Genomic DNA, 461373 nt, shown 5'->3' on the forward strand with positions numbered 1-461373 from the left:
CTTTCAGCGTTTATCCCGGCCATACATAGCTACCCAGCGCTGCACCTGGCGGCACAACTGGTACACCAGCGGTATGTCCATTCCGGTCCTCTCGTACTAGGAACAGCTCCGCTCAAATTTCCTACGCCCGCGACGGATAGGGACCGAACTGTCTCACGACGTTCTGAACCCAGCTCGCGTACCGCTTTAATGGGCGAACAGCCCAACCCTTGGGACCAACTACAGCCCCAGGATGCGATGAGCCGACATCGAGGTGCCAAACCTCCCCGTCGATGTGGACTCTTGGGGGAGATAAGCCTGTTATCCCCAGGGTAGCTTTTATCCGTTGAGCGATGGCCCTTCCATACGGAACCACCGGATCACTAAGCCCGACTTTCGTCCCTGCTCGACTTGTTAGTCTCGCAGTCAAGCTCCCTTATGCCTTTACACGCTATGAATGATTTCCAACCATTCTGAGGGAACCTTTGGGCGCCTCCGTTACTCTTTAGGAGGCGACCGCCCCAGTCAAACTGCCCACCTGACACTGTCTCCCGCCACGCTAAGTGGCGCGGGTTAGAGTGGTCATACAGCAAGGGTAGTATCCCACCAATGCCTCCACCGAAACTAGCGTTCCGGCTTCAACGGCTCCTACCTATCCTGTACAAGCTGTACAAACACTCAATATCAAGCTACAGTAAAGCTCCATGGGGTCTTTCCGTCCTGTCGCGGGTAACCCGCATCTTCACGGGTAATATAATTTCACCGAGTCTCTCGTCGAGACAGTGCCCAGATCGTTACGCCTTTCGTGCGGGTCGGAACTTACCCGACAAGGAATTTCGCTACCTTAGGACCGTTATAGTTACGGCCGCCGTTTACTGGGGCTTCATTTCTGGGCTTCGCGCCGAAGCGCTAACTCATCCACTTAACCTTCCAGCACCGGGCAGGCGTCAGCCCCTATACGTCATCTTACGATTTAGCAGAGACCTGTGTTTTTGATAAACAGTCGCCTGGGCCTATTCACTGCGGCTGATCGTTAGATCAGCACCCCTTCTTCCGAAGTTACGGGGTTATTTTGCCGAGTTCCTTAACGAGAGTTCTCTCGCTCACCTGAGGATTCTCTCCTCGACTACCTGTGTCGGTTTGCGGTACGGGTAGTTTATTTCTCACTAGAAGCTTTTCTTGGCAGTGTGACATCAGGAACTTCGTTACTTAAATTTCACTCCCCATCACAACTTGTCCGTAAAAGTTCAAGCCTTTAACTCAAACTAAGACTTATTGCTTGGACGCACATTTCCAATCGTGCGTATTCCTTAGCCTCCTGCGTCCCTCCATCGTTCAAACAAAATAAACTAGTACAGGAATCTCAACCTGTTATCCATCGCTTACGCCTCGCGGCCTCAGCTTAGGTCCCGACTAACCCTGGGAGGACGAGCCTTCCCCAGGAAACCTTAGTCATTCGGTGGATCAGATTCTCACTGATCTTTCGCTACTCATACCGGCATTCTCACTTCTAAGCGCTCCAGTCGTCCTTACGATCGACCTTCAACGCCCTTAGAACGCTCTCCTACCACGATCACTAACGTGATCATCCACAGTTTCGGTATTATGTTTAGCCCCGGTACATTTTCGGCGCAGGGTCACTCGACTAGTGAGCTATTACGCACTCTTTAAATGGTGGCTGCTTCTGAGCCAACATCCTAGTTGTCTATGCAACCCCACATCCTTTTCCACTTAACATAAATTTAGGGACCTTAACTGGTGGTCTGGGCTGTTTCCCTTTCGACTACGGATCTTATCACTCATAGTCTGACTCCCGGATAGAACATCAATGGCATTCGGAGTTTATCTGAATTCAGTAACCCAAGACGGGCCCCTAGTCCAAACAGTGGCTCTACCTCCATGATGCTTAACTCCGAGGCTAGCCCTAAAGCTATTTCGGAGAGAACCAGCTATCTCCAAGTTCGTTTGGAATTTCACCGCTACCCACACCTCATCTCAGCATTTTTCAACATACACGAGTTCGGTCCTCCAGTGTGTTTTACCACACCTTCAACCTGGACATGGGTAGGTCACCTGGTTTCGGGTCTACGTCTACTTACTAAAGCGCCCGTTTCAGACTCGCTTTCGCTACGGCTCCAGTTTTTCACTTTAACCTCGCAAGCAAACGTAACTCGCCGGTTCATTCTACAAAAGGCACGCCATCATCCATTAACGGACTCTGACTACTTGTAGGCACACGGTTTCAGGAACTGTTTCACTCCCCTTCCGGGGTTCTTTTCACCTTTCCCTCACGGTACTGGTCCACTATCGGTCACTAGGTAGTATTTAGCCTTGGGAGATGGTCCTCCCAGATTCCGACGGAATTTCACGTGTTCCGCCGTACTCAGGATCCTGAACAGAGGGTTAGCAGTTTGATCTACGGGATTTTCACCCTCTTTGACGCAGCGTTCCAACTGCTTCGACTACCACTAACTTTGGTAACTCTAATGTTCAGTCCTACAACCCCACTGAGCAAGCTCAATGGTTTGGGCTGTTCCCCGTTCGCTCGCCGCTACTTAGGGAATCGATTTTTCTTTCTGTTCCTGCGGGTACTGAGATGTTTCAGTTCCCCACGTTTACCTCTAAGCTGCTATGTATTCACAACTTAGTAACCAGCGACTAAGCTGGCTGGGTTCCCCCATTCGGAAATCTCCGGATCAAAGCTTACGTACAGCTCCCCGAAGCATATCGGTGTTAGTACCGTCCTTCATCGGCTCCTAGTGCCAAGGCATCCACCGTGCGCCCTTGTTAACTTAACCTATTCAATATCTACGGTATTGTGGTTTTGAGTTTTAGCAATTAAAAAAACTTTCTTAAAAAACTCATTTAAAACGCAGTGTTCTCGGTTTTTAAACAAAGAAAATAGAATATCCAGTTTTCAAAGTACAAAGTTTTTGAGAGTAAACCTCTCAAAACTAAACAAAGTTTCAACAAATCGTGTAGGTTTCCGTAATATTTTCCTTAGAAAGGAGGTGATCCAGCCGCAGGTTCTCCTACGGCTACCTTGTTACGACTTCACCCCAATCATCTGTCCCACCTTAGACGGTTAGCTCCTCATAGAGGTTACCCCACCGGCTTCGGGTGTTACAAACTCTCATGGTGTGACGGGCGGTGTGTACAAGGCCCGGGAACGTATTCACCGCGGCGTGCTGATCCGCGATTACTAGCGATTCCGACTTCATGTAGGCGAGTTGCAGCCTACAATCCGAACTGAGATTGGCTTTAAGAGATTAGCTTACCCTCGCGGGTTCGCAACTCGTTGTACCAACCATTGTAGCACGTGTGTAGCCCAGGTCATAAGGGGCATGCTGATTTGACGTCATCCCCACCTTCCTCCGGTTTGTCACCGGCAGTCTCACTAGAGTGCCCAACTTAATGCTGGCAACTAGTCATAAGGGTTGCGCTCGTTGCGGGACTTAACCCAACATCTCACGACACGAGCTGACGACAACCATGCACCACCTGTCACTTTGTCCCCGAAGGGAAAGCTGTATCTCTACAGTGGTCAAAGGATGTCAAGACCTGGTAAGGTTCTTCGCGTAGCTTCGAATTAAACCACATGCTCCACCGCTTGTGCGGGCCCCCGTCAATTCCTTTGAGTTTCAACCTTGCGGTCGTACTCCCCAGGCGGAATGCTTAATGCGTTAGCTGCAGCACTGAAGGGCGGAAACCCTCCAACACTTAGCATTCATCGTTTACGGTATGGACTACCAGGGTATCTAATCCTGTTCGCTCCCCATACTTTCGAGCCTCAGCGTCAGTTACAGACCAGAGAGCCGCCTTCGCCACTGGTGTTCTTCCATATATCTACGCATTTCACCGCTACACATGGAGTTCCACTCTCCTCTTCTGCACTCAAGTTTCCCAGTTTCTAATGCACTTCTTCGGTTAAGCCGAAGGCTTTCACATCAGACTTAAAAAACCGCCTGCGCTCGCTTTACGCCCAATAAATCCGGACAACGCTTGCCACCTACGTATTACCGCGGCTGCTGGCACGTAGTTAGCCGTGGCTTTCTGGTTGGATACCGTCATAGGACTAACAGTTACTCTAGTCCCTGTTCTTCTCCAACAACAGAGTTTTACGATCCGAAAACCTTCTTCACTCACGCGGCGTTGCTCCATCAGACTTTCGTCCATTGTGGAAGATTCCCTACTGCTGCCTCCCGTAGGAGTTTGGGCCGTGTCTCAGTCCCAATGTGGCCGATTACCCTCTCAGGTCGGCTACGTATCATCGCCTTGGTAGGCCGTTATCCCACCAACTAGCTAATACGCCGCGGGTCCATCCAAAAGTGATAGCCGAAGCCATCTTTCATTAAGTGACCATGTGGTCACTTAAATTATGCGGTATTAGCATCTGTTTCCAAATGTTATCCCCCACTTTTGGGTAGGTTACCCACGTGTTACTCACCCGTCCGCCACTCACATCAATTAGCTTCCACTGCAAGCAGCTTCTGTTAATATCTGTGCGTTCGACTTGCATGTATTAGGCACGCCGCCAGCGTTCGTCCTGAGCCAGGATCAAACTCTCATATAAAATGAAAATTGATTGCTCAATTGATTTTGTTGCTAGCGAGTTATAATTCAAATTGAATTGACTTCGCAAATGTTTGCTTCTTCCAACCGGTCCGAAGAACGGTTAAAAAAAGACCCTACACATTTGATTTGTCGAAACTTTGTTCAGTTTTCAAAGGTCTACTTCGTTAAATTATTGTCAGCGACAACTCAATCAGTATAGCAGATTAAGCGGTTGCTTGTCAAGCAGTAATTTGAATTTTTATTCAATCAATATTCAAGTTTACTTAACGCGACAACTTTTATAGTTTAGCAAGAATCTAATTTGTTGTCAAGAACTTCTTTTAAAAGTTCAAAGCAACTTGCTCAGTCGTTTTGACAACAGGGATAACTATACCAAGTTTTTTAGTATTCGTCAACAATATTTATTTAAAAAAATAAGACTATTTCAAAGCACAAACAATTGTCTCTCAATATGCATAAAAGTTCGCTTTTTTAATATAAATTCGTTCTATTTGGTCCATTTTCCTCTATTAAGTTGCATTCGGCCACTGCTTAATTAATGGCAAAATAAAAAGAGGCTTGGAAGTGAACCCCCGGTATTAGACTAAAATCTAATATTGGGGGTTCACTTCCAAGCCTCTTACTGTTTCTGATCATAACTCTAGAACGTACGCCAAAAGTCTAAGTTCACGTGCCTCAATTCAGTAACTATAGTACGGTTATTGAATTAGCTATAGTTACGCAGTGAACTCAAAACCGACTTTTGTCTATAATTCATCATCCGTTAAAGTTTTTTCAGGTCGCATTGTCGGGAACAACAACACATCACGAATTGAATCAACATCGGTCAATAACATTACTAAGCGATCGATACCGATACCCAATCCACCAGTTGGCGGCATACCATACTCTAATGCCTCAACGTAATCTTCATCAATCCCATGTGCCTCATCATTACCTTCTTCGCGTTCCTTGGCCTGCGCCTCAAAGCGTTCACGTTGATCAATTGGATCATTTAATTCAGTAAAGGCATTCGCGTACTCACCACCATGAATAAATAATTCAAAACGACCAACAAAACGTGGATCTTTAGGATCCTTTTTAGCTAATGGTGAAATTTCAATTGGATGTCCATAAATGAACGTTGGTTGTGTCAGTGTTTCTTCAACAAAAGTTTCAAAGAAAGCATTGATAATATGCCCAACCGTCCACCACTCTTGATACTCCACGTGATGCTCATCAGCTAATTTTTGTGCATCCGCAACGCTCATCTTTGGCCAGAAATCAACACCAGTCTGTTCTTTAATGGCGTCAACCATGTGAATTCGTTTAAATGGTTTATCAAGATCAATTGATTGACCTTGATACGTTATTTGGCCAGAACCATTTACTTTTTGAGCAGCAAAACGGAAGATGCCTTCTGTTTCGTCCATCACATCAGTTAAGTCCCAGTAGGCTGCATATGTTTCTAACATCGTAAATTCAGGGTTATGTCTTGTATCAATTCCTTCATTCCGGAAAACACGTCCAATTTCGTAGACCCGCTCCATGCCACCAACAATTAGGCGCTTCAAATGAAGTTCCAACGCAATTCGCAAATAAAGATCAATGTTCAACGCATTATGGTGCGTCGTAAATGGTCGTGCCGAAGCGCCCCCTGCTTGCGTATGTAAAACAGGTGTTTCTACTTCAGTAAACTCATGTTGATCTAAGTATTCACGAACAGCACTAATAATGTGACTTCGTTTCATAAACCGATCAAAGCTCTCCCGGTTTGAAATCAGATCCAAATAACGCTGTCGGTACTTCTGCTCAACATTTTGGAGACCATGATACTTATCAGGTAGTGGCCGTAATGCCTTACTAAGAAAAGTAACGTGGTTAGCCCGAATGGTTAATTCACCAGTATCAGTTTTCATGATACTGCCAGTAATTCCCATGATGTCGCCAATGTCCGAGCGCTTAAAGATGTGGTAATTTTCTTCCCCAACTTCGTCTTTACGTACGTAAACTTGAATTCGTCCGTCACGATCAGCAAAATCGGCAAAACCAACTTTACCCTTACCACGTTTAGTCATCATTCGACCAGCAATTGTAACAATATGTTCTTCTTCTTCAAGTTGTTCTTTAGTTGTCTCACCGTATTTATCATGCAATCCTTGTGTCATTGCATCACGATCAAAACGGTGACCAAAAGGATCAATGCCCTCATCGCGCAGTTCCTGCATCTTCTGCCGGCGAACGCGTAATTGGTCATTCATCTCGTTTGGCTTTTGACCCTTATTTGCCAATTAAAATTCCTCCATTCAACATGCTTCACTACTTATCTTGCCAATTTAATCATGAAAAAGCAAGTGCAAACTCACGATTACACTTGCTTAGCCTTTAAATAAGCCGCTTTTTCAGCTTCGCGCTGTTCTGTCTTTTCAACGAAATCATCAAAAATAGTATCTACTTCTTGTTCCGTTTCGGCCTTATTAACGGCTACCTTAGTTTTAGCCGCACGGGAAATACCTTTTAGATAGTACGCGGAAGAAGTTCGAAATTCATGAACGCCAATCTTTTCACCTTTTAATTCAACTAACCGATCCAAATGGAGTTTGGCCGTTTGAATTTTTTCTCTTGGTGTGGGCTCAGGCAGTAAAACGCCATCACGTAAATATTCATTTGTCCGCTTAAGAATCCACGGATTGCCTAGAGCAGCACGACCAATCATCACTGCCGTCGCACCAACTTCATCAAGCATTCGCTTCGCATCTTCAGGCGTTCGAACGTCACCATTTCCCATAAATGGAATCGTCAGGTGATCCCGAACATCCTTTAGAATATTCCAATCAGCATGGCCGGTGTACATTTGTTTGCGGGTACGCCCGTGCATGGCCAGTGCTGCAGCACCAGCTTTTTGGGCGGCCACAGCATTTTCAACGGCAAAAATATGGTCTTCATCCCAGCCAGTTCGCATCTTAACCGTTACTGGTTTGCTAACAGCGGCCGTTACTGCGGCCACCATTTCGTATACTTTATTGGGATCCAGCAACCATTTGGCACCAGCATCAGTTTTAACAACCTTATTCACGGGACATCCCATATTAATATCAATAATATCGGCCGTAGTGTGCTGATCCACAAATTCTGCGGCCGCAACCAAGGTCTCCTTGGTCCCACCAAATATCTGAACACTAACTGGGTGCTCGTTGGGATCGACAAAAAGCATACTCATCGTTTTCGCATTATGGTGCATAATGCCACGGTCGCTGATCATTTCGCAGACAACTAGGCCGGCACCAAATTCACGACAAGTTAACCGAAAGGCAGCATTCGTTATGCCAGCCATTGGTGCCACAACAACTTGATTTGGAATCGTGACGTTACCAATTTTCCATTCCATAAATTTCCCACCTTATTTAAAACTACTCGAATTTAAAACTACTCGAATTTAAAACATCTTACGTATAATAGCACAAATGCTCATTTGACAAAAGAAGTCAGCTAAGAAGTGTCTAGACTAGCTAATTTAAGCCTAATTCTATTATCAAATATGGTCCAAAAATAACTTACGGCCGCATTAAAAGAACTTAACAACCGCAAATGAATTTAGATCTTTAATAAAAAGGGGCCGGACAAAAGTCCTAGCCTCTTATTGTTTTCGAAAATCACTCTAGAACGTGCGCCAAAAGTCTGGGTTTACGTGTCTTAATTCAATACCCCATAGTACGGTTATTGAATTGGTCTACCTTACGCAGTAAACCCAAAACCGACTTTTTGTCCCGCTCCCCTGCTTCAATCTCCTAGTTATTCTTCTTTACTTCAGCGGCCATTTTTAACGTTTTTAGTTCCGCAACTGAAAATTCATATTTATTACCGCAAAATTGGCAAACGGCCTCTGCACCACCATCTTCATCAATCATTGCTTGAATTTCTTCCGGATTCAAACTAGCAATCGATTTACCAAAACGTGCCTTTGAACAGTCACACTTATAGGCAACCGGCATTTTTTCAATGATTTTTAATTCGGCACCAAAAATATCGGTTAAAATTGCCGCTGGTGTTTTACCAGCACGCAACATATCCGAAACTAATGGTAACGCCTTTATTTTCTGTTCCAGCTCTTGTGCGGTTGCGTCGGTTGCACCAGGCATCATTTCAATCAAAAAGCCACCAGCAACATCAATCGAATTATCTGGCTTAACAAAAACCGAAACCCCGATTGATGAAGGAATTTGTTCAGAAGCGGCCATATAGTAGGTAAAGTCATCACCTAACTCCCCGGAAACAATCGGCGTTTGTCCGGTAAATGGTTTACCTAGGCCCATATCCTTAGTCACCGCAATCGTACCATTCTTGCCAACTGCACCGGCCACATCGATATGGTGCTTCTTATTCAATGGCAGGTGGACATGAGGATTTTGTGCGTAACCCTTGACCGTGCCGCTGGTGTTACCATCCGCAACAATTGCACCCACTGGGCCGTCACCCATTACCTTTACTGTCATTTTTTCTGATCCCTGCAGCCCGGCTGAGCTCATTAAAAGTGTTGCAATAAGCGTTCGCCCAAGTGCTGCCGAAGACGCACTCCAAGTACCATGCCGCCGCTGTGCCTCCGCGACTAGCTGACTGGCATCAACTGCGTAAGCACGAACCGTATCATTGTACGCTAGGCTCTTAATTAAATAATCCGCCATTCTTAATTCCTCCGTTTGCTTATTTCTATTTATCTTTGTCTTATAAAACTGCAACTCAGTAACATAAGAAAAGAGTGCGCCAAAAGACATTTTCCGCTAGAAAATCTAGCCTGAAAGTAAGTTGCCTTTTGTCCCACTCTTTATAAATCAGTTAATCATCTTGCTGATCATCTTTTGGTGCTTCACTAGTTGGCGCTGCATCGGCTGATTCGGGACCAGCTGACTCAGGTTTACTAGTATCATCGGAATTATCCGTTTGATCATTTTTCTTTTCCTCAGCTTGTTTTTCAGCATCTTGTCGTTCCAATTCTTTCTTGGATTCTTCAAAAGTTGCTGCCTTTTCACTAGGAAATTCGCTGGAGCCACCCATATTGGGCATAACACCATCTTTAAACAGGCTCATGATTTGCTTTTCATCAAGCGTTTCGTACTTGAGCAAACTTTCAGCAATTAACTTATGCTGCGCACGATGAGATTGAATAATGTCGTAAGCACGTTGATGTGCCTCGTTCATAATTCGCCGAACTTCATCATCAATGGCGGTTGCAGTTGCTTCAGAATATGGCCGTACACCAAATTCTTGTTGCTGCATTGCACGACCTTCGTACTGAATATTACCCAATTTCGAGCTCATCCCGTACTGCGTAACCATTGAACGAGCGAGAGACGTTGCCTGTTCAAAGTCATTAGAGGCGCCAGTTGATTGCGTACCAAAGATAATTTCTTCAGCTGCTCGACCACCAAGTAAACCGACAAGCTGCTCGTTCAATTCTTTCTTAGTCATCAAGAATTGATCTTCCCGTGGCAACATAATGGCATAACCACCTGCACGCCCACGAGGAACAATCGTAACTTTACGAACAGTTCGTGAATCACTGAGCACCATGCCAACAACTGTATGCCCTGCTTCATGGAAAGCAACCATGTTACGTTCTTTAGGACTAATAACACGATCACGCTTGGCTGGGCCAGCGATAACACGGTCTTCTGCTTCATCAACATCAGAAGCATCAATTTTTTGCTTACCACGACGTGCGGCAACTAAGGCAGCTTCATTAAGTACATTTTCTAGATCAGCACCCACGAAACCTGGTGTTTGCTGAGCAACTACCTTGAGATCAACATCGTCAGCAAACGGTTTGTTTTTAGCATGAACCTTTAAGATTGCCTCACGACCCTTAACGTCAGGACTACCAACTAAAATCTTCCGGTCAAAACGACCTGGACGAAGTAAGGCTGGATCCAAAACATCAGAACGGTTAGTTGCAGCAATTACAATGACACCTTCATTACCTGTAAAACCATCTAATTCAACCAATAACTGGTTCAATGTTTGTTCACGTTCATCGTGTCCGCCACCGACACCACTACCACGTTGGCGACCTACGGCATCAATTTCATCAATAAAGATGATTGCTGGTGCATTTTTCTTAGCCTGTTCAAATAAATCACGAACACGGCTAGCACCAACACCGACGAACATTTCAACGAAGTCAGAACCTGAAATTGAGAAGAATGGGACGCCAGCTTCACCGGCAACAGCTTTGGCAAGTAAAGTTTTACCAGTACCAGGCGGTCCCTCTAAAAGTACCCCCGCCGGAATTCGCGCCCCTAAGGAAACAAACTTCCGCGGATCTTTCAAGAATTCAACAACCTCAACCAATTCCTGCTTTTCTTCTTCCGCACCTGCGACGTCAGAAAAACGTACTTTGTTAGCTTTTTTATCAGCTGGTTTTACCTTGGACTTCCCAAAATTCATAACCCGATTGTTGCCACCGCCACCTTGGCCTGATTGGCTCATCATCATATAGAAGAAGAAGATGAACATCACAATTGGTAAGGCGTAAAGTAACATCTGAACCCAAAAGCCGCTGGATTCTTCCGCTTTAGTATTCATGGTGACATTGTTTTTAGAAGCAGCTTGCGTCATTTGCGATACTTGAGAATCACTGTCAAGCATTGTTGTTGTGAAACTCTTAACGCTGGAACTGGAACTAGGAACAAGGCCAAAACCACCGCCCGTCGACTTCGACTTTTGTGCTTTGCGGTATTCACCGGTAATCTTATAGACCCCGTTATTTGGCTGAACACTAAAGTTTTTAATCTTGTTATCTTTTAACTGAGTGACAAACGCACTAGATTGAATTTCCTTTGATTGCGTGTTGGACTGTCCATTCGTAAAGAAATAGATAACACCCATCAACGCGAGGAAGATAACAATGTAAAATAGACTGTTACGAAAAAGCCCATTTTTCTTATTATTCATATGTGACCTCCGTTCCCGTTTTCTTTTTATAGAAATGATAACTTGTCATATCATTTACTAATTGATAATAGCATAACTGACTTTCATTGACCATTATTTCGTCTGATAAACGGAAGATTTTAAAATGCCGATATACGGCAGGTTACGGTAGTGTTCGGCATAATCTAAGCCGTATCCAACTAAGAATGCATTGGGTACTTTAAAGCCAGAATAATCAACGTGCACTGGGACAACTCGTGTTTCTGGCTTATCCAATAACGTACAAATTTTAACTGACTTTGCTTTGCGATATTTAAACAGATCAGCAATGTAATTCAACGTTCGTCCGGTATCCACAATATCTTCAACAATTAAAACATCACGATTTTCAACACTTGTGTCTAAATCCTTAACGATTTTAACTTCGCCTGAAGAAACTGTTGCGCCACCATAACTTGAAACATCCATAAAATCAAGTTCAACGTGGGTATCAATTTGGCGAACTAGATCAGCCATGAACAAAATGGCCCCCTTTAAAACACAGACAACTAAGGGATTCTTACCGGCGTAATCAACCGTCAGTTGTGCGCCAAGGGATTTAGTGACTTCAGTAAGTGCTTTTTGATCGTATAACACCTGCTCAATATCTTGATGCATAAACGAACTCCTCTCAAACATTTCTCAATACAAGTCTGTAATGTATTTTATCAGTTTGTATTTGATTAAACAATTGTGCTTTTTTTAAATTTAATAACCATAACCCTTTATTTTGGGCCGTTGTAACTAACCAAAGTCGTTCCCGTTTTTCACTTGGAACTTTTTCATTAATCAATAGTCGTTTAACCGACTGGTGACCAGTTTTTATAGCTAATTGATCACCTGGTTGCCGGTGACGCACAATTAACGGTAGCTCTGTTGGTGCTAGGTAAACCGATAATACGTCATCGCCTGGCCTCAAAGTTGCTTGCTCCGTCACCAGCCCAATCTGCTGCTGATCAACTTGCTGCCACTGACCAACGTTCAATTGACACACCGCTGTTTCAGATACTTTTTTCATCTGCCTCGGCCTAAACGCAAATAAATCATAGCTTCTTTCAAACCGCCACAAATTAGCCAAATCAATCCGACTCTGGGGTTTAGTAACCGATAAAATTGCCCGCAATAATTGCTGTTTTTGGCTCTCTTTAACGGTGGTGCCTTGCTGGATCAAGCAGCGCTCAACAATTCGATCTAATAACAACACTTGCTGATCGGGTGAGAAAATTTTAAAGGCACTCACTTTACCCTGAAATCCCGCTACACTAAACTGGCCAATCTGTTGCAATTGTTCATCCGTAAATTGTTGGTTCACCCGAAGTAGTCGCTGCAGGCGCTCCGAAAACGCAACTGCATGTGCCAATACTTGCTGATTATCCTGCTTTAAAATGGGCACAACTTGATGCCGAATTTGATTGCGCATAAAGGTTAAATCATTATTGGTGACGTCATCAAAATACTTAATTTGTTGTTGATTCGCGTAGTCGCGTAACTCTTGCTTCGAGAAAATAAGTAACGGCCGCATTAGCCTTCCGCTGGCAAAAGTACGTTGGCTTCTAATACCGGTCATCGTTTGAATATCACCACCACGAACCAAGTTCATTAAAATTGTTTCCAATTCATCATCACCATGATGCGCCGTTAATAGGATTGAATAGTGATGTTGGCGCATTATATCCGCAAAAAAATGGTAGCGAAACTGCCTTGCCGCCTGTTCAACGCCCGTTAGTGGATGATCCAGCCAACGTGTTTTAAAAAGCGGTAATCGCTGCCTTTGACAGTAAGCAGTTAAAAATACTTCTTCTTGCTCACTTTGTTGCCGTAATTGATGATTAACGTGTACAACACCAATCTTTGGCCGCAAATTTAGCGGTAACCGTTGTAGCAGTGTTAATAGGACCATCGAATCTGCCCCAGTCGACACTGCCACTAAAACACGTTGACCTGCCGACCAAAAATGATTTGTTTGAACGTGCTGCCGAAAGCGTCTTTCCACGATCTACCTCCTACATTTATAAGAGTGTTGGAAAAAGCGGTTAGCTTCCGAGGATTAGCCTAGATTGACGAATTATCTGTGAAACAGATGATTTGGCGATCGTAACTAAGCACAGGAAGCTGCCTTTCCCAACACGTTTACCCCAAATTGGTCAGATAAACACGATTAAAAGTATTTTCCTAACATAATCCAGATCATTCTCTTAGTATAAAATTTACCACTTCAAAAACCGGACTTCTTCTAAAACTAAAATAGTGGATCAAAAATACTGGTCATTAGTATTAGTGATCTCATAATCACTAACCGAGCCCTAAGACTCGTTACCTAAGTACACAGGATTTCTTGATCCACTCATATTTTTAAAAATTAACTGCGCCGGCCACCACGGCCACCGCGTTTACCTTCAGTATTTCGTTTTAAGTCAGTTAAACGTGACTCACTGTCTTTAAGGAAGTTTGACAATAAATCATCAAAGTCTTCTTTCTTGTTTTCTTGGAAATGTTTTCGGCCACCGCCACCACTGTTACCGTGACTCTGAGAACGACCATTGGAACCTGAATGGTTCGAATTATGATGATTTTCATGATTATGCTCTGGGCGGTGTTCCGTCGCTGGCTTATCAACTGCATGTCGAATTGAAAGTCCGACCTTGCCATCATCACCAACCGACATAACTTTAACCGTTACTTCATCACCAACAGATAACACATCATGAATATCTTTGACATAACTATCAGAAATTTCACTGATATGAACTAACCCAGTTTTGTGGTCACCCAAATCAACAAAGGCCCCGAAATTCGTTATCCCAGAAACTTTACCAGAAACTTTAGCTCCGACTTCAATTGCCATAAAAAAGTTTTTCCTCCTTAGATCATGTAGCTATAAGTATAGCATAGGTCAGCAACAGTGCAAGCGTCAACCTCTTAACAAACTATTCTCCCGGGATCGTTGCCGCTTTATCAGTCGGTAAACTGTAAATTGTTTCGTTTCCTTTTGAATAATAGTATTTTTGGCGAATAACCTTCTGCAAATAGTCATTATTTTGCAGCTGTTTGACTTGTAACTTTAAATCTGCCTTATTCGTTTTAACTTGTTTTAACTTAACGGACTGCAGCGCGACTTGCTGATTAGTTTGCGCCAACGTTTGGTTGGAACGATAAATCTGAAAGCCACAAACTGCAAGAATAACAACGAGTAAGCCTAACAAAAGCGCGATCCGTCTTTTATGTACTTTTTTAACGTGTTCCAAGTACGCCGCCTTTTGATGTCTAGCACCAGCCAACTTTTGGTATGGATTAACATTATCTGCAATTGGTCGTCTAGATTGTAGCATACCCAGTCCTTCTTTCTAAAAAGTCATCGTTAAAACTTAAACCTGTTTTGTAACTAATTTTGCAAGGCCCTCCGTAAAACTAATACCAAATTTCAGCTTATCAATGCCTAAAATCCGAACACCTTTTTAGACATTTTCCAATAAAAAAACCCTAACAAAAGCGCGTAATTATACTGAAAGTATAACAAGCTTTGTTTGGGCTGTCCATGCATTATTCGATTTTAATAGATTTTTTCAAATGTTTCCGACACCGTCTCGTAAAGCTCCTCGGCTGCATCCTTTTTGGTTGTATCCAGCAATTGCTTTACTTTAACGGTCAACGTTTTATTTCCAAACTTAATGGTTAAAACATCCCCTACTAAAACATCAGTTGATGATTTAGCAACCTTATCGTTAACTTTAATTCGCCCTTGATCGGCGATATCCTTGGCTACCGTTCGTCGCTTAATAATTCGCGAAACTTTCAAAAATTTATCTAAGCGCATCATTTTTCCTCATTTCTTAATTTATTTCCGACTTAAAAATTTTAAATACCGTCTTCCTAATGGTAACGCAAGCCACTCACGAATACTAAATAAGTGACCAACAGTTGCTAACAAGACGAAAATAATACCGCCAATCAAAACGGCTAGCAGTGTTAGCAGGCCTGTCAGTAAGCGTCCGGCGGCCAATTCATTGATCAACCACCTTGTACTTGGCCCAATGAGCAACATCATCACAAAACAAATGACTACTAGTTTGAACATAAACTGCCGGGCAACTAAAGCGCGGCGCAATTGATCGTCCGATTGCCACCAAATTAAGCAAAATGTCACCACCAACGCCATAACTGTCACGGCACTGGCACCAGTAATCCCCCACCTAAAAGTGGCCCAGCGATTCAATAGCACCTTTACAATTATTCCCAGAAAAAGTGCAATTGTCGTCAGGTGGTACTGATTTTGACTCTGAAGAACACTATTATAGGTACTGATTAGGGCAACAAAAATAATGCTGAGTAGGTATAAGCCAATTGCAAGATCCCCCTGAGTACTCCCAAATAGCAGCCGGTTAATACCAGGAATAAGCGCAATTAGACCTGCCGTTGCCGCAACTGATAACGCAAAGCTCAAATGAATCATCGTGCTGGCCATTCGGTAAAAACTAGTTATTTGTCGTTGCTGCCGTGCCTTCGTTAAACTTGGTAACAACGTTGAAGAAAACGACGTGGCCACAACTAGACCAAGTTGAACTAATGGCTGCCCCCGATCATAAACACCCTTTAAACTTTTGGCCAGTCCTTGACTGACGCCACTAGCAACAAGCCCATTTTTAACGGTAAAGGAATCAACCAACTGTAACAAAATAATCATGGCCGAAAATAAACAGATCGAGCCACCTTCTAACAGAAAACGTTTCAGCAAATAACGGTAAGAAATAGTGGCATTGGCTCCAGTTAGTTTTGTTTGTTGCTGCCGAACAAAATAAACCAAAACGCCCGCTGCGGCTAAAGCACCAAAAAGTGCTCCGCTCATTGCCCAACTACCCATTTTATAAACCGACCAGCCTTGTTTAACGGCCAAATAAGCGGCAATCAGGATAACGCCAACACGCACAAGCTGTTCGGCAACTTGGGAAATAGCCGTTGGTACCATCTCAAATGTCCCCTGAAAATAGCCTCGGCTAACAGCCAAATAAGGCATGGCGAGAAACATAAACGAAACGGTTAAAATAAGTGGTTTTAATTGACCATCCCCCATTGCCAACGCAATTTTTCCGGCACCCAACTGTAACCCTAAGAAAATAACGGCGGACAATCCTGCTAAAAGCAGTCGACTCTGTTTTAATACTTGCCGCCTTGCCAGTGGTGTCTTTTGTTCCGCAACTAATTTTGAAATAAAGACTGGTAGCCCCGATAAGGCAAAGGTCATCCCAATACCATAAATCGGATAAATCTGTTGATAAACGTAAAAGCCAGTGTTACCTACCAAATTTTGGAAAGGAACCCGGTAAATTGCGCTTAAAATTTTAGCAATCAGCGAAGCCGCAGATAAGATTAATGCACCGCGCATAACGTGCTTCATTTGCTGATTTTTCATTCATTTTCAACCTTTGTTTCTTCTTGAGTGAAAACCGCCAGCCCCTCTAAAAATTGGTTTAACTCTTTCATCCAATCCTTTTGCTGCATTTTCGGCTGAATAATCAGCGTGGTTACTAGTTTACCATCCGTCATTTTAACCGTCGCCCGTAATTTGGTTGCTGCTAAGGCTTTGAAAACATCTTCTGGCTTAATCTTTTTGCTACCCTTTGGTGACAAAGTAACTTTAATTTGATCGTCAACTTGACGAACGCGTTCAACCAACGCACGATCAGCATTTAATTTCAGCGCACCCACGTTTAAAAGATTAGTGACCTCAATTGGGTAATCACCAAAACGGTCAATCAAATCAGATTCCAATTCTTGTAGATCATCCTGATTAGCCATTTCCCGAACACGCTTATAAATTTCTATCTTCTGGCGCTCGTCTTCAATGTAAGCACCTGGCAAATAGGCCTCAACCTTCAAGTCAATTTCAGAATCAGTCTTAACGACTTGCTTTTCACCACGTTTCTTAGCAACCGCCTCAGACAACATCTGTGAGTAAAGATCATAACCAACTGAATCGATGAACCCATGTTGCTGCTTGCCCAATAAATTACCGGCGCCGCGAATTGACAGATCACGCATGGCAATCTTAAACCCAGAACCAAGCTCGGTAAAATCTTTGATCGCAGCCAAGCGTTTTTCACTTAATTCGGTCAGTACTTTATCCTGTTTATACATAAAATAGGCATAACCAACCCGGCTACTTCGACCAACTCGACCACGCAGCTGATAAAGCTGTGCTAATCCCATGTGATCGGCATTTTCAACGAACAACGTGTTCACATTAGGCATATCAACCCCATTTTCAATGATGGTTGTGGTGACCAAAACATCATAGCCACCGTGAACAAATTCATACAACGTGTTTTCCAATTGGGTTTCCGTCATTTTGCCGTGGGCATAGGTAATGGTCGCATTAGGCACTAAGGCCTGAATATTCGCAACGGTTCGTTCAATATCCTCAACGCGATTGTGCAAGTAAAAGACTTGGCCGCCTCGATCAATCTCCCGTTGAATCCCCTCCCGGATTGCCCCAGCATTTTGTTCCATGACGTAAGTTTGGACCGGGTAGCGATTAGCCGGTGGTGTTTCAATGACCGACAGATCACGGACGCCTACCATTGACATGTTCAAGGTTCGCGGAATCGGAGTTGCCGTCATGGTCAATACATCAACGGAAGCACGCATTTCTTTTAAACGTTCCTTAGCCTTAACACCAAAACGCTGCTCCTCATCGACAATTAACAGGCCCAGGTCTTTGAATTCAACATCCTTCGATAAAATACGGTGGGTGCCGACAACAACGTCAGCCTGACCACTTTTAATATTCGCTAAAGTAGCGTTAATTTGTTTACGCGTTCGAAAACGCGACATCAATTCTACTTGAACTGGAAAATTGCTAAATCGTTCCAGCATCGTATTGTAGTGCTGCTGCGCCAAAATGGTTGTTGGTACCAGAAAAGCGGCCTGCTTACCATCTTGAATCGCCTTAAAAATAGTGCGAATTGCAACTTCAGTCTTACCAAAACCGACATCCCCAACCAACAAACGATCCATTGGTTTGGTTCGTTCCATATCGTGCTTAATTTCAGCGACACTTCGCAACTGATCATCCGTCTCAGTATAAGGAAAAGCATCTTCGAACTCTCTTTGGTAGGGATTGTCCCGTGAAAAGGCATACCCTTGTTCGGCCTCCCGTTTAGCGTAAAGTGCGATTAACTCATCGGCAATATCTTCAATTTTTTCTGAAACTCGCCGCTTAGTCTTAGCCCACTCGCCACCACCAAGTTTATTGATTCGTGGTGTTTTTCCTTCAGCGGAAACGTATTTTTGAATTAAATTCAGTTGTGTTACCGGAATGAAAATCTTCGCGTTGTCCTGGTACAGCACCGTAATGTAGTCTTGATGCGCCCCGTCAACTTCCAACGTTTGCATACCAACATACTTACCAATCCCGTGATTAACGTGAACAACGTAATCACCAGGATTTAGTTCGTTATAGCTCTTAATTCGCTCTGCGTTGGCCAACGTTTGGCGGCGAACACGCTTTTTGACGACCTGATTAAATAACTCCTTTTCCGTCACAATTGCTAGGTTAGCCTCTGCCAGTTCAAAACCATTTTGTAAGGTTGCGGCCACAATTTGGACAATACCGACTTCTAACTGATCAGGCTGGGCCAAAACTGCTTTAATTTTAAAATCGCGTAAAGTCTGACTCACCCGTTCCCGCCGTTCGTCATCACCGACCATGACAACAACCGTCCGTTTTTCAGTCTGCCACCGATCGACCTCTGCTTTGAATAAAGGCATTTGGCCAAAAAATTGCTGCATATTCCGATTTTGAACGTCAAAAATATGATCTAAGCGTAAATTGCCCATTCCTTTTTGAAATAATGAAAAATAAATGTGTGTGTGGTGACTTTTCCGCAACAAACTGGCCAACTCATTGCCAAACGTCTGCGTGTGTAAAACCCGGTGTTGGCTTAATTCTTCAGTGAACCACTGGGCAGTATCGGCCGCTAGGTTTTTCTCCGTTTCGGCCATTCGCGGATAATCATCTAAAATCAAGTAGCCCGCCGCAACCAAATAATCGGCTAGAGTTGTCTTCTGACCATAAATCAAATCGCGGTAACGGTTCAGATCTTCAGTCAGATCACCCTTTTCAAAGGCAGTCAAAACGGGCGCAAAGTTAGTCTCCAATTCTTGCTGCTCAGTACTATCCTTTATTGTTGCCAGCTCAGCTTGGTAGGCCTTCCTCAATTTTGGGGCAGCCTTTTTCAATAGCTCTGCTGGCGCAACAAAATCAGTTGCCGGTAAAATCGTAAATTGTTCGATGTTCTCCAAGCTGCGCTGCGTGCTGGCCTCAAAGTAACGCAATGAATCAACTTCAGTATCAAATAAATCAATTCGAACAGGATTTTCGGCGTTTAACGGATAAACATCAATAATATCACCACGCATGGCAAACTCGCCGGGCTTACCGACCAATTGTTCCCGAGTATAGCCAGTAGCAACAAGTTGCCCCCGCAATTTTTCTAAATCAATTTCGCCACCAACCTTAACTGGAATTGCACTCTGTTGCCAGATTGCAACAGGCGGTAAGTATTGCCGCATCCCAGAAAGGGAAGTTACCACAATTCCAGCTTCCCCCTGGGCTAAAAAGTTTAGTGCCTGAACACGTTCACTACGGTATTCTGGTGAACTCGTTGCAACTTGGGCGGCCATTACTTCATCAACTGGGAATAACTGAACGGATTCATCTGGTAATAGATTGGTTAAATCATCAACCAATTGACTGGCATTATAAGAACTATTTGTCACAACCAACAATGGCTGTTTTTTTGCCCGCACCAAACCAGCCAAGACCAGAGTTCTTGCGGAATCCTGTAGTCCGGTGACTAATTGCCGACTATCGGGCTTAATTTGGCCCAACCAATCACGAAAAGTTGGTGCTTGTAATAAAAGTTCCGTTAAATCCATAAACAGTAACTATCCTTTCCGGTTGTATTGATTCATGATTTGCATAAAATCTGGCTCAGCCGTCCAACTTTCGACTGCCGCACTCGCTTTTTCGATACTCTCATCAATTAATGGCCGAACATTCTTGGCAAAGGGTGTTAACACCCAATCCACAACTGTTCCCCGGCCTGGATGATCCGTTCCAATTCGAATTCGATTGAAATTGCTAGTCCTCAAATAGCTGATCATACTCTTAATCCCGTTATGACCACCAGCCGAACCATGTTGCCGTAACCGAATTTTTCCAGCCGGCAAATCCATATCATCATAAATAACCAATAGTTCGTCTAACTGCACTTGATAATAAGTCATTAGCGGCTTAACTGCCCGTCCCGAATCATTCATGTAAGTTTGGGGCTTGACCAAAAACACCTTTTCACCATTTAAAAAGAAAGTACCGTAATTGGCCTCAAATTCATTTTTATTTAAAGTGACGTCGTGTGCCTTAGCAATTGAATCAATTGTCATAAAGCCAACATTATGTTTTGTTCCTGCATACTTTTTGCCTGGATTTCCCAGACCAACGATCATTTTCATTAGTTCTACTCCTTTTTCAATCTTATAATTCCTATTTTGTGTTACCCACAAAAACTTATTGGCGCAAAACGTCCACTTGGTATTCGTCAAAAACCATGCCCTAAAAACACGGCCTTAATGACCTCGTTAGACACGAAAAAGGTACGTAAACCTAAAACGCACCACGTCATTTTTAACTTCAGTTATTTATCCCGGACTATTATAGCATAGTCCGTAAATTTTCCCCGCTAACAAAATTATTCCTTAATATTTTTTCAAAGACAAAGCGCTTACATTTGTGTTAATATAACTAATGTAATAAAAATTTTTCTGCATACGAAAGGATGATTTTATCGTGGCAACATTTAAACATCAAAAAGTTCTTCTTGTCGGTGACGGCGCTGTAGGTTCTAGTTATGCATTTGCTTTATTAACCCAAGGCATCGCACAAGAAGTTGCAATTGTTGATATTGCTAAGGAAAAGACCGAGGGAGATGCCGTTGACTTATCCCACGCATTACCTTGGAATTCACCTAAGAATATCTATTCAGGTAGCTACGCCGATGCGAAGGATGCTGATCTTGTTGTGATCACTGCTGGCGCACCACAAAAGCCTGGTGAAACTCGTTTAGATCTTGTCAGCAAGAACTTAAAGATTTTGAAGTCAATTGTTGATCCCGTTGTTGAATCTGGTTTTGACGGTATCTTCTTAGTTGCCGCTAACCCAGTTGATATTCTCACCTACGCTACTTGGAAGCTCTCTGGTTTCCCTAAGGAACGTGTTATTGGCTCCGGTACATCGTTAGACACTGCTCGTTTACGCGTGGCCGTCAGCGAATTGGTTGGCGTTGAGCCTCGCAGCGTCCATGGTTATATTATGGGTGAACATGGTGATTCTGAATTTGCCGTTTGGTCTCATTTAAGCTTTGGTGGCCTACAAATGCACGAATGGATGGAAAAGCATCCCGAAGTCACCCAAAAGAAATTAGACGAAATCTTCGTTAGTGTTCGCGATGCGGCCTACGATATTATCAACAAAAAAGGTGCAACTAACTACGGAATTGGTGCCGCTTTGGCTCGTATCACTAAGGCAATTTTTGATGATGAAAACACTATCTTACCGTTATCCGTTTACATGGACGGCGAATATGGCCTGCATGACCTTTACATTGGGACACCAGCCGTCATCAACCGGAATGGTTTACAACAAATCATCGAATTACCATTATCCGATCGTGAAGCAAGCGAAATGACTAAGTCAGGTGCAGCACTTAAAGAAATTGCTGACAAAGCCTTCAAAGAAAATGGCATTGAATCACGTCAATAATTAACTATTCAATCCGTAAGAAGCTTGGGCCTATACCTAAGCTTCTTTTTCTGGCCTACATTACTTCGGTCCACCTTCAAATAGTCGCCTAAACATCGAAAAAATGGTGCTTTTTTTCATTTTTAAAGTGATCGTTACTAAAAATTAAGGTCAACTGTCTTTTCTTTCCGGCCTTTTTTGGGTAGAATAGGGAAAGTTACTGGTCACTATCATAGGAGGGACGACCACATGAAAAATCGTAACCGCATTTTAGCGGTGAGCTTAGTTGTCGTTATTTTACTTGGCATTTATATTGTCAAAGGAATGCAGTACCGCAATACTTTTCTACCGCGAACTAGTGTCGCTGGCTTAAGTATTGGCGGTAAAACAACAACGCAGGCTAACACAGCACTTAAAGAACATTTTCATAATCAAAGTTTTACTTTTATGGATGGTACTAAAAAAGTTGGATCATTTAAAGGTAAGGACGCCGGGGTAACACCAAACTTCAAGGACAGCTTAACAACATTACAGGCTAGCCAAAATCCTTGGCTGTGGCCACTACACCTCCTCACTGGTGGTAACGTCAGTGCCGATCAAAGTCTGGATTTAAATAATCAGACTTTTAACCAATTTTTTAATACAACTAACGAACAGTTAAACAAAGGGCGTAAAGCGAGTCAAGATGCAACCGTTGCTAAACGCAGCAATGGCTTTGTTGTCACTAAGGCCGTTTATGGTAATCAATTAGATAGTGCCAAATTAAAGACGAGTATTAAAACTAGTTTGACTAGCGGTAATACAACGGTGCAACTTAAGAATGATTACAGCAAACCAACCGTTACTGGTTCGGCAACCCAATTAAAGACCGCAAAAGCCAAATTGGAAAAGATTCATGCCGAAAAGATTACTTACAAAATTAATGGTAAAACACTGCAAGTCCCAGCAGCAACGATCTACGATTGGGAAACCTATAACAACGGTAAAATTGCTGTAGATACCGCTAAAGTTAAACAATACGTGGTTGGGCTAAATAATCGCTACGCCACTTACAATAAATCAATCGAATTCAATAGTACCAAGCAAGGCAAGGTTAAAGTGCCTGCCGGTAACTATGGCTGGAGTATTAAGACCAGCAGTGAGTCTGCGGCCCTAGCTAGTGAAGTTTTGAAAGAAAAAGATTTCACCCGCGAACCCGTGACGGTTGGGATTGGTTACGGTAAGGATGGCATCGGTAATACTTACGTTGAGGTTGATAAATCTGCGCAACACATGTGGGTTTATAAAAACGGTAAATCGGTATTAGATACTGATGTCGTGACTGGTAAACCTGGCCAAGATACGCCATCTGGAGTTTACTTTGTTTGGAATAAGCAGCGTAATACTAAATTGACCGGTAAAAATGATAATGGCTCAGCTTACTCTTCAGCCGTTAGTTACTGGATGCCGGTTGACTATACCGGTGTCGGAATCCACGATGCCTCGTGGCAACCAACATTTGGTGGCGATTGGTACAAAACACACGGTTCCCATGGCTGCGTTAACACGCCGCCAACAACAATGGCAAAAGTTTACGCCGATGTTGCTTTAGATACACCAGTGATTATTTTCTAATAAAAATCACCTAAACCAGTCAATGAAGTTTCACAAAAAAATGGCAGTAATGACTATCAGATTCAATTAGTCTTTACTGCCACTTTTTATGGCCTAAAATCACGTTTTCCTTAAAATGGCGCCGTTCGACCACACTAATAATCGTTAATTCATTTTGCCAAGGCCCACTGCTAAACAAATAATTAATTTGGTTAAGACTTTCTTTCGTGAAAAATTTATGGCATTCACTAATAAACATCACTATACTCAATATAGAAAAAAGCTAAGGAGGAGTCGAAGCAATGCTTGTCTACTTGTACCGCAAAAATAAGTCTCCGGGTCAAATCAGTGCACATTTAAACGCCGCACAAAAAGATTTGAATTAACTCGGAGGATTATTTGATGAAAGATGATGGATTAGAATTAGCGGGTAACCGCAATTTTATTAAGTGGCCAGTTGTTGCCCTTATGGATTTCGTAACCGTTATCGGTTTCGACGATATTATTTATAATTTTCAAAATCAAGGTCTTGGTGTTGTTACATCATGGATCGTTATGCTATTTATTTACGTGCTTCCCTACTCACTAATGGTTGGTCACTTGGGCTCGGTCTTCAGTCAAGAAGGTGGCGGTTTAACTTCGTGGGTTCGGGGAACGAGCGGTGACAAAGTTGGTTACTTCGCTGCTTGGTTCTATTGGGTTGTTGGATTACCATACATTGTCGACGTCGCCAATTCCGTGGTTGTTGCCTTTGGTTGGCTAATCAGCGGTAACGGTAACCTTGAAGCGTACATGTCAAAAGCGATGTTTGGTATTTTAACCACTGCTATTTTTATCGGTTTTATTTTCTTTGAGCATTTATTCAAAAACAAATCGCTGGAAATTATGAGTGTCATCGGTGGTGGTGCAATGTTTCTGATGACGGTCCTATTTGTTGTTATGACCATCACTTCCTTAGTTAAGGGATTCCACATTGCAACCCAACCGTTCACGCTAAAGGCCTTCTTGCCTAAAATTGATGGCCATTTTCTGACGACGCTAGGTTTACTAATTTTTGCCATGAACGGTTCTGAGCTGGCCGCGCCTTACGTTACCGATATGAAAAATCCGCGCAAAGATTTCCCAAAGGCAATGATTATGATCGCAATCATGACCGCCTTTCTAACCGTTTTTGGTTCTTTTTCACTAGGTGTTTTCTTCAACGCGCACCACTTACCCAACGATCTCAAAATGAACGGTTCCTATTACGCCTTTCTTGCTCTAGGCCGCCAATTTGGCTGGGGTAAGATTTTGATGTATGTCTTTGCGGTTACGCAAGCAATCTATATGTGTGCCCAATTGGCGATCTTACTGGATGCTGGCACACGAGTCTTTCTTGGTGACATCAGCAAAAAATACATGCCTAAGCAATTATCTAAACTTAATGCGGACGGGCTTCCGATCAATGGTTACTGGATGACCACCGCAATTTGTGCCATTATTATGTTTCTTGGTGGCTTGCTCCCCCAAATCAACGATATTTTCAATTGGTTATTGAACCTTAACGGGATCGTTTCGCCCTTTGCAACTTGCTTCTTATTTTGGGCCTTTATGATGGTTCGCCGGCACAGCGATCGCTACCCAACGCCAGCCTATACTTACATTAAAAACGATCACCTTGCCTTTATCGTTGGTGCTTGGATGTTTTTCATCACTTTCTTTGCTGCCGTGGCCGCGTTTTTCCCGACGGATGCTAAACCAGGGACAGCACTCTACGCCGATACCTTAATTATGAATGTCTTAGTCACACTGGGCCTGTGTGCGATTGGTCTAGTTATGCCCATCATTGCTCGCCGGCAGCGCAATAATAATGGTGCCGCCTATACAATTGGTCAATGGCTCATTATTTCACTCATTATTATCATCGGTATCATACTTAGTTACACGATCTCACGGGTTACCGGTATTGCCCTATTACTCCGCCTACTCTACATTTTAATCGTTGATGCCCTATTAATTTCCTGCCTCACTTTTGTTGGCAGAAAAACTCGTGCCTAGTGCATCGTAGCACTCATATTTAAAACCATTAGTTAATTTTCAGAACGCCAAAACTTAACTGGAACAAGCCATAATAGATCAGATTCCATTCCGGTGCGCGAGGACGTAACGCGTGGCGGGTTGGCGAGCTAACTTTTACCAAATAAAGGCAAAGCGGGGGTAAAAGTTAGCTCGCCAAGCCCGCATGATTCTACTTCACAATAGTGGGTGAATTTCGAAACGAAAATCTTAGATATTGCGGACGATGACCATTCAACTAAGGCATAAAACACCAAGTTGAAACATGGCTCCAAATGGCCCAAATCGCCATTAAGAATCACCGACACAGCCGGTCCTCGCGCCCCAAAATGAAATCTGGCCGCAGTAGCACATTTAAAAATTATTTGTTTCTCTGGCAGTTATATCAACCCGTTATTGTGTTGCAAGTCAGTGAAAACTGCCCTTGTCAATGTTATGGCTAATTAAGACCACCGATAAGTTGCACAGCATTAAGGCTGTGGTTCCCACTCAATGGTACTAACTAAACAATTAAATTGGTCAATAATCATGGCTCAACCACTGCCAAGGTGAAATGGAGGCGCTGGCGTATCAGCTGTGTCGAAGGTACTTGATGACCGAATTGTGGTCATTTAGTACCTTGCGTGATTGACAAGATCCATTTTCTTTTCCGTTGGGGTTTAATCGGAAAGAAAATTAGCTTGTCAACGCGCCACGCGTTCCATACGCCAGCGCCGGAATGGAACCTAACTAAATCTGAGCAAGTGCAATTCAGTGGCCAAGCAGCATAAACATTATTTTTAATAGCAATATAATTCAATTTAAATATGAACGCTACACGGCATTAGATCGTGTTCGGAAAATACCTTTACCAGTATTTTCCTGATTAATTTGGCGCAACCGTATTTGAAAAAGAGGCCAGGATAAAAGTCCTGGTCTCTTTCTATTTCTAATCATCATTCTCATAAATTAAGCCTTAACTTGTAACGCAAGTAGCTGCTTGTCCAAACCAGCGCGGTCAACACCCGCTTGTAGGCTAACCGCGGCGGTATGTGCGCCTTCAACTAATGCGACATCATATAAATGAATTGGTTTGGCGCTAAAAGCACTGGCCAATTCTACATTACGTCGGGCGCTCCCAAAATCATAAAAGGCCAATAACTCCGTTGCTTCATTCGTGTTTACCGCTAATTGAACTTGACTCATGCTAGTCCCAATTTGACCCATGCTATTACCACCGGCAAACGTCACCGGCACATTTTTGGCAATATGCCGCAACAACCGCGCTAATCCCTCGGCCATCTCTGGTGTATGGGTGACAATAATAATCCCTAAACTCATTTTTCTTACCTCGTCTTCAAATTGACTTCAATAGTCTAAGTATTACTGAGTCACCCTAAAAATTCAACTATTTTTCCGATAAATCTGAAATTATGGTAAAACCGCTTTAGAAGTGATTCAAACTAATATTAGTCTATGCTACTTCAGATCTTTTTAGAATTAATTCAGTATGTGTTTAAAAAACGGCCTAACGGGAAAATATGATTAAAATAATTTTCAATCTTATTCGTGCTTAAAAATTGCTTTTACGGCCATTTTGATCTGACCACATTCCCACGGCCAGTTAGTAACCACGCCTAATTTAGGCTTGGCCAGTTAATTAAAATATGGTATGATTGTCTCATTAAATTTTAATTAAAGGGAGCTGGGGTTTTAAATGCAACAGAAGGAGAATGTTCAACTCAATCGTTCACTTGGCCTTTGGTCGGCACTAGCGCTTGTTATTGGGACAGTTATTGGTTCAGGTATCTTTTTTAAACAAGCGAGTGTTCTATCATTGGCCGGATCCACAACCACAGCACTCTGGGCCTGGTTTCTCGGTGGCGTCATTACGCTAACGGCTGGGCTAACGATTGCTGAAATTGGCGCCCAAATGCCACATACAGGTGGCCTATACGTTTACATGGAAAAAATGTACGGCAAATTATGGGGTTTTCTTTCTGGCTGGATGCAAATTATCGTTTATGGTCCAGCTATGATTGCCTCATTAGCTGCTTACCTAGCAATTTTATTGACTGATTTCTTCCACCTTAGCAGTAATTTACGCATTCCGTTGGCGTTGCTGGCAATCCTATTTATCGGCCTAATTAACTTTCTATCCAATCGTTTTGGAGCAACGATTCAGATCTTAACAACATTAGGTAAATTACTTCCAGTTGCTGCCATTATTATTTTTGGTCTTTTATTCGGTGATCATGCTGCACTTAATCAAACAGTCACAACGGCCAGCAGTAGTTCCAACGGTAGCTTTGGTGTTGCCATCTTAGCAACACTCTTTGCTTATGATGGGTGGATCTTAATTGCTAATATGGGTGGTGAAATTAAGAATCCGAAAAAAATGTTACCCCGGGCCATTTCTTTTGGAATCATCCTAGTCCTTGTCTGTTACATGTTAGTAACTCTGGGGGTTTTTCGGACAATGCCCGCGCAACGTATCGTCAACCTTGGTCAAAATGCAACGCCTGCCTTTGCAGTAACAGCGTTTGGTGATATTGGCGGTAAACTACTCAATATTGGGGTTATTATTTCAATCTTAGGTTGTATGAACGGAAAAGTCATGACCTTTCCACGGATTATGTACGCCATGGCAAAAAATCACGAAATTCCCTTTTCTAAAACCTTAAGCTACTTACACCCAAAGACCCGGGCACCATTATTTTCAACAACAGCAATTATGTTAATTGCCGGAATTATGGTTATCTTTTTCAACCCTGATCGGCTATCCGAAATTTGTATTTTTACCGTTTACGTCTTTTACGTAATGGCCTTCGTGGGTCTCTTTCTATTACGCCGACGTAACCCTAATCAAAAACGGGCATTTAACGTGCCACTTTATCCATTAACTCCTATCGTCGCCATTGCTGGTGTCCTATTTGTTATTATTAGTGAAATCCAATCGGATATTGTTGGTGTTGGCGTTTCGTTCATCTTCGTTGTCATTGGCATTCCGATCTATTACTACGAAAAGGCGCAAGAACGCAAAGAACTGAAAAAATAAACTAGAGCGTGTTTGAAAAAGCGACCAGATTCTGCTTCGCAATTAAGGATTATTAACATAGACCACTAATAATCCTGAGGCTCCATCCGTTATCCAATTCATTCAACTACTACTTCGCAATTACGGTTAGTTATTTGCAAAAATCGCAAATAACTTATGATGCTTCGAATGTTGTCTATTCTTGTGGCAAAAACATGGCATCCGCAGAAATCTGTTTTTCCAAACACGACCAAGTTCCAAAACACTCGTTAAATTTACCAGACAAACAATCTAAGATTAGTTCTGATGTTAATCGATGAAAATCGATTAATATCAGAACTTTTTTTGGTTACACTGAGAGTGAAGCTAAGGTCGAACATACTCCCTGGGACTTCGAGTCCGTAATTTAAAAAGACCTCCATCACTTTCAACGCACAAATATGATTTAAGCTTGAGGACCCTCGAGGCCGTGTTTAGGAAATGATATAACACGTTGAACGTGATAGAAATAGCTTCATCATTTTTGGAAGGAAGCGATATTTTGTCTGATGTTATCGCGTTGGATGTTTCAAAGAATCATAGCTACATTGTTTGGTATCAAGGCAGACGCTGTTTACGTGAATTCGATTGTTCACATAATCAAGTTGGCTTCCAACAGCTTAAAAAGGTTGCGGCTTCGGCTGATAATCCTGTGTTTTATTTTGAGGCCACTGGTGTTTATTCGCGGCCGGTGGCTCGTTTTTGCCAAGATAATCATTTCCCCTATGTTCAACTAAATCCACTAGAGGTCCACCTACGATCTGAAAATCTGCGCCGAGTTAAAACGGATCAACTAGACGCCCATAAAATTGCCCAGACAGTGATGGATAATAACTTTCGCCTGACTGGTACGTGGTCAAAAAACTATCGCCAATTACGCGAACTAGCGAGGTTTTATGGCCAAATTATTGCTGAAATTAAATTGAAACAGGTGAGACTTTATACAGCGTTGGATCAGACCTTTCCTGAGGAGGAACAGCTATTTAAAAACCGGGTTTCAAAGCTGGCCCTAAATGTTATTTCTTTGTTCCCGCACCCTGATTTTCTTCAAGGCCTATCGCAAACGCGTCTAAAGAATAAATTGATGGCCCAAACCGCTAAAAAATTATCGAAAACCAAAGGCTTGAAGTATGCCAAAAAATTACTTGAATTCGCTCAACATAGTTATCCAGCCACTGATGCAGATAGTATTCAAGTTCAAGAAGTTCAGTACTATTGTTGCCAACTAATTGATTTGACCAAGAAAAAAAATTTTTGATTACTCAGATGGAAGCCTTAGCACAACCAATTCCAGCCTACAAAATTTACATTTCAATGCCGGGAATTGGTCCGCTATCGGCAGCACAGCTACTCGGCGAGTTAGGTGATATTACTAGATTCGATAATGCTAATCAGCTGAACGCCTACATTGGTATTGATTTAAATCGTTATCAATCCGGACGATATCAGCGTCAAGATCACATTAATAAGCGTGGTAATCCTCACGGTAGAGCGTTGGTCTACCTGATTGTGCGTAATATGATTCGATTACAGGCGACAGCACCTAACCACATTGTCGATTACTACTACAAATTAAAAAAGCGACCCCTCCCGAAACGAGATAAGGTCGCAACTGTTGCCTGTATGAACAGGACATTAAAGTGTCTCTATGCCATGGTAATGGCGGACACTAAGTACGTCTATGCGTACACGGACTCGAAGTCCCAATAAAAATCCGGAGTTAAGTCACTCCATAACTGCATGATAGTTCATTCTTCAATATTTTTAAAGCATAATATTGAGGCTTATTTAGTCTATTCAAATTTTTACGTTGTTCGTTGATTCCTAACACGGTTAGAGTCAAACGACAATTCAAAATCAAAATCCTAGAATCTAGTGCTTGACTAAGCGTAGGAACACGGTTAGAGTCAAACGACAATTCAAAATCAAAATCCTAGAATCTAGTGCTTGACTAAGCGTAGGAATAGGGAGTGTGACAAAAGTCGGTTTTGGGTTTACTGCGTAACGTAAGCTAATCCAATAACCGTACTATGGTTATTGAATTAGCTGTAGTTAGGCACGTAAATTCAGGCTTTTGGCGCACGTTCTAGAGCAATGTTCGGAAACAGTAAGAGGCTAGGACTTTTTGTCCCAGCCTCAGACAAAAATAACGGTTAAGCCTAAATTGGCCTAACCGTTATTTATTTTCCTAAATTCAATTGCCACTTAAATCAAATCTAATTTAAGCACTCAATCGTTTCTCTAGTACCCGTGACAACAAGGACAACGCGTAACAAACGATAAAGTACAAAACAGCCAAAGCCAAGAACATCGGCAAGACATAATTAGAGTTTTGTCCGTAGATAATCTGGGCGTGGTACATCAACTCTGGTAACATAATGATCGTTGCCAGTGATGTATCCTTGATTAACGAAACAAACTGACTAACTAACGGTGGAATCATCTTTCTAATTGCTTGTGGTAAGATAATATGCCACATTGCTTGAACATAGGTCATTCCGTTACTCCGAGCGGCCTCCATCTGTCCTGCATCAACGGCAACAATCCCACTGCGGATGATCTCGGCGACCATTGCCGACTCAAACACCGTCATTGCTAAAATTGCAGCCGGAATAACTTCTGGCTTAAAGCCTAAATTTGGCAATCCAAAATAAGTGAAAAATAAGATCAATAGTAATGGCAAATTACGAATAATATCAATCACAAACCCAATAATTGCCGAGACGTATTTGATTTTAACATAGCGTAAAATACCAAGTAACCCGCCAATAATGAAACTAAAAATAATTGAAAGTACTGAAACTTCTACTGTGACCCAGAGTCCCTCAAGAAGGTAGCGGATATTGAGCCATGAATAAGCTTGGATAAAGTTATGCATTTACAATTCCTCCTTCAACTAGGCCAACCGTTTTTCAAGATAACGCATGAAGTAACTTAACGGTAAAGTCAAAATTAAGTACATTAAACCAACCGCCAAGTATGTGTCCGACGTATTAAACGTCGTTGCTGCCACAACATTGCCTTGGTACATCAAATCAAAACCAGCAACAAAGGCTAATACAGACGAATTCTTCACTAAATTAATGAACTGATTGCCCAGCGGTGGAATCGTGATCTTAATTGCCTGCGGAAAAATAATCTGAACCATTGCCTGAGTGTAAGTAAGACCAGTTGAACGGGCAGCTTCCATCTGTCCAGTATCAACGGCCTCAATTCCAGCCCGAACGGTTTCCGCAATAAATGCCGATGTGTAAATTGTTAAACCAATTGTACCGGCAGTAAATCCGTTTACTTTAGCAATAAACATGGGAATAACCACGTAAAAGAACATCGTAACAACCAACAATGGAATATTCCGAAAAACCTCAACGTAAACCCGGCCAATAAATTTAACCCATCGATGCGAACTGATTTCCATAAAGGCAAAGAGTGTCCCTAAAATCAAACTACCCACCAAAGCTAATAAACTTGAACCTAGGGTAGATAGTAAGCCTGACCATAATTCCGGCCAATAACGAACCAAAATATTAATCATACCTAATTACCCCCTTCTTCAAAGCCTTGGACATTGCCGAACCATTTATTAACAATCTTCTGGTATTCACCAGTCTTTTTCATCTGCTTAACCGCAGCATTAACTTTGCGTAAAAATGGTTTTTGACCCTTGTTAACGGCAATGCCGTATGGTTCCTTGGTAAAAGCACCACCAGCAACAACGTAATTAGGGTCTTCCACGGACATCCCGTAAAGAATCCCATTATCCGTTGTTAAGGCAACCCCTTGACCAGATTTCAACGCAGTAAAGGCCTGGGCGTAATCAGATAACTCCAAGATATTTGCTTTTGGTGCGTACTTTCTAACGTTTTGAACTGAATTTGAGCCTTGAACACCTAAAATTTGGGCGCCCTTATAGTTTAAATCACGGATGTTCTTAATTGAACTACCTTTTTTGACCAGAATGGCTTGGCCAGCGTGAAAATATGGTTCTGAGAAATCGACGACCTTTGCACGATCTGGCGTAATCGTCATTGTCGCGATCAAAGCATCGACATTCCCATTCTTTAATAACGGAATCCGGGTATTACTCGTTACCTGAACAAGCTTGGCCTTACCATCCTTACCCAGGATTTGTTTAGTAATCGCCCTGGCCATATCAATATCAAAACCTTGAACTTTACCATTTTTAATATTCATTAAACCAAATAAACGTGTATCTGCCTTAACGCCCCAAGTAATCGTTTTACTTTGACGATCATTTGTTAACACGTCTTGTTGCGACAAACTCTTTTTACCGCACCCACTTAAAATTAAAACCAAACTAAACAGGAAGGCAATCGGTAAAAGATAACGGACAAACTTTTTCATTGTCCCTCGCCTCCTTAGTGGTTAATAATCTTACTTAAGAACTGCCGTGCCCGTTCTTCTTTTGGATGAGCAAAGAAGGATTTAGTATCATCATCTTCCAAAACTTCACCATCAGCCATAAAGATCAGCCGGTTAGCAACTTCCTGCGCGAAGCCCATTTCGTGGGTAACGACAACCATGGTCATCCCTTCATGGGCAACCTTTTTCATAACATCCAGCACATCACCGATCATTTCTGGATCAAGCGCGGAAGTTGGTTCATCAAATAATAGTGCCTGTGGCTTCATTGCTAAACTACGCGCAATCGCAACTCGCTGCTCTTGCCCACCAGACAACATACTTGGTAATGACTCGGCCTTATCAGCCAGTCCAACCAAATCAAGCAGATCCATGGCCTCTTTTTTACTCTGCTCTTCATTTTCTTTTAAAACTAGCCGCGGTCCCAAAGTAACATTTTCTAGTACCGATTTATTAGCGTACAAATTAAAGTGCTGAAAAACCATTCCGACATCCCGCCGAATCTTGTTCATATTGGTCTTTTTATCTGCAATATCAAAATTATTAATCACTAATTTTCCTGAAGAAATTGTGTTTAATCCATTAATAGAGCGGAGCAACGTACTCTTGCCCGAACCTGATGGCCCGATAATCACGACAACCTCGCCTTTATCAATTGTAAGGTTGATGTTCTTTAAGGCGTGAAAATCGCCGAAGTACTTTTCAACGTTGTGAAATTCAATCATTGACATAAAAATTTCCCTCCAAACTAAACTCACCGAGCACGGCTAGGTAAAGTGTATTCTTCCGTCATTAGGGAGTGTTCAGCAAATACTCTCACTAGTATTTACCTCACTAGTTTAGCGTAACTGTGTTTGAAAAACAGATTCCTGCGGTGTCCGCGCCGAACTTAGTCGCGGACAGTTACGGACTTTATAGCTGTGATCCTTAAACTTTGCCACAAGAATGGCCATCGTTCGTAGCATCAAGATTATTAGCGTTTTAGGCCGCGACCCAGGTTTCGGTTTATCCTAGTCCGATCGCCAGCGGCAGCGAAGCCAGTAATAATCATCAATTACAGAGTAGAATCTGAACACTTTTCCAAACACTCCCTAGATTCTAAGAATCCTTTGAACCAGAAAGTGATCTCCTAGCAGTACTCAAATAACAAAGACCCAACCTTTTTAAATATAGTTAAAAGCCAAAGTTACATTTCAATTTTAATTTATTTTTAATCTCAGCGCAAATTAAATTGGCTTACTTTAGTGTAATAATTGTCATATTTGAGCAAAATGAGAAAAATCTTATTTTTCAAGAATTAAAGAAGCTGTGTTTTAGCATAATCAAGCGCTTAACTAATTGAATAGATATTTTTTATTAAAGTGCCACTAAACCAAATGGCCATTCATTTAACTCAGTGCTGGTTTTTTATTAAAATTAATAAAAGAAGGAGTGCACGAAAGTTGGTTTTGGGTTTAGTAGGCTAATCCAGACTTTTGGCCCACGTTCTAGAGTAATAAAAGAAATGGAAGTAGCTAGCTCTTTTGCCCTAGTCGCTTCCATTTCCTTTATTACTTAATATTACACGTATCCAATTTATATCTGGCATCTGGGTGCTCTTCCAAACACGCCCTATTCCACTGGATGTGTTGCCTGACCACCTTCGATAATCTTTTTGGCATCATCCAAACTAATATCGACCATATTTTGAACCGCAACGTTAGTGTAAAAACCAATATGGGGCGTTAAAATCACGTTAGGCATCTTCTGCAATTCAACAAATTGCTGATTTTTAATCGTTTTACCAGTTAAATCAAAGTTATTAAATTCTTGCTCACCTTCAATTGCGTCAATCGCAACCCCAGCCAACTGCTTTTCTTTTAAAGCCGTAACTAAGGCCTTTGTATCGATCACTGGCCCACGAGAAGCATTAATCAAAACAGCACTAGGCTTCATTAACTGAAATTCCGCCGTACTTAATAAGTGTGTTGAGCTAGGATTTAAATCTGGATGCAAATCAACGACATCGGCCTTTTTTAATAGTGTTTCCTTATCAACGTAGGTCAAAACATCCTTTAAATCATCATTTTCAACCAGATCATTTGCCAGCACTGTGGCTCCTAAGGCGTGGAACAGTCGGGCAGCAGTTCCACCAATTCGGCCAGCACCAATAATACCGATTGTTAACGTGTGGATTTCGTGGGCAATCAAACCGCCCCAACGGAAATCTTGGTGGGCGCCTCGAGCATCGAATAATTCTAGATTGCGAATTAAACGGAAAGTTTGGGCCAACGAATATTCAGCGACAGAACGTGGTGAGTAAGCAGGAACATTGGTCACGATTAAATCATTAGCCTTGGCGGCCGGTAAATCAACCACGTCGTAACCGGCACTACGTAAGCCAAGTTGTTTAATGCCGTATTCGTGTAACTTTTGGTAAACGACAGCACTGTCAATTGCCGCGTGCTGCACAATAACAACACCATCGTAGCCTTGCGCTAATCCAACTGTTTGACTGCTCATGTCTTCCTGGTTGGTGGCCACAGTGACTTGGTTGCGTTTGGCCCAAGCATTAATTGCGGGCATCTCATCATCACGAACGCTGTACATTAATATTTTCATTATTATCTTCTCCTAATTTACGATTTCTGGACCAAATAATTTTTTAAGCGTTTAACAGCTTCTTTAAGGTCAGTCAGACTAGCTGCATAGCTAATGCGAACGTAGCCTTCACCACCGCCACCGAAGCTAGCACCAGGAATCAAGGCCACCTTGGCCTCCTGGGCTAATTCATAACAGCATTTAAAGCTGTCCTGAGGCAAACTTGCCGGAATTTTAACAAATAGGTAAAAAGCCCCTTCTGGTTTAACGCACTCAAAGCCAATCGCCTGTAAGGCGGTGAATAAGTAATCGCGGCGTTTTTCATAAGCCTGTTTCATCTCTTGACCGTCATTTAAGCCGTTTTTAAAAGCCTCTAAGGCCGCATCTTGTGCAACCGTGGTCGCGCTAGTGATCGCAAATTGATGCACTTTGCCAATCTCCTGAGCAATAGCTGCTGGTGCCGCCAAGACACCTATCCGCCAGCCAGTCATCGCGTGGGATTTAGACACACCATTGAGTAAAATCGTTTGTTCCGGCAAAAGCTCAGCCATGGAAACGTGCGGCTCTCCATAAGTTAATTCACTGTAGATTTCATCACATAATACAAAAACATTGTATTGACGTAATACTTTGGCCAACGCCTCCAAGTCCTTGCGCCGATAAGTTACACCCGTTGGATTGGTTGGGTAATTTAGTACAAGCACCTTGGCCCGGGGATGATCTTTTAACGTTGTTGCCAATAGCTCTGGCGATAAAACAAAATGATTAGCCGACGTATCCATAAAGACTGGCACACCTTGGTTCACAGTTGTATCTGGTATGTAAAGTGGAAAAATTGGTGTTGGAATTAATACTTCGTCACCTTTTGAAACAATCGTTGTTAGCGCCGAAAAAATGGCCTCAGTGGTCCCCGCCGTCACCAAAATTTCGCTGGCCGGATCATAATGCACGTTGTACTTTGTTGCTAAGTAATTTGCCGTGGCCTGCCGAACCTCAATTTTCCCCGCTGAATTAGTGTAATGACTGTCATTTTGTTCAATAGCACTAACACCGGCGGCCTTAATGTGTTCTGGTGTTGTAAAGTCTGGTTCCCCCAACGTTAGTTTTAAAATTCCCGGGATCTTCGAAATATCTTGGTTGAATTTTAAAATTGAGGAGGGCTTAACCGCTGCCACCTCAGGCTTTAACAGTTTGACTAGTGCACTTAACTTATCTTCTTGCATCTCAATCATCCTTCCTGCTACCAAAATTTGTAATAAAAAAACCACAGCGACTAATTCCGCTGTGGTTGATAATTGGCTAATTCATTAAGGTAGCCCACACAGCGGAAATTAATTCTGCACTATGTGGTCAAAACACGTTAAAACACTTCTGGCCGCATAGTCTACGCGAAATACCAAAAGTAAAAGTAGTTATTTAATTGTACATTGATTAGCTGCATATTAAAAACTCCTTAAATTAACTATCTTGATTCTAACCTTACTATTAGATTACGTCAAGTTAAACTTAAAATCGGCATTAACGTTGATGCCGTGCCCGGCGACTAGGTGCCTGTGGCTCGCGACTAGTTGGTTGCGTAACCGTTTGTGTCTGAGTTTGTGCCTGGGTTAATCTGGTTGGTTTTTCTTGGGGTGCGTTCTTATCACGGTAGGCAACTTGAACCGCAACACTATAAGGATTATTCCCTGCCATTACCCCTGAACGACCGGCAACCTTATACGGACCGCCTGTCAAATAAGCATTGGCCAGCACAAGTTGGTACTGATTTTGCGCATCTTGCACTTGCATGAGACCAATTGAGCTAATTTCGCCAACATTAAGACTATCAATCGCATTTTTACCAGCATAAACGTAAAGGTGATCGCCTTCTTGGCGCATTTCGTAAAATGGTAATGGCGTTGCTTCACCAATTGCGTAAAATGGCTCAGGATTAGCATGGGCGTGGCGGTAAATTGCCTCATCCGAAAGTCCACCATAATTGAGACTAAGGTACCCACTAGCAACTAAGTTAGTGACCATTTCATTAATATTCTGTTGAGTTAATTCATCCACCGTCACTTTCGCCGGTAAGAGTTTATCCTGATTAAAAAGGCCTGCTGCTGGCATAACTCTTGTCCGACCAGCCGTCGCATTCGCTTTACCACTTCCAAGCATTGGATCGTCACTGGCTGAGGCTGCCTTACCACCTAACATTTTTTCAATTTTAGGTGAAATATCAAATTTCGCAGTTTTAGTTGTAAAGTAATAAATTACGTTTAAGGTTAAAAAATAGGCCAAAACAAAGAATAAGAGCATAAATAATAATCCCCGTCCCCAAACTTGCAGCCGTAAAAAATGGAAAGCCAAATAACCAATATAAATGTCACCTAAGATACCTAGAATGGTATAAACACGGTTTTTCAGCTTAACGTTCATATTAAAAAAGCCTAAATAGTGATTAAGCATATCTAAAAGACTAAGCACAAATAATTCCTCCTTTCCAGATTAATTCGCCGTTGTGGTTGTATCCTGCGTTGCTCCAGTGGTGCCTGTTCCGGTTTGGTTTTGGGAAGTTGAATTTTGTGTGTCTTGCCCACCTGTAGTTGTCGCCGAACTAGCCGTAGTTGGCGTACTAGAACTGCTGGCGGCCGTACTGCCCGTCGTCGCCTTATCGCTGGCTGAACTAGCATCGGTGGTTGCGGCCTCGCTAGTTTGATCAGTTGATGTTTGGTTGGCCTGATCACTACTTGTGCTTGGTGTCGAAGCTGTCACACTACTGCTACTCTCAGCCGGTTCGCTAGTAGATTCACTGGCCCTGCTGTCCCGTGAAGAAGACGCTTCTGAGTGACTACTTGATGACGTAGCGGCCGAGCTATCATTATTTGTTTTAGTTGTTGTCTGTTCCTGCTTGACTGGTGCAACTTTGTCAGCGACAACGTTAGTCGCTGCTAAACCAAGTACGATTGAAACAATCGCAAATGGCGTGATAAATGGCGGCGTTCGGTATGCCATTGTCAATTCCCCCTCATTTAATTTTATTAAACCATATAAATGCATAGAAAGCTTGACTAAAAGCTAAAGAATTCATTAAAGCATGTGTGGTTTGCTAGTAAACAAAAAAGAGGCCAGGCATAAAGTCTAACTTCTACGTTTCAACATAATTATTATACCGCAATTTAACAACGGCCTACTTTAACTTTTGCTTACAAGTGCCACATAATCCGTAAAGTTCAAAGTTATGGCTGTCAATTTCACAGTCAGGAATCTGTTCAGAAAAGAAATCCAACGGGCACATGGTAAGCTCGATTACCTTACCACAGTTTCGGCAAATAAAATGGTGGTGGTGTGGGTGCTCAAAATCACATTGGTATTTGACGGTTGCCTGTTCACCACGATTGCGTTGCTCCACAATTCCAATTTCGGCAAAAGCTTTAATATTTCGATAAATCGTATTATGACTCATACCTGGATATAAGGCGCGCATATGACCATCCACGGCCGTAACGTTAATGTAGCTGTGCTGAAACTGACTTAGATAAAGCAGCATATCCCGCCGTTGCTTAGTGACCTTATACCCATTTTGTTTCAATAAGGTTAATGCATTCCCTTTTACTTGCATAGGAAGCCCCTTTCACCATCTATTGTAAAACGTAATCATTATTGTTTAAAAATTATCTAACCAAGTTTAGCATAGTTGTTCCAATAAAAAAAGTTGCTTGATCAGACATCGCACCACGAATGCCAGTCTAAAACGGATCCATTAGGTTGTTACTCTTTTCACTTGCATAACATTAAAAAAAGTCCTATGCTAAATGTAAGCAATTTCTTAAAACAATTATAATTGATAAACAAAAAACTTGTTCTTCTAAAAAAATGGTTGTATGCTATTGTTATTACACATAAAAATCAGTTAAACATTGTACCTTAACTGATCAAGGAGGCTTTAAATATGAAATTTGGAAACTTTTCAAATAGCTGGTACCGCATTTCTTTGGATACCGAGCAGCAGATTTTCTACGCAACGAGTAAGCAACATCCTGAGCAAATTGCCAGTGGTATCACAATTGATGACGCAGTTCGTAAATTGACCGTTCAAACACAGCACATAGATTCCTTTAAGGGAAATAGTCAAGATCAAACTGCCTAAGGAAAGCTCAAGGGCTTTCTCTTTATACATAAATGCTTAAGTCGTGTTTGGAAAATATGTTCACTAGTATTTTCTAGACTAATTTAATGTAACCGTGTTTGAAAAGGTAGATTCTAAGGATTAGCCTAAACGCCTTTCCAAACACTCCCTAATCAGCTACTACCTCTTGCTTGATTTGCGTCATCAAGTGATCAGTCTGTTGCTTAGCTTGCTGCCAATCGTCGTTAATAATGACGTGAGCAGCTTTTTTTAATGCCGCCGGAATGATTAAATCCCGCTGATATTCTTGACTTGCCAACCGCTGGGCAATCATCTTAGTATTATCACCACGCTGGCTTAGGCGCTGAACAAGCACTTTCGGATCATCAACCATTAAATAAATTAAAACAACTCGCGTTCCAAGTGTTTTAACGTAAGTTGCTGCACCCTTAGTATCCAAAACAATACTTGCAAAATTATTTTTCTGCCAAGCCTTAGCCAACCCTTCATGCGATGAGCCATAGCTATAATCGGCGTACGTCACCCGTTCGATAAAGTGGTTCATTGCAAAAGTGGTTGGTGTTTCAAAATAATAATCAACGCCATTGGTTTCGGCGTGGCGTGGTGGACGCGTTGTGTGCGTTACTACCCGCGGAATATTGTAAGCTTGGCTCAAATAATGACTCACCGTAGTTTTACCACTCCCGGTCGCCCCAGTAATCACAAATAATCGTTGTCCCGTCATTTTCCGACTCCTTTAAATTAGCTAATAACCCTATCTTAACGGTAACGAAAAAAGAGTGCAATCAATTTTGCTGCAAGAATTTTTAAAAAGACGTTCGGCTTTTACGCTACAATTACGAAGTAGAACCTGAACGCTTTTGCAAACACTCTCTAATTGAATACAAAAAAGGGCCGCGCCAAAAATAAATCTTGGCACAGTCCTTTATAATTCTTATTTGAAATGCGGAACAAAGATTAGTTCATTCTACTTCCAGTAGCTCTAAATGCACCACGTAATAAATAATATAGTATTGGCACAATAATCGCCGTTGAAATAGAATTAATGATCGTTGCCGGTAAACTAAGAAAAGCTGAGACTACGGCAACTTTAAAAAGAGTTCCCGCCATTAAGGCTTCAACGATTGAAACCAAATAAGAAGTAAAAATCTTAGTGACACCTGCTACAATCCCAATTGTGACAATATGGCTGGTCCGATCATCAAATTTAAACAGCCGGTAAGTTGTGTGCACAACTAAAGCAATAACTAAAACTTCTAAAACGGTTAGCCACGAAGTCGCCGCGTAACCATTTAATAAATCAAAACCACCCAACCCAACTGCACCAGCAATTGCACCATTACGCGCGCCTAGAAATAAAATGGCAAGTACTGTCAGTGCATTTCCAAAATGAATAAATGGGCGGCCAACTAGTGCCGGAACCGGAATTCGTAAAACGGAAATTCCAATAAAGATGATTGCGGCAAATAGGCCAGTAAAAATAACTGCTCGTAATGAGTTTTTCTGTCGCATCTACTTACTCCTCTTGTCTTTTTTGCACGGTTTCAATTAATTCAGTAATCCCCGCCGCGTAGTTAACACCGTAGCGAACGTCACTTCCTGCTACTTGCGTTCGCTTAATTGCCTCTGTAACAAATTTTAGAGCAACTTCAGTGGCCGTTCGCAGTGCTAGACCGCGCAATACACCGCCAAATAATACACTAGCAAAAATATCACCGGTACCGAAATAATGACCCGTTAAACGCTTTTGCTGATAACTCCACGTTAATGAATCTTTCAATTCGGCGCCAATAATACCAATTGTACCATCAATCAACGGCACACCAGTAATAACAACTGCCGGAATACTGAAAACTTCAGTTAACTTCTGAGCTAGTGCCTTAGCTGTTGCAAGGGTACAAGGTACCGTACTCATATTTTCACCTAAAAGTAATTGTGCTTCGGTTAAATTGGGGGTTAATAAATCAGCTCGTTTGGCCAAATGGCGCATTTGTTCAACGTATTCTAGTGTAAAACCACTATAGAGTTGACCTTGATCAGCCATCACTGGATCAACTAAGACCTTGGCCTGTTCTGTTTTTAAATCAGTTAGGTGCCGCAAAATAACCCGTAATGGTTTGGCACCTAAATAGCCAAAGTAAAGCGCAGAAAATTTTAAGTCTAGACTTTGCCAGTGTTCGATGATTCGTGGCATTTCGGCCGCCAAATCAAGGTAACTTGGTGTTCCGAAGCCACCAGTATGCGTTGATAATAGCGCAGTTGGCAATAAACAGGGATTGAAATCAAGTGCGGCAAAAAGCGGTAATGATGCGCACAGCGAAACTTGACCGACACAAGAAAGATCTTCACTGATTAAAATCTTTTGCTGCTCAACCATTGATTAAACGATTCCTTGGGCCATCATTGCATCCGCAACTTTTAAGAACCCGGCAATGTTGGCGCCTGCAAGGTAATCACCTTCAACACCGTATTCTTTAGCAGCATCGGCAGATTCTTGATAAATATTCTGCATAATCTTCTGTAGGCGTTGGTCAACATCTTCAAACGTCCAAGAAAGACGGGCACTGTTTTGACTCATTTCAAGAGCTGAAACGGCAACACCACCAGCATTGGCAGCCTTAGCTGGGCCATAGAGCAAGTTAGCGTCCCGGAAAACTTTTACTGCTTCAGGAGTACTTGGCATATTTGCTCCAGCGGCCACTAATTGAGCACCATCTTTAACAACGAGCTTGGCTTGCTTGGCGTCAATTTCATTTTGCGTTGCACATGGTAAAGCAAGATCATAATCAACATCAAAGTCCCAAACTGAACCTTCATGGTAAGTCGCTGTCTTAACCCGATCAGCGTAGTCCTTAATTCGACCACGTTCAACTTCCTTAATTTGTTGAACAACTTTGTAATCAATTCCATTTTCATCGTAAACAAAACCATTAGAATCGGAAACGGTTAGGACAGTTGCGCCTAATTCGGCCGCCTTTTGAACCGCATAAATGGCGACGTTACCTGCACCCGAAACCTTGACTTTTTTATTATTCAAAGTTTGGCCATGATCTTTCAACATTGCGTCAACGTAGTATAATAAGCCAAAACCAGTTGCTTCAGTCCGTGCTAAACTACCACCATAACTGAGTCCCTTACCAGTTAAAATACCATTTTGTGAACCATTAAGACGTTTGTATTGGCCGTAAAGATAGCCAATTTCCCGGCCACCAACACCAATATCTCCAGCAGGAACATCTAAATCAGGACCAATGTGTTTTTGCAATTCAGTCATAAAGCTTTGCGTAAAGCGCATCACTTCACCGTCAGACTTACCCTTAGGATTAAAATCACTACCGCCTTTACCACCACCAATTGGTAGTCCAGTCAGGCTGTTTTTAAAGATTTGTTCAAAACCTAGAAATTTAATAATCGATAAATTGACAGTTGGATGGAAACGTAAACCGCCTTTATAAGGTCCAATCGCTGAATTAAATTGAACTCGGAAAGCCCGGTTAACTTGAACTTGGCCTTGATCGTCTACCCACGGTACCCGGAACTGGAAAGCCCGTTCCGGCTCCGTAAGTCGACCAAGTAGATTAGATTCCACGTATTCTGGGTGCTTTTCCAATACTGGTTTGATAGTTGTAAAGAAATTAGTCACAGCTTCAAGAAATTCTGGTTGGTTAGGGTCACGCTGTTCAATTAATTTTTGAACACTTTCTAGATATTCGCTTGCTTTAGACATAAACAAAAACCTCCTTAAGGTATTAAACAAAGTGTGATCAAGGTGGGTAAATCTTATTTCGTAATTACGGTTAGCCAGCAATTTTCCTAATGTTCAGGTAATCAAAGAGGTTGGGATAAAGGTCCTACCTAGTCACCTGCTATTTTCTGAACCTTATTCTAGGACGTGGGCCAAAAATCTGGGTTCACGTGCCTTTCAATAACCATAGTGCGGTTATTAGATTAGCTTACATTACGCAGTAAAACCAAAAACCGACTTTTGTCCCACTCCGAATCAATGCCGCTACACCATCCAACAAACTTGCTCATCTTTCGCACATTCACGACAATTCACTACTCTCTTAACCATCAATTAACTAGTGGTACGTGTTTGAAAAAGCAGATTCGGCAACAAAGCCCGTCATGGCCATCAACCACTACGAAGTAGAACTTGACCGCTTCTCCAAATAATCACTGATTATCTGATAGATAACATTATAGCACAATTAAAATACGGAAAGAATACTATGAGATAATATTTTTATAAAAAAAGAGTGCGATAAAAGGGTTCTACAATATCTGTTGTTGGTAATAGATTTTCATCTATTACTGATGACAGATTTTTTATTTATGGCTAGAATAAAAAAGCGGACATTTCCTGTCCGTTCATCCAAGTCAACCACCACGAAGATTTTTCAGAAAGAAGGAAATGCCCTATGTGTCATGATACTACAAAATTATTATTAGGAATAGCTGACGAGAACCTAAAAATTACTGACGGTGAAACTGGAGAAGACGGGGTTATTCGCTTAACTGGCCACTTGGATTACACGCCGAAGGCTTGTCCCAAGTGCGGGATTATCAATGATCAAAAGATTATTAACTACGGCTGGCGCAATACCACTATCAGATTCTCGAAGGTTCTGAGCAACACCGTCATCTTAGCCTTAAAGCGCCGCTATTTCCACTGTAAAGAATGTCACGGCAACTTTCTTGCACAAACATTGGCAGTTCCGAAACACTGTACAATTTCAAACACCAGCCGCAAAGAATGCCTAGAGAAGCTCGGTGAACCGGTCTCTTTGAAGCACATTGCCAATGAAGTATCGGCATCAGATTCATTTGTGGGCCGCCAGTTAATGCGCGCTGAACGAGACTTTCAAACCAATTGGCACTATTTACCAGAGATCATCTTAATGGATGAGGTGAAGAGTACCAAGAGCGCTACTGGTGCCATGAGCTTTGAGTTCATGAATGGCGAAACCCATGAATTAATCGACTTACTCCCTTATCGAACCATCAATAAACTAGAGAAGTATTTTTACCGCTTCGATCAAGCTGCCCGAGAAAACGTCAAAATTATTGTGACTGATATGAATTATACCTACCCCAAGCTTGTGCAGACCGTGTTCCCCAATGCCATGGTGGTCATGGACAAGTTTCATATTATCAACGCCCTAAATCGGGCGTTTAACAAAACCAGAATCAAGGTGATGAAGAAGTTTACCCCGTCTTCTCGCGAATTTCACGCCCTTAAGCGCTACTGGAAGCTGTTGTTAGTACCAACTGAACAGCTTAACTTTGAACAATTCAAAAAGTGGACTAATTTTCCTTACTGGATGGCTGCCACCGATGTTGTCCATCAGCTGTTATCGTTGGATTCAGAACTAGAACAAACTTATCAAGTCTTAAACAGCGTCCGGTCAGCTGTCCAACATCAAGATTGGCATAACTACAATGCGGCATTTTGGAATAACAAAACGTATTCTGAAGAAATGAAGAACACGATTAAAACACTTGAAAGCCATCATGATGAGATTCGTAACACCTTTACCACACACTATTCAAATGGTCCTTTGGAAGGTTCTAATAATAAAATCAAGGCGATCAAACGAGCCAGTTTTGGCTATCGCAGCTTCTGGAGGTTTAGAACTCGAGTACTATACGTTTTCAAAATCAAAACAAAAAGAGCCCTAATCACGAAGTGATTAGAACTCGAAATATGGATTCACCAACAACAGTTGACGAAGAGCCGATAAAAGCTAACATGCTTTTATCACACTCTCATTTTAAAAATTAATCAGCGTCAACGTCATTTGGAAATTGAGCAACGGATGCTTGACCATTTAATTCTTCTTCAATGCGTAATAATTCGTTGTACTTAGCAATACGTTCTGAACGAGCCATTGCGCCGGCCTTTAATTGACCACCAGATACGGCAACGGCAAAGTCAGCAACAAATGGATCTTCAGTTTCGCCTGAACGATGTGAGATCATTGTTGTGTAGCCATTCTTCTTAGCTAAGCGAATTGCTTCAATCGTTTCTGAAACTGAACCAATTTGGTTTAATTTGATTAAGATTGAGTTAGCAACGCCGGCCTTGATACCCTTACGGAAAATTGAAGGGTTTGTAACGAAGATATCGTCACCAACCAATTGTACTTGGTCGCCAAAGTCTTTTGTGAACTTAGCAAAGTTTTCCCAATCGTCTTCTGAGAATGGGTCTTCCATTGAGATGATTGCTGGGAATTTCTTCTTCAAATCTTTATAGTAGTTAGCCATTTCGTCAGCGTTAAAGCTGTGGCCTTCGAAGTTATACTTCTTAGCATCTTTATCATAAAATTCTGATGAAGCAGCATCTAAAGCAATACCGATATCAATGCCTGGTTTGTAACCAGCTTGTTCGATAGCCTTATAAAGCATTTCAACAGCTTCAGTTGTTGACTTCATGTCAGGAGCAAAGCCACCTTCGTCGCCAAGGCCTGTTTGGAAACCAGCATCTTCCAAAACTTTTTTCAAAGTATGGTAAGTGTTAGCAATCTTTTCAAGACCATCACGGAAGCTTGTCTTCTTAAGAGGTGTAATCATGAATTCTTGGAAATCAATACCATTGTCAGCATGAGCACCACCGTTGATAACGTTATGGAACGTTTGTGGTAATTCAATGTTAACTCCGCCTAAATAACGGTATAATGGTGTGCCTAATGCATTAGCAGCAGCACGTGCAGTTGCCATTGATACGCCTAAAATAGCGTTGGCACCTAAACGAGCTTTGTTTGGTGTGCCATCAAGGTCGATCATAATTTGATCAATTTCAGCTTGGTTAAAAGGTGAAACGCCCTTCAAAGCATCGTTGATTTCTGTGTTAACGTTGTTGACTGCTTTGCTAACACCCTTACCTTCAACACGATTGCCACCGTCACGTAATTCAGTTGCTTCAAGTTCACCTGTTGAGGCACCTGATGGAACTGATGCGCGACCTAATGTACCATCTGTTAAGATAACGTCAGCTTCGACAGTTGGGTTACCACGAGAATCGAAAACTTCGCGAGCTTTGACACTTTCAATTACTGCTGATTTAGCCATAAAATTGTTTCCTCCTTAAAAGAACGTTGCGTATGTAAGTAACGTCAAAAGCAGACGTTGCCCCACCACATAATTTCACTTAATATGTTAGCACCTTATTTTTTGATTGACAACTTTGGAAAGCGCTTTTTTAAAAATAACTTTAAAAAGCGCTTCCTAACCCCTAGTTAAGTAGGTTTGTTAAATCGGTAAAAAAGGCCGGATACGAAACATTAATCGCCTCAGCAGCATTTAAGGTCAAATGGCCTTGACTGATTAAAGCGGCGACGGCCAACATCAAACCGATGCGGTGGTCACCATGACTATCAAGTTGATCACTGGTAACAGCCTTCAAAGGTGTTGGCCCTGTAATCACCATCCCATCAGGTTGTTCTTCAATCTGGGCACCTAGCTTGCGGAGCTCAGCTGTCACAGTGGCAATCCGATCAGTTTCCTTAACCCGCAGTTCTGCGGCATCTTTAATGACGGTCGTTCCTTGGGCCTGGGTTGCCGCCAGTGCGATTAACGGAATCTCATCAATAACATTGGGAATTTCTGTGCCGCCCACTTCAGTTGCCTTAAGTGAGCTAGTGGACACAATTAAATCACCGCTAACCTCGAAGTCAGAATCAATATTTTCGACGCGAATATCAGCACCCATGCGGCTAAGAACGTCCAAAAATCCTGTTCGTGTTCCGTTTAAACCAACTTGTTTTAGACGTATTTCACTGTTAGAAACTAATATTGCCGCCAAAATAAAGAAAGCGGCCGACGACATATCACCGGGAACACGAAAGGATTGCGCTTTTAGCTGCGGTTGCGGTGGCACCGTTAGGGTTAGCCCCGTAATATCTACCTGCCCGCCAAATTTGCGCAGCATTCTTTCCGTATGATCCCGGGTCTGCGCCAGCTCAGTTAAATGGGATGGTTCATCAGCCTGCATGGCCGCAAACATTAAAGCGCTTTTTACCTGGGCACTGGCCACCGGGATCGTTTCGTCCAGAGCAGTCAACTTGTGATTACTTCGAATCGTTAATGGTAAATAATTTTCGTCTGTTGCTGTAATTGTCGCACCCATTTTTTGTAAGGGCGCAATCACCCGCTGCATTGGTCGCTTGCTTAAAGAAGCATCGCCACTAAACGTTATTGGAAATGGCTGTTTACTTAACAATCCCATTAAGAGACGCGTGGACGTTCCTGAGTTTCCCAGATCAATTGCCTGTTTGGCCGGTGTAAAGCCATTGAAACCGACACCTTCAATCGTTACTGAATCAGTGGTGCGTTGAATTTTAACGCCAAGTGCTTGTAAGGCACTAATTGTGTGTAAACAGTCGTCGGAAAAAAGAAAATGACTAATTTTGCTGGTTCCTTGAGCGATCGCACCAAACATAACACTGCGGTGGGAAATACTTTTGTCACCGGGAATCATTAATTCACCCTGTAAATGCGTGGCAGCCGTTACTAATTCTTTTTGCATATTTTTACTCCTCGTCTAGTACTGCGCTAGTTCGTCATGGTAAGCCTTAACCTGCGTTTGCAAACGAGGTAAGGCGTCGGCGTCAAACTTCGCCAAAACGGCCTGCGCTAGCGTAATCGCCACCATTGCCTCGGCTACAACTGCAGCGGCAGGTACCGCCGTCGTATCCGAACGCTCCACGTTAGCAACGTATGCCTCTTTAGTGTGAATATCGACACTACGCAGTGGTTTATATAACGTTGGAATTGGCTTCATAACCCCTTTAATGACTAGCGGCATTCCGTTAGTCATCCCACCTTCAAAACCGCCGAGATGATCACTGCCGCGGTAGAAGCCTTTAGTTTCGCTATAAAAGATTTCATCCATATCCTGACTACCAGGATGATCCGCCAAACTAAAGCCATCCCCAAACTCAACCCCTTTAAAAGCATTGATACTAATAATTGCCTGGGCCAATTTAGCGTCAAGTTTCGTATCGGCACTGACATAGCTACCGAGACCAACCGGCAAACCAGTGGCAAGCACTTCAACAACACCGCCTAATGTATCACCAGCCTTTTTTGTTTGATCAATTAGGCTGTGCATTTCAGCGGCTGCGGCTGCGTCATAAGTACGGACATCGCTGGCATTGGTCACCGCCGCTAGTGCTTTCAAATTACTAATTTTTGGTAATTTAGTTAAATCGGCTTTCACCGTTCCTAATTGCTGAACAAAACCTAATACCTCGACACCAATCGCTTGAAGTAATTGTTTGCAGAGACTACCAACTGCAACCCGCATCGTTGTTTCCCGTGCACTGGAGCGTTCCAAAACATTTCGCAAGTCCGCGTGTTGATATTTTTCGCCACCGACCAAATCAGCGTGCCCCGGCCGCGGCTTGGTTACTTGCCGAACTGAGTTGGCCGCCGTGGCTTCGGCCGTGGGACTCATAATCTCATCCCAATGAGCATAGTCGCGGTTAGTCACCTGAAGTGTAATTGGTGAACCCAAGGTTTTTTGATGACGAATGCCAGATGTGATCTGAACCTGATCAGACTCAATCTTCATTCGATTTCCACGGCCGTAACCTTGCTGCCGTCGTTTTAAATCAGCATTAATTTGTTCCACCGAAACCATTAGGCCGGCGGGAATTCCTTCAATAATTGCCGTTAGTTGTGGACCGTGTGATTCACCTGCTGTTGTGTAGCGCATTTTATTGCCACCTTTCTCATCTTAAACTCATTTTTATTGCTATTAGCTTAGCATAAGTCAACGACCTTGTGGAAATTAATTAGCGAATGGTCAAAAAGGATGAACGCTGTTTTCTTTCGAATTGAAGTACTAAGCCACAAATTCAATACTGGCCATTTAACTAGATCGTGTTTGGAAAATACCTTTATTAGTATTTTCCTAACTATTTTGGTGTAACCGTGTTTGACTACTTGATTAAGGCGCGGCCAAGTTATTTACTTGCCGGTCAACAAAATTTCCAGTAAAAATATATCAGGCCCCAAAATTAAGTAACCGATTTCTTTACTAATTTATTAGTCTTTATTCATAATTTCTTCACAACTTATCTCTATCATTAATAGTGTTGAAAGATTTGGTTGACTGACGTCTTAAAACTAGTTGCCCCGCGCCTTTTTAGTGCTTGAAGGCTCTGAAAAGTATAAAAATTAGTTTACGTCCTTAAAGGAGCACCAGAATATAAATTATTGTAGATAGAAATGGCATCAGGATAAAAATCCTGATGCCATTTTATATACTCGGTTTTACGGGGAGATTTAACAGATAAAGTGCCTGCTTATAATTTGGTGTAAACGTGGTCCAAGAAGCAGATCTCTGCGGTTGCCATGTTTCAACTTGGCGGTTTTTGCCGTAGTTGAATGGACAACGGATGAAGCATCAGGATTATTAGCGTGTTTTTGCTAATAATCTTCAATTGCGGAATAGTAGCTGCAGAAGTCGCTTTAGCTGTTTCACAGCAAAAGTGTCTTCTTAGGCTGCGACTCGGACTTCGGTTTATCCTAGTCCGATCGACATCGTTAGTAATCCTCAAAATCTAGGCACTTCTTACCTGCAGCAAACGTGGCCCAAGAAGCAGATTTCTGCGGTTAGCTACAGAAGTCGCTTTAGCTGTTTCACAGCAAAAGTGACTTCTTAGGCTAATCCTCAAAATCTAAACGCTTCTTGGGCCACTCTCTCTTTTTTAATGTTCAATCACTTTTGGTTCTGTCTTTATTTGTTCATCGCGTGCGCGTTTTAATTCATCGTAGTAACCCGCGTAGGTTGCGTTTTTATATGGATTCAACCAAAGGAAACCAAGACCAAAGGTGATCACCGATAAAATGTCCCAACCTAAAAAGCTTAGTTGCAGCACAAAATAATCAATTTTGTGACCATACATCAACGCCCGACTCTCAGTAATACTACCTAAGAAACTAACTGGTGCGTCGCCCGATACATCTCGTCGGTCTTTATAGACAAAATAACTTTGCTTATACGCATAGGATTTAACAATTCCAGGAATAATAAATAGGAGTGACCATAACCAAACGTAAATCATTTGGATAAAGAACAAACCAATTGTCCCCCAAAAATAGGGTTGTGAGAAAACTTGGAAGGCATCCCGCAATGGATGAACTTCATAATCACGATTACGCACCCAATCTAAGAAGGTATACTGAATTCCGACTAAGAAAACCGTTGAAACAATACTACCAATCATATTACCACCGTTATTGCCACCATTAGTGGAATAGTCAGCCGCATGACTAATTGATTCTTTAACATCATTGAAGTTAAAGCCCATCCAGCCCAACGCTACAATAAATGCAGCGATGAGTACTAATTGAATAATCGTTGGAATTAGATTCAACAAAATACCATTAAGCCAATTACCGCGCAATAAATCCTTGGACTGTTCCTTTAACTCACGTCTTGTTTTCACGCTATTTACCTCGTTTCTAAGATCAAATCAATTCTAAACTTTGTACCCCAACTCATGATAATCAATTATAACTGTTTTAAGTGGGTAAAGGCAAAAAAGCTGCCAAACATCGCCTAATTAATAAAACATTATTATCCGTAAAATTAAAGTCAACTGAGTGTTTTAATTTTCTTTTCATAAACTAGTGGCTATGCTAAGATTATAGACATTAAGCCTTAATTTATTCGGTTGTTTGGTGAAGGAGTGAAGTTTTATGTCAGTTTGGGAAAAAATGTTAAAAAAACAGAGTCTCGATAAGTATTTGGCTAAAGATAAACAGTTTGTTAAATCAATGAATGCTTTCGATCTGATGTCCTTGGGTATTGGGGCGGTTATCGGTACTGGTATTTTTATCTTGCCAGGAACCGTTGCCGCGTTGAAGGCCGGCCCGGCCATCGTATTGTCATTTGTCGTCGCCGCCATTGTTTGTTCAATTGCTGCTATGTGTTACGCTGAATTTTCCTCGGCCATGCCCATTGCCGGTTCAGCCTATTCTTACGGGAACGTTGTTTTTGGGGAATTTACTGGTTGGGTTTTAGGCTGGGCGCTCATCCTTGAGTATATGTTGGCAGTGGCCGCTGTGTCCACTGGATTTTCGGCCTACCTTTCCTCGTTTTTACAGGGCTTTGGCCTAGAAATTCCTAAAATATTTAGTGGCCCCTTTGATCCGGCCCACGGAACTTACCTTAACCTTTTTGCTGTTTTAATCGTTTGGCTAATCACTTGGATGCTTAGTCACGGGATGAAGGAATCTGTTCGGATCAATAACGTAATGGTCATCGTCAAAATAACGATCATTGTCATCTTCTTACTTGTCGGCGCCTTCTACGTTAAACCGGCTAATTGGCACCCCTTCTTACCGTTTGGAGTTAAGGGCATTTTTAAAGGTGCTTCAACCGTCTTTTTTGCCTATTTAGGCTTTGATGCCGTTTCGTCTTCTGCAGCCGAGGTCAAAAATCCCCAGCGCAATATGCCGATCGGTATCATTGGAACACTAATTGTAGCGACAATCTTATACATTTTGGTTTCCGCCGTTTTAACTGGTATGGTGTCTTATAAAGACTTAAACGTTGCTAACCCAGTGACTTACGCCCTGCAAAAAGTTGGGCAAAATTGGGTTGCCGGTATCATTTCAATCGGTGCCCTGGCCGGTATGTTTACCATGATGATCACTATGATTTACAGCAGTTCACGCTTGGTGTACTCAATTGGCCGTGATGGTTTACTGCCAAAGTTTTTAGGCCAACTACAAAGTAAAACGCATTTACCTCAGCACAGTTTAATTCTGGTGACGATCATTATTTCTATCTTAGGTGGCCTAATTCCACTAGACGAATTAACCAACTTAGTTAACATTGGTACTTTGATCGCCTTTACCTTCATTTCCATTGGCATTATTCCGTTACGCCGCCATAAGGAAATCAAAAACACTGGCTTTAAAGTTCCTTTGTCACCCGTTCTACCAATTATTTCCGCAATTTTTTGTATTGGTTTAATGGCCATCTTACCCGCGGAAACCTGGATTGCTTCGTTGATTTGGTTTGCCATTGGACTACTCATTTACTTCACTTACGGCATTCACCACGAAAATATTTCTTAATCTAAAAAGGCGGTTAGGAGTGTTTGAAAAGGCGGTTAGATTCTACTTCGCAATTGAGGATTATTAGCCAGAATCGCTAATAATCTTGATGCTACGAACGATGGCCATTCTTGTGGCAAAGTACATGCCGCAAGAAACATGGCTCTGAGGATTACTAACGTTGTCGATCGGACTAGGATAAACCAAAGTCCGAGTCGCAGCCTAAACAGCCGAATTACCTTTGAAAAAGGTGATTTGGCTGTTGTAGCTAACCGCAGGAATCTGCTTTTTCAAACACGTTTACATTAAATTAGTCCGAAAAATACTAGTGAGAGCATTTTCCAAACGTGAACTAGATTCTGAAGACAGTGTTTTAGTTTGGCGATTTTTGTCCCATTTAAAGTTCTCCAGACTATAACAAAGCATCCCTAAATCACCGAATTATTTAGGCTCTCTGTCAAATCCTGTTGATAGCCAATTTTACAGTGTTAGAAGTTAGGCAACTTCTAATGCTGTTTTTTTATTTGGTTTGGTGCGCATTTGTTGTAGTTTGATCCGTGAAACTAAATGGTGATAGTTGCGAAAACCAAAGGCCGTTCGCTGGATCTGTTTGATCATGCGATTGATGCCTTCAATGGGACCGTTCGAATACTTTGATTCACTGGCATTGAGGATGATCTCTAGGTTTTTCTTGAAAGTGATTAGTGTGGCCTTCATTTTGGGACTGAGTTGCTCATTGTGATATAAATAGATCACGAGCCCATCTTTATCGTAATTTTTTAGACAAGTCATGATGCCTTGCATGATGGTGTAGGTGTTCGCTAACGTTTCATCAAGCTCAAGACCCAACTGAACGCGTTCTTGCTGGGTTACTTGTTGGCGCAGATGGCGATCATAAAATAATTGTTTAACCTCCAGGTCATCACAATGTTTTAAGTACAGTTTCCAAGCGAATTTTAGGATCCGATATTCTTTGGTCCGTTTAGAATATTGTTTCATAAGCTGCACGCGACTTTGGTTGAACGCTCTGGTCATCATGGCGATAATGTGAAACCGATCGACGATGATCTTAGCGTTGGGGAATACGACTTTAACAATGTCTTGGTAGTAACTATTAAGGTCTAAAGTCACGGTTTTAACGCGCTGACGCACGCTGAGCGGAAACTGCTTAAAGTAAGCTATAATGTTTTGTTTCAACCGATCCGGCAGGATCTGTTGAATTTCATGATCACCAGCACCGTTAATACAAATAAAGTGCAGGACACCGCCAACACCACGTACTTCATCCATCGCTAAATGTTCTGGCAGATAGTTGTAATTCCGGCGAAAGAGATCATCATATTTATCTAGGTAGCGACAAACAGTACTGGGTGAGACATTATTGTCACAAGCAATACTCTTTTGGGTCCGATCATCTTGTAAATGCATAAAGATCTTTTGGCGAGTTGCCCGGGAGATATTGCAATATTTATCAACTAGCTCGGTCGTTGCCATCACACTAGTCCCACAGTTTTTACAAAGCAGGCGCTCTTTATGCAGTTCTAGGTACACCGGCTCACTGGCGTTGGCGGCTAGGTAGGTCACCCGGGAAAGGTAGTGACCATTATGATTGAACTGATCAAAGCCACACTGGGGGCAACGTTCAAGGCCGGTCTTGACAGTTGCGCGATAGACTTTAATTCGTCTGTTTTGTTTGTATTCGTAACCATAATCGAAAAAAATGACATTTGGGTCTTTAATACTGAGCGCAAATTTTATATGATTGTCTATAGGGTTCACGGTTTTCTCATATCCTTTCAAATGATACTTGTGGTGGGTAGATTTTTGGATGAGAGCTGTGAGCTCTTTTTCTGCACAAAAATCCTGTTAATAGTTTACCATTTGTAAACTATCAACAGGAAAAAGTATAGAGCCATTATTTATGAAAGCGACTGTTTAGTGCTCGAATTAACTACAGAAGCTCAATTTTCAAACACGTTACCAAAAAATAAGGTTGCTGGCAAAATTAATTCTGCCAGCAACCCTATTTTTTACTCTAAATTAGCGAACTACTTCACGCGTGCCAAGAAATAACGTTTCTTACCCCGGCGAACAATCACAAAGCGGCCATCAAAGGCAGCCGCAGGATCAACAGTGAATTCCAGATCCCGAATTCGGTCACCATTAATTGTAATGGCGCCATTAGTGACGTCCTCACGAGCCTGACGCTTAGATTTTTCAATCTCGGTATCAACCAAAAACTGAACAACATTATTAGGTTCTGTTGAAACCGTCATTGATGGCACATCCGCGAAACCTTGCTCGATTTCCGCCGCAGTTAATTCTTTTAAATCCCCCGAGAAAAGCGCTGCGGAAATATGCTCGGCCTGCTTAACAGCAGCCTCACTATGCACAAATTTGGTAACTTCTTGGGCTAAACGACGTTGGGCTTCTCGTTTTTCTGGCTGTGTTTTAACCTTATCGGCCAAGGCAGCAATTTCTTCTTGCGACAAGAAAGTAAAGTATTTCAAATATTTAATAACATCACGATCATCTTGGTTTAACCAGAATTGATAAAATTCGTAAGGTGACGTCTTTTCCGGATCAAGCCAAACTGCCCCACCAGCGGTCTTCCCAAATTTAGTCCCATCGGCCTTTAACATCAGTGGAATTGTCAACGCGAAGGCCTTTGCGTCAGCACCTTCTTGCTTATGAATTAAATCAATTCCGGCCGTAATGTTTCCCCACTGATCGGCGCCACCAATTTGTAGTTGAACGTCTTCATGGCGGTATAAGTGTAAGAAATCAATTGATTGCAGAATCTGATAAGTAAATTCAGTAAACGAAATACCAACTTCCAAACGACTGGCCACAACCTCCTTATTCAACATCGTATTTACGTTAAATAATTTACCGTAATCCCGCAAAAAATCTAACAAAGAAAGTTTGGATAACCAATCGTAGTTATTAACAATCCGAAAATTATCCGTGCCAAATAATTTTTCCATTTGTGCGGATAAATGATCCTGATTGTGTTGAACTTGGGTCATCGTTTGCAAAACCCGCTCCGAATTTTTACCGGATGGATCGCCAATTGCGCCGGTGCCCCCACCAATAACAATCACTGGATGGTGGCCAGCTAGTTGAAATCGTTTCAACATCATGAACGGAATCAAGTGTCCAATATGTAAGCTATCGCCGGTTGGATCAACGCCACAGTATAAACCAATCTGTTTTTCACTCGTTAATTCGCGCAACCCAGCTTCATCCGTCGTTTGGTTAACGGCGCCCCGCCATTTAAGTTCATCAATAATATTCTCCGTCATTTTATAACCTCCGTTAATACTGTTTAAAATTATCATAACTAACAAAAAAAGTCCCCAACCAAGTCAAAAACTTGATCAGGGACGAAAATTTTTCCGCGTTACCACCCAAAGTTATAGCTGCTGCTATCACTCGCCTCATTTTTATCGAAATGACCCGTGACATCCGCGTAAAAAGTGTAATTCGCGTTGTAACATCGGTTAGTTTTCAGCCACCACTAACTTTCTGAACGATTGGTCACGCCACTACTGTACTTTTTGTGTCCGTTATGAAATTAAGTTTACTATAACTTACACCGTGGTGCCTGTCAAGCCGGCGCTCAGAACGCATTAATCAATTAGTCAGTCCTTTTTAATGGCCATAATCAATATTGACGTAATCGGTTTAGGTACGCTAATAGGCCCTCTTTTTTAGATTCACTACTTCAAGTAGAATTTCAAATTAGGCTGCTTGTTAAGCTGAATCGCCGCTTTAATCCAGAGGAAGCCTAGACTATCTAGAAGTGGACTATCTTGCAACGATAGTGCCTGGGGCGCAAAGCCCATTTGCTTAGCCAAATCCGTTACTTGTTTCACTGCAGCCTGATCGTCGCCAGCAAAGAATTGAACGCTGCCCTCTGGCTTAATCATGTTGGCAGAGCCTGTTTGGTTGAAGCCCTTAACAACTGCCGTATCCGGTAAAGTTTCTTGAAGTAACTGGGTTTGTGACTTGCCAGCGAAAGTTTTAGGACCAGAAAAGTCACTGGTAATGGCGTTAGTCACGTCTACCAAAATCTTACCCTTCAAATCGGCCTTTAACTGCTTGGCCAAATCAAGCACTGTCTGACCAGGAACCGCTAAGATTAGTAAATCAGCAGCCTTAGCCACATCGGCATTGGTTTGGTAATCGGCTGTTGCCTTTCTTGAACCAAGCAATGGTGTATAGCCATTCGTCGTTAAATTCTCTTTTAAAGCCGTGCCAACTTGGCCACTAGCTCCTAAAATTCCAATTTTCATAATCGGCCTCCTTAAAAACTTTTAAATCAACTTCATTTTACTACAAACTAATTTTACTAGTACCGATTTTTACTTACTCGTTTTTCAATTAATTCTATCTAGATGCAGATTTTAAAGAAACTAATTCTTATCAGGTCGACGTTTATACCAACCTAAGCCGATTGCAATAAGCACAAGGCCGCCGCCTACCCAAATTAGATAATTTTCTTGTTGTGATTGCGTTCGCGGCAGACTTTCGACTGCTAGGTTTCTTATTTCAGAACGATTTGGTTTACTGACCAAATGGGGTCTCTTCGTCTCCAGCGACTGGGAGGCCAACTCAACTTGACCAGAATTACCGTTGCCATCTGTTTTCTTTGCCCCAAACACAGGTGATTGCAGCGTCATCCCTACGCCGGCCACCATTAAGCAGTTAAGTATTAAATACAACCACTTTTTATTGTGGACACTCATTATTAGCCCCCTCACTAGGACACCTAACCTTATTTACAACCGTTATTAGGCAAAATTGTAATTAAAGAATGCAGAATTTTACTTACAATTTTAAACTAACTTTTCCCCAATTAACGTTAGACCCATTTCACAAGTTTGTGCTAAAACATGCTTTGCTTCGCCTTTAAAATAGTACTTCTTTGCCATTTGTAAATTGGGACCAACCAGACCAATGCAAACAGTTCCCGCCGGCTCACCAGCGAGCGCTTCCGGACCAGCGGCGCCCGTAAAAGAAATCGCGTAGTCCGTCGCCGCCAGATCTTGGGCCTTAATTGCCATTTGTTGCGCAACCTTATTACTGACAACACCATACTGCCGAATCAGTTTTGGCGCCACGCCCAGCAATTGCGTTTTTGATTCGCTTGAATAAGTGATAAAGCCCCCCGGATAAACGTCACTAGCCGCCTCAGTTGCCGCCAATTGGGTTTGAAATTGACCACCAGTCAAACTTTCAGCTGCAGTTAAGGTTAATCCTCGTTCTGCTAAAAGTTGTGTTAATTCAGAAAATTCCATTTATACACCTCATTTTCAAAAGAACGTTCAAAAAAAGAACAACTATTGCCACGTGTATTTTTTCCCACAAATTATCAATTACGTTTTTTATGCAAACCTACTTTTTTTCAGCATAGCAAATAACACTGGCCAACAAAATGAATAAACATACTAAAGTATATAAATTGCTTTCACCAACGTAGCTATATTAAAGTGACAGTATGATTAATTGTTGGGTAATGTAACTTGGCCTTAATTCCAGAAATATGATTCTGCTTAGGCGGTGGAAAATATTTTTAAGAGTATCTCTCTAGCCGATTTAGTGGAAATGTGTTTGAAAATTACCTTTGTGAGTATTTTCTGACTAATTTGGTGTAAATCATTGCCCGGTCAACCTTTAAAGCAATGAAATATCCATTTTCTAAAAATAAAATTTTACCGTGACAGCAAACAGACCCTCAACCCAAGGAGGTACAAAAATGACAAAATTTGATGAAGAAAAGCACCTAGAAGAACACTTTGAAACCGAAACAAATCGTAGTGGCGCCCACGACAGCAATATGAGCTATGATGAGCAAAACGAAAATCCAATGGAAAAACCCGAAGTCACACCAGAACAAGTTCCTGACGCCACCGAAACGATGAATTTCAATAAAACGGACCCACATAATAATGAGGCCGCGGATCAACGCCGGCAAAACGACACCAGTGTTTACTTGGCGGATAAACAACCCAAGGATGAGGATAAGTAACCAACAATTGCGAAGGAAGTGATTAGCGTTGAATCAAAAAGCACCGGAAATTGTGACTGAATTGCGGCAAAATATTGTGCGCATGCCAGAGATCATTCACCAAGCCAGCGGTATTATTATTTTGGGTAAACGAATTCGTTCGATCATTTTCTCTACTGATATGGCAATTATTAAAAATACCAACGCCGACGCTGTCATTGCCGTTTATCCATTCACACCCCACCCAGCGATCATGCAAGGGATCAGCATGGTGGCGGACATCCCCGTTTTTGCCGGAGTTGGTGGTGGCCTAACTCACGGTCAACGTTCGGTAAACATTAGCCTGTTTGCCGAAAGCCTTGGTAGTCTCGGCGTGGTCATCAACGCACCGACACCGATTGAAACAATTAAAGCGGTCAATCAAGTCGTTGACATCCCACTTATTTTAACGGTGGTTACGGATCGAACCGATTTAAAACCGCGCTTGGCGGCGGGCGTTGATATTGTTAATATTTCTGGCGGTAAAAATACGGTCAGCATTGTGCGGCAAGTTCGGCAAAAATACCCTGAATTACCGATTATCGCCACTGGTGGTAAATCTGATGAAACCATTGAGGCAGTCATTGCCGCAGGGGCCAACGCCGTCACTTACACGCCACCAAGTAATGGTGAACTTTTCAGTAAAAAAATGGCTCTTTATCGGAAACAAGAAATCGAAAGAACCAAAAATAATACTTAGCCGATAAAGTTAAGCGCGTATTCCTGACGCACTAGCAATTAAAATAAAGGAACCCCTGTAATTGGTAAGCAAATTCACCAATTACAGGGGTTCCTTTATTTAACTAATGTACTATAGCCGTATTTGAAAAACTGTACCATTCGCTGCACCAACGAGTCGGAAAATTTAACCGTTTCAAATTCTGTTGATTACAGTTTGGTCTACTTAGTAGTGAATAAGTTCAAGTAGCAGTCGCTACATTTCAGCGGCTGGCCAACAATTAATGCACCACAATCAAATTACTTCAATTTCAAAATTCGTTCCAGCATTGCCGTACCTGCCGTCAAATCCTCATGCCGAAAATGATTGGCCCGAATTCGTTTCGGATCACCACCGTGGTAATATTCGTACATGAGTTGTCGTTGACCAAAGGCAGCACTACTAACATCAAAAGCCAAATTTAACAATTTAGCCCGATCTTCGGCACCAATTTTTTCTGACGTGTAGGCCTGCCGTAAAATAGTGGCGTTATTACCGCTGAATTCCCTAAAATCAGGAACAGCCACCATTGAGCCGGCTGCCAAATGTTGAATAACCTGCAAGGCCTTTTCGTACATTTTTGGTAAACTGTCCCGAACTGCGGTTAGGGCTTGTTCACTAGGGGCAAAGATTCCCTGTTCGTCTAATTGACCATTCAATTCCGAATTAACGATAGTCCCCTTGATCAACTCAAGATTCGAGGTTAATTCACCTAATTGTTCGGCGACCCCTAAATAGTCGGCCAACCCTAAAGCCTTGGCCACCCGGATTGCCAGGCTAGTCACAAACTCTAACTTGGTAACACCGCGAACCTCATCTTGGTGCGCAGTGTGGATGAACATCCCCGATTCAACGAAGAAACGGTTAGACATAGCATAATCGTTGTAAACAAAAACGTCCGTCCACGGAATAAAAGCGTGCTCGAATAAGATGTAAGCGTCAATTTCGTCAAAGGCGTTACTCAAGGGATAATCATTTTCACTATAGCCAGGGTGATTAAGCGGCTTACGGCAAACGATCTTGGCGCCGGATAAATTAAGCGGCGCAGCAAAAGCAAGACCATAGCTAGTATCACCGGCGTCCAACAATAATTCTGGTGGATTGAAGACTAATAATTCGTCCGCAATGGGCGCTAAAGTATTCACCATTTTAGCCCCAGAAACATAGATTCCCTTTTCGTCATGATCAACTGTGTGAACACCTGCATAACCCTTTGGAATCGCATTTAGCGCCTTGCTGCGATCAAGCTGTGGATTTTGCAAGGCATGGGAAACAAAGATATCTCCCTTTTTAACTCGCTCGGCGTAATGTTTAGCGTTTGCCGCAAAATCAGTATATTTATTTTTACCAAGAAAACCAGCTTTCGCGCTTAAAACAGCTAACCCACTAGCAATAAAGTCAGGTGTCCGCCCTAACATGCCATATGAGGCCTGAGCAATCTCCGTGTAAACTGCTCGCTTCTTCTGCAAATCAGTCACACTACGCGGTGTCATAAAGGCAGTCGCAAAAGTTTGGCCGTCCTCTTGGTAAGTATGTAATTTTGGATTAGTGCGCTGTAAATCATAATAAGTATTAACAACAGCCAGTGTTTTCTGAAAAATTGGCACCTCGGCCACGTTAACTAATGCACCATCAAAGTAGACGGCCCGCCCATCATTTAGATCTGTAATCGAACTCACATTAAAAATCTCCCAACATTTTTATTTACCCTGTAACGCAAAAATTGATTAGATTAGAACGTGTTCTGACAAACGAAACAACTTCAATCCCAATTAACAACCAAATTTTTCGTTACACCTCACAAAACCAATAATACACGACAAAATGAGACTGGCACAAAAAGATTAATTTTGTACCAGTCTCATTTTTAGAAATATTATCCTTACAAGATGCTCTGTAACTCAGAACAAGCCCTTATTTCAAAGCCTTTTGCCAGTCACCAATCATCTTATCAAACGTAAATTCACTGGCCTTCTTCAAGGCAGCCTTACTCTTTTGCGACCAATCTTTCTCGTCGGTTAAAAGCTTAACAACTCGGTCAGCCATAGCCTGAATTCCCTTATCAGGAACAACATAGCCGTTAACGCCATCTTGAACCAATACTTTGGTGCCGTACTTAATATTGTAAGTTACGACTGGAACACCGTAACTCATTGCTTCAACTAAGTTCATCCCAAAGCTTTCCACGTTTGAAGTTTGTAAAATTACGTCGGCGTCACGATAAACAGTCGCTAAATCTTTTTGACTGCGATAATCACCAAAGACAACGTTATCTTTCAAACCTAACTGATCAACTCGTTTATCCAATTCTTCACGGGCCTGTTTAGTTGGTGCATAACCGTGAAGCTCAAGAACGGCGTTAGGAACCTGCTTAACCACATTGCTCATCACAACTAAAGCATGATCAGGCCGCTTATCAGCGCCTAGCCGGCCCACAAAAATGATCTTTGGCCGGTCACCCTTCTTGTGCCGGTGGGTTCCGCTGATTGCAGTATCAGGTGCTACACGAACATTGGCCATTGGGAAGTGCAGCCGAATATCATCCCGCTGTTCCTCAGTAGCAACTAACACACCAGTGAAATCGGCTGGACGTTGTTCAAGCAGTGTCTTGTAGACTTCAAGAACTTGACCGTTTACTGGTGACTTCGCATTATTGGTGTGGACGCCATGAAGGTAACCCCATTTTGCCTTGACATTTTGAATATCTGCAACAACGTTATCTAGCGTGTGGCGATCAGAAATAACGATAGCATCCTTGTCCTTCTTGAAAAGTTCATCCAAGAAAAATTTAAATAGCTCATTTTCGGAGTTAAACCGATAATCATGCCCCTCGTAATTGATTAATTTTCGCATCGAAGGCGCAACACGTTTCCCAATTCGCATCCATGTCTCTTCAATCACTGGTTCACCAGCAAAATTATAATAGGTGCGTGAAGCAACTGTGCCATCCGGATGGAAATAATCACAAGAAGACTTAAAACCACGCCAGTCCCAATTTTCACGAGCAACGATATTACCACGAATATCACGACTTTCGACGCTCATCGTTAAACCAACGGTTCCCGGTAAAACATTTAGCCGGCCAACTGGACGACCTGCATGTTTTATGATGGAATAGTTTGGATTAATCGATTCAACCTGGTATTCATCAAGTGGTACTTCATCCATCAAACGAATATTCTGTTTACGGCGCTTAACATTCAAGGTTCCCTGAAAATAATCATACATATTAAGCGAGAAACGGTGTTCAAGGCCTTCAGTTTCTAAATCACGATACAAAAAACGATTATAATTACGTGAAACATAATATGCTGATTTGCCTTGGTCGTTGAACATTCTGGTTCTCCGTGCCTGCGAATGTTCAGTCCCTGAATTTAACCCAAAAACATTTTCACTAATAAAATAGTACATTTTCTCTTCCCCCTTAAGCCTGATAATTCATGGCAGCAATTTTGGTTGGCCATACTTTATCAGCGTCAGACATCAGTGCTTCCCAACCTTGCCAAACATTTTCTTCGGAATACCTTTCGGCAGAGTTATAAGCTTCTGTACTGTATTTCTGTGTCAGCTGTGGGTCTTTCAAAATTTTAATTGTCGCATTGGCAAAAGCCTCAACGTCGCCATAAGGTACAATTGTTCCGTTGACACCATCTTCAACAATTTCATTAGGACCATAGTTAACATCATAGGTGACTGATACCAAGCCATGAGCCGTTGCTTCCATAATACCTAAGTTAAAGCCTTCCATATCAGAAGTTAAGCCATAAAGCATCGCCTGATTTTCAACTTCATCGATCTTGTTCGTGTACCCTTTTAGATGAATAACATCACCAAGATCATTGTCAACAATAACCTTCTGAACTTTACGTCTAGCTTCATAGTTATTCGTTGAATCAGCGTAACCATATAGATCCAGTGTTACTTCAGGAACTTGCTTATGAACAAGTGCTATTGCCTCGGCCAACTGATCCAGTTGTTTTTCAGGTGCAATTCGAGCAAAAACAACCATTTTCCCGAAGATTCGCTCCTTCATCGGAATACGTTTGGTCTTTAATAACTTGTCTGACACAACACCAACTGGAATTGTAAAGAGCTTAGCAGTTGGATGATAGCGCATTTCCACATCATGGTTTTGCTTATGCGTTGAGGCAGCAATGGCATCATAACCATCAAGCGCATTTAACGTAAATTCATAATTATTATTAACAATTTCAGCCATTGGATCTTGGGCACTCGCGTGGGCATTATGCAGATAATTGACTGAATAAGCCGCCCGCTTCAAGTGTAAAATTCCCCAGTCAGCAACATGGCCCCGATCAATCACATAAATATTCGGGTGTTTCTTAGACCAAAACTCATCATTTAGATCATCAAGAAAACGAACCGTTAACTCTTCAATCGTATCAAACATGTATATTTTACCGTTGGTTCGATCAGTTAATCGCCAACCAGTGGTTTGTAATTTGCCATCATTACCTGGCTTATAAAATTTTTCTACAGCAGGTAGGCCATCAGTATTTAACCAAACCTCAGTATCAACTTTATTATCTGGCGAATACCACTGTGATAACGTCCGAAAACCACGAGTATCATAATTATCCACCCGATGTGGACTTTTTAATCATGTTAATTAAAAAATTACTTGACCAAGGACTTAAAAAGGTTGGTCTCTATACTGGTTATTTTGATATTAATATCTCCGGTGAAATTGATGAATTAGCTAAGCAAAACAATCTTGATCGCAAAAGAATTGAGATTATCAACCCACTTTATCACGTTCAGCATACAGGCCAATCAACCAGTCAGCCTGTAACTTTACCTGAAGAAAATATTAAATCAAGCCATTGGAATAAAGACCGCACACTCCAAACACTTACTCTGGGCAATGATGCTTCAAAATTACAAGTTCGTTATACTAAGGGTGCCAAGCAACGAATTGTCGATATTAGTTACTTTACTGGTGATTCAATTACTAAGCACAGCTTTTATAATGAAATGGGTATTCTTGCCGCCAATGCCTTTTACACAAAAGATGGAATAATTGAACGGGAAGAATATTACCGACAAAATGGTCTAACAACCCTTGTTGTTAATTATGAAACGGGTAAACAAACCCGGTTAGAAGTGTTTGATGGCTCAGGCATTTTAGTCAATACTTTTGACTCACCGCTTGAACTTAGCAGCTGGTGGTTGAAGTATAACTTTGCAACGGCTAATCTGCTTGTCATCGGTATTGAATCGCAGGATATGCTTAAACTTATCAAAGAAAGCCATATTAACATGATTCCGTTCATTTCCGCCGATGCAATTGCGGCTGATGATTTTGAAGAAAAGTTAGCCTTATTACCAGGACGTCGTTTTATTGTTGATGATTTCCATACCGGTGCTACTTTAGTCAAACGAATTCATTCTGATTTCAGCATGATGACTATTGATGAGGCAAACTTACCAATCCAAATTGCCGTCCCAAATATGTAATAACTTGATATCAAAAAAGGTGCCAATAACGTTAGCAAAAACTAACATTATTGGCACCTTTTTTAGCATTAATTTATTCAAAAACCAGGAATACTTTCTTACTTTACCACCTATACGCATGGCGAAGCGTCTAACAGTAATTACTAACGCCTTATGGTAATTGTATAGATTGCTTAAGAGGTTGCTGCTAATGGTACAAATAATATGGTTAAAACGAGGCTAAGACAAAAATTCTGGATTCACGTGCCTATCCAAAACCGACCTTTGTCCCACTCCTCACTAACTAAACGCTTAACGACCTAATCATTCCTTCACTTCACTAGATCTTTTCCAACCTAATTGTTCATTAACGCTTTAGAATGCGCCAAATATTCACTAAAATCGGAAATATCATAGTTTTCAAATTCAGTACCAGGCTTATGTAATACCTGTAATTGTTGCTGCATAATACCTTGAGTTGAATCCCATAGATCAGAATTTTCCTTTAACATCAATTGTTGCTCTCGATTCAACGCCGCGGCATCATAACCAGGGTTTTTCTTTTTCCAGTAAAATAATGTCGAAACTGAATTACCAAAATCAAACGCCAGCTTTTGGGGTGCCTTTTCTCTAATTTTACGCAAATAATATTTATTCATTTTGGCCCATTGATCTAACTGAATATTAAATTTTAAGGCCGGATCTCTAACCGTTGATTTAGGATTGTACAACCAACTGTAGACAAATGAATTAAGCCAAACAACATCACTAGATAATTCAATTGCCATTGAACAGAAGTAAACATCTTCAAATATTCGCACATCATCCAGCCAGTGTAACCCCATCCGTTTAACATAATCACGATTAAACCACTTGGCATAGGCCGCACTCCAAATGGGCTCATTATGCAAGTAAAAATAACTACCATCAGCATTTCTACCCTGTTCAATGTACTTAGCCACCACTACTTCGTGATCACCTTTACTGACCGCATTAAAGAACTCTAGTAAGGCGCCATCATAATAGAACTCATCATCGGCGTCAACAAACATATAGTAACGGCCCTTAGCCAGTTGCATCCCACGTTGTCTTGCAACACCAGCACCCCCACTATTCGTAAAGTACTTATACCGAATAGTTAGGTTATTAAATAGGTTGAAATCTGCTGGATTAGTGAGCCTCTTACCACCATCGCCCACTAATATGATCTCAACTTCATTGAAATCAATCCCAATTTGCGAATTAATTGATGACAGTGCAATACTGAGTTGACACTCATCTTCATTATGAAAGGGAATAATAATCGACACAGTTGGTTCAGTATTCTTCTTCGTCTTCATTATTATTTCACCTCCTGTTTAGAGAATTGATCACCTAAAGCATATTGTTCTGTTTGAAATAAGAATTTCAGTGCATCATCATTACTTAAATCGTCATAGATCGTTCCTTTTTGATTATAGTTAATAATCGTCTGCATAATCTTCGCACGCGCTGGTAGCCAATATGAACTGAATTCACGTAATAAATGAACATGTTCTTCCGCAAATTTTCCGATATCTGCCGGCGTAAATCGCTTTTGCCGGTAAAATATATCGGCAACGTAGGCAACAAATAGGTCCGCCACCCGTTCTGGTTTATATTTTTGCACTTCTTCGAGAAAATAGCGGCGTCCTTTACTCCAAGTATGCAGCTGATCATCAAAGGAAACGCCTAATTTACCAGTACTTCGGCCAGTTGATTTACTGTTATACAACCAGCTGTAACCAATACTGTCTATTCGCTTAGTATTCGCCGAAAATTCGGTGGCCAAACCAACAAAATAAGTGTCCTCAAACACTCTTAAATCATCCGCCCAATGAATGTGATACTGCTTAATGAGATCGCGGTTAAACCATTTAGAGAAAATGGAGTAATTTTCAGTATTCTCATGAAAAACATAGAAAAAATCACCAGTTTTAATATCCCTGGCCTGCTCCACGTACTTGCCAGCAATTAAATCATAGTTGCCCTTATTGGCAACATTAAAGAAATCTAACAACGCCTCATCAATATGAAATTGATCGTCCGCATCCATAAACATAAAGTAATGACCACTTGCGCGATCCATGCCCTTTTGCCGAGCAGGTCCTGGACCATGGCCCGCACTTAAACGAATGTAAATAATATCTAAATTTTTGAGTAACTTAAACGTGTCTACACCATCTGGAAGTTCAGGCCCACCATCATTGACCAAGACAACCTCGACCTTCTCAAAATCAATGCCAATTTGATTATTTATTGATGCTAAGACATTAAAAACCGTGTAGGTTGGTTCACTATGAAATGGAATAATAATAGAAACTGTTTTTTTCATTACAATTCAAACCTTCTTTATTTAGAGTCTCATCATATTCTTAATATTTTTTCATTTATACTGGTTAATTATTAATAATTAACCCTCACGAAAATAATTCCAAAAAAATATAGAAACCCTTTTAATTAGTAACTGAAACTTGAAAGTATGAAGACAGACTGATCCCTTGGTATCACAGGGCATATTTTAATTAATTTAACCATTTAGCTTGCTGTTAACAGCGAAACTAACCGTTTCGGCAAAAATGTGAAGAACTGATTCATCATCTGAATAATTTGGGCTCTTCTTGCATAAACTTCATGATTAATAATCGTTTTTAACGAATTTAGAAGCCATACCAGTGCTTGAGACAACTCAATATCTGGCATGGCTTCGTTCATTATAAAGAATAAATCCCCAATGGTGCGATCATCCTGATTTTGCCGTTCCTGCCAAGCTAATAGGTCATAAGTCATCATGACAATTGCTAAATGGCCACAAAGCCCGTCATAATTTTGAACTTGTGATTTGTCGAGCCGCAAGTATTGCTTGGCAACTTTAAAGTAATTCTCAATTTGCCATCTTCGGGCGTATAGTTGAATGATCTCTTGTGGCTGAAGGCCTAACTGAGTCGTTGCCAGTACTAGGTAGTCATCTTGACGGGCCCGATTAGCCACAAATACCAAGCGAAGCTTGAATTTTTGGTTCCCGACGTGCGCTTCGACAAAGCAGCTGTATTGATAAGCTTGCTTGGGTTGATATTTTGAGGCCTGCAGTCGCTTGTATAATGCTTTAACTGAATATTGCCGTCCGCGATATTGATAGTAAATTTTGCTGGACCGTTTAAGCATGCCCACGCCGTTTAATCCCAACTTGGTTAATTCATAGAACATTTTTGGTGAGCTATACCAGCTATCAAATAACACATAGTCAGCTAGAACGCCATTTGCGAGGGCTTGCTTGACAAGTTGCAATGAAACGAGTTTCATTTTTTGCTGTGCTTGGCGACGTCTCCGGCCAGCAATTGTTCGTTGATCGGTTGTTTTAGCTGATTTTCCAAGGACGTTTTGTGGCTTCTTGGAAGACATTAATGCAAAGTTGATCGGTAAGAATGTATTGGCGTCACTCCAACCCAAAGTTAAAGCCCGGTATCCCTTAATATATAACTGTTTGTCATGGTCAAAGACTCGCGCTAGTAATTCGGTTTGGGTGGCGTACTCACGGGAAAAGAGTGTATCGTCAATGATCAATGCTAACCGCCGCCGGCGGTCAATAAACGGTCGTAAATGCTTGATTAAATGACTCCCAACTTGACAAATCAAGCGTTGCCAATTGATCCGGCCATCGTTCAAATTATTTCTGACGGTGCGACTGGTAAAGTTAGGTGTTTCATGGGCTCGATAAAGCGAGCGTCCCAGGAACTTTGTCGTGAGCAGCCATTCAATGACCTTCATCAAGCTGATTTCTGAATTCCGGCGATAATTCACCAACTTGGTGAGTTTAGATAGACCAATGAGGGAAGTAAATTGATGAACAATATTGTGAAGCTCGTTTTCTGTATTTTTTTGTCTTATAATATTCATGACGTAAGTCTCCTTTGTATCTTGGTTTTGGTCGACTAAAGTATACAACGCAGGAGAGCTTGCGTTTATTTTTTTGCCAAAAAAGCCAATAACCACACGCCTTTGGCGTGATTATTAGCTTTCAAGTTTCAGTTAGTAATATTTATTGGATGTTTTATCACTTGTTGATCTAGCACGTGAATGAAGTTTTTTTATCGGTATAAAAGATATATTATTTTTAAATTTCATTACTATTACTACCTAATTATAACATTCATAATTTAGCAAAAAAAGGGTGCCTCCCACTTAGGAGACACCCTTTTTCTATTAATCAAGTTTACGATTAATAGCATTCAATTCTTAAACTCTAATCCTCACGACGACGGCGTTTCATTCCTGCGCCAGCCAAACCAGCAAGACCAAGAACAATTGTTCCAGCCATTGCTAAGGCAGCGTCAGAACTTTCACCAGTTTGTGGTAATTTAGAACTCGAGTTACCACTCAATGATGTTGGTAATGTCGTAGATGAAGCATTAGTTGTTGAAGTTGGTACAACACTGGCTGTAGTACCAGTTGTGCTTGTAGTTCCATTAGAACCAGCGGCAGTTGTTGAACCATTTGATCCATTACCTGTTGATCCGTTAGAACCATTGGCGTTTGAACCATTTGATCCATTACCTGTTGATCCGTTAGAGCCATTGGTATTTGAACCATTTGATCCATTACCTGTTGATCCGTTAGAACCATTGGTATTTGAACCATTTGATCCATTACCTGTAGTTCCATTAGAACCATTGGTGTTTGAACCATTTGATCCATTACCTGTAGTTCCATTAGAACCGGCAGCACTTGAACCATTTGATCCATTACCTGTTGATCCGTTAGAACCGGCAGCATTTGAACCATTTGATCCATTAGAACCTGCAGCATTGGAGTTGTTCTTGGCAGCTTCAGAAGCAGCTGCGGAATCAGCTACTGCTTGAGCAGATTGTGCAACACTAGCAGCTGAACTTGCAACAGCGGCATCACTTGCAAGACTTGTGTTACCGGCAGCGGCAGCACTTGATGCAACGGTTGCAGCAGCACTAGCATCAGCTGCGGCGGATTGAGCAACATTATTTGCTGAATTTGCCGTTAATGCAGCTGACTGGATAGTGGCATCGTCTGGGTAGGTAGCAGCTTGACTAGAAGCATCACTAGCTGCGGAACTTGAAACTGAAGCTGAACTTGCTGCTTCACTAGCATATGAGCCAGCGGCAGTCTGAGCAGCGTCATCTTTAGCAGCTGCAGAACTTGCAACGGCCTCAGCTGAGTTGGCTACGGAAGCGGCCGAACTAGCAGTTGATGCGTCACTTGCAGCAGTTGAAGCGGCTGAGCTTGCTACGGTTTCAGCTGAACTTGCAACTGAAGCTTCGCTTGCGGCAGCACTTGTATTACCTTTGGCAGCATCACTGTTGGCAGCACTTGCGGCTGAGCTGGCTACTGAAGCTGCAGAACTTGCTGTTGAAGCAGCACTTGAAGCATCACTGGCAGCACTTGAAGTTACACCTGATGCTGAATTAGCTGTTGAAGCAGCTGAACTTACAACTGGATCAGTAGAATGATCACTTGCTAAGCTACTAGCAGTTGATGCAGCAGAAGAAGCTTCACTAGCAGAATTACCTGCGTTCGATGCAGAGCTTGATGCATTAGATGCATCTTTGCCAGCACTTGTTGCAGAGCTGTTAGCATTGCTAGCTGATGAGCTTGCAGCACTTGATGGGTTATTCTGTGCGTCACTTGCAGCTGTCGATGTTGCTACTGAAGCAGCTGAGCTGGCCGTGGAAGCGGCTGAGCTGGCTGTCGAAGCATCACTTGCGGCTGTTGAAGCGGCTGAGCTTGCTACAGTTTCAGCTGAACTTGCAACTGAAGCTTCGCTTGCGGCAGCACTTGAATTACCGGCTGCGGCGTCGCTGTTTGCTGCACTTGCTGCTGAACTAGCAACTGAAGAAGCTGAACTTGCTGTCGAGGCAGCACTTGAAGCATCACTGGCAGCACTTGAAGCTACACTAGATGCTGAACTTGCTGTCGAAGCAGCTGAACTTACTGCTGAGTTGTTTGGATCAGTGTTTGCTGCACTTGAAGCCTCACTAGCTGATGAGCTAGCTTCGCTTGCAGAATTACCTGCATCAGATGCGGAGCTTGATGCATTAGATGCATCTTTACCTGCACTTGTTGCAGAACTATTAGCATTGCTAGCTGATGAGTTTGCAGCGCTTGATGGGTTATTTTGTGCATCACTTGCAGCGGTTGATGTTGCGACCGAAGCAGCTGAGCTGGCTACTGAAGCGGCTGAGCTGGCTGTCGAAGCATCACTTGAAGCTGTTGATGCTGCAGAACTGGCCGTAGAAGCGGCTGAGCTGGCCGTCGAAGCATCACTGGCAGCAGCACTTGAATCACCCTTGGCAGCGTCACTGCTAGCAGCACTTGCGGCTGAGCTGGCTGTTGAAGCAGCTGAGCTGGCTGTTGAGGCAGCACTTGAAGCATCACTGGCAGCACTTGAGGCTACACTAGATGCTGAACTTGCTGTTGAAGCAGCTGAACTGACTGCTGAATTATTTGGATCAGTGTTTGCGGCACTTGAAGCTTCACTAGCAGATGAGCTAGCTTCACTTGCTGAATTGCCTGCATCAGATGCGGAGCTTGATGCATTTGATGCATCTTTACCTGCACTTGTTGCAGAGCTACTTGCAGCACTTGATGGGTTGTTCTGTGCATCACTAGCAGCGGTTGATGTTGCAACTGAAGCAGCCGAACTGGCCGTAGAAGCGGCTGAGCTGGCTGTTGAAGCATCACTTGAAGCTGTTGATGCTGCAGAGCTGGCCGTTGAAGCAGCTGAGCTGGCTGTCGAAGCTTCACTTGAGGCAGCACTTGAATCACCCTTAGCAGCGTCACTGCTAGCAGCACTTGCGGCTGAGCTGGCTGTTGAGGCAGCTGAACTGACTGCTGAATTATTTGGATCAGTGTTTGCAGCACTTGAAGCTTCACTAGCGGATGAGCTAGCTTCGCTGGCCGATGAACTTGCCTCTGATGCTGAACTTGATGCATTTGATGCATCGCTTCCAGCACTATTAGCTGAGCTCGATGCCTGTGAAGCACTTGAACTTGCAGCACTTGATGGATTATTCTGCGCGTCACTAGTTGCAGTTGATGTTGCGACTGAAGCAGCTGAGCTGGCAACACTAGCAGCTGAGCTGGCTGTCGAAGCATCACTTGCGGCTGTTGAAGCATCAGAACTTGCAACTGATTCAGCTGAGCTGGCAACACTAGCAGCGCTTGATGCAGCACTTGAATTACCAGTTGCAGCGGCACTTGAGGCTTCGCTAGCGGCAGAACTTGCAACACTAGCAGCGCTTGAGGCGTCACTGGCAGCACTCGATGCATCACTGGCAGCACTTGAGGCTACACTAGATGCTGAGCTGGCTGTCGAAGCAGCTGAACTGACTGCTGAGTTATTTGGATCAGTGTTTGCTGCACTTGAAGCCTCACTAGCTGATGAGCTAGCTTTGCTGGCTGATGAGCTTGCTTCTGATGCTGAACTTGATGCATTTGAAGCATCGCTTCCAGCACTATTAGCAGAGCTTGATGCTTGCGAAGCACTTGAACTTGCAGCACTTGATGGATTATTAGCAGCATCACTATTAGCTGTTGAAGCAGCTGTATTAGCGGCTGAGCTGGCGACACTAGCAGCACTTGAGGCTGTGGAAGCATCACTGGCAGCCGTTGAAGCAGCTGAGCTGGCAATGTTTTCAGCCGAACTTGCAACTGAAGCATCACTGGCGGCAGCACTTGAATTACCGGCTGCAGCATCACTGTTAGCAGCACTGGCTGCTGAGCTAGCAACTGAAGCAGCTGAACTTGCTGTTGTAGCAGCACTTGAAGCATCATTGGCAGCACTTGAAGCTACGCTTGATGCTGAACTTGCTGTTGAGGCAGCTGAACTGACTGCTGAGTTATTTGGATCAGCGTTTGCTGCACTTGAAGCAACATTAGCCGATGAACTAGCTTCGCTAGCAGATTTACCTGCATCAGATGCAGAGCTTGATGCATTAGATGCATCTTTACCTGCGTCCGTTGCATAACTACCAGCTTCACTAGCTGATGAACTTGCAGCACTTGATGAATTATTCTGTGCATCACTAGTTGCAGTTGATGTTGCTACTGAAGCAGCTGAGCTGGCAACACTAGCAGCGCTAGATGCAGCACTTGAATTACCAGTTGCAGCGGCACTTGAGGCTTCGCTAGCGGCAGAACTTGCTACACTAGCAGCGCTTGAGGCGTCACTGGCAGCACTTGAAGCATCACTGGCAGCACTTGAAGCTACACTTGATGCTGAACTTGCTGTAGAAGCAGCTGAACTGACTGCTGAATTATTTGGATCAGTGTTTGCAGCACTTGAAGCTTCACTAGCTGATGAGCTAGCTTTGCTGGCTGATGAGCTTGCTTCTGAGGCTGAACTTGATGCATTTGAAGCATCGCTTCCAGCACTATTAGCAGAGCTTGATGCTTGCGAAGCACTTGAACTTGCAGCACTTGATGGATTATTAGCAGCATCACTATTAGCTGTTGAAGCAGCTGTATTAGCAGCTGAGCTGGCGACACTAGCAGCACTTGAGGCTGTGGAAGCATCACTGGCAGCCGTTGAAGCAGCGGAGCTGGCAATGTTTTCAGCTGAACTTGCAACTGAAGCATCACTGGCGGCAGCACTTGAATTACCGGCTGCAGCATCACTGTTAGCAGCACTGGCTGCTGAGCTAGCAACTGAAGCAGCTGAACTTGCTGTTGTAGCAGCACTTGAAGCATCACTGGCAGCACTTGAAGCTACGCTTGATGCTGAACTTGCTGTTGAGGCAGCTGAACTGACTGCTGAGTTATTTGGATCAGCGTTTGCTGCACTTGAAGCAACATTAGCCGATGAACTAGCTTCGCTAGCAGATTTACCTGCGTCAGATGCAGAGCTTGATGCGTTAGAAGCATCTTTACCTGCGTCCGTTGCATAACTACCTGCTTCGCTAGCTGATGAACTTGCAGCACTTGATTCACCGCTAGTTGGTGTACTTGTACCACTTGTTGGTGTTGAAGTACCGCTAGTTGGAGTGCTTGTACCACTTGTTGGTGTCGAAGTACCGCTAGTTGGTGTACTTGTGCCACTTGTTGGTGTTGAAGTACCGCTAGTTGGTGTACTTGTGCCACTTGTTGGTGTTGAAGTACCGCTAGTTGGAGTGCTTGTGCCACTTGTTGGTGTTGAAGTACCGCTAGTTGGAGTGCTTGTACCACTTGTTGGTGTCGAAGTACCGCTAGTTGGTGTACTTGTGCCACTTGTTGGTGTTGAAGTACCGCTAGTTGGAGTGCTTGTACCACTTGTTGGTGTCGAAGTACCGCTAGTTGGTGTACTTGTGCCACTTGTTGGTGTTGAAGTACCGCTAGTTGGAGTGCTTGTACCACTTGTTGGTGTCGAAGTACCGCTAGTTGGAGTGCTTGTACCACTTGTTGGTGTCGAAGTACCGCTAGTTGGTGTACTTGTGCCACTTGTTGGTGTTGAAGTACCGCTAGTTGGTGTACTTGTGCCACTTGTTGGTGTTGAAGTACCGCTAGTTGGAGTGCTTGTGCCACTTGTTGGTGTTGAAGTACCGCTAGTTGGAGTGCTTGTGCCACTTGTTGGTGTTGAAGTACCGCTAGTTGGTGTACTTGTGCCACTTGTTGGTGTCGAAGTACCGCTAGTTGGAGTGCTTGTACCACTTGTTGGTGTCGAAGTACCGCTAGTTGGTGTACTTGTGCCACTTGTTGGTGTCGAAGTACCGCTAGTTGGTGTACTTGTGCCACTTGTTGGTGTCGAAGTACCAGTAGCCGTATAAGTTACATCAACATTTTTGGCAGTTGGTGCAGCGGCTCCTGCACTTAAGTCGAAGGTTGCCGTAACTGGATCTGCAGTATAACCATCAACTGCTGGTGAATTAACTGAAATTGTATATCCAGTATCAGTAGCAGTTACTGTAGTTCCTTCAGTTAGATCAGGTGCCTCAGGACTCCAAAGTGTATCACCGGCGCCATTAGTACTTTGATCCCAAGTTACTGTAATAGTATCAGTAGCTGGTGTACTATCGCCAGCACCAGAATAAGTTACTGTATATTTAACATCTTGTGCCGTATTTTCAGCAGTAAAGTTAGCAGTAGCTTCGGTACTAAGTAACGTGTTACCTGCCTCATCAACAATTGATGATTGTGCAGCTACAGTGTCACCTACATTAGCATCGGTTGGTGCAAAATGAACTGTGTAACTGCCATCTTCTCCGGCAGTTGCCGTTTGGTTAACACGAGTGTTAGTTTCACGAACTGTAACTTCAGCATTTGGTGTGGCTGTACCAACAACATCAAAACCATCAGTTTCGTTACCAACAGCTGAGTTAATAGCAATTTCTGGTGTTTCAGTCGATGTATTAGTGTTACCACTATCACCTGGTGTGTTATCAGTTGGTGTTGCGCTAGCATAAGTATCAGCATAAGTGGACATCGTTGAATAACTGTTATCTTGGAAGCCAGTATCTAAATACCAACCATTGTTATCATTGTAAAGAGTAACACCATTACCATAGATAAATGTTCCTGCTTTAACAGAAATCTTAGTTGGCTTTCCATCATAACTTTCATCACTAGGATTATTCACTGTAAGTGAACTACCAACTTTTAACTCAGTTAACTTACCTGTCTGAGCATCATACATGTAAGCCTTTTGGTTACCGTTCTTCTTATCAACGTACGCCTGATATACAGCTTCGTATTCAGCATTATATGCGTTGGTAATCAACTTGTTAGTATTGGTAACATCAGTTCCAGCAGTTACATCACCACTAGAAAGTTGATATGCAGAAGCATTTGGATCAGAAGCAGTCCCAGCTTCAGCGTCTGCGGCAGCGGCTGAATCAGCCCCAGAACGCAAATCACCATTCTTTGAAAAGGCTTGGTACGTGAGTGTGTAAACACCATCATGGCCTAATTGCGTACTTGTAAAGCCTGCGTCACCGACTTTGTAATCCTTCTCAAAAGAAAGTCCGTTAGAACTCTTGGTTGCAACGTCAGAAGCATAAGACGCTTCAGTCCCGCCTAAATAATCTTGTAAGAAGTCGTTTTCACCGTTCATAGCAGCAACATACATTGCTTTTTCAACGACGTTACGAAGCCCAACATAGATTGAATCAACAGGACTTGATTGTAATTCTTTGTAGTACTGGATTTGATAACCGTTTAATAGTCCAAATTGGTTAGCCAATGATTTAATTGTGCTTGTTAATGGGCTAAGAATACTGTTAATTGCTGAGCCAACAAGCGGAATGCTGCTAACGTCAATCCCCATGGCCTTAGTAATAGTACCAACTGGGTCTGTGACTAAAGCATTAATTTCACCAAAAAGACCAGAAGCCTTACTTAAAATACCTAAGTTATAGTTGTTACCATCGCCACCGGCCATTGAAGTGATAACACTCCAGAAGCTTGAGTTACCTTGGGAGAAGAATTGGCTATCAATATCGCTTTGACCACCAAGTGAAGCCTTGTTAGTTAAAACATACTTTTCAAGGTAAGACTGAATATTTGGCTGGAATAATGGAATGTAAACGTCCCAAGTATCATTCAATTTTTCAACAGAATGGTTAAGTGCCGTCTTCATTGAAGTTCCGGTACTTAATTCTGGAAGTGCAGCAATTTGTGCCTCGGCTGTCTTTACGGCTGTGAGGTACATTGTATTCCAAGCAGTCGTTTGGTTGTTATCCATCCGATTATACAAAATAGTAGTTGCTTGAATTCCGGCACCAGTATTTGAGTTATAACCAAAATCATTGGCATAATCATTCAAACTAGCAAGCATATTTTGTGATAACGCTTTGTAATAAGTATCCCATGCACTTGCCCACTGTTTAACTACGTATTGGTAGCCTTGAGCCTGTGCCGTACCATCACCGTACGTTTCACCATTAATTGCATAATCACTGAATGAATTGTCACCATTGTTGGCAGCTGAATATGCTTTACCTAAATCATACATATCAGCATACCCAGTCATATTCTTATACTGGGTAGTATCAGCAAGGCTGGAAAGTACTGACGAAATGTCAGTACCAGTACCAGTACCAATACCTAAATCAGAAAGAATATCACCAATAACAGGAATATTGCCTAAAATATTGTTAAGTAACTGACTTGAACTAACACCAGGAATTAAGTTGGCAATTCCACCAACAACACCACCAATTTGTCCAGCTAAGCCACCGATAAACGAAATGAAGTTATCAGAACTTGATAAAGCTGCGATAACGGCATTACCTTTATCACTACCGATATCATCAAGTGCGGCATTATAACCAGTCTGCCAGTCAGCGGCCTGTGTATTAGGGTCAATCGTCGTCAAATTAGGAACCGTTGGAATTGTTGCTGTATTTGAAGTAGTAGTTGCTGCACTGCTGGCAGAACTACTTGCGGCAGCCGTTGCAGCTGCTGCCCGAATTTCTGTAGCAACACTAGTAACTGCATAATTAGCAGCAGCACTAGATAAAGCAGCAGTTAATTCAGCACTGGTTGGATCAACCAACGTAGTCATTTCTGCTTCACTTGCTACGTTTGCTCCAGCAGCACTTAAATCAGAAACGGCAGCTGAAGAAGTTACACCTGCTTCATCAGAGGCAACAGTATCAGTATCAGCACTTGCTGAAGTTTCAGAAGTGGCAACATCGTTATTAACGACGGCGTCATCTCCTGTTTCTACAGTAGTATCTGCTAATGAAAGTGCTGGATCGGCAGTTGAGCTAGTTGCAGTTGAAGTTTCAACTGAAGCTGCGCTACTAACTGTTGCAGTAACACCATCACTCGTTGCAGCTGAACTGACAGCTGCGGTTGATGATGCAGCATCGCTTGTTGCGGCAGCTGAACTGACAGCCGCGGTCGATGTTGCAGCATCACTTGTTGCAGCAGCTGAACTGACAGCCGTTGTCGATGTTGCGGCATCACTTGTTGCAGCAGCTTAACTGACAGCTGTTGTCGATGTTGCAGCATCACTTGTTGCAGCAGCTGAACTAACAGCCGTTGTCGATGTTGCAGCATCACTTGTTGCAGCAGCTGAACTGACGGCTGTTGTCGATGTTGCGGCATCACTTGTTGCGGCAGCCGAACTGACAGCTGTTGTCGATGTTGTTGCATCACTTGTTGTTGCAGCTGAGCTTACGGCTGCAGTAGATGATGCAGCACTAACTGGCGAAGCAACTGCGGACGAAACTGATAATTTATTATCACTTGAACTTGAAGCACTTGGATCTGACGTTAAGGCTGCATGTGTTGTTGTATCAGCATGTGCAGCACCGCCAACTACAAAACCTCCTGTTAAAGTAAGTGTACTCATCATTGCGTACAACCATACTTTACCGGACTTATACATCTTGTAGTGTTCAGACACTGTCTTTAAATAGCGTTGTGGATTATTTTTACCCAATTTGCTACGTCTCCTTCCAAATCACCTAACAAGTAAAACTACTTTACTTGTAAAAAAACATTTCGAACATCACACTCGGCGCCTTGTATTCCTCCCGTGAAACTCTCAATGACTACCTTTTCCCCCAAAAAGGTATTGTTAGCTATTAAGAAATAGCTAACAGCGTCATTGTGAAATACAAAACGATCAATCAATTAATATTTCCTAAGTGTTAACACTTCCCCTAAAAATGTATTGTGCTGTAGCAATTACTACAATTAACAACTTTTTGCCATTTTTAACAATCACACCAACGGTTTTTGACCCTAGGCGTGATCCCCAAAAAAGCAATTAGCCTAGAAATTTTCAAAAACCAAGTTTAAGTCATTAATATATAAATTTTAATTATTTATTAACAATTAAGCTTAGTTGATATACTTTGTTTTAACATAAATTCAGTAAAGCGGCAACGTGTCCCACTTTTCAAAAAAATCTCAAGCATTATTCTCATTATCGATTTTAAAAATCCATAAGCCTTAAGACCGCTGTTAAATCAAGGTTTGAAAAGCCCACTTTTCTTATCTATTATATATTAATGATAGTTCAATAATTTTTAAATTTACATGTAGTCAGTTTTCATAAATATAATTACTCAAATTGACTACAAAAAATGGCAACTATTTTTGTAATTTTAGAAATAAAAAAATTTGGTCAGAAGTGAAACGACTAAAATGTCCGTCTCACTCTGACCAAATTTTTCACATACTTATTACTTCAAAAAATACCTTATTTTAAATTTTGGGTGCTCTAAAATACAACCAATTTAAAACGATTACGTAAACCTGAGGGCGTTTGGAAAATGCCCTTATTAGTATTCACCAAGCTAAGCTAATGAAAACGTGTTTGAAAAAGCAGCTTCCTGCGGTTGCCATGTTTCAACTTGGCGTTTTTCGCCATAGTTGAATGGACAACGTATGCAGCATCAAGATTATTAACGTTTTTGGTTGCGATTCGGATTTTGGTTTATCCTAGTCCAATCGCCAGCGTCAGTAATCTTCAGAATCTAAGCACTTTTTCAAACACTCTAGTAATTTACTCTAAAAGTCTTTTGGCAATAAATATTTCGCATCCGTTTCAGGATCCTGTGAAGTTAAAATCTTGGGACCGTCCTTTGTGATTACCAGCGTGTGCTCATACTGACAGCTTAATGAACCGTCCACTGTTGTCACGGTCCAACCATCTGGTGCAGAACTGTCACAGTGCCAATCACCAACGTTGACCATTGGTTCAATCGTAATGGTCATGCCTTCGCGCAAACGTAACCCTTTGCCGGCAGTACCGTAGCCTGGTACCATCGGATCTTCGTGCATAGTTGGTTGAATACCGTGGCCAACGTATTCACGAACATCGCCGTAACCATTCTCATCTTCAACGTAGGTCTGAATGGCGTGGCCAATATCACCCACTCGATTGCCAATCACGGCCTGATCAATGCCTAAATAGAGACCCTTCTTCGTTACCGCCATCAACTTCTTAACTTCATCACTGACATCGCCAACAGCGTAGGCCCAGCAGGAATCAGACATATAGCCATCGACGGAAACAACGGTATCGACTTTCACTAGGTCGCCGTTTTTTAACAAAACATCCTTCCGGGGGAACCCGTGACAGATTTCGTTATTGATACTGACACAAGTGGCATATTTATAGCCTTCAAACCCTTTTTCATCAGGCTTAGCATTATTTTCTGCAAAATAACGAACGGCAAATTTTTCAATATCCCAGCTGGAAATCCCAGGCTTGATAATTTTCCGTAATCCAAGGTGCATCCCAGCTAAAACGGCACCAGACTTCTGCATACCGCGAATTTCACGATCTGATTTGAGCGTAATCATTGACATTAATACGAACCTCCTGAGTTCTCTAATCTTTATTTCCTAAAACTTGCGGGATTCCTACCCTTATAAACTCAAAGATATTTCCTGCTTTTTTCATGACATTTCTATTATATACTTTATGCGCATTTACGAAAGTTACTAAACTCGAGAGTGTTTGAAAAAGCGGTTAGATTATGGAGTATAGCCTAGCTAGGCGAAAAGAGACGCGCAGCGGATCGTTCGACTGGCGTAGCTATACGCAATAATCTGCTTTTTCAAACACGTTTACACCAGAGTGTTTGAAAAAGCGTTCAGATTCTGAGGATTAGCCTAAGTAGGCGCTTTGGCCGTGAAGCGGCCGAAGTGACTGCTGTAGCTACTATTCCGCAATTGAGGATTATTACTAGCTTCGCTGACAATGTCGATCGGACTAGGGTGAACCAAAGTCCGAATCGCAGCCAAATGCGCTAATAATCTTGATGCTCCATACGTTGTCCATTCAACTACGGCAAAAACCGCCAAGTTGAAACATGGCAACCGCAGGAATCTGCTTTTTCAAACACGTTTACACCAGAGTGCCTGAAAAAGCGCTCAGGTTCTGAGGATTAGCCTAGATTGATGAATTATCTGTGCAACAGATGATTCGGCGATCGTAGCTAGCCGCAGGAATCTGCTTTTTCAAACACGTTTACGTCTAATTTAATCAAGGCACCCCCTAAATTAAAACTAACCTTAAATCACTACACAACGTTAATTCTAATAGCGTCTCTCTAAACAAATTTAAAAAAATACGAAAAAGCATTACAATTGAGTAAAGATTGTCGTTCGATTACTAATTTTAATCTCAATACTTGATTATTTCTAAAAAATAAACGATTAAATATCTGCTTCAGCAAGGAGAGTTAGCCTATGTGGAAAAAAAGTAAACGTAAAAATGAAATTGTCTACGTGGAAAAGAAACCAGTTTATAAACAACGCTGGTTTTGGATTCTCATTGTCATTGTAATACTTTTAGTTGCTGGCGATATCAATAATTTCATTTCTAAAAACAACTCAACTTCTACTGATAGAACCGCAGCAGCCAGCAGTGCCCCAACGCCTAAAAAGAATACCCACGCAAAAGTGAACTTGGTCAATGATATTACCGCGAATAGCTACAATAACATTAAAGTTGGTAATTTAACCAAAAGTGGTGGTGATGGGACAACTTACATCAGCCTGGTTCAAAAGTTTGGCAAACCAAGTACAACCAGTGACGCCGCCAGCAATAACATCGCCACCAAAGTAAAAACCTGGTCCAATATCAGCGGCAGTGGTCCTGATGCCAAAATGACCGTTTCTTTTGTGCATAATCATGCTGTTGATAAGAATCTAACCGGTATTCAGGTCACGCGAGAAAATAACATTTCTTTGGACCAATTTAATAGCGTCCAAAACGGCCAAAGCTACCAGCAAGTTACGAAAGAGCTTGGTAAACCAAATGCTGTGCGCGTTACTTCAAACAACGGGAAAAAGACAACTGTTACGGAATATTTGACTGGCGTTGCCGGCAAACAAGGCGCCAATATTATTATTATTTACGATAATGCTAAGGTTACCGGCAAAACCCAAAATAATATGAAATAGTGTTGTCAGCCCGGGGCGTACACTAATTAGCATCTTCGCTTACTTTACTTCGATTTTCCTGATACAGGTAACGGACATAGCAAGCTAGGACGTACCCCACAATGAGGATTGCAACAATTGATTCTACAATTGTCAGCAAATTCAGTGATACTATTTGGTAACCTATTTTAATGAAAAGATCACGAACGGCAGTGATGGCAATCGCTGTAATGACCAGTGGAAAGGTAAACGCCGCGTAACTTGGTGAGAATTTAGTTTGCAACAAGCGCGGCAAACATGCTAACACTAAGAAATACATTAACTGTGAAAGAACCAGTAGGCCTAGCAATGGCCAAAAACTTTGGTACGTAAAACCTTTCATGTAGCCTGCCAAACAAAGTGATCCTGGGGCCGCAATGACTGCGACTAATGGTATAGTCCGCTGGGACATTTTTTGAATTTTGAATACCCGGCGCAACACAATTGGTAACAGGATTAGGTAAAAGACAACGGCCAGCCATAATACGACATGGCCTAAGGTTGGGTTAAAATCTGCGGAAGTCATTGGGATGACCCCCATCCCAACGTAGACGATAAACCAACTAGGGTAAACTTGCGCAAGGGTGACTTTTTTGCGCAGCACAAAGTAATACGTAAAATAAAGCATCAGCCCAAATTGGATGATCACGCCTAAATACCAAACACTGCTAGCTAAGTGCTTAAAGCCCGTTAGATACGTGGCCAGCACCATGATAGCCATTGAAAAGTTAGGCGCCACCGAGGCAATAATTGGATCTTTCAGCGCCTGAACACTGTCTTTGAAATCAAAGATTAATTTTAAGATGACAAACAAGAGCCCAACTGCGGCGCCAAGTCCCAGTACATTAGCGAGGACTGTTAGTTGATAATCCTTTGCTAAGTTGCCTAAGGAAGCAATGGCCAAAAAAAGGCCGCAGATGGGAATGGGAATTGATTTAAGAAAAATACGCATTAGTTCGTTGCTCCTTTATAAAGGCTTAGAATTAGGGAATGTTTAGAAAAGCGGTTAGATTCTGAGGATTAGCCTAAGTAGTCACTTTTGCCGTGAAACGGCCGAAGTGATTACTGTAGCTAACCGCAGGAATCTGCTTTTCTAAACACGAACTAGTTTAGTCGTTTTGATCGTGCTTTGGAAGCCTATTTTCGTTATAGGAAGTGTTTCAAAAAGCGTTCAAATTCTGAGAACAGGTCTAACCACTCTCTGGTCAGCAAATTCAAGCCATAACTATTTTAATCACCGCTAAAATATTGACTAAAATTCGACAATAGGCCAGTTACCCTGCCGCAGAAAAAGAAGCAGCAAAAACTATCGTCATAGTTTTTGCTGCTTCTCTTTTATTGCTTGCTAAAAAACCTTTTACCATTAGCTAATCAAAAATAACAATTAATTTTTCATTCGATTAATCTTTATCTTCGTGGCGACGTTTCTTTCCAGCACCTGCTAGGCCAGCAAGTCCAAGCAGGAACGTTCCAATCATAGCCAAGTAACCATTAGCGCTTTCACCTGTTTGGGGTAATTTGTGCTTATCTGTCGTTGCCGACTTCTTCAAGCTGGTTGCGTCTCCGGCCAGCCCAACAACTGGTTTTGCCGTTGACTTAAACGCTGTTTGTACAGTGGTTGCCTGTTCATTGGATTGTTGTCCTTCACCAGGCGTAGTTGTCGTGCTCTTACCTTTATTAGCGTAAGCGTATGTGAGTGAACCGTCCGAATGAACCTTTTCGGTAAATGGACCATCACCGTTGCCTGAATCATGTGTCATGGAAACAACGCCATTTGGTTTGTCATTCGTAACCGTTGTTTTACCAATCGTCGCCGTCTCGCCGGGATGCAATGTGATTGCCGGTAGTGAGTCTTTGCCATTTGGCGTTTCAACAATCGTTTCATCACCAGTATCAACATCGACATGAACGTGCGTATTATCGCCGTCTGGCCAGGTCTTATTAATATCAGTAACTTCACCATCTGGATTCTTCGTTACGGTAGTTGTGCCGCCATCTGGATCCTTAGTAGTGGATAACGTCCCGTTGAAAGTGTAACTAACTGTTTGGTTAAGATGCTGGTCGTTTCCAGAGCGAATTGCGTCAATCTCAGCACTTGCTAATGTGACCGTGGCAACATTGGCCTGACTTGAAATGTAATTTTCAAGTTTTGGACTAGCAACACTAACCAGATTGTTTGTTCCATCGATTACCCAATCAGTAAAGCCAAGTAATTCGCCAGTCTTACTATCAACAATTGCACTTCGTTTGTAGTTTGTCGTCTGCATAACTGTCTGCGGAGTGGCTGGTACGTTAGGATTTTTACTTGCGTTGATCTTGTAAGTAATTGTCCGACTAACTGTCTGATTCAAATCAGCGGCAGTGATTTCTGGCATCTTAGGCCCGTCAGGATTACTTGGATCAACTGGTTGTGTTGGATCAGTTGGGTCAGTTACCTCGATACTATCGTCATTTGTGTAGGTCACTGTTACATTGTCTGCATTAGCCTTGAAGTTTGTGACTTCATCATTAGTTAACGTAACGGCTGGGGCACTCTTGTCGGCAGTATAGCCAAGCACTTTTGGACTAGTAACGGCTGTAAAACCATCATTTGTGTTGTTTCCATCGTTACTTGTTGCTACGGTCCAGTCACTATAACCAAATAGTTCACCGGTCTTACCATCAACAATTGCTGTCCGGGTGTAACTTGCAGTTTGCGTAACCGTCTTTGGTGTCGCATCGCCGGCACCTTGATAAGTGATTGTCCGACTGACTGTCTTATTCAAATCACTTTCACTGACACCTGCTGGATATTTTGGTCCATCAGGATTATTTGGATCAATTGGATCAGTTGGGTCTTTGGGATCAGTTGGTTTAACAATAACGCCACCATCACTGGTGTAAGTCACCGTAATATCTGCTGAAGCGGCCTTGAAGCCTGTAATATCGGCATCGGTTAATTCAGTCGCACCGACCGTTTTATCTGCCATGTAGCCTGATACAGTCGGATTTTTAACGGCAGTAAAACCGTCATTAGTATCGTCTTGATCACTATTAGCAGTTAGTTTCCAGTCGCTGTAGCCTAGTAGTTCACCAGTCTTGGCATCAACAATTGCTGTTCGGGTATACTTACCAGTTTGGCTAACTGTCTTTGGCGTTGTTACTGCTGGTAAAGCCGGATCAGTGATGACCTTATAGGTAATGGTTCGACTGACTGTCTTGTTCAAATCATTTTCGTCCACACCTGCTGGGTACTTTGGCCCCTCAGGATCAGTTGGATCAATTGGATCGGTTGGGTCTTTGGGATCAGTTGGCTCAACCGTGACGCCACCATTACTGGTGTAATTAACCGTGATATCTTTTGACGTAGCCTTGAAATCAGTGATATCGGCATCGGCCAAGTCAACCGCAGCAACCGTCTTATCAGCCGTATAACCTGGTACTGCCGGGTTCTTAACTGCGATCAAACCATCATTGGTATCGTCTTTATCATTGTTAGTCGTTAATTTCCAATCGCTGTAACCTAATAACTCACCTGTTTTACCATCAACAATTGCCGTTCGTGTATATTTACCAGTTTGGGTAACTGTCTTTGGTGTTGTTACAGCGGGTAAGGCCGGATCAGTAGCAACCTTGTACGTAATCGTCCGACTAACCGTCTTGTTTAGATCACTTTCATCCACACCTGCTGGGTATTTTGGCCCTTCAGGATCAGTTGGATCAATTGGATCGGTTGGGTTCTTTGGATCAGTTAGTTCAACAGTCGTTCCGCCGTTACTGTTGTAATTAATGGTGAGGTCAGCTGAGCCGTCCTTAAAGTTAGTAATTGTATCACCGGCCAATTTGGCATCAGCAACTGTCTTATCAGCCGTATAACCTGGTACGGCTGGGTTCTTAATGGCGATCAAGCCATCATTAGTATCGTCTTTATCGTTGTTAGTCGTTAATTTCCAGTCGCTGTAACCTAATAACTCGCCAGTCTTAGTGTCAACAATTGCCGTCCGGGTGTACTTACCAGTTTGCGTAACTACTTTCGGCGTTGTTACTGCTGGTAAAGCCGGATCAGTGGCAACTTTATAAGTGATGGTGCGACTGACTGTTTTGTTCAAATCATTTTCGTCTACACCTGCCGGGTACTTTGGCCCTTCAGGATCAGTTGGATCAACTGGATCGGTTGGGTCTTTGGGATCTGTTGGTTCAACAGTTGTCCCACCATCACTAGTGTAAGTTACTTTAAGATTAGCAGAATCGATCTTAAAGCCATCTACTTCGTCATTATCTAATTTGACTGCGGCGGCATTTTGATCGGCTGTATAACCTGGCACGTGCGGGCTAACAACGGCAGTAAAACCATCATTGGCATCGTTCTTATCGCTATTAGCACTTAATGTCCAGTCACCGTAACCTAATAATTCACCAGTCTTCGCATCAACAATTGCCGTCCGGGTATACTTGCCGGTTTGGGTAACTGTTTTCGGTGTTGTTACTACTGGCAAGGCTGGATCAGTGACTACGTTGTAGGTAATTGTCCGACTGACCGTCTTGTTTAGATCACTTTCGGCCACACCTGCTGGGTATTTTGGCCCCTCAGGATCAGTTGGATCGACTGGATCGGTTGGGTCTTTGGGATCAGTTGGTTCAACTGTAACACCGCCATTACTGGTGTAAGTGACCGTAATATCTTTGGCGGCAGCCTTGAAATCAGTGATATCAGCATCAGCCAAGTCAACCGCAGCAACCGTTTTATCTGCCGTATAACCTGGTACGGCTGGATTGGTAATGGCAAGCAGGCCATCATTGGTCTTATCATCATCGCTATTAACGGTTAAGACCCACTTAGTATAGCCAAGTAATTCACCAGTCTTAGCGTCAACAATTGCCGTCCGCGTATACTTACCAGTTTGGGTAACCGTCTTTGGTGTTGTTACTGCTGGCAAAGCCGGATCAGTAACCACTTTGTAGGTAATCGTTCGACTAACTGTCTTGTTCAAATCACTTTCAGCCACCCCTGCTGGGTACTTTGGTCCCTCAGGGTCAGTTGGATCGACTGGATCAGTTGGATCTTTGGGATCGGTTGGTTCAACAACGACACCACCATCACTGGTGTAATTAACCGTGACATTAGCTGAATCAACTTTAAAGTCGTCTACTTCGTTATTACCTAAGGTTACTGCTGCTGCATCTTTGTCGGCTGTGTAGCCTGGTACCGCTGGGCTCTTAACGGTCGTAAAGCCGTCGTTAGTATTATCCTTATCGCTATTGGCGCTTAACGTCCAATCACCATAGCCTAATAACTCACCCGTTTTACTATCAACGATTGCCGTTCGGGTATACTTACCGGTTTGGGTAACCGTCTTTGGCGTTGTTACTGCTGGCAAGGCAGGATCAGTGACTACGTTGTAGGTAATTGTCCGACTGACTGTCTTGTTTAGATCATTTTCGTCCACACCGGCTGGGTACTTTGGCCCTTCAGGATCAGTGGGATCGACGGGATCAGTTGGGTTTTTAGGATCAGTTGGTTCAACGGTTGTTCCACTATTGCTAGTGTAGGTAACTTTGATATTAGCCGAATCGGCCTTGAAACCATCTACTTCATCATTGCCTAATTTAACCGCCGCAGCATTTTTATCGGCCGTGTAACCTGGTACGTGCGGACTAACAACGGCAGTGAAACCATCATTGGTCTCATCTTGGTCGCTATTGGCGCTTAACGTCCAGTCGCCATAACCTAATAGTTCACCCGTTTTACTATCAACGATTGCTGTTCGGGTATACTTACCAGTTTGGGTAACTGTCTTTGGTGTTGTTACTGTTGGCAAAGCAGGATCAGTGACTACGTTGTAGGTAATTGTCCGGCTGACCGTCTTATTCAGATCATTTTCGGCCACACCTGCTGGGTATTTTGGTCCTTCAGGATCAGTAGGATCGACTGGATCGGTTGGGTCTTTGGGATCGGTTGGTTCAACAGTCGTTCCACCATTACTGGTGTAAGTAACTTTAACATTAGCGGAATCTGCCTTGAAACCATCTACTTCGTCATTGCCTAATTCAACTGCGGTAGCATTTTGATCAGCTGTGTAACCTGGTACGTGCGGGCTAACAACGGCAGTAAAACCGTCATTGGTCTCATCTTGATCACTATTAGCACTTAATGTCCAGTCACCATAGCCTAATAACTCGCCAGTCTTCGCATCAACAATTGCCGTTCGGGTGTACTTACCAGTTTGGGTAACCGTTTTTGGTGTTGTTACTGCTGGTAAGGTTGGATCAGTGACCACGTTGTAGGTAACCGTCCGACTAACTGTCTTGTTCAGATCATTTTCGGCCACACCTGTTGGGTACTTTGGTCCTTCAGGGTCGGTTGGATCGACGGGGTCCGTTGGGTCTTTAGGATCGGTTGGTTCAACCGTAATTCCGCCATTAGTGGTGTAAGTAACTTTGATATTAGCCGTATCAGCCGCAAAGCCGTCTACTTCATCATTGTCCAATTCAACTGTGGCAGCATTTTTATCAGCCGTGTAACCTAGTACGTGTGGGCTGGTAACGGCAGTGAAACCATCATTAGTTTTATCTTGATCACTATTAGCACTTAACGTCCAGTCACCATAACCTAATAACTCACCCGTTTTACTATCAACGATTGCCGTTCGTGTATATTTACCAGTTTGGGTAACCGTCTTTGGTGTTGTTACATCGGGTAGGGTTGGATCTTTAACCACGTTATACGTGATCGTCCGACTAACCGTCTTGTTCAGATCACTTTCGTCCACCCCTGTTGGGTACTTTGGCCCCTCCGGATCAGTTGGATCAATTGGATCGGTTGGGTCTTTGGGATCAGTTGGTTCAACGGTTGTTCCACCATTGCTGGTGTAAGTGACTTTGATATTAGCTGTATCAGCCTTAAAACCATCTACTTCGTCATTGCCTAATTTGACTGCTGCAGCGTCTTGATCGGCCGTATAGCCTAGTACGTGGGGGCTGGTAACAGCAGTAAAGCCATCATTCGTCTCATCAGCGTCAGCGTTAGCGCTCAATGTCCAGTCACCATAACGTAAGAATTCGCCAGTTTTGGCGTCTACGATTGCTGTTCGCGTATAAGCGCCAGTTTGAGTAACCGTTTTTGGTGTTGTTACTTTTGGTAAAGTTGGATCAGTGACCACGTTATACGTGATCGTCCGACTAACCGTCTTGTTTAGATCACTTTCATCCACACCGGCTGGGTACTTTGGCCCCTCCGGATCAGTTGGATCAATTGGATCGGTTGGGTCCTTAGGATCTGTCGGGTCAACCGTAACCGTTTCATCCTCCGTGTAATTAACTGTAATGGTTGTATTTTCCGGTGTTTCACCTTTAGCCAATATAACTGCAGCAGGATTAACCGTTGCAACGGTTGCTTGATCAGGTGTGTAGCCCAAAACTTTAGGACTAGTAATGGCGCCATAATTACCTTGTGGTGTCCATGATACTTCACCAGTTGTTTCGTTGGTAACTAGTTTATATTCAACCGTTTGCGCTTTATCAGGAGGAGTAGCGTCACCAGCACCTGTGTAATGAATCGTTTGGGTTACTTTGACGGTCTCTTTATTTTGAACGATACTATCCGCACTTAATTCAACGGTTCGGACAACATTAAAAATTTCTTCAGTTTCTTTACCCAAATACTCGTTATCATCGTCCCCGCCCGATGGATTATTATCTGCCGGAACAGTTGAACGCTCATTACCAAAGGAAGCACCAGTAATATCCGGATTAGCTTCGGCCGTGGCCTTGTCATTAATCGTGGTTCCGGTAACTGCTCCGTGGTAACCTGGTTTAGCGGTCGTTGGCGTGTATGCAGTAAAGACGGTTGCATCATCGGCTGAAGTCCCACTTGCGTCCGTGGTCCAATTAGTATAAACCACATTACCGTCATCATCCAAGTGTGCCGTTCGGTAAATATTCACCGTTGGTTGGGTTTCGTCGGCTGGCACTTTACCAGTGACGCCTTCACCATTAACATAAGTGATTTTTTCGTTGGCAGTCCCCTGGAGGTAAGTTACCCCAGTACCGGTAACATCGCCGGGATTATCTGGCGTATAAATGATCGCAGTAACGTGAATTGCAATATCATCAGTAGCATCATCGGTGAGATTAATAGTGACAGTTTGTCCATCGGTATAGTTAGGATCATCAATTTTAAAACCTTCAGGTGCCGTCACAACGTATGTTTTAGCATCGCCTACAACACCTAGTATTGGTTGAACATCATTAACTACCTTACCAGTAGCGTTGTTAACGTAGCTGACGTTGGCCGTGGCCGTATCATTGGCCGCTAAATAATTGAACATATTGTCGTAATCGACAACATCCAGCGTGTATGATGAATACTGGTTTGCTCGCGCATCGGCTTGACTATCATTATAGTCAGTCGTTTGCCCAATATTAGGTGTGTACCAGTTCTTCGTATCATTCATTGAAACCGGACTTGTCCACATAAAGGTACCGTCATTAGCAGCCGTTTGAACCCATTTAGAGGAGTATGAGCCATCCGGGTACTGGGTATAGACGATTTCATAACTCTTTTTAGTGTTGGGATCATTTGTGTAATCCGCAATTGCTTTAAGAACTGCTTGATATTCAGCATCGTAAACTGATTTAATCAGGCTATTAGTGTCAGTCAAACTACCAGAATAGTCGGCGTACTCATTACCGTTCTTATCAATGATAACGGCAGCGTTACCCGTATTGGCCTTGGTCAGTAAATAAGCGCTGGCGTCTTCTGCCTGCCCATTAATGGCCGCATCAAATGCCGCCTTCTTAATCGATTCAGTACTATTGTTTAAATACTGCTGCGTTGTTTGGTAGAAACCATCGTGTGATAATTTGGTTGTATCTTCTTTTTTAGCATCATTATCAAACGAGAGCTTACCACTGGTTGTTGTTTTATCTGATGTTGCAAGAGCTGAACCTGTTCCAGTAATATCACCTTGACCCAAAAGATCATAGAGGTAGTCATTTTCGCCATCAATCGAGGCAATATAGTCGGCTCTTTCAATGACACTGCGGATTGCGGTGTAAATATTAGTGACGTACTGGGAGAAAATTTCTTGAGGGAATTTGATATCCCCAATGGCACCATAGAGACCACCATTTGGTCCGTATTTAAAACCATTCATAATCGTATAAGTGATATCAGCAAAGGTAGTCCCATCATTCAAGAATTGCACATCAAAATCATTTTGGCCGCCTAATGAAACTGGATTACCCATGATCGCTTTTTCCAAATAAGATTAGATCATGGGTTGGAATAACGGAATATAAGCATTCCAAACGTGAACCACATCGTTTAATGACTGTTGAATCGCAGCCCGTGGATCATTACGGGTGTCACCATTATCAGCAACATAATTTGGTGAAGTTGGGTCATTGACAGTTACCATCGCATCAGTGGCCGCTTGTTGATACATAGCGTAGACAGCCTTATTCGCCTTATCAAACGCATCGTTTTTAGTTCCATAGACATCTAAAGGCATATTGGAACCTGATTTGGCATCGCTATCATAAGCAATTGAATTTGCGTAAGTATTAGCGTCCTTTTTCAAGTTTGTCGCTAAAGCAGTATAAAATGCATCAGTAGCTTTCGCCCATTGCTTAATAAACGTTTGATAACCGGCTTGATAGTTTAGATCGCCACCGTTAGTTTTAGTATTCTTACTCCCAGAATCGATCCACCAAGCACTAGGGTTAGTGATATCAATGCCGTAAGGAGTATCCGTTGCAGCATAGTCAGAGATATTGACGTTATCTACATGTTGATGAAAGACATTAGTTGCACCTGCATCGCTTGGCACTTCGTAATGAATATCCTTGTCGGTATCAACACCATTAGCAATCCGACCGGCTTCATAGACTTTACCTAACCCATAAAGTTGGCTGTATAGTGTATAGCTAACGGCAACTTGGCCAATTAGGTTGGCAACATTTCCAATAGACGCTACCCCTTTATTGTTCTGTAAATCCCAGCCGGCTTGCATATAACCATCTTTGTACATTTGGCTGTCAGGATCTGCCACTGCAGCAGCGGCAACTGCAGTAACGGTTACTGGTTGATTAGTTTTCTCATTTATAGCTTTAGCGCTGGCCTTGGCCGCATCGATTTCTTTACTAGTTGGATTCACTAAATTAGTTGCTGTAGAACTTGTCCCAGCTGAGCTAGCAACCGTTGCAGCAGTAGCGGCCGAACTTACGGCCGTTGAATTATTGGTCGCCGGATTGGCAGTAACGGCCGCTACTGAACTTGGGGCCACAGAACTGACTGGTGCAGTACTGCTAGCTGCACTAGAACTCGCGGGTGTCATACTTGTGGCCGCGGAACTCACTGCAGTCTTAATTGCGTTGGTACTTGCTGGTGCAACACTGGCAGCGGTAGCACTTTGGGCAGTTGCTTCAGCAGCACGAGAATCTTTAGCAGCCACACTAGTTGCTGCAGAACTTGCTACTGGTTTGCTTTCGGTGACCGAGCTTGAATTGGCAACCACTTCGGAAGTTGCACCGCTAGTAGCGGCCACTGAATTAGAAATCGCACCACTACTAGTTGCGGTCACATTAGTGGTTGCAGCAGTAACTTCGGCGGCCTTAGCATCAGTTGTTTGAGCAACTGCCCCAATTCCTAATGAAAGCATAGCTAAACTGGCAAAAACCCAATGTTTGCCGGCCTTGTACATTTTATAGTGTTCATCGACTTTATTTGCGCGTCCAAATCTATTATTTTTACCCATAGACCCTAACTCCTCCTTATAAAAACGTAAAACAAGTAATGTTACTTCCCCATTTTTCAGCAATTCAACAAATTTGGTTTTGCTGAAGAAACCGCTTCCTCCTATAAATTAAGTCTATAAGGTAAAGAATTTATACTCAACGTCTCTTCAGACCAAAATGTTTGCCCGAAAGGGAAAGTTAAAAAACATTAAACTATTATATTTTTATTGGAGAGATTAATTTAAGCTTTATTTTTATGGATAATCAATGTATACAATTATTATTCTTTATAATTGGAAATTTAAAACCAGAAAAATAAAAAAGCTGTGGCAAATTTTACTTTTACCACAACTTCTGTCGATGACTCAATTTTTTATTCACATTCAAAAACTACGCTAGCTAAATACGTTAGAGTCTAATTAGTTCAAGTTGCATTGCCTTTGCAACAGCTCCCGCCCGACTAGTTACTCCCAATTTATTATAAATATTGGTTAAATAGCCCTTAATCGTTCTTTCGCTAAAATGAAGTTCTTGCGCAATCTCAAAATTATGTTCACCTTTAGCAACTTTTGTAAGAATATCTAAATCTTCATTAGATAATGAATACCCCAAGCTTCGTGAATCAACCGCATTTCTTAATAAGTCTGGTGATACAATTAGTTTACCATTCATCGTATCCTGAATCGTTTGAAAAATTGTCTGCGACGAGGCGTATTTCAGTAAAAAGCTATCAGCTTTCAGGGCCATCGCTTCATTAAATACCTTAACGTCATCATAAGTCGTCAGAATGCAAACCTTTATTTTTGGAAACTGTCGCTTAACGCGCTCAAGTGTTGAAATACCATCTAGTACCGGCATCCTAACATCTAATAGCATAATATCAACTGCAACTGTGTTCAATTTTTGCAATGCAAGTTGGCCGTTTTCCGCTTCAGCAACAATTTTGAACTTTGAGTTACCAGCAAATACTGCCTTTAATCCTTCTCTAAAAACTGGATGATTGTCAACGATCATTATTCTTATCATATTGGTCTCCTCCAAGTGGAATATCAATTACGATAGTGGTTCCCTCGCCCTTAACCGATTTAATCGCAAACTGTCCTTTTATCGCTCTGACCCGTTCAGCTATATTTTCCAAGCCAAAGTTCAGATCACTTTTGGTGACGTTCTTTACATCAAAGCCGTTTCCAAAATCAATTATCTTCAACCGATAATTTTCTTTGCCGCGCTCCCCAAAAACGACGGCATTATTCACACCGGCGTGTTTGGCCACATTAATTAAACATTCATGAATAACCATCTCAAGCTGCGAAAATACATCCCGAGAAAATTCTGGTTCATCCTTAATTGTACTTTTGACATCTAATTGGTAATTTTTCTTAAAAGAATTACTTAAAATATTAATTCTGGTTTTCAAACTTAACTCTTGATTAACCCTCAAGTCCTTAACAATTGCACGTGAGTCAACAACCATTTTACGTGAGCGCGCAATAACGTGTTCAATCTCCGCCAAACTTTTTTCACACGCCTCACCGTTTCGCATTGCGTTAGCAGTGGCCTCTAAAGTCAATAAATTCCCGATGATTTGTTGAATGATTGAATCATGAAAATCACGGGCAATTCGATCTCGTTCGACCTCAACCGTTGTTTGTTCAACTTGATCGTAAACATTTTCTAATTGTTCAAACAATTGCCGGCTTTTTTTCAGTTCAATGAATTGTTTCGTGAACACACTTTGGGTATACAGCGCCGCAAAAATGAGAAACGCTGTCACTTCCAATAAAAGAACTGTGTGCCCAAAACTTGCCATTCTAAGAATATTGTGGAGATACATGGCAGCAAAAATAATGATGACTAACGCCAACGCAATTCTTTGCTCTTTTCCCACTTGAAAATTCCAAATTTCTAGTAAAATAACCGGTGCCATCCCTAGTAAAATGGGCATACAATCCCCAATAAGAAAGTAGGAACCAATCGTCACAATCAATTGTGTAAAAATAACAAGTTCAATTCTAAGTTTGGTTAAATAAGAAAGTAACGCAATTTGAATCAACATACTCACAAAGAATAATCCTAAATAAAACCAGTTACTTATCTTACCTGGAGATAAAACGCCTTCAATTGTTACTGAAATAATGTAAATAACAACAACATAAAGAATGGCTGTCCCCTTAGTTTTGTTGAACATTTCAATCTTTGTCTTTTTTAGTTCAAATTCTTTCATATTTTGACCACCTAATTAACCATTATTCAGATACTCCTTATTGTTATTATACAATAGTATTTAAGTAGACCGTGTTAACCACAAAAATAATTAGGCCGTAATCCCACCAAAAAAGAAGTGTCCCAAAAGTCGGTTTTGGGTTCACTGCGTAACGTAAGCTAATCCAATAACCGTACTATAGTTGTTGGATTAGCTTTAGTTAGGCACATGAACTCAGACTTTTGACGCACATTCTAGCGTAATATTCGGAAACAATAAAAGGCCAGGGCAAAAGCCCCAGCCTCTTTTATATTTTTCTTTGCAGTCTAAAAGATTTAACACCAACAATAAATAAGGTTGCCATCTATTCATAAGTTCGATTTATTTTATGATTATTCGGGTACAAGGAGAAGCGTTCCGAACGATAAGTGTAGCCCTTAGTGCCCAGATTGTTTAATTGAACGTTAAAGACCTGCTGATTGGTCTTTTTATTGACCTCAATAATGTCACTTCGGTCACCACCATTAAGAAAGCCAAAGCAGAGCAGCCGATTGGTGGCACTTAGATAACGGTCGGAACCAATAATTTGACTGAAATTTTGTTTGCCTAATGACTTGCCGTACGACCAGGTCTGCCGAATTGTCTTTGTCTTCTCGTTAATGGCGTATTGCACGCCTTCAGAATACTTTTCACTCGTTTTCTTCGGTCCGTTGGTAATCGCAATATTATTGTTAAAAATAATCAGATCTTTCAACTGTTGGTTATTTTGGTCGGGTAACAGGATAGCCGCGTGCTGCCCGCCAGGATAGGTAATCTTTCCTTTTACCGTTAACACTTTGTTACGGTAACTTACTGGCCAACTGGACTTTTTCTTACCGGAAAACAGCCACTTGATCCGATTAGTCTTATAGTTCATTTTCAGCACTAAATCCTGGTGGCGACTAGAAATTACTAGGCTATTATCCGATTTATCGTAGTACAGCGAGTTCATGTGCAGCCAATCAACTTTACCATTGTTTCGTTTTTCTGAAGTAAACTTGCGCCACATTTTGGCGGGTAAAATCTTCTTCATGTCAATCACTTTCGTAATTTTACCCGTCTTATGCGATACCTGAACGATGGTGTCTTCGATGTATTTGCTACCGCCGTCAGAAACCGTCATTAACAAGTCACGATTCGGCAGTTCAATCGCATCATGGTGAACCACGGTGACATCATCATCCAGATTTTCACTATTAGAGCTCTTGGCCTCACTGGAAAAATGATATTCCTTATAAACGCGCCCAATAAAGTCTGTCTCCAGCATTTCATTGTAAACTTTGGCCGAATTATTCTTCTTAGCGAGGTACATTAGATGCCCGTTTTGTAGCTCCTTGAAAACATGCTGCGAATAGTTTGTCGAATACCAACGAATGTTACCATCAGCATCGATTCCAAATGGTTGTTTAGTTGTCCGAACGATGAAGGTTAATTTATCTTGGCCGATGACCATCTTCTGTTTATTCGCCGTTTTAACGTTAATTTTGATCGCCGCTAAGGCCGCCGGTAATTTGGCTGTTTTAAGCCGCAATGTTTTGTGGGTTATTTGACCGTTTTTCTGTTTAAGCGTTACTACGACGGTATTATTGTAATCAGCGTACAAACCCAGAATCGATAATTGATGCTTGTGTTGGTAACCTGAATAAGTTGTTTTAATCGATGTCTTTGCCGATTTGCCAACGACGCGCAAGCTTACCTGACTAGCAGTCTTGGTCTGAAACTCAACCAAAGCAGTTAGTGGTGACGTCTGATAAGGATTTATCTTAACATACATGTTATTTTCGGTGTAGTTACCAGAATTTAATTTTTGTTGGTATTTCTTAGTTGCCTGGGCCTGCCTTTTTTGACGGGTTGTGATCAGACTACTATTTAAATTAGCACTGATCTTTTTTGCCGAAATAGTACCTGCATAACGTTGCTGGTGCCAGCTAATCCCCAATATCACTAAAACAACCACTAAAATAAGCGCGCTTATAAAACCAACCCGATGTCGTTTCACTATCTCCAAACCTCCACAAACTATTTTTCAAACATAAAAACTACCGTTGCAATTAATTTTAAACTAGTTTTAGTGTTAATGAGTGAAATCTTTTCTTTTTTTCGCAAATTCGCTCAGCAAAAATTGCACTGGCCTGATGGCGATCAAATAAAGCAGATTAAAATTAACTACGCTTTTCTACCTAGCCCCACTTTTGACTGGATTCGGTATAATTTGGATAATGCTGCACCTGCCGAAAACCAGTTGTTTCCGCGACAACGTACAGCGGTCGCTTTCGTGAAGAGACAAAGATCCGGTAAAGGTACGTGCTCACCAGGCCGATACTTAACAAAATTAGGCTAGTTGTTAAAAGTAGCGTGGCCAACAATAAATCACTTTCACCAGCAGTGCCGCTAACAACAATGTGAATAAAAGCCACAACACTCAGTAAAAATAAACCAGCACCGGCCCAAACGGAAAATTGTAGCGGCAGCCCCGAAAAGGACGTTAATCCGTCAATCGCCAAACCAAACATCTTATTCAAAGGATATTTCGATTGACCTGCAATTCGTTCATGCCGTTCGTAAGTGACCGCTGTTTGCTTGAAACCAACCCAGGAAACTAGACCACGAACAAAGGGTCCCGGCTCATCCAATTTGGCTAAAACTGTTACCACTCGTCGATCCATTAGGCGAAAATCGCCAGTATCAAGGGGAATGTCAAGCGGTGTCGCCCGTTTTAACACCCGGTAAAAAAGTTTGGCCGTCAATTTTTTAAACCAAGTCTCACCATCGCGGCCGAGACGCTGCCCGTAAACAACTTGATTACCGGCGCGCCAACATTTAATCATCGCTGGAATCACTTCCGGTGGATCCTGAAGATCGGCGTCCATCACCACAACGGCATCCCCAGTAGCATAGCGAATGCCCGCCGTAATCGCTAATTGATGGCCAAAATTTCGCGAAAATTGAACTAAACGAATCGCATCATCATTCAGGCGCGCCTGCTTAATCAACTGTGCACTGGCATCAACTGAGCCATCATCCACGAAAATCATTTCGTAAGCTTCATCCTGATTAGAAATAAATTGCTCCAGTGCCGCAATGGTTGCCAGAATACCGGCTTCTTCATTATAGACTGGCAAAACAATGGAAATTTTTGGTGTTTGGGTTCCAATCATGCTACTTCCTCCTTAACAATAAGGTCTATTTTACGTCGAAAACGTAAAATCTCATTTGCGGCGGATATCCATTCTCCTAGTGCTAACTGCATACACTCGAAACATGGCCCTCCTTAATAATAAGGTCTATTTTACGTCGAAAACGTAAAATCTCATCTGCGGCGGATATCCATTCTCCTAGTGCTCACTACGCACACTCGAAACATGGCCCTCCTTAATAATAAGGTCTATTTTACGTCGAAAACGTAAAATCTCATCTGCGGCGGATATCCATTCTCCTAGTGCTCACTACGCACACTCGAAACATGGCCCTCCTTAATAATAAGGTCTATTTTACGTCGAAAACGTAAAATCTCATTTGCGGCGGATATCCATTCTCCTAGTGCTAACTGCGCACACTCGAAACATGGCCCTCCTTAATAATAAGGTCTATTTTACGTGAAACTTACCGTAGAATTTTAATATCATTTGAAACACACTCTAGTAAATATCACTTAAATCGTACAAAGTTCCTGATTCTTGACCACCAGGTTGCATTGCCTGTGACTTAGTTCCGCCGCTTGGCATTTTGCCTGCCTTAGTAGTTAGATTAGCAGAGCTACTACCATTACTAGTTTGCGCTCCTTGTGGCCCAGCAACATTGGCACCGCCAGAACCTGTTGGCTTACTAGTTGGCTTGGCCCCCGTAGGTTGACCCTGCATTGACTTGGTGTTTGTTGGCCCTTTTTCAACATTGTTCACTTCGGTAGTTCGTTGACTAGTGTTAGTTGTGCCACCATATTTGCTAGTAGCCACTTTCTTAGCGTGCTTTTTAATCCAGTTAACAATGGCCGTGTTGCCGCTCTTACCAGATGAATAGTAATACTTAAGTTGACCCGTTTTAACTAATTTTTTAAATTGTTTTAGCGTGATAGCGGGATCAGTGCCATTAAAACCGCCCATCGCCATAACGGCCTTGCCAGTTTTAATAATGTACGGCGCCGCAGTTCCAGAATCACTAGTGGCAAAGAGGTACTTCGCCTGACCTTGGTTTTTCTCCAGATAGGCTAACAACTTTTTATTAACCGTACCGGAACCGACACCAGCATTAGCCTGTTGGCCACTGCTTAATAGATCAGGACCAGCCGTCGGAATGCCCGCCGATTCAGCCGCAATCGTTGGCGTTAAGGACCACCAAGTTGGTGCCAGCATGATCGTACAAAGGGCCAGAATAAATGCTGGCCTAGCTAACCCACGACTATGACTAATGATAATAATGATACTAAAAACGGCTAAAGCGATAATTAACCAACTTAGCCAAAGGTAATAATCGGCCACGTACCACGCCTGCAAAAGAGCAGTAACGGCAATGGCAACGGGCAATAACGCAGTTCGCCACAGTCGTTTTTCTTGTTTGGCATCCGCCCACAAAGTTGTGAGACCAATCCCGGCCAAAGCCGCAATCGGTGGCGCCAACATAATCATGTAATACGGATGGAAGAAACTGGCAACCGAGAAGAAACCAAAAACTGGCACTAGCCAACCTAACCAGAGAACCAGTTCCTTTTGCGCTTGACTTAATTGGTACCAACGGCGCTTAGGATCAACAAAATAGCTAAAACTGCTGATGACACCAATTAAGGCAAGTGGTAATAACCAACTAACTTGTCGACCTAACGATTTTTGGAAAACTCGAGTAATCCCTGCTGTGCCAATATCAAAGGCACCACCACCTGCACCGGCTGTGCCACCACCTTGGCCAGTTTTACCACCGGTGACGTTCCCAGCAGCACTTGGTCCGCCAGTCGTACCACTTTGCTGACCACTAGGTACTTTAGGCTTAGCGCCAGTTGGTGTCGTTTGTGTTTTACTACCAGTTGTTACTTTCACTTCTTTAATCGCTTTTTTGGGTGCGTTTGTTTTTTCTTTACTGCCGCTCATTCCAGGAAAAGTACCGCCAGTGCCGGTTGTTTGACCTAATAAACGTTGACTACCATTGTAGCCAAAGGCCAGTTCAAGGACCGAATTGTGTTCTGAACCACCTTCATAAGGTCGATTCTGGGCCGAAGTCAAATCAACTGATAACGGCCAGGCCAATGTAAAAATGGCCAGAACAACAGTCGCAACCGATAAATCAAGAATTTTTTTGGGCCATTTAATTTTGGCCGCCAGCCAATAAAAGACGTACATTGCTGGCAGCACCATGAAGGCTTGCAGCATTTTTACGTTAAAGGCGACCCCGATTAGGGCAAAACTGACAAACAGCCAGCGTTTTTTCCCCGTCTTAGTTGCTTTAACTAAAAAACTAAACGCCAATAACAGGAAAAAGACTAAGGTTGCATCCATGTTATTCGTTCGTGAATCGGCCACCACAATCGGTGTCAACGTCATGATAAGCGCGGTGAAGCGGCCTGCAATTCGACCAAATGTTGGTGTCACCAGCCGATAAAGCAGATAAACCGAACCAACGCCGAACAAAACGGACGGCAATACAACACTCCAGCCATGAACACCAAAAATCTTTGCGCTAATCGCCATAAACCATAATGCAACTGGTGGCTTATCAACAGTGATGTACCCCGCCGGATCAAAACTGGCGTACCAAAAATTTTTCCAACTCTGCGTCATACTCGTAATCGCAGCCGTGTAGAAATCATTGGCCGAGCCAGCTTTCCAAATCTGCCAACCATATAAAAATAGCGCAACTAATAAAATTAAAATTAGAAAAGGATCAAATTTTTTACTAAAGAATCTTTTCTTCTGTTTAGTTTGCATCAGTTAACCACCTACTCCAGTCACTTAATTTAAATTGAGCTTGCTTTAGCGGCCGTATATAGCGGTCGATCATTACCAATCGTTTGATAAGTGCCACCTCCAATATGAATACAGGGTCTAGGTGCTGCCCCAAAAATATTTTTGATTTAGGTTTTCCTAACCAATTTAGCGAGTGTTTGGAAAATACTTTTATTAGTATTTTCCTGACTAATTTGGTGTAAACGTATTTTAAACACTCTTTTAGCTTAGTGGATCAACCATAAATGAAGCTTAAAACTGAGAAGGGTTTGACTAATCACTGATTGGCACGTATTTTAAATAGTAATTGACGGCCCATGTTTTTAGACCTATTTGGTGTATCTATTACGCAATCTGGACCGTGTCTGAAAAAGCAAATTTCTGCTTTTTCAAACACTTCCTAGGCCAATCTAACTAACTTTATTTAAATTAATTTAAAGAGGTGCTAGCTTATTGCAAGCAAATATTTTAATTGTTGAAGATGATACGATCCTAGCAAACGATATTGCCGAAATGATCACACCTTTCGCGAGTTCAACTATTGCCCATGATGGTGAAAATGGCGAATTATTGGGAAAAAACGGTATCTTTGATCTGGCCATTCTCGACTTGATGTTGCCCCAAGAAAATGGCTACGACGTCTTAGGCCATTGGCGAACGGAGCAACACTTGGAATTGCCCATCCTTATTTTGACCGCCAAGGATACACTAACTGATAAGCTACGCGGCTTTAATCTTGGTGCAGATGATTACCTGACAAAGCCCTTTCACCGGGAGGAGTTAATTGCCCGGATCAAGGCACTGCTCAAACGCAGTGGTCTGCTCAGCGATGAAACGTTACTTCAGGTGGCCGACTTTACCATTGACCTTAACCGCCGCACCGTAACCTATAAAAAGCAATCCTTGCAGTTGAATGGTAAAGAATTTGATTTATTGGTGTATTTTGCGCAAAATCCTAACGTTATTATTACAAAGGAACGTATTTTTGATCGTCTTTGGGGATTTGAGTCGGAAACGGCCCTAACTGTTGTCGAAGTTTACATTAGTAATTTACGAAAAAAATTAAAAACTGTCACCGCCGATCAATCAATCAAAACACTACGAAACGTCGGTTATCTATTTGAGGTGAACAAATGAAACAATTAAAAAATTCATTTCAAAAACGCCAGCAGCTAAAGCTATTTGGTACCTTTTTAATTAGTTTTATCCTCCTTTTTTTAGTTTTAGGTGCAATTGTTGGCTTTCTTTTTCAACACTCGATCTACCAAAACGTTAACCAATCACTGCAAATTCAAAAGGAGCAAATTTTAGGTGAAGGGACGCCTAACCGCCATCCGCTTAAACCGCAGCAACGCCAAAAGAACGGCCACCAGCGGCCACCGATTTCCGGTGCGCCCTTTCAAACAAATATTATCGTTTTTAACGCGGCCGGTAAGGTACTCAACCGTGATGTTCTAGGGGCCCGTAACTACCAGCTTTTTAATCAGGTTAAGCTAAACAAGAATCAGCTCAACCAAGTCACTAATTTGGATTTCAACACCAATCAACGAACTGCCAGTCAATTTCGCACGTTACTTCTTAAGGTCAGTGGGAAAAGTAGCCAGCGTGAGTACGCCGGGCACTACGTTTTAATTCTTATCAATACTGACGCAGAGGCCCTAGCAATTCACAGTATTTTTCGATCATTATTCATCACAATGATTATCTTCACGCTACTGGCAACTTTGCTGGCGTTTTGGCTTTCCCGAATTGGTATGCGGCCAATCATCACGGCCTGGCATAAACAACAAGAATTTAGCGCCAACGCGGCCCACGAATTACGCACACCTTTGGCAATTATTCAAAATCAATTAGAATATCTGCTTACAAAACCCCACCAACCAATTCTTGCTGAGGCCGAAAAAATCACCATTTCTTTGAATGAAACTAGCCGAATGAAGGCCCTCACTGAGCAATTACTAACGTTGGCCCGCTCAGACGCGGATGTGCTCCAGCTTAAGCCCAGTCAAGTTGGTTTAAAGACATTGAGTGAACAAGTCACAACGCCCTACTTGGAAATTGCTGCTAGCCAGCACAAAAGTTTGCGTTTAGAAACTCAGGCAACTGCTTTAATTACGGTAGATCCTGATTTAATCAAACAGTTAATTATTATTTTGTTGGATAACGCCGTGAAGTACACGCCGGCTGGTGGCACCATCATCTTCACAACACTAGTTAGCAATGACCATTGGGGAATCAAGGTCAGTGATACTGGCTGTGGCATTCCAGACGGCAGCAAGAAACAAATTTTTGATCGCTTTTACCGTGTCGATTCTGCTCGCAAAAAAGAACAAACGGGTTACGGTCTTGGCCTATCAATCGCCAACTGGATCACCACGCAACACCACGGCAAGATCAATGTGGTAGATAATCATCCCCAAGGTAGTATTTTTAGGCTAACTTTCCCGCGCCGTGTTCACTATCGTTAAGGATTTCCGGCACGTTTTTTCTGAAGCTATTCAAAAATAAAACTAGCGACTACAACAAAAATAAATTTTGTCATAGTCGCTAGTTTTTTATAGAAAAATTTAGTTGGCTGTGTAGCGTTGCAGTCCTTCATAAACCAACTGAGCAACGTGTTGTTGATAGGCCGCCGAACTAATATATTGATAATCCGTGTAATCATTGATGTAGCCCATTTCCAATAAAACGGCCGGCATTTGGCTATCACGAATGACCTGAAAATTACCGTATGCCGTTCCACGATTGGTCAAACCAAGGCCACCAAGTGACTTCGATAACGCTTTGGCAAATGGCTTACTGGCCGCGTGGTAGTAATAGGCCGTGAACCCTGATGCAGTGTTTGCTACCGGGGTTGAATCAAAATGGAAGCTAATGAATAGACTTGCGCCCCGTTTATTGGCCAAAGCTGGTCGACTTGCTAGGGCAACAGTTTGATCGCTATCCCGGGTTAAAATCACCCGAGCGTAGGACGATTTCAATTGTTGTTTCAACGCCAACGCCATTTTTAAAGTGTACCTTTTTTCTTCAGTGTCATTGGTTGCTAGTGCCCCCGAGTCGCTGCCACCGTGTCCAGGGTCAATCACAATTGTTTGTTCGGCCAGCCGATTAGTCGCCGTAGTAGCATTGTAATCACTGTGAATTAGCCACGTCGGTAACCAGCCCGTTCGCCCGTGATAGCGCACCTTATCCCAACCATTTTTCTGCTGTAAATAAGTTACCGTCTTGTTCTTGGTAACCGTCACTACTGCCTTACTAGAATTTGGTGCTTGCCGCATAACTAAGGCCGGAGCAGTTACGGTGATTTTTTGCCGGTGCACAAAATGATCAATGCCTAACCAAATTAGGCCGCAGACCGCCAGCAGAATTAGCAGTCGCAGTAGCTGTAAAATATTAAAATGCTTTTTTTGTCGTTGAGCTCGTCGCAAAAATTGTCACCTTCCGTAATTGACTTAAAGCAGATTAAAGGCGTTAGGTTTCTCATTGATCGCACCCAATATTAGCCGGACTCAATTTGTAATTTAGTCATATTAGCTAATTTAGAATTCACTAGATCATTTTAATTGACCTACCTAAAACTAACCTTAAAATAACCCAAATAAATTGGGTTGACTCTACTGATTATCGATAATATAGTTTGACTAGTCACTACTTTGTTCAACTTTTAAGGAAGTCTTACGTTTGAAGCAAAATCAACCTTTAAAACTTAATTCACAAATTTCACAGCGTAAGCCGGAAAATGTCGTCCACCTTAATAATCGCTGTCCTTTTTGTGACACCAATAGCTTAACTAATATTTTGGCCAGTGACAATGACCTTATTTGGTTAGAAAATAAATATCGCACATTAGAGAATACTTGGCAAACGGTCATCATTGAATCAGGTAATCACTTCGGCGATATTTCCAATTATTCCCAGGCACACAACCATAAATTATTTGCCTTTATCCTTGCGTGTTGGCAAAAGGCGGAGCAAAATGAAAAATTTAAAAGTATTTTACTCTTTAAGAATCACGGTCCGCTATCTGGTGGTAGTCTAAGCCACCCTCATTTACAATTAGTTGGTCTTGAGCAACAAGATGGCTATTCCGAGATTAATTCAACCAATTTTCAGGGCACGATCATCGCCAAGAATCAATTTATTGAACTCAACATTTCCGCCCAACCAATTATGGGTTCCACTGAATTTAATTTGATCATTAACGCTACTTCGGCTCTCGATTGGCTGGCGGATTACACGCAAGTCATCACCCGCTACATCATCACCACTTATTTTCAAGGTAAATATGATAGTTACAACCTCTTCTTTTACCACCGTGCCCATCAAATTATCTGTAAGGTGGTCCCCCGTTTCATTGTTACGCCCTACTTTGCTGGCTACAAGATTGCGCAGGTGGATGATGAACACCGAAGTGATGAAATTAAGCTTGCGGTACAGGAACTGTTACGGCAACGGGGATTGCTTTGAAATTAAAAAAAGGATGGGAATGGGCCAAAGGAAGGCTACTGGATTAGCTGTAGGCAAGCATGTGAACCCAGACCTTCGGCTCACGTTCTTAGACTAATGCACAGAAATAGTAGGCAACTAGGACCTTTGTCTGAGCCTCGTTCCTAAAACTAAAAATCTCAAATCACAATTTATATAGATCTAGACCTGCAGACATCAAATAAAAGTCACTCAATACTGTCCCGTGCTTTCTCAAAATTATTTAATGAACTGAACTCATAATAAAACCCACTAAATTGAAAATCTCAATTTAGTGGGTTTTATTATGTTATTTTTTTAAAAAAGTTTTATTTTGTAGCCTGCCTTGCGAGAATATCATCAGTGATGTCCTGCAGCGTAATTTCATTCATCCGTTGAAAGGCAGATTCCTCGATATCCGCGTAGTACATATTTAGCGTGTCCTGAATATTCCCGCCAACAATACACTGTGGGTTAGTCTTGGGATCGATGTGTAACAGATCATGATCCATATTGATTGCCTGGTAGACGCTCAAAATAGAAATCTTGTTTGGCATGACATTAAGTGTCGTGGTGGCACTCCCCGGTTGGGTATTAATTAATCCCGCTTTCCTTAAATCTGACATTAAGTTACGGACAACACTAGCATTGGCTTCAATACTTGCGGCAATCGCTTTACTTGAAAGATCGCCATCCTTATAAATAATGAGATAAGCCAGAATATGAATTGCATCACTCAACTTGTGCGAGTACTTCATTAAATTACACCTAATTTCGACTAAGAATTTCGTTGATTGCCTTTGGTAAAGCAGTCAAATCATGCCCAAGAACAGTTTCTAAATCAGTTGAATCCTCACTCAATGAGCCATCATTAATTGGTTCCTGAAAGGAGGTGAAAAGGGCCGCGGTATTCTGATCCAAACCTGCTGCCACTAAGCCGGCCTGATATTCCGTTGCAGACACTTGCTTAACCGTAAAATCATTACCAGTGGCCTGTTTTAGGCCGTCCCCTAAGTCTGCGTAAGAACGTGCTGGACCAGCAAGTTCATAAATCTTCTTGGGATTGCTTAATGTTAACACTTTGACGGCCGCTTCCGCAAATTCACGTTCCAGTGCCCAGCCAGTCTTACCAGCCGCCCAGTATGAAGCTGGTTGATTGGCAGCACCATTCTGTAAGAAACCGACTTCGTTTTCTAGATACCAGTTATTCCGCAAAAATGAATGAGCGACACCAGTATCTTCAATTGCGCTCTCGGTAATTTTATGGTCATCGGCCAAAGCACTAGTCGAATTTTGCGCATTAGGAAAACTTGTGTAGGCAACAAATTTAACTTGAGCAGCTGCTAATGCCTTAACCACATTTTTGTGTTGATCAGCCCGCGTAACGGCGCCACCTGGTTGTGACGAAATAAAGAGAAGGCGATCCACACCCTGCAGCGCAGTTTCCATTGAAGCCTCATCATTATAGTCACCTTGCCGAATTTCAACACCTTGTGGTAGTAATTCTTTGGCCTTAGCAACATTCCGGGCAATTGCGATAACCTCACTATTATCAGTAAGTTTTAAAAGTTCCTTAACAGCGATCTGACCAAAGTTACCAGTTGTAGCAGTAATAGCATATTTCATAAATATAAACACTCCTTAGAATTTGATTGTTGTTTTATTATCAACATGTTCATAATAGCACGTGTTGTTTTAAAGTCAACAGGAATAACCAAATTTTTTTATTTAATAAATCCACCGATTAAATCTTGGATAACTAAATCTTCCCGATAATTGCTATTTTTATACCGAGAATGGGACAAGTTGAAAGGCCGCCTTGTCCTCACAACTACAATTTTTCATTAACTGCCACATTCGACAGGCCAAACGACCACCCCTTTCAGGACAAAAGAAAGAAACCGCGTTCCCTTAACCCAAGTTTGGACTAAGGGACGCAGCCTTTACACTTGTGTTACTACCCTCAATTGTACATCTTGCCAGTACACCATCTTTGATTGAATCCCCGGCAAAGTAACGCTTGCCAACGGATAATCAGCGCTAACCCATTATCAGCTTGGAGTTCATCTTCACAATTAGCTCTACTGAACTTTTCACCAATTCCGCTCGCTCTAAAAATAGATTTAATTGTTACTCTTCTCGTCATTACATAATTTTTTAATTATATTCTAATTTATGTTCCTCAATATGCATCAACCTCTAATTTAGGTCAAGGACTTTTTAAATATCTTTTTGAACGTTATTTCTCCAAAATTTATTTCATAATAAGCAAAATTTTATATACTGTAACTGCTTGACTTACAGTTTAAAAGAGCTACAATAAGTTTGTCAAATAAATCACATGGAGGAATTCAAATGGCAAAGAACTTTGATTTTTTGATGCCAAGCGTTAACTTTTTTGGCCCTGGTGTTATCGAAAAAATTGGTGATCGTGTTAACGCGCTTAACATGAAAAAGCCTTTAATTATAACGGATAAGTTTCTAGAGCACGCTGAAAATGGGCCAGTTGTTCAGACCCTTGATTCATTAAATAAGGCCAACGTAAACTACACTATTTATGATGGTGTTGAACCTAATCCAAAGATTCACAATATTAAGGCCGCTAAGAAACTATTTCAAGAAAATGATTGCGATAGTATCATTACAATTGGTGGTGGCTCGGCCCACGATACCGGCAAAGGTGCTGGTATCATTCTGACGAACGGTGATGACATTACTAAGTTAGCTGGTATTGAAACGTTGAAGAACGCTCTACCGCCATTGATCGCAGTAAATACAACTGCCGGTACTGGTTCCGAATTGACCCGCCACTGTGTTATCACTAATCAAGAAACACATTTGAAATTTGTCATCGTTTCGTGGCGTAATGTTCCGTTGGTTTCGTTTAATGATCCAATGCTTCAATTGAATGTGCCGGCCTCATTGACTGCCGCAACTGGAATGGATGCTTTTGTCCAGGCTATTGAACCGTTCGTTTCAACCAACCACAATGCAATTACTGATGGTTTGTGCCTACAAGCTATTAAATTAATTGAGGGCAGTTTACGTGAAGCTGTCGCAAATGGGCATAACGTCAAGGCACGAACTGACATGGTACAGGCAGAAATGTTGGCTGGTATGGCCTTCAATAACGCTGACCTTGGTTACGTACACGCAATGGCACATCAATTAGGCGGCCAATATGACGCGCCCCACGGTGTCTGCTGTGCACTACTTCTCCCAACTGTTGAAAAATACAATATTGTTGCTTGTCCAGAACGCTTTGCCGAATTAGCCAAAGCAATGGGAGAAAATACAACTGGCCTTTCAACTCGCGACGCGGCCGAGCTTTCCATCAAGGCTATGCGGCAAATGTCTCAGGATGTCGGTATTCCAAGCAGCATCAAGGCCATTGGTGCTAAGCCAGCGGACTTCGAACTTATGGCGACGAATGCCCTGAAAGATGGCAATGCCTTTTCAAATCCACGCAAAGGCACCAAAGACGATATCGTTAAATTATTCCAAGAAGCCTACAATCAAAAGTAAGCTCAATGTTAATGACCAAATAAAGCGTAGTTATGGCAAGAGTGAAATCTGGCATAACTACGCTTTATTTTTTAAGTAGCTCAGAATAACTGCGCCTAAATTTCAAACAAGCAGTTGACCTTTGATCACCGTTCCATTAGAATGATTAAAAAATAATGAGAGATGATTAGATGTCAGTTGAAAGTGTTCGCAGATACCTTAACCAGTTTGGGGCCAGCAATCGAATCATTGAATTACAGGAATCTAGTGCAACCGTGGCACTGGCCGCTCACGCCTTACATACTCAGCCAGAACGAATTGCTAAATCTTTAACTTTTTTAGTTTCGAAACGGCCAATTCTCATTGTACTGGCTGGTGACGCCCGGATTGCCAACCCAAAATTTAAGCGTCAATTTCAGGTTAAGGCCCACATGTTACCGCGAGATCAAGTAGAAGGCCTAATTGGTCAACCAGTTGGCGGCGTTTGTCCTTTTGCCCTCAAGGCGGGCGTGGCCGTTTACCTTGATCAATCATTACGCCAATTCACCAGTGTCTTTCCGGCGGCCGGGAGTCCAAATAGTGCCATTGAAGTAACCCTGCCTGAATTAGAACAATATTCCCACGCACTTGGCTGGGTAGATATCGCCAAAGAACCAGCAGCGTAACGCACTCCAAGAAAAAAGGCATCGGCTAAAAATTAAATTTCACCTTACGCCTGAACCCAATCACTAAATTAATTTCAATAAATCACTAGGTTGTTTTAGCTGGTATTCCGCCGCTTTTAAACGTTCTGGTTGCGTGGCTCCCCACAGTGCCGCGCCACTTTTAGCCTTTGCGGCCTGAGCAGCCTGAACATCGAATTCACTATCACCAATATAAATAGTTTCCGCGGGTTTGGCAGCAATCTTTGTCATCCCTTTTTCAATTGGATCAGGATATGGTTTATGGCGGGTGGTTTCCTCACAGGTTACGGCCGCATCAAAATACTTTAAAATTGCAAACTTGCCACCTAAATGACTGCTTAATTCTTCTTTAGATTTTGAAGTTGCAATCACTAATTTAATTCCAGGCGTTGCCGCCAATTTGGCCAAAACTTGCTCTATTTCTGGATATAATTTGATTTTGGCAGTATTTTGGGCAGATAATTTTGCCCACTGATCGTAAATCGGTTGCCGATCCTGCTCGCTAACGCCAATTAACGGCAAGGCCTCCCAACCGTTCATTCCAAAATAATCAGTCAGCCCCGCATAGTCGCGCTGGTAACCATAATCCGCCAGCGTTGCCCTTAAGGCTGGAATATACATATCAATGGTATCAATCAAAGTCCCATCTACGTCAAAAATAAAATTTTTCATTAACTTACTCCATTCCATCTTGGTTTGTACTATCAGCATAGCATAACCAGCTGACGGAATGGAATCGTTTTCTAGGGTACATTTAAATTTTTGAACAACCTAAGTTAATTTCGTTACCGAATACTTATAAAATGGCCTCAAACCACAATCTTGCTTAGGTCATATTTGAAAAATACTTTTATTAGTGTTTGCCTGACCAAACACACCCGCTATAATTTCGAAATTAATTTAATTGCTTCCTGAAGTGCGGCATCGTTTTTGTCGTCGATTTTTTCGGTTAAATTCTCCGTGACTACTAAATTCATGATTCGTTTCACGCTTGATTCTACGGCCGCTAACTGCGTCATAATATCACCACAATCACGCTGCTGTTCAACCATTTTTTGAATACCTCTTAATTGTCCTTCTGCTCGCTTAAGTCGATTAAGAATTTTCGGATCACTCATTTTTTGCTTTCCTCCTATAGTTTCAGTATTTCAACTTAAGAAACTTTTTTAATGGTTCTTAACTAATTCAGCCACCTGTTGTCGTAAATAATCAATTAATTTATTCGCGTTTTCGCGAAAATTTGCTTCAAAAGTATCGCTGGGTGTTTTAATAATGCCGATAACTTCATCAGCCGATAAAATAACAATTTCATAATTAGCCACTTGCCATTTTGCCGTCCAATACGGTCCCTCTAGCGCCTCATCTAAATGGAATTGGCTAATTGCTAGAATACTGTCTTGAATAACTGAGCTTTCACTTTTAGATTCACCTGCGCCTTGGTACCACTGCAATTTCTCCGCAACCTCGGCCATGTTCATGGGAATAAGATCATACATTTTGCCACCTCCATTGTTAATCGACCGCATACAGCCAAAAAGCCTGATTATTTACTTTGATAATCAGGCCTTTAATCAACATAACATATTTATTTAGGGAGTGTTTAAAAAAGCATTCAGGTTCTACTGCGCAATTACGAATTATTATTAGCTTCCCTGCCGCTGTCGCTTGGCCTAAGATAGCTTTAGAAAGATTCCTGCATCCAACAGATCTTGAACAAACTGTGGCGCGGTCTCCGTCCGATTCCAATCACGCTGTAATTCACAGGCCAATTGGGCATTACTAGTTGGCTGGGCGCCAGCACTTTCAATTCGGCGTAACGCCGCCTCATGGGCAACAAGTGACGTTCCACCAATTGAATCAACCACTGGGAAAACAGCGTAACCTTCTCGTAGGGCATCTAACGTTGGAAAAGTGAGGCAGGCCTCCGTCCAAAGTGCCGCAATAATTAATTTTTTTCGGCCAGTTGCTTTAACCGCAGCGTTGAACTCTTGATCCTCCCACGCATTAATTGTCGTCCGATCATAGGACTTTACACCAGGTAATAGTTCTTTAATCCGGGGAATTGTCTCCTTATTCCGCCCCGTTTGCACGTTGACCGTCGATAAAATAACGGGAATTTTATACGTTTGAATAATTTTTACGGTACTAATAATATTTTCAATTAATTGCGCACGTTGCATCGAGTTGATTGAATTAATTTGCGTTGGTTGATAATCAATTAATAAAAAGGCGGCATTTTCTGGCGTCAATAATTCATCTGCTAATGGATCCCTTCTCTGTTCACTAGTCATGATTGATAACTCCTTTTTAAATTAACTTAACCTTGCAGTTGCTTAATTTGTTCCAACTTACCCAACAACTCATCCTTCGCCTGACGATAAGCGGATAACTGTCCAGCATATTTCTCGTTAAACGCCGCGGGACCATTGGCCGCAAATTCATAATCAAATTTATAAACTTGGTCGTAGGCCGCCGTAAAGGCCACCAATAACGGGTGCTGATCACCAGCAAGCTGCAACGCCATTTGAATTACCCGAAAGTCAGTGTAAGCAAGCTCAAATTGAACCGCAAATGCCCGGATAAATGGGTGTTGTGCTTCAATGTGGGCGTAGTGATGTTCTACTGTCCAACTTAGCCGATTAATTGAATCAATTACATCTAACATGGTAGGCCCCCTTTAAAGTGTTTGAAAAAACGCGTGGATTCTACTCCGCAATTGCGAATTATTACTAGCTTCGCTGACGATGTCGATCGGACTAAGATGGCCCGAAGTCCGAATCGCAGCCTAACTCCTAATAATCCGGATACTTCTGCAACTGCTACTCCCGCAACTCTAGCGTATCAGTTTTTAGCAGCCTAAGAAATCGGTTTCATTATACGACAACCAACTAGCTTTAGAATAGTATTTTGCCTCGGTATTTTTAATTTAAAATAGCCTTGATTAATCACCAAACGGGTAATTAATCAAGGCTATTATTCTGTGTTTATTCAGCGTGACCCAGCGTTTCTAAATAATTCGCAAATGATTCTTGTTCATTAATTGAGCCAGCTAATTTATGTTCATACCAATTAACTTTATCATCGAGAATTTGTAAGTTGTGCTGGATTTCAGCGTAACGCTTTAAAAAACGCTGCTGAACGTTTTGAAGTAATTCTAAGCGCTGTGGAATCGTCTGATCACCGGCTTTACGCCAAGCAACGTACTGTTTTAGTTCGCCAATTGTCATCCCGGTGCCTAACAGATGGCGCAAAAATTTGATCCAACTTAAATCCAATTTCGTATAGTAACGTAACCCGTTAGTAGTTCGCTGCGGCTGAATGAGTCCTTCTTTTTCATAAAAGCGCAAAGTTGGACTGGAAAGCCCACTCAATTGCGCAAAGTCCCCAATTCGGTAGTGCTGCTCTTGCGTTGCTGAATTATCCGCCATTGAACTTACCTCCTAGCAAAATTGTCCGACCGACTTAAAGTTACTTTAAGTATAACATGACGTGTAAAATAGAAATTGACGCTTGTCCGGCCAACGTTTTAATCAGTCCAAATTTCTTTCGCACGGTTAAACGCTGACCAAGCTTTTGGCCAACCGGCATAAAAGGCCAAGTGCGTAATTTCAGCAACAATTTCTTCTTTAGTAATGCCATTTTTCTTACCAATTCGTAAATGGGCCTCTAGTTGCTCAGTGGCACCGGCCGAAATAAGGCTGGCAATGGTAATCATTGAGCGATCGTGAAGCGATAAGGCATCTTCTTTACTCCAAACTTCGCCAAATAAAACATCGTCATTTAAAGCGGCAAATTGTGGCGCAAATTCACCTAAATTATCGCGTCCTGCTGTTTGTTTTTCTGCCATTATTTTTCAACCTCCAATTGATTATATTCTGCATCAGAAACTGGTTCCAACCACTCTGGCGTTCCAGCCGTAATCGCAATGTGCTCAAACCAGCTATCTTTCGTTGCACCGTGCCAATGTTTAACCCCATCATGAGTAACGACAACGTCACCAGGAACCAAGTGCCGTGCTGGCTTACCAGCCTCTTGATACCAGCCTTCGCCACCAGTGACTAACAAGAGTTGGAAACCATCGTGATGAATATGCCAATTATTGCGGCACCCAGGTTCAAAAGTAACGTTGCCAACATTGACGTTAACTACTGGATCATTAACTAGACCTTGCAAATAGCTTTGGCCAATAAAATATTTTTGGAAGGCCTCATTTTTAGCACCGACCGGGAAAATTACACCATTTTTAACTGCTTCATTTTTTGTCATAACTAAACTCCTTTTAGCTTATCTTAACTATACATATGTTTAAACAGCCAGAATGCAAACACCGTTTTAACACTCTACGCCTGTTTCGTTGGGTAAATTGTAAATTCGTTTACATTAACTTCTTCTGGTTGATCAATTGCAAAGTTAACCACCCGGGCAATCGCAATCGGATCAATCCCAACTGCCTTATAAAATTGATCCATGTCCTTCTTGGCAGTTTTATCAGTAATGGTACGCAATAATTCCGTGTTAATCGCGGCCGGATAAAGACTTACCGTTCGAATATTGGTTCCTTCACTAGCACTTTCAGTTCGAATTACTTCCATTAGATTACGAACGGCAAACTTAGTTGCGCCATAAACGCCGGCGCCAGGAAAACTTTTTATCCCGGCAACTGAAGATGTCGTGATAATTTGCCCCGATTTTTGTTTCGTAAAATCTGGCATAACGGCCGCAACTCCGTTTAAAACACCCTTTAAATTAATATCAATCATGTCGTTCCATTCTTTGGTATGCAGCGCACTAATGGGCGAAGTCGGCATGATACCAGCGTTATTGAAAATAACATCAATGCCTCCAAATTCAGTTTTGGCCAAATCAACTAAGGCCTGAACTTGTTCTGGTTTAGTTACGTCGGTCACACTGTAAGTTGCTTGACCGCCAGCTTCCTGAATGGTTTTAACAATCTCCTGCAGCCGATTTTCCCGCCGTGCTCCCAGCACGACCCTGGCACCATTTTGCGCCAATAATTTTGCGGTAGCTTCACCAATCCCTGAGGAGGCCCCGGTGATCACAACTACCTTATTTTTAACTGTCATTTCAGCACTTTACAGCTTTTTAAAAAAATTTGGATATAAAAAGGCACGAATGCCTATTCTTTGCTAAAATGAGTTCGACAAAAAACCATTTAGAAAGAAGGATTCGTGTTGAACTCATTTTATCAAAAATCATCACTTTTAACCACCCTCCACGCCTATTTTTTTGATTTAAAAGCGGCTGGCTTGTCTAAGCCAATGGGCCTTAACTATTTTTGGTTGTGTCTAGCGTTGTTAGTGATCGGTGACCGCCACTCGATCCGCCACTTATTTGAACAATTTCTGGGCCGGGTGACGAAGCATTCTTTGAACACGTTTTATCGGGCTTTGGCAGTGATCGGTGACCACTTGCCACAGTTAGAAGTGCGCAACTTGACGTATTTACTGACCTTGATTCCCACTACTTGTCAGGACTTGCCCTTATTATTGGTTCTGGATGACACGGTCCAACCCAAGTTCGGCCACAAATTTACCGGCGTCAAATATCTATTCGATCACGCCGCACATACGGGTAAGCGGCTCGTCAATGCCCATGATTTCGTTACTTTAGGTCTGATGATCCCAACACAGCGGGACCAAGATGACCAGCCAGTTTATACGTTCTTGCCGTTAGCCACGCACCTTTATCAGGCGGAACAGGCGACCAAATACCAGCAAGCGGCGCAAATGATCAAGACGACTTTGAAATCGATCGCCAGCGACCAACAAGTGTTCCTACTGTGTGACAGTTGGTATCCCAAAGCTGAGATCAACCAACTGGTCATGACGCAACCTAATCTAGCTATGATCGCCAATGTGCGTAAAGATACCGCCATGTTTGGCTTACCCAAACGCACCGGTAAGCGCGGCCGGCCGCGGAAATATGGTGACCAGATCCATTTGGGAAATATTGCATTAAATCTTTGTTCGGCCGGAGATCAGATCGGTATAGTGCGGTGTCTGACACGCTTGATGCCCCAGCCAGTTTACATGATCCGCGTACAACGCAAGACGACTTGTCGTCTGTTCATGGCGACGAGCGCGCCCGAAGAATTAGCGGCGATCACAACCGAAACCCTAGCCGTTGATCCGACCCAGCTCACCTATCGGACGCCGGAGACCAGCGCCCCTGCGCCAGCGCTACGAGCGTTGGCCTACTATCAAAAACGTTGGGCGATCGAGACCTATTTTTATGAAATGAAAACATTCTGGCACTTCGGTGATTACGCCGTGCGTTCAGTAGGCAAGATCGAAGCCGATCATCATTTATTGAATACGGCGTACACCTTGATGATCGTTTTACCATTGACCCAGCCTAGACTAGCTTTTTTGGCAACCAAAAGTTTGCGCGAACGCAAACTCTGGTTAAGTCGGCAAATTCAAGCGGCGCTGTTTTTGGCTAGTTTAGCGCGGCAAGTGCAAAGGCGGTTAAAAACAACACCGGCCAAAGTGGTGATTCAGTGGTTGGCTTCTTGTTGGTCGGGGGTCAGTGAAAAGCTGTAAAGTGCTGCTGTCATTTAAAAAACTCCTTTATTTGTTTTTTATAATCTTTTTTGATTCAAACCGTAATTTATCTCAGTTTGCCCAACAACATTAGCGTGGCCTGTAGTATCTGGCCGTTATTAGTGTAAATTATTTTTAAAATCCACTTCCAATTAACTTCATTCAACCATTTTGAATGAAAACTTTAATCATTTGTTTCACTTAAAATATGATTGCCACGCTGCACTAGTACATTGGTCGATCGCCATCGGTTCCTGGTTGATCAATACCTAAACTACTATAACTATGTTTTTCTGGTTGCTTCACAATTCTAACAATTAGGTCAGCGATACTCTTTCGCGAAATAATCGTTCCTTTAAATGGTGTGCCTTTTTCGGTTAATTCATAATTAATCACATCATCATTGGACATGTAAGCCGCCCGAATTAAGGTGTAGTTCAGGGAGGATTGCTCGATGATTGCGGCGGCACGACGGGTATCATCCATTATCGGCGCGCCAATTGACTCCTCAACCCAGCGGCCAAATTCGCCGGGGACTTCATGGTACAAGCCTAAACCAGTCACGTAAATTAAGCGTTTAACACCAGTTTGGGTCATCGCCGTCACAATACTTTTTGCCATTGGTTCAAACTGACCACCTAAATTGGCGTAAACAATATCTTGGTTGGCCATTGCCTGTGTTAATTTTGCAGTATCGTTAACGTCACCCTCAATTAACGTTTCTCGTTTTGAATCAAACTCCTGCATACGTTTGGCGTTACGTAAATAAAGCGTTAATTGCGCGTCGGTTTCTGCCAATAGCCGCTGCCGAACCAACCGCGCAATCTGCCCGTGGGCGCCTAAAATTAAAATCTTCTGCATTACCTGACTTCCTTTCCTCAATAACTTTCATAAAGTAACTTACACCTTAAAGTGCACTTTAAGTCAACAATAAAATTAAATTAATTTTATTGATTGGTCATTCGTTTCAAAATCAACTGTGCCGATGATCGCTACCTTGATCAGTACAAACTTGTTTTTTATGTACGTTTGTCACCTCAAATAAGAGCCACGGACAATCGTAATGTCCTGCGGAACAAACTCAATTACGATTCACGGCCAAAAGAAATAGTGCTGGTTTAGTTTAATCCACTAATTGTGCTTAATCGTAGCCGCCTGCGATTGACTGTTAGGCATTCCGCGTTAAGGTCGCCATTGCTGCTAGGTATGACTTAGTGCAACGTCACTAGTTTAGTAAGCACATTTTGCCGCAGCATTGTATTTGGATTTAACCCTAATTCACCATTCGGTACCGCGCAGCCTAATCGCGCGTAGTAATCACGCCAAAATGGTAAAATGGCCTGCCGTTCCTGATCCATAAAATTCATTGGTTCTAACTTAAAAAGCTGCTGCCCTTTAAAAGCATAGTAAATAAAATCAGCACAATAATAACCGTCTGCAGTTGGTACATAGCTCGCGTTATAAGGTTGGTTCAGCAGCTTTTTGGCCTGTTTAATAACTAAATTTTGATCAACCGGCTGTTTAGCACGATACAAATCAATTTTGGCGTAGTGCCGTTTTTGAAACTCCGCGTAGATTTCACGAATGCTGCCGGTTGTTGGCAAAGTATGGAGCACAAAAATTTCATTAGCGGCAGTCACTTCAACTAAGGCCACGTGGTCATACGCTGAACTGTCGGCGTTATCCCTAGTACTGTCAACAATTGCCGTAGAAAATTTGTCCGGCCGACTTTGAATCAATAGAAGATCAGCACTTTTTAACATATCTGCCACTTCACTTTCAAATTTTTAATTATTTAATCCTAGTGCATCGTAGCGATCCTCTTTAAAACTACTAGCTAGTTTTAAGAACGCAAAAACTTAACTGGAACAAGAAAAAACAGATTAGATTCCATTCCGGGGCGCGAGGGCGGAACGCGTGCGACTTAGGCTTGCCGGACCTCTGCTTAGTCCAATCGACAACGGGAAACAAGTCCTGTTTAGCAAATATGTTCTAGTAATTAATATTTGCTAAAATTAGTTGTTAAGAACGAGCGACAGTGGCGGATTGACGAGCTAACTTTTACCAGATAAAGGCAAAGAAATACGCCGTTACTACCACCATCATTTAACTTAATTATCAACTACAATAATATGTTAATAAGATAACGAACTAAAACTTGATTTTGTCAAGTTATAATTCGAATAAATTAGTAAAAACAGTTCAAATATTGTGCTATAATCTATTTATTCCTTAAATAACGAACTTTGGAGGTAACAATGGATAACCACAACGCTAATTTGGATCAACCTGAGCTTTCGGTTCCAAAAACGATTTTATTAGGCTTACAACATTTACTTGCCATGTACGCAGGCGACATTCTAATTCCGTTGTTAGTTGGCGCGGCATTGCACTTTTCACCGGCGCAAATGACCTACCTTGTTTCAACCGACATCTTCATGTGTGGCGTTGCGACACTACTTCAAATTAGGCGGACACCCTGGACGGGGATTGCGCTACCAGTAGTTCTCGGTTCTGCCGTCGAGTACCTGACGCCAATGATCAACGTTGGTAATCACCTCGGCTGGGCCTATATGTACGGTGGTATCATTTCGGCCGGTATTTTTATCTTTCTGATTAGTGGTTTGTTTGCCAACTTACGGCGCTTTTTTCCACCAGTCGTTACTGGCTCCTTAATCACTCTGATTGGCTTCACTTTAATTCCCGTTGCCTTTCAAAATTTAGGCGGCGGCGATTCAACCGCCAAAAATTTTGGTGCACCAATTAACTTGATTCTTGGCTTTACAACAGCACTTATTACTATTCTTATCAATATTTATGGCCGTGGTTTCTTGAAACGAGTTTCCGTCCTCGTTGGGATCGTGGCGGGCACTCTGTTAGCAATGTTGGCCGGCCAACTTAATTTTGCAACCGTTGGCCAGGCTCATTGGGTTCAAATACCGCACTTATTCTACTTTGCAGCACCTAAGTTTGAGTGGTCTTCAATTTTAACCATGCTCCTGGCCGCAGTTGCCTGTATGATTGAATCCACCGGCGTTTATTTCGCCTTGGCTGATATCACTAAACGTGAGTTAACTAAAGACGATCTGAAACGTGGTTACCGTTCCGAAGGGATTGCCGCTATTTTAGGCGGATTATTCAATACCTTTCCTTACTCAACTTTCTCACAGAACGTTGGGATCGTTCAACTATCCGGCATTAAAAAATTACGTCCAATTTACTATTCGGCTGTCATGTTGCTCATCATTGGCCTCATCCCTAAATTTGGAGCGATTGCAACTTTGATTCCAACCTCAGTTTTAGGTGGCTCGATGTTAGTCATGTTCGGCATGGTTGGCTCCGAAGGCATTAAAATGTTGGCAAAGGTTCCGATGACAACGGATAATTTACTGATCATGGCAATCTCAATTGGCCTAGGCCTAGGTGTTACCACCCAGCCTGCTTTATTCCAACACTTACCAGAAACTATCCAAACAATTTTAAGCAACGGTATGGTCGTTGGGAGTACTGCGGCTTTAGTCCTAAATATTTTACTTAACCACGGTAAAAATGACGAACCACAGCACGACTAATTCAAAATTAACTTAATGAAAAAACGTGTTTGCTAAGACAAGCGAAAGTTGCCTTAGCAAACACGTTTTTAATTTGTCAAAAATAATTCATTTTCCCCTGACCCTAGCGACCTTCTCGTAATTTAAACTTTCGGTACTAAAAACCGGTATAACTTTAGCGCCTGCTCTTTGGGTAATTTTTCCGGAGCCTGACTGATTTGAAAAGCGAACTTGAGAATGGCCGCGCCTAGATAATCAGCAATAAAATTACGGTTAACCTCATCAAAATCGCGTAAGATCAAAATCCGAATAATTGCACCGGACACAATTTTCTGACCACTTTTTTCAGTCCCACTCCACTGCATTAACTGCAACAAATCTAAATTAGCGTAAATCGTGTCCACAACAACGCCACTACCACTGTCATAATTCAATACTTGCAGCCCATCAATCTTCTTTTCAAATTGCGTAATCATGATTAACAATTGAATGGCGATAATATCTTGAATATTCTGGTGGTGCCGGTAAAAAGTGGCCCGGGAAACCTTGGCCGTTTGACACAATTGTTTAACCTGAATTTTTTTAAAAGCAATACCTTCAACGTAGTAATTTTTTAAGGCTTGATAGAGTTTAATCTGCGTATTATTAGCCCGCCGATCGATTTTAGGTTGTTCAACTAAATAATTTTTGGCCATGTTTTAGTATGAGACTTTATGTGCTATCTGTCTCACATTTTCCTTTCACTTTATTTTAGGACTTACTATAATGGGGCCATAACCTAGAACCTTTGAAAAAGCGTTCAGGTTAAGGCTATTTTTCCTGCATTTTTTGTCTAAGCCTGTTTTTTAAACACTCTCTATCTTACTAGGTGCTTCAATAAAATGCTAACCAAGCGTTTTAATTTGAAAGGAGCTTCACTAATGAAAATTATTACAGTTGAAGAACACTTTGAATCAGAATTAATTACCCAAAAAATCAATCAAGTGACCGGTAAAGGCGCACTACCGCCACTTTCATCAGGGATGCTGGAGTACATGAAGACCTCTTTGCCAACAGCGGAGATGATGCAGAGCATTACCGGAACCCGGTTAGATTTCATGGATCAAAACGGAATTGCCATGCAGGTTCTTTCTTACGGCAATTCTTCTCCTCAAAATTTGGCCCCAGAAATTGCAATTGACCTCTGTAAAGAAGCCAATGATAAATTGGCCAAAGAAATTCAAAAACAACCTGATCGTTTTGCGGCGTTTGCTGTTCTGCCAGTTGGTGATCCAACTGCCGCCGCCCAGGAATTAAAACGCGCTGTTGAACAACTGAATTTTAAAGGTGCCTTATTAAAGGGCAATTACCAAGGTCAGTTTTTTGACGATCCATTTTTCTTTCCAATTTTCAAAATGGCTAGTGATCTAGATGTCCCAATTTACATGCACCCTTCTTTTATCCCTAGCGAAATCAACGATCACTATTTTAAGAGTCCTAACTGGTCCGATACAGTCAACGGTATCCTTTCGTCCGCCGGCTATGGTTGGCACATGGACGTTGGGATTCAAGTCATTCGGATGATTGTTTCTGGTATTTTTGATAAACTACCAAACTTAAAACTAATTTCTGGTCACTGGGGTGAAATGGTACCGATGTTCCTGGAACGGCTAGATGACGAACTCGATGATTATTCTGGTTTAAAGGAATCATTTTCAACTTACTACCGCAACAACGTTTACCTAACCCCCAGTGGGATGTTGTTTGAACCACAATTAAAATTCATTTTAGATGAAATGGGTCCTGAGCATTTACTCTATTCAATTGATTATCCCTACAAACATCCCGCCAACAGTCAAACCTTCTTGACTGAAGGCAACTTACCTGCACAAACTAAGGAATTAATTGCTCACGGTAACGCCGAACGACTTTTGCATCTGTAAGCCTTGTTGGTGTAAAAATAGGCTATAAAATATCAAAACAATAAGCGGCCAGGAAAAAATCCTGGCCGCTTATTGTTTTCGAACGTTACTCTAGAGAGGCTGGAACAAACGTCCTAGCCTTTTATTTTTTCCGAACGCCACTCTAGAACGTGCACCAAAAATCTGAATTTACGTGCCTAACTACAGCTATTGCCGAATAAAAACAACCGCCATCGCTGATTTTTTGGCCGCTTTATAGCGGTAGTTTAGACGCTTTAACAAGTACTCTTTCTCCCAAGTAACCGAAAAGTGACTCATCAGCCAAAAATTAAATAGTTGAATCAAATTAGCTGAACCCCGAAAACCAATTTCAACCCAGGCGTCATCAGTAACCACATTGCCAACTTGGTTGAGGTACCCTCGCGAAACAGCAAGTGTTGCTCGTTTTTCTTTCAAAGCCGTTTTTAAGGTAGCATTATCAGCAATCAGCATATTTATTTCCCCCTTGGATTATTTAACTTACTCCTTAACTATTAACAATTTAGAAAGTGTTTGAAAAACTACATTTTTAAATACGTTGACATCAACTTAATCAAAGAAAGGCCAACAACAGGCTTTCCAAACACTCCTGCGGCCCTCAACTTATTTTTTCAGTAAAAGCCCAATCAATGTTGGCAATAAGTAGATAATAAATAAGATTCCAGAATACCAACGGGCCAATTTGACCTGTTTAACTAAATAACTAAAGAAATTGTAAATCAAATAAGCGAGTACGGCCGAACCGACAACGGCCAGCAAAAAGTTAGTCATTTGGTTAGGCTCCCCACCAATAATAACCATCAGTAATAGACTCAATAAACTACTAACAACGGTACTAATGCAGGTTGCTAAGTAAAGACTACGTTTCACCAACGTTTTGTCCGCTGCATCCTGATTTAGAATACTGCGCAAAATAAGGTAAATAAAATAATTAACGTAAACACCAATAAAAAGGCCTGTGGCGACTCCGATAAAGGCCCCACCGAAACTAATCCAGTGAACCAGCATCGGTGTTCCAGCTGCCGCCAACGCCTTTGGTGGGTAAATAAAGGCGGTGAAAACTGCCGCAACGCTAGCTGCAATAAAATACAGAACTACCCACATTCGCGTATCCCACGCACTAACAGATTTAACCCATTTTTTCATAATTAACTCCTCCAAATTAACGAATAATTTCAATCAAATCCTTGCGTGCAGCTGCGTTAGCCGGCATCACGCCAAAGATCAACCCAACTGCCGTTGAAACGCCAAAGGCTAACGCAAAGGCGCCAAAACTAAAACTAGCCTGAAACGGCATCATTGGCAGTGCACTGATCGCTACCGCCAATAAAACCCCTAGGCCATAGCCAATCAGTCCGCCAAAAATAGTTAACGTGGCGCTTTCTAGTAAAAATTGCAAACGAATATCGTGCTGCCGTGCGCCCATTGCCCGACGGATACCAATCTCTGTCGTTCGTTCGGCCACCGAAATATACATCATATTCATGACGCCAATTCCGGCAATAAAAAGTGAAATTCCCGCAACGGCCGTGATAAAGTAAGTAATTACACTTAGAATTTTACCAAAAGTGTCTGCTTCCGCCGCCGGATCGGCGCTTTGATATTCCCCTTGATTACGCATACTCCCCTGGGCCTTCAAAACGTTAATTACGCGGCGGTTAACCGTACTCGCCTTGGCGCCTTTGCGTAGAGATAGAACTAATAAATCGCCACTTGCGGTATTCTGGGTAAATTTTTGGTGAACTTTTTTCGGAATCGTAATGTTGGCCGGCATCGTTCCATTTACGGCATCGGAAAAATTAACGCTGCTGGAAACGGCCGAGCGGACACCTACAATTTCGTACAATTGATTATCTATTGGAACACCATGATGCAAGGCATTAGCGGCCCCGCCGTAAAGACTTTTGGCCAGACTAGCATCAATCACCGCCACTTGATTACCAATCGCGTTATCAGTTGCCGTTAGCCGTCGTCCAGCGATCACCGAACTACTGGCGTGACTGGTATAGTGAACGAGGACATTTTTACTTTTGGTTTTGACGGGCAAAGCAATTTGATTATAATCTGAGTCTTCACTAGTTTGCCGAACCTTAGCGATGCCAGCAACTTGCCGGACCAACATCAGATCACGGTCGTTATAAGAATCGGCACTACTATTAGCAGTTTCGTTAGGTGAATACACAATCTGCGTTTCCACCTTTCCCGCCTTATTATTGGTAATACTCTTAGTAACCCAGTTGGAAAAGCCATCACCAATGGCCAAAATTGTAACAACTGAGGCAATCCCAATAATAATTCCCAACATTGTCAAAATACTGCGGCGCTTATTTTTTAAAATCGAACGCAGTGCCGTTGACCAGATTTCAGAGAAGCGCACGGTGTTTCACCTCCTCATCAGCGATGATCGCACCGTCCAAAAGCTTAATTAAACGCTCACCATACTGGGATACCTGTGGATCGTGGGTGACTAATACAATCGTGGTCTGTTCAGTCCGATTAAGTTCCTTAAAAATCTGCATGATTTCGCTAGACGTTTTAGAATCCAGCGCGCCAGTTGGCTCATCGGCAATAATAAACTTTGGCCGGTGAACCAGCGCTCGGGCAATCGCCACCCGCTGCTGTTGACCACCCGAAAGCTCATTAGGAATTTTTTGACTACTGTTAGGTAATCCAACTCGTTCCAAGGCCTGTTCAACAATCGGCTTGGCCTTTTTCTTCGTCATTCCACCGTAAAGTAATGGTAATTCAACGTTTTCTAAAATAGTGTTGTTGCCAATCAACTTGAAATTTTGAAAAACAAAACCAACACTTTGATTCCGAATGTGTGCTAATGCACTGTCGCTAGCAGTTTGGTAGGATTGGCCATTAAACTTGTAACTTCCTAGATAACTCCGATCAATAAAACCAATAAGGTTAATCAACGAAGTTTTACCGGCGCCTGATGGTCCCATAATCGTTAGAAACTCACCAGCCGCAATCTTTAAATTAATGTCTTGTAGCACTTGAAATTTATTTTCACCATTCTGGTAATATTTATTGACGGCGGTAAGCTCAATCAGCATGGGTGGCCACCTCTTGTCCCGATTTGAGTTGGTGCTTGCTGGCGTTAGCGATTAAAACTGCTTTTGGTGCGACGCCAGACATTAATTGCCAGTAACCTGCTACCTTTTTCACAGTCACCTCTGTTTTGTAAACCTTATGTTTGCGCACAACGTAGACATAGTGCCGGCCAGCCTTCGTTACTAAACTAGTTGCCGGTAAATGAATCGTAGTTTGTGGCACCCGAATCTGAACGTTAAAGCCATTCGTGAGTTGCTTGGCCATTTTAACCTTAAATTGATAGGTTGCCGCTTCATTTTCGGCTGCTTGACCACTACTGGTGGCCGTCTGATTAGCCGCAGATTGTGGTGTCTGGTCAATGGTAACAATATTACCGCTCAAACGCTGATTGCTGCTGACTGGCAACACAGTCACCCGCATGCGCGGCCGTAATTTGGCGTAATCATATTCAGTGACTTGACCATCAATAATTTGGCCATCACTGATAATTTGCATGCTAGGTGTGCCTGTCTTATCAGTTGCACTATCATCCAGAACCACGGTTCCCGCGATTTTGGCAGTCACAACTGGATCGACTTTACCCTGCAAATTGGCCAGACTCGTATTAGTTTGTCGCAATGCTAGTTGATCACTGGCCAATTGGTTTTTAGCCTGCTGAACACTGTCTGCCGCAACTCCTTGATCAGTTTCGTCGTCAGTCGAACCCACATCAACAGTTGTAGTCGGCTGCTTTTGGAGCGCCGTAACAGCCTGATTATCATTCTGAATTGCTAACGCCGTTTTCTCCTTTGTTTGTTCGGCATCATCGATTTGACTTTGAACTTGATCATCATGGAACGTCATTAAGACGCTGCCTGGATCAACGTGTTCACCATTTTTGACGTTCACCTGCGTTAAAGTTCCCGTACTACTAACTCCAGGTTGAACGTCAACGGTGTTTTTGGCCGCAACCTTCCCTTTTAACAATAAAGCACTGTCCACCTTAACTGTGTAAGTTTGGTACACTTTCTTGGCACTTTGGCGTTGGTGGTGTGCGCGAGCAATCCCAATACCGCCGATCACCACCACTAGCCCAATAACAATGGCGCCTACAACCCAACGTCTTTTCACAAAATTTTTCATTAAATAACCTCCACTTCAGATTATCGCAAATCATTTGTAAAATTGATAGTAAGATAAGAAATACATTGGTTGACCATTAAAATTGGATTGCAGTTTAGGTCAGTAACTAAAAATATGTGACTTATTTAATTAATCCGGCATTATTAACTCGCTATTGAACACAATCACCGCAGTAAGATAATTATTTACACAAAAAAACAGAATTCCCTTAGAAATAGGAATTCTGTTTTTACAATTCTCAATTACGCCGTAGAATCTAATCACTTTTTTAAATAAAAGTTAAAATCTCCATCAAAATTGGTACCACAATCACGAATAAAACGGTACTTGTCGTCACAACATTCGTGGCGTACTCAACATCACCGTGGGACTGGCCAACTAAGATTGGTAAAACGGCCAGGCCTGGTGTTGCTGATTGAATAATCAACGTATTTTGTTCCAGGTTGGGAATATTCGTGCCGCCGTGTTTAAAGATCAGCATAATGCCGATCATAATTGCCGGAGCAACAATGAAGCGACCCACTAACGCCCAAATCGTATCACGGTCAAAATGAATTGATTTCAACCCGGCGTCCGCCAAGACAATCCCAATGTAGATCAAAGACATTGGCGTCACGATGCCACCAACCATGGATAACGTGTTGCTGGCAAACGTTGGTAATGGTAGTCCTAACAATAACCAAATTAAGGCAACGATAAAACCAATCAGTGGTGCTGGTAACAATTTTTTCCAATTAAAGGCTTGTTTCTCAGCTTTATCACGGGTTGGATCATCATTGGAAATGAAGAAAACACCCACTGCCCAGGTCGAGATTGTGTTCATCACGTAGTAAATCAGAAAATACGAGATACTAACTTGGCCAAACAATGCCAGGTTCAATGGCAAGCCAATGAAAATCGTATTGGCGTTGACGAACATATTAATAAACGTCCCCCGCCGACCCTTGCGCACGTGTAAAACCTTGGTTAATAACCAGGCAATAATGTAGCCCGACACAAAACTAATTAAAACGTAAACCAACCCACCTGACAGACTGGCCAGCTTGCTACGCGTCAAATTATTTAATACTGAAACAAAAATTGAAGCCGGTAAAGCAACATTCATAATTAAGAATGAAATGCTCCCCTTAAAATGGTCATCAAATTTTTTGGTTCGCCGCAGATAATACCCTAATGCAATGACCAAAATAATTTCCCCAACGCTACTTAGCGAGGTTAAAAATGCAGTCACAAGTTTGTGCCCCTTTCTCTTTTCAAACGGTGTGTTCTAAAGGTGCTGAATTTCCACAATGACGAGCTGGCTCGCAGATCGAAACAGTTTTAGTGAAAGAAGCCATCCTTCAGAACACTGTCATACCGTTAATTTAATGCCGTATATTTTGGTTCCCATTTTTCAGCTAAAACAGCCTGACGGACATTTTCGATCTTCTCTTTAGTAATACCTTGATCAACCGCACTTTGCGCCACAGCCTCAGCAACAGTTTGTGAAAATTGGTTTAACTTCGTGACTGGTGGCAGGACGGCTGCACCAGGTTGTTCTGGATCAACGATACCGCCTAAAGAGTGGGCCGCGGCCGAAATCATTTGATCGTTTAACACCTTCGCGTGGGCCGCCAATGTGCCTAAGCCGAGACCAGGATAAACTAACGCATTGTTGGCCTGCCCAATGGCGTAGGTTACACCTTGATAATCAACTGGTGCCGCCGGAATGCCAGTAGCAACCAACGCTTTCCCGTCCGTCCAGTTGATCAAATCCGCCGCTTTGGCCTCGGCCAATTTAGTTGGATTAGATAGTGGGAAAATAATTGGCCGTGGCGTATGAGCAGCCATTTCCTTAATGATTGCCTCAGTAAAGGTCCCTGGTTGCGTTGAAGTCCCAACTAAAATTGTTGGGTGAACTGCTTTAACAACAGCCTCTAAAGTTGTTAACTGTTCAGAATGTGCAAACTCCGCCTTTGAACGAGCAAATGGCTTTTGTTCCGGCGTTAATGTTGGATCATCAGCAAAAAGTAGTCCCTGTTTATCAACTAAATAAAAATGTTTCCGGGCCGCTTCTTCACTTAGACCTTGCTGAACGAATTCTTCAAAAATGCGTTGCGTGATCCCTGCACCAGCAGTTCCCGCGCCAAAACTGACGTAAATTTGCTCTGTCATTTTTTGTTTAGAAATATTTAAGGCACCTAATAAGCCAGCCAGTACAATGATTCCAGTTCCTTGAATGTCATCATTAAAAGTTGTCATCTGATTTTTATACTTATTCAAGATTTTGGCGGCATTAATCCGACCAAAATCCTCAAAATGAAGGTAAAGATCAGGGAAAAGTTCAGTCACCGTTTGTACAAATTGATCAACAAATTGGTCGTAACGCGCGCCACGAATTCGTGCGTGGTGATTTCCTAAATATTGCGGATCATCCAGTAACTGCTGGCGATTTGTTCCGGTATCAAGAACCACTGGCATAACTTCACTTGGATCAATTCCCGCCGCAGCCGTGTAAACCATCAATTTACCCACGGCAATATCAACCCCTTGTGTCCCCCAATCACCAATGCCAAGAATTCCTTCAGCATCAGTCACAACAACTAAACGAATGTGGCGGCCACCAGCAGCATTCTTCAAAGTTGTTGCCATACTGGCTGGATCGTCAATCGATAAAAAGGCAGCGTTTTGGGGATCAACGAATAACTCACTGTAATGTTCAATTGTGTCGGCGATTGTCGGATCGTAAACAACTGGCATAAATTCCGCAACGTGTTGGGAAAATAATTTATAGAAAAGAACGCGGTTTTCGTTAAAAATACTCATTAAGAAAAGTCGTTTCTCTAGTGCCGATGGTTTGGCCTGGTACTGCGCATAGGTCTGGGCCACTTGCTGGTCCAACGTTTGAACTGTTGGTGGCAATAAACCAATAAGCCCAAGTTGCTGCCGCTCCTCGCTAGTAAAAGCCGTTCCCTTATTTAAAAAAGGATCATTTAAAATCTGCTGTGCTGCTAATTTCATATTGAAACTTCCTTTCAATTTTAATTTTGCTATTTCATACTTCAAAAGATCGACTAGCTTAAAAATTGATTATCTTTTCAAGCACATTTATCTTGATCAAATTTAACTGACATCAGTAGTTTAACGCCCAGCAAAAAAGATAGTCAACTGGCCTAGCTGTGATAAACTATATTAATATGAGAGGAAGAGATCTATGAATACGCGGGATTTAGAATACTTTGCAGCGTTGGCCCAACAGCGCAATTTCACCCTAGTAGCCAAAAAATTTCAGGTCACGCAACCGACAATTACACTGGCCATTAAGCGTCTAGAAAATCAGACCAATCAACAGCTAGTCATTCGTGATCAGTCCCACCATTCAATTGCGCTAACTGCGGCGGGACACATTTTTGCGAACCACATTGCCGTTATTTTGAATGAACTAGCGCAAACTAAACAAGATCTGGCCGCGATCCAGCCAACTAAGATTCGCTTTGGTTTGCCACCCATTATTGGCATTAACTATTTCCCCCAATTTACACCGGCTTTGGCCGCCGCCAACTTACTGACGAGCATCACCACAACGGAAGGTGGCTCGGCAGATTTACTGGAAAAATTAAAGCGTGGCGACATCGATATTGCCCTACTTGGAAGCATCGATCCCATCGATCACCCGGGAATCACCGCCAAACTATTGGCCCGCCAACCTTTTGAAATTATTGCTCCGGGTAATTCTCATTGGGCCGCGCAAACGCCAATTTACTTTAAAGATGTTGCCCGGGAACCTTTTATTATGTTGGCCTCCGGTTTCGTGCACCCGCAAGCCTTCGCCCGTCTCGCAGAGGCCAGCCAAACGAGCCCAGAGATTGTCTACCACACCGGCGACATCAATTTAATCAAGAATATGGTTCAACAAGGTGTCGGCCTAGGCTTTTTGGCACAAACAGCAATGCATAAAAATGATAATTTGCTGGCTATTACTTTGGCTGATGCCGATCAACCCCACTTTAATATTTACGTTGCCTACCGCGCCAACCAAGTATTGACGCCGGAAAAACAGCGTGTTATTGAAATTCTGAGTGGTCAAAGGACCAATTAACGGTGAATAGACCGCAAAAATCTCCCGGCGCCCTATTTAATTTTGGTGCGTGCTTTAAATTACCTAAGTGCAAGGTTCAGCGAAAAGTGCCTATTCGTATAGATTGAAGTACAAATTCAAGTGTTTATTCAGAAATTTACTAGAACTCAAAAAAGGTACTGTCATCTTCAACCCATTTGGGTCAGCTGGCAGTACTTTTTTAAGTTATTTCATAAACCACTTCAACATTATTAATTAGCCAAGTTCACGCTAATCCACAAATTTAAAATTAAAAACACCCAATTTTTTAATACTTTCAAACATTGACTTGGGTAAACTCATTGAATCATTTGTTTTTAGCGATAAAGTCAATGGTAGCCGTTCTTGGTTGAACAAATCGGGGTTAGTAACCAAGACTTGGCCCACCGCCACCAAATCCAGCCCACTATCTAGTCCCGCCGTCATTTTTGCAAATGAATTAAATGATCCAGCCGCAATCAACGGTACCCGGCGACCAATTAATTTTGCAATCCGTTGAATAAACGGTTCGGAATTAGCACTATGATGCTCGTGAGCAGTCAATGCATCTCCAAGTGAAAGATGGACATAACTAATTTGTTTGGTAATTAATTGTTCAATCAACGCCTCTGTATCACTTAACCGTAAACCATTAGCTTCCCGCTCTTCTAACGTAACGCGATAGCCGATGATAAATGCGTGCTTCGCATATTTCGCCGCAACTTTTTTAACCTCATCAACCACGGCCATTGCAAACCGTAATCGATTTTTTAAATTACCACCCCAGGCGTCAGTCCGTCGATTATAATGTGGTGATAAAAAATTTTGAATTAAAAAACCGTGGGCACCGTGAATTTCTACACCATCGAACCCGGCCTGAATTGCTCGCTTGGTTGCTGCCCCAAAGGCTTGAATAACCTGTAGGATTTCTGTTTCTGTAAGTGAACGCGGTGTTTGCCCTGGTGCAAAAGGTGTTTCTGGTGCTGGAACTGAGCTAGAACTAACTACATCGCGCTTGGTCATCAATTCTGGTAAAGCCTTATCACCAGCGTGGTTTATTTGTAGAATAGCTCGCGCACCACCAGCCTTAATCGCCGTTGCCAACTTAGCCAAGCCAGGTATAAAACGATCGGCGTACACACCCAACTCATTAGTGAAACCAACACCATTTTCTTGGACGTGACTAGAACCCGTAATCACCATGCCCACACTTTTAGCACGTGCACGATAATAATTAACCTCTGCATCAGAAACAGTTTGATCGGCATTGCTCGACCAAGTTGTCATTGGTGACATCACAATATGATTTTGAAGAAGTACCTTATTATTTAAAGTGAATTCTTGCTGTAATTTTGTTTTATTTTCCATTTCTATGCCTGCTTTCTTGTCTTCAACATTGAAAAGAATAAACCTTCAAGTCGACTGGAAGGCAAGTGTTTTGTTCTAATTTTTAAAAATACGTTCCATTTGTTTGGCGTGTTGTTCGTAGGTTGCAATTTTAGTATCAAGAAAAGCATGCGTCTGCTGCAGTGTTTGCATTTTCTGCTCCAATACATGCTGTTGCGCAATTAAAATCTGTTTGCGCTGCGTTTCCGTTTGTTCACCTTGTTGTGCCAAAGCCGCGTACTCTTTTAAGACGTCAATTGAGATGCCAGTTTCGCGCATACATTTAGCAAAATTGACCCATTCCAAATCAATCGCATCATAATCCCGATAACCACTAGCATTACGATTAACCGGTGGAATTAGGCCGACTTCTTCATAATAGCGCAAGGTTGTAGCCGAAAGCGCAAATTTCTCACTGACTGTTTTGATGTTCAAAATTATTCCCCCCAGATTATTTACAGTAATAAAAAGATCGATCAGAGCTGGCCAGATCATCGAATAATTCTCCCAGCACCTTATTTAGGAAGCATCCCTTTAGCCGCCCGGCCTGATACCAAAGGCAGTACAATATACGGTGGCATGACTATCATTAGCAGCATTAAACTAGCTCCCCAAAAACCCGTGGCAACCGAAAATTTAACGGCTAACAACCATAAACTCCAACCTAAGGTAAATAATAGCAGTGTCGTACTAAAAATAATGGCCAATTGACGACTTATTTTCAGGCCTCGTAATTGTGGTAAAAACAGCAAATAGGCAATACTTTGGAGCAATAGATTAAACAGTCCATTGATTAACGGCCACAATATTTGCAGCGAATGGCCAGCACCATTAAAAGTGAGGTAGATGATAAGCTCTCCGGCAATTAGCAAAAGAAAGGGTAAGCCACAATTAATTCCGATTAGGTAGCGTTTAACTGCTTTAGGGTTGCGTTTAACCTGCTTAACTGGGCGGTTGCCAAAAAAATTATTAACTTTCTTCAAAAAAGATTTGTCCGGATGATCAGCCTTGTCTACCGTACTATCTAGGGCTACCGTTGCCCGTAAATTAGGCCGCCAATCATGGCCCAAATAAATGGCGTCAACCAACGTCAATATGCCCGAACTCGCAACACCAATCCAGCGCAAGGCCTGATTCACTACGGCCTTGCCCACACCACCTTCATCGGTATAAGTATACGGCAGGTTATACTGCAAAATTGCGATACCGTGCAATACATTGACTATAAGCAATAATATGACTATCCACTTACGGTATTTAATGGCCGTAAAAGGTAACGCAACCTGAAAAAAGGGGATACCAAAGGGAATTAAATAAAGCCCCACGGTTAAAATGGCAAACCAAAAATAGCTGCCATTCATTAGGTAAAAGTCCGCCGTTTCACGTACCATCAGAAAAGTTAGCCCGAATAAAACTACGGCAGTCGTTAATTTTTTCAGCATTGGTATCCGTCCCTTCCGCAATTAGGCTGGAGAGTGTTTGAAAAAGCGTTTAGATTTTACTCCGCAATTGTGGGTTAACTACAACAGGAAGTTCCAACCCCATTTACACCAAATTCGTGTGCAAAACTATTTACCAAACCTTTGCTAAACGCGCCGTTTATTTCTAAACAGGCGTTGCAGCATTGTCGTTGCCACACCTTTTCTTTTAGCACCATCAGCGTCAAAATTATGTAGTACGTAATTGATGTGTTTACCCGTTTTGAAGTACAATATGACAGCGTTAGGTGCCTGCCGAACAGTCCAGTAAAAAGGCTTTGCGTGGCGCTGCAATAAAACGGCCACAAAAACGAATTCATCCGTAAAATTAGTCTGAATAAATTCTTTAATTGCCGCGACGTCGTAACCTGTTGCTTTATAGTCGCCAAAATTATCCTTAATCCGCCGTTGCGTAATTTTCTGCCACTGCTGTTGTTGTTCTTTTGGCAATGTCTCTAGCACTCGCTCAAACGAGTGGCCGAGATTTGTTTGCCGAATAATGACCGCATTTTCGGCATTAATCGAATAGGCAACTCCAATTTGCAGTGTGGCCGGAACATCCTGAAATTTGGCCAATAAACGACGGCGGAAAAGTGCCTGCCGCAAACTAAGTCCAATTTTTACAACTAGCGCAGCCGCCCAAATAAATGGGATTGGCTTAACCACAAACATGGTTGCGATGAAGTAGAGTACCTTAAAATAGTCCGTAAGACCACCAGAACCACCGCCGAAAAGTAAGCCTTCAAATAACATAATTGCCACCCAGGCCAATACTCCCAGCCACACAACCACCGTCACGAGATCGCCCACAATGGTTTCCGTATCTAGTGCGTACTTTAACACGTGGCGCTTTGGTAGAACTGCTGTCAGTTCAGTCCGTAAAGTCGGCCAATCCGTTGAAAACTCATTTTCTTTCAGCATCTTCCCCAATTCCCTTCTTACTTTATGTAAACTATATAACTTCAATGGCGAATTAGATCGTATTTGGTAATTACTTTTACTCGTTTTTCTAACCGATTTGGCCTAAACGTGCCTGAAAAAGACGTAGGCACCTAAACACTTTTTCAAACACTCACTAATTCTTCACCCGAACAAATTATTGTAACGGAACACCGCAGGAACAAAAATACCCTTTTTGCGTGATTTTCACGGCGGCCATAGCTGTTTTAAGCTTATAAGGGACGAGTAACGTCAATTCACCGTAAAGTACAGAACTCCCTAGTAACACTAATATTAATACTAAAAGGCTCACTAAATAAGTTTTACCCCGCCGTCCTTTAGGTATTCGGAGCAAACGACTAGTGAATAACGGCAGCATTAGCAAAACAAATAGCGTCCCAATCACAAAAATAAAGTCCAAGTTGGGCCCAACTAACGGTAAGATAGTTCCAAATTCCAGCAAACGAACCCCACCAGAACCATTAGTATACGGTGTAACTTGAACTGTGGTCGCCTTACGCTGGTAAACATTGGCGGCCACTTTTCTGACAACTTCTTGGGTCAAGCCATTTTTATTTTTAAACTGAATGGTTAATAAAGCAGTGGTATCCGGGCGACTAGCCGAACGACCATAAACAACCTGCCGCCGCTGAACAATCTTGGCCGGCACACTTAACCCACTATTTGCTTGCTGCGCATCGTAAATAATTGGTTGCAGATAATTTAGATAGCCAAAAAAGCCTAAAGCACCAACTAGGCCAATAAATAGGCCATTTCGAAGCTGAGCCAACCGATTCCGGTAAACTTGTCTTTGCTCAGTGCTGGACGCCTTTTTTATTCGGCGGTGGTAAAAAATCCGACTTAGCGTTCCAAAGGCCAAAAATAAGCTCACGGCAAAGATAACGAGCCAAACCGGGTCAAACCGTTGACTTTTCAAAACTAACTGCCCATCGTCCGCGCGCTGATAGACAGGCTTAGTCACACCAGTTGCTGAGGACTGAATTTGGCGGTAAGTTTTTTTATCCACCAAAACTGGTCGGTGATCTGGAAGGTAACCCTGGTACGCCGTCACTCGGCCAACGTAATTTTGTGAAACCCGCACTGTTTGAATCGTTTGCGCACCAAGTGATCTAAGTGGCGCTGTCAGTAACGTAATGCTAGAAAATAAACCGACGACTGCACAAATCGCCCAAATAGTGTACCGTGACTGCGCTGAATACATAAAAAAACCCACTATTCATTTTAAATTTATAATAGATTAAGATTAGCATAATAAGTCCTGTAAAAACATGTCAATATAGCAGTAAAAAAGCCCTTCCAAATGGAATTATTTTTAGCAGAAGTGGGACAAAAATCGGTTTTGGATTCACTGCGTAACGTAAGCAAACCTAGATTTTTGGCGCACTCCCAGCTCACGCTTAAATAAAAACTTAGTCACAAAAAAAGAGGCTGGGACAAAAAGCCCTAACCTCTTACTGTTTCCGAACATTATTCTAGAACGTGCGCCAAAAGTCTGGATTTACGTGCCTAACTACAGCTAATCCAATAACCATAGTACGGTTATTGGATTAGCTTACGTTACGCAGTAAACCCAAAACCGACTTTTGTCACACTCCCTTGTCTATTTGCTGTTCTCAATTTAAATTAGCGGATTGTGAATAATCACTTACGCCATTTTTCGTTTACCTATTTACCTGAACGCTTCAGATAAGCGCCGCCCTTTTGCGTATTAATATCAAGGGTTTCACCTACCTGAATGAAAGCTGGTACGTTGACAACTAGGCCCGTTTCCATTGTTGCAGGTTTGCCGGAACCAGTTGCTGTGGCGCCCTTAATGGAAGGCTGCGTTTCCGCAACTTTTAATTGAACAGTGGTTGGCAACGTAACCCCAATAACTTCTTTTTCGTAGAAATCAATTTTAACTTGCATTCCTTCAAGTAAAAATTTCATTTCTGCCGAAATACTTTCAGTTGGAATTTCGTATTGTTCGTAAGTTTCAAGATCCATGAATACCGCAGAATCATCCTGTAGATAGAGATACTGAGCATCTTTGGTTTCCAAAACGGCTTGCTCAACTTTTTCTTCTGGACGCATCGTTGTTTGAACGGTTGAACCAGAACGAATATCGTATAACCGCATCTGCATCACCGTATTCCCTTTACCAGGCTTATGATGATTACTTTCTAGTACTTTAATTAACTTGCCATCTTTTTCAAAAGTCATACCAGCTCTAAGGCTAATTGCTTCAATCATGACGTTATCTCCTTTATTATGGAATTTTCGGATATACCGCACCAAAAATTCCGCATCGATTAAATTATTGGGTAGTCCGCATCCAATCAAAACGCTCATCTTCAAGCGAACGCTCCCCGATAATGCCTGTTTTGACCACACTTCATTGCTGCCTAATTCCCTTTTCCTAGTTTACCACGTTAAGTACCGATTAAAAAATCTAAATTTCAACGTTCGGGTATGGGCCAATCAATAAATAATTATTAATCCGTTTATTTTGCTTCTAACGTAGATCATGGTTGGAAAAATCTAACTGTCTTTTAAGATGCTTTCCAGTAACGCATGAATTAGGTCCGTTGGCACTGGTTGCGAAAAGGTAATATTAATTCGTTTTTGCCCAGTTGTGTAACCAGCCTGCTCAACCTTTTGCCGAATAGTCTCTGGCAGGTCATCTGAACTTGTAAAACTAACGTGGGCCTTGTAAGCGGCAAAACTAACCCGTTTTTTTCCAAGTAAGTAAAAAGGCTGGCCCCAACTAATTTTTTCTTCGGCGGCAGGTAAACCAGTCTTTACAATAGTCCGCAGTTGGTTCAATAGTGGTTGCGCCTGTGGTACTGCCTTATTAATATAATCGGCAACATCCGCTACTTCTGGTTTTTTTGGCACATTATCGTCTCCTCGTATTATTAAAAATGTATTCAAGTATTGACCAGCTTCGCTGTTTGGATGCTGTGTGATATTCTCTAATTGTTCATTGGATTCGGATCCAACTGGTATAGGCTTTCGCCTCCTGTAGTTTATCTACATTTTAAGAATGCCGCCCAGATGAATTGTTTAAGTTCAAACCACAAGCTGTAGTGTTAGCTGATGATTTTGATAGCTCGCGTTCTATCAAGCAGCTAGTCATTGGATGACTTGTCTACTCATAAATTGCGAGGATGTTCTGAAGATTCATAATTAGGGAGTATCACACAGCACCCAAGCCTATCCAAAATAAGAACGGAAAGGAGGTCTGAATCAATGAACTTGAATGTTGGTATTGATGTTTCAAAATTGAAGCTTGATTATTGTGGAATGGATTCAAATAAGCAAGTGTGTTTCCAAGGTGAAGTAACAAACACCCCGAAGGGGGCCGGTCATATTCGTGATGAGATTTTAAAGCGGTCTCAGCAAGCTGACCAAATTATTATCGGCATGGAAGCAACCTCAGTTTATAATTTCCACCCAACCTTGTTCTTTGAACAAGATGATCGCCTTAATCAGTTAAACGTGACTGTGGTCACCTTGAATCCTAAAGTGACGCACCGTTACAGTAAGTTATTTGATGATGATAAGACCGATACCGTTGATGCCTTTCACATTGCCGATTTCTTACGGATCGGCCGGTATCAAGTTCCGGTTACCCGCGATGAAAAGCACATCGCTTTACAACGCTTGACCCGGGAACGATACCACTTAGTCCATCAGATCAATGATTGTAAAAATCACTTTTTAAATAACCTGTACTACAAGGTGAACACCATCGATACGGTCTTGCCTACCTCAGTCTTTGGGTCAACCATGCTTAGCATTCTGAGTGATGAGAAGTATTCCCTAGATGACCTGGTTCAGATACCCTTGTCAGCCTTAACTGATGAGCTAAATCATTTATCTCATGGCCGGTTTGGCGATGCCAAAAGTGTTGCCAAAGCACTGAAGAAAGCCATTAGAAGTTCTTATCGGCTTAGCAAGACGGTTGCCGATTCCGTTGATCAAGTATTGGCCATGTACGCTAATCAGTTGCGGATGCTTAATCAACAGCTAAAGCTGTTAAATAAAAGCATTTCTGATCTGTGCTCGGTCATTTCAGGTGCAGACTCACTCCAAAGTATTCCGGGAATTGGACCAGTGTATGCGGCCGGATTACTGGCTGAAATCGGCCAAATTGACCGTTTCCCCAATGATGCTAGTCTCGCCGGCTACGCTGGCTTATCATGGCAACGCAGTCAATCAGGAAATCATGAGCGACAATTAACGCCGCGAACCAAAAGTGGTAACCAATACCTACGTTATTACTTAGTTGAAGCTGCCAACTCAGTAAGGCGCTATGATCCCACTTATGCCAGGTACTACCAGAAGAAGTTCCGGGAGGTACCAAAGTATCAACATCGTCGAGCTTGTGTGTTGACCGCTAGGAAGCTGGTTCGGTTAATTATTAATCTACTAACTGAACATAAACTGTACACGCCTCCTAAATTGGTCTAGCGCGACGAACATCGCTAACATTGCAAGTTTCTAACCAGTGAATTTTTGTACTTCACTGGGCTGGGGGAAGTATACTCTCCTCACAATTAGAACTATCAATATTTTACGTATCACCTACTTGACTTCTGACCACAAGTCTTAAATCATATTATATTCCGTTTTAAAATGGTCACGGATCAACCCTTATACTAGTATTTCACCACTAGAAATTTACTGCCAGGGGTGGTGGCTCTTCGTCAACTGTTGTTGGTGAATCCATATTTCGAGTTCTAATCACTTCGTGATTAGGGCTCTTTTTGTTTTGATTTTGAAAACGTATAGTACTCGAGTTCTAAACCTCCAGAAGCTGCGATAGCCAAAACTGGCTCGTTTGATCGCCTTGATTTTATTATTAGAACCTTCCAAAGGACCATTTGAATAGTGTGTGGTAAAGGTGTTACGAATCTCATCATGATGGCTTTCAAGTGTTTTAATCGTGTTCTTCATTTCTTCAGAATACGTTTTGTTATTCCAAAATGCCGCATTGTAGTTATGCCAATCTTGATGTTGGACAGCTGACCGGACGCTGTTTAAGACTTGATAAGTTTGTTCTAGTTCTGAATCCAACGATAACAGCTGATGGACAACATCGGTGGCAGCCATCCAGTAAGGAAAATTAGTCCACTTTTTGAATTGTTCAAAGTTAAGCTGTTCAGTTGGTACTAACAACAGCTTCCAGTAGCGCTTAAGGGCGTGAAATTCGCGAGAAGACGGGGTAAACTTCTTCATCACCTTGATTCTGGTTTTGTTAAACGCCCGATTTAGGGCGTTGATAATATGAAACTTGTCCATGACCACCATGGCATTGGGGAACACGGTCTGCACAAGCTTGGGGTAGGTATAATTCATATCAGTCACAATAATTTTGACGTTTTCTCGGGCAGCTTGATCGAAGCGGTAAAAATACTTCTCTAGTTTATTGATGGTTCGATAAGGGAGTAAGTCGATTAATTCATGGGTTTCGCCATTCATGAACTCAAAGCTCATGGCACCAGTAGCGCTCTTGGTACTCTTCACCTCATCCATTAAGATGATCTCTGGTAAATAGTGCCAATTGGTTTGAAAGTCTCGTTCAGCGCGCATTAACTGGCGGCCCACAAATGAATCTGATGCCGATACTTCATTGGCAATGTGCTTCAAAGAGACCGGTTCACCGAGCTTCTCTAGGCATTCTTTGCGGCTGGTGTTTGAAATTGTACAGTGTTTCGGAACTGCCAATGTTTGTGCAAGAAAGTTGCCGTGACATTCTTTACAGTGGAAATAGCGGCGCTTTAAGGCTAAGATGACGGTGTTGCTCAGAACCTTCGAGAATCTGATAGTGGTATTGCGCCAGCCGTAGTTAATAATCTTTTGATCATTGATAATCCCGCACTTGGGACAAGCCTTCGGCGTGTAATCCAAGTGGCCAGTTAAGCGAATAACCCCGTCTTCTCCAGTTTCACCGTCAGTAATTTTTAGGTTCTCGTCAGCTATTCCTAATAATAATTTTGTAGTATCATGACACATAGGGCATTTCCTTCTTTCTGAAAAATCTTCGTGGTGGTTGACTTGGATGAACGGACAGGAAATGTCCGCTTTTTTATTCTAGCCATAAATAAAAAATCTGTCATCAGTAATAGATGAAAATCTATTACCAACAACAGATATTGTAGAACCAAGATTCTCACTGGACCGCCTTTTGATATAATGGAAAATAAAAAAGGCATCGGTCACACCCGATACCCACAGAAACAATCATGGTAGCGATGCCTTTGGGAACTAAGTTATTTGATCAAGTTGGCGCAGTTTCGGTTACTTTGATTGGACTCTTAGTCATGGCAGCTAGTTTACTACTCTTGTCGTTTATCACCACCACAACGCCTAAAGCTGTTATCATTACTTTCCTAGTGATCAACGGTGTTGGTTTTGGGTTCTCTTCGGTTTCGTTAGTGGTCTTGGTTAAGCATTTGCCCAAAAATAAAAGTGGGATTGTTTCAGGAATTGTTAATGCAGCGCGTCAAATTGGCACCTGTTTAGGAATTGCAATTCTAGTAATGGTCTTTGATAATAATGTCAATACAGCTAAGCAGCATATGCATCAAGATACCATTCAAATTGTTGATCGACAGCAATTATCACCTAAAGTAAAGAAAGTGGCTCATCAACAATTGAACAGCCTATTTTCCACTACTGGATCAGCCAAATTAACAACTAAAAACAAACAGACGAACCTAAGACGTGCCCTTAAACAAGCGGCCAAATCTCAAGTTGATTTACCATAGCCCCAAAAGGGAACCGATCTTCACCAGGTCTACCAAGCCCAGAAGAAGTTAGCACTAGCTACTGACAACTTAAAAGCGGGTAACCAGCAACTAGCACTTACCTTAACCAAGTTAGAAAATCAAAATACCGCTATATCTAAACTGTCAGTAGCTTCTCAAAAAATTAATTTGGGTAATCAGAAAATAAGCCAGGGTCAGAAAAAATTGTTAGTAGGTCTCAAACAATTGGCACAAAAAGAAGCTTTAACGACAGCTTTGAGAAAAATTAAGCATACTAAGAATCGACAGATCAGCCAGGCCTTCAGTCATACCTACTTAGTAGGAGCGGTGATTGTTTTGATTCTGTCACCAAGTGCTTTGTTGACAGATCGTAAGCCATTAAAAAGTTGAACTGGGAGCTAGCCATTAACTTTAATACGGATTACTAGCTAAATCTAAAAGGGGCCTCGTATTCGAAGCCCCTTTTGGTATGGTGTAAACAGTTTTAAAATATATTGTTTTTAACTAATTTAAATCGTCGCTGTTGCGTGCGTTTACTAATCCCCGTCTTTCGTTCAATCATTTTATAGGTCATGCCTTGTTTTCGTAACTCGTAGGCAAATCTGATTTGTTCCTCAGAATACGTTTTCGGTCGCCCTTCCCGAAACAACGGATCATGTTGCTTGGCATACACTTTACCTTCTTGTGTGCGCGTGACAATCATATCGCGTTCAAACTGCGCAAAGGCGCTAAATATTGTAAAGACTAGTTGTCCAGTCGGCGTATTGTCAATTAAGCCCATATTCAAAATGTTAACTTTGACATTTTCTTTAAACAACTCTTGGATAATGGCTAAGGCCTCGCGTGTGTTCCGCGCAAACCGATCCAACTTAGTGACAATCAAAGTATCGCCTGTTTTTAGAACGCGCAACAGTTTTTGAAACTCCGGTCGTTCGGTAGTTGTGCCGGTAAACTTTTCTTGAAAGATTTTTTCTGCTCCTGCCAATTTTAGTAACTCAATTTGATTTGCTAATTTTTGATCAGTGGTACTGACCCGCGCATAGCCATATTTCATCTTTTTATCTCCTTGCTTATGTCATTAAGTAATGACACGGTTCTAACCCTTTAATTATACAGTATCAAAAAAGAGGCCACAACTGTTCAAATTAACCACGTACGTCCCTTTATCAGTTGGAACACCATCAGCATCTACCGCGCCAGTGTAAGCACTTGTCGTCCCATCAGCGTTCTTAACCACGAAACTGAAGTCCTTATTGGTTAAATCAGCTGGTATTTTGACATCTGTGCCGCCCTTAACGGTAAAGCTTGGCGTTGCATCGCCGTACGTGATACCTTGATTATTGGTTGATACTTCTGTTGCTGTATCACCTGGTGTCGTTGCTGCTGGGGTAATTGTGAAGCGACCGGCTACCGGAATAATCGCGTAATTGGCGTTGTCACCAACCGTTACGGTTTCAAAGTAACTACCAACGTTTTCGCCAGCTTCACGGCCAACTCCGTAATCCAAACCAGTATCGGTCCCAACTAATTGACTCTTATCGTAATCGGCTGTTAACGTTGAATCCTTGGTGCCGTAAACTTTATTCTGGCTATCAGCCGTCACTTTAATTTGTTTTTGCGCAACTGTGATTGTGCCATCAGTAAATGAATCAATGGTGTAATTCGGATTAACGCCCGCAAGTTTGTCAATTCCACTCTGATTCAATTTAACTGCGTAAGTGCCAGCAGCTAAATATTTACCATCATTAGTGTATTTTGGATTGATAATATCGAAATCTGCGTTCGTTAAACCAGCACCAGTTGTCGTGAGATCCTTACCAACCGTCAAACTAAAGGCTGGTGTTGTATCACCATAGGTGATCTTTTCGCTATTCGTTGTTACAGAGGCATCTTCATTACCCGTCGTTGACGCTGGGGTAATTGTGAAGCGACCGGCTACCGGAATAATCGCGTAATTGGCGTTGTCACCAACCGTTACGGTTTCAAAGTAACTACCAACGTTTTCGCCAGCTTCACGGCCAACTGCGTAGTGTAATTGATCGTTGCTACCAACCAATTGGCTATGATCATAGTTGGAAGTTAGCGTTGGATCTTTAGTGCCATAAACCTTGGTATCATTACTGGCCGTGACCGTAATCTGTTTCGGTCTAACCACTAATGTACCCGTAACATCTGTAAAGGTGAAGTCTGGATTTGCAGTTCGTAACGCTTCAAGACCAGCAGCATTAAGTTGAACGTCATAACTACCTGCGTTCAGATACGATTTGCCGTCGTCACCAGTCGTGTATGTTCCGTTAAGGACATCAACATCGTCCGCAGTTAACGTCACTGTCTTCAAGCCGTCAGTCGTGTCAACATCAAGTTGATACGTTGGTGTGTCGCCAAAGGTGCTTTCAGCATCTTTAATGCTAACTTTGCTGTAAGTAACGGTTTCAGCATTGCTAGCCGTTTGCGTTGCATCGCTAGTAACGGTAATCGTTTTGCTACTTTGCTTATAAGCGTAGCCAGCCTGATCATTTCGTGTAATCACGACAACATCATCCGCCGCAAGATCTGGTAAAGCATCGCCGTAAGTGCCGGTTAGCTTTTCACCGCCGTTAACGGTATACGTAAACGTATTGTTGGTGGCAGTGTTGCCTTTTGCAGAAACAACTACTTGGGTAACAATGAAATACGGATTAAACGTTGTTGAACCACCTAAACTGGCGGTAGCGGTATTATCATCGGATACTTTCAAGTAACTAGGGCCAAGCTCATCAGTTGTCATAACCCCAGAACTGTTGCCTAGCGGAAGATAGCTAACACTACCATCTGCGGCGATAACTTTAATCATTGAATCGACTGGTGGCGTAACGGATCCCTTTGGCGCAACGTAAGTGATCTTATCAGTTGCAGGATCATAACTAACTGTGCCGGGACCAATATCCGTGTAACTGCCATCAGCATTAGCAACATAGTAATCCGTGTTTAAAGTGTAAGCCTGCATTGTATAGTAAATTGTGATGATCGGAACACCATCACTAGCCGCGAATGTGCCTGACAATGTTGGCAACTTAGCGCTGTCCAAAGTAAACAGGGTAATGTGATTGATCACATCCGTGCTGAGATCACCGGAAGCAGTCATCCCAGCTACAAAATCAAGATCAATGTTAGTTGCAGGATCAGCAATCGTATACGTGCCATCCGTAACCCCATTAAGCGTTCCCGTTCCAATAACCATTCCAGTATTGGTTTCAACAAAGTTAACACTTATTTGTTGTTGATTAGCAGTATAAGCAACGTTAGCCGTATTGGCCGCTTCGTCAGTTCCAACTGTAATGGCAGTCGTATCCGCTGTAGCAGTGTAGCCGGCCTGGTCATCAGGTGTAATCGTAACGGTATCGCCAAAATGAATGCCAGTTAACGCGGTGCCGTAAGTTCCTGAAAGTTTATCCGCACCACCATTGATGGTGTATGTGAAATTAGTATCCGCCTTATTGCCGGTTGCCTTAACCAAAACTGGTTCTTCATTGGCCGTGTAAATAACTGTCAAATCAGCAACCGTTGGAACTGCATTCAAGCTTGTACTTGGTACACCGTCAACAATCGACAGTGGTAAATAGGCCGTTCCATCGGCGTTAGTGCTAAGCGCCTTTCCGTTAATTGTGGCTGTGTAGCCCGCAATCATTGGAACTTCTGTCACTGTAGCGTTCCGTAAAGTGTAGAGCACATCACCAGTATCTGGATTGGAAGTAATTTGATACGTCAACGTCCGTTGAGCAGGACTGCTAGGCGTTTGGTCACCGGCACCCTGATATTTAATTCCTTGAGTAATCGATTCATACCCGGTACCAACGGTCAAGTTAGCTGTTGTCACAGTAATGCTATAGTTTCGGTTAACACTGTCTGTAGGATCATACGTTGCTGTGACCGTCTTTGAACCAGGATAAGTTAAGCCCGTACTCAGATCGTAATGAAGTGTCTCCCCATCAACGACACCATCAAATGACACCGTTGGATTATGCACTTGGCCATCATAGGCAAATTTGCCACCAGTTACAGTAATTGTGGCTGGTGCCTGACTAATCTTGTAATCGGCCGTATCGGTGGTAATATCACCTAAATCGAAGTTGGCGAAGGCTTTCTGAATAGCTGCAACCCCAGCTTCGGTTAACTGAATCTGATAAGCGCCAGCATCAACTAAATTATCCGCGACAGGTTGCTTGACAGTCGTGTAGTCATCGGCAGTCAATGTAATGTCCGCCGGAGCTGTTATTTTACCGTCTTTGATACCAGTAATACTAACCGTTGGTGCAGCAATCGCCGTGCCGTCATAAGTCTTGCCCGTGGCGTTAATTTGAATCGCTGCTGTGGCTGGCGCAATTGTGTACGTGCCAGCTGGAGCAGTGGCTAAATTCGATAAGTCATAATTGCCATTAACGGTCTGCATTTTAGAAATTCCTGCGGGGCTCAGGGTAATTGCATAGGTCCCAACACCAGTTAAATCTTTGGAACCAGTAATTGGTGTATAAACAAAATCAGTACTCGTTATGTCAGTCGACCAATTAAGCACCGTTTCCACACCATTAACGGTGATATAAACGTGCGAATACGCAGTAATTGGGTCGCCATCGTAAGTTTTATTGCCATCTTCAATTCTAATGGCGCTGGAGTTAACTACTGCTTGCGTGATCGTTAATTTGGCAGTATTCACCGAAATATCATAATTACGGTTAACTGAGCCATCAACATCGTAGGTCGCCGTAACGTCTTCCTCACCAACATCCGTTAAACCAGTTGTTAAATCATAACTCAGCCCTTCATCACCAACTAATTTTGAAACGGTTGCTGTTGGCAAATGTAACTGACCATCATAAATAAAACTACCACCAGTAACAGTAATCGTTGCGGGAGCCTTTGCGATCGTGTAAGTAGCTGTCAATTTGCTTAAATCATTCAGCGTGTAATTACTATTAGCCGCCGTGATTTTGTCAATCCCAGTTTTTGTGAGGGTAACTGTATACTCGCCCGCACCCTTGAAGTCACTGGTACCACTAATTGAAGTTGTCGTGTAATCGGCCGTAGTTAACGTCACTGCAACCGGTGTATTAATCGTTGGAACAGCAGCAATCGTGCCATCATAAGTTTTACCAGCATTAGTCAGGCTGACCGTCTTTGCAGCAGGATTAATGGTATAAGTTCCCGTTAAATCCGCCAGGCCAGTAAACGCCATATTTGGATTATCATTCTCAATCTTAGTAATGCCGGCCGTAGTCAATTTAATCGTGTAAGTCCCCGCGTTGGTTAAGGCAGTATCTGTTCCAGTAATTGTATAGTCACCAGTAGTAAGTGTCACTTGCGTTGGTGTCAGCGAAGTTGTGGTGCCAGCGTTAACTGCTACTGAAACAGTTGGAACGTCACTAATTGCCTGACCGTCATAAGTTTTATTGCCCGGATTAATGGTCACCGTCCCGGTAGCCTGTTGAATCGTCAGTGTACCAGCACTTTGTGTGATTGTATAATTTGGATTGGCATTCGTCAGCGCAGCCAAAGCAGCCGCGGTTAAATTAATCTTATAAGTCCCCGCGGCAGCCGTTGTTGGGTCGATTGTATTACCGGACGCATCCAAAGTCACTATTGCTTAACGTTCCCGTTGTTGGCATTACTGCACCAGTGACGACCGTCTTCAAGCCATCATTGCGCTTAATGCTTGCGGTATAGCTGGGCACAGTTCCATTAACAGTCATTGATTGGTTTGCCGAGCTAACGGTTGCTGGCGCCGCACTAATAGTGAATTCATTTGTATTCAAACCACTATAATTGTAGTTAGCGTCTGTAATCGTACTCGTAATAGGATAATTACCAATGTCTTCACCACTTGCACGTGTGGCCGTGAAGCCAAGATCAGCCAGGGTATCACCAGTTGCTAAAGGCGTTGCGTTTGCATTGAACTCAAGGGTAGGATCTTTGGTCCCATACACTTTCTTTACTGTAGCAACAGTTGCAGTAAGGAGTAATGGCTTCTTTGTAATCTTGTAGTCACCATTAGTTGTCGTAAACGTGTAATTGCCCGCTGTCGTTAAAGCAGCTAATTTAGCTTGACCTTGCGCACTTAACTGAATTGTATAATCTCCAGCATTACGCGTGGCTGTTGTCGTTGCACCATTTTGAGCGTACTCAAAGTCACCCGCCACCCAATCAATTGTTGGCAGTGTTGTTCCTTTATCCGCTCGACTCAATGTAACAGTTGGCGTGTAGCTGATATTGGTACCATCATAAATTTTTGAACTAGTAGAAATGCCAACATCAACTGCCGCAGCGGTAATCGCCACCGATCCAGTTGCATCAGTATTCGTCAATGTATAATTCTTAACAGCAGTTTGAACGGCAGTTAAACCAGCGGCAGTTAAACTATAATTATAAGTACCAACGTTCGCACCATCCGTACTAAACGTAACATCGTCACTAGTCAGCGCAACTTTAACAGTTGAACCACCGTTATCACCGTCACCAGCCTTAACTGCGACCGTAGCAAATAAACCAGTCTCATCACTTGCTTTGGTCGTGCCATCGTAAGCGAAACTTGGTGTGCTTAATGTTGCCGTTGCGTTGGCTGCCGTAATTGTATACGTGCCTAGATACACGGGCGTAATTGCAAAATTTTTGGCAGCTGCCAACTTGGCTAAACCTGCATCACTAAAATTAATTGTGTAGGTCCCAACATTTGTAGGATTAGCAACCGTTGTCCCATTCAATGAGTATGTGAAATCAGCGGCCGTCCAGGCGGGTATCTGATCAAGTGTATTGGTACCTTCATTAGGCGCTAATGTGCCGTTGTCAGTTCGTGCAAAAGCGACACTTGGTACGTAGTCAGAAACAGCCGTGCCATCATAAACTTTTGTCGCTGTATCATCTGACGTAATGGTTGCAGTGACTGGTGCGGCAGTGATCCTGTAATCACCTGAGTTAACACTCAAAAAATTATACTGTGGGTTCGCCGCCTTAAGATTTGCCAGATCTTTATTGTCAATAATAATAGCATCAGGGTAATTCCCAGCATCAGCCGATTCATAATAAATAGTCCTGTTTGTCACGCCAGAAGCATCTATATTGCTGTCCAATGCATTACCCTTTGAATCGGTGAGAACAAACGTTAAATTTTTATAATCATTCTGTTCACTAGTAGCACCACTATCTGTGCCATCAAGCCCGTCATAAACTCTGGTTCCGGAAACCTTTGCCGTCACATTAGTTTTGTAGGTCAGCGTAATCGAAGTGATCGGAGTCCCATCGGCAGTCGTTGCGATGACATTACCATCTGCATCAAGGGTAAACGAAACTGCTGCTGCAGAAGCATTAACTGCATCCGTAGCGCCTAATGTGTAGCCGTCAATAGCTACAGCAGTGGATGCATTCGTCGTTAAATTATCCACGTCACCATAATTGCCGGTGAACGTGGTGGTACCGGTTTTAATTGTATTGCCAAAATAATCGACGTAATTAACTGTGATTGTCTGTGTTTTTTTAGCGTAAGTTACCGCTAGGCCGTTCACTGTATTATCAGTTCCGATCGTTAAACTAGCCGCACTCACTGAATTGGTGTATCCAGCCAAAGTAATTGGTGCAACCACAATAACATCACCATAGTGAACATTAAGTGCTGAACCGTAAGTGCCAGTTTGGCTTGCTCCACCATTAACGGTGTAATTAAACGTAGTCATATCAGATGTAGCACCAGTCACGCTCACTGTTGCTGTCTGTGCATTAGCTACATAGGTCACGACATCATTTTCATCGTCATAGCCAGATGCCGCCGCAGAAATTGTAGTTTGCGCAACCGCTGCGGCACCATTGATGCTAACCCATGAGGTGTAGCCAGGTATCTGCGTTACGGGAACCGCTGCATATTCATGGACAGATGGATTCGTTGTACCAGCAACAGCCGATTGAATTGCCTGTGGAATAGCGGTAGCACCAGTCGGAACCGTATAACTAACTGTTTGTTTGGCCGCCGTATAAGTAACGGTAATTTCATTTAATTGCGTATTAGTTGTATTAGCAACAGTTATAGGATCAGTGGCCGTACTAAAGGTATACCCGTCGACTTTCTTAGCCTGGTAGGTACCGGAAGTGTCTGTATTATTGGCCGTATCAGTATTAGCACCAGCTCCAAGAGTCGACCCAACGTTAACGGTAATTATGTCATCCTTTGCAATTGAATTTCCATTCTGGTCAACGTAATGAACCGTAACTGGCTCCGTAACCCGCGTACCTGCAAATGATTCAATTGTGGCCGTAATTGTTGCGGTCTTTCCACCGCTAGCACCAAACGCAGCAATTGAACTAGCCTTACTGAGAACTATATTAGACGTAGTGAGTGTTAGTAGCTGCTTAGTTCTGGCGGCATCCGAATACGTTGTATAAAGAAATGTCCCTTTCTCATAGCCTGTTGCAACACCAGTTTGATCAGTACTCGGCGCCCAAATTATAGTGTAATACTCGCCAGCTTTAATGGCGGCCGTCTGACCACTTCCGTCAGTTCCTGATTGACTGGCAGGTTGAACCATCGCCCCATTGGCATCCGTCTGCCGTACCGTTAAAGCATTCCATGGCGTATCACCTTTACTCGGTGTATTGCTGAAATCGCGGCCAATAAAAGTCGTGTTTGCAAGGCCTTCGATCCCAACGTCGGCCTGCCCTTTCGCATAAGTTGACGAGCTATCTAAAGTTCCAGTCGTATCATTAATCCCAGCATTTTGTGGATCAACTGGCTGAAGGATAATCCCTTCACCACCACCGGCATCAGTTGCTGTACTAGTAAAACTGCCTTTAATTGTGAATCCTGAAGTCGTATCAATTTGGTTATTGAAAACGTATGTGCCATTTTGACCAGCACCATTTATCAGCGTTACACTACCGTCCGCATTTACAGTATTAGTATTAGGAACAGTAGAAAAACTATCCTTCACTTTATCTGGAGTATCGATAGTACTTGTAGCCGCGTCAGAACCAGCTGGATTTTGTCCATTTAAGCTCCCAGTATTCGGTACATCAGGCGCAGTTGTTGCATCCGCCGCCGTCACCGCTACCGGCGTACTCAAATTAGCGGCCGCAACGATTCGTTGTGCCGCACTAGTGTCCGCGCCAACGGGCAAATTAAATTGGGTAGCACCATTTACCGAAGTTGTCACAGTTGTGCCCTTTGGTAATTGTGTTAAAACGGTTGCGCTGGTTTGCGTGGTTGCTGCGCTACTAGCCGTGGCCACAGAGTCCCCATTGGTGGCAGACTGCGAGCTCAAACTTGAAGTAGCTGCTTTTGACGCTACAGAATTACTAGCGGAACTAGTTGCTGCAGATGTGGCGCTTACTGTATTAGCTGAACTTACAGTATTGTCCGTTGTCACAGCTGAGCTTGCACTGCTGCTTACTGCTGTATTAGCGCTGCTAGCCGCTGCAGTACTTGTTGCCGCTGCCGAACTGTTAGCGGTGCTGGTTGCTGTTGCACTGCTGGCTACTTTAGTGCTGGCGCTACTATTAGCCGCTGAACTTGTTGCAGTGGCTGTACTAGCAGGTGTTGCGCTGCTGGCCGTAGTGCTGGCACTGCTAGTCGTTGTCGTGCTGCTGGCAGCCGATGTTGCAGTTGTCGCCGCACTAGAAGTAGTTTTAGTTGCTGCAGTACTGGTCTTTAATGCGACCGACTGCGCCGTTAATTCACTAGCCGTAGAAGTTGCGGTTTCCGTAGCTTCATCAGCCGAATCTGTGCTGGCCGTAGTTGCGGCCTTAACGTTACCCGTACCAAATAACAGCACCGAACCAAACGTTGCAATCGAAATCCCAGCAAACAACCAATTCTTGCCTGCCTTATACATCTTATAATGTTGTTTAATGTCTCGTTGTGCATTTAATAGTTCTTTTTGTTTACTCAATTATATTTCACCCCACATAAACTAGACCCGTGTTATTAAGTAACAACCCCGTTCTAATTAGTAATAAATCAACTTACATCTGAGAATTAGGTAGATTAATTCCAAAATAATCAATTTACCTAGATACCTTCCATTGTACGCAATTAATTCAAGAATCGCCAACCGCTTTTCAACGTAATTCTTTGTCATTTTTGACTTCTACCATTGTTTCCGGATAACGGTTCTTTTTTTGCCAAATTTTATCCAGTAATTTATAAATGACTGCCTAACTGTTTGTCGCCACGCTCAGAACTACGCTGCGTGACATTTAGGTGCTAAAAATTTGCCCAAAAGTGCGGCACAAAGCCACTTTGTGCCGCAAACGTTAGAAATTTTTTCCAAAGTACCGAATACCTTGACCAAATGGCCTAACTGTAATTTAAGTGAGCCGAACAATTAGCAAAACAGCTAACTGTGGACTATCATCCTCATTACTCATATTTGATTATCAAATTCTTTCCCTGTGACCAATTCTTGTTGTTGATTAGCGCTATGTCCATTCATTAATCACGTTGCCAACCCAATATTAATTGATAACTAGCAAAAATCGGTCAGCTTATGGCCACCGTCGGCAACATAAGTTTAAATAACTCACTATTTTTTAAAATTCATTTTAATCCGGCAAATCCATTTTCAGATAACTGGACCATAAACTTAGCTATTTGGGCACTGCTCAAAGCGTTTGGCCGTTATATTCTAAATAGAAAGGATTTGCCTTTGAATCTATTTGGATTAAAATTTGCTAAAAATAAATTTTCCAAAGTAGTTACTCCCGGATTGGTATTGCCGCTAATGGGTCTATTTTCATAAGAATATGCCAATTCAATCAGTTTTTAACTAATTAGTCAAACCATTCTACTCATTATTTGTAAAGTTTTATTTCAAATCCTAGTTTGCTTATTTTTTCATTAAAAAGTTAAACTTAGTAGCATTAAACTAACTATTCCCCAAAAAATTCCGCCTAATTTTTCAACAGTATTCTCGTTTCACATTAAACAATTAAGAATACACGCCTCCACTCAATATCATTCTGATAATGACCAACTTGACCGCCCACACCTTAGATCACAGGATGGGCGCTTACACGGTCATCCTAGCACAGCCCGACCCTTAATAACATTAGTTAGCTCGGGCATTGCGGATATATTTAGTTCACGCAGAAATTCTGCGGCCGCTTGCTCACTTGTTGGTTTGGATTAACCTAGTCAAAAAACACGTATTTCACCATTAAAAGTTGCCAGTTAGCGCTTTAATCACTTAAGTAAACAATCAAAATCATGCCACCTTCAATAAGTCAGCTAAACTTAATTAAATTCTGAAACTTGAAAGCTAATAATCACGCCAAAGGCGTGTGGTTATTGGCTTTTTTGGCAAAAAAATAAACGCAAGCTCTCCTGCGTTGTATACTTTAGTCGACCAAAACCAAGATACAAAGGAGACTTACGTCATGAATATTATAAGACAAAAAAATACAGAAAACGAGCTTCACAATATTGTTCATCAATTTACTTCCCTCATTGGTCTATCTAAACTCACCAAGTTGGTGAATTATCGCCGGCATTCAGAAATCAGCTTGATGAAGGTCATTGAATGGCTGCTCACGACAAAGTTCCTGGGACGCTCGCTTTATCGAGCCCATGAAACACCTAACTTTACCAGTCGCACCGTCAGAAATAATTTGAACGATGGCCGGATCAATTGGCAACGCTTGATTTGTCAAGTTGGGAGTCATTTAATCAAGCATTTACGACCGTTTATTGACCGCCGGCGGCGGTTAGCATTGATCATTGACGATACACTCTTTTCCCGTGAGTACGCCACCCAAACCGAATTACTAGCGCGAGTCTTTGACCATGACAAACAGTTATATATTAAGGGATACCGGGCTTTAACTTTGGGTTGGAGTGACGCCAATACATTCTTACCGATCAACTTTGCATTAATGTCTTCCAAGAAGCCACAAAACGTCCTTGGAAAATCAGCTAAAACAACCGATCAACGAACAATTGCTGGCCGGAGACGTCGCCAAGCACAGCAAAAAATGAACCTCGTTTCATTGCAACTTGTCAAGCAAGCCCTCGCAAATGGCGTTCTAGCTGACTATGTGTTATTTGATAGCTGGTATAGCTCACCAAAAATGTTCTATGAATTAACCAAGTTGGGATTAAACGGCGTGGGCATGCTTAAACGGTCCAGCAAAATTTACTATCAATATCGCGGACGGCAATATTCAGTTAAAGCATTATACAAGCGACTGCAGGCCTCAAAATATCAACCCAAGCAAGCTTATCAATACAGCTGCTTTGTCGAAGCGCACGTCGGGAACCAAAAATTCAAGCTTCGCTTGGTATTTGTGGCTAATCGGGCCCGTCAAGATGACTACCTAGTACTGGCAACGACTCAGTTAGGCCTTCAGCCACAAGAGATCATTCAACTATACGCCCGAAGATGGCAAATTGAGAATTACTTTAAAGTTGCCAAGCAATACTTGCGGCTCGACAAATCACAAGTTCAAAATTATGACGGGCTTTGTGGCCATTTAGCAATTGTCATGATGACTTATGACCTATTAGCTTGGCAGGAACGGCAAAATCAGGATGATCGCACCATTGGGGATTTATTCTTTATAATGAACGAAGCCATGCCAGATATTGAGTTGTCTCAAGCACTGGTATGGCTTCTAAATTCGTTAAAAACGATTATTAATCATGAAGTTTATGCAAGAAGAGCCCAAATTATTCAGATGATGAATCAGTTCTTCACATTTTTGCCGAAACGGTTAGTTTCGCTGTTAACAGCAAGCTAAATGGTTAAATTAATTAAAATATGCCCTGTGATACCAAGGGATCAGTCTGTCTTCATACTTTCAAGTTTCAGTTAAATTTTTAATTTTAAAATTTAACGGATCAAAAAAGGCAAGCTAGCTTAAAAAAAAGCAAAGACTTGTCTTTAAAAATAAAATTTTATCATTCATTTGAGAACATTTTAAAACTAATTTCTGTAAATATTCAACGATAAAATTGACGTAATTAGTTAACTGACCATTTATTAGCTCACTGAAACGCCACCATCGACGTTGAGCACCTGCCCGGTGATGAATTGATTCTGCATTAGGTACAAGTAGGCGGAGGCCACTTCGGCAATTGTCGCTACTCGCTTTAAAGGTGTTGCCGCCGCGGCCTGTTGCGTTTGTTTTGCCAGTGCTTCTGGTGTCAGTCCCCGCCATAATCCAGTTGGCGTCCAGGTTGGCGCCACGGCGTTAACGCGAATGTTCGGCGCCAACTCTACTGCCAGGCCCGCAACCAAGGTGTTAATCGCCTGATTGCCGATAATCGCCCCTGAAGCGGTCGCCGGGTGCCCGCCAGTCCCAGAAGTTAGCGTAATCGACCCGTTGGCCTTAATGGTTGGTTGGGCGAGCTTAATGAGCTGTAAATTAGTGAAAAATTTGGCCTCGATGGTTTGACGAACCTGATCAACTGAATTAGCCATAAAACCACCGGCCATTGCCCCACCTAACGTGGAAACCAAATGATCATAAGCCTTAAAATTAGCGAAAAAATGAGTTAGCGCTTGTTTGTCAGTTGCGTCAACAACACTTCCCGTTAATTTTGCTGCTGAAAAATCCTTTAACATTGCCTGCAATCGGGCCTGATTTTGGCCAAGTACGTGAACCGTTGCACCCTGAGCCAATGCCTGTTTGGCAACCTCACGGCCAAAACCAGAAGTCCCACCAACCACTAAAATTGTTTGTTTAGTCAAATCCATTCTAATTCGCCTTCCTTATCGTTTTAACTACTTTTGATCATTTTCTGCCGTTTTAAGTGTTTTTTCCATGATAAAGTCCGTCTGTTGGTCCGTTCCTAGCCAAAAAGTGTGCCGGCTCGTGTGAACAAAACCTAACTTTGTGTAAAATTGCTGGGCAATTAAGTTGTGTTCCCAAACGCCCAACCAAATTTTGCTTTTACCCAACTGTTCCGCCACTTCGCAGGCCTGCTGAATAAAACGACTACCCAGGCCGTGGCGTTTAAAGGCCGGGCGCACGTATATTCGCTCAACCTCTAACGTTGTTGCGCCCATATTTTCAGTCTGTGCGCCGCCCTGATTTACTTTCAGGTAACCCGCCAACTGGTGATCAACGTAGGCAAAATAGAATTGCGCTAACGGGGTTGCCAATTCGCGTTTTAATTTCGGCAAATTATACGCGCTGGCTAAATAAGTGGCCAGGTTCTCCGGTGTGTTTTGGGCCTTATAAGTATCCGTGAAGGTTTCTTGACTGAGCTGTTGTAAGGTTTCAATATCAGTCAAATTAATTTTTCTAAGTTTAACTTCTGCCATATCGCTACTCCTCAATTTTAAAAATGGTGAAAGGACGTCTTATACTAAATTTACACGTTACACAAAATGTCTCTAAGTTGTACGTTAAAATTTCATTTGCTAGTGTTGGCCGATCAATTTAGCTTAAACGTGTTTGAAAAACCGCCTTTTTAAACACGTTCATCAAATAAAATACTACTACTATTTCGCCAACATCCCAACGAAATTAGTAGTAGTACGATCACTTATATTTTATTGTCTGAAAATACGTGCCGTAACTATTTTTCAGTACCTTTTAGTAAAACTAATCTTGCCTGGATCTAAAGCCAGCTTCAGCTTTCAAACACGCCTACTCTTTATAAATCTGTTTCAGGCCATTCAAATCGCCCTGGGACAAGGTTGTCACGCCCTGATCCATTGGGTACATCACCGAAGTTTTATCGGTACTATGGGCCAAACCTAGCGCGTGGCCTAACTCATGCAGCGCCACCGCCAACGAGATTGAGGTGGTGTAATTAATATTCAGACTAGCCTGGGCGTGATTGGCGGTGTAAGCACCGTAGCCAACCCGCTGAATAATGCCCGGACCGCCGACGCCTAACTCAATGGTGCCCTGTTCAGCGGCGGACATCACCTTTTTGTAAGTCCCGAAAGCAATTTGATTCTGGCTTTGACTACCCGCTCCGGCAACTAAATTCACCAGTTTCGTTTGATTATAGATAGTCACCGCCTGTTCAAATACCCGCTTCACCGACTGAGGCGTATTCGCGTTAAAATGGTAATAGTACGTGGTGGCCAAAGTTTTCCCCTGAACATTTTCTTCCATCGGTGTGGCCGCCGTACTCTGCGAACTGGCGCTCTGGGAAGTGCCGCTTTGTGCACTACTACTTTGCGCACCACTGCTACTGCTGCTGCTGCTATTAGCAGACGGCTGCTGTTCAACCTCAACCTGCGGCGTGGTTAACGCATCCAGCTTAGGCACAATTCGCTGGCGAACGACCGAAACGACCGTGGTTGGTATATTTTGAAAATCAGTTTTTATGATAAATAGGCCCGCGGTAATCAAAATGACACCGAAAAGCCATCCCTTATGTCTCACATTTTACCTCCTAACTAGAGTGTTTGAAAAAGCGTTCAGGTTCTGAGGATTAGCCTAGATTGACGAATTATCTGTGAAACAGATGATTTGGCGATCGTAGCTAACCGCAGGAACCTGCTTTTTCAAACACGTTTAATTTGAGAGTGCTTGAAAAAGCGTCCAGGTTCTGAGGATTACTGACGATGTCGATCGGACTAAGATGAACCAAAGTCCGAATCGCAGCCTAAAGTGCTAATAGTCTTGATGCTTCAAACTTTTCCATTCAACTATGGCAAAAGCCAAGGAACACAGTTACAAAGTCCGTAACTGCTTGTCGCGGTCACCGCCGAAAGCCGCTTTTTCAAGCACGTTTACACTATAACGCCGTCCAATTCAACCGGCTACTATTTACATCAGAATTTAACCAATTTTTAGCAATCCGGCCACTTGCAAGTTAGCGAATTTTTACCCAAAAATGGTGTTAGACTTAAACCAACAATCATTCTCATTCGGAAATGGAGATCAAAATGGACTTTTTAAAAAAAATGAAATCAGACCAACCCTACGTGGCTCGCTACGCTGATTTACCAGGAGATATTCAAGACAAGGCCAAGCACCTTTGCTGGGGCTATAGTCAGACTGATCCAGTGGCCAAAGTCGAACGGTACGCTATTTTAAGGACGCTGCTGGGAACAGTTGATGAGACCGTCTTTATTGGTACTAATTTTAGCTGCGATTACGGCTTTAACATTCATTTTAACGGCTTTTCCTTCATTAACAATAATTGTACAATTTTGGATTCGTCACCGGTCAACATTGGCGCCAACGTCTTCCTTGCTCCTGGCGTTTGTTTGACTTGCACCGGCCACGCCCTCATTGCCGAACAACGGCGCAACGGCATCATAACCAGCGCACCGATTACGCTTGCAGCGGACGTTTGGCTGGGCGCAAATGTCGTTGTCCGTGGCGGCGTCACCATCGGCCAAGGCAGCATTATTGGCGCTGGCAGCATCGTCACCCACGACATTCCCGCCGGCGTAGTCGCAGTGGGCAATCCCTGCAAAGTGCTCCGCAAAGTAACCGAGGCGGATCGGTTGGCGCTTTAGATTGGCGTTGATCAGTTTCGCCGCTTCTGCTAAGAAGATTCGTAAAGTCCTTAGAATATTCGGTGGTTTTGAAAAATAGTAAAAAATAACGCCGCTTAGAATCAGGGATAATCAATTTCCCGATCTTAAGCAGCGTTATTTTTTAAGCAATTTAAAATTTCTAAATTAAAACAATTACTCAAAGTAGATACTAGTCTTTCAACCAAACACGACCACAGCTAATCCAACAACCATAGTCCGGTTATTGGATTAGCTTATGTTACGCAGTGAACCCAAAACCGACTTTTGTCCCACTTCACTAGCTACTCCAGCACCTGCTGCGTCCGGTAAGCATAGTGTTTATACAGGCCGGCGTAACGATTGTGGTAATCCTTTTTCCACGGCTTATCGCGCCCACAAAAATGGAGGATAACGGTGTTTTTAATCACCCAATCCAGATCCCACTGCCCATTGCTTAATGCATAGTATAGCGGACTGTGGCGGGCGTCAAAATTATAGCGTTCATCCGGAATCTTTTTAATTTGGTGACCGTACAACCCATTTAAGACATCCTGGTCAGGCAAAAGGAGCGCCATTTTATTTTGCTCAATGTAATCAACAATATCGGCCGTTTTTACCTGTGCGCGAATGAGTTGCAAATTAAGCAGCATAATCCCCGAATTATAGTAACTTTCCGCCTCATAATTGCCCAAACGGATTTTATTTAGTGGCTCGGTAACGTTGTTGGTGAGCGCCGAATGACTGGCCGCCGCGTATAAGTGCTTTCCTAAATCTAACTGGTATAGGGCCGCCAAATCATTAATCACCAAGATGTCCACGTCCAAATAAAGAATCCGCGTCAAATCATCGGGTAGGTAACGTTGCGCCAATAGCCGGTAGTAAATAATCTCCGGATAACGATTAGTCACCGGCACATCCTCTAAGAAGGCCTTGCCCAAAACAATCGGGTGGTAGTTTATGCCTAATTTCGCACAAAAAGCCGTTATCTTGGCCGTTTTCTTCAATTTATCCTTTTGCATCACATAAACGTCAAACTGTTGCTTCGGTGTATTAACGTGAATGGAATAAAGCGTCGTCAGTAATTGATCGACCACCTGATTATCAATGGCAAACAGCAAATTCATAACCGCAACCTCCCTGTCTTTGCCTATAGTATAACCTGAATGTCGGCTGACGGAAATGAACAACTGCAATAGATTTAGTAATCGTAATCCAAAAACTTAGGCAATCATTGCTGCTATTCAACTTTCCGTCAAAAAAATAGCAATCCCCGAAAGGATTACTATTTTGTACTATCTATTTACGGCATGATAACTAATTATTGTGTTTTTATTGCAAAACTGGTTTAGGGTACACTTTGAAATTAGTTTAATGCTTACTTTTTCTGACTAATCCCGTGGAAATGTGTTTGAAAAATACTTTTCACTAGTCTCTCTGGCTAGTTTTGTGTAAACGTGGTTGAAAAAGCAGGTTCCTGCGGTTAGCTACGATCGCCAAATCATCTGTTTCACAGATAATTCGTCAATCTAGGCTAATCCTCAGAACCTGGACGCTTTTTCAAACACTCTCCAAATTTACGCCAGTGCCCGTGGTGGATCTAATTGTGGCCCATCACCGCGGCGTGCGAGGATCCAGTCATCGTAGTTCCACATTTCCGACTTCTGCCGGGCAGCGTCGTAATCCCAGTAGCTATCACGTTCGAATTCCAGAACTTCATTATTGGCGCCAAGGCCAACCCAACAGTAGTTGCCCTCACTTTGCAGATCAGCGTACTTCGCCCAAATTATTGGTACGGTAATCGTTTTGCCTGCTGCGTTGACGTAAGATCGTTCTTGCCGCGACGTTTCCATACGTTCAAGGCGTTCACGGTATTTTGGATCGACTTCTTGCCAAACACGTTCAGCCTTGGCCCAGGCCTCTTTTTCGCTAGGCAATTTGCCAGTACCAGGATGAATCAAAGCGTTATAAGTCAACACGTAACCATCGTCGCGGCACAACACCACGACTCTTTCACGTTCAAGTGCCTCTTCTTTCAAATCAGCCGGCTGATAACGGCGTAAATGAATCTTTTCGCCATCGCGGGTAACTATTCGGTCATAAACAAGTTGGTAATCATCCGGAATGGGTAACTCCGAATAAGTACGACCACTAATTTCAAGTGCTGTCATTTGTATGTCCTCCAGTCTTTCTTGCGTCATGTAATTTAGTTTGTGTTTGAAAAATACTGTTATTAGTATTTACCTGACTAATTAAAATTCTGTTTAGCCTCTGGAGTTGGCATTTCAAAATGCTCTTCGACGGTAATTATTTTTCTCATCAAATCAGCCTCCAACTATTTTCTAACGCTTATTATTCGTTTAACCAATCATCAACCTGAGTCATGAATTTGGTAACCGATTCTGGCTGATCCAGGCCAGGTAGATCATCGCTGGCCTTAACACCAAGATCCTTCAAAACAATCGCCAAGTTCTTATAGCTATCACGGGCGCCTGGTACTGGCTTAACATTTTCAGGCGTCACGGGTAACAAAGTATCCCGTTCATAAACTGGCGTCATAGTATAAATCTTCCACTCGCCGGCAACTTTCTTCAATGAATAAACTAACCGAACGTAGATCAGATTATCCATCGTCTTGCCTTGAACAGGCGTCCGGCCAGTCATCGTCGTCACAATCACGGCCATGGCCTTGTCACCATGCAGCCAAACCAACGTTTCGTGAAGCTTGTGGGCCGGTAAAGAATCAGTTTGTGCATCTGGTGAAGGCTTGGATGCTTTCAAAAAGCCTTTAATATCACCCTTGTACCAAGAAATTTCAATCGTTGCGTCATCGGTATAGCACGTCGCCATACCATCCCACAGCCCATAGTCCCGGGCGTAACGCTCGTACTGAACCAGTTCAGTAATTTGTTGCTTAGCAAGCATTTCTTCAATGTTTTTAGTCGTTGGTCGTTGATTTTCAAATGTCATTTTTAAGTCTTCTTTTTTTATTTAGAGTGTCTAAAAAGGCGGTTAGATTCTGAGCATTAGCCTAAATTGACGACTAATTCATGAAATGAATTAGTTGGCGATTGTAGCTAAGCGCAGGAATCTGCCTTTTTAGACACGTTTACACAAATTTAGTAGAATCTAACCGCCTTTTGAGGCACTCTTACTCAGCCCGTAACGCGATTGCCGCATCCTTCTTCGCGGCCATTCGTGCAGGGATGTGGCCACCTAACATCGTCAATACGGTGGAGATGATCACCAATACGATTGCCTGCGTTGGATTCAGCACCGCAACGCCTGACAAGCCAGTCACGTTGGCCAAAATAGCGTTGATTGGGAAAGTTAATAACCAGGCAACAAATATCCCAAAGACCCCTGCGCCAAAGCCCAGAATAAACGTCTCAGCGTCAAAGACACGGGTAATATCTTTCTTCCGGGCACCTAAGGCCTTCAACACGCCAATTTCCTTGGTCCGTTCCAGAACACTGGTGTAAGTAATAATCGCAATCATAATCATTGAAGTCACAAGTGAAATTCCCGCAAACGCGATTAAGACATAGGTAATGGCGTCCATGATACCGCCAGTCATCGTTGAAATCGTACTAGCCAGATCAGTGTAAACAACTTTATTGGCCGTACTCTTGCCCTTGTTGTATTTATCTAAATAGTTCAAGACTTTATCTTTTTGCTTGAATTTAGTTGGGTAAATTTGAATATTAGTGGGTTCGGAGGTGCCACCCAGTGTTGCCAACGTGCTTTCGCGAGTGGCCTTGTCCATGCTTTGCCCGGTCACAACACTATTATTGCTACTCTTTTGGGCGGCAACAATGGCCGAGTTCTTGTTGGCGTCAAGCACCTTTTTAGTTAAATTAGCACTATAAGCAACCCCACTGGCGAGAATGCCGTCTGAATCACTTGATTTCACCCGAATGATTCCCTTAACCGTCAACGTTTGGGTTGCGGCCTTGGTTGCCATCGTCGAATAATCAGTTTCTGGTATAAAATTGCCCGTTGGTAATTTGGTGTAGTAATCATCATTTCCGACCAGCTTAACCGTCGTGCCAACTAAATCTTTATAATTATATTTCTGGCCCTCTTTAACGTTAAAACCAAGGTTCTTCAAGGCATTAATGTTTAACGAATTATCTTTATTGAGGACCAACACGACATCCGTTGCTTTAGTCGGGTAACTACCGGCAACAACTTTATAGTAAGTTTTCAAGAACGACTGCTTGCCGTTTCGATCAACGGGATAAACACTACCGTTAATTCCACTGCCACTACTGCTCATCATGGCACTAGCACCTGAAGCGGCCTTATCTGGATCAGTATTCGAGAAAGTCACCGATTTATATTTTCCGTCAACCTGCCGAATTAAATTCATGCCGGTACCATAACTAATCGCAATATTTTTGGCATCCTTCTTAGGCATCTTGTTCAGGTAATCAAGGTACTGACTCGTAATTTTATTGGTGTGCTGGGCTTTGTCCTGATCGCTCTTTTCAGCCGTAATTGTATTGCCCTTAGCCGTCTTAGTTTTAGTGCTACTATTTGAAGCCATCGCACTAGGATCCGTACTAACTTGTGAAATTGTAACCGGCATTGTCGATAGCGCGTCACTTTGCGTTTGATCAACTTGCTTTTGGAAGCCATTTGATAGTGCCAGGACAACCGCAATCCCGATAATCCCAATACTTGACGCAAAAACCGTCAGGAAAGTTCGCCCTTTCTTAGTTCGGATATTAGTATAGGAAAGTTTCATGGCCGTCCAGTAACTCATTTTGGTGTTGTTTAACGAAAAATCATCCTGGGCCGCTTCACCTTCAAATGCATTAGAATCATCCTGAATTTGGCCATCCGCAAAATTAATAATTCGATCAGCGTACTGATGCGCCAAATCCGGGTTATGCGTGACCATAATCACTAGCCGGTCCTTACTCAAATCACGAATGAGCTGCATAATTTCTTCGCTTGTTTCCGAATCTAGAGCCCCAGTTGGTTCATCGGCCAGCAGTATTTCGGGATTGTTCGCAATCGCCCGCGCAATCGCCACCCGCTGCATTTGACCACCAGAAAGCTGGTTAGGTTGCTTATGAATCTGATCCTTTAAACCAACGCGAACCAAGGCTTCGGTTGCCATCTGCCATTTTTTTGCGGCCGGCACCCCACTTAAGGTCATCCCCATTTCAACATTTTCCATAATTGAAAGGTGTGAAATCAGGTTATAAGATTGGAAAATAAAACCTACAGAATTATTTCGGTAAGCGTCCCAATCAGAATCCTTAAAATTTTTAGTTGATTTTCCCTTTATTAACAGATCGCCAGAGTCATATCGATCAAGGCCACCGATAATATTCAACATGGTCGTTTTCCCCGACCCACTCGGCCCTAGAATTGCGACAAATTCTTGCTGCCGAAACTGAACTGAAACATCATTCTGCGCTTTCGTGACGGTATCCCCAACATGATAAACTTTGTTGATATGGCTTAGTTTTAACACTGACGTGTCCTCCTCAGTTCTTAATGTCTATTTTGCGTAACCGCAAAATCCTATTTTCGGATGATATCCATTCTCCTAACGCGAACTCCGCGTACTCGAAACATGGCCCTCCTCAGTTCTTAATGTCTATTTTACGTAACCGCAAAATCCTATTTTCGGATGATGTCCATTCTCCTAACGCGAACTCCGCGTCCTGGAAACCTGCTCCTCCTCAGTTCTTAATGTCTATTTTAGACGGTGCATAAAATCTTATTTACTGGAACTGAAATATTTATCATTTGACAAGTATTAACTATAATGACATAATTCATAATTGTCAACTATTACAAATGATTAAATTTAAATTGAGCCTTGGGAGGTTACCATGGAAAAAAATTCCAATAACAGCGAATTGTTTGGGCAGTTATTTATGACTCTCACACAGGCAATTACAAAAAGTCATTCCCTAGAAGAATTCGGACTAACTCGCTTACAAGCAATCACATTGCGAAATGTTTATAAACGCCCTGGCACCACCATGACGGAGCTGGCAAAAACCATTGGCATCACACGTCCTCAATTGACGCGAATTATTGGCACCTTAGAAGAACGCGGCCTGCTTCAACGCCAACATAATGAAGAAAATCGTCGTGTTGTCAATGTTTATCGAACCGAAAAGGGAAAGGCTGTTGTAAAAGAACACATGCAACTCATCCAGGGGCGAATCCAAGAACGGATCAATACCTTAAGTTCTAGCGATCGCAAAGACTTAAGTGTTCATTTACAGGAAACAATTCGCTTAATGGCAAAAGCCAAAATTCTTGAATTGGATTCGATCGATAACTAAGTCGTGTTTGGAAAATACCTTTACTAGCCATTTACCTGACCAATTTAGTGTAAACGTACTTAAATAAGCATTCCTGGGCTGTTAGTTAAATTCTAACAACTCAAGAATGCTTATTTTTTGTCCATCTAAACCTTACCGTGGACTAATTCCCAGCGAAATTCTGCCAAAGCGACTAATCCGATTCATTTTCCAGGTTGGCGCCCAAACGATTTCAACTTCGACGTCCTTAATTTCTTCAATTTCAACCAACGCCGCCTTAATTTCATTTGGAACGGAATCAATGCAGCCACAGCCCATTTCGGTAAAAGTGAGCACAACTCTACTGCTACCAGCATCGTCCAATTCAATTTCATAAATCAGGCCTAAATTATAAATATCTAAACCAATTTCCGGATCATATATATTTTGAAGTTTCGCGATTATTTGGTCACTAATCGTTGCCGCCCGCTCATTTATTTTAATATCATCACGCATCTTATCGAATCCTTTCCGTACTGCAAATATGTTGTATGTGTATTTTCACATTAAAAACTCATTTTTTCAAGAACCTTTTCTAATTTTGCCTTATCTTTTACTAAAATAATTCAAAATTAAATTCCTTTTAGGCTTTGATTCTGCCAAAAATCAAGACAGAAAAAGGCTGGGACAAAAAAGTCCTGGCCTCTTGTTGTTTCCGAGCACTACTCAGAAAAAATGTATCCCTATCGTTCGTCCTTTTTCCAAAAATCAGTAATCGCACCTTTAGAAGAACTAGAAACCAGATGTGCGTATTTGCCCAAGACACCGCGTGTATACAGTGGTGGAATCGTTGTGGCAGCCTTGCGTTTGGCCAATTCGGCCTCGGAAACGGACATCGTGATTTCTTTGGTATCTTGATCAATAATCACTTCATCGCCAGTATGCAAATAGGCAATGGGTCCGCCATCTTGGGCTTCAGGAGCAATGTGGCCAACGACAAAGCCGTGTGTTCCGCCAGAATAGCGACCGTCCGTTAATAAGGCCACTGATTCGCCTTGACCTTTACCAACTAGCATGCCGGACAGGGAAAGCATTTCTGGCATGCCGGGTCCACCTTTTGGTCCAACGTAACGAACAACCACAACATCGCCATTAACGACTTTATCCGCCAAAACAGCTTCAATTGCGTCTTCTTCGTTATCAAAAACCTTAGCTGGGCCAACGTGCCGCCGAGCTTTAACACCAGCAACTTTTGCTACAGCGCCTTCTGGGGCCAAATTACCGTATAAAATCATTAATGGACCGTCCTTACGTTTGGGATGTTCCAGCGGCATGATGACTTTTTGCCCAGGCGTCAAATCAGGCGCTGTTGCAAGGTTTTCGGCTACCGTTTTCCCAGTGACGGTCAAGCAATCACCATGTAAATAACCATTTTGGTACAAATATTTCATAACGGCCTCAACACCGCCAGCTTCATATAAGTCCTGGAAAACATACTGACCACTTGGCTTCAGATCCGCAATGTGCGGTACTTTTGCTTGGAATTTATTGAAATCATCGATAGTTAGATCAACATTAGCAGCGTGGGCGATTGCCAATAAATGGAGCACTGAATTAGTTGAGCCACCTAGTGCCATAACCACAGTCAAGGCGTTTTCAAAGGCCTTACGGGTCATAATATCTTTCGGGTAGATCCCCTTTTCAAGTAAGTTCATTACTGCTTTACCGGCTTCTTCGACGTCACGCTTCTTAACGTCAAACACTGCTGGATGTGACGCCGATCCCGGCAAACTCATGCCCATGGCTTCAATTGCCGAAGCCATTGTATTTGCCGTATACATGCCACCGCAGCCACCAGGTCCTGGACAGGCGTTGCATTCAATTGCGCGCACTTCGTCGGCACTGATATCTTTGTGATTCCACTGCCCAACTGCCTCAAATACCGAAACTAAATCAATATCTTTCCCGTTAAGTTTGCCTGGTGAAATTGTTCCGCCATAGACAAAAATGGCCGGAATCTCAGTATTAGCGATCGCAATCATACTTCCGGGCATATTTTTATCACAACCACCAATAGCCACAAAAGCGTCACAATTATGACCACTCATGGCCGTTTCAATCGAATCGGCGATGACGTCCCGGGAAGGTAGCGAAAAGCGCATGCCTGGTGTCCCCATTGAAATACCATCAGAAACGGTGATTGTGCCAAATTGGACGGGCCAGCCACCTGCAGCCGTGACGCCTTTTTTCGCTAGTTTACCTAATTCTTCCAAGTGTAAATTACAAGGCGTATTTTCCGCCCAAGCACTAATTACACCGATAAGTGGTTTCTTAAAATCCTCATCCTTCATGCCAGTTGCCCGCATGAGTGATCGATTAGGTGCCCTAACCATTCCGTCGTAAACGTGACTTCTGATTCTAAGATCTTTCTGAGTCTGACCATCTGCCATATTGAAAAGCTCCTTTCAAAGCTGTATTTACATAAGTGTGTTTAAACAGGTCCTCATTTCCTACTTCGTAACCGAAAGTTACTGGCAAATGCTGCAGCCAAAATGAATTGGAGTTCAATTGGCAACGAAAAGTAGCTCTACTCAAGGAAAACATTAAATAAATGATGCTCATTCAAGTATTTCCTATAAGGCTGAGCGCCAGTTCCTCTTCAAACATGTTTACGCCAAATCAATAAAAAAGTACTAAGCAAATTAGTTGGAATTCCACCTTAGTTTGGAAAATATCTTTACTAGTACTTACCTGACTAATTTAGTGGAAACGTGTTTGAAAAAGCAGATTCCTGCAGTGACCAAGATGGGCCTACTCGCGAGCAGTTACGGACTGTATAACTGTGCTTCTGGGCGATTTTCGTCGTGCTAGTTCTTGCGGCACGAACTTTGCCACAAGAATGGACAACGTTTGAAGCATCAAGATTATTAGCGCACTTAGCCGCGATTCGGACTTCGGGTTATCTTAGTCCGATCGACAACGTCAGCGAGGCCAGTAATAGTCCTCAATTACGAAGTAGAATCTAATCGCCTTTCCAAACATTACCTAACTTTAGTAAATATTTTACATCTTTTCTAATGATATTCCAATTAATAATTAATAAATAAGGGAATTCACTTATTATAAATTAACAATCAGCTCTAATTAAAGTATATTTGCAGACAAAAAAATAGGCTTCAAGTCTCCTCAGTCTTGAAACCTACATAACAGTGGAAAGCGCCTGACCTAATTGATCTTGGTCATATAGAACTTTTTGAATATCAAAACACCTTCATATTAAATTTTACGCATTTGGTACGCTTAATACTTTTAGCCACTGCCAGATGATCTCACTCATCAAGCTACTATAATTCGTGGCCCATATGCTTGTTGTTTCAGCATGCACCAGCAACGCTAGGAACTTAGATGCTATGCTACGGAACGTGGACTTCGCAAAAATTCACTTCTTGTTCATTCAACATTTCGTAACCTAAAACTTGTTAAAAGAACTAGGCCTGTTGTACAGCCTTTCTGTTTCCACCGACCACTATCGCTTGTCTTAGTGGTCTACCGAAGACTTCGTCCGTTTAACGTTTGTAACCTAAAACTTGTTAAAAGAACTAGGCCTGTTGTACAGCCTTTTGTTTCCACCGACCACTATCGCTTGTCTTAGTGGTCTACCGAAGACTTCGTCCATTTAACGTTTGTAACCTAAAACTTGTTAAAAGAACTAGGCTTGTCGTGCTGCCCTTTTGTTTCCACCGACCACTATCGCTTGTCTTAGCGGTCTACCGAAGACTTTCGTTCATTTAACGTTTTGTAACGTGAAACTTATTAAAAGAATCAGGCTTGTCATACAGCCCTTTTGTTTCCACCGACCGCCATTTCACATCTTGGTGGTCTGCCGAAGACTGAGGAGGCTTATCTTGCTGATCAGGTCTTATCTCTTCCACACCCATAATATAGCATCGCTCACAAATGAATGCAAGCGATAACACACTTATTTTTAAACTTTTTTTGAAATACTGTCTCAGGCCCTTTGCATTAGTGTTAAAGCGCTTTAAAAAAGCAGAACTAATAGCCATTATTTTACGCAAAGCTTATCCTTGGTCACCCTGATAATATTTTAGTAGAATTTGGTCTGTTCAGGAACAAAAAGCAATTATGCCGACGCCGATTGCTTACTCGTTCTTCACCAATTCACAATAATTTCCTTAGCATTGGCAACCAAAGTTGTGCTGGCGTCTGCCTTATCTCGATATAGACCGAGGTCAGTGAATTCAATGAACCCAAAAATTAAACTCATTAAAATCTGAACATGCTGTTGAACCTTGTTTGCATCCTCATTGCCATTGTTTCGCCGTACGATTGTTGTTGGAATATCACGCAATGCCATTAATTTGGACAATATTTCGTCCTGTTTATTAATTTTTCCAATCAATGACAACATACTATTAAAGGCATGATTGTCCTGGGAAAAATCGAACGCCGCTTTAACAAAGGCCAGAATCGCCTCTTGCCCGCTCAGTCCAATAACAGCGTTTTGAACAAAGGCAATCAACTGATCCAAAAAGATCAGCACCACCTTAATTTGAAGTTCTTCGATGTTGGCCACATACCGATATAGTGTTTGTGGTTGGACGTTTAATTCACGAGCCAGCCCACGATACGACAGAGCATTGAAATCGCCTGCTTGAGCAATTTCCAGTGCCTTATTAATCACAATTTCTGTTGATAATTTAGCTTTTCGCGCCATTTTATATTTCCCCAATCTTTTCTGTTGACAAATTCACATCGTGAGCTTATTGTACACAGTATGAATTAATTAAAGCAACCCATTTTTGAAAGAAGGTTATCATATGTATCGTAAAATTGATTTTCATGCTCATTATCTTTCACCAGGATTCAAGAAATTTCTCAAAAAATATTTCGATGATTACGGCGATGGTGTTAAAACCCCTGCATATACAATTGATACCACTTTAGAAACAATGGACAAAAATAACGTTGCCTATTCGATCATCTCGCTATCTTCACCACACGTTTCAAACACAAACGACGCTGGTTTAACGAGTGAATTGGCAACTGAGGCCAATGATTATGGCGCTGAGCAGCGCAAGGCCTACCCGGATAAAATTGGTTTTGCTGCCACCTTGCCTTTACCATACGTTGCTGAAAGTATTGCCGAAATCGACCGGGCACGTTCCAATCATGCCACTGCCTTCACATTACCAACAAATGCCAACGGAACATACTTAGGTGATCCTGGCCTAGATCCAATTATGGCGAAATTAAACGAACGTAAAACAATCGTCATGTTACATCCAAATGAACCTAAACCAATTGCTAAAGACGTTAATCGTGAAATTCCAACACCAATTATGGAATTTTTCTTTGATACAACACGAGCAGTGACCAATATGGTCTTACACAGCGTCTTTACTCGTTATCCTAACATTAAGTTTATTATCCCACACGCTGGCGCATTACTGCCGGTTATCTCCGACCGAATCGCCTTGGCCCAAAAACTCAATCCAGCGCTAACCGATGATCAAGTGAATATGGCCGAGGTCATGGCAACACAATATTTTGATGTCGCTGGCCGTGTTTTACCGCATCAATTACCCGTGTTGCAGCAGGTAACGGACCCAACGCATATTTTATACGCAACCGATTCGCCTTACACACCTGCTCCACAGGTTGTGCAATTAACAAAAGAATTGGAAACCAGTGGACTGTTGTCCGAAGCAACTAAGAAAATGATTTTTTATAGTAACGGTAAACAATTATTAGATGAAGTTAAATAACAATCCATAAACGCAAAATTTACTTCATTAAAAACGAAAAGGAGTTTTTTAACATGAGCGAATTAACCTTAGATGGCGCCACATTACATTACGAAACTGTTGGTGCGGGACCAGTCTTGATCTTTGTTCCTGGTGCAAATGGTACAGGTGATATTTTCCGCCAGGCCGCCGAAAACCTCAAGGATGATTACAAAGTGGTCATGTATGATCGCCGCAACTTTGGTAAAAGTAAATTAACGAAACCACTTCCCGATGGTATTGAACAACCCCACGATAGCTACCGAATTAAAACCGACGCTAGCGACTTGGCCGCTTTGGCAAAAGAAGTCAGCAATGAGCCTGTCTCAATTTTAGGCAGTAGTTCTGGTTCAATCGTTGTGATGGAAACCTTACAGGATTATCCGGAAATCTTTAAGCGGGCCTTAATTCACGAATCACCAATCAACGTCTTTTTACCAGATTCTGAACAACAGCAGGCCAATAACCAAACTGTTGTTGACATCGCCCAAAAAGATGGCATGATGGCAGCAATGAAGGCCTTCGGCAAATTTATGCGAATTGGCGCAGTTGATGCGCAAATGATGTCAAAACCTGCGACAAACGTTTCGGATATTAAAGACGCCGCAAAGACAGCAACGGATGCAAAAACACGTAGCCAGGCCTTTTGGTTCGAAAACGAAATTCGCCAGTACACAAGTCGACAAATTGATTTTTCCGTCCTCGAACAGCACCGCGATAAGCTTGTTTTATTAGTTGGAACTGGTTCAACCGGCTCCTTCCCGGCAGAAGTCACAACCGATATTTCCAGCAAACTAAACGTCCCAATTACCGCCGTTCCTGCTGGCCACTTAGGTTACGCCCAAGAACCAGAAGGATTTGCAAAAGTGTTGAAAAAGGTTTTAGCATAGAGTGTTAAAAAAGGCGCCCAGATTATGGAATATAGCCTAGCTGGGCGAAAAGATCTGCGAAGCGGATCGTTCGACTAGCGTAGCTATATGTAATAATCTGCCTTTTTTAACACGTTTCAGAAGAGAGTGTTTGAAAAAGCGGTTAGATTATGGAGTATAGCCTAGCTAGGCGAAAAGAGACGCGAAGCGGATCGTTCGACTAGCGTAGCTATACGCAATAATCCGCCTTTTTTAACACGTTTCAGAAGAGAGTGTTTGAAAAAGCGCCCAGATTATGGAGTATAGCCTAGCTAGGCGAAAAGAATCGCGCAGCGGATCGTTCGACTAGCGTAGCTATACGCAATAATCTGCTTTTTCAAACACGTCCCGGCCAGAATACTGACCCAATTAACGTTGAATCACAGCCCAAACTGATCCACCAAATTATTTTAATAACTATTTCCAATAAATTTAACGTAAAAAGGGCCTCCTAAATTAGATGAAAATCTAATTTAGGAGGCCCTTTTTGTGTCTAAATTTGCCTTTATTTCTACAGCAAACGTTACCGCTACATCCATAAGTCAATTTAGTGCATTTGTTTACCTTTTCGGCGATAATGCGAATAAATAGTTCAATCCAAGGTGGTGGCAAAAATGCAACCTGATCAGGAGGCACGCTTAAATGACGTTTATAATTTAATTCTCAATAAGGGAACCCGTGACTGGGAACGGCAACAATTGCTTATCCTCAAAACTGCCGTGGAAACTGGTAACAATTTTAAAACCGAACTGGCCAGACTTGAGGCCAATTTACGACCGTTAGCAGTGCGGGATAATTTAACCCCAGACATGACTGATTTTTACCGTAAAATTACTGGCAATGCGGAAAATGCAACTGCCTTTGATTATAGCCGCCATTACGCCGCTGATGGGCCAAATCAGGAACGTGCAATTTTTGCCGGCGGCTGTTTTTGGTGCATGGTTGAACCGTTTGAAACACGACCTGGGATTATTGCCGTGACTTCGGGTTATACTGGTGGCGACACGGAAAACCCAACTTACGATCAGGTGATTGGCCAATACACGAACCACGTAGAGGCCGTGGAAATTATTTTTGATACCAAAATTATAAAATACGCCGATTTAGTAACACTTTTTTGGCAAATCATCGATCCCACTGATGATCAGGGTCAAATGAATGACCGCGGCAATGAATATCGGCCAGTCATTTTTGTTCGTAACGCCCAGCAACGTAAAATCGCAACAGCTTCCAAACAACAACTAGTAGCGTCCGGCAAATATAAACGGCCAATCGTCACGGCAATCGAACCAGCAACAAAATTTTGGCCGGCAGAAAATTTTCACCAAGAATTCTATAAAAAAAACCGCCAACGTTATCGCCGCACTGAAATCACGCGCAAACAATTCTTGGCGGTTCAACATTTACAAAATAAGCTCCGCATTGGCCTAAAAAATTTAAAAAAGAAGCATTAAACTTCCACTAAATAAGCGGCTGGGACAAAAAGTCCTGGCCGCTTATTGTTTCCGAACATTACTCTAGAACGTGCGCCAAAAATCTGGATCAGCTTACGTTACGCAGTGAACCCCAAACCGACTTTTGGCCCACTCCCGTAAATTATTGTTTGACCAGATCAAGTATTCTCAATTCAATCTGATCTCTAACCTGCCTAAACACCGTCAAAATCTCGGCCGCTGTTCCCTGGGCCAAGGCAGGATCTTTTAACGGCCAATGCTGCTTAGCAACCGTAGCTGATGTCACTGGGCATCTATCCCGGGCGTCACCACAAAGCGTCACAACTAAATCACTGCTGTTTAGATAATCAACATCAATTACCTTGGATTTATTTTTTCCAATATCAATGCCCTTTTCGGCCATCACTCTCACAGCATTTGGGTTTAGGCCGTGGGCTTCAATTCCCGCGCTGGCCACCCGCCACTGATCACCAAGTAATTTTTTCGCAAAGCCCTCGGCCATCTGGCTACGACAAGAATTACCAGTACACAAGAAATAGATCTGTTTCATGAGTAAATTCCTCCAAAATTAGTGAAATCTAAAGTATTTGTAAAAGTGCTTAAATTCTATGCTGTAATTAGGGCTCATTCCTAACTTCCCAACTAGTGGGCCCAGCAACAGTATTTTTTTCAACCACGTTTACGCCAAGTTGGCCGAAAAAGGATTAATAAAAGTGGCCACTAAAAGCTTCTTAGCTCATTGGCAAATCAAGGCTTAAATAATCCGAAAATTCTTCAATCGATGGATACTGCCCACTTTTAATCATAGTACCGTCTAAAAGTGTCACCGGCAAAACTGCCACACCATGGTCCTGAATCATTTGCGTTACTAATTTGCTAGTTACGAAGGCCTCCGGATCTTGGGCCAAATTATGTCTGTAAATTTTTGCTTTACCGTGTGCATTCACTTGGCGCTCAATCAGCGTTGTTCGGATGAGTTCTTTTCGGGTGCTTGGACTAGAAACACCAGTAGAACAGCACATTGCCTCTTCGTAAATATCGATTTTTTTCATTTTAAAGTTTCCTTCATTTTCACAATAACGAGTTTATTAACCAAAAATAGTCAACGATAGGTACAGCCCAACTAAGGTAATAAATAGGACTGGTATCGTAATTGTGATTCCAATTTTAAAATAAGTTCCCCAAGCAATTTTGGCGTTTTTCTGGGCCAAAACGTGCAGCCAGACTAGAGTTGCCAATGAACCAATTGGCGTAATTTTAGGACCAAGATCGGAGCCAATAATATTGGCGTACACCAAGGTTTGCTTTAGTAGGCCTGAAACATGAGCACCTTTAATTGATAGTGCGTTAATCATAACTGTCGGCATGTTATTCATCATTGAGGACAAGAATGCAGCGAGGTAGCCCATCCCAAGCGTGGTTCCAAAACGCCCAGTGGACGCAATCTGATTAATTAATTTGGCCAATAGTGAAGTTAAACCAACGTTTTGCAAACCATAAACCACAATGTACATGCCAATCGAGAAGAATACGATATTCCAAGGCGCACCTTTAATGACGGCCTTTGCGTTAACCGCCGGACTTTGACGTGCCACAACCAAAAAGATCACGGCAATGGTTAAAGCAATGAATGACACCGGAATATTGAGAAAACTGCTACTAAAGTAGCCAATCAAAAGTGCTCCTAGAACAAACCAGGAAAAAATAAATAAGCGATGGTCTTTGATGGCCGATTTTGGTTCGGCTATTTGCGTCACGTCGTACTGTTTTGGTAGCGATTTTCTAAAGTAAAAGTATAAAATACAGATACTAGCAACCAATGAGAATAAATCTGGTAGCCACATTCGCAGTGCATACTCAGAAAAAGTAATTCCAAAGAAATCCGCTGATACAATGTTTACTAGGTTGCTGACAACTAAAGGTAACGATGTCGCATCGGCAATAAAGCCACCAGCAATAATAAATGGAAAGACACGTTTTTTATCAAAATGCAGCGCGCGCACCATTGCCAGTACAATTGGCGTTAAGATCAGCGCCGCACCATCATTCGCAAATAATGCCGCGACAATTGCGCCTAACACAATGATCAAGACAAACATTCTGATCCCATTGCCCTTAGCCAAACGTGCCATGTGCAGTGCGGCCCACTCAAAAAAGCCAATTTCGTCTAAGATTAATGAAATCAAAATAATGGCGACAAACGATAGCGTGGCGTTCCAAACAATTCCGGTAACCGTTCCAACATCCTTGAAGGTTACAACTCGAAAAAGTAACGCTAGAACTGCACCTCCGATGGCTGTCCACCCAATCGATAACCCTCGTGGCTGCCAAATGACAAATAATAACGTAATTAAAAATATAAAAACTGCAAAAAAGGTACTCATACTTCCTCCAAACCCCCAAAATCAGGACAAAAAGCGCCCTGATCATCTGATATATCAATCTTTATCTACTGACCAAAATGATTTAACTAAGTCGTGTTCGAAAAATACCTTTACGCGTATTTACCTAACTAATTTAGTGTAACCATGCTTGTCAACGCGCCACTGTCGCTCATTCTTAACAACTAATGTTAGCAAGTATTAATTACTAAAACATATTTGCTAAACAGGACTTGTTTCCGGTTATCGATTGGACTAAGCCGATGCCCCGCAAGTCCAAGTCCCACGCGTTCCATCCGCCAGTGCCAGATTGAAACCTAACTAAATCTGTTCACGTGTAGTTCCGTGGCCAAGCAGCGTAGGCGTTATTTTTATGGCGCTATAATTCAATTTAAATACGAGCGCTACACGCCACTAAACTTTCAATAATGTCTCTTCAAAATCAGCCCGCCATTGTTCCACGGCAAAATGATCATTGGATATTTCCTTAACTTTTTTTATCCACGCTACTTCATTTTGCGCCCGCGCTTGTAGAAATAGATTTGTCGTTTTGGTTGCCAGCATACTCTGATTGACTACCCACCAAGTATGGGCCATGTGCGTGCGATTAAGATCATCATTCAAACGCATGGATTCATAAACTGGCGTCGTTTCCGGTAAAGTTACCATCACAATTTCAGTTTGCGTCGGATCTTGCAGCCGAGGTAATAAATCAACAATGGCTTGCGGCACATCGCTTGCAGTCCGTTCAACCTCTTTGGCGTAGCTCTGAGTTGAGTCTAATAACAACAAGGTATGGCCAGTTGGTGCTGTATCAATAACCACCACATCACTATCATCCTGCGCAACAATATTAGCAAACGCGCGGAATACCGCGATTTCTTGCGTGCATGGTGAGCGTAGATCCTCAGCAACGTAATCCACATCATCAGATTTCATTGTTGCTCGCGCCTTGGCCAAAACCTCATCCTGATAGTCTTTCAGAACCTTTTTTTCATCAATATGACTAATTGTAATTGCCGGATCAGCGGTTTTGAAAAAATCTAAGTGGTCAGCTGGATCAGTTGTTGCCAGATGAACCGTCTTATGCTGCGCAACTAATTTTTTGGTGATCTCCACTGCAACAGTTGTTTTACCAACACCACCTTTGCCCATGGTAAAAATAATCTTCTTGTCCGTTTTAATGAGGTCGGCGACAATCGTATCAAGCTGTGGGTACTGAACGTCAGTTGCTACCACGGCCTTTACTTCAGGTTGTTTTAGCTTAAGCAACAACCGAATTTTAGCCAAACCAGTTATATTGTAAGCGCGTAATGGTACTTCATACGCTGTATACTGTGCCAACGTTGCAGGCATGTTAGCCAAATCAGCCTGTTGTTGCGCAAAAATAGCGCGGGAGGCAGCATCGTTATGCGTCAAAAGTGTGCCGTTAACAATAATTTGCTGGTTTTTAATTCCCATAGCGGCTAATTCATTTGAGGCCCGCGTAGCCTCTAAAAAGGATGCTCGTTGTGGCCGCGTTACTAACATTAAAGTGGTTAAATCAGGATTATTTAACGTTGCAACGGCCTTAGCATAAGTAGCCTTCTTTTCATTCATCCCCGCCAATTGACCCAAACAGTTTGCGCCACGGTCATTTTCGTCGAGATAATTATTCCAGGCCGACGGTAATTGCAACATTCTCAAAGCGTGGCCAGTTGGTGCTGTGTCAAAGATAATATAGTCAAACCGCTGATCAATTTGGGGATCGGTCAAGAAAGTTGCAAATTCATTGAATGAAGCAATCTCAACCGTACACGATCCAGATAGTTGTTCTTCCATGTTTGTGATGGCAGCCTCTGGTAAAATGCCACGATAAGGGCCAATGACACTTTCACGATATTCACCCGCCGCCACGACAGGATCAAAGTTAGCAACGTACAACCCCGGCACATCCGCAATTGCCTTAGGTTTATTGGTTAACTCAGTTTCAAAGACATCCTGTAAATTGCTGGCCGGATCCGTTGATACTAGCATCACTTGCTTTCCGTCATCGGCCAATTGAACCGCCGTTGCGCTGGCGGTAGTCGTCTTACCCACACCACCCTTACCCGTAAAAAATAAGTAATGGGTTAAATTCGCATTTTCTGGAATGTATATTTTCATTTTTTCTCCTTTTATAAGCACCTGTGGCCAAATTATACAAACATGATCTGGTCATTATTTCGTCAAAGCCGGTAAAAATTAAACGCTGGTCCACCCATTTAAGATAGACATATTTAAATGTATCTATCTATTAGTCAAAAATTTTTTATCATTCAATAAACTAAAATGAGCCTACCAAACGATAAAATATAATTTAACAACAACCACTGTCACCACAACAGCCGCCATCTTGACTGGCCGGCACAAAAACTAGACCCGTATAAGTTGAAAGCTCAGCCAGCGTTGGGTAGGCACCAGTTTTAACGATCGTGCCGTCGACGACCGTTATCGGTAAGACCGAATCCGTATCATCTTTGATTGCAGCCAAAATTTCTGGCCGCTGACTGAATACCTTTGGATCATTACTCAGATTATACCGGTCAGCTGCAACGTTAGGAACATCCTTTAGAGCCGCAAACGCAGAAGTAATCATTAATAGATCCTGATTAACTGCCGGCCCACAAACCCCAGTAGAACAGCACATAGCAGGTTCAAATAATTCAATTTTTTTCATTAGTTACCCTTTTCCTTTCTGAATCAGCGCCAGTACATTTTTCTTCATCACAAACACAATGTTCACTGGTATTTAAAAGTACGTCGGTATTTTGTTTAAACGTTTCAATAAATTGTGGTCGCAGTGTGTAATGCTGCCACTTACCCTCCTTGCGCGCACTAACAATCCCGGCATTCTGCAATACCTTCATGTGGTGCGAAAGTGTTGGCTGTGAAAAATCAAAGTGCTCCAAAATATCACAAGCACAGAGTGAACCACAAGAAAGTAAATCAATAATCTTTAGCCGCTTAGGATCAGCCATGGCTTTAAGCGTTTGAACATAATTTTGATAGTCCATTGGGGGCCTCCTTGTTTTCATATACATAGACGTCTATGTATTAAAGATAGACAAGTGTCTATCTATTGTCAACCTTAATTTTAATAAGCAAGGCAAAAAGGCGGTTAATTAAACTAGTTCATATTAGCAATTATTATTATCCGTGTCTTACTAATCAATTTAGCCTAAAGGTGATTGACCACGTGATACATGCCTTTTCATTAAAATATTACCTATAGAAATATGAAAAGTGGCAGAATTTCAATAAAAAAATAATCAGATAATAAAAGCGTGTAGCAAAAGTCAATTTTGTGTTTATTGTGTATCGTAGGCTAATTCAATAACCGCACTATTGCTATTGAAAGGTACGTGAACTCAGACCTTTGCTGCCCATTTTAAAAAAATGCTCGGAAATAGGAAGGGGCTGGGACAAAAGTCCTAGCCCTTTCTTGTTTCCGAACATTGCTCTAGAACGTGCGCCAAAAGTCTGGGTTCACATGTCTAACTACAGCCGATCCAATAACCATAGTACGGTTATTGGATCGGCTTACGTTACGCAGTGAACCCAAAACCGACTTTTGTCCCACTCCCTTCCGATGATTAGTCAAGTTAATTAGCAGCCTTAATTCCATAATTTACACAGCAACGGACACTAAATTAAATTGAAAACTAACAATTTAAAGTTGAAAACTCAAGCATTATTTCGAAAATTCACCAAACACTAATTTATCTGTTTACGAGGTAAGGCAAAGGTTAACAAAAATCCAAGCACTGCTAACCCCACTGTTAAGGCAAAACCATAGTGAGTTCCATTTGTCACATTTATTGAACCATGTACGCTGCTTTTAGCCTCACCTAGGCCCAATAAACTTGTGGCTAAAGCAGTCGCAATTGCGCCAAAGATTTGCTGCAGCGTGTTCATAATACTGCTACCATCGGCCGACATTTGTTGTGGTAACGAATTTAAACCAAATGTCTGTGCTGGTGAGAGTGCTAATGGTATGCCAATCATTAAAATAACGTGGGCGCTAACAACGTAAAGGTAGCTTGAATCGGCCCGACTAAAGAACAACATTAAGGCACCAATAACTGTGATTAGAAATCCCACCATAGCTGGCCGCCGAACACCATAGCCATCATATAAACGGCCGGCAATTGTTGAAACAACGGCGTTCATCAGACCACCAGGTAACATTAAAATTCCGGTTAGTGCAACCGGCACTAGCAACCCTTTTTGCCAATAAATCGGTAGTAAGTACATTGAGGACATAATGATCATAAAGTCAATCATTACCAATATGGTCCCCAACGAAAACTCGACATGTGCAAAGGCGCGGACGTTTAGAATTGGTTCTGGCAATTTCAACTGCCGCCGAACAAAGCTAAATAGCGCAAGAAGACCAACTACCAGACTCCCTAAAACTAAGGCCGAGGTCCAGCCTTTATCACTGGCCAAGCTTATTCCTAAAACAACGCCACCAAAGCCTAGTGTCGATAAAATAATTGACAGAACGTCAACGTGGGGCCGCGTGATTGGTACCACATCTTTCATGAATATAATCGTAATAATTAACGCGATCACCAATAATGGAATCATTGCCCAGAAAATATATTGCCATGATAACGCACCTAGTATCAGGCCAGCAACAGTTGGTCCAATTGCTGGAGCAAACATAATCGTTAACCCAATTAGACCCATCGCCGCACCACGTTTTTCCATTGGGTAAATGGTTAAAGCGACTAAAAAGATCAAAGGTAACAAAATTCCGGTGCCAATTCCCTGAATTAATCGACCAATCAATAAGAACGTAAAATTTGGTGATAACGCGGCAACTAACGCCCCAACAATAAAATCGCATAAGGCAAAGATCAATAATTGTCGTGTGGTGAACCACCGTGAAAGCAAACCTGAAAGTGGCAGTACAATACCAACCATTAGTAAATAGCCAATGACCAACCACTGAATGGTTCCGGCTGATACCCCTAATTTAGTTGTTAATGGCGCTAAAGCAATATTTAAGGCTGTTTCGCTAAACATGCCAATAAAACCACCGATGAGTAGCCCAGCCATGATTGTTAAACGTTTCGTTTCTGTGAGACTTTTCATGTTTAAAAATTCCTCTCTGCTATGAAGTTATGCCTCAAACCACGTCTGGTTTCTAAACACAAGGTATAACTTTAGCAGATAAAAAATCTTTTCGTAAGTAAGAAATTTCTCATTTTCAGAAAATAATTATATTTTAACGCGATTTTTACAGTCGTTGTGTGACCGATTAATGGGTACAAAAAGGCCGGCCGACCTTAATAGCCAGCTAGCCTTGGCAACACATACTACTCTTAAGCCGAAAATACACTCGAAAATCAACTTAATCGTCTTTTTGATTTAAACAAAGTACGGACCAATTATGCTTAATTTTTACTCCTTTAAGTGCCTAGCAAAGGTTCGAATGTTCCGCTCAACAAACTCATCCTGGGGCACATCCATCCCGGAATTATCGTAAGCATATTTAAAAACCGCGTTACCAAAATTGATCATAATGTAATTAGTGGTCTCAACCTCAATGTCAGTATCTTCACTGATCTCACCTTTAGCGATCATTTGGGTAAATAAACTCATCAAAATCCGCTTAAACTCATTAGGCAAACGCCGAATCACGGCGGCAATTTCTGGATACTGCCGTGCATCCCGTAGCCCCAATAAAAGCACACCCTTGTGGCCGGCAATAAAGTCGGCGTACAGTTTGGCACCATGAACCAAATCATATTCGATATTGCCCTTTAAAACGAAGCTCGCACTCACAGTATTAATATCATCTGAATAATCATCAATCAAACGTAATAGTAAAGTTCGCTTATTTTTAAAATGCCGAAAGAACGTGCTTTCATTAATACCAGCAGTGGCCGCAATTTTCTTCGTCGTGGTGTCCCTGAAATCATTTTCGATTAATAATTCAGAAAATGCCGTTAAAATCTTTGCCTCGGTTTTATCAGTCTTTGCCATATTCAACGATTCCTTTCACCTAGAAGTGCCGCAAAAAAGCTTAGATTCTACTCCGCAATTGTTGATTATTACTAACTTTGCTGCCGATTTCAATCGGCCTACAAGCCTGAGTCACAGCGAAAAGTGCTAATAAGCTTGCTGCTACGAACACTACCAGTTCAACTAAGGTAAAATTGGTCAAGTTGAAACATGGCAAGCACAGGAAACTGCCTTTTCAAACACGACTACGGCTAAGAAGGCTGGGACAAAAAGTCCTAGCCTCTTACTGTTTCCGAACATTGCTCTAGAACGTATGCCAAAAGTCTGGATTTACGTGCCTAACTACAGCTAATCCAATAACCATAGTACGGTTATTGGATTAGCTTACGTTACGCAGTAAACCCAAAACCGACTTTTGTCCCACTCCGAACTTTTCCAACACTTTCTAGCTCAATGACTCTAATTGTAACATTGGTTGCTTTTTGCGGAAAGTTACGATGATAAGATTAACTACAATGAGGCCAACAATCAGTAAACCTAATTGAAGCAACAACGAAGTTGAACTTGGGCCACCATACATGGTGTTAAAATCTGACATTACGCCATAGTAAATTGGTGAAACATAGTGCGCAACAGTGAAGAAACCATTCAACGATGCTACTGGAAGCGTTCCTGCACCAGCGACTACTTGAATCATCGTCAAAAAAATATTTAGTGTCGTTGCCACTTGTCCTAATATTAAAACCAAAACGGCGTTCAAATTATAGGCGGCAAAAAGCATCAAACTATGATTTATCCATAAACCGACAAACTTAGAACCAGCCAATCCCATTGACCAAACAATTGATGCGGAAACAATACTTGTACTAACAATTGCCAGAATTGCCATCGTTACTTCTAACAAACCAAAAGATTGGAAACGACCAAATTGTTTAGCAAATTTTACGTACGTTCCATAAAGTACCAAAACACCAATTAATGATCCAAGATAAATGGCCAGATTAGCGATAAACGGTGCCATTGAATTGTTCATGCCGCTTTTTACTTTATTTACCCGGTGAATTTTCGTTTTAACTGAATTGGAGACTGGTTTGTAGGTCTGCGCAACTTTTTGTTTAATTGCAGATTCCTGCGTGTTAGCTGTACTTTGAATTTTTTGCGTACCTGCTTGTGTCTTTTGTTGCAACTGCGCCGATAAAGCTGGTTGGCTAGCTGCTGGTGCGGCCGCAATCGTTTGTTTACCCGCTGCGACTTCTTTTTCTAAGGCACTCTTTTGTGTTGCTACGGATTTTTGCAAAATACCAAGTTGACTTTCGGTCAACATTGTTTGGCCTTTTTGAACAATCACTTGTTGATTCACATTTGCACCAATCGTCTTGGCAATGGTTCGCATACTAGAAACCACGGACGTTTGCATTGACTCATTGATATAAAAATTAAGTGCAGTTGACTTATTCTGCTTAATATTGGCTTGAAAATTATCAGGAATTGCAACAATAAAGTTTGTTTTGCGATCGTTCAAATCTTTCTTTGCCTGACTCAAGTTTTCGGTTGTTTTAACATGATCAAACGGAAGGGCAGATTTAAGCTGACCTTGTAATTTTTGACTAGCTTTATCTTGATTAACCACCGTAACTGATAACTGATCCAGGTTTGTCGGCATGGCGTGATAACCGGAATAGTAAATCATAAAAACAAAAACACCAAATAAAATAGCTACGATTAACGACAAAATTGGTCCCCGACTAAATAAAAACTTTTTTAACTTCATGTTATTACCTCCAAATTTCTATATCGAAGGATATCCTACTACTTTTCTAAAATGCATGCAAGTACTTGCTTTTAGATAACCATCACAACAAACTAAAAATAGGCAACCCCCTGTTGGGAGATTACCTATTAGTTCATCGTGAACCTTATTTAAATTTAAAATCAATTCTTATAGTCACTTAATTGTTGGTAAATATGCTGCATCTTACCCTCAATACCCGCCAACTCATCGGCGTAACTATGTAACTTAGCGCCGTATTTTTCAACAAGTGCCGAATCAATGTCGGTTTTATAGCGTAATTTATGTTCCAGACTGGCCCACATATCCATGCCAACTGTCCGAATTTGGATTTCGACATTGACTGATTTGCTACCCGTTGATTGAAAAACCGGCACAGAAACAATAATATGCAAACTACGATAGCCACTTGGCTTGGGATTCTTAATGTAATCCTTGCAACGAACCAAAGTCACATCAGACTGGCTTAACAATATCTTCTCAATCAAATAGACATCATCAATATAGTTAGTGACCACCCGAATACCCGCAACGTCAAAAATATGTTTTTGGATATTTTCCACTGATAAATCGTACCCTTTTTTAATCAGTTTATTTAATAAACTTTGAACATCCTTCATGCGCTCTTCCATGTGGTGAATTGGATTATGATCGTAATTCACTTGAAACTCCGAATCAAGGTTTTCGAGTTTGGTTCCAAATTCATTTGCCCCGGCCTGATAAAGTTGATAAAGCTGCGAAAGATTTTGTAGTTTCTTTATATTCGCAGATCCAAATGGTTTACCTGCCAACTCTCTTTCTAAATCCGAACTAATTTGTTTAATATTCATAAGATTTTGTCGTTCAAGAATCATAAAATAATGCCTCCACCACTTATTATAATCTTATCCCGGTTATTTTTACTTAGAATAACACAGAATAGGCGTTTCTAGATATTGGTTTAAGCAAAATTTAGCTAACTTTGTAGATAATTGGCCAAATTATTTTCTCTGTCCTAGGCCCTGTTTTGCCAATTTTGTCCCTGACTGATTTGATCTAAATGTAGTCATCCGCCTTTTTAAGCGCATTTAGACCAATCTTATTGCGAACTTAGCAAGAATAAATTTAAAAATATTCTTTGGTTGACTTTTGAAATAGATGATGTATTATTTCAGGTAATCTATAGATAAATAATATCCAAAGATAAAAAGGAGATCTTAAAAATGTCTACTAAACAAACAATTGTTGACCAAAAGGTAGCAGAGTTAGCACAGCTGACACCACAGTTAAGCCGTGCGATGGCAAATACTGGTAAAGAACTAAATAGTAACGCCATTATTGGCGATCGTAACTGGGCCTTAAACACCCTAGCAATTTTAATCGGGATGGGTGATATGAACGATCAGCTACAGGTGTACGTCAAGGCGGCCACCGATGCTGGAGCGACTGATAACGAAATTCAAGATGTTTTAAATTTGGCTAGTATTTACGCTGGTAATCCCCGTGCAGTCAATGCTGCCCGCTCAATTGCCCCTTATTTAAAGCGTGAAAGTGACCGTTTACGGCCTAACGTTACCGAAGAACTGATCAACGTTGGCGATCACGAAACAATGGTTTGGGATAACCACGCTGCGGGCTTTCCAATTGTCCTAATTCATTGTTTGGCCTTAGATCACCGAACATGGCGGGATGTTTATCCCGAAGTTGCCAAAACAGGTGCCCGGGTCATTGCCTATGATATCCGTGGCCATGGTTGGGCACGCAACGCCCCAGTAACGAAGGATTTAGATCAGTTGGCCGATGACCTTCACCACTTATTAGTTAAATTAGACATTAAACAGGCGGATATTTATGGTGCCTCTTATGGTGGTGCCATTGCTGAATCCTTCGCCATTGATTATCCAGCAGACACTCGTTCTCTAGCCCTGATTGCAACTGGACTAAAAGGATTTCCAGTTTTAGCCCAGCGAGCAGATGCCGCTGAAAAAGACGGCATGGAAGCCCAAGTGGCTGAATCATTAATTCGCTGGTTTACTCCTGAAACAATCGCTCGGAATCCTTGGGAAGTTCGTTATTCCCGTGAATGTGTCCGCCACATTAGCGTGACCAATTGGGCGGCGGCCTGGCGCGCTATGGCAGTAGGTGATGCCACTGCAGCTGCACGGACAGTTAAAGTCCCCGTTTTGGCTTTAGGTGGCAAACAGGATGCCTCCGCCGTTCCACCAATCATGAAACAAATGGCGGCCGCTTACCCTAATTCAAAATTAGTCACCCTTGATCCAGGCACGCATATGATGCCAATGGAGCAACCACAGGCCGTCGCAGAACAACTAATCAAATTCTATCAAGCGGTCAATCAAAATAATTTTCGAAAGGATTGATGTCACTTGGCAAGAAAAAAACACTTCGTAATAACTTACACACACGACGATATGGTTGGCTGGACCAAATATTTAGTACCCCATATTAGCTATTTAAAACGCCAAATTAAACACGGCAACTTGATTGTATCAGGCCCTAGTGAAGGCGAGCATAAACGCCAAGCAGTTCTGATTTTTGCCGTTAAAAATCGGCAGGAACTAACAAAAATCATTCAGCTTGATCCCTACTACCAACATGATTTAATTACAACAATGACCGTAACACCATGGAAACCGCAGTTTGGTGATTTAGGCTAGAGCGTGTTTGAAAAAGCGGTTAGATTCTATTCCGCAACTAAAGATTATTACTGGCCCACTGACGATGTCGATGGACTAGCCGCTAATAATTTTGATGCACCATATTGTGGCAAAGGCTAATAAAAGGCTGGGACTCTTTGTCCCAGCCTTTTATTGTTTCCGAACATTACTCTAGAACGTGCACCAAAAGTCTGGGTTTACGTGTCTAATGGCAATGTTTGAAAAAGCGCCAAGTTGAAACATAGCAAGCACAGGAAGCTGCTTTTTCAAACACGACTACAGCTAATTCAACCTAATAAGGTAGGTCGGCTAATCGTCCGCCGTAATCTGGCGCCAATCAACGTAAGCCGCAGTCTCATCGCTCAACAGATCAGCAATACTCACGCGTGCTAACGTATTCTTATAGTCATCTTCAGCCTTTTGAAACTGTTGACTAACTTGATCAAATTTTTCATTGAATGCTTCACCATCCAAACGCAATACATGATCGCGAAGATTATTCCATGACGCAAAGGAACCCTCACCTTCAACAGCCTGAAAAATATCCAGCAGTGTTATCTTGGTTGTTGAACGCGCCAAAGTAAGCCCGCCAGTTTTACTAGCCTCGGTAGTTACAATACCAGCCACGGCCAGTTGGTGCGTAATTTTATGAAGGTAGGAATCAGAAACTTGTAGAATCTGACTGAGTAATTTACTTTTTAAAGGTTGCTGATCCTTTTGCCGCGCCAAAATAACCACAACGTAAATTGCTTGTTCCACACCAATTTTAAATTTCATGAAGGCCACCCTTTCCCTACTTAGAACTAAGCTTGCCTTAATTATAGCGAAGTTAACTGCATAAAGGCAAAATCACCTGAAAAGATGCGAGTTAAAGATTGTTTTAAATGCATGATTTCGATAATATTTGTCTAATAGAGGCTAAGCTATTTGCACTATTCACTTAGCGTATGTGATGTATACGTATTATGCTATGACCATCAATTAAATAATCCATAGCCCAATGGTTAGAAATCAATCATAAACGACGGCAATAAATGAGGTTTATTAAACGCCAGGAATCTGTCTTTTCAAGCACATTTACACTAAATTGGACGGGTAAATACGAGTAAAGGTATTTTCCAAATACTCCCAAGGTAGAAAATAATTGCTTTTTTACTAAAAGTATAATATCCTTATTTCATCTACTTACAAAAAGTAAGCGAATGAATGGAGGCAGATAGCCATGGTAGACGTAAATAAATTAGAATTCGGTATCGAAACTTTTGGTGACATTGTTGCTAATGAGGATGGTAGCTTAAAATCAGCGGCAGAATCAATTCGGCAAATTATTCATGAAGGTGAAATTGCGGATCGGCACGGAATTAGTGTCATCGGCGTCGGTGAACACCACCGCCCGGACTACAGTGTATCTAGTCCGGAAACCGTTCTGGCAGCCATTGCAGCCGTAACTAAGAATATCAAATTGGCCACGGCCGTAACTGTTTTAAGCTCCGACGACCCTGTTCGCGTTTATGAACGTTTTGCAACGCTTGATGGCTTGTCCAACGGCCGCGCGCAGGTCATGCTCGGTCGGGGATCGTTCACCGAATCATTTCCGCTTTTTGGTTATGACTTAACTGACTATGATGATCTGTTCAACGAAAAATTAGAATTATACGATCAATTACGCAAAGAAAAGCCCGTTACTTGGTCGGGTAAATTCCGTCCTGCTCTGAAAAATCAGGAAGTTTATCCCAAAACTGAACACGGCGAATTAGAAACTTATATCGGTATTGGTGGCTCACCGGAATCAATTGTCCGCGCGGCCCGTTTCGGTTATAAAGTTATCATTGCTATTATCGGTGGCCAGGCCGATCGGTTTAAACCTTACATTGATTTATACCACGAAGCAGCTAAAAAGCTCAATATGCCTGAATACCCCGTTGCCGTTCACTCCCACGGCTTTATCGCCGACGATGGGGATGAGGCCGTCGAAGTTGCTTTCAAGAACATCAAAGCTAATTTTGATCGGATTGGCTTAACTCGTGGCTGGGCCCCAATGAGCCGCGAACAATTTGATAATGAAACCAAAGTTGGTTCATTTTACGTTGGCGATCCGGAAACTGTTGCCCAACGAATTGCGCGAACCATTGATTTGCTTGATCTTGGTCGCTTTGATCTCGTTTACGGCGCTGGCAACCAAACCGTGGCGCAACGGGAAAGAATGATTGAACTCTTTGCTACCAAAGTCATCCCCCGCGTTAAAGAAATCCTGAAGGAAAAGGAGGCGGCAAAATAATGACAATTAAACGCGTAGGCATTCTAGGTGCTGGTAAAGTTGGAATTGTTCTGGCCGGTCTGGCTTTAAAGGCCGGCTATGAAGTTCGAATTTCCGGTTCCGGCTCCGTTGAAAAAATTGATCTGATCATCAAGACACTTGTTCCTGGTGCCATTGCTTCAGAAAATAACGACGTCGTTGCTAACAGCGACATTATTATTTTGGCCATTCCACTGAGTCGCTATAAAAAGATTAATCCTGCTCTCCTTAAAGGTAAACTGGTCATCGACGCGACAAATTATTGGTGGGAAACAGACGGTATTCGTGAAGAGGTTTTGGAACCTAATTCTACTTCAAGTGAACAAGTGCAGGCCTACTTTAAGGACAGCACACTTGTGAAAACCTTCAACCACATGGGCTACCATAATTTACAGGAAGATGCCCGAATTAAAGGTAACCCCAAGCGCAAGGCCTTATTTGTTACTGGCGACGATCGTGCTGCCGTTGACGAAGTGGCTCATTTTGTTGACACGATGGGCTTCGACCAAGTTGTGCACTATGATATCAAGGATGGCATTATGACCGAACCGGGCAGTCCCTTATTCGGGGCCAGCTTAAGCTATAAGGATCTGAAAGATGTGCTTGACCATTTTGATCAAACTGAGTTCGGTAAAAAAGTTATGGCATCAAAATTGAACCGCTAATCATCAGAAACATCTCTTGAATTAAAAAGATAAATAAATAAGGCTGATCCTAAAGAATTTCCACTTTAGGGCCAGCCTTATTTATTTTTTAACCCGATTTTAAATAATTTCAAAAACAAACTAAGCTATTTAGGATTAATGCTACAGAATGCCAATTAACCTAGAATATGTTTGAAGATTGTTTTACTAACCAATAAGTAACCGATCCAGCATCAGTTAGTTAACTACCCTTCGTCCTCATCCGTCACCAATTGCGTCAAACTAATCTTGAAAGTGTTGATTGCAAAACTTTCTTGGGTTAGTAGTTGCAGCCGTCTAAACAGCATAACAATCCAAGTAAATGCCAGAATGAAGGCACTGATTTCAAACACGGTCAATGACAGGTAGCCTACCACTTGAAAAGCAATGGCCATAACGATCAACGCCGCCGCAATGCCATACGAGATTGACAAAAATTCTCTGGTCACTTGCGGCAGTAACCAACGAATCCCGATAATTAAAATAATGATCAAATAAACTAAGTAGGTGGCAACTCGGTCATGGAGGATATGAAGGTTGCTATTATTTGGAAAAAGCCCCACAGCACCTAAATCAATTGCCAACAACATCAACAAAATGCGCAGCGTCAGTAAGCGCCAATTGTTAGGGTATAACTCGTGTAATGAAACAAATAGATAATCAATTAACGCGATGAGAATAAACGCAGCAATAATCAAGGTGAAGTTAAATTGCCAACTCGAAGTTGCCGAATTGGTGCCTAAAAAGCTCAAATTATACTGCCACCAATGACGTTGGCCATTCGCAGCCATAGCAATCACAACTCCAGAAACGATAACCATCGCGAACAATGTGATCAGGCGGACAGAATCAAATGAGCGTGCTACTAGCAACATACAGCAATTACTAATAAAATTGAATAATAAAAAAATAATTGTGGCGGTCCAACAATCCAGACTTGCACCGGTAAAAAGTGACCCCAATAGCCAAAAGACCCCCGTCAGCACCAGTAATAAAATAACCGCAAAAGAAATTATTATCGTTGGAAAATTACGCCAATATAACTTGCTGGCCGCTGTATTTTCGATTCGTCGTTGTTTAATAAACGTCACACCAAAAACTAAAGAGCCAGTCAGCACCCCCATTACGATCACAAAAGAGGCAATCGAATAACTACCCGTCAATTTGACTTCATTTATGCCGTTTATTAGCCAATAGATCAACAAACCAATACTGCTTAATAAGGTCACAATCGCCGAGCCTAAATACTGCCGCCAATCTGATTTGGCGGTTGTTTTCGTCAGTATTAACCGATTGTCCTGAATCGTCATCGTCAATTCGTGTTCAGTATTCAAATCCAAACGGCTAACAATATCATCTGGCACCCGAATAAAGTACCCCTTTTCCTTCACCATACCCAACTCCATATTAAAATTTTTAAATTCTGAACTCTAATCTGCTATCTAAAAAACAGGCATTCCCACAAAAGGAGAATGCCTGTTACCATGCAATTACTAGTTTAATTTCTTCTTACTAACAACGTTTAACTTAGCGTCCAAGTCATAAACAACTGGTTCGCCAGTAGCCATTTCAACGTCCATGATGTCAGCATCAGAGATGTTTTCAATGTACTTAGTCAAGGCGCGTAATGAGTTACCATGTGCGGCGATGATGACGTTTTTGCCGTCTAATAATTTAGGCGCAATTTCGTCTTCCCAGAATGGGATAACACGTTCCAAAGTAACCTTCAAGTTTTCGCCACCAGGAATAGCACGCGGGTCTAAGTCAGCATAACGACGATCTTGTGCTGCAGAGCCTTCGTCACTAGCATCCAATAATGGCGGTAAAGTATCGTACGAACGACGCCAGATGTGGACTTGTTCGTCACCGTATTTTTCAGCAGTTTCTTTTTTGTTTAAGCCTTGTAAAGCACCGTAATGACGTTCATTTAAGCGCCATGTCTTCATTTCTGGGATCCATAATTGGCCAGCGCCTTCTAATGCGTAATGTAAAGTCTTGATGGCACGCGTTAATACTGACGTGTAAGCCTGATCAAATTCGATGCCTTCTTTTTTCAATAAAGCACCGGCGTTTTGTGCTTGGCGTACGCCTTCTTCACTTAGATCAACATCGACCCAACCAGTAAATTGGTTAGATAAATTCCATTCACTTTGACCGTGACGGATAAAGACTAATTTTGCCATTTATTAATAACCTCACTTTTATTTATTATTCTAGTTTATTGTACACTTTCACGAAAAAAAAGCATAGCCTTTAGCCACTTTTTCCGCTATATTTCAGAAAACAATTTTGTATTCTGAAACCAAATCATCTAAAATAAGGACATTCAAACTAACGCTAGGATTCACTCATTTTGCGGCAGAGCTCAGTTTAAAAGTATTCTATTTGCGACTTATTAATGATGGACTAATGCCTCAAAAATAAGTATTGATAAAAACGCCAAAAAATAAATAACGACCACGACAAGGTTTATTTTTGACGTGATCGTAATTTAATTCGTTATCATTAGGAGGAAATAATTTTGCGCAGAGTTGTTTTTGGTATTTGGTTTCTCAGCATGTTTTACTTTATAATTTACGCTTTTATGCCTGGCTACAAGGCGCTGGTCAATCAAAGTGGTGTCCTATCAATTTTGCATGCGATCATGGGAATTATTTTGATGGGTGGACTCTTTATTTACGTTGTTACTGGGCTTCACCACTTCTTTACGCGTTAATCAATACTGGTGTGATCTGCTTGTAATTTGGTCAGACCGGCAACAATATTAGCCACTGCCTTATGAACTAACTTAGGGTTAGTTGCTAAATTTAGCCGGACAAAGCCTTCATCTCGTTTGCCAAACCACTGGCCATAATCGACGGCCAAATGGCAATCTTCTTGAATGAACTCCTTGGTTAATCCAGCAGGAACAACCTGGCGCAAATCAAGCCACGTGAGGTAAGTCCCTTCTAGATCAGCGATTTTAATCCCCGGTACCTTGGTCGTTAGTTCACGCCGCAGATACGTATAATTATCCCGGACAATCTGCAGAATCTGATCTAACCATTTATCGCCGTAAGTATAGGCTGCTTCAGCGGCAACTTGGCCCAACACGCTAATCTCCGTTTCGTTAAAACGTGTCTTGCCAGCATCGTAACGTTGGCGAATTTTAGGATTAGGAATGATGACGTGGGAATTCAACAAACAGGCAACGTTGAAAGTCTTCGATGGCGCCGTGACGACGATTAAATTATTCTGAAAGGCACCTTTGGCAACGGACAAAGCAGAAACAAACTTTTTTGTGCCAACTTCAATGTCCTGGTGAATTTCATCAGAAACAACAAGAACGTTATGTCGTTTGCAAATTTCCAAAATCTGCTGTAATTCATCCGCGCTCCAAATTCGGCCAACCGGGTTGTGTGGTGAACACTGAATGAATAATTTGACGTTTTCGGTCACAATTTTACGTTCAACGTCAGCAAAATCGATTTCGTAATGGCCATCTTGATTAACTAACTCTGAAGTAACTAACTTGCGGTGATTGTCCAAAACGGCATTATGGAATGGGTAATAAACCGGCGTTAAAATGAGAACGGCGTCATCTGGCTGAGTGAAGGTATTGACAATACCATACAAGGAATTGACGACGCCATTATCAAAACGTAGCCAGTCCTTCTGCAAATCAATATTGTGGCGCCGTTTTTGCCAGGAAAAATAAGCATCATAGTATGAATCAGGTGTAAATGAATAACCATAAACGCCGTGAGCAACTCGTTTCGTAAGCGCCGCTGTCACCTGTTCAGGAACTTTGAACTCCATGTCAGCTACCCACATTGCAAGCAAATCAGGATCACCGTAGCGCTCATTTAGAGCATCCCACTTCAATGAATTTGTTCCACTACGATCAACTGCATACTTTTTTATAAATGCTTCTGTATCTGCCATTTATCTCATTTCCTTTCAATTTTCAAACCACTAAAAAAGCTTTCATCCTGATCAATTATGATCTTCAGGACGAAAGCTTTTTGATTTCGTGGTACCACCTAAATTTGCTCTAACTTCACAGTTACAGCCTTGCGGACATGGGGTTGATTGAAAAAGTGCTTAGGCCTTTCAATCACTCCCATGCCCAGCACAATATCGTGTGCAACCCGGTTATTCAGCCTTGCAACCAAGTAACAACTCAGAGCTCATCTTCGTAACGAAGCACCACTTTTTCACATTACCAAAAGTTTTCTGTCTGGTTAATCGTTACTACTCTTCTCTTCAGCGTCTCTCATCTGTTTTTAATTTAAGATCACTATACGGCGAAATCAAATTAATGTCAAACGTGTTTCCCCTTTTCAGGTGGATTCTCTTCCGCAATTGTTTGCGTATTTTCACTAATTGATTTCACACCTAAAATATCAAGTAAGAACGTAAAAATCGGAATGCCAACAATCAGGCCCCACGTTCCAAATACCCATTCGCCAATCATTAGGACAACAAACGTATAAAATACGGGTAATTTGGTCCGACTCGACATAAATTGCGGATTTAAGACGTACGTTTCTAACATGTGCACGACAAGGATCATGATTAAAATGTAGGCAACGTCGCGGATGCCCCCAACTGAATAACCAATGAGCGATAGCGGAACACACGAGATAATGACGCCGGCAACTGGCACCATGCTCAGCAAGAAGACCATGATTGCTAAACTTGGTAACTGCGGCATTTTCATTATCGCCAAAATAATTGTGGTAATGATCGTATTAATGAGGGCAATAAAGACTTGCGCCTCAATGACAACACCAAATGTATTCACAAATTTCTTAGCAAAAAAGAAAATATCATTAAAGAACCAGGCGTAATGGCTCTTTAAAAACAACCGGGAAAAACTATACATTCGATCACGATCAACGGTAAAGAAGAAACTCAAAACTAACGATAACAGGAAGGTTGCGCCCATCGAACCAACACTCGTTATATAACTTAGGGCAACGGTCACGCCACCTTTAAATTGGTTAACAAGATCTGAACGTTTGATGTAAGTATTTACCCAACGCAAAACCTGATTAGTATCGTGATCTGGATTCTGATAAAATTTATAAACCGAATTGACCATCTTAATTGTTTGATTCGCAATCACCGGTAAATAATTGGTGACCGCCAAGTACAGCAAGTAAATGACCAGTAAATAAATGACCACCACAATGACGGCCGAGGGCACCTTAACAAACCGCCGCACAAATTTAACCAGTTGCAAAACGAGAAACGTAAAAATAAAGGTTAACAGGATGACACTGAGCATCCCCCGCGCCAAGTACAACACAAAAATGATTAGTGCCAATACCGTTACCCGCCGCAATTCGGTATTTTTGAGAAATCTATTCCAAACAGACAAACAACCACATCCATTCTCTTTTATTCCATTACAGTAATCATTGTACCAACTTAATTAAGAAAATACGGCGAAACCAGAGAAATGTAAGAAATTTTTCTCAATTAGCCGTGACAGCAAAATTATTAGTGCTTTATACGGCGACTTGGATCGCAATCTCGCCTACCAATAACAAGCCGCAATTGTAGCGTAGTACTTGAACGCTATTTGTAGACGCTCAACAGCTCAATCAGTGTCGCCGCTAATAATTGTTACTATGCGTAAAATTCAAATGCTTTTGAGACCCACTCTAATTCATGTTAGAATAAGCGTAGAAAATTTTCAGAAAACAAAAGGAGCCTATCATATCATGGCAAAATTATCCGCTGCAACACTGTTTGACCCAAACGCCGTTTTTATTTCCCAGCAAACCAGTCAACAGGCTGTTTTTCAAGAAGTATCCCAAAAATTAGCCACTTTAGGCTACGTAAAACCAGGCTTTCTGGCTAATATTACTGAACGTGAGCAGAAAGCCCCAACTGGCGTTGACCCATCCGTTATCGTTCAAGACTACCCGGCAATTGCAATTCCCCACACTAAACATGGTGAATTTGTTACTACCGAAAAGATTGTGCCCGTGAAGTTAACGACACCAATTGCCTTTGGAAATATGACAAACGCAAAGGCGGCGCTTCCCGTTTCGTTTCTTTTCATTATTTTAAACGATGATCATGAAGGCCAGGCCAATCTTCTGGCCGATTTGATGAACTTCTTCACTTCATTGGATCGGCAAAATTTGTTGTCATTCTTTAAGAGTGATGATCCAAAAACAATTTACGACTTCTTAATTAAAAATTTCAAAGTAACGATTGCTCACGACTAAGGAGTGTTCGAAATGGCGCCTAGAGAGTATCTGGAAAAGCGCTTAGATTCTGACATTACCCTACTAGCGACGCTGATCGAATTACCGGTTAAATTTTTTAGACACCCCTTGCCTTTTTGTAGGTTATTTTAACGGTTCGCGCTAAAATAAAATTAACTTAATTTAAGAGGTGGGTCCAATGACCAAAATAAAAGTTATCGTCACTGGCCACGGCCACTATGCTAGCGGTATGCGCGACGCAATTGAAATGATTGTTGGAAATCCGCGCCACATGACTTTCATAGATTTTAGTTCTGATGATTCAGAGGATGATTTGCGTGAACGTTTTATCCAGGAAGTTAACACTGCTGGCGGTAAAGACATAGTGTTCTTAACTGATTTACTCGGTGGCACGCCATTTTCCGTTGCCGCAGTGCTAACTCAAACTAACAGTCACATCAGCATTGTCGCTGGCGGCAATCTGGCCTCATTATTAGAAACTTTATTTAAGGATTATCCCTCTGGTCGCGCCTACGCTGAAGATATTGTTCACATCACGAAAAACGCGGCCTCGGTTTTACCACAATAAAATGCTTAAAGAATTATGCCAGGAGTGGGCCGAAAGTCGCCTTTGGATTCACTGCGTAACGTAAGCTAATCCAGACTTTTAGCGCACGTTCTAGAGTAATGTTCAGAAAAAAACGAGGCTAGGACTTTTGTCCTAGCCTCATTGCATTTATTCTTTAGACTATTTTTTAATTATTTATTATTCCGCAACTACTTGGTGAATTAATTTAGTATCTTTACGCATTTCACCAAGCTCAATGGCGCCACGAACTTCTTCTTGGGCAGCAACTGAATCAGCATCACTACTGTAAACTGTTGCCAACACTTCGCCGGCCTCTACGGAGTCACCAATCTTTTTCCGTAAAACAATTCCGGCTGCTAAATCTAATTTTTGCTCCGCATTCTTCCGCCCAGCATTTAAGGTTTGAATAGCGTGCCCCATTTGATCAACATCAATGGTACTTACGTAACCTGAGCTGCTGGCCCGAACGTCATTTGTGTAAGCAGACGCAGTCAATTTTTCTGGATGATCGATAACGTCTGGATCGCCACCCTGACTAACGATTAAATCACGGAACTTAGCAAGAGCTTTCCCAGTTGCCAAGTTACCAATTAAAGCAGCCCGCGTATCTTCGGCGTTGGCCCCGTAACCACCAAGCTGTGCCATGTGCGTTCCTAATTCCAGAACTAATTTACGTAAATCAGTTGGCCCACCATTTTTTAACGTCGCAATAGCTTCCACAACTTCTACGCCGTTACCAATAGCGTGGCCCAAGGGTTGACTCATATCGGAAACAACGGCCAGTGTTCGCCTACCAACCTCATTACCGACGTTAACCATAAGGTGCGCTAATTGTTCAGCCTGCTCCTCATTCAACAGATCATGCCCGCTACCAGTTTTAATATCTAAAATAACGGCATCTGCACCGGTTGCGATATTCTGACTTAGCGTTGAACAGGCTACCAAGGACGGAATTGCCATCGTATCAGTTTCGTGCCGCAACCGCCGTAACTTCTGTTCGGCCGGTGCCAACTCATCGACTGGGGCAGCGATTGCCAGACCAATCTCCTTGACGGCCTGGACAAATTCATCCGGCGTTAAATTAACCCGAAAACCAGGAATTGATTCTAATTTGTCTAACGTACCGCCTGAATGATTAAACGAGCGCTGACTTAATTTAGCGACGGGAATGCCTAAACTAGCAACTAAGGGCAACAGAACCAAGGATGTTTTGTCCCCTAATCCCCCAGTAGCGTGTTTGTCCACTTTAATCCCCTGAATAGCAGATAAATCATAGACGCCGCCGGAATACGCTAATCCCATTGTAAAGTCTGTTAACTCAGTTAAATCAGTACTATCCTTGAAAGCTAATGTCTCAAGAAAAGCACCCATTTGGGCATCAGTCACACTAGCATCGCCGAGCCCCTTGATTAAAAAGGAGATCTCATCTGCCGAAAGCGGTTCTCCGTGTCGTTTTTTAGCAATTAATTCTGTCATTTGCATTACGAAATACCTCCAGATTAGGTCCATAAACAAAAAGCCGTTACTTATTAAAAAGCATACGGCTTTAACGGGACGCTTGTCAAATAAAGCTAGCGTGGTAAGTAGAACGGGCAATGGTATCGGAGTGGGACAAAAGTCGGTTTTGAGTTTACTGCGTAACGTAGGCTAATTCAATAACCGCTCTATGATTATTGAATTAGCTGTAGTTAGGCATGTGAACCCAGACTTTTGGCGCACGTTCTAGAGTAATGCTCGGAAATAACTAGGGGTTAGGATCTTTGACCCAACCTCAATGGTATTCCCAAGTTTAGATCGTGTTTGGAAAATACCTTATTAGTGTTTACCTGACCAATTTAGTGTAAACGTGTTGGGAAAAGCAGCTTCCTGCGGTGACCGAGACGAACTTAGTCGAGGAAATACAGTTATGGACTTTATAACTGTGTTCCTTGTTTTTGCCACAAGAATAGACAACATTCGTAGCATCATGAGTTATTTGCGCTTTTTGCAAATAACTAACCGTAATTGCGAAGTAGTAGTTGAATGGACAACGGATGAAGCATCAAAATTATTAGCGTTTTGGGCTAATAATCCTCAATTGCGGAATAGTAGCTACAACAGCCAAATCACCTTTTTCAAAGGTGATTCGTCTGTTTAGGCTGCGACTCGGACTTCGGTTTATCCTAGATCGACATCGTTAGTAATCCTTAATCTAAGTCATGCTTGGAAAGTGCTTTTACTTTTCTTTGCCTGACTAATCTATGGAAACGTGTTTGGAAAAGCAGATTCCTGCGGTTAGCTACAACAGCCAAATCACCTTTTTCAAAGGTGATTCGTCTGTTTAGGCTAATCCTCAGAATCTAATCGCTTTTCCAAACACTCTGTTATTTCTTACCGCGACCATAGCGGAAATACAGCCAGGGACCAATTGGTTGAATTAAAGTCACTGGCAACCAAACAAATTTATTACCGCGCTTAAAACTTGAACGATGTAAAATACTGCGAATGGCCAGACCTTGCACAATAAGCTCCGCAATGGCCACCGGCACCAAAATTTGGCGGCGCCGCAATTTGCGGTAGCGTTGTTGTAATTTTTGATCTTTAGCTTTTACCTTCGTATCAGTCATCATGATCCCCACTTTCCAGTTTCATTATGGTTTGGCAATTGTTGGTTGTTGACTATTCTGTGTGGCCGTTCGTTTCTGACTGCTAATCGACGCATTATTTGAAGAACGTATGCCTCTGGCCGTGGAGCGGACAGTTGTGTAGTAAGTTTGATTAATCGATTTTTTAGCAAGTAATTTTCGAATAGCCGCATTCGAACCAACAAAATTACCGTTATCACTTAATGAACGTGCCTGTGCCAATTCATGCTGATAATTCTTTTGTTGCTTGATAACCGTTGGTAACTTAGCTCGCAGTGTCTTTGCTTGCTTAACTAACGTTGAATTGCCATGTTCAGTTGCTGCCACTTGTTGTAATTTTTCTTTAGCAGCGGACTTTTTGGCCTGCTGAACGTCCGTATCGGCGGTGCGCATTAACTTAACCTGTTTTAATGAAGTTTGTGCCGTCTGATCCGATTTTTTAGCAGTTAACGCCTTATTATATTGTGCTTGTGCCGTTGAATAGTTTCCTTTATCAACCGCCGATTTTGCTTGTGTCATTGCATCTTGGTAATCACTATTCGCTTGGCTACTACAACTTGCTAGTAATAAGCCGCTACCTAAAATCAATAACACGGAGACCAATTTTTTCACGGGAAAACACCCTCTCAAACCCGTTAATTAATTTGATTACAATAATTTTTTAACCAGTTACACTAAAAAGCCATGTGCTTCTTGAATACTTTCTCGTCAAAGTATACCATGTTTACGGTTACTTTTCCTGCACTAGTATATTTTAGAATTAAAAACACTTCATTAACTGCTTACACTTACTACTTTTCAGAAAGTGGCGTATACTGTCTTTTATACTTACATTGCGAGAGGAAGGATTTTGGCACATGCTTGAAAAGACTTTTTATAAAACACTCTTCAGTCACTCATTTAATATTCCAGTTAAAGTAAATTATTGGGACGGCAAGAGTGTTGTTTACGGTGAAGGCGAGCCAGAAGTCACCATCACATTTCACGAAGTAATTCCAATGAAAGAGATTCTAAACAATGCTTCATTGGCACTTGGCGAAGGTTACATGGACGGTAAGATTGAAATTGATGGTGGACCTTACAGTATTCAAAAACTATTAACGGCGGCATACGAGAGCGCTGGCAGCTTTATGCGTAATTCAAAATACATTCGTTTCCTACCTAAACAGTCCCACACTGAAAAACACAGTAAAGAGGACGTTCAAAGTCATTATGACGTTGGGAATGACTTTTACCAGTTATGGTTAGACTCAACAATGACTTATTCGTGTGCTTACTTCCAATCACCAAAGGATACGTTGGAGCAGGCTCAAATGAATAAGGTTCGCCATATTCTAAATAAGCTGGATCCACAATCTGGACGAACCTTGCTTGATATTGGCTGTGGTTGGGGAACCTTGATGCTAACAGCTGCAAAAGAATATGGTCTCCACGTTACTGGGATTACTTTGAGCCAAGAACAATACAATTACGTTCAACAACAAATTAACGATCAAGGACTACAGGATGTCGCCGATATTCAGCTGACCGACTACCGCGAATTAAAACACGAACCATTTGATTACGTTACTTCAGTTGGTATGTTTGAACACGTTGGCAAAGAAAATCTTGAATTATACTTCAAGACGGTTAGCAAATACATGAAGGACGATGGCGTGGCTTTGATTCACGGCATTACGCGGCAACAAGGTGGCGCAACCAATGCTTGGTTAACTAAGTACATTTTCCCAGGTGGTTATGTCCCTGGTTTAACTGAAAATATGCAGCACATTATCGACGCTAAGTTACAAATTGATGACGTTGAGCCTTTACGACGTCACTACCAGCACACGCTTGAAATTTGGGATAAGAATTTTAATGACCATTTGGATGAAGTTACCAAGCTTGAAGGTGAACGGTTTACTCGCATGTGGGACCTCTACTTACAGGCCGCCGCTGCTTCATTTGAGTCTGGCAACATTGACGTTATTCAATTCTTAATCTCTAAGGGTGCCTCCGGTAAATTTATGCCAATGACCCGCGATTACATTTACGCTAAAGAATTGGCTAAAGAGTCTGCAACTAACGATTAATTACTTTAAGGGAGTGGGACAAAAGTCCTTTTTGGATTTACTGCGTAACGTAGGCTAATCGAATAACCATAGTACGGTTATTTGATTAGCCGTAGTTAGGCACGTGAACCCAGACTTTTGGCGCACGTTCTAGGGTAATGTTCAGAAACAATGAGAGGCCAGGACTTTTGTCCCAGCTTCTTTTTGTTTGCATTAAAATATCATCATATTTTAATTTTCTCATTTTTAATCTAAAATAGCTATTGACATCCATCAAAATCAGCCTTATAGTAACACCATATTAGAAATAGATGAGATATAAATAGACATTGATGAGGAAAAGTAATTGATTGTCGTTGAGTCAGCGAGTTTCGTTAGGTGCAAGGAAACATCACGACAATTTTTGAAAATCACCTTGGAGTTATGACGCGAAGCTTAAAGTAACCGTCATTGGTAGCAACCATTATTTTGCTAGCGTATCGAATAATTCTGATTATTATTCCGTACGTGATGAGTTATGTTATGTGAGTAACATAAAAATTTGGGTGGTAACGCGATTAATCGTCCCGTAAAGTAGATTTTCTACTTTGCGGGATTTTTTTATTGAAATGCACTATACGTATACTTAATATTACCCGCTTTTAAACACACTCACTTTATTGTTGAACAGTCTCACCTATTTCTAAAAACTATTTGAGGAGCTGATTTTTATGTCAGAAAAGAATGTACTTGCTACAAAGAACGCCACTGAAGAAGAAGTTGCTAATGATCTGTACCAAGCCTTGGTGACCAAACGGCCATTAACTGCAACTGACTACGAGGAAAAAGTTGCTAATTTTGATACTGCCTATCGTGTTCAACGTGCTTTTACCGAACTTAAAAATGAAGCTGTTGGCGGCTATAAAGTCAGCCTAACCTCCGAAGAAACCCAAAAAATGTTTGACTCTGATTCACCATTTTATGGCGCTGAAACAACCAGTGCCTGGCTCAAAAATTACGCGACAGTTAAACTCAGTGATTTAATGGATCCCCTACTTGAAGTTGAAATGGTCTTCACCGCAAAAGAAGCACTTTTAGCAACGGATTCATTGGCCGAACTGCTCAGCAAAGTTGAGGTCTCGGCCGGCGTTGAGCTGCCTGACTCACGGTTCAAAGATTGGTTCCCTAGCCTTTCGAAATACTTAGTTGTTGCCGATGGTGCCGTTGGTGGCCGGGTAGTTTACACAAAACCAACGACTGCCAAGGTTGCCGTTAACGACTTGGCCGGTGTTGATTGCACCTTATCCCTTGACGGAAAACAACTCGGCACTGGTAAATCCTCTGAGGTTCTCGGAAATCCGCTCAACTCATTACAATGGCTAGTTAAAAAATTAGCCGAACAAGGTGTTGACTACCCTAAAGGTACTAAAGTTTCCAGTGGCACTTTCCTTCTCCCACCACATTTACAAACGGGCCATTACGTTGCACACTTCAGCAAATATTTTGAAGATGTTGAATTAGACGTTAAATAATTAGAGCGTGTTTGAAAAAAGAGACAAAATAAGCTCCAAGCCTTCAGAAAAATAGCTGAAGGGCTTGAAGCTTATTTATTCGGTTAATTTATTTTGCCTGTCGTTCTTGCCGTAATTTTAGAGCCAACTCCAGTGTCCGATCCGCAATTGTCGACTGAGAGTCAACAACTGGGTAATTATGATCCGGCGCCTTTTCTTCGGCCAATGATAACTCAGTGCAACCTAAAATAATGGCGTCAACCTTCATATCCTGAACCATATCAGCCAAAATTGTGTGGTAAAGTGTGGCGTCAACGTGGCCTTGTTCCTCTTTAATGGAGGTATAAATCAAGTCGTTGATTTTCTGCTGAATTGCAGGTGTTGGATCAACTTCCGTGTAGCCAGCCTTTTTAATTATTGGTTGGTAAACGCCACTCGCGACAGTTCCTTGAGTCGCCGCCAAACCAATTCGTTTGGCCGTCGGAAATTTATGCTTGATTTCCTTAACCGTTTCTTCAGGCATATTTAAAAATGGCACGTCACTAGCTGCATTTAGCTCATCGTAAAAATAGTGGGCCGTATTACAGACCATTACCATGAAATCAGGCTTTAATGAATTTTGTTGTTCCACATCTTCTAGTAAAGTCGGCAAAAAATTCGTTTTGCTATGATCTAATAGATAAGTTGTCCGGTCCGGTACAGTCGCGTGATTGACCAAAATATAGTTTAAATAATCTTGATCATTTTTGGCCGGCGTTCGTTGATTTAAAATTCGAATAAAACTATCCGTCGCCATTGTGCCCATTCCACCTAAAATCGAGAAAAATTGTTGCATCCTACCAACCTCCTAAAAATGCGAGCATAAGGTTAAAACGATGAACTACATGCGAATACTTATAAAAGCGTTCCAGTCACGAGCGTTGTTCACTAAATGAAATTAAGCACGGAAAGATACTTTTTCAAGCACCTCTAACCCAAATTGGTTAGAAAAATACTACCATAACCAATTTTCAAAGTCAGCCTATTCCTTATTTTCCTTGAAGTATTGGGCAAAACGTCCATTGTACAAATAGAAAGAATAACGCTGCAAAATATACCGCTTTAAGTTGCGGTCACCCTTGTAAAAAACAGTTGTGCCGTAACGTTTGGCCGCTAATAATTTTAGGGCTCGCTGCTTATCGGCATTGTCCCGTGCGTATTTTTTGAAAACTTTAGCGGGAACACCTAGCCACAACATTTGTTTAGACTCATCTTTGTTACCATAGACAGTTGGTTTATCTTTCATTTCACCTGTGACGTAATCTTCAACTGGCATTTGTGCCAAATTATACCCATTTAAAGTAACAAAGAAGCTGCTACGACCTTGGCGCAAATTAATTTCAAATAATTTAAAGCTCTTATCCCGGGAATCATACTTCATATCGAAGTTGCAATAACCGGTAAAGTTGATTGCCTCCAAAAACTTCTGAATCGTATCGTACAGTGCTTGATTATATTCAGGTAAAATTGCGACGTAGTTACCAATATCAGCTGGCGTTGGATCCTCCAATAATGGATGTCCCAAACACATTAACTTCACGTGGTGATACTGATCAACATAGCAGTTTAACGTGCGCATGTTGGAATCATCACCAGGAATAAAATCTTGTAAGATAACGTCGGAAGTATAGCCGTTATCGTAGATTTTGCTGACAATATCGTCAAATTCTGCCCGAGTTTTAATTCGAAACGCCTTTTTACGTCCTTCAAAATGAATGTCTAACCATTCAACAGCATTTGAGGGTTTCAACGCAACTGGAAATTGATATGGAACATCAATTTTTGCAACGCCAGCCTTATAGTCATCCCACGTAATAATTTGGGTTAACGGATGGGGTAAATCATACTGATCAGCCATTTCGTAAAAGGCTTCTTTACTGATTAATTTCTCGACAAGATCATAATCAACGTAAGGAACAACAAACGTTTTTTGTAGAAACTCTTTATGCTTAGAAACAAGTTCAACGTAGCCATCACCACAAGCAATTAAAATCACTTTTTTATGAACATTTTGATAACGCTTGGCGATCTTCTCCATGCTGGCAATAAAACCAGGATCCTCATTAAATCCCGGGAAGGTTTCGACGTCAACTACTTTACTGTATTTAGTTGGAGCAAATTGGACACTGGCAAAGGCCTGCACTTTTTTACCGTAGCGCTCATAAAAAGCCCGTGCCATTCCATAAACATTAATATCGCTCCCTAAAAGTACTGGGATAAAATCAGTTTCACTTTCCATCATTAATCTTTTAATCCTCTCACAATTTCTTTAGCAACGACCATGTCAGTTGGGTAAGGCGTATCGACACCACGAACCTTTTGGTAGGCGTCGTCACCCTTTCCGGCGAGCACGACAATATCATTTTCCGTACTCAATTCAATGGCCTTGCGGATAGCCTTGGGCCGATCTATTTCAATTGTAACGTTGACTTTCTTATGGTCAATGTTTTCATCAATTTGTTTAGCAATTTTTAAAGGATCTTCAAAACTAGGATCATCTGTTGTTAAGAAAGCGACATCTGCGTACTCACTCAGAACCTTAGCAAAGCCTGCCCGGCGGGAAACTCCCTTATTTCCTGGACTACCAACGACAACAATCACTTTATCCGTCTTTTGCTGACTTTCTAGAAAACTTAGTAATGCTTTCATACTGGCATAATTATGCGCATAATCCGCGTAGATGGTGCCATGATGTTCCGTTTGCAATGATTCCATTCGTCCTGGAACGTGGACAGTTCTTAATCCTTGCGCGATTTCTGCTTGACTTGCCCCCGCTAAACTAGCGGTGACCGCAGCGGCTACGGCGTTACTTTCATTAAAGTTACCAGGCAAATTTAATTCGTAAGTTGCGCCATTACCGATCTTCTTAGCCTTAGGCGTTACCGGATAAAATTCAAACTGACTTTCAATTAAATCGGCCTCATCACTTTTGAATCGGTAATCAACCGGTGGAACTGCCATTTTAGGCTGAAAATCTTGATGGGCAAATAAATAAATATCTTCTGGCTGGCTAGTTGTTTTGGCGGCCTGATAAACATCCAATAAGTGGTCCGTTTCAGCATTAATGACGCAGATTTTCGAATTAACTAACAACTGTAACTTGCAGTGTAAATAATCCGCGAAGTTAGGGTGCTCCGTCGGTCCAATATGATCTGGTGTAATATTCAAAAAAACACCAACGTCAAAATGAAGTCCGTAAACACGTTCTTTTTTGTAAGCCTGGGAAGAAACTTCCATCACCAAGTGCGTCATCCCTGAATCCACCGCCTCGCGCATGTCGTGAAAAAGATCCAGTGATTCTGGCGTCGTTAAATTAGATTTAAATTCCTGCTCTGGTTTAGGCCCAATAATTCGATCAATCGTTGAAAATAAGGCTGTTTTATCCGATGTTGTTTCCTTTAAAATATTACGGGTGAAATAGCTCGACGTTGTCTTACCCTTAGTCCCAGTATAGGCAATGATGAAGAGTTGATTTTGCGGAAAGTCATAAAACGCCGCACTAATTAACGCCATTGCCTTTTGAATATTAGTGACAATAATCGCAACTAGACCCACGCCCTCTTCTAGTTCGGCCTCGGCCATATAAGCCGTTGCACCATTTTTCTTTGCCGTTGATAAATAATCTGGTTTAAAAGCGCCCTTACAAAAGAAGAGTGAGGCCTCCGTCACCTTACGTGAATCGTAAGCAATCCCCTTAAAAATGACGTTTGGTGCATCAGTGACCTTTTTTAATAGTTGATGTTCATTTAGTAATTCAATAACTTCATTTAGTTGCAACTGCATGATGATCCTCCTTCAGATGCCCAATTAAAACCTGTTTGAAAAAGTAGCATCGGCATTCAAAAATTACGTAAAACCGTTTTTAATACGTGATTTATTATAGCATAAAAGCCCCGTTTAAATGAGATTCTCACTTTTGTTTCCGAAAAAAAAGAACGGTGTTGAAAGTGCCCAGTTATGAGCAAATCTCCACCACCGTACTTGTTCATCATCTAAATTTAAACGCTAATCGGTAAGTAGCTATTCAGCCACTAGGAAAAATAATTTCCGTCACGCTATCGCTTAAAATATGTTTTGGAAGAACCGACTAACTTGTTGGCCAAACGTTGCCTTAGCTACAGAGGTTTGTGTCACTAAGGTCACTTTTGGTACTGAATAGCCCGGAAGATAATTGTTGGACTGAACCGTGGCCGTTCCTACTTTTTGCTGTGCCTTAACGGGTACTGTTAGTTGTTTCTTTGCGGCCGCCTTCGTTAACTGATAACTAAGTTTTATTTGATTACTAGTTGCAGCAGTTGGCGCCCAAAAAGTCAGTGCCTGCTTAGTGCCAATTTTAACCGCTGTATTCTTCCCATTCGGTACCGCCAAGGTTTTAAGCTGGTTCACCTGTGCCCCTTTAGGTAACCAAGTCTGTTTAGTCTGCGTATTGAAAACCTCGTGCATTAATTTTGCCGTTTCGGTAAACCGAGCATTTTTATCCTTTTCGGCCTGATTAGCGTGCATTACCACGGTAATAATTCGATTGCCGTTTTTGCTAACGGTACCAGCAAAGCATTCACCGGCCAAATCCGTTGTGCCTGTCTTCAAGCCATCCACCGGTAAATCACTGACCGCGGCCGATTCACCAGGTAACATTGCGTTCCAGGTTTTCATAGTCGTTGTCGTTCCTGATTTTACCTGAAATGGCAGTGAGCGCTGTTTAGTTGTTTCCAGAACTTCTGGGTAGTCGGCCATTAAATGCTGGGCAACAATAGCAACATCTGCCGCCGACATTTCATTTTCAGCCGTACTAGCCGAATTAGGGTAGCGATCATCACCTAAGTAACTATTATTTAGACCGCTAGTATTTACGATCTTGGCATCTTCAATCCCCCAACGCTTAAGTAAAGTACGCATTTGATTAACTGCACCTGTCTGTGACCCTGCTACCGCATTGCCCAACAGAACTGCTGCCGAATTGGCCGACGCAACTAGGGCTGCCTGGTATAAAGAACCAACCGTGTAGTGACCATTTTCTTCCAGTGGCACATTGGTTAGATCCTTATCTTGGGTTAGACGGTAGGCCAATTGATCCACTGGTACTTCAGTATTCCAAGTTAATTTGCCCTCTTTAATGGCCTGCAAAGTTAGGTAGATAAGAACCATCTTTGTCATTGAACCAATTGGCAAAACTTGTTTAGCGTTTTGCTGGTATAAAATTTGCCCACTACTAGCGTCAACTGCAATCCCAGCCTTGGCATCTAACAGTTGCCCCTGAGTTGCCGCTGCACTTGGTTGACTGACCGTAGCTACCCCTAACAAACTTAAAGTTAGAATAACAATTATTCGGCTAACAATTTTTTTCACTATCCTACTCCCTTTTCCACTAGTTCTGGTATTGCTTCGGTATTTCTAATTTAACCCCGTGCTTAACGGGTAAGTACATGACAAAACTAGTTAAATGCCTGTCCGAAGTTGCGTAGATATAGCCACCATGTAAACTAACAATACTCTGAGCAATGGCCAAGCCTAGACCAGTACCTCCAGTTTCTTTAGAGCGTGATTCTTCCACCCGGTAGAAGCGATCAAATAACTGACTCAACGCTTCTTTAGGAATCGGTGAGCCATCATTTGACACTTTAATCATAACCTGAGTACCTTCTTGTTTAGCTTCCAAAAAAATATGTTTGGCATCTTTACCGTACTTTAATGCATTGCTGATCAGATTATTGAACACCCGGCTTAATTTTTCTGGATCAGCGTCCATCATTAATGGATCTGGTCGATACTTCACGTTGATTAATAATTGCTTTTTTTCGGCCTCTAGCTCGAAACTGGCGGCCAATTGCTCTAACATCTGGCCCATATCAATTTGACTAATGGTAACTGGTGTCGAAGTTTGCCGAACCTTAGTGTATTCAAACAAATCCTCAACTAATACTTGCATCTGTTTGGCCTTTCCAAAAGCTATGTGGGTATATTTCAGAATTTGAGCCTCATTTTGATACTGGTGATCCTCAATCAGACCCAAATATCCAATTATAGACGTTAGCGGCGTTCGAATATCGTGGCTAACGTTGGTGATTAGCTCATCCTTTGAGTCCTCAATTCGCCGCTCATCATCCATTGCCTTAACCGTCGAGTCAACCAACGCGTTAATACTTAAAATAACGCGCTGCAAATCACCGCGCAACGTAAACGGAATTCTATGCTCAAAATGTCCGTCCGCAATATGGTGTAATTCACTAATAACGTGACTAAGTTGCATCTGATGGTAGCGCCGAATTAAACGCCAATAAACAACCAAGGCATCAAAAACTAGCATAAAAATCGTAAAAATATTTTGCCAGCTCATTAAGTGGAAATTATTGGGCCCAATTGAAACGGCGTTCTTGATTTGAAAAATACCATCGTTCAACGCTCGATTAGTGTGAATAGCCTGATTAGCCAGAACGATTACGGACAAATTCAATAATAGTAATAAAATAACGGTTGTAACGCCCTCTATGAATAGCGCGCTTTTTTCTCGTCCGGTTAATTTCACAGTTTACCGGTGACCTCCTTAATGTGCTTCAACTTTATAGCCCACGCCCCAAACAGTTTGAATGACCTTCTCGCCATCCGTTGCTTCCTCAATTTTATCGCGTAAATGACTGACGTGAACCATCACCGTTTTGGCCGAAACAATACTTTCTTGTTGCCAAACACGTTCAAAAATTTCATCCGCTGAAAAAACTCGGTTGGGGTGACCGGCCAATAAGTATAAAATGCCAAATTCTAGTGCCGTTAATTGAATTTGCTTTCCAGAAATCGTTTTTACTTCATGGGAATCTTTTTTAATCTCTAAAGGTCCAACTTCAAGTACATCGGGTGTATCATCGGTTACTTGTTGTTGACTGCGGCGTAACAAGGATTTAACCCGCGCCATGACCTCTAGTGGATTGAAGGGCTTAGAAACGTAGTCATCAGCCCCACTAATTAGGCCCTGAATTTTATCCATATCAGTTGTCTTGGCCGATAACATAAGGATCGGAATCTGTGAATCTTTTCGGACTTCACGGACAACTTCCATTCCATCCATATTTGGCATCATGATATCTAAAATCATCAAAGCAACGTCTGGATTAGTGGCCAGTTTTGTTAAAGCCTCCTTACCATCGTAAGCCTTAAGTGCCTCATAACCTTCATTTTTAATGTAAATACTTAATAATTCAACGATATCCTTATCGTCATCAACAACTAAAATTTTCATAGATAATTCCTCCTTGTTTCACATCAGCTAATTTTTAAACACGTTTAAGTAAATTTTATTGCGGCCGAGCACAGAATACTCTTAAAAAATTTCTTAGTCTGCTCATTAAAATTCCTTATGAACCAGCTTGCCATGATCGCAACTGGTAGTATCGGCAACTTCAAACCATTGCCTTTATTTATGTGGATCATCCCATAACGGCCACCAAGCAAGCTTGAACCGTTACTAGTCTTCAACGAACATACCACACTTTAGTAATTCTAACAAAGAAAGCTTGAGAAATAATTAAGAGTGGCAACTTTACGCCGGAAGTACAAAAAAAGAAGCCCAGAAAAGTCTGAGCTTCCTATAATTTCCGATCATTTTTCTAGAACGTGCGCCAAAAGTCTGGGTTCACGTGCCTAACGGGAGTGTTTGGAAAAGTGCCCAGTTTCCTGTGCTTAGTTACGCAGTAAACCCAAAACCGACTTTTGTCCCACCTCAAATTTCTAATTATTTAGCCGCCAATTTACCTTGGTATGATTTTGCAATTGCGCTAATCAAATCAGCATCCTTCAAACCAGTTACTTCTTTAATAACGCTGGTTAGATCTTCGTCCTTCAACATTTGTTGTAACTTAACTGATTCATCATCTTTAGGTTCATCGTAAGTAAAGATCATGCCAACAGTATCCAACAAGGTGCTGTAATCTAATCCCTTGGCCTTCAATTCACGCATTGGTCGTACAAAGCGTTCGTCGTAGCCTAACTTACGGATTGGTGTTCGTGCAACCCGTGAGATATCGTCAGAGATATATGGGTTTTGGAAACGACTAGCAACTTTATCTTGATATTCTTTTAATTCGGCAACCGTAAAGTCAAATTCATGGCTCAACAAATCACGAGTTTCGCTCAAAGCACCCTGCAATTGTTTCCAAATTTCAGGATCTTTAATGGCGTCACCAATTGTTGTATAACCTTTATATTTACCAGTATAAGCAACAGTAGCGTGGCCTGTATTAACTGAGAATAACTTCCGTTCGATGTATGGTTCCAAATCGGGAACGTAAACAACGGTATCAAGCTTCAATTCAGGATTCTTCATCTGGGATTCATCAACGACCCATTCCTTGAATGGTTCAACGGAAACGGCCAAAGGATCTTCATGATGTTGAATCGGTACAATCCGGTCAACGGCAGCGTTTGGAAAACCAACGTAGGCATCGGCGTACTTTTGTTCGTCGGCATTTAAATGCTTATAAACTTCAGTCTTTAAGAACTGACTGCCACCAATCATATTTTCACAGGCAATTGCATCTAACTTAGTTTCAGATTTTGCAGCTAAACGTGCCTTAATCCCATCAGCAATCAATGGTGCAATAAATGGTAAAATCTTAGGCCCAATGGCAGTTGTCACTAAATCAGTTTTTTCAATTGCTGCGACAACAGCCTCAGGATGATCCTTGTTATTTAAACCATCAACGTTTGCAACGTGAATCTTTTTATGGCCTTCAGCGGCTAATTCAATATCGTATTCGTGCCGTGCGTTTAAGGCATCAATGATGGTGCTGTTAACGTCAACGAAATCAATACTAAAACCATTTGCTGCTAAAGTTTCACCAATAAAGCCACGACCAATATTTCCTGCTCCAAAATGTACTGCTTGCACGTTACTCAACCTCTTTCAATAAATTGATAATTTCATCTGGTGACTGCGCGTCAGCCAACTTTTCGACATTATTAATGTCGCTACAGAAAAGTGCGATTTGCGATAATAACTGTAGGTGTTCACCATTTAAGCCTGCAATACCAAAGACTACGGTCACGAGTTTTTCATCTGCGGGATCATCCGCAAAATCAACACCCCAAGGCAATTGAACAATCGAAATACCTGTCTTTTTAATATACTGCTTACCGTCACCAGTGCCGTGAGGAATTGCGATAAAGTTACCCATATAAACGGAAACATCGCGGTTCCGCGCCAGCATTGAATCAACATAAGGTGCCTCAACGTAGCCGTGATCAACTAATAAGCCACCAGCCATTTTAATGGCATCCTCTTTGGTTTTAACTTCTTGGTTCAGCAAGATCATATCTTTATCAAGTGCGTCCATATTTCTCACCCTTTCTCTTTTACACTCGTCACTCTGGCGTTGCCGCGTCATTAATCACTTTAATTTCGTCTAAGAATAGACTACTGATTAGTTGATAAACGATTGACTGCGTCCCAGTTTTATAAATTTCTAAATTTAAATCACTTTCAATGATAGAACCACTAATCTTTCCCATCAAGCTATTTTCAGCAAAATTCATATTTGCTGGTCCTAGCATTAGTAAAACACGCGTTAATGCAATCGGTTTATTATCCATACCTTCAACGTCTAGCGCATCACTCAAATCATAAATTGAAAAGAATGGTTTTTTGATTGTACTATCGGTAGTGTGAATTAAAGCCATTGCCGTCCCCGGAATACCAACTGGTGCCTTACGCATTCGCTTAATTAATAGCTCGGCGACCCGGTGCGGATCACTCAACATGAGTCCATCCAAACTGGTCGTAATTTGCGTTAAGGTTGCTAGCAAGTCTTGATTGGCATTATTAATTTTTTGAACAGTGACGCGTTCTAAAATATCATTAGCAGTTCGCATTGCTTGGTAAACCTCTTTAAAATCCTGAGTTTTTTTAGCTAGTACCTTTGAATCAGTTGTGACCTGCTTTTTGGCCACCGTTTTCGGCGTACCATATTGGGTTACAATATCATCCTTAATTTCCTTGATTTCACTTTGAAGTAGCAACGGACTAATCATCTTATACTTCATTGGAAATCCTGGTAAGAAAATAGTGGATAAAACTAAATCATACTGACTCAAATCCAAATTATTCAATTCTGAAACTCGGGAAACTTTGAAATGTTTAATTTCTGGTACATTTTTACGTAATCGTGTTTCCAAAATCTTGGCCGTTCCGATACCGTTGGCACAAAGAACCAATGCAGATACTTCAGCCTTTTTAACTCGTTTTTCGTAAGAAGAAGCGAAGTGAATCACAATGTAGGCAATTTCGCTATCAACAAAATGTGTTTCCGGAAAAACCTTAACTAAAGCTGCACTAACATCCTTGTATAAATTAGAATACTCGGTCTTAATTTTTGTCAAAACCGGATTGTTAAGCTCTGGTATCTGAGAATGCGAGCGTTTCAAGGCGGCCGACAAATGTGCCATTAAGTCCTTAAATAGCGTATCGTCTTGTCGAAAATCCCAAGCAAAGCGTGTCGTTACATCAGCAATTAGTTCTCGGACTTGATACGATAAAGCCAAATCGTAATTTTCCAACATAATATTCTTCGGAATCGCAAAGCTCATTCCCTGAATCTGTAATGCTAAGAATTCAAGCTCCAGCATATTAACGTGATCCCGAATGGATTCCGGAAACTGATTAAACAGGTTAATGGCCAAATGTTGGTCCTTAAATAACTCATTTTTATCAACGTGCTTTAACTCATCTAACGTTTGTTCTTCGGCAATTCGCATTGCCGAAACCGTCAAAACAATGGTTAACTGTTGCAGCTGGCTATCAGAGAGATACTGAAAATCGGATTTCTGGTACTTCGTAATTGCCTGAAAACTAATGGCTAACAGCTCAGAATCTAACAATTTAATGAAGTACATTGAACTGTATTCATTTTTTTGAGTAGCTCGATTATTTTTTTCCAAATACTCAAAGAATTCATATTCGTTAATTTCACTGTTGAGCACGCCACTTAAAACACGCCGACGATTACTCTCTTTTCCAGTAACTTGAATTCCTTGCGCCTTTTTGCGAACAATCTGTAATCGATAATCCGTAAAAATTGGTTCGATTGTCGTTAAATCTTGGGCAATGGTGGCGGAACTAACACCAAAATCATCCGCAAAAGTTTTCATTTTTACGATATCATTTGTCAGTAACAACCGACAAGTGATCGCGCTTTGCCGCCGGCGAACATCGAAATAACCAATGTTATCTTCAGTTGAAAGTTGCTGGCGCAGCTGCGTCATTGCGGCCGGTTCCCCCACCATTTGATAATAATTTTGTTTCTTAACTAATTGAATCTGTAAATGAGCAAGTGTTGTCTCAAGACTGGAAAGCTCTCGGTAAACAGTTCGCTTGCTAACGTGAAGTCGTTTCATCAAATCTTCACGGGTCATTCCTTGTGCGTTCCGTAATAGTAATAAAATTATCTCTGCTTCTCGATTGGAAAAGTACATCAAACCAACCTCTTTAATGTGAATAAAGTCGAGGCAAGGCGTTTGCGTAGCTTAATGCTACATACGGCAAAAGGCAAATTCTCCCCTAAAGAGAAAATTGGCCGCCTTTTGTGTCGTTTTTATTCACGATCTTATTTAAGTTCAGAGATAATTTTATCATACTCTGCAGGATCTAACAGATTACTCATTACGATAACTTGTAAATCAGCAAATTGCGATTTAATTCGTTTAGCAGTTTCACGACTAGCAAGAACCAACACTTCTGGCTTATCTTCCAAATCGTTAACAGCAACATTGCGTGCAGTTATTTTCTTATCGTTTTTCTTTAAAGCAGTCTTAAAGGTTGAAAGGGCCATTGTTGCCGAACCAACATTCTGGTCGTGATGAACGAAATCAACTTCAGTAACTTTGCTAAAATCAACTTTATAAGCCGAAGCGTCAGTTTCCTTAGTAGTAGAATCTTGCGCTGCATTTTCCGTTGAAGTCTCGTCATCTGCTGTAACTTCTTTGGTCTTCAAGCCGGCGACAATTTCATCGTACTTAGGACTATTCAAGAAGTTTTCAACTGATACGTGGACCGCATCTGGCGTCTTCTTCAAAGCTCGATCAGCTAATTCTTCTTGTGTAACAACTAATAAACCAGATTCATCCTTCAAATTACTAATGGCCGTGTTGGTTACAGAAAGATCCAAACCAGCTTTCTTAACCTTATCACGTAAGATTGAGGCACCCATTGCGGATGAACCCATCCCAGCATCACAAGCAAAAATAATCTTACTTACAGTACCACCAGATAAGATAGCTTTAGCGTCTTTGCCATTGCTAGCTTGAGGCTTGGTGTTACCTTTCATAGCATCTACTTGTGCTTGACCAGCTTCTAAAGCAGCATCCGGATTGGTCTTATCCCGGCGCAAGATAACCATTGAAATTAAGAAGGAAACAATCGTTGCTGCAGCAACACCGGTTAAGACAGCAACAAAGTTTCCAATACCTTTAGGTGTCATTAAGAGAATCGAAATAATTGAACCAGGTGATGGTGATGCTTTCAAGCCAGCACCTAACATACTAAAGGTAAACGTCCCAGTTACACCACCAGCGATAACAGATAAGAATAATGCTGGTTTCATTAAAATGTAAGGGAAGTAAATTTCATGAATCCCACCAAAGAATTGGATAATGATGGCACTTGGTGCAGATGCTTTAGCAGTCCCTTTACCAAAAATAGAAAAGGCAAGTAAAACACCAAGACCTGGACCTGGATCAGGTTCAAGCAAGAATAGAATTGACTTTCCTGCTTTAGCCGCTTGCTGAATACCAAGTGGTGTCAAAATCCCCTGATTAATAGCGTTGTTTAAGAACAAAACCTTCGCTGGTTCAATGAAGATATTTGCCAACGGAATTAAATGAATCGAAATGATGTAGTCAACACCAGTTGCTAACCAGCCACTTGCTGTTGTTACAACTGGGCCAATGGCATAACAGCCAATAATAGCTAAAAGCATTCCAATAATACCAGATGAAAAGTTGTTAACTAACATTTCAAAGCCTTGACGAATGTGAGGCTGAACTCGATCGTCCCACTTCTTAATACACCAGCCGCCAAGTGGTCCCATTAACATAGCACCAATAAACATTGGAATGTTGGCACCAACAATAACACCCATTGTTGCAATTGCACCAACAACCCCGCCACGATGACCTGCTATTGATGAGCCACCAGTAAACGCAATTAATAATGGTAGTAAATAAGTCACCATTGGTGTAATCAATTTGGCAAGATGTGCGTTTGGCAACCAACCAGTTGCCATAAATAATGCTGTAATTAAGCCCCAAGCGATAAAGGCGCCGATATTTGGCATAACCATGTTAGACAAGGCACTACCTAAACGCTGGACTTTCGTTTTAAGTGACGATTTTTTCTTCGTCGATGTTGCTGTATTTTCCATAACTTAAAACGCTCCTTTCCTTCTACTTTACGAAATTCATTGTAGCCGCTTCCTGAAATCGCTTCAACACGAACTTTGGCACACTTGATCGTGCCATCTTCTACTTTAACTAAAAAGTGGCACAAAAACAGACTAGATTCCGCTCTGCAATAACATCAGTTTTGGCGCACTTCAAAAATAACAACATAATCACGAAACAGCATAAAGAATCGTGTTTTAACGCCCTAATTAAATATAATTAGCAGTATAAATTCCACCGTTAATCGAATTACTTCTATATGAGAGCATGATTGTTGTTAAATAAAAAATCCAAAAAATGAGTGTAATGCTTGACTATTTTTCAAAACGATTTATAATTGGACTATACCAATAAAGGTACGAAAACTTATGAAGAGGGGTTCTAAATAATGAACGTTATCGTTGTTAAGAATGATGTTGAAGGCGGCAAAAAAGCAGCTGATATGATCCGCGAAGGTGTTAAAAATGGTGCAAAAGTATTAGGTCTTGCTACTGGTAGCACTCCTGTTGAAATGTACAAGAACTTAATTGCAAGCGATGTAGATTTCACTAAGATGACTTCCGTTAACTTGGATGAATACGTTGGTTTGGCACCAGATAATGATCAAAGCTACCATTATTTCATGCAAGACAACTTGTTCAACAAGAAGCCATTCGCTAAAAGCTACGTACCAAACGGTTTAGCTGAAGATTCTGATGCCGAAGCCGCTCGTTACAACAAAGTTATTGCTGATAACCCAATTGATATCCAAGTATTAGGTCTTGGCCGTAACGGTCATATTGGTTTTAACGAACCAGGCTCCCCCGTTGATGCTCAAACACGTAAAGTTGCTTTAACAGAATCAACAATCGAAGCTAACTCACGTAACTTTGAACATGAAGAAGACGTTCCTAAATACGCTTATTCAATGGGTATTGGTTCAATCATGAAATCTCAGAACATCATTTTGATGGCTTGGGGTGCTGAAAAAGCTGATGCTGTTAAGGGTATGATCGAAGGCCCTGTAACACCAGATCTTCCAGCAAGCATTTTACAAAAGAAAGATAACGTTACAGTTATCATCGACGAAGCAGCTGCTTCAAAATTAAGCAATAAATAATTTTAAAGACTAAAAAAGGACCAACGACGGCGGAAATTCCGTTTGTCGTTGGTCCTTTTTTATATATTAGGGAAATGGGACAAAAGTCGGTTTTGAGTTTACTGCGTAATATAAGTTAATTCAATAACCATAGTGCAGTTGCTGATTAGCTGTAGTCGTATTTGAAAAAGCAGCTTTCTGCGATTCGGACTTTGATTCATCTTAGTCCGATCGACATCGTCAGTAATCCTCGGAATCTGAACGCTTTTTAAACGCTCTCTAATTTGAAGCCGCCATCTTATGTTCAGCCAAAGCCAACAATCGTGAAATACTGAAAGTTAAAACAAAGTAAATCAATGAAGCAACAATTAATGGTGAAAACGGCTTAAAGCTTGCACCTTGAACGACACCCGTTTCAAACATCAATTCACCTACCCCGATCACTGAAACAACCGATGAATCCTTTAAGACAGTAATAAATTCATTTCCTAGGGCCGGTAAAATATTTTTGATTGCTTGCGGTAACACAACATAACGCATACTAGCGGTCTGCGTCAATCCTAGTGAGCGCGCCGCCTCAAGCTGCCCTACTTTAACCGAATTAATCCCTGAGCGAATAATTTCCGCAACGTAAGCACCAGAGTTAAGCGATACGGCAATCATACTTGAAATTAAGGCTGATAGCCCAAGACCCAACATTTGTGCGCCAAAGAAAACAATGAAAACCTGAATCAGCAGTGGTGTCCCCCGAATAAATTCGATGTAAATAACAGCAATGGCCTTTAATAACCAATTCTTCGATCGTTTCATAAAGGCAAGCATTGTTCCTAAAATAACCCCAAAGAACACACCAACAATGGCCAACTCAACGGTATAAAGTGTTCCTTTAAGGAAGTAACTACCATATTGTTGGAAGAAACTACTTTTTTTGAACATTAAAGCATTGGCGTCCTTTTTATACTTGGTCATTAACCCTTTTTGATTGATCGTCGTAATACTTTTATTTACTTGCTTTGTTAAGGCCGGCGCATCTTTGGGCATTGCAACGGCCGTTGGTTTTGTAGAATTAGCAAAACTAGTCTTAGTTATCGCAAAGTCCTTATTCTGCTGGACGTAAGCATCAGCAACTGGCTTTTCTAAAACAATTGCTTTAATTTTATTGTTTTGTAAATTAAGTACTAAATCCGTTGTTTTTTGTAGTGACATCACCTTGGCACCAAACAACTCATTGTGCGCCAATGTTTCCTGAGTCGTTTGTTTTTGAGCACCGACTGCGACGCCTTCATAATCCGCTGAAGTTTTAAATTTAGCGGCGTCCTCTTTTTTAGCAATTACAACTTGCTTAACGTGTAAGTATGGTTTAGAAAAAGTAACCTGTTTGGCCCGCTCTGGCGTTTCCGACATACCCGAAATAATCATGTCGACTTTTCCGGTTTTAAGGGCGCCTAATAAGGCATCAAAACCCATTTCGTTAATTTTTAATTTAACACCCATATCTTTCGCAATTCTACGGGCAATCGACACATCAAAACCAACGATTTTATCTTGGCCATTAATTGTTTGGTGAAATTCGTAAGGTGGGTAATCGGCGGATAATCCAACCGTCATGTAGCCCTGTTTTTTAATTTTTTTCAAATACTTATCTGATTGCGTTGTTGTCTGCTCGGCGGCTAAACTTGGTGTGCTCGCCAGTACGGTTGGAACAAGTAATCCTAATAGTAAACTCATTAAAAGTAGTAATTTCTGAACCTTGTTTTTCATACTGGAGTCTCCTTTTTTAATCCGTTTTTAATTATTGAATTTATTATACGTTAAAAATAATTTTTATGCAAATATTATTCAATTATTAACTTACTTTAGGCCAAAAAAATAAGCGCTGCGGGGTTACCCAACAACGTTTATTTTCCTTCTATTTAATTTTTACGTTTTTTGAAACCAAACATTAACAAACCACTTAATTCCAATAAAAGTACACCTAACGCACTACTACTTTGTGCTTGTGTCTCGCCAGTTTGTGGTAATTTAGTCATTTTATTTTTTTCAACAACTGGTACAGCCTTTGTCGTTGTGGCAGCCTGTTTTACTTTTTTGTTAGTAAAGCCTGTTACTAGTTGCTTAGTTTTAACTAATTTTGTACTTGTTTTCCCAGTGACGGGTATTTTCTTGGTGCTTATCTTTGAAGCAACTACTTTTTTAGTAGCCTTAGTAGTCGGCTGGGATTGTGTTGGTACTGTCGGCTGGACAGCCGTTACTCGCTGATAAACATAGGTCACCGTTTGTGGTGTTGTTGTTAATGTCCCAGTTGCGGCTGCGCTACCGGCGGCTAAACGCTCGTACGTATAACCTGCAATTGTTCCCGGACTTGTGGTATAACCCTTACCAACAAAGGCCCCATCTGGATAAACTGTGCTGCCAGTTCCAAGACTGTTTCCTTGTTCATCTTCATACTGCACGGTCACAGTTGCCGCCTTAACTGGATTTTGCTGGTAGACATAAGTCACTGTTTGTGGTGTTGTTGTTAATGTCCCAGTTGCGGCTGCGCTACCGGTAGCCAAACGATCATACGTATAACCTGTGATCGTCTTCGAGTCCGTGGTATAACCCTTACCAACAAAGGCTCCATCCGGATAACTTGCGCTGCCAGTCCCGAGACTATTACCTTGTTCATCTTCATACTGAACGGTCACTGTCGCCGCCTTAACTGGATTTTGCTGGTAGACATAGGTCACCGTTTGTGGTGTTGTTGTTAATTTGCCACTAGCTGCAGCACTACCATTACCCAAACGCTCGTACGTATAGCCTGAAATCGTTCCCGGACTCGTGGTATAACCCTTACCAACAAAGGCTCCATCCGGATAACTTGCGCTGCCAGTTCCAAGACTGTTACCTTGTTCGTCTTCATACTGAACAGTTACTGCCGCACCATTTTGTTGGTAAACATAAATCACTGTTTGCGGCGTCGTTGTTAATGTCCCAGTTGCGGCTGCGCTATCGGTAGCCAAACGCTCGTACGTATAACCTGAAATCGTTCCCGGACTTGTGGTATAGCTCTTCCCAATAAAGGCCCCATCTGGATAAACTACACTACCAGTTCCAAGACTGTTACCTTGTTCGTCTTCATACTGAACAGTCACGGTTGCCGCCTTAATTGGATTCTGTTGATAAACATAGGTCACTGTTTGCGGCGTCGTTGTTAATGTCCCAGTTACAGCTGCGCTACCGGTAGCCAAACGCTCGTACGTATAACCTGAAATTGTTCCCGGACTCGTGGTATAACCCATACCAACAAAGGCCCCATCCGGATAAGCTGCGCTGCCAGTTCCAAGACTGTTTCCTTGTTCATCTTCATACTGAACGGTCACGGTCGCCGCCTTAACTGGATTTTGCTGGTAGACATAGGTCACCGTTTGTGGTGTTGTTGTTAATTTGCCACTAGCTGCAGCACTACCATTACCCAAACGCTCGTACGTATAGCCTGAAACCGTTCCCGGACTCGTAGTATAACCCTTACCAACAAAGGCCCCATCCGGATAAGCTGCGCTGCCAGTTCCAAGACTGTTTCCTTGTTCATCTTCATACTGAACAGTCACGGTTGCCGCCTTAACTGGATTTTGCTGGTAAACATACGTCACCGTTTGTGGTGTTGTTGTTAATGTCCCAGTTGCGGCTGCACTACCGGTAGCCAAACGATCATACGTATAACCTGAAACCGTTCCCGGACTTGTGGTATAGCTCTTCCCAACAAAGGTCCCATCTGGATAAGCCGCGCTGCCAGTCCCAAGACTGTTACCTTGTTCGTCTTCATACTGAACAGTTACCGCCGCACCATTTTGTTGGTAGACATAGGTCACTGTTTGCGGCGTTGTCGTTAATGTCCCTGTTGCCGCGGCACTACCATTGGCCAAACGCTCGTACGTATAACCTGCAATCGTTCCCGGACTCGTGGTATAATCCTTACCAACAAAGGCCCCATCCGGATAACTTGCGCTGCCAGTCCCGAGACTATTACCTTGTTCGTCTTCATACTGAACAGTTACTGCCGCACCATTTTGTTGGTAAACATAAATCACTGTTTGCGGCGTTGTCGTTAATGTCCCTGTTGCCGCGGCACTACCATTGGCCAAACGCTCATACGTATAACCTGCAATGGTTCCCGGACTCGTGGTATAACCCTTACCAACAAAGGCCCCATCCGGATAACTTGCGCTGCCAGTTCCAAGACTATTACCCGCTTCATCTTCATACTGAACGTTAGCAACAGCCTTTACGGTAACAGTAACAGTCTGATCGGTTTCATTACCGTCCTTATCCGTTACCGCGTAAGTAACATTATATGAGCCTGACTGTTTTGTATCAAAGCCACCATCATCTTTGACAACGATATTACTTGTAATATCGCCATCTTCAATATCGTTAGCGGTTGCCGTATTTTTTAGGTTGTAATCAACACCATAATCAACAACTTGGTTGCTAACTTCAAGTGAAGGATAGAAACCATTTGTCCCCACCTTAGCAAAAGCCGAATTTAAATTAACCACATAATGAGAGGGTTCACTCGCACCTGGTTTTGTATAATCAATTGAAAAACCATTCAAATATTGAGCATTAGGGTCAGCACCCTTAACTCATAAGTAATCAAATAAATGGCATCTGCAGTTGTATTACCTAAATTAATTTGAAAATTATGATCACCATACGTAATTTCATTGGCAAACTGATCCGTTACGTCAACACCCAAATGCACAATTCTAATTGAATCAGGAATTAGTGTCTGATTTGTATCATAGGTAAAGCCTAATGTTACATCACTATATGGTCCTAATTTCATACTTTGATTGTATGCATTTTGAAAATCCATTTCTCCTGAACTGAGCTTAAATAAACCATATTTGGTACCATCTTGTGTTGCTGTACCCACAAAGTTAGTAACGTTTGTCCCCGTATAGCTGGCAGTATTTTGCCAATATGGCGAAATGAGTGAACTATCAGAATTATCGGTATTACCTGTAACTGTGATTATTGGATTGGCTACTGGAACAGCAATAATTGTCCCATTAGTATTTAAAATATTGGCCAAAATCGGTGCACCTTGCGTTACAGAGGTCGAATTATTAACGGCAAAAACTGGAATCTTAATTGTAACCTCCCCAAGCGTAGAGATTGTTTTAAGAAATTTAAATTTAATTTGATTATTTGCCGCATCAACCGTCATTGCTAAATAATCGGGTAAATTCAACTCACTCGACTGTAAACTAGCATAACTCAACACTGATGAATCAACCGTTAAATCCAATTCAGTGCCCACCGGAATAGTATTTGTACTGGGATTATTAATTGCAACACTTAAAGTAACGTTTTCATAAGGTGAAACATCTCCAGTTGCATTTGTATCAATTGTGACATTGTCGGCCTGAAGTCCTTCTGTTACTGCCAGCTCACTCAATTGGGATTCATTAGTAGCGGCCGTTCGTTCTGGGCTAACAATTTTAGCCTGTCGACCTGCATATTTCGCAGTGTCCATTGATTTTCCCGCACTTTGGATCTTCCCGCCTACAGATGCCACGTCTGAAGTGGCCATTGATTCTTGAGTTTGTGTCTTTCCAGACGAACTTTGATCTGTGCTCGCTGCTGAAGTATTGGCCCCAGAACTTGCTGCCGGAGCCGCACTCGTAGCCTTTGAATTTATTTGCGCATCAGCCACTGAACCAGTCGTTGCAGAATCAACTTGCGCGTCCGCAGACGAGCTGTGACTGGCACTTACTGCTGATGAATTTGAGTTTGCTACAGAGCTTGCGGCTGGGGCCTCGCTTGAACTTTTTGAACCAATTTGTGAATTAGCAGTGCTTTGCTTAGGAGCCGCTGAATTGGCCTGTGTGCTCGCGGACGAACCTTGGTCAGAGCTCATCGCTGAGGTATTGGCCACAGAACTTGCCGCCGGTGTTGCCGATTCAGCGGTAACCGCGCTATTAACTAAAGTGACCACTTGTCCTTGATTTGAGTTTGTTGGCGCAGTTGTCACTTGATCTGATTTGTTTACATTATTAGACTCATTGTTCACAGCTGCATGAACATTTCCTTGATTTAAAAATCCACCACCAAAAAAAGCAATATTTAGTAAACCAGCAAATAACCATCGTTTACCAGATTTATACATTTTATAATGTAGTTTAGTTTGTGTTTCAAACGCCCGTAATTTATTTTCTTTAACATTACGCACAATAAATCATCCCTTAACCTAACCCTTAAAGAGCTAAATGAAGGTAGTATGAAATCATGGACACGATTTAGTATAATTCCATAATAGGAAGGATTGTGTTTTTATGACCAAGAAAAAGTACTCAGTAGATTTTAGAAAAATGATTGTCAAGCTGTACCAGGATGGCGCCCCGGTAGCTGATCTTACAGACGAATATGGTGTATCAAATGTAACTATTTACAAATGGATTAATCTATATAAAGAAGACAAAGGAAGTGGAATTTCCAAATCAGATGTTTTAGCGTTGCAAAAACGTTTGAAACAGCTAGAAAGTGAGAATGACATCTTAAAAAAAGCCTTAACCATATTCGCCAAAAAGTAAACCCAGATGACTGGCAGACAGCCGTTGATATTAATTTGAAGCACCATAGTATCAAAGAAACCTGTAAAGTACTCTCAGTTCCACGCTCAACTTACTATGAACATCAGCAGAATCATGTATCGCCACAAGCCAAGCGTCGTAAGACACTTAGCCAGTCGATTAAACGCATTTACTTTAATTCTAGACGTATCTACGGGGCACCTAAAATTCTAAAAGCGTTACAAAAAGAAGGTAAGACTGCCAGTATTAAGCTAGTTCAACGATTAATGCGCCAAATGGGGTTAAAATCAATCACGCGCAAGAAGTGGCATTATCAACAAACTAATGATATTGATGCGACTGATTATTCAAATATACTCGCGCAAGATTTTCGTACAACCAGTCCAAATCAAAAGTGGTGTGCAGACATAACTTATATTCACACCAAAGCCAATGGCTGGTGTTATTTATCAAGCATTCAGGATTTATATTCACGTAAAATCATTGCCCATAAAATCAGCCGTCATATGACTGCTGATCTTGTGATCAGCACTTTTCAACAAGCCTTTGAAACTAGAAAGACGACTAATAACTTAATTGTGCATACCGATCTGGGTAGCCAGTACCGCAGTGCTGGCTTTGAACAGATCTTAGCGCAACACCATATTCGCCATTCTTATAGCAAGCGTGGCTGTCCCTATGACAATTCATGTTTGGAATCATTTCACGCCAGTTTGAAAAAAGAAGAGGTTTACCAACACCATTATCAGGATTTTGAAGAAGCAAATGCTGCAATATTCAGCTACATTGAGAGCTTTTATAACAGTGCTCGAATTCACAGTAGCATTGATTATTTAACTCCAAATGAAAAGGAAAAATTAGTCGCTTAAATTATACATAAAATGTGTCCAGATTCTTGACCTAAATCCAAAAATTGTGATACCAACAAGTATATGGTACTACTTTATTAAGACCGTTCGAAACATAAATAGGCAATATTTTCACCCAAATTCAAATTAAATTCTTATGTAATTTGATAAGAGTAATTAGATAAATTATTCCAACCTTCATTTTATGTACCCCTTACCAAAATTTATGAACCTCTAATCAAATAACTCGTTTACGAATAGATAATGCCTTAAATCATTTACTATTTTCCAAAACAAAAAGCCCGCAAGACATTTAGCTTGAAGGCTTCTTGATTTGGAAAGTGATTCAGCTACCGATCACTACGCAATTCATGTCGGTGCCGTGGATGTAAATAAAGACCAAATTTATTCATTACTACTAAAATCAAGGTTGCCATCACTAAACCAGTTAATACCAACATAATCGATGAATTGGTTGTTAGAACTGTGTATAAACAACCTAAAATAATGATAACTTGCAAGATCGTTGTTAGCCACAATATACGCGGCGACCTGGGCCGGTCAGATTTCATCCTTCATCATTCCTTCTTTACACATTTTATACTTGTATTGTAGCATGTTTCGGTCAACTTGCTACTATTTAACTACCCTTTTTGAACAACAATTGCAGTTTCGGCGGGTAACTTATCTTCCAAAAATTGGTTTAAGTCAGTCATGTTTTGCTGAAAATCTAAGGCAATCACACGTTCCTTATCCGTTTGAAAAATAGCCTGAATTCCCTGTTTAGTTGCACGCAAAGTAACTTTTTTAATGTGTGCGTAAGCCGTGTAACTAAAGAGAACACTATCAGTTAAGATTCCTGTTTGCGTCAAACCTGCACGTAGAAAGGCCCCCGCAACACAAGCAACCGCTAGAATTAAATTAATTATTTTCCCACCAATTGTTACTTTTTCCAAGGTCTCAATTAAAAAAACAACTGCCAAGGCACCAAATAAAATTGTGTACATCCAACTCATTAATGCATGATATTCTAACTGTTTTTGAATACCATATAAATAAACTAATAGGGCAATCGCCGCTATTAAAAGTACTCCCATCAACCACAACATTAGGCAGATCTCCTTTTGTCCAATATTTCTTGCTTAATTATACAAAGAAAAAGTGGGATATTTGGAAATCTCATTAAACTGTTGTAAAACGGTAACATTACCGTAATATATAGGCTAAATTCTGTTATTATTGTAAAATTTTTTAAAAGTAAGGCGCTTATCTAAATCAACCTCCCTTAAATAGGCCATTTTTGATTTAAAATTAAGATAATCTTGGCATGTTTTAAGTGAATAAAAAATCATGAAATCAAATAATTCATCATTTTTATTTCTCAGATCCAGTCCTACTCTTTATAAAACGCCGATAGATTAGCTTTACGGATCACTTAATTCTCGTTATACTAAAAATGGTTTATGTGATTTATTACGATGTGGTGTGCAATATTTTTATAAACGGAGGTGATGGCATGTTAAACCGGCAAACTTACCTAGTGTCAAATCAAAAAGTACTTGATAAAATTCTACAGGAATTTACTGCAGCGACTGATTTGCCTACAATACTTGTTGATACACAGGGTAACGCACTTACTTCTAGTCATGGCTTCACTCCTTTTTGCCAACTTATGCGGCAAAATGAGGCAACTCAAAAGCTTTGCCAAAATTGCGACGTTGCAGGCGGTCACCTTGCCTTGAATAATAAGCGAGCAACACCCTATCTTTGTCACGCCGGCCTAGTGGATTTTTCCTACCCCATCAAGCTTGATGACCAAGTCATTGCTTACATTATTTGCGGACAGGCCAAGGTTAAAGATGGTGCCGAACTCCAACCGATCACGGAACAAAAAAATACTTTATCTACGAATGCTGCTTTAAAGTCAGCCTACACAGCCCTTCCATTCGTAAACTTAGATAAAGTTAAGGCAGCGGCAAAATTACTTCAGATGATTATCAATAATTACCTAACTGATATTGTCGATCAAACTTTAACTGTTGGCCCTTTTAGTTCAGTACCAAAATCAGTGCAACAAGGAGTCGCATCAGCAAACGACGAGGTTTGGGCAACCAATAATCAGGCCGCGCAGACCGCAAACATTGATTTTAAGATTCAACCTGCTGCGGCACAAACGGTAATTGATCATCCCCAAAAAGCCGAAATCAAAAAGGCCATTGTTTACATTAACAGCCATTTAAATGAAACCATTACACTCAATGCCGTTGCTAAGCACGTCTTTTTATCTAGCTATTATTTAAGTAAGTTATTTAAAAAAGAAATGAATATTAATTTTGTAGACTACGTTAACCGGAAGAAAATTGATCGTGCCATAATTTTACTTCAGGACGCGACGTGGTCAATTGATAGTATTGCCCATAATTTAGGCTTTTCACAAACTAGTTATTTCAGTAAAACTTTTAAAAAAACAACGGAATTATCCCCCAGCCAATATCGGAAGCAAATTCAAAAAAATAACGAGTAATGATAGTTGTTTGCGCTGGGACAAAAGTCCTAGCCTCTTATTGTTTGTTTCCGATCATTATTCTAACGTGCGCACGACCGACGTTTGTCCCACTTCCGGCCATTTTCTTAAAATTTCAAAAAATACAAAAACAGTGGCAGGTCAAGTATATTATGGCCTGCCACTGCTTTCTTCTAGCGCTATAGTAGAACTTAATCAATTTTCATTAGAGCAACTATTCCAACAATTTATTAATCTCCGCCCTAACATCAACGTCGGTCTCATTAAGCAGACGTTCCTTAAAAAAGCGGTGTAATTCGTCATTTAGACCACGGCTTAACTGCCCCACTGCCCAGACCGCAGTTAAACGAATTACTGGTCGCGGGTCTTCTTCAATCAACTGTAATAATAATGGCAGTGCACTACGATCCTTCATGTTGGCTAAAGCAATAATTGCGTTGCGTTGAAGCGGCTTCTTCCCCCGCCACGAGCCGGCTAAACGGCCAAATTGTTCTTTGAATTCACGGTTGCTTATCGTTAACATTGGTTGCAGAATTGGTGTTACTTCATCTACTCGTGGCTCCATTTCTTCGTGTAAATGAAAATCCTTTCCCCTATTAAATGGGCAAACTAACTGGCAAATGTCACAACCATAAATAACACTGCGTATTTCGGAACGGAATTCCTCTGGCATGACACCTTTCGTCTGCGTTTGGTAAGAAAGACACCGTTGAGCATTTAACCGTCCATCCCCCATCAAGGCCTGTGGTGGACAATAATCAACGCAGCGTGTGCAAGTTCCACACTGATTTTCTACTGGTGTATCTGGTTCAAAGGGAATATTAGTTATAATTTCACCTAAATAGACAAAAGACCCAAACTTTTCCGTTATTAGAAGTCCGTTGCGGCCAATAAATCCTAGACCAGCACGCTGGGCCACTGCAACATCACTTAGTTCGCCAGTATCCACCATCGGTTTGAAAGTGAAATTTTCTTCTGGAACGGTAGCATTAATAAAATCCACCAATTTTGTCATGCGGTCTCGTAAAACGAAATGGTAGTCTTCCCCCCAGGATGCTCGGGCAAAACTACCCCGCCGTTTGGTTCGATCACGCGGGGCCTTTTCTTGCATCCGACTTGGATAGGCCAATGCGATTGCGATAATTGATTTAGGCTGATCAAATATTTTCTCCGGATACAAGCGCTCTGCCATGACTTGGTGCTCAAAACCACTTGTATGCCCAGCAGCCTTTTGGGCCAAGAGACTTTCCTTCATCTCTGCAAACGGCGCTGCATCCGTGAAACCAATTTGATCAATTCCAATTTCATCACTTGCGGCAATAATTTTACGTTTTAGATCATTATACAGGGTAGGCACCTCCCTTTTTATGCCTGTTATTTTTAGACTGTATTTTTAAATTAGTCTCCTAAATTACGTTTAATTCTGGATGCTAAGGCCGCTTTATTGAGGTGAGGCTGGAGCAAAAGTCCTAGCCGCTTACTATTTCCGCGCATTACTCTAGAACATGCACCAAAAGTCGGGGTTCACGTGCCTAACGGAAGTGCGATTAGATTAGCTTACGTCACACAGTAAACTCAAAAACTGACTTTTCACCTCTTGTTTAGCCCTACAATTATTGTCCTATTGCTTATAAATTGCTTTTGTAAATCGTACTTGTTATGCTGAGTTTACACACATCAGGAAGGGAGCCACGATAATGTCACAACAAACTGACTTACAAAAGCATCTCCAGACCATTCAAAATAACGAATTTGATCCGAAAAGTATTCAGCACAACACTTTCCGTTCCTGCATTCACCGTAGTGCTCAAAACCTTGGCTTCGTAAAGGACAACCAATTAACTAAACGCGGACACGAGCATTTAAAAATTAAACTAACTTAACTTCAGCACACAACCATAAGGGTTCAGGACAAAAGCACACTTTTGTCTTGAACCTATTTTGTTGTCTTTGCTATGCTAACGGTATTTGCCAAAGCATTTTAGCATAAGTTTGACCAAAATGTCGTAATCGATCTTGATACGTCATTTCCTTCGGGTAAGGAGCCGGACTTAGCGTATGCTTAATACCATATTTATTAGCATAAAAACTCGCCTTCCGATTATGCCAAGGTACGGTCACGATCAGACAACGTTGCAGTTGAAACTGGCGCAATAATTTCAACGAAAAAGAAAAATTCTCAGCAGTGTTGCTGGCTTGCCGCTCGCGAATAATTGCTGCTTGCGGTATACCACGTGCGATCAATCCCTGAGCCATGACGTCGGCCTCAACGAATTGATTGTGGATTGCCCCACCAGACACCAAGACGTATGAAGCAAGCCCCTGACGGTACAGCTGGACTGCCTGATCTAAAACAACCCGTAAAGTTGGTGTTTCCCTCCCGTGAGCAGTAGCCGGATGACCTGGAATCAGAATAACATCACTACGCTGGTGCCGATTTTTTCGTGCTTTAGGGTAAGCAAACACTGGTATGCTGGTAACAATTAAAATACCTGCCAAAAAACTACCCCAAAAAGTTTTTCTCCTCATCATCAGGTCACCCCTTCACTAAATTTTACCTTGTTTAATTAAGGTTCGTAGTACTTGCACCATATGGTCACTTTTTATACCAGTAAATTGGGTCACTGGTATTGGAAACGCCAGAATTTTGGTCAATGTTGCTCGATCTAATTCAGAAGCGGTTCGGCCGGCCAATTCCGGATCATCAATGCCAGTTAAGCGGATGCCGTGTAGAAAAAATTGAACCAACGCCTGAAAATAACGGTCATCTACCACTTCTTCACCACTTTGTTTTGTGTCGGCACGTTTCAATAAATAGATTGGCACAACGTTTTCGTTATGGTAAAAATCAGTAATAATTTGTGAATATTCCGCCGCTGATGAATTTGTATCAAGTTGAGCGTACTCCCCTGCTCGTAATTGTTGGACGGCGTTATTTACGATTAGAACACGTTGAAATCGTTGTACTGTTTCTTCGTCATTTTCCAATATAATCACTACCTTTTGAGTTAATCATAACATGCTAGTCATTAAATTTTTGTCACTATTTCAAGACCATCCCCAGAGATGTTATACTAGAAGAAACATTAGAATGAATTGGGGTAAGAAGAATATGCGGAAATCATTAACATTACTGACAGCCGTTCTAAGTATGGGATTACTTTTAGGTGGTTGTGGCAAACAAAGTCAAAAAAACCAGACAAAGGCCGAGTCAACAAGCCTTGCGTCCAAGCAGCATTTATCTAATTTTCAGCTCCAGCAAAAATACGTTGCCCTGACTGATGCGGCTATGAAACCAGTTAATTTGATTAACCAACAAACTGATAGTTCTAACCAAAAATTATCTGCTAGTTTGACATCAACTAAGCAAAAAGTACAAAAGATCCAAAAAGAACTTCGTGCCAATCAAAATAACCCTAAACTGACAAAAAGCTTGCAGCACTATGCCAAAACAATTTTGACGCTTGTCAGTTCCGTTGGCTCAAGTAATAATAATAGTTACTCAACTAGCTTCACAAAGCTTAACACCGAGGCTCATGATATCGCTAAAACTGATTTTAATAACGAAATTCCTGATTCTTTACAAAATTCTTTAAACTATCAGGCCGAAAATAATACCTATGCCTCGGGCAATATTATTAATACTAAGGGTTTCCGAATTACCTTTACTAAAATTCAAATTGTCTCTGACGATAGTAATGGTAAGGTTGTCCTCTTCAACTACACTTACCATAACAAACATAAAACGGCTACTACACCACAAACTGATCTAAACAAATATGGTGTTTTTCAGCAAAATGGTGTTGACTTAAGCACTGGCACACCGGCTAGTTCGTATATTTCAAGTAACTCAAATTATAGCACTGCGGCACAACAAGCCACGACAGCAGTTGAGCCCGGAAAAACGGTAACGGCTGTTGCTAGTATCGAGCTAAAAGACGATAAGGCAGCGGTTAATTATGAAGGAAATAATCCTAGCACTCATAAATCAATTGGTACAATAACCATCAAATTACAGTAAACAGAAAAAAAGGGATGGGGTAAAAATAAATTTTACCCCATCCCTTTTTGCTGTTTTAAACAGCTTTTAATGAATAAAATTCCAACCACTAACCTTTTAAAAGCTAATTAACTGCCACAAGCTTGCCAACCGCCAATAAATAAAGGTACTTAGCAGTTACTGGACGCTTCAAAATTTGACCAAGTGCCGCAGCATAAAGGTTTAATTGCCCCGAATATCGTTGCTTAATTGCTTGAATTCCGGCATCTGGTTTGTTTTTAGCAACCCGATCGGTTTTGTAATCAAACAAAATTACTTGGTCAGAAAGGACTAGATAACCATCCATAATCCCATGAATTAATACCGGAGCATCATTTTGCTGGTTAAAGTCCGTAAATAATTGTTTGGCCGGTAATAACATGGAAAACGGTGCTTCACGCGTCACTTGATCAGGGTTCGCCAATAGTAATTTTCCTAACGAACTAGCAAAAAAATTAATTAAATTGGAAACATTAACCTTTTTTGCCACGGCATCCGTCAAGATACCCGCTTCGACTAAACGCGTCAACGTTTCTCCAATTATTTCATCCGTGGGTGGTACGTGTAAATCTAGTTCTTGTAACACTAAATGAGTTGCACTCCCAATTTCTGCTGGCGTTGGTGCCGTAACTGTCTGCATAAATTTGGGCACCATAAAATCATGATTAACGAAACGATGCTGTCCTTTTGGCGCACCATTCAGTTGCAAAGGATTCATTTCACTATTATCGGGGTCATCAAATAACCGCTTCACTTCGGATACCGATTGATAGGCCGTTGTTTGGGTGGCCGTTACATCGGGATAGTTTAGATTTAGAACTTGCTCAATCTGGGCCTGCCGCTCAACGGAACCTTCTGGCTGTGTTGTTTTTGCCGTTGTTTCATCTAACCAAGTCGTCGCCGCTTCAGTCGTTGCCTGTAGCGGATCAGTTGGCAACACTTGCTGCTTATTGGCAAAAGTTATTTTGAACTCCGTTTTATCAAGTGCCAGGCCGGAAAAATCACTATTCTGTGTTAACAATTCCTGATCAAATTGCGGGTGCCGGATTAAGCACATCCCAATCCAATCCATAAAATTAGTCACGTTACTTCTAGTGGTTTCATTCAAAACTAGATGTTCACTTTGTAGCGCTGCCTGCCATTTTTTTACAGCCGTCTTTTGATCGGGGTAAGAGCCTACAATATAGAGTTGCTGCTCAGCACGTGTTAAAGCAACGTATAATAGCCGCATTTCCTCGGCCGCCTGTCGTTTTTTAACCTGTGCCTTGATAACTACTTGTTGCGGAGTTGGAATTTTAATTCGCTGCTCAGGCTCCAAATAGGTAATCCCAATCCCCGCACGATCATCTAGTATATAGTCCTGCCTTAAACTAGTCTGATTAAATTCATGGTTGGCATCCATCAAGAAAACAACGGGAAATTCAAGCCCTTTACTACCATGAATTGTCATTACAGACACAGCGTTCTCCGTTGTTTGGGTTGGTGCCTCAGCCAGATCCTTATTCTTTTCCTGCATCTTTTCGATAAAACGTACAAACTGAAAAAGGCCTTTAAAGCTGCTTGCTTCATAAGCGTGCGCCCGTTCATAAAGAGCGTGAAGATTGGCCTGCCGCTGAGCTCCTGCAGGCATGCCACCAACGTAATCAAGAAACCCAGTTTCTTGATAAATAGTCCAAATCAACGTCACTAATTGATTTTGGCGCGCTAAAGTTCTAAATTCATCAAGCTGGCCTAAAAAACGATCAATTTTCTGGGCCAATTTTTGTTGAAACTCATTACCAGTAGTAAAATTCTGGTGAAATCTAACCACTGCCGCATAATAATCACCTGTTCGCTTAGTTATCCGTAAGAAGGCCAATTCGTTTTCATCCAAGCCAACAATTGGCGAACGTAATACACTTACCAGCGGAATATCCTGATACGGATTATCAATCACACTTAGTAAAGCCATCATAATCTGAATTTCAGTCGTTTGAAAATAATTCTGTGCATCATTAACAACAACTGGAATTCCCAGTTGTTTGAATAATTCGGTAATAACAAGGTTATTTTTGCGCGTCGGTGTTAGTAACACAATATCCTGATACTTTAAATCACGTTGTTTACCTGGATGAAGATGACGATCATATATTTGGCTATGATCAGCAATTAGTTTTTTAATCCGCTGACCAGCCATCATAATCTGCCCTTGTGCTTTATCATCGATTGAAAAACTTTCATCCACTGGCTCGGCAGTTTCTTCTTGAGTCTCTTGAGTCTTTGCTTCGTAAATCATAACCTCGGCGTGGGGTTCCATTGGTGGGTACTTTGCGCTGGCAACTAATTTGGCACTGTCATCGTAAGCCATTTCTCCAACCTGTTCATCCATTAGTTGACTAAAAAGTAGGTTAATAAAATTGGTCACATTAGTCACTGAGCGGAAATTATCGGCCAAAATAATGCGTTCACCCACCGCCGAATCGGTAAATTCCTTATATTTGGCCAAAAATAAGCCTGGATCGGCCAAGCGAAAAGCATAAATAGATTGCTTAACATCGCCCACCATAAATAAATTTCCTGGGTTATTTTTCGCAACTGTCGTCAGAATAGTTTCCTGAAGTCGATTAATATCCTGATACTCATCAACCAATACTTCACTAAATTTCTGCTGTAATGTTTGGCGTGTTTGTTGACCACTTTCGGAATCAGCAGTAAGAATCTGTAACGTAAGGTGTTCTAAGTCGCTAAAATCCAAAACGTGGCGTCGCCGTTTTTCCTTAGTAAAGGCGTCACTAAATTGACGAACGACAGCAACTAAGCTTTGAATTAACTTGGCCGCGGCCTGCATAACACTCAAAGCCTGTTGTTCATCAAGGGCAAAATAATCCACCGCTAACTGACTAATTTGTTTTTTTACTTGCTTTCGGTACTCTAATATTTGCTCTTTTGTTGCTTTAGCCTCATCGGACAACTTACGCAGCCCTGGCGCCCGCTCAAATTTAAAGTTGGCTAGATTTTGCCGAATTGTGTTCCAATTATCTGCTTCTAATGTCGTTTGTAGTTGTTGAATTTTTTCACCATCACTAGCCAAAACTGGGGAAAATTTTTCCAACTCATCCACCGCTAATTGTCGCGCACTGGCTAAATCATTTTGGGCCTGAGTTAATTGTGCTTCTAATAATGGGCGTAACTGCTTTTGAAAGAACTCACTTGCCGTTAAGCTTGAACCAGATACTTGGTAAGACGTCACTAACTGAGTTAACCAGGCAACTGGATCGGGATTGGCGTTAGCAAAATCAAACAGCCTGAACACTAAATCATTTAGACCATCGTCGTTGCGATCATTAGAAAAATTTTGAACTAACATCGTAAAATCATTGGCCCCATCACCATAAAGCTTTTCCCGTAATTCATCCCAAACTTCTTCGCGTAGCAGTAAATTCTCTGTATCATCGGTTAATAAACGAAATTCAGGATCTAAGTCGATAACGTAATAATAGCGCTGAATCAATTGTAAACAAAAGGCGTGTAACGTACTAATATTAGCTACTGATAATAGCGTTAATTGATGCCGTAACTCCTGTTGCTGTTTTCCTGGTGTGGCTGCCTGAATGGCCTGCTCAAGCGCAGTCTGAATTCGCTGGCGCATCTCAGTAGCAGCAGCGTCAGTAAACGTCACAACTAATAGCTCATCAATACTCGTACCGTGTAATATTTTTTGAATGACTCGCTCAACTAAAACAGTTGTCTTACCTGAGCCAGCCGAGGCCGACACCAAAATATTAGTTCCTTGCGCCACAACTGCTCTTTGCTGGCTTGCCGTAAAAGTTGCTTTTGCCATTTTAGTCTTCCTTCCTCTGCCGTTTTTCAGCCGCCAACATAGCCACAACATCCTCTGGCTGGAGTGTATTTAATTGGTGATAATTATTTTCCGGTAGCATAGCGTCAAATTGGAAAATTGACTTATACGGTGAGTACTGTAAGGCAGTATGATTATCTGGCCACTTAACCGGATTTAATTTTAAATCCCCATTAAAAATACCCTGTGCCGCCTGTCTAATTAACGTCTCGTTATGCTGAAGTAGCAACTCTAACTCACTTTCAGTAACCAGATTACTTTGGTGAGGACTGTAGCCGCCACTTGCCTTTTTATAAAGCGGGTAAACCTGTGAGTAGCCACTCTTTTTATCAGCTAAATCTTGATCCAAATTATCAAGTAACGTTAAATCATTTAATAAAATCCCATCATATTTATTGGTTGCTAGTAATGCATCATCAAACCCTTTGCTAAGTACATCCTTTAGCTTTAACTTAGGATTCTGTAAATGCATGTATAGTGCCCCAGCCAGCTTTACCGCGTTACCATCGGCCAATTGACCCACATTCTTTTTCATTGCGTCTAAATAGGTTAACATCTGCAAGGCCAGTCCATAGTAAGCATCGCTGAAACTAAATTTGTGCTCACTAGATTTATAGTCCACAATTCCTAAATAACGTTCTTGGCCAACAACCAATTGATCAATGCGATCAATCTTCCCTCGAACGTGAACCGCACGTCCCTGTGGCAGATTAAAGTCTAATGATTTCAGCCCTTCTTTACTACCGACATGGCCAAATAAAACTTCCGTTCGTAGTGGCGCCATCCGTGATTTTTGGCCCTGATGTTGCAGCGCATGACTCATTTGTTTAACCGTTCCAGCCAGTTGCCGAGCAATATAGGCCATCCGGTTAGAACTATTTAAAATCTGAAATTGAGGCAACTCGCGCATTTCGTTTAAAATATGATCTACTAAGTGATCGATTTCCGTTAGTTTTAATTCGGCGATCGTTCGCCCATCGGCCTGTACTTGACGTAATAAATGATCCAACGCCATATGGTAAAATTCTCCCGTACTAGCCGGTGACAGTTCGAAAACATCACGCTCACGTAATTTTAAACCGTACTTTAGAAAATAAGCGTATTCATTTTGATAAAATTCCTCGAGCTTTGAAATGGATGTATTAATCGATTTACCATACAAACTGGTAACAATGTCAGGCTTTAATTGCACTGGAATATTCCGATAATTCAAACTGGCCATTAACTTTGCCGTTAGCTGTTGATAATTAGGATCTTGACGTAATCGGCGGTAAACGTAAAGCCAAGCCACTGGCAGCTCTTTCTTCTGCGCAATTGCATCTCGACTGATTTGAATTAAATTAGTCAAAGCACTTCGCTTCGAGCCTACATACGTTGCAATTTTATTTGCCGTCAACTGCGGGCGCGTCGGGCAATACTGCCAAGTTAAATGAAAATAGCGCCGAATTCGTTCAACGTATGGCGACGGCTGTAATGAAGCACCATCATCCGCCGTCATAGGGTAAGTAAAAATAAGCCGCTCTTTCCCGCTCAAAAACGCTAAATAATTAAGGTACGGTTCAAAGGCCATCTGGGCCAACGCGCCATCTGGTAAATAATGTTCCGCCGGTAGTGTCGCGGTTAGCTTTTCTTGATCACTGTCTGAAAGCAATTGGTTTTCACCTATTCGGTCAGGCATGACCAAATTAGTGGCGCCAATCATAAAAATTACTTTACGCTCATCAGTTTGAACAATCCCCGTTTCCGAAACTAGCACCTGATCCAAAGTTGATGGAATTTGTGAATAACTGGCGCCCTGAAATCCAGCCTGAAAGAGCGCCAAAAAATTGGCACTATCAAAATCACTATCGCCTAAAATTGTGACGTATTCATCCAGCATACTGCAGAAAGTTTGCCAAGTTTGTTCTGGTTGTGCTGCGGCCGTTAAATCACCACGTTCAACCGCCTGATCACGCCAATTTAATAGTTGATCAGGTACGCCCCATTTGACTAAAAATTGATAAATTGCCACAACGGCCTGGCTCCCAGTTTTAACCTGATCTAACTTTTTAAAAAGCGGTGGTAAACTTTGCTTAATAAAATTCCGAATAATGTTAACTTGCTTAGTTATCACTTGATCACGGTCCGAGACGGTTCCAAAATCTTGCTCATCAAAGCGGTAGTACTGCCAGTCGTCTTTACGTAACCATTGTTTTCCGGTAAAGCCAAACTTCAACACCATATTTTCGGTTAAATCAACGGCCTGCCGAAAATCTTCGAGTGCCATTGTTTTACCCTGAACCTTAGGTAAAAAAAGCTCTGTTTTTAATAAACGCATCATATCCTGATAACGATAAAAATGATCTTTAACTGCAAACAGCGCATTAATTAATTCAACTAAAGGATGATCAACCATGCTGTGTTGTAAATCATCAAAGTAAGGAATTTGCTGCTTTTGAAAAATTGGTGCCAAAATTGTTTCGTAAGCATCTAAATGCCGTGTTAACACCAAAAAATCCCGGTAGTGGTAACCCTCTAGCGCAACCATTTGCCGAATTTTAGTCGCAACACGCATAACTTCTGCATACCGAGTGTCAGTACACATTAATTGGAGCGTGGTCGCTTGCGTTAGGGTTTCACTTTGAATATTCCCGCCGTTGGTTGACTGAATCCAATAATTTTCTAATTGTTGTAAGCCCGCACTCACCCGCGGCTGTTGAGCCCGCAAATCCGTCGCAATTGGAATATGAAAACGGCGTGCAGTTTGATAGAGTTGGTGGTAAACCTTACCTGATTGAAAAAAGAGATTTTCTAAAGTGGGCAATTCATTAGTATAGGCTTGATCAAGGGTTAAACTAACCGTTACTTTAGCCGCGTGTGTCAACAAGGTTGTTAGTAAACGATATTCTTGAGCCGATAATTGTGCAAAGCCTTCAATGTAAAAATAACTGTGACTTAAATCTTCCTGGGCCAAATAGTCACTTAAAGCGTTGAGTAAATCTGTATTTGCAACGTACCGGCCAGCCATCGCTGCATCAAACGCCTGATAGATTACCGCTAAATCGGCCACTTTAGCCGCAATATCTGCCTTAGGATCTAATTTTTCGCCGATTGCTTGTAGATCTTCGCTAGTAACACAGCCAGTTTTTAAGTTCATTAACTGATCAACCAATTGGGCAATGAAACCTGGCTGCGTTAACTCGCCCCGAAAAATTGTTAGTTCGGCCGCATGCTGCGTAACAGTTTGATACATCAGCATATTCAATCCAGCCTTATCTAACCTTGGCAATTGATAATAAGGTGTGTTCTTCATGAAATACCAAGCCAACCGTGAAAACGAAAAGACCTTTACGTTTTGTTCAGCGTAAACCATTGAAGTCTTAGCTTGCCGCTGCTGTAACGCATTTAAAATGGCAACTTCTGAACTAAACTTGATGTGGTTAGGAATCAAATAAAAAAAATGGCCCTCTGGATCAGCATCTAACTGCCGACCCAACTGTGCTAACATCACTCTTCGGTGGTCTTGGCTGGCCTTTCCAATTACAAACTGTAAGCTCATCGTCAACTTCCTTTCATAAAGTGTTTGAAAAAGCGCCCGGGTTCTACGCCACAAATACAATTACAGGACCCACAATTATGCTTTCCAAGCTAATTTGTCTAAGCGCGCCAGTCATTGCAAAAATTAGCCAAACAAAATATGGCGGGTACAGTAATCTACTTTTTCACACACGTTTAAATCGGTTTGGAAAATACGATTAAACTACCTTCCTGCTTACTTTAATTTTACCATAAAACTTAGTATAATCCTCGTTTGCTTTGAACGTATGTTTGCTTTTGATTTTTAAAATAATGGTAGTAAATTTGCAAGCGTAACGCAAATTTACTACCACTATTTTTAAAGATAACTCATTCATTTAATTAAACTACACAAACAAATCTCCAGAATATTACCTTGCACTATAAATTATCGCCTGGCTCAAAAGTAATCGGTGATAAGTTTAACGATTGCTTGACTAATGAGTCCATTAATAATTTAGTGTTTTTAGTAATTTTAGCTGCCGCTAACTCATTTTGTTGCGTTAAATAATCGGTTAATTTGGCCCCACTTAGCTCAGCTGCCTGTTGGTCAGTTAACTCAACGGCATTCCGTACTTGCGCTTGGCAAGCATCGCGATACTCATTAATTTGCTCAACAAAATCATGATAGTGAGGTTCAACTAGGACGCCCAATGACTTATAAAGCCAGTAAGCATTGTCTAAATCAACCGCTTTAGTCGTATTGCGATAATTTTCTGGCGTATCATTAATGTTAGTGAAGAACGGCACGTACGGGCTGTATGCAAAAAAGCCCATCGCTATCCACTGAATACCGGCGTACTCCGGCGCCACATGGTTACGAATCTGTAAAATATGTGACACTTGATTACGATCTAACGCAATTGAACGGAAAGTTGTTTTCTGTTCTTTTGTTCCTTTTCCAAAAGGATCATACGGTGTTTCTTGATAATGCGAACTCAAAAAGTACTGTAAATCCTCCACTGCTAATTTACGGTCAGCGTGTTGGATAAACGGAATTTCTTGACTCGTTGGCTCTTGTTCAACACTCGGTGTAAATAAGCGCTGACCATACCAAGCTCGAGGCGTATTATAATGGGCATCACTTTCAGTGTGTGTTCCAAAAATTTGCCGATAATTAAAGTGCCCTGGATGAGCATTTAAATGATGATCGGCAACAAATTTAGCCAAATCAGTTGACCACATAAACTGTTCTGGTTGGTCAAAATCAATTTCCTGAATATTAATCTGATTAGGGGCAATGGCGTAAGCGTCATCAGGAATTCGTTGGGCAATCCAATGGTGCCCACCTGCTGTTTCCATGTACCAAACCTCATCATGATCAGAAAAAGCAATTCCGTTACTTTCACCTGTTCCGTATTTTTCAATTAAATCGCCTAATCGTTGAACACCAGCGCGGGCCGAGTCAATGTATGGTAAAACAAGCGTCGTCATTGCCTCTTCATTAAGCCCATTCAGAACCAGTGGATCAAAACCTAATACCCGGGGGTTTGTAAAAGTTGTCTCCGTTGCGGACATAGCAACGTTCTTTTCGTTAATCCCGGCTTCTTCATAAAAGCCATCGTTGGGCCGATAATTAGGCTCTGCTGTGTAACGGTAAGCGTGCGCCGGTAACGGCACAACCATCCCAGTTTCTGGAGAAGTAAACACTTCACCCTTTGAAGCTCTTGCGGCATGTACAACGAATTTTTTTGGATTGATTGGTCCGTATCCATCCTCGTTTCTGGCAATCATAGTTGAACCATCGAGACTTGCCTTTTTTCCGACCAAAATGGCAGTACACGATGAGTGTTTAGTTGACATTTTGCCACTCCCTTTCATACTTTAAGTTTAGTCGTTTGCCAAAAACAACGCAATAGTGGTGGGAGCGTTTAGATTTTGAACATTAGTCCAAAGCACGTTCAGAAATACTTCTTTTAACCTACTAAAAAAGCACAGTTACTTCTACCTAATCGTGGCGTAACTGCACCCAATAAATTTATTATTTTTATGATGCCACTAACGACGTTCTTACCCGACCTATCATTCCGGTAAAATCAGGGTGCTTTTGCACAAAAACAGCCAGATTTCGTTCAGGCAAATCCGTTAGCGGAATAGTCTTGTATAGCGTTGGATCAATTGTCGCGTAGGCTAACACTTTTTGATTGTTCGTCAAAACAACCTGAATGGCCGCGGCCAAACTAACCGCCCGCACCAAATAAACTTCCCCCACACGGACCGTCAAACGGTAAATTGGTACACCAACGTTTTGTTGTTGCCGCGGTCGGCGACTACGCCTAATTGAGCCGATTTTTTCAGAATTTTTTAATTCTTGAGCCAAATCCGTCGTAATTTCATGAACCACTTTTATTTCATGACAAATTGCACAATTGGCCGGCCGGCTTCCTGCTTCGTGGTCAGCAACATGTTGTGTATAAAGGTCCGCTAAATAAATCAACATTTTTCGTTGTTTTTCCTTCAACAATTGTCGTTCTGTTTCCAACAATATCACCTACAATCAAAAGAAAAATTATATTTATTACATTTATATTACAATAGTATTACGACAAAGTCAAAAAATAGCAGGCTAAACCCAGAATTAAACCCGGTTTAACTTGCTATTTATGAAAAATGATTATTTAAATTAAAAAAGTAACTGGGCAGCTACTTTGCCACAAGAACGGCCATCGTACACAAAATTAAGAAACTGGGACAAAAATTCTAGCCTCTTATTGTTTCCAAACACTCCCTAGTTTATAAAACATGGACACCAAATGATGGCATAAAGTAATTTGAAATTGTCTCGATTTCAACGCTTTGTCCTGGTTGTGGTGCAGCAACATATTGATTATTTCCAATATAAATGCCTACATGGTAGGTTGCACCAACGCCACCCCAAAATACAAGGTCACCAGGTTGCATTTGATTAAGCGCAACTTGCTGGCCGGCGCTTTCCTGAGAAACCGTGTAATGATTCAGTTGAACCCCAGCCTGACTATAGGCGTAGGCAGTTAACCCTGAGCAATCTAGTCCCTGACCGGGTGTTACACCGCCCCAGACATAAGGAACACCAATCTGTGACTTAGCAGCAGCCACCACTTTTTGGGCCGCAGTTGTTGTTTGTTCAGTTGTCGTCGTTGTTTGCTTTTGATTAGTCGTTGTTGCTGCAGTTGGTTGTGCCGCTGTCTGCGCTGTCGTTACAGTAGTCTGATCATCAGTTGCCTTTAAGTACTTCGCCGGTACCCATTGATCGTTACCGATGTTATACCATTTTTCACCTAAGGCCTGTTTTGTGCCTTCAATATTAACGGATTGTCCTTCAACTAAATAGCGTAAGGGCCGTGGTGCATTTGAGTTGTTATCCCAAACAGTCGTCGCACCACCATGATATGTAACGGTCCCCTTGGTTGCAGCATCAGCACTTGTTGTCTGGATGCTCAATAACGTTACACCGGCAATTCCAACCACACCAGCCGTTATAACCTTCGTTAAATTCTTTTTTGCTGTCATAATATGTACCCCTCACTAAGAATGAACTTTCTAACTCCAACCACCACTATAACTGACCGAAATTACAGGCCTATGACTTGCATATGACAGCCCCATTACAAATGAAAAATATTAGACAAATATTTTTATTAATAGCGTTGTTAATAAGAATGGCTCTAGCAGTTTACTATGGCCAGCACTTTTCTAACATCATTACTTAACTTTGCGAATAACAATTTGAATCCAAGCGAAGGTCTGGCTTTTAGGCGCAACTTCTTGTATTATTAACATATTAGAAACAAAACCTAATTGAACAATAAAGGTGGCGATGAAATGCTGAGAAAAACTAAAAACTTTTTAAAGGCAAATGGCTTTCATTACAAAAAAAATTATGTATCGCCATTGATCGCACCTGAGAATTATTACGTCCTACGTTTCGGCAGAAATCATCTAAATAACCGTTATGTTGTTCAGTATAGTTACACTTGGACTGGACGAATGAAAATTAGTTCGATCAATTTGCGTTTACATGGTCAAAAACGACCACGAATTTTTAAAAATGAAACACAGCTACTTGCTTATTTACGTAAACACCTTAAATTATCTTAATTTTGGTGCTAAAAAATGTGGAGTACGAAACTTTCGGATAGCTATGAAAGTTTTCGTACTCCACATTTTATTTTGTTATTGATTAAAGCATATCCCAAATCAAAGCAACATCTGGCGAAACTGTATTTGCTGGTGCAACATCAAATCCCACTGCTTTACCAGTATCTAGCGAACCGCCAGCAACAGCCAATTGTTTCTTGTTTGAGAAGTCTTTAGTAACGGCGTCAGTTGCTGCGTCCAACGAATCAAATTGTGCATGATAAGTAGCACGCAAACCACCATTGAAATAAAAACTAACTTTATAATATCTGTTCATGACTTATCTTCCTCCATAACGGGCATTTCTTTATAGCATACACTACTAGATAATCTCCGCCAATCATTAAATGAAGCGCGTAACATCAGAGCGTGGTCTAAAAAACATTCAGATTCTACTTTGTAAATTCTAAGAGCAACCCTGCAAACTATTCTTTAAGAATTTGAAATCCGGCAAAAAAGTAACTCGTAGGCTTAGTTAAACTACGTATGATTGACGTTAGTGGGCCACCGTTCATGTTTATTCAGGTTGTAAAGCCAATCATCCTGACCATTATAAAATGACGCTATGCCTAAAAAAGCACACAAAATGGCAAACCAACTGCGAACATCTACAATTGGCATTAACGTAGGTAAAAGCCAGCCAATACCTAAAGCAACAATTAAGTTGAGTAGCCCGTTTATCCAACCACCAACACCAACAAAATCAAGTAAGAGCCCGTGACGCGATAACGTTTGATCGTTATTTTGCCGAGCAACAAGCCCAGCCGGCCACTGCCAGGCCAAGTTTATAACAAGTGCACCAAGCACAAAAACTATTGGCAGCCACCAAACCGTTGTATCTACGGACCAAAAATTATGGCGGTTGCCTAAGCGAATCGACTTGGATAACATAACAACCCAAAAGAAATCAAAAAAGATAATTGGTAAACAATAAATAAAACTAAACACAACCAATCGATTAAATTTGTTGCGTTGCTTAACCTCTACCACATTATGATCTTGTAGCATAACGTGCTTGCTTCGTTCTTTCACGCTCAATTTCATGTTGTTCATGGTAGATGGCCAATTTAAAGACGCCATGAATGGTTAGTGCGAGCGGTATTACGTGGATTAATGCCATTGGAATTAACAATTGTGGCTTTGTGACCAACGGTTTTAACCCTCTGGCCATATCAGCATGTTTGGAATGAAACTGTTTGTGTTTTAACATAAAATTTACCTCCTAAGAGCTTTAATGTTAATTTTGCGCAAGCGCTAAAATACTTATTCACGGAGGATGTCCATTCTCCTAACACGTACTTCGCATCCTGGAAACATGGCCCTCCTAAGAGCTTTAATGTTTATTTTTGCGCAAGCGCTAAAATTAATATCTACTTAGAACAGTGATTAATGGATCAATTTTAGTTTAACACGTTCATAGACAAACAGTCGTATAAAACGTTGCTACAAATTAGGATCCATTTTAAAAACAAGCCTAGATAATTCAGCGCCTTGCGTTGTTAAATCGGCCAATAACTTTTTAGTGGCCTGATTATAATGGGCAGCAATTTCATGATTTTGTTGGGTTAAATAAACCGTCAATTCATCACCGGCTAAATTTTCTGCCTTCGCATCAACACTTGCTATTTTTGTACGAGCCCATTGTGATAACTCTTTTTGATAGTCTAGATCGGCCTGAATAAATTCGGCATAATGCGATTCAACGATCATTGCCAATGCCTCATACAGCCAATAAGCGCTGTCCAGTGACATCTCCTGGGGCAGCTTACGGTAAGATTCATCCGTGTCAGTTGCGTTGCTAAAAAAAGGAACGTGCGGACAGAAACTAGGAACGCCAAACCCAAGCCATTGCACACCGGCCGCCCCATTTTTACTGTTGTCACGCATCTGCAAGATATGAGAATTAGCAGTTCGCGATAATGAAATTGCCCGGTAAGTTTTTTTATCATGTTCACTACCATGACCTAGCGGATCGTATTTGGTTTCATTGTAATGTGATTTCAGAATATACTGAACATCTTCCACCGTAATCTTTCGGTTTGCTCGCCGAATAAATGGTAGATTGGGTGATTCTGGTTCTTGCTCAATTTCGGGATTCAAATAGCGCTGCGCAAACCAAACTCGTGGTGTGTTGTAGTGATGATCCTTTTCCGCATCCGTACCAAAAATATGTCGGAAATTCCACTGATCAGTATCTGGATTCAGTTGATTTTGCTCAACAAATTGTTGAATTCCATCAGCCCACATATAATTATTTGAATCAGAAAAATCAATCGCTTCAATCGCAATTTGATTTGCCGCCACAGCGTAACAATCATCAGGAATTCGAACAGCAACCCACTGATGACCGGTAACAATTTCCATATACCAAACCTCATCACTATCACTGAATTGCACACCGTTACCCTCTGCTGAACCGTATTTTTTTACTAACTCGCCTAGATAGCGAACACCCGCACGAGCCGAATCAATAAACGGTAGGACCAACGTTGTCATTGAGTCTTCGGCCAAACCATTTTCCACAAACGGATCATACGCTAAAACGCGCTCGTTTGCATAAACACTTTCCGTTGCACTTTCACCAACGTTTTTTTCGTTAAATCCATCTTCTTCGTTTGGCCCATCACTTTGATCGCCATTCGGTGTCGAAGTATAACGATAACCACGCTCAGGTAGCGGCACTGTTAAACCATTATAGGGTGAAGTGTAAATTTCCTGACGACCAGAAACAGCTGGCTGAACCAAAAATTTTTTTGGGTGAATCGCGATTAAACGATCCTCGTTACGCGAAATATAGGTTGCGCCATCAAGTGACGCCTTTTTGCCCACCATTATTGAGGTGCAGGCGGAAAGCTCAATTCTATCTGTCATCATTCAATCTCCTGTCACTATATTTTATTTACCACTCTAATTATGCGATATTTTTCGGATAAAAAGAGTAGCATTTACAGCGATAAGCCTTTGACTCCAAAAAGAGCCACACTCCATCACTGCGCAAATTTATTTCTAAGTAAACCCGATTGGCCTGCCATTAACAAATCTGAAGAACAGCATAGTGCGCTTAACTTACAAAAAAGTAGTTTTTGCGAAACGTATTAGTTTGTGTCTGAATGCTTTTTCAAACACGCTCTAGTTTAAGTCAATTAAAATCTTTTTTGCTTTCGGCTGAACATCTACGTTTTCAACAAAGCGACTTAACTCGGCGTGTAAACTTGCCATGCTTGGATTTTTTAAATGATAAGTTGTTTTCATTTTTTGAATAATGTCAGCGTTAAAATTATTATTTGTATCTAATTGATCAACAGCCGCATAGTGGCGGTTAACGTAGGCCGCAAAAAATTCAATCAAGCCATCTGGTGCTTCATCAAAATTGGAATCACCTGTCATCTGAATTTTAAACTCATTTGTTAACGGCTTACCATCAGCAGTTAACGTTTTTAATAATTGAAATAAAGTCAGCATTTTATTATCCCCTTAATTAAATAATGAATCTTCTTTCATTGTAGACCTTTTTACTGTTTATAAGTATTGAAAGCTTACAAAACGAATCACTAAAAAAAGAGGATAAAAAAAGGATCAGTAACGGGTACCAAAGATTAATCATTCAATCTTTGAAACCCACCTACTGACCCATTTTTTTGTTCCAATTTTGTTGAGCCTGGCCATAGAGGTGCTGTAATTGTAATTCATCTCCGGCCAACGAATAGCCTATAATCTGATCCATTTCTTGATCACTAAATAATTGAAAAGGTAACCTGAGTTGCTTTCGTAATTGACTAAAATTGGCCAAAATATCCGGTAACGTCAAATTAAACTCTGTCATTAATTGTTTTAAAACAACAACATAATAATCCTCAATTTTATAATAGGTTAGTCGATAATCTAAAACATCATGCTGCCGTAACAACTGTTCCAAGTTGAAATTTGGCTGTGCCATCGACAAACCTGCCAATTCAATGGCAATACTTTGCAGCAGGCCACTGAGTGCACTTCCGTAACGCCGCCACTCATAATTATTTTGAAAGGTTAAGTGAGCAACTAAATAACGGCGACTCCAATAACCAGTATCCACCGCTTGTTCATCGGCCGCCACCAGCAACTGCATAATCGTTTCTCTCTCAGATAGGCCTGAATGTGGTAACTTTATTAGCCCAGCCTGCTTATAATCAATAATCCCTGGTGCGTAATGATTATGAATAATTCGTAAATAACTGTTCTGCCTTAATATTTGCGCACCAAGCTCAGTCACCTGATAAAATTGTAATGAAAAAGTTTGGCCAATTAGCCTAGGTTCACACTGTTGATTAATTCGCCTGACCAAATCCGCCTTGCGACCACTAATTTTTAACCCTTCAAAACGCAAAAATGTTTTTAACTGTGCAACTGTATAGTGTGGCAAAACAATCAGTGGATCCTTTGTTATAGTTAGATAGCCTTGTGTCACCAAATCCGTTAAGTAGGTCTTTGGATCTACACGATAATGTAGCCACCAAAACGGCTGATTAAGCTGATAATGACTGTTTTGATTATTTGCTAAACTCAAGGCTAGTATCTCCATTTTTGTTAACATCACAGTTCCCTTCTTTAACTGTTTCTAAACTACTCAGTGATAACCTAACTGTCAACTAAATAAAATAGAAGTCTGCTAAAAATTTTCAGAGATACAAATAGTAAGCGGCCAGGACTTTTATCCTGACCGCTCACTATTTTCGACCATTACTCTAGAACGTGCGCCAAAACCGAATTTTGTCCCACTCCCATCCAATTTTATAATAATTCACTTTTTAGTTAGTAATCGAAACCAAACGTGCTTGACGTTCTCGGGCCAGCCGCGCAGCAGTCTTTTCCTCTACCCGCAAGGATAATGCCGAGAAAATTACCATTGGTGCCGTTAAAAATGCTTCTAGGCCAAAAACCATAAAGGCCAAACCTTTAATCGATAAGTGTTGTTGGTCTAAAGCAACAATTTGCTCTTTTAAAGTTGACCAAAAGCTCTTCGTCTGCTGAGCTATATTACTAGGACGTCCAACGTTCCCAACATTGCCGGTTTGACCAACACGCCCAGTATTTCCAGAGTTTCCACTATTGCCATCGGATGGCTCGCTAAGTTCAATCATTGAATTAGCCGGTACTGCCGTGTTCGGACAAAAAGTATCAATTGCAACAAATTGAAACGCCAAAAATAGCAAGTAAATAAAAACCAAATTATGCCTAACATTCATCAGCCTAACCCCACATTTTCTCTTTAATTCAATACTACAAATAAAGCGCATACATTAATGTACAAAAAAATAACCGCCTATTCGTGCTTTCAAAGAATATCCTAGCAAATAATTATGATAGAATGATTAAAAAATGATAAGAGCCGGTTCATTAAAGACTCTAGTCATCCATAAACAACTAAATTTTGCTTTTTTATTTAGTTGTGCTAAACTAATTTTATGCGATGAGTCGAGTAAACCAAACATTAGATAGTGATGTCTAGTGTTCCGCACAAGCGGCAGTCCGAGGGGACGATAACTACTTGTAGTTATTAGTGGTCATTCGATACAGGCCACCTCTTTTCGTTATAACGAGCAGCGACTTTTTGATTGTGGAGTCAATAAGTCATACAACTGTAGAGGCTTGGTCTGTGTTAAGCGGTCACTATGTGATCGCTTTTTTATTTTGCTGAATATTTTAAAGTTGGCGTGTATTAAAAAATGTATTCTTGAAGCAACTCCCCCCGGTATTAGATTTTAGTCCAATACGGGGGTTCACTTCATGGCCACACTTTTTTTCATTTAAACGTTATATTTTTATAAATAACTAAAACGGCTAACGACAAATAACTTAATCTCTGGTACACTCGATGCTAGTTAATTAATAATATTACGAAAGTCCGAACTGGAGGGATCGCTTTTATGAGCGCTTTGATTGATTTTGTTTTACACATTGACAGCCACCTGATTACAATCGTTAACACATTTGGCAATTCTAGTTATTTTATTCTTTTTGCCATTATTTTTGTTGAAACTGGCGTTGTCATTCTTCCCTTCCTCCCTGGTGATTCACTGCTATTTGCCGCGGCCGCCCTTGCCGCCAACCCCATTTATCATTTAAATATCTGGGTATTTATCTTGCTATTTCTCATTGCCTGTATGGCAGGTGATTCTTCAAATTACTGGATTGGCCATAATGCAGAGCGACTCCTTTCTCGTTACAAGTGGTTCCGCCGTTTTATTAATGAGGACAGTCTAGCTAAGGGCCAAGAATTTTTTGAAAAGCACGGGGCCGTTTCAATTATCTTGGCTCGTTTTATGCCCATCATTCGGACCTTTGTTCCGTTTGTTGCTGCTGGTGCGGGCTTCCCTTACCGTAAATTTATTCGTTATAATTGGATTGCATGCATTGCCTGGGTTGCACTTTGTACCGGCGCCGGCTACTTCTTTGGTAACATTCCAGTTGTCAAAGAACACTTCTCGGCCGTTATTATTGGCATCATTGTGGTTTCCTTAATTCCAGCAGTTGTTGGCTTCATTAAGGGTAAAACATCTCCGAAAGAAAAAATTGATTAAAAATAATATACTTGGCGTTAAAAAAGTTTAATTAATACTAACTAAATTGAAAACTTGGATTAGTTTTACCTTCTAAAGGAACGATTTCATCTTGTTAATATCAGGATGAAATCGTTCCTTTATTTTACCTTATAATGGGTCAATTCATGATCTGCGCAAATAACATCAAATTTATTGATAAAGTGATATGGTTAAAAATTTATGAGTGTTTAAATAATTATGTGTAAATGATTTATTGAGAATTGAAAAAGGGAAGCCTCTCCCTTATGATAGTTAGCGTCTAAACAAACATCACAGGAGGCTTCCCCATGAATCAGTTTACCAAAGAAATCGTCACAGCACTAGCACAGCATCAGGATCTAGCTATTATTTTTAAAGACCAACTAGAAACGGCCGTTAATGAGCTATTACAAAATGAACTTTCTGCATTCTTGGGTTATGAGCCCTATGACAGGAATGGCTTCAATTCAGGAAATTCTCGTAATGGACACTACATGAGAACCTTTAATACAAAATATGGCGAATTGAAGCTTACGATTCCCCGTGATCGGAACGGAGAATTCGTTAACCACACATTACCAGCCTATCAACGCCGAACAGATCAGTTAGAACAAACCGTCATTCAGCTTTATCAAAAGGGAATTACCACTCATGAGATCGCAGATCTGATGGAAAAGATGTATGGTTCCTATTACACGCCACAGACAGTTTCCAATCTAACTAAGGTAGTTAATGAACAAGTTGAAGCTTTCAAGAATCGAACGTTATCAGAAAGGTACGCCGTCGTTTATTTAGATGCCACTTATCTTCCCTTACGACGTGACACAGTTGCCAAAGAAGCAGTTCATATTGCGATTGGCATTCAACCTAATGGTCATAAGGAAGTGCTATCTTACAAGATAGCTCCTACAGAATCTAGTTCTGTGTGGTCTGAAGTACTAGCTGATTTGAAGCATCGTGGCGTGCAACAAACCTTACTTTTTGTGGCTGATGGATTGGTTGGCCTAGAAACTGCCGTTGGCAAATATTATCCGGACGCCGTTATTCAACAATGCCTAGTTCATGTAAGCCGTAATATTTCACATCATATCCGGGTTCATGACCGTCAAGCTGTGTTAAATGATTTTAAGTTAATTCATCAAGCAACCAATAAACGAATGGCTGAGCACAGCTTAGCCAACTTTGTTAATCATTGGCGCAAAAGATATCCCAAAGTTACACAAGAATTATTAAAAAACCAGAAATTACTGGTATGTTTTAATTTTCCACCGGCTATCCGTTCTAGTATTTATAGTACCAATCTTATCGAATCATTTAACAAAAAATTTAAGCGGCAAACAAAGAAACGTGAACAATTTCCCAATGAAGAATCTTTGGAAAGAACCTTAATGACCGTAATTCTTGATTACAATGACAAATTTGGTCGACGGACACATAAGGGGTTCAACCTAGTTCAAGACACTTTAGAATCAATGTTTTAGTTCAAAGGTGAGAGGCTTTTTCATTTACACATAAAATTTGACACTCTCAAATTTATCTCACATCTTTGCAATAGATATAAAGAATTCCCCTATAGTTGACAAACTCACATTATTTCATTTGTCAACTATAGGGGAATTATATCAGCCACAGATATAACCTAATCTCTAATTATTTACAATCTAAGCAGTTAAAACAATTCTCCTAATAATTTGGCACCTGTAGTTGCGGCCGATTTTGCTGTTGATCAGCCTTGGGTATATTTTCCCGTAACAGATATTGGCCCATTACATTAACAATTTGTTTATTTTCTGGCAAGTCAGAATGATTAGTATTCGCACCCGTCACGATAATTTCGGTATAATTTGCTACTTGATTTTGAAAAATATACTTGCCACTATCAACACTTATTAAGGGAACAATTCCATCTCCTTTATAATTTTCAGTTCCTGCAATTGAATAGACTCTCATTTTTTTTGACAGTCTATTCCTATGTGCAATCAAGTCTTTCAACATTGGCGTTTTTTTGGACGTCTTTTTTTCTAAATTAAATGGTGTTGCAATTGTCATTAATCGATCAATTTTATTATTTTTCGGTAAATATTTTTCCAAAAAGAACGTCAAAACTAATCCACCATTGGAGTGCCCCATTCCAGAAAAATGATTAAAATGATACATCCTGGCTAATTTTTGGTAAGCAATGCTAAACCACTTGGCCTGTCGTTTGATATTAGCATAGCCATCGTGATTATCCTGAAAGCCTACCACAATAAATGGCCGTTTATCTCTAGGCTTTAAATGACCGCTGAATTTTAATTGACCATTAGTTTGTACGGTAACCTTTAAAAGACTGCGTTTTAAGCTACGTTTATTTAACAATATTACAAGAGAATCAAATCGATTTTGATTTGCTGAACTCCCTGGCACTAGGAAAATGGGATCCATCGGTGATTGAAAATGAGTTTGCTGTAAATCAATTGATTTCTTCTGCCATTGATATCCTGATACGCCAATAATCATTGTAAATAATACAAGCAATAATCCGTACCAAAAATTTTTTTCTTTCATACTCAATCGCCAACTTTACTAGTTAGGTTATATTTATCATTTAGCCTCACAAAAGGTAAATAAATACCCGTTGCAATGCCCAAATTGAGTATTCCAACCAATAATGCTACCCAATTACCGCCAGTTGCTAAAAATCCCTTCAAGAATCCAGGTGTTGTCAGTGGGACTGGATAAACAGCTGCTGGCATCAAATGTAGGCTAAAAAATAGCCAAGCAACTAGACACGCTACGATTGGTGTAATGACCAACGGAATTACTAGTAACGGATTAAATAAAACCGGCATACCAATCAATAAGGGTGAATTCAAATTAAAGAAAGTGGGTAAGAAGCTTACTTTAGCCATGTACTGTAAGCGGTGATTATGCGATCACAATAATAGCGCAATTAACAAGGCCAACATCATTCCGCCGCCACCGACAAAAGCATAAGTGTCGTATATGGCATGTAAATTAACTGGATACGGAATATTTTCTAAATGATGGTGCTGCAATGCATAATTCAAATTTTGTACCGAGAATATTGCATCATTGTGTCCATCAGCCAAATTGAGCGGCCCGGAAATCCCAATAATCATTAATAAATTACTAATTAAAACAATAACTAGTAACAGAAAAATATTTGTACCCCAATTGGCAGTTAACTGTGTAAATATCGTACTTGGCATTTCCGTAAAACCGTTGGCTACATTTGCATAAAATACCGCTGCTATGCTGGCAACAATTAACGTAAAAACAAGTATTGCTAACAGTTGATGCCTAACAAAGCGTCCTAACAACCAACTCACAAAAAGACCGATTATAATTGCTTCAAAGATACCGTGAAGTGTTACACCACTATAATTTAACGTTAAATTCAACGTACCATGCTTAGTTTCACCCGTGAATAGCGATTGATTATTGCACACCCATAAAAATGTCCCACTGATCATTCCGGCTAACCATTCATTTTGATGTTTTAATTTGGCGGCATTAGCGGCCACTAAAAAGGCAATCCAAATCACTACCAAATTATTAATTAAAATATCCAAGCTAGAAAAGAAATTACTAAATGAAACATAATTTGGCAACCACCTACTAACATGATAAAGCTGATTAAAAAAGCCGTTTGGAATAAAAATTGTTTTGTCAACTAAAGCAATGAATGTCCCTAATGTAACAACTGGAAAGGCGGTCATTAATGACCTTATAGTTACTTGGTACAATCTACGTTTACTAAGATTATTGCTAAAATTAACCAAATTATTTTCTAATTTCTGTTTAAAATATACCAAATTAACCTCCTGAAATAAATTTCAAACCTGTTTTTCAACTGTATTTGAAAAGAAATCAGACTCCTTGTATTTAGCCATAAAACGCGTATTAATTAACAATTGATCAAAGCTTTTTGCTAAACTTCTTACCTTAAACAGTGGTTCTTGATAATTACTTAGTAAGATAATTGCATTTTTTCCATTTGGACTAATGTGAATTGAAGATTCAAAACCATATCCGGCACCGTTAGTTAATTTGACGCGCCCTTGTGTATAAAAACCCGCCTCATATTTAGTATTTGATCCGCCTTGGTAGAGCTGATGTAAAGATTGTGCCGAAACTATTTTTCCTGCCAAAATTGCACTTTCAACACGATAAAGATCACCAACACTCATATAAACCTGACCAGTCCCCAGTTCATCATGTTCTAGGGCCGCATCATTACCACTAGGCTTAGTATAAATTAACACTTCCGGAATATCGTTTTTTCCATAATAACCACTTGCTAATGAAATACAATTTGGTAAATCATAGGCAAACGCCGTATGTTTCAAGCGTAATTTTTTAATGATCTGTCCATAAAATAGTTGTTGGTAACTTTGGTGTGTAATCTTTTCTAAAATACCAGATAGAAAATTAAAATTAACCGCCTGGTAATCCCATCTGCCATTCATCTCATTGTGATAGCGCACTCGCGAAATATCACTCTGAATAATCTCTGAATCAGATTTAACAGCATTCGGTCCAACAGAACCTTGCATAGACAGTCCAGAAGTCATATTTAACATCTGACGAATTGTAATATTTCGACTACCAGGAATACCTGGATAAAACATACTTAATCGATCTGATAATGTTAGCCTATGTTTCTCCACTTGCTGCATTATCAGAACAGCAGTAATAGATTTTTGGATAGAATCAATTTCGTACATGGTGTTTTTATAATTTTTAATGCCATTCTTAGCGTCAGAATAACCGGAGTAATAACTGGCTACTTTTTTCCCATTCTTATACATTTCGGCAGAACCAATATAATTTTCGTGGGTTAATGTTTGCACTAATTTATTCTGAGCCTTTGAATCAACTTCACTACTGACCAAACCTACTTTTCTTGCCTTCACATTTTGCCAATGCGCATTAACAGTACCCCTAAATAAAAGTGTGCCAATCAAAACAGCCACGACAGTGAAGAATATTTTGGCTAGCCGAGATCGATTTAACAAGGCCAACAGCCCCTTTTATTCATTTTTTACAGTATTTTGCCAGTTTTTAGAAAAAAATCTATTTTGAATTATATAATTCGGCTGTGGTTGTTTATTCGTCAAAAATGGATTAACTGTTTGATCAACCTTTAACCAACCACGCCAGCCTAAGTGAATTGTGTCTTCCATAAAGTACTTTTCGTTACCATAATCAGATAGGTCCAACACGTTATTAAATCCTTGTTGCCTTAATTGATATTCGATTTTCTGATCTGTTTGCCGAATCATAGGTATAGATAAACCAGTGTAATCAGCCCAACGAGCATTGATAGGCGGAATAATGAATTGTACGTTAACGTGCCATTTAGCAAACTGATTTAGCACAAGTTCAAAATCGCTATATTCTGGTGACCGACGATAATCCAACTTAGTTTGCGAATCTTTTAGGTCTTTGATTCGATTACCACTCAATCGTGTTTTATAAAATGTATTTTTAATGCCTAGTTTGTTGTTGGTTGTTTCACGACGTCCAACTTTTACCGCTAAATGATTTAGTTTGCTAATCGAATAATGTGCGGGCAAACTTTTTTCACCTTTTTGAACCTTAGCTAAATTATTATTCAATTGGAAACGCGAAAATAAAGAATCTTCATTTAATAAAATTGTCTCTTTAAATTTTAAAAACATTTTTTGAAATTCAGAAACAGGTTTGCCATGTTCAACATTTTCAAGTGCCGCCTCACCAATTTCGCTAGAACGACCTGATGGCATTTCAAGTAATCGTTTGGCCGCATATCGATCAGCAGTATCATTTTTAGCATTGATAATCCAATCAATTGTTTGCAATGGTGAATAGTAAAAACCAAAAGCATCGGGACGCTGCCCTTCCTTTGTAAACCACTGTGGTGAAATAATAAAAATTACTTTTTTACCTTTTAATTGCGTTCCTAAATTTTGCATTGTAAAATAATGCGTTAATGATTGCGATCCAGCGTTACCTAACAAAAACGGTCGATAAGAACGATGGTATTTTGCGGCCAATACTGATGGATGAAATTCGTCTAGCCTAGACAACTCTGAGGAACCAAAAAAGGGAACGTAACCATTTTCTAACGCCTGCTGTTTAATTTTGCGTCCCCGAAAAACTTTCGGAGATAATGAAACTGCCGCCTTTTTTTCTGTCTGTGAATTAAAATGTCCAAATCCAATTGGTAAAGATAATAGTAGAATCAGTAACCCAGCGGCAATTATCACAGGCCCAAATATCAACCATAATTTACCTTTTGTCTTCATTTCATTGATTCCACCTTCGCAATGATTTTATTAGGTGTATCCCACTCACTGCGATCAAATTCAGATACCGGTACATCAATGCCAAACCTTTCTTGTAATTCTAATAATAGTTCTACTGTTGCCATAGAATCGATCATTCCTGAATCAAATAAATTTTCGTCTAAATTACCGCTAACATCTGATCCTGTTAAATCTTTTAAAATATCTACTACTGTTTGTTTTGTATCCATATTAATTACCCCTTATTTTATAGAATTTAGCGTGCTGAAAACCAAAGTGTATTTAAAAAACCGGAAAAAATTAAAAAGCTAAAACAAACAACGTTAAACGTTATAAAAATTGCAATTCCCTCTGTTAATCGATTATGTGGTAACTGCCGGTGCTTCTTCTTAAATCCTAACCAATAATCATTAATAATGATGGCCCCAGCGTGAAAGAGTCCATAAACGATATAATACCAAGTCACGCCGTGCCAGAAGCCCATAATCAAGAAATTGGCTAAATAGGCTACTTGTGGAATTCGCTTACGATTTTTAATCAAACGATGTTTCATAATAAAAAATGTCAAACGCATGAAAATAAAATCACGGAACCAAAAGGACAAAGTCATGTGCCAACGATTCCAAAAATCTTTAATATTATGTGCTTTAAATGGTTGATTAAAATTCATTGGTGTCTCAATTCCCATTAAATAGCTCGCAGCAACTGCGAATAGACTGTAACCAGCAAAATCAAAAAATAGATACATGCTGTAAGTGTACATATAACCAACTAGTGCTAGAGAAATCCCAGTGTGAAAAAACGCTTCTCGATGCATAATTGCAATATGTGCAATCTTAGGAAGCATCATTGTCCCAAATAAGTAACTCAATATAAATTTATATAGAAAACCTAAGAAAATATAGTGAACTGCTTTGTCCAACATTTGGAGGTAATGTTTACGATCTGGTATCTGTATATAATCATGCTGGAAACGCCGATACCGATCGATTGGCCCAGAGGAGATAGTTGGAAAAAATAGTAAAAATCGCGCAAACATAATTGGATCAAACTTTTTAATCGTTCCGTCCCGCATTTCCATAACCATCTGCACTGATTTAAACGTCAAATAGCTAATCCCTAAAAAGCCAATTAAAGACTGGCGACCCACCTGAATTGCTGGTGTGATTTTAACAATTACAAGAGGAATAATACTTAGTATCACTGTGCAAACAAATACCCACGTTTGATTGGCACGTCTTTTATACACAGCATAACCGCCAACAACTATAAACTGATAAACAATATATCCGATTAGCGCCAATCCCTGTTGCCACTTTGAACCACCAAAAATTAGAAGTAAGAAAATCGCGGAAATGATTGTTTGGTAAACAACGAATCGCTTACCAAAATATAAACCAATCATTAGTGGTAATAATCCCACTAATAAATAAACAAAATACATCGGATTGCCATACGGTTGTAAATTAATCATTTGAGTTAGCCTCTTTAATCATGGCCTTGATATCGACTTTACCATTGATCGTTAATGGCAAAGAGGAACGGTACTCAAATCGCTGTGGAATCATGTACGCCATCATTTCTTGCCGCAGTTGCTGTTTTAAGGCCTTTGTCACTTCAAATGCAGGTCTGCTAGTATTATTTTGTAAAACGACATAGGCGTTCAGCGCCGTAACTTTATGCTGTCGATTATATTTAGGCACTGCCACTGCTGATTTTATCAATTCTTGTTGATTTAAATAATGATTAACTTCCTCTAGCTCAATTCGATAACCGTTTAATTTAATTTGAAAGTCGATTCTGCCTTTGTAAAATACTAAACCAGTTGCGTCAACCGTTCCCAAATCACCAGTATGATAGAATTGTTGACTTTCCCCCAAAAAGACTTGTTTAGTTTTTTGAGGAGAATTCAGATAACCTTTTGAAACACTTGGACCACTAATAATAATCTCACCAGCCTGATTTTGCGCATTCAGGTTATCAAGTTTGATAGTAGTATCTTGTTTGGCATATCCAATTGGCAACCGTTGGTATTTATCAAGTATTGCATTAGTAATTTCAATTGCAGTGACGGCAACGGTTGTCTCCGTCGGCCCGTAAGTGTTAAAAATTAGAGCATCTGGAAAGCGCTGCTTTAACCTAACTGCAGTTTGATGGGTTAATTCTTCACCACAAAATAGAAAATGAGATAATTCGGGGTATTTACTTTGTTTGAAACTTGGTTCGAGCAAACAAATATCAATTAACGATGGTGTAGACACCCAGACATTTAATGCAAGCTTAGGCAACGTCTCGAATAACGATTTAAAGTTGTCAGTTACCTCCTTGGGTAGTACCTGCAACGTTCCCCCCATGACCAACGTGGGATACAAATCCATCACTGATAGATCAAATGAATATGGTGCTTGAGATAAGATCACTGGCCTTTCAGGAACATTAAAATCACTGACTAACCAATTAACAAAACTCAATAAATTCCGATGGCTAATTTGAACACCTTTTGGTTTACCTGTGGTTCCAGAAGTGAAAATAATATAGAAATTTTCATTATTTTTTACTGAATGGGTCAACGGATACTGGTTAGATTGTCGGAAAATCGCTTCTAACTTTGCTATCTCAATCGTCTTAACTGCCTGCAATTTCACCGGCAAGGGTTGGATAGCGATCACTAACTCTGGTTGGGCAATATTCTGAATCATTGTAAGCCGATCCTTAGGTGAATGTTGATCAACTGGAATATAGGCATGCCCGGATTTGACACACCCTAAAAATGCCACAATCATTGAAAATGTTTGATCACCATAAACCATAATTGGTGATCCACTGGTCAAATTCAACCCATCAATATAACCAGCCAATGCATCCGAATAGTTTTTTAGTTCACGATAAGTATTAGTTTTGCCTAAATAATCATATGCAATTGCGGTTGGCGTTTTTTGAGCAATCTCATCAATTGCCTTAATAATATCCATTGTCATAGCTCTCTCATCTCCCAAAAAACATGTTATTTAAAATTCATTGTAGATAAACTTGCTATTGTTAATACCGCTATAACCATATAAATAAACTAAAACTAACAATATCAAAAAATAAAAAATGGTTTGTAAAATAAATTTAACCCACGGCTTAGTCACTATTATTTTCAAACGTGCCATTTAAACTTCATCCCTTTTTATCTTTAAAATACGCGTGGTGCTAGTTTGTAATAATACAAAAAAATTAACAAAAAAGTCCAACACAGTTAGACTCATAAGTGACTAAACTTAAAAGGAGTCCTAACGATGTTGAATCATCCTAAGTTTAAACAAATTCGTCACGAATTACAAGGTAACTATCATTATTTTTATCAGCTGTGCCAGTCGCTTTACCAGCGCTATTGCCCACATTGTGTGACGCAACGGCGTAATGTGGCGCACGTTAAAATCGATGACTGTCGATTGTTGGCGCTACTGTGTTTACAAACAACGCTTGGTATCCAATCACAACGCCGTTTTTGGCGCTTGATGACCGCCTTTATGCCGCAAAAAATCACCATTAGTCGGTCACGGTTCAACCGTCGCGCACTACAATTATTACCCGTGGTCAATGCGATCCGTACTGGTTTGACGCGTGAAGCAGCCCAACCTGGACAGATCGCAATCATTGATAGTTTGCCGAATCCATTGTGTGAACCAGTACGTAAATTTAGAGCACGTATTTTTGCTGGGCAAGCTAATATTGGCTACAATGCCACTAAGCAAATGTCGTTCTATGGGTTTAAAACCCACATGCTAGTAACCACTGATGGCTACATTCTGAATTATGTGGTGACTGCCGCTTCGGTCCATGATACAAAAGTTGCCGTTAGCTTGATTGATGATTGTCCTTGTCCAATTGTTTTGGCCGATGTCGGTTATGTAGCCAAGCGACTTGGCGCTGAATTTAAGCAATTAGGCTACACGTTATGGACACCATACCGTTCGAATATGAAGGGGGCCAAGGAACATAATAAGCGCGCGCTCAAGGCGTTACGTCGCACAATTGAATCGCGTTTTTCTACCTTAGTTAGTGATTTTGGAATTGAAACTAACTTAACGCGGAGTGCCTTTGGCTTTCAACTAAAAATTGAACTGGCAATTTTAGTCTATAATTTAGGATTTTTTAATTTTGTGACGAACTAGCACCACGCGTCTTTAAAATATTAACCTTTAAATCAAATTGCCTTACCAATAAAAATAGCCCTTCAAGTATTAATTACAATTCTTATTGTAATCAGTACGCGAAAGGCTTCTACTCATAATTTCTGAACAAATTCTTAAGGATTCTCAGAATTAGCTCTTGTTCTTTTTTAAAGTTACAACAAAACAACTGCCATGGGGTACATTGTCTTGTACTTTAATCTCGCCATGGTTCAGCTCAACCAACTGTGCCGTGATTGCTAACCCAAGTCCTGAACCATTAATTTTTTGAGAACGAGATTGATCTGCACGATAAAAGCGATCAAAAATGTGCCACTTATCTTGACCCTTGATTCCAGCTCCTTCATCATTAACTTTAACTTGAATATCATTAAATCGATCGGTTACTTCAATACTAATGGTCGACTTAGCAGGTGAATATTTATGCGCATTATCTAATAATGCAGTTATAATCTGCTCGACACTATCCTGATTAGCATAAACAATAATATTATTCGTGTCCTTCAAAATCAAATGCTGCGTAATTTGTTGCCGATAATTCTTGCAAATCTTGCTCAATAAACTGCTTAAATTGAAATGTTTCAATTCCAATTTAGCATGATCCATTCGCGATAATTGTAATAGATTTTCAATCAATCGCTGCATTCGCAAGGATTCTGAATCAATATAGGCCAGTGATGTAGGTACTATATCAGGATGCTTTTCGCCATGTCGGTGAATCAAACTAATATGTCCCCGAATCCCCGCCAATGGTGTTCTTAATTCATGTGAGGCATCTGAAACAAATTGATGTTCATGTAGCACCTGTTTATTAAGTGTCCCCAGCAATCGATTAAATTCAATACTTAAATCATGTACCTCTTGCGGATTATCAAAAATTGGTAGCGATTCATGGTAGGTAATGTTTTCAGTGTTATTAATTTTGTGAGTTGCTGTCGTCAAATCTACTAATGGCTTATTAAGTCGCTGTGCCAATCTAGAGATGAACCATAATCCGATTAAAAAGCTAAACGCTACTATCAAACTAATTGTTTCTAAGATTTCTTCAAAAAGATGAACAACATTATTTAAGCTTAACCAAATTTCATATTTAATTTTTGGTTGTTCGTTAGTATTGTGACCACTACGATCATAATCAACTGTGTGATAATAAACGCCTTGTTCAGATCGATATTGAATATTTTTTAACAGTGGCCATGAATGAAATTTTTCGTTTAAGAATGCTTTAGTGTGAGGTGAGTAAAACTCTTTTTGCGCTTGATTAGGAATATTTACTTTCACTTTTACAAAAGTATTACTCGTATCAAGTGTGCTCTCGCTTCTCCAGAGAATCCAATCTGGTTTATTATCAACGAGTGACCGTTTTAAAACTATCATCAAAGACTCGGCATCTTTACGTTTATTACTGACTAATCGATAACCAACGATGGTAATAATTGAGCTGCTCATTAATAATGTAATTAGAATTAAAATAATGGCATATGATTTAGTAATCTGTGCCGCATTTGTATTACTATTTTTCTTTTTTTTCATTAACATTATCGTCTCTCAGTGTATAACCTACCCCACGAACAGTATGAATTAACGGCTTATTTTCAAAGTCAATTTTATTTCGTAAATAACGAATATAGACATCAACGATATTTAACTGCCCTTGAAAATCTACCCCCCACACTAGATTCAAGAGCTCATCACGAGTCAAAGTTTCTTCCTTATGCTTAATCAAACTTAATAATAAATCATATTCTCGTTGGGTCAATTGAATTACTTTACCAGCTCGACGAACCTGACGAGATTTTGTATCAAGCAATAAATCGGCTATTTTATAACTTGTTTGGGATGCGTTATTTTGTTTTTTATCTCGCCTTAAGGCCACTCGTATACGTGCTAATAGTTCCTCAATTTCAAATGGTTTTGTAATATAATCATCCGCACCATTGTCTAGTCCAGCTACTTTATCTCCAACATAATCACGTGCCGTCATCATAATTATTGGCACATCATCGTGCCTTCGAATTCGTCGCATTACTTCTAATCCATCTAACTTTGGCAACATCCAGTCCAATAAAATTAAATTGATTTGCCTGGATTTACTCGTGTAATCGGTCAAGGCCTCTTTACCATCTCTGGCAACAATTACAGCATAATCCTCAAATTTCAACTCCGTCTGCAAAAAAGAAATTAGACTTTCCTCATCTTCAACTAATAAAATTGTTCTTCTCATTTTAGACTTCTCCTCAATCCAACTCATTTCATCAAATTACACATACTTTGCAATTACACTCACCTAGGACTATAAAGTGAAACAGTAAAAAAAGTCAATGCTCCTTTGAGAAACATTACTGCGACATAAACGATTCGGCTAAAAAGTCTTAAAAATTACTTCTACTAATATTTTCTGACGAATAAACAAGCTCTAATCTAAATATTTAACGCCAAAAATGGCAACTCCTAGCAAAATAAAATTTTACTGCAGTCGCCATTTTTATCTGTTATTAAATTTTATTTATAGTCGTCACTCGCCAAGTAAATAGAGTTGCTAACTTGCCATCACAGCCTTCGTTGGTTCAAGGTCCAGCTGCATATGGTAATATTTATGATCGCCAATTAACTTTGTCCCCACAGTTTCGTAATCAAAGCGCTGGTACAATTTTTTCGCACTAGGATTAGCAAAATCAACATTCAAACCAATTGTTGTCATGTCGTCACGTTGAACGTAATTCGGCAATGCCTTTAGAAGCTTACCACCAATACCGTGCCCCTGATAATTTGGATCCACAGCAATCGAATCCAAGTACCATTCATCCGTAAAAATTTCTGACTCAAGCTCTAAAGGCTCAACAGCAAAAGCAGCGTTTTTAGCGGATAGGCGCGTCATAACAGCATCAACAGCGTCCTCATTTTCATCAGGATAACCAAATGCTACCCCAACAATTCGGTGATTAATTTCGGCCACCACGGTCGTTGCCTTACCAGACAGATAAGCATCCGTTTGGTAAGCGGCCCTGATGACCTTCAGCAGGTCACCGTCAGGAACGTCTTCGAGCTCTTCCAACTGCATTTCGTCATAAATAAGATTGATAAGTGGGGCGATCTGGCCCGCGTCATCTTTCTGTGCTTCTCTAATTATCAAAAAATTCCCTCCGTATCATACCTCGGCATCCACAAACACATTTAATGATTGGATTAAATGCAGTTTACTGTTCATGACCTATCGTATGTAATTATTAGTATAGCTAAGGAAGAAATTCATGTCAAAAAGATAGCCTTGATTAAAGCGCTTTCTTGAAAACTAATTATTTAACTTAGGGCGCTTTTCAAAACACTCTCGCTCTAATTGCTGCAGGTGGGGTAATAAAACGGCTTGTGGTTGATAGCCCGTGACCCGCTGGTAAGGCCTTCCCTGCCAAAAAATCATTAACGTTGGTAGGCCCTGAACGCCGCACGCCTTGGTACTTTGTGGATTCTGATCCACATTTAAGCGAACTACCTTTAATGCGGAAATATTTTGCTCGCAAGCTAGTAGAATTGGGGTCATCTTCTGACATGGCGCACACCATGCCGCCCAAAAATCCACCAAAATAAAACCGGCCGCCGTCGCCGTGACAAAGCTTTTATCAGTAATATTCTTGGCCATTTTTCAGTATCACTTTCTATAAATGGTTGTAAACTGGTTGACTTAAGAAACTAGTATCATTCCACCGAATTTTTTTGTATTGCCGACCGTCACTAGTCGTCAAAACACTGATACTGGTGTTATCAATGTAGCCATCCGCCAATAATTGATCGTAGGGCACCCCTAATAGACTGCGCATTAAGATTGTCAACATCGTTCCGTGCCCAACAAAAAGAAGTGTTTGATCATTATCGGCTGAGACAACTTGCTGCATAAAGCCGACACCACGCTGAACAACTGTTTGAAAAGGCTCGCCATTAAAACTAGCTGGGTTAAAAGCACTTGGCGCGTGAACAAAATTATAATATTGGGGGTGATCAGTGTAATCTTTAATTCGATGACCTTCCCAATCACCTAAGCTCATTTCACGCAGTGGCTCGGCCAATCGAATTGGTTGTGGCGTTTCCAGTTGAGCATTATTCTGCTGTAACACTACTTCGGCGGTTGCAACCGCACGCATTTGTGGACTAGCATAAATACGATCAAATAAAATGTTTTGTAAGGACTCGCCTGCTTCCTTGGCACCACGAATTCCAATTGGCATTAAGGGTGTATCAACTAAGGCACCATTTACACGGCCTTGAGCATTCATTTGAGTAACACCGTGGCGAATAAAATAACAAGTCGTCATGTCACTATCTCCATTTCTTTTACTATCTTTGCCTATCATAGTAATTTATCGGCAAAGATGCAAAACAAAATTTAGGCCTAATGTTCCGAAATTATTTTTTTAAGTACTTCTGTGACTAAATTAGATCATGTTTGAAAAAATGTCACTTTAATTAACGACATTTTTTGTAGTATTCGTCAATCAGCTTTAAAAGATTACATTAAGAAAGGTTTCTAATTGACGTTAAACCGGTATAATGATTTTATAGAGTTAGGTCGTATAACTTAGTCACTTTTTAATTGAGTGTTTAAATAATTATGTGTAAATGATTTATTGAGAATTGAAAAAGGGAAGCCTCTCCCTTATGATAGTTAGCGTCTAAACAAACATCACAGGAGGCTTCCCCATGAATCAGTTTACCAAAGAAATCGTCACAGCACTAGCACAGCATCAGGATCTAGCTATTATTTTTAAAGACCAACTAGAAACGGCCGTTAATGAGCTATTACAAAATGAACTTTCTGCATTCTTGGGTTATGAGCCCTATGACAGGAATGGCTTCAATTCAGGAAATTCTCGTAATGGACACTACATGAGAACCTTTAATACAAAATATGGCGAATTGAAGCTTACGATTCCCCGTGATCGGAACGGAGAATTCGTTAACCACACATTACCAGCCTATCAACGCCGAACAGATCAGTTAGAACAAACCGTCATTCAGCTTTATCAAAAGGGAATTACCACTCATGAGATCGCAGATCTGATGGAAAAGATGTATGGTTCCTATTACACGCCACAGACAGTTTCCAATCTAACTAAGGTAGTTAATGAACAAGTTGAAGCTTTCAAGAATCGAACGTTATCAGAAAGGTACGCCGTCGTTTATTTAGATGCCACTTATCTTCCCTTACGACGTGACACAGTTGCCAAAGAAGCAGTTCATATTGCGATTGGCATTCAACCTAATGGTCATAAGGAAGTGCTATCTTACAAGATAGCTCCTACAGAATCTAGTTCTGTGTGGTCTGAAGTACTAGCTGATTTGAAGCATCGTGGCGTGCAACAAACCTTACTTTTTGTGGCTGATGGATTGGTTGGCCTAGAAACTGCCGTTGGCAAATATTATCCGGACGCCGTTATTCAACAATGCCTAGTTCATGTAAGCCGTAATATTTCACATCATATCCGGGTTCATGACCGTCAAGCTGTGTTAAATGATTTTAAGTTAATTCATCAAGCAACCAATAAACGAATGGCTGAGCACAGCTTAGCCAACTTTGTTAATCATTGGCGCAAAAGATATCCCAAAGTTACACAAGAATTATTAAAAAACCAGAAATTACTGGTATGTTTTAATTTTCCACCGGCTATCCGTTCTAGTATTTATAGTACCAATCTTATCGAATCATTTAACAAAAAATTTAAGCGGCAAACAAAGAAACGTGAACAATTTCCCAATGAAGAATCTTTGGAAAGAACCTTAATGACCGTAATTCTTGATTACAATGACAAATTTGGTCGACGGACACATAAGGGGTTCAACCTAGTTCAAGACACTTTAGAATCAATGTTTTAGTTCAAAGGTGAGAGGCTTTTTCATTTACACATAAAATTTGACACTCTCTTTTAATTTTTGCTGCTCCGCAATATAACATTTACAACTAACTTTATTCTTCAGTATTTAAAATGATAAATAACAAACTAGGAAGTGCTCCCCAGGCCGTACTAAAAATTACTTTTGTTAGTTTTTCTACCCATTTTGGCCTAAACGTATTTGAAAGAGCTGCTTCCTGTGCATTTCCAAACACTCCCTAGCTTTAACCTATTTACAAGGAGGACAAACATGACTTTTTTTTGGCTATTTTTTGATGTTTTAATCTTAATCAGTATTGCCGTCTCAGTTTACTGGCAATCACAGATTACCATCCGTGCTAAATATAATTTCAGCTCACTGATTTACGGTATGATTTTTGGTGTTCTATTAATGATGTATCCATCACCAGGTTTAATCTGGTTAGTTTTAGTTGCCGGTTTTATTCTGATGAATATTATTTCTGGTGTTGGCGGTCTGACTACAAACCGGATTATCGGTAATGGCTTCTTTTACCCAACGATCGTCCGCTTCAGTGATCTTGCCACCATCACATTAACCAATCAACCAATGCCTGGTCAACGCCATTTAGTTATTGCCATTTTTACCCTAAAACGTGGTCGTAACGTTCGCTTAAATTTTGGTCAATCAACGGAAGTTTTAATTGATGCACTACGTCCAAATTTACCAACGGAAGTTTCATTAGTTGTTCGTTAAAATTAAATTATCTACACTAAAAAAGAAGACTGGACCAAAATCAAATTTTGGCCCAGCCTTCTTTTTTATTTCCGAACATTACGCTAGAACATGTGCCAAAAGTCCGAGTTCACACGACTACAGCCAATCCAATAATCATAATACGGTTATTAGATTAGCCTACGTTACGCAGTAAGCCCAAAACCGACTTTTATCCCACTCCCAGCTTTCTTTTATTTAGAGTGTATCTTGAAACATCAAGTTGACTTGCTTAGTGCTCGGCTTAGTGTCCACTTCAACCACGATTCGTTTTAAATCTTTTTGAAAACTTTCGTTGGTAATTGAAGCACCTGTTTCGGCACGAATATCAGCAATTTCCATTTTATTCAATTCAAAATTTTGGGTAACGTAACGTGTCGTATAAAAATAATTATCGTAAATCTGCGCAAGAACTGTTAAAGGAATGTGCAGTGCCGCCTTGCGATCAGCTACTAGTTCGTAATCCGTCCGCATGACTGGCTGGCCCTCAATTAAAGCCGTTTGAAAAAATTCAGAAAGTTTCATTAAATAACCTCTTTAAAATTTTATTGAGCGGCTGGCCTAAACCACAGGTTGGGTCGCTCCATAAGCCATCATACCATACTACTTTGCCGCAGCAATTGCTTGAGCTAAATCATCAATCAAATCGGCCGTTCCTTCAATACCAACGGATAATCGCAACAAATTAGGCGTAATTCCTAGAGCTTGACGCCGTTTCTCCGTCATATCAGCGTGTGTTTGAACTGCAGGTACAGTTAGTAAGCTTTCCACGCCACCTAGACTTTCAGCAAACGAAACGACCTCTAAATGTTGTAAGAATTGATCAACACTATAATTTTCATTTAAGTAAAAACTAATCATTCCACCATGTCCGGGGTAAAGAACCTTGTCAATTGCGTTATTTTTCTTTAATATTTGGACAATTGCTTGGGCGTTTTCTTCTTGTTTCGCCAAACGTAGGGGTAACGTTTTCAAACTACGAATTAAGAGCCAACAGTCAAAAGGATCGAGATTGGCACCAGTCGTTATAAAGTTAAACCGTAATTTATCAGCAATCTCGTTGTTGCGCGTCATGACAGCTCCGGCCAACAAATCGTTATGCCCGCCAAGGTATTTCGTTGCGCTATGTAAGACGACATCGGCCCCTTCATTTAGTGGCTGCTGCAACAATGGGGTGTAAAACGTGTTATCAACAATTACTTGCACTGAGCCTTGGGCGTGAGCGAGCTGGGCGGTCTTTTCAATACTAATAATCTTCATCGTTGGATTCGATGGCGTCTCAATCCAAACTGCCTTTGTGGTCGGCTGTAATAAGTCTTGTAGCTTATCAAAATCTTGTCCATCCCATAAATCAAATTGAATGCCATAATTCTTCGTTAACAGATCAAAAAAGCGAAAAGATCCACCGTAAAGATCATCGGACGTAATAATTCGGTCACCCGTTTTAAATTGTGATAACACTAATTGAATTGCCGCCATCCCTGAAGTTAGGGCAAACGCATCAGTGGCATCTTCCAATTTAGCTAATGTTTGTTCCAAAACATCCCGCGTTGGTGTCGTTACGCGGGAATAGTCGTAACCCGTTGATTGCCCTAGGCCAGCGTGACGAAACGCCGTTGATAGATACAGTGGTGTTGAGACAACTCCTGTTTTTACATCATCCGTTCGATTGCCTGCCTGTGCTAAAATTGTTTCAATTGATCGTTTATTACTTTCTTTTGCCATCTTTTTTCGCTCCTTTAAAATAAAAAAAGCCCCTCAGCAAATTAATGCCAAAGGGCGCAACTGCGCGGTACCACCTTTATTTTAGAAAGTTATCTTTCTCTTCGGATCTAACAATCCTTAACCTGATAACGGCGGTTACCGCAACTACTTAACTTTCTGTAATTGGTTTCTCCAAGACCATTTTTCGGCCGCCGCCTACCCACTTCCAGCAACGTGGACTCTCTAGCTCATAAGGCAACCGTACTTATCTCTTCAGCAAAACTTCCTAGCGTTCTGTTTGGAAAATACTTTTAATAGTGTTTATCTAATTAATTTAGTGTAAACATGTTTGAAAAAACAGCTTCCTGTGCTTTTTCAAACACTCTCTAGCGTTATTATAGGACTGTTAAAATGAAAAGTAAATGAGACAGATTAAATTAATTTCATTTAAGAAAGGAACATATTAAATGCCTCAATTTAAAATTGGTTATTTGCTTACAGATTCAGTTACTCATTATCAGGAACAAATCACTTACGAAATTAATAACGATGGTTTAAATATTTTTCTGGCTTTAAATCAACCCACATTAAGTGAACGTACCGCCGTCCACACTGGCAAAATCAACTATACTGTCACGAAGTCTGATAACATTATCCTTAATCTACTACAATTTACACCGCTCAATTGGATGTTGGCTCCCTATAATCGCTTTTTAGAAACCAATTTTGATGTCAAAAAGTTTACTACCGAGGCTAATCATAACCAATTAAACGCTGATTTTATCTTTGTTGATGGAAGTACTGGTATTCTACTTGATTACAAAGTCCTCCAACTGGCACCTGCCTACTGGCAACGTTTGAGCCGCCTCATCGGCCAACAACAATTAATGCAACCAGAAACTTACAATCAGCGACTGGAGCAATTGCTCAAAAAACAACGGCCCAAGGACTGGCTAAATGGTTTACCGATCTATACTTTAGATCAATTATAAATCCAACTTTGGACTGAGCATATTTGCTGCGCAGGCTGCTAAAATATGGTATAAATTTTAAAACGGAGTGTGCTAAAAGTCGGTTTTGGGTTTACTGCGTAACGTAGGCTAATCCTCAGAGCCATGTTTCTTGCGGCACGAACTTTGCCACAAGAATGGCCATCGTTCGTAGCATCAAGATTATTAGCGGTCTAGGCTAATAATCCCCAATTGTGAAGTAGAATCTAATCGCTTTTTCAAACACTTCCGTTAGGCATGCGAACCCCGACTTTTAGCCCACGTTCTAGAGCAATATTCGCAAAAAAATAAGAAGCTAGGACTTTTGTCCCGGCCGCTACTTTCATTGGATGGGGGAAAGCCTATGAGTACAGCGACGTCACGCCGTTTAATTAATTTGATTTCACTTGCCGGTCTTGGAATTTCCATTTGGTTTACAATTTATTGTTTTCAATTAGGCGTTTTCAAGAATACTTCTGCCTTACAGGGCCTAGTTGAACAAGCTAAGTTTTTTGGTCCACTGCTTTTTATTGTTCTCCAAATTGTCCAAGTTGTGATTCCTATCATTCCAGGTGGAATCAGTTTGGCGGCTGGTGTCCTGATCTTTGGGCCAGTTGAAGGATTTGTCTACAACTACATTGGCATTGTTCTCGGTTCAATCATTGCCTTTCTTTTAGGACGTCGTTTTGGCAAACCACTTGTCCATCATTTAATCAGCGATAAAATTTACAACAAATATATTGGTTGGCTTGATAATCAAAATCGCTTTACTAAGCTATTCGCCATTGCCATTTTCTTACCAGTGGCACCAGATGACGTTTTGTGTTTACTAGCCGGCCTGACAAAAATGTCACTTAAAACCTTTAGCTTAATTATTATCTTAGGTAAACCGGCCACCATTCTTGCCTATAGCTACGTGTTAGTTTACGGTGGTACCTTATTGAGCCACTTTATTTAGAACTAGTATTTTTCATACACGTTTACACTAACTTAGTCAGGTAAATACTTTCTATTCAATCTAATCCAAATAAAAAAGATAATTGTTTAAACCCTTCAAAATGGGCTTGAGCAATTACCTTTTTTAGGTTACGCTATTCAGCACTTAAAACTGGTAGGGCTGCTTTCATTTCCTGAGCGTACTTTTTTAAGGCTGGTGCCGCGTTAGTGCCATTTTGGGCCACAAGTTTTACGATCGCGCTGCCAACAATCACGCCGTCAGCAATTGCCCCAAGCTCACTTGCTTGTTCTGGCGTATGAACACCAAAACCAATTGCAGTTGGCGTGTCAGTATATTGCCGAATTTGTTGAATCAGTTGATGTAAATCCGTTTTGATTGTATTTCGCGTACCGGTAACGCCCATTGATGAAACGACGTAAATAAAACCGGTAGCGTGCTTCACAATTTTCTCAATTCGATGGCCTGAAGTTGGTGTTACTAGCGGAATTAAGTCAACAGCATACTTGGCCGCAATTGGCGCTAGATCACCCTTTTCTTCGTACGGCATATCGGGAATGATTAAACCAGACACCCCTAATTTTTGACAGCGAGCGCAAAATTTATCATAGCCGTATTTAAAGACAATATTTAAGTACGTTAAAAAGACTAACGGCACAGTCGTTTCCTTGCGAATTGCCGCAACAATTTCAAAAATCTTATCCGGGGTTACGCCGACTTTAAAAGCACGTAAATCAGCCTCTTGGATAACCGGGCCATCTGCTACTGGATCAGAAAAAGGAATACCTAATTCAACTAAATCGGCACCGCCCTCTGCTAAAGCAACCACATTTTTCACCGTGCTGTCTGCGTCTGGATCATCGGCAACAACAAAACCGATAAACGCTTTTTTATTTTGAAAAACTTTCGCTAGTTCACTCATTAATATCAACTCCCCGATATTTTGCGATTGAGGCAACATCTTTGTCCCCGCGTCCAGATAAAGTGCAAATGATTACTTGGTCCTTACGCATTTTTGGTGCCATCTTTTCAACGTATGCAACTGCATGGGAACTTTCAATTGCCGCAATGATTCCTTCCGTTTTAGCAATGTATTCGAACGCATCAACGGCCTCATCATCAGTAATACCGACGTACTGGGCCCGACCACTTGCATTTAAAGCAGCATGTTCTGGTCCAACACCTGGATAATCAAGCCCAGCAGAAATGGAATAGACTTTATCAATTTGGCCAAACTTATCTTGTAGGAATACAGATTTCATACCGTGAAAAATACCTGTGGAACCTCTCTCTAGCGTTGCTGCCGTTTGATCGGTATCAACACCACGGCCGGCTGCTTCACAACCAATGAGCTGCACGCTAGGATCGTTAATAAATTCCGCGAAGCTCCCAATGGCGTTACTACCGCCGCCAACACAAGCAACAATCGCATCTGGCAGCTTACCGGTTTCCTTTAAAATTTGTGCTCGTGCCTCACGACTGATAACACTTTGAAAATCACGGACCATCTCGGGAAACGGATGGGGTCCAACAGCCGAGCCAATGACGTAAAAAGTATCATCTACCCGACTAGCCCATTCCTGCATCGCCGCGTTAATTGCGTCCTTTAAGACCATTGAACCGCTCGTCACCGAATGAACTTTAGCACCTAATAACTCCATTCGGTAAACGTTTAATTTTTGCCTGTCAGTATCCATTTTACCCATGTAAATTTCACAGGACATACCGAACAAGGCTGCAATTGTGGCCGTAGCAACACCGTGTTGACCGGCGCCCGTTTCAGCGATTAAACGTGTTTTTCCCAAACGCTTAGCCAACAATGCTTGACCGATAACATTATTGATTTTATGAGCCCCAGTGTGATTTAAATCCTCACGCTTAAAGTAGATTTGCGCACCCCCTAAATCATCACTCATTCGCTTTGCGTGGTACAACAGTGATGGTCGATTGGCGTAGTTATTTAGTAGGTCGGTTAACTCTTTTTGAAATTTAGGGTCATTTTTTGCTTCATTATAGGTTGTCTCAATTCGTTCTAATTCAGTCATTAGCGTTTCTGGAATATATTGACCACCATAAATGCCGTAACGTCCTTTTTTTTGTTTTTCAATCATTTTTTCGTTCCCCTTTATTAATGGTTTCCGTGGACTAATTGAACCATTTGCTGCATTTTAACCGGATCTTTAACGTTTGCTGTTTCAATCCCGCTAGAGACATCAATCACAGCTGGCGCAACTGTCGTGATTGCTTGTTTCACATTGGCCAGTGTAATGCCGCCAGCTAAAAAGATTGGTTGCTTAACGTTTGCCGGTATTTTCTGCCAGGCAAACGTTTTGCCAGCACCTTTACCACCATCAAACATTACAGCATCGGCCCTAGTTGATTGATAGGTTTGTTGTTGTAGATTAACAACCTGAATCACCTTTGCGCCAGCTTGCTGCAAAGTTTGAACGGTCGTCTCATCTTCTTGCCCGTGCAATTGGATAATTGTAATTGCTCCACTTTGGTAGGCCGCCAACATAGTTGCAATTGGCGCGTTAACAAACACCCCAACACTTTTAATCTGTGCCGCTAATTGTTGCCGGAACTTCAGCGCAGTCGCTAAATTAATTTGCCGGTGACTTTTAGCAAAGACGAACCCGGCATAATCTGGTTGGACCGCGTTTGCCGCACTAATATCCTGCGGTCGAAATAATCCACATAACTTAACCTTGGTCATGCCAGCACCTGGCCTTTTAATTGGGCCAACATTTGTACCTTATTCGTTGCCCGCATCATGGTCTCACCAATTAAAACGCCGTTAATACCGTCTTGGCGCAGGCGGTCAACATCGGCGGCAGTCTTAACGCCGCTTTCCGAAATAAAGGCAATTTGACTTGGCACTAAACGCCGTAAACGTAAACTCGTTTGTAAATCTACCGTAAAGTCCTTTAAATTACGATTATTTACGCCGATGATCCGTGCACCGGCTGTTAGGGCTTGTTGTACTTCTTGTTCATCATGAGCCTCAACAATCGCTGAAAGCCCTAAACTCGTTGCCAATTCTAAATAGTTTTTTAACTGCTCTGGGCTTAAAATCGCACAAATCAACAAGATGACTTGAGCACCATTAGCCTTTGCTTGATAGATCATGTAAGAATCAATCGTAAAATCTTTGCGCAAAACTGGCACTGGCACCTGAGCGGCAACTTCCTTTAAATACTTCAACTGACCTTTAAAATAAGTGGGCTCAGTTAAAACTGAAATTGCTTCAACTCCGGCGGCTACATAGTCTTGAGCAATTTGCAGATAAGGAAAATCGGCAGCAATTTCGCCCTTTGAAGGGGAAGCCTTTTTGATTTCGCAAATAAAATGTAAACCAGGTTGGTGCAACATTTTCTCAAAAGGGAAGTTAGTTGTTTTAGGTATTTTTGCAACCTGTTGTTGTAATTTCGCCAATGGTAAATGTTGTTTATCCCTTGTAACTCGCACCTTAGTGACTTTAACTAAATCATCTAAAATCATGCGGCCACCGCTTCCTGGCTAAGTTGAATAAAGGCAGCAAGTTTAGCTGCAGCCTTACCGGAATCAATGGTTTTGGCCGCTAAATCAATGGCCTGTTGAAGCGTTAACTCAGGATGCGCAATGTGCAATGCACAGCCAGCGTTCATTAAAACAACATCCCGTTGTGGTCCTTTTTTACCGGCTAAAATATCCCGCGTGATTTGGGCATTATCGGCTGGCGTACCCCCAACTAAATCGGCCGGTTGACAACGTTTCAAACCAAATTGTTCAGGAGTAATAGCGTAAGAACTAAATTCTCCTTGTTGCAATTCACAAACCTGTGTTGGCCCAGTTAACGAAACCTCATCCAATCCATCGGCACCGTGAACAACCATTGCGTTCTTAACCCCAAGCTGTTGTAATACGTGAGCCATTGGTTCTAAGAGTGATTGATCATAAACACCTAAAAGCTGCATTGTTGCCCCTGCTGGATTTGCTAGCGGCCCAAGGATGTTGAATAAAGTATGAATGCCCAAACTCTTACGTACTGGTGCAACGTATTTCATCGCCTGATGATATTCCTGAGCAAACAAGAAACAAATTCCAATTTTGTGTAAAATGGCTTCACTCGCTTCTGGGGTAACGTCGATTTTAACACCCAGTGCTTCTAGGACATCAGCGGCACCGCTACGACTTGAAGCTGCCCGGTTACCGTGTTTAGCAACCGGAGTTCCAGCGGCCGCAATCACTAAGGCAGAAGTTGTTGAAATATTGAAAGAATTAGAATGATCACCGCCAGTTCCGACAATTTCTAAAACAGGTTCCTGAGCATCAAATTGCAACGCATGGGCACGCATTGCACTGGCTGAACCAGCAATCTCCGCGATCGTTTCGTGTTTCATTGCCAAGGCCGTTAGAAGACTGGCAATCTGGCTATCCACCGCTTTACCACTCATAATTTCATCAATCACTTGTTCTGCCTGTTCAAAAGTCAAATCCTGTTGGTCAGTTACTGTTTTAATCGCTTCTTTAATCATACTAATTCCTCCAATTTTGTTTTACATTATCATGTCTGTCTATTAGTCGATTCAATGATGCGTTGCCACCGTTTTCCGGGTAATTGTTGCATGGTTTTCACTCCTTAGTTAGATAGTGTTTGAAAAGGCGGTTAGATTACGGAGAATAGCCTAGTTTGCCGAATTATTCGCAAAGCGGATGATTTGGTGAACGTCGCTATTCGGAGTAATCTGCCTTTTCAAACACGTTTACGCCGAGTCTCTTGAAAAAATCATTAAAAACACCGCTAAAAAAATCCGCCCATAACAATTTCTTGTTAAGGACGGATTTTTCCGCGGTGCCACCTTAATTCAGTCACGAAATTAGTCTATTCCAAAAAAAGATAAACTAACTAATCTCGTCACTACGCTTAGCAAGGGACAAACATCCCTCCGGCAACTGACGCGTGCCTGACGTCAAACTGTAATAAGAGTGAGAAAAAAGACGGTTAGCTTCTGAGGATTAGCATAATAAGGCGGCTTGGTCATGCAATGACCGAGACGACTTATGTAGCTAACCGCAGGAAGCTGTCTTTTTTCTCACGTTTCCATTCCGGTGAAACTGCTTCTACCTAGATTGTGGAAACGTGGCCCAAAAGACAGATTACTCCGAATAGCGACGTTCACCAAATCATCCGCTTCGCGAATAATTCAGCAAACAAGGCTATTCTCCGTAATCTAACCGTCTTTTGGTCCACTCTTTTCGAGTTTGCCCTCGGTGGTCCATTTAATTGTCTGCGTTCGACTGCCATTCTCAGCACCGGCAACTCTCTTTACGTGCACAACAATCTTGATCTCCACCTCATCGGTTTTTGAACGATATTTGATTGACACTAACATTAAAACTAACTGTGTAATTTGTCAATATATTTTTAAAAACTAATTTAATATTAATCTTTCAACTTTCACAAACAGCCAAAAAGTTTCTCACAATTTGGCGACCCACCGTTTCATCAGTCATGATTGATTCGGGATGGAACTGAACACCATAAACTTGGTGTTCTTCATCGGCTAAGGCCATAATCTCACCCTTGGCCGTTTTTGCCGTAATCTGTAAGTTAGTTGGAAAATTTGCCTGCGCCGCAATTAACGAATGATAGCGCGCAGCCTGAAATTTAGTAGGACAAGCATTAAACAACGTACTTGCTTGTTGTACCATAATTTCTGATGGCTTACCGTGCATCAATTGTGCCGCGGCGACGACCTGCCCACCATACGCGACACAAATGGCTTGGTGTCCGAGGCAAACACCAAATAATGGTATTTTACCAGCAAACTTTTCAACAACTGCCAAGGTCACTCCAGCATCCTCTGGTCGGCCAGGCCCTGGAGAAAGAATAATACCGCTTGGGTTCAGGTCCGCAATCTGTGTTGTCGTCAGTTGATCATTTTTTACCACACGAACTTCTTCTTGGGTCATTTGACCAACAAGTTGGTACAAATTATAAGTAAAACTATCGTAATTATCAATTATTAACAGCATAGTGCACCTCCTGTTTTGCGACTTGTTGCAAAGCCGTCACAACTGACCGTGCCTTATTGTTAAATTCTTGATATTCGTATTTGGCAATGCTGTCCGCCACAATACCAGCACCGGAATGGACCACTAGATTAGTTCCTTTTCGATAAGCCAAACGAATGCCAATACATAAGTCCAAGTCACCATCAAAATCCAAATAACCAAGACAACCACCGTACAAGCCACGCTTATTTTGTTCCAGTTCATTGATCAACTGCATGGCACGAACTTTAGGCGCTCCGGATAAGGTCCCTGCTGGCATCAAGGCATCGAGAATATCAATGCTAGATTGATCTGATCTGACCTCGCTTTCAATTGTTGAACCAAGGTGCATCACTTGGCTAAACCGTAATAATTGGCGACAGCTAGTAACCTTAACACTACCAAAACGACTAACCCGGCCTAAATCGTTTCGGCCTAAATCGATTAACATATTGTGCTCAGATAATTCCTTTTCACTATGTTGCAGCTCTGCAGCCAGGCGTCGATCTTCGGCCTCCGTTTTACCGCGACGTCGAGTGCCAGCCAACGGATAGGTCACTAATTGTGTTCCCTGTCGACTAATTAAAGTTTCTGGTGAGGCCCCTAATGCTTCAAAATCACCATCCTGAAAATAGAATTGATACGGCGATGGGCTTTGGTGAAATAAGGTTGGTGCTGCGGCAAATAAACTACCGGCCATATCCGCGTGCTGTGGATTAGATAGAATTAACTGAAAAATATCTCCCGCGACAATATGTTGTTTGGTTTGTTCAACTAAATTCGTAAAGGTTGGCAAATTAAACTGCAGTTGTAAGGCTGATTTTAGTTGTAAAGTTACCGGGACAAAACTCTGTTGTAATTGTAGAATAGTTCGTTTTAATTTACCAAGTTGCACCTGTACCTGTTCAAATCGATTATTTAATTCATTTGTTGGTACAATCTGGCTTAACGTCACAATTTTAGTCCGTTGATTATAAGCAATAACTTGATCGGCCAATAACAGATCAACATCATCCAATTGATAAGGATCACTGACACTGGACGATAACGTTGGGTTAGCGTACTGACCATAATCGTAGGCGTAACCTACCAGTCCCCCTTGAAAAGGTGGTGAATCTGGTAATTTAGGCGTTCTAAACCTGTTCAATAATTCTTCTAGGTAAGGTTTAATTGCTGTCTTTTTAGTTGTTGTCTTTCCATTTTTGATTACCGTTAATTGCCCGTTGCGGTAATGGATTTTCATTTTAGGTTGATAGCCAATAAAGGTATAACCATCTAACTTCGGCTTTGGTGCACCCGTTAGTAAATAACTAGTATGTCCCTGTTGGCGCAAGTGGCTGACCAAATTAAGTGGGTTAAACTGCAATACTTTAAACTGCATCGTTACTGGAACTGCTGGATAATCAGCATAAATTGCTAAATCTTCTTTTTTCATTTTTAATCGCCTCACAATTGATTTTTCTAAGTTGCCATCAATTGTAAACGCCATCGTTTTCCAGGTAATTGCTGCATAGTTTTCACTCCTTAGTTAGATAGTGTTTGAAAAGGCGGTTAGATTCTGAGGATTACTAACGATGTCGATCGGACTAAGGTGAACCGAAGTCCGAATCGCAGCCTAAACAGACGAATTACCTTTGAAAAAGGTGATTTGGCTGTTGTAGCTAACCGCAGGAATCTGCCTTTTCAAACACGTTTACGTCGAATCTCTTAAAAAAATCATTAAACTAGTTTCAAACTAATGATTCATTAAAAAAACACCGCGAAAAAAATCCGCCCATAACAATCTCTTGTTAAGGACGGATTTTTCCGCGGTGCCACCTTAATTCAGTCACGAAATTAGTCTATTCCAAAAAAAGATAAACTAACTAATCTCGTCACTACGCTTAGCAAGGGACAAACATCCCTCCGGCAACTGACGCGTGCCTGACGTCAAACTGTAATAAGAGTGAGAAAAAAGCTGCTCAACTTCTTCTAGGCTAGCTGGAAGAAGTTAGCTTTTTTCTCACGTTTCCATTCCGGTGAAACTGCCTCTACCTGGATTATGGAAACGTGGCCCAAAAGACAGATTACTCCGAATAGCGACGTTCACCAAATCATCCGCTTCGCGAATAATTCGGCAAACTAGGCTATTCTCCGTAATCTAACCGTCTTTTGGTCCACTCTTTTCGAGTTTGCCCTCGGTGGTCCATTTAATTGTCTGCGTTCGACTGCCATTCTCAGCACCGGCAACTCTCTTTACGTGCACAACAATCTTGATCTCCACCTCATCGGTTTTTGATGCTATTTATTGTTTCAAAGCATAGAAGACTACTAACTCTTTGTCAACTATTTTTTATAAAACAAATTCAGCATTTATTATTGGTATATACCCCATTATCAAGACCAACAGCCGTTGAGTGGATATCATCGTATAATTGGTATCCTAAAAAGAAAGCGCTATAATGGCCTTATAAATATGAATTTAAAAATTTAAGGAGTTTTCACTTTATGAATGAAACTGATCTTGCTTTACTAAAAGCTAAGTACCCAACTAAGACTGCACTTGCCACCGAGCTCATTAACCTCGAGGCAATTTTGAATTTACCAAAAAGTACTGAGGCCTTTATAAGTGATATCCACGGTGAATACGATGCATTTCAACACGTTTTACGCAGTGGCTCTGGTAACGTCAAACAAAAAGTTGCGGCCCTTTTTGCTGGAAAAATGACAAAAAATAAAATTAGCAACTTTTCATTTTTGATCTATTACCCGAAAGAACGGTTAACGGCCATTAAAAAGCGCTACGCTAGTAACGAAGAGCTTTGCCAGTGGTACCTAGACACCTTTACACGTCTAATCTCATTACTCCACTTTGTCTCAACAAAGTACACCCGCTCTAAAGTTCGAAAGGCATTAAAACCAGAGTTTGTTTACATCACTGAGGAGCTACTCTACGCCGATTTAGATAGCGTTGATAAATTACAGTACTATAGCAAAATCACCGAAAATATCATTACTTTAGGTCAGGCCGACGCCTTTATTATCGCAACTTGCCATAGCATTCAACAATTGGTCGTTGATCATTTACACATTGTTGGTGACATTTATGATCGTGGGCCTTACCCGGACAAGATCATGGAACGACTAATGCAGCATCATTCCTTAGATATTCAGTGGGGTAATCATGATATTCTTTGGCTGGGTGCCGTCTCTGGCTCGCAGCTTTGTTTAGCAAATTTACTGCGAATCTGTGCACGTTACAATAATTTAAGTATTATCGAGGACGCTTACGGCATCAATTTACGCCACTTAGCGTTGTTTGCCGAAAAACATTACCAAGATAATCCAGCATTTCAACCAAAGCTAATGCACAATGAGCGCCCATTATCGGCCGCCGAAAAATTGCAGATAACACAAATTCACCAAGCAATTGCCGTAATTCAATTTAAGCTAGAAGGCCCGGCCATTGCCCGGCGACCTGAATTCAACATGGCCCACCGCGCGATGTTAGATAAAATCGACTACGCCAAGCAAACAATTGAGCTAAAAGGCAAAACTTACCAGTTAGAGAATACCTGTTTTCAAACCATTGATCCTAAAGCACCCTATCAATTAACCCCAGAAGAACAAGATTTAATTGATCAGCTTACAACTGCGTTCATGCAGTCCGATAAATTACGCCGGCACATGGCATTCTTGGTAAAAAAAGGTAGTATGTACCTCACTTACAACGATAATTTGATTTTTCACGGCTGTATTCCCGTGGACGATAAAGGCAAGTTTCAAACTTTCCGCCTAAACGGAAAAGATTACGCAGGTCCAGAACTACTAACCGTTTTCGAAAAAAATTTGCGCGAAAGCTTTGCGTACCCACATACGACAAACGACCAGGCAACTGATCTCCTTTGGTATTTATGGACTGGACCTTTATCACCACTATTTGGCAAACATGACATGACCACGTTTGAGCGCTATTTTATTGCGGACAAAGAAACGCACTTTGAAGCGCCGAACGCTTACTATCGATTACGCCACGAAACTTGGTTTGTGGACCAACTATTAGAAGCCTTTGGACTTGATCCAAACACTGGCCACATTATTAACGGTCACACACCTGTCAAAAAGGGCCAGAGTCCAATTATGGCGGATCGAAAAATGCTAGTTATTGATGGTGGCTTTTCTAAGCCTTACCACAAAACAACCGGCATTGGTGGCTACACACTGCTATATAATTCTTACGGAATGCAATTGGTGACCCACCAGCCATTCACTTCACGAGCAGATGCAATTGCAAATCTAACCGATATTATTTCCACTAAACGAGTTGTAGATCAAGTCAGTCACCGTAAAATGGTGGCCCAAACCGATATTGGAAAAAAGCTCATTAAACAAGTTCGCCTGTTAAAGGAACTAATGCTCACAAAATAAGAATTAATTATTATTTTGTTTATTCTGTTTATCTATTGGAACTTATGGTATTCTTTCTAGGTGTCTTCGTTAATTGTTTACACAATTACTATAAGATAAACTAAAAATAAATGAACATGTTTCCAACAACAGGAGGTCTAGTTTTGGACTATGAACAATTAATGCTGACAAAGACTGATTATTCATTCTATCAGTTTTATGAATTATTAGATAAAATTCGGCCGGCAGTCTATACCGTCAATGAATTGGCGGAACGTACCGAGATGTCTTATCAGAAGACTTATAACATGGTGCAAGACATCAATCAGCAAGTACAAGCCTATTTGCCAGAACAAAAATCATTTTTGACTGAACATGGTGGCGTGGATACACGCAAACTATTTGTATCATTAGATCGTTACCGTTTTGAAATTATTCAGGCTAACCTACCATTCAAATTGCTTTGGTACATGCTGACCACGGAGAACCCCACCATTGAAATCTTTTGTAAGGACAATGATGTTAGTAAATCGACTGTTTTTCGTAAACTTAAGTTATTCAATGATTTTCTAAAACGTTTTAAACTACACATGCGCTATAAAAATTTAGCAATTGTCGGTGACGAACGCTATACTCGGTTGGTGCTTTATCAAGTTATGCGTATTACTGCACGGGAACAGTCCATTAACATTTTTCCACCAGAGCTGCGCGAAGAAGTTCAACAAGTCCACAACCTTATCTTTCAAAATATTGATGTGTTTGAAGAATTACATGACACTGAGGATATTGACTTTGTTGTTGCAATCTTTTTACTTCGTGAGCACCACGGCTTTTACGTTAATAATGATTCTCGCTACCAAGCACTAACGGCCGAAAATCCTAATTATAATATCGATGTCTTGGCTCCAATGCTAGATGTTCCCGAAAATCGACTGGCTGGTGAACTTAATTTTGCTTTCTTCTTACTGAATTATCCGCCAATTTTCCGTGATGCTAACAGCAACTTTTTGCAACGAACTTTGAGATTTTATTCACGTACAGAAAACATTATTTGGTCACTAGTTACCGACTGCCTTAAAGTGATACAACATAATGATTTTAACGACGAAGTTGACTTAACTCAAGATCGACTCCTTCTAGGTAATTTATTAAATACAACTTTAGGTTCATACATTTTACGGGGACCTTTTCCTGCATTTACTTATGTGCCAATTAATGATTCAGTTCTTCGTTTCGGAAAAAACAAATTGTACCTAGATATTGATTATTATTTTAATCATCTACCGCAGAATTTTCGCGCATTTTCTTCCGTTAAGGATCAATTAATTAACGCTTTCTATCAATTCATCATGCGTAATTATGTTAGTTACGATAAGAATTACCAGCTGAAAATTGGCCTTTACATGGAAGAAAGTAATCTGACGTACCAGGACTATCGCGACCTGTTAAACGGTATTCCTTACTTTAAAGTAGCACCTTACTTCACAAAATTCGCCGAACAATATGATGTGGTTGTAACAACTTCTGCATCACTTTATCGAAAACACGCCCAGCGCGGTAACTACTTCTTCTTTGATGTTGAAACTAGCGATATTTTAGGCGGTTTGTACCAGCAATTGCAGACCTACTACGCTAAGCACATCTTAGGCGGACATTTAAAGAACAGCACCTCAGCTAGTAAAACAAAACCCGCTGGCCAAGATGATACTTCTTCGGAAAATTAGAAATCACTTTTGAAGAACTAGATTTCTGCATTTTACCAAACTTTTTATAATAATAATTGACTTCACACGACAATCTAAAAAGTGACCCAGGAAGCGTAAGAATTAGACAACTAATTTCTACGCTTCCTGGGTCATTTCTTTTGCAAGTTACTTAACTTTTTTAATGTTTTTCGGTAAAATGAAGACTACTCAGGAGGCATTCAAATGACAGCCAAACTTATTGCATTAGACCTTGACGGCACAACGCTTAATAATAACGGACAGCTTAGCCAAAAAACAACCCGGATACTTAAGGCAGCTAGTCATGCCGGTCATAAAGTTGTGATTACAACTGGCCGCCCGGACAATATCAGCGAAAACTTTTACGATGAACTCGACCTGACAACCCCGATGATTAATTTTAACGGTGGTTTAATCCACATTCCTCATCACCACTGGGCCGCAGAGTACCAAGCAACTTTGCAAACCAAACTAGTACTCGCTTTACTAGAGCTCAAGAAACGCTTTGCCTTAAAGGCCATTGTAGCTGAGGGAAAGCAGTTTATTCTAACTGATCGACCTTTTCAGGACATTCCGTTTATGCCAAATATGCTACACCCAAAAGTACTGCTCAATTCGGCGAGTTTAAAGCAAGAGCCAATTTCAGTCACTCTTTTTACTAATGCACTAACCTTCCCCGCACTTCAGCAAACAATCCAATCAGAGTTTCCAATGGTTGTTGCGCAAACTTGGGGTGCCTGGAACGGTGATAATGCGGCCTTAGAAATCGTAAAAAAGGCTACTCGCAAGTCTACTGGTATTCATTACTTACTTAATCATTTCAATATGACGGCCAACAACGTCATTGCGTTTGGTGATGATTTTAATGATCAAGATATGCTAGAATCTGCCGGCTGGGGTGTCGCTATGGCTAACGCTCAACCAGCGGTGAAGGCCGCCGCCAATACTGTGATTGCGGAAACAAATGACGAAGACGGCGTTGCTAACTACTTACGAAATTATCTAGCCCTATAAACTAAATAATATAATCACGAATAAACTGTTGATCGGCTTGAAAGCGTTCGGCTACTGGCGTTAGCGGCCAGGCAACTTCATTACAGAAAATCAATTGTTCGTCCTTGAAACGCCATAAACTCAAGACATCAATTTGATCTTCTTGCGTTAATTTAGTTGTTATTTTTACAATGTAATGAACAGTGACCGCCTGCTCGTCTTCGGCAAAAATACAATCATGGACAACAAGTTCGTTAATCGTTGCCTTAGGTGCGGCGGCCAAATGGTGTAGTCGTTCTAAATAACGGGTGTAGTTAATATTCTGCCCGTTTAAAACGACAATCAGTTCGTTGCTAAGATATTGTTCCACTTGTTCTAATTGTTGTTTTTGAATAACCTGTTGCAGTAAATTTAGAACTTGTTGTTTCGCTATTTCAGGAGTCACGCCTATCATTTCCTTTTAATTTTAATCCGCTAGATTTAAAATGAAGCTAATAACCCACCGGGAGCTAATTATGAAATCTTTTCAAGCATTTTCAACTTTGAACCTACCCAATTATCAATTACGCTTTTTGAACACCGTGGCCGCTAAGGACATCTTTTCATTGCGCCATGATTCAAGCGTTGCTGCGGCTTCTGGCCGTAACACCGATCAAACTCTTGAGCAAACAATGGTTTATATTTATAAAATGATGACTGGCGTTAGTCGCCAGGACTTTTTAATGTGGGGAATTATGACTAAGGAAACAAACGAATTTGTAGGTTTAGTGCAGCTTTGGAATTTTAATACTAAACAAAACTCAGTTGAAATTGGCTACGAAATTCTTCCTAGCTGGCAGCGGCACGGTATCATGACTGAAATCTTAACCGAATTGATTCACTTTAGCTTCAACGAGCTTAATTTGAAGCAGCTAAAGGCCGTAACTGCAGCCACCAATCAACCCTCCCGTAAACTTTTAGAAAAAGTCGGTCTTAAGCAGGATCCCTCTTTCCACGAAAACACGTATAGTTTAGAAAAACAAAAAATTGAACTAGTTCAATACCTTGCTAACAAACAATAAAGATTAAAAACAGCCGTGTATTGGATTTTGTGCCCACACAAAATAGACATTAGAGCACTTAGGAGGTGCCATGTTTCGAGTTCGCGTACTTCGCGTTAGGAGAATGGACATCCGCCGTGTATAAGATTTTGTGCCCGCACAAAATGGACATTAGAGCACTTAGGAGGTGCCATGCTTCGAGTTCGCGTACTTCGCGTTAGGAGAATGGACATCCGCCGTGTATTGGATTTTGTGCCTGCACAAAATAGACATTAGAGTACTTAGGAGGTGCCATGCTTCGAGTTCGCGTACTTCGCGTTAGGAGAATGGACATCCGCCGTGTATAAGATTTTGTGCTCGCACAAAATAGACATTAGAGCACTTAGGAGGTGCCATGTTTCGAGTTCGCGTACTTCGCGTTAGGAGAATGGACATCCGCCGTGTATTGGATTTTGTGCTCGCACAAAATGGACATTAGAGCACTTAGGAGGTAGTCTAGCATGACCAAGTTATTAGAACGCCTTTTGTTAGGCTTAAAACAAACCGGTCAAAAATTAAATCAAGCCCAAGGAAAACAAACTGCTGCTTTTAGTGCAGCAATCTTCCACGGTAAAAAATTTAATTACGTTTCCTCGCTTGAATTGGCAGCCTTACTGGTTACTGATCACAATACTATTACGCACGCGCTACACCAAATAAGCCCTAACCTGGATATGCCGCTAAGATCAACGGCTAACGGTCTTGATGTGCAGCTATTTGATTAGAGTTGCTTTAAGTACCACGTATCACAAGCTGTATGCTCAGTTCCAGCCAGTGGTTTAGCTAACCTTTTAAAATCATAGCGGGGGTAGATTTGATTGGCAACCTTAAGCTTGGCGAAGGTTTCTAAGTAAACTTGTTGGTAGTGCTGCGCCGCAAAATCCAGCGCTTTTTTTATTAGCTGATTTGAATAGCCTTTACCTCGGGATGCCTTCTGAATATAGAGCTTTTGTAACTCACAGGTACCAAAAGTATGTGCATAGGGTCCAATACCCACGCCACCAACAACTTGTTGATCTTCTTCAAGTACCCAATAAAAGCCATACTCTAAATTTGCGTAGTATTCGGCCAAAACTGTTAATTGCGGATCAAAGTAGGCAGTTCCCGGCAAATTTAATTGATATTCTGCTAAGCAATCCTGAACAAGCTTCTTAACTGCTAGATCATCCTTTGGTTCAATTGGTCGTATTTGCATAGGCATTACCTGCTAACTTTAATTTTAATTTAGTTTTCATACTAGCAAATTTTATGTTGCGACGCAATTCCTAATTATTAAAAAATAGAGCTCGAGGCTGCTACTTTTTTACACCAAATAATTTTAATGGTGAAAAAGGGGTACGGCTTCAGGCTCTATTTTATTTTTAATAATATTTCAATTACGTTATGAGTTTCCATTTTGTTTAGGGACAACTTTTTTAATCAACATTATCTAGAAAAACGTGATAACTTTTTTCGATTTGAAATTCTTTTTCACCGGCTGTTTTAGGTACAAACTGCAGTTTAATATCTGCCATTGCCATGTCAGCATCAGGATCGATTTGATACACACAATTAACCTTGGTCAAATCCGTTTGTGTGGCCAATTCATCCCGCATGATCTGGTAATCTAAGGAAATCAAATCAAGTGTTTGCGTGTAATCTTCTGGGTAAGGCACTAATACCATTGTATCCTTAAGGAAAAAAACATTCCCCTGTTTTAATCGCTTAAAAAAATGTTTGTTTGGCACCGTTAACTGCATCGTTCTCACTCCCTGACTATTCCGTTTATTATTGACATATCATCATACCATATAGTTCGTACTGAAGGAAGAAGTTAACGATTGGATCACCTAGATTTAATCTAACCGCTTTTTCAAGCACTCCCCCAGATTTGATTTGTGCTAAGATGAACTCGTGTTCAAAACTGCCTTAAATCAGCTTATAATTAACTTAATGGCTGCTAAAATATGTGGCCAAAAAATTCTTTGAACACTTTTTAAGTCTACTTCATTTAAGTTAATTATTAGTGAAAAGGAGCAACTACTATGGCAAAAGTAACTTCCATCCCAAAACAAATCGAAGTCTCCGGTGCCCACGTCAATAACCTTAAAAATCTTTCGGTTTCAATTCCACTCAATCAATTCGTTGCAATCAGTGGTCTATCTGGATCTGGAAAATCCTCTTTAGCAATGGGCGTTCTTTACGCTGAGGGTGCCCGGCGATACTTAGATTCGCTTTCAACCTATACACGCCGCCGAATCAGCCAAGTTGGCAAGGCAGATGTTGATTCCGTCCGCCATCTTCCAGCGGCCCTGGCTCTACGCCAGCGGCCAAATGTTCCTAATTTACGAAGCACCGTTGGAACAATGACCGAGAGTTTCAATATTTTACGGCTATTATTTTCTCGCCTTGGTTCACACGTTTCACCAAATGGTCAACGCGTCAAACCTAGCCTACGAGTTGCGGAGGGTTTGACTCTAAAAGCAGGTGATGGAACAACCTTCCAGCCACCTGGTGCCGAAAGCTTCGCGTTTAATTCAACCGGTGCCTGCCCGACTTGCCACGGTACTGGCCAAATTCGTCAGATCATTGCGGCACGACTCATTCCTGATGACCGGCTAACAATTCGCCAAGGTGCTATCGCCTCTTGGAAATTGCCCGGGCGTAACTTTATGCAGTTTGTTGTGCAAACAATCGGTGTTAACATCGACACCCCTTTTCGTGATCTAAGTAAAAAAGATCAGGCAATTGTTTTGTACGGCGAAAAGAAAAAGTACGCTATTAACATTCCAACTTCAACTGGCAAAATCTTTCACATGGATAATGCTCAATTTGAAAATGCGTTTGCTGCGGTAGAAGATAGCCTGGCCACTACGCATAACGAACGCGCTATCCAGCGACTCAACCGTTTTTATGATTTCACTACCTGCCCAACTTGTCACGGCAATCGATTTAACCCAAAGCTTTTACAAAGTCAGTTGGCTGGAAAAAATATTGCAGAAGTGTGTGCAATCGAAATTAAAGATTTACCGGCGTTTGCGGCAACGATCGTTCCCCAATTGCCAGCTAATATGGCCAAGATTGGTACTAACTTGGTTGGTGAGTTTAAAACTAGTCTCGCACCATTACTTGATCTTGGACTAGATTATTTAACTTTAGGTCGTCCGGGCATGACCCTATCTACTGGTGAATTACAGCGAATTCAGCTTAGTCGCACCCTGCGTTCAGAAACAACTGGTGTGCTTTACGTACTGGATGAACCTTCAATTGGACTACATCCCGCCAACGTTACTGGTCTGGTCAAAATTCTTCGTCAATTAGTCGCACAGGGCAATTCGCTAATTGCCGTTGACCACAACACTGGCCTAATTGGCGCCGCTGATCAAATTATTGAGATTGGTCCCGGTGCCGGTAAAAAAGGAGGAACGATTCTTGATCAAGGAAGTGTCGCCGAAATTAAGAAAAATCCCCATTCATTGATTGGTCCCTTTTTAACCGGCAAAACACCCTTAATTACGCGCAAACAAGTCCCTAAGGAACACATATTTGATCAAGGAACGATCAAACTACACGTTAAACGGCGCTTCAATTTGAATAACGTCACCGCTAGCTTTCCAGTTGGACAGTTGACCGCCGTTAGTGGCTTTTCTGGCGCTGGTAAAACCACGCTTATTTTGGACAGCCTACTACCGGCAATTCAGGCCCAGGCACAAGAGCAGCCACTACCACAACACGTTGACCAGTTGGAAAGTGGTGGTATCAAACGTGCAGTGATGATTGATTCAACACCTGTGGGTAAAAACGTCCGCTCAACTGTCGCTACCTATTCTGGTGTTTTTGATAAAATTCGCCAGGCCTTTGCGGCAACTACAACGGCTAAACAACAACATTTTGGTGCGGCCCATTTTTCTTACAATACCTTAACTGGCGCTTGCCCCACCTGTCATGGTACTGGCCAAATTTCGCTGGATGTTCAGTACTTGCCGGATATCGTGGAAACCTGCCCAACTTGTAAGGGAAGCCGCTATAATCCAGAAACTTTAACGGTAAAATGGCACGACATGACTATCGCGGACGTTTTAACATTATCCGTTGATGAAGCCATCCCTAAATTAAAAACTTTGACCAGCGTTGTTAGTCGCCTAAAATCCTTACAGGACATGGGCCTGGGCTATCTAAAATTAGGTGAGGCTACCCCAACCTTATCTGGTGGTGAGGCGCAACGGCTTAAGTTAGTCAGTTCAATGGGCCAGAAACAAATGGGAACCCTTTTTGTTTTTGATGAACCTTCTGTCGGTCTACATCCGTTAGACATTCGTACCTTAATTCACGTTTTTGATCAATTATTAGCCACCGGCGCAACGATCATAACCATTGAGCATGACTTGGACATCATCGCCAACGCGGATTACGTTGTTGATGTCGGCCCTCGTGGCGGTACTGCCGGCGGTAAAATTGTGGCAACTGGTACACCACGTGAGGTGGCCAACCAAAAAAATAGTATTACGGGGCAATACTTGGCCAAACACCTTAAACAATTTGGGGTTGACTAGGGAAGGTTTGAAAAATCGCTTTATTTAGTACTTTCCTGATTAATTTAGTGCAAACGTGTTTGGAAAAAGCAGATTACTGCAATTACCTTATTTCAACTTGGCGGTTTTTGCCTTGCTAGTTCTTGCGGTGAACGAGGCGAACTTAGTCGCGAGCAGTTATGGACTTTATAACTGTGTTCCTTGGTTTCACCACAAGAATAGACAACATCGAAGTATCATAAGTTATTTGCAAAATAGTAGTTAAAATAGCCGAATTACCTTTTTCAAGGGTAATTCGGCTATTTGGGCTGCGATTCGGACTTTGGGTTATCTTAGTCCGATCGACATTCGTCAGCGAAGCCAGTAATAATCCTCAATTGCGAAGTAGAATCTAACCGCTTTTTCAAACACTCTCTTTTTTAGTATCATAAATCACTCTAATTCTATAACGCCGCTATTGCGATCATTAGCGGCAGTGAGACGATTGAAAATAAAGTTGATAAACTCATCAGTTTAACCGCAAAGGCCGGGTCACCGTCGTTTAATAGGGTAAATAAAACAACAATCCCTGCTACTGGGCAAGCTGCCATCGTCGCGGTTGCCAGTAACGCAGTCCCGTGCAAACCAATGACGGCCAGTATTAGTAACGTTAAAAACGGCATAACAATATTTCGCAGTAAAATTCCCGGCCAAATTAAGTGATCGCTAAATAATTCCCGCCATTTAATGCTGGCAATACTATTTCCAATTACCATCATTGAAAGTGGTGTATTGATCCCACTAATATAATTGACCCCTGATTGTAAAATTGTCGGCAGTTTAAACGACGCCAAAAAAACAATCAGTCCAATAACAATGGCAATAATATTGGGATTAGTCAACACACTACGCACCATGTAACGGCGGCTGGATTGATTTTTCTCTGATTTAAATAAATTAATGCCATGGGTCCAATTAAATAAATTAAATACCGCTAAATAAGGTACCGAGTAAAAAACGCCCGCTGAACCAAATAACGCATTAGTTAGCGGTATTCCCATAAAACCAGCATTTGAATAAACTGTTCCGAATTGAAGCGCCGTTCGTTGTTCAGTATTTTTAACACGGTGAAAAGCCAGTCGACCTACAATAATTGCAACAAGATAAGACAACACAGTTCCAACAAAGGCCAAGCTCAATTGGGTTAGCTGATGCACGGAAAAGGGTTGCTCGAACGCTTTAATAATTAAACACGGCGAAACAATGTACAGCAAGATGGCCGTTAAGTCTTTGGAAGTTTGTTCATGGATAAAGCCCACTCGGTTAGCTAAAAAACCAACTGCCATTAATAAAAACATTAAGCTAACCTGATTTAACGATGTTACGAATCCCATTTACTCACCCAATCTTTTTTCTACTATAATTTACTTTATCCTTAAAAAATGATCGCCACTATTTTTGAGATTGTTCTAATTTAACGGTGAATTCTGTTTCAAAAATCAGCATTTAACAACCTTAGCCTAAATATAGCCCAGTACTTGATACTCAAGTGAACATCGGTGTCATAAATTTTGCGTAGGGACTTTGTTTAGGAAAGATCTCAGCAATACTGTTGTAGCCAGTAATTAATAACTGAAGTGTTTTCTGGCCAATCCAATCTGGTGGTAATAAACTCTGCGGTAGAATTGGATCGAGTAAAAACATCGTATTGATATGATTACCAATGTCCAAATATAAATTTAATAGAGCCTGATCATCCCCACTGGCCACAACTTGTGAGGTGGGAGCCATTTTTTCCTTAATCCAAGCATATTCAGTTTGATAAGTTTGGGTCAAAGTTTTTAAATGCCACATTTGAAAGGCCTCTTGCCGCGTTAGGCGCGTTTTAAAAAAGGTTCCTTTCACAACCTTTACGTCACTAGTGACACCAATTTCCTGTGCCAATGCCAAAACATCATTCCCGTAATGCCAAGGTGACACGTAAACCGAGGATTGATATGGTGCAAAACCATACTCCTGTAAGGCCGTTTTAAAGGCCGCTTTTGCCTTACGCTTTTCTTCCGGAATTCGAATGAAAACAAACGTCCAATTCCCATCAAAGGCCATTTGATAATTATTGTATTTTAAATTAATGTCGGATAATCTTTTTTTCCCTTCGGCCGTTAGCGCATAAAGCCCCCGGCGGCGGGAAATAATTCGGCCCTGGTTCTTTAACTTGGATAACGTGTTGCGAACGGTCATCTCCGTATAATTACGCTTAGTGTAAATTGCGACCAAAGTTTTGGCGTGCACTTCCTCACCAACGTCGATTAAATGTAAAATTTGTTTTTCAACTGATTGCATCCATTGTTCCTTTCTAAATCAATTGAAAGAGTGTTTAAAGAATGATTAGCTTGTTCTCGCCTGTTCAAAAATAGGATTAAAAATAATTTTCGGGCAACCAACGAGCGATTCGTAGCCAAATCATCCTTTTTATGTCGCTCTTTTCATTGACAAGTTTTCATTTTTAAATATAATAGTAATTATACTGTTTCGACAAAATATAATTATATTTAGGGTTGTTAGTAACTTACAAAGTATCGTGTGGGTCAGTTAGCTTTCTAACGACTCTTAGAAAGCATTAATAAAAGATTGGCGTTACATCTTATGTTAGTTATTATAAAGGGCTACTTTTAATTTGAAAACACTTTTTAATTATTGGCAGCTACTTAATCGTGAGGGAGACGATTGTTTCACATGAAAAAAACATATATTTACGTCTTAATTTCAACTTTCTTATTCAGCTCAATGGAAATTTCACTTAAATTAGCTGGCAGTGCCTTCAATGGTATCCAGCTTAACTTCTTACGTTTCTTAGTCGGTGGTTTATTCTTACTACCGTTTGCGGTAAGGGCCTTGCGTAAGCAGAAACACCGATTAGACTTTAAAGACTTAGGTATCTTTTTACTAACTGGTTTAGTTGGCATCGTGATTAGCATGACCTTCTACCAAATTGCTGTCGAGGTCGATCAAGCTTCAACCGTAGCCGTTTTATTCAGCTGTAACCCAATATTTGCACTAATCTTCTCTTACTTAATTTTACGAGAAAAGCTCAGCCGAACAAATTTAATTGCCGTCATTATTTCCCTAATTGGGTTGCTAATCATTGTTAATCCAACCCACCTCACTAATCCAGTTGGGTTAACTCTGGCGATTACTTCCGCCGTTACTTTTGGCCTTTACTCAATTGTTTCACGCTGGGGTTCTATGCGTGGACACTTTAATGGACTTACAATGACCAGCCTTTCTTTCTTGGCCGGCGCACTGGAACTAGGGATTTTAATGGGTCTATCACACGTTTCAGCAATCGCTAATCGATTAAATAGCGTTAATGGGCTTAAATCATTTGCAAACATACCGTTCGTTCAAGGAATTGCACCAAATAATTTATTATTACTGGCCTACATATGTATCGGGGTTACTGCTGGCGGCTTTGGTTTTTACTTTCTTGCAATGGAAACTTCAGACGTTTCAACTGCTTCCCTTGTGTTCTTCATTAAACCGGCGCTGGCACCAATCATGGCTATGATTGTTTTGCACGAACGTATTGTGCTGCCAACCATCATCGGAATCGTTGTCATTGTACTCGGTTCAATCGTTATGTTCTTAGGTAATCGTTACGCTGACCAAGTTAACTCAATGCAGTATCAGGGTATTTTTGCTAAACTATTACGCAAACCTGGTAGCCCAAATGAGTTACAACAAAAGATTAGTGCCGATCGCCAAAAGCTCCGTGACGATGCTAAGCTTACCAAGGAAAAATTAGTAAACAAGTCATCAAATGAAAATTTATCCTAGAGTTGCATTAAAAAACAGGTATGAAGTGATTGTTTGTAAACAAATCACTTCATACCTGTTTTTATTGCCTTATTCTTCAACTTTTTTTCGTTTAACAACAATTTTATCCTTTTTATTTTTAATCTTAACTCGCTGCCCCGGATGCATTTTCAAAATGCCACGTAACGCTACGGGAATGACAATTCGTCCCTTTGCATCTACAATCACTTGGTATTCTTTCATGTTTAATCGCCCCCTTTAATCCTAATAAGATTTAATTTAAGCTTACCAAGATGTGGGAGCCAAAACACGAAATATGCTTTATTTAATTGTCTAGTTAAGTTTTAGCTAATAGGAACTGCTATTCTAGGACCTACTTGACATTTAAAAAGAAACGGGGTAAAGTGTTTTTAAGTTAAAGATAGATGAGATTATTATTAAAACACCGTGATGGGGAGAGTAGCAACTACTTATTTTTCAAGCGAGCTTCGATTAGTGCAAGGAAGTAAAAGTAGGTAATTGTGAAAGTAGCCTCGGAGTGGCGGATGCGACGTTTATGAAGTGTCCGTTGGGAGCGCCCATTATTGCGCCAACGTCTTGAAAAAGTATTTTAATGCTTTCTCAGCACGGGGTAAGGCTATTACTGCGAAGTAATAGTAAATTTAAGGTGGTAACACGCAATTCAGCGTCCTTTAAAAGCATTTGCTTTTAAAGGACGCTTTTTTTATTTGGTCAACCACTAATAATCGCATTCAGGTTTGTATTTCGTAATTATATTTGTACCTGCGGCCAAAACATAGGAGGTTTTCGTTTATGGAATTAGAACAAAAAGAACGTCGCTTAACTTGGAAAAACTATTTAATGATTGGTTCAATGCTATTTGGAATGTTTTTTGGTGCCGGTAATTTAATTTTTCCACTGCACCTTGGTCAACTCGCTGGAAATCATTGGGGGTTGGCAACGATCGGTTTTCTATTGTCCGGTACCCTGCTGCCACTACTTTCAATTATCGCTATTAGTATCACACGTAGTGAAGGTATCTACGATGTTGCTCGCCCGATCGGCAAACACTACGCGCTCATTTTTTTGATCCTTGTTCACGCAACTTTGGGCCCGTTATTTGCCACTCCCAGAACGGCCACTGTTCCTTTTGAATTAGGAATTGCCCCACATATCCCGGCAGACCAAACTAGCCTTTACCTGGCCATTTATTCAGCAATTTTCTTTCTGATCACCTATCGTTTATCCAGCCGCCAATCACGTATTATTGATGTAATCGGTCGCTTACTAAACCCACTATTCTTAGTTTTATTGGCAATCATTTTTTTGTTCGCGTTTTTAAGTCCAATGGGACAAGCCAGTCACGCCACCGCAACTACTGCCTACACACATGGTGCACTCACTAATGGCTTTCTTCAGGGCTACAACACGATGGATGCTTTGGCCGGCCTAGCTTTTGGTGTTACCGTTGTTACTTCAATTAAACTATTAGGAACGCATAAACCAAAGAACATTGCCTTGGCCACCGCTAAATCAGGTGCGCTCAGCATGGGAATTGAAGCCTTGATTTATCTCGCGTTAATCCTAATTGGCGCTACCAGTCTAAATCAATTTAAACTATCAGCAAACGGTGGTATTGTCTTTGCCCAAATTGCTAATCACTATATGGGCGCCGTTGGTGACGCTATTTTGGCCACGTTAGCAACGGTAACTTGTATAACCACAGCAATGGGCCTGGTCACCGCCTTTGCCCAAGATTTTCACAAACATTTTCCTAAAATTAGTTACCTAGCCTTTTTACGTTTCACTTGTGGTATTTCCTTTTTGATCGCAAATATTGGCCTAACTCAGATTATTGCTTGGTCAACACCAGTTTTAATGTTCCTTTATCCCTTAGCAATTACGCTTATTATTTTGGCCATCCTATCACCACTATTTAAGCAAAGCAGCTTTGTCTACCGCGTGACCACAATTTTCACCTTAATTCCGGCAATTTTTGACATGATTCACGCTTTACCACCATTATTGGCCCAAACGGCCTTCGCTCGTAGCATGACAGCCTTCGCCACACATTATCTGCCTTTATTCAAATTAGGTTTTGATTGGATTCCTTTCGCCGCCGTTGGTTTCTTAATCGGTATTGGCGGTTATACATTACGAAATATTAGCCTAAACTGGCACCTGAACCGGCAAAATCTAACTGATGAAAATGATACTGACCATTAAAAAGTATTTAGATTCCAGCGTTTGTGTGCAGGTTAAAGGCCTTTTTATAGAGTGGTCCGCCTGCAAGCCCCTATAAAAATAATTTTGAAACAAAGATTACTTGACCCACTTTAATTTAACTCATGCTATACTAAAATCAATATTGATAAGGAAAGCAGGTCCATAAGTTGAAATTACATGTCGGCTCAGAGCCTTGGCAGCGTGCCGCCGCACTATATGTCAGAATGCAGGTCTTCGTTCAAGAACGTCACATTGCCCTAATTGATGAATTCGATCAACACGACACGTCAAAAACATCCTACGCCGTTATTTACGCGGACAATGAGCAGCCAGTGGCCACTGGACGACTACAATTCATTGATGCCGCAACTATCCAACCTGGTCGAATTGCAACGCTTAGCGAGTACCGGGGACAAGGTTTAGGTGCGCAGGTTATTAATGCTTTAGAAGAAGTAGGTCAACACCAAGGCTATCAAAAATCGGTTCTACAATATCTGTTGTTGGTAATAGATTTTCATCTATTACTGATGACAGATTTTTTATTTATGGCTAGAATAAAAAAGCGGACATTTCCTGTCCGTTCATCCAAGTCAACCACCACGAAGATTTTTCAGAAAGAAGGAAATGCCCTATGTGTCATGATACTACAAAATTATTATTAGGAATAGCTGACGAGAACCTAAAAATTACTGACGGTGAAACTGGAGAAGACGGGGTTATTCGCTTAACTGGCCACTTGGATTACACGCCGAAGGCTTGTCCCAAGTGCGGGATTATCAATGATCAAAAGATTATTAACTACGGCTGGCGCAATACCACTATCAGATTCTCGAAGGTTCTGAGCAACACCGTCATCTTAGCCTTAAAGCGCCGCTATTTCCACTGTAAAGAATGTCACGGCAACTTTCTTGCACAAACATTGGCAGTTCCGAAACACTGTACAATTTCAAACACCAGCCGCAAAGAATGCCTAGAGAAGCTCGGTGAACCGGTCTCTTTGAAGCACATTGCCAATGAAGTATCGGCATCAGATTCATTTGTGGGCCGCCAGTTAATGCGCGCTGAACGAGACTTTCAAACCAATTGGCACTATTTACCAGAGATCATCTTAATGGATGAGGTGAAGAGTACCAAGAGCGCTACTGGTGCCATGAGCTTTGAGTTCATGAATGGCGAAACCCATGAATTAATCGACTTACTCCCTTATCGAACCATCAATAAACTAGAGAAGTATTTTTACCGCTTCGATCAAGCTGCCCGAGAAAACGTCAAAATTATTGTGACTGATATGAATTATACCTACCCCAAGCTTGTGCAGACCGTGTTCCCCAATGCCATGGTGGTCATGGACAAGTTTCATATTATCAACGCCCTAAATCGGGCGTTTAACAAAACCAGAATCAAGGTGATGAAGAAGTTTACCCCGTCTTCTCGCGAATTTCACGCCCTTAAGCGCTACTGGAAGCTGTTGTTAGTACCAACTGAACAGCTTAACTTTGAACAATTCAAAAAGTGGACTAATTTTCCTTACTGGATGGCTGCCACCGATGTTGTCCATCAGCTGTTATCGTTGGATTCAGAACTAGAACAAACTTATCAAGTCTTAAACAGCGTCCGGTCAGCTGTCCAACATCAAGATTGGCATAACTACAATGCGGCATTTTGGAATAACAAAACGTATTCTGAAGAAATGAAGAACACGATTAAAACACTTGAAAGCCATCATGATGAGATTCGTAACACCTTTACCACACACTATTCAAATGGTCCTTTGGAAGGTTCTAATAATAAAATCAAGGCGATCAAACGAGCCAGTTTTGGCTATCGCAGCTTCTGGAGGTTTAGAACTCGAGTACTATACGTTTTCAAAATCAAAACAAAAAGAGCCCTAATCACGAAGTGATTAGAACTCGAAATATGGATTCACCAACAACAGTTGACGAAGAGCCAAAAATCTCTAATTCATAGTGAAAGAACAGCGCAAGGCTTCTACGAACAACTTGGCTACCAACCTGTCTCTGGTACTTTTATTGAAGATGGTATCCCTTGTGTTTTAGTTAGTAAAATATTGTTCACAAAAAAATAAACGGTAACCAACTACTAATTTTTTCGAAATAAGTAGCTAGTTACCGTTTTTATTCAATTAAAAAAACACGAAACCAGAAAACTGATTTCGTGTCATACGTTAATATCAACCAATTAGTCATAAAAATTAACTAATATCTAGATTTATGTCAGTCGGTTAAAATTCACGCTTGCGTTTGAGACCAACTAAGCCGAATAATGCACCCATTGCGCTTAAGAAACCTAAAGCAGCAAGGTTATCATTTGCTTCGCCAGTTTGTGGTAATGCAGCAGCGGTAACGCCATTTTTAGCAGCCTGATATTGTTTACGAGTTGTTGTAGCTGGAGTAGCAGCCGTTAAGCTTGTTGTAACAGGAGCAGAAGCGTTCTTCTTGGCAGCAACAGTTACTGCAGCTGCACCGTTATTAGCAACTGTTGTAGTGGTATTACCTGCAACTTCTGTACCTTTAGCAGCCGTAGTAGTTGCGGCGCCCTTATCAGCGTCAGTACCTGTTGTAGTGGTTGTAGTGCCACCCTTATCGCCATCAGTGTCTGTGGTAGTTGTACCACCTTTATCGCCATCGGTAGTGGTACCACCCTTGTCAGCATCTTCTGCAGCTTTGGCAGTAGCCAATTCAGTCTTAGCCGTTGCTAAAGCAGAGTTAGCTGCATCTAATTTAGCCTGAGCATCTGTTACAGCTTGTTTAGCAGTTGTTACTGCAGTAGCATCTGTATCAGCAGCAGCCTGTGCATCGCCGTATGTCTTCAATGCCTGATTATATGAATCTAAAGCAGCCTTAGCGCTTGTCTTAGCCGTTGTGACAGCAGTTGTAGCAGTAGTAACTGCCTTCATATCATTGTTGACAACAGCCAAGTTACTGGTTTCAGCACCAACAGCAGTTCCAACAGCAGCAATAGCCTTATTCAAGTTATCCTTTGAATTAGCTACTTCTGTCTTAGCAGCTTCATAATTATCAATTGCAGCTTTAGCATTTGCTTGTAAAGTAGTAAATGCAGCTTTGTCTTGACCTAATGCCTTAATAGCATTGTTGTAAGCAGCTAAATAAGAATCAGCATTTTCTTTGGCTAAGTTATACTTAGTTTGAGCCGTCTTAAGGGCATTATTAGCAGCTGTAACAGCCTTAGCAGCCGTACCAGTTACTGCAGATTGAGCATCATACTGCTGAGTAGCCAATTTTTGTGCAGCATTAGCCTTCGTTAATTTTGTGCAGCATTAGCCTTCGTTAATGCATCAGCAGCAGCAGCTTGTGCAGCCTGTGCAGCATCACGAATTGCAGCATCCGTTTTACCATTTTGCATTGCAGTAGCTAACTGGCTTTCAAGATCGTGGTAATTAGGATTGTTGGCTGGGTCAGCTTCTGCTGCGGCCATTGCCTGTTGAAGGTTATTTACTACCGCTAAGTCTTTAGCAACAGCGCTACTCTTTTGTGTTAAGTCAGCTTGTGCTGAATCTGCAGCTGATTGAGCTTTATCAACATTAGTATTAGCTTGTTGTAAATTGGCGTAAACACCTGCTAAAGCAGTAGAAGCGTCCTTTTGAGCAGCAGTGGCTTGGTCAGCTGCCTTTTGAGCATCACCGACAGCAGTTTGAGCCTTGTTTGTAACGGTGTTAGCAGCTTCAAAGTCACTATTAGCCTTGGTTGCGGCAGCCTGATCGTCTGAAACGTTTTTCTGGATCTGTGCAGTCTTATCAGTATAGCTTTGACTTGGTTGGTTAACGCCATCTTTTTGAGTATAATATTGTTGTAAACCAGTCGTTGCATCGCTAAGACCATCACTTGCAGTAGCAAAACGTTGTTGCGCATTAGATTGTTCATTTTGCTTGTTAAGCGTGTTCTGATGTAAGGCACCTTGTGCATTTTCAGCAGTATTGAGTTGACCTTGTGCGTTATCTTGTGCCTTTTGTGCATCAACAACTTTTGAAGTCTGTTGTGAGGCAGCAGCGTTAGCAGCGTCTACACTATCCTTAGCATCTGAAGCAACCTTCGCTGAATCAACAGCAGCTGAAGATGCAGCCGAAACATTAGTTGTTGCGTTCGACACGTTTTGTGTTGCAGCAGCCTGATCACCAGTAGCCTGATCTACTTTATCCTGCGCTTGTTCTGTTGTTGGTGCAGTCGTTTGTGCGTCTGTCTTTTGTGAAGCGGCATCTGCATCTGGTGTTGTAGCAGCATGAACTGCTTGTGTATTAGCGACAGCAGTTCCACCTAAAGCTAATGTACCAGCAAATGTAGCAGCAGTAACAAGTTTAGCAACTTGTTTGTTCTTTCTAACCATAAAAATCTCCTCCTAAAAAATAATTAAGCTATAATAATGACAATAATTTGAGCCACATTAGACAAAATCTATATCATAATAACTCAAACTACCCCTATTGAAACTATACGATATCTATCTAAAAAAATCAATATTATGTTCACAAAGTCTTCACAACTTTAATAAATTTCGTCAAATTTACCGTCGCTATGGACTTCATAGTCATGAATTTGTTGTAACTGGCCCGTATTATTTTGAAAACCACCAACTTCGTACACTAGACTTTCAGTATCATCACGCTTTTTTCCTAAGAATTGATACTGATCTACATTTGTTTGTGTCTGCGTTCGCTCGTAATAGTGTTGCACAATGTACACTGCCCTTTTACCAGTCAGTGTACTTTTTTTCACTTTTTTCTTATGCGATGTTGTTACTTGATGTCGCTTCGGTTTTACCACTTTATTCGAATGTTGTTTCGCCGCTGAAGTTGTTTGGGTTGACTGCGCCGCATAAGAAAAATGATCATAACCAATTACACCCACCAATATAACCACTAACCCAATCAGAACACGTCTGGCTATTTTGATAGTTCTAATTAACCCATAATAACCCGTTCGGCCATTCCGCAGCCGAGCATAATGCACATATGTAAAATAAAAAATGATAATTGTTAGCACGATTAAACCGCCAACTAAAATCTCCCCCCAAAGCATCCTAACACCTCCTCGTATTACAATTCACAAATTATTATACCAGTAAATGATCTATCGTATCGTTCATAACGCACTTTAATCATTTTCCTAATTATTGATACCTAAAAAAGTTTTGTAAAAGATCATTTGTTAGCTCACATTAATGCCAAATTCATAGAGACACCTATGCTTGTCGTAATTTACGCAATAATAATTTGGCCGTCCGCAAATCAAATTTTTTTGTTTGCAATAATTTGGCCGTTAACCATTGAACCTCATTGGTTGTTGCACCGGCAGAAATTGCTAGGCTTTTTGCTTGAAGCGCCATATGTCCCTTTTGAATTCCTGTCGTTACCAGGGCCTTTAAGGCGGCCAGGTTTTGTGCCAACCCGATAGCGGCAACGACACGCATTAAATCTTCCGCGCTATTGATTCCCGCCAGTTTTTGGTTAGCCTGAACAATGGGTAGGGTTTTTGTGGCCCCACCGACAAAACCTAGTGGTAATGGTAACGTCAACGCACCAACTAATTTATCTTCGTGGACATGCCACTGGCTTAGCCCCCGGTATTGGCCGTCCCGTGCAGCGTAGGCCTGAGCACCACTTTCAATTGCCCGAAAATCATTGCCACTCGCAATCACGGCAGCGTCAATGCCATTCATAATTCCTTTATTGTGGGTTGCTGCCCGGTAAGGATCTAATTGCGCTACTTGACTGGCCGCACAGATTTTTGCGGCCACCTGATTGCCGGCTAAACGCTGAATTTCAAAAACCGACACGGGAATGACACAACTTGCCGTCACCAAACTTTCAGTTGCGTAATTAGAGAGAATACTCATTAAACAGTTATCCTGGCGCGTAGTGGTCAGCTCACTAGCAACTGCTTCCAACATTGTATTTAACATGTTGGCTCCCATTGCCTGTTTGACGTCGACAATTAAATCAACTGACAAGAAGGCGCTGCCTAAAATACGCACACGTAAATCTTTTGCACCACCACCGCGTTTAACAATCGACGGGTGAGCAGCATTGGCTACCTCCAGCAAGTGTGTTTTATCCATTAACAAATTTTGTTTAGTCCGTTCTGGCTGGGCAACGTTTTCTAAAATAATTTGTCCAATCATTTGGCGGTTTTGAATTTTAGTTTGAAAGCCGGTACCTTGAGCCGCCATTTTGGCACCGTTACTTGCCGCTGCAATCACGGAAGGTTCTTCTGTCACCATTGGAACATCATGCATTTCGCCATCAACTAAAACCTGCCGCGCCACTCCCTCTGGCAATGGAAAAAGTGTCAATTGATTTTCCACCAATTGATTCGCTCGCTCTTGCGTTAATCCCTGATCATTTAAAAAATATTGATAGGCACTATTATCTAAGTGCCCTTCTTGACGTAAGGTTGTTAACCGTTGCAAACGTGATTGTTGATAAAATTTCACGACTTTGGCCTCCACTAATTTTTGTTTTCTTCCATTGTAACAAATAAATTTTGCAGCCAGTCTGATAAGTTTCTTAAAAACTGGTCAAGTGAGTTAAAAAAAATGACCAACTGTTATATACTAGGACTTGGCTAACTAAGAGTAAGTTATTCAATTAATATAAAGGAGTGTTTAGTTTGAAAAAGATTTGGAAACTAGCGCAAGTCGCCCTAGTTGGTTTATTAGTTGCTGTGGGTGTTTCTTACGCGACCACCCCAACCCAAGCTGCCAGTTTAAGCAATGCCGCCAAGAAGGAACTGAACCAAAAGGGAACTTTAAAGATTGGCCTAGAAGGTACCTTTCAGCCATACAGTTACAGCGATAAAGGTAAATTGACTGGTTACGAAGTTGAGCTTGGCCGTGACCTTGCGAAACAAATGGGTTTAAAACCAGTTTTCGTCCAAACACAATTTGATTCACTAATTGCCGGCCTAAATGGTAGCAAGTACGATATTATTTTAAATAATATGGCGAAGAACCCGACACGGACCGCCAAGTATAACTTTACTTCACCTTACATTTACGGCAAATCAGAAATTGCCGTTAAAAAGAGTAATAAGAGTATCAAGAAAGCTAAGGACATTAAGGGTAAAAAGATGGCCCAGACGGCTTCAAGCAACAATGCTACTGATGCCCAACGTTTAGGCGCAACCATCGTCTCTAGTAGTGGCTTTGAACAATCAATTGAGCTTGTTGAACAAGGTCGTGCTGATGGGACAATTAACTCTGTTGACGCCTTTGGTGCTTATTTAAAACAAAAACCAAAAGCTAACATCAAATTAATCAAAGCCGATTCATCCATCAAAACACAACAAATTGGTGGTATGTTAAATAAGAAGGATAAAAATTTAACGAAGGCCACTAACAAGGCTTTAAAGACACTTCGTAAAAATGGCACTTTAAAGAAACTCTCTGTTAAGTATTTTGGACAGGACGTTACCAAAAAATAAGTTGCAATAACGATTATTTGAAATTATTGGTTTAACGTCAATCTATTTGTGGGAGTGGGACAAAAGTCGTTTTTGGGTTTACTGCGTAACGTAGGCTAATCGAATAACCGTACTATGGTTATTTGATTAGCCGTAGTTAGGCACGTGAACCCAGACTTTTGGCGCACGTTCTAGGGTAACGTTCAGAAACAATGAGAGGCTAGGGACTTTTGTCCCAGCCTCTTTTAATATTTAGATTGCTGTGCTACAAATAAATATCAAAAAACTTAGGAGAAAAGACATCTTTTGCGCTTGCACAAAATAGACATTAGAGCACTTAGGAGGCTTTACATATTGACTAGTCAGACTTGGCATTTAATTTTAACATCACTGCCACCAATCATTAAGGCCAGCGTCACCTATACGATTCCATTGACCTTAATTTCATTTACCTTAGGATTATTGCTAGCATTACTGACGGCAATGGTTCGTTTATCACCAATGCGTGGCCCTTTTCAAATTGTTCGTGGCCTCTTTTGGGTTTACGTCTGGATATTCCGGAGTACCCCATTACTAGTGCAACTATTTATTGTTTTCTTTGGTTTACCTAATATTGGGGTACAATTCAGTCCTTGGATTGCGGCCATTATTACTTTCACCTTAAACGTTGGTGCTTACAGTTCGGAAACTATCCGTGCAGCAATTTTATCAATTCCCAACGGTCAGTGGGAAGCCGCCTACACGCTTGGAATGACCAGACCGCAAGTTCTCTTTCGAATTGTTTTACCACAAGCGGCACGTGTTTCACTACCCCCGCTATCTAATTCGTTCATTGGCCTAGTTAAGGACACTTCACTGGCTTCTAGTATCACAATCGTTGAAATGTTCATGGTTGGTCAACAAATTGCCGCCAAAACCTACGAACCGCTATTGCTTTATTCGCTGGTTGCGTTTGTTTACCTAATTATTTGTACTGTATTAACTATTTTACAGAGCTATTTAGAAAAATGGACCTCGCGTTACATCCAGACTGGTAACAACTAAAGTGAATTTAAAAAACTTAGGAGGTTAAGCATGCTACAACTCGCGCACATTAATAAAATCTACGGAAAACGCAAAGCTTTAAACGATATCAATATTCAGTTTCCCGACCACGAAACAACTGTTATTGTTGGGCCATCTGGATCTGGTAAATCAACCCTCTTACGTTCACTTAATTTATTAGAACGTCCAGAAAGTGGGCTTTATAGTTTTGATCAACAAACAATTGATTTTAGTCAACCAATAGCCGAAAAAGAAGTTCTTCAACTACGACGAAAAACAGGAATGGTGTTTCAAAGCTTCAATCTTTTTCCGCACCTTACTGTCTTAAAAAACGTGACCGAAGCACCGATTCACGTTTTGCATCAGGATAAGGCTACCGCCGAAAAAACTGCGCGCCAACTTTTACAGCAAGTTGGCCTAGATCAAAAGGCCAATCAATACCCAATGGAACTTTCCGGTGGTCAGCAGCAGCGTGTTGCAATTGCTAGAGCCTTGGCCATGCAGCCTGAATATATGTTTTTTGATGAACCAACCTCTGCGCTTGATCCAGAATTAGAAGCAGAAGTTTTACGCGTATTATTAAACCTCGCCAAACAGCATAACTCCATGATTGTTGTAACGCATAATATGGAATTTGCTAAAGGTGTTGCTGACCAAATTGTCTTTTTAGAAGAGGGCCAGATCCTGTTTTGCGGTTCACCACAAGAGTTCTTCTCGGAACCAACTCAGCGAATCCACGATTTCTTGTCAGCAATGAGTTTTACTTCTTAAAGAGTTGGAAAATTGTGACAATTCCTTCTAAACAAAACAAATAGCATTAGTTGTCTATCATCACTTCAAAAAGTGATTGAATAACACAACTAATGCTATTTTTAATCTAGAGAGTGTTTGAAAAGGCGGTTAGATTATGGAGTATAGCCTACTACTCCGCGATGGAAGAGGAATATTAGCAAAGAACGCTAATATTCTTTGATGCTACGGACGTTGACCATTCTTGTGGCGAAAACCGGCTCTTCGTCAACTGTTGTTGGTGAATCCATATTTCGAGTTCTAATCACTTCGTGATTAGGGCTCTTTTTGTTTTGATTTTGAAAACGTATAGTACTCGAGTTCTAAACCTCCAGAAGCTGCGATAGCCAAAACTGGCTCGTTTGATCGCCTTGATTTTATTATTAGAACCTTCCAAAGGACCATTTGAATAGTGTGTGGTAAAGGTGTTACGAATCTCATCATGATGGCTTTCAAGTGTTTTAATCGTGTTCTTCATTTCTTCAGAATACGTTTTGTTATTCCAAAATGCCGCATTGTAGTTATGCCAATCTTGATGTTGGACAGCTGACCGGACGCTGTTTAAGACTTGATAAGTTTGTTCTAGTTCTGAATCCAACGATAACAGCTGATGGACAACATCGGTGGCAGCCATCCAGTAAGGAAAATTAGTCCACTTTTTGAATTGTTCAAAGTTAAGCTGTTCAGTTGGTACTAACAACAGCTTCCAGTAGCGCTTAAGGGCGTGAAATTCGCGAGAAGACGGGGTAAACTTCTTCATCACCTTGATTCTGGTTTTGTTAAACGCCCGATTTAGGGCGTTGATAATATGAAACTTGTCCATGACCACCATGGCATTGGGGAACACGGTCTGCACAAGCTTGGGGTAGGTATAATTCATATCAGTCACAATAATTTTGACGTTTTCTCGGGCAGCTTGATCGAAGCGGTAAAAATACTTCTCTAGTTTATTGATGGTTCGATAAGGGAGTAAGTCGATTAATTCATGGGTTTCGCCATTCATGAACTCAAAGCTCATGGCACCAGTAGCGCTCTTGGTACTCTTCACCTCATCCATTAAGATGATCTCTGGTAAATAGTGCCAATTGGTTTGAAAGTCTCGTTCAGCGCGCATTAACTGGCGGCCCACAAATGAATCTGATGCCGATACTTCATTGGCAATGTGCTTCAAAGAGACCGGTTCACCGAGCTTCTCTAGGCATTCTTTGCGGCTGGTGTTTGAAATTGTACAGTGTTTCGGAACTGCCAATGTTTGTGCAAGAAAGTTGCCGTGACATTCTTTACAGTGGAAATAGCGGCGCTTTAAGGCTAAGATGACGGTGTTGCTCAGAACCTTCGAGAATCTGATAGTGGTATTGCGCCAGCCGTAGTTAATAATCTTTTGATCATTGATAATCCCGCACTTGGGACAAGCCTTCGGCGTGTAATCCAAGTGGCCAGTTAAGCGAATAACCCCGTCTTCTCCAGTTTCACCGTCAGTAATTTTTAGGTTCTCGTCAGCTATTCCTAATAATAATTTTGTAGTATCATGACACATAGGGCATTTCCTTCTTTCTGAAAAATCTTCGTGGTGGTTGACTTGGATGAACGGACAGGAAATGTCCGCTTTTTTATTCTAGCCATAAATAAAAAATCTGTCATCAGTAATAGATGAAAATCTATTACCAACAACAGATATTGTAGAACCCGAAAACCTTGCCGCAAGAAACATGGCAGCCGGGCGAAAAGAGACGCGCAGCGGATCGTTCGACCGGCGTAGCTATACGCAATAATCTGCTTTTTCGGACACGTTTCCACTAGAGTGTTTGAAAAGGCGTCCAGGTTCTGAGGATTAGCCTAGATTGACGAATTATCTGTGAAACAGATGATTTGGCGATCGTAGCTAACCGCAAGAACCTGCCTTTCCAAACACGTTTCCACTAAATTTGCCATAGAAACACTAGTAAAAGCAGTTTCCAAACATGTCCTAAGCCCTTTATTACGAACGTTGACCAATTTTCCCTTCTTCTTGTAATTGAGCCACGTGCTCTAGTAAAATTCCTTCCCGCACACCGTTCTGCGAGAAAACAACTCGATCAGAATCCAAGAACCGGAGAATCGTTACAATCGGTGTCATCCCACCAGCAATAATGTCCGCTCGTTCCTTCGTTAGGCCGGGAATTTTCTTTCGGCCAGCCAAATCTTTACTGATCACTTCTGCATAAACCTGATTAACGGAGGCCACACTCATCCGAAAACCATGAATGTTTTCAAAATGGCGGAAATCACTTTCCTTGCGTTTAATCTTGGCCAAAGTTCGGTTACTGCCACCTAAGGCAACAATCGGTAAGTTCTGGCCCTTGCGCAACCACCAAACATCGTTAAAAAGTTGGTTAACAAAGGTTGTTTCCCAGAATAAATCTTCGGCCTTAATTTTATCAGTTCCGTTTTTAAAGAAACGCTCGGTCAAATTAACTGCACCAACAGGTAAACTAATTAGATTGGTCGCTTTACCATTTTGCACTAAAATTAATTCGCAACTACCGCCGCCGGTATCCATAATAACGCAATTACTAACGGGTAAAGTGTTGATTACGCCGACAAAATCATAGTGTGCTTCTAAAGTACCTGGAATAACCTCAAGTTGTAAACCAGCGACTTCATCAGCGACCTGCTTTAAAAACTTCTTTTGGTTTTTCGCCATTCGCGTGGCAGCAGTCGCAATTGCCCGGACCTTTAAATTGGGTAATTTACTGTATTCATCACGAAACTTTTTTAACGCGGTAATTGTTCGTTCAATCGCAGGCTGTTGTAAATTTTGATCCGCACCCATATCTTCGGATAGCCGTACCATTTCTTTTAACTGCTTGATAACTTTATAAGTACCATCGTCTTCAATCTCACTAATCGTTAAGCGGGCAGAATTAGAGCCGAGGTCGATTACTGCAAAATTCTCCACTAGTTATCTCCTCCATCATCCTGATTTTTTTGCACTGGTACAAAATGATCAATCGGCTGCGGAACAACTTTTGGTGTCTGACTTTTACGCTCCGCCGCAGCAACTAAATAGTCCTGGACGTTCAGCGGTGTCAGGCCGCGCCGATCAACTTTTTGATAACTTCCATCAGCCTGTAAAACACGTGTCTTAATATTGTCATCCCACATCAAATTATAAATGCGCCACAATTCCGCCTTAACTTTAGGATCAAGAATTGGAAATAGCAACTCCACACGGCGGGAAATATTTCGATTCATTAAGTCGGCACTGGATAAATAAAGCTTTTCTTCGCCACCCGCATAAAAATAGTAAATACGGCTATGCTCTAAGAAACGACCAACGATTGAGTGAATCGTCACATTTTCACTAACCCCTGGTATACCAACCTTCAGACAACAAATACCACGCACAATAATATCCACCTTAACGCCGGCAGCCGCCGCCTCGTAAATTTTCTCAATCATTTGTTTATCGGATAGCGAGTTCATTTTCATCCGAATAATGGCCTTTTTGCCAGCCTTGGCATTTTTGATTTCATCGTCAAAGCGATCGTTCAAAAACGGCCGAAGCGTAATTGGTGCAATATTTAGTTCCTCAAAGTGGTCTGGTTCCGAAAAACCGGAAAGCATATTGAAAATATTTGACGCATCGACGCCCATTTTAGGATCTGCCGTAAACAGGCCCATATCCGTATAGCCCTTAGCCGTAACGTCATTATAATTACCGGTAGCCATGTGCATATAACGCTTAATACCATCATTTTCTCGCCGCACAACTAACAACAATTTACAGTGTGTTTTCAATCCAACTAGCCCGTAAATAACATGGCAGCCTTTTCGTTCTAACTCATGGGCCCAGTGAACATTGTTTTCCTCATCAAAGCGGGCTTTAAGTTCCACCAATACAGTTACTTGTTTACCATTCTGCGCCGCCTCACCAAGATAACGAATAATCGGTGATTTACTAGAAACCCGGTAGAGGGTCATCTTAATTGCCAGTGTATCCGGATCAATGGAAGCCTGCTTAACCATTTGTACCACTGGTTCAAAACTATCGTAAGGATGGTGCAGGAAAATATCCTGTTGGCGAATTGCCGCAAAGATATCCTTTGTCCGCAAAATTGGTTGTGTATACGGTTTAAATGGTGGAAACAGTAAGTCATCGTGATCTTTAACTTGTTTAACTAGTTTACTTAAAAAGTTTAAGTCAATCGGCCCCTTGATTGCGTAAACCTCTTCTTCATGAACTGCCAAGGCCTTGATTAAACGTTTACGTAAATTCTTACTCATTGTTGCCTCAATCTCTAAACGCATGACACTAGTATGATCGCGCATTGCCAGTTGATGGACAATTTCCTTCATTAAATCAGAGGCATCCTCTTCGGCCACATCAAAATCCATATCCCGAATAACGCGAAATGCCTTGATCTCCTTAACTTTAAAACCAGTGAATAATTCACTAATAAAAGGCTTCATTAGTTCTTCGAGCAACATAAATTGGTTATCACCAGGCAGAGCAACCACTCGCGGAAACACATCCGGTACCTGTACCATCGCAAAACGGCGTTCCTTTTTTTCCTCAGTCTCATCTTTTTCGCTCTTAACCAAGCGCAAGGCCAAATTCAACGTATTATTACCAATAAATGGAAATGGCCGGGAAGTATCCACTGCCATTGGCGTTAAAACAGGGTATAGAATTTGATGGAAATACTGACTAACAAAGGAGAGTTGCTTCTTTGACAACTCATCTTGGTGTAAAAGGCGAATATCCGTTTTTTCCAATTGCGGTACTAGTGAACGCGCCAACGTCGAATATTGTTTATCAACCAATTGATGAATCTTTTTACTCAACGCGGCTAATTGCTGCGTAGGTGTCATCCCTGCGGCATCAGGCTCACTATAATTGACAACCTGCATCTTACGCAACGACGCAATTCGGACCATAAAGAACTCATCCAGATTACTTTGGGTGATGCCCAAAAAGCGAACACGTTCCAATAAAGGGTTCGTTTTATCCCGCGCCTCTTCTAGAACCAGATCATCAAAATCAACCCAGCTTAGTTCACGATTAACAAAATATTCCGGTTTATTGTAATTCATGCTATAACGTCCCCTTTCGCTTCAAGATCGGTTGCAGGCCGAAGACTTCCCGGAAGAAAGTCCCTTTTTGACTAAAGGTCCATTTTTCTAGTTCAATATCATCGTTAGCAGTGGCGGTCACGGTGAAAGTCTGTTTGCGAATACTAACACTAATTTTAGAAATTTTGGCGCGGTGACTATCATCTAGTGCATCGGCTAAACGTAAAATGGCCGCTAACTTGGCAATCGTTAACCGCGCTTCCAAAGGTAGTCTGCTTAAATGACTTAATCCGGCCGATGGCGCCCGGGAACTGTGGTAACGCGCAATCGCCGCCACGGCAAATTGCTCCGTTAAATCAAGCCCTAACACCTCACTAGCACGAATAATGTATTCAGAGTGAAAAGCGTGTTGGTTTGCATCCAAGTAAAGCCCAGTATCTTGCAGAATGGCCGCTAGTTGCAATAACAATCGTTCCCGTGGACCCAGGCCGTGAATTTTACGTAACCGATCAAACAACTGTACAGCAAAGGTTAAAACCTTTTTCTGATGGGCTTGGTCAACCTGATAACGCTTAGCCAAATTTTTAGCAGCACTAATCATTGTTTCGTTAAAATCCCAGTTTAATTTTAATTGACCAGTTTCAGCAGCATGGTGTACAACAAAACCATCTAACAATTTAATATTGGACACCCAGACCGTCTCGATTTGCATCGTATCAAACAATTCATTTAACAATAGAAAAGTTGGTGCCACCTCATTAACTTCCATCTCCGGTAGCTGCTCTTGATCTTCTAATTCTTGATCCGATAAGGTCATGACCTGGTCAAAGCGCTGATTAAAATCGGCGTGAGACAAAGCCAAAGCACGCTTATTCTCTGGAATTAAGTTTTCCAATAAAGTTAACTTTGAACCCATCAAAATTACCTGTTTAAACTGTTTCTCCGGTAATAAGCGCCAAACATCCAACAATTTAGAATGTAAATAATCAGCCAGGACATCTTCGTAAGTGTCCACTTGATGCTCAAGCTGGGCCATCTTCTGGGCAACTTGCATTGGTCCCAACTGTAGCTCACGGGTTAAGGTCAGTTCCCCTGCTTGAAATACCATTAACGTTATTGAACTGGCACCAATTTGGATCAGGACAGTTCCTTCATCAATTAATTCACGAAAATTTGGTAAATAGGCCGCGGCAGCTTGGTAGCGAAACATTAATTCTTCACTAACTGTCATAAAATGAACCGTTAAACCTGTTTTGGTGTATATTTGATCGCGCACGTAACTAATATTCTCGGCATCAGTGATCGTATGGCTGGCCACAACCCGCTCGTCAGTGACACCATCATCTGTCATCAACTGTTGAAAACCGCGCAAAGCGGACACCGCCTCATCAACAACATCATAGTCAATGCCGCCTTCAGTAAACAGTCGGTCACCTAGAGCTACTGGTGCGCTCACACGCTCAACTGTTTCTAAATTTCGAAGGTTCACAATTGTTAAATCAATACTTTGTGCACTCATCACGATTGCCCCAAATAATTTTGCCTTTGCCATACTGATCCCCTCAATCCTTCATCTGATTCCACACGCAGGTGGCAATTATCTTCTACCTTTAGATTAACTGATTTTGCCAAAAAAACAATTCTTTACAAATCTAAACTGTAGATTTTTAGATAAAAAACCACCTTTGGCCTGACAATGATTTTGTCAGGCCAAAGGTAGCTTTATTTTATTAAAACATCTCACAAAGTTGTTCACTGAAAACTGACTTTCGTTATTAACTGAGCCGGTGCCAAAGTATCGTAGGCGCAAATTGATTTTAAATTTTGCTTTTTTCATATCCAATCGACTTCACTAGCATTGCCAGTAAGTTCAGGATAAGGGCTACTTTTCCAAACACTTCCTAGTGCATCTTAGCGACCATGTTTAAAACTATTAGCTTGTTTTCAGAACGCCAAAGCCTACCTGGAATAAGACAGAATGGATTAGATTCCATTCCGGTGCGCGAGGACGGAACGCGTGGCGGTTTGGCGAGCTAACTTTTACCAGATAAAGGCAAAGCGGAGGTAAAAGTGGATCTCGCCAAGCCCGCATGATTCTACTTCACAATAGTGGATGATTTTCGGAACGAAAATCTTAGATGTTACGGACGATGACCATTCAACTAAGGGCATAAAGCGCCAAGTTGAAACATGGCTCTAAATGGCCCAAACCGCCTTAATAATCATCGACACAGCTGGTTCTCGCGCCCCGAAATGAAATCTGGCCGCAGTGGAACATTCAAGCGTTATTTGTGTCTATAGCAGCTACTGTCAACTAGTTATTGTGTTACAAGTTAGGTAAAAACTGTCTTTGTCAGTGTTGATAGCTAATTAGGATCACCGATAAATTGCGCAATATTAAAGCTGTGGTTCCTAAATTGTATTAACTAAACGAATAATCAAAGCTCAATCACTGTCAAGGTGGAATGGAGGCGCTGGCGTATCAGTCGTGTCGAAGGTACTTGATGACCGAATTATGGTCATTTAGTACCTTGCGTGATTGACAAGATCCATTTTCTTTTCCGAATGGGTTTAATCGGAAAGAAAATTAGCTTGTCAACGCGCCACGCGTTCCATACGCCAGCGCCGGAATGAAACCTAACTAAATCTGCCCACGTGTAATTCAGTGGCAAGCGACATAAGTACTACTTTTTAATAGCGATATAATTCAATTTAAATATGAACGCTACACGCACTAGTTGCTTTGTAGTTGTTCACTAACCTGTTGATAAACTTGCTGACAACGTAAGCTTAGCCCGGTAACTAGTTTGTCGGCCCGTTGATTCATTTCTTTTGCCTGGTCACGGTTCTTCATCAATCTAGTATTTACGTAAACATTTAAAACGGAACCTTCTAGGGCCCCACGGCAAGTCGCTGCTGCCACACCAACATCACTTTGCATTAAGCGACTACCTTGAATTAATAGTTGTTCTAGCACCGGCACAACGTCGTTCAACAACCTTAGAACTGTGAATGGTACCTCCGTGGCCTTCACTAGGGCCACCTCGAGTATTTCATCGCGATGGCTTGCTGTTTTTGGAATTCCGTATGCTTTAGCCAGTGGTTCAAAACCAACTGCGTCTGCTGAAATCTGTGCCAATAGTTCACCGCTTAATTGTTGCATTGTGGTGATAATTTGTTGTAAATCGGTTGTATAAGCCGCGTACTTCTTTTTTCCAAGGGTCAAACTGGCCGTCATACTGGCCAAAGCGGCGGCCATCGCACCAGTTAATGCACTAACCCCGCCGCCACCAGGAGTTGGCGCGTCAGAGGCCAACTCCTGAATGAAAGTTTTAATTTCCACACTAATTCCTCATCTCTTAGCTAAGACTTTGCCAAACACTGTCTAATCAAAGTAGTTAATTCCGATTGCCGCACGCACTTCTTTTAAGGTTTGATTAGCAACCAGATTGGCCTTTTCGCTACCTTGACGGAGAATTTCGTAAACCCCAGCCGGATCTTCAGCGTACGCTTCCCGGCGTTTGCGAATTGGTTCTAAAACAGCCTGTAACACGTCATTTAAGTAGCGTTTGATTTTAACGTCACCTAGGCCCCCTGCCTGGTATTGTTCTTTCAATTCGGCTACTTTCTTTTGATCGGGGTCGAAAACATCAAGGTAAGTAAAGACAATGTTACCTTCAATTTTGCCAGGATCTTCAATGTGAATATGATTAGGATCAGTGTACATTGACATGACCTTTTTCTGAATTTCATCAGGTGAATCGGCCAAATAAATGGCGTTGCCTAGTGACTTACTCATCTTGGCGTTACCGTCCATCCCTGGCAAACGTCCTTCCCCTTTTGGTGGAAAAACACCTTCTGGTTCAACGAGAACGTCTTTTTTATAAATACTATTAAAACTACGTACAATTTCACGCGTTTGTTCTAACATTGGTTCTTGATCGTCACCGACAGGAACAGTATCTGCCTTAAACGCAGTGATATCGGCGGCCTGACTAACTGGGTAAATTAAAAATCCAGCCGGAATACTTTGATTAAAGTTTTTCTGTTGAATTTCCGCTTTAACGGTTGGATTACGGTTCAATCGTGAAACGCTGACTAAATTTAAATAGTGCATGGTAAGTTCATTTAACGCCGGAATTTGTGATTGGACTAAGATTGTTGATTTTTCAGGATCAATGCCAACGGCTAAATAGTCTAGCGCAACTTGTAATAGACTACGGCGAATCTTTTCCGGATCCCGTGCGTTATCGGTTAATGCCTGCATATCCGCAATCATAATGTAAGGATCGTAATTGCCAGAATTTTGCATCGCAACCCGCGTTTGTAAAGAACCAATGTAGTGGCCAATATGTAGCTTACCAGTTGGGCGATCACCAGTTAAAATTACTTTTTTTGTCATGTTAAAACCTTCCCTTTTATTCTAATTTTATAAGTAACATCAGTCAGTGAATCTACTTCAAAAAACAACGTTAACTTTTCAGCTTAAATCCAGCCCACAATTCTCAAAAAAATAGCGTCCCATCAGCATTTCTGCTCATAGGACGCTTGTTAACAATCGTGGTACCACCTAAATTGTGCTGGCTTTTATCCAGCACCACTCACGTTTAAGGCACGGCTACCCGCCACGCTACTTTTAATTCACGCAGCGACTCAAAGGGCCATTCACCACTAATTCTTGATCACTTTTCACCAACCAGTGATTCGCTATAGCCAAATTAACGGGTACTTATCCTTCTCATTGCATTGTTTTAATCTTACCGTTTAGCCCGCTAAATGTCAAAATGCTAACGTGAAAAAGTGTTTAACCGCAGATGATTAGCCTAAAAAACTAATGCACTTTTTTCATGCTCTAATAAAAATAATTCAAATCACTAGCTGGAGTTGGGTAAGAATAAATGGATTTAGCAACTGTGTCGGCGGATACTTTTTGATTGATCAACAGTGTAAAGTAGTTAATCAGTTCATCGGCCAAACTATTCAAACATGTTGCACCAACCAATAAACCAGTCTTTTTATCAGTCACAATTTTCACTACGGCCACTGGTTCATTAAGTCGTCGGTACGTGAGCCAGTTAGTCGTGTCAATTGTTTTTATAGCGTAATGCTCGGAATCAGCTTGGGCCTTGGCCGTTGTAACGCCAACTTGTGCTAGTTTAGGGCTAGAATAAACCGTTGTTGGAATGGCTGGGTAATCAATTGAGGCTTGCGTTTTACCTGTTAAATAATCAACTAAGTAACTGCCTTCAAACGATGCAACTGGCGTCTCTTTTGGTTCTTGCCGCGCAATAATATCACCAGCAACAAAAACTCTTGGGTTAGTCGTCTGCAAGTGATCATCACACTGAATGCCGCCATGAGCAACTTCGATACCTGCGGCTGCCAAATCTAATGCCTCAACATTCGGTACACGGCCAGTTGTCGCAAAGACAGCGTTGGTTACTAAACGAAAATCAGGTGCATTTAAGATCAGCTGATCACCGGCAGTTTCAATTGCTTGTAAGGAAACGTTAAAGTGAAACTGCACACCCTTAGCCTGTAATTGTTCAACTAACTGATCAACTAATTCATGATCATACGCCTTCAACGGTCGATCGTTATGTTGAATAACGTGTGTCTCGGCACCGGCAGCGTTGGCCATTGCTGCAAATTCAAAGGCTTCGTAGCCACCACCCACAAAGGTAACAACCCGGGGCATTTCTGGCAAGGCCATAAAATCAGTACTGTCCTGAAAGTGTTCTTTACCTGAAATATTTGGAATCGCTGGCCGCGCTCCAGTTGCAATAATGTAATGCTCGGCTTGATAAGTTGTTCCAGCAACTTCAATCGTTTGTTCATCAATAAATTTGGCCGCACCAGTCAAAGTTGTAATTCCACTGGAAGCTAGGCCCTTTTCGCTACTTGTTGATACTGGATCAGTGAAGGTTTTCTTGAAAGCCATCAACTTGGACCAATCAATCTTGGCAGGCTGGGTTAAAACACCAACCTTCTGCAAATTACGAACTTGATCCTGAGCCTCAACTGCTGCCAATAAAACCTTTTTGGGATCACAGCCGCGATTCGGACATGTACCGCCCCATAAATCCGCTTCAACAACAGCAACCTTTCGTTTTGCGGCTGCTAAGGGGTACGCCATCGCTAACCCCGCTGGCCCAGCACCAATAATAATTTCGTCAAATTTTTCCATCACTAACATCCTTTCACTTAGCAACTATTCTTCAGGAACGCAACAATGTTCTGCGCAGTTAAGGTACCAATTGCACGATTGTTCTGGGTAATCGAAATTGCCTTTTCGCGACTTAATTGATCCATAACTGCTGTTAATGGTGTTGCTTGATCAAACGTGGCCAACTGCTCACTCGCACTTGATTTTTGGTAGAAGCCAAGCTTGACTAATTCAGTTAGCGGCGTTTCAAACAAATTAAGTTCGGTATTACTATGCGCAAAGAACTCCTTAACAAATTCATTTGCCGGATTCTGCGCAATTTTGGCCGGTGTGTCTACTTGTAAGATCTCACCCTTACTCATCACCGCAATTCGATCGCCTAATTTCAGAGCCTCATTCATATCATGCGTGACAAAAACGACAGTATCGTGTAAGCGCTGGTGTAACATCAAAACCAAATCTTGTAGCTGATTACGAGAAATTGGATCCAAGGCCGAAAATGGTTCATCCATCAAAACAACGGGCGGTTCGGATGCAATCGCTCGACAAATACCAATTCGCTGTTGCTCTCCACCAGAGAGTTCGCTGGGCATCCGACTACGATAGGTTTCAGGATCAAGCCCAACCTCGGTCAACAAGCGATCAACCGTTGCCGCTACCTTCTGTTTGTTCCAACCCTTCATTTCAGGAATTAGGCCAATATTTTGGGCAACGGTCATCGTCGGAAACAGCGCAATTTGCTGAAGTACATAGCCCATATTCCAACGAAGATCCTGTAAATCAAAATCTTTTACCTTCTTGCTTTCAATTAGGATATCCCCGTCATCTTGCTCTTCTAGTCGATTAATCATTTTCAAGGTGGTTGTTTTCCCACTACCTGAAGTCCCAACTAAAACAAAGAATTCACCTTGCTTAATTTGTAAGTTCAAATCATTAATAACTGTTTTGCCGTCAAATTTTTTTTGGATGTGTTGTAAACTAATCATTGGTTGTCCCGATTTCGCCGTCAACGCCATTTTACTTAGCCTCCTTCCACAGATGTTGCGCTTTAAGGTATGTCTTCGCAACTTTGGCTGGTGATTCTTTCTTGACGTTAACTTCGTAATTCATCTCACTCATTTGCTTTTCAGTGATTCGACCAGCCAGCTGATTAAGACTAGCTTTTATTCGTGGATATTTATCCGCTACTTTCTTATTAATTAATGGCGCCCCTTGATACACGGGGAATAAATGCTTGTTATCCTTCAACGTCACTAAGTTATACTGTCGCAATTCACTATCAGTCGAATAACCATCAACTAAGTTAACGTCCTGGTTATTAATTGCTGAATAACGCAGCTTAGGCTCCATCGACTTCACCTTAACGTTCAGCCCATAAGTCTTTTGTAGACCACGATAGCCATCATTACGATCAATAAACTCCAGATCAAAACCGGCCGTTACGCTAGATTGAATCTTAGTTAAGTCCGTAATTGTCTTTAAATCGTTTTTTTGCGCAAACTGTTTCTTAACCGCCAAGGTATAAGTATTGTTGTAAGCCATTGGTTTGAGGTAAGTCAGATCATCTTGCTGCTTCAACAATTTCTTAGCTAACTGATAAGTTTGCTGCGGCGTTCGTTTTTGACCAACTTGGGCCTTCGGAACTTTTACCAAACTCTCCAAAACAGTCCCGGAAAATTCCGGGTAAATATCCACATCTTCATTTTTCAAAGCGCTGAATAAAAAGCTTGTTTTACCAAAATTCGGTTTTAAAGCTACCTTAACTCGCGGTTCATTTTGTTCAATCAAATCTTTGTACATATTAATCAAAACATCCGGTTCAGAACCAAGTTTACCCGCAATAACAATTGTATCTTTTGGGGCGTTAACTTTATGATAGACACCATAGCCGGCAAAACCAACTAATAAGATGATAAATCCAATTAGAAGCTGCCGCGGCTTTGCACGCTGACTTAATCGAATTAGCGTACTAAAAATAATTGCCAATAGGGCCGAGCTGATAGCACCAAGCAAAATTAATGAGACATTGTTACGGTCAATCCCTAGTAAAATAAAGCTACCCAAACCCCCGGCACCGATCAAGGCAGCCAACGTGGCCGTCCCAATAATCAGTACTAAGGCCGTTCGCACCCCGGAAATAATGACTGGCATTGCAATTGGCAATTCAACCTTGAACAACTTGCGCATTCGGCTCATCCCGAATGCATCGGCGGCCTCCTCCAGTGAGGGATCAATCTCACTAATTCCGATATATGTATTCTGAAAAATTGGCAGCAGCGCATAAACAACTAACGCAATGATTGCTGGCGTTGTGCCAATCCCGACTAACGGGATCAGGAGACCTAATAAGGCCAGCGAAGGAATTGTCTGTAAGACACTGGTCACCTGAAGTAAAACTTCGGCCAAGCGCTTATATTTAACAACCCAAATGGCTAATGGAATTGCGATGAACATCGCAATTAGAAGTGAAACGAGTGAAATCGTGATGTGTTGACCTAAGGCCTGATACAGGTCGCCACGCCGTTCCATGAATGTATTAATCAGTGCTTGCAAATTAACTAACCTACTTTTTTATTATTTTTAATTAACGTTTAAAGTTTACCACGTCTGCTTAAAAAAGCCCCCACAATTGCACGTCTATTTTATTAGCTGTTTTTGTAACTAATTACTAGACGAAAGGATAAAAAAGACCTAGAATGACTTAAGCAAATTTCTAACGATTGGAGGCTTTTTACTTGGATACTAAAACCAAAACAGCAGAGCAAGCACGGGTTAGTCACGTGATCCAACAGATCAAGCAGCGTTTATTAAGCCAGCAAGAACTACTCGACAAAGCACATCGTGAAACAACCTTGATCGAGCAAAACTACGGCGACAACACGCGGGTTAATATTGCTGAAGCCGATGACCGAATCGAAACAAATGCCGCCGTTCAACAACAAAAGCAATTAGTTGCCCGTACGGTCGAAAATGAATCAATCGTAAAAAGTCAGATGGGTCAACTAAAAGATCTTCAACAGTCCCCCTATTTTGGGCGGATTGACATTGAAGAAGATCGCGAAAAAGAAACTCTCTATATTGGAACGGCTTCATTTATTGATGAACAACAAAACTTTCTTGTTTATGACTGGCGAGCACCAATCTCGGGTATTTATTACAATGGTACCTTGGGTTCCGTCAGCTACGAAACACCCATGGGCGATGCCAAAGCTGAACTCCTTAAAAAACGCCAATTTTTAATCAAAGACGGAAAGATCGAGACAATCTTTGATACAAATGAAACCGTCGGCGATAGTATGTTGCAGCATGTTTTAGGTGAAGATAATGATGAATATATGCGTAATATTGTTGCCACAATCCAACAAGAGCAAAATGATATTATTCGCGACACTAAACACGATATTCTAATCGTTCAAGGTGTTGCTGGTTCCGGAAAAACATCCGCAATCTTGCAACGAATCGCCTTTTTACTCTACCATAGCCGTGAATCTTTAAACTCTGATCAAATGATCCTTTTTTCACCTAATCGTCTATTCAGCCACTATATTTCTGATGTATTACCCAGTTTGGGTGAAAAAAATATGCGCCAAGTTACCTTGGCAGAATTTTTTAGCGCCCGTTTTTCTGGACTTCACGTACAATCATTGTTTGAACGTTTTGAGCAGGATCAGCGTAGTTTACCAAAGATGGCCAGTGAAATTCGGCGCTACAAAGATAGTGCGGCCTACATGACCCAAATTAAACACTATTTAAAAGAAACTCAGCCAGAACAGCTAGCGTTTAATCCGATTTATTTTGAAGGCCGACCTTTTTTTACAAAAACTGAAATTGAACAAATTTATGAAAACTTGCCCCAACGAATGCTCGCCGCCGATAAATTCTTGACCACAAAAAATACACTTATCAAGCGACTTAAAAAACGGATTAAAGAAGAGGCAAGAGCGGACTGGGTTTTAGAAGAAGTGGACGTTTTAAGTGATGAACAGTACCACGACATAACGGCCGATCACCATTTTAAACCAGGTGAAGATGAGGCCCAGTTCATTGCTGAGGCCTTGGTTAAAAAACGTCTGGCCATCGTTTATAATGCTATTTACAATGATTACTTCATTGATCTTTACGAACAATACGCGGACTTCATGCAAAGTAGTAGGCCCAAATCCGTAACCCCTACCGCCTGGAAAGCGATGATTGCGGCCTATCAGGACCAGTTAGAACGCCATGACTTACGCCTGGAAGATGCGGCACCTTTACTTTATTTACGCGATCGCCTAACCGGCAGTGGTCAAAATCACGCTATCCAATACCTTTTCATTGATGAAATGCAGGATTACAGTATCGCACAACTAATTTACATTAAGCATGCCTTCCCGCGGTGTAAACTAACGCTCTTAGGTGATCGGGCACAGGATCTTTTCGCGACACATTATCAAACTAATGATTTCGCTATTGAATTAAGTCACGTTTTTAAAACAAAGAGTATTAACTTAATCACTTTAAATAAAAGTTACCGCTCAACTTACCCAATTACTACTTTTGCGACGGCACTATTACCTAATAGTAAGGATATCCAGGCCTTCACTCGCGCGGGCAATAAACCAGAATTGATCCTAGCCGCTGATCAAAATGAGGGACGCAGTACACTAACTCAACAAACGAGAGTCGCCTATTGACGCAACACGACACAGTTGCTATTTTAACCAAAGACCTACCAACTAGTGAACGACTTTACGCTCGTTTAAAAGTGGATACCCCAACAACTTTAATTACAGACGCTGATCGTGCGTTACCTAAGGGAATTTTGATTCTTCCTATTTATTTAGCTAAGGGCCTAGAGTTTGATGCCGTCATTGCGTACGATGTTTCCGCGCCAACTTTTAAAACTGAAATTGACCGCGATATTCTCTACACAATCTGTTCCCGGGCAATGCACGAACTCGTTTTGATTGCCATTAAAGAAGCGAGCCCCTTAATTAAACAATTAGATGCTAAATTATTTACTAGTCACGGATTTGATCAATTGGAAAAATCACCGAAGGCTTGACCTTAAATTACGGCTACGCTATACTATTTAAGTATTAAAATAGTTTTGCAGCTTTAGCTCAGCCGGTAGAGCGCATCCATGGTAAGGATGAGGTCGTCAGTTCAAATCTGACAAGCTGCTCTAATAAAAGTGAGATCGTTTTTTATCTCACGTTAGTAGCGCTGCTATCTTGAATCAAAAAAGCCCACAACGTTGGTAGTTGTGGGCTTTTTCCTTGCAAATGAGTGGTGATAAAGAACAGGAAATCTTTGGCAGCTTTATCTACTAAGAAGTGTTTAGAAATCACTTTTATTAGCATTTTCTGACTAATTTAGCGTAAATGTACTTGCAAAGACTCCAGTAAAAGTGTTTTTTAAACGTACTTTAAATTAGCTAAAAAGTATTTGGTAGCACAGTAATGGTCAGGGGGAAATTGTATGAAAAGAGGTCGCCACAGTCGGCGCATAAGACACCGTAAAATAGGCAGGACGAAAATCATTGTTCTAATCGTCGCAGCAATCATCCTTATCTTTGGCGCTGCACTCGTATATGCTTGGCAACGCTCCACTATTCAAAATGAACCAGCGCAGTCGGTTAGTCAGTCCACACCAAAGATGACCAAAACTAAAAAGCACCACAGCCGCAAAAAGAAAACAAAGAAAGCAAAAAAAACTTCTTCGCAAACAGCGACCACGGATACTTCTGAAACCACTGCTACTTCTGCTTCCACTACTTATTATAGTAATAGTGAACCGGATAATAATGTTGCTAGCACCACTGTAAATAATACAAGTGAGCCCACTGATAACACGACTACTAGCCACGAAACACCGCAGGCTAGTACAAGTACACCACAACATGATCAAAATAATAATAGTCGTTCAATAACCAGTTCTAACCATTCAACAACGAATGCGTCACAACAAAACAATGTACCTGCTTCTAGTGCCACCAAAAGTAGCGAACCAGAATCAACTAATAGTAATGCTATGCAAGAACAAGGTTCTTCCAGTGTTACTAGTAACTCAAGTTCCACAACTGAATCCGTTAGTAGCAGCCGAAATATGAATAATTAATTAAACAGTACACAAAATACTTAGCGTAAAGATGGGAAACATTAACAATTGAAAGTTAATGTTCATAATCTGATCTGACCAAAAGACAAGCTTCTTTCTTTTAGTCAGATCAGATTATGAAATCTCTAAACTAGGTATTTTTTGTTTTTTATAAGTGTAGCCATAAATAATGTTATTACGCGCATTGACTGAAAGCCAACAAATCTAAGTCGCGAATTTGTATGTTTAACCACGATCAGCAACCAACCCCGCCGAACAACCTATTCAATAACTGGGTCAAACACGGCCTGGGCGCCTTTTAGGTACTCCCTAATCTACTAACTAACGCCCCCATTAATCAAAGAAGACCGAAATTGGAATATGTAGCGCGTCATGTAAAATCCGAATTTCACTACGCGTAAAATCGGTCTTATTATTAATTTTATTTGAAGTAGCAACATATGATTTCCCGATTATTTTTGCGACCTGTCGCTGAGTAATTGCGTACTCCCGCAAATAACCTGCCAGTTTATTTCGCTTTTCAGCTGACATCATGCCCAACTCCCCCTTTATCTACCCAGTCCCACTTATAGGACAATATAAGTTTAACTCACTAATAGAATGACTTACAATACTTTATTAATAAATGAGCAAATTTAATTCATTAAAGAAAAGTTTATAAAATATTCAAAAAAGTAATTAAAGTAATCTTTAATAAGTTATAATAAAGTTATATATTACAGGAGGTTAAATTTATTGGATGAGTTACGTAAAATTTTACGGACGGAACGTTTAAACCATAATTTATCTTTTCGTAGTTTCGCCGAAGAATTAAATGCTAAATATAAGTTAGAAGTTTCCAAATCAGCTCTTTCTACGTATGAAAAAGGCCAAACAAGGCTTAAAATTGAAATTTTATTTGCACTAATCGACTACTTTGACCTAAACGAAAGTTACATTAAACACTTAATTCTGAAAAGCATAAAAAAATAATTTCTAAAAATAAAGCGGCCGCAACAAAACATGGTTCTACAATATCTGTTGTTGGTAATAGATTTTCATCTATTACTGATGACAGATTTTTTATTTATGGCTAGAATAAAAAAGCGGACATTTCCTGTCCGTTCATCCAAGTCAACCACCACGAAGATTTTTCAGAAAGAAGGAAATGCCCTATGTGTCATGATACTACAAAATTATTATTAGGAATAGCTGACGAGAACCTAAAAATTACTGACGGTGAAACTGGAGAAGACGGGGTTATTCGCTTAACTGGCCACTTGGATTACACGCCGAAGGCTTGTCCCAAGTGCGGGATTATCAATGATCAAAAGATTATTAACTACGGCTGGCGCAATACCACTATCAGATTCTCGAAGGTTCTGAGCAACACCGTCATCTTAGCCTTAAAGCGCCGCTATTTCCACTGTAAAGAATGTCACGGCAACTTTCTTGCACAAACATTGGCAGTTCCGAAACACTGTACAATTTCAAACACCAGCCGCAAAGAATGCCTAGAGAAGCTCGGTGAACCGGTCTCTTTGAAGCACATTGCCAATGAAGTATCGGCATCAGATTCATTTGTGGGCCGCCAGTTAATGCGCGCTGAACGAGACTTTCAAACCAATTGGCACTATTTACCAGAGATCATCTTAATGGATGAGGTGAAGAGTACCAAGAGCGCTACTGGTGCCATGAGCTTTGAGTTCATGAATGGCGAAACCCATGAATTAATCGACTTACTCCCTTATCGAACCATCAATAAACTAGAGAAGTATTTTTACCGCTTCGATCAAGCTGCCCGAGAAAACGTCAAAATTATTGTGACTGATATGAATTATACCTACCCCAAGCTTGTGCAGACCGTGTTCCCCAATGCCATGGTGGTCATGGACAAGTTTCATATTATCAACGCCCTAAATCGGGCGTTTAACAAAACCAGAATCAAGGTGATGAAGAAGTTTACCCCGTCTTCTCGCGAATTTCACGCCCTTAAGCGCTACTGGAAGCTGTTGTTAGTACCAACTGAACAGCTTAACTTTGAACAATTCAAAAAGTGGACTAATTTTCCTTACTGGATGGCTGCCACCGATGTTGTCCATCAGCTGTTATCGTTGGATTCAGAACTAGAACAAACTTATCAAGTCTTAAACAGCGTCCGGTCAGCTGTCCAACATCAAGATTGGCATAACTACAATGCGGCATTTTGGAATAACAAAACGTATTCTGAAGAAATGAAGAACACGATTAAAACACTTGAAAGCCATCATGATGAGATTCGTAACACCTTTACCACACACTATTCAAATGGTCCTTTGGAAGGTTCTAATAATAAAATCAAGGCGATCAAACGAGCCAGTTTTGGCTATCGCAGCTTCTGGAGGTTTAGAACTCGAGTACTATACGTTTTCAAAATCAAAACAAAAAGAGCCCTAATCACGAAGTGATTAGAACTCGAAATATGGATTCACCAACAACAGTTGACGAAGAGCCCAAAACATTTAGTTTTGTTGCGGCCGCTTTTCTGTAGGTCTTTTTAGGGGTAGTCCTACAGAGTCATTATTATTGCCAATAAAAATCTTTTAGGAGGAGACTTTTACTAACAAGACCATTATACACAATTTTTCAGAAATGTATATATTAGATTAAATAGTTAAATTTTATTTTAACTATTTAATTGGCGATTATGATTAATTCACTTAACGCATACATCTTTTAAACGCCAATAATTCATTGAGATATCAATTCAAGATTTGGACTTACTTACTGAAGGTAGTATGAAATCATGGACACGATTTAGTATAATTCCATAATAGGAAGGATTGTGTTTTTATGACCAAGAAAAAGTACTCAGTAGATTTTAGAAAAATGATTGTCAAGCTGTACCAGGATGGCGCCCCGGTAGCTGATCTTACAGACGAATATGGTGTATCAAATGTAACTATTTACAAATGGATTAATCTATATAAAGAAGACAAAGGAAGTGGAATTTCCAAATCAGATGTTTTAGCGTTGCAAAAACGTTTGAAACAGCTAGAAAGTGAGAATGACATCTTAAAAAAAGCCTTAACCATATTCGCCAAAAAGTAAACCCAGATGACTGGCAGACAGCCGTTGATATTAATTTGAAGCACCATAGTATCAAAGAAACCTGTAAAGTACTCTCAGTTCCACGCTCAACTTACTATGAACATCAGCAGAATCATGTATCGCCACAAGCCAAGCGTCGTAAGACACTTAGCCAGTCGATTAAACGCATTTACTTTAATTCTAGACGTATCTACGGGGCACCTAAAATTCTAAAAGCGTTACAAAAAGAAGGTAAGACTGCCAGTATTAAGCTAGTTCAACGATTAATGCGCCAAATGGGGTTAAATCAATCACGCGCAAGAAGTGGCATTATCAACAAACTAATGATATTGATGCGACTGATTATTCAAATATACTCGCGCAAGATTTTCGTACAACCAGTCCAAATCAAAAGTGGTGTGCAGACATAACTTATATTCACACCAAAGCCAATGGCTGGTGTTATTTATCAAGCATTCAGGATTTATATTCACGTAAAATCATTGCCCATAAAATCAGCCGTCATATGACTGCTGATCTTGTGATCAGCACTTTTCAACAAGCCTTTGAAACTAGAAAGACGACTAATAACTTAATTGTGCATACCGATCTGGGTAGCCAGTACCGCAGTGCTGGCTTTGAACAGATCTTAGCGCAACACCATATTCGCCATTCTTATAGCAAGCGTGGCTGTCCCTATGACAATTCATGTTTGGAATCATTTCACGCCAGTTTGAAAAAAGAAGAGGTTTACCAACACCATTATCAGGATTTTGAAGAAGCAAATGCTGCAATATTCAGCTACATTGAGAGCTTTTATAACAGTGCTCGAATTCACAGTAGCATTGATTATTTAACTCCAAATGAAAAGGAAAAATTAGTCGCTTAAATTATACATAAAATGTGTCCAGATTCTTGACCTAAATCCATACAGACCTCTAAAACAAGAAAGTATAAACCTAAACCCGTACTTGTTTAACCAAAGCATTGGTGTTAAATTTGAGTTGATGTCGTAGCGCTTGCAAAAGTGTACTCTATATCCGATACCCTAATGCCAAATCATTTTGTTACATAATTTTTATGTAATTAGTCATTATTGTTGGTGTGTATTGTGATACGGCAACAATAATTAAACAAGGGAGCCAGAATTATGGGACAATCAACTAGACAGGTACATTTAATGGGCACAATAATCACCTTACAAATCGAAGCAAAATCACCGGAGCCAATTCTGGATGAATTAGTTAATCGCTTAAAGATTTATGATCATCGCTTTAGTGCCAACGATCCCAGTTCGGAATTGATGGCGATTACTAAGCAGGCGGGGATCGAACCGGTAGTAGTTAACCCGGAGCTATATAAACTAATCGAATTTGGACTACATTATAGTCTTGTCCCCCAAAGTCGGCTAAATATTGCGATTGGCCCTTTGGTACAAACCTGGCGGATTGGTTTCACAGACGCCAAGTTACCAACTCCTGAAGAAATAGTTACTGCGTTAAACAAAACAAATCCATTAGATATTGTACTTGATGGTATCGCCCACTCGGTTTTTTTGAAAAAACCAGGAATGGCGATTGACTTAGGTTCACTGGCAAAGGGCTATATTGCTGACATGTTAGTCGCCTACTTAAAGCAAATTGACGTAACTTCAGCAATGATCAACCTAGGTGGTAATGTTTTAACTATGGGTCCGATGCCGACACACGCCGACCATTTTTGGCGAATCGGCATCCAGGATCCGGCTAAATCCAGAGGCCATTACAAGAAAGTTCTACAGATTCGGGATCAATCTGTGGTTACCTCTGGAATTTACGAGCGGCAGTTGGTCGTCAATGGTAAAAAATATCACCATATTTTAGATGCCCGAACTGGCTACCCTGTTGTCACTGACCTAGCCAGTTTAACGATTATTGCTGATAAATCACTAGATTGTGAGCTATGGACGACGCGCTTATTTGGTCAGCCCTCAGAAATTAGTATTGCAACCATCAATCAAACACCTAATATTGAAGGCATCGTTATCGATCAGGCCGGTAAAGTGTTTATTTCAGCAGGGCTTGAATAAAGGTTAGCTAACATATAATTTTTTTATTTTTCAATCGATATCGTTTGAACATAAGATTAAATTTCTACGTTCAAAATAAAAAGGGCCGTTATTTCAATAAATTCGGACGGTAAATTAACTTCTATCTTCACTAAATATCTCTTAACTAGATTTTATTGTCTCAAAATCTAGTTAAGGGATATTTTTGATTGAACAAAAACATTAGTTTGTTACTGCAAGAATTGTTAGAAAAACGAAGTGGGATAAAAGTCGGTTTTGGCGCATGTTCTAGAGTAACGTTCGGAAATAATAAATGGTAGGACTTTTTGTCCCGGCCGCTAGTATCAGATCACAAAAAGCGCCACAATTACTAGACTCGTTTGTCTAATAATTGTGGCGCACTTAAAACCAATAAAGTTACACTTTAATCACCATATCAAGAAGGTTTATTCGCAATTTCTATATCTAATCGCGCTCTCTCTTCTTGAAACCGAATAGAGAACCGCCTAATAATAATGCACCTAACATGGCTAAAATACCTGCTTGTTGCGTGTCATTACCAGTTTGTGGCAATGCAGTAGCCTTGGCCTGTGATAAGTTGGCATTTCCTTTATAAGAGTTAGTGTTTTTCAGTTGAACTGCCCCAACAGTTGCTTTATCGGCAGCATCCAATGCTGTATTAAACACTTTAGCAGTAGCCGCTTTTTTACTTTGCGCCTTTTGTTTGGTTACTGCTGCCTGCGCAGCGTTGTTTGCATTAGTTGCATCCGCTAATTTAGCCTGAGCATCAGCCAAAACTTGAATAGCAGTGGCTAAGGCCTTTTGAGTTGTAGTAACTCCGGCATTGGCCTCGGCTAAATCAGTTTGCGCTTGTAGCAATGCCTTATTTGCCGCCGCCAAATTTTCATCTGCGTTTGTCAACGCGTTTAGCTTAGTAGTGTCAGATGCCAATGTAGCCTTAGCTTCGGCCAAGACATTCTTTGCTGTAGTCAAGGCTGTGTTTGCACTATCTAAGGCAGCTTGTTTAGTAGCCAAAGTTGTTTGGGCCTTAGTCAATACTGCATTTGCAGCATCCAAGGCCGTTTGTGCCTTAGCAACGGCAGCAGGTAGATCGGCCAAATCAGCTTGATAAGTTTGTAAAGCAGCCTGATCAGTAGCCAATGTAGCCTTGGCAGCCGTTTGTGCATCTTCAGCAGCCGTTAAAACTGCTTGTTTTGCGTTTTCATCAGCCGTGGCAGCAGTTAAGGCAGTCTGAGCGGTAGCCAATGTAGCACTCGTTTTATCCGCAGTGGCCTTTTTAGCCGTAGCAACAGCCTGTGCGGCAGATAAGTTAACCTTTGCAGTAGCTAATACTTTCTGTGCGGCAGGTAATGCGGCAGGATCATTTTGTTGCGTTTCTAAATTAGTCAACGTTGCTTGATCAGTAGCTAATTGGTTCTTAGCGTCCGTCTGAACATTTTCAGCAGCAGTCAATACCGCTTGTTTTGCGTCTTCATCAGCCTGAGCCGTAGTTAATTTATTTTGCGCAGCAGTCAAGGCAGTCTTGGCCTGATCAGAAGCAGCTTGTTTTTCACTTGCTGCTGCTTGGGTTGTTGTCAAAACATTGTTAGCGTCAACCAATGCCGCTTGGGCCGCCTTTAATTGATCGGCCTGAGCAGCTTGTTGCGTCTGTAAGGCGGTCAGACTATCAGTATCCGCGGCCAGCTTATCCTTAGCGTCCGTTTGCGTAGCCTCGGCAGCAGTTAAGACTGTTTGCTTAGCATTTTCAGCGGCCGTGGCAGTATCTAAAGCGGCCTGGGCCTTAGTGATAGCAGCGGCATTATTTTCTTTTGTTGCTGCATCCAAGTCAGCCTGGGCGGCAGTGGTAACCTTCTCGGCGTCCTGCTTATCCGCCAAAGCCGCTTGTGTGGCGCTACTAGCGGCATCAACGGCAGCCTGATCATCCGTAATTTGTGCCTTAGTGGCATCGATAGTTGATTGAATTTTGGTTAAACTATCAACGGCCTGTTGCTTAGTTGCGGCGTCTGTCTTTGCTGCAGTAACGGCAGCGTTAGCAGTAGTTGCTGCACTCTGCGCGTTATTATAGGTATCCGTGGCGGTCTTGACGGCATCTTGTGCAGCCGTAGTTGCCTTTTCAGTCACTTGCTTATCTGCTAATGCAGCCTGAGTTGCACTACTAGCAGCATCGACAGCATCTTTATCGTCAGTAATTTTTGCAGTGATTTTATCAATACTTGATTGAATTGCTGCCGGCTCTAAAGCATCAGCGGTCGTTTGTGCCGCGTCAACAGTTGCCTGAGTAGCACTAACTTTAGCATTAGCATCTGTCAAATCACTTTGTGCTACATTATTAGCCTTTGTTGCAGTATCAACGTTGTTCTGAGCAGCAGTAGTTGCCGCTTCGGTCTGTTGTTTATCTGCTAGTGCAGCCTGGGTTGCACTACTGGCAGCATCGACAGCACCTTGATCATCAGTAATTTTTGCCTGTGTATCGGTAATTTTTGCCTGTAGTTTAGCCTGAGTTAAATCAGCAAGTGCCTGCTGATCAGTGTTAACATCAGCTTTTGCAGTATCAACATTTTTTTGTGCCGTTGTTGCAGCGGTATTAGCCGCATCAGCAGCCGTTTGGGTTGTATTAACGTTTGTTTGAGCATCATTTACTGCGGTTTGATCGTTTTCAACTTTGGCTTTTGCTGCACTGATTGCATCATCAGTGGCAGCAGCCTTATTAGCTACGGCCGCAGTATCAGCCTTACTAGCGTCACTAACAGACTGTTCTGCATTAGTTTGAGTTGTTTGCGCAGTATTGGCAGCAGTTTGTGCTGCAGAAACATTGGCCTGAGCGTCCGTAACTGTTGCCTTTGCGTTGGCCTTAGTAGCAGCGGCACTGGTGGCAGTTGTTTGTGTCTTAACAGTAGTTGCCGCTGTACTAGTGGCGGCAGAGCTTGCCGTACTCTTAGTATTACTTACCGTTGAAGCTGCATTACTCGTAGCAGCCGTTCCGGTCGTTGTCGTTGCGGCCTTATCGTCCGTTGTTGGCGTTTTGTCAGTGCTTGTTGTTGTCTGCGTATTTTCTTCGTTACCTACAGAAGCCGAACTTGCAGCATCAACATTTTGCGTATTGATGGCCAAAAAACCTCCGGCCGCCGCAATAGTTCCTGCCGCTAAGATGGTTCTATGTAATTTAGTTTTTGTTGACATAAATATTCCTCCATATCTATTTTCCCAATTTTCTGTAAACAAAACTTGAAGCTTACTGGTAGCCATCTTAACAACAGTCGCTATAATCCATTGTGATAAAAATAACTATATTACTAAATAACAAAGTAATTCTATCATTAAACCGTTTACATTTAAATAGTTATTTGAATTTTTTGTGAATTTTTTTTGAATTAAATCTATTTGGCCTAAATTAAGTCAGTCGTATTAGGGATTGGATCAATTTTATTTTCACTCTTTTAATTGTCTTAATTTTGTTAATCATTTGTTCATCACTATGCATGAAATGAAATACTTAAAAAATAATCTAAAATATTTCTCCATTTTTTTTCATCAGCAAGACGCGTTTAATTCCACTTTAACTGATATTAATTGAGTATTTATAATGCTTTAAATGTACTTACGGACTGACATTATTTTACAGTACTCTTTGTGGGACTGTGTTTTAATTAAAAAGTGAATCAAAAAAAGGAACTGACATATTTGTCAGTTCCTTTTTAACTAGTTGCATGGCAACGTCCTACCCTCGCAGGGGGTGCTCCCCCAACTACTCTCGGCGCTAAGAAGCTTAACTTCTGTGTTCGACATGGGAACAGGTGTATCCTTCCTGCCATTGTCACCACACCACTATCTGAGAACTTTGTGCTCTCAAAACTGGACCTTCTATTTTCTTTGACCTTTGAACACTACGCGGAAACATTGTTTCCGACTTGGTTAAGTCCTCGACCGATTAGTATTGGTCCGCTCCATGCCTCACGGCACTTCCACTTCCAACCTATCTACCTGATCATCTCTCAGGGGTCTTACTTCCATAAAGGAATGGGAAATCTAATCTTGCGGGGGGCTTCACACTTAGATGCTTTCAGCGTTTATCCCGGCCATACATAGCTACCCAGCGCTGCACCTGGCGGCACAACTGGTACACCAGCGGTATGTCCATTCCGGTCCTCTCGTACTAGGAACAGCTCCGCTCAAATTTCCTACGCCCGCGACGGATAGGGACCGAACTGTCTCACGACGTTCTGAACCCAGCTCGCGTACCGCTTTAATGGGCGAACAGCCCAACCCTTGGGACCAACTACAGCCCCAGGATGCGATGAGCCGACATCGAGGTGCCAAACCTCCCCGTCGATGTGGACTCTTGGGGGAGATAAGCCTGTTATCCCCAGGGTAGCTTTTATCCGTTGAGCGATGGCCCTTCCATACGGAACCACCGGATCACTAAGCCCGACTTTCGTCCCTGCTCGACTTGTTAGTCTCGCAGTCAAGCTCCCTTATGCCTTTACACGCTATGAATGATTTCCAACCATTCTGAGGGAACCTTTGGGCGCCTCCGTTACTCTTTAGGAGGCGACCGCCCCAGTCAAACTGCCCACCTGACACTGTCTCCCGCCACGCTAAGTGGCGCGGGTTAGAGTGGTCATACAGCAAGGGTAGTATCCCACCAATGCCTCCACCGAAACTAGCGTTCCGGCTTCAACGGCTCCTACCTATCCTGTACAAGCTGTACAAACACTCAATATCAAGCTACAGTAAAGCTCCATGGGGTCTTTCCGTCCTGTCGCGGGTAACCCGCATCTTCACGGGTAATATAATTTCACCGAGTCTCTCGTCGAGACAGTGCCCAGATCGTTACGCCTTTCGTGCGGGTCGGAACTTACCCGACAAGGAATTTCGCTACCTTAGGACCGTTATAGTTACGGCCGCCGTTTACTGGGGCTTCATTTCTGGGCTTCGCGCCGAAGCGCTAACTCATCCACTTAACCTTCCAGCACCGGGCAGGCGTCAGCCCCTATACGTCATCTTACGATTTAGCAGAGACCTGTGTTTTTGATAAACAGTCGCCTGGGCCTATTCACTGCGGCTGATCGTTAGATCAGCACCCCTTCTTCCGAAGTTACGGGGTTATTTTGCCGAGTTCCTTAACGAGAGTTCTCTCGCTCACCTGAGGATTCTCTCCTCGACTACCTGTGTCGGTTTGCGGTACGGGTAGTTTATTTCTCACTAGAAGCTTTTCTTGGCAGTGTGACATCAGGAACTTCGTTACTTAAATTTCACTCCCCATCACAACTTGTCCGTAAAAGTTCAAGCCTTTAACTCAAACTAAGACTTATTGCTTGGACGCACATTTCCAATCGTGCGTATTCCTTAGCCTCCTGCGTCCCTCCATCGTTCAAACAAAATAAACTAGTACAGGAATCTCAACCTGTTATCCATCGCTTACGCCTCGCGGCCTCAGCTTAGGTCCCGACTAACCCTGGGAGGACGAGCCTTCCCCAGGAAACCTTAGTCATTCGGTGGATCAGATTCTCACTGATCTTTCGCTACTCATACCGGCATTCTCACTTCTAAGCGCTCCAGTCGTCCTTACGATCGACCTTCAACGCCCTTAGAACGCTCTCCTACCACGATCACTAACGTGATCATCCACAGTTTCGGTATTATGTTTAGCCCCGGTACATTTTCGGCGCAGGGTCACTCGACTAGTGAGCTATTACGCACTCTTTAAATGGTGGCTGCTTCTGAGCCAACATCCTAGTTGTCTATGCAACCCCACATCCTTTTCCACTTAACATAAATTTAGGGACCTTAACTGGTGGTCTGGGCTGTTTCCCTTTCGACTACGGATCTTATCACTCATAGTCTGACTCCCGGATAGAACATCAATGGCATTCGGAGTTTATCTGAATTCAGTAACCCAAGACGGGCCCCTAGTCCAAACAGTGGCTCTACCTCCATGATGCTTAACTCCGAGGCTAGCCCTAAAGCTATTTCGGAGAGAACCAGCTATCTCCAAGTTCGTTTGGAATTTCACCGCTACCCACACCTCATCTCAGCATTTTTCAACATACACGAGTTCGGTCCTCCAGTGTGTTTTACCACACCTTCAACCTGGACATGGGTAGGTCACCTGGTTTCGGGTCTACGTCTACTTACTAAAGCGCCCGTTTCAGACTCGCTTTCGCTACGGCTCCAGTTTTTCACTTTAACCTCGCAAGCAAACGTAACTCGCCGGTTCATTCTACAAAAGGCACGCCATCATCCATTAACGGACTCTGACTACTTGTAGGCACACGGTTTCAGGAACTGTTTCACTCCCCTTCCGGGGTTCTTTTCACCTTTCCCTCACGGTACTGGTCCACTATCGGTCACTAGGTAGTATTTAGCCTTGGGAGATGGTCCTCCCAGATTCCGACGGAATTTCACGTGTTCCGCCGTACTCAGGATCCTGAACAGAGGGTTAGCAGTTTGATCTACGGGATTTTCACCCTCTTTGACGCAGCGTTCCAACTGCTTCGACTACCACTAACTTTGGTAACTCTAATGTTCAGTCCTACAACCCCACTGAGCAAGCTCAATGGTTTGGGCTGTTCCCCGTTCGCTCGCCGCTACTTAGGGAATCGATTTTTCTTTCTGTTCCTGCGGGTACTGAGATGTTTCAGTTCCCCACGTTTACCTCTAAGCTGCTATGTATTCACAACTTAGTAACCAGCGACTAAGCTGGCTGGGTTCCCCCATTCGGAAATCTCCGGATCAAAGCTTACGTACAGCTCCCCGAAGCATATCGGTGTTAGTACCGTCCTTCATCGGCTCCTAGTGCCAAGGCATCCACCGTGCGCCCTTGTTAACTTAACCTATTCAATATCTACGGTATTGTGGTTTTGAGTTTTAGCGATTAAAAAAACTTTCTTAAAAAACTCATTTAAAACGCAGTGTTCTCGGTTTTTAAACAAAGAAAATAGAATATCCAGTTTTCAAAGTACAAAGTTTTTGAGAGTAAACCTCTCAAAACTAAACAAAGTTTCAACAAATCGTGTAGGTTTCCGTAATATTTTCCTTAGAAAGGAGGTGATCCAGCCGCAGGTTCTCCTACGGCTACCTTGTTACGACTTCACCCCAATCATCTGTCCCACCTTAGACGGTTAGCCCCTCATAGAGGTTACCCCACCGGCTTCGGGTGTTACAAACTCTCATGGTGTGACGGGCGGTGTGTACAAGGCCCGGGAACGTATTCACCGCGGCGTGCTGATCCGCGATTACTAGCGATTCCGACTTCATGTAGGCGAGTTGCAGCCTACAATCCGAACTGAGATTGGCTTTAAGAGATTAGCTTACCCTCGCGGGTTCGCAACTCGTTGTACCAACCATTGTAGCACGTGTGTAGCCCAGGTCATAAGGGGCATGCTGATTTGACGTCATCCCCACCTTCCTCCGGTTTGTCACCGGCAGTCTCACTAGAGTGCCCAACTTAATGCTGGCAACTAGTCATAAGGGTTGCGCTCGTTGCGGGACTTAACCCAACATCTCACGACACGAGCTGACGACAACCATGCACCACCTGTCACTTTGTCCCCGAAGGGAAAGCTGTATCTCTACAGTGGTCAAAGGATGTCAAGACCTGGTAAGGTTCTTCGCGTAGCTTCGAATTAAACCACATGCTCCACCGCTTGTGCGGGCCCCCGTCAATTCCTTTGAGTTTCAACCTTGCGGTCGTACTCCCCAGGCGGAATGCTTAATGCGTTAGCTGCAGCACTGAAGGGCGGAAACCCTCCAACACTTAGCATTCATCGTTTACGGTATGGACTACCAGGGTATCTAATCCTGTTCGCTCCCCATACTTTCGAGCCTCAGCGTCAGTTACAGACCAGAGAGCCGCCTTCGCCACTGGTGTTCTTCCATATATCTACGCATTTCACCGCTACACATGGAGTTCCACTCTCCTCTTCTGCACTCAAGTTTCCCAGTTTCTAATGCACTTCTTCGGTTAAGCCGAAGGCTTTCACATCAGACTTAAAAAACCGCCTGCGCTCGCTTTACGCCCAATAAATCCGGACAACGCTTGCCACCTACGTATTACCGCGGCTGCTGGCACGTAGTTAGCCGTGGCTTTCTGGTTGGATACCGTCATAGGACTAACAGTTACTCTAGTCCCTGTTCTTCTCCAACAACAGAGTTTTACGATCCGAAAACCTTCTTCACTCACGCGGCGTTGCTCCATCAGACTTTCGTCCATTGTGGAAGATTCCCTACTGCTGCCTCCCGTAGGAGTTTGGGCCGTGTCTCAGTCCCAATGTGGCCGATTACCCTCTCAGGTCGGCTACGTATCATCGCCTTGGTAGGCCGTTATCCCACCAACTAGCTAATACGCCGCGGGTCCATCCAAAAGTGATAGCCGAAACCATCTTTCATTAAGTGACCATGTGGTCACTTAAATTATGCGGTATTAGCATCTGTTTCCAAATGTTATCCCCCACTTTTGGGTAGGTTACCCACGTGTTACTCACCCGTCCGCCACTCACATCAATTAACTTCCACTGCAAGCAGCTTCTGTTAATATCTGTGCGTTCGACTTGCATGTATTAGGCACGCCGCCAGCGTTCGTCCTGAGCCAGGATCAAACTCTCATATAAAATGAAAATTGATTGCTCAATTGATTTTGTTGCTAGCGAGTTATAATTCAAATTGAATTGACTTCGCAAATGTTTGCTTCTTCCAACCGGTCCGAAGAACGGTTAAAAAAAGACCCTACACATTTGATTTGTCGAAACTTTGTTCAGTTTTCAAAGGTCTACTTCGTTGAATCATTGTCAGCAACAACTCAATCAGTATAGCAGATTAAGCGGTTGCTTGTCAAGCAGCAATTTGAATTTTTATTCAATCAATATTCAAGTTTGCTTAACGCGACAACTTTTATAGTTTAGCAAGAATCTAATTTGTTGTCAAGAACTTTTTTATTTGCTGTAGAAAACTCATAAAATTGACAACTCAAATAATATACTATGCTTTTTGATTTCTGTCAAATAAAAAAGGACTTTTTTTAAAAGTTATTTTACGGCTTCTATTAAAACAGTATCTAAAGAAGAGCCATACTGTTCTCCAAATAAATTTAAATGCGCCAATAAATAATAAACTTGATACCAGGCCACTCGCTTCTGATAGTTCTCCGGCAAGGGAAATGCCGTATTATAGGCTGTATAAAAATCAGCTGAGAAGCCACCAAATAATTTTGTCATTGCCAAATCCATTTCACGGTCTCCATAAAATATATCAGGATCGATTAACACAGGTCTTCCATCTTTTAAAAAAGCTACGTTTCCCCGCCAAAGATCACCGTGAAGTAGGCTAGGTGTAATCTTTCTTGTCCGGCTATCCTGATAAATTATTTCTTCGAGATGCTTTACTAACCTTTCCCGTTGTGTACTCCATAATCGTTTTTGCTTTGCCAATCGCACTAACGGTTCCAAACGCTGATTAACGTAAAAATCCGCCCAGTTCGCTTGCCAAGTATTAATTTTGGGCAGCGTTCCTTCAATGAAATTATTTTCCAAACCAAATTGTGGTGCGGTCAAGCGATGAACGCTTGCAACTGCCCGACCAAGTTCCGCATCATTGCCGGTCTTAAAATCTAACCAGGCCAAAATAAGATAACCGGCATTTTCAATAGTCCCGCTGGCAATAACTTTAGGCGTCACAACAACCTTTGCCAAATTTTGTAATCCGTTAATCTCATGCTTAAAAAAGTTTGCATTATTTTCTGGCTGAACTTTTAAAAAATAACGTGAAGTGGATGTACTAATTTTGTACGCTTGATTAATATCACCCCCGTCGACTGGCCTAACTTCTTCAATTCCAGTCAACGGTAACTGTGCTAACCATTCTTGAGTAAGTTTCATCGCTACCTCCTAAGTTTTCTAAGGACCATTTTGCAGATTTGTAATATCCTGTTAACGGCAAATGGCCATTATTAAAAGTCTACTCAAATCATAGCATCTCCTAGGGCAAACAAAAAGAATCAGAAAAACTAAGCATTGGAAAAAATCCTGCCCTAATTTTTCTGACTCTCTTATTAACTGCTACTCCGTAACCTGTTCTTTTTTTCTACTGAGCTTAGGTAATGAACTGGCGCGCAAGGATACCTGACTATCACTTACAATTTGATCATTCGTTTTTTCATCAATCGTTAGCAAACCAGTTACGGTTACTCGACCAGTTAGGATCGTATTTAATGCTGGCTGCGCCTTGTCATAATCCGTCACCACTGGTAATAGCGTCACGTTATCTGGTGTATTCTCCGCCAGATAGGTGTAAAAATCATCTATCAAGTCAATAACCACGGTGTTATCGCCATTTGTAAAGACCATGTTACGTAGCCACCAAATAATTAACTCATTTTCTGACGAGAAGACTTCTAATAAAATTCCAGACTCATTTAAAAGCTGAATTGTTTCTTTATTATCATCATTATATTCTTTGACCAAGACTAAACTACCATTAGTTCGGTAGAAGTTTTCGCTCACAACGCGATTAACATTTTTTTGATCGAGATATTGCGTTGCGGATAATTGACCCTTTAAGTCGAAAACGTCTCGCTTGATCACTTTTCCCTGACTGTAATACAACACGTACCACAAACTATTATCAGCCCGTCGCTTCACCTGCATAACTGGCTGGTCGTCTTCATTCTTAACCGTTTCGGAGTGCGTTGCGTCATCCTTAACGTACTGCCAATCAGCATTCTGGGGAATAATGTCTTCCTTAACGGTACCTGGCTTTTCTGTTTCCTGCAATGACTGATATAGATTCAAAAGTTGACTATTAGCGCTAACTAAACCAGATTTCTTATATTGTTGCCATGTCTTAGTCAAATAATCATTGTATTTAGTCGTCACAACAGTCGGCGTGGCTCCAATTTGGTCAAAACTACGCTTCAGCTGACCCAGCGTATCTGGATAGCGACTAGCTAAATCAGGGGTTAAATCACTGGCCAAGGCAAAATAGTGCCGTTGTTTATCTAATTTAACTGCTTGAATAGATTGCTGCACATTAAAATAGCTGGCCAATTTCTGTTTGGTTTCTTTGAGTTGCTTAGTGTACTGATCATACCGCTTTTGGTTAGCAGTCAAATCACTTTGCAATTTTTCCAATTGTTTAGCCGTTGCATCCCGTTCACGATCACGAGCATCTTGTTTTGCTTTAATCTGGGCCTTCAAGCTCTTGATTTGTTCAGCCAAAACTGATTGCTTATCTTTAATAGCGGCTTCGTCCTTAGGTAGCGTTTCTAGTCGTCCCTTGGCATTACTAATTTTAACGTCAATAACGTCCAATTGGCCCTTAACATCCGCCTTTTTAGCATTCAACGCCTGAACATGACTCTTTTGCCGTTCTGCCAGTTCAATCATCTTGGTCAAATCAGTTTCTTGCTTAATTTTATCCACCATTTCGGCTTCTTCATCCTGGTAACCAGATAATTTTTTATTAGCGGCATCAGTCTGCTGATTATAATCATTTAATGATGTTTGAACATCGCGTTGCTGCTTTTGAATTGTCTCTAATTCTGTTTGTGAATTAGAGAATTGCTTTTGGACATTCGCGTATTGAACAGTTGTTTGATCCTGAACCTTTTTCTTTAGTTCAACTAACTTGGCCTCATCAGCCGTGTGCTGCTTCTTCAAATCTTCAATTTCAGGGACAACTTTGTTAATTTTATTCAGTAGCGTAGTTCGCTCAGTCGTCAGTTGCTGTTTTAACTGATCGCGTACGTCTTTAACCTGATTTTCAAGATCAGCTAGCTTGGCCTCGGTCTCGGAGCGTGTGGCCACAATATCATCTAAACTAGTATTGTTGGCCGCTTTTTGATCTTCTTTTGTTTGGCTCGTAATCTCCATCTCCGTCTCTTTTTTTATCGGCCGAAGTTTGTTACTTTCGGCTAACTGCCTGAATATAATAATAGCGTATGACAGTTTAAAACAACTTATTGACCCAATTTTAATGCATGAACACGGTAACATCAACTTTTGATTTAACCGGTTCACCTAAAAGCACCAATTATTGTTACTTTATAGTCCTTAATGTCCAATCTAAGAGTGTTAAATTAATTTTGCAAGAATGTTCTGAAAGACTTAAAAAATGTCCCGGTTCTACTCCCCCGCAGCAAACTTATTAGCGTACCTAAGCACAATTCAGACGTCGGTTGATTTTAATTCAATCAGCTGCCTTAACGCGGCCAATAATAATAGTCAATTGCCAAATAGAATCCAAGTGTTTTTTAAACACCACCTAGATCAACTGATTTTCCGAAAATCTGCATTTTCATTTTAATTCCGGTTGGTGTTGCCGCTAAGCCGCCTAAGCCAGTTTCACGTAGCGTTTGGGGCATATCCTCCCCAATTTTCTTCATTGCCGCAACAACTTCGTCAGCCGGAATTTTGTTAGTCAAACCAGCCAACGCCATATCAGCAGCAATCAGAGCGTTCCCCGCACCAATCGCATTTCGTTTAACACAGGGTAATTCCACCAAGCCAGCAACAGGATCACAAACTAGGCCCAACAGGTTACTCAGCGCCATCGCCAAGGCCTCAGCTGATTGTTGTGGCGTTCCACCAGCGGCTTCAACTGCGGCGGCCGCTGCCATTGCCGATGCACTACCAACCTCTGCCTGACAGCCACCAGTTGCCCCAGCGATCATCGCGTTATTGGCAATAATTAAGCCGAACGCCCCGGCGGTAAATAAGAACCGAACTAGTTGTTCATGATTGAGATTAAGTCGTTTACGTAACATAAATAAAACCCCAGGTAGCGTGCCTGATGAACCGGCCGTTGGTGTAGCACAAATAACACCCATTGAAGCATTAACTTCATTCGTTGCAATGGCATCTTGAACTGCCTCCAAGACAGTATCACCGGCTAAAGTATGATGCGATTGACGGTATTTCTTCAGCTTGACTGCTTCACCACCGGTCAGGCCCGTTTGTGAATAAACGCCTTCACCGCTGGCACCCTTTTTTACCGCGTCGGCCATCACGGCTAAATTACGCTCCATTGCCGTCCAAACCTCATCCTTAGTGCTATTCGTATTCTGCATTTCTTGTTCAATCATGAGATCAGATAACGTTACGTGCTGCTTAACAGCCGCTGCCACTAATTCTTCAATTGAAGTAAACATTTGCCATCCCCACTTTATAAATAAATCAGCTCTGCTACCGTACTGTTCAGTGCCCTTACTTCATCTTGTTTAAGTCGCTTATTCAGGTCAAATTCAGCTAGTTGGCGCCCAGTGTCTGCTACATAGATATGATGGTAATTAATCCCGGTCAGCACTTCTAATTGTTCAAGTAGTAGCTGGTCAGTTCGGTCATCATCTAAAGCTAGTAAAACGGGCAAAGCACCCTGTGGTTGGATATCAAATTCGCCCACTTTGATTCGCCGAATTTCAATCGTGCCACCACCAATTGAACAACCTGCAATTTCAATTGACTTTTGTGCATTTTTTAATTGAATAACTGCCGTATTCGGGTGCCCAATTGGACTTTTTCCCTTTTCTTCTTTAAAGACTACCTTGATCTGTTGCTGCCGAGCAATCGTAACCGCTTGGGGCACGCGGGCATCAGCAGGAGAAAAGCCTAACACACCACTTACAATGGCGTAGTCTGTCCCGTGTCCCCGGTGCGTTTGTGCAAATGATTCAAAGTAATGCACCACGATTTCTCGAGGTGTACTTTGAAAAACTTTACGGGCCGCCTGGCCAATTGCAACGGCACCGGCAGTATGAGAACTGGATGGTCCAATCATAACCGGCCCAATAATATCAAAGACACTTTTATAATTAGTAGTCACCCGAATAACCTCGCTTTCATCTTGCTATTAGTTTACAGCGAAACACCGCTTTTGTCTGTGACTATGCGATTCTTCTTAGACTATTTTTAGGCAAACGTTAATGTTAGGTTCCAAACTAAATAAGCAGCTAGTCCTCGGTTGTCCCGTACCCTGCATTTTTGGCAAAAAAATGGACCAAGGAGTCAATTCTATCACCAACCAAATAATACAACCTTACAAACGGCTGTCTTACGTGCTTAACTTCAAGAATTAGTTCACTTGGTCCACATTTTTTATTTAATAACGGTCATACCATTCATATATTTAACTAGCACATCTGGTACTTTTACAGAGCCATCTGCTTGTTGATAATTTTCTAAAATTGCCGCAACAGTACGGCCAACAGCGACACCGGAGCCGTTTAGCGTATGAACGTAATCGACGGAACCATCTTCCTTACGGTAACGAATCATTGCGCGCCGGGCCTGGAAATCCAAACAATTCGAGCACGAACTGATTTCACGATAAATGTTTTGTTCCGGCATCCAAACCTCAAGGTCAAAAGTTTTGGCGGATGAAAAGCCGGTATCCCCGGTGGATAGCACAATCACATGATACGCTAGACCTAATTGTTCTAAAACTTCTTGAGCGTTCGCGGTCAGGGAATCTAATTCTTTATAAGAATCTTCTGGTTTACAGAACTTTACCATTTCAACCTTATTGAATTGGTGCATCCGCGTTAAGCCCCGTGTATCGCGACCGGCACTGCCAGCCTCAGAACGGAATGCTGGTGTCAATGCCGTAAAGTAAGTTGGTAAATCCTTTTCGTCTAAAATTTCACCACTATAGTAATTTGTTAATGGTACCTCGGCCGTTGGAATTAGCGTCATCCCCGTTGATTCAACGGTGTAGACATCTTCTGTAAACTTAGGAAATTGGCCGGTACCGAACATTGTTTTTCCAGTAACCAAGTATGGTGGAATAATTTCATGATAGCCTTGTTTCTGCGTATGTAAATCCAGCATAAAGTTGTAAAGGGCCCGCTCCAAACGAGCACCAGCATCTTTATAGTAAACAAACCGCGCACCAGAAACTTTTGCGGCCCGATCAAAATCTAAAATTCCTAAGTTTTCACCAATTTCCCAGTGAGCTTTAGGTTCAAAATCAAATTCAGGAATTGTTCCCCATTTACGTAACTCTTTATCTTCAGCCTCATCTGGCCCAATAGGTAAACTGTCGTCAGGTAAATTAGGTAAGCGAATTGCAATATAACGCCACTGCGCGTAGACTTTCTTTTGCTTTTCATCTGCGGCTTTAATGGCGTTATTTAACGTCTTAACCTGCTTAATTTTAGCCTGTGTTTCTTCAGAACGTTTGTCCTTGGCCTGACTGATTTGCCCCGTTAATTGATTCTTTTGCTTACGTAAATCTTCAGCCTCCGCGATAGCATCCCGGTTCTCCTGATCAAATGCCAAATACTGATCAATTTCTTTCGCCTCAATACCGCGTGTCTTTAACTTGGCCTTCACCATGTCTGGATTTTTTCGAATTATTTTAGGATTAATCATTGTGGAAACTCCTTCCAGAATAGTAAAAAATAGCCGCTACGATTTAACTTCAATTAAAAAATAGCCTACTTCTTAACTACTCAAAAATTATTTTTCTGCAACAAAGCAATTTTGGTCGTCTTACATTAAACTAGGGAGTGTTTGAAAAAGCGGTTAGATTCTGAGGATTAGCCTAAATAGACGAATTACCTTTGAAAAAGGTGATTTGACTGTTGTAGCTAACCGCAGGAATCTGCTTTTTCAAGCACGTTTACACTAAGTTGGTCAGGTAAATACTAGTAACGGTATTTCCCAAATATAAACTAAGTTGTTAGCGCGCAACTATAAAACAAAAAACGTCCCGTAAGTTAACTTTTGCTAACTTACGGGACGTTTACACGCGGTACCACCCATTTTAATGATTAAAAATCATTCACTTAATTGAGTTTAACGGCTCACCGTGGTGACTTTTCGCCACCAAGCTCAGCACTGGATTCACCCAAAGTATTGACTAGCTCACATTAACCGCTAGCTTTCTGAACAATTCTTTGACCTACTAGATGCCTCATTGCAGATATCCCTTTTAATATAACATATAAAGGCCAGTTGTCAACGGACTACGCATTCATATAAGAAACAACATTGTCAATGTAAGCATTAACTGTTGTATCAATTTCATTATCGTAAGCATTCATTAATGTCTGCAATTGTGCAATCACTAGTTGAGATAACTTCAAAGTCAACTTTGATTCTGCATCAATTAGCAACGCTTGATCAAGGTGAATTAGTGCTTGTTTCGCGGTCGCTTTTATCTCTAAATCGGCACGTTTAAAAGTTGCCCGCTGCCCATCCTTGGTCTCAACGGCGTAACGATCACCTACAAGTGGTACAAACTTCAGACCTTGTGCGACCACGGTGCTATATTTTTCTTCATCAACGAATTCCATGTGTTGTGTCCTCCATTAGCATTAACTTAAAATATAAGAACCTGACAAAAACTAATAAACTTTAAAAATAACGTTCTAAAAGTCAGTTTTTGTCTAGCGTTTTTTCATGTAACCTTGATATATTTTAGTCATTTTTAATTGAAACGCAACCGTTTTAAACAAAGAAAATAAACTGTAATCTTTTCGTCATCTAACGACGTGTGCGTTATAAGAAATACCAATGGCTATAGGTTTTTATCCATATCAAAAGTCAGCCGCGATAATCCGACACCTTGCGTAATTAATGTGCTAATCAATACTTGAGTTCGCTTAGTCATGTCCGCAACCAGCGCGTAATTTTGTTGGGTTAAAAATTCCGTCACTTGGCTTGCCGGTTGTTTATCCACCTGAGCATCTGTCCCGGCCATCAACGTGTGTTGCTGTTGTCGTGCATCCTTCAAATAATCCAAATCGGCCTGAATAAAAGCACTGTGATGACTTTCAACTAACATGGATAGCGTCCGGTAAAGCCAGTATGCACTAGTACTGCCATACGTCAGCGTCATTGGCGTTGTGGAATAACTAGGATCAGTATCATTAGCGTTGGCATAAAATGGGACGTACGGACTAAACGCCGGAACACCAAAAGACAACCAATACACGGCAGCACAAGATTCTGGAACGTGATTTCGAATTTGTAATACGTGTGAATTTTGAGTCCGTGATAGCGAAATTGCCCGGTAGCGCACTTTATCAGCGTGACTGCCTTGGCCCAGCGGATCAAATTGCGTTTCATTATAGTGTGAACTCAAAATATATTCTACATCCTCGAGGCTGATTCGGTGGCTTGGATAGCAAATAAATGGCAAGTCCACACTTTCCGGATCCTGTTCAATTTCTGGATTCAAATAACGCTGGGCAAACCAAACACGTGGCGTATTGTAATGGTGGTCTTTTTTAGTGTTCGTTCCAAAAATATGCCGAAAATTCCAACCTAACGAATCGGGATTCAAATGATGTTCAGTTACAAAATTCTGAATACCATCAGCCCAAAGAAAATTCCCGGTATCCTTAAAATCTACTTGCTGAATTGCAACTTGATTAGCGGTAACCGCATAGGCATCATCCGGAATTCGTTGTGCTAACCATAAATGACCAGTCACAATCTCCATGTACCAAACATCATTTTTATCACTAAACAAGACACTGTTACCAGCATTAGACCCATACTGTTTAATTAGCTTTCCTAAATACAAAACGCCATCCCGGGCACTGTCAATGTAAGGCAAGACCAGCGTTTCCAGTGAATCTTCACCCAACCCCCCGTCTACTAGCGGGTCAAAAGCAAGCGTGCGCTCATTACCATAGGTGCTTTCGGTAGCACTCATTGCAACGTTTTTTTCATTAATACCACTTTCATCATTAACGCCTTCTTTTTCGGCTTGGGGGTCAGCATCAGGCGTTGCTTGATACCGATAGCCCTTTTCTGGTAGCGGGGCCGTAAAGCCATTTAACTCCGATTTTAACGTTACCCCCTTGCGACCTTGAACTGCTGGGTGCATATAAAAACGTTTTGGATGGACCGCCAAGTAGCGATCTTCATTACGGGCAATCATTGTTGAACCATCAAGACTTGCCTTTTTACCAACCAAAACAGAAGTACACATTGTTGAAACTTTTGCCATAAAAATAAGCCCTCTTCATTAAAAAGTATTAAATGCATTTTACTACGTTTAGCCTAAAATAACGAGGGAGTGGAACAAAGGTCGTTTCTGGCACACGCTATAGAATAATGTTCGGAAACAATAAGGGGCCAGGACTTTTGTCCCAGCCTCGCTTACTATTTTTGATCATCACTCTAGAATGTGCTTAAAAAACAATCTTCTATTTAACCTGTAATTTTTCAATATCAATAACGCGATCAATCCATCCTTCATAAAAACCAGGTTCATGGGTCACCAGCAAAACGCTGCCTTCAAAATTCTGTAAAGACTGGCTCAATGCATCCTTTGTCTGCTCGTCCAAATGATTCGTCGGTTCATCAAGAATTAAGAGATTAGCTGGGAAAATTGTCAAAATGCATAATTTAACCTTGGTTTGTTCACCACCACTAAGCATTTTAATCGGTTTATCAACATTGTCCCGCTCAATTCCTGCACGTGCTAATGACTGCCGCACTTTTTTCTGGGTTAACTTCGGCGCCGCCGCCTGAACAATCTGTAGCGGTGTTTGTTGATTATTATTCCAAAGCAATTCCTGTTTAAAATAACCAACCTTGGTTGTGGCCGAAAACCAATAATCACCACTTAGTTTAGGAATAATTCCCAGTAACGTTTTAATCAAAGTTGACTTACCGATCCCATTAAAACCAGTAATGGCAACTTTTTCTGGTTGCGTAATCGAAAAATTAAATGGTGTTAATAGCGGTTTTTCGTAACCAACCACTAAATCAGAAACGTCTAGCAGCATCCGGACGGCACTAAGCTGATACGGAAAATTAAAATGAGATGCCATTAAATTACCTGGTGGCGTTAAAATATCCATATGTGCTAACTGTTTCTCCCGGCTTTTGGCGATTGTCGAACGACTGCCAGCCTTGTTTTTACGAATATAAGCCTTCGTCTTTTCGATTTTCTTTTGCTGCGTTGCGTAAGCCTTTAAATAAGTTTCTTTATTAGCCTCTTTTTGACGGCGAGCCTGATTTAGCGTTCCCCGGTATTTTGTGATCTTACCAAATTCAATATCACAAATACAATTAGTGATCTGACCTAGAAAATCGTAATCATGGGAAATTACAATGAAGGCCCCGGCAAAATTATTCAAATAATTAATCAGCCATTCAATATGGTTTGTGTCTAAATAGTTAGTTGGCTCATCTAATAGGAGAACATCTGGTTGTTCCAGTAATAATTTAGCCAAAATAACTTTAGAGCGCTGACCGCCTGATAGTTCACTACTATTACGGTCCAACCCAATTGCATCAATTCCAAGTCCCGAAGCAACTTGATTAATCGTGGTCTCGATATCATAGAAGTTTTTGGCCTCCAGAATTTCTTGATTATGTCCGGCCTTTTCCAATAAATCATCATCCGGGTTTTCTGCATAGTCCGCGTAGATTTGCTCATTCTGTTTATTTAAAGCGTACAACTCACTAAAAGCACTTTTTAAAAATTCAAAAATTGTCTGCTGCTCAGCCAAACTCACGTACTGATCCAAATAACCAATTTTAATGTGTTTTTTCCAAGTGATTTTACCGCTATCAGGTAGAATTTGCCCGGTAATAATCTTAATTAAAGTACTTTTACCGACACCGTTTTGTCCAATAATACCCATATGGTCTTCTTGATTAAGGGCAAACCCAGTGTCATCATATAATGTTTTATCTAGAAACTGTTGTTGTAAATTTTCAACTGTTAACACACTCATATTGGCTCACCTCATTTCAAAAATAACCCTGACCTATTTTATTTCACAATGTTAAAAGATTAGCACACTACAAAATGCCGGTCAAACAAAGGATTCCATGAAAAATAAACTCAATATCGATTTCAATAAAATTGATTTGGATAGATTATTTTGTCATCAATCTGTTAAAATAGCCCAAATTTCCTAAAATAGTCCCGTAATTTTGTGATAAAACGCTGTTTTTCACAAAAAATTGGAATTAATTTCACACTTTGTTCTATTCTATTGTAATATTGGCACCTTATATAAGACCGCCACAGCAAAAACAGGCCGTTTAAAGTATCTTATTTATGACGTTAAATTACAAGCATGTAACAATATTTCATAAATACGTTTTTTTGTAATCTTGTTGGCATTTAATTGACACACTGGCCACCTATAATAGCCTTTGTTGGTTGATAAGTTACTTATCGACATTGAAACAGAATATTTAATAATCCCAATTTAGGAGTGATCTTTATTTTATTGAACAAACGTGCAAAAATGATCTTGTTAACAACTGCTGGTGCAACTGGTTTATTGGTTGGTGGCGTTCAGGCCGCTAATGCCGCTACAGTTACTGCTAAAGCAGGCGATACTGTATCAGGGTTAGCTAAACAATATGGTTCAACTGTTGATGCTATCGAAAAAGCTAACAACATTAATTCTTATACACATTTGATCTTTGCTGGTCAAAGTTACAACGTACCTGATAGTGCCTCACAACAGGCTGCTACAACACAGCAAAATACTGCTGCACAACAAAGTACAACGGCTCAAGCAACACAGCAAAGTACGACTACTCAAGCTGCTAGCCAACAAACACAAAACCAACAAGTTGCCCAAGTTCAGCAACAAGCAACACAGGCCCAAGCCCAACAAGCTGCTCCAGCACAACAAACGCAGACACAGCAAACAACTAGTTCTGTTTCTGGTTCAGATGCTTCGGCTAAAGCGTGGATTGCTAACAAAGAATCTGGCGGTAGCTACTCTGCCCAAAACGGCCAATACGTTGGTAAGTACCAATTAAGCTCTTCATACTTAGGTGGCGACTACTCAGCTGCTAACCAAGAACGTGTTGCTAACAACTATGTTACTTCCCGTTATGGTTCATGGACTGGTGCCCAAGCCTTCTGGCAAGCAAACGGTTGGTACTAAGCCTTTAAATTTGTAATTGATGGCACTCACTGCGGTGGGTGCTTTTTTGTGTCCTGTTTATAAAAAGGCTAAATAACAATGGCCGCTTATTACTGATCATGATTACAAAGCAAAAAAAGAGCGGATGTGCTATGCTATTTTTAGAAGAAAAGCGCTGACATCTCTTTAACAGCGCTTTGGAGTGACCCCACTTTACCCGTGCAAAAATTTTGGCACAATAAAGTACAGTAACTATTGTGATTGGCTTTTTACATAATCTTTAGTTGCTACTGGTATCCTCCAAAAATAACTATTTAAATACAGGAGGTTCATTATGAGTAATACACAAAAATTACCTTTACGCAAAGATATTCCGGTTGAATTAACTTGGGATTTAACCACCGTTTACCCGACCGATGACGACTGGGAAGCTGCTTACAAGGATGTTCAAACATTGACTACGACAGTTGAAAAATTGAGTGGTACTTTAGCGGCCAACGCACGCGACCTGAGTACTGGTCTGGAACAAATTTTTGATCTCTACCGTAAATTAGAAAAAGTTTATGTTTACGCTAGTTTAAAAACCAACCAGGATAATAATGATCCAACCTATCAGGCAATGTCACAACGTGCAGGTGCGTTGGTGGCCAAAGTCTCCGCCCAAACCGCCTTTGTCGAACCAGAAATTCTGGCCATTCCTGAAGATAAACTGACTAGTTACATTGACGAAAATAGTAACCTTCAAGTTTATAAGCACTACTTAACACAACTCACGGCTGCACGCGACCACACCCTATCGACTAACGAGGAAAGTTTGCTTGCCGGTGCCAGTGATGTCTTTGATGGTTCATCACAAACATTTAACGTTTTAAATGACGTTGATTTACCATTCCCCACCGTTAAGGATGCTCAGGGTAACGATGTTCAGCTCTCCCAAGGTGTTTATGGTACATTAATCGAATCAACCGACCAGGCTGTCCGGCAAAATGCTTTTAAACAACTATACAAGGTTTACAATCAATTTCGGAATACGTTGGCTTCAACGCTTATCACGAATGTTAAAATGCATAATTTTCGTGCTCAGGCCCACCATTATCCAAGTGCCCGTGCCGCCGCAATGGCGGGTAACCACATTCCCGAAAGCGTCTATACAACTTTAGTTGATGTTGTTAAAAAACACTTACCTCTTTTACATCGCTACGTTGCATTACGTAAAAAAACGCTAAAGCTCAAACAGGTCCATATGTACGATATGTACACTCCTTTAACTGGTGAACCGACTTTAACTTATACTTACAAAGAGGCCCAGCAGGAAGTCTTAAAGGCTGTCAAAGTCTTGGGCCGTGATTATACTAGTGTTGTTGAGGAGGCTTATGAAAAGCGCTGGATTGACGTTGTTGAGAATAAAGGTAAGACTAGTGGTGCCTACTCTTCTGGTATGTATGATACCAACCCATACATTTTGTTGAACTGGCAAAACAATCTGAATAGCCTATATACTTTGATTCACGAAATGGGCCATTCAGTTCATAGTTATTACACGCATCACAATCAACCCTATGTATACGGTGACTACGCTATTTTTGTTGCCGAAATTGCGTCCACGACTAATGAAAATTTACTGACTGATTACCTATTAAAAACCCAAACTGATCCAAAGGTACGAGCTTATGTTTTAAACTACTACCTCGATGGCTTTAAAGGCACAATTTTCCGGCAGACTCAATTTGCTGAATTCGAACAATTTATCCATACTCAGGATGCTAACGGAATTGCGCTGACGGCCGAAAGTATGTCGGATTACTACGGTAAATTAAACAAGGCATACTACGGTCCTGATACTGCAGACGATCCAGAGATTGCTTTAGAATGGTCACGAATTCCCCATTTTTATTTAAATTATTACGTTTACCAATACGCTACTGGTTTTGCCGCAGCGACTACCTTGGCGGATAAAATTGTTAATGGAAAACGACCAGAACGCGATGCTTACATTAACTACCTTAAATCTGGTAGTTCGGCCTACCCAATTGAAATTATGCAGGCCGCTGGTGTCGACATGACTAAAGCTGATTACCTCGAAAAGGCCTTTACTGTTTTTGAAGAACGCCTAACTGAACTAGAAAAATTACTAGCTGACTAAAAGTTAGCGTGTATCCAAATGATTACTTACTATTTCATAACGAAGAGAGGGAGTTGGATAAACGTCACTTTTGGGGTTCAGCCGACCCAGACTTTTAGCACATATTCTAGAGTAATATTCGGAAATAGCAAAAAAAGCTAGGACACTTGTCCCAGCTTTTTTGCTGGCCAGAATTATTCCTAGCGAAAAGCGATGACAAAAACGTAACCTAGGCCAGATCAAATTTCATTAAGCTAGGACTTTGGACTGAATTAGCCTTTTCTTTAGAAAATATTTAACCTTATCAGTTATCCTTAAGACGCAGATAACCAAAACGTTATCACTAAAAAATTGAAGAGGTCAATTATGTTAATTCAAAAACACAAAATGCCAATAAAATGGTGGCTAGGCTTAACGGTGAGCTTCTTATTACTTGCCATTTTAGTTAAATTCCAGCTTCTCACTGGACTTGACGAACTACTAATTAAGGGAGTTCAAGCCAACACCTCGGCTACGAAAGATTTTTTCTTTAAACTAATCACCATTTTGGCACAACCAACACTTGATCTATTCTACGCCGCACTAATCGCCGGATTCCTCTGGTTTCATCGCCATACTAGTGAAGCCATCTGGGTTATCTTAACTATTTTTGGTGGCGACGCAATTGCCAGTGTGGTCAAAAAACTAGTTGCACGCCAGCGGCCAGCAATTAAAATAATCCTACCCGAAAATGGCTACAGCTTTCCTAGTGGGCACGTTTTAGGAACTACGATTATCCTTTTATTTATTTGCGTTTTTTGGATCAATCACTTAAAAAACAAGTGGCAGCAGTCACTTTGTTACATTGTTGGCGTACTTTTATTATTATTAGTTAGTTATTCCCGTGTTTACCTTGGCGCTCACTATCCCAGTGACGTACTTGGTGCAATACTATTGGCGCTAATTTGGGGTGAAGCGGCACTTTGGCTTTACCAACATTACTTCCTCCGCCTTCAGAAGAAGGTAGTTCGGCCGCGCCACGCAAAATATTAACGAGTGGCGTACTTAGATTTTAAGCCACAATCTAAAATGATTACTGGCTACGCTAACCTTACTGCTCAGTCCGTTTAACAAGGCCAATCACAATAATTTTTTTAACACGTTTACGTTGATCAAAAAGGACTTTCCAAACTTTAGTGAAAAAGGATCTTCATACTGTTCTTTAGTTTTCCGGACAAACAATCGGCAAAACAACTTAAAAAGGAGGAATAGCACCAAATTTAAATTCAGCACTATTCTTCCCTTTATATTTACGCTATCAATCGTCATTTATTTGTCACAAAGCCCCGAAAAGATTGCAATTCAGCCTGAATATGGCAAATAAATTAATGCCTTGTATCATTTCGTTTACAAAGCCACTTTTAGCTAGTATTCGTATTCTGAATTACCTACAATTAAAATAATTAAGTAAATAAAATCGTAATACTGAACTTTTATTTTTGGTAGATTAAACTTTATTAAGGAGTGATTACTATTTTTGGTAAGCGTGAAACACAACGAACTGTAACCGCTGGTATTAAAACCGAATTACCACGTTATTTCACCAATTATATTTGGAATTATTTTGATCTGTTACAGTCGCAAGAATTACGTTTGGCCGTCATTTTAAGCGTTGAGATTCAAAAAGATGGCCGACACTGCGAAATTTATTTTACCCAAAAGGCGCCTTATCTAGATGATCACTTCTCAATCGAGTTAATTGATGCCGCAACTATCTTACCTAATTTAGTTTTAATTGAACAAGAACGCTACTATCAACGAATGCTTCTTCCTGAAGAAGCAAGTTAACCTTTTAAGCTTGATTAACGCCACGCAGAACTGCAATTGCGGGCGTATCTGCCGGTAGTTCATCCGCCGGCAATACATAGACTTGACCACCTAAGGCCAAGGTAGCAACGCTTAAATCATTTAATAAATTATTTGCCTTAGCTGCCGGACTCCTTAAATCAAGATTTTGCTTTAGATCCATAATTCCTGGCACAGTGGCATCTTTGGCAACAAACAATGTCGCCACGCCACCTTCAGTCGTCCGTGAAATTATATCGCTTAAATCATCAAGGTACTTTTTTGCTGAACGGGCCTGATCAACCTGAGTCGCTAGGATAGTCATTACATCCTGACTCAACTTTTGGTTAATACCGAGCACCAGTTGATTAATCACACCTTGATCCAGTTTTGCGGGAAGCTTAGTCACCGTTGTATCTTTTAACAGATAATTATTCTTGCTAATTTTACGAAAAATACTCTGATTCTCCGTCGTGGCCATTAAAACCAGCCGGTGTTGTTGCGCCTTGGAATAATTCTTATAAATAAAATTATCGACGATCTGAAAATACTTTTGGTGATCATTTTCTTGAGTTCGTGTTTTTAAATCTTGTCCGTGAACACCACCGTTACCACCAGAACTAGTCCAACGCATTTTGCCGCTGGTTAGTTCAGTCCCCAACGCCTGTTCACTCGTTTTAGGTGCTTCATTTGGTAGATCCACTTTTTGGGCCAGACCGTCTTGAACCCGCCAAAGATCCATTTCCGTTCGACTTAGTTTTAACAAATCATAATCTAAATTAAATTGATCGTTCTCAATAACTGGCAAAAGATAAAGATTATCACCTACATGAACAACATTAGCAACAGTGATGTTCAAAGGATAAACCAAAATTTGTTCGCTTCCAGCAATAATGGCAACACTTTTCGCACCATTATTACCCAGCGCACGTGTTTGTAAAACCGTCTCAAATTCAGCCTGATACGTTGTCCAATTTTTTTCTGGATAACGGGTCTTAAAATTTGCTTTGGCCTGCTGGATTAACCCCCGAAAACGACCTTTATCACCATCTATCCCACTTTCATAGGGTGAGACTGCCATAAAAATTGATACGTAAGGGCCTTGTTCGCCCTGAGCTTGCATTAATTGTGCTAAATCTCGCTGTAATGTTGCCATAATAATCCCTCCAAGAATCAAAATCTTAGTAGTAAAGGTAAAAAAATAGGCAGAAAGCGTTTTCTAATTCACTTTCAGTCCCATCTTAGCACCCAATCACTCTTTATTCAAAGGAACTTAATCGGCTGTTTAAATACATGGTACGGCAAAAAATAATTTGGCTAGCTAAAGTGAACCCCCAAGATTGGACAGAAAAAATCCAATCTTGGGGGTTTCGTTATGAGTAAATTTAATTTCGATTTTAAAGTTAAAGTTGTCACCGAGTATTTAAGTGGTCAGGCAGCATTTTCACTAGCGAGAAAGTATGAAATTGGTAACCGTACTACCATTTCAATCTGGGTTCAGCGATTTGAAAGGTTTGGTATTAAGGGACTTCAGCCAAAAGCTAGGGACTTAGAATACACTAGTCAGTTCAAAGTTGATGTATTAAACTGGAAGAAACAAAATCAGGCTTCACTTCCAGTAACCGCCTTACACTTTAATTTATCTTCGCCAAGTACGATTTGGCAATGGGAAAAGAGATTTGAGGCATTAGGAATTGAGGGGCTTGAGCGAAAGCGGGGCAACTCAAAAAACATGGTAAAACACAAGAATAAGAACGTTAAACCAGTTGTCCAAAAGGACAGCTTAACGACGAAAGAGACCTTAAAGCAACTTCAAAAAGAGAATCAAATGTTGAAGATTGAGAATGAATACTTAAAAAAATTAGAGGCCTTAGCTCAGAAAAAATCAGCACAAAGGAAATCTCAGAAATAGCGACTGAGTTGAGGCAAATATTCCAAGTATCGGTCAAATTGATTCTTAAAGTAATTAAAATACCGCGTAGCACGTATTACTACACTCGAAATCATAAGGAACGTACCTTCAATGATGATCAAGTTATTCAGGCAATTGATGAAATTCGTCAACACGATTCAAAATATACAAAGAAGTACGGGTACCGTCGAACGACAAGTGCCTTGCATGATTTAGGATTTCAGATAAATCACAAGCGAGTCTTACGCATTATGCAGGAACACGACTGGTTATGTCACGCCTTTAATCGACAAACTCGTAAATACAACTCGTATAAAGGATTAGTTGGTAGGGTTGCCCCTAATCGCTTGAAGCGCCGCTTTAAAACCGACAGGCCCTATCAGAAACTTGTAGCAGACGTCAGTGAATTTCGATATGGATCCATGGAAATGAAAGAACGCGTGTATTTGGAACCGGTACTAGATCTATTCTCTGGAGAAATTTTAGCATTTAATATTAGTGAACATCCGACAGTGGAATTCGCCATTAGACCACTTAAAGAAGCTTTGGAAGGACTTCCAGCACTAAAATATCGGACAACTGTTCATACTGACCAAGGTTTTCAGTATCAACATCACCAATGGCGAACGCTGTTAAAAGAGCATCGTGCATTTCAAAGTATGTCTCGTAAAGCGACTTGCCTTGATAACGCTGTAATGGAATCATTCTTTCATATTATGAAAGCAGAAATGATGGATGAACATTTTGAAGATAAAACTAGCCTAATTCAAGCAATGACAGATTGGATAGGCTTCTATAACAATCGTCGTATTAAGACAAAATTAAACGGCAAGTCCCCGGTAAAATACCGAGAACTCGCCGTTCAAAAAGCAGCTTAATAATTTGTCCAATTTTAAGGGTTCACTTCAAGCGCGCGTCTTTTTTAATTTCCAAAATTTCGTAGTATTGGATTCTTCCGGTTAAATAAACCTTTAACTATTCCTGATCCCAAACACAAAAAAAGCCTGGACAACTTGTCCAGGTCTGCGTGAATTTAAATGAACGTTATTGGCCGTCCTCCAACTGTAAGCGATGATCTTCAAACCACGTTTCCCATGGCTCAATTGGTGTTCCGTTTGCCAAATAGCTTTGATCAAGCTTAGTCATCAAACGAGAAAAATGTTCGCCGACGCGCTGTGTTAGGTAAGCCATTAGGTCTTTTTTATCGAAACGCGCACCACTCATCAAAATTTTATTAATTGCCGGAATATCGCCTTCACTTTGACTGGCCTCAAATACTTCAAGGTTATTCCAGCGAAATTGATCAATGTAAGCCGACATAAAATCCTGAATAGCGGTTTGTTTGGCCTGATCGCTTAAGGTTGTAAACTTTATACCTTCATCTGTCATCACACACACCTCTTTTCTGTCACTACTAAGTCTATTATAGTCCCGCCGGCACCAGATTGGACAAACTATTTCAAAGTTCATCTTTTAGCGGCCGTTTTCCAATTTTTTTAACCCAAATTTTAGTAACCGGATTACTGTATTCTCGCAGGGAGTGAGCCAAAAGTCGTCTTTGGGTTTACTGCGAAGCGTAGGGCCAACCCAATAACCGTAGTTAGGCACGTGAACCCAGACTTTTGGCCCACGTTCTAGAATAATGATCGGAAACAGTAAGAGGCTAGGACAAAAAGTCCTAGCCTCTTACTTAGAATTAAAACCTAGCTTAATTAATACTGCTCACCAATAAGCCAAAGGTAGCAATCAACTGAATTATACTTCTACTTTTTGAATCCAGCCTTCTGGCGCTTCTACATTACCAAACTGGATACCAGTTAACGTATCGTATAATTTTTTCGTAACTGGTCCAACTTCAGTTTCAGAATAGAAGACGTGCTTGTCATCACCGTTAGTAATACTTCCGATTGGTGAAATAACGGCCGCCGTTCCACAGGCTCCAGCTTCCTTAAACTGATCAAACTGATCAATGAAGACGTCGCCTTCTTTAGTACCTAAGCCCAAACGCTCTTTTGCCAAGTAGAGCAAGGAGTATTTAGTAACTGAAGGCAAGATTGAAGGCGATTTTGGTGTCAAGAATACGTTATCCTTTGTAATACCAAAGAAGTTTGCTGAACCAACTTCTTCGACTTTACGGTGTGAAACTGGATCAAGGTAGATACAATCACTGTAGCCATTCTCGTGAGCGTACTGGCCTGGGAACAAACTAGCAGCATAGTTACCACCAACTTTGTTAGCACCAGTACCTTTATGTGCGGCACGGTCATATTCAGAAGTGATGAAGGCCGTTGGTGTTAAACCACCCTTAAAGTAGTTCCCAACTGGCATCGCGAAAATTGAGAAAATGTATTCTTCTGCTGGATGAACACCAATGTTACCACCAACACCAACCATATAAGGACGCAAGTACAAAGTTGCACCGTTACCGTATGGTGGCACAAAGTCTTTATTTGCGACAACCGTTTGTTTAACAGCGTCGACAAATTTATCAACTGGATATTCGGGCATTAAAAGGCGTTCACATGAATGTGTCATTCGTTTAGCATTCTGTTCTGGACGGAATAAATTAACTTCACCATCTTTTGTCCGGTAAGCCTTTAAACCTTCAAAAACACCTTGACCGTAATGTAAAATGGTTGAACCTTCATTGATATGCAAATCTGGATCATCCGTTAAGCCTTCATTTTGCCACTTACCATCCTTATAATACGCACGAAAACGATAAGGTAAATTCATGTAGGTGAACCCTAAATTATTAAAATCAACATCTGCTGCACTAACTGACATATGTAAAACTCCCTTCAATAAATACTAAATTAAAAAATCAATGGTTTTTGTAAGCTAATTTTAATGTATAGTTTAGTAATAACTTTGGTTTTTGTCAAACTCAATCTTAGCTATTCTTGTTTAATTATGCGTTAACATTACTGCTATAGTCACATAATATCTAATATTTTAAATTTTATAATGTTTTTCATTTTATTTTGAATAAGATAGTTATTAAATGTACTAATTAGTAAATTAATTTTTGGCTAGTTTAATTTATCATTTACTTTAATCTAATTCTAATATAGAATTAGCGCTAATTAAACTAATTCACACTAACTAAAGGAAGTCTTTCAAATGAAAAAAGTTATCGCTACTAGCACTGCCCCAGCCGCGCTTGGCCCTTATTCACAAGCCGTTCTTGTTGATCAAACACTTTATGCTTCTGGTCAAATTGGCCTAAAACCAGAAACCGGCAGTTTAAATGGCGCGGATGTTACTAGCCAGACTAAACAAATCATGGCCAATATGGGCGCTGTTTTGACTGCAGCCGGTATGAATTACGCTGACGTGGTTAAAACAACTATTTTTCTGACCAACGTTGCCGATTTTACGGTTGTCAATGATCTATACGCAACCTACTTTACTGACGCTAAATTTCTACCAGCACGCTCAACCGTCCAAGTCGCAGCCTTACCTGATGACGCACTCATTGAAATTGAATACACTGCTACTAAATAGGAGTGTTTGAAAAAGCGGTTAGATTCTGAGGATTAGCCTAAGTAGGCGCTTTGGCCGTGCAACGGCCGAAGTGACTGCTGTAGCTAACCGCAGGAATCTGCTTTTTCAAACACGTTCACACCAAATTAATCAGATAAATACTAATAAGGACATTTTCCGACCTAGATTCTGAGGATTACTGACGTTGTCGATCGGACTAGGATGAACCGAAGTCCGAATCGCAGCCTAAACAGACGAATTAACTTTGAAAAAGGTGATTTGGCTGTTGTAGCTACTATTCCGCAACTGAGAATTATTAGCTAAGTACGCTAATAATTTTGATGCTTCATACGTTGTCCATTCAACTAAGGCGAAAACCGCCAAGTTGAAACATGGCAACCGCAGGAAGCTGCTTTTTCAAACACGCACACTAATTAGTTAGGAAAATCCTAATAAAGGTATTTCCTAAACACGAACTAATTTCTACAATTAAGGTTAACAATTTTCAAACGCGCTCTTAGAATAATTTTCAGAAATACCCCACTTTTTCTATGTAGGGTACACAGCCACACGTTCTTTGCCAAGTTTTAGTGTTTGAATCGGTTCGCGGTAAAATTTTGATAAGGTTGCTTCATTTAAAAGTTCTTGCCGACTACCTTTTTCGACAATCTCCCCATTTCGTAGTAAGAGCAGATTTTTAAAGCACGGTAATAACTCTTCTGTATAGTGTGAAACGAATAGTAACGCTGGGCTGTTCGGTTCGGCCGCAATTAATGCCACCCGTTGCAATAGTTGTTCCCGGGCAAATAAATCTAGACCATTACATGGTTCATCTAAAATTAGTAATTCCGGTTTTGCCATTAAGGCACGGGCTATCAATACTAGTTGGCGTTCACCTTGTGATAAGACACGGTAAGGCTTACCAATTAGACGTTTGCCACCCAAACGATTTAAAATCGTCTTGGCCTGATCCATTTCGGCCTCGGTATAGTGTTCGTAAACGCCAATACTGGCAAATTTTCCTGACAAAACAATACTTTCCACTAAATCACCTGGATGTAACCAATCCTGCAGGGCAGTACTTACCCAACCAATTTTTCGTTTTAATTCTGGAATTGAGGTATGTCCAAAAACACCACCAAGAACCTTTAGTTGCCCGCTAGTTGGCCAGATATCGCCGTGGATTAGTTTTAATAAAGTCGTCTTTCCCGCACCATTTAATCCTAGAATTGCCCAATTCTGTTTTTCATGAATTGTCCAGTCAATGTGTTTCAAGATAATATGGTCACCGCGTTCTAATGAAACATCCTTAAACGAAAGGATCTCGCCCATTAGGCCACCTCCTTTTGAGGTTCAACATAGTGTTGTTATTAAACCAACATGGTGTACAACATTTGATTGTCCTTTAAGTTAATGTAATGTGGGTCGAACATTGTTAGTCGATCCAACAAATCCGGTAATGTCGTTTTATCGCCTAATCGAACTCCAATTAGAACTGGCCCTTTACCGCGGTTAACTTTCTTTGTGTACTCAAATTTTGTAATATCGTCATCTGGTCCCAGAATTTCGTTAACAAATTCGCGCAAGGCTCCTGGTCGTTGAGGAAAATCAACGACAAAATAATGCTGGTAGCCTTCGAAGATTAAGGAGCGTTCCTCAATTTCCTGCATTCGGTTAATGTCGTTATTTCCACCGCTAATCACACAAACAACCGTTTTTCCGCGAACCTCATCTTGATACTGTTCCAAGGCAGAAACGCTTAAGGCTCCAGCCGGCTCAGCAACAATTGCCTCTTTGCTATATAAATCTAAAATAGTACTGCAAACTTGGCCCTCTGGCACAGCCAGCATATCATCAACGTAGGCCTTAACGTTAGCGTAGGTTAATTCGCCAACCGTACGAACGGCCGCGCCATCAACAAATTTCTCTAGTTCATTTAACGTTACTGGGTGGCCCACTTCCAAAGCCTTGGTCATTGACGCCGCACCTGCTGGTTCAACGCCAACAACTCGGGTTCGGGGACTAACTGCTTTAATGTAAGCCGCAGTCCCACTTAACAAACCGCCACCACCGACAGCGGCAAGAAAATAATCAACATTAACGTTTTGCTGCTCCGCATCGGCAAGTACTTCAACGGCCAAGGTTCCTTGACCGGCCATCGTTCGCTTATCATTAAATGGTGCAATAAAGGTCTGCTGCTTTTCCTGACAAAATTTTTCTGCCGCTTCAGCTGAAGCATCAAAAGTATCTCCGACCAACTTAATCGTTACGTCATCGCCACCAAAAAAGGCAACTTGGCTAACTTTTTGTTGTGGTGTCGTAGTTGGCATAAAAATCGTTGCTGGTACTTTCATATTATGACAAGTCCAAGCAACCCCTTGAGCATGGTTACCGGCGCTGGCACAGACAACTCCTTTTTCCCGTTCAGCTGCCGGTGTAGCGTGAATTGCGTAGTAGGCGCCACGGATTTTGAACGAACGTACGGCCTGTAAATCTTCACGTTTAAGGTAAACTTGACAATGATACTTCTGGGATAAATAGACATCATACTGTAACGGTGTGTGCCGAATAATTGGTGCCAACACCTCGTTTGCCTTTTCTACATCCTCTTTTGTCAATAAAGCTTGATCTGTCTTCGTTTTTAAATCCATTTTGCCACCATCCTTTCGTTCAAATTAAAAAGGAGTTGACTGAATAAAGGGTAAATTCCAAATCCAGAATCTACCTATTGAATGTGAGTTTAACAATCATTCCGCAACCATTTTTTAGTTAGGGAATGAACGTTTACTCGCCTTCAAGGCTTTATTTCAATCTCGTCCTTTCCGCTAGAGCTCACTTACCTACTTATCATAAAAGATCTTTTAGTTACTGTATTTATCAGCTTCCTTAACGAATGGCATCCGGGCACGTAGCTCTTCACCAACTTGGGATAATTGTGAATTCTCAGAACGTTCGCGTAATCTGTACAATTCTGGGAAACCGGCGCGGTAATCAGCCATAAAGTCTTTAGCAAACTTACCGTTTTGGATTTCTTTAAGAGCATCCTTCATAGCCTGCTTTGATTCTTTGCCGATGACTTTTGGTCCGACAACGTATGAACCATATTCAGATGTATTTGAACAATCACGATACATCTTATTGAAGCCACCTTCATAAATCAGGTCACAGATTAACTTCATTTCGTGTTCAACTTCAAAATAGGCCAATTGTGGTGAATAACCGGCTTCAGTTAAAACTTCAAAACCAGTTTCGATCAATGAAGTAACCCCGCCCATTAAGACATTTTGTTCACCGAATAAATCTTCATCGGTTTCTTCTTTGAAGGTTGTTTTCAAAAGTCCAGCACGAGCGGCGCCGTTAGCCTTAGCAAATTCTTTAGCCTTATCTTCGGCGTGTCCAGAAGCATCTTGGTAGTAACCATAAAGTGCGGGAACACCAAAACCTTCCATATATGTACGACGGCATAAGTTACCTGGTCCTTTAGGCGCCATGATAACAACGTCAACGTCTGCAGGTGGTACAATTTCTTTATAATAAACGTTAAAGCCATGTGAGAAACCAAGTGTGTTACCGGCCTCAAGGTAGGGCGCAACCTCTTCCTTATAAACGTCCGACATGACTTCATCAGGTGTTAGCATCTGAACCCAGTCGGCCTTTTTAGCGGCTTCGGCAACTGAATAAGTTGGAAAACCATCCTTTTTAGCCTTATCAAATGATTTACCTTGCCGAACACCTACAATAACGTCGACACCAGAATCCCGTAAGTTGTTTGCTTGGGCGTGACCTTGTGAGCCATAGCCCATAAATGCAACCGTTTGGCCAGCCATGTAATTCGTTGTAACGTCTTTGTCGTATAACATTTCTACTGTCATATAAAAAACCTCCATTTTTCTTGTCAATTCAGTAACCAAACCAATCTATTTATAACAAATTTCACTTTTCTTCCTATTATATAGATAAAAAGAAAAGGAAATGTGATACCACTTTTAACCAGATTTTTTGGGGATTAATCAGAAGTGCTTTCTGCCCGGGGAAAACCTGCAACCCCTGTTCGAACTAATTTTAAAATACCATATGGTTTCACTACGCGAAGCAATGCCGCAACCTTAGAACGTGTCCCCGTGATTTGCACCACCACGTCTACTGATGAAACATCCACAATAGCAGCCCGAAATGGTTGAATCATTGCCAGTAACTCCGCCCGCTTTTCAGGTAGTGCACTGATCTTGATTAAAACCAATTCTCGTTCAATGTGCGGAACATCGGTGATATCTTTAACTTCAAAAACATCAACTTGTTTCTCTAATTGGCGAAGTAACTGCGTACTGGCGGCCTTATCGGCTAAATAAACGGCCATTGTTACTCGTGAAACGGCCGGATCAACTACTGGACTAATTGAAATACTATCAATGTTGACCTGGCGACGATTAAGCGCACCAGTAAAACGATTTAAAACCCCTGGATTATTAGTCATCATACAAGTAAGTACCCGCCGCATTTACTTCACCCCAATCATTTGATCGTTAGATTTCCCTGGCGCAATCATCGGGAAAACTTGTTCTAGTGCTGGAATATCGGCCTCAATCAGCATTGCGTGTGGCGAACTAAAGGCTCGTTCTAACTCGGCCGCTACTGTTACTGGCGAAGTTACCTTTAAATGACGAAGTCCGTACGCGGCAGCAAGCTTCATGAAATCCGGTTGGTGATCAAAGACCGTTTGGGAACGGCGTTTTTCGTAAAATAAATCTTGCCATTGACGAACCATTCCAAGCGTCCCGTTGTTTAACAAAATAACTTTAACGTTGAGATCGTAAGCTGCTAAAACATCTAATTCTTCACTAGTCATCTGTAGCCCCCCATCGCCCACGAATAAGACAACGGTTTTATCTGGAGTGGCAAAGGCAGCACCAATCGCGGCTGGTAAACCAAAACCCATTGTTCCTAAACCACCACTAGTAATTAATTGTTGTGGTCGGCTAAAGGGGTAAAACTGGGCGGTCCACATTTGATGTTGCCCAACGTCGGTCACCACCGTAGCATCACCTTTGGTTAAACGACCAACTAATTCAATCACTCGTTGGGGTTTTAATTCAGTACTACTTTCTTGATAACTGTAGGGATGAGCGGCCTTTCTTTGCTTTAAAAGTTGTAGCCAAGTTTGATCGTGCGCTGGCTTCATTGGTTGTGCCAGGCAGTACTCTAAGGCCACCTTTGCATCGGCCACAATCGGATAATCCGCCGCAATCACTTTACCAAGTTCGGCCGGGTCAATATCAATGTGCGCAATCTTAGCATTTGGTGCAAACTGTTTTGGCGCCGTTGCTAAGCGATCATCAAACCGAGCACCAATACATAGAAGAAAATCACATTCGGTGAGTGCCATATTAGCGGTATAAGTGCCATGCATGCCACCCATTCCTAAAAATAGTGGTTCATCAGTTGGCATATCACCTAATCCTAATAAACTAGCAACAACTGGCAACTGAAAATCTTTACTGAATTTTCGCAATTCGGTACTCGCTTGGGCGGCCCCAATACCACCACCGGCAAGGATGACTGGTTTACTTGCTTGCCGTAAAGCAAGTAGCATTTCGTCCATTGCAGCTTGATCCAATGGCCGCTTTGCCTGATAACTGGTTAAATGAACTTGATCATCGGTAAGCTCCGTTACTTGTTCTTGTGTAACACTCTTGGGAAGGTCAACAACGACTGGCCCTTTCCGCCCAGTTGTTGCTACGCGAAACGCCTCAGCAACAATTCGGGGTAAATCGGCAACACGCCGTACTTGATAATTATTTTTGGTAACGGGCGCCGTCATACTCAGTACATCTGCTTCTTGAAAGGCATCCGTTCCAATGGCACCAACTCCAACTTGGCCAGTAAAGACAACAATTGGCGTTGAATCTGACATTGCGTTAGCTAGGCCAGTCATTGCGTTAGTTGCACCTGGTCCGCTAGTAACAAAGACAACGCCTGGTTTTCCGGTTACTTTCGCATAACCTTCAGCCGCATGAACTGCGCCCTGCTCGTGTCGAACCAAGATATTTTGAAATTTCATTTGGTACAACGCATCGTAAAGTGGAAGAACAGCCCCACCAGGATAACCAAACAACAGATTAACATTTTGCTTTTTCAAAGCCGTAAGTAAAACTGTCGCGCCAGTTTGTTGTTGAACATTGCTCTGTGTTTCTTTTTCTAACATCCACTCACCTCCTAAAACAATTGATTAAAATTCTATTAGAAATTATGTTATTCACTATACATTAGTTTTTGTGGTTGTCAACACCTTTTTAAAATAATTTTTAACTCATTTGGGAAAAATAAAAAGCGCCCGCCAAGATATTTAAAATCTTGAAGGACGCTTATTTGCGTGTTACCACCTCTATTCATAGCACCATTACTGGTACTACCTCTTCACGTGCAGCAATAAAAATAATTGCGATACGCTAGCGGGATAATGGTGGCAGCCAATAAACTTACTTAAATTTCGGTTCATCACTCGGGGAGGATTTTCTTAAGACGTCTGCTTGTTTCCTTTCACCTACTGAAACTCGCTTTAAGGCAGAACATCGAAATACTCTTTCCCGTCAACATGATTATTTATGGTGCTGAAATAAATCAACACATTTGCTTGGTTATTAATATACTTGTAGTAATCATGAATGTCAATTACTTTTTTACTTATTTTTGTTTTTGTTTATTCTTGCAGGTAGTTAAAAGGTCATACAGATCTATGTCCTTTCAAATACATTCGTGCTAAATCAGTCAAAATGGTTACTAGTACAATTTAGTTCCAGGTATTCGCTAATACTTTAGAAGTAATGGTCGTAATCCTTTTCGTAACCACAAATACTACAGTACTTAGTTGCCGGGGTTAGCGCGCCACAGTTAACGCAAAAACTTGTTGTGATATTAACCTGCCCTTGAATGGTGAAAAGCTGTTTACCACAATTACTACAGTAGACACCAGTTGGAACTTTCTGTTCACAGTGGGTACAAGTAACTAATTCAAATGCTGTTTTCATATTTTTAACCTCCTAGCGCGAACTTCGCGCACTCGAAACGTGCATGGCTGTAATCTTTTTGTAAGTTTATAAGTGCCTTCTTCTATTCAATTGTCAAAGGACAATCTAATTCAGAGAGCTTACGCCAACAAAAAAAGCGCCCACTGTGATCTTAGATAAGACCACAAGGACGCTTTCGCGTGTTACCACCTCTTGTTTTACATTTGCGTCTCCGCAAATGCCTCTGCCGCGCACATATAATTAAAAGCAGAATGTGACTTCTTTATAAAACCGATAAACCAGAAGGCAAACGAGCAAGCTCATTCTTCTAATTATTGATGCGTTGGTGCGATAATGGGCACTCCCAATCCCGCCTACTTCATTCAGCAGATAGCTCAAAGGTTACTTTCGTCACTTCCAGTACTGCCCCTCTCAGCTTACAGAGCTCTCTGTTTATCTACTGGAAATCACTACTCTTCCTCGTCAAAGCATTTAAATTAGATTAGCATTAAAAGTTAAAATAAATTTATCATGCATTAGTTACCTATGTCAAGCTGTTTTTAAAACTATTTCTAATAAAACAAAGTTGACAAACATTTTCTAAGTGATAGTCTTCTAATCATTCGCACCACAAATTTTAATCTAAACGAATAAAATCTAATCTTCAGGAGATGGTTATCTATGAGCGACACCTTAAATTTCACAGTCACTGGTAAAGACATGCAGAAGCGTAGTGACGAAATTAAAGTCGGTGCTGATCGTGCCCCTGGTCGTAGTTTACTGTACGCAACTGGTCGGGTTAAGAACACTGACGACATGAAAAAGCCCTTTATTGCTATTTGCAATTCATATATTGAAATCGTTCCAGGACACATTCATTTACGTGAATTAGCCGAAATTGCTAAAAAGGCCATTCGCGAGGCCGGCGGTATTCCGTTTGAGTTTAATACCATCGGGGTTGATGATGGGATTGCCATGGGCCACATTGGCATGCGCTATTCGTTACCAAGTCGTGAGATCATTGCCGATTCAGCCGAAACAGTTATTAACGCCCATTGGTTTGATGGTGTCTTATACATGCCAAACTGTGACAAAATCAGTCCTGGCATGTTAATGGCCGCCGCCCGTACCAATGTGCCAGCCATTTTCTGTTCTGGTGGTCCAATGAAGGCAGGCCTTGATCCAAATGGACACGCTGTTACCCTTTCAAATATGTTCGAGGCCGTGGGTGCTTTTAAATCAGGCAAATTAAACAAGGATGACTTCCTTCAACTCGAGCAAAACGCCTGTCCAGGCTGTGGTTCTTGCGCCGGAATGTTCACCGCTAATTCAATGAATTGCCTGATGGAAGCGATGGGGATGGCATTACCTTATAACGGCACTGCACTCGCCGTTTCCGAGCAACGGCGGGACTTGATTCGCGCAGCTGCTAAACAGCTCATGACATTAGTGAAAAATAACGTCAAGCCACGGGATATTATGACCAAAGAAGCCTTCGATGATTGTATCGCACTTGACATGGCCATGGGCGGATCAACCAATACTGTTTTACATACATTAGCGATTGCACACGAAGCCGGCGTTAAATATAGCGAACGTGACGTCAACGCCATTGCTGAAAAGACACCATTCCTGGCCAAAATTGCCCCATCATCTTCTTGGACTATGGAAGACGTACACAACGCTGGGGGAATTCCGGTAATTCTGAATGAATTAATCGAAAAAGGTGGCATTTTACACCCAGATCGGCAAACCGTCACTGGTAAAACAATCCGGGAAAACGTTGCTGGTGCCTACACTAAAAATGAAGAGGTTATCCATCCCTTAAGCAATCCATATTCTAGCGAAGGTGGTCTATCTGTACTTTACGGTAACATTGCTAAAGATGGTTCCGTAATCAAAGTTGGTGGTGTTGATCCCGATATTCACGAATTTACCGGAACAGCAGTCTGCTTTGATTCCCACGATGATGCGGTTAATGGCATCGATGATGGTACCGTAAAAAAGGGTGACGTCGTTGTTATCCGTTACGAAGGTCCCAAAGGTGGTCCCGGCATGCCAGAAATGCTAAACCCAACTTCTGATTTAGTCGGGCGCGGACTTGGTCGCGATGTTGCCCTGATTACTGATGGTCGTTTCTCCGGTGCTACTCACGGAATTTGCGTTGGTCACGTTTCACCTGAGGCCGCTGAAGGCGGTGAAATTGCGCTAATCCATGACGGCGATCAAATCACGATTGATCTAAAAAACCGAACGCTAAACGTTGCCGTTTCCGCTGCTGAACTACACAACCGCCAAAAGGAATTAAAACCCTTTAAACCTAAAGTTACCACCGGCTACCTGGCTCGTTACACGGCCCTAGTAACCTCGGCCAACACTGGTGGCGTTATGAAGGATCCAAGTGAGATCATTGCCCTTGAAGAACAAGCTCGTCAGAATAAGCTCTAATTAGACTTAAATCTTTAATTGTAGGAGGCCCGTGCTAATGACAGAAACAAATACTGCAGATAACCTAAAAGACCGCATGTTAGACGCTTTAGAAACTGTCATTGATCCTGAATTAGGTTGTGATATTGTCAATCTTGGCCTGATTTACGGTCTGAGTATGACCGAAGATGGCGAATGTGCCGTCACGATGACGTTAACAACAATGGGCTGTCCAATCTCGGATATCCTTGAGCAAATGATTGATAACGCCCTTTCTATTATTCCAGAGGTTAAAAAGGTCAAAATCAACCTTGTCTGGTACCCAGCGTGGACAGTTGCAAAGATGAGTCGTTACGCCCGAATTTCATTAGGTGTTCATTATTAGTTGAACTTTGCGACCATTTTAAATTCTATTTTTAATATCAAAATAACAAAAAATTAATGACTTGAATTACGAAAGGAAGATGTATATGAAACATGCTGAAATGGTTGGTAATTGGGTGAGTAAGTGGTTTACCTGGCTAGTCGTAGCTGTGGCCGCGTTTAGTTTCTTTGTTCCTAGTATTGGAGTCGCAATCGCACCGCACACATCGCTATTATTAGGTATCGTCCTATTTGGAATGGGCCTAACGTTAACGCGTAAGGACTTTGCTAGAATATTTCGGCATCCGTGGCCTGTCTTCGCCGGTACAGTTGCCCACTACGTCATCATGCCCGGCATTGCCTACCTACTCTGCCTAATTTTTCACCTTAACGGACCAACTGCCGTCGGTGTTATCCTTGTTGGTTCTTGTCCAAGTGGAACGTCATCAAACGTTATGGCCTACCTTGCTGGTGGCGATGTTGCCTTAGATGTTTCGATTGGCATGTTATCAACATTGCTAGCGCCAATAATGTTACCAACACTTTTACTTCTTTACGCTGGTAATTGGGTGACCGTCCCTGCTACTTCACTTTTCCTTGGCGCTATTCGAATTGTTTTACTACCAATTTTCTTAGGCGTTTTGGTTCACACTATTTTCGGTAAAAGGATCGAGACCGTTAATCGCATCTTACCATTGGTTTCCCAAACTGCTATTTTATTAATTGTTGCTTCCGTTTTTGCAGCCAACCAAGCTCACTTATTTACCGCAGAAACTGCCTTGGTTATCCCAGTTGTAATCTTACATAACCTTTCCGGCTACGGGCTTGGCTTCTTATTCTCTAAGCTCATCCGCTTAAATGATCCTCAGAGAAAAGCAATTACTTTTGAAGTTGGTATGCAAGATTCTGCCTTAGGGGCAACGCTGGCAATGAAGTACTTCCATCCAGCAGCCGCTATCCCTTCAACCATTTTCAGTATCTGGCATAATATTTCTGGCTCAATTCTTTCGACTTATTGGCGCAATAAATTAAATACTGATAAATCGGCGGAGCCAAAAACGACAAAGTTACAAGAAAATTAAGTAGCAATTAAGACGACTTCTGGTCGCTATTAATCCTTGATCGATACTCATTTGAAAAAGAAGTGGACACAAAAAATCGCAATCCGTCTGGCTAACAAGCACTAATTGGCTAGAATTTACGGATAAAGCAATCTTTTGGCCCACTTTTAATTTTTCTATCATTAAATGGTATTTATAGAATTGGTTTAATTAAATATAAATTGTAAACTGAGTATAACTTGAAGCAATCGATTAATTTTTAGGGGGCATTTGCGATGATCAATCAATCTATTAAAGAGCAAAAGCCTTCTTGGCGGCAAAACTTAACCTTTCTTTGGTTTGGCAACTTTATGACCGGAATGGGTTTTTCAATGACAATGCCCTTTTTACCACTTTTCATACAAACATTAGGTAATTTCAATAAATGGCAACTTAATCTTTACAGTGGCACAGCCTTTGCAATTACTTTTCTCGTAAAGGCAATTGTCTCACCATTTTGGGGAAAGTTAGCCGACGAACATGGCCGCAAAATCATGTGCTTGAGAGCAGCACTGGGAATGACCTTTACGATTACTGCTTGTGGTTTCGTACCTAATATTACAGTCTTAATTATTTTACGTGCCTTACAGGGCGGTTTCTCCGGCTACATTAATAACGCCAACGCGATTATTGCTGCCGCGGTCCCTCGGGAAAAAAGTGGCCAGGCAATGGGCACTTTGGCCACTGGAAACGTTGTTGGCACTTTGCTTGGCCCCTTACTAGGGGGCGTTTTGGCCGGCATTGCAGGCTATCGTAGCACCTTTTACGTCACTGGTGCATTAATGTTTATCGTCTTTTTAATGACACTATTTTTTGTTCACGAAAAATTTAGTCCTTTAGCTAAAGGGGATTTAACCCCAACACGCCAGGTTTTCCGTGAACTACGTTATCCAAAATTAATTACCGGAATGTTTATCACCACTTTAATTATTCAAGCGGCCAATATGTCAGTTACCCCAATTGTCAGCTTATTTGTTGGCGAATTATTGCATCACCACGGCCCAATTGCGCTTATTAGTGGCGTTGTTGCCGCCTTACCAGGCGTTGTAACCTTATTTGCCGCGCCATTGTTAGGCAAACTAAGCGATCACGTTGGGCCAGAACACGTTCTCCTTTTTGGCTTGCTATTTGCTACCGCCTGCTTTATACCAATGAGTTTTGTTCGTAACATCTGGCAATTTGGTGCCTTACGCCTATTAGTTGGGGTTTCTGATGCCGCGCTATTACCAGCCGTTCAGGCAATCATGACCCTTTATATTCCTAGCAAAGCCTTTGGTCGTTTATTTAGCTGGAATCAATCCTTTCAAGCGTTAGGCAGTGTTTCTGGACCAATGCTCGGTGCAGTTATTTCCAGCGTTAGTGATTATCGCGGTGTTTTTGCCATGACCGCAATTTTTGAGTTAATTAATTTCGGTTTACTCCTGCATGATACCCACGAACTCCGGCAAGATAAAAAACACCAGTCAGTTACGCTTAATAGTGATTAATATTAAAATAGTCTTGCAATTTTTTTACTAATTCTTAGAATTGTGTATACTTAATTAGGAATATAAAATATTTTCCAAACTAAACTAGATTTATATCAAACTTAGCAAGCTATTAGGGAGGCTTTTTTATGCGAAAAATGGCAGTTATTGGTCTTGGCCACGTTGGTCGTGAAGTTGGTTACACAATTGTTACTAAGGGGATTGCGGACGATTTAACCTTATTTGATAAGTCAGATAAGATCGCAAAGGCAGAACAACTAGACTTACAGGATGCCCAAGGACAATTAACAACGCACACTAATGTAGCGATTCAGGACTACGCACAATTACAAGATACTGACGTTATTATTTTTAGTGCCGGCGATATTACAGCGCTTTATGACCACGCTGGTGATCGTTTGGCCGAATTACGTGTAACTAGTAAAATTGTCGAAGAAGTTGGTCCTAAGATTAAAGCATCTGGTTTTAATGGTATTATCATTGATATTACAAACCCATGTGACGTTATCACCACATACTTACAAGATTTGACTGGTTTACCTAAAAAACAAGTCTTCGGCACTGGTACCTCGTTGGACACATTGCGAATGAAACGTGCCGTTGGTGAAAAACTCAACGTTGAATTAACGAACGTTGCCGGTTTCAACTTAGGTGAACACGGTGAAACTCAATTTACGGCCTGGTCGACAGTCACTGTTGGCGGAAAACCAATTAGTGTTCTCGCTAAAGAGCGGAACCTTGACGTCAATCAGCTTAGTGAAGATGCCCGCCTAGGTGGCTGGTACATCTTTAATGGTAAACGCTACACAAGCTATGGTATTGCCACGGCTGCGGTTACCCTAGCTGAGGCTGTCTTTAGTGACGCCCGGGTTATTCGGCCAGTATCTAACTGGAACGAAGAGCTTGGGATTTGTATTGGCCAACCAGCCATTGTTGGCCGTGAAGGCATCGTCGCTACTTATCCAATTACCTTACCGGCAGATGAACAGGCACTTTTCCAAAAATCTGCCGACACAATCAAACATAATTACAGTACTTTACCCTCAAAGAGCTAATTCATCAGCCGTTAATTCGTGAAATTGCCGGGCAAGATTTAGCTTAACTGGATAAACTGCTTTAATCTCTCCGGGCGTTACTGCGCAGCCATAGGCCAAAACAGTGACGCCCGCTTTTTGTGCGGCCAAAATTTCTTGATATAATTTCAGATCACGTTGCTTATAAACGGTCATTTCACGAATACCACTCATTTGAACAATAAAACATAAATAAGCGCCATAACCAGATGCGCGTGCCGCCATCAAAGTTCGAACGTGTTTTTCAGCGCGAATTGTTGGTGCATCAGGAAATGCCGCAAAGTCGGCGTTAGCTAATGTGACGCCTTTAATTTCAACAAAAAAGGATTCAGTTGCGGTGCTCCCAAATAAATCAAAACGTGAATCAGAGAAAACTACCTCTGGACGTAATGTTGTGATCGGTTCGGCCAACCCAGGTAACTGAATAGTCCCATCCAAGATACTTTCATAGGCAATATGGTTAGGTGCCTGACTATCAATGTTGATCCAGCGTTCACCACACAGTGCAGCAACTAAATCATACTTTGTTTTACGTTTAGGATTATTGCTTTTCACTAGCGCAACTTGAACCTGTGGCCGCAAAATTTCTTTATTTCTTCCGGTATTTTTTACGTGGACTGCCTGGACACTACCGGCAATTTCACAGTTGGCAATGAATCGGTTAGGTCGAGCAAGAAACGTCCCAATCGTGATGTTAGCGTATTTCATGTTAATTTCCTCCAAAATAATTCCTACTCAACTACACTGCTGTTAAAAATAAAGAACAAAGAATAGTAGCAATCATGACTTTTGCAACTACTCTTTGTCCTATTTTGATTTTAAATTAATTAAACAACATTACATATCATTAGCCCGAACAACAATTACCGAGCACGCCGCATTTTGCGCCATATAACTTGCTTGCGAACCGATAAATAATCGATTCTTGTCAGTCGTTTCTGACCCAACAATTAAAAGATCTGGCCGCCAATCAGGAATAATCTTATTTACAATAATATTTCCTGGCTTGCCTTCACCAATTAATGGCGTTACGTCTGTGACACCAAAATCCTTAGCCTTGGCTGCATACTGGTTAATTTTATCTAACACTTCTTGTCGGTGATCTGACAAAACGTCTGGTGATAATGAATCATAAATATTCAGATCACCAGTCTCCAAGATTGTAACAATTGCTAACGGCACACGATAAGTTTTGGCCAGCGTCACAGCGTAGTTAAACGCACGAATTGATGACGTTGAATCATCTTCATCTACTGCCACCAATAAACGATGAAAGTTCATGTTTTCTACTTCAAAATCTAACGTGTTCTTTGGGTCTTCCGTACTCATCCGTTTATCCCCACCTTTGTTGGTCATTAATAATGCTGCAACTAAGTTCATTTTTGGAAAATACCTTTACGCGTATTGCCCAGACTAATTTAGTGTAACCGTGTTTGGAAAAGCAGGAACCTGCTTTCCAAACACGCCCTAAGTTCATTATAGCTGTAACAAATTAAAAATAGCAAGTTGAAACTCCACACCACATTTGTTTAGTTATTCTTTATGGACACTAATCGAGAGAATATCACGAAATGAGCCGTCTTGATTGCCCAGCTTATTATTTATTAAATAGTTAAACATTTGCTCTTTTGCTTCACGTTTCGTTGTATTATGCATAACACACTGTTCAGTCTTTTTCCCGCTAGCCAAACGATAAACACCAACTACCAAATAATCCATTGTTTTATTAAATAACAAAACTGTGCCCCCCTTACCTGATTCAACCCACGTTATAACACCCTAACACTTATTGCGCAACACCTTTAACTCACTAACTATTTTTGGCCGGGCGCCGCAGACCAACAAACTGAGCCAACATAAATCCAACGGCAATTGCCCCAGAAATCATCATTACCTGAATGGCAAACCCAATGCCCTGCGTATAATTACCAAGGACAAGTGCCCGAACACAACGATAAGCAACGCCACCAGGGACTAGCGGCACTAAACTCGGAATATTGAAAATAATAACCGGAATTTTTTTCATTCGCGCAAAGAATAAACTAACTGATGCAATTACAAATGCACCAATTAAATTAGGTAACATATGTCCTAAATCTAATTGCACAAGTAGCCAATAAACAAACCAGCCCGCGGCACCAGTCAACCCACAAGCATTCAATGCTCGGTGTGGCACATTAGTACAAATACCAAAGGCTACCGTGGCTATGTAACTAAAAACAAGTTGTAGCAAGACTTTTCCAAATAAAGTGATCATCTCATAGCTCCCCGTAGCCATTACAGCTAATTTTTGCCTAGAATGTTTTCAATTGATCTAGCGCAAACTTACTCAGAATCCAGATGTCTTTTTAGACAGGCCTTAATCAAAAAAAGCGAAAAATCAGTGCAATGCCAACACCAATTGCACTAACACTAAAAATAGCGTCCATTCCTCGAGCAATTCCCGATAATAAATGGCCCGCTAAAACATCACGGACAGCGTTAGTTATTGGTACACCAGGAACCAACGGCATCACACCGCCAATGATAATCATGTCAATACTCCGCCCTAAATGTAGCCGGACCGCTATCAAAGCAAGTAATCCAATCGTAAATGCCGCCAAAAACTCATTAAGGTAGCTAATATTCAAGCGATCGCGCACCCAGTAGAAGACCGCATAACCAGTGGCACCAATCACGGCCGTACTAATAAAATCTTGCCAGTAACCGCCATAAATAATCATTAAAGTACAGCTAACCAGTGCCGCCGCAATGATCTGAAGCCAGACGGGAAAGAAAGGCACATCTCGGTCCAGTGAGGCCAGGCGCTGATGAAGTTGACCAAGATTAATTGTTTGAGCCGCAAATTCACGGGATAATGCATTAACGTGCTCAACCTTTTCTAAATTAATTGTTCGGCTTGTAATCTGGCGAATCTGAACCGCTCCGCTATCCCCTAGTTCCATAAAAATCCCCGTCGGCGTAGTAAAGGTGATACTCTGTTTTTCACCAGCGTTTTGGGCAATTCGGTTCATTGTATCTTCTACCCGGTACATCTCCGAACCACTTTCAATCATAATTCTTCCGGCCATTAGACACGTATCCAACAATTCACTGCTTTGCTGCTGTTCACTCATCAGGCCACCCACTTTACTCATTTTATTCACTAGTATAGCGACAAACCAATTCCGCTGCAACGCTCCAAAACTAAAAAAGCATCAGGGAGTGGGACAGAAGTTGGTTTTGGGTTCACTGCGTAACGTAGGCCCATCCAATAATGGTACTATGGTTATTGAATTATCCTTTGAAAAAGTAGCTTCCTTTGCTTTTCCAAACACTCCCGTAAGGTACGTGACCCCCCAGACCTTTGGCGTACGTTCCGGAAACAGTAAGAGGCCAGGACTTTTGTCCTGGCCTCTGGTGTTTTTTGATTTAGAGCTTATTAAGAAAATACGCTTACTTGTATCCCTCGGCTAATTTGGTGGAAACGTGTTTAAAAAGGCAGGTTCCTGCGATTGCCATATTTCAACTTGGCGTTTTTCGCCATAGTTGAATGGACAACGTATGAAACATCAAGATTATTAGCGTTTTATGCTAATAATTCTCAATTGTGGAATAGTAGTTACGATCGCCAAATAATCCACTACGTGAATCATTTGTCAATCTAGACTAATGCTCAGAACCTGGACGCCCTTTTAAACACTCTAGCTTAATAAGTCATCGCTCGGTGCTTCTGTGATGCTGCTACCGTCCAAAAACGTTGGCTGGACATCTGTTGCCGACCCTTACCGGTAAAGGGATCATTATAAATGATCGTATCATGATCGTAGCCGGTTAATAAAATAGCGTGGGCAAAAAAACCGTGCATGTGGACCCAAGCAACGATTGGTTTTCCCTTTGCTAATTGACCTTTCAACTTAGTCACTGATTGGCCTGATAAGTCGGTAAAACTACCAAGCTTTTTTTCAAAAATCGGACGCCAACCTGGTGGATACATCGTATAACCAGTTCCGGTAAAAGGATCACCCCAGAAGCCAGTCTCTGGATTATCAGTGTACGGAAGCGAATTCGCCAAAGTGGCTAAATCCGTTGGGTGACCACGGTAATCAAATAACATGGCGACATCCGCAATTTCACAGCCAGTTGGCAAAGTTGGAAATTGCGAGCGTGCCTTAACTGGCATTTCAATACTAACCGGCTGCTGACCAATTAATTTCAACGCCCCATTTTCTACTGTAGTTGGAAAGCTAATCTCCTTTGTAGCGTTTTCCCGTCCTAAAAGGGATAAACACCCAATAATGCCAATCAAGAGAAGCACACAAATCAGAAATAAGCGTGAGTTGCGCTGCTTAGGCTGATGCCGATTTGTTTGTTTTCGTTTCAATCACAAAGCCTCATTCACTTAAATTTTGACTCAATAACTGCATTATACACAATCAGTAAAAAGTTACCAGCCTACTTAGCGTATCCAAGATAAATTTAAGATAAAGGGCCCCCTCAGCGTTGTTAGTCGCTGTGTTGTTAACCAAACATCACCATTGGGCTCAATTCCCAGTTGGGCCTGGTCACCACTAATGCTCTGAATTGGCATTAGCAATAGCTGCTTAGGTCGGTATGGTAGCGGAACTGTCGCTACCCGTTCTTGTTGTAAATCGTTGACCTGTGGTAAGTGCAGTTGGCCACTAAGAAAACAAATTAATCGACCACTCATGGTTTGCTCGATTTGCAAGTTCAAACGCTGATGCCCACTAAAATAGCTAGCCACTGGTAAAACTCCAGTATCACCAATTGCTGGTAAAGTTGGGTGGACACTTGAAATTGTAAAAGTTCGTTTTGGTGTGGCCGCACCGTAGCCTAAAACAGTCAGACGACCCTTCAAATTATTAACATCAATCGCATAGCCAGCCGATTCCGTTAGCGTTCCTTGTTGCCGATCAAAATTCTGATTAAATTGATTAACGTTAGGTTGGTTAGCGCTAATAAGTGCACTGCAGTTTAACACAATATATTGAATATCATCTACTGCAAACGCACCTTCATCATGCAAGTGCCCACAAATGTAGGCCGATACCTTCGACTGACCAATCTGACTAAAATCATACCGTAAGTTAAGCGCAAATAAAGCGTCCGAACTATGTCTGACCAAACGGCCGCGCTGATGTTGATTAAAATAGTGACACAATTCCTGTAAGGCCCCACCATTTTTAACAATATCTTCGTGACCAGCAGCATCAACTAAAGGCGCGTGCCCAAAGAAAACAATGTTTTTATCTAAACTCCGCTGTAAAATTGCAATAATTTCCTGCATTTGTCCACCACGAATGGCGTGCATTTTTTTAGTATCATAGCGCTTAGCACCACTACTAGTCAGTTCGTATGGAACATCACTTGTATTAATAAAAATAATTCGTACCGGGCCTTTATCAAAATAGCCAACACCAAAGCGAGCTGATACCGCATGAATCTGTGCCTGGGCGTACATTTTTTTCCAAACCAGATCCGCAAAATCATTTGGTCCAAAGGCGTCACTTACTTGTTTCTTCGACTGATGTATCGCGTACTTATCATTCTCATCATGATTACCCTTTGTCACAAAAAATGGCGTTTTCGATTGATTTAATGTACCAATAATTTGACCCAAACGCACGCGCGATACAGAAGGTTCATTAGCGCCATCAATCAAATCACCTAAATGACCAATCGCATCAAACACACCAAAATTATCTAATAACTTTAATTCTTCAACGTGCTGCAATCCATTAGTACCATAAAATTGATAATTTTTTCCAGCGCGGTCATGTGTATCCGTTATTACACCCATCGTTAGTGAATTTTTAGTTGCAACTTGGGTAATCCGACTAACAAATTTAGCCATGAATTGTGCCATAAAAACGCGCGCATTGTCCGCCACGCGAACAAACGAGTTATAGCGCTGAAAATGCCGTGACCAACTCCGATAGAGTAGATTACCACCAAGTCGATCAGCACGCTCGGCGGGAAATAATAACTGAAAAGGACTGTGCTGGTAGTTTTCGCCAACATAAAGTGTGTAGCTCTGTCCATCAGGGGTCTGATTGTGGTGATTAACCCAGTAAAAACCAACCACCGTTAAATCATCCACTGATTTTTCTGTTTTATTTGTACTTACTCCTGCTTTATTGATAGCCTTAGAATCTGTCATTCGATCGCCTCCTTCATCAAAAAATTATCGGGTAAAAATTACCTATTCCCCACCATTCTTCCATGTTTTACGGAGGTTGTAAATATGTTTGCTAAATTTACATTATTAACCAGCCAATGTCTTGAAATAATTTTTCACTAGTACCTCCTAATTAACCTAGGGAATGCTTGGAAAGGCGCCCAGGTTTCAAGCCATCAGTTACAATATTTATTCGTCAAATTAAGCTAGTGTTCAGAATTTAATCACTATATTCACTGACCTTAATTAAGGACACAAAAATAGACGTCAAGTTTCGATTATTCATCAATACTTAACGCCTATCAAATGTTCGGAAGAGCCAATAGATTAATTTGTTGCTTAGGGAAACGACTAACACATTGGTTTAAATCTAAAATATCTTTCGCCTCATTCTAAAAATTTGCTACTTATTCAATTGTACGACAACCTCACCTGAGCAAGCGTACATTTTTGTAAAATACATCTGCTATGATTCTGTCCACGTACTCGGATTAAGAATCCTGTATTACGCTATCGCTGATGTTTGTTGTCTTTTTGGAAATACCTGACACATCTTACTTGACATGCACCTCCGTTGGACATCTTTGTTACTTAAGGTAAAACAACTACGATTCTTCGTGAATCCGAAACGGTACTACCTTACTAACCAGTACTACACTGAAACAGTATCCAGAAGAACTATTTGTAAATTTGTTACTCAATCTATTGGTTTACCTCTTCCTTACAAACACAGTATAGCAGCATCGGTAAGCGTTTGCAACCGCTTCGCTTAAATTATTTTAGCTACCTTTTATTTAGGTCTGCTTAACATTCTCGCTACTCTAAAAATAGGCCCTAACAGGAGTTCGTCCTGGTAGTAAAGCTATCAACTTACCCACATTATTTTAGGGGCCAGCCACTTTTATATTTTACACTGCACTCGTAAATATTGAATCAGCTGCCCGATTACCACAAAAAAAGAGCGGCCGGGACAAAAAGTCCTAGCCACCTATTATTTCCGAACATTACGCTAGAACGTGCGCCAAAAGTCTGGATTCACGTACCTAACTACGGCCAATTCAATAGCCATAGTACGGTTATTGGATTGGTTCCATTACGCAACCGACTTTTGTCCCACTCTCTCTTTTCCGATACTACCTATCTTTAATGCTAACCTGCAGTAAAGAATTGCTTATCCGCAGATCGTATTTATACTTTAAGTCTTTTACCTGCTACTTTGCGTCTACTAATTTTTCTAAATGATCATAATTGACAACGTAACGGCCGTTCATTTCTTCCATAACTTGTGCGGTTACTTTATCGCCTTCGTGCAACTTAACCATTGCACTATTTGTGTATTTTTTAGAGATAACACCGACGCAATCTGGAATACCTTTTTCCTTGGTTACTTTAACTTGGTCGCCAATTTCAAATCCACTATTCTTTGCGTTTTCAACAACGTCACTAATACCATTTGCGTTATAGCCGCTTTGTTTCAACTAAAAAACCCCTCTCTGTTTTTACATTTTAACACTTTTAACTGATGTTCCGTTAGCATTTGCCTGTGATAGCGCTTGACTTGCCTAACAAAAGCGCTATATTCAGCTTAACTAACAGTTTTTATCAGAGGAGGATTTTCCAAATGAAAAAAGTTGTCTTAATTACTGGAGCCTCATCAGGTATTGGTGAAGCAACTGCCATCCGACTCAAAAGGGCTGGCTTCATTGTTTACGCCGCCGCTCGCCGAATGGAACGTATGCGCCACTTAGTTGGTCTTGGTATCAACATTATTAATCTCGATGTCACTGTTGCAGAATCCCGCGAGAATGTTATTAAAACAATTTTAGCAAGCGAAGGACGCCTAGATATTCTGATCAATAACGCTGGCTACGGTGCTTACGGTGCCGTTGAAGATGTCAGTTTAGCTGAGGGTAAAAATCAATTTGAAGTAAACGTCTTCGGCGCGATTGCTTTAATCAAACTCGCACTACCAATTATGCGCCACCAAGGTAGCGGGCGAATTATTAACACCTCCTCAATTGGTGGTAAAATCTATCAACCAATGGGCGCCTGGTACATGGGAACAAAACACGCATTGGAGGGAATGCTCGACTCACTACGGACAGAGGTCAGCCAATTTGGAATCGACATTGTTATTATCGAACCAGGTTGTACCAAAACTGAATGGCCAGGAATTGCTCGTAAAAAATTACTAGCGGTCTCAGGACAGACGGCTTACGCAAAAACGGCTCAAAAAGCCGGTGCCATGCTCAGCTTATTTAACCAATTCGGTTCTGACACGTCAGTTATTGCCAACGTTATGGAAAAGGCCGCCTGCGCACGTCGTCCAAAAACTCGCTATGTTGCCGGTGCCGGAAGCACAATTTCCTTAGTTGGACGTAAATATTTATCTGACCGTACTTTCGATGCACTATTAGCTGGCACACTTACGCTATGTTGGCAGCTTTACCAACATCAACAAAATAAGGCTATTACTGATGAGTAATCTACGGCAAACTAACTAAAGTATCCCTTAGACCATTCTTGCATCGTCGTTTCGTCATCAAATTGAATTAAGCATGTGGCGCAATTTCTGGCGCATCAAGATTATGTACTTGACCGCAAAGTGGTCACAAGCTAAAGGTAGTCTTAGACACGCTCTACAAAAGTTAAGCGTTTTAATTGCTTTTAAATGGCTTTAATTCTATCCTTAGTGGTGTACGTAAATATACTTAAAGGAGACTTTTACTATGAGTGAACTTAATTACAATTTTCCAAAAACTAAGGTCCAACTGAATCAATTAGTTGCAGATATCAGCCAATTAACAGTTATCATTCACCAAACCCACTGGTACATGCGCGGCACCGAATTTTTCCGGTTACACCCATTAATGGATGACTACATGGATGAATTAAACGAACAGTTAGATCAAATCGCTGAACGTTTGATTGCTCTTGGCGGCTCACCTTATGGCACAGTTCACGAATTCATTGAAAATACTGGCCTAACAGAAGAAAAGGTAACATTTGGTCAGTATACCCTTAAAGAATATATGGAACGTTTGGTCAAGGACTATGAATATCTTCGCGATCAATACCAAAAGACGATCACCATTAGTGGTGAAGAACATGATGATCCTACTCAAGACATTATGAATGGCTTTAAAGAAGCTACTGATAAGAATATCTGGATGCTAAAGGCCTACTTAGGTAAAGGTCCTTTTGACGACTAACCTCAATATTTAAATTTAAGCTAACAAATAAAGTGGCACAACAGTCTGAGCAATGCTCATTTGTTGTACCACTTTTTAAATTGTTTAACCCTATCTAGAGAGTGTTTGAAAAAGCACCCCTAAGTAGCTTTTAAAATTATTATAATCAAAAAATAATGGTCTATAACCTACGCTATTATCTTTAAATCGCAAACAAATGACCAACGGCATAAGTAACCGCCATTGTTAACAGCCCGACAACTAAATTGCGTAAAACTGCTTTACGCCGCCTCGTTTGGCCAAGTGTTGCACTGACGTAGCCGGTTAATAATAAAGCACAGCCGACGGCGAAAAAGGTAACAGCTACTTTCCATTTAGCCGGCACTAAAGTAATTGTTAGTAGCGGTAAAATTGAACCAACAAAAAATGAAAAGAACGATGAAATGGCAGCGTGCCACGGATTAAAATAATTACCTAATTCAATATTATATTTTTCGCGACAGGTTGCACTTAGGCCATCCTTGGCCATTAATTCAATCGCTACCTGCTGGGCTAATTCCGTTGAGATACCCTTAGCGGTATAAACCCGAGTTAATTCCGCTAATTCTTTCGGGTAATCGTCGCTGATAGCCTGGCGCTGTTTGGCCGCCGTTGCCCGCTGCATATCCCGTTGCTGGCCAACAGAAACAAACTCCCCACCGCCCATGGAAAAGGCGCCGGCTAACATTCCCGAAATTCCGGCAATAAATAACATAAAGGAACTTTGCTGGGCACCCGCTACTCCTAGAACGATTCCGGCAGTTGAGATAATCCCATCATTCATCCCCAAAACACCTGCTCGCAACACATTAAGCCATTCAGACAAGCGTAATGACGGCTTAGTTGGTGAACGGTGAATATGTAAATCAATCATTCTAATCGCCCCTTTTTCAACCCATCTAGCTAGAAACTAAATTAAAGCGTGCTTCAAAATTAACCGCACATTTGCTTACGTTCTAATTGAGAATTCCTCTCAATAGTAACACCAATCTGAAACCGAATACAGGGCCAATAATTCGACTTTGGTGATTCTTTTAGAAAGAAATTTATGGTACGCTACTGAAGAGGTGGCTATCATGAAAAAATTGCTTTGTGTTGCTGGTATCCTAATTCTTTTAATTGTTATTGGCCTATTTGGTGCTGGTCTATATTTTTACAATGTTGCTATTGTTCCTGGTCAAAAAAGTTTCATTAGCGAAAACACAACCCTAAAACGTTCTGATCCTCTATATTCGGAAAAGAAATGGTTTCAAGATGTTCCTAAGAAAATATGGTTTGAAACTTCGGCCACCGGAAATTTACGTTTGGATGCAGACTACATCAAGGCTGCTAAGCCAACAACCAAAACAGCAATTATTGCCCACGGTTACATGGGTAGCAAAGAACAGATGGGTCAGTACGCGGCACTTTTTCACGATCTAGGTTATAACGTGTTACTACCTGATTCTCGTGGCCAAGGTGCCAGTCAAGGTAAAGTTATCGGCTATGGTTGGCTGGACCGTTTAGACTACATTAAATGGGCCAAACAAGTTGTTCAAAAAAATGGCCAGAACTCCCAGATCGTACTTTTTGGTATCAGCATGGGTGCTAGTGGCATGACAATGGCCAGTGGCGAATCATCGTTACCTAGCCAAGTTAAGGCCTTTGTTGTTGATAGTCCCTTTACTACTGCAGACGCCGAAATTAGCCATCAGGCCACGACCTTATACCACCTACCACGCTTTCCGCTAGTTCCCATTACTAGTGCAATTACCAAAGTTCGGGCCGGTTATAGTTTTAAGGAGGCTGACGCGTTAGCACAAGTTAAAAAAAATAAAACGCCAATCATGTTCATCTCAGGCAGTGCTGATACCTTTGTTCCCCACGCAATGACTAAAACACTCTATCAGGCAACTAAGGCACCTAAAAAAATGCTGACCGTTAAAGGAGCCAAACACGTTGGCTCATTTTCCAAAGAGCCTGAGCGTTATCGAAATAGCATTCAAACTTTCTTAGCACATTACATTCATTAAAAACAAATCTGAAACTAGAGGGCGCTTATGCCGCTTGCCACGGAATGACACGTGGGCAGATTTAGTTAGGTTCCATTCCGGCGCTGGCGTATGGAACGCGTGCGACTTGGACTTGCCGGGCTTCGGCTTAGTCCAATCGACAACGGGAAACAAGTCCTGTTTAGCGAATATGTTCTAGTAATTAATACTTGCTAAAATTAGTTGTTAAGAATGAGCGACAGTGGCGCGGTGACAAGCTAATTTTCTTTCCGATTAAACCCGTTCGGAAAAGAAAATGGATCTTGTCAATCACGCAAGGTACTAAATGACCACAATTCGGTCATCAAGTACCTTCGACACGGCTGATACGCCAGCGCCGGAATGAAACCTTGGCAGTAGTTGAGCTCTAATTATTGAATCATTTAATTGTTTAATTAGTCCAATTGAGTAGAAACCACAGCTTTAATGCTGCGCAACTTATTGATGATCTTAATTAGCCAGCAACACTGACAAAGGTAGTTTTCACCTATTTGCAACACAATAACTGGTTTACTGCAATAGACACAAATAACATTTAAATGTGCTACGGCGGCCAGATCTCATTTCGGGGCGCGAGGATCAGCTGTGTCGATGATTCTTAATGGCGGTCTGGGCCATTTAGAATCATGTGGGCTTGGCGAGATCCACTTTTATTCCAGCTTTGCCTTTATCTGGTAAAAGTTAGCTCGCCAACCCGCCACGCGTTCCGTCCTCGCGCACCGGAATGGAATCTAAACTGTTCTGCCTTGTTCCAGTTAAGTTCTGGCGTTCTGAAAACTAGCTAACAGTTTTAAATATAAGGGCTACGATGTACTAGCCGCAACTAATTTTTGACACAGTTCATGCGTTAAAATACTGGAGGCTGGGCTGACTGGGTTAGTGTGAGCAGGATCGGCAACTGCTGCAACAAAAGCCTTAATAAGTGGTTCAAACCCGCGGCGTTGTAAATTAGGTGTCCAATCAGGGAACGTTGTTATTTGTTCACCTTCTGGGCTGCGTTTACTAAAAGAATTAAGGTCAACGACTCGATAACTACCCTGAATATTTTGCAGTTCGGCCGTCTCACTGTTGGCCCCGGCGTGCATGTTCATCAAAGCGTGAGCTGTCATATTTGGTAACTCCAAAGTTAAACTACAGTGATCTAGATTACCTTGCAAAGTAGAAACCTGATAGTGACAAGTTAGTGCCGCGTCCGTTTCAATTCCCGCCAAAAATAAAGTTGTATCGACAACGTGGGTCATTAAATCAAATACGGCAAACTTAACTGGTTGGTCTGCCGCAATGCGATTTTTTTGAACTAACAAAACATTTGCCGGTCCAATTTGCTGTAAGCGTTGATTCATTGGTGCAAAGCGTCGGTTAAATCCAGCCGTTAATAATAATTTTTTTGCCGCCGCTAAAGCATATAAATGCTTAACCACCGCCAAATCATCACTGACTGGCTTATCAACGTAAACGTGACTACCAGCTTGTAAAAATGGCTCTCTGTCAAATCCTGTTGATAGCCAATTTTACAGTGTTAGAAGTTAGGCAACTTCTAATGCTGTTTTTTTATTTGGTTTGGTGCGCATTTGTTGTAGTTTGATCCGTGAAACTAAATGGTGATAGTTGCGAAAACCAAAGGCCGTTCGCTGGATCTGTTTGATCATGCGATTGATGCCTTCAATGGGACCGTTCGAATACTTTGATTCACTGGCATTGAGGATGATCTCTAGGTTTTTCTTGAAAGTGATTAGTGTGGCCTTCATTTTGGGACTGAGTTGCTCATTGTGATATAAATAGATCACGAGCCCATCTTTATCGTAATTTTTTAGACAAGTCATGATGCCTTGCATGATGGTGTAGGTGTTCGCTAACGTTTCATCAAGCTCAAGACCCAACTGAACGCGTTCTTGCTGGGTTACTTGTTGGCGCAGATGGCGATCATAAAATAATTGTTTAACCTCCAGGTCATCACAATGTTTTAAGTACAGTTTCCAAGCGAATTTTAGGATCCGATATTCTTTGGTCCGTTTAGAATATTGTTTCATAAGCTGCACGCGACTTTGGTTGAACGCTCTGGTCATCATGGCGATAATGTGAAACCGATCGACGATGATCTTAGCGTTGGGGAATACGACTTTAACAATGTCTTGGTAGTAACTATTAAGGTCTAAAGTCACGGTTTTAACGCGCTGACGCACGCTGAGCGGAAACTGCTTAAAGTAAGCTATAATGTTTTGTTTCAACCGATCCGGCAGGATCTGTTGAATTTCATGATCACCAGCACCGTTAATACAAATAAAGTGCAGGACACCGCCAACACCACGTACTTCATCCATCGCTAAATGTTCTGGCAGATAGTTGTAATTCCGGCGAAAGAGATCATCATATTTATCTAGGTAGCGACAAACAGTACTGGGTGAGACATTATTGTCACAAGCAATACTCTTTTGGGTCCGATCATCTTGTAAATGCATAAAGATCTTTTGGCGAGTTGCCCGGGAGATATTGCAATATTTATCAACTAGCTCGGTCGTTGCCATCACACTAGTCCCACAGTTTTTACAAAGCAGGCGCTCTTTATGCAGTTCTAGGTACACCGGCTCACTGGCGTTGGCGGCTAGGTAGGTCACCCGGGAAAGGTAGTGACCATTATGATTGAACTGATCAAAGCCACACTGGGGGCAACGTTCAAGGCCGGTCTTGACAGTTGCGCGATAGACTTTAATTCGTCTGTTTTGTTTGTATTCGTAACCATAATCGAAAAAAATGACATTTGGGTCTTTAATACTGAGCGCAAATTTTATATGATTGTCTATAGGGTTCACGGTTTTCTCATATCCTTTCAAATGATACTTGTGGTGGGTAGATTTTTGGATGAGAGCTGTGAGCTCTTTTTCTGCACAAAAATCCTGTTAATAGTTTACCATTTGTAAACTATCAACAGGAAAAAGTATAGAGCCGTAAAAATTACTCAATTAATTGTGCGTGGGTTTCAGTTGGTGTATGTATAAATACTGCCGTCGGTGCCAATTCAAGTAGATCTGTTACTGAATGAACGACCTTTTTAAAACCGTAACGCTGTTGTAAGTACTGTAATTTTTCATTATTGCGGGTACATAAAATCCACTCAACTTGATCTTGCATCCCTGCCATCACCGGCAAGTATGCTTTTTGGGCAATGTTGCCAAGACCAATAACGCCGATTTTTAACATTAGATCGCTCCCTTTTAAAATAATTTTATCGTGGAATAATATACTTTAATTTTCCGCCAGCCAAAAACGTTTAAGATTAGCTACTAATTGTGCGGCCAATTGGTCCGAAGTTAAATGATGAATTTGCGCTAAAGTTCGAATACAAGCGGCCAATCGCTGTGGGTAGGCGGCCAATGGTAATTCTTGATTTAAGGCCCAGCCCATTCCGCTTAGACCATCAGATTCAACCAGTACTTTTTCTAGTGGCACCTGGTGCATCACCTTTATAACGTTAGCATCCCTAGCGAAAGAAGGGCCAATACTGACGTAACAACCTAGGGCCAAAAAATCGTTAAGGTAGGTCAAATCATCATACCAGTGAATTAAAAAAGTGGTGAAATATGGCCGCATAATTTTCAAGGCCGCTGGCGCCATTCCTTTAACATGAACGATCACTGGTTTATGTGCTTGTTCGGCATAACTTAACTGCTTAGAAAAAACTTGTTGCTGCAAAGCTAAATCAGTTTTAGTCCAAACGTTGTCCAGACCAATTTCACCAATTATCGGTACTTGCTGCAAAATTGGCATCATTTGGTTTAGCGAAACCTTATCTACCTGCCACGGATGAACTCCTGCAGATAATCTTAGATAGCGCGATCGGCCAACCCACGTTTGATTTTGCGTGAATTCTGCCGGCGTCGCACAGTTAATTGTCGTAAAAATATGCTGACGCTTTAATTGTTGTACAAAAGCACGATCAGCTACGTGACAATGCGCGTCACTCAATTGCATTAATTCCACTCCTTTTACTCCGTAACCCCTTTTTGCACCACAACCCTTAATTTGCTAAACTTAAGACTGCAATCGATTTCTAAGGAGGACTCTATTATGCACCGTTTTATTAAGGGATTATTCACCATTGTCTTCGGCCTAGCACTAATTACAAGTAACCTAGTTCCGGCTGCCGCCGCAGGTCAAAGTGTTAAAGCAAAGATCACGCTGCAACAAAAACACAAAACCTTCAAAACTAAGCAGATTAAAACAACGACTAAAACCAACCTAATGAAAGTTTTAAAAAAGAACTTTAAAGTTAAAGAAAAGCAGGGCATGATTACAGATATTGCTGGTCATAGCCAAAATAAAAAAGCGAGCAGCTACTGGCTCTTCAAGGTAAACGGCAAAATGGCTTCAAAAGGCGCGACACAAACGTACTTAAAGAATCATGATTCGGTAACCTTTAATCTTGCGCCAACCAATTAAGTATTCAACGCGTTATATTACCTTTATTGCCGTAGTAACCGCTATCTGCGTGGTTGGTCGCTACTTATTTCAATTTTTACCCAACGTCCAACCGGTAACCGATATCATTATTTTTATCACCATTTATTTTGGTTTCACCACCGGTTTTTACGTCGCAACGCTGTCAATTCTGATTTCCAATCTATTGTTAGGCTTTGGGATTTGGACACTACCGCAAATACTGGCCTATAGTGCGGTTGTTTGCTTAAGTTATGGCCTAGCGCATTATGCTTGGTTTCAACAACACTTGCTCGGACAGGCAGCTTTCAGCTTATTTGCCGGTTACTTCTACGGTTTTGTCGTTAGCGCCGGCCAAATTCCATTTATTGGTGGCCCGCGGGCCTTCATTCCTTACTACCTTGCGGGGCTTTACTTTGACAGTCTTCACGCAATAGGTAATTTTGTAATCTATCTCGCTCTGATACCGGCACTTCACCGGATTATTAAACAATTTAATTTAGATTTTAGTTAGTGTGTGTTTGAAAGGTGCTCAGAAACCCGATTATTTGCTACAATCTACCCCTTTACAAACAAGTACCCTCATAAAACTAAAAACGTTAGGATTAGGGACTTAATAATCCCAAAACTTAATGCACTTTATTTTAAATACGATCAGACCTAATAATCAATCCATTAAATTCCCACTAAGTGCATTAGTTTAGGGGTAATTAAAGCTTCAATAAAACCCGCAATAATTAGACCCGGTAGCACGATAAATAGATACTGCCGGAACAAAGCGTATAAAAATGGCCTTAACGGTAATTGGCCAACCCAATCATCTTTTTGATTGCGCATATTATGTGTTCGACTACGAATATAGTAATTAAGTTCTCCAGCAATCCCTAAGGTAATCGCAAAACAAGACAGCTCAATAATTCCGTGGGGAAGGAGCCCAGTAGCGATTAACAGCCAAATATTCTGGTGAGCAATTGCCCCGACATAGATGACCATCCCAATACTGGCGGCCGTTGCTACAGCGTTATACCAATAAAGCAACGGGACTGGAATCAGTCCCAGCGCCAGAACAATCAGAACGGCCAATTCATTATGCCAGGCAATTTGGCCCCATAGTTTGATTCCACTAACTGGCTTAATACCACTTAGGGCCCGCCGCAAAGGAAGCATAACCTGACGAGCGGAAGGGTGCCAGAGCTGTAACGCAAAAAAGGCTAAGGCAGCAACGCAAAGAATCAGCAACCAAGCTGCTATGAAAGTTCGGCGCATTCGCTTGGAACGCCACTGCTTAAATTGTTGAATTTGGATGGTATTCACAAGTTTCACTCCTTTTGCCCTTTAGTATACACTATGATTTAAAGGGCACGTGAATTCTAAATTACACAAAGATAGGACAAAAGATAGGATTACTAGCAATTAGGTCTAATCGAATTAATTACTAGTATTTATCTTTTGTCCTATTTTTTCCGTTAATTATTTTTCTTGTGCTTCTTTGTTATTAAGCCTAGTCTTAACGACTAAAACATCAGTGATCGCATTACGATTAACGTATGATGCTACTGAGCCAACCAGAACTCGTTCAACTGCATTTAAACCAGTGGCACCAATCATGATTAAATCATTTTTGTGCTCTTGAGGAAAGTCACGGGAAATAATAGTCTTAGGATTACCAAAACGAATGTGGATTGTAACGTCGTTAAAATCAGATTTTTCCTTTATATCATTTGCCAAACGATCTAAGTATTTCTTAACATCCTCGGACATTTTATAGATAACGTCACCGTCAATAAAACTAGAGTAACTGACTTCAAACTGCTGCGTTGCAAGCACATCCAGAATGTCTAAGTGTGCGTTATTCCGCTTGGCAACAGCAACCGCCTTTTGCAAAGCTAGTTCTGCTTCCTTTGAACCATCAACCGGAACTAAAATATTATGGTATTCTTGTAACATTTTAATACCCCCTCACTTACCTCTATTATAAGTTGTTCGTCAATAAATTTCATTCAAAACACAAGAAGTCGTCTAATTTTTATTTTTTTACGGTCTCGTGACCGGGATACGGAGCCACAACTAGACTGCCGCCACGGTAAACTGCATAATAAACATCCGCCAGTTCGTAACCTTGTTGTGCTAAAATTGCCGCCACCCAGTCTTCATCCTTGTCAATTAACTCTAAAATATCCTGATCAATAACCGTATCTAAAATAACGGGGTACTTTACAGAATCGGCACCAACTAACGTAACCGTTAACTGACCATTTTGCTCTAAAACAGCGCGCTTCACCAAGCTAACATCGGTTACACCGGCTGTTCGTAACTTAAGTGATAAATCCCCTGCTGATAAACCAAAGCGCGTGGCAACTGCGACCAGGATTCGGCCATCGCGAACAATTGTATGGGGTTCTCCATTTACTAAGCGGCGTAAATAACGATTATGATTACTACCAAATTTAATTACCATCACAATTAAAGTCCAAATAACCAAGATCAGGAAAAATTCTAAGGCAGTAATATCTGAGTTATAAATCATACCCCCGATAATTCCACCTAAAACATAATTTTGAATTTGATCAACTGCGTTTGCTGGCGCTAAGTTTCCTTTTCCTAACAAATTAATTTGAATAATAACCGTAACTAAACCAATAAATAACTTTAAACCAATATCTGAGTAAGAAAAGATTTTAATCACCCGCCGTTTCAGGGGTTATCAACTGAGTTTTAATTAATTGATAACTTCCAAATGAACTATCAAAGTTGACCTGGTAGCCTGAATTATTCACCATAAGTTCTCCAAGTACAGTGTCACCCCGGTATCATGGGCGGTACTGTGTTTTTTATTTTTCACCTTTTTAGTGCAGAAAAAGAACCTCCGATTTGGTATAGTTGATTCACCACAAGTCAGCTATCCACCCAAAGAAAGAGGTCCTTCTCATGGCAACTTTACCGGGAAAACGAGTTAATTTCAATCCTAAATTACATATTTCGCACACTGGTGGTGAACTTTCCACTGATGCTGGGCTAGTGTTGGTCAAAGAATTAATGGCGCAACTCAATTTCACGACCTTAGCGTATCAATTAGTCCATTTTGATGACCAGCGCCATTACGCTCGTTACAGCAACGTTAGTCTACTAGAACAGGTCGTGCTGCAGTTGATCGCCGGTTACCCGGCCGATCTAGCTGCCACCAGTTTGCGCAATGACCCCACATTTAAATTACTATTGGCACAACCGCAATTGGCCTCACAACCGTCATTATCCCGTTTTTGGCAACGCTGTGACGAGCAGACCATCACCTCATTACAAACGTTGAATCAAGCATTGCTTGACCAAGCGTGGACTGGCGCCAAGCAACAACAGCTGATCCTCGATATTGACTCGACTCACGCCGATACTCATGGTCATCAGGAAAAAACGGCCTTTAATGCGCATTACGGTACCACGGGTTACCATCCGCTGGTCGCTTTTGACGGGCAAACGGGCCACTGTTTAAAGGCTCAATTGCGCCCAGGTAATGTTTATACCAGTACGGATATTGCCCCCTTTATCACACCACTACTACAGCACTATCATCAAGTCAAACCGAACGCTGATATCTTGGTCCGCGGGGATAGTGGCTTTGCGACTCCAGAATTATACGAAACTTGTGAAGCCAACGACACTTTTTACTTGATCCGCCTGAAAGCCAATCGGCGGCTGAACCAACTGGCTGAACGTTTTGTTCAGATCAGTGATGAGCAGAATTGGACTGAGACCGAGGTCCATTATTATCGCGCGTCTTATCAAGCCCGATCATGGTCTAAGCCGCGCCAGATCTATATTAAATCAACTCGACCAGCTGGTGAATTGTTATTTCAACATGAATACCTCGTGTCCAATTTAACGAGTTTTGTCGCCGAAGATGCATTTCACGCCTATCACCAACGGGGTCAAATGGAAAACTATATCAAGGAAGCCAAGGCTGGCTTTTACCTGGATAAAATGACTAGCTCGCAATTTATACCAAATTATGCCCGCATGATGCTCAGTGTCCTCGCTTATAATTTAGTCAGCTTGATGCGCCAATTGTTGCCTGTACAACATCAGCGATTACAGGTTACAACCTTGCGCTTATGGCTGTTTAAAGTAGCGGGTAAGCTGGTGACCAGCGGCCGGCAACTTTATCTAAAATTAAGCCGCCACCACGTCTATCAGGATTTGTTTTATCAACTGTTAGCTCGAATCCAAGCGCTACAGTGGGGCTAAACTGGTGCAAAAAATCAAAAAAAGTCGGTTCGGCCAAGGGGCAAGTATGCTCAAAATTGAGGATCAAAAATTTATCCAGCCCCATAATTTGGTAGCCTTTAGCAAAAACAGTACATCTTGGTTTGACTACGCCATAGCAGCACGAGAATTGGTCCAAAATTGTGCGGTATGCCGATATTAAACCTCGTATGAATAATTCGGGGGTAGTACGTTTTCTTAACTCTAATAATCATTTGATCCGTTAGGGTTGTTGTATTGGCAGAAATGTATTTCAACGGTACCTGTTTTGTTTTACTAACTGAACGTAAAAAAGCAACGATTTGCGCATTTTGCGAAAGACTATTCTGAAATTGTTTATAATTATTAATTTGAATTCCGATCATCAAAACTGCGCTTAAAACAACAATAATCAGTAGATCGCGGTACTTACTATCATTTCTGTGGCGCAGAAACATAAACAAGAGTAGAATAACCAGAATACCCAATAGAACCAGAAAACCATAGCGCCAAACAAGTGCGCGATTAGTCTGTTGCAGTAACTGCCGATAAGTATAGAAATTCACCTAATCACACCCTTTAACTTTGTAATTTGTAACTATTCTTTATAAACGCTATCGTATTTGACGATAAATTTCAATCACCAACACTCAGTTTACTAGACAGAAGCCGCTAAGCATGCTATAACGCTGGTAGCAACCTTAAACTTCGAAAGGAAGTCTCTTGATGTCAATATATGATTATACAGTTACCGAGATGAATGGCCAGCAAGTTTCCATGGCTAAATACCGCGGAAAAATTGTTGTCATTGTTAATACTGCAAGCAAATGTGGTCTAGCACCACAACTAAAAAGTCTCGAAAAAATCTACGAGGATTATCATGATGACCCCGTCACCGTTCTCGGCTTTCCTTCTAACCAATTTCTTCAGGAACTGAAAGATAACGCGGAAATTGATGATTACTGTGCTTTGAATTATGGTGTTACTTTTACAATGCACAAGAAAATTCACGTTAACGGTAAAAATACTGAACCGTTATTTCAATATCTAAAAGACGAAACAGATCACAAACGAATTAAGTGGAATTTTACTAAATTTTTGATCGATGGTTCTGGTAACGTAGTTAAACGCTATGAACCAACGACTAAACCCGATAAAATTCGACCAGATATTAAACGATTACTGGCCGATGAACACGTGAATAGCTAGCAACCTATCTTAAGAGGCACAAAGAGGCCAGGACTTTTGTCCTGGCCTCTTACTGTTTCCGAACATTACTTTAGAACGTGTGCCTCTTCATTTGTTCTTATTTTCTTAACCGCAACCATACTTCCTTGATTCCCGATATTATAAACGTCGGTAATGATGGTAATAGAATAACGGCTAGGTACAGCGGCGCCGTAAGTGGCACTGTTCCCATCAATTCATTGAAGAAGGGTAATAAAGTGGCCAATAATGAGCTAAGTGCCGCAAAACTGACTGCCGTCAATAAGCGCCAGTTAGTAAACGGATTACGCCGGAATAACGTCGTGGAGCTTCGAGCATCGAAAACGTGCCAAAGTTGGCCAAAAACTAACGTTAAAAAGGCAACCGTTTGCGCCTCTTCGGCGGCCATCCCGGATGAAGCTGCCCAGATGAAGGCAATAAAGACCGTGAAACCCATGACACTACCACGAACAATAATTCGGCGCAACATGCCATCCGCTAAAATTGACTTCTTGGTATCCCGTGGTTTGGCCTCCATCAAATCGGCTTCTGGCTCGTCATAGCCTAACGCAAGTGCGGGCAAAGAATCACTAATCATATTAACCCACATCACCATTAAAGTAGTTAAGGTTGGTGTTGTTGCAGAGACATTCCCGATTGATCGGTGAATAAGTAAAATACCTAATAACAAGGCCAAAACTTCAGCCACATTCGTAATTAGTTCTTGCCGAATGAAGTTACGGATATTACTAAAGATGGTCCGCCCGGCCTCAACCGATCGTTCAATGGTTGTAAATTTATCATCTAATAAAACTAGGTCGGCGGAATCTTTAGTTACTTCGGTTCCGTTAATCCCCATTGCAATTCCAATATTCGCCGCGCGTAATGCAGATGCATCATTGACCCCATCACCCGTCATCCCAACGACTTCCCCGTGTCGTTGCAGTTGCCGAATAATCCGCTGTTTATGCTCCGGTGTCACCCGGGCGTATACTCGACAATCTGGTACAATTTTGTACAGATCATCATCACTCATTTGCTCCATATCTTTGCCCTCAATCACTTGCGCGGCCTGATCGGTAATAATGCCTAAGCGGAGCGCAATCGCCCGGGCCGTTGCGGCGTGATCACCAGTAATCATGACAACACTGACTGAAGCCGCGTGTAATTCTTTGATTGATTGGCGAACTTCTTCCCGGGGTGGATCAATGATACCGGCAATCCCAATTAGATTAAGCTTTTGCTCTAACTCATCCATCGTCGCATTCTCGGCCTCATCTAGACTAATATCCCGCTCCGCAATTGCCAACGTCCGTAGTGCATCATTGGCAAAGTCTAAAATTTGCTGCTCAACGGTCGCTTTAGCATCCTTTAACGCGACACGTTGATTATCTTCTTGAATAGTTTCCGTTCGTTGTAAAATAACGTCTGGGGCCCCTTTAGTTAGCACTTTGTATTGCCCATCTTGTTTGACCACAACACTCATCATCTTACGCGTACTATCAAACGGCAGGACCCGCAGCAAATCAATGTGGTGGCCTTTTTTATTTTCCAACAACTGGCTACGTTTAAAACCAGCCTTTTCACCAAGAACAACCAGCGCAACGTCAGTTGGATTTCCTAACGGTGTCATCCGACCGTCTTCATTTTCTTCAATGCTGGCCTCATTATTTAACACAGCCGCCAACATAAAATCATGGTAACTAACTTCGTCGGCTTCCTCATCGGCAGTTGTAATTTCACCCACGGGCTCGTAGCCATTGCCTTCAACTGTGAAATTCTGACCGTTGGCATAAAAACGAACTACAGCCATTTGATTTCGGGTTAGCGTTCCCGTTTTATCCGAAGCAATAAACGTAGTGGCCCCCAACGTTTCAACACTGCTTAGTGATTTGATTAAGCCATTATTCTTGGCCAATAAACGAGCCCCAATGGTTAAAACAATCGATAGAACTACTGGTAAGGCATCAGGAATTGACGCAACGGCTAAAATAATGGTCGTTGAGATTACCGAGGCAACCGTTTCAATCGTCAACTGACCAGTTAGTACAAATTCCTTTGCCAGCATAAAGACTAACGTAAAGGTTGCTAAACAAGCAGATATGACTAACAAACGTTTGGTCAATCGGTTAATGGTTTGTTGTAAGGGAGTTTTTTGATCAGTTACCTGGGTCAACATTTCGGCAATTTTACCTAACTCGGTATTTTGCCCCGTTGCAACAACAATTCCAATCCCATTACCGTTGACTACAGTTGAACCTGCATAACCCATATTGCTGCGTTCGGCCAAGGCACTATCGGCCGCCAATTCATCGGTTTGCTTACTAATTGCATCGGCTTCCCCAGTCAAATGGGTTTCACTAACCTGCAATTCGGCCACTTTCAACCAGCGAACATCCGCATCAATGAAGTCACCCATTTTAACACTTAAAATATCTCCAGGAACAAGTTTTTTACCAGGAACTTTCTGCCAATCATTGTCCCGTAAAGTCATTGTTTGGTGCTCCGCTAATTGTTGCAGTGCGGCCAATGATTTTTTGGCACTATTTTCCTGCCAAAAGGCCAAAGCGGCATTCCCTAAAATTAAGATACCAATCGCAATTGCCTCGTAAAGTGACGTTCTACTATGGGCCATATTGTCGGTAATAAAAAAATCATAACTGGCGCTAAATAAAGAAAGAACTACGGCACCCATCAATACAATCACTAATGGATCTTTAAAGGTTTGGAGAAAAATCCGCCAAGCTGGCCGTTCCTTTTTTTGTTGAACTTCATTAACACCATACTCTTCTAATCGCTTGGCTGCCTCTTCAGAAGTCAGGCCCTTAGATCGATTACTTTCAAGCGTGCTAATAATGGTTTTTTTATCCTGATCATAATACATATAAGTTTCGCCTCCTTAGTTCTTGAAAGATTATTCTTTGCAAATTTTTATTGGTAGGTCAATATAGTTAAACAACGTTAACACCTGGGAAATCTTTAGAAAGGCATTTAAACAAAATTGGTCAGAAAAACACCAATCAAGGTGTTCTCCCACTACATTTCCCACCTACTTTTGCAAAAAAAGGCGAACACCAAGGAAATCCTTGCCATTGGGTAAGTGATCTTCTCAATATTCGCCTTTAATCTTTGATAATTATTATAATAAGTATAACTTTATTATTAAACTAGAGTCAATTAATTGTATTTATTATTTACAGTGTGCTTATAATGATCGCATCATTAACTAGGAGGGAGTTGGCCTAAATTGGTCAGAAATTCTGGCCCGTGTGATTTTCAAATCGGTTCTACTAATCAATTTCAGTGGGCGGCTAGTGGAGTTTTAAATTAAATTATATCGCTATTAAAAATAATGCTTATGCCACTTGTCACTGAATTACACGCGATCAGATTTGGTTAGGTTCCATTCCGGCGCTGGCGTATGGAACGCGTGCGACTTGGACTTGCCGGACTTCGGCTTAGTCCAATCGACAACGGGAAACAAATCCTGTTTAGCGAATATGTTCTAGTAATTAATACTTGCTAAAATTAGTTGTTAAGAATGAGCGACAGTGGCGCGTTGACAAGCTAATTTTCTTTCCGATTAAACCCCTTCGGAAAAGAAAATGGATCTTGTCAATCACGCAAGGTACTAAATGACCACAATTCGGTCATCAAGTACCTTCGACACGGGTGCGACTTGAACTTGGCGGTCCTCGCCTTAGTTCAATCGACAACGGGAAGCGAGTTCTGTTTAGCGAATAGGAACTAGCAACTGATACTTGCTAGAAAGTGTTGTTTAGAACGAGTAACAGTGATACGCCAGCGTCTCCATTCCACCTTGGCAGTGGTTGAGCCTTGATTATTGATTAATTTAATCGTTTAGTTAGGCCTTAGCGTTCTGAAAACTGGCCAATAGTTTTAAATATGGTCGCTACGATGCACTATTCCTATTCCACTAAAGTACTACCAGTAACAAGTATAAGTTTGCTTTTTGCTACCAATGACAGCAATTAACTCTGCAGTAAATAGTTGGCAAAACTCAAGCTTTGCGAATCTTGCTAATCGCGTGACGTAATAAAAATGGGGCAATTAGCGTAGTGGCAATAATGGCACCAATTACTGCCGAATAACGATCGGCCGATAATAATTTCGCCTGAAAACCTATTTGAGCGATAATCAAGGCCATTTCCCCGCGTGAAATCATCCCGGCACCAATCATATAAGAACTATTTAACGAAAAGCCTGAGATGTAAGCTCCAAAACCAGCACCAACTAATTTTGTGAACACGCCGACAACGGTTAAGGCCAATAAAAACCAAATATCCTTACCTAATGATGAAAAAGTCATGTTTAAGCCAATACTAACGAAAAAAACCGGAATGAATATGGCGTACCCAATCGGCTCAATACTCTGATCAACTACCTTTCGATAGGAAGTTTGCCCAACTGCGATTCCAGCAAAGAAAGAACCCACAACAGCGCTTAAACCAACTAGATCGGCCAGGTAAGCCATACTGAGACATAACACCATTGAAGTAATGGTCACCGAGACTGGTACCAACAACTGCTCACCTATTCGTAATAGATAGGGCGCCAGCCAGCGAACAACGATGTAAATTCCAACAAAATATAAAACTTGTTCTAGCAAACTAATCCCAATTGGTGTAGGTGCGGCGTTACTTGTGCTTAATTGTGATCCAACCAAACTGACCATAACACTCAAAATAACAACGGCTAACACATCATCAACCACCGCGGCCCCCAGAATTGTCGTTCCTTCTTTACTATCCAGTGCCTTCATTTCCTTCAAAACTTCCACGGAAATCGAAACGGAAGTGGCTGCAAAAATTATACCTAAAAAAAGGCTCTCCACTTGACTGAGTTTGAACCAAAGACTAGTTAAATAAATTAAACCAACTGGTAAAATGACACCCGCCGTCGCAACAATCACGCTTGGACGTAAATAACGTTTTAATAATTCCAAGTTACTCTCCAGACCAGCGATAAACATTAAAATAATGACACCAATCTCAGAAAAATCATGCACAAAGGCATTCGGCTGAACCCAATTGAGCACCGCTGGACCAACTATGATACCAACTAATAATTGCCCAATTACGGCCGGAATCCCAATCCGGGCACTAAAATGTCCCGCTAATGCCGTGGTCACCAAAATTAAACATAAAGTTCCTAAAAATGCCATTTAATCAATTCCCTTCACAAACAAAAAAAGCCACTACTAACAAGAATCCCGCCAACCCAAAACAGGATAAAATTCTTGAAAGCAATCGCTTCAACCAGTTATTACTATATTTAGTTAAACTATAGCATAGATTTTTCAAAATACATAACTTAAACTATTCAGCTTGCACCAATTAACCATCCTGCGTAAAATCAAATCAGAGAGATTAAAAAGAAAGAAGGTTATCGCTTGGCAAAGAAAACAGAGTTTGAAAAATTACGTAATATGCTCAAAGAAGGTGCCCGTGAGTCGCCATTACTCATCTTTCGGGCAACCAATAAAGCAACCGGTGAAAGTTTTCGCGAAGTTTCTAATCGCCGCCGCTTCAAAGACTTGGAACAAATGCTAGCAACTAAATACCAACTGATTGTTGATAACGATGAGCTCTTCGTTACTGATAATGTTGTTCGTTGGGCCATTGCCGAAAATAAGTTACATGATCAACCAGAGGACCCGCAAAATAAGCAGGCTTTCAAAGAAGCAACAAACGCTGTCTTACGGGACCATAATTTACCAATCAACGTCTAGGTAGCTATTTTAATACATAAAGCAAGTGTTATAACCGACAAATTTTGCCGTTTATAACACTCGTTTTTTTACTATTGATTATCTTCATCTTTTTTATTCTGTTCTTGCGATTCACGCCATTCCTCTTTAGTAAGCATATCCTTCACGGTCATTTTAATTTCCGTTATAGTTACGTCCGTCATATTGCTGATTGCTGCTTGAATTTTGTGAATTGCTTCATCGAAAACTCTTGGCGCGTTTTTTCCATATTCTAACGTTGTTTCAAGGTCAACCGTAGCGGTATGGTTATCATTATCCAAATCAATTTTAACGCCCTTGGTTGGGTCCTCATCACTTCGAAAACGATCCGCAATATCATCAATAACGTTCCCTTGAACCGCTAAAATGCCCGGAACATCATTAATCGTTTTACCGACGATCTTGGCAAGAACGGATTCAGTATAAACTAATTGACTTTCAACATGGTCTACCTTTGGTGAATCTTTGACTACTTGTGCCATTAAAATCATCCTCTCGTCTTTCAAAATTAGCTGACGCGATCTTTAGTCTCTTCTTTGCCCTCTTTAGTGTGATTGGCCCATTCGCGTTTAGACATAATGTCAATCACGTTTAGATTAAGCTCAACTAATTCCAGCCCCGTCATTTGTTTCAACGATGTGTGAATTTGATCGCAGAGTTGGTCAAAAATTTGTTGCGCATCGGCGCCGTACTCCAGAGTTGCCTCCATATCTAAGGCAACTTGCCGTTCGCCAACTTCAGCACCAATCCCTTTCGTTGGGTTAGTATCACTGCGGAAACGATCCGCAATATCACTAAGGAATCCACCGTTCATCGATAGGATTCCTTCAATATCACTGGCCACTGTGCCAGCAATTTTTTTAATAACACTATCGTCAAACGTTAATTTACGATTCTTAACTGACGTTGTTGTATCCATTGCCACAGCTCCTTTCATCTATCTAACGATCTAGTAATTGGTTAAGCCAAACTCTGATTGTTTGCCCACCTTTAACGTACTTACCAATCAGAAAACCGACCAACGCTAGTAACGCAATAATGATTAAATCAATAAAGCCCAACATAATCCAAATTAATCCAACAATAACGCCAATGATTGCGCCGATTGTACCGTTCGTCATAATATCACCTCATCACTAGACAACGCGGACGCCGCGTCCACGTTCAGCCGGTTTCAAATTAACCGTTACCTTTTTCACCGGGACACCTAAACTAGCGCTCAAAGTCTTACTTACCGTTTGCTCAATTTGCTGGCTTTCGTGAACTAAATTTTTAGTGTCACTAGTTACGGCCTCAACTAGGGCAGTGGCGGTCTTCTTACGCTTATTTAGCCGAACAGTTGCACTAACATTTCTTGCATTATGTTTACTAGCAACTGCATACTGAACGGATTTTTCAACGGATTTTTGATTGATATTAAGTTGCCCCCGATCAGTTTGGTAGGTCAGCTGATTAGTTGTTTGTCGGCGAAACAACGCAATTAACAGTAGGCCTAAAAATATTAAGCCACTGATAATACCAAGAATTAGACCAATCCAGCGTACCCAATCATACGTGTTTTGCCACTGAATAATTTCATTGGACAGATAAGGTAATGGATAGATCAGTGCTGTAAACCAAACTGTCTGCAAGATGCCAAGTAGACTGAGTAAAAGGAGCGCGCCCTTTGTTCTACCGCGCATAGTAGCACCTCCCTTAAGATTTCCTCTTTCGTAGACCGAACAAGAACGAAACAATTAAGACAAGCACAATTGCACCAAGAATCGAAGGGAAAATCGCCATATCAGCAATGTGCGGGCCCCAGCTACCTAACAGACTTTCACCTAACCAGGAACCAACTAAACCGGCGATAATGTTTCCAATCCAGCCTAGTGGCATATCACGACTTGTAATAGCACCTGCTATTACACCAATAACAGCACCTATAATAAGAACCCAGATCATATGAAGCATTCTAATCACCCTTTCTTTTAAAAGCCTATTCTTCTCTGCTACAATCTAAGCTTAAGGGATTGCGCCACCACCAAGCAATTAATATGCTGATTGGGCATTAAGTGAGCTTCTTTAAAGATACTGAGTTAATGTCTGATCAGTAACATAAAGTTCTTTAGTTGGTTTATCATTTTGCGAAGTAACCACGTGGTTTAAAACTTCAATTCGTGCACCAAGTGGTAAAAAGCAAACCCGGCCAATTAAATGAATTAAGTACTGCATACTGCTGCAGCTAACCTCGTAAATAACTTCATCCTGTTCTGAACTAAGTTGCTGAACCAATTTATTGCCACAAAAATGAAAATTCTGGTACTGATTTTCAAACATAGATTAGCCTCCTCGTATAATTATGATTATGCTTATCTTAATCTGTCAGGCCATTTAATTATAGAAATATGCTGTCTTTCTTTATCGAATTAAAAAGAAGGCTACGACTAGGTAATTTCTGTCGTAACCTTCTTTTTATTTTTCTGGACCATAGCTGAAGTATAGGCGGCCGCCTTCGCCAATCCTTGAAGTTGTTTAAGAACCAGCATCTTAGGCACATTTTCTTCAGTAAATTACTGTCATTCATCAAACAAAGTTGTATAGCTTTGTTTGAATGTCCCTCCTTGTAAAAAATTCTTGGCGTCATTAAATAATTGATAGCTAATCTTTTGAAAAGTCGTTAATGCTAATAACTGACTTGAGTACAATCGGTTAACCTTAACAATGCCATTTTGCAATAAAATAATTTGTGTTTCAGATAAATTCATTAAAATGAACTCATCTCCAATCGTTAAATCAACCGTAGCTTCCACATCTAGTTCTCCTTTCAAAAAACATGGGCCCCTTCTTAGCATCTACTTTAGAGCAATGTAGTATCCGTAACTAATCTGCAACCTTATCATCATTTGCTTGATTCAAACAGCGTCAAGTAAATGATGATAGAGCAGAGTGGAACAAAGTCGGTTTTAGGTTTACGTTCTAGAGTAATGCCCGGGAATAGTCAGCGGCCAGAACTTTTGTCCCGGCCGCGACAAACAACGTATCTTATAAATAAGATACGTTGAATTAATTAATTTATTTTAAAAAAACAAAAAACGTAAAAAGTATTCTTTAGGACGATTAGTTATCGATCCAAGAAAATCACTTTCTACGTATTTTAATCCCAAAATTATTCTTCTGGAGTTTTCTGTTTCGGCTTATCAGCAGCCTTTTCGTCCACTTCCGGTAATAACTTTACCCGTACTTCTTTTGACATCTCATCTAATAAATCAGGATGATCAGTTAAATAGGCCGTTGAATTAGGCAAGCCTTGCCCAATACGTTCGCCCTTATAACTATACCAAGCGCCTGACTTCTTAGCGATATCATTTTCAACTGCTAGTCCAAGCACATCCCCAACGGCGGAAAAACCCTTGCCATAATAGTTTTGAATTTCGGCAACTTTAAAAGGCGCCGCTACTTTATTCTTAGCGACCTTGATCTTAATTTGATTACCAATTATTTCGGTTCCGTTCTTAATCTTCTCGCCACGTCTTACGTCCAAGCGAATGGTTGCGTAAAACTTCAACGCACGACCACCAGGAGTTGTTTCAGGATTACCGAACATAACCCCAATCTTTTCCCGTAATTGATTAATGAAAATAACCGTTGTTTTTGTTCGGTTAATCTCACCAGATAATTTACGGAGTGCCTGGGACATCATTCGTGCTTGTAACCCAACGTGGGCGTCACCCATCTCGCCATTAATTTCAGCTTGGGGTGTTAATGCCGCAACCGAATCAACAACAACTAGATCAATCGCGCTACTTGCCACCAGTGTATCAGCAATAGCTAACCCTTCTTCACCGGAGTCTGGTTGTGATAACAGCAACTGATCAATGTTAACACCTAATTGCTGTGCGTACTTAGGGTCCATTGCATTTTCGGCATCAATATAAGCGACGGTTCCCCCATTACGTTGAACCGATGCAGTTGCCGCTAAGGCTAGCGTTGTCTTCCCACTTGATTCAGGACCGTAGATTTCAATAATCCGCCCTTTAGGAAATCCACCAACACCCAAAGCAACATCTAATGATAAAATACCAGTCGAGTTTGTTTCGATCCGGGTACTTGTATTCTCACCCATGCGCATTACAGCGCCTTGCCCAAAGCTTTGACGAATCTTCTTTAAGGCGTGGTCTAATGCAGCCTGTCGTTCTGTTTCGTTCTTGGCAGTCGTGCCATCATGATTAGCAATACTCTTTGTTGCCATTTAGCTCACGCTTTCTTTTTTTGCCGAACACACGTTTGTCATTAAATTCAGTTTAACGCCTTTAGTCGTAAAATGCAATTTAATACTGCCGAATTTCGACCTAAATTTATCGAGAAATCTAAAGATAAAATTTGAATTGTTTTAATCGACCATCCAGCCATGGATCTACAATCTAAAACTACTATATCATCATTTGGACAAGGACGTAACTAAATCTATTTAGACAAAAAACACTGATTAGCAAATTTAATTGGTTCTACAATATCTGTTGTTGGTAATAGATTTTCATCTATTACTGATGACAGATTTTTTATTTATGGCTAGAATAAAAAAGCGGACATTTCCTGTCCGTTCATCCAAGTCAACCACCACGAAGATTTTTCAGAAAGAAGGAAATGCCCTATGTGTCATGATACTACAAAATTATTATTAGGAATAGCTGACGAGAACCTAAAAATTACTGACGGTGAAACTGGAGAAGACGGGGTTATTCGCTTAACTGGCCACTTGGATTACACGCCGAAGGCTTGTCCCAAGTGCGGGATTATCAATGATCAAAAGATTATTAACTACGGCTGGCGCAATACCACTATCAGATTCTCGAAGGTTCTGAGCAACACCGTCATCTTAGCCTTAAAGCGCCGCTATTTCCACTGTAAAGAATGTCACGGCAACTTTCTTGCACAAACATTGGCAGTTCCGAAACACTGTACAATTTCAAACACCAGCCGCAAAGAATGCCTAGAGAAGCTCGGTGAACCGGTCTCTTTGAAGCACATTGCCAATGAAGTATCGGCATCAGATTCATTTGTGGGCCGCCAGTTAATGCGCGCTGAACGAGACTTTCAAACCAATTGGCACTATTTACCAGAGATCATCTTAATGGATGAGGTGAAGAGTACCAAGAGCGCTACTGGTGCCATGAGCTTTGAGTTCATGAATGGCGAAACCCATGAATTAATCGACTTACTCCCTTATCGAACCATCAATAAACTAGAGAAGTATTTTTACCGCTTCGATCAAGCTGCCCGAGAAAACGTCAAAATTATTGTGACTGATATGAATTATACCTACCCCAAGCTTGTGCAGACCGTGTTCCCCAATGCCATGGTGGTCATGGACAAGTTTCATATTATCAACGCCCTAAATCGGGCGTTTAACAAAACCAGAATCAAGGTGATGAAGAAGTTTACCCCGTCTTCTCGCGAATTTCACGCCCTTAAGCGCTACTGGAAGCTGTTGTTAGTACCAACTGAACAGCTTAACTTTGAACAATTCAAAAAGTGGACTAATTTTCCTTACTGGATGGCTGCCACCGATGTTGTCCATCAGCTGTTATCGTTGGATTCAGAACTAGAACAAACTTATCAAGTCTTAAACAGCGTCCGGTCAGCTGTCCAACATCAAGATTGGCATAACTACAATGCGGCATTTTGGAATAACAAAACGTATTCTGAAGAAATGAAGAACACGATTAAAACACTTGAAAGCCATCATGATGAGATTCGTAACACCTTTACCACACACTATTCAAATGGTCCTTTGGAAGGTTCTAATAATAAAATCAAGGCGATCAAACGAGCCAGTTTTGGCTATCGCAGCTTCTGGAGGTTTAGAACTCGAGTACTATACGTTTTCAAAATCAAAACAAAAAGAGCCCTAATCACGAAGTGATTAGAACTCGAAATATGGATTCACCAACAACAGTTGACGAAGAGCCATTTAATTATCCCTAAAGGATCATCAATTTACTAACCAGCGCCGATTTAAAATTTTTAATTATTTACCGTGCTACTTGTTTTAGCGTAGGCAGCTTCCTGCTTTACTAAACGAGCACGTTCTTTTTTGTTGTACCATGGTGAAATCGTAAATGCTAAAATATCATTAATTAAGTAAATTGAACTGTTTACAAACATAGCGAGAGTTGCTGATCCTTGCTTGAATGAAACAAACCATAAGACCATCTGTGCTAAACCAGATGCCAGCCACCAAATGTATTGGTTATTGTAACGTAGGAAGCAGATTACGCCGGCCGTTAAGCTGATGGAGAAACTGATGGCATCAATCCAAGGCCGGGGGTCATTTGTAAACCGACCAATGACAAAACCAGAAACAAAATAAACAATAATCGTTGAAATAATGGCAATAGCCCAAGTTGATCCATTAAATTTTCTAATCTTTGAGACCATATTAACGTTCCAATTAACGCTTAAGAGTACCGGAATGTCCAACGTAATCATATACGCCAACTGTTCACCAATGCTAAGGTAGTTACCGGCCGCATACCCGGTAATAATAAAACAAATGGCCGATAAAATGCCTAACCAACCATTAACCGATTTAGCCGCATTAATTGCTAAAATACATAAAACACCAAGTGTCGTTCCGATAAAGGTAACCAACGTCAACCAAGTAATTCTTTGATTAACCAACGTCATAACCTGACAACCAACACTAAAGAAAAACAAATAGTAATTTTGTTGGGGCCACCCTTTTAATTGGTGCCTTAAAAACTTAATATAGTTACTCACAATACTCTCTCCCTGCTCATTGATAATTTAATAAAATAGCTGGCCAGCCATTAATAACACAATATATTGTGAGCTAATATTTATCAGCACTATATATTGTAGCACTATTTTTGATTTGCGCCAGTCACTTTTTAAATAAATTTGCAAAAAAAGACGTTTGGCCGCAACGCAAAAAAGATGCTTCAACTGAATACGTTTTTATAAACGCTTCACCAGGAGCATCTTTTTTGTAAAAATTAATTTAGTTATCTTGGATATTTTACTAGATCAATTACTAACATAAGGCAATCATCATGCAGCAGCATGCTTTATCCGCCACAGCTTACCAATTTCCGTAATGACTAAGACAATAAACCCAGCAATTGCCGGAATTACCCAGCCGTAGAAGAAATTAATTGGCGCAGTGTGGAAAATTGATTGCATAAATGGCAAATAAATAATCCCAACTTGGAGTAATAATAAAATGCCAACGATAATAAAGGCCATCTTATTTTCAAAAAAGTGTTTCGAAATCACTGGGTGCGCGTTACGCAGGTTAAATAAGTAGAAAATCTTCCCAAAAATCACAATATTCAAGGTCATAGTACTACCTAACGCAACGGACATTCCAGCACGAGTCGCAAAATCAAAAGCAATTATCCCTAAACCGGCGATTAGCACTGAGACATAGGCAATTTCGATAATATCCAGCCGATTTAGTAAACCAGCTTTTACATTACGTGGTCCCCGGGTCATAATGCCATCTTCTGGCGGTTCAAAAATAAAGGCAAATTGAATCGTTAGGGCCGATACCATGTTAATCCAAAGTAACTGTGTTGGAAATAACGGCAACTCTTGGCCCATTAAAATACTGATCATGACAATTAAGCCTTCCGCAAAACTTGTTGGTAATAAGAATCGAATGGTCTTTCTAATGTTATCAAAGACGTGGCGGCCCTCACGAACAGCTTTAACAATTGTTGCGAAGTCATCGTTGGCCAGAACCATATTGGCTGCTTCTTTGGCAACTTCAGTTCCTTTAATTCCCATTGACACACCAATATTGGCCTGCTTTAAGGCCGCAGCGTCGTTAACGCCATCACCAGTCATTGATACAACGTGCCCATTTGCCTGCTGGGCATTAACAATTCGTAGTTTATCTGCCGGTGTTGTTCGAGCGAAAACGTTGTAATTATCAATACAGTTCTTTAACTGATCATCATTCATTTCATTGATTTCGGGACCTGTAATCGCGCTAATTTGATCGTCTAAGCCCAAACGTTTGGCAATGGCCCCCGCAGTATCCGGATGGTCGCCGGTAATCATCTTAACTTTTACACCAGCCTGACGTAATTCTTTAATCGATGAAACGGTTTCCTCTCGTGGTGGATCCATAATGCCCACCATACCAACCAACTGTAGGCCGGCCCCAATTTGTTCTCGTGTGATGGTCGTCATTGTTTCAGGCACACGCTGGTAACCTAAAGCTACAACCCGCAGACCATCATTGGCCAACCGTGTTAAATTACGTTCCCAGTGACTATCATCAAAATCAGGATTACCGGCGGCCGCCATTTTACCAAGCGTCGCCGGTGAACCTTTAACCATCAAAATGTGCTCGCCATTAAAGCGAACCAACCGGGCACTAAAACGAAACGCCGAATCAAACGGTAGTGAATCAATCTCATCCACTTCAGGTGTGTGCCCAGTCAATTTTTGGTAGAGCACCGTCAATGCACCATCCGTTGGTTCACCATTTAGCTGCCATTGGCCATTTTCCTCAATCAACGCGGCGTCCGTCGTTTGTCCGGAAATATTAACCAACCAATTAAGGCCTGGATCATCCTGATAAGCAAATGGTTTACCATGGTATTGTAACTCGCCGGTTAAATCTAACTGGTCTCCTTGGGTAAAACCAACTCCAGTAACGTCATAGTGATGATCACCAGTAATAACTTGGGTTACTGTCATTTCATTTTTAGTTAATGTCCCCGTCTTATCGGTATTAACAATATCAACCGCACCTAAAGTCTCTACGGCCGGCAAAGTTTTAACGATGGCGTGCTGGGTTGTCATCTTTTTAACACCCATTGACAAAACAACTGAAGTGCTGGCTGGTAGGCCTTCTGGCATAGAACCAACAACCATTGTAATGACCGCAATTAGTAGCGCCGGTAGACTGTAAACGTGCGTCCACATGCCTAAACCAAATAGCAAAATCGCTGCCACCACAATACCGATTGAAAGGCCAATTCCTAGTGAATTCAAATTTTGCATTAATGGTGTTGGCTTTTCTTTAACATTTACAACACTTTGTTGAATGTGACCAATTTCAGAATCCGTCGCAGTTGCGATGACAATTCCTAACGCCGATCCAGAAGTTACAGCAGTCGAAGCAAAGGCCATATTTTGCCGATCAGCCAACGCCAAGTCGGCCTGATCAATGGGCTCCTCAATTTTATTAACTGAACCAGTTTCACCAGTTAAAATTGATTCTTGTACCTTGAAATTATCCGCCGAAATCAACCGTAAATCAGCTGGAACCGCGTCCCCGGCCTCGAGGTTAACCAAATCACCAACAACTAATTCTCGGGCTGGTAATTGGTGTTTTTCACCATCACGAAAAACGTAATTCTCTGATAGTAACATTTCTCGAATCTTGGTTAGCGCGTTATCCGCCTGAACCTCTTGAAAATAGCCAATCAAGGCGTTAGCAATGATCACTAATCCGATAACAATTGAATCAGAGTAATGATGCATTAATAAAGTAACGATTGCTGCCACAGCCAAAATATAAATAATACTATTATTAAACTGCTTAATGAAGCGAATGAAATTAGACTGCTTTTTAGCCAATAATTCATTGGGTCCATTTTTTTCAAAACGTCGCTTTGCTTCTTCACTCGTTAAACCGACCTCAACATCGGTTTTATACGTTGCCTTTAATTGACTCGTTGTTTGTTGCCAGACCGGCAACGACCTGGGGCTAGGTTTGGTATTTTTTCCTGAATAGTCACTCATTATAGTTTATAAACTCCCTTTCGATTTCAGTGTTCTTGACTGTTTAACTTTTTAGCAAACTTAATACCGTGCATTTCAATCATCTCCAATCCAAAAAAACTTTTGTAAGCATAGTATACAGATTTTTCTTATGAATTGCAGTCTTAAAGCAATTATTCCGAAAAATAGTTTAAAAAAAATAAACTCATTAATCACAGTTTAGCGGTAAATGAGTTTATCTGAATAGCTTGTTGAGTTTTAGAATAAACCCTTTAATCCAATACTAAGTTGATTAGCAAAATAGGATCCCTTAAATTAATTCCGTGGCTAACTCTTCTTTACCTCTGAGCGTGAACGTTGCTTACGGTGACTGTTGACTTGATGGGCCAACAGCGTGGCCACAACGGCTATCACTAAAATAATAACGAATAACCACGACGGAATTTCAATGCCAATTTGTGGAATTGAGAGGAACAGTTTGATTGCGATAAACGCAATTAAATAGTAGGCCATTGGTTCTAATTCTGGAATTCGTTTCATGAAGGACAATATCAATTCGGCCACGCCCCGCATTACCAAAATACCAACTAAACCACCGATTAACACGATAATTGGATTCGACGAAATGGCTAGTGCGGCCAACACAGAATCTACAGAAAAAATGGCATCCATCATAACAACTTGTAAGACAACCACCCAGAGTACTGAGCTACCCTGCTTAGGCTTTTGCGTTGTTGCGTGTTTTTTTTGGTGTCGTTGATAGAAAAAATGACCAACTAAGTATAACAAATACAGTGCCCCGATCACTTTTACGGCCCAAATATGAATCAAAAAAGTTCCTAAACCGATCATGATAAAGCGCATGAGGTAAGAACCCCACAGCCCGTATATCAGCGCCTTCTTCTGCTGCCGCAAAGTTGGTAAAGACTGTGTTTGTGCCGCCAATACAACTGCATTATCCACCGAGAGTAAACACTCAATAAGAATTAGCGAAAAAATAATTGCCCAATCGCTGCCAGAATCGACAACTTTAATCCAATTAGATAAATCAAAAAATGGGCCATACAGTTGCTCAATTATGTGCACCAAACCAACACCGCTCCTTTTAATCATTTCTAGTAATAAACATTGTAACACGTTCTTGCAACCATACCCGCTAATTTACTGAAAATTGATTAAATACCCGTAGCGGCCGGTAAAAATACTAATTACCATAAAATAGCTATTGCTCGTGATAGCAAGATTATTAGCGAAGCCTGTAATAATCCTTAATTGCGGGATAGAATCTAACCACTTTTTTAAATATGGTCGCACACTCCTCTAGCTTGACCACACCTTCATTTGCAACTATGATTAACTTGTTATATGAATATATGTACATGTATATTTTCAAATTACAAAAGATTAATTTTCATCATCTAAAGAATTGCTAGCTAACGTAATAATTGCGGAATTTTTAATCCATCAATTATTCGATTAACATTTGGAACCAGTGATAGAAAGTAGGTCCGCCTATGCACGAAGCAAGTTTATCTGGCAAACGTTTTTTTGAGGTCACCCTTCTAAATGCCGGGATCACACTGATTGAATTTATCGGTGGCTTACTCTCAGGTAGTTTGTCACTATTATCCGATGCCGTCCATAATCTGAGTGATGCGTTATCTATTGTTTTATCTTACATTGCTCATCGAATTGGACTACGCCGCCAAACCAAGGTTAACACTTACGGCTATAAACGCGCCGAGATCCTTTCTGCATTTATTAATGCTGCGATCCTTTTACTGATTTCAGTTGGGCTCATCGCTGAGGCCGCTAGTAGATTACGCTCACCGCAAAAAATTAACGGTACAATTATGTTTTACGTTGCGCTTTTTAGTGTCGTAGCAAATCTTTGCTCAACCTTATTATTAAATCGTGGTGCTAAGCATAATTTAAATATTAAGGCAACTTACTTGCATTTACTTGCCGACACACTGTCTTCCGTAGGTGTTGTCATTGGTGCCATCATCATTCGTACTTGGGCAATCACGTGGGTTGATCCTTTGATCACATTATTGGTCTCACTTTACATTATTCGTGAGGCTTGGCACGTGGTTACCACTACCGTTTCGATTTTGATGCAGGCGGCACCACAGTTGGACTACAAAGAAATGGCCCAGGACATTCTGCAATTACCCAATGTTGTCAGCATTCACCACCTACATGTTTGGTCAGTTGATGAACATACCGTCATTTTTGAGGCCCACGTTAATATGCGTGATGTTGATTTAGAAAGTGTCGAACACACTGATTGTGTCATCGAAAAATTACTGGAAGAAAAATACCACATTAGTCACGTGACTATCCAACCTGAATTCAAGCGTGGTTTGGACCAACCGTTATTTTTTGATAAAAATGATTACCCAAACACAAAGAAAACAAGTAAGAGCAAAAATCTAGAAGATCACAAATAGTGAGTGGCGCAAAAATCGGTTTTGAGTTTACTACGTAACGTTAATTTAGAATTTTGGCGCACACACTAGAGTAATGTTCGGAAATAGAAAGCGGCCGGCGACAAAATATTCTTTGTCACCGACCGCTTTTTTGATAACTAAAAAGTTTAATCCTAAAGCATTGCAAACGTTGGGTAAATTCCAACGTCAAGAATATGGCCGTGAAAAACCCGCTTGGCATCATCAATCGTATTTAACGCGCCCGTTGTAGCAACTTTAGCTTCATCTAAGGCAAAAATATAAAATAAGTATTCATGATAACCAGAACTTTGCATCGGCGCTACTCCCCGGTAACTACGTTGGGTCAGGCGACTTAGGTCATCCTTAGCGGCCACGCCAGTAGCACTCGCTGGTAGGCCCAGAATATTCCAGTAGCTATAACCGGCCGCGATCGGGTGCTCATCACCTAACATCACGGCAAAAGATTTGGTCTCTTTGGGTGCGTTGGCCCAAAAAAGGGTTGGAATGTGACCATCCCCACCAAGATCCTTATGCAAAAATTGTTTTGGTAAAACACTAAACGGTGGAAATTCAGCAATTGAAACTTCAAAATTAGCGTCATCAAGTGGTAAAAATAAAATTAAGCGGTCGCTTTCGGCCCATTCATAAGTGTGGCGCGTTAAAACTGCTACAAAGGCCGCACTAACGTAAATTTCTTGATTGCTGCCAAAGGGTGCCTGGTCTAACGGAAAACTAATCCCATTAATTCGAAGTGTTTTGGTTCCTAACGTAAATTCAAATTGATCACCTAAGTAATCGCCACTGACGTTAAAACCTTGAGCAACTAATTTTTGATTCAGTGCTTGAAAATAAGCTTTTAACGGAATATATATTTGCGAATTAACCATTAAACCAATCACTGGCAAACGGTGATCGTCCACAACAACGGTTACCGGTCTGTTCCACTGTAAATAACTACTGATACGGTCTTCAATTGAATTCATCATTTAATTCACCTTTATCTATTTACATTTTAGACTAGCGTTTGAAAAGCCTGAGGTTCAACTTTTTGGCTACGTAAAAACCATTTTTGTTGCAAAATAGTTATAAAAAATAGCTTTCACACACTAGCTAGCCCAACAACTTTATTATAAGCGAAAGTAATTCTTTTTTGGGTTAATTTACTGAATTATTTTTCACCAAAATAAAAAGCGGCGGTCAGATTGTTCGGACTAAATTATGCCCGAGATCCTCGCTTAACCGCTGCTCGAATAATAAATCTATTTTCCGAATAAATACTAAACAACTCCCGCTTCTTGATAATCATTTTGTAATAGTTGGGTCATTTGTTCAAAGGCAGCTTCACGTTTCTGACAGCCTTCCTGATAACGTAATACGTTTAAGGAGCGTTTTTCAGGTTCCAATGCCGCAACAATCAACGCCATGGCCTGGGTATAGGCCTCAAAATTCATTGCCATTGCGCGATGTTGCGCGCCGTATTGTTCTGGACAATCTAAGGCCGAAAAGCGAGCTACAAAACGTTTGTAATTTTCTAAACTACGGGCAAAGTTTTGTTGTGAAAGCTTCAAGTCGGTGGTTGTTATTTCTGGGTCATTAACGATAATTTCGTGTTTGCGTTCATATTCCTTAAAACCTTCGTCAAATGTTTTAACCTTTGCTATCATATACGCTACACACTGTAAGTATTTTTTTTGAATATCAATTTTAGTCATTATTCATTCCTTCTTTCTTATTGTTTCGATAAGAATAATTTAGCATTTATTTATCCAAACAACAATAGAAAAGTGGATGATTTAACTGACTTGCAACAATTGTCACATTAATCTCATATAAGTAGGTTTTTTCAATGATAAAGTTCATAATTTGGTCAAATTTAGCCCTTTTATTGGTCAAAAATTAGTGGTATTCAACGTGGTATAATAAAGCAAAAAGTAAAATAAGGGTAAGGAGCAAAGCAGATGGAAGCAATTGTCATAAATCATTACGGTGACGCAAAGCAGCTCACGGCGGCAGAAATTTCGGTACCTGAAATCACTGCTGACCAGGTCTTAGTTAAACTACACGCCACTTCAGTTAACCCGATTGATTGGAAAATGCGAACTGGCCTGCTAAAAGATGCCTTTCCGTTTCATTTTCCAATTACCTTGGGCTGGGATGCCGCCGGGACAATTGAGGCCATTGGCGAAAATGTGCACGACTTCAGTATTGGTGATGCTGTTTTTGCGCGTCCTGATTTAAGTCGTGAAGGCACTTATGCTGAATACACTGCAATCAACCAAGATAAGCTGGCCAAAAAACCGGCTAATATCAGCTTCAGTCAGGCAGCGGCCGTCCCGCTTGCTGGTTTAACCGCTTGGCAAACAATTCATAACGTTCTCAAATTGCAGTCCGGGACAAATATCCTAATCACTGGCGGTTCCGGCGGCGTCGGTTGTTTTGCCATTCAGTTAGCAAACCTGGTCGGTGCGCACGTTACAACCACTGCTAGCCCTAACCATAGTGACTTTGTTAAATCATTAGGTGCAGAGACAGTCATCGATTATCACGAAACAAGGCCCAGCGAAACATTAAAGGACTTTGACGCCGTTTTAGATCTAGTGGGCGGTGAGGCTTTAACTGACAGTTACAAGGTTTTAAAAACTGGTGGTCACGTTGCCTCGATCGTAGAAAATATTGATAATGAGCTCATGACAAAGCTTAAATTAGTTGGCCATCATTTTTGGCTAGACCCTAAGGGCACTGATTTACAACAATTGGCCGAATTATTGGCGGCCAATAAATTACAGGTTCCAATCGCCCGTACACTCCCATTTTCTGAAATTGGTTTAAATGTCGCCCACCGCTTAAGCGAAACGGGCCACGTTCAAGGAAAAATTGTTATTCAAATGCATAATGATTAACGAGATAGTTTAGGAGTGGGACAAAAGTCGGTTTTGGCGCACGTTCCAAATTAAAAATAGTTCTGCTTAGAAATGTTGGCGACCTTTGTGGCATCCTTCAACATTTTAAGCAGAACTATTTTTACATTTACCAGTGTTTAATCAAAAACTACTATATATTACAAAATAACTTAAGCAGTTTGCTTCGTTTTACCGCGAAGCAAGAAGGCCAATCCAAGCCCGATTAATTCAATGATCAAGAAAGTTACAAAAACGCTATGGTAGCCGGCAAGTGCAGCAGTTGTCTTAGTACTCCCCTGATTCAAATGACTAGCGGTGACGTTGGCCAAAATCAAAGTGGCAACCGCAACCCCGGTTGACCCCAGTATTTGGCGAACAGTAGTGATAACGGCAGTCCCATGGGCAATCAGGTCATCCGGTAAAGAATTAGCCCCTAAAGTTACAGCCGGCATCATGACAAAGGCATTACCACCTTCAATGATGGCCGCGAACACCATCATTAACCAAATATTCAGATGCCCAGCAAAAATAACTAACCCAAACCAGCCAAGACAAATTAAAATCATTCCACTAAGCATAACCTTGCGGAATCCAAACCGATCAGCCAAATGACCAGTCATCGGATTTAAAATACTCAATACTACCGCAGCGGGAACTAAGGCCATTCCCGAAATAAATGGGGTGACGTGGAGTATATTCTGATAGTAAAGCGGAAAAATAATTGTCACCACGATTAACGCAATGTACGAAATTGCCGTCAAAAGAACGGATAAATCGTAATTAAAAGACTTCATCACCCGTAATTCTAGTAATGGCTCGGTTAAGTGAAGCTGCCGGTAAACAAACCCAACAACCATCAACAGACTAACCAGCAAAATTACAGTATAAATTCCCCAATTAACACCAGGTTTACCAATTTGATTAACAACGTATAAAATACCGATAAAACCAACCGAACAAATAATTGAAAGAAAATCAATACTTGAAGGCTTCAACGGCATAACACTCTTAATTTGGAATATCCCCAAAATAAAAACAGCAGTGATAATAACCATAAAGACAACGAAAAGTCCCTGCCAAGTAGTCAAACGTAAAACAATTCCTGAGATAATCGGACCAACGGCCAGTGCAGAACCCATAACAAGACCGGCCAACCCCATTATTGTCCCACGTTTACTTTCCGGTGTGATCGATAACATAACTGTTTGATAAGATGGAAACAAAACACCAACTGCAATTGCTTCCATAACACGGCCCGTCATCATGACGGCAAAATTAGGTGCCAGTAAGATAATTAACGTACCCAGGTCAAAAATAGCTAATACTCCCAGATAAAGCCACTTAAATGGTACATTATTTAACAACCACGGACTAACTGGCATCATGACACTCATAACTAACATGAAGCCTGTTGTCAACCACTGAACCGTTGATGCTGGAATATTAAAATACCTCATCAAAGTCGGATAGGCCGTCGATAGTGCCGATTGACTAATTGACATTGTAAACGTTCCTGCTAATAACGTTAAGATAAACCAAAATCGGTTATACCCTTTTTTCCCCGCAGAAATTGTGTTGCCTGCCATTATGTAGATCCCCCTTAACTCACTTATCACGTATTAAATTGATAAATTTCTTCAATATATAATTTAGAACAATTATTACTAAATACTCAGTAAATTATAGTTTTCATTTTAATAAAAGTAAAGGCTTCAAATTTTTAAACTCATTTTCACCTTGTTTGAACTGGTACTAACAAAAGTGATTTTCAAATCTAGCCAGAGTTAATACTGGTTTTTCTTAAGCTTAATTATTTTTATAATTAAGTTGCTAGTTTCAACTTGGAATCATTCTTAAAAAGTGGTTTAATAAAGTTATGATAATGAACTTACAAATAGGAAGGATGACAGCTTGTGGCTAATGACGTTATGGACCAAACACTGCAGGTACTGAAGGAACACCGACTACGGGTAACACCGCAACGTCATATTATCCTTGCATACCTCGCCAGCCATCATAATCACCCATCAGTTGAGACAATCCGTACTGCATTAAATAAAAAATTACCAAATCTTGGTGCCGCCACCGTTTATAATACGCTAAACACCTTCGTTGATCTTGGACTTGTTGTGGAACTTCAAAACGGCGATGGCAGTACACACTATGATTATTTTGGTGATCCCCACTACCACGCAATTTGTACTAATTGCGGGCGCATTACCGATGTAACTTACGATGGTTTTAACAAAGATGAGCGCAAATTGGAAAGCAAAACGGTCGAATTAACTGGTTATATGATTTCTGGAAATCACATGGAAGTTTATGGCTTATGTCCAACTTGTCAAAAGAAATTACGAATCAACCGTAATTAAAAAGAAGCCCTGAAGATTTTCTAAACAAAAATCTTCGGGGTTTCTTTGCGTAAAAAATAGTAAGAAGTTGCACCAAAAGTCCTGGCCGCTCCTTACTGCTTCTGGACATTGCTCTAGTGGAATGTCGCGCTCATGTTTAAATTGAATTATATTGCTATTAAAAATAATGCCGCTTGGCCACTGAATTACACGTGGGCAAATTTAGCTAGGTTCCATTCCGGCGCTGGCGTATGGAACGCGTGGCGCGTTGATAAGCTAATTTTCTTTCCGATTAAACCCATTCGGAAAAGAAAATGGATCTTGTCAATCACGCAAGGTACTAAATGACCACAATTCGGTCATCAAGTACCTTCGACACGGCTGATACGCCAGCGCCTCCATTCCACCTTGGCAGTGGTTGAGCTCTGATTATTGATTAATTTAATTGTTTAATTAGTCCAATTGAGTAGGAACCACAGCTTTAATACTGCACAACTTATCGGTGTTCTTAATTAGCCAGCAACACTGACAAAGGTAGTTTTCACCTACTTGCAACATAATAACTGTTTTACTGCAATTGACACAAATAACACTTAAATGTGCTACTGCGTCCAGATTTCATTTTGGGGCGCTAGGATCAGCTGTGTCGATGATTATTAATGGCGGTCTGGGCCATTTAGAATCATGTTTTGGCGCTTTATGCCTTAGTTGAATGGCCATCATCCGTAGCATCTAAGATTTTCGTTCCGAAAATCATCCACTATTGTGAAGTAGAATCATGCGGGCCTGGCAAGTCCAAGTCGCACGCGTTCCGTCCTCGCGCATCGGAATGGAGTCTAATCTGATTTGGCTTGTTCCAGTTAGGCTTTGACGTTCTAAAAACTAACTAATAGTTTTAAATATGATCGCTACGATGCTCTAGAACGTGAACCCAAAACCGACTTTTGTCCCATTCCCTTACCAAAATTTAACTCGCTTAAATTACAATAACTGACCAACGTAATAATGAATAAACATCGTAATAATACCCACAATTATATTTCGGATAATCGCCGTTTTAGCGGAACCATCACCAAATTTAGCACTTAAATAACCTGTTAACGCAACCGCTAATAGCACCGCCGTAATAGTACCTGGCCATTTTAGGCTTAACGGTAAAAAGGTCATCGCAAATAAAGGAAAGATTCCACCAGAGGCCGCCGCCACTAATGACGAAAAGGCTGCACTCCAAGGGCTCATATAGTGACCAAGTTCTAAATTATACTTAATTTGGATGACGGTTCCTAAAGCGTCTTTTTGCATTAACTCACGGGCAATATCAAGGGCCGTTTCGTGGGTTACGCCCCGATCCTGATAGTACGCCGCAACGGTCTCTAGTTCATCAGCATAGTTAGTTTGGATCAATTCTTTTTCTTGGGCGACAACTGCCTTTTCGGTATCTCGTTGCGAACTAACCGATGCATATTCACCAGAAGCCATTGAAAATGCACAAGCTAAAAGATCAGATAGACCCGCAATAAAGATGGTGAACTGATTAGTCGTTGCTGCGGCGACACTAAAAAGGACACCAACAACCGTTAAAATACCATCATTGGAACCTAAAACACCGGCACGTAATGTATTTGATCGTTCACTCATCGTCATCTTTTGTTTTTTTATTTTAGTTGGTTGATTTAAGGTTTTCATCATTATTTTAATCTCCCTTGCTGTACATTACTGACTAACCAAAATGACTAACGGGCAAAAAGATGACCGATTAAATACGTGATGAGCATTGTCAAAATCCCGGAAATAACATTTCGAACAACAGCCTGAAATCGGTTTGCATTACCTAGTGCTGCGGCCGTATAACCAGTAACGGCCAGCGCAACAACAACCGCAATAACTGTTGCGCTAATTCTAATTTCTGCCGGGAACAATGTTATAGAAACTAACGGCAAAATTGAGCCTGTAGGAAAGGCGATCATTGATGCGATTGCCGCCGCAAACGCACTCGTCTTTTCTTTTGGATTAAAACCGTAGCGCTCACGAACTGCCGTATAAAGACGATCACCCTTCATCATTTCATCAGTTGCCTTTTGTGCCAAATTTTCAGAAATACCGGTAGCCATATACTTGTTTTTAATATAAGTCACTTCACCGGCGTAGTCATTGTCTAAGGCAGCGGATTCACGCTCGATTGCTCGCTTTTCAGAATCACGTTGTGTGTTTACAGAAACCCATTCACCCATTGCCATTGAAATTGTACCGGCCAACATTCCGGCAATTCCGGCCAGGAAGATTGCGTAACTATTATTAGTTGCTCCGGCAACACCAAGAACAATTCCAGCGACAGAAACAATCCCATCATTGGCCCCCATAACACTTGCACGCATAACATTAATTTTTTCTGCTAAAGATCGTTTCTTCGTCTGTTCCATAATTACACCTCTAACTCATTAATTGCTTATTTATAATCATTATCATCTGTTATCGGTTAAATTATAATTTATTTTTTTATGAATGTAAAGCTATTTTAGCAATCCATTTCCGGGATATTATTATTACTACGTTAATTGATAACCATTATTAATTGCGCTAACTTTACTCGGTCACGTACTAAATTTTGCTTACAGTGCTTTGAGGGCATGTAAACAACGTAAGAAGCTATTTTTTTACCTACATGACTTTTTCATAACAATAAGGGCTTATTTTTACACCATTTTTTTACTTATTATTTGAATTTTACAAATGTCTTGTTCACGTAATAAAAACTTAATCTAGTCCCGTTACACTAGTGATTTCAACGGTTTTGGCACTCGTAATTGCCAACTTGCATATTTGCCGCTACCCTTTTTTATAAAACCCTACTATGATGTAGGTGTTGAATAACTATTAACACATATAGAGGGGATTTGATGACAGGTGAAATCTTTAAAAGCCTCCTCATCTATGACTACCGTGGTAAACAAATCGCGTTAGCTTTAGATGTGCGCTACACTCTAAAGGCGAAAAACGGCTATATCTTAGCTTTACGACCAGGCGAAAGGCAAGAACGCTTACCAAACCTCATCGCGGCCGCATAACGCGCCACTTAAATTTGTTATTTTAGTCCAATTGCGGTTTATTTTTGTCACTAAAAGATGAGCTAAGCGTGCTAGCTTTGTTAATGAATTGTGATCAATAAAAATTTTGTTTATTATTTATTTTTATTGATTACAATTAACTGCAAAGCTACACTTTAGTTCATTTTTTTCGCTTTAGTATCTATTTTTTTACTATTTTACCAAAATTTGTTTATACTAGGTGTAAGTCTAATAAGAGGAGTCGATCGCGATGACCTGGGGTATAATTGCAACATGGAAAATGAGTTTGGCTGGTGTCACTAAGGCAGCAGAATTACTTGCTAATGGACGACCCAGCGGTGATGCTGTTGAAAGCGCGATTGAAGATGTGGAGGATAATCCACAATTCAACACCGTTGGCTATGGTGGTTTACCAAATGCTGAGGGAGCTGTCGAGCTTGACGCTTCTTTCATGAATGGCGATACTTTAAGCATCGGTTCAGTAGCTAGTATGACGGATATTGCGCACCCAATTGCGGTTGCGCGTAGCCTATCACATGAGCAGTTAAATAATTTTTTGTCTGGCGGTGGCGCTAATAATTACGCGCAACGACACGGCTTTGCTGTAAAAACAATGTTAACGCCGGAAACCCAGACATACTGGGGTAAACAAGTCCGTAAAAACGCAACACGACATGACGTTATTAACACGCATGATTCAGTCGGCGTTGTCAGTCTTGATTACCGCGGTCGTTTGCATACAGGCTCTTCAACTTCAGGTATTTTCATGAAGGCAAAGGGCCGACTTGGTGATGCACCGTTACCTGGTGCAGGCTTTTACTGTGACAATCATATTGCTGGTGTTACCACAACAGGATTAGGCGAAGATCTTATGAAAGGCATGTTACCTTTCAAGATTACCCAACTAATTGCTGATGGATTAACCCCGCAAGAAGCCTGCGATAAGGCTGTTTATCCATTTATTGATGATCTATACCACCGGAGTGGCCATATTGGCGCTGTTTCCGTCGTGGCAATGGATAAAAATGGTGAGTGGGGCGTGGCTACCAACGTTGATTTTACGTTTGTTGTTGCAACTGACAGCTTAAAACCAACAACCTTTCTAGCAAAACGCGCCGCTGGTAACACAACTACGATTGAAGAAGCTGGCATTTAACTAAAGCGTGGTTCAAGGGCACAGAAATCTACTTTTTTAGACGTGCTTACACTGAGTCCATTGAAAACAACTATTAAATAATTTCAAAATACAAACTAAATAATCGCAAAATACGTACAAAAAAAGGTCCTATAATCTAGAAATATTTTTAGATTATAGGATCTTTTTATTGCGCCACATCATCACGATTCAATAGCCTAACGTCTTCACCCGCCGCCTTTAACAAATCAATGTGCGTTTCACCCCAAGTACACATTTGATTTAAAACGTGGCTCAAACTTTTACCGTAATCAGTTAGTGAGTACTCAACCTTGGGCGGTACTTGATTATAAACGTGACGGTTAATGATGTTATCGACCTCTAATTCACGTAATTGTTGCGTTAGCATTTTTTGGGTAATATTCGGAATAACTCGCCGTAATTCACCCGTTCGCATTACCTGATGCCGTAAATGGCAAAGTATAATCGGTTTCCACTTACCACCAATTATTTCCATTGTTGCTTCGACACCAATATTGTAGGTTTGACATTTCATTAGATTTAGCTCCTTTATTGCTAAGATAACCAATTATTTCTTTTTAGTACCTACAGCACTTTAAAGTACGTAATTGTTTAATTACTCCGTACAAGTATAATACTAATCACTGCGGTAAATAACAACTAAAGGAGTAGAAATAATGAAAAAACAAACAATTTCACCTGCACTTACGCTATTGGCTTTAGCAATCAGCGCCTTCGCAATTGGATCAACCGAATTTATTAGCGTTGGCCTAATGCCCTTGTTAGTCAAAAGCTTTAATATCACACTTAGTCAAGCTGGCCTAACCGTTTCGATGTACGCACTTGGTATTACAGTTGGCGCCCCCGTTTTGACAATTCTTACTGGAAGTTGGCAACGTAAAAAACTCATGTTAGCGATTATGGTTACTTTTATTATCGGTAATCTTTTGGCCGCCTTTGCACCTTTTTATAGCGTGCTGTTGCTGGGCCGAATTATCGCTGCCCTTGCTCACGGCATTTTCATGTCGGTCGCATCAATTATTGCCGCCGATGTTGTTCAGCCTGCTAAACGAGCAAGTGCCATTTCAGTCATGTTTACCGGCCTAACTGTAGCGACAGTTACCGGCGTCCCCCTTGGTACTTTTATTGGCCAACACTTTTCGTGGCACTGGTCATTTATTTTTATTGCGTTCATTGGCCTAATCGGTTTAATTGCGAATTATTTTTTAGTACCAGACAGACTTCCGATTCCTGGGAAAACTGATCTTAAAGGATTCGTTCGTATTTTTAAAAATCCACCACTTGTCATTGCACTATTAATTACGGCGTTAGGTTACGGTGGCACCTTCACCGCCTACACGTATTTGACGCCAATTTTAGAAAATCTGCTTCATTTTTCTGCTAATGCTGTTGTCGTTATTTTAATTGTTTACGGTTTGATGGTGGCGATTGGTAATACGCTTGGTGGTCGTTTTGCCAATCTAAATCCATTAAATGCATTACTAAATATGTTTATCGGTTTAGCACTAAGTCTATTTCTCCTGTTTCTAACGTTGCATAATCAGTACCTTGGATTATTTGCCATTCTTTTAATGGGCCTTTTTGCCTTTATGAACGTCCCTGGTTTACAACTTTACATTGTTCAACTCGCGGAAAAGTATACCCCAAAAGACACAACGCTAGCTTCGGCACTTAATATTTCAGCCTTCAATGTGGGTATTACAATTGGTTCCTTCACCGGCGGCCAAGTTACGGCTCACCTCGGAATCGCCTTCACACCATTATTCGGAATTATCATGGTTATCCTTGCCATTTTGTTAACCGGCTACCTGATCAAAATGGCACATCAAGAAAAGAAGCGCCCGGCCATTAGTTCACAGAATACTTGCTCGGTAAATGATAATTAAAAACGCCGGCTAAAAAGATGGTACAACTAAAGTGGAGTGTGACAAAAGTCGGTTTTGGGTTTACTGCGTAACGTAAGCTAATCCAATAACCGTACTATGGCTATTGGATTAGCTGTAGTTAGGCACGTAAATCCAGACTTTTGGCGCACATTCTAGAGCAATGTTCGGAAAAATAAAAGGCTAGGACTTTTTGTCCCAGCCTTTTTAGTTGTACCATGCGTAATAAAACGTAATAAATTCCCCATCTAACTGGCATAAAAAGTACTGATTAGATGCTGTAATTGTTTATTTTGTGCCACCGTACCAAAGGTTACCCGCAGCCAATCAGGTCGAAGCCCTCCCCGAACTAAAAAGCCATGCTGCAGTAAATAGTCCTTTAATTTCAGGGCATTAGGCGCTGCAAAGAAAATAAAATTGGTTTGACTTGGATAAAATTTCAACCCCTGTTGCTTTAAAAATTCAGTCCAAGATTGGCGGGCCTGTTCAACTCGTACAACCGTTTGTTGAATAAAAGCTTGATCTGCCAAGGCAGCCTGTGCCGCTAACTGACTTAAGGAATTCAAATTATAGGGTAAACGAACGGCCTGCATGCTAGCAATTAAAATTGGCGGTACAACCGCGTAACCGACACGAAAATTGGCCAATCCATAGACTTTAGAAAAGGTTCTAAGTAATAATAAGTTGGAAAACTCTTTTAATAAAGGTAGGGCTGATGGTTGTTTAGCCGAGGTCACGAAATCAATGTACGCTTCATCAATCAGTACCAATACATTAGGCGGTACCTGCTGTAAGAACTGACGTAATGCAACCACCGATAAATAGGTTCCAGTTGGATTGTTGGGATTACAAAGCCAAATCAACTTTGTTTTGGCCGTAATTCCTTTGGCTAATGCTTCAAGATCAAATTTGCCATTAGTCAATATCGGCACATCAACCACCGTGGCACCTTCGATTTCAGCATGTAATTTATATTCCGAAAAAGTTGGCCATGGTTCTAAGACTTCATCGTTGACTTCTAAAAAGCTGCGGGAAATTAATTCAATAATTTCGTCTAAACCACAACCAAACAATAGTTGCTCCGGCTGTACCTGCAAATAGTCAGCAACTGCCTGCCGTAAATTCCGCGCATCACCATCCGGATAATACCGTGCATCATTAAATTGCCAGTTAACGACTGCTTCTTTTACCTTGGGTGAAGTACCAAAAGGATTTTCGTTGGCGGACAGACGAACAATATTTGCAACCCCGACCTTCTTTTCCAAAACAGAAAGTGGCTCTTCAGGAATATACGGTTGCAATTTTTTTACTGCCTTTTTTAACATTATGTCAGTCCTTTCTAGTGATCAAGCGCGCTTGAAACGGCGCTTAGCTTTTAATTTAGAGGTCATTAATTTCCCGGCGGTCCTTGGTTTTACTCATCAAGCCTTCTCGTTTTGCCAGTTCTTGCTTTATTTGATCAAGGCTAATGCCACGATCGACCATTAGAACTAATACATGGTAAAGTAGGTCGCTAACTTCATAAATGAATTCAGAATCACTTGGATTTTTAGCAGCAACGATTACTTCAGTTGATTCCTCACCAACTTTTTTCAAGATTTTATCTAGCCCTTTTGTAAATAGATAATCGGTGTATGAACCTTCTTTAGGATTATTTTTACGTTCCAAAATTAATTTATAAAGTTCAGCAATATCTTGTTCCATCATAATCTCTCCTCTTTTTAATTAATCAGTTAATTCACGGTAAAAACAGCTGCGGTGGCCTGTATGACAAGCAGGTCCCGCCGGATTAACACTAATTAATAACGTATCGGCATCACAATCAATTTTAACGTTAACTATCTGCTGCGTATTACCACTGGTTTCACCTTTGTGCCAGAGTTGCTGGCGGCTACGGGACCAAAACCACGTTTCACCACTGGCCAATGTCTTCTGGAAGCTTGTTTCGTTCATATAAGCCACCATTAAAACATCTTTGCTTGCAGCGTCAATGACCACTGCCGTAATCAGGCCAGCACTATTTTTACTAAAATCTGGCTGAATCATCGGACATTAACTCCCTTCTGCCGCAAATCCTGTTTAACCTCCGGAATTGTAAGTTCACCGTAATGAAAAACTGAGGCCGCTAGTGCAGCGTCCACTTTAGTTTGCTGAAATAAATCACTAAAATCACTTAATTTTCCGCAACCACCAGAAGCAATAATTGGCACTGCCACGGCTTTGGTTAATGCTTGATACAACGCAAGATCATAGCCGGCTTTCGTCCCATCCTGATCCATACTGGTTACTAAAAGTTCCCCAGCACCACGGTTAACAACTTCCTTGGCCCACTCAATCGCATCCAAATCGGTTACTTTCTGACCACCATTTGTGTATACCCGATAACGCTGCGCCTGTGCATCAAAACGGACATCAATCGCAACGACGATACACTGGCTGCCAAATTTTTCTGCGCCGGCCGTTATTAATTCTGGGTTAGTGACAGCTGCAGTGTTTAGTGACACTTTATCCGCGCCAGCCTTTAGTAAAGCCTGCATATCGGCCACACTATGAATACCGCCGCCAACAGTTAATGGCATAAAAACCTGACTAGCGACCTTTTCAATCGTCGTCACCATAGCACCGCGGTTTTCATTAGTTGCCGTAATATCTAGGAAAACAAGCTCATCCGCACCTTGTTTTTCGTATGCCGCAGCGATATCAGCGGGATCACCTACATCCGTTAAATGAACAAAGTTGACGCCTTTTTTTACCCGACCATTATCAACATCGAGGCAGGGAACAATTCGTTTAGTTAACATCACTCCACCTCCGCAAGTTCGGCCAATGTCACCGTACCTTCATACAACGCCTTACCAATAATACTGGATTGAACCTTATTTTTTGCCAACTGTTTCAAATCGGCCAAATCACGAATTCCTCCTGAGGCGACAATGACAGCTGCAGGATATTGTTGCTGTAACTGGGCAAGCAGACTAACGTTAGGCCCACTCATGGTCCCATCACGCTGAATATCTGTAACAATAAAAGTTTGTACCCCAACCGCCAACATCGCCGCTAATGCTGCACTGATGCTAGTCTTACTTTGCTTCAACCAGCCATCCGTCGCAACTTGACCATTTTTGCCATCGAGGCCAACAACAATTTTGGCGGCACCAAATTTTCTAACTGCCTGGGCAACTAACTCTGGATTATTTAAGGCCGCGGAACCAATAATAACGCGATCAATCCCTAAATCTAAGTAACGTTCAATTTGCTGCAAATTACGAATTCCACCGCCAACCTCGATAAAGAGCCTCGTTTGCTTGCGAATCTTTTGAATGACAGCTTGATTAACGGGCAAACCATCCTTAGCACCATCGAGGTCGACTAAATGTAGGTTAGTTAAATTAGCCGCTTCAATCTGTTTGGCCTGCGCAACTGGATCGGCGTTAATTAACGTTTGCTGGTCAAATTGGCCTTGGTAAAGACGGACACTGTGGCCTGCTTGTAAATCAATTGCGGGAAAGACGTTCATCTAAGGCCATCTCCTTAAAGGCGTTCAGTCCTTTAAGACCGATTGCGCCACTTTTTTCAGGGTGAAATTGCATCCCGATCACATTATTTTGCTGAACGATGCTCGGAATCTCAACACTATAATCGGTCTGGGCTACGATATTACGCGCAGAAGTTTGAGCGTAGTATGAATGAACAAAATAGGTGGCCTGCTGATCAAAAATTTTACCGAAACGATTACTTTGCGTAGCCGTATTAGTGTTCCAGCCCATATGGGGTACCTTGTAGCCATCTTTTTCAGGTAGCGGCACAATTTCACCTGGTAAGATGCCAAGCCCTTTTGCCTCGCCAAATTCATAGCCGGTTTCAAATAAAAGCTGCATGCCCAAACAAATTCCCAACATTGGTTGTCCCTTGGCCGCCGCCGTTTGAAGTACAGAAATCAACTGGCGTTCCTGCAAGGCCAGCATCGCTTTTTGAAAGGCACCCACACCTGGTAAAATAATGCCATCTGCCGCCAAGATTGTTGCTGGATCAGCAGACAATTGATTAGGAACGTTTAAATAATCTAACGCCTTTTTCAAATTACGAGTGTTACCAGTGTCATAATCCACAATCACAATCATTTAAATCACTCCTTTAGTGGATGGCACACCTTTCACTTCTGGGTTTAAGGTGACGGCCGCGCGCATTGCCCGACCTAATGCCTTAAATAGGGTTTCAACTTTATGGTGCGTGTTGCGACCGTATAAAATTGCAACGTGACAATTTAATTCAGCGTTAAAAGCAAAGGCCTGGAAGAAATCCTCAGTAACTTCAGTATCATAACCACCTAACTTAGGATTATCGAAGTCAGCATTAAAAACTAAGTAAGAACGTCCTGATAGGTCAATAACAACGCGGGCCAAAGTTTCATCTAATGGTACAAAGGCCGTTCCAAAACGTTCAATTCCGGCCTTATCACCTAAGGCTTGTTTAAAACACTGTCCTAATGCAATTCCTACATCTTCAGTTGTGTGGTGGGGGTCAACTTGTAAATCACCATTTGCCTTAACAATAAGGCCAAAACGGCCATGTTTAGCAAACGCCTCTAACATATGATCAAAAAAACCAATTCCAGTATCAATTTCAATTTTGCTAGCATCTTCTAAATTCAGTGAAACCTTAATCTGGGTTTCTTTAGTTTGTCGTTCGATTGTGGCTTGACGCATGGGTATTCCTCCTCTATTTTTAAGGTCTATTTTGCGAAAATGCAAAATCCTATTATCGGATGATGTCCACTCTCCTAGCATGAAAATCGTGCTCTGGAAACATGGCTTCTTCTCTATTTTTAAGATCTGTTTATAATTATCGCTTCTAAAAGCGACTTTCAATCGCCCGGGCATGTCCCTCGAGGCCCTCAACTCTGGCCAAGGTTGTGATTGGAGCGGCCTCTTTTGCCAATGCCTCTGGTGTATATTGAATAAATTGCGTTCGTTTAACAAAATCGTAAACGCCTAAGGGTGAGAAAAAACGTGCGGTGCCACTAGTTGGTAAAATATGGTTAGGCCCGGCAACGTAATCGCCTAAAGGTTCAGACGCTGTAGTGCCAAGAAAAACGGAGCCTGCATTTTTAATCTGATTCAGATACGTCATCGGATTGGCCAGCTGAATTTCTAAATGTTCAGGTGCAACGGCATTCATCAGCGTAAATGCATCATCAGTGTTGGCCACAACAGCGATAAAACCTTGGTCATTAACTGAAGCAGTTGCAATCTCACGCCGAGGTAACGTTACTAATTGTTCATCAACGGCTTGACTAACCGCCTCTGCAAAAGCCGCACTAGTTGTCACTAACATTGGTCGGGCCAATTTATCGTGTTCGGCCTGTGATAATAGATCGGCCGCAACTTGTTGCGCTTTAGCAGTTTCATCAGCAATAATTCCAATTTCGGATGGTCCAGCAATCATATCAATACTGACTTGACCGAAAACTTGTTTTTTAGCAGTTGCAACAAAAATATTACCCGGACCCATAATCTTATCAACCTTGGGAATGCTCTGTGTGCCGTAAGCCAAGGCGCCAATTGCCTGCGCACCACCAACTTGATAAATCGCACTAACGCCGGCTAATTTAGCCGCTGCCAAAACTGCCGGATTAATCCCAGCAGGCTGAGGGGGAGTGACCATCACAATCTGTTTAACTCCGGCCAATTTAGCTGGAATTGCACTCATAAGAATTGTGGATGGATAAGCGGCTGTACCGCCGGGAACGTATAATCCGACTGCGGCTAAAGGCAACACCTTTTGCCCACGAACAACCCCTTTTTGTTCAGCGTCAACAAATCCGTAAGTTATTTCTTTTTTGTGATACGCGGTAATATTACGTTGCGCTAATTTTAAGGCGGCTAATAATTTAGGATCACAATTATCATAGGCGTCATCAATCACGCTTTGCGGCACTTTAAAATCAGTTAAATCAACTTGATCAAATTGTTTTTCGTATTTTCGTAAGGCTGCATCACCATCTTGCCGAACATCTGCTAAAATTCCGGCAACACTGGCCTCAACGTCTGGTCGGTTAGCTTGTTGGCGATTACGTTTGGCAACTTGGTTTAATAATTCATCTAATGGTTGTTTTAAAATTTGCATATGTTTTTTCCTCCTATTGTTTAGCGGTGCTTAGGCGCTGAATTAGCGTTGCAATTGCGGTTTGATGTTGTTTCAGTGCTAGTTGATTAACAACTAGTTGCGTTGACACTTTTTGCAAGCGCGCGTAGACTTGCAGATTATTTTCACGTAACGTAGTTCCCGTTTCGACAATATCCACAATGGCATCAGCCAGGCCAACTAATGGGGCCAGTTCAACGGAACCTTCAATTTTAATAATTTCAACATCTTCACCAATTTTTTGGAAATAACGTTGCGTAATGTTAGGGTATTTAGTCGCAATGATCTTGCGCTTAATCTGATTCGGATCGAATTCAGGAGTTGAGGCCAGGACAAATTGGCACTTACCAACCCCCAAATCCAACATATCGTACTGTTGATTATTTTGTTCAGATAAAATATCACTACCGACAATGCCAATATCAACGGCGCCGCGATTCAGGTAGGTCAAAACATCGGGCCCTTTTACCAAAATAAAGTGAATGTCAGGCAAGTCGTTAAAAATCAAGCGCCGTTCCTTATGCCGAATTGCCGTGCAATCGACGCCACTAGCCTCTAGTAATGGTATAACCTGTTGCTCCGTACGTCCCTTGGTTAAGGCAATTTTTAAAGCACTCATGCCTGCACCACCTTTCCCGTTACATCAACTAAGCGACTGCCCGCCGTTTCGGCCAAGCGCCGCGCTTCCTTTAAGTTATCCGCTAGGCAAAGGCTGCTGTTAGGAATCTTACGAACTAACGCCTCAGCCTGGCGCCAATCACTGGTTTCAAAATAAATCAGCGTCGTTTCTACTGGTTTACCTGTAATTGTTCGCGCAACTAAATCATCAATTGAAAAGGCCAAACCAACGGCCGGCTGCAATGTTTTTTGGAAACTAGATAATAGCTGATCGTAACGGCCACCGCTAAATAAATAATCAGCCGCACTTTGGCAATAACCACGAAAAATCATGCCCGTATAGTAAGTCTGTGGCGACGCAACACTTAAATCTAACGTCAATTGTTGCTGGGGAAAACGTTGTTGCAAGAAAATTTGTGTTTCCTTTAGTTCTTCGCAAATGGTTGTAACGGCCTTAATCTTAGGCAACAGTTGTAATTGCTGCCAAACTGCCGCAAAATCACCAAATAACCACGGCCAAACTTTCAGAAATGGATAAAAATCACTTGCCGCAAGTGGTTTAATTAACGTTGTATAACGGCTTAGATCCTTAGCGTAGAGCGCCGTTTGTAAGTTACGCCGTTCAATTTCGTTTAGTGGTAAGGCTGCTAAAACTAACGGGACAAATTTTGCGTTTCCTAATTCAACTTTCAAATCCGTAATTTGTAAGGCCTGTGCGAGTTCAACCGCGGCTATAAGACATTCCCATTCGGCCTTAAGTGACTTATAGCCGATTAACTCAATACCGGCTTGCGCAATTTGATTATAACTACCGGATAACTTTTTCTTTACTCGGAAAACGTCCCCGCTGTAATACCACTTAACCGGCGTCTTAATACCCGTTGTGCTCATTACCCGGGCCACCGGTAAAGTTAAATCCGGCCGTAAAACCAACGTTTCGCCCTGTTCGTCTAATAACTGGTAAGGCTGGTAAGTTTTTAAATCTAATTCGGAAAAAACGGCCTTGTATTCTAATAACGGCGTCGTTATTTTAGCGTAGCCACGTTCACGGAAATAGCGTTGAATTTGATTAATCATTCGTTCTTTTATTTGGGCCGTAGCACCGAATTCATCCCGTGTACCAACTGGTAAGTTGCGGTTTAACATCACTAACACTCCCTTAATTTTTAGATAAAAAAAGTCCCCGAGAACTCATTAGAGCTCTCGAGGACGAATATAATCGCGGTACCACCTCAATTTGTCTACACCTCACGATGCAAACCTCACGTTGACTGACCACTAGTCATCCTAAAAAAGGAGAACAGTTGTCAGCAACCTTGATAACGCAGATGCTGCGTATTGATTTACTTCATTCAATCAATAAGTTCATAGATGTGTGTTCATTAATTATTGCCAGCTCTTCTCAGCCCCGTAAGCTTCTCTTTAGACAGTTAATTAATTACTTGTTCTAATCACGACTTCATAATAGTTAATTTATTTTTAATGTTATTCTCATCATAACCATTTTTTAGTGAATGTCAACAACTAATTCAAAAATTGTTCCACTTCATGATAAGCTCGACCAACTGCAGAAACACTGTGCGCATCAGAACCATAAACTAACGGAATCCCCTCTGTATCAGCCAAACGAGCCAATTCTGGGTAGGGATAAATTTCATTACAGTACGGTTTGAATAGACCAGCAGTATTCAAATCAATTTCAAAGTGACGTTGGCGCAATAATGAGAATAATTGGTAGATCTTTCTCATATTATTTTGATCAAATCGACTTGGTAAGGCAAAATAATCCTGAAATTTTTTAATTAAAGTTAAGTGGCCTAAACGATGTGGTGCGTTAACACCTAAATCAGTACCGACGGCGGCAATTAGTGCATCTATGTATTGACCATAAAGTCGTTGTGCATCATCAACGGCGTTTTCCAACAAGCCAGTTTTAAATTCAGCAGGCGTATTATCAACGCACCAATAATGATTATTCTTACCCTTCAAAAAATGAATTGATAACACGTTATCGGTTGTCTTAGGCCCGTACTCCCGCCAGAATTCCCGCGTCCAAGCTAACTGACTGGGTAGAAAATCAAGCTCAAAACCAATATTAATCCGAATTTGATCACGATACTTGGCCTGCATTTGTTGACATTTTTTAAAATAAGCCGGTAAATCAGACAACGCTAAGGCCGCTTCATCAATGCCTTCCGCACTACCTTCGTAATCTTGCCGAAAATTTGGCGGCAGTGGTGCGTGTTCAGTAATACTGTACTCTTCAAACCCAAACTTAATTGCCTTTTGAATCATTAGTTCAACATCATCCCCGCTCCCATGGGGACAAAATTCCGTATGACTATGCCCATCTTTTTTTAACATTAAACTCACCTCATTTTCCCACACCGTAGCATACTACCCACTAATCGGCAACTAATTGTTCAAACGCGACCAAAAAAAGCCAATCAATCTAGAGAGTGTTTGAAAAAGCGACCAGATTCTACTTCGCAATTGAAGATTATTAGCCCAAGACGCTAATAATCTTGATGCTACGGACGATGTCCATTCTTGTGGCAAAAGTTCAGGCCGCAAGAAACATGGCTCTGAGGATTACTGACGTTGTCGATCGGACTAAGATAAACCGAAGTCCGAATCGCAGCCTAGACGGACAAATTATCTGTGCAACAGATGATTTGGCTGTTGTAGCTACTATTCCGCAACTGAGAATTATTAGCAAAGTACGCTAATAATTTTTATGCTTCATCCGTTGTCCATTCAACTATGGCAACCGCAGGAATCTGCTTTTTCAAACACGTTTACACCAAATTAGTCAGAAAAGCATTAGTAAAATCAGCTTCCAAACGCGATCAAAAAAGCCAATCAATCTAGGTCGCTTAACCTAAACTAATCAGCTTAATGATTTGTTATTAACAAATGGATTGTGTACTACCCATTGAAACCTTTTTGTTAGTGCTTGCTACTAATCTGGGCATTACTTTCACTAATACACTGACATCTTGTTTAGTGGCCAGTAACGCCAAACAACTTTCCCCTGAATTTTTCCCCGTGGAATAAAGCCAATCATTCGACTATCTTTAGAAATTGGCCGATTATCGCCCATGACAAAATATTCACCCTTGGGGACTGTCTTTCTGTGAAACAGACTATTCAACGAAAAATTATCCGTGAATAAGCCATCATTATTTGCGGCCTGTTGTTCTTTATAATTTGCTAAATAAGGTTCGGATAATTTCTTCCCATTAACGTACATTGTGTCATTCTTAGACCGAACAGTGTCGCCTGGCATACCAATAATTCGTTTGATATACATCGAACCATCAGGTGCGTGCAAAATGACAACGTCCCCCCGCTCTAACTTCGAGTGCCGCCAAACAAGAACACGATCATTGTTCATAAAGTTGGGTTCCATTGAAGGCCCAACAACATTATGGTTTGCAATCAAAAAAGTATCTAATAACACAACGACTACGCCGACGATTACTAGGTCAATAACAAACCATAGCCATGATTTCGCTGTTTCACTCATTTATTCTGCCACACTTTCTAATGGTCAAGTTTATTTGATCTCTCTTTTATTTTAAGACGCTACCGCAACTTTGACAAGCGCTTCTTTGCTTAAATTATTCCGTCAGACCAACAGGCTATCTTGGTAACGATCTTTGATGTACATTTCAATCGCAGTTGTAATTTTAGCCGTTGATGGTGCAGTTGCCTGTACTTTATTCGTCACTAAGGCAATTGTTCGGTGAAAATCTTCATCAAACGGATAGATATTAACGTCCCCGGATAATTTCTGCAGCGCCAGCTCTGGTAAAATACCCATTCCTAGACCAGATTCTACCATCGCCAAAATTGATTGATCATCAATACTATAACGAATTGAGTTAGGTCGCACATTATAACGATCTAACGCACGCTTGGTATCTTTATCGTAATCAATTTGTTGCAAAATAAAATTCTGGTTGGCCACATCTGCCTTGGTAACGTAAGTTTTGTGCTTAGGTATAAAATCTTTAGGCGTAATACAAAATATCTGTTCACTGACAAGTGGCGTCACTAACAGCTGCTCATCAATTGGTAACGCCGAAAAACCAATATCAATTGTCCCAATCTTAATTTGATTGACAATATCATTAAAATTGCTTTGAACAATCGCAATATCAATCTTTGGGTATTTTTTCTTGAATTTACGAATTATTGTTGGCAACCAATTGATACAGACACTACTAAATGCGCCAATACGCAACGATCCTGAATTTAATCCCTGAATATTGGCCGCCTCTTGCCGTAAACGTTCCTCAGTATTTAAAATTTCCTGAACAATCGGCAAAATACGTGCACCATCGCTTGTTAGTTCTGCTCCGGTTCGATTACGAATAAACAGTGGAAAGCCCAGTTCAGTTTCCAATTGATTAATTGAATGACTAACCGCACTAGGCGTAACATTTAGCGCTACGGCCGCCTGATAAAACGTTTTATGTTCAACAACAGCATGAAAAACTTCGTAAGAAAATGATGACATCAACTGACCTCCATTGATAACCCGAGTTACGTTTGAAAAGGTGACCTTCTGAATAATAGTCAAACACTGCCTAGCGTGTTTGGAAAAGCGTTTGGATTCTACTTTGCAATTGAAAATTATTACTAGCTTCACTGACGATGCCGATCAGGCTAGGATGAACCGAAGTCCGAACCGTAGGAACCTGCTTTTTTCAAACATGTTTCCACCAAACGCCACAAAATATTGCTAATTAAAATAACCGCGAAATCGTCGAGTACTCCTTCGAGGTATGACTCGAGGTTGTACCCGGGGTCGTACCCGAGTTCGTACCCGAGGCGGTACTCGCCGCCATTAACTAATTTCAAAAAATAAATGTAGCAAAAAAAGTAAAATAAAAAAGCAGTAATTAACCCCGCCCTGATCAACTTTTGGAGTAACCACAAAAATTATTGCCTTTTTAGTGTCACTTTTTGGGTTCCTGAGGGTTTTATATATATGTATACCGAATTAGAAAGAAGTGCTAAACATGTTTGATTCATTTGACCTTCCTGTACTAGGGGATGTTTGGAAAAGTGTTTAGATTCTACTTCGCAATTACAGTTAGTTGTTTACAACGAACGCAAAGAACGTCAAGTTGAAACAAGGTAGCCACAGGAAGCTATCTTTTCAAACATGTTTCCACTATGTCAGTCGGAAAGCACCATTAAAAAGTAATTTTTAAACACTGCCTAAACTAACACAACTTTTATGCTTAGTTTCGAGTTGAATTAATTTCACTTAAATATGAAAAAGTTGAGTTTTACTTATCTTAAATTTCATTTTATCATGGTTAATAACAAATCTAAACTGTAATAGCCAATTTTAATTAAGAAATGGGGAAATTAATGATGACACAACTTGCGCGCCGTATTAAAACAACTGACAATGGTTTAACTGATCTTTTTGCGTATGCTAGTAACCCGGACCTAATTTCATTCGCTGGTGGTTACCCCAACGATCAACTATTTCCCAAGGCCGAATTACAGGCCGCCTTTTCTGATACTTTGGCCACGGGGGATGCTACTCTCTTCCAGTACACCTCAACTTCAGGTTTAGAAAGTTTGCGTACAAAATTCGCCAAGCGGGCTGAGCAGGCCGGCGTTCAGGCTACGGCCGCCAACGTACTTTTAACTCAAGGTGCCCAACAAGGAATCGATTTGACGGCTAAATTGTTGTTAAATCCTGGGGATGGGATGGTCGTTGAAGGACCAACTTACTTAGGCGCACTATCCGCCTTTGATGCTTACGAGCCAACGTACTACGAGGCACCAATGGAAGACGACGGTTTAGATGTTAACGAACTACAAAAAATTCTCATGACCCATTCAGTTAAATTTATATACACGATCCCTGATTTTCAAAATCCAACTGGCGTCACAATGTCACTAGAAAAACGCAAGGCGTTGGTTCGCCTGGCCAACCAATACGACGTTATAATCCTAGAGGACACACCCTACCGTGATTTACGTTTCAGTGGCGCAGCTCTACCTGCAATCAAATCCTTTGATACTGAGGGTCGCGTTATTATGTTAGGTAGCTGTTCAAAAATTTTATCACCTAGTTTACGCTTGGGCTGGCTAATCGCCGATGAAAAGTTATTAAAGCCCATTACGGCACTAAAATTGGCTAGTGACGTGCAATCATCTAACTTAACGATGCGCGCAGTTGATCGTTATCTGACCGACAACGACCTAGATCAACATATTCAGGCAATGAATACGGCCTACGCAACTAAAAAAGACGCAATGATGAACGCAATTAAAACCTATTTTCCAGAAAAAATTCACGTTGTTAATCCCGCAGGTGGTTTTTTCATCTTTATCCAAAACGTTGGTAACTTGGATATGACCCAATTTTTAAAACAAACGATGCTTGCTGAAAATATTGCTTACGTTCCTAGTGAACATCTTTTTCCAGTTAGTAATACTAAAAACGCCGCCCGACTAAATTACACCAATTTAACCGAAAAAACAATTCAATTAGGCATCCAGAAATTAGGTGGTCAGCTTAAACAGCACCTTGCACAAACAAATTGGAGCACGGACATTCAGCTGGAATCAATTTCAACCAATTGATTTTAAAGGACCAACTGATTGCGCTTCCAACGTTGATTAAATCGCGCTTTTTTGTTTCCCTGATTATCTTTTTGTGGTAAGCTTAGGTTTCTAAAAACATTCGGGGGTATTTAAATTATGAAGATTGTTGTATTAGCAGGCGGCCGGAGCCCAGAGCGAAATGTATCGTTATCTTCCGGCATAAAAATTACCAACGCGTTACGCGAAAAGGGACATCAAGCAGTTTTAATCGATCTATTTTTGGGGGATCAACTCCAAGATGTGACAAACATTGATGAGATTTTTGACCGTAAACCCGCCCCACAACCCAAAGTGATCAGTGATGAGATTCTAACCAACGCTGCGATCAACAAATTACGGACGGATGGAACCCGGGGATTATTTGGACCAAACGTTCTAAAAATTTGTCAGGCTGCAGACATCGTTTTTCTAGGTCTTCACGGTGAAGACGGTGAAAACGGTAAGGTCCAGGCCGTTCTTGATACTTTTGACGTCCGTTACACTGGTAGCGATCCGTTGTCTTCTGCCATGGTAATGAATAAAAAAATATCCAAAGAACTATTGTTCCAAAACAAGATTAAAACGGCGCGCTACGTTGCCGTTTCGAAAAATGATGCCGAGGTGCCGCCAATGGATTTTGGTTTCCCCGTCGTTGTCAAACCAACTTCTGGTGGGTCCTCAATCGGTATGCATTTTGCTCATGATGCTAATGAACTTAACTCAGCCCTTGCCGATGCATTTCGTTTCGATAACGAGGCCTTAGTTGAGGAATTCATCAGTGGCCGTGAGTTCTCACTGGGAATCGTCAATGGTATTGCCTTACCTGGAATTGAAATTAAGGTTAATGATGGTTGGTATGACTTTGAACATAAATTCCAGGATAACAAGACAACCTTTGTGACTCCGCCAGATTTACCCGACGATGTTCATGAAGAGATGAAATCAATTGCTTTAAAGACCTTTAAAGTGCTGGAAATGGCAAATTACGGTCGGATTGATTTCTTCGTTAACGCTGATGGGATCTTTGTCATCGAGGCCAACACGCTGCCTGGTATGACCCCACTTTCCTTGCTACCTCAAGAAGCAGTCGCCGATGGTATTTCTTACCCAGAATTATGTGATCAGATTGTTAATGGTAAGGTGGTCGCCTACCAACAAAAAGAAATTTAAAGCACGACAAAAAGGGACACCGGCTCGGCTCCTGTCAAGAGGACAATCAAATAATTAAAGTGTTTATGCACATTCTTGAACGGCATGATTTCGATATTCTATCGGCGTCATGCCGTTTAATGTTACTTGAAGCCGCTCAAAGTTATACCAGCGAATAAACTCATTGATCTGAGCAAGTAATTCACTCTTTGATTGCGCCGTTCTGAACGCAAAAAATTCGTCCTTCATGTGACTCCAAAAGGATTCTATAGGACTGTTATCGCCAGGGGTACCCGCTCGTGACATACTATGATTGATGCCATGACCTGCTAGGAAAGTGTTGTATTCACCAGAGGTGTAGCTAGAACCCTGATCGCTGTGTAAAATGGCTGGTTTAATTGCATTTGTGTTCTCTAAAGCCAACCTGATCGTATCGGTAACTAACACCGATGTCTCAGTTTCGGCTACCTGCCAAGCAATAATACTATGATCATATAGATCCTTAATGGCGCTTAGGCGAAGCCGATACTGATTTCTAAGACCATATCTTAATTCGCTACAATCAGTTACCCAAATATGGTTAGCCTCATCTGGATGAAAATTATGACCCTTATCTGCATCATACAGAAGGTTAGCCGAGAGTTGCTCTTTATGTTCCTCATGTCGATCATGTTTCTTAACCCTGATAGATGCTTTGATTTCATTTTCGACCATTAATCGTCGCACTTTATTGTGTCCAACATGATACTTGGTATTCTTATTAACATACATTGTTAGACTCTCAACACCGTAGATATAGTTGTGTTGTTTCTCTAGCTCGATCATATACTTTACAACAGCTTGATCGTCGATCTGACGCTGACTTAGACCGTGATTTAACCACTTATAGTAACTTGATCGTGAAATTCCCGTATAGGTACACAAATAGCCGATATTATAAGGTTGATCGTTATCTGAATTCACTTCTTGTGTGAGTTCTTTAATAACTTGATATTTTTCTGTTTGAGGACATTCCTTCTCTCTAATTCTTGGATTTTTTCCCGCACGGCTAGCTCCGTTGAGAGCCGCATTACGCGGGCCTGAAGCCGTTTGTTTTCAAGCATTAATTTCTCGTTCTCAGTTAATTGACCATGATCTTCTTTCGCCTTACCACGACGATCCTCTAGGCCCATCGAACCATCTCGTTTGAACTTTCTAACCCAGGTATAGGCTTGTCCATATGAGACGTTAAATTTCTTTATAGCACCGACGTAGTCTAGATCATTGGCAATCACCCATTGTGCGATCTCAATTCGTTCAAGTTGAGTTGTTTTACGACCATCTCTCATATCGTTTTTCTCCCTAGTAGTTTCTAATGATTTACCACTAGTATACCGGGTTACCCACTGATATATAACTGCCACGTTAGGAATTTGATATTCTCTGGCCAATTGTGGATATGACGTGTGTCTTGTTAGATATTTTTGAACGATTTCCAGCTTTAGCTCGGTTGGATAACGGTGCGGCCAAGCTCGCTTTAATCCCGCTTCGCCATCTTTGTGATAACGTTGAACCCATTGCTGGATCTGTTCACCTTTAATATTGTACTGAGTGCCAACTGCGTTAGGAGTAATTCCCTGCTCCACTAAGCTAATACACGCCAGTTTTTCCTTCAATGTATAGCGGGAACCTTTTCTTCCCATAAAAAACTCCTTCCTAAGTGTACAAGCTTTGATTATTTGCTTGTCTACTTAAGTAGGAGTATAGCCACCCTCTCCCCAGACGGTGTCCTTTTTGCTGTGACAAAATTCATTTTGCCGCATTTCTGCTTTAAATTTTCAATTTTCGACTATTCTTTTACGCCTAATTTAGCACGGACGTTATTGCGCGCCTGAACCATGTTCTTCAAAGCCGGAATTGTTTCGGCTTCTTTACGTGTCTTTAAACCACAATCTGGATTAATCCAGAATTGATGAACGTCAATAACTTTTAGCGCACGGTTAATATTCTGTTCAATTTCTTCAACTGAAGGAATTCTTGGACTATGAATATCGTAAACACCTAATCCGATTTGCTTATCGTATTTAGTTTGTTCAAAGGCTTTGATACTTTCACCTTTAGAGCGTGACGATTCAATTGAAATGACATCAGCATCCAAGGCACTGATTGCTGGTAAGATATCCTCAAAATCAGAATAGCACATATGCGTATGAATCTGCGTCTCATCTTTAACACCAGTTGTGGTAATCTTGAAGGCTTTAACTGCATTATCCAAATATTCTTGCCGGTAGCGTGGCTTTAACGGTAATCCTTCACGCAAAGCTGGTTCATCAACTTGAATAATCTTAATGCCGGCATCTTCCAAGGCCTTAACTTCATGACGCAGAGCCAAACCAATCTGATCAGCAACTAGGTTCTTTGGCAAATCATCACGAACAAAGCTCCAGTTAATAACTGTGACGGCTGAGGTTAACATGCCCTTAACTAGTCGATCAGTCTGTTTTTGTGCAAAAACAGTGTCACGAACCGTGATTGGTTTTGTCCACTGAACGTCACCGAAAACTAATGGTGGCTTAACGCAACGTGAACCATAGCTTTGAACCCAACCATTTTGGGTTGTGGTGAAACCTTTTAATTTCTGGCCGAAATATTCAACCATGTCAGTTCGTTCAAATTCACCGTGAACCAGAACATCGATATCCAAATCTTCTTGAATCTTAATCCAACGCTTCGTTTCTTTATCCAGAAATTCTTGGTAGGCCTCATTGGATAAATCACCCTTACGCCAGGCCTTCCGCTGGGACCGTACTTCAGGTGATTGGGGAAAACTACCAATTGTTGTTGTTGGTAAAACCGGTAAGTTCAAAACGCCTTGAGCCTTAACCCGCTGTGGATAGGTCGAATGACGCTCCGTTTTAGAAGCTAGAATAGTTTGAACGGCTTCCTTAACTTTAGCGTTATTCCGGTGTTCCGATTGATTCAATCGATCCAATGCATTTTTACTGTCCGCTAATTCAGCCGTAATATCTACACCATTCGCACCCTTGGTCAAGGTTACAATTTCAGCTATCTTTTCATCAGCAAATGCCAAGCCGCCCTTAATTACTGGATCAAGTTTGGCCTCATTTTTAACGGTGATTGGCACGTGAAGTAATGAATTAGAAGCCTGTAACCAAAGCTGATCCGATTTAACGGCCTGCTCAATCTTGGCGACTAATTCCTGCTTCTTAGCTAAATCACTACGCCAAATATTTCGCCCATCCACGATACCAGCGGCCAAAACCTTACCTTCAGGGAAACCATTGGTTTGAAGGGCCTTGAGATTTTCACCATGATCGTGAACAAAATCAAGTCCAAAACCAGCAGCTGGTAAGTTGACAATATCTTGATAATAGTCAACGGCCGCAAAATAAGTTTGAACTAAAATTTTAACTTCTGGAGCTGCTTCATGCAATGCTTCTAAAACTTTTTTATAAAGTTGAATTTCTTTTTTATCCGCTAAGGTGGCTAAGGTTGGTTCATCTAATTGAACCCATTTAACACCGGCAGTAGCTAATTCTTTGAAAATCTGAACGTAGAGTGGCAAAAGTTCAGCCAACAACTGATCAAGTAATTCACCACGAACATATTCATCATTAACTTTGCTTAACTTCAAGAAGCTAACTGGGCCTAAAATAACTGGCTTACCGTCAATTCCTAATTCAGCCTTAGCTTCCTTGTAATAAGTCAACCATCGATTATCTAGTAATTGAAAATGAACATGATCTAGTTCAGGAACGATGTAATGGTAGTTTGTATTGAACCACTTAGTCATTTCAGCGGCCACGGCATCCTTAGTCCCCCGGGCAATATTATAGTAATCACTTAAACTCAATTTGCTTGTAAAAGTTCCAAAACGTTGTGGAACGACACCAAAAGCCGCCGCCGTATCCAAAACGTGATCATAATTAGAATAATCGGCAACTGGAATTAAATCGACACCGGCAGTCTGCTGCTTTTTTAAATTGGCTAACCGAAGTGCTTTAGTCCCTTCTAAAAATTCTGTTTCATCAATTTTGTTTGCCCACAGATGTTCCAGTAAGAACTTCCATTCGCGCTTTTCACCAATTCGTGGATAACCTGCATTACTACTCTTTACCATATTAACTTCCTCCTCATTTTTAACCAATAAAAAAACAGTTTCGTCCTAACCAAAGGACGAAACTGTTAAATTTCGTGGTGCCACCTTACTTTTCTATTCTTTCGCAAAAATAGACTCTGACAGTACAGTATGATACCTAGACTGTCGTGCTGTTAACGGGCACAACCGTTGTCGCCTAGCTATTGCTCAACGACACCATTCAGAGATCATCTTCACCGACTTGATCAAGGTCCTCTTCCACCAATTAGGACTCGCTTGTCTTGTTCTCATCAACTACTCTTCTCGTCTTCATGTTCTCATTTAATTTTCATAATTAATGTATAAAGAATAACATCATCATTTATCTCTGTCAACCACGTTTTATTATTTACAGGTTTAAATCATTTATCTCATGGTAATTTAACTTAAGAAATGTTTTGAATGATGTTTAACTCATATCTCAACAATAATGGTCAGTTATTTAAGAAAGTAAAATACTGTGTTAAAAAGTCCGCCACGCCGTCTTCATCATTGCTGGTTGTCAGCGCTGACCCATAAGTTTTAATGGCTGCCGGTGCATTGGCCATAACAACTCCCACTTGGGCCAGCTGTAACATGCCAATATCATTTTGTTCATTACCAAAGGCCATTAAATTGGCCGGTGATAAATTAAGGTGAGTCAGTAATTGACTTAGGCCGGTTGCCTTATCAACGCCAGGTTTAAGAAATTCAAGTTCGTTTGGTAGCGAGCGCACAATGTGAAACTGGTGGTGAAAGGTTTCCGGAATTTGTAAGGCTAATTGGTCCGTCATTTTCGCGTTACTTTTCGAAACGACTTTAGCAAAAGGGCCCGCCGATAATGTTGCAAAAGTTGTTGGCACAAACTCTAGTAATTGGCCTAACGCCGCTTGGTAAGTCGATTGAGGTAACTCACTCAGTGAATAAACGCGCTTAAAATCAAGTACATCTAGTGGCGCCTGAATTTTTTGTGCCAGCCGATACAATGGTCGCAGATCATCTTTACTAAGCGCACTCTGTACTAAGGCTTCTTGGGTCACATTGTTGCTAACAACTGCACCATTAAAATTGATTGAGAAATCATCCGCTTGAAATAAATTCAGGTCATTTAAATAGGGCACAATTGCATTAATTGCCCTGCCAGTACACAATACTATGTATATTCCGTGTTGCCGTAGCCGATAAAGTATTTGTCGTGTTCGTAAGCTAATCGTGAGTTGCGATGTTAATAACGTACCATCCAGATCCAGAGCAATCATTTTAATCATTTCATATTCCCCCAACAATTACATTATACGCGTGTGAAAAAAACGCTTGCATTTCAACTGCCGACTTGCTATTCTGAAGGTAGAAAAGTAAAGACGTCTTATCCAGAGTGTTTTAGGGAACTGGCCCGGTGAGAACACAGCAACCTACTTGTATGAGCAAGGTGCTAATTCCAGCAGCAACAAGCTGAAGAGATAAGGAGCTAAACGTGAGATTCCAAACGCTTCTTCGGCTAACAAGCTAAGGGGCGTTTTTATTTTCTAAATCAAATTTAGAAAGGATGGAATAGATCATGCGCTTATCAGAAGAAAATTTTCGAAAAGTCATCACCGTTAGAACAGATGAACAACCATCAACTAATGTTACTGCCAATCTCATTCGGCGAGCAATGAAGGATGCCTTGGCCCGCCACACAACAACTAATAAACCGGATAAATCGATTAAAGCCTAGCGTTTATTTAGAAGGACGTTTGGGCTCTGCTTCGCTGCACTATCCAAACAGAAATAAACGTGCTATAGTACTCATATAAGGTGCCAGACCTTATTGGACTTCGAGTCCGAAACGTGTTTAACACGTCCGCACTCTTTATGAGTGCCAAAACAGCCACCCCAACTACTTTGGTGGCTGTTTTTTTTATGTAAAAAATGGCTCCAAAGGCACAAAAAGTTTAAGCGCCTTTGGAGACCTAATTTAATTTAGAAACACTCACGAAAGTAATTTCAAGATAGAATCTCGTTCTTCGTAAATTTTTACTAAAGTATTCTGCAGTAAGACTGCCTTTTAATTTCCACCCATGAATTCTTTCAAGCGCTGAATTTCGTCCGCATTTGGTTCGACTTCATTAGATTTAATATCATGAATCCGTTCAACCGAAACGTGGCTGGAAAACGCCATTTCATTATCAGTTAAATCATGTTTCTTTTGATATTGGATAATCTGTTCTGCAAAGTCACTTAATTTATGCTCACTCATTCTAAAACACTCTTCCTTTCATGCTTAAAAACACCGGCTATTCAACTATTAATTGTCTTCTACTTAATTATCAGTTTACCACAATCACTCATTTACCGGTATTTTTTAAGTGATCGGTCAGAGCTCTCTGATAAGCACGCATTGTTACTTCATCAAAACAGATCATCGTCACTTGTTGAACCTGCTTTGCCTGCTTTAAGAAATTTTGAATAGTTGCTACAGCAATATTAGCCGCAGCAGCTAATGGATAAGCGTAAACTCCGGTACTGATTGATGGAAAGGCAACCGTTTGACAGGCGTATTTTTCAGCCAACGCCAAACTATTTTGGTAACTATTTCGAAGTAACTGTGCCTCATGCTTCTGCCCACCTTGCCAAATCGGTCCCGGTGTGTGAATCACAAACTTGGCCGGTAATAAAAATCCTGGTGTAATTCGTGCTTCACCAGTTGGACAGCCGTTAAACTTGCGACAAGCGGCCAATAATTTCGGCCCAGCAGCACGGTGGATTGCGCCGTCAACACCGCCGCCTCCAAGTAAACTAGTATTAGCAGCATTAACGATTGCATCTGCCTTTGATTTCGTAATATCACCCAGTTGAATTTCCATGGTACCGCCATCCCTTCAAGTTCATTCTAATCCAAAGTAAGTTCAAGTACCGTTTTTTGTTCAAAGTTTACTTCAAAAGGTTAAACTAAATTTAATTCGGCCCCAGTTCATTGTTAATCTATTTTTCAAAAACAACTGTGCTCACGATTTTTCTACGGTAGAATCTGGTTAAACGTGATCCGTAAAAGTACACTAGTTACACTCAGGGGCCAAGTAATATTCATTTAAATCGTACGGCATTCAAAATCTACATAATTTTTATCCTATAGAATTGAGGCAATAAATTAGTGAAATATCCTTTAGATAGCAGCACACACTTGCGTGATTTCTTACTTGAACGTGGTGTGAGTATGACGGCAATTCACACAGCAAAAAGTACAAACCAAAATAATCTCGAGACGTTTTTATACCATTACTATCGCCCTATGAAAAAAGTTGCCACTAAATTGGTGCCACTTTCAGAAGTAGTTGCTATCAATCGTGGAATCAACGGCCTTTCATTTTGGGACCATTTGTGCTTAGCAAATCAGATTGCTGTACTTCATGAAAAAAAATTACGCAAAAATTTCGATGTACTTGATGCTCGCCAATATGCAGGTGCCGCCAACTTTTATGCCTCTAATGAAACAGCCAGCAATGGTGAGGGCTTAGCCGAAATGAGCTATTTTCAATCAAATCACAGCAACCAGTACATTTTAACTGGTAACGGCAATCACCGCACACTTTGTGCCAAATTATTTGGTGTCCCCGCGATACTTGCCAATATCACTGATTACCAGATTGACAAGCCGGCCTATCATTACGCCAAACAATTACTGCAAATTTACCAAAACTTTTTAACTTTTCTCAGGCAACAACAATTGACCTACAAACTACGATCCGACAAGAATTCAGTCCAATTTTTCTGTAAGTCTAACTTAATCGGTCAATTTTCATTGCATTTTCCAGTTATCTTTTCCGACCGTCATTTATTTAACAGCACTGATGTCCATCTCTTTCAGCAGGATCTCAACCAGATCAAACTTCAATTGCCACAAAAACAGGATTCGGACATCCCAGTTAGGTCGAATAAATTATCGTTTTCTATTCACCTGCAAACCGTAACTGCCGAACACCAGGCCGACTTTAATAACTGGCTAAAAAGTGGCTTCCTTTCTCCAAAAACAAGTGGTTTCCAATATCAATATTATTTTTCTGGTCGTCAATTTACTGATTTTGCGCTTACTGCGGCCGAAGCAAAACAGCAAGTCTACTTTGAATTACTTGCTAAAGTCGCTACGGCCAGACAATTAGGCATTCCGGGCAACTTATTAACGTCAGTCAGTGTGCAACCAGAAACTTTTCAAATCACAGTGTAAAAAATGGGGCCGGGACAAAAGTCCTAGCCCCTTACTATTACGATCATTACTCTAGAGCATCGTAGCGACCATATTTAAAACTATTAGCTAGTTTTCAGAACGCCAAAACTTAACTGGAACAAGCCTGAACAGATTAGATTCCATTCCGGTGCGCGAGGACGGAACGCGTGGCGGGTTGGCGAGCTAACTTTTACCAGATAAGGGCAAAGCGGGGGTAAAAGTTGATCTCGCCAAGCCCGCATGATTCTACTTCACAATAGTGGATGATTTTCGGAACGAAAATCTTAGATGTTACGGACGATGACCATTCAACTAAGGGCATAAATCGCCAAGTTGAAACATGGCTCTAAATGGCCCAAACCGCCATTAATAATCATCGACACAGCTGGTCCTCGCGCCCCTACATTCCATCTGGCCGCAGTGGAACATTTAAGCGCTGTCAGTGTTGACGGCCAATTAAGGCCGCCGTTAAGTTGTGCAGCATTAAAGCTGAATTGTACTAAACTAAACAACTGATTAGTCAATAATTAGAACTCAACCACTGCCAAGGTGAAATGGAGGCGCTGGTGTATCAGCCGTGTCGAAGGTACTTGATGACCGAATTGTGGTCATTTAGTACTTTGCGTGATTGACAAGATCCATTTTCTTTTCCGAATGGTTTTAATCGGAAAGAAAATTAGCTTGTCAACGCGCCACGCGTTCCATACGCCAGCGCCGGAATGAAACCTGACTAAATCTGCCCACGTGTAATTCAGTGGCAAGCGGCATAAGCATTATTTTTAGTAGCGATATAATTTAATTTAAATATGAGCGCTACACTCCACTAGAACGTAAACCCAAAACCGACTTTTGTTTCACTTCATTTTCTTTTTTCTACTAAACTGTAACTTCAAAATTGGTTGTAAATAATTAGGCTTAAAAAACATAATTTGCTTGCTTTTAGACACACTAAATTAAATTCATTAAAAATTTTTCAAGTTATTTTTTATTAAAAATAGCCAGTGTCTGTTTATTTGCCTTGGTTACTTGAACTAACTTTCCCCGAACAGCCAGGCGGTTAACCCCACCATCAGCGCAGGTAATTAACGTCACGATCTTCTTACCGGGCACATCATTAACCAAACTAGTGGCGTAAGGATTAACAACCTTCTTCATTATTACCCGATAACGGTACACGTGCTCCAAGTTCGTCAAATAAACGGCATCTCCCAACTTGATATTATCAAGTGGTGAAAAAAGGTTTGTCCCGTTATTCAACATATAATGACCAGCAAGCGCGTAATTTCGTTTACCCATTTGCTGGCCAGACTTCATCGTTGCCCCACCAGTTGCTAGGGCATCATTAGACAGCCCCTTCACAACCGGCAAATGCATTCCTACGCTAGGAATACTCAATTTGCCAATCACTAAGAGCCCATTTTGGTGAACTGCCGCGTGGGCCACTTGATTAACGCCCAACGACTTTACCTGTTTAAAATTAAAGGTTGTTTTCTTCTTTTCATTTTTAGCGATTTTAGTCTTTGTTACTTGCTCTACTCTATTTTGGCCAACCTCTTGGATGACCCAATTCTTAATTGGTTCATTAAAGATTAAAACTAAACCAACGACTAATAATACGCCAATCAAAGTATTTATTAATATATTGCGCACGCGCTTAGACACATTAAGCACTCCTTTTTTGTAATTACCTTTTAGTTTAGCGCAAAGTAAGTATTCGGTCTAATACTCAAACAAAAATACCGAAGCCCCTTCTTTGGTAAGCTACATCAACTAGTTAAATTTTGATCTAGCTTTTCTTTGCGAACTATTTACCAAGTTTGCGATAATCCTTAATAACAATAAAAATCCAAACCAGAACCAGAATGCCATAAACTAACGAGATATACCAACTATAATTAGCGTAAAAACTTTGACAAAATAAAAATAGCCAGGCCGCTAGTAGCCAAAGTGACGGTAACTTAATTATTTTCATCATTTACATTCTCACTTCTTTCTTAATGGTCGGAGCATCGTGGAAAGATCATTCAAATTTCACTCCAAAATACCACTGGATTAACGTTGATTCATTAATTTATTTGCATGCCACTTACTTCATTTTAGATTAACCTTATTACTTAACCATAATACAGCAAAATAGTTGATTAGAATTTTTAATATTAAAAACTCTATGCTATTGTAATAATGGTTTCAGAATTATTTTTTAGAAATATTTAACTATCTAGGTTGTTTTTAAAAATTACCTTTATTAGTTTCTCTCTGGCTAATTTAGTGGAACCGTGTTTGGAAAAGCAACTTCCCGTAGTTAGGCCCGTGAACCAAACTTTTAGCGCACGTTCTAGAGTAATAATCTGCAGTTGCGGAGTAGAATCTAACCGTTTTTTCAACCACTCCTTAGCAGATACATGTCTAAAAAATTAATTTTTATGATGTACCCTTACTTTAGTAATATTTTTCGCAATTATTTTGTAAAGAAGGTAATCCTTATGATTCACTCAGTTGTCATCATTCTTTGTGTCGGCGTACTCGCCGGTATTCTTGGTGCTATTCTAGGAATTGGTGGCGGTATTATCATCACCCCTGTTCTCACGTTGGCTTTTGGACTCGATATTAAATACGCCATCGGTGCCAGTATTATTTCCGTCATTGCCACTAGCTCAGGCGCAACCATCGCTTACGTCAAAGATGAACTGCTTAATTTAAGAGTTGCTATGTTTCTTGAAATCGCAACGACGGTAGGTGCAATTATCGGTGCAGTTCTAGTCGGAGTTGTTCACACCGGCTTTTTGTTCATTCTTTTTGGCTTACTCCTTTTATTTTCAGCTTGGAACATGTACGGCAAATTAAAATCCGGTAACGAGGTCCTCCATAAAGTGGAACCTGACAAAATCGCGCAACGATTGAGACTCAACAGTAGCTACTATGATAAAGCACTAAAAAAGCAAGTTGATTATCAAGTTGAAAATGTACCCGCTGGCTTTACCGTCATGTTTGGTGCTGGACTCGCCAGTGGTCTATTAGGAATCGGCAGTGGCGCCTTTAAAGTGATGGCAATGGATACTTTCATGAAAATGCCGCTAAAGCCTTCCAGTGCTACCAGTAATCTAATGATGGGCGTTACGGCGGCAGCAAGCGCAACCGTTTATTTCTTTAATGGCTCAATTAAGCCGCAGATTGCCGCACCGTTAGCACTTGGTGTTTTGTTTGGCGCAACGATCGGAACGCGTATTATGCAGCGCCTAAAGCCACGCTGGATTCGAATTATCTTTATTCCGATCATTGGTTATATGGGCCTTGAGATGGTTCTCAAAGGATTCGGGGTGACAATTTAACTATGAAACAATCAACGAAAATGCAACAAGAAATGAATCAAGTTGAACAGTTAATCGGTGTCATCTTACAAATTGGCGTGATCATCTCCGCTATTATTATTGGTGTGGGTCTATTAGCCCTTTTAATCACTGGTAAATCAGGCTATCCGGCCGGTAGTTTTCCTACCCATTTTGGCGCAATCTTTAGCGGAATTGCCCAATTTAAACCCTACGCCATCATTATGCTAGGTCTTTTTGCACTTATTCTAACGCCCGTTTTACGGGTTGTCGTTTCAATTTACGCCTTTTTTAAAGAACGTGACCTACTTTACGTTGTGATCACAACAATTGTTTTAATTATCTTGATTTTCGGGATGGCTATTGGTTACTTAGGCAAATAATTTCAACTAAAATCTAAATGGGTAAATAAATTAGGCTCCAGATAGAACGTTAAATTTTTCAACACTATTACCACTCCTTGAATTTAGATCATTAATTAATTTCAGGGAGTATTTTTAGTGTCCGCCTTAAAGTCTTCCGCACTGGACATCTAGTCAGACTTTGTTTAGAAATTACTTCTGTCACTATTTTCTTGATTGATGTGAACTAAGCCTGCCTGAGAAAATCCTTCTTAGGCTGCGACTCGGACTTCGGTTCATCCTAGTCCGATCGACATCGTCAGTAATGCTCGGAACCTAGGCGCTTTTTGAGACACTCTAATTTGCTGGAAACGTGTTTGAAAAAGCAGGTCCCTGCGCTTAGTTACGATCGCCAAATAATCCACTACGTGAATTATTCGTCAATCTAGACTAATGCTCAGAACCTGGGCGCTTTTCCAAACACTCTTTTAGCTTAATGCAAATTTTTCTAGCGCTTCGGCCACACCACTTTCATTATTAGTGGCCTGTGTGACGTAACCAGCGGCCTGCTTTACAGCCGCGGTACCATTTTGAACACTAACGCCGAGTCCAGCTGCGTTTAACATGGCCAAATCATTACTATTATCCCCGATTGCCATAATTTCACTTGGCTTTACCCGTAATTGCTTAGCTAACTGTAAAGTTGCTGTTCCCTTATCAATGCCGGCAGGGTTAAACTCAACGTAACGATTAGAGGAAAAAGTAATCGTTAGTTCATCTGGCAGTAGTGCAGCTACTGCTTGGCTTAATTCTTTTCTAAATGCAGGATCATCGGCCTGATACAAAATTTTAACCAATGGCTGCTGCTTTAGGCCATCAATATTAGATGATGTTAAAATGTCGAAATCAGCAACCCGTTGCTTAATATAATGAAGTTCTTGGTCACTTGGACGCCACATATACAGACCTTGAACGGCGTAAATATGAACAGTGACGTTCCGTTTAACGGCGTAATCAAAAATCTGTTTGACAGTTTCAAAAGGCATTTGATTAACGGTTAGAATCTGGTTGGCGCGATTTTCAACAATGGCACCACCATTATAGGCAATCACGTATTGATTCGGCTTATCGATTAAACCTAGCTGCTTTAGATTATCTTGCACAGATAAAAAACTTCTACCTGTGTTTAACACAAAGTGGCCACCCTGTGCCGTAAAGGCCTTAATAGCCTGCTCATTCTTCTTTGAAATTTTGGCCTGATTATCTAGTAAAGTTTCATCCATATCACAGACGATCATTTTATACATTTAAGATTCCTCCATTAATTACACGCTTACATTCATTTTAGCATACCTTGCTGAAATCATTGAACGAGTTAAACTTCCTAGAGCGTGTTGGAAAAAGCGTTTAGCTTCTACTCCGCAATTGAGGATTACTAACGATATCGAGCGGACTAACCCAACACGCTACCTGACTTACAAAATTATCGCAAATAATGAAAATTCCTGTTAAGCTGAAAGTGATCATTGTTTTATAATGGTCAAAAGTACACTAACGACTTGCTACTTTTGAAAATATTTCTACCATAAAAATTTCAATTTGAGGTGTTTGCTATGTTGTTGATTAGTCTCTGCATTATTGGTTTTTTAGCCGTAAGTATCTACACGACACTAAAAATTAATAGTCTTGGCAGTTTGCTCGTTAATGTTATTGCCTATTTTGCCCTTTACTGTGCGCTAGAAATTGTTGGTATAGCAGGCCTCGCTAAGGCAATTGCCGTTTTCTTTAGCTTTTTCTTTGTTGTCGTCATGGCTATTATTAGTTTTTATCGTCAGGCCCACTCTAAATAAAACTATTTATCAAAAAAGCCCTGACAGTCGCTTTTTGATGCGCTATAATAAGTTAAGCGGCGTTTTAAGCGCGCTAATTTCTGGAGTAAAGGTGATTATAATGAAAAATGTTGCGGGTGAAGAATACCAGACGCCACGTCAAACTGCAGATCAACTTGACATCAGTCCGCAAACCCTGCGTTCCTATTCAGGTTTAGTCGAAAAAGTCACACATCGAACTGATTACTTCCATCGTGATCAAAATAACGGCCGTCTCTATAGTGCTCAAAATATCACTGATTTGGCACAAGTAAATATCATAAAAAAAGAACACAATAAAACTTTGAAAAACGCTATTAGTGAAGTATTCGGTCAACAGATTATTTCTGAAGCACCTACTAGTAGCACTGCAACTCCTGCAAAATCAACTTTGCCGGCAGAGGCCTCAGCGGCAACTCCCGACAACTCTACTGACAATGATAATTTAGCGCCGGTACTTTATACATTAAAACAACTATCTGACCAAAACACTGAAGTTGTTGGCCAACTCAAAAAGTTGCAAGAGCAGTTAGATGAAACAAACGATAAGTACGAACACCTGCTGAAGGCAATTGAGGTACGTAAGTCGACGACTAGTAGCGAAGCAACTACTACTGCCAACTCAGCAGCGACCACACCAGCTAACACAGAGGCCAATAATAAGCCACGAACACTGGCAGATATGCAAACTCAATCAACCGAAACCAAAAAGGGCTTCTGGTCACGGTTGTTCTCTCGCGATTAGTAGAATTAAAAAAATAGTTAAGTTCTGACTTTTTAAACACGCTTACATTAAATTATCCGGAGAAGTTACTTTTCCATATACCTCTTCGAATAGCAACAACAAATAGTTTCAAGATACATTTTTAATGTGTCTTGAAGAAGGTTCTCTAATAATTAATTAGATTACTATTGCACTTTTTGTATCATTAGTATATATTTATCATATAATAATACTAAATTAATTTAGAGAGGTCTGCTTGATTTGCTAAATTACTATTACGGCTTCTTTGCCATTAACGAAATTAAAGTCCCAACCAAAGATCGGCGCTTCAATATTACACAATTACATCGTCAGTTAACGATGTCGCTTACTGTTACCAGTGAGGCAATTGCACTGCTTAATCGACAGGTATCTATTCAAGGCTTAATTGAAAGTTTTCTTAATAAATTAGGTCACCATCCAGTTGAGCGGGACTATACGATTGATCAGAATAATTTTCCTGACTACCTTAATTAACTAAAAGTATTTGGAAAATTGCTTAGCGTCTATTTCTGCACTGAGGACCATTGCTTGCTTCATTAGACAAGGTGTCGATCGGACTAAAATAAACTGAAGTCCGAATCGCAGTTTAGATTGACCTAATTTTTGCCGGTATTTTATTACTGAATTGTTTTAGACGTGCTCAATTAGCGAAAATAAACCAAATACATGAAAAAACACTACTGAATTTAATTAAATTCAGTAGTGTTTTTTCATGTACCTTCAGTTATTACTTAATCAGTTAAGTCCTCACCGTTTGACGCAATAACTTTTTTATACCAGTAGAAGGAATCCTTTTTAATTCGATCTAAGCTACCTTTGCCTTGATCATCCTGATCAACATAAATGAAGCCGTACCGTTTGGACATTTCTGAGGTTGAGAAGCTGATCAAATCAATTGGTCCCCACATTGTGTAACCCATTAACTGAACACCATCTTCAGTGGCTTCCTTCATTTGCTGGATATGCTGACGTAAATAATCAATTCGGTAATCATCATGCACCTTACCGTCCGACGTTAATTGATCAACAGCACCGAGACCATTTTCTACTACGAACAGTGGCTTTCGGTAACGATCCCACATTTCATCTAGCGTAACGCGTAAACCAATTGGATCAATTTGCCAGCCCCAATCTGATTCTTGTAAATATGGGTTCCGGCCACCAGTTGCCATATTTCCGTTTACTTGTTCGCCTTCATCCGCCTTAGTGACAGTTGTCATATAGTAACTAAAACTAATGAAATCAACTGGGTATTTGGCTAAGATGGCTTCATCGTCCGCTGCCATCTTAATTTCAATCTTATTTTCGGCAAAATAACGGTTCATATATTCTGGATACTCACCACGTGCTTGAACATCCGTAAAGAATAGGTTTTTATCATCCTCAAGTTGTGCCGCGCGGACATCCACTGGGTTGGGTGTTCCAGGATATGTTTGCATTCGAGCTAGCATACAACCCATTTTAGCCTTGGGATCAATCTCACGTAACTGTTTTGTTGCAATGGCACTTGCAACAAACTGATGGTGCAATGCCTGGTAACGCATCTGCAATTGCTTTGCTCGCGTTTCATGACTGTCCAGCACCCCAGTTGCGTGGAAGCCCCACGTTCCGGTATTGATTTCGTTAAACGTCAACCAATATGGTACTTTGCCCTTAAACCGTTTAAAGACGGTTTCAGTAAAATGATTAAACGCCTTAATCGTATCGCGACTCAGCCAACCATTTTGCCTTAACGTCAAAGCAATTGGCATCTCATAATGTGAAAGTGTCACTAATGGTTTGATATCATATTTGGCCAATTCATCGATGACCTTCTCGTAGAAAGCCAACCCAGCCTCGTTTGGCTGTGCATCGTCACCATTAGGAAAGATTCGTGACCAAGCAATGGAAAAACGATAAACCTTAAAACCCATTTCAGCAAATAATTTGATATCTTCTTTATAGTGATGGTAAAAATCAACACCCCGTCGTTTTGGATAATCGGCAGCGGACTTATCCGCTAAAGCAGCCTGAATCGACTCCTTGTCAACATCGTCCATTGACATGTGTTTACGGTCAGTTGTCTTACGAACAACTTCGGCGGTTGTTAAACCTTTGCCGTCCACATTCCAAGCACCTTCAACTTGATTGGCGGCTGTCGCACCACCCCAGAGGAAATCATCTGGAAACTGTTTAGGAAACGTCGTCTTATACATTTTGTACCACTCCTTGATCTGCATTTTCTGTTTTTGCACTTAAATTTAACAACCAATTATTTTTCGCTTCAGTAGCAGAAGTTGGTTTAACGTCTGCGTAATCATTAGTATTGGTAACAATGACCATCACAGTTGTATCGTAACCTGCATCCGCAATCTTTTCACGGTCAAATTTAACCAATGATTGTCCTTGCTTGATAACATCATTTTGCTTAACTAATGTTTCAAAATATTTACCATTAAGTTTAACTGTATCAATCCCGATGTGAACCAAAATCTCGGCGCCTTCATTAGAAGTGACACCAATCGCGTGGCCTGTTGGGTAAACGGCTGTTACAGTCCCGTTAACGGGTGATTTAACTAAGCCATTCGTTGGTACAATTGCTAAACCTTTGCCCATTGCTTCGGAAGCAAATACTTCATCCTTGACACTCGTTAAAGGAATAATTGTTCCTTCAACAGGTGCTAAGATGGTTTCAGTTCCCTTGCTAGTTGGCAAATCGGCCTTAGTTGACTCAGAATCGGTACTCGTATCTTCTGTAAAGCCAACGATGTACGTTAAAACAGTGGCCAAAATAAAGGCAACTAGTAGGCCGATAATTTCACCAATAAAACCTTTGCCGAGGTACGTTGGTAATGACAATAGACTTGGTAGTGTGAATGATGAAGCATGAACTTGGAATCCACCAATAATACCACCACCGATGGCACCAGCAATAACGGCACAAACAAATGGTCGTTTCAGCTTTAAAGTAACCCCGTAAATAGCTGGTTCAGTAATACCAAAAATACCGGTAACACTGGCAGAACCAGCCAATGACTTCATTTTTTTATCTTTTGATTTCAAGAAAACGCCAAGTGCAGCGCCAGCCTGAGAAAGTACGGCCGCACTCAAGATTGGCAGCAATGGATCATAGCCCATCTTGGAAATGTTATTCATCATTAACGGGACAAACGTCCAGTGAACACCGAAAATGACGAAGACTTGCCAGAAAGCACCCATGATCATTCCAGCCAAAATAGGTGCAAAATTATAAATACCGAAGACACCCTTAGCTAATAAATTACTAATTGTCGCACCAACTGGTCCAACAACGATTAACGTTAAAGGCACCATGATGATTAGTGAAACTAATGGCGTGAAAATATTCCGAATGGCATCCGGGAATATTTTATCCAAAAATGGTTCTAAATAAGATAATGCCCAAACGGCCAACAATATTGGAATAACGGTTGACGTATACGTCGTTGGAACCACTGGAATGCCCATAAACCGCAATGTTTGACCGTTAGTCGCAGCAGTAACCAATGTTGGATAGAGTAACGAGGTGGCCAACGCAACAGCGACGTACTGGTTAACCTTTAATTGCTTGGCAGCCGTGAAGGCCAAGAATATTGGTAAGAAGTAAAAAATTGAGTCACCGGCTGCGTAAAGAATCTTGTACGTCCCACTAGAAACGGTTAACCAATTAAAGGCAACACATAGGGCCAACAACCCTTTTAAGATCCCGGCACCGGCTAAGGCACCCAAGAATGGTGTAAAAATACCTGAAATAAACGCAATGAAACGATTAAGTAGGTTTTTGCCTTTAGATTGAGACTTGTCGTCTTGTGCTGGTGCTTGGGCCTCCGTAGCGTCATCTGGATTATCAATTCCGGCCTGATCCGCTAATTCGTCAAACACTTTGGCAACCGAGTTACCAATAACGACTTGGTACTGGCCGGCACTTTTAACGACGGTAATAACACCATCTAAATCCTCAATCTTTTTAGTTTGTGCCTTATCTTCAGAGTTAAGCTTAAACCGTATTCGTGTTGCACAATGCCACGCTGAATTAATATTTTCTTTCCCGCCGACGTCTTTTAAAATTTCACCAGCTAATGCTTTATAATCCAAAATGATCACCTCTCTAAAATAATAAAAACCCAAATATCCAGTTGCCCTGACACAAGCAACTACATATTTGGGTTTTGCCTAATCGAATTAGTTACAATCCCGTTACTTATAAAATTATCCTTCATCCACCACACGCTGAATGTGCATTGTGAGGTAGACTTGTTCATTCATTGAAATCGTTTCGTTCATTGACTGCTCAATAAATGCTTTAATCTTCTCAACGCAAGTGAATGCGTCAGGATATTTCTGGGCAATATGGTCAAATAAGAAATGGTCATCATCCGTCTTATCGACTACCGGCCCCTTTTTAGTAATTCGTTCCGCGAAAAAGCGCAAATGAACCAAGAACCGCTGATAACTAATTGACTCAGTTTTAAAATCAATCTTTAGTTGATATTTGACAATATTTAAAACATCGTTAATCAACTTGGTCATCGCTAACGTCTCATCTTCATTGCCTCGGCCCATGCTGTTCTCAACAAATTTAAAGGCAATGAACCCGGCTTCATCATCAGGTAGTTGAATATTAAACGTTTGCTGAATAATCTCCAGCGCCCGTTGTCCAACCAAGTATTCCTGCTGGTATATCCGTTGAATTTCCCAAAGCATTTCGTTATGAATCACAATTTTCTTTTTTTGCCGGACAATCGCAAAATGAATGTGATCGGTAAGTGCAATCAACAGGTATTCATTAAATTTCGTATTCAATAGTTGCTCTGCATATTCAATAATTTGCGAAGAAACTTCAAAATATTCAGGTGAAATATCCTGCATCAAATCTCGAAAAATACCAAGCCATTTTTCTTCTGTTGGTGCATAGATTTTGCTAACCTTAGTTTCATCAACTTCCTGACCTGCTTTTTTCTGGAATGCTAAACCTTTACCGATCAAAACAGCTTCATGATGATCCTGTTCAGCGAGTAATACATTATTATTGAAAATTTTTTTAATCTTCATGAATCACTCCCCCTGAATAGATTGTTTACCCAAAAAGTATAAAAGCCTGATAAAATCAGTTGGATAACCGCTTTCATTACGGCTAACAACTGGCTTATCAGGTTTTGCCCACATAATCTGCGGTAACAATCCTTTATCTGTAAACACAGTTTAAATCATCCTAAAATTGATTGCAATGGTTTAGAACAATTTTTTCATCACAATTAAAATCCTAAAAAAGCCTTTTCTTCCTATTTATTAAGTGCTTTCCTACAAAAAAAAGAACCAATTATTCGTTTTTAGTCTGTCTTTTTGGCGCACTAACATCTAAAAACCTAATAATTAATTCCCTTAAATTTTAAATCAATTTTTTATGGCTACTTTATTTTGTTGATACTTCGGCAATAGCTTGACCTGCCTCAATTTGACCCGATTCTTGTTTAAGGTCAACACTAGCAACCAGTGGCATATTCGTTAAAATAACCATCATTGTTGTTTCCTTTTCGGCGGCCTTAATTGCCGCTAAATCGGCCGTAGCAACTAAATCACCGTGTTTCACTTTTTGCCCTTCAGTCACTGCAATCGTAAATGGCGCTCCCTTTAACTCAACTGTATTAATTCCCATATGAAGTAAAACTTCTAACCCAGCAGCAGTTTTGAAGCCAATCGCATGTTTAGTTGGAAAAATGCTCGTGACTTCAGCGTCCACTGGCGCCACAATCTGCCCAGAGGTTGGTTCAATTGCGTAGCCATCGCCTAACATCTTCTGCGCAAAGGTAGAATCAGCAACTTTGGTAATCGACATTGCCTCACCACTAGCCACCGCGTAGAAGTCTTCCGTTACGCTTTTTACTTTAGCTGCTGGCGTTGCTGTCACACTGGCACTTGCCACAGGTTCGGCCGAGGTTGCTAAGGCCCTCATTGGTGCTCCGGTATTAAATAACTGGCTTAAGGCGTCGGCAACAAATTGAACTTCTGTACCGATGACGATTTGAATATTATGTTGATCCAAAACGTTGATTCCGGCGGCACCGGCAGCTTTAACAACTGGTTGATTAACTTTCTTTGTATCTTGTAATTGTAATCGTAACCGCGTTGTACAGTTGTCAATCACCTTAATATTATCCTTGCCACCGATTGCGGCGTAAATTCGTTTAGCCTGGCGGGTAAATTTATCATCGTCAGGGTCATCATCCACTAATTCATCCGCATCCGTTAACGGCTCACGACCTGGCGTCATCAAATTAAATCGTTGAATTGCAAAATTAAAGCCAAAGTAATAAATAACGGCCATCACAACACCCTGAACCAATAACATGTAAGGCATGTTTGCTAGGGGCATTCTAAAACTGAGTAGATAATCCACGAGCCCAGCACTAAACGCAAACCCAGCAGTCCAATGCATAAATGCTGCAAACGCTAGTGACAACCCAGTGAAAACGGCGTGTAACAAGTAAAGTGGCCAAGCCACAAACATGAAAGAAAATTCTAGTGGTTCAGTGACCCCGGTAAAAAAAGAGGCAAAACCAGCAGCCATCATCAATGACTTTGTTTCTGCTTTACGCTCAGGTAAGGCATTTTTATAAATCGCATAGGCACCGGCCGGCAAACCAAACATCATCACCGGGAAGAATCCAGCCTGGTACATACCGGTAACACCTTTGACCCCAGTACCTGCCCAAAAATTACCAATATCATTAATACCAGCAACGTTAAACCAGAAAACTGAATTTAACGCCTGGTGTAGGCCAGTTGGAATCAATAGCCGATTGAAGAATCCATAAAGTCCGGCACCGATCGGCCCAAGTCCAACCATCCATTTACTAAAGGCAATTAAAGCAGTGTAGACAACCGGCCAAACGAATAATAGGATCGCCGTAACGACCAACATACTCAAGGCCGACATAATGGGAACTAATCGCTTACCACTAAAGAATGAAATCGCCATTGGCAACTTAACTTTATGAAAACGATTATACATCGCCGCTGCAACCAGGCCAGCCACAATACCAATAAAAACGTTTGAATCAGTGATTGCGGTAAATGCTGGTGCTACCTGACTTACCTTAATCCCTTCCAATAAAGCAACGTTCTTTGGCATCAATATGTAACGCGGCACAATATAGGCAACCACACCCGCTAATGCGGCCGCCCCATCTTTATCTTCCGCCATGCCAAACGCCAAACCAACAGCAAACAGTAACGACAAATAACTTAAAATGGCCGTTCCACCAACTTGCAAGAATTGTGCGATTGCCCAATTCTTTGGCAGCATATGACCGATACCTTCTAAAATCGCTGCTGCAGGCAAAACAGCAACGGGTAACATTAATGAACGTCCAATTCGCTGAAAGTACGTCTTCATTTTCATTCCCTCTCTCTTATACGTAGACATTTTAATGAAAGAAAGTAATGAAAGCAAGCCATAATTGATATAATAGATAGTATACCAATATTAAAAACTAACATCAGTTTGAGACATTTAGACTAGAAAATCGTTTTCAACCAACATTTAGTACTATTGGTAAAATGGCTTAAAATGGCCAACTGTCAGTTTTTAAGTTACTAATTAGTTTTATGAAGCTGTCACGACGTGTTATCTAAGAATTTATTAATTTTTTTTTAATCTGATTCAAATTAAATAATTTTTTGTCTAAATATGACAAAATGATTACAAATGATTTTCAATGTCAATTAGTTTTCGTAATTTCAACTAATTAAAGGCGCTTTGCTTTATAATGACAATATGAATTTTGTTTATGGATCTATAAACGATTCAGTTCACATTTTGTTGGTCATTTAATTCAGCTTTTTAGGAGTTGAGCCTATGTTTTTATTTAAGCAAACGCCCTCAGAGACGTTTTACATACATGATTTAACTGCACTTGACGAGAAAACACAGCATCGCTTACGTGATCTCGGGTTAACCCTTGGGAAGAAGGTTAAGATTATTCGTCGTTATCCATTTAACGGCCCGATTATCATCACCTTCGATCAACAACGTGTCGGTTTACGCAGACAACTAGTGGCCCAGCTAAAGGGGGGAACCTTATGACGACAATTGCGCTATTTGGTAACCCTAATACTGGGAAAACAACCCTATTTAATCGCTTAACCGATTCCTACGCTTACATGGGAAATTGGAGCGGCGTAACGGTTGAAAAAAAAGTTGGTGCCATTAAAAATAGCCAGCTAGCCGTTGTCGACCTTCCCGGAGTTTATTCACTGAATCCGCTGACGAAGGATGAGGCCGTTGCAACTAATTTTTTACTTAACGAACCACAAGACATCATCCTCAACGTAGCTAATGCGGCTCAGCTTAAACGTAACTTACTGCTTTCCATTGAGCTGCTCGAATTTGGTAAACCAACAATCATTGCCTTAAATATGATTGATAGTTTGCGCAAATTAGGCATCAGCTATAACCTTGATGTTTTACGTCATGCCTTTGGTTGTAATCTAGTCGCGACAAATGCTCGGGGTAATAAAGGTGTTCAGGATCTTAAGCAACAGTTCTTACAAGCTGAGCCTGATTTAACCCCCAATACATTTAAGCTAGAATATAGCTCGGCCATTCAAACGGCAATTAAGCAGGCTGTTCGTGGCTTGCAACGTAACTATAATTTAGGTGAACAATTTGCCAGTTGGCTGGCCATTCAGTTTATGAACGCTAACAAGGCCGTAATTACCTATGCAAAAGAAAATAATCTGACGCCACTACTTAACCAACAGCCGTACTATGAGGCGCAACATTTTGCCGACAAAATTTATCAAGCGCGCTTGGAATTTATTGAGGCAACTTTAAAAGAAGCTCGCCAGCAGGCCCAAAATCCACGAATTACTGATATTACGGCTAAAATTGATCGGGTTGTAACCAATCCCGTACTTGGTTTACCAATCTTTGCCGGTATCTTCTTTCTAATGTTCAAATTAACCTTTGATTGGGTGGGAACGCCATTATCAAATATTTTAGATCAATTTATTTCTGGCCCACTTTCTAGTAGCGCCAATCAATTATTAACAACGCTGGGGGCACTCCCTTTTCTTCATTCTTTGATCGTTGATGGTATCATCGCCGGCGTTGGTGGTGTCCTGGTTTTTATGCCCCAAATTTTTATGTTATTTGCCTGTATTTCGATACTAGAGGATTCCGGCTACATGGCCCGTGCGGCCTTAGTAATGGATAAATTAATGTCACTGGTTGGTTTAAATGGCAAGGCCTTTATCCCTTTAATTATCGGCTTTGGTTGCAATGTTCCAGGAATTATGGCGGCTCGGACAATCGAACAACCTAAGGAACGGCTGATCACAACGTTAATTTCACCCTATATGAGTTGTTCAGCGCGCTTGCCAATTTACAGTCTTTTCGTTGCCGCCTTTTTTAGTAAACACCAAGCAGCCATTGTTTTGTCGCTCTACTTTTTAGGAATTGCGGTTGCCTTAGTTTTGGCTAAAATTTACCAGAGTGTTTTCCATTCTGAAGAGACTTCCGTTTTTATGATTGAATTGCCGGAATACCATATGCCACAGGCCAACATTATTTTACAGGGAACGTGGGATAAGGGTAAGGGCTTTATTCATAAAGCAGGTACCGTTATTTTTGGTGGGACTGTCATGATTTGGTTGCTTAGCTACCTTGGACCATCTGGTGTTGCTACAAACGTTGGGCAAAGTTTTTCGGCTTTGATCGGCCGTAGTTTGTTGCCCCTCTTCCATCCTATTGGCATCACCTCATGGGAAGCCATCAGCGCTATTTTAACTGGCGTTCTGGCCAAAGAGGTCGTTGGTTCAACACTAATGGTGCTTTACCATACTGCTGGCCGTTCAATGTTGGTTGCGGCGCTGGCTCACTTGTTTACCCCATTATCGGCCTACGCTTTTCTAGTTTTTATCTTGCTTTACATTCCCTGCTTTGCAACAATTGCTATTATCAAGGCAGAGACTGGCACATGGAAATGGGCCGCTTACTCAGTTGTTGTCAGTTTACTAGTTGCTTATGGTCTCGCCTTCTTCATTTATCAAGGTGGCTTACTTATCGGACTTCGCTGATCAAACTAAAATGGAGGAAAATTAATTATGGCTTTATTCGTTAATTTAGTTATCACGGCCGCAATTGTCGCAACTGCAGGTTGGCAAATTGTTAAGGTCTTACGTAAATCTAAACAAGGAAAATGCGCTGCTTGCGATTATAAATGTGCAGCAAAGAAAATGATGGTGGACGCCAAACGCCGCCCAAATTAATTGTGGCTGACAAGTTTTGAAAAGAATAAGCTAGTCAGAAAAGCACTAACAAAAATAAGTCTCAAACGTTGCTTAAAGAAATCAAAAATCACTAGTAAAACTTTTGGGTCTCTGTCAAATCGTATTGGTGGAGATTTTGAACGGCACATTCACTTCGGTGAATGTGCTTTTTGTTTACTCATGAATTAAACTAATCCGGATAAAGAAGTTGTCAATATTTCGAAAACCAAAACAGTTACGCTTTAATGCCTTGATTTTACGATTAAGTCCTTCAATTGGACCGTTGGAAAATGGATAACGACAACTATTTAGAAGGGCTGAACCATTTTTGATAAACGTGTTGATCGTTATGTCCATTTGATTACTAGTGGGTTGGTAGTTAGTAAGTAAGGATTGGAACGCATTAGCATCCTTTTGGTGTATGGCACTTAAGATACCTTGATAGGTTTGATACACAGATCTAAATCTGGGAAAAGCGTCTAGAGCTAAATCAATGGCGTTTTGTTGCGTCATATACTCGTTAATTCCGCGTAAATAAACAGCCTTAGAATCATTAACTTTTATTTCATCAAGATGAAATAAACGCCATTGAGATTTTAAAATATGATAAATTCGTGAATGCTTATCTTGGATAGTACGAATGGTCTGCGTGCGTTCATTATCTAAGGCACGCCCAGCCAGTTGAATAATATGGAAACGATCGATAATCGTGGCCGCATTGGGAAATAAGCGATGAATGAAGCTGCCATATTCAGCATTCATGTCAATCGTCACTGATTGAACTTGGGCACGTTCTTGAACCGAAAAACGAGCTTCAAAGTAGTCAATGATATCTTTACTTAGCCGATCTTTTAAAGTAACAATTCGGCGATGACTAACGGCATCGCAACAATTAAAGGACATCCAGTGATTACAGGAACGAAATTCATCAAAGCAAAGATTCTCTGGGAGATGTTTAACACGATAGGCTAAGTGAATATTGGCATTTAGGATTCGTTGAACACTGCTTGGCGAAATTCCACAAAGTTTAGCAATTTCTTTACTCGTCAACATATCGCGTGCCAAAACGATCACTTGATGTTTGATATTGTGTGTGAAAGTTTCGTTACGATTAACCAACTTAGTTTTAGCACCACAGGTTTTTGAACAATCTTTACATTGGTATCTTTGACGTTTTAAATGCATTTCGTAACGACCACCGGATAAGGTTCCTAAACGCAGGTGACTCATGTGAGTTCCGTTTTTAATTAAGCTTTTATGGCCACAATGTGGGCACTTTAAAAGTTGATAAGACAAAGTTGCATGGACGACATGAATACGTTGGTTTGTGGAACACCGTTCTTTAGAAATACCAGTGACAATTAAGTTTGGGTCTGTTATTTCGAATAAGCATAAGATAGAATTAGTTAGGGACATCTGAATTTCCTCTTTTCGATTTGTTTTGGCGATTAAATCGTAGCACAAAGAGGACAGATGTCCTTTTTTATTTTTCTGATTTTCAAAACAGACAAAAAACCGGTATTAGTTATTCACCAATACCAGAAAGTGTAGACCCAAACTTTTATGCCCACCAATTAAAGTGTGCTCAACTGAATTCAGTCGGCACACTTTTTTATTTGCCTTAAAACTTTATAATAGTGCTAGGGAGCGTGCTGTATGCTAAATTTAATCAAAACTAACGCAAATACTGCTTTTCCTGGATGCTATTTTTACGGCCGCTGGCTCTCTACTGGGCAGGAAAATTACACGACCAATCTTGGCGCCGGATTTTTTTGTCATGCTGTAAAGCCAACAAAAATTGACCTGTATTTTATTCGCCAGACCACACCACAAGTTGTTGCTTGGCGCGTTAATAATCGGCCTTTCCACCGTGAGGTTATCAGTGACAAACCAATCACACTCTATTTAGCAGCCGCTACTAATTTACAAGTTGTGATGTCCGGAAATACTGACCAGGCAAATGTTTGGACGAACACAGCAGGTTTTTCGCTAATCGCAATTAATAGTTCAGAACCGTTGCTGGCAGTAAAGCCCGGTGGCCCACGGTTCACATTTATCGGTGATTCTATTACTGCTGGTTGCTGGGTTGCCGGCAAAACACCTGCAATTGACTATCGTGCTGAAACTAGCTACGCCGCTTTAACCGCCGAATATTTCGGCGCGCTTGATCAGCGAATTGCTTATAGTGCCGCTGGAATTTGTCGGCCTGGTCAAGGCCACGTTCCAAGCGCGCTTGACTTTTATAACAAAATTAATTCGACAACGATGTGCCCAGTTCCCGCAAGCGATCTAATCATCATTAACCTTGGCACTAACGATTGGCGACTTGAGCAAGTACAAGTTAAACGGGCCTTTGCTAAACTTTTAGATAACCTATGCCACCAATTTTCCCGGTCGCGCTTAGTCATTTTAATTTCCTTTAGCCAACGCTGTGCACCAACTATCCGGCAAGTTGGGCGTCACTACCAGGTGCAAATCATTGAAACTTCAGCTTGGAATTTGACCTATACGGATCAAGTTCACCTTGATCAAAATGGCTCACAAATGGCTGCACAATGTTTAGTAGCAGCACTTCAACATAAATTTAAGTTTTTACAGTAAGGAGTATTTCTAGATGACAAATATTTTAATTGCGGCTGACTCGTTTAAAGGCAGTGCGACTTCTCAAGAAATTGGTAATTACATCCAAACTGGCATCCAACGTTTGGCCCCCAATGTTTCTACCACCATTTTACCAGTTGCTGATGGCGGTGAAGGCACCTTGGCAAGCCTTTTAAAGCAAGGTGGTACTTTAGAAACAGCGACGGTTACTGGTCCGTTGGGAAAATCCGTAACTGCAAACTACGGCCGCTTAGATAATAAGACGGCCATTATTGAAGTCGCGCAAGTCCTAGGCCTTCCACTAGTTGGTCCAATTAAAAAACCATTTCAGGCAACCAGCTTTGGTCTCGGTGAATTAATCAAACTCGTTTTGAAACAGGATGTTCAACGCATTTACATTGCACTAGGGGGTAGCGCAATCAATGATGCTGGTCTTGGAATGTTGCAAGCACTTGGTGGTCATTTCACTGACAAATACGGACAAGAAGTTGGCCCGGGACTGACTGGCCTACAACAATTAGCCCAAATTGATTTAAGCCAACTTGATCCGCGCCTTCAACAAATCACAATTACCGGCCTCAGTGATGTGACAAATCCCCTCACCGGTAAAAATGGTGCTACTTTTGTTTATGGCCGCCAAAAAGGCCTGACGCGGGAACAACTACCACAATGTGATCAACTAGTGGCCAACTTTGCTAAACTTGCAAGCCGCGCGACAAACACACAAAAACAGGCCATCCCTGGAGCTGGGGCCGCTGGTGGCCTTGGTTTTGCTCTACTTACGTTCACTCACGCTACCTTAAGATCAGGGGCACAGGAAATTCTCCGCTTACTTGATTTTAAAACGGCAGCCAGTACCGCCGATCTGGTAATCACCGGTGAAGGCCGGATGGATGGCCAATCACAAAATGGTA

General features: G+C 41.3%; 382 protein-coding genes, 1 tRNA gene, 5 rRNA genes, 3 pseudogenes, 1 riboswitch and 8 other annotated features (2 of these 400 running past the window's edge). Of the genes and pseudogenes, 118 read left to right on the forward strand and 273 right to left on the reverse strand.

The genetic code is table 11. The annotated features are described in order from the left end of the window. From AYR53_RS00260 to pth, 14 genes are all read right to left on the reverse strand, one after another. Positions 1 to 2777 (reverse strand): 23S ribosomal RNA (locus AYR53_RS00260) (it extends 149 nt beyond the left edge of the window). A 206-nt stretch (positions 2778 to 2983) separates the two neighbouring features. Then, positions 2984 to 4552, reverse strand: a 16S ribosomal RNA gene (locus AYR53_RS00265). The 16S and 23S rRNA genes sit together here, the layout of an rRNA operon. A 748-nt stretch (positions 4553 to 5300) precedes the next feature. After that, positions 5301 to 6794 carry a lysine--tRNA ligase gene (gene lysS / locus AYR53_RS00270; protein ID WP_167574661.1) on the reverse strand — a complete coding sequence of 498 codons (1494 nt, stop codon included), beginning with the start codon at positions 6792 to 6794 and terminating at the stop codon, positions 5301 to 5303. Between the two features lie 107 nt (positions 6795 to 6901). Further along, complete coding sequence (gene dusB, locus AYR53_RS00275; protein ID WP_068280002.1) at positions 6902 to 7921, reverse strand: tRNA dihydrouridine synthase DusB; 1020 nt, start codon at positions 7919 to 7921, stop codon at positions 6902 to 6904. Positions 7922 to 8321: 400 nt separating this feature from the next. After that, on the reverse strand, positions 8322 to 9215 hold the full coding sequence (hslO, locus tag AYR53_RS00280; RefSeq protein WP_068222757.1) for an Hsp33 family molecular chaperone HslO: 894 nt from the start codon (positions 9213 to 9215) through the stop codon (positions 8322 to 8324). A gap of 151 nt (positions 9216 to 9366) precedes the next feature. Continuing rightward, positions 9367 to 11481 (reverse strand): ATP-dependent zinc metalloprotease FtsH, encoded by a 2115-nt coding sequence (gene ftsH / locus AYR53_RS00285; protein WP_068222754.1) that lies wholly within the window; start codon positions 11479 to 11481, stop codon positions 9367 to 9369. 93 nt (positions 11482 to 11574) lie between these two features. Continuing rightward, positions 11575 to 12117 (reverse strand): hypoxanthine phosphoribosyltransferase, encoded by a 543-nt coding sequence (hpt, locus tag AYR53_RS00290; RefSeq protein WP_068222750.1) that lies wholly within the window; start codon positions 12115 to 12117, stop codon positions 11575 to 11577. A gap of 13 nt (positions 12118 to 12130) precedes the next feature. Continuing rightward, a complete protein-coding gene (gene tilS / locus AYR53_RS00295) occupies positions 12131 to 13492 on the reverse strand; it encodes a tRNA lysidine(34) synthetase TilS (protein WP_068279997.1) in 1362 nt (453 codons plus the stop codon). 366 nt (positions 13493 to 13858) lie between these two features. After that, positions 13859 to 14344, reverse strand: a complete 486-nt coding sequence (locus AYR53_RS00300; RefSeq protein ID WP_068222743.1) for a S1 domain-containing RNA-binding protein — start codon at positions 14342 to 14344, stop codon at positions 13859 to 13861. Between the two features lie 82 nt (positions 14345 to 14426). Beyond that, positions 14427 to 14828, reverse strand: a complete 402-nt coding sequence (locus AYR53_RS00305; protein WP_068222741.1) for an FtsB family cell division protein — start codon at positions 14826 to 14828, stop codon at positions 14427 to 14429. A 221-nt stretch (positions 14829 to 15049) separates the two neighbouring features. Continuing rightward, positions 15050 to 15313: an RNA-binding S4 domain-containing protein gene (locus AYR53_RS00310; RefSeq protein WP_068222740.1), complete on the reverse strand. Its 264-nt coding sequence runs from the start codon at positions 15311 to 15313 to the stop codon at positions 15050 to 15052. A gap of 21 nt (positions 15314 to 15334) precedes the next feature. Next, positions 15335 to 16906 (reverse strand): putative polysaccharide biosynthesis protein, encoded by a 1572-nt coding sequence (locus tag AYR53_RS00315; protein ID WP_068279994.1) that lies wholly within the window; start codon positions 16904 to 16906, stop codon positions 15335 to 15337. Beyond that, complete coding sequence (mfd, locus tag AYR53_RS00320) at positions 16903 to 20433, reverse strand: transcription-repair coupling factor (protein WP_068222737.1); 3531 nt, start codon at positions 20431 to 20433, stop codon at positions 16903 to 16905. The genes AYR53_RS00315 and mfd overlap by 4 nt, the downstream gene beginning before the upstream one ends. A 9-nt stretch (positions 20434 to 20442) precedes the next feature. Then, positions 20443 to 21009: an aminoacyl-tRNA hydrolase gene (gene pth / locus AYR53_RS00325; RefSeq protein WP_068222731.1), complete on the reverse strand. Its 567-nt coding sequence runs from the start codon at positions 21007 to 21009 to the stop codon at positions 20443 to 20445. Positions 21010 to 21343: 334 nt separating this feature from the next. Here pth and AYR53_RS00330 point away from each other — a divergent pair, with 334 nt between their 5' ends. The 3 genes from AYR53_RS00330 (at position 21344) to AYR53_RS00340 (ending at position 25924) form a co-directional block, all read left to right on the forward strand. Then, positions 21344 to 22315, forward strand: coding sequence for an L-lactate dehydrogenase (locus AYR53_RS00330; protein WP_068222730.1), 972 nt, complete (start codon positions 21344 to 21346; stop codon positions 22313 to 22315). A 228-nt stretch (positions 22316 to 22543) separates the two neighbouring features. Beyond that, on the forward strand, positions 22544 to 23908 hold the full coding sequence (locus AYR53_RS00335; protein WP_068222727.1) for a L,D-transpeptidase family protein: 1365 nt from the start codon (positions 22544 to 22546) through the stop codon (positions 23906 to 23908). A gap of 381 nt (positions 23909 to 24289) precedes the next feature. Continuing rightward, entirely contained in the window at positions 24290 to 25924 is a 1635-nt protein-coding gene (locus tag AYR53_RS00340; protein WP_068222724.1) for an APC family permease, read from the forward strand. A gap of 966 nt (positions 25925 to 26890) precedes the next feature. Here AYR53_RS00340 and AYR53_RS00345 read toward each other — a convergent pair. Further along, positions 26891 to 27262 (reverse strand): PTS sugar transporter subunit IIA domain-containing protein, encoded by a 372-nt coding sequence (locus tag AYR53_RS00345; RefSeq protein WP_068222721.1) that lies wholly within the window; start codon positions 27260 to 27262, stop codon positions 26891 to 26893. Positions 27263 to 27638: 376 nt separating this feature from the next. On the opposite strand from AYR53_RS00345, the gene AYR53_RS00350 reads away from it, so the two are divergent. Both AYR53_RS00350 and AYR53_RS00355 read left to right on the forward strand, forming a co-directional pair. After that, positions 27639 to 28979 (forward strand): APC family permease, encoded by a 1341-nt coding sequence (locus AYR53_RS00350; RefSeq protein WP_068279987.1) that lies wholly within the window; start codon positions 27639 to 27641, stop codon positions 28977 to 28979. 520 nt (positions 28980 to 29499) lie between these two features. Next, positions 29500 to 30707, forward strand: a pseudogene (locus tag AYR53_RS00355) (IS110 family RNA-guided transposase). A gap of 511 nt (positions 30708 to 31218) precedes the next feature. Here the strand turns inward: AYR53_RS00355 and AYR53_RS00360 are convergent. The 9 genes from AYR53_RS00360 to AYR53_RS00400 form a co-directional block, all read right to left on the reverse strand. Next, positions 31219 to 31875, reverse strand: a complete 657-nt coding sequence (locus tag AYR53_RS00360; protein ID WP_068222715.1) for an amino acid ABC transporter permease — start codon at positions 31873 to 31875, stop codon at positions 31219 to 31221. Positions 31876 to 31893: 18 nt separating this feature from the next. Next, a complete protein-coding gene (locus AYR53_RS00365; protein WP_068222713.1) occupies positions 31894 to 32532 on the reverse strand; it encodes an amino acid ABC transporter permease in 639 nt (212 codons plus the stop codon). A 2-nt stretch (positions 32533 to 32534) separates the two neighbouring features. Then, entirely contained in the window at positions 32535 to 33362 is an 828-nt protein-coding gene (locus tag AYR53_RS00370) for a transporter substrate-binding domain-containing protein (RefSeq protein ID WP_068222710.1), read from the reverse strand. A 14-nt stretch (positions 33363 to 33376) separates the two neighbouring features. After that, positions 33377 to 34111, reverse strand: a complete 735-nt coding sequence (locus tag AYR53_RS00375; RefSeq protein WP_100071502.1) for an amino acid ABC transporter ATP-binding protein — start codon at positions 34109 to 34111, stop codon at positions 33377 to 33379. Positions 34112 to 34991: 880 nt separating this feature from the next. Further along, the gene (locus tag AYR53_RS00380; RefSeq protein ID WP_068279985.1) at positions 34992 to 35981 is read right to left on the reverse strand and encodes a D-2-hydroxyacid dehydrogenase; all 990 of its coding nucleotides are present in this window, start codon (positions 35979 to 35981) and stop codon (positions 34992 to 34994) included. A 17-nt stretch (positions 35982 to 35998) separates the two neighbouring features. Continuing rightward, a complete protein-coding gene (locus AYR53_RS00385; RefSeq protein WP_068222705.1) occupies positions 35999 to 37183 on the reverse strand; it encodes an aminotransferase class I/II-fold pyridoxal phosphate-dependent enzyme in 1185 nt (394 codons plus the stop codon). Positions 37184 to 37478: 295 nt separating this feature from the next. Beyond that, positions 37479 to 38423: a DUF6681 family protein gene (locus AYR53_RS00390; protein WP_068279981.1), complete on the reverse strand. Its 945-nt coding sequence runs from the start codon at positions 38421 to 38423 to the stop codon at positions 37479 to 37481. A 21-nt stretch (positions 38424 to 38444) separates the two neighbouring features. Further along, positions 38445 to 38951 carry a hypothetical protein gene (locus tag AYR53_RS00395; protein ID WP_068279978.1) on the reverse strand — a complete coding sequence of 169 codons (507 nt, stop codon included), beginning with the start codon at positions 38949 to 38951 and terminating at the stop codon, positions 38445 to 38447. Positions 38952 to 39126: 175 nt separating this feature from the next. Beyond that, positions 39127 to 39558 carry a Fur family transcriptional regulator gene (locus AYR53_RS00400; RefSeq protein WP_068279975.1) on the reverse strand — a complete coding sequence of 144 codons (432 nt, stop codon included), beginning with the start codon at positions 39556 to 39558 and terminating at the stop codon, positions 39127 to 39129. Between the two features lie 330 nt (positions 39559 to 39888). On the opposite strand from AYR53_RS00400, the gene AYR53_RS00405 reads away from it, so the two are divergent. Continuing rightward, positions 39889 to 40086 (forward strand): hypothetical protein, encoded by a 198-nt coding sequence (locus tag AYR53_RS00405; protein ID WP_068222688.1) that lies wholly within the window; start codon positions 39889 to 39891, stop codon positions 40084 to 40086. Between the two features lie 148 nt (positions 40087 to 40234). Here AYR53_RS00405 and AYR53_RS00410 read toward each other — a convergent pair whose 3' ends face one another. The 4 genes from AYR53_RS00410 to gdhA all read right to left on the reverse strand — a co-directional run bounded on the left by AYR53_RS00410 (position 40235) and on the right by gdhA (position 43813). After that, positions 40235 to 40810, reverse strand: a complete 576-nt coding sequence (locus AYR53_RS00410) for a guanylate kinase (protein ID WP_068222686.1) — start codon at positions 40808 to 40810, stop codon at positions 40235 to 40237. A gap of 233 nt (positions 40811 to 41043) precedes the next feature. Continuing rightward, positions 41044 to 41598 carry an ECF transporter S component gene (locus tag AYR53_RS00415; RefSeq protein ID WP_068222684.1) on the reverse strand — a complete coding sequence of 185 codons (555 nt, stop codon included), beginning with the start codon at positions 41596 to 41598 and terminating at the stop codon, positions 41044 to 41046. A gap of 4 nt (positions 41599 to 41602) precedes the next feature. Next, the gene (locus AYR53_RS00420) at positions 41603 to 42463 is read right to left on the reverse strand and encodes a pyridoxamine kinase (RefSeq protein ID WP_068222682.1); all 861 of its coding nucleotides are present in this window, start codon (positions 42461 to 42463) and stop codon (positions 41603 to 41605) included. 3 nt (positions 42464 to 42466) lie between these two features. Continuing rightward, positions 42467 to 43813: an NADP-specific glutamate dehydrogenase gene (gene gdhA, locus AYR53_RS00425; RefSeq protein WP_068222680.1), complete on the reverse strand. Its 1347-nt coding sequence runs from the start codon at positions 43811 to 43813 to the stop codon at positions 42467 to 42469. Positions 43814 to 44507: 694 nt separating this feature from the next. On the opposite strand from gdhA, the gene AYR53_RS00430 reads away from it, so the two are divergent. Further along, complete coding sequence (locus AYR53_RS00430; protein WP_068279055.1) at positions 44508 to 45779, forward strand: ISL3 family transposase; 1272 nt, start codon at positions 44508 to 44510, stop codon at positions 45777 to 45779. An 88-nt stretch (positions 45780 to 45867) separates the two neighbouring features. On the opposite strand, the gene eno is transcribed toward AYR53_RS00430, so the two are convergent. From eno to AYR53_RS00450, 4 genes are all read right to left on the reverse strand, one after another. Beyond that, positions 45868 to 47157 carry a phosphopyruvate hydratase gene (gene eno / locus AYR53_RS00435; protein WP_068222676.1) on the reverse strand — a complete coding sequence of 430 codons (1290 nt, stop codon included), beginning with the start codon at positions 47155 to 47157 and terminating at the stop codon, positions 45868 to 45870. Between the two features lie 163 nt (positions 47158 to 47320). Next, complete coding sequence (aroA, locus tag AYR53_RS00440) at positions 47321 to 48613, reverse strand: 3-phosphoshikimate 1-carboxyvinyltransferase (RefSeq protein WP_068279972.1); 1293 nt, start codon at positions 48611 to 48613, stop codon at positions 47321 to 47323. A gap of 15 nt (positions 48614 to 48628) precedes the next feature. After that, on the reverse strand, positions 48629 to 49804 hold the full coding sequence (gene aroC, locus AYR53_RS00445; RefSeq protein ID WP_068222661.1) for a chorismate synthase: 1176 nt from the start codon (positions 49802 to 49804) through the stop codon (positions 48629 to 48631). A gap of 997 nt (positions 49805 to 50801) precedes the next feature. Then, the gene (locus AYR53_RS00450) at positions 50802 to 51542 is read right to left on the reverse strand and encodes a DUF975 family protein (RefSeq protein ID WP_068279970.1); all 741 of its coding nucleotides are present in this window, start codon (positions 51540 to 51542) and stop codon (positions 50802 to 50804) included. A gap of 253 nt (positions 51543 to 51795) precedes the next feature. On the opposite strand from AYR53_RS00450, the gene AYR53_RS00455 reads away from it, so the two are divergent. After that, a complete protein-coding gene (locus AYR53_RS00455; RefSeq protein ID WP_068279968.1) occupies positions 51796 to 53181 on the forward strand; it encodes an APC family permease in 1386 nt (461 codons plus the stop codon). A 474-nt stretch (positions 53182 to 53655) separates the two neighbouring features. Here the strand turns inward: AYR53_RS00455 and AYR53_RS00460 are convergent, their stop codons facing one another. The 5 genes from AYR53_RS00460 to AYR53_RS00480 all read right to left on the reverse strand — a co-directional run bounded on the left by AYR53_RS00460 (position 53656) and on the right by AYR53_RS00480 (position 58463). Next, the gene (locus tag AYR53_RS00460) at positions 53656 to 54939 is read right to left on the reverse strand and encodes an ISL3 family transposase (RefSeq protein ID WP_068224565.1); all 1284 of its coding nucleotides are present in this window, start codon (positions 54937 to 54939) and stop codon (positions 53656 to 53658) included. Between the two features lie 269 nt (positions 54940 to 55208). Further along, entirely contained in the window at positions 55209 to 56465 is a 1257-nt protein-coding gene (gene tyrS / locus AYR53_RS00465) for a tyrosine--tRNA ligase (RefSeq protein WP_068279965.1), read from the reverse strand. Positions 56466 to 56539: 74 nt separating this feature from the next. Then, positions 56540 to 56735 (reverse strand) — a binding site (T-box leader). Between the two features lie 147 nt (positions 56736 to 56882). Then, positions 56883 to 57458, reverse strand: coding sequence for an NADPH-dependent F420 reductase (locus AYR53_RS00470; RefSeq protein WP_068279963.1), 576 nt, complete (start codon positions 57456 to 57458; stop codon positions 56883 to 56885). A 120-nt stretch (positions 57459 to 57578) separates the two neighbouring features. Next, positions 57579 to 57911 (reverse strand): hypothetical protein, encoded by a 333-nt coding sequence (locus AYR53_RS00475; RefSeq protein WP_068279960.1) that lies wholly within the window; start codon positions 57909 to 57911, stop codon positions 57579 to 57581. A gap of 90 nt (positions 57912 to 58001) precedes the next feature. After that, positions 58002 to 58463, reverse strand: coding sequence for a CinA family protein (locus tag AYR53_RS00480; RefSeq protein WP_068279958.1), 462 nt, complete (start codon positions 58461 to 58463; stop codon positions 58002 to 58004). 458 nt (positions 58464 to 58921) lie between these two features. On the opposite strand from AYR53_RS00480, the gene AYR53_RS00485 reads away from it, so the two are divergent. Next, a complete protein-coding gene (locus AYR53_RS00485; protein ID WP_068279956.1) occupies positions 58922 to 59194 on the forward strand; it encodes a hypothetical protein in 273 nt (90 codons plus the stop codon). A gap of 82 nt (positions 59195 to 59276) precedes the next feature. Beyond that, a complete protein-coding gene (locus AYR53_RS00490) occupies positions 59277 to 59912 on the forward strand; it encodes a beta/alpha barrel domain-containing protein (RefSeq protein ID WP_068281261.1) in 636 nt (211 codons plus the stop codon). Positions 59913 to 60190: 278 nt separating this feature from the next. Here AYR53_RS00490 and AYR53_RS00495 read toward each other — a convergent pair whose 3' ends face one another. From AYR53_RS00495 to AYR53_RS00505, 3 genes are all read right to left on the reverse strand, one after another. Next, positions 60191 to 61609 (reverse strand): 4-hydroxyphenylacetate 3-hydroxylase N-terminal domain-containing protein, encoded by a 1419-nt coding sequence (locus AYR53_RS00495; protein WP_068279953.1) that lies wholly within the window; start codon positions 61607 to 61609, stop codon positions 60191 to 60193. A gap of 235 nt (positions 61610 to 61844) precedes the next feature. Next, positions 61845 to 63341 carry a glycosyltransferase gene (locus AYR53_RS00500; protein ID WP_068222640.1) on the reverse strand — a complete coding sequence of 499 codons (1497 nt, stop codon included), beginning with the start codon at positions 63339 to 63341 and terminating at the stop codon, positions 61845 to 61847. Positions 63342 to 63354: 13 nt separating this feature from the next. After that, a complete protein-coding gene (locus AYR53_RS00505) occupies positions 63355 to 64533 on the reverse strand; it encodes a glycosyltransferase family 4 protein (protein WP_082920414.1) in 1179 nt (392 codons plus the stop codon). A gap of 20 nt (positions 64534 to 64553) precedes the next feature. On the opposite strand from AYR53_RS00505, the gene AYR53_RS00510 reads away from it, so the two are divergent. Continuing rightward, a complete protein-coding gene (locus AYR53_RS00510) occupies positions 64554 to 65408 on the forward strand; it encodes a hypothetical protein (protein WP_068279950.1) in 855 nt (284 codons plus the stop codon). A 335-nt stretch (positions 65409 to 65743) separates the two neighbouring features. On the opposite strand, the gene AYR53_RS00515 is transcribed toward AYR53_RS00510, so the two are convergent. The 4 genes from AYR53_RS00515 to AYR53_RS00530 form a co-directional block, all read right to left on the reverse strand. Further along, complete coding sequence (locus tag AYR53_RS00515; RefSeq protein ID WP_068222620.1) at positions 65744 to 66727, reverse strand: glycosyltransferase family 2 protein; 984 nt, start codon at positions 66725 to 66727, stop codon at positions 65744 to 65746. A 2-nt stretch (positions 66728 to 66729) separates the two neighbouring features. Next, positions 66730 to 67740 (reverse strand): glycosyltransferase family 2 protein, encoded by a 1011-nt coding sequence (locus tag AYR53_RS00520; protein ID WP_068279947.1) that lies wholly within the window; start codon positions 67738 to 67740, stop codon positions 66730 to 66732. A gap of 203 nt (positions 67741 to 67943) precedes the next feature. Further along, a complete protein-coding gene (locus AYR53_RS00525; RefSeq protein ID WP_068279944.1) occupies positions 67944 to 69302 on the reverse strand; it encodes an IS4 family transposase in 1359 nt (452 codons plus the stop codon). A 346-nt stretch (positions 69303 to 69648) separates the two neighbouring features. Further along, positions 69649 to 77910, reverse strand: a complete 8262-nt coding sequence (locus AYR53_RS00530; protein ID WP_068279941.1) for an LPXTG cell wall anchor domain-containing protein — start codon at positions 77908 to 77910, stop codon at positions 69649 to 69651. 121 nt (positions 77911 to 78031) lie between these two features. Between AYR53_RS00530 and AYR53_RS00535 the strand changes: the two genes are divergently transcribed. Next, entirely contained in the window at positions 78032 to 78334 is a 303-nt protein-coding gene (locus tag AYR53_RS00535) for a hypothetical protein (protein ID WP_068222604.1), read from the forward strand. Here AYR53_RS00535 and AYR53_RS00540 read toward each other — a convergent pair. Both AYR53_RS00540 and map read right to left on the reverse strand, forming a co-directional pair. Further along, positions 78331 to 78795, reverse strand: coding sequence for a KxYKxGKxW signal peptide domain-containing protein (locus AYR53_RS00540; RefSeq protein WP_068279939.1), 465 nt, complete (start codon positions 78793 to 78795; stop codon positions 78331 to 78333). The two genes, AYR53_RS00535 and AYR53_RS00540, sit on opposite strands and share 4 nt — an antisense overlap. A 1076-nt stretch (positions 78796 to 79871) precedes the next feature. Continuing rightward, positions 79872 to 80669 carry a type I methionyl aminopeptidase gene (map, locus tag AYR53_RS00545; protein WP_068281260.1) on the reverse strand — a complete coding sequence of 266 codons (798 nt, stop codon included), beginning with the start codon at positions 80667 to 80669 and terminating at the stop codon, positions 79872 to 79874. Positions 80670 to 81560: 891 nt separating this feature from the next. Here map and AYR53_RS00550 point away from each other — a divergent pair. After that, positions 81561 to 82277, forward strand: a complete 717-nt coding sequence (locus AYR53_RS00550) for a DUF3862 domain-containing protein (RefSeq protein WP_068222598.1) — start codon at positions 81561 to 81563, stop codon at positions 82275 to 82277. A gap of 22 nt (positions 82278 to 82299) precedes the next feature. Here the strand turns inward: AYR53_RS00550 and AYR53_RS00555 are convergent, their stop codons facing one another. The 8 genes from AYR53_RS00555 to AYR53_RS00590 all read right to left on the reverse strand — a co-directional run bounded on the left by AYR53_RS00555 (position 82300) and on the right by AYR53_RS00590 (position 101165). Beyond that, on the reverse strand, positions 82300 to 83247 hold the full coding sequence (locus AYR53_RS00555) for a TDT family transporter (RefSeq protein WP_068222595.1): 948 nt from the start codon (positions 83245 to 83247) through the stop codon (positions 82300 to 82302). Between the two features lie 448 nt (positions 83248 to 83695). Beyond that, the gene (locus AYR53_RS00560; protein WP_068279932.1) at positions 83696 to 91522 is read right to left on the reverse strand and encodes a mucin-binding protein; all 7827 of its coding nucleotides are present in this window, start codon (positions 91520 to 91522) and stop codon (positions 83696 to 83698) included. 21 nt (positions 91523 to 91543) lie between these two features. After that, positions 91544 to 93031, reverse strand: coding sequence for a KxYKxGKxW signal peptide domain-containing protein (locus tag AYR53_RS00565; protein WP_068279930.1), 1488 nt, complete (start codon positions 93029 to 93031; stop codon positions 91544 to 91546). Between the two features lie 388 nt (positions 93032 to 93419). Then, positions 93420 to 94037: a response regulator transcription factor gene (locus AYR53_RS00570; RefSeq protein ID WP_082918474.1), complete on the reverse strand. Its 618-nt coding sequence runs from the start codon at positions 94035 to 94037 to the stop codon at positions 93420 to 93422. Further along, the gene (locus tag AYR53_RS00575) at positions 94015 to 95235 is read right to left on the reverse strand and encodes a sensor histidine kinase (RefSeq protein WP_068222585.1); all 1221 of its coding nucleotides are present in this window, start codon (positions 95233 to 95235) and stop codon (positions 94015 to 94017) included. The genes AYR53_RS00570 and AYR53_RS00575 overlap by 23 nt, the downstream gene beginning before the upstream one ends. Positions 95236 to 95578: 343 nt before the next feature. Next, the gene (locus AYR53_RS00580; protein ID WP_068279927.1) at positions 95579 to 97252 is read right to left on the reverse strand and encodes an aryl-sulfate sulfotransferase; all 1674 of its coding nucleotides are present in this window, start codon (positions 97250 to 97252) and stop codon (positions 95579 to 95581) included. Between the two features lie 181 nt (positions 97253 to 97433). Then, on the reverse strand, positions 97434 to 98411 hold the full coding sequence (locus AYR53_RS00585) for a glycosyltransferase family 2 protein (RefSeq protein WP_068222579.1): 978 nt from the start codon (positions 98409 to 98411) through the stop codon (positions 97434 to 97436). Between the two features lie 480 nt (positions 98412 to 98891). Continuing rightward, the gene (locus AYR53_RS00590) at positions 98892 to 101165 is read right to left on the reverse strand and encodes an ArnT family glycosyltransferase (protein WP_068222576.1); all 2274 of its coding nucleotides are present in this window, start codon (positions 101163 to 101165) and stop codon (positions 98892 to 98894) included. A gap of 471 nt (positions 101166 to 101636) precedes the next feature. Here AYR53_RS00590 and AYR53_RS00595 point away from each other — a divergent pair, with 471 nt between their 5' ends. Further along, positions 101637 to 102320: a response regulator transcription factor gene (locus AYR53_RS00595; RefSeq protein ID WP_068222573.1), complete on the forward strand. Its 684-nt coding sequence runs from the start codon at positions 101637 to 101639 to the stop codon at positions 102318 to 102320. Then, entirely contained in the window at positions 102317 to 103651 is a 1335-nt protein-coding gene (locus AYR53_RS00600) for a sensor histidine kinase (protein ID WP_068222569.1), read from the forward strand. Before AYR53_RS00595 ends, AYR53_RS00600 begins: the two co-directional genes overlap by 4 nt. 99 nt (positions 103652 to 103750) lie before the next feature. Here the strand turns inward: AYR53_RS00600 and AYR53_RS00605 are convergent, their stop codons facing one another. Then, positions 103751 to 104611 (reverse strand): N-acetylmuramoyl-L-alanine amidase, encoded by an 861-nt coding sequence (locus AYR53_RS00605; protein ID WP_068222566.1) that lies wholly within the window; start codon positions 104609 to 104611, stop codon positions 103751 to 103753. Positions 104612 to 104864: 253 nt separating this feature from the next. On the opposite strand from AYR53_RS00605, the gene AYR53_RS00610 reads away from it, so the two are divergent. Continuing rightward, the gene (locus AYR53_RS00610) at positions 104865 to 105650 is read left to right on the forward strand and encodes a DUF4931 domain-containing protein (RefSeq protein WP_068222563.1); all 786 of its coding nucleotides are present in this window, start codon (positions 104865 to 104867) and stop codon (positions 105648 to 105650) included. Positions 105651 to 105976: 326 nt separating this feature from the next. On the opposite strand, the gene AYR53_RS00615 is transcribed toward AYR53_RS00610, so the two are convergent. Together AYR53_RS00615 and AYR53_RS00620 are read right to left on the reverse strand one after the other, a co-directional pair. Continuing rightward, positions 105977 to 106405 (reverse strand): Rrf2 family transcriptional regulator, encoded by a 429-nt coding sequence (locus AYR53_RS00615; protein WP_068222560.1) that lies wholly within the window; start codon positions 106403 to 106405, stop codon positions 105977 to 105979. A 10-nt stretch (positions 106406 to 106415) separates the two neighbouring features. Beyond that, a complete protein-coding gene (locus AYR53_RS00620; RefSeq protein ID WP_068222558.1) occupies positions 106416 to 107273 on the reverse strand; it encodes an SDR family oxidoreductase in 858 nt (285 codons plus the stop codon). A 729-nt stretch (positions 107274 to 108002) separates the two neighbouring features. Between AYR53_RS00620 and AYR53_RS00625 the strand changes: the two genes are divergently transcribed. Both AYR53_RS00625 and AYR53_RS00630 read left to right on the forward strand, forming a co-directional pair. Further along, complete coding sequence (locus AYR53_RS00625; RefSeq protein ID WP_068222555.1) at positions 108003 to 109172, forward strand: iron-containing alcohol dehydrogenase; 1170 nt, start codon at positions 108003 to 108005, stop codon at positions 109170 to 109172. Positions 109173 to 109342: 170 nt separating this feature from the next. Then, entirely contained in the window at positions 109343 to 109816 is a 474-nt protein-coding gene (locus tag AYR53_RS00630) for a YbaK/EbsC family protein (protein WP_068222552.1), read from the forward strand. Between the two features lie 63 nt (positions 109817 to 109879). On the opposite strand, the gene AYR53_RS00635 is transcribed toward AYR53_RS00630, so the two are convergent. The 5 genes from AYR53_RS00635 to AYR53_RS00655 all read right to left on the reverse strand — a co-directional run bounded on the left by AYR53_RS00635 (position 109880) and on the right by AYR53_RS00655 (position 112499). After that, positions 109880 to 110506: an HAD family hydrolase gene (locus AYR53_RS00635; RefSeq protein WP_158234208.1), complete on the reverse strand. Its 627-nt coding sequence runs from the start codon at positions 110504 to 110506 to the stop codon at positions 109880 to 109882. A gap of 209 nt (positions 110507 to 110715) precedes the next feature. Continuing rightward, complete coding sequence (locus AYR53_RS00640; RefSeq protein ID WP_068222547.1) at positions 110716 to 110952, reverse strand: metal-sensing transcriptional repressor; 237 nt, start codon at positions 110950 to 110952, stop codon at positions 110716 to 110718. Positions 110953 to 111000: 48 nt separating this feature from the next. After that, positions 111001 to 111330: a hypothetical protein gene (locus AYR53_RS00645; RefSeq protein ID WP_068222543.1), complete on the reverse strand. Its 330-nt coding sequence runs from the start codon at positions 111328 to 111330 to the stop codon at positions 111001 to 111003. A gap of 174 nt (positions 111331 to 111504) precedes the next feature. Next, entirely contained in the window at positions 111505 to 112125 is a 621-nt protein-coding gene (locus AYR53_RS00650) for a hydrolase (RefSeq protein WP_068222540.1), read from the reverse strand. Between the two features lie 26 nt (positions 112126 to 112151). Continuing rightward, positions 112152 to 112499, reverse strand: coding sequence for a hypothetical protein (locus AYR53_RS00655; protein WP_068222537.1), 348 nt, complete (start codon positions 112497 to 112499; stop codon positions 112152 to 112154). 51 nt (positions 112500 to 112550) lie between these two features. On the opposite strand from AYR53_RS00655, the gene AYR53_RS13450 reads away from it, so the two are divergent. Then, positions 112551 to 112694, forward strand: a complete 144-nt coding sequence (locus AYR53_RS13450; RefSeq protein WP_156519983.1) for a hypothetical protein — start codon at positions 112551 to 112553, stop codon at positions 112692 to 112694. Positions 112695 to 112818: 124 nt separating this feature from the next. On the opposite strand, the gene AYR53_RS00660 is transcribed toward AYR53_RS13450, so the two are convergent. The 4 genes from AYR53_RS00660 to AYR53_RS00675 all read right to left on the reverse strand — a co-directional run bounded on the left by AYR53_RS00660 (position 112819) and on the right by AYR53_RS00675 (position 114918). Then, the gene (locus AYR53_RS00660; RefSeq protein ID WP_068222534.1) at positions 112819 to 113262 is read right to left on the reverse strand and encodes a MerR family transcriptional regulator; all 444 of its coding nucleotides are present in this window, start codon (positions 113260 to 113262) and stop codon (positions 112819 to 112821) included. Between the two features lie 98 nt (positions 113263 to 113360). Further along, positions 113361 to 113681, reverse strand: coding sequence for a carboxymuconolactone decarboxylase family protein (locus AYR53_RS00665; RefSeq protein WP_068222531.1), 321 nt, complete (start codon positions 113679 to 113681; stop codon positions 113361 to 113363). Continuing rightward, the gene (locus tag AYR53_RS00670) at positions 113681 to 114100 is read right to left on the reverse strand and encodes a cupin domain-containing protein (RefSeq protein ID WP_068222528.1); all 420 of its coding nucleotides are present in this window, start codon (positions 114098 to 114100) and stop codon (positions 113681 to 113683) included. Before AYR53_RS00670 ends, AYR53_RS00665 begins: the two co-directional genes overlap by 1 nt. A 74-nt stretch (positions 114101 to 114174) precedes the next feature. Continuing rightward, entirely contained in the window at positions 114175 to 114918 is a 744-nt protein-coding gene (locus AYR53_RS00675) for an SDR family oxidoreductase (protein WP_068222524.1), read from the reverse strand. A 105-nt stretch (positions 114919 to 115023) separates the two neighbouring features. Between AYR53_RS00675 and AYR53_RS00680 the strand changes: the two genes are divergently transcribed. Next, positions 115024 to 116397 (forward strand): IS701 family transposase, encoded by a 1374-nt coding sequence (locus AYR53_RS00680; protein WP_445013439.1) that lies wholly within the window; start codon positions 115024 to 115026, stop codon positions 116395 to 116397. 225 nt (positions 116398 to 116622) lie between these two features. Here the strand turns inward: AYR53_RS00680 and AYR53_RS00685 are convergent, their stop codons facing one another. Together AYR53_RS00685 and AYR53_RS00690 are read right to left on the reverse strand one after the other, a co-directional pair. Continuing rightward, positions 116623 to 117258 (reverse strand): NAD(P)H-binding protein, encoded by a 636-nt coding sequence (locus AYR53_RS00685; protein ID WP_068222521.1) that lies wholly within the window; start codon positions 117256 to 117258, stop codon positions 116623 to 116625. A gap of 350 nt (positions 117259 to 117608) precedes the next feature. After that, positions 117609 to 118160 carry a YiiX/YebB-like N1pC/P60 family cysteine hydrolase gene (locus tag AYR53_RS00690; RefSeq protein WP_068222517.1) on the reverse strand — a complete coding sequence of 184 codons (552 nt, stop codon included), beginning with the start codon at positions 118158 to 118160 and terminating at the stop codon, positions 117609 to 117611. 495 nt (positions 118161 to 118655) lie between these two features. On the opposite strand from AYR53_RS00690, the gene AYR53_RS00695 reads away from it, so the two are divergent. Further along, complete coding sequence (locus AYR53_RS00695; protein WP_068222515.1) at positions 118656 to 119969, forward strand: nucleobase:cation symporter-2 family protein; 1314 nt, start codon at positions 118656 to 118658, stop codon at positions 119967 to 119969. Between the two features lie 122 nt (positions 119970 to 120091). Here AYR53_RS00695 and AYR53_RS00700 read toward each other — a convergent pair whose 3' ends face one another. Beyond that, on the reverse strand, positions 120092 to 120643 hold the full coding sequence (locus AYR53_RS00700; protein ID WP_068222512.1) for a hypothetical protein: 552 nt from the start codon (positions 120641 to 120643) through the stop codon (positions 120092 to 120094). 225 nt (positions 120644 to 120868) lie between these two features. Here AYR53_RS00700 and AYR53_RS00705 point away from each other — a divergent pair, with 225 nt between their 5' ends. Beyond that, positions 120869 to 121870, forward strand: a complete 1002-nt coding sequence (locus tag AYR53_RS00705; protein ID WP_068222509.1) for an amidohydrolase family protein — start codon at positions 120869 to 120871, stop codon at positions 121868 to 121870. A gap of 186 nt (positions 121871 to 122056) precedes the next feature. Here the strand turns inward: AYR53_RS00705 and AYR53_RS00710 are convergent, their stop codons facing one another. From AYR53_RS00710 to AYR53_RS00740, 7 genes are all read right to left on the reverse strand, one after another. Next, entirely contained in the window at positions 122057 to 122341 is a 285-nt protein-coding gene (locus AYR53_RS00710) for a hypothetical protein (RefSeq protein ID WP_068222506.1), read from the reverse strand. Between the two features lie 150 nt (positions 122342 to 122491). Next, complete coding sequence (locus tag AYR53_RS00715) at positions 122492 to 123034, reverse strand: hypothetical protein (RefSeq protein WP_068222503.1); 543 nt, start codon at positions 123032 to 123034, stop codon at positions 122492 to 122494. A 16-nt stretch (positions 123035 to 123050) separates the two neighbouring features. Continuing rightward, entirely contained in the window at positions 123051 to 124265 is a 1215-nt protein-coding gene (locus tag AYR53_RS00720) for an ABC transporter permease (protein ID WP_068279920.1), read from the reverse strand. Next, complete coding sequence (locus AYR53_RS00725) at positions 124252 to 124947, reverse strand: ABC transporter ATP-binding protein (RefSeq protein ID WP_068226176.1); 696 nt, start codon at positions 124945 to 124947, stop codon at positions 124252 to 124254. The genes AYR53_RS00720 and AYR53_RS00725 overlap by 14 nt, the downstream gene beginning before the upstream one ends. Then, entirely contained in the window at positions 124940 to 126070 is a 1131-nt protein-coding gene (locus AYR53_RS00730; RefSeq protein WP_068279918.1) for an efflux RND transporter periplasmic adaptor subunit, read from the reverse strand. Before AYR53_RS00730 ends, AYR53_RS00725 begins: the two co-directional genes overlap by 8 nt. Before the next feature lie 268 nt (positions 126071 to 126338). Continuing rightward, entirely contained in the window at positions 126339 to 127301 is a 963-nt protein-coding gene (locus tag AYR53_RS00735) for an AEC family transporter (RefSeq protein WP_068222494.1), read from the reverse strand. A 128-nt stretch (positions 127302 to 127429) separates the two neighbouring features. Beyond that, positions 127430 to 129088, reverse strand: a complete 1659-nt coding sequence (locus tag AYR53_RS00740; RefSeq protein WP_271290071.1) for a malolactic enzyme — start codon at positions 129086 to 129088, stop codon at positions 127430 to 127432. A gap of 175 nt (positions 129089 to 129263) precedes the next feature. On the opposite strand from AYR53_RS00740, the gene AYR53_RS00745 reads away from it, so the two are divergent. Continuing rightward, entirely contained in the window at positions 129264 to 130148 is an 885-nt protein-coding gene (locus tag AYR53_RS00745; RefSeq protein ID WP_068222490.1) for a LysR family transcriptional regulator, read from the forward strand. 249 nt (positions 130149 to 130397) lie between these two features. Here AYR53_RS00745 and AYR53_RS00750 read toward each other — a convergent pair whose 3' ends face one another. The 7 genes from AYR53_RS00750 to AYR53_RS00780 form a co-directional block, all read right to left on the reverse strand. Then, positions 130398 to 131513 (reverse strand): NADH-dependent flavin oxidoreductase, encoded by a 1116-nt coding sequence (locus tag AYR53_RS00750; RefSeq protein ID WP_068279912.1) that lies wholly within the window; start codon positions 131511 to 131513, stop codon positions 130398 to 130400. A gap of 75 nt (positions 131514 to 131588) precedes the next feature. Next, on the reverse strand, positions 131589 to 131966 hold the full coding sequence (locus AYR53_RS00755; RefSeq protein WP_068222480.1) for a MerR family transcriptional regulator: 378 nt from the start codon (positions 131964 to 131966) through the stop codon (positions 131589 to 131591). 80 nt (positions 131967 to 132046) lie between these two features. Further along, entirely contained in the window at positions 132047 to 132973 is a 927-nt protein-coding gene (locus AYR53_RS00760; protein ID WP_068222477.1) for a hypothetical protein, read from the reverse strand. Between the two features lie 144 nt (positions 132974 to 133117). Continuing rightward, positions 133118 to 133930, reverse strand: a complete 813-nt coding sequence (locus AYR53_RS00765) for a hypothetical protein (RefSeq protein WP_068222474.1) — start codon at positions 133928 to 133930, stop codon at positions 133118 to 133120. A gap of 175 nt (positions 133931 to 134105) precedes the next feature. Continuing rightward, a complete protein-coding gene (locus AYR53_RS00770) occupies positions 134106 to 135170 on the reverse strand; it encodes a hypothetical protein (protein WP_068279906.1) in 1065 nt (354 codons plus the stop codon). A 464-nt stretch (positions 135171 to 135634) separates the two neighbouring features. Continuing rightward, on the reverse strand, positions 135635 to 136201 hold the full coding sequence (efp, locus tag AYR53_RS00775; RefSeq protein WP_068279903.1) for an elongation factor P: 567 nt from the start codon (positions 136199 to 136201) through the stop codon (positions 135635 to 135637). A 288-nt stretch (positions 136202 to 136489) separates the two neighbouring features. Then, positions 136490 to 136846, reverse strand: a complete 357-nt coding sequence (locus AYR53_RS00780) for an iron chaperone (protein ID WP_068222465.1) — start codon at positions 136844 to 136846, stop codon at positions 136490 to 136492. A 354-nt stretch (positions 136847 to 137200) separates the two neighbouring features. Here AYR53_RS00780 and AYR53_RS00785 point away from each other — a divergent pair, with 354 nt between their 5' ends. Then, positions 137201 to 138424 (forward strand): IS110 family RNA-guided transposase, encoded by a 1224-nt coding sequence (locus AYR53_RS00785; RefSeq protein WP_068222268.1) that lies wholly within the window; start codon positions 137201 to 137203, stop codon positions 138422 to 138424. Between the two features lie 273 nt (positions 138425 to 138697). On the opposite strand, the gene AYR53_RS00790 is transcribed toward AYR53_RS00785, so the two are convergent. Beyond that, the gene (locus AYR53_RS00790; protein ID WP_068279055.1) at positions 138698 to 139969 is read right to left on the reverse strand and encodes an ISL3 family transposase; all 1272 of its coding nucleotides are present in this window, start codon (positions 139967 to 139969) and stop codon (positions 138698 to 138700) included. Positions 139970 to 140193: 224 nt separating this feature from the next. On the opposite strand from AYR53_RS00790, the pseudogene AYR53_RS13900 reads away from it, so the two are divergent. Continuing rightward, positions 140194 to 141114: pseudogene (locus AYR53_RS13900) on the forward strand (MFS transporter); the annotation flags it as partial. Positions 141115 to 141208: 94 nt separating this feature from the next. On the opposite strand, the gene AYR53_RS00800 reads toward AYR53_RS13900, so the two are convergent. The 3 genes from AYR53_RS00800 to AYR53_RS00810 are packed head-to-tail and all read right to left on the reverse strand — an operon-like array spanning position 141209 to position 150629. After that, entirely contained in the window at positions 141209 to 141778 is a 570-nt protein-coding gene (locus AYR53_RS00800) for a recombinase family protein (protein WP_024855672.1), read from the reverse strand. 54 nt (positions 141779 to 141832) lie between these two features. Continuing rightward, on the reverse strand, positions 141833 to 146338 hold the full coding sequence (locus AYR53_RS00805; RefSeq protein ID WP_068279895.1) for a beta strand repeat-containing protein: 4506 nt from the start codon (positions 146336 to 146338) through the stop codon (positions 141833 to 141835). Further along, positions 146316 to 150629 carry a beta strand repeat-containing protein gene (locus tag AYR53_RS00810; protein WP_068279892.1) on the reverse strand — a complete coding sequence of 1438 codons (4314 nt, stop codon included), beginning with the start codon at positions 150627 to 150629 and terminating at the stop codon, positions 146316 to 146318. The genes AYR53_RS00805 and AYR53_RS00810 overlap by 23 nt, the downstream gene beginning before the upstream one ends. A 1486-nt stretch (positions 150630 to 152115) precedes the next feature. Between AYR53_RS00810 and AYR53_RS00815 the strand changes: the two genes are divergently transcribed. Continuing rightward, positions 152116 to 153474: an IS4 family transposase gene (locus AYR53_RS00815; protein WP_056973869.1), complete on the forward strand. Its 1359-nt coding sequence runs from the start codon at positions 152116 to 152118 to the stop codon at positions 153472 to 153474. A gap of 242 nt (positions 153475 to 153716) precedes the next feature. Here AYR53_RS00815 and AYR53_RS00820 read toward each other — a convergent pair whose 3' ends face one another. The 3 genes from AYR53_RS00820 to AYR53_RS13235 all read right to left on the reverse strand — a co-directional run bounded on the left by AYR53_RS00820 (position 153717) and on the right by AYR53_RS13235 (position 156081). After that, positions 153717 to 154433: an SDR family oxidoreductase gene (locus AYR53_RS00820; RefSeq protein ID WP_068279888.1), complete on the reverse strand. Its 717-nt coding sequence runs from the start codon at positions 154431 to 154433 to the stop codon at positions 153717 to 153719. Between the two features lie 27 nt (positions 154434 to 154460). Next, positions 154461 to 155003, reverse strand: a complete 543-nt coding sequence (locus tag AYR53_RS00825; RefSeq protein ID WP_068279885.1) for a GNAT family N-acetyltransferase — start codon at positions 155001 to 155003, stop codon at positions 154461 to 154463. 328 nt (positions 155004 to 155331) lie between these two features. Then, the gene (locus tag AYR53_RS13235) at positions 155332 to 156081 is read right to left on the reverse strand and encodes a matrixin family metalloprotease (RefSeq protein WP_068279882.1); all 750 of its coding nucleotides are present in this window, start codon (positions 156079 to 156081) and stop codon (positions 155332 to 155334) included. Positions 156082 to 156587: 506 nt separating this feature from the next. Here AYR53_RS13235 and AYR53_RS00835 point away from each other — a divergent pair. Next, positions 156588 to 157166, forward strand: a complete 579-nt coding sequence (locus AYR53_RS00835) for a sugar O-acetyltransferase (RefSeq protein ID WP_068279880.1) — start codon at positions 156588 to 156590, stop codon at positions 157164 to 157166. A gap of 302 nt (positions 157167 to 157468) precedes the next feature. Here AYR53_RS00835 and AYR53_RS00840 read toward each other — a convergent pair whose 3' ends face one another. The 4 genes from AYR53_RS00840 to AYR53_RS00855 all read right to left on the reverse strand — a co-directional run bounded on the left by AYR53_RS00840 (position 157469) and on the right by AYR53_RS00855 (position 162651). Continuing rightward, entirely contained in the window at positions 157469 to 158290 is an 822-nt protein-coding gene (locus AYR53_RS00840) for a glycosyltransferase family 8 protein (protein WP_068279878.1), read from the reverse strand. 450 nt (positions 158291 to 158740) lie between these two features. Then, positions 158741 to 159334, reverse strand: a complete 594-nt coding sequence (locus AYR53_RS00845) for a hypothetical protein (RefSeq protein WP_068279876.1) — start codon at positions 159332 to 159334, stop codon at positions 158741 to 158743. A gap of 181 nt (positions 159335 to 159515) precedes the next feature. Then, positions 159516 to 160133: a nuclear transport factor 2 family protein gene (locus AYR53_RS00850; protein ID WP_068279875.1), complete on the reverse strand. Its 618-nt coding sequence runs from the start codon at positions 160131 to 160133 to the stop codon at positions 159516 to 159518. A gap of 181 nt (positions 160134 to 160314) precedes the next feature. Then, positions 160315 to 162651, reverse strand: a complete 2337-nt coding sequence (locus AYR53_RS00855; RefSeq protein WP_068279873.1) for an ABC transporter ATP-binding protein/permease — start codon at positions 162649 to 162651, stop codon at positions 160315 to 160317. A gap of 364 nt (positions 162652 to 163015) precedes the next feature. On the opposite strand from AYR53_RS00855, the gene AYR53_RS00860 reads away from it, so the two are divergent. Continuing rightward, on the forward strand, positions 163016 to 163477 hold the full coding sequence (locus tag AYR53_RS00860) for a MarR family winged helix-turn-helix transcriptional regulator (protein ID WP_068279871.1): 462 nt from the start codon (positions 163016 to 163018) through the stop codon (positions 163475 to 163477). A 132-nt stretch (positions 163478 to 163609) separates the two neighbouring features. Here the strand turns inward: AYR53_RS00860 and AYR53_RS00865 are convergent, their stop codons facing one another. The 3 genes from AYR53_RS00865 to AYR53_RS00880 all read right to left on the reverse strand — a co-directional run bounded on the left by AYR53_RS00865 (position 163610) and on the right by AYR53_RS00880 (position 168170). Then, positions 163610 to 163951 carry a metal-sulfur cluster assembly factor gene (locus AYR53_RS00865; protein WP_068279868.1) on the reverse strand — a complete coding sequence of 114 codons (342 nt, stop codon included), beginning with the start codon at positions 163949 to 163951 and terminating at the stop codon, positions 163610 to 163612. A gap of 227 nt (positions 163952 to 164178) precedes the next feature. Beyond that, entirely contained in the window at positions 164179 to 165885 is a 1707-nt protein-coding gene (gene ilvD / locus AYR53_RS00870; RefSeq protein WP_068279864.1) for a dihydroxy-acid dehydratase, read from the reverse strand. Positions 165886 to 167606: 1721 nt separating this feature from the next. Beyond that, a complete protein-coding gene (locus AYR53_RS00880) occupies positions 167607 to 168170 on the reverse strand; it encodes a TetR/AcrR family transcriptional regulator (protein ID WP_068279855.1) in 564 nt (187 codons plus the stop codon). A gap of 103 nt (positions 168171 to 168273) precedes the next feature. Here AYR53_RS00880 and AYR53_RS00885 point away from each other — a divergent pair, with 103 nt between their 5' ends. The 3 genes from AYR53_RS00885 to msrA all read left to right on the forward strand — a co-directional run bounded on the left by AYR53_RS00885 (position 168274) and on the right by msrA (position 171601). Further along, positions 168274 to 169221 carry an amidohydrolase family protein gene (locus tag AYR53_RS00885; RefSeq protein ID WP_068279852.1) on the forward strand — a complete coding sequence of 316 codons (948 nt, stop codon included), beginning with the start codon at positions 168274 to 168276 and terminating at the stop codon, positions 169219 to 169221. A gap of 53 nt (positions 169222 to 169274) precedes the next feature. Next, positions 169275 to 170129, forward strand: a complete 855-nt coding sequence (locus tag AYR53_RS00890) for an alpha/beta hydrolase (RefSeq protein ID WP_068279844.1) — start codon at positions 169275 to 169277, stop codon at positions 170127 to 170129. A gap of 632 nt (positions 170130 to 170761) precedes the next feature. Next, on the forward strand, positions 170762 to 171601 hold the full coding sequence (gene msrA, locus AYR53_RS00895; protein ID WP_068477224.1) for a peptide-methionine (S)-S-oxide reductase MsrA: 840 nt from the start codon (positions 170762 to 170764) through the stop codon (positions 171599 to 171601). A 142-nt stretch (positions 171602 to 171743) separates the two neighbouring features. Here the strand turns inward: msrA and arsC are convergent, their stop codons facing one another. From arsC to AYR53_RS00945, 10 genes are all read right to left on the reverse strand, one after another. After that, the gene (arsC, locus tag AYR53_RS00900; protein ID WP_068279841.1) at positions 171744 to 172151 is read right to left on the reverse strand and encodes an arsenate reductase (thioredoxin); all 408 of its coding nucleotides are present in this window, start codon (positions 172149 to 172151) and stop codon (positions 171744 to 171746) included. Positions 172152 to 172332: 181 nt separating this feature from the next. Continuing rightward, positions 172333 to 172653, reverse strand: coding sequence for an arsenite efflux transporter metallochaperone ArsD (gene arsD / locus AYR53_RS00905; protein WP_082920415.1), 321 nt, complete (start codon positions 172651 to 172653; stop codon positions 172333 to 172335). Positions 172654 to 172689: 36 nt separating this feature from the next. Next, on the reverse strand, positions 172690 to 173985 hold the full coding sequence (locus tag AYR53_RS00910; protein ID WP_068279838.1) for an arsenic transporter: 1296 nt from the start codon (positions 173983 to 173985) through the stop codon (positions 172690 to 172692). Between the two features lie 411 nt (positions 173986 to 174396). Beyond that, the gene (gene arsA / locus AYR53_RS00915) at positions 174397 to 176127 is read right to left on the reverse strand and encodes an arsenical pump-driving ATPase (protein ID WP_068279836.1); all 1731 of its coding nucleotides are present in this window, start codon (positions 176125 to 176127) and stop codon (positions 174397 to 174399) included. A 193-nt stretch (positions 176128 to 176320) separates the two neighbouring features. Then, positions 176321 to 176680, reverse strand: a complete 360-nt coding sequence (gene arsD / locus AYR53_RS00920) for an arsenite efflux transporter metallochaperone ArsD (RefSeq protein WP_068279833.1) — start codon at positions 176678 to 176680, stop codon at positions 176321 to 176323. Beyond that, positions 176667 to 177017: an ArsR/SmtB family transcription factor gene (locus tag AYR53_RS00925; RefSeq protein WP_068279831.1), complete on the reverse strand. Its 351-nt coding sequence runs from the start codon at positions 177015 to 177017 to the stop codon at positions 176667 to 176669. The genes arsD (AYR53_RS00920) and AYR53_RS00925 overlap by 14 nt, the downstream gene beginning before the upstream one ends. A 700-nt stretch (positions 177018 to 177717) precedes the next feature. Beyond that, complete coding sequence (locus tag AYR53_RS00930) at positions 177718 to 179103, reverse strand: DHA2 family efflux MFS transporter permease subunit (RefSeq protein ID WP_068279828.1); 1386 nt, start codon at positions 179101 to 179103, stop codon at positions 177718 to 177720. 309 nt (positions 179104 to 179412) lie between these two features. Beyond that, entirely contained in the window at positions 179413 to 179997 is a 585-nt protein-coding gene (locus AYR53_RS00935) for a TetR/AcrR family transcriptional regulator (protein WP_068279825.1), read from the reverse strand. A gap of 424 nt (positions 179998 to 180421) precedes the next feature. Next, a complete protein-coding gene (locus AYR53_RS00940; protein ID WP_068279819.1) occupies positions 180422 to 181747 on the reverse strand; it encodes a YhgE/Pip domain-containing protein in 1326 nt (441 codons plus the stop codon). 161 nt (positions 181748 to 181908) lie between these two features. Next, positions 181909 to 182619, reverse strand: a complete 711-nt coding sequence (locus AYR53_RS00945; protein WP_068279817.1) for a GTP pyrophosphokinase — start codon at positions 182617 to 182619, stop codon at positions 181909 to 181911. A gap of 348 nt (positions 182620 to 182967) precedes the next feature. Here AYR53_RS00945 and AYR53_RS00950 point away from each other — a divergent pair, with 348 nt between their 5' ends. After that, complete coding sequence (locus AYR53_RS00950; protein ID WP_068279814.1) at positions 182968 to 184125, forward strand: alpha/beta hydrolase; 1158 nt, start codon at positions 182968 to 182970, stop codon at positions 184123 to 184125. 6 nt (positions 184126 to 184131) lie between these two features. Next, positions 184132 to 184422 carry a YciI family protein gene (locus AYR53_RS00955; RefSeq protein ID WP_082920416.1) on the forward strand — a complete coding sequence of 97 codons (291 nt, stop codon included), beginning with the start codon at positions 184132 to 184134 and terminating at the stop codon, positions 184420 to 184422. Positions 184423 to 184731: 309 nt separating this feature from the next. Here AYR53_RS00955 and AYR53_RS00960 read toward each other — a convergent pair whose 3' ends face one another. Continuing rightward, positions 184732 to 185199 carry an RrF2 family transcriptional regulator gene (locus AYR53_RS00960; protein ID WP_068279812.1) on the reverse strand — a complete coding sequence of 156 codons (468 nt, stop codon included), beginning with the start codon at positions 185197 to 185199 and terminating at the stop codon, positions 184732 to 184734. A gap of 445 nt (positions 185200 to 185644) precedes the next feature. On the opposite strand from AYR53_RS00960, the gene AYR53_RS00965 reads away from it, so the two are divergent. Together AYR53_RS00965 and AYR53_RS00970 are read left to right on the forward strand one after the other, a co-directional pair. After that, complete coding sequence (locus AYR53_RS00965) at positions 185645 to 186700, forward strand: LLM class flavin-dependent oxidoreductase (protein WP_068279809.1); 1056 nt, start codon at positions 185645 to 185647, stop codon at positions 186698 to 186700. Further along, positions 186697 to 187383 carry an NADPH-dependent F420 reductase gene (locus AYR53_RS00970; protein WP_100071566.1) on the forward strand — a complete coding sequence of 229 codons (687 nt, stop codon included), beginning with the start codon at positions 186697 to 186699 and terminating at the stop codon, positions 187381 to 187383. Before AYR53_RS00965 ends, AYR53_RS00970 begins: the two co-directional genes overlap by 4 nt. Positions 187384 to 187607: 224 nt before the next feature. Here AYR53_RS00970 and AYR53_RS00975 read toward each other — a convergent pair whose 3' ends face one another. Together AYR53_RS00975 and AYR53_RS00980 are read right to left on the reverse strand one after the other, a co-directional pair. Further along, entirely contained in the window at positions 187608 to 188795 is a 1188-nt protein-coding gene (locus tag AYR53_RS00975) for an AbrB/MazE/SpoVT family DNA-binding domain-containing protein (RefSeq protein ID WP_068279802.1), read from the reverse strand. A 99-nt stretch (positions 188796 to 188894) separates the two neighbouring features. Then, positions 188895 to 189584, reverse strand: coding sequence for a 2,3-diphosphoglycerate-dependent phosphoglycerate mutase (locus AYR53_RS00980; protein ID WP_068279797.1), 690 nt, complete (start codon positions 189582 to 189584; stop codon positions 188895 to 188897). A gap of 338 nt (positions 189585 to 189922) precedes the next feature. Between AYR53_RS00980 and AYR53_RS00985 the strand changes: the two genes are divergently transcribed. Beyond that, on the forward strand, positions 189923 to 190117 hold the full coding sequence (locus AYR53_RS00985) for a hypothetical protein (protein ID WP_068279792.1): 195 nt from the start codon (positions 189923 to 189925) through the stop codon (positions 190115 to 190117). Here the strand turns inward: AYR53_RS00985 and AYR53_RS00990 are convergent. Together AYR53_RS00990 and AYR53_RS00995 are read right to left on the reverse strand one after the other, a co-directional pair. Continuing rightward, complete coding sequence (locus AYR53_RS00990) at positions 190114 to 191325, reverse strand: MalY/PatB family protein (protein ID WP_068279789.1); 1212 nt, start codon at positions 191323 to 191325, stop codon at positions 190114 to 190116. The two genes, AYR53_RS00985 and AYR53_RS00990, sit on opposite strands and share 4 nt — an antisense overlap. A 379-nt stretch (positions 191326 to 191704) precedes the next feature. After that, the gene (locus AYR53_RS00995; RefSeq protein WP_068279786.1) at positions 191705 to 192766 is read right to left on the reverse strand and encodes an AI-2E family transporter; all 1062 of its coding nucleotides are present in this window, start codon (positions 192764 to 192766) and stop codon (positions 191705 to 191707) included. A 346-nt stretch (positions 192767 to 193112) separates the two neighbouring features. On the opposite strand from AYR53_RS00995, the gene AYR53_RS01000 reads away from it, so the two are divergent. Together AYR53_RS01000 and AYR53_RS01005 are read left to right on the forward strand one after the other, a co-directional pair. Beyond that, positions 193113 to 193625 carry a PTS sugar transporter subunit IIA gene (locus tag AYR53_RS01000; RefSeq protein WP_068279783.1) on the forward strand — a complete coding sequence of 171 codons (513 nt, stop codon included), beginning with the start codon at positions 193113 to 193115 and terminating at the stop codon, positions 193623 to 193625. A gap of 178 nt (positions 193626 to 193803) precedes the next feature. Then, complete coding sequence (locus AYR53_RS01005; RefSeq protein ID WP_082920419.1) at positions 193804 to 194193, forward strand: PTS sugar transporter subunit IIA domain-containing protein; 390 nt, start codon at positions 193804 to 193806, stop codon at positions 194191 to 194193. Positions 194194 to 194370: 177 nt separating this feature from the next. On the opposite strand, the gene AYR53_RS01010 is transcribed toward AYR53_RS01005, so the two are convergent. The 3 genes from AYR53_RS01010 to AYR53_RS01020 all read right to left on the reverse strand — a co-directional run bounded on the left by AYR53_RS01010 (position 194371) and on the right by AYR53_RS01020 (position 197429). Beyond that, positions 194371 to 195675: a thymidine phosphorylase gene (locus AYR53_RS01010; RefSeq protein ID WP_068222360.1), complete on the reverse strand. Its 1305-nt coding sequence runs from the start codon at positions 195673 to 195675 to the stop codon at positions 194371 to 194373. Positions 195676 to 196556: 881 nt separating this feature from the next. Then, positions 196557 to 196802 carry a hypothetical protein gene (locus AYR53_RS01015; protein WP_225359764.1) on the reverse strand — a complete coding sequence of 82 codons (246 nt, stop codon included), beginning with the start codon at positions 196800 to 196802 and terminating at the stop codon, positions 196557 to 196559. A gap of 21 nt (positions 196803 to 196823) precedes the next feature. Continuing rightward, positions 196824 to 197429, reverse strand: coding sequence for a hypothetical protein (locus AYR53_RS01020; protein WP_068222351.1), 606 nt, complete (start codon positions 197427 to 197429; stop codon positions 196824 to 196826). 245 nt (positions 197430 to 197674) lie between these two features. On the opposite strand from AYR53_RS01020, the gene AYR53_RS01025 reads away from it, so the two are divergent. Together AYR53_RS01025 and AYR53_RS01030 are read left to right on the forward strand one after the other, a co-directional pair. After that, entirely contained in the window at positions 197675 to 198889 is a 1215-nt protein-coding gene (locus AYR53_RS01025; RefSeq protein ID WP_068222348.1) for an SAM-dependent methyltransferase, read from the forward strand. Positions 198890 to 199188: 299 nt separating this feature from the next. Further along, positions 199189 to 199440, forward strand: a binding site (T-box leader). A 138-nt stretch (positions 199441 to 199578) separates the two neighbouring features. Next, entirely contained in the window at positions 199579 to 200379 is an 801-nt protein-coding gene (locus AYR53_RS01030) for a 2-keto-4-pentenoate hydratase (RefSeq protein ID WP_068222345.1), read from the forward strand. Between the two features lie 88 nt (positions 200380 to 200467). Here the strand turns inward: AYR53_RS01030 and AYR53_RS01035 are convergent, their stop codons facing one another. The 10 genes from AYR53_RS01035 to AYR53_RS01080 form a co-directional block, all read right to left on the reverse strand. After that, positions 200468 to 201193, reverse strand: a complete 726-nt coding sequence (locus AYR53_RS01035) for an amino acid racemase (protein ID WP_068222342.1) — start codon at positions 201191 to 201193, stop codon at positions 200468 to 200470. A gap of 186 nt (positions 201194 to 201379) precedes the next feature. Further along, positions 201380 to 202636: a carboxylate--amine ligase gene (locus AYR53_RS01040; protein WP_068226173.1), complete on the reverse strand. Its 1257-nt coding sequence runs from the start codon at positions 202634 to 202636 to the stop codon at positions 201380 to 201382. A gap of 2 nt (positions 202637 to 202638) precedes the next feature. Further along, positions 202639 to 204180, reverse strand: a complete 1542-nt coding sequence (locus tag AYR53_RS01045) for a UDP-N-acetylmuramoyl-L-alanyl-D-glutamate--2,6-diaminopimelate ligase (RefSeq protein WP_068222338.1) — start codon at positions 204178 to 204180, stop codon at positions 202639 to 202641. A gap of 279 nt (positions 204181 to 204459) precedes the next feature. Next, positions 204460 to 205743 carry a D-alanyl-D-alanine carboxypeptidase family protein gene (locus tag AYR53_RS01050; RefSeq protein WP_225359763.1) on the reverse strand — a complete coding sequence of 428 codons (1284 nt, stop codon included), beginning with the start codon at positions 205741 to 205743 and terminating at the stop codon, positions 204460 to 204462. Between the two features lie 19 nt (positions 205744 to 205762). Beyond that, positions 205763 to 206920: a sensor histidine kinase gene (locus AYR53_RS01055; RefSeq protein WP_068222333.1), complete on the reverse strand. Its 1158-nt coding sequence runs from the start codon at positions 206918 to 206920 to the stop codon at positions 205763 to 205765. A gap of 18 nt (positions 206921 to 206938) precedes the next feature. Then, on the reverse strand, positions 206939 to 207628 hold the full coding sequence (gene croR, locus AYR53_RS01060; RefSeq protein WP_068222330.1) for a response regulator transcription factor CroR: 690 nt from the start codon (positions 207626 to 207628) through the stop codon (positions 206939 to 206941). Positions 207629 to 208120: 492 nt separating this feature from the next. Further along, the gene (locus tag AYR53_RS01065; protein ID WP_068222327.1) at positions 208121 to 209275 is read right to left on the reverse strand and encodes a mannitol-1-phosphate 5-dehydrogenase; all 1155 of its coding nucleotides are present in this window, start codon (positions 209273 to 209275) and stop codon (positions 208121 to 208123) included. A gap of 1 nt (position 209276) precedes the next feature. After that, positions 209277 to 209720 (reverse strand): PTS mannitol transporter subunit IIA, encoded by a 444-nt coding sequence (locus AYR53_RS01070; RefSeq protein ID WP_068222324.1) that lies wholly within the window; start codon positions 209718 to 209720, stop codon positions 209277 to 209279. Positions 209721 to 209748: 28 nt separating this feature from the next. Continuing rightward, entirely contained in the window at positions 209749 to 211857 is a 2109-nt protein-coding gene (locus AYR53_RS01075; protein WP_335625429.1) for a BglG family transcription antiterminator, read from the reverse strand. Between the two features lie 128 nt (positions 211858 to 211985). Next, positions 211986 to 213800, reverse strand: a complete 1815-nt coding sequence (locus AYR53_RS01080; protein WP_068222318.1) for a PTS mannitol transporter subunit IIBC — start codon at positions 213798 to 213800, stop codon at positions 211986 to 211988. A gap of 407 nt (positions 213801 to 214207) precedes the next feature. Here AYR53_RS01080 and nagB point away from each other — a divergent pair, with 407 nt between their 5' ends. After that, positions 214208 to 214918, forward strand: coding sequence for a glucosamine-6-phosphate deaminase (nagB, locus tag AYR53_RS01085; protein WP_068222316.1), 711 nt, complete (start codon positions 214208 to 214210; stop codon positions 214916 to 214918). Between the two features lie 258 nt (positions 214919 to 215176). On the opposite strand, the gene AYR53_RS01090 is transcribed toward nagB, so the two are convergent. The 3 genes from AYR53_RS01090 to AYR53_RS01100 form a co-directional block, all read right to left on the reverse strand. Next, positions 215177 to 216658 (reverse strand): ABC transporter substrate-binding protein/permease, encoded by a 1482-nt coding sequence (locus AYR53_RS01090; protein ID WP_068279777.1) that lies wholly within the window; start codon positions 216656 to 216658, stop codon positions 215177 to 215179. Positions 216659 to 216810: 152 nt separating this feature from the next. Beyond that, on the reverse strand, positions 216811 to 219435 hold the full coding sequence (locus AYR53_RS13840) for a MucBP domain-containing protein (RefSeq protein WP_167574654.1): 2625 nt from the start codon (positions 219433 to 219435) through the stop codon (positions 216811 to 216813). Between the two features lie 53 nt (positions 219436 to 219488). Continuing rightward, complete coding sequence (locus AYR53_RS01100) at positions 219489 to 221114, reverse strand: KxYKxGKxW signal peptide domain-containing protein (RefSeq protein WP_068279770.1); 1626 nt, start codon at positions 221112 to 221114, stop codon at positions 219489 to 219491. Positions 221115 to 221217: 103 nt separating this feature from the next. Here AYR53_RS01100 and AYR53_RS01105 point away from each other — a divergent pair, with 103 nt between their 5' ends. After that, complete coding sequence (locus AYR53_RS01105; RefSeq protein WP_017866964.1) at positions 221218 to 221475, forward strand: transposase; 258 nt, start codon at positions 221218 to 221220, stop codon at positions 221473 to 221475. Next, on the forward strand, positions 221460 to 222344 hold the full coding sequence (locus AYR53_RS01110) for an IS3 family transposase (RefSeq protein WP_105782191.1): 885 nt from the start codon (positions 221460 to 221462) through the stop codon (positions 222342 to 222344). Before AYR53_RS01105 ends, AYR53_RS01110 begins: the two co-directional genes overlap by 16 nt. Before the next feature lie 329 nt (positions 222345 to 222673). On the opposite strand, the gene AYR53_RS01115 is transcribed toward AYR53_RS01110, so the two are convergent. Together AYR53_RS01115 and AYR53_RS01120 are read right to left on the reverse strand one after the other, a co-directional pair. After that, positions 222674 to 222895, reverse strand: a complete 222-nt coding sequence (locus tag AYR53_RS01115; protein ID WP_068222307.1) for a hypothetical protein — start codon at positions 222893 to 222895, stop codon at positions 222674 to 222676. A 72-nt stretch (positions 222896 to 222967) separates the two neighbouring features. Continuing rightward, complete coding sequence (locus AYR53_RS01120; RefSeq protein WP_068222305.1) at positions 222968 to 223432, reverse strand: hypothetical protein; 465 nt, start codon at positions 223430 to 223432, stop codon at positions 222968 to 222970. Between the two features lie 407 nt (positions 223433 to 223839). Here AYR53_RS01120 and AYR53_RS01125 point away from each other — a divergent pair, with 407 nt between their 5' ends. Further along, entirely contained in the window at positions 223840 to 224847 is a 1008-nt protein-coding gene (locus AYR53_RS01125; protein WP_068279769.1) for a PocR ligand-binding domain-containing protein, read from the forward strand. A gap of 214 nt (positions 224848 to 225061) precedes the next feature. Here the strand turns inward: AYR53_RS01125 and queG are convergent, their stop codons facing one another. Then, on the reverse strand, positions 225062 to 226195 hold the full coding sequence (queG, locus tag AYR53_RS01130) for a tRNA epoxyqueuosine(34) reductase QueG (RefSeq protein ID WP_068226172.1): 1134 nt from the start codon (positions 226193 to 226195) through the stop codon (positions 225062 to 225064). A gap of 349 nt (positions 226196 to 226544) precedes the next feature. Here queG and AYR53_RS01135 point away from each other — a divergent pair, with 349 nt between their 5' ends. Then, positions 226545 to 226730, forward strand: coding sequence for a hypothetical protein (locus AYR53_RS01135; RefSeq protein ID WP_068222297.1), 186 nt, complete (start codon positions 226545 to 226547; stop codon positions 226728 to 226730). A gap of 70 nt (positions 226731 to 226800) precedes the next feature. Here the strand turns inward: AYR53_RS01135 and AYR53_RS01140 are convergent, their stop codons facing one another. Continuing rightward, positions 226801 to 227379: a YdcF family protein gene (locus tag AYR53_RS01140; protein WP_068222294.1), complete on the reverse strand. Its 579-nt coding sequence runs from the start codon at positions 227377 to 227379 to the stop codon at positions 226801 to 226803. Positions 227380 to 227394: 15 nt separating this feature from the next. Beyond that, a complete protein-coding gene (locus AYR53_RS01145; protein WP_068222291.1) occupies positions 227395 to 227835 on the reverse strand; it encodes a hypothetical protein in 441 nt (146 codons plus the stop codon). 103 nt (positions 227836 to 227938) lie between these two features. On the opposite strand from AYR53_RS01145, the gene AYR53_RS01150 reads away from it, so the two are divergent. Next, positions 227939 to 228868: a DUF5067 domain-containing protein gene (locus tag AYR53_RS01150; protein ID WP_068222288.1), complete on the forward strand. Its 930-nt coding sequence runs from the start codon at positions 227939 to 227941 to the stop codon at positions 228866 to 228868. A 103-nt stretch (positions 228869 to 228971) separates the two neighbouring features. Here the strand turns inward: AYR53_RS01150 and addA are convergent, their stop codons facing one another. From addA to AYR53_RS01175, 5 genes are all read right to left on the reverse strand, one after another. Then, positions 228972 to 232706 carry a helicase-exonuclease AddAB subunit AddA gene (gene addA, locus AYR53_RS01155; RefSeq protein WP_068279766.1) on the reverse strand — a complete coding sequence of 1245 codons (3735 nt, stop codon included), beginning with the start codon at positions 232704 to 232706 and terminating at the stop codon, positions 228972 to 228974. 1 nt (position 232707) lies between these two features. Further along, positions 232708 to 236262 carry a PD-(D/E)XK nuclease family protein gene (locus tag AYR53_RS01160; protein ID WP_068279760.1) on the reverse strand — a complete coding sequence of 1185 codons (3555 nt, stop codon included), beginning with the start codon at positions 236260 to 236262 and terminating at the stop codon, positions 232708 to 232710. Between the two features lie 398 nt (positions 236263 to 236660). After that, positions 236661 to 238082, reverse strand: a complete 1422-nt coding sequence (locus AYR53_RS01165) for a C69 family dipeptidase (protein WP_068222277.1) — start codon at positions 238080 to 238082, stop codon at positions 236661 to 236663. 184 nt (positions 238083 to 238266) lie between these two features. Further along, complete coding sequence (locus AYR53_RS01170; RefSeq protein WP_068222274.1) at positions 238267 to 238761, reverse strand: hypothetical protein; 495 nt, start codon at positions 238759 to 238761, stop codon at positions 238267 to 238269. 251 nt (positions 238762 to 239012) lie between these two features. Then, a complete protein-coding gene (locus AYR53_RS01175; RefSeq protein ID WP_068279758.1) occupies positions 239013 to 239768 on the reverse strand; it encodes a C40 family peptidase in 756 nt (251 codons plus the stop codon). Positions 239769 to 240080: 312 nt separating this feature from the next. Between AYR53_RS01175 and AYR53_RS01180 the strand changes: the two genes are divergently transcribed. Then, positions 240081 to 240356 carry a hypothetical protein gene (locus tag AYR53_RS01180; RefSeq protein ID WP_068222245.1) on the forward strand — a complete coding sequence of 92 codons (276 nt, stop codon included), beginning with the start codon at positions 240081 to 240083 and terminating at the stop codon, positions 240354 to 240356. Positions 240357 to 240438: 82 nt separating this feature from the next. Here AYR53_RS01180 and AYR53_RS01185 read toward each other — a convergent pair whose 3' ends face one another. The 7 genes from AYR53_RS01185 to AYR53_RS01215 all read right to left on the reverse strand — a co-directional run bounded on the left by AYR53_RS01185 (position 240439) and on the right by AYR53_RS01215 (position 245617). Beyond that, positions 240439 to 240672 (reverse strand): hypothetical protein, encoded by a 234-nt coding sequence (locus AYR53_RS01185; RefSeq protein WP_068222244.1) that lies wholly within the window; start codon positions 240670 to 240672, stop codon positions 240439 to 240441. Between the two features lie 203 nt (positions 240673 to 240875). Then, a complete protein-coding gene (locus AYR53_RS01190) occupies positions 240876 to 241403 on the reverse strand; it encodes a hypothetical protein (RefSeq protein ID WP_068222241.1) in 528 nt (175 codons plus the stop codon). Then, a complete protein-coding gene (locus tag AYR53_RS01195) occupies positions 241387 to 241605 on the reverse strand; it encodes a hypothetical protein (protein WP_068222237.1) in 219 nt (72 codons plus the stop codon). Before AYR53_RS01195 ends, AYR53_RS01190 begins: the two co-directional genes overlap by 17 nt. Positions 241606 to 241838: 233 nt before the next feature. Continuing rightward, entirely contained in the window at positions 241839 to 243266 is a 1428-nt protein-coding gene (locus AYR53_RS01200; RefSeq protein WP_068477226.1) for a C69 family dipeptidase, read from the reverse strand. Between the two features lie 258 nt (positions 243267 to 243524). Beyond that, complete coding sequence (locus tag AYR53_RS01205; protein WP_068222231.1) at positions 243525 to 243857, reverse strand: hypothetical protein; 333 nt, start codon at positions 243855 to 243857, stop codon at positions 243525 to 243527. Between the two features lie 160 nt (positions 243858 to 244017). Next, positions 244018 to 244965 (reverse strand): SAP domain-containing protein, encoded by a 948-nt coding sequence (locus AYR53_RS01210; protein WP_068279755.1) that lies wholly within the window; start codon positions 244963 to 244965, stop codon positions 244018 to 244020. A 214-nt stretch (positions 244966 to 245179) separates the two neighbouring features. Beyond that, positions 245180 to 245617, reverse strand: a complete 438-nt coding sequence (locus AYR53_RS01215) for a hypothetical protein (protein WP_068222227.1) — start codon at positions 245615 to 245617, stop codon at positions 245180 to 245182. A 681-nt stretch (positions 245618 to 246298) separates the two neighbouring features. On the opposite strand from AYR53_RS01215, the gene AYR53_RS01220 reads away from it, so the two are divergent. Further along, positions 246299 to 246952, forward strand: coding sequence for a VTT domain-containing protein (locus tag AYR53_RS01220; RefSeq protein ID WP_068222224.1), 654 nt, complete (start codon positions 246299 to 246301; stop codon positions 246950 to 246952). Positions 246953 to 247260: 308 nt separating this feature from the next. Then, positions 247261 to 248433: an IS256 family transposase gene (locus tag AYR53_RS01225; RefSeq protein WP_068222179.1), complete on the forward strand. Its 1173-nt coding sequence runs from the start codon at positions 247261 to 247263 to the stop codon at positions 248431 to 248433. A gap of 202 nt (positions 248434 to 248635) precedes the next feature. Here the strand turns inward: AYR53_RS01225 and AYR53_RS01230 are convergent, their stop codons facing one another. The 9 genes from AYR53_RS01230 to AYR53_RS01265 all read right to left on the reverse strand — a co-directional run bounded on the left by AYR53_RS01230 (position 248636) and on the right by AYR53_RS01265 (position 256400). Continuing rightward, on the reverse strand, positions 248636 to 249499 hold the full coding sequence (locus AYR53_RS01230) for an alpha/beta hydrolase (RefSeq protein ID WP_068279752.1): 864 nt from the start codon (positions 249497 to 249499) through the stop codon (positions 248636 to 248638). Between the two features lie 2 nt (positions 249500 to 249501). After that, positions 249502 to 249843 (reverse strand): hypothetical protein, encoded by a 342-nt coding sequence (locus tag AYR53_RS13730; protein WP_239691375.1) that lies wholly within the window; start codon positions 249841 to 249843, stop codon positions 249502 to 249504. A 24-nt stretch (positions 249844 to 249867) separates the two neighbouring features. Continuing rightward, complete coding sequence (locus AYR53_RS13735; protein WP_239691374.1) at positions 249868 to 250674, reverse strand: hypothetical protein; 807 nt, start codon at positions 250672 to 250674, stop codon at positions 249868 to 249870. Between the two features lie 117 nt (positions 250675 to 250791). Then, entirely contained in the window at positions 250792 to 251973 is a 1182-nt protein-coding gene (locus AYR53_RS01240) for a serine hydrolase domain-containing protein (RefSeq protein ID WP_068222215.1), read from the reverse strand. Between the two features lie 15 nt (positions 251974 to 251988). Further along, the gene (dltD, locus tag AYR53_RS01245) at positions 251989 to 253245 is read right to left on the reverse strand and encodes a D-alanyl-lipoteichoic acid biosynthesis protein DltD (protein ID WP_068279748.1); all 1257 of its coding nucleotides are present in this window, start codon (positions 253243 to 253245) and stop codon (positions 251989 to 251991) included. Further along, entirely contained in the window at positions 253242 to 253475 is a 234-nt protein-coding gene (gene dltC / locus AYR53_RS01250) for a D-alanine--poly(phosphoribitol) ligase subunit DltC (RefSeq protein WP_068222209.1), read from the reverse strand. Before dltC ends, dltD begins: the two co-directional genes overlap by 4 nt. A 26-nt stretch (positions 253476 to 253501) precedes the next feature. Next, on the reverse strand, positions 253502 to 254719 hold the full coding sequence (gene dltB, locus AYR53_RS01255; protein ID WP_068222205.1) for a D-alanyl-lipoteichoic acid biosynthesis protein DltB: 1218 nt from the start codon (positions 254717 to 254719) through the stop codon (positions 253502 to 253504). Next, entirely contained in the window at positions 254712 to 256223 is a 1512-nt protein-coding gene (gene dltA, locus AYR53_RS01260; protein WP_068222202.1) for a D-alanine--poly(phosphoribitol) ligase subunit DltA, read from the reverse strand. The genes dltB and dltA overlap by 8 nt, the downstream gene beginning before the upstream one ends. Positions 256224 to 256253: 30 nt before the next feature. After that, entirely contained in the window at positions 256254 to 256400 is a 147-nt protein-coding gene (locus AYR53_RS01265; protein ID WP_068222200.1) for a teichoic acid D-Ala incorporation-associated protein DltX, read from the reverse strand. A gap of 126 nt (positions 256401 to 256526) precedes the next feature. Between AYR53_RS01265 and AYR53_RS01270 the strand changes: the two genes are divergently transcribed. Further along, positions 256527 to 257405 (forward strand): IS982-like element ISLpl4 family transposase, encoded by an 879-nt coding sequence (locus tag AYR53_RS01270; RefSeq protein WP_068223032.1) that lies wholly within the window; start codon positions 256527 to 256529, stop codon positions 257403 to 257405. Between the two features lie 150 nt (positions 257406 to 257555). On the opposite strand, the gene AYR53_RS01275 is transcribed toward AYR53_RS01270, so the two are convergent. The 5 genes from AYR53_RS01275 to AYR53_RS01295 all read right to left on the reverse strand — a co-directional run bounded on the left by AYR53_RS01275 (position 257556) and on the right by AYR53_RS01295 (position 261730). After that, positions 257556 to 258956 (reverse strand): sensor histidine kinase, encoded by a 1401-nt coding sequence (locus tag AYR53_RS01275; RefSeq protein WP_225359786.1) that lies wholly within the window; start codon positions 258954 to 258956, stop codon positions 257556 to 257558. After that, positions 258937 to 259647, reverse strand: a complete 711-nt coding sequence (locus tag AYR53_RS01280) for a response regulator transcription factor (RefSeq protein ID WP_068222192.1) — start codon at positions 259645 to 259647, stop codon at positions 258937 to 258939. Before AYR53_RS01280 ends, AYR53_RS01275 begins: the two co-directional genes overlap by 20 nt. A gap of 315 nt (positions 259648 to 259962) precedes the next feature. After that, complete coding sequence (locus AYR53_RS01285; RefSeq protein ID WP_068279744.1) at positions 259963 to 260556, reverse strand: GNAT family N-acetyltransferase; 594 nt, start codon at positions 260554 to 260556, stop codon at positions 259963 to 259965. 159 nt (positions 260557 to 260715) lie between these two features. Then, positions 260716 to 261060: a thioredoxin family protein gene (locus tag AYR53_RS01290; protein WP_068222186.1), complete on the reverse strand. Its 345-nt coding sequence runs from the start codon at positions 261058 to 261060 to the stop codon at positions 260716 to 260718. A 16-nt stretch (positions 261061 to 261076) separates the two neighbouring features. Beyond that, on the reverse strand, positions 261077 to 261730 hold the full coding sequence (locus AYR53_RS01295) for a histidine phosphatase family protein (RefSeq protein WP_068222182.1): 654 nt from the start codon (positions 261728 to 261730) through the stop codon (positions 261077 to 261079). A gap of 385 nt (positions 261731 to 262115) precedes the next feature. On the opposite strand from AYR53_RS01295, the gene AYR53_RS01300 reads away from it, so the two are divergent. Continuing rightward, positions 262116 to 263288, forward strand: coding sequence for an IS256 family transposase (locus AYR53_RS01300; RefSeq protein ID WP_068222179.1), 1173 nt, complete (start codon positions 262116 to 262118; stop codon positions 263286 to 263288). A gap of 267 nt (positions 263289 to 263555) precedes the next feature. Next, on the forward strand, positions 263556 to 264020 hold the full coding sequence (locus AYR53_RS01305; protein WP_068222171.1) for a hypothetical protein: 465 nt from the start codon (positions 263556 to 263558) through the stop codon (positions 264018 to 264020). A gap of 216 nt (positions 264021 to 264236) precedes the next feature. Here AYR53_RS01305 and AYR53_RS01315 read toward each other — a convergent pair whose 3' ends face one another. Continuing rightward, positions 264237 to 264563: a hypothetical protein gene (locus AYR53_RS01315; protein WP_068222166.1), complete on the reverse strand. Its 327-nt coding sequence runs from the start codon at positions 264561 to 264563 to the stop codon at positions 264237 to 264239. 78 nt (positions 264564 to 264641) lie between these two features. Then, complete coding sequence (locus AYR53_RS01320; protein WP_068222163.1) at positions 264642 to 265763, reverse strand: aminotransferase class I/II-fold pyridoxal phosphate-dependent enzyme; 1122 nt, start codon at positions 265761 to 265763, stop codon at positions 264642 to 264644. A gap of 446 nt (positions 265764 to 266209) precedes the next feature. Here AYR53_RS01320 and AYR53_RS01325 point away from each other — a divergent pair, with 446 nt between their 5' ends. Both AYR53_RS01325 and AYR53_RS01330 read left to right on the forward strand, forming a co-directional pair. Beyond that, on the forward strand, positions 266210 to 266734 hold the full coding sequence (locus AYR53_RS01325) for a hypothetical protein (protein WP_068222160.1): 525 nt from the start codon (positions 266210 to 266212) through the stop codon (positions 266732 to 266734). Positions 266735 to 267095: 361 nt separating this feature from the next. Further along, the gene (locus AYR53_RS01330) at positions 267096 to 267689 is read left to right on the forward strand and encodes a TVP38/TMEM64 family protein (RefSeq protein ID WP_068279743.1); all 594 of its coding nucleotides are present in this window, start codon (positions 267096 to 267098) and stop codon (positions 267687 to 267689) included. 133 nt (positions 267690 to 267822) lie between these two features. Here AYR53_RS01330 and trpA read toward each other — a convergent pair whose 3' ends face one another. The 7 genes from trpA to AYR53_RS01365 all read right to left on the reverse strand — a co-directional run bounded on the left by trpA (position 267823) and on the right by AYR53_RS01365 (position 275157). Beyond that, the gene (trpA, locus tag AYR53_RS01335) at positions 267823 to 268608 is read right to left on the reverse strand and encodes a tryptophan synthase subunit alpha (RefSeq protein ID WP_068222154.1); all 786 of its coding nucleotides are present in this window, start codon (positions 268606 to 268608) and stop codon (positions 267823 to 267825) included. Next, positions 268601 to 269797 carry a tryptophan synthase subunit beta gene (gene trpB, locus AYR53_RS01340; protein WP_068279742.1) on the reverse strand — a complete coding sequence of 399 codons (1197 nt, stop codon included), beginning with the start codon at positions 269795 to 269797 and terminating at the stop codon, positions 268601 to 268603. The genes trpA and trpB overlap by 8 nt, the downstream gene beginning before the upstream one ends. A 17-nt stretch (positions 269798 to 269814) precedes the next feature. Next, complete coding sequence (locus tag AYR53_RS01345; RefSeq protein WP_068222150.1) at positions 269815 to 270402, reverse strand: phosphoribosylanthranilate isomerase; 588 nt, start codon at positions 270400 to 270402, stop codon at positions 269815 to 269817. Beyond that, positions 270399 to 271187 (reverse strand): indole-3-glycerol phosphate synthase TrpC, encoded by a 789-nt coding sequence (gene trpC / locus AYR53_RS01350; RefSeq protein WP_068222148.1) that lies wholly within the window; start codon positions 271185 to 271187, stop codon positions 270399 to 270401. The genes AYR53_RS01345 and trpC overlap by 4 nt, the downstream gene beginning before the upstream one ends. After that, positions 271184 to 272203, reverse strand: coding sequence for an anthranilate phosphoribosyltransferase (gene trpD, locus AYR53_RS01355; protein ID WP_068222145.1), 1020 nt, complete (start codon positions 272201 to 272203; stop codon positions 271184 to 271186). Before trpD ends, trpC begins: the two co-directional genes overlap by 4 nt. A 916-nt stretch (positions 272204 to 273119) precedes the next feature. Beyond that, the gene (locus tag AYR53_RS01360) at positions 273120 to 273704 is read right to left on the reverse strand and encodes an anthranilate synthase component II (protein WP_068222142.1); all 585 of its coding nucleotides are present in this window, start codon (positions 273702 to 273704) and stop codon (positions 273120 to 273122) included. Then, entirely contained in the window at positions 273688 to 275157 is a 1470-nt protein-coding gene (locus tag AYR53_RS01365) for an anthranilate synthase component I family protein (RefSeq protein WP_068281257.1), read from the reverse strand. The genes AYR53_RS01360 and AYR53_RS01365 overlap by 17 nt, the downstream gene beginning before the upstream one ends. Positions 275158 to 276209: 1052 nt before the next feature. On the opposite strand from AYR53_RS01365, the gene AYR53_RS01370 reads away from it, so the two are divergent. The 3 genes from AYR53_RS01370 (at position 276210) to AYR53_RS01380 (ending at position 280846) form a co-directional block, all read left to right on the forward strand. Then, a complete protein-coding gene (locus tag AYR53_RS01370) occupies positions 276210 to 278129 on the forward strand; it encodes a fructose-bisphosphatase class III (protein ID WP_068279740.1) in 1920 nt (639 codons plus the stop codon). A 143-nt stretch (positions 278130 to 278272) separates the two neighbouring features. After that, a complete protein-coding gene (locus AYR53_RS01375) occupies positions 278273 to 279832 on the forward strand; it encodes a helix-turn-helix domain-containing protein (protein ID WP_068222134.1) in 1560 nt (519 codons plus the stop codon). 204 nt (positions 279833 to 280036) lie between these two features. Further along, complete coding sequence (locus AYR53_RS01380; RefSeq protein ID WP_068222131.1) at positions 280037 to 280846, forward strand: Cof-type HAD-IIB family hydrolase; 810 nt, start codon at positions 280037 to 280039, stop codon at positions 280844 to 280846. A gap of 1 nt (position 280847) precedes the next feature. Here the strand turns inward: AYR53_RS01380 and AYR53_RS01385 are convergent, their stop codons facing one another. Further along, positions 280848 to 281270, reverse strand: a complete 423-nt coding sequence (locus AYR53_RS01385) for a hypothetical protein (protein WP_082918467.1) — start codon at positions 281268 to 281270, stop codon at positions 280848 to 280850. A 70-nt stretch (positions 281271 to 281340) separates the two neighbouring features. On the opposite strand from AYR53_RS01385, the gene AYR53_RS01390 reads away from it, so the two are divergent. Beyond that, on the forward strand, positions 281341 to 281886 hold the full coding sequence (locus AYR53_RS01390) for a GNAT family N-acetyltransferase (RefSeq protein WP_068222124.1): 546 nt from the start codon (positions 281341 to 281343) through the stop codon (positions 281884 to 281886). A gap of 479 nt (positions 281887 to 282365) precedes the next feature. Further along, complete coding sequence (locus AYR53_RS01395) at positions 282366 to 282629, forward strand: hypothetical protein (protein WP_068222121.1); 264 nt, start codon at positions 282366 to 282368, stop codon at positions 282627 to 282629. Here AYR53_RS01395 and AYR53_RS01400 read toward each other — a convergent pair. Next, the gene (locus AYR53_RS01400) at positions 282626 to 283099 is read right to left on the reverse strand and encodes a GNAT family N-acetyltransferase (RefSeq protein ID WP_068222118.1); all 474 of its coding nucleotides are present in this window, start codon (positions 283097 to 283099) and stop codon (positions 282626 to 282628) included. The genes AYR53_RS01395 and AYR53_RS01400 overlap by 4 nt on opposite strands. A gap of 220 nt (positions 283100 to 283319) precedes the next feature. Continuing rightward, on the reverse strand, positions 283320 to 283643 hold the full coding sequence (locus tag AYR53_RS01405) for a hypothetical protein (RefSeq protein WP_068222115.1): 324 nt from the start codon (positions 283641 to 283643) through the stop codon (positions 283320 to 283322). A 285-nt stretch (positions 283644 to 283928) separates the two neighbouring features. Between AYR53_RS01405 and AYR53_RS01410 the strand changes: the two genes are divergently transcribed. Further along, positions 283929 to 286436 carry an excinuclease ABC subunit UvrA gene (locus tag AYR53_RS01410; protein WP_068222111.1) on the forward strand — a complete coding sequence of 836 codons (2508 nt, stop codon included), beginning with the start codon at positions 283929 to 283931 and terminating at the stop codon, positions 286434 to 286436. Between the two features lie 422 nt (positions 286437 to 286858). Here the strand turns inward: AYR53_RS01410 and AYR53_RS01415 are convergent, their stop codons facing one another. After that, entirely contained in the window at positions 286859 to 287788 is a 930-nt protein-coding gene (locus AYR53_RS01415) for an AEC family transporter (RefSeq protein WP_068376540.1), read from the reverse strand. Between the two features lie 151 nt (positions 287789 to 287939). Beyond that, positions 287940 to 288737, reverse strand: a complete 798-nt coding sequence (locus tag AYR53_RS01420; RefSeq protein ID WP_068279737.1) for a PaaX family transcriptional regulator C-terminal domain-containing protein — start codon at positions 288735 to 288737, stop codon at positions 287940 to 287942. A 393-nt stretch (positions 288738 to 289130) separates the two neighbouring features. Between AYR53_RS01420 and AYR53_RS01425 the strand changes: the two genes are divergently transcribed. Then, positions 289131 to 290231: a DMT family transporter gene (locus tag AYR53_RS01425; RefSeq protein WP_068279733.1), complete on the forward strand. Its 1101-nt coding sequence runs from the start codon at positions 289131 to 289133 to the stop codon at positions 290229 to 290231. A 69-nt stretch (positions 290232 to 290300) separates the two neighbouring features. Here AYR53_RS01425 and AYR53_RS13460 read toward each other — a convergent pair whose 3' ends face one another. Further along, positions 290301 to 290453, reverse strand: coding sequence for an AbrB/MazE/SpoVT family DNA-binding domain-containing protein (locus AYR53_RS13460; RefSeq protein ID WP_156519978.1), 153 nt, complete (start codon positions 290451 to 290453; stop codon positions 290301 to 290303). A 195-nt stretch (positions 290454 to 290648) separates the two neighbouring features. Beyond that, positions 290649 to 290906 (forward strand) — a binding site (T-box leader). A 117-nt stretch (positions 290907 to 291023) separates the two neighbouring features. Here AYR53_RS13460 and brnQ point away from each other — a divergent pair. The 4 genes from brnQ (at position 291024) to AYR53_RS13240 (ending at position 294522) form a co-directional block, all read left to right on the forward strand. Beyond that, positions 291024 to 292436, forward strand: a complete 1413-nt coding sequence (gene brnQ / locus AYR53_RS01430) for a branched-chain amino acid transport system II carrier protein (protein WP_068279730.1) — start codon at positions 291024 to 291026, stop codon at positions 292434 to 292436. A gap of 167 nt (positions 292437 to 292603) precedes the next feature. Beyond that, positions 292604 to 293098, forward strand: coding sequence for a GNAT family N-acetyltransferase (locus AYR53_RS01435; RefSeq protein WP_068279725.1), 495 nt, complete (start codon positions 292604 to 292606; stop codon positions 293096 to 293098). Then, positions 293068 to 294339 (forward strand): ISL3 family transposase, encoded by a 1272-nt coding sequence (locus AYR53_RS01440; RefSeq protein WP_068279055.1) that lies wholly within the window; start codon positions 293068 to 293070, stop codon positions 294337 to 294339. Before AYR53_RS01435 ends, AYR53_RS01440 begins: the two co-directional genes overlap by 31 nt. Before the next feature lie 33 nt (positions 294340 to 294372). Beyond that, complete coding sequence (locus AYR53_RS13240) at positions 294373 to 294522, forward strand: GNAT family N-acetyltransferase (RefSeq protein ID WP_239691373.1); 150 nt, start codon at positions 294373 to 294375, stop codon at positions 294520 to 294522. Positions 294523 to 294678: 156 nt separating this feature from the next. On the opposite strand, the gene AYR53_RS01445 is transcribed toward AYR53_RS13240, so the two are convergent. The 4 genes from AYR53_RS01445 to AYR53_RS01460 all read right to left on the reverse strand — a co-directional run bounded on the left by AYR53_RS01445 (position 294679) and on the right by AYR53_RS01460 (position 298949). Continuing rightward, a complete protein-coding gene (locus AYR53_RS01445; RefSeq protein ID WP_068279723.1) occupies positions 294679 to 295695 on the reverse strand; it encodes an LPXTG cell wall anchor domain-containing protein in 1017 nt (338 codons plus the stop codon). Positions 295696 to 295718: 23 nt separating this feature from the next. After that, on the reverse strand, positions 295719 to 296798 hold the full coding sequence (locus AYR53_RS01450) for a hypothetical protein (protein WP_068279721.1): 1080 nt from the start codon (positions 296796 to 296798) through the stop codon (positions 295719 to 295721). A 158-nt stretch (positions 296799 to 296956) separates the two neighbouring features. Further along, complete coding sequence (locus tag AYR53_RS01455) at positions 296957 to 297490, reverse strand: hypothetical protein (protein ID WP_068279719.1); 534 nt, start codon at positions 297488 to 297490, stop codon at positions 296957 to 296959. Between the two features lie 163 nt (positions 297491 to 297653). After that, entirely contained in the window at positions 297654 to 298949 is a 1296-nt protein-coding gene (locus AYR53_RS01460) for a hydroxymethylglutaryl-CoA reductase, degradative (protein WP_075168937.1), read from the reverse strand. 140 nt (positions 298950 to 299089) lie between these two features. Here AYR53_RS01460 and AYR53_RS01465 point away from each other — a divergent pair, with 140 nt between their 5' ends. From AYR53_RS01465 to AYR53_RS01475, 3 genes are all read left to right on the forward strand, one after another. After that, positions 299090 to 299893: a transporter substrate-binding domain-containing protein gene (locus tag AYR53_RS01465; RefSeq protein WP_404802805.1), complete on the forward strand. Its 804-nt coding sequence runs from the start codon at positions 299090 to 299092 to the stop codon at positions 299891 to 299893. A 333-nt stretch (positions 299894 to 300226) separates the two neighbouring features. Beyond that, on the forward strand, positions 300227 to 300916 hold the full coding sequence (locus AYR53_RS01470; RefSeq protein ID WP_068222065.1) for an amino acid ABC transporter permease: 690 nt from the start codon (positions 300227 to 300229) through the stop codon (positions 300914 to 300916). Between the two features lie 30 nt (positions 300917 to 300946). Continuing rightward, entirely contained in the window at positions 300947 to 301687 is a 741-nt protein-coding gene (locus AYR53_RS01475) for an amino acid ABC transporter ATP-binding protein (protein WP_068279711.1), read from the forward strand. 283 nt (positions 301688 to 301970) lie between these two features. Here AYR53_RS01475 and AYR53_RS01480 read toward each other — a convergent pair whose 3' ends face one another. From AYR53_RS01480 to AYR53_RS01520, 9 genes are all read right to left on the reverse strand, one after another. Next, positions 301971 to 303242 carry an ISL3 family transposase gene (locus tag AYR53_RS01480; protein WP_068279055.1) on the reverse strand — a complete coding sequence of 424 codons (1272 nt, stop codon included), beginning with the start codon at positions 303240 to 303242 and terminating at the stop codon, positions 301971 to 301973. A 441-nt stretch (positions 303243 to 303683) separates the two neighbouring features. Continuing rightward, positions 303684 to 304643 (reverse strand): Ppx/GppA family phosphatase, encoded by a 960-nt coding sequence (locus tag AYR53_RS01485; RefSeq protein ID WP_068222059.1) that lies wholly within the window; start codon positions 304641 to 304643, stop codon positions 303684 to 303686. Then, a complete protein-coding gene (locus AYR53_RS01490; RefSeq protein ID WP_068279709.1) occupies positions 304643 to 306781 on the reverse strand; it encodes an RNA degradosome polyphosphate kinase in 2139 nt (712 codons plus the stop codon). The genes AYR53_RS01485 and AYR53_RS01490 overlap by 1 nt, the downstream gene beginning before the upstream one ends. 1 nt (position 306782) lies before the next feature. Further along, on the reverse strand, positions 306783 to 308312 hold the full coding sequence (locus tag AYR53_RS01495; protein WP_068279707.1) for a Ppx/GppA phosphatase family protein: 1530 nt from the start codon (positions 308310 to 308312) through the stop codon (positions 306783 to 306785). Positions 308313 to 309494: 1182 nt separating this feature from the next. Then, positions 309495 to 310103, reverse strand: coding sequence for a cyclodeaminase/cyclohydrolase family protein (locus AYR53_RS01500; protein ID WP_068226170.1), 609 nt, complete (start codon positions 310101 to 310103; stop codon positions 309495 to 309497). Positions 310104 to 310145: 42 nt separating this feature from the next. Continuing rightward, entirely contained in the window at positions 310146 to 311162 is a 1017-nt protein-coding gene (gene trpS, locus AYR53_RS01505) for a tryptophan--tRNA ligase (protein ID WP_068226169.1), read from the reverse strand. 135 nt (positions 311163 to 311297) lie between these two features. After that, positions 311298 to 311511: a binding site (T-box leader), on the reverse strand. 101 nt (positions 311512 to 311612) lie between these two features. Beyond that, positions 311613 to 312947, reverse strand: a complete 1335-nt coding sequence (locus AYR53_RS01510; RefSeq protein ID WP_068226168.1) for a dihydrolipoyl dehydrogenase family protein — start codon at positions 312945 to 312947, stop codon at positions 311613 to 311615. A gap of 17 nt (positions 312948 to 312964) precedes the next feature. Next, entirely contained in the window at positions 312965 to 313942 is a 978-nt protein-coding gene (locus AYR53_RS01515; protein WP_269465767.1) for an ABC transporter ATP-binding protein, read from the reverse strand. Position 313943: 1 nt separating this feature from the next. Further along, positions 313944 to 315479, reverse strand: coding sequence for an ABC transporter permease/substrate-binding protein (locus tag AYR53_RS01520; protein ID WP_068226167.1), 1536 nt, complete (start codon positions 315477 to 315479; stop codon positions 313944 to 313946). Between the two features lie 182 nt (positions 315480 to 315661). Here AYR53_RS01520 and helD point away from each other — a divergent pair. The 3 genes and pseudogenes from helD to AYR53_RS01535 all read left to right on the forward strand — a co-directional run bounded on the left by helD (position 315662) and on the right by AYR53_RS01535 (position 319025). Next, positions 315662 to 317970: pseudogene (helD, locus tag AYR53_RS01525) on the forward strand (RNA polymerase recycling motor HelD). Between the two features lie 47 nt (positions 317971 to 318017). Continuing rightward, positions 318018 to 318090: transfer RNA gene (locus AYR53_RS01530), tRNA-Thr, on the forward strand. A 296-nt stretch (positions 318091 to 318386) separates the two neighbouring features. Then, positions 318387 to 319025, forward strand: a complete 639-nt coding sequence (locus tag AYR53_RS01535; protein ID WP_068226165.1) for a hypothetical protein — start codon at positions 318387 to 318389, stop codon at positions 319023 to 319025. A 333-nt stretch (positions 319026 to 319358) separates the two neighbouring features. Here AYR53_RS01535 and AYR53_RS01540 read toward each other — a convergent pair whose 3' ends face one another. Beyond that, complete coding sequence (locus AYR53_RS01540; protein WP_082918562.1) at positions 319359 to 319559, reverse strand: helix-turn-helix domain-containing protein; 201 nt, start codon at positions 319557 to 319559, stop codon at positions 319359 to 319361. A gap of 201 nt (positions 319560 to 319760) precedes the next feature. Here AYR53_RS01540 and AYR53_RS01545 point away from each other — a divergent pair, with 201 nt between their 5' ends. The 6 genes from AYR53_RS01545 to AYR53_RS01570 all read left to right on the forward strand — a co-directional run bounded on the left by AYR53_RS01545 (position 319761) and on the right by AYR53_RS01570 (position 324141). Then, on the forward strand, positions 319761 to 319997 hold the full coding sequence (locus tag AYR53_RS01545) for a helix-turn-helix domain-containing protein (protein ID WP_068279704.1): 237 nt from the start codon (positions 319761 to 319763) through the stop codon (positions 319995 to 319997). A 182-nt stretch (positions 319998 to 320179) separates the two neighbouring features. Beyond that, positions 320180 to 321451 carry an ISL3 family transposase gene (locus tag AYR53_RS01550; protein ID WP_068279055.1) on the forward strand — a complete coding sequence of 424 codons (1272 nt, stop codon included), beginning with the start codon at positions 320180 to 320182 and terminating at the stop codon, positions 321449 to 321451. Between the two features lie 385 nt (positions 321452 to 321836). Continuing rightward, the gene (locus AYR53_RS01555) at positions 321837 to 322094 is read left to right on the forward strand and encodes a transposase (protein ID WP_017866964.1); all 258 of its coding nucleotides are present in this window, start codon (positions 321837 to 321839) and stop codon (positions 322092 to 322094) included. A 35-nt stretch (positions 322095 to 322129) separates the two neighbouring features. Further along, complete coding sequence (locus tag AYR53_RS01560; protein ID WP_068279702.1) at positions 322130 to 322504, forward strand: IS3 family transposase; 375 nt, start codon at positions 322130 to 322132, stop codon at positions 322502 to 322504. Continuing rightward, positions 322423 to 322962 (forward strand): IS3 family transposase, encoded by a 540-nt coding sequence (locus AYR53_RS13615; protein ID WP_239691382.1) that lies wholly within the window; start codon positions 322423 to 322425, stop codon positions 322960 to 322962. The genes AYR53_RS01560 and AYR53_RS13615 overlap by 82 nt, the downstream gene beginning before the upstream one ends. A gap of 261 nt (positions 322963 to 323223) precedes the next feature. Then, positions 323224 to 324141 (forward strand): FAD:protein FMN transferase, encoded by a 918-nt coding sequence (locus AYR53_RS01570; protein ID WP_068226164.1) that lies wholly within the window; start codon positions 323224 to 323226, stop codon positions 324139 to 324141. A 444-nt stretch (positions 324142 to 324585) separates the two neighbouring features. Here AYR53_RS01570 and AYR53_RS01575 read toward each other — a convergent pair whose 3' ends face one another. The 12 genes from AYR53_RS01575 to AYR53_RS01630 form a co-directional block, all read right to left on the reverse strand. Beyond that, positions 324586 to 327321 (reverse strand): LPXTG cell wall anchor domain-containing protein, encoded by a 2736-nt coding sequence (locus AYR53_RS01575; RefSeq protein ID WP_068279693.1) that lies wholly within the window; start codon positions 327319 to 327321, stop codon positions 324586 to 324588. 525 nt (positions 327322 to 327846) lie between these two features. Continuing rightward, positions 327847 to 327963: ribosomal RNA gene (gene rrf / locus AYR53_RS01580) — 5S ribosomal RNA — on the reverse strand. A gap of 86 nt (positions 327964 to 328049) precedes the next feature. Beyond that, positions 328050 to 330975, reverse strand: a 23S ribosomal RNA gene (locus AYR53_RS01585). A gap of 206 nt (positions 330976 to 331181) precedes the next feature. Then, a 16S ribosomal RNA gene (locus tag AYR53_RS01590) occupies positions 331182 to 332750 on the reverse strand. A 414-nt stretch (positions 332751 to 333164) separates the two neighbouring features. Beyond that, positions 333165 to 334013 (reverse strand): fructosamine kinase family protein, encoded by an 849-nt coding sequence (locus AYR53_RS01595; RefSeq protein WP_068226162.1) that lies wholly within the window; start codon positions 334011 to 334013, stop codon positions 333165 to 333167. A 180-nt stretch (positions 334014 to 334193) separates the two neighbouring features. Next, complete coding sequence (locus tag AYR53_RS01600; protein WP_239691372.1) at positions 334194 to 336005, reverse strand: coiled-coil domain-containing protein; 1812 nt, start codon at positions 336003 to 336005, stop codon at positions 334194 to 334196. A 380-nt stretch (positions 336006 to 336385) separates the two neighbouring features. After that, the gene (gene sdaAA, locus AYR53_RS01605; RefSeq protein WP_068226161.1) at positions 336386 to 337282 is read right to left on the reverse strand and encodes an L-serine ammonia-lyase, iron-sulfur-dependent, subunit alpha; all 897 of its coding nucleotides are present in this window, start codon (positions 337280 to 337282) and stop codon (positions 336386 to 336388) included. 14 nt (positions 337283 to 337296) lie between these two features. Next, positions 337297 to 337953, reverse strand: a complete 657-nt coding sequence (locus AYR53_RS01610; RefSeq protein ID WP_068226160.1) for a serine dehydratase beta chain — start codon at positions 337951 to 337953, stop codon at positions 337297 to 337299. A 272-nt stretch (positions 337954 to 338225) separates the two neighbouring features. Then, a complete protein-coding gene (serS, locus tag AYR53_RS01615; RefSeq protein WP_068279690.1) occupies positions 338226 to 339500 on the reverse strand; it encodes a serine--tRNA ligase in 1275 nt (424 codons plus the stop codon). 362 nt (positions 339501 to 339862) lie between these two features. Continuing rightward, positions 339863 to 340057: a binding site (T-box leader), on the reverse strand. Between the two features lie 39 nt (positions 340058 to 340096). Beyond that, a complete protein-coding gene (locus AYR53_RS01620) occupies positions 340097 to 340426 on the reverse strand; it encodes a hypothetical protein (protein WP_068226158.1) in 330 nt (109 codons plus the stop codon). A gap of 224 nt (positions 340427 to 340650) precedes the next feature. After that, on the reverse strand, positions 340651 to 342090 hold the full coding sequence (locus AYR53_RS01625; RefSeq protein WP_068226157.1) for a C69 family dipeptidase: 1440 nt from the start codon (positions 342088 to 342090) through the stop codon (positions 340651 to 340653). A gap of 199 nt (positions 342091 to 342289) precedes the next feature. Continuing rightward, entirely contained in the window at positions 342290 to 343831 is a 1542-nt protein-coding gene (locus AYR53_RS01630) for an ABC-F family ATP-binding cassette domain-containing protein (protein ID WP_068226156.1), read from the reverse strand. A 522-nt stretch (positions 343832 to 344353) separates the two neighbouring features. Between AYR53_RS01630 and apf the strand changes: the two genes are divergently transcribed. The 4 genes from apf (at position 344354) to AYR53_RS01650 (ending at position 348935) form a co-directional block, all read left to right on the forward strand. Beyond that, a complete protein-coding gene (gene apf, locus AYR53_RS01635) occupies positions 344354 to 345007 on the forward strand; it encodes an aggregation-promoting factor (protein ID WP_068226298.1) in 654 nt (217 codons plus the stop codon). 313 nt (positions 345008 to 345320) lie between these two features. Continuing rightward, positions 345321 to 347129, forward strand: a complete 1809-nt coding sequence (gene pepF, locus AYR53_RS01640; RefSeq protein WP_068226155.1) for an oligoendopeptidase F — start codon at positions 345321 to 345323, stop codon at positions 347127 to 347129. A gap of 345 nt (positions 347130 to 347474) precedes the next feature. Beyond that, positions 347475 to 348140 carry a phosphatase PAP2 family protein gene (locus AYR53_RS01645; RefSeq protein ID WP_068226154.1) on the forward strand — a complete coding sequence of 222 codons (666 nt, stop codon included), beginning with the start codon at positions 347475 to 347477 and terminating at the stop codon, positions 348138 to 348140. 471 nt (positions 348141 to 348611) lie between these two features. Continuing rightward, the gene (locus AYR53_RS01650) at positions 348612 to 348935 is read left to right on the forward strand and encodes a DUF960 family protein (RefSeq protein ID WP_068226152.1); all 324 of its coding nucleotides are present in this window, start codon (positions 348612 to 348614) and stop codon (positions 348933 to 348935) included. 4 nt (positions 348936 to 348939) lie between these two features. Here AYR53_RS01650 and AYR53_RS01655 read toward each other — a convergent pair whose 3' ends face one another. Then, positions 348940 to 350088, reverse strand: a complete 1149-nt coding sequence (locus AYR53_RS01655) for a baeRF6 domain-containing protein (RefSeq protein ID WP_068279687.1) — start codon at positions 350086 to 350088, stop codon at positions 348940 to 348942. A gap of 219 nt (positions 350089 to 350307) precedes the next feature. Between AYR53_RS01655 and AYR53_RS13740 the strand changes: the two genes are divergently transcribed. Both AYR53_RS13740 and AYR53_RS13745 read left to right on the forward strand, forming a co-directional pair. Next, a complete protein-coding gene (locus AYR53_RS13740) occupies positions 350308 to 350844 on the forward strand; it encodes a helix-turn-helix domain-containing protein (protein ID WP_068224266.1) in 537 nt (178 codons plus the stop codon). Next, positions 350841 to 351722 carry an IS3 family transposase gene (locus AYR53_RS13745; RefSeq protein WP_075168886.1) on the forward strand — a complete coding sequence of 294 codons (882 nt, stop codon included), beginning with the start codon at positions 350841 to 350843 and terminating at the stop codon, positions 351720 to 351722. Before AYR53_RS13740 ends, AYR53_RS13745 begins: the two co-directional genes overlap by 4 nt. Positions 351723 to 351888: 166 nt before the next feature. Here AYR53_RS13745 and AYR53_RS01670 read toward each other — a convergent pair whose 3' ends face one another. Next, positions 351889 to 352233 carry a hypothetical protein gene (locus tag AYR53_RS01670; protein WP_068226150.1) on the reverse strand — a complete coding sequence of 115 codons (345 nt, stop codon included), beginning with the start codon at positions 352231 to 352233 and terminating at the stop codon, positions 351889 to 351891. Positions 352234 to 352599: 366 nt separating this feature from the next. After that, entirely contained in the window at positions 352600 to 353631 is a 1032-nt protein-coding gene (locus tag AYR53_RS01675; RefSeq protein ID WP_068226149.1) for a branched-chain amino acid aminotransferase, read from the reverse strand. 336 nt (positions 353632 to 353967) lie between these two features. On the opposite strand from AYR53_RS01675, the gene AYR53_RS01680 reads away from it, so the two are divergent. Further along, the gene (locus AYR53_RS01680) at positions 353968 to 354351 is read left to right on the forward strand and encodes a Rid family detoxifying hydrolase (protein WP_068226148.1); all 384 of its coding nucleotides are present in this window, start codon (positions 353968 to 353970) and stop codon (positions 354349 to 354351) included. Positions 354352 to 354879: 528 nt separating this feature from the next. On the opposite strand, the gene AYR53_RS01685 is transcribed toward AYR53_RS01680, so the two are convergent. From AYR53_RS01685 to AYR53_RS01710, 6 genes are all read right to left on the reverse strand, one after another. Beyond that, complete coding sequence (locus AYR53_RS01685; RefSeq protein ID WP_068226147.1) at positions 354880 to 355662, reverse strand: ABC transporter ATP-binding protein; 783 nt, start codon at positions 355660 to 355662, stop codon at positions 354880 to 354882. 38 nt (positions 355663 to 355700) lie between these two features. Continuing rightward, entirely contained in the window at positions 355701 to 356981 is a 1281-nt protein-coding gene (gene ilvA, locus AYR53_RS01690; RefSeq protein ID WP_068279682.1) for a threonine ammonia-lyase IlvA, read from the reverse strand. Between the two features lie 210 nt (positions 356982 to 357191). Next, the gene (gene ilvC / locus AYR53_RS01695; protein WP_318531621.1) at positions 357192 to 358229 is read right to left on the reverse strand and encodes a ketol-acid reductoisomerase; all 1038 of its coding nucleotides are present in this window, start codon (positions 358227 to 358229) and stop codon (positions 357192 to 357194) included. Positions 358230 to 358336: 107 nt separating this feature from the next. Continuing rightward, complete coding sequence (gene ilvN, locus AYR53_RS01700; protein WP_068226144.1) at positions 358337 to 358828, reverse strand: acetolactate synthase small subunit; 492 nt, start codon at positions 358826 to 358828, stop codon at positions 358337 to 358339. After that, the gene (gene ilvB, locus AYR53_RS01705; protein WP_068279676.1) at positions 358829 to 360532 is read right to left on the reverse strand and encodes a biosynthetic-type acetolactate synthase large subunit; all 1704 of its coding nucleotides are present in this window, start codon (positions 360530 to 360532) and stop codon (positions 358829 to 358831) included. A gap of 149 nt (positions 360533 to 360681) precedes the next feature. Beyond that, positions 360682 to 360930: a binding site (T-box leader), on the reverse strand. Between the two features lie 212 nt (positions 360931 to 361142). Then, positions 361143 to 361355 carry a hypothetical protein gene (locus tag AYR53_RS01710; protein ID WP_068226142.1) on the reverse strand — a complete coding sequence of 71 codons (213 nt, stop codon included), beginning with the start codon at positions 361353 to 361355 and terminating at the stop codon, positions 361143 to 361145. A 660-nt stretch (positions 361356 to 362015) separates the two neighbouring features. Between AYR53_RS01710 and ilvD (AYR53_RS01715) the strand changes: the two genes are divergently transcribed. The 5 genes from ilvD (AYR53_RS01715) (at position 362016) to AYR53_RS01735 (ending at position 367766) form a co-directional block, all read left to right on the forward strand. Next, entirely contained in the window at positions 362016 to 363782 is a 1767-nt protein-coding gene (gene ilvD, locus AYR53_RS01715; RefSeq protein ID WP_068226141.1) for a dihydroxy-acid dehydratase, read from the forward strand. Positions 363783 to 363819: 37 nt separating this feature from the next. Continuing rightward, positions 363820 to 364146, forward strand: a complete 327-nt coding sequence (locus tag AYR53_RS01720) for a metal-sulfur cluster assembly factor (RefSeq protein ID WP_068226140.1) — start codon at positions 363820 to 363822, stop codon at positions 364144 to 364146. An 85-nt stretch (positions 364147 to 364231) separates the two neighbouring features. Continuing rightward, entirely contained in the window at positions 364232 to 365206 is a 975-nt protein-coding gene (locus AYR53_RS01725; RefSeq protein WP_068279673.1) for a bile acid:sodium symporter family protein, read from the forward strand. A 254-nt stretch (positions 365207 to 365460) separates the two neighbouring features. After that, a complete protein-coding gene (locus AYR53_RS01730) occupies positions 365461 to 366711 on the forward strand; it encodes an MFS transporter (protein ID WP_068226139.1) in 1251 nt (416 codons plus the stop codon). Positions 366712 to 366839: 128 nt separating this feature from the next. Further along, a complete protein-coding gene (locus AYR53_RS01735; RefSeq protein WP_068226138.1) occupies positions 366840 to 367766 on the forward strand; it encodes an L-lactate dehydrogenase in 927 nt (308 codons plus the stop codon). On the opposite strand, the gene sfsA is transcribed toward AYR53_RS01735, so the two are convergent. The 8 genes from sfsA to AYR53_RS01775 all read right to left on the reverse strand — a co-directional run bounded on the left by sfsA (position 367755) and on the right by AYR53_RS01775 (position 375440). Then, entirely contained in the window at positions 367755 to 368492 is a 738-nt protein-coding gene (gene sfsA / locus AYR53_RS01740; RefSeq protein ID WP_068226137.1) for a DNA/RNA nuclease SfsA, read from the reverse strand. The two genes, AYR53_RS01735 and sfsA, sit on opposite strands and share 12 nt — an antisense overlap. A gap of 129 nt (positions 368493 to 368621) precedes the next feature. Next, positions 368622 to 369113: a universal stress protein gene (locus tag AYR53_RS01745; protein ID WP_068226297.1), complete on the reverse strand. Its 492-nt coding sequence runs from the start codon at positions 369111 to 369113 to the stop codon at positions 368622 to 368624. Between the two features lie 204 nt (positions 369114 to 369317). Continuing rightward, positions 369318 to 369521, reverse strand: a complete 204-nt coding sequence (locus AYR53_RS01750; protein WP_068226136.1) for a hypothetical protein — start codon at positions 369519 to 369521, stop codon at positions 369318 to 369320. Positions 369522 to 369594: 73 nt separating this feature from the next. After that, complete coding sequence (locus AYR53_RS01755) at positions 369595 to 370041, reverse strand: threonine/serine exporter family protein (protein ID WP_068226135.1); 447 nt, start codon at positions 370039 to 370041, stop codon at positions 369595 to 369597. A 106-nt stretch (positions 370042 to 370147) separates the two neighbouring features. After that, complete coding sequence (locus AYR53_RS01760) at positions 370148 to 370900, reverse strand: threonine/serine exporter family protein (protein WP_068226134.1); 753 nt, start codon at positions 370898 to 370900, stop codon at positions 370148 to 370150. A 572-nt stretch (positions 370901 to 371472) separates the two neighbouring features. After that, entirely contained in the window at positions 371473 to 372147 is a 675-nt protein-coding gene (locus AYR53_RS01765) for a C39 family peptidase (protein ID WP_239693282.1), read from the reverse strand. A gap of 75 nt (positions 372148 to 372222) precedes the next feature. After that, on the reverse strand, positions 372223 to 373944 hold the full coding sequence (locus AYR53_RS01770; RefSeq protein WP_068226133.1) for a metallophosphoesterase family protein: 1722 nt from the start codon (positions 373942 to 373944) through the stop codon (positions 372223 to 372225). A 1229-nt stretch (positions 373945 to 375173) separates the two neighbouring features. After that, entirely contained in the window at positions 375174 to 375440 is a 267-nt protein-coding gene (locus AYR53_RS01775) for a hypothetical protein (protein ID WP_225359740.1), read from the reverse strand. 143 nt (positions 375441 to 375583) lie between these two features. On the opposite strand from AYR53_RS01775, the gene AYR53_RS01780 reads away from it, so the two are divergent. Continuing rightward, positions 375584 to 376447 carry an oxidoreductase gene (locus tag AYR53_RS01780; protein WP_068226132.1) on the forward strand — a complete coding sequence of 288 codons (864 nt, stop codon included), beginning with the start codon at positions 375584 to 375586 and terminating at the stop codon, positions 376445 to 376447. A 244-nt stretch (positions 376448 to 376691) separates the two neighbouring features. After that, positions 376692 to 377174, forward strand: a complete 483-nt coding sequence (locus AYR53_RS01785) for a Dps family protein (protein ID WP_068226131.1) — start codon at positions 376692 to 376694, stop codon at positions 377172 to 377174. Positions 377175 to 377355: 181 nt separating this feature from the next. On the opposite strand, the gene AYR53_RS01790 is transcribed toward AYR53_RS01785, so the two are convergent. Further along, positions 377356 to 378066, reverse strand: coding sequence for a VIT1/CCC1 transporter family protein (locus AYR53_RS01790; protein WP_068226130.1), 711 nt, complete (start codon positions 378064 to 378066; stop codon positions 377356 to 377358). 202 nt (positions 378067 to 378268) lie between these two features. Between AYR53_RS01790 and AYR53_RS01795 the strand changes: the two genes are divergently transcribed. Further along, positions 378269 to 379204: an alpha/beta hydrolase gene (locus AYR53_RS01795; RefSeq protein WP_068226129.1), complete on the forward strand. Its 936-nt coding sequence runs from the start codon at positions 378269 to 378271 to the stop codon at positions 379202 to 379204. Between the two features lie 821 nt (positions 379205 to 380025). On the opposite strand, the gene AYR53_RS01800 is transcribed toward AYR53_RS01795, so the two are convergent. From AYR53_RS01800 to AYR53_RS01815, 4 genes are all read right to left on the reverse strand, one after another. Then, the gene (locus tag AYR53_RS01800) at positions 380026 to 380643 is read right to left on the reverse strand and encodes a Gfo/Idh/MocA family oxidoreductase (protein ID WP_068279670.1); all 618 of its coding nucleotides are present in this window, start codon (positions 380641 to 380643) and stop codon (positions 380026 to 380028) included. 105 nt (positions 380644 to 380748) lie between these two features. Continuing rightward, positions 380749 to 382032, reverse strand: a complete 1284-nt coding sequence (locus AYR53_RS01805; protein ID WP_068224565.1) for an ISL3 family transposase — start codon at positions 382030 to 382032, stop codon at positions 380749 to 380751. Positions 382033 to 382174: 142 nt separating this feature from the next. After that, entirely contained in the window at positions 382175 to 382420 is a 246-nt protein-coding gene (locus AYR53_RS01810; RefSeq protein WP_068279667.1) for a Gfo/Idh/MocA family oxidoreductase, read from the reverse strand. A gap of 45 nt (positions 382421 to 382465) precedes the next feature. Further along, positions 382466 to 383191, reverse strand: coding sequence for a TatD family hydrolase (locus AYR53_RS01815; RefSeq protein WP_068226127.1), 726 nt, complete (start codon positions 383189 to 383191; stop codon positions 382466 to 382468). 96 nt (positions 383192 to 383287) lie between these two features. On the opposite strand from AYR53_RS01815, the gene AYR53_RS01820 reads away from it, so the two are divergent. Then, positions 383288 to 383659 (forward strand): DUF4430 domain-containing protein, encoded by a 372-nt coding sequence (locus AYR53_RS01820; RefSeq protein WP_068226126.1) that lies wholly within the window; start codon positions 383288 to 383290, stop codon positions 383657 to 383659. Then, positions 383643 to 384170, forward strand: coding sequence for a hypothetical protein (locus tag AYR53_RS01825; protein WP_225359741.1), 528 nt, complete (start codon positions 383643 to 383645; stop codon positions 384168 to 384170). The genes AYR53_RS01820 and AYR53_RS01825 overlap by 17 nt, the downstream gene beginning before the upstream one ends. Before the next feature lie 161 nt (positions 384171 to 384331). Here the strand turns inward: AYR53_RS01825 and AYR53_RS01830 are convergent, their stop codons facing one another. The 3 genes from AYR53_RS01830 to AYR53_RS01840 all read right to left on the reverse strand — a co-directional run bounded on the left by AYR53_RS01830 (position 384332) and on the right by AYR53_RS01840 (position 386333). Then, positions 384332 to 384970 carry a stage II sporulation protein M gene (locus AYR53_RS01830; protein ID WP_225359742.1) on the reverse strand — a complete coding sequence of 213 codons (639 nt, stop codon included), beginning with the start codon at positions 384968 to 384970 and terminating at the stop codon, positions 384332 to 384334. Between the two features lie 156 nt (positions 384971 to 385126). Continuing rightward, positions 385127 to 385603: a universal stress protein gene (locus tag AYR53_RS01835; RefSeq protein WP_068226124.1), complete on the reverse strand. Its 477-nt coding sequence runs from the start codon at positions 385601 to 385603 to the stop codon at positions 385127 to 385129. Positions 385604 to 385682: 79 nt separating this feature from the next. After that, positions 385683 to 386333 carry a DUF421 domain-containing protein gene (locus AYR53_RS01840; RefSeq protein ID WP_100071605.1) on the reverse strand — a complete coding sequence of 217 codons (651 nt, stop codon included), beginning with the start codon at positions 386331 to 386333 and terminating at the stop codon, positions 385683 to 385685. A gap of 251 nt (positions 386334 to 386584) precedes the next feature. Here AYR53_RS01840 and AYR53_RS01845 point away from each other — a divergent pair, with 251 nt between their 5' ends. Continuing rightward, positions 386585 to 387895, forward strand: a complete 1311-nt coding sequence (locus AYR53_RS01845) for an IS1380 family transposase (protein WP_068279064.1) — start codon at positions 386585 to 386587, stop codon at positions 387893 to 387895. 98 nt (positions 387896 to 387993) lie between these two features. Here the strand turns inward: AYR53_RS01845 and AYR53_RS01850 are convergent, their stop codons facing one another. Next, complete coding sequence (locus tag AYR53_RS01850; protein WP_068279664.1) at positions 387994 to 388458, reverse strand: DUF3290 family protein; 465 nt, start codon at positions 388456 to 388458, stop codon at positions 387994 to 387996. A 160-nt stretch (positions 388459 to 388618) separates the two neighbouring features. Between AYR53_RS01850 and AYR53_RS01855 the strand changes: the two genes are divergently transcribed. Beyond that, the gene (locus tag AYR53_RS01855; protein ID WP_068226122.1) at positions 388619 to 389101 is read left to right on the forward strand and encodes a glutathione peroxidase; all 483 of its coding nucleotides are present in this window, start codon (positions 388619 to 388621) and stop codon (positions 389099 to 389101) included. 97 nt (positions 389102 to 389198) lie between these two features. Here AYR53_RS01855 and AYR53_RS01860 read toward each other — a convergent pair whose 3' ends face one another. Both AYR53_RS01860 and AYR53_RS01865 read right to left on the reverse strand, forming a co-directional pair. Continuing rightward, the gene (locus AYR53_RS01860) at positions 389199 to 391982 is read right to left on the reverse strand and encodes a cation-translocating P-type ATPase (protein WP_068279661.1); all 2784 of its coding nucleotides are present in this window, start codon (positions 391980 to 391982) and stop codon (positions 389199 to 389201) included. Positions 391983 to 393119: 1137 nt separating this feature from the next. Next, positions 393120 to 394283, reverse strand: coding sequence for a cation:proton antiporter (locus AYR53_RS01865; protein ID WP_068226120.1), 1164 nt, complete (start codon positions 394281 to 394283; stop codon positions 393120 to 393122). Positions 394284 to 394511: 228 nt separating this feature from the next. On the opposite strand from AYR53_RS01865, the gene AYR53_RS01870 reads away from it, so the two are divergent. Then, the gene (locus AYR53_RS01870; protein ID WP_225359743.1) at positions 394512 to 394850 is read left to right on the forward strand and encodes a hypothetical protein; all 339 of its coding nucleotides are present in this window, start codon (positions 394512 to 394514) and stop codon (positions 394848 to 394850) included. Positions 394851 to 394921: 71 nt separating this feature from the next. Here AYR53_RS01870 and AYR53_RS01875 read toward each other — a convergent pair whose 3' ends face one another. The 8 genes from AYR53_RS01875 to recA form a co-directional block, all read right to left on the reverse strand. Continuing rightward, on the reverse strand, positions 394922 to 395350 hold the full coding sequence (locus AYR53_RS01875) for an Asp23/Gls24 family envelope stress response protein (protein WP_068226119.1): 429 nt from the start codon (positions 395348 to 395350) through the stop codon (positions 394922 to 394924). 26 nt (positions 395351 to 395376) lie between these two features. Then, positions 395377 to 395787: an Asp23/Gls24 family envelope stress response protein gene (locus AYR53_RS01880; RefSeq protein WP_068279658.1), complete on the reverse strand. Its 411-nt coding sequence runs from the start codon at positions 395785 to 395787 to the stop codon at positions 395377 to 395379. 22 nt (positions 395788 to 395809) lie between these two features. Continuing rightward, complete coding sequence (locus AYR53_RS01885; protein ID WP_068226117.1) at positions 395810 to 395989, reverse strand: DUF2273 domain-containing protein; 180 nt, start codon at positions 395987 to 395989, stop codon at positions 395810 to 395812. A 15-nt stretch (positions 395990 to 396004) separates the two neighbouring features. Beyond that, positions 396005 to 396550, reverse strand: coding sequence for an alkaline shock response membrane anchor protein AmaP (gene amaP / locus AYR53_RS01890; protein ID WP_068279655.1), 546 nt, complete (start codon positions 396548 to 396550; stop codon positions 396005 to 396007). Between the two features lie 13 nt (positions 396551 to 396563). Continuing rightward, positions 396564 to 396821: a GlsB/YeaQ/YmgE family stress response membrane protein gene (locus tag AYR53_RS01895; RefSeq protein ID WP_068226115.1), complete on the reverse strand. Its 258-nt coding sequence runs from the start codon at positions 396819 to 396821 to the stop codon at positions 396564 to 396566. A 111-nt stretch (positions 396822 to 396932) separates the two neighbouring features. Continuing rightward, on the reverse strand, positions 396933 to 397187 hold the full coding sequence (locus tag AYR53_RS01900) for a hypothetical protein (protein ID WP_068226114.1): 255 nt from the start codon (positions 397185 to 397187) through the stop codon (positions 396933 to 396935). Between the two features lie 239 nt (positions 397188 to 397426). Beyond that, positions 397427 to 397678, reverse strand: a complete 252-nt coding sequence (locus AYR53_RS01905) for a hypothetical protein (protein WP_143452799.1) — start codon at positions 397676 to 397678, stop codon at positions 397427 to 397429. A 338-nt stretch (positions 397679 to 398016) separates the two neighbouring features. Then, complete coding sequence (gene recA, locus AYR53_RS01910; protein WP_068226112.1) at positions 398017 to 399099, reverse strand: recombinase RecA; 1083 nt, start codon at positions 399097 to 399099, stop codon at positions 398017 to 398019. 402 nt (positions 399100 to 399501) lie between these two features. On the opposite strand from recA, the gene AYR53_RS01915 reads away from it, so the two are divergent. After that, a complete protein-coding gene (locus AYR53_RS01915) occupies positions 399502 to 400773 on the forward strand; it encodes an ISL3 family transposase (protein WP_068279055.1) in 1272 nt (423 codons plus the stop codon). A gap of 101 nt (positions 400774 to 400874) precedes the next feature. Here AYR53_RS01915 and pnuC read toward each other — a convergent pair whose 3' ends face one another. From pnuC to AYR53_RS01930, 3 genes are all read right to left on the reverse strand, one after another. Beyond that, on the reverse strand, positions 400875 to 401630 hold the full coding sequence (pnuC, locus tag AYR53_RS01920) for a nicotinamide riboside transporter PnuC (protein ID WP_068226111.1): 756 nt from the start codon (positions 401628 to 401630) through the stop codon (positions 400875 to 400877). Between the two features lie 291 nt (positions 401631 to 401921). Continuing rightward, positions 401922 to 404630: an HAD-IC family P-type ATPase gene (locus tag AYR53_RS01925; protein WP_068279644.1), complete on the reverse strand. Its 2709-nt coding sequence runs from the start codon at positions 404628 to 404630 to the stop codon at positions 401922 to 401924. A 306-nt stretch (positions 404631 to 404936) separates the two neighbouring features. Next, the gene (locus tag AYR53_RS01930; RefSeq protein WP_068226109.1) at positions 404937 to 405698 is read right to left on the reverse strand and encodes a DUF475 domain-containing protein; all 762 of its coding nucleotides are present in this window, start codon (positions 405696 to 405698) and stop codon (positions 404937 to 404939) included. Between the two features lie 425 nt (positions 405699 to 406123). On the opposite strand from AYR53_RS01930, the gene AYR53_RS01935 reads away from it, so the two are divergent. Then, positions 406124 to 407062: a cation diffusion facilitator family transporter gene (locus tag AYR53_RS01935; RefSeq protein ID WP_068226108.1), complete on the forward strand. Its 939-nt coding sequence runs from the start codon at positions 406124 to 406126 to the stop codon at positions 407060 to 407062. Between the two features lie 152 nt (positions 407063 to 407214). Here AYR53_RS01935 and AYR53_RS01940 read toward each other — a convergent pair whose 3' ends face one another. Beyond that, positions 407215 to 408048: a stalk domain-containing protein gene (locus AYR53_RS01940; protein WP_068226107.1), complete on the reverse strand. Its 834-nt coding sequence runs from the start codon at positions 408046 to 408048 to the stop codon at positions 407215 to 407217. A 291-nt stretch (positions 408049 to 408339) separates the two neighbouring features. Further along, complete coding sequence (locus tag AYR53_RS01945; RefSeq protein WP_068226106.1) at positions 408340 to 408774, reverse strand: hypothetical protein; 435 nt, start codon at positions 408772 to 408774, stop codon at positions 408340 to 408342. Positions 408775 to 409020: 246 nt separating this feature from the next. Between AYR53_RS01945 and AYR53_RS01950 the strand changes: the two genes are divergently transcribed. After that, positions 409021 to 409962 (forward strand): NADP-dependent oxidoreductase, encoded by a 942-nt coding sequence (locus AYR53_RS01950; RefSeq protein ID WP_068226105.1) that lies wholly within the window; start codon positions 409021 to 409023, stop codon positions 409960 to 409962. A gap of 170 nt (positions 409963 to 410132) precedes the next feature. Here AYR53_RS01950 and AYR53_RS01955 read toward each other — a convergent pair whose 3' ends face one another. Further along, positions 410133 to 411548 (reverse strand): MFS transporter, encoded by a 1416-nt coding sequence (locus AYR53_RS01955; RefSeq protein WP_068279642.1) that lies wholly within the window; start codon positions 411546 to 411548, stop codon positions 410133 to 410135. Between the two features lie 327 nt (positions 411549 to 411875). Between AYR53_RS01955 and AYR53_RS01960 the strand changes: the two genes are divergently transcribed. After that, on the forward strand, positions 411876 to 412334 hold the full coding sequence (locus AYR53_RS01960; RefSeq protein WP_100077722.1) for a Fur family transcriptional regulator: 459 nt from the start codon (positions 411876 to 411878) through the stop codon (positions 412332 to 412334). Positions 412335 to 413294: 960 nt separating this feature from the next. On the opposite strand, the gene AYR53_RS01970 is transcribed toward AYR53_RS01960, so the two are convergent. Beyond that, positions 413295 to 413999, reverse strand: a complete 705-nt coding sequence (locus tag AYR53_RS01970) for a VIT1/CCC1 transporter family protein (protein WP_404802800.1) — start codon at positions 413997 to 413999, stop codon at positions 413295 to 413297. A 47-nt stretch (positions 414000 to 414046) separates the two neighbouring features. Beyond that, complete coding sequence (locus AYR53_RS01975) at positions 414047 to 414733, reverse strand: VIT1/CCC1 transporter family protein (protein ID WP_068226101.1); 687 nt, start codon at positions 414731 to 414733, stop codon at positions 414047 to 414049. A gap of 477 nt (positions 414734 to 415210) precedes the next feature. On the opposite strand from AYR53_RS01975, the gene AYR53_RS13620 reads away from it, so the two are divergent. Next, positions 415211 to 415378 carry a hypothetical protein gene (locus AYR53_RS13620; RefSeq protein WP_100070518.1) on the forward strand — a complete coding sequence of 56 codons (168 nt, stop codon included), beginning with the start codon at positions 415211 to 415213 and terminating at the stop codon, positions 415376 to 415378. A gap of 250 nt (positions 415379 to 415628) precedes the next feature. After that, positions 415629 to 416534 (forward strand): isoaspartyl peptidase/L-asparaginase, encoded by a 906-nt coding sequence (locus AYR53_RS01980; RefSeq protein ID WP_068226100.1) that lies wholly within the window; start codon positions 415629 to 415631, stop codon positions 416532 to 416534. A gap of 166 nt (positions 416535 to 416700) precedes the next feature. Here the strand turns inward: AYR53_RS01980 and AYR53_RS01985 are convergent, their stop codons facing one another. After that, positions 416701 to 417069: a winged helix-turn-helix transcriptional regulator gene (locus AYR53_RS01985; RefSeq protein WP_068279640.1), complete on the reverse strand. Its 369-nt coding sequence runs from the start codon at positions 417067 to 417069 to the stop codon at positions 416701 to 416703. A gap of 142 nt (positions 417070 to 417211) precedes the next feature. Between AYR53_RS01985 and AYR53_RS01990 the strand changes: the two genes are divergently transcribed. After that, entirely contained in the window at positions 417212 to 418441 is a 1230-nt protein-coding gene (locus AYR53_RS01990; protein ID WP_068279637.1) for an MFS transporter, read from the forward strand. Between the two features lie 245 nt (positions 418442 to 418686). Here the strand turns inward: AYR53_RS01990 and hisC are convergent, their stop codons facing one another. From hisC to AYR53_RS02055, 13 genes are all read right to left on the reverse strand, one after another. Next, positions 418687 to 419763 (reverse strand): histidinol-phosphate transaminase, encoded by a 1077-nt coding sequence (gene hisC / locus AYR53_RS01995; RefSeq protein WP_068279634.1) that lies wholly within the window; start codon positions 419761 to 419763, stop codon positions 418687 to 418689. Positions 419764 to 419818: 55 nt separating this feature from the next. Next, a complete protein-coding gene (gene hisE / locus AYR53_RS02000) occupies positions 419819 to 420145 on the reverse strand; it encodes a phosphoribosyl-ATP diphosphatase (protein ID WP_068226097.1) in 327 nt (108 codons plus the stop codon). 18 nt (positions 420146 to 420163) lie between these two features. Beyond that, complete coding sequence (gene hisI, locus AYR53_RS02005; protein ID WP_068226096.1) at positions 420164 to 420484, reverse strand: phosphoribosyl-AMP cyclohydrolase; 321 nt, start codon at positions 420482 to 420484, stop codon at positions 420164 to 420166. Next, positions 420481 to 421239, reverse strand: a complete 759-nt coding sequence (hisF, locus tag AYR53_RS02010; protein WP_068226095.1) for an imidazole glycerol phosphate synthase subunit HisF — start codon at positions 421237 to 421239, stop codon at positions 420481 to 420483. Before hisF ends, hisI begins: the two co-directional genes overlap by 4 nt. Further along, positions 421239 to 421955: a 1-(5-phosphoribosyl)-5-[(5-phosphoribosylamino)methylideneamino]imidazole-4-carboxamide isomerase gene (gene hisA / locus AYR53_RS02015; RefSeq protein ID WP_068226094.1), complete on the reverse strand. Its 717-nt coding sequence runs from the start codon at positions 421953 to 421955 to the stop codon at positions 421239 to 421241. Before hisA ends, hisF begins: the two co-directional genes overlap by 1 nt. Then, on the reverse strand, positions 421933 to 422559 hold the full coding sequence (hisH, locus tag AYR53_RS02020) for an imidazole glycerol phosphate synthase subunit HisH (protein ID WP_068226093.1): 627 nt from the start codon (positions 422557 to 422559) through the stop codon (positions 421933 to 421935). The genes hisA and hisH overlap by 23 nt, the downstream gene beginning before the upstream one ends. Continuing rightward, positions 422560 to 423144, reverse strand: coding sequence for an imidazoleglycerol-phosphate dehydratase HisB (gene hisB / locus AYR53_RS02025; RefSeq protein ID WP_068477229.1), 585 nt, complete (start codon positions 423142 to 423144; stop codon positions 422560 to 422562). It abuts the gene before it with no gap. A 145-nt stretch (positions 423145 to 423289) separates the two neighbouring features. Beyond that, entirely contained in the window at positions 423290 to 424564 is a 1275-nt protein-coding gene (hisD, locus tag AYR53_RS02030; RefSeq protein WP_068226091.1) for a histidinol dehydrogenase, read from the reverse strand. 13 nt (positions 424565 to 424577) lie between these two features. Next, positions 424578 to 425201, reverse strand: coding sequence for an ATP phosphoribosyltransferase (gene hisG / locus AYR53_RS02035; RefSeq protein ID WP_068226090.1), 624 nt, complete (start codon positions 425199 to 425201; stop codon positions 424578 to 424580). Further along, a complete protein-coding gene (locus AYR53_RS02040) occupies positions 425198 to 426346 on the reverse strand; it encodes an ATP phosphoribosyltransferase regulatory subunit (protein WP_068279631.1) in 1149 nt (382 codons plus the stop codon). The genes hisG and AYR53_RS02040 overlap by 4 nt, the downstream gene beginning before the upstream one ends. A gap of 56 nt (positions 426347 to 426402) precedes the next feature. After that, positions 426403 to 426664, reverse strand: a binding site (T-box leader). 60 nt (positions 426665 to 426724) lie between these two features. Beyond that, the gene (hisJ, locus tag AYR53_RS02045; RefSeq protein WP_068226088.1) at positions 426725 to 427564 is read right to left on the reverse strand and encodes a histidinol-phosphatase HisJ; all 840 of its coding nucleotides are present in this window, start codon (positions 427562 to 427564) and stop codon (positions 426725 to 426727) included. A gap of 619 nt (positions 427565 to 428183) precedes the next feature. Next, complete coding sequence (lepB, locus tag AYR53_RS02050; RefSeq protein WP_068226087.1) at positions 428184 to 428729, reverse strand: signal peptidase I; 546 nt, start codon at positions 428727 to 428729, stop codon at positions 428184 to 428186. 102 nt (positions 428730 to 428831) lie between these two features. Next, entirely contained in the window at positions 428832 to 429725 is an 894-nt protein-coding gene (locus AYR53_RS02055; protein ID WP_068226086.1) for a LysR family transcriptional regulator, read from the reverse strand. An 866-nt stretch (positions 429726 to 430591) separates the two neighbouring features. Here AYR53_RS02055 and AYR53_RS02065 point away from each other — a divergent pair. Both AYR53_RS02065 and AYR53_RS02070 read left to right on the forward strand, forming a co-directional pair. Continuing rightward, the gene (locus AYR53_RS02065) at positions 430592 to 431818 is read left to right on the forward strand and encodes an aminotransferase-like domain-containing protein (protein WP_068226084.1); all 1227 of its coding nucleotides are present in this window, start codon (positions 430592 to 430594) and stop codon (positions 431816 to 431818) included. Between the two features lie 117 nt (positions 431819 to 431935). Then, the gene (locus AYR53_RS02070) at positions 431936 to 432988 is read left to right on the forward strand and encodes a D-alanine--D-alanine ligase family protein (protein WP_068279625.1); all 1053 of its coding nucleotides are present in this window, start codon (positions 431936 to 431938) and stop codon (positions 432986 to 432988) included. Between the two features lie 63 nt (positions 432989 to 433051). Here the strand turns inward: AYR53_RS02070 and AYR53_RS02075 are convergent, their stop codons facing one another. The 4 genes from AYR53_RS02075 to AYR53_RS02090 all read right to left on the reverse strand — a co-directional run bounded on the left by AYR53_RS02075 (position 433052) and on the right by AYR53_RS02090 (position 438352). Further along, positions 433052 to 433930, reverse strand: coding sequence for an IS3 family transposase (locus tag AYR53_RS02075; RefSeq protein WP_238595646.1), 879 nt, complete (start codon positions 433928 to 433930; stop codon positions 433052 to 433054). Next, a complete protein-coding gene (locus tag AYR53_RS02080; RefSeq protein ID WP_057823861.1) occupies positions 433927 to 434649 on the reverse strand; it encodes a helix-turn-helix domain-containing protein in 723 nt (240 codons plus the stop codon). Before AYR53_RS02080 ends, AYR53_RS02075 begins: the two co-directional genes overlap by 4 nt. Positions 434650 to 434795: 146 nt before the next feature. Continuing rightward, complete coding sequence (metE, locus tag AYR53_RS02085) at positions 434796 to 437087, reverse strand: 5-methyltetrahydropteroyltriglutamate--homocysteine S-methyltransferase (RefSeq protein WP_068279623.1); 2292 nt, start codon at positions 437085 to 437087, stop codon at positions 434796 to 434798. Between the two features lie 49 nt (positions 437088 to 437136). Then, positions 437137 to 437385, reverse strand: a binding site (T-box leader). Between the two features lie 154 nt (positions 437386 to 437539). Continuing rightward, positions 437540 to 438352: a Cof-type HAD-IIB family hydrolase gene (locus AYR53_RS02090; protein WP_068226081.1), complete on the reverse strand. Its 813-nt coding sequence runs from the start codon at positions 438350 to 438352 to the stop codon at positions 437540 to 437542. A 95-nt stretch (positions 438353 to 438447) separates the two neighbouring features. Then, a riboswitch (SAM riboswitch) is annotated at positions 438448 to 438551 on the forward strand. 91 nt (positions 438552 to 438642) lie between these two features. Here AYR53_RS02090 and AYR53_RS13470 point away from each other — a divergent pair. Further along, positions 438643 to 438801, forward strand: a complete 159-nt coding sequence (locus tag AYR53_RS13470) for a hypothetical protein (protein ID WP_156520011.1) — start codon at positions 438643 to 438645, stop codon at positions 438799 to 438801. Positions 438802 to 439131: 330 nt separating this feature from the next. Here AYR53_RS13470 and AYR53_RS02095 read toward each other — a convergent pair whose 3' ends face one another. Further along, positions 439132 to 439323 (reverse strand): LBP_cg2779 family protein, encoded by a 192-nt coding sequence (locus tag AYR53_RS02095; protein WP_068226080.1) that lies wholly within the window; start codon positions 439321 to 439323, stop codon positions 439132 to 439134. Positions 439324 to 439411: 88 nt separating this feature from the next. After that, positions 439412 to 439930 (reverse strand): O-acetyl-ADP-ribose deacetylase, encoded by a 519-nt coding sequence (locus AYR53_RS02100; protein WP_068279620.1) that lies wholly within the window; start codon positions 439928 to 439930, stop codon positions 439412 to 439414. Between the two features lie 287 nt (positions 439931 to 440217). On the opposite strand from AYR53_RS02100, the gene AYR53_RS02105 reads away from it, so the two are divergent. Beyond that, complete coding sequence (locus AYR53_RS02105; protein WP_068226078.1) at positions 440218 to 441288, forward strand: hypothetical protein; 1071 nt, start codon at positions 440218 to 440220, stop codon at positions 441286 to 441288. A 978-nt stretch (positions 441289 to 442266) separates the two neighbouring features. On the opposite strand, the gene AYR53_RS02110 is transcribed toward AYR53_RS02105, so the two are convergent. Then, positions 442267 to 442950 (reverse strand): class A sortase, encoded by a 684-nt coding sequence (locus AYR53_RS02110; RefSeq protein ID WP_068226077.1) that lies wholly within the window; start codon positions 442948 to 442950, stop codon positions 442267 to 442269. A gap of 142 nt (positions 442951 to 443092) precedes the next feature. Beyond that, the gene (locus tag AYR53_RS13475) at positions 443093 to 443263 is read right to left on the reverse strand and encodes a hypothetical protein (protein WP_156520010.1); all 171 of its coding nucleotides are present in this window, start codon (positions 443261 to 443263) and stop codon (positions 443093 to 443095) included. A 508-nt stretch (positions 443264 to 443771) separates the two neighbouring features. Here AYR53_RS13475 and AYR53_RS02115 point away from each other — a divergent pair. After that, the gene (locus AYR53_RS02115) at positions 443772 to 444617 is read left to right on the forward strand and encodes a sulfite exporter TauE/SafE family protein (protein WP_068226076.1); all 846 of its coding nucleotides are present in this window, start codon (positions 443772 to 443774) and stop codon (positions 444615 to 444617) included. Positions 444618 to 444619: 2 nt separating this feature from the next. Next, positions 444620 to 444997: a DUF1634 domain-containing protein gene (locus AYR53_RS02120; RefSeq protein WP_068226075.1), complete on the forward strand. Its 378-nt coding sequence runs from the start codon at positions 444620 to 444622 to the stop codon at positions 444995 to 444997. Positions 444998 to 445443: 446 nt separating this feature from the next. On the opposite strand, the gene AYR53_RS02125 is transcribed toward AYR53_RS02120, so the two are convergent. Next, positions 445444 to 446262, reverse strand: a complete 819-nt coding sequence (locus tag AYR53_RS02125) for a Cof-type HAD-IIB family hydrolase (protein WP_068226074.1) — start codon at positions 446260 to 446262, stop codon at positions 445444 to 445446. Between the two features lie 306 nt (positions 446263 to 446568). Here AYR53_RS02125 and AYR53_RS02130 point away from each other — a divergent pair, with 306 nt between their 5' ends. The 3 genes from AYR53_RS02130 (at position 446569) to AYR53_RS02140 (ending at position 448063) form a co-directional block, all read left to right on the forward strand. After that, the gene (locus AYR53_RS02130) at positions 446569 to 446805 is read left to right on the forward strand and encodes a hypothetical protein (protein ID WP_068226073.1); all 237 of its coding nucleotides are present in this window, start codon (positions 446569 to 446571) and stop codon (positions 446803 to 446805) included. Positions 446806 to 446905: 100 nt separating this feature from the next. Next, positions 446906 to 447568, forward strand: coding sequence for a MerR family transcriptional regulator (locus tag AYR53_RS02135; RefSeq protein WP_068226072.1), 663 nt, complete (start codon positions 446906 to 446908; stop codon positions 447566 to 447568). 240 nt (positions 447569 to 447808) lie between these two features. After that, entirely contained in the window at positions 447809 to 448063 is a 255-nt protein-coding gene (locus AYR53_RS02140) for a hypothetical protein (RefSeq protein WP_068226071.1), read from the forward strand. A 257-nt stretch (positions 448064 to 448320) separates the two neighbouring features. Here AYR53_RS02140 and AYR53_RS02145 read toward each other — a convergent pair whose 3' ends face one another. The 5 genes from AYR53_RS02145 to nagE form a co-directional block, all read right to left on the reverse strand. After that, entirely contained in the window at positions 448321 to 449784 is a 1464-nt protein-coding gene (locus AYR53_RS02145; protein ID WP_068226070.1) for a glycoside hydrolase family 1 protein, read from the reverse strand. Continuing rightward, complete coding sequence (locus tag AYR53_RS02150) at positions 449777 to 451681, reverse strand: beta-glucoside-specific PTS transporter subunit IIABC (protein WP_068279616.1); 1905 nt, start codon at positions 451679 to 451681, stop codon at positions 449777 to 449779. Before AYR53_RS02150 ends, AYR53_RS02145 begins: the two co-directional genes overlap by 8 nt. Positions 451682 to 451795: 114 nt before the next feature. Beyond that, complete coding sequence (gene licT / locus AYR53_RS02155; RefSeq protein ID WP_068226068.1) at positions 451796 to 452638, reverse strand: BglG family transcription antiterminator LicT; 843 nt, start codon at positions 452636 to 452638, stop codon at positions 451796 to 451798. 3 nt (positions 452639 to 452641) lie between these two features. Further along, positions 452642 to 452785, reverse strand: coding sequence for a hypothetical protein (locus AYR53_RS13480; RefSeq protein WP_156520031.1), 144 nt, complete (start codon positions 452783 to 452785; stop codon positions 452642 to 452644). A 214-nt stretch (positions 452786 to 452999) separates the two neighbouring features. Beyond that, complete coding sequence (gene nagE / locus AYR53_RS02160; protein WP_068279612.1) at positions 453000 to 454982, reverse strand: N-acetylglucosamine-specific PTS transporter subunit IIBC; 1983 nt, start codon at positions 454980 to 454982, stop codon at positions 453000 to 453002. A gap of 462 nt (positions 454983 to 455444) precedes the next feature. On the opposite strand from nagE, the gene AYR53_RS02165 reads away from it, so the two are divergent. From AYR53_RS02165 to AYR53_RS13250, 3 genes are read left to right on the forward strand one after another with little or no spacing between them, the layout of a single operon-like run. Beyond that, complete coding sequence (locus AYR53_RS02165) at positions 455445 to 455672, forward strand: FeoA family protein (protein WP_068226066.1); 228 nt, start codon at positions 455445 to 455447, stop codon at positions 455670 to 455672. After that, complete coding sequence (feoB, locus tag AYR53_RS02170) at positions 455669 to 457666, forward strand: ferrous iron transport protein B (RefSeq protein WP_068377204.1); 1998 nt, start codon at positions 455669 to 455671, stop codon at positions 457664 to 457666. The genes AYR53_RS02165 and feoB overlap by 4 nt, the downstream gene beginning before the upstream one ends. Before the next feature lie 27 nt (positions 457667 to 457693). Beyond that, positions 457694 to 457858, forward strand: coding sequence for a FeoB-associated Cys-rich membrane protein (locus AYR53_RS13250; RefSeq protein WP_075168941.1), 165 nt, complete (start codon positions 457694 to 457696; stop codon positions 457856 to 457858). 174 nt (positions 457859 to 458032) lie between these two features. Here the strand turns inward: AYR53_RS13250 and AYR53_RS02175 are convergent, their stop codons facing one another. Then, the gene (locus tag AYR53_RS02175) at positions 458033 to 459274 is read right to left on the reverse strand and encodes an ISL3 family transposase (protein WP_063697918.1); all 1242 of its coding nucleotides are present in this window, start codon (positions 459272 to 459274) and stop codon (positions 458033 to 458035) included. A gap of 240 nt (positions 459275 to 459514) precedes the next feature. On the opposite strand from AYR53_RS02175, the gene AYR53_RS02180 reads away from it, so the two are divergent. Together AYR53_RS02180 and AYR53_RS02185 are read left to right on the forward strand one after the other, a co-directional pair. Beyond that, positions 459515 to 460459, forward strand: coding sequence for an SGNH/GDSL hydrolase family protein (locus AYR53_RS02180; RefSeq protein ID WP_068226065.1), 945 nt, complete (start codon positions 459515 to 459517; stop codon positions 460457 to 460459). A gap of 13 nt (positions 460460 to 460472) precedes the next feature. Beyond that, positions 460473 to 461373: the 5' portion of a glycerate kinase family protein gene (locus AYR53_RS02185; RefSeq protein ID WP_068226064.1), read on the forward strand. It continues 218 nt past the right edge of the window; 901 of the gene's 1119 nt are visible here — the first part of the coding sequence; its start codon is at positions 460473 to 460475; the stop codon falls past the right edge of the window.

It is taken from the genome of Loigolactobacillus backii (genome assembly GCF_001663675.1).
In the GTDB taxonomy this organism is placed as follows: domain Bacteria; phylum Bacillota; class Bacilli; order Lactobacillales; family Lactobacillaceae; genus Loigolactobacillus; species Loigolactobacillus backii.

Bases quoted from the DNA above. Each gene is read 5' to 3' on its own strand.
- lysS (WP_167574661.1), bottom strand. From the start codon at position 6,794: ATGAATGACCAATTACGCGTTCGCCGGCAGAAGATGCAGGAACTGCGC.
- dusB (WP_068280002.1), bottom strand. From the start codon at position 7,921: ATGGAATGGAAAATTGGTAACGTCACGATTCCAAATCAAGTTGTTGTG.
- hslO (WP_068222757.1), bottom strand. From the start codon at position 9,215: ATGGCGGATTATTTAATTAAGAGCCTAGCGTACAATGATACGGTTCGT.
- ftsH (WP_068222754.1), bottom strand. From the start codon at position 11,481: ATGAATAATAAGAAAAATGGGCTTTTTCGTAACAGTCTATTTTACATT.
- hpt (WP_068222750.1), bottom strand. From the start codon at position 12,117: ATGCATCAAGATATTGAGCAGGTGTTATACGATCAAAAAGCACTTACT.
- AYR53_RS00300 (WP_068222743.1), bottom strand. From the start codon at position 14,344: ATGGCAATTGAAGTCGGAGCTAAAGTTTCTGGTAAAGTTTCTGGGATA.
- AYR53_RS00305 (WP_068222741.1), bottom strand. From the start codon at position 14,828: ATGCTACAATCTAGACGACCAATTGCAGATAATGTTAATCCATACCAA.
- AYR53_RS00310 (WP_068222740.1), bottom strand. From the start codon at position 15,313: ATGCGCTTAGATAAATTTTTGAAAGTTTCGCGAATTATTAAGCGACGA.
- AYR53_RS00315 (WP_068279994.1), bottom strand. From the start codon at position 16,906: ATGAAAAATCAGCAAATGAAGCACGTTATGCGCGGTGCATTAATCTTA.
- mfd (WP_068222737.1), bottom strand. From the start codon at position 20,433: ATGGATTTAACGGAACTTTTATTACAAGCACCAACTTTTCGTGATTGG.
- pth (WP_068222731.1), bottom strand. From the start codon at position 21,009: ATGAAAATGATCGTTGGTCTGGGAAATCCAGGCAAAAAGTATGCAGGA.
- AYR53_RS00335 (WP_068222727.1), top strand. From the start codon at position 22,544: ATGAAAAATCGTAACCGCATTTTAGCGGTGAGCTTAGTTGTCGTTATT.
- AYR53_RS00340 (WP_068222724.1), top strand. From the start codon at position 24,290: ATGAAAGATGATGGATTAGAATTAGCGGGTAACCGCAATTTTATTAAG.
- AYR53_RS00345 (WP_068222721.1), bottom strand. From the start codon at position 27,262: ATGAGTTTAGGGATTATTATTGTCACCCATACACCAGAGATGGCCGAG.
- AYR53_RS00350 (WP_068279987.1), top strand. From the start codon at position 27,639: ATGCAACAGAAGGAGAATGTTCAACTCAATCGTTCACTTGGCCTTTGG.
- AYR53_RS00360 (WP_068222715.1), bottom strand. From the start codon at position 31,875: ATGCATAACTTTATCCAAGCTTATTCATGGCTCAATATCCGCTACCTT.
- AYR53_RS00365 (WP_068222713.1), bottom strand. From the start codon at position 32,532: ATGATTAATATTTTGGTTCGTTATTGGCCGGAATTATGGTCAGGCTTA.
- AYR53_RS00370 (WP_068222710.1), bottom strand. From the start codon at position 33,362: ATGAAAAAGTTTGTCCGTTATCTTTTACCGATTGCCTTCCTGTTTAGT.
- AYR53_RS00375 (WP_100071502.1), bottom strand. From the start codon at position 34,111: ATGTCAATGATTGAATTTCACAACGTTGAAAAGTACTTCGGCGATTTT.
- AYR53_RS00380 (WP_068279985.1), bottom strand. From the start codon at position 35,981: ATGAAAATATTAATGTACAGCGTTCGTGATGATGAGATGCCCGCAATT.
- AYR53_RS00385 (WP_068222705.1), bottom strand. From the start codon at position 37,183: ATGCAAGAAGATAAGTTAAGTGCACTAGTCAAACTGTTAAAGCCTGAG.
- AYR53_RS00395 (WP_068279978.1), bottom strand. From the start codon at position 38,951: ATGGCATACCGAACGCCGCCATTTATCACGCCATTTGCGATTGTTTCA.
- AYR53_RS00400 (WP_068279975.1), bottom strand. From the start codon at position 39,558: ATGCAAGTAAAAGGGAATGCATTAACCTTATTGAAACAAAATGGGTAT.
- AYR53_RS00405 (WP_068222688.1), top strand. From the start codon at position 39,889: ATGAAATTTGGAAACTTTTCAAATAGCTGGTACCGCATTTCTTTGGAT.
- AYR53_RS00410 (WP_068222686.1), bottom strand. From the start codon at position 40,810: ATGACGGGACAACGATTATTTGTGATTACTGGGGCGACCGGGAGTGGT.
- AYR53_RS00415 (WP_068222684.1), bottom strand. From the start codon at position 41,598: ATGCGACAGAAAAACTCATTACGAGCAGTTATTTTTACTGGCCTATTT.
- AYR53_RS00420 (WP_068222682.1), bottom strand. From the start codon at position 42,463: ATGGTTGAGCAGCAAAAGATTTTAATCAGTGAAGATCTTTCTTGTGTC.
- gdhA (WP_068222680.1), bottom strand. From the start codon at position 43,813: ATGTCTAAAGCAAGCGAATATCTAGAAAGTGTTCAAAAATTAATTGAA.
- AYR53_RS00430 (WP_068279055.1), top strand. From the start codon at position 44,508: ATGTGTCATGATACTACAAAATTATTATTAGGAATAGCTGACGAGAAC.
- eno (WP_068222676.1), bottom strand. From the start codon at position 47,157: ATGGCTAAATCAGCAGTAATTGAAAGTGTCAAAGCTCGCGAAGTTTTC.
- aroA (WP_068279972.1), bottom strand. From the start codon at position 48,613: ATGCAAAAAGAATTAGTAACGGCTGCCACGCATTTACAGGGTGAATTA.
- aroC (WP_068222661.1), bottom strand. From the start codon at position 49,804: ATGCGCTACACAACAGCAGGTGAATCACACGGTCCACAACTAACGGCA.
- AYR53_RS00455 (WP_068279968.1), top strand. From the start codon at position 51,796: ATGTCAGTTTGGGAAAAAATGTTAAAAAAACAGAGTCTCGATAAGTAT.
- tyrS (WP_068279965.1), bottom strand. From the start codon at position 56,465: ATGACGGAGAATATTATTGATGAACTTAAATGGCGGGGCGCCGTTAAC.
- AYR53_RS00470 (WP_068279963.1), bottom strand. From the start codon at position 57,458: ATGAAAATTGGAATTTTAGGAGCTAGTGGCCAAGTTGGCACGGCTTTA.
- AYR53_RS00475 (WP_068279960.1), bottom strand. From the start codon at position 57,911: ATGAGTGTCCACAATAAAAAGTGGTTGTATTTAATACTTAACTGCTTA.
- AYR53_RS00480 (WP_068279958.1), bottom strand. From the start codon at position 58,463: ATGGAATTTTCTGAATTAACACAACTTTTAGCAGAACGAGGATTAACC.
- AYR53_RS00485 (WP_068279956.1), top strand. From the start codon at position 58,922: ATGACAAAATTTGATGAAGAAAAGCACCTAGAAGAACACTTTGAAACC.
- AYR53_RS00490 (WP_068281261.1), top strand. From the start codon at position 59,277: ATGCCAGAGATCATTCACCAAGCCAGCGGTATTATTATTTTGGGTAAA.
- AYR53_RS00500 (WP_068222640.1), bottom strand. From the start codon at position 63,341: ATGTACTATTTTATTAGTGAAAATGTTTTTGGGTTAAATTCAGGGACT.
- AYR53_RS00510 (WP_068279950.1), top strand. From the start codon at position 64,554: ATGTTAATTAAAAAATTACTTGACCAAGGACTTAAAAAGGTTGGTCTC.
- AYR53_RS00515 (WP_068222620.1), bottom strand. From the start codon at position 66,727: ATGAAGACGAAGAAGAATACTGAACCAACTGTGTCGATTATTATTCCC.
- AYR53_RS00520 (WP_068279947.1), bottom strand. From the start codon at position 67,740: ATGAAAAAAACAGTTTCTATTATTATTCCATTTCATAGTGAACCAACC.
- AYR53_RS00525 (WP_068279944.1), bottom strand. From the start codon at position 69,302: ATGAATATTATAAGACAAAAAAATACAGAAAACGAGCTTCACAATATT.
- AYR53_RS00530 (WP_068279941.1), bottom strand. From the start codon at position 77,910: ATGACTACGTTGGTTGATCCAACCAGTGCTGAATTAACTGCTGCTTTA.
- map (WP_068281260.1), bottom strand. From the start codon at position 80,669: ATGATTACGCTCAAATCAGATCGTGAAATTCGCGGTATGCAGAAGTCT.
- AYR53_RS00550 (WP_068222598.1), top strand. From the start codon at position 81,561: ATGTGGAAAAAAAGTAAACGTAAAAATGAAATTGTCTACGTGGAAAAG.
- AYR53_RS00555 (WP_068222595.1), bottom strand. From the start codon at position 83,247: ATGCGTATTTTTCTTAAATCAATTCCCATTCCCATCTGCGGCCTTTTT.
- AYR53_RS00560 (WP_068279932.1), bottom strand. From the start codon at position 91,522: ATGGGTAATCCAGTTTCATTAGGCGGCCAAAATGATTTTGATGTGCAA.
- AYR53_RS00565 (WP_068279930.1), bottom strand. From the start codon at position 93,031: ATGGGTAAAAATAATAGATTTGGACGCGCAAATAAAGTCGATGAACAC.
- AYR53_RS00570 (WP_082918474.1), bottom strand. From the start codon at position 94,037: ATGATAAGAATAATGATCGTTGACAATCATCCAGTTTTTAGAGAAGGA.
- AYR53_RS00575 (WP_068222585.1), bottom strand. From the start codon at position 95,235: ATGAAAGAATTTGAACTAAAAAAGACAAAGATTGAAATGTTCAACAAA.
- AYR53_RS00585 (WP_068222579.1), bottom strand. From the start codon at position 98,411: ATGATTGGAACCCAAACACCAAAAATTTCCATTGTTTTGCCAGTCTAT.
- AYR53_RS00590 (WP_068222576.1), bottom strand. From the start codon at position 101,165: ATGCAAACTAAACAGAAGAAAAGATTCTTTAGTAAAAAATTTGATCCT.
- AYR53_RS00600 (WP_068222569.1), top strand. From the start codon at position 102,317: ATGAAACAATTAAAAAATTCATTTCAAAAACGCCAGCAGCTAAAGCTA.
- AYR53_RS00615 (WP_068222560.1), bottom strand. From the start codon at position 106,405: ATGAAGTACTCGCACAAGTTGAGTGATGCAATTCATATTCTGGCTTAT.
- AYR53_RS00620 (WP_068222558.1), bottom strand. From the start codon at position 107,273: ATGAAATATGCTATTACTGCTACAACTGGTAACTTTGGTCAGATCGCT.
- AYR53_RS00625 (WP_068222555.1), top strand. From the start codon at position 108,003: ATGGCAAAGAACTTTGATTTTTTGATGCCAAGCGTTAACTTTTTTGGC.
- AYR53_RS00630 (WP_068222552.1), top strand. From the start codon at position 109,343: ATGTCAGTTGAAAGTGTTCGCAGATACCTTAACCAGTTTGGGGCCAGC.
- AYR53_RS00635 (WP_158234208.1), bottom strand. From the start codon at position 110,506: ATGAAAAATTTTATTTTTGACGTAGATGGGACTTTGATTGATACCATT.
- AYR53_RS00640 (WP_068222547.1), bottom strand. From the start codon at position 110,952: ATGAGTGATCCGAAAATTCTTAATCGACTTAAGCGAGCAGAAGGACAA.
- AYR53_RS00645 (WP_068222543.1), bottom strand. From the start codon at position 111,330: ATGTATGATCTTATTCCCATGAACATGGCCGAGGTTGCGGAGAAATTG.
- AYR53_RS00650 (WP_068222540.1), bottom strand. From the start codon at position 112,125: ATGACTAGTGAACAGAGAAGGGATCCATTAGCAGATGAATTATTGACG.
- AYR53_RS00655 (WP_068222537.1), bottom strand. From the start codon at position 112,499: ATGTTAGATGTAATTGATTCAATTAATCGGCTAAGTTGGACAGTAGAA.
- AYR53_RS00660 (WP_068222534.1), bottom strand. From the start codon at position 113,262: ATGGCGGATAATTCAGCAACGCAAGAGCAGCACTACCGAATTGGGGAC.
- AYR53_RS00665 (WP_068222531.1), bottom strand. From the start codon at position 113,681: ATGGCAGAAAAACAAACAGCAGGACGCGATAATTTAGGTGAATTTGCG.
- AYR53_RS00670 (WP_068222528.1), bottom strand. From the start codon at position 114,100: ATGACAAAAAATGAAGCAGTTAAAAATGGTGTAATTTTCCCGGTCGGT.
- AYR53_RS00675 (WP_068222524.1), bottom strand. From the start codon at position 114,918: ATGACAGTTAAAAATAAGGTAGTTGTGATCACCGGGGCCTCCTCAGGG.
- AYR53_RS00685 (WP_068222521.1), bottom strand. From the start codon at position 117,258: ATGCAGAAGATTTTAATTTTAGGCGCCCACGGGCAGATTGCGCGGTTG.
- AYR53_RS00690 (WP_068222517.1), bottom strand. From the start codon at position 118,160: ATGTTAAAAAGTGCTGATCTTCTATTGATTCAAAGTCGGCCGGACAAA.
- AYR53_RS00695 (WP_068222515.1), top strand. From the start codon at position 118,656: ATGGATAACCACAACGCTAATTTGGATCAACCTGAGCTTTCGGTTCCA.
- AYR53_RS00700 (WP_068222512.1), bottom strand. From the start codon at position 120,643: ATGGCCAAAAATTATTTAGTTGAACAACCTAAAATCGATCGGCGGGCT.
- AYR53_RS00705 (WP_068222509.1), top strand. From the start codon at position 120,869: ATGAAAATTATTACAGTTGAAGAACACTTTGAATCAGAATTAATTACC.
- AYR53_RS00710 (WP_068222506.1), bottom strand. From the start codon at position 122,341: ATGCTGATTGCTGATAATGCTACCTTAAAAACGGCTTTGAAAGAAAAA.
- AYR53_RS00715 (WP_068222503.1), bottom strand. From the start codon at position 123,034: ATGAAAAAATGGGTTAAATCTGTTAGTGCGTGGGATACGCGAATGTGG.
- AYR53_RS00730 (WP_068279918.1), bottom strand. From the start codon at position 126,070: ATGAAAAATTTTGTGAAAAGACGTTGGGTTGTAGGCGCCATTGTTATT.
- AYR53_RS00745 (WP_068222490.1), top strand. From the start codon at position 129,264: ATGAATACGCGGGATTTAGAATACTTTGCAGCGTTGGCCCAACAGCGC.
- AYR53_RS00750 (WP_068279912.1), bottom strand. From the start codon at position 131,513: ATGGAAAATAAAACAAAATTACAGCAAGAATTCACTTTAAATAATAAG.
- AYR53_RS00760 (WP_068222477.1), bottom strand. From the start codon at position 132,973: ATGCTGAAAAAATTAACGACTGCCGTAGTTTTATTCGGGCTAACTTTT.
- AYR53_RS00765 (WP_068222474.1), bottom strand. From the start codon at position 133,930: ATGCTGAAAGAAAATGAGTTTTCAACGGATTGGCCGACTTTACGGACT.
- AYR53_RS00770 (WP_068279906.1), bottom strand. From the start codon at position 135,170: ATGTATTCAGCGCAGTCACGGTACACTATTTGGGCGATTTGTGCAGTC.
- efp (WP_068279903.1), bottom strand. From the start codon at position 136,201: ATGATTGAAGCAATTAGCCTTAGAGCTGGTATGACTTTTGAAAAAGAT.
- AYR53_RS00785 (WP_068222268.1), top strand. From the start codon at position 137,201: ATGAACTTGAATGTTGGTATTGATGTTTCAAAATTGAAGCTTGATTAT.
- AYR53_RS00790 (WP_068279055.1), bottom strand. From the start codon at position 139,969: ATGTGTCATGATACTACAAAATTATTATTAGGAATAGCTGACGAGAAC.
- AYR53_RS00800 (WP_024855672.1), bottom strand. From the start codon at position 141,778: ATGAAATATGGCTATGCGCGGGTCAGTACCACTGATCAAAAATTAGCA.
- AYR53_RS00815 (WP_056973869.1), top strand. From the start codon at position 152,116: ATGAATATTATAAGACAAAAAAATACAGAAAACGAGCTTCACAATATT.
- AYR53_RS00820 (WP_068279888.1), bottom strand. From the start codon at position 154,433: ATGGATTTGACTAAACAAACAATTTTAGTGGTTGGTGGGACTTCTGGT.
- AYR53_RS00825 (WP_068279885.1), bottom strand. From the start codon at position 155,003: ATGGCAGAAGTTAAACTTAGAAAAATTAATTTGACTGATATTGAAACC.
- AYR53_RS00835 (WP_068279880.1), top strand. From the start codon at position 156,588: ATGGACTTTTTAAAAAAAATGAAATCAGACCAACCCTACGTGGCTCGC.
- AYR53_RS00840 (WP_068279878.1), bottom strand. From the start codon at position 158,290: ATGAATTTGCTGTTTGCCATTGATAATCAGGTGGTCGATCAATTACTG.
- AYR53_RS00845 (WP_068279876.1), bottom strand. From the start codon at position 159,334: ATGACAGCACTTGAAATTAGTGGTCGTACTTATTCGGAGTTACCCATT.
- AYR53_RS00850 (WP_068279875.1), bottom strand. From the start codon at position 160,133: ATGACATTTGAAAATCAACGACCAACGACTAAAAACATTGAAGAAATG.
- AYR53_RS00860 (WP_068279871.1), top strand. From the start codon at position 163,016: ATGGAAAAAAATTCCAATAACAGCGAATTGTTTGGGCAGTTATTTATG.
- AYR53_RS00865 (WP_068279868.1), bottom strand. From the start codon at position 163,951: ATGCGTGATGATATTAAAATAAATGAGCGGGCGGCAACGATTAGTGAC.
- ilvD (WP_068279864.1), bottom strand. From the start codon at position 165,885: ATGGCAGATGGTCAGACTCAGAAAGATCTTAGAATCAGAAGTCACGTT.
- AYR53_RS00880 (WP_068279855.1), bottom strand. From the start codon at position 168,170: ATGGCGCGAAAAGCTAAATTATCAACAGAAATTGTGATTAATAAGGCA.
- AYR53_RS00885 (WP_068279852.1), top strand. From the start codon at position 168,274: ATGTATCGTAAAATTGATTTTCATGCTCATTATCTTTCACCAGGATTC.
- AYR53_RS00890 (WP_068279844.1), top strand. From the start codon at position 169,275: ATGAGCGAATTAACCTTAGATGGCGCCACATTACATTACGAAACTGTT.
- msrA (WP_068477224.1), top strand. From the start codon at position 170,762: ATGCAACCTGATCAGGAGGCACGCTTAAATGACGTTTATAATTTAATT.
- arsC (WP_068279841.1), bottom strand. From the start codon at position 172,151: ATGAAACAGATCTATTTCTTGTGTACTGGTAATTCTTGTCGTAGCCAG.
- arsD (WP_082920415.1), bottom strand. From the start codon at position 172,653: ATGAAAAAAATCGATATTTACGAAGAGGCAATGTGCTGTTCTACTGGT.
- AYR53_RS00910 (WP_068279838.1), bottom strand. From the start codon at position 173,985: ATGAGTACCTTTTTTGCAGTTTTTATATTTTTAATTACGTTATTATTT.
- arsA (WP_068279836.1), bottom strand. From the start codon at position 176,127: ATGAAAATATACATTCCAGAAAATGCGAATTTAACCCATTACTTATTT.
- arsD (WP_068279833.1), bottom strand. From the start codon at position 176,680: ATGAAAAAAATTGAATTATTTGAACCTGCTATGTGCTGTTCTACTGGG.
- AYR53_RS00925 (WP_068279831.1), bottom strand. From the start codon at position 177,017: ATGGACTATCAAAATTATGTTCAAACGCTTAAAGCCATGGCTGATCCT.
- AYR53_RS00930 (WP_068279828.1), bottom strand. From the start codon at position 179,103: ATGAAAAGTCTCACAGAAACGAAACGTTTAACAATCATGGCTGGGCTA.
- AYR53_RS00935 (WP_068279825.1), bottom strand. From the start codon at position 179,997: ATGGCAAAGACTGATAAAACCGAGGCAAAGATTTTAACGGCATTTTCT.
- AYR53_RS00940 (WP_068279819.1), bottom strand. From the start codon at position 181,747: ATGAAGTTAAAAAAGTTTTTATTTAGTCGGGGACCAATTTTGTCGTTA.
- AYR53_RS00945 (WP_068279817.1), bottom strand. From the start codon at position 182,619: ATGATTCTTGAACGACAAAATCTTATGAATATTAAACAAATTAGTTCG.
- AYR53_RS00950 (WP_068279814.1), top strand. From the start codon at position 182,968: ATGTCTACTAAACAAACAATTGTTGACCAAAAGGTAGCAGAGTTAGCA.
- AYR53_RS00960 (WP_068279812.1), bottom strand. From the start codon at position 185,199: ATGAAATTTAAAATTGGTGTGGAACAAGCAATTTACGTTGTGGTTATT.
- AYR53_RS00965 (WP_068279809.1), top strand. From the start codon at position 185,645: ATGGTAGACGTAAATAAATTAGAATTCGGTATCGAAACTTTTGGTGAC.
- AYR53_RS00975 (WP_068279802.1), bottom strand. From the start codon at position 188,795: ATGGTGAAGGAAAAGGGGTACTTTATTCGGGTGCCAGATGATATTGTT.
- AYR53_RS00980 (WP_068279797.1), bottom strand. From the start codon at position 189,584: ATGGCAAAATTAGTCTTTATCCGTCACGGTCAAAGTGAATGGAATTTA.
- AYR53_RS00990 (WP_068279789.1), bottom strand. From the start codon at position 191,325: ATGGCAGATACAGAAGCATTTATAAAAAAGTATGCAGTTGATCGTAGT.
- AYR53_RS01000 (WP_068279783.1), top strand. From the start codon at position 193,113: ATGGCAAAATTATCCGCTGCAACACTGTTTGACCCAAACGCCGTTTTT.
- AYR53_RS01005 (WP_082920419.1), top strand. From the start codon at position 193,804: ATGACCAAAATAAAAGTTATCGTCACTGGCCACGGCCACTATGCTAGC.
- AYR53_RS01010 (WP_068222360.1), bottom strand. From the start codon at position 195,675: ATGCAAATGACAGAATTAATTGCTAAAAAACGACACGGAGAACCGCTT.
- AYR53_RS01015 (WP_225359764.1), bottom strand. From the start codon at position 196,802: ATGATGACTGATACGAAGGTAAAAGCTAAAGATCAAAAATTACAACAA.
- AYR53_RS01025 (WP_068222348.1), top strand. From the start codon at position 197,675: ATGCTTGAAAAGACTTTTTATAAAACACTCTTCAGTCACTCATTTAAT.
- AYR53_RS01030 (WP_068222345.1), top strand. From the start codon at position 199,579: ATGTCAGAAAAGAATGTACTTGCTACAAAGAACGCCACTGAAGAAGAA.
- AYR53_RS01035 (WP_068222342.1), bottom strand. From the start codon at position 201,193: ATGCAACAATTTTTCTCGATTTTAGGTGGAATGGGCACAATGGCGACG.
- AYR53_RS01040 (WP_068226173.1), bottom strand. From the start codon at position 202,636: ATGGAAAGTGAAACTGATTTTATCCCAGTACTTTTAGGGAGCGATATT.
- AYR53_RS01045 (WP_068222338.1), bottom strand. From the start codon at position 204,180: ATGCAGTTGCAACTAAATGAAGTTATTGAATTACTAAATGAACATCAA.
- croR (WP_068222330.1), bottom strand. From the start codon at position 207,628: ATGAAAATTTTAGTTGTTGATGACGATAAGGATATCGTTGAATTATTA.
- AYR53_RS01070 (WP_068222324.1), bottom strand. From the start codon at position 209,720: ATGGACGCACTTGATAAAGATATGATCTTGCTGAACCAAGAAGTTAAA.
- AYR53_RS01080 (WP_068222318.1), bottom strand. From the start codon at position 213,800: ATGGAAAATACAGCAACATCGACGAAGAAAAAATCGTCACTTAAAACG.
- nagB (WP_068222316.1), top strand. From the start codon at position 214,208: ATGAACGTTATCGTTGTTAAGAATGATGTTGAAGGCGGCAAAAAAGCA.
- AYR53_RS01090 (WP_068279777.1), bottom strand. From the start codon at position 216,658: ATGAAAAACAAGGTTCAGAAATTACTACTTTTAATGAGTTTACTATTA.
- AYR53_RS01105 (WP_017866964.1), top strand. From the start codon at position 221,218: ATGACCAAGAAAAAGTACTCAGTAGATTTTAGAAAAATGATTGTCAAG.
- AYR53_RS01115 (WP_068222307.1), bottom strand. From the start codon at position 222,895: ATGAAATCTGACCGGCCCAGGTCGCCGCGTATATTGTGGCTAACAACG.
- AYR53_RS01120 (WP_068222305.1), bottom strand. From the start codon at position 223,432: ATGTTGTGGTTGATGGGAGTACTTTTAATAGCGGCGATTGCCCTATTA.
- AYR53_RS01125 (WP_068279769.1), top strand. From the start codon at position 223,840: ATGTTAAACCGGCAAACTTACCTAGTGTCAAATCAAAAAGTACTTGAT.
- AYR53_RS01135 (WP_068222297.1), top strand. From the start codon at position 226,545: ATGTCACAACAAACTGACTTACAAAAGCATCTCCAGACCATTCAAAAT.
- AYR53_RS01140 (WP_068222294.1), bottom strand. From the start codon at position 227,379: ATGATGAGGAGAAAAACTTTTTGGGGTAGTTTTTTGGCAGGTATTTTA.
- AYR53_RS01150 (WP_068222288.1), top strand. From the start codon at position 227,939: ATGAATTGGGGTAAGAAGAATATGCGGAAATCATTAACATTACTGACA.
- addA (WP_068279766.1), bottom strand. From the start codon at position 232,706: ATGGCAAAAGCAACTTTTACGGCAAGCCAGCAAAGAGCAGTTGTGGCG.
- AYR53_RS01160 (WP_068279760.1), bottom strand. From the start codon at position 236,262: ATGAGCTTACAGTTTGTAATTGGAAAGGCCAGCCAAGACCACCGAAGA.
- AYR53_RS01165 (WP_068222277.1), bottom strand. From the start codon at position 238,082: ATGTCAACTAAACACTCATCGTGTACTGCCATTTTGGTCGGAAAAAAG.
- AYR53_RS01175 (WP_068279758.1), bottom strand. From the start codon at position 239,768: ATGACAGCAAAAAAGAATTTAACGAAGGTTATAACGGCTGGTGTGGTT.
- AYR53_RS01180 (WP_068222245.1), top strand. From the start codon at position 240,081: ATGCTGAGAAAAACTAAAAACTTTTTAAAGGCAAATGGCTTTCATTAC.
- AYR53_RS01185 (WP_068222244.1), bottom strand. From the start codon at position 240,672: ATGAACAGATATTATAAAGTTAGTTTTTATTTCAATGGTGGTTTGCGT.
- AYR53_RS01190 (WP_068222241.1), bottom strand. From the start codon at position 241,403: ATGCTACAAGATCATAATGTGGTAGAGGTTAAGCAACGCAACAAATTT.
- AYR53_RS01195 (WP_068222237.1), bottom strand. From the start codon at position 241,605: ATGTTAAAACACAAACAGTTTCATTCCAAACATGCTGATATGGCCAGA.
- AYR53_RS01200 (WP_068477226.1), bottom strand. From the start codon at position 243,266: ATGACAGATAGAATTGAGCTTTCCGCCTGCACCTCAATAATGGTGGGC.
- AYR53_RS01205 (WP_068222231.1), bottom strand. From the start codon at position 243,857: ATGCTGACTTTATTTCAATTATTAAAAACGTTAACTGCTGATGGTAAG.
- AYR53_RS01210 (WP_068279755.1), bottom strand. From the start codon at position 244,965: ATGTTAACAAAAATGGAGATACTAGCCTTGAGTTTAGCAAATAATCAA.
- AYR53_RS01215 (WP_068222227.1), bottom strand. From the start codon at position 245,617: ATGAATGTTAGGCATAATTTGGTTTTTATTTACTTGCTATTTTTGGCG.
- AYR53_RS01220 (WP_068222224.1), top strand. From the start codon at position 246,299: ATGAGCGCTTTGATTGATTTTGTTTTACACATTGACAGCCACCTGATT.
- AYR53_RS01225 (WP_068222179.1), top strand. From the start codon at position 247,261: ATGAATCAGTTTACCAAAGAAATCGTCACAGCACTAGCACAGCATCAG.
- AYR53_RS01230 (WP_068279752.1), bottom strand. From the start codon at position 249,499: ATGAAAGAAAAAAATTTTTGGTACGGATTATTGCTTGTATTATTTACA.
- AYR53_RS13730 (WP_239691375.1), bottom strand. From the start codon at position 249,843: ATGGCTAAAGTAAGCTTCTTACCCACTTTCTTTAATTTGAATTCACCC.
- AYR53_RS13735 (WP_239691374.1), bottom strand. From the start codon at position 250,674: ATGACCGCCTTTCCAGTTGTTACATTAGGGACATTCATTGCTTTAGTT.
- dltD (WP_068279748.1), bottom strand. From the start codon at position 253,245: ATGAAGACAAAAGGTAAATTATGGTTGATATTTGGGCCTGTGATAATT.
- dltC (WP_068222209.1), bottom strand. From the start codon at position 253,475: ATGGATACAAAACAAACAGTAGTAGATATTTTAAAAGATTTAACAGGA.
- dltB (WP_068222205.1), bottom strand. From the start codon at position 254,719: ATGATTAATTTACAACCGTATGGCAATCCGATGTATTTTGTTTATTTA.
- dltA (WP_068222202.1), bottom strand. From the start codon at position 256,223: ATGACAATGGATATTATTAAGGCAATTGATGAGATTGCTCAAAAAACG.
- AYR53_RS01265 (WP_068222200.1), bottom strand. From the start codon at position 256,400: ATGGCACGTTTGAAAATAATAGTGACTAAGCCGTGGGTTAAATTTATT.
- AYR53_RS01270 (WP_068223032.1), top strand. From the start codon at position 256,527: ATGTTGAATCATCCTAAGTTTAAACAAATTCGTCACGAATTACAAGGT.
- AYR53_RS01275 (WP_225359786.1), bottom strand. From the start codon at position 258,956: ATGAAAAAAAAGAAAAATAGTAATACAAATGCGGCACAGATTACTAAA.
- AYR53_RS01280 (WP_068222192.1), bottom strand. From the start codon at position 259,647: ATGAGAAGAACAATTTTATTAGTTGAAGATGAGGAAAGTCTAATTTCT.
- AYR53_RS01290 (WP_068222186.1), bottom strand. From the start codon at position 261,060: ATGGCCAAGAATATTACTGATAAAAGCTTTGTCACGGCGACGGCGGCC.
- AYR53_RS01295 (WP_068222182.1), bottom strand. From the start codon at position 261,730: ATGACGACTTGTTATTTTATTCGCCACGGTGTTACTCAAATGAATGCT.
- AYR53_RS01300 (WP_068222179.1), top strand. From the start codon at position 262,116: ATGAATCAGTTTACCAAAGAAATCGTCACAGCACTAGCACAGCATCAG.
- AYR53_RS01305 (WP_068222171.1), top strand. From the start codon at position 263,556: ATGACTTTTTTTTGGCTATTTTTTGATGTTTTAATCTTAATCAGTATT.
- AYR53_RS01315 (WP_068222166.1), bottom strand. From the start codon at position 264,563: ATGAAACTTTCTGAATTTTTTCAAACGGCTTTAATTGAGGGCCAGCCA.
- AYR53_RS01320 (WP_068222163.1), bottom strand. From the start codon at position 265,763: ATGGCAAAAGAAAGTAATAAACGATCAATTGAAACAATTTTAGCACAG.
- AYR53_RS01325 (WP_068222160.1), top strand. From the start codon at position 266,210: ATGCCTCAATTTAAAATTGGTTATTTGCTTACAGATTCAGTTACTCAT.
- AYR53_RS01330 (WP_068279743.1), top strand. From the start codon at position 267,096: ATGAGTACAGCGACGTCACGCCGTTTAATTAATTTGATTTCACTTGCC.
- trpA (WP_068222154.1), bottom strand. From the start codon at position 268,608: ATGAGTGAACTAGCGAAAGTTTTTCAAAATAAAAAAGCGTTTATCGGT.
- trpB (WP_068279742.1), bottom strand. From the start codon at position 269,797: ATGATTGAAAAACAAAAAAAAGGACGTTACGGCATTTATGGTGGTCAA.
- AYR53_RS01345 (WP_068222150.1), bottom strand. From the start codon at position 270,402: ATGACCAAGGTTAAGTTATGTGGATTATTTCGACCGCAGGATATTAGT.
- trpC (WP_068222148.1), bottom strand. From the start codon at position 271,187: ATGATTTTAGATGATTTAGTTAAAGTCACTAAGGTGCGAGTTACAAGG.
- trpD (WP_068222145.1), bottom strand. From the start codon at position 272,203: ATGATTAAAGAAGCGATTAAAACAGTAACTGACCAACAGGATTTGACT.
- AYR53_RS01360 (WP_068222142.1), bottom strand. From the start codon at position 273,704: ATGCTGTTAATAATTGATAATTACGATAGTTTTACTTATAATTTGTAC.
- AYR53_RS01365 (WP_068281257.1), bottom strand. From the start codon at position 275,157: ATGAAAAAAGAAGATTTAGCAATTTATGCTGATTATCCAGCAGTTCCA.
- AYR53_RS01370 (WP_068279740.1), top strand. From the start codon at position 276,210: ATGAATGAAACTGATCTTGCTTTACTAAAAGCTAAGTACCCAACTAAG.
- AYR53_RS01380 (WP_068222131.1), top strand. From the start codon at position 280,037: ATGACAGCCAAACTTATTGCATTAGACCTTGACGGCACAACGCTTAAT.
- AYR53_RS01390 (WP_068222124.1), top strand. From the start codon at position 281,341: ATGAAATCTTTTCAAGCATTTTCAACTTTGAACCTACCCAATTATCAA.
- AYR53_RS01395 (WP_068222121.1), top strand. From the start codon at position 282,366: ATGACCAAGTTATTAGAACGCCTTTTGTTAGGCTTAAAACAAACCGGT.
- AYR53_RS01400 (WP_068222118.1), bottom strand. From the start codon at position 283,099: ATGCAAATACGACCAATTGAACCAAAGGATGATCTAGCAGTTAAGAAG.
- AYR53_RS01405 (WP_068222115.1), bottom strand. From the start codon at position 283,643: ATGCAGTTAACGGTGCCAAACAAACATTTTTTTAAGCGATTAAAACAG.
- AYR53_RS01410 (WP_068222111.1), top strand. From the start codon at position 283,929: ATGGCAAAAGTAACTTCCATCCCAAAACAAATCGAAGTCTCCGGTGCC.
- AYR53_RS01415 (WP_068376540.1), bottom strand. From the start codon at position 287,788: ATGGGATTCGTAACATCGTTAAATCAGGTTAGCTTAATGTTTTTATTA.
- AYR53_RS01420 (WP_068279737.1), bottom strand. From the start codon at position 288,737: ATGCAATCAGTTGAAAAACAAATTTTACATTTAATCGACGTTGGTGAG.
- AYR53_RS01425 (WP_068279733.1), top strand. From the start codon at position 289,131: ATGAAAAAAACATATATTTACGTCTTAATTTCAACTTTCTTATTCAGC.
- AYR53_RS13460 (WP_156519978.1), bottom strand. From the start codon at position 290,453: ATGAAAGAATACCAAGTGATTGTAGATGCAAAGGGACGAATTGTCATT.
- brnQ (WP_068279730.1), top strand. From the start codon at position 291,024: ATGGAATTAGAACAAAAAGAACGTCGCTTAACTTGGAAAAACTATTTA.
- AYR53_RS01440 (WP_068279055.1), top strand. From the start codon at position 293,068: ATGTGTCATGATACTACAAAATTATTATTAGGAATAGCTGACGAGAAC.
- AYR53_RS01450 (WP_068279721.1), bottom strand. From the start codon at position 296,798: ATGGTTAGAAAGAACAAACAAGTTGCTAAACTTGTTACTGCTGCTACA.
- AYR53_RS01455 (WP_068279719.1), bottom strand. From the start codon at position 297,490: ATGCTTTGGGGGGAGATTTTAGTTGGCGGTTTAATCGTGCTAACAATT.
- AYR53_RS01475 (WP_068279711.1), top strand. From the start codon at position 300,947: ATGCTACAACTCGCGCACATTAATAAAATCTACGGAAAACGCAAAGCT.
- AYR53_RS01480 (WP_068279055.1), bottom strand. From the start codon at position 303,242: ATGTGTCATGATACTACAAAATTATTATTAGGAATAGCTGACGAGAAC.
- AYR53_RS01490 (WP_068279709.1), bottom strand. From the start codon at position 306,781: ATGAATTACAATAAACCGGAATATTTTGTTAATCGTGAACTAAGCTGG.
- AYR53_RS01495 (WP_068279707.1), bottom strand. From the start codon at position 308,312: ATGGCAAAGGCAAAATTATTTGGGGCAATCGTGATGAGTGCACAAAGT.
- trpS (WP_068226169.1), bottom strand. From the start codon at position 311,162: ATGACAAAAAAAGTAATTTTAACTGGTGATCGCCCAACTGGTAAGCTA.
- AYR53_RS01510 (WP_068226168.1), bottom strand. From the start codon at position 312,947: ATGGAAAAATTTGACGAAATTATTATTGGTGCTGGGCCAGCGGGGTTA.
- AYR53_RS01515 (WP_269465767.1), bottom strand. From the start codon at position 313,942: ATGGCGTTGACGGCGAAATCGGGACAACCAATGATTAGTTTACAACAC.
- AYR53_RS01535 (WP_068226165.1), top strand. From the start codon at position 318,387: ATGAAAAGAGGTCGCCACAGTCGGCGCATAAGACACCGTAAAATAGGC.
- AYR53_RS01540 (WP_082918562.1), bottom strand. From the start codon at position 319,559: ATGATGTCAGCTGAAAAGCGAAATAAACTGGCAGGTTATTTGCGGGAG.
- AYR53_RS01550 (WP_068279055.1), top strand. From the start codon at position 320,180: ATGTGTCATGATACTACAAAATTATTATTAGGAATAGCTGACGAGAAC.
- AYR53_RS01555 (WP_017866964.1), top strand. From the start codon at position 321,837: ATGACCAAGAAAAAGTACTCAGTAGATTTTAGAAAAATGATTGTCAAG.
- AYR53_RS01570 (WP_068226164.1), top strand. From the start codon at position 323,224: ATGGGACAATCAACTAGACAGGTACATTTAATGGGCACAATAATCACC.
- AYR53_RS01575 (WP_068279693.1), bottom strand. From the start codon at position 327,321: ATGTCAACAAAAACTAAATTACATAGAACCATCTTAGCGGCAGGAACT.
- AYR53_RS01595 (WP_068226162.1), bottom strand. From the start codon at position 334,013: ATGAAACTTACTCAAGAATGGTTAGCACAGTTACCGTTGACTGGAATT.
- AYR53_RS01600 (WP_239691372.1), bottom strand. From the start codon at position 336,005: ATGGAGATTACGAGCCAAACAAAAGAAGATCAAAAAGCGGCCAACAAT.
- sdaAA (WP_068226161.1), bottom strand. From the start codon at position 337,282: ATGTTTACTTCAATTGAAGAATTAGTGGCAGCGGCTGTTAAGCAGCAC.
- serS (WP_068279690.1), bottom strand. From the start codon at position 339,500: ATGATTAATCCTAAAATAATTCGAAAAAATCCAGACATGGTGAAGGCC.
- AYR53_RS01620 (WP_068226158.1), bottom strand. From the start codon at position 340,426: ATGGAATTCGTTGATGAAGAAAAATATAGCACCGTGGTCGCACAAGGT.
- AYR53_RS01625 (WP_068226157.1), bottom strand. From the start codon at position 342,090: ATGGCAAAAGTTTCAACAATGTGTACTTCTGTTTTGGTTGGTAAAAAG.
- AYR53_RS01630 (WP_068226156.1), bottom strand. From the start codon at position 343,831: ATGAGTGTGTTAACAGTTGAAAATTTACAACAACAGTTTCTAGATAAA.
- apf (WP_068226298.1), top strand. From the start codon at position 344,354: ATGATCTTGTTAACAACTGCTGGTGCAACTGGTTTATTGGTTGGTGGC.
- pepF (WP_068226155.1), top strand. From the start codon at position 345,321: ATGAGTAATACACAAAAATTACCTTTACGCAAAGATATTCCGGTTGAA.
- AYR53_RS01645 (WP_068226154.1), top strand. From the start codon at position 347,475: ATGTTAATTCAAAAACACAAAATGCCAATAAAATGGTGGCTAGGCTTA.
- AYR53_RS01655 (WP_068279687.1), bottom strand. From the start codon at position 350,088: ATGGCAACATTACAGCGAGATTTAGCACAATTAATGCAAGCTCAGGGC.
- AYR53_RS13740 (WP_068224266.1), top strand. From the start codon at position 350,308: ATGAGTAAATTTAATTTCGATTTTAAAGTTAAAGTTGTCACCGAGTAT.
- AYR53_RS01670 (WP_068226150.1), bottom strand. From the start codon at position 352,233: ATGACAGATGAAGGTATAAAGTTTACAACCTTAAGCGATCAGGCCAAA.
- AYR53_RS01675 (WP_068226149.1), bottom strand. From the start codon at position 353,631: ATGTCAGTTAGTGCAGCAGATGTTGATTTTAATAATTTAGGGTTCACC.
- AYR53_RS01680 (WP_068226148.1), top strand. From the start codon at position 353,968: ATGAAAAAAGTTATCGCTACTAGCACTGCCCCAGCCGCGCTTGGCCCT.
- AYR53_RS01685 (WP_068226147.1), bottom strand. From the start codon at position 355,662: ATGGGCGAGATCCTTTCGTTTAAGGATGTTTCATTAGAACGCGGTGAC.
- ilvA (WP_068279682.1), bottom strand. From the start codon at position 356,981: ATGGATTTAAAAACGAAGACAGATCAAGCTTTATTGACAAAAGAGGAT.
- ilvN (WP_068226144.1), bottom strand. From the start codon at position 358,828: ATGCGGCGGGTACTTACTTGTATGATGACTAATAATCCAGGGGTTTTA.
- ilvB (WP_068279676.1), bottom strand. From the start codon at position 360,532: ATGTTAGAAAAAGAAACACAGAGCAATGTTCAACAACAAACTGGCGCG.
- AYR53_RS01710 (WP_068226142.1), bottom strand. From the start codon at position 361,355: ATGAAAACAGCATTTGAATTAGTTACTTGTACCCACTGTGAACAGAAA.
- ilvD (WP_068226141.1), top strand. From the start codon at position 362,016: ATGAGCGACACCTTAAATTTCACAGTCACTGGTAAAGACATGCAGAAG.
- AYR53_RS01720 (WP_068226140.1), top strand. From the start codon at position 363,820: ATGACAGAAACAAATACTGCAGATAACCTAAAAGACCGCATGTTAGAC.
- AYR53_RS01725 (WP_068279673.1), top strand. From the start codon at position 364,232: ATGAAACATGCTGAAATGGTTGGTAATTGGGTGAGTAAGTGGTTTACC.
- AYR53_RS01730 (WP_068226139.1), top strand. From the start codon at position 365,461: ATGATCAATCAATCTATTAAAGAGCAAAAGCCTTCTTGGCGGCAAAAC.
- AYR53_RS01735 (WP_068226138.1), top strand. From the start codon at position 366,840: ATGCGAAAAATGGCAGTTATTGGTCTTGGCCACGTTGGTCGTGAAGTT.
- sfsA (WP_068226137.1), bottom strand. From the start codon at position 368,492: ATGAAATACGCTAACATCACGATTGGGACGTTTCTTGCTCGACCTAAC.
- AYR53_RS01745 (WP_068226297.1), bottom strand. From the start codon at position 369,113: ATGAGTACGGAAGACCCAAAGAACACGTTAGATTTTGAAGTAGAAAAC.
- AYR53_RS01755 (WP_068226135.1), bottom strand. From the start codon at position 370,041: ATGATCACTTTATTTGGAAAAGTCTTGCTACAACTTGTTTTTAGTTAC.
- AYR53_RS01760 (WP_068226134.1), bottom strand. From the start codon at position 370,900: ATGAGTGAACAGCAGCAAAGCAGTGAATTGTTGGATACGTGTCTAATG.
- AYR53_RS01770 (WP_068226133.1), bottom strand. From the start codon at position 373,944: ATGACAGATTCTAAGGCTATCAATAAAGCAGGAGTAAGTACAAATAAA.
- AYR53_RS01780 (WP_068226132.1), top strand. From the start codon at position 375,584: ATGAAAAAAGTTGTCTTAATTACTGGAGCCTCATCAGGTATTGGTGAA.
- AYR53_RS01785 (WP_068226131.1), top strand. From the start codon at position 376,692: ATGAGTGAACTTAATTACAATTTTCCAAAAACTAAGGTCCAACTGAAT.
- AYR53_RS01790 (WP_068226130.1), bottom strand. From the start codon at position 378,066: ATGATTGATTTACATATTCACCGTTCACCAACTAAGCCGTCATTACGC.
- AYR53_RS01795 (WP_068226129.1), top strand. From the start codon at position 378,269: ATGAAAAAATTGCTTTGTGTTGCTGGTATCCTAATTCTTTTAATTGTT.
- AYR53_RS01810 (WP_068279667.1), bottom strand. From the start codon at position 382,420: ATGTTAAAAATCGGCGTTATTGGTCTTGGCAACATTGCCCAAAAAGCA.
- AYR53_RS01815 (WP_068226127.1), bottom strand. From the start codon at position 383,191: ATGCAATTGAGTGACGCGCATTGTCACGTAGCTGATCGTGCTTTTGTA.
- AYR53_RS01820 (WP_068226126.1), top strand. From the start codon at position 383,288: ATGCACCGTTTTATTAAGGGATTATTCACCATTGTCTTCGGCCTAGCA.
- AYR53_RS01835 (WP_068226124.1), bottom strand. From the start codon at position 385,603: ATGTTACAAGAATACCATAATATTTTAGTTCCGGTTGATGGTTCAAAG.
- AYR53_RS01845 (WP_068279064.1), top strand. From the start codon at position 386,585: ATGGCAACTTTACCGGGAAAACGAGTTAATTTCAATCCTAAATTACAT.
- AYR53_RS01855 (WP_068226122.1), top strand. From the start codon at position 388,619: ATGTCAATATATGATTATACAGTTACCGAGATGAATGGCCAGCAAGTT.
- AYR53_RS01860 (WP_068279661.1), bottom strand. From the start codon at position 391,982: ATGTATTATGATCAGGATAAAAAAACCATTATTAGCACGCTTGAAAGT.
- AYR53_RS01865 (WP_068226120.1), bottom strand. From the start codon at position 394,283: ATGGCATTTTTAGGAACTTTATGTTTAATTTTGGTGACCACGGCATTA.
- AYR53_RS01875 (WP_068226119.1), bottom strand. From the start codon at position 395,350: ATGGCACAAGTAGTCAAAGATTCACCAAAGGTAGACCATGTTGAAAGT.
- AYR53_RS01880 (WP_068279658.1), bottom strand. From the start codon at position 395,787: ATGGATACAACAACGTCAGTTAAGAATCGTAAATTAACGTTTGACGAT.
- AYR53_RS01885 (WP_068226117.1), bottom strand. From the start codon at position 395,989: ATGACGAACGGTACAATCGGCGCAATCATTGGCGTTATTGTTGGATTA.
- amaP (WP_068279655.1), bottom strand. From the start codon at position 396,550: ATGCGCGGTAGAACAAAGGGCGCGCTCCTTTTACTCAGTCTACTTGGC.
- AYR53_RS01895 (WP_068226115.1), bottom strand. From the start codon at position 396,821: ATGCTTCATATGATCTGGGTTCTTATTATAGGTGCTGTTATTGGTGTA.
- AYR53_RS01900 (WP_068226114.1), bottom strand. From the start codon at position 397,187: ATGTTTGAAAATCAGTACCAGAATTTTCATTTTTGTGGCAATAAATTG.
- recA (WP_068226112.1), bottom strand. From the start codon at position 399,099: ATGGCAACAAAGAGTATTGCTAATCATGATGGCACGACTGCCAAGAAC.
- AYR53_RS01915 (WP_068279055.1), top strand. From the start codon at position 399,502: ATGTGTCATGATACTACAAAATTATTATTAGGAATAGCTGACGAGAAC.
- AYR53_RS01925 (WP_068279644.1), bottom strand. From the start codon at position 404,630: ATGAGTGACTATTCAGGAAAAAATACCAAACCTAGCCCCAGGTCGTTG.
- AYR53_RS01935 (WP_068226108.1), top strand. From the start codon at position 406,124: ATGCACGAAGCAAGTTTATCTGGCAAACGTTTTTTTGAGGTCACCCTT.
- AYR53_RS01940 (WP_068226107.1), bottom strand. From the start codon at position 408,048: ATGATGAATTCAATTGAAGACCGTATCAGTAGTTATTTACAGTGGAAC.
- AYR53_RS01945 (WP_068226106.1), bottom strand. From the start codon at position 408,774: ATGACTAAAATTGATATTCAAAAAAAATACTTACAGTGTGTAGCGTAT.
- AYR53_RS01950 (WP_068226105.1), top strand. From the start codon at position 409,021: ATGGAAGCAATTGTCATAAATCATTACGGTGACGCAAAGCAGCTCACG.
- AYR53_RS01955 (WP_068279642.1), bottom strand. From the start codon at position 411,548: ATGGCAGGCAACACAATTTCTGCGGGGAAAAAAGGGTATAACCGATTT.
- AYR53_RS01970 (WP_404802800.1), bottom strand. From the start codon at position 413,999: ATGAAAACCTTAAATCAACCAACTAAAATAAAAAAACAAAAGATGACG.
- AYR53_RS01975 (WP_068226101.1), bottom strand. From the start codon at position 414,733: ATGGAACAGACGAAGAAACGATCTTTAGCAGAAAAAATTAATGTTATG.
- AYR53_RS13620 (WP_100070518.1), top strand. From the start codon at position 415,211: ATGACAGGTGAAATCTTTAAAAGCCTCCTCATCTATGACTACCGTGGT.
- AYR53_RS01980 (WP_068226100.1), top strand. From the start codon at position 415,629: ATGACCTGGGGTATAATTGCAACATGGAAAATGAGTTTGGCTGGTGTC.
- AYR53_RS01985 (WP_068279640.1), bottom strand. From the start codon at position 417,069: ATGAAATGTCAAACCTACAATATTGGTGTCGAAGCAACAATGGAAATA.
- AYR53_RS01990 (WP_068279637.1), top strand. From the start codon at position 417,212: ATGAAAAAACAAACAATTTCACCTGCACTTACGCTATTGGCTTTAGCA.
- hisC (WP_068279634.1), bottom strand. From the start codon at position 419,763: ATGTTAAAAAAGGCAGTAAAAAAATTGCAACCGTATATTCCTGAAGAG.
- hisE (WP_068226097.1), bottom strand. From the start codon at position 420,145: ATGATGGAACAAGATATTGCTGAACTTTATAAATTAATTTTGGAACGT.
- hisI (WP_068226096.1), bottom strand. From the start codon at position 420,484: ATGATTCAGCCAGATTTTAGTAAAAATAGTGCTGGCCTGATTACGGCA.
- hisF (WP_068226095.1), bottom strand. From the start codon at position 421,239: ATGTTAACTAAACGAATTGTTCCCTGCCTCGATGTTGATAATGGTCGG.
- hisA (WP_068226094.1), bottom strand. From the start codon at position 421,955: ATGAACGTCTTTCCCGCAATTGATTTACAAGCAGGCCACAGTGTCCGT.
- hisH (WP_068226093.1), bottom strand. From the start codon at position 422,559: ATGATTGTGATTGTGGATTATGACACTGGTAACACTCGTAATTTGAAA.
- hisB (WP_068477229.1), bottom strand. From the start codon at position 423,144: ATGCGTCAAGCCACAATCGAACGACAAACTAAAGAAACCCAGATTAAG.
- hisD (WP_068226091.1), bottom strand. From the start codon at position 424,564: ATGCAAATTTTAAAACAACCATTAGATGAATTATTAAACCAAGTTGCC.
- hisG (WP_068226090.1), bottom strand. From the start codon at position 425,201: ATGAGTGCTTTAAAAATTGCCTTAACCAAGGGACGTACGGAGCAACAG.
- AYR53_RS02040 (WP_068279631.1), bottom strand. From the start codon at position 426,346: ATGTTAAACCGCAACTTACCAGTTGGTACACGGGATGAATTCGGTGCT.
- hisJ (WP_068226088.1), bottom strand. From the start codon at position 427,564: ATGTTAAAAAAAGATGGGCATAGTCATACGGAATTTTGTCCCCATGGG.
- lepB (WP_068226087.1), bottom strand. From the start codon at position 428,729: ATGAGTGAAACAGCGAAATCATGGCTATGGTTTGTTATTGACCTAGTA.
- AYR53_RS02055 (WP_068226086.1), bottom strand. From the start codon at position 429,725: ATGTCATCATTTTCTTACGAAGTTTTTCATGCTGTTGTTGAACATAAA.
- AYR53_RS02065 (WP_068226084.1), top strand. From the start codon at position 430,592: ATGACACAACTTGCGCGCCGTATTAAAACAACTGACAATGGTTTAACT.
- AYR53_RS02070 (WP_068279625.1), top strand. From the start codon at position 431,936: ATGAAGATTGTTGTATTAGCAGGCGGCCGGAGCCCAGAGCGAAATGTA.
- AYR53_RS02080 (WP_057823861.1), bottom strand. From the start codon at position 434,649: ATGGGAAGAAAAGGTTCCCGCTATACATTGAAGGAAAAACTGGCGTGT.
- metE (WP_068279623.1), bottom strand. From the start codon at position 437,087: ATGGTAAAGAGTAGTAATGCAGGTTATCCACGAATTGGTGAAAAGCGC.
- AYR53_RS02090 (WP_068226081.1), bottom strand. From the start codon at position 438,352: ATGATTAAAATGATTGCTCTGGATCTGGATGGTACGTTATTAACATCG.
- AYR53_RS13470 (WP_156520011.1), top strand. From the start codon at position 438,643: ATGCGCTTATCAGAAGAAAATTTTCGAAAAGTCATCACCGTTAGAACA.
- AYR53_RS02095 (WP_068226080.1), bottom strand. From the start codon at position 439,323: ATGAGTGAGCATAAATTAAGTGACTTTGCAGAACAGATTATCCAATAT.
- AYR53_RS02100 (WP_068279620.1), bottom strand. From the start codon at position 439,930: ATGGAAATTCAACTGGGTGATATTACGAAATCAAAGGCAGATGCAATC.
- AYR53_RS13475 (WP_156520010.1), bottom strand. From the start codon at position 443,263: ATGATGAAAATAATTAAGTTACCGTCACTTTGGCTACTAGCGGCCTGG.
- AYR53_RS02115 (WP_068226076.1), top strand. From the start codon at position 443,772: ATGATTCACTCAGTTGTCATCATTCTTTGTGTCGGCGTACTCGCCGGT.
- AYR53_RS02120 (WP_068226075.1), top strand. From the start codon at position 444,620: ATGAAACAATCAACGAAAATGCAACAAGAAATGAATCAAGTTGAACAG.
- AYR53_RS02125 (WP_068226074.1), bottom strand. From the start codon at position 446,262: ATGTATAAAATGATCGTCTGTGATATGGATGAAACTTTACTAGATAAT.
- AYR53_RS02130 (WP_068226073.1), top strand. From the start codon at position 446,569: ATGTTGTTGATTAGTCTCTGCATTATTGGTTTTTTAGCCGTAAGTATC.
- AYR53_RS02135 (WP_068226072.1), top strand. From the start codon at position 446,906: ATGAAAAATGTTGCGGGTGAAGAATACCAGACGCCACGTCAAACTGCA.
- AYR53_RS02145 (WP_068226070.1), bottom strand. From the start codon at position 449,784: ATGTATAAGACGACGTTTCCTAAACAGTTTCCAGATGATTTCCTCTGG.
- licT (WP_068226068.1), bottom strand. From the start codon at position 452,638: ATGAAGATTAAAAAAATTTTCAATAATAATGTATTACTCGCTGAACAG.
- nagE (WP_068279612.1), bottom strand. From the start codon at position 454,982: ATGAAGACGTACTTTCAGCGAATTGGACGTTCATTAATGTTACCCGTT.
- AYR53_RS02165 (WP_068226066.1), top strand. From the start codon at position 455,445: ATGTTTTTATTTAAGCAAACGCCCTCAGAGACGTTTTACATACATGAT.
- feoB (WP_068377204.1), top strand. From the start codon at position 455,669: ATGACGACAATTGCGCTATTTGGTAACCCTAATACTGGGAAAACAACC.
- AYR53_RS13250 (WP_075168941.1), top strand. From the start codon at position 457,694: ATGGCTTTATTCGTTAATTTAGTTATCACGGCCGCAATTGTCGCAACT.
- AYR53_RS02175 (WP_063697918.1), bottom strand. From the start codon at position 459,274: ATGTCCCTAACTAATTCTATCTTATGCTTATTCGAAATAACAGACCCA.
- AYR53_RS02180 (WP_068226065.1), top strand. From the start codon at position 459,515: ATGCTAAATTTAATCAAAACTAACGCAAATACTGCTTTTCCTGGATGC.